Genomic DNA, 461,373 nt, shown 5'->3' with positions numbered 1-461,373 from the left:
TTAGGGAAAGAAAAAGATTGGGAGGTAGTAACACCTGCCCAATTAGGAATTGTTACTTTTCGTTATATTCCTTGTAAGCTAACATCTACAGATACAATTCATGAAATAAACAAAAAACTGGTGGAAGAAATTAATCAAAAAGGATTTGCTATGCTAAGTACGACTAAATTAAAAGAAAAAGTAGTAATTCGACTTTGCTCTATTAATCCAAGGACAACAATAGAAGAAATGCTTCAAATCATGATGAACATAAAAGCAGTAGCAGAGGAAATAAACACTTCGTCTAAACATCTTATATCTGTTTCTCAGCCTTGATATATTAGGTGGATTTTACATAGCAATAGCCGATTCTAAATAAGAATCGGCTATTGCTAATAGATAATAACACTCACGAATGTATGCTATTTATGAGTGTTTCTCTTGTAAAGATATTAAGCCTTAACCTTAGATACTCTTTTGAAACCAGTCTTTACTGCTTGTACGATTTCGTTCACAGCGTAAATAGATACATCGGCATTTGGATTTAATCCTTCAAACCAGTGATAGGCATTTGGATATAAATGAAATTCGACATCAACACCAGCTTGCGCTAGTTTGCTTACATAGGTTAATGTTTCACTGCGGAATGGATCTAATTGACCAACAAATGTGTAGGTATATGGCAAGTCGCTATAATCTTCAGCTCGAGAAGGCGCTGCATAGGCAGGGATTTGATCCGTTCCATATATTTCTCCTAAATACATTTTCCAGCCAGCTTCATTTGCCTTTTGGTTCCAAACAAATCCCTCTTTAATTTCATTCGCTGAAGGTGTATCATTTCTGTCATCAATCATTGGATATAGTGGCATTTGTAAACAAATCGAAGGATATTTTCGATCTCGGGCTAATAATGATAATGCTGCTGTTAGCCCACCTCCAGCGCTTACTCCTGCAACCCCAATTCGATTCGAATCAATGTTTAATGACTCTGCATTATCAGCAATCCATTTTAAAGCTGCATAACAATCCTCGATTGGTGCTGGATAAGGATGCTCAGGAGCTAAGCGATAGTCTACAGATACGACCACACAGCCAGCTTCTTTTGCAAACCTCATACAAGTATCATCGTTATCATCTATAGAACCTAAGATATAACCACCACCATGTATCCATAATAAGACAGGTAAAGATTCATGATTTGATTTTGGACGGTAAATTCTTAATGGTAACGGATTAGCATCTGGTCCAACAATGACTTTATCTGTTAACGAAAGGGAGTCATCAACAACGGTAGGTGGTCTCATTTGGGCTATTCCTTCTCTGATTGATTGCAAGTTTTCCGGGCGTAAATCGAGATCCGGAAACATCTCTAACCCTTGTAATAATTCTGGATTTACTCTATTTTTCATTTTAGCACCTCTATTTGTAATTGTTTTCAAATAAATGAAGTGTATTCTAAGTAGTTTAATTGTGAAAGAACACCACAATTAAATTGTAAATTGGATATGTTATAATGGTCAACAGAATATTCAGAAATTAAAACCTTTCTCAAGAAGGAGTTTCATGCAATTAATAATACAAGTAGCGGATTTAAGAGCAAAGTGTTTTCATGTCGTTGTACTTATGTACATTAGAAAAATTTCTTTTTGAGTCTAGAAAAGGACTAGATTCTTTTTTCTTATCTAGACTCATGAAGAATTATGAAAAGCAAAATTTATATATAGTTATCTTAAAAATAAATAAAAAGAGAAGAACTAACCAATGTTCTTCTCTCTTTTTTATATGTAATTAGGGTATCCATAACTGTAAAAACGGATGGTATAGATTAATGGATGAATAATTTATTTTTAAATTAATTAGGAAATATTCTCTTTTCCTAATAGTAGGTGCTTGAATTATAAAAACAAGTAATAAATTTGTATATTATATTATAAATCTTGTAATAAATAATTTATACTAAAATTTAAGAAGCAAGTTAATATTCTTATCCATATAAAAGAATGTTAACTTGCTTCTTTTCTTATTAAAAGATGTAATTTCTATTAGGAACTTAACAATTCCCATATAGATAATCACAAATAGCTTCTCTATATTTATTTTATAGAAATTATACAATAAATATATTTTTCATGTTACATACATTAAATTAAGCTTAACCTCTTTTTTTTCTATAAGTCTCTTAAATTGACTAACTCCTTACCAATATTCTAAAACGACTGTGTTTTTGAATTTGTGTTCTAGCTTTTCTTGACCAGGTCAATGAATAACTACACATAAACTCCGTATATCTATAGATAAACTACCGATTAACTCCATTTAAACTCTAGATAATCTATATAAAATAAGAATTATCAAGGAGGTAAGAAAAAATGAATTTTATGAAACGTGCAATTCTCAGTATGAAAAAAAGGATAGGAACATCATTAATTTTGATGGCAGTTTTTCTGATTGTTACAAATTTGGTTCTTTCAGGGTTCACAATCCAAAATGCATCAAAAAAAGCAGCGGATGGTGCAAGAAAAAAACTGGGTGCAGATGTTACTTTAGGTCTTGATTTCGACAAATTAGGCCAACAAGCTCGTGAAACTGGAGAAATGCCTAAACCAACGAAGCTGAACACAAAAGAAGCAGATCAATTAGCGAAGTCAAAATATGTAAAAGACTATAATTACATAGGCAATACTTTCGGTATTTCTGATGGACTTAAACTAGTAGGAGCTTCAGAAGGAGAAGAAGAAGGAAAAGGTAAAGCGGGAATGGCGGCTGTGCGAGGCGGTTCAAGCTCTGGTACAGAAATAGATATGAATGCATCTTTTATGATTGAGGGGGTCCGCAAGACTGCATTACAAGAAAGTTTTAAAAACGGAAAAAGTAAAATCATTGATGGAAAACCAATTACAGAGCAAATGAAGGATCAGAATGTAGCTTTAATGGAAAAACGATTAGCGGAATTAAACAATTTGAAAGTAGGAGACAAAGTTAAAGTGCAATCAGGGGATAAGAAGGAAACCCTTGAGGTTGAAATTATCGGTATTTACGAAACAAATGAGCAAGCAATGGGTCAACAGGCTCCTCCTATTATGGATCCAGCTAATAAACTATATATGCCGTATTCAACTATGAAAAAATTAGAAGTAGACCAAGGTATAAGTAGTGTTCAAGTCGTGTATTTCTTGAATGATCCCCAATATATCGATGCATTTAAAAAAGAAGCAACAAAATCTAATATTGATTTTAATTATTATAAATTAGATGCGCATGATTCATTGTACAAGCAAATGATTGGTCCTATCGAAAATATCTCTTCGACTTCTCAAATGATTATTTATATTGTATCGATTGCAGGTGCAATCATTTTAGGATTAATCATTATGCTATCAATTAAAGGACGTCGTAAAGAAATGGGAATTTTATTGTCTATTGGAGAGAAAAAGTGGAAACTGATGGCGCAATTCGTAGTAGAAGTAGTGTGTGTCGCTATTTTAGCATTTGGATTATCCATAACAACAGGAGCTAAAGTTTCTCAATATATCGGGGATAATTTACTTTCGAATGAAATTGCTACTGCGAGCGAAGAAACAGATACCTCGCAACATGGTACTGTAATGATGACTGGACCTGGTGGTACTCTACAAAATCAAAAAGAAGATCCAATTGATAAAATTGATGTAAGTGTAACAGGAGAAGATGTAGGAAAAATGGGTGGAATTGGACTAGCTATTGCTATAATAGCAACGCTACTCCCAGCATTATCTATTCTGCGTTTAAATCCAAAACAAATTCTTTTAAAAGATGAATGAGGAGGCTCGATATGGAGACGATTTTACAGTTTAAAAATTTGGATTATTATTATGAAAGTAATGGAAAAAATGTAGCGATACTAGATAATGTTAACTTTTCTTTTCAAAAAGGACATTTCTACACGATTTTAGGACCATCTGGATCTGGTAAAACCACAACTCTGAGCTTAGGTTGTGGACTGGATGTCCCTAAAAATGGTTATGTACTGTATAATGGCAAAGATATTAGAAAAATTGGTTTGGATCGATACCGTAATCAAAATGTATCTGTAATTTTCCAATCTTATAACTTAATTACCTATATGACCGCTCTTCAAAATGTCTTAACAGCAATGGAAATTACAGGTGTTAAAGTGCAAAATAAAACAGCAAGAGCATTAGAATTATTAGAGAGGGTAGGACTCTCAGAAGCTGAAGCGAAACGAAACGTCCTGCAACTAAGCGGTGGGCAACAACAGCGTGTAGCAATTGCTCGAGCACTATCTTGTAATGTTGATTTACTGATTGCGGATGAGCCGACAGGAAACCTCGACGAGGAAACGGCAATGGATATTATAGAACTGTTTCAAGAACTTGCACATAAAGAGAATAAATGTATTATCGTCGTGACGCATTCACAGGAAGTTGCTAGAAAATCAGATCGTGCAGTATATTTAAGTAAGAAGAAGTTGGTCGTAAATGAAATCTAATATAAACATCGTAGCTGTTCAATTCACATAATTTTCGAAATCTATCCCTTTCAAAAACTTATATTTGATTTATAATAAAATCAAATATAACCAAAATGGTCTCCCTGTACTGAATGTTAAAATAGTTTGTTGTTCCCGTTTTAATAATATTTGAAAAAGAACTTGTAGGATATTCTACAAGTTCTTTTTATTATAATTGGTTACCTATATCATGGGATGATCACACATAAAAAACGAGACAATACCTAGATATATAATCTAAATGCTGTCCCGTTTAACTGTGTATCTGTATAGTTATTGCAGAATTAAACCTACAATCATAATTAAACTAAATACTATTATCCAACCAAACGCACAATAACCAAAAATTCTAATCCATTTAGGTAATTGATTCATGTTAATATTATTTGATGGAACTCCTTGCATAGAAAACATCATTTTTTAATCTCTATCCCTATTATTTTGTTGTTCATACATAACATCATCACCTTTCCAGGACTATATTGTTTATAGTATATCAGCATGAAGAAAATTATGTACAGAATAAAAGGGGATAGGTTACATCTTATGTAGTGAATTTTATAAATAAAGACGTTTAATTGGTCATGACTCTAAGCACCAATCCTTGATAAATACTGAAAAAGAGCCCTACATAAATAGGATTCTTTTTCTTTAAATATTAACTTGCTGGATATGCATCAGAACCAAGGTAACGTTCTTTTATAATTTGAAGATGATGAAGCTCATGACCAGCAATGATGTATGCTAATGCACGAACTGTAACTTCAGAATTATTCGCATTTCCTCTTTGTGACCAAGCTTCTTTATCTAAGCTTCTAAGTAAATACAGGGTAGATTGGCGAACAACTATTAAATTTTCAAGAAGATCTTGCATAGATTGCTTATCAAAAGCAGCTCTAAGAACATACATATCATCATTATAGCCTGGAAGTTCTGCTGTCTCGCCTCGAGCGATTGATAGCAATCGATACGCCATAATCCGTTCTGTATCTGCTATATGACCGATTACTTCTTTTATACTCCATTTAGTAGGAGCATACCGGAAAAGTCCCTCACTATCAGAAATTCTCTTTAATAAAAGATTCGCTCCCTTCATTTGTTGTTCTAGAATATGTATGATATTTCCGTCTGATACCAATTTGGTATACGTTGCATAATAGGAGTTATATTCACTTACCTTTGGTCTTATTTGTATACGAATCATCCTTTATGTTTTATGTTTAATCTTTACATATAGCTTATCATAAAAGAATTCCAAATTAATCTGAAAAATGGAGGCAAATATGCATTTTTCATCTTCCTTTTCAGTTGCATAGATGAAATGCATCTCAAATACAAGCGGAATTTCGTTTTTTTTGCAGTTATAGTAGAAGATGAATATTTAATGGATACAGTTTGTCACTACTTATGATAATCGCCATTTAAGAAGCAGTACATGTCATTAAATGAAAAACCTGTTAATAAGTTTATATTTACTACAAAAACAAACTCGTCCTATTTAAAGGAGAGTTTGTTTGTTTTTATGTTTAGATAATGGAATACTCATGTAAAATTGCACACTATGTTCCATATTTTTTATTGAATACTTTATATCTAGCGTTTCAAGAATTTGTTTAACAATATATAGCCCCAAACCACTTCCTCCAGTATTTCGATTTCTTGATTTTTCAATTCGATAAAATGGTTTGAAAATTTGTTGTAAATCTTCATCTTTAATATTGACACCTGTATTTATAATTTGTATTTCGATTTGACCTTGTTTCGAATCCTCACTTAACTTTATATAGACTTTTTCATTATGTGGTGAATACATAACCGCATTATGGATAATATTTTTACATGCTTTTTCTAAAAGAGCACAATCTGTATAAATAGAAAGGTCAGAATCAATTTTTTTTATTATTTCGATGCTTTTTTGAGAAGCAAAAAATTCGAGATCTTTTGTGATTGTACCTATTAATTTTGAAAGATTAACTTCTTCTACTTTTAGTTTGAAGGTGTGTTGTTCTAATTTAGATACACTTAAAATTTCACGAACTAATTGTTCCATACTTTCAATAATTTGATGATTTTTCTTTAAATATTGATCGCGATTTTGATAAGGGCCAATATTGTACATCATTCCTTCTAAGTATCCTTTCATTACAGTAAGAGGGGACTTTAATTCATGTGCTACAATCGCAAAAAACTCTCTGCGTTTTGTTTCTATTTCTCTTTCTTTTTCAATATCATTTTTTAATTGCTCATTTGCTTTTTTTAAATCAAACATAGCTTGTTGTAAGTTAATAGTCATGTCATTCAAACTATTAGATAATTCTCCTAACTCATCTGTAGAACGAACCTCAATTTTTTCGGAGAAATCTAAATTTGCCATCTTTTGTGCACCCTCATTAATATAAATAAGTGGCTTTGTAATAAACCTGGAATAGAAATAAGCACTCCCTATACCAATTACGATCACAATGATACTAATATAGGGGAGAAAGCGCACTAATACTTGCGAAGCTTCATCAATCGGTTGAAATGTTGCGAACACTACAAGCGTTAAACTACCATCTTGGAATTGAATTGGTTCCGTAACATTATATGAATTGCTAATGGTACCTGCATTCTCAAATCGTGCTGCTTTAGTAACTACTGTTGTTTGTTTACCACTTTGAATAAAAGAAAATGAAGGCGAGTAAATAATTATTCCTTCTTTATTTTGAAGCGAAAGCATCGCGTTATTTTTTTTTGCGTATTCATCAAAAAGTGGTATCGCATCTTGAAACGTAAGATCTTTGGACTTATCAATTATTTCTTTTATCCCTGTTTGAAGTTGATCTGTTTTGTATTGCTCATAAAACGTAGGGAGAAAGAAATATAAAGTTAAATAAATCAACACTGCAAAGGATAACAAAATGAGAGATGTAGTCATAAAGAGTTTATAAGTAATTTGCTTCATCTTCATGAGTTTCACAATACTATTCATCAATTTTATAACCAATACCCTTTATTGTTTTAATATAAGGGATAGCTAATTTTTTGCGTAGATTTTTAATATGTGTATCAATTATTCGTGTTTCTCCAAAATAATCGTACCCCCAAACCTTCTCTACGATATTCTCTCTTGTAAGTACTTTTCTCTCATTTTGAAATAGTAGTTGTAGAATTTCAAACTCTTTTGTCGTTAATATAATTTCAACATCATTTACATAGACTCTATATGCATCCACATCGATACGAACTTCTTTAAATATCAAATGATTATTTACATTTTTATCATAACTTCTTCTAAGTACAGCTTCGACTCGTCTAATCAAAACATGAAATGAAAAGGGTTTTGTTATATAATCATCGATCCCAAGATCGAATCCTTTCATTTGATCTTCCTCTTCTTCCAACGCAGTTAGCATAATAATTGGTACGTTTGACTGACTTCGGATCATTTTAGAAACTTCAAATCCATTAAGATTGGGCATCATGACATCTAGAAGAATTAAATCAAAGGATTGCTTATTAAATTGTGTCATACCCTCTAGTCCATCTGAAGCGACTACCACTGTATACTGCTGTGTCATTAAAAATTGTTTAATTAATTCCTGAATTTCTTGATCGTCCTCAACCACGAGGATATGATAGTTTTTCATAATATCACCTCTGGTAGTCATTATAGCCGTACAATCTGGAGTTTATGTGGAGATACAGTAGTAAACTTCATAGAACGTTTATTACCAAAAAGTATTATTAGCTATATTACTTTTTTATGGAGAAATAATTGCTAAAAAAACTTATCGTATGAATTGATGTACGATTAATATTTACGAAAAACTAATGCATAATAATGTGGATTGTATCTAGTTTCTTAAAATTTGTGAAAAAATACTTTTGCTTGTTTACCAAAAGAGGAAAAGGAATTTCAATATAGAAGAAGCTACTGTAATACTAGAGTGTTTGCTAAGAACTTTGGATTTCTTTCATCTAGTTTCTATTTAATCGTTAATCACTACATAACAATGTTCTTGCTAAACCAAAAGTTTAAAGGTACAAACTTGTAGAGATTTATATAATGCTAGAAAGGTTGTGAAATGATTTGATGGGTTATAAAGCGATGCTGTTTGACTTAGATGATACGTTACTTGATAGGGATAAGGCGGTAGATAAATTATTTTTATTTGTTTTAGAAAAGTGTTATGAGGATGTTTGTGATAAAGTCAAAAACAATATGTTACAGAAATTCAAAGAATACGATAAAAGGGAATATGGCACAAGTGATAAAACGATAGTTTTAGAATCATTATTTGATGAATTCGCGCCGAAATATAGATTGCCACGCAATTATATCCAAGATTTTTGGAATGAATATTTCCCTAAATGTTTTTCAATAGACCAAAATACTGTTCATTTCTTAAATCAAATAAAGAAGTACTTTAAAGTTGGAATTATAACAAATGGCTCAACTCAGAGGCAAAAAGCTAAAATATTTAACACGAATTTAAATAGGTATTTTGAAACAATCATTATTTCTGAAGAAGTGGGATTTAGTAAACCTGATAAACGTATATTCGAACTAGCATTAAATAAGCAAAATTTACAGCCGGAAAATACTTTATTTGTTGGGGATAACTTAGAAAAGGATATTGCTGGTCCTCAAAATGTAAATATAAAAGGTGTGTGGTTTAACCCTCAGAAAATCAAGAATACTACCGAAATACAACCGTATGCCGAGATTAATACTTTGGATAGTTTGTTAAGTTATGTTACACCACAATATTTTTATAACAAGTAAAACCAATCTCGATATTTAATAATTTCATTGACCGTATTAGTAATATAAAAAATCTATATTTGAAATAAAAAGAGGCTGCTTTGTTCGCTGTATCTAATTTGAACTATAATTAATATGAAGAGCTGCAATACAAATTTACTCATACTGTGTAAGTAATAGAGGGGTGGGACTATGGAAATAAAGAAATTAGTTATCGATGGAATACATATTGCTGTCATAAAAAACGATAAGGTATTAATTTCCGATGTTCAAACTGCGTTGGATCTTATGGCAACAGTTCAATATGAAGTAGATGCGAAACATATTATTATTGATAAATCATTTATAAGTGAAAGCTTCTTTGATCTAAAAACACGGCTTGCGGGTGATATTCTTCAAAAGTTTATAAACTACAGAGTAAAGATTGCTATCATTGGAGATTTCTCTATGTATACTAGTAAAAGCTTACAGGATTTTATTTATGAATGTAATAAAGGGAAAGACATTTTTTACTTAGCAACTGAACAACAAGCAATTGAAAAACTAAGTACATTGAAGTATTAATAATACCTCAGTAAAAGCTCCCTCTTTTTCACGTCGCTTATTATTTACAACATATAAGAACTGATGTTTGTGGTAAACTAAGAGATGACTAAAGGGGGAGTTTTCTTGAACAATTTTAATGATATAATCCGTAATTTAAACAATTTAGTTTACAAACCTAACAATTTAATGATTACGAATCTAAAAGAAGAAAAGCAAAATGCAGAATATGCAGGATGTATATTTCACTTAAACAACAAAACCATTTGTTTTAGAAAATCAAAAATTACTCCTAATAAAATTGGACAATTTGTTTCTTTTTGGGAGAAAGATGACAATATGCAAAATCAAGCGTTTTCTTATGACGCTGCTCCTGACTTATTAGTTATTACTTGTATAGACGATAACAAACTAGGACAATTTATTTTCCCTAAAGAGATTCTTCTTAAGGAAAAAATCTTGAGAATACAAAATCAAAAAGGCAAAATGGCTATGAGGATTTATCCTATATGGGATAACCCCGTCAACAATCAAGCTATAAAGAGCCAAATGTGGCAACTTCAATATTTTGTTGATTTAAGCAATCATAATAATTTACCTAAAGACAAACTATTAAATTTGTATTCGTAGCTTCTTATCTTAAGTGATCTTGTGGGTTAGACTTTTTGTACCGGTACAGTTAAACGAAATGTACATTGTTTCAGTACCCCATCAAATTTACAATCAGCATATACTATTTTAACTTATACATGTTAAGGGGTGCTGACTATGACAAGTCTACAACATAAGCTTTTTACAAGATTGAATCTTGCAAAGCGTACTGAAGTGAAATTTGAGGAATTAAATACAATTCTCTTTACATTTGCACACACTATACCATTTGAGAATTTAGATGTTATAGCACGTAATGCGAATACAATTACTATGGAAAATTTACAGGATAAAATTTTAACTTCATCCCGCGGCGGACTTTGTTATGAATTAAATACTCTTTTTTACTACTTTTTACAAGATTGTGGTTATGATGTACAACTTGCACTTGGAACCGTATATAAAAATGATATAAACGCTTGGGCACTTGAGGATGGACATATAACGATTATTTTAAATTATGATAACGTACGATACTTAATTGATGTAGGGATTGCTTCATTAGTACCTCTAGTCCCTGTACCTTTTACTGGTGAGTCAGTTTCTTCTAAAAATGGTACGTATCGAGTGAGACGAAAAGATACGAGCAAAGGGAATTACGTTCTAGAAAGAAAAGATACGAACGGTGAGTGGAAAGTTTGTCATGCTTTTTATAATCGTATCATTGATGAGGCAGTAGTGAACGATGTTCAAAGAAGAGTAATAGAAGATGAGAAATCTATTTTCAATAAGGGCCCAATCGCAGTCAAATTAACGGACTCTGGCCATGTCTCTTTAACAAATACTAGTTTAACTGAAATCATTCATGGTGAAAAAGTGAAACGTGAAATTACAGAAAATCTATATAGAGATCTTTTATTTACTTTATTTGCTATTGAGTTATGATGAAACGAATAGCTAGCCGATTCTTATGCAGAATCGGCTATTTTACTAATTTTGATTTAAAGCAACTATTAAAGTTTAATTTTATTAACAGATATAATACACTAGAACGGTATGAAAAAGTATAAACAATGAATTTTGAATGTAAAGGAAGATTTTTATGTCAATTATTGATAAATTGAAACTTAATAAGTATACAAATATGGTCGTAAGTAATGAACCTAGTGATTATGACATTTTTACAGGAAAAGAAACTGCATTTTCCAAAGATCATGATGCCATTTTTATTTTTGTAGAAACACTTGATGAAATGGTGAAACAAACGAATTTTATTATTAGTAATGAAGAATTACTAATTGAAAAAGGCTACATATTCTTTGCGTATCCGAAAAAAGGTAATTCTCGTTATAGTACGTTTATTCACCGTGATGAGATGTTTCCTGCATTAAGCGTTGGCGAAGATGGGTATGTAGGACAGAGTGATATTAAATTTGCACGAATGGTAAGTATGGACGACGTCTTTACTGTTGTAGGCTTAAAGCGTGAAAAGAAAAAAGAGAAGAAAACGCCTGCTATGAGTCAATGTGTTGCTGATTATGCAGATCGTATTAAAGATGTTGAAGCATTATTGGTTAATCATCCGAATGAACTTACGTTTTATCAAAGTTTAACACCTGGATATCAAAAAGATTGGGCACGTAATTTATTTTCTGTAAAACAAGAAAAAACACGTGAAAAACGTCTTGAGAAAATGATTGAAATTCTTTCACAAGGATATAAAACAATTGAATTATTCCGTAAGAAGAAAAAATAATGACTAGGAAAGTCACAATGATGCAACAATTAATTATGTTTAGCACATTGAAAAAAGAATTCCTTTCAGTATACTAAAGTATGTTCTTATATTTAAATAATTAGCAAAAGAGAAAAGGTGTTTAAAATGAAATCGTATATTGTAGTTGGGGCCGGTATTTTAGGAGCGTCTACTGCTTATCATCTTGCTAAAGCAGGTGCGAACGTTACTATCGTGGATCGCCAACAATTAGGTCAAGCAACAGATGCAGCAGCTGGTATTGTATGCCCTTGGCTTTCACAGCGCCGTAATAAAGCATGGTATAAAATTGCTAAAGGCGGTGCACATTACTATTCTTCTTTAATTCAGCAATTAGAAGAAGACGGTGAAACGGATACAGGATACAAGCGTGTAGGTGCAATTAGTTTACATACTGATGAGAAAAAGTTAGATAAAATGGAAGAACGAGCTTATAAACGACGTGAAGATGCACCAGAGATTGGAGAAATTACACGTTTATCTGCTGAAGAAACGAAAAAATTATTCCCGGCATTATCAGAAGAATACAGTTCTGTTCATATTAGTGGCGCTGCACGAGTAAACGGAAGATCATTGCGTAATGCATTAATAAGTGCTGCGAAAAAGCATGGTGCAACTTTTATTAAAGGTGATGCAGTATTAGTCCGTGAAGGTAATCATATTACTGGAGTTAAAGTAAATGACGAAACAATGGTAGCGGAAAAGGTAATTGTAACTGCAGGTGCATGGGCAAATGAAATATTGAATCCATTAGGTATCAATTTCTTAGTTACATTCCAAAAAGGACAAATTGTTCACTTGCAAACGGAAAATACAGCAACAGAAAATATGCCAGTCGTTATGCCGCCAAATGATCAATATATTTTAACGTTTGACAATAGTCATGTCGTAATTGGTGCTACCCATGAAAATGAAACTGGCTTCGATCATCGTGTAACAGCTGGTGGTTTACATGAAGTATTCCATAAAGCATTAGAAGTTGCACCTGGCTTAGAAGATGGTACTATGCTTGAAACGAGAGTTGGATTTAGACCGTTTACTCCAGGATTCTTACCTGTTATCGGACCACTTCCTAACTTCGACGGTATTCTTGTTGCAAACGGATTAGGAGCTTCAGGTTTAACTGCTGGTCCTTATCTAGGGTCTGAATTAGCTAAACTAGCACTCGGACAACCAATTGAGTTAGATTTAAACGATTATGACGTTGCTGGTGCAATTGAATAATAAAAAAGATTAGGATTCGCTCCTAATCTTTTTTATTTATAGCTAATTTTGTTAGTTAAATCATAATTAGTTCCAAAACGGGATGTTTTGAATGAATGAAATCGTTAAAATAAGAGTTGATAGAGAACCAGCAGATAATAAGGTTACTATTTTTCGCCCATTTTGTTCTTTTGAAGGTTTTATCAGTTCTGTAATTAACACAATCCAAATTATTATAGATACTATTGATATAATATTTAAGGACATATGTAACACCTACCTTTTTAAAATAGAAATACCAAGGGGAAAATAATAGTTTGAAGTTGTTTAATTCTTGTTTTATTTAATACTTTAATTGCTTTAATAACCTTTTGTTTAATTCCCACAATGCTGTTTTGTTACTATCCCATTTCAAAAGCATTACTGCTTCCTCAAAGCATAACCATTTATAGTTGTGATGTTCTTTGGATAATAAAATATCTTTTGTAGGAACTTTAACTCCAAAAGAAAATTCTTTTATTACATAAACATCTTCTCCCCAAAGAAACCCGCCGACTACATCCTCTACAGGTAGTGAAGATACAGAATCTAATTTTATATAAGGAAATTCTCTTAAAATACCAGCCTCTTCAAATGATTCCCGTTTTGCTGATTCAATAGGAGTCTCACCATCTTCTCCACCACCAGCTATTCCTTGCCAATAACCATAATCACTTCGGTTAAAAATAGCGTATTGAATAGAATCTTCAGTTATTATATAAGGAAATATTAATACTTGATATGGCGCTCTCATTGTATAACCTCTTCCTAAAAATAAGCTTTAAATAAATGTTAATTATTATATAGAGTGGGTGTTCTTTTGAATATAAACACCACGGATAAAATAAAGATTACAGCCTTCAAACTTCCCCAATACGGATATACAGCATGGTCTGTTAAACTAGCATATTGAAAGATATTCTCTAAACCGAAAATTCCTATCATGACTGCTAAGAGGAATGAAGCTGATCCGTATGTTCCATTGCGATAGAGGGTAAATAAATATATTGCACATGTAAGTGGTACGATGATTTGTAGTAGGATTGCCATGGATTGTCCCCCTAATTTATATTTTATAGTTATATCATATCAAAAAATGTAATAAAAAGGTAAGTAAGTTAATTGATGCTAAGGAGAAAACAGACGTGTACGAACAGAGATATTACGACTTCATGGCTATAGTTTTGATACTAATTAAACTACTCTAATCATATTCTTCTATATAAAAGAAATAAAAAAGGGGGGGAAGTTAATTGACAAACGTTAAGATTCGTTTACGGCCCATCGTTCATAACTTAAATTTACCGACTGTAATAAAAACAGCTATACTTCCAGGTGAAACGACCGAAAGGCTATTTATCGCAACTCAATTAGGAGAAGTTTTTTACATAGGAGACGGAGATATAAAGACATTTTTAAATATTCGTCACCGAATTATTAAATTAGGCACATTTGAAGAAGGTGTTGCTAGTAGCGGTTATGATGAACGCGGCTTACTAGGACTAGCGTTTCATCCGCAATTTAATCATAATGGCTTATTTTATCTTCATTATTCAGTAGCCGGGACTCAAGGACCAGGAGCGCTTTCAAAACAATTTAAACCGAATCCTTGTGACGAGAAAACTTTAAACTTAAAGTGGACAAATAAAGATACTCAATATGATCATATCGATACAATTGAAGAATGGATTTTACAATCAAACGGTAAACCTCAAAAAAGAAGAACTTTACTTAATATAAGAAGACCATTTTTTAATCATAACGGCGTAAACAGCTTAAACTTTTCACCTGAGACTGGAAAACTTGTTTTTACAAATGGAGATGGTGGTTCAGGCTATGATCCGTTTAATTTAAGTCAGGATGATTTAGAAATAGCGGGTAAAATAATTGAAATCGATGTAAGTAGAGATACATTCATAACCAATCCTCCAGTAGTTACACGCTTTAATGAACTTCCTTTATCTATACAAGAAACACTTACAGTCATTGCAAAAGGCGTACGTAATATAACAGGTATTTCATTTCAAAGGTTTTATAATCAATATATCAAATATGCTGGTAATGTCGGACAGGATATTGTAGAGTCTATTTTTTCTTTTGTTCAATATAAACCAATACCAGTTACCGAACTTGTCCAAACTCATTTAATGAGAGTTACTCTCGATCAATATGGATTCATTAATTTTGGTTGGAGAGGATGGGAAGGAGAATTACCAACTTCTTTTATAAGGCACTGTTCTGAGAATCCAACTTTAAATGAGAGAATAATGGCTTATTATAATGAAACTATAGAAACATCAGTGCAGCGTATACAGCCTCTAATTAGTTATTATCATAAAGATTCCAGACCAGATAAATTTGACGGAACTTCACTTACTGGCGTTCAGCCGTATATGGGAACTGCAATTCCTAGTTTGACTGGTAGTATTGTATTTACTGATCTTGCTAAGAAAGAAAAATCGCAGTCTCCAGTAAAAGGTGCGTTAGCATATTCTAGAGCTGGTACGCATGGTAAACATACTGACTTTCATGTTATTGAAACCCATTATGATTTCGGTGAGCAGGCAGCTTATTTTATGAGTTTAGGAACAAATTTAGATCAAACTAGATTATATTTAGGGGTTTACGGTTCTATGAAAGTAACTGATTTGAACAAAGGTACTATTTTTGAAATCGTTCCTTAATATGATAGACACTCTCAAATTTAGAAGGGGATAATAAATAAACAATAAGTGTATCAATAAAAATAGAAAGTGATAAATTAGATATCTTTAGGGGGATTTTGATGAATCACTTTAGAAACTATTGGTATCAACCGATGATTGCTCATGGTACGAATTTTGTTCATAAAAGAAAGATGACGCCAGCAAAGAGATTAGTCACTACAGCGTTACTCGGTTCACTTGCTGCTATTTTTCAATCTGCAGGTAACTTAATTCCTGGTATTGGGTTATTTATTAGTCCATTTGCGACGCTGCCGATCTTTCTAGCTATTTGTTATTCTATTCGCGAGGGAATATTCTCTTATATTTTAACTATTTTCCTCTTATTTATTATTGAGCCAAGTGAACTCATTGTCTTTCCCTTTACTACTGGTTTATTGGGTATAAGCGTTAGGAGTATCCTTTATACAATTCAAGAGGAGGATTTGGGTGGTTGCCTTTTCAGCGATCTGTCTACTTATAGGTATTATGATCGTTCTTGATATTTTTCGCTTTCCTGTATTAGGTCCTACCGTTCATACAACTTTGAATATAAAAATTATATTATCGATATTTATAATGAGCTTTCTATATTGTTGGGTCTATGCAGGCCTTTGTAGAATAATGTTGAATAGAGTATATAAAGTATGGTCTTAACAATTCCTCTTATATTATAAAAGAATGGAGATTTAGGTCGTGTATAACATTGAAATTAGAAGACCCAATTCGGATGATATAGATGAAATGAATTTGTTTTTTCGTCTTGTTATTACTGATACCTTTAATAATGAAGGGTTATCCCAATTATTAGACGACATAGAAAATGAAATTAATACGAAAAAACAGTATTTGAAAAATGATTTGGAGAGCAATGGGGAAAGTCGTTACTTTTTATTAGCAATTGATACAAGTAACGATAAAATCATTGGAACAATTGAAATCGGTCCAGCAAGTACATTAATTCATAGCTGTACAGGTGGTGTATTTAAAGATTTATATGAAATAGGAACTGTATTCGTCCTACCTGAATATCAACAAAAGGGTATAGGTAATTTATTACTACATGCAATGTATACTACGTTACTTAGCAGAGGGATAACAGAATACTGTTTAGATAGTGGATACAAAAAAGCGCAAAGTATATGGACGAAGAAGTTTGGAGAGCCTAGTTATGTACTGAAGGATTATTGGGGAGAATCAAGTGATCATATGATTTGGAAGAAGAGTTTACATGATACACCTATAATATTTAAATTATAAAATGAAAAATGCCTCTGAACGTAGCTTTTCTTACATATGTATGCTATTATTTACCTTTATAATAAAAGAGGACGTGAATGAACTTGATTAAAATTAGTATCCCTGAAGTTGATGTTACAATTACTGAACGTAAACAAGTTATTAGAGGAGACGAGCCAAGAATTACGCCAATCAATGGCTTTATCGATTTCCACTTGTTCCCACGAGATAAAGGCGGCATTTTTATGTTTTACAATATTAATGACGAACTTCTTTTCGTAGGTAAAGCTCGTAAAATTAGACAACGTATTAAGAAGCATTTCGAAGATAACGTTTCGCCAATTAAAAATCACCGTGACGAAGTATACCGCATTGATGCATGTATTGTAGAAGATCCAACAGAAAGAGAAATTTACGAAACATATATCATTAATGAATACAAAGCAAAATATAACGTTGATAAAGTATTCTATAAATAAGTAATAAAAAACAATCCTAGCACATAGACTGGGATTGTTTTTTATTTAAATTTAGTCCTCATATTTTACTCCTTTTTTTAAATGATTCGCAACAATAAAGCAGCATACACCTATACATATAAGTACAATTCCAATCGTTTTATGTTTTCCCTCAAAGAAAGGAATATCAGAAATAACATTTGTCATACATAGTCCTAAAAATACAAGGATAGGGCCCAACCAAAGTAATACATTACCGAATTTTGTGTGCTTCCACATAATAACCCTCCTCAATTCTCTTTACATATATATCCATAAATTAAAAGTAAATTCATAGAGAAATATAGTTTTTTTCATATCGAAAAATTAACCTTCATATATTGGTACAAGCAAACGAGAAAGGGGACCATCATGAATTGGTTAGAAGCTTTTATTTTAGGGATTATACAAGGTTTAACAGAGTTTTTACCGATAAGTAGTACAGGTCATCTTTATTTAGGCAGGCATTTGTTTCAACTAGATGAAGCGGGATTATTTTTAGATACGATGCTTCATATTGGAACTTTACTTGCAGTGTTTATTTATTACAAAAAAGAATTTATATATTTAATTAAAAATCCATTTTCAAAACTAATGCTACTACTTATTGTCGGGACGATACCCGCAGTTGTAATCGGATTGTTATTTAAAGACTTTTTTGAGGATATTTCAAAAACAGGTATTACAATTGGTTGGGAGTTTTTAGTGACAGGATTCTTTCTCTACATGGCGGATAAACAAAAGAATGGTCGTAAAAAAATGGTCGACATTACATATAAAGATGCATTTATCATTGGTTCATTTCAAGCAGCTGCTATTTTTCCGGCAATTTCTCGTTCTGGAATGACAATCGTCGCTGCATTATGGAAAAAGTTAGACCGCGAAACTGCTGCTTACTTTTCTTTCTTATTATCAACGCCAGCCATTGTCGGAGCTATCATTTTGCAATTTGCAGATGTTTTTCAAGGGAAAGCAGAATCTATTTCTAGTACATCTTTAATTGTCGGAACGTTATCAGCAGCATTTTTCGGTTACATAGCTGTTTCATGGATGATTCAATACTTAAAACGTCACTCTTTAAAAGTATTTGCGTATTACGTATGGGGATTAGGCATTTTAATTATAACGTTGCAATATACCCATGTGTTTTAATTATAATGGTAAAGAAGTTAATTAGTTTAAGATCCTGTTTCATTCATAAAAAACAGGATCTCTTTTTATTAAGGGGGAAAATATGTTTAATAAAGCTATCGTTATTGGCGGAAGTATCGCAGGAAAGCTCGCAGCAAAAGCATTATCAACTGCTTTTAAAGAAGTAATCATTATAGAAGCCGGTGAAAGATGGGATGGAAAGTCTTCGAGAAAAAGAGTCCCACAAAGTAATCATCCTCATGTGTTATTAAAAGGTGGAGAAAAAGCCATTGAGGAATTGTTTCCTAATATTACGAATGAATTAATAGAAGCAGGTAGTGTCGTACATAACTTTACTCGTGATTTAAAATGGCATCAATTTGGTTTATGGAAACAACCATTCACAGGAGAAGTACATATGATTCAACAAAGTAGATTTTTGCTTGAATGGCATATTCAAAAACGAATAGATCAGGTTTCTAATATTACTATTAAATATGAGACAGTGATTGAAGGGTTATTAATAGATGGAAAACGTAATAAAGTATGTGGAGTAAAAGCGAAATGTTTAGAGACTGGTACACAAGAAGAAATTCAAGCAGATATAGTTGTTGATGCAAGTGGATTCGGTTCAAAAAGTATAGCATGGTTACGTGAATATAATATCGAAGTGCAAGAAGAGAAAGCACGTATTGATTTATTTTACACAACTAGAATGTTTAAATTTAAAGAAAATGAGAAATTAGACTACTGTAATACGCTAATGTCTCCAAGTTTCCCTGACAATCCGTATGGCGTTCTTATTCAAACGATTGAGGATAATCGTTATTTTGTTACTTTCAGTGGATATGCAAATGAAAAAGCACCACAAACAGATGAAGAATTTTATACTTTTGCTGAAAACCTATCAATCTCTAATGTTACTGATTTTCTAAATAAAGCAGAGGCCATTTCACATATCAAAACGTACAGAATCCCATATCAAGTACGTAGGCGATTTGATTTAGTGGATAATCTACCCGAAAGATTGTTAGTAGTTGGGGATGCACATTGTCGTTTCGACCCTGTTTTCGGTCAAGGTGTTTCAGTTGCTGCTATGGAAGCTCACCAATTACAGGTACTTTTGCAAAGAAAACAAAAGCTTGATAAAGCATTTACACAGCAGTTTTATAAAGAGACTGCTCATATCATACAAACTCCATGGGAGATGACTACAACGGAGATATCGCGTCATCCTCAGTTAAAAAGAGAATTAACGATAAAGCAAAAATTTCAGCTATGGTATACGAAACAAATATATCAACTATCTGCAACTGACTCTGACGTTTATATTCGATTAGTAAGAGTGATGAATTTAATTCGTAGTCCATTGCACCTATTTCATCCGAAAGTGCTATTTGCTGTATTACTGAAGCAAAAGAAATAGAAGGAAATTAATTGATTGAAAAAGAATATATAACAGTTAGTAGATATAGAAGGAGTAATCGTGATGAAAATATACATAGAACAATTAAAGAAACATGATGCTAAGGATTTATTTACATTTGAACTTACGAATAAATCTTTTTTTGAAACAATGGTACCAAATCGTGGCTCGCAATATTTCGATTTTGAATATTTCCAAAAACTACTAGACGATTTATTAATAGAACAGACGGATGGAGATTCTTATTTTTATTTAATTCGTAATGAAGAAAAAGAAATTGTAGGCCGAATAAATTTAGTAGATATTGACACAGAAACTCGAAGCAGTTCGCTAGGATATCGAGTCGGAGAAAAGTTTACTAAAAAAGGAGTTGCAACAGCAGCTGTAAAATTAGTTATAGACGTAGCGAAAAGTAATAAAATTAATGAGATTCATGCTAAAACAACTACTAATAATCTCGCATCACAAAGTGTATTAGAAAAAAGCGGGTTTTCTTCCTATCAAAACGAAGCAGATACAACATTTGTAGAATTAAATGGAGAACATGTGAATTTTGTACATTATATTTGGAGAAATACTTCGCGCTTATAATAAGGAGGACTTATTCATGAATGATTTACGTTATCCAATTGGCCAATTTACTTACAAACGCCCTATAACGGAAGAAATGATAGATACATGGATTCAAGAAATTGAAGATTTACCAAATGAACTAACAAAGGCTATTAAAGATTTAGATCAGAAGCAGTTAGATACGCCATATCGAGTTGGTGGATGGACGGTTCGTCAAGTAGTCCATCACGTTGTTGATAGCCATATGAACAGCTACATACGCTTTAAATTAGCACTAACAGAAAAGAACCCTACGATTAAACCGTATAAAGAAGAAAAGTGGGCAGAACTACCTGATTCTAAATTACCAGTAGATGTTTCACTAGTAATGTTAGATTCATTACATAAAAGATGGGTTAACCTTTTATATTCTCTAGAACTTGAAGATCTTGAAAAGACATTTAATCATCCAGAAACAGGCGAAACAAAACTTGCTGCTGCAATTGGACTATATGCCTGGCACGGACGTCATCATACAGCTCATATCACTTCATTAAGAAAACGACTAAATTGGTAACATGAAGATTACTTTAAAGAAGGCGACAGAAAATGATGCAGTAGCTTTATTTCAAATGCAAATAGACTCGTTTAACCCTTTATTAAATAAATATAAAGACTATGAAACAAATCCAGCGAATGAATCTATTGAAAAAACGATTTTAAGGATAAATAATCCAAGTAATAACTTTTATAAGATTATATTTGATTCGAACCTTGCTGGAGCGATATGCATATCTAAAAAAAGAAATACCTTAAAATTTTGGATCAGTCCAATGTTTATTCATCCAAACTATCAAGGGAAAGGAATTGCACAGCAGGTACTTATTTTAATTGAAGAGATGTTTCCAGAAGCACAGTATTTTGAACTTGCTACGATTTTAGAAGAAGAAAGAAATTGTTTTCTATACGAAAAGATGGGATATAAAAGAACAGAAGTAACTAAGAAATTAAATGATAAAACTACACTTGTTTATTACAAAAAAGAAAGGTAAAGCATTTGAAATACGCTTTACCTTTTTCTGTTATCTAAGATTAAATATACAAAATTGCTGCATATTCTTCCAAGATACTCGGGTTAGTAATTTTAGAAATGAATAAACATACGAAAAAGCGTTATTTCGTCGTATATGTTACTAACGCTTTTTGAATGCTTACAACACTATTGTCACCTTTAAATTCTTTCGTAATTGGCGTACTCAAACTAGATACCCAAATTTTAAGCTCAGCATCTAAATCAAAATGCCCAGCTGTTTCAATGCTAAATTGTGTAATTGATGCATTTCCTAAAATACCGCTAAATAAACCCATAGGAAATTCCTCCACCATTATTTGTGGATTGTGTTACTTATATTGTATCATGCAATGTACTAAGAAATTATGACATTACTTTAGTAGTTTCTGGTTATTGTTGCAATTCGTTTTTATAACCTCATCTTAAAATCTTATGCTAACATGTAAGTAAGAAAAAAGAAGCAGAGGGATAAATCATGAAAAATATTGGTTTAGTATTAGAGGGCGGAGGAATGAAAGGATTATATACTGCGGGGGTACTCGAATATTTTATGGAAAAGAACTTATACTTTCCTTATGTAGTCGGTGTATCTGCCGGAGCATGTATGGGAGCAACTTATTTATCACGTCAAAAAGGAAGGAATAAAAAAGTAAATACAGAGCTCGTATCAGATCACCGTTATATATCTTATCGAAATTTGATTCGAAAACGTGAATTATTTGGAATGGATTTTCTATTTGATGAAGTACCGAATAAAATTGTACCATTTGATTTTCAAACTTTTTTAAACTCAAATGAACAGTTTGTTATAGGCACGACGGATTGTGATTCAGGAAAAGCAGTTTATTACAATAAAATAGAACACGGTAATGATATTTTAAAGATCATTCGTGCATCAAGCTCGGTCCCCTTTATAGCACCTGTTGTAGAATATGATAATCGAAAATTGCTAGATGGAGGGATTATAGATCCTATACCGGTTTTAAAAGCGCAAACTGATGGTTATCAAAAGAACGTCGTAATTATGACAAAGCCAGTAGGATATGAGAAGCAGCCAAATAAGTTTTCTGGACTAGCTAAAATTTTATATAGAAAATATCCGAATATCGCAGAGTCTTTAGTAGAACATTATTGTTTTTATAATGAGACGATATCTTATATGAATCGAATAGAACAAAAAGACAACTTTTATGTCATTCAGCCTAGCGTACAGCTTCCTATAAGCGGAATAGAAAGAAATAAAGAGAAACTTGTTAACCTATATAATCTTGGCTATAAAGATGCTCAATATCATTATGAAAAATTATTAAGTTGGATAGAGAAGTAAAGGGGTGGAAAGTTGCTATTAGGTAAAAAGGATATTTTTAATGAATTGCAGAAAATGTATAGTCCGCTACAAAAACCGTTTCCGTATCGTGCTTCAGCAAAATTGCAGCGAGACTTAAAAAGTCAATTTACCGAAGATGACTGTATAAATGCTGATTTTAATCATTATTGGATGCATACAGCAGGTACTTTAAATTCTGTACTAAATGGAAACGAACAGAATATTACGTTTCAACAAATAAAGGGGCTAAGGAAATCGTTTTTTGAATGGTTTCCGCAATATCGTTCTATAGAAACAGAAATTGTGAAGTATCCCATTTTGTATAGGGATTTCATGAATTATGAGAAGACATAAAAACTATTACTATATTATCTTACTGAATAAAAATATAAACGTACAAGTTATGCTACTTGTGCGTTTTTTTGTTCATAAAAAATACAATTTTAATACCTTGTTTATATAGGGATTTTAAAGTGCAGAAAGAAGTACATATAGAATACAGTAAGGGAGGAGAAGCGTTTAGCAATGGTTTTCCTTTAATGCATTGTCCTACTCGAATATCGTTAGTTATTTATGTTAAAATATTTCGAGTGAAATTAAGACAGGAGGGACAACATTAACATGGAAAATGTATCAAATATAGATAAATTGGAATCAATAAAATCTTTACAATCAACAATTCGTAAACTTGAAAATGCACTATTACAAATGACTCAAAAAGGTGCGAATACTACATTAGTAAAAAAACGACTTAAAGCAGTTTGCATAGGGTTAGCAGTACTAGAAAATATTTGGAATCAAGAGAATCATCAGTATAGTCATGAAGAGCTACCAGAAGCTCGTAATATCCTTGCTGGTTTGCTCCCATCAATAGAGAAAGCCTATGACAAGTCTAAAGCTGGAAGTCCTCAAAGAACACTTTTAACAAGACGGATAAAAGCGTTGGAACTTTCTATTCAGGCAATTGATAAACTTTCTAATAAATAACTCATCTCCATACATAACATCCTAATCCTAAACTTTATAAAAGCTATATATTGAAAAGAAATACAAAGGAGGAAGATGGGTGACTTCAATAATTAGTCCTAAGTTAGAGGAGCTTAATAGTCAATTAAAGAATGGAAACGAGAAAGCTTTGTATACTTTTTTTGCATGAAATAAAGTCGAATCATACGCCACTAATAGAACAATGTCCTGTAGAAAGTCAGTATAAGCTTATAACGTATATTTGGTTAGGGGACCTAAACACTGAAAACGTTTATATATTCGGCAGTTTTTCTGGTTGGGATCTGTCTGTAAATCAATTAAAACGATTGTTACAGACAGATATTTGGTATGCAACGTTTAGGACGGATAAGAGTTTTATTTCAACGTACTATTTTTCAGTAAACGATGTTTTCGAAAATGATTGGATAAAGCGTAGTGAACAGTACGAAATGGACCAATTTAATGGAAATACATTTGGAGAAGGTACCAATAAAGCGTCTTTGTTAAACATAAGAATGTAGGTGCAATATAGCAGTCGTTTTCCTTCAAATCATTATCCATCCGGGAAAATTGAAACATATTCATTTCATAGCACAATTTTAAATAACACACGTAAAATTCATATTTATACGCCTCACGATTATTCTCACACTTCACATCTTCAAGAACTTCTCATTGTATTTGATGGGAATTCGTTCATTAATAACCTTTCAATCGCAAAAACACTTAATTATTTAATTTACGAAAAAGAAATTCCAACGTGTATTGCTGTTGCTATAGATCCAGTTAATCGGCTAGAAGAGCTAACTTATAACGATAAAATGAATGCATTTTTAACCGAGGAATTACTTTCGTGGATTCAGGCGAAGTATCGTGTGCATCAAGAAGCAAAACATACAACAATTGCCGGTTTCAGTCTTGGTGGCTTAGCAGCTTGTTATGCAGCGCTTCAAAATCCACACATTTTCGGGAACGTGTTGTCAATGTCTGGATCCGTACATTGGAAAAAGGATGGGTATGAAAATAAAATTCCTTGGATTGAAAATCAAATTTCATCTATAGATTCAAATGCGACGCAACCTCATTTTTATATAGCAGCAGGAGAACTTGAAAACAAACCTCTTTTAACGGCTAATAGACGTCTGTATAAAGCTTTAAAAGAAAAGGAATACCAAAACTTATGAAGAGTTTCAAGGCGGTCATGACGGTGTTTGGTGGCGAGAAAAGTTATTTGATGGGTTGAAAGCATTGAAACGTACAAAAACGCTACTATAAAATATAAAGGGGAGAGATTCTATGAATCAAGAAGAACTAGATAAAAAACTAAAAAAGCAAGAGATTTTAGTAAAAGATGAGAATGTTTGGACCTTTACGTATGAGGACCATATTAGTTCTATCGTGAAAGAAGCAGAAAAGAAAGGGTCTTTTGATAATTTACCTGGTAAAGGGAAACCTCTAAATCTAGATAAAGATCTTTCGTACAATCCTGAAAAGCAACTGTATAGAACTTTGAAAAATAATCATGTATTACCTAGGTGGATTGAGCTTTCAAAGGAAATTGATGATTTAAAAGAAAAGCTAAAAGAAAATACAAATACTGCAGAAGCAGCGAATTTAATTCGAACTATTAATAAAAAGGTTTTAGAACATAATTTACTTTGTCCACCAAGTGCGCAAAAAACGAGGGTGAAAACGGATTTTTAACGATTTTCAATGAAGCTATCTTTTGCTATATAATTAAGTAAGGCATTTTCAATTCATTATTAAAGGGAGGCAAATACAATGAAGAATACGTATCAACTTCAAATTCCGAAAAAACTAGAGCGATATCGTAGTATTTTAGAAGAAAGTGTGAAACCGTATATTAACGTGTCTGGAACATTAGCAGAAACAACGCTTTTTGAGAGTAAGTTTGGTGGTTATCCGTATTTACCTATAGATCAAGAGCATCCTAAAGATTCAAATGGACAACCTATGATGTTACTTGCTCAGCTAAACTTTGAAGAAATGCCGCATGTGGAATATATGCCTCAGGAGGGAATGTTACAGTTTTTTGTAAGTGCTGATGATGAGCTTTATGGAGCCGATTTTGATCATCCAACAATACAAAAAGACTTTCGCATTATTTATCATTCTACAATTATAAAAGATTTAAATAAGGTAATTACTGATTTTAGTTATTTAAACACTTTAGAATTAGAGGACTTTATTATTCCCGAAGCAGCGAAATTAAAGTTTGAATTAAGTTATCAACCAGTAACATCAAGGGATTATCGATTTGAAAAGATGTTTAGTGAGGAAATTGATTGGGAAGAAATTGTTGATGAAGAAAATAATACAGAATTAGGCGAACTGTATGATGATTTATGTGAAGATCAAGGACATAAAATTGGTGGTTACCCATTTTTTACACAGACAGATCCAAGGGAATGGGAAGAAAAATACCAGCAACATGAGGTATTATTACTACAAATCGACACAGACGATTCATTAAATATTATGTGGGGAGATTCTGGTGTTGCTAATTTCTTTATAAAGAAAGACGATTTATTAAATCTAGATTTTTCCAACGTAATTTACAATTGGGATTGTTATTAAGAGTATATAACTGAAATACTAGCAAGCTAAAAAATCTTCCTGAAGGTGAGGGAGATTTTTTTAAGTTAAAAATAAACGTTATGTTAACTAGAATAAAGAACGGTAAGTACAATAAAAGTCAAGTATAAATGACAGAAATAACAACAAATAATCTAAAGTTATAAAACGTGTGTAAATAGCAATATAAATTTATTAAGTAAAACATAAAATGAATTTAATAATTTATATTTTGTATAGAAATAATTTTTCTGTATAAAAAATTTCTTGTCGATCAAAAATGTTTTTGATTCGTTAAAGCTTAATTAATAATCGTTTAAAATTCACTGTGATGGATTTATAACAAAAAAATGATAAAAACTGTAGAAATTCGTTTAAATAAGATTTTGTGTGAATCTCACTAAAAATCTCCGTTTCATCTCATTAAGTATAGTTTACTTGGCTTTTGATACCTGATATTGCTTTGTTTCTATAACTGCCTATAATATATATTATGTTAACTTACTAAAAATAATGAACTTATTAAATGTTCGTTTTAGTGATTAGCCTCCCCTTGTTCTTTTTAATCATTTTGTGTGATGGATTGTTTAGTTGTTTGTTTTTTTGTTGTTTTAAAAGTTGTTGATGAAAAATGTCTCCAGATATAAATTATATTTAGACAATAAAAAATGCAATTCGTTTTAAATGAACGCATTAAACGAATTGCATTGATATGATGACGAATAAGTTTTTAAAATTAGTTTGCTACAGCAATTGCTTCGATTTCAATAAATAAGTTATCGTTAATTAACTTATTAACTTCTACAGCCGAACTTGCTGGAGGATTTTTAGTGTCAATGTATTGGTCTCGTATATTTCTAACAATGGCCATTTGAGAAATATCTGTTAAGAAAAATGTTAATTTTACTACATCATTAAATTGTAATTCCGAAGTTTCTAATGCACTTTTGATGTTTTCGAATACTTGTCGCGTTTGTATAGCTAAATCTCCAATGCCAACTATTTGACCATCAGTGTTAATTGCTACTTGTCCAGATATGTAAATTGTTCGTTTAGCGTTACTAACTTCGACTACATGTGAGTATCCAAAAGTTGGTGGCATCGTTTCTGGATTGATAAATTTCTTTTGCAAGATTCTTCTCTCCTCCTATATCGTATTTTCTATATATTCTTATTGATTATCTGTTTGTAAATGATCAATTTTGTTATATTCATGTATTTTCCATTGTTCTTGATCATAATAGATGCTACTTATACAGGCAGTAAAAAGTTTTGTTTTTCCTGATCCAATTTCATTATTTGATATTAAAGCTAGAATTGTATTTATGACGGCACTATGAGTAACTAAAATAACATTACTATTTGCATGTTTTTTCAAAATTATATTTAAACCGGTTATAATTCTTGTTTTTAGTAGTTCTCTCGGTTCTTGATTTGTATAATTACGATTTGGAAACATTTTCACCCGGTCTTCTGTCGTTAATTCTTAAGCCATACCATAATCACGTTCTATAAATTTTCCATTTCAATGATTTCAACTGGTTTTAACATGTACTGATTTATGATTTCAGCTGTTTGTTTTGCTCTTGATAAAGGACTAGAAATAATTACATCCCATCGGTTTTCACGCAAATACAAACCGCATTTTTCGGCTTGTTGCTTACCGTTTTTATTTAGATCAATGTTATCACGGCCTTGAAGCTTTCCAATAGCATTCCATTCAGTTTCACCATGTCTAATTAAGCATACAACAGTCATATACATACCCTCCTGTTACTTATATGAAGGTCAAATTTAATAAATTATATATGTCTGGTTCTTATGAGAACTGATTCTAATTACACCTTGTTTTATTAATTCTTCAGTTACTTTTGTATAGAAAAAGTGATACCACCAGATAAAGAACTCTTCATAAGTTATTTCTTTTGAGTATCTGCTACTTACAAAGTATTCTTTTAAAGGTTTATCGTTTTCTTTAAATAATAAGACTAAATCTTTACTGATTGTGTTCGCAATTTCGTTAAGTATAGATAAGTCTGTTGATCTAAATACAGGGATAACAGGTTGTGAATTTTGATATAAGCCTAATTTTTCGTAAACTATATTTAAATGAAAATCTATTTGTCTATCTGCCGCTACGAAACCTTTTACTATTGACCATGTTTTAAAATAATCTTCTGATATGTCATACCTCCTCTTCCAACTCCCTATAGCACGCCTTGGAACGTTATTGTCTGTTAAAACCATACGAATATACCTAGCAGACACATTGGCAAGCGTAGCTATTTCTGAGGTACTCTTCCCTTCTGTATATAGCTGAGTTATTTCAGATTTTGATAGTTTACATTTTGATTTCTTTTTTCTCTCTATTTGCACTTACATCCTCTCCTTCCTTTTAATAATTAGAGACGTATTTTCTTCTATAAAATATAACAAAACGTATGTTCTTTGTTGTTTATAAGAAATTATTTACCAAATTAAAACAATTTACATTTACTTTATATTCGTTTTAACTGCTGCATGATTTGTTTTTTGTATATAAGAATAATGAATTCGACAAATTTATGAAAGGTAAATTAATTTCGTTTAAACTACAAATAGCTACAATAACAACATACGTATATTGTTAAACGTAAAAAGGAGAACGAATGAAAAAGAAATATATGAATCAAATTCATACTGATGTAAGTTTTAAACCGAAAGATATTATCGGTTTAATGACTGATTACTTTAAAATGAAATCAAAACTGCGTCCTTTAAAGAATTTACCTATTGTTTTATCGGATAAAAATAATGAGTCTTTAGAGAGTGTGACATGGTTTGGGCACTCTGCTTCCCTTGTGAAAATAGAAGGTAAAACATTGTTATTAGACCCAATGTTTGGAGATGCCTCTTCCCCATTTCCTCTGTTTAATAGTAAACGTTATAGTGGTGCTTTTTCTTTAGAGCGTGAAAATCTTCAAGAAATTGATGCGATTATCATTTCTCATAATCACTATGATCATTTGAATTACAAGAGTATTATGCAGTTGAAAGATTGTGCAAAGCATTTTTATGTTCCAACTGGAGTTGCGCAATATTTAATGAAATGGGGCGTTTCACCTAGTAAAATTAGTGAGCATAATTGGTGGGACGAAATTACGTTTGATAATTTAAAATTAGTTTGCGCACCTGCAAGGCATTTCTCAGGAAGAAGTATGACAGATAGAGACTGTTCTTTATGGTGTTCATGGCTTATTCTTGGGCAAGAGACTAAAGTTTTCTTTAGTGGTGATAGCGGATATGCTCCCCACTTTAAGGAAATTGGTGATAAATACGGTCCATTCGATCTTACATTGATGGAATGCGGACAATATGATCCGAGGTGGTCTGTTATTCATATGTTGCCTGAAGAAACGGTACAAGCACATATTGACGTGAAAGGAGAACTCCTTCTTCCAATTCATTGGGGTGCTTTTACATTAGCATTACATGAATGGAGTGACCCGATAGAACGTGTTACAAAAGAAGCCAAGCGTTTAGAAGTTAAAATTACAACGCCTCAAATTGGCGAATCTATTACGTTAAAATCTACAGACTATCCTAGGTATGCTTGGTGGCGAAAAATCTAATTATAATAAAAAGCAAATCTGTCTTATATAGAAGATTCGCTTTTTTTCTTATTAATTATAATGTATTTTTTACAAACTGATTAAATTTGTCTATTTCTTCAACGAATGGATTATGATTACTTTCTTCAAATTTAGTTAATACTGCGTTCGGGATCAAATTTTCTATTTCACGAGAAAATATGTAGGGACATTGTGCATCATGCTTACCACAGTATATAAAACTTGGAACTTTTATGAATTTAAGTTTCTGACGAACATCATAATCTTTATATTCAACTTGTCTAAAATAATTTAACCGATTGCCAACTGTCTTTCCGCTATTCGGCAATTTTAATGCCTCTTCAAGCTTTTCTTCAGAATAAAAAGACATAAGTGCCCACTCTCTACTTAATACTTTTCTTTCTTCTTGTAATGTACTATCATCATTTAATGCATTCATAATTGATACGATTCTATTAAAATTTTCATTTTTACTACAGTATATACTATCTTTGTGAGATGCATATTCCATACTCGCTGCTGCGCCACCAACAATTATTTTCGTTAAACTTTCTTGTGCTTCAGTCGCATATACAAGAGCTAACATCCCTCCTGTCGAATGACCAGCAAACCCCCACTTATTAATATATAAAGCTTCCCGAATCGCTTCTAAATCTTTAACCGTTTCCATCATACTATATTCGGAATCGGTATTTGCTAAATCTGAATTGCCACAACCCTTTAAATTAACTAAATATACGCTATAAAAATTAGTGAACGGGTTTGCAAAAATATTTCCATTATCGTTATACTCGCTATACATATGTGTAACGCATAAAGGCGGACCTTCTCCCTTCACAAAATACTCAAAATTGCCTCTAGTAGTTTTGATAATATTTGTTTTCCACATATTGAATCTCCTGTCTAAAATTTTTATTTCTATTCGCTTTTTAGAAGTGAATTCATAAATAAAAATATTACTTTACTATATTTGCTTTCCCGCTATCTAAAATTCTATTTGCTGGTACACTGGACATTTCAATTACTGTATTCATACTCTTATCAGTTAGTTCAATAAGCTCCTTTTCATGATTGATTTTCTGCAAATCCCACACCATTCCCCTGAACTCGTTATGCTGTCCACTTACTCTTAATATATTTTTCGTTTTACTTGATGGCTGTATTTGTAGATTTGTAAATTGGTTACCACTAATTTCATTTGGCGTAGTTACTTGACAATCTATATAAATCATATTTACACAGTCTTCTAAAGAAAAGTTCATAAAACGATTGGCATTTATCCAAGCTTGTCCGCTGCTCGGTTTTTTCGCTACTAATTTCAGCCCCGTTTCCATTCCCACAACTTTAACGTTTTCAAAGTTAACAAACGAAATTTCATTTTCTTTTCCAGCGGAGTATAAAGAAATTCCGGTACCTTTATTTGTTTCTGTCCAATTAATAATATTTATATCTTTTATTTGTGTCTTGTGCCACGTGTTATAATACTTATTTTTTCCATCTAAATATATAACTTCAGAATTAAATGTAGGATCGTCTATAGCTATATAGGCTCCTTCGATAGAAGCATTTTTTTCTAATTCTAGAACTCTAAAATTACCTTCGACAACAAATTGTGTTCCATACCCAAATGATAACTTTACACCTTGTTTCACTATAATTGTTGAGGTGATTTTGTACTTCTTATCATCTAGCAATACTGTTTTAATTTTACTAGATTCTGCTTTATTAATAGCAGATTGTATTTTGATTGAATCATTTTTACCTTTAAAGTCTTCTACATACACTTTATCATTTTTAGCCACACTATCTTTTTTGTTGTATTGATAAAAAGCAAAAGTAATTAAAACTACAGCTATGAGTAAAATAATTATTTTCTTCATTACACTCATCTCCATTTGAATTTTCTCCTGAGCTACTCTTCGAATCATTTGAGTTATAATTATTTTGCTGTGTATGATAGATTACAATTTCTGCTTTTTATAATTGAACTATATTATCTATAGAACTATCCTGCTTAGCCAATTCTTCATTCCTAGAATCTATTAATTTATGATTAGATAAAACAAAATTGTGCTCTAATATTAATTCGTTGTGGAGTACTTCATATAAAAAATTTGGTATCATCTCTCCTACGCCGTAATTATAGTCGCTTAGAATCCAAGAAATCTCTTTCCAATCTAAAATTCCTTCTGATACTTTTTTTGGAGTTTGATATGTAAATTCATTCATTAGCTCTATTAGATAAAGATACATACCGCCAGAATATGAAGAGTCTTCCCACTTAATAATGCCTTTAAATTGAATCTGGTCATGCGTAACTTCTATATTAGTCTCTTCTTTTATTTCACGAATTGCATTTTCTAAAGGTGTTTCTCCCTTTTCTATCTTTCCCCCTACCCCATTCCACAATCCTTTTACAGGGTCATATTCTCTATTTAACATAAGTATCTCTTCATTTCTCTTTATAAAACATAGAGTGTGCTTGTACATAAAGTAAATCCTTCCTTTGTTATGAATAAGTTCTTACTGGAGATATAAGATGTACTGCTGCAGATTGTGTCCCTGCTTCAATTAATATCGGTCTCATAGAACCGCTGAAGCTTAAAGTAACCGTTTCTTCTTTTATTGCCTTTAAAGCATCTAACATAAATCGTCCATCGAAAGATATATTTAATTGTTTTTCACCTTGAATCGCATCTACTTGTTGTGTCTCATATATTTTTCCAATCTGAGAAGCGTTAGAAGAAACTTTAATTGTAGATTCGTTTACAATTTCTAAGTTAACATTGTTATTTGCCCATTCACTTGCTAATAAGCTTGATCGATCTACACCTTGTAAAATCCTTTTTCTATCTATGTTAATGACTGTTTGAAAGTCATTTGGAATTAAACTAGATATATTAGGATATTTCCCTTCAATTAGTCTTGAATATAATGTAGTTGTACCGAATGTAAAAATAATGTGACTTTCTGAAAGATAGATGTATACGAATTCTGAATTACTACTCATTAATTTTAGCAGTTCGCTAATAGTTGCACTTGGTACGATACAACTTGCTTTCGTATCTGTAGCAATTATCATTTCGCGTATAGCAAGTCTATGTGAATCAGTTGCTACGCAGATTAATTTATTATGATCTAACTCTAAATGAACACCGGTAAGAACAGGTCTAGATTCATTTTTAGCTACCGCAAAGACAGTTTGTTTAAACACTTCAATCAATTGTTCTGTTTCTATTTGTACTTTTGCATGATCGTTTATAAGTGGTACATTCGGAAACTCGTATGTTGGAAGTCCATTTAAGTTTAATGTGATTTCTTCTGACTGTATCGTAATGATTTGCTCATCCTTACTTTATATTGTTACATCACTTGGCATTTTCTTTATAATTTCAATAAAATATTTAGCAGGTACTACTATAGTTCCTGCTTTTAAATATCTCTTTATGACTAAATAAAAAAGAACGTATTTTGAAAGCAACTATTCAACGTACGCTCTTTATACTTTGATAAATTCATTTTTGGATTCTATATAATTTCTAACCTTTTTTCTAAATAGTATCGATTGTGCCCTTTAGGGTGATCTTCACTTACTCCAATTACTTTATATCCATGTTTTTTATAAAACACAGGTGCCTGAAAGCTAAAAGTATCTAAATTGATTAGCCTACACTCTTGTTCAATTGCAAATTCTTCAATAAGTTTTAATAACTTGGTTCCGTAGCCTTCGTGTCTATATTCTTCAGAAACCCAAAGGAAATCGACATGTACGTGGTGCCAAAATGTAATTGCAGTTATTCCGCCTACAATTTCTTCCTCTTGATTTCTCACTATAAAACTAATTTTTTCTGAAGGCTTTTTCTCTTCATCCGAAATATGTTTTTGGTTATATTCAATTACTTTTTCTCTTATGTAATCACTATCTTCCTGGATCCATTGTTTTACTATTTTCATTTTAATTATCACGCTCCTTTTAAAGTATCTATTCAATTTAATAATCGTAATATCCTGTCTAACTTAATAGACGTAGAGCACTATTTCATTTCACTAATATAAAGAAAAGCCATACTACATTTTATCTGTATTACGGCTTTTTACGGCGCTTGATTCTTTTTAATCCAAGTTTCAACATATTAGCACAATAATTCAATTGTATTACTGCGGACAAGAATGAACATTCCTAAACCAATTAGAACGATTGGAACGATAATATGACAATTTCTCTCAAGTACTTTAGCTAAAATAGGAGCTCTTATCAATTTGTAGCTAATAAAACACCATATTGCTATCATGCAATAAAAGATTACTAATGTAACAATATTGGCATTAAGATTTTGACTAGCAAATATTGGTATATAAATCGAAATATTATCAGCTCCATTAGCTAATGTAATTGAAGCTACTTTAAATATTGAACTAGAAGCGTTATCAATGACTTCGTTACTTCTATAAGAACGAAGTGACAATAGTCCTTTCACTCCTATATAAATGGGCACGAATCCTAATAATCCGATCCACGAAACAGGAATGAAAAAAGCGCTTAAAGAACCGATGATACTTAGAAAAATAATGAAACTAAACCCAAAATATTGTCCAGTAACAATATAAAGTTCTTTCATTTTAGTTTTTCCTCGGACAGTTCTACCTTCTTTCTTAATTACTCCTGTCCTTATTTGTGAAAATAAAACAAGAAGTATAAAAATGTCATCAATATTTGTTGAAGTGAATGCGATAAAAGAAGAAATTATAGTTGTAACCAATATAAGCCAACTACCTTTATAATAAAATAATGGTGTACAAATGAATTGCATATCTAATAACAAAGGTGGTTAATGTAGGTTTATAACATGATTTCAGTGCCTTTATAAAACAATATGAATATTTTACTAATCTGCTACTTAGTTGCTAAAGAAATAAATTACTTTACTACCTTTCAAATCATTTTCACTTATTTTGTAATATAAAAAGAGCCCTATACAAGGACTCTTTTTAAACTTAAGCTACTTTCCGATATAAATGTCGTGTTTCTTTTTTGTTTTCTGCTTTTGGTGGACGAATTAATATCGAAATAATGAAGGAAATAACACTTAAAACACCGATTATAATAAAGGTCGGTTGAAATCCACCCAGTAACGCTCCAATGAACGCTCCTGCAAGTGCACCGAACCCGAAACCTTGATATACAATCCCATAATTTGTACTATGGTTTTTTAATCCGAAGAAATCTCCAACAATTGCTGGGAAGATTGTGATATTACCACCAAAGCAAAAGGCAACGCTTGCTACACAAGCGAAATAAATGCCGTAATTTAGTGGAATGAAACTTAAAGTAAAGACTGACAATCCAATAATAATAAATGTTGCAGAGACAATTTTCATTCGACCAATTTTATCTGATAATGTTCCAAGAACAATTCTACCTACCGTATTAAAAATTGCAATCATTGCAACGGCATTAGCTGCAGTTGCTGCGCTAAGTCCAACGAGCTGCACTCCGATATCTTTTACCATACCGATTAAATATAGGCCACCCATACACGATGTGAATAGCATAAAAAACAAAAGATATACTTGTTTCGTTTGCATCATTTCACGAGGCGTATAATCATTGTGTAAAGTCTCAGTTACGGTGTTACTTACTATTGCTTCACGTAAGAAGAAAGATCCAGTTAATACTAAAAGTAAAACGATAATCCCCCAATATAAAAATGCTTGTGATACACCAAGACTATCGATGAGACTTCCGTTTATATATCTAAAGATTAAGCTGCCCATTCCATATGCAGAAACAGATATACCAGAAATAAGTCCTTTTCGATTTGGAAACCATTTAATTAAATTAGATAATGATGTAATATAAGCAGTTCCATCAGCATAACCAACTACTACACCAGCTAATAAATATAGTAATGGTAAGGAAGAAACTTGTGAACTAAGTATTAAACCGAGTCCCAGCACAATCCCTGCAGTAGCGATGAGTTTTCGAAGTCCTAATTTTTGCTGCAACTTTCCTGCAAATAAGGTTGAAAATGATAAAGAAAAGCTTGTTATGGAGAAAGTTATTGCAACTGCATTGAGATTCCATCCAAACTTACTTACAAGGGGCTGATTAAATAAACTCCATGTATAAATTGTCCCAAGACCAATTTGAACAACGATTGTACCTAGAACAATTAGTAACGGATTTATAGAGGTTTGTTTCATACTAACTGTCCCCTTCTTTTATCATGACATGAATTTTCACAGTTAGTATAACCATCATAAGAAGCAAGATACTGCATGAAAAATGGAAATTGAATTCATGTACACAAAAAGACACTCCATAATGAAGTGTCTTTCTGCAGGTTATATTAGATTTACTTAAAGAAAGCTTTGTTAAGATAAGACATTTTCAAATGCTTATGTATATAGAGTACCAAAAGATTTCAATCATGTGATGGGACTTAAGATGTATTTTTCATTCATCATATAGTCGGATGAACGAAAAATTAATATTCAATTTCATCAAAATCTTTCGGCTGCGGTACCGTTTGCATGTTAGCTGCATCTTTCGGATCGCTATAAATTGCATTTTGTTCTGTATTTACATCTCTAATGTTTTGCTTTTTGTTTTTGTTCATTTTATCTTTCACTTTCTCTCACTCCTTTTCATTTTCACTATAGGAGTAATTATGCCCCATTACCGTTACGAAATGTATCTGCGACTAAATTGCTGAATTCACGTAAATAATATAAATAATTATCACCGCCGTAGTTATATCTTTTATTATACATTTTCGCAACAACTACATTAAATTCAGGTATTACTAATATAGTCGGACCGGTAATTCCTAATATTTGAAACGATCCTTTTGGAACTCATTCACCAAGCTCACTTAAAAGCGCAGGTTCATTTTGAACGAACCAAAATAACCCGTTTTGTGGTAGTTCATTGTTTGTAAATGTTGGACTCTGTAAACTTGTCGCAATTTCTATTACTTCTTTTGGAACAATTTGTTTCCCGTTTAATACACCTTGATTTAAATGAAGATTCCCCCAATAAGCAAATTCTCTAGCTGAAACAAACAGATTTTTTTCCGTACCGTCATCTACTGTACCAATTGTGCTAATTGCATCTTCATTTGGATCATTAACAACTTCAACTAAATTTTCATCTTGCTGAATTCTCCAACCTGTTTCTTGGAAATTAGCTAGATCAAATACACGCTCCTTTAACAATTCGGGAAAACTTTTGTTATATAGCTGATAAATCCGATGTGTCATCATCCTTACATTAATATCTCTATACGCCCAAGCTTGTCCCGGTTCAAATTCACGAAAAATTGTCCCGTCATTCGTTTCTTCTAATCCGTGCGAATGTGTTACTAAATGTCTTATCGTTGTTTTACCAAGCAATGCAGGATCAAAGTCTCTAAAATATTTTATCGCTGCATCATCAATAGCGTTTATTTTCCCTTCGTAAAGCGCATATGCTACCATTAAACTTAAATAACTTTTTCTCGCAGAAGCAACGTTGAATTGTGATGAAACTGTTACTTTCTTGCTTGTAGATACATTTGAATGATGGCCACTATAATGCTCTAGTACGATTTTGTTATCTTTTATGATGCACAGTGCTGTTGCAGAACTATGATTTTCTTTTTTTATATTTTCTACCCAAGAAATTAACTTATCGTGTGTATACAAATACATCCTCCTTAACACGAATAAAAAATTACAGCATGAAAGAAAAATATAAAATAATATTTACACCTTTCTTTCATGCGAAATATGATTGATTTTCTATACTTAAATGATCCACCAATTCCAGCAGTTAAAACAACCGAAACAACCGAAACAACCAGCGCATCCTACACAACGACCACCGCAACCTCCGCATCTTCCGCCGCCACATCCACCACAGCGACCACCACAACCTCCGCATCCGCCACAACGACGTGCATCGTCTTGAATGTAATAGTATGGATATTGATTTTGTTGTAGTTGATCCCAATACACAACATTACCAGATTGATAATCATTAAGATTTAATGATTGTAGTTCTTGTTGAAATTGATTCATTCCGAAACCCTCCATTTATAAAAATAAATTCCGTCCCAATGTTAAAGTTCGTATACTTTTGCAAACAAGGTAGAAACAAGACTATAGACTAAATGCGTACATCAACAAAATATGAACTTACACTAGGTGATGTACCTTGTTTTTTAGCCTATTTTCTTAATCCCTTTTCGGTAGACGAATTTATTATTAATAGAGGTATTTAAAAATTACTAATCCAACAGTTTAGTAGTTCATCGCTTAATTTTCTTTCTAGCAACTCTTTAACCGAAGGAGCTGGCATGATCTTATAAGTATTTAAAGCTTCTTGATTAAAATCTATCCAGTGAAACGCTAAATGAGATTCTTTAGATTTTGGTATGAAATCATTATGTAACTCTTGTGAATCTATTTCAAAAATGTGATTAATTTCATGATGAAGAACTTCTCGGTCTTCCCATTTGTTTTCTATGACTCCTAAAAATTGTTTTATACTACAGTTAACTCCGAGTTCTTCTCGCAATTCTCTTATTAATGCATTCTCAGCCGATTCGCCAACTTCAACGTGACCACCTGGTAAAAAATAATGATGGCCAATATATTCAGCTACTAATAATTTTTTATCCTTTATCAATACAGCTCGTACAATATGATGAAATTTATTTTTCAATTGCTATCCCTCCCAGCCATTTACTTTATAATTGATTAACAAATAAACGATAAACTTGCTCCCCATCATAATCATGTCCCAATGGTTGAAAACCGTAACGTTCATATAATTTCTTTGCAGAGACATTATCTTTATGTACCGTTAACCTTATTTCTCTACACGCCTTATATGTATTTTTTATTAAATAGATGCTTTTCTGTAATGCTGCTTTTCCATACCCATTGCCTTGCTGCTTTTGATCGATAATAAAGCCGTTTATCCAATACATATCAGTTGTCTTTTTTATAACAGCGTGCATAACAAAACCAACCATTAGCTCGCCGTCGTATATCGCAAATGGTATGTATTCTACATTGTCACCATCTGGTTTTATATACACTTTAGCAAGTGAAACTGCTACAGTTGGTACAAATTTTCTTTGCTCTTCTTTAACTTGTAATTTTAATGCATCTTCCCAATTTGCTCTCGTAACAATCTTTAACTGGATATTCAATATTTTAGGCTCCTTTATAAATAAGTTGTATTTTTATATTCAACAGAGTGACATATTCTCCCTTTTCCAACAACAACCTACAACATGATCTTATTAAATTTTTCTTTATTTAATTGTAAACCTATATTGCTTCACGAAATATTAAAAAGGAACTAGCATAGTGCTAATTCCTTTTACTAAAAAGAATACCCTGTTATTTATCGTATCCTTTTTGAGCTTCATCATTTATTAGGTTTTCTATTTTCTTATCATCAGGTACTGGTTTCCACCAATTACCTGTAATAAATAGCATAGTTAATAAATTATAACTATCACTAAAGTAACTTTCTTTCTTATTCTTCATCCAATCCCAACCGCTATTTACCCACTTTTGATTATTGCTACTCGTTATACTTGCAGCAATAAATGGTGAAACAAATACAGCAGTTGAATAACTACCAATATTGGATCCGTTTAATTGATAACCATCCACAATTTTAGAAGGATTTCCATTCGTCTTATTTTGAATCCATGAAGAGACTTTGTCAGAGATAACTTTACTTCTTTTCTCTCCATACATCGCATAGTCCATTACAATCCTTAATGGTACCCGGCTAGCATTGTAATAATATGCATTTGTATACTGTGACTCATCTAAGAAATCTTTAGGTGCTGGTTGTAGTGGGTTTTTCACAACAAAATCTGAAATAAGCCCTGTATTTGGAGAGTACTTATTACTAAATTGCGTATAAACATCGTACAAATTATTAATAACAGTAAGCCAAGTTTTATCACCTGTAAATTCATAAAATGCTCTAAGGTGTGACATCATCCAATCAGATGGTCTTGTATCAAGTGAACTTTTAGAAGCCCAATCTCCTAAATTTAGTCGGTTATTATTTGTAACATTACTAGCTTTAATACCTTTTGTAATCATGTCTTGTGCTTCTTTCAAATAATTAACCGATCCATTTGACCCCCACTGCTTATGAGCAAGAAGAAGGGAATACGCAATATCTAAATCCCCATCAGTAGCAGAATCAAAATGACCTTGTGCTTTTTTACTATCTGCGACAACCCATCCCATTAAATTAGGATTTTGAGAGCTTTTAAAAGTTCTTGCTGTTTTAAATAAACCGTCATAGATTTTTTGAGCATTCGAATCATAACCAGCCATTAATACTGTAATTATCATCCCATACCCTTGACCTTCTGAAGTTCCAAGTGGCTTAAACCCATCCGCATCACCCGTAATCTCTCCTTTTACGTAATAACCACCAGGTAAAGAAGATAAATCATTTTTCAAATATTTCTTTTTCCAATTATCGTAGTAACTTCTTACAGAAGCATTTAAACTTTCCTGTGTAACATGATTCGGTTTTATAACACCTGCATAATTAACTTGCTGGGGAAATGGTTTCATTTCCTTTGCAGCAGCTACTTGTTGATTAACTACGTGAATAGAATTTTGTACTGAATTGTCCGTTACAATTGCTGCGAAACTAGAATTAGAAAAACTAGCTAATCCGATTCCTATAATAGAAATACATGTGAAAACTTTCCTTTTTCCATTCATTATGTTTTCATCTCCTTTTAAAATACTTACTACCCAAAATGTAACATACAATATTTAACTAAAATACAAAATATTATATTTATCAACAAAAGAAAGAAATTATAATAAAAAGTATAATAAAATGGTTATGGAATGAGTTTATATTGATTTATTATTTACTAGAGTTGTATATTTTTCTTTTTTTGATAGTGATACATGTGCAATTAAAACTCCAAGTATAGTAATTCCCCCGCCAATTATCGAAACAAAAGTCGGTAATTCACCTAACCATAACCAAGCAATAAAACATGCAGTTACTGGCGTTAAATATAGAGAACTTGTTGCCTCAGCAGCACCAGCATGAGATATGATATAGGCCAATGTGACATATGGGAGTACTGTTGGAAATAAGCCTAAATATAAAACACTCACATTCACTTCAAGAGGAGCTGCTAGTATTTCTTGATACATTCCCGGTAAGAAAATAAACATACATACAGTACTAGATAAAATTGTATATATGGTAAATGGTAAAAAGCCGTACTTTTTTAAGTAAGAAATTTGGAAAACAAAATATAGGCTTTCTGAAATCGCTGCTAATAATATAAATAATCCCCCACTATTCAATTGAATAGCATCTCCTTGACTAAATGATATGAGAGCAATTCCTATAAAACTAATTACACCACCGATCCAACCATTTAATTTCATTTTTTCGTTCAAAAAAACAGAAGCAAGAATTGCCGTTACTATAGGTGTGACGGAAACAATTAAACTTGCAGAACCAGCATTTACTGTTTTTTCGCCATAGTTTAATGCTATGTGATAAAAAGTGAATCCTAACGCACCGAACATAAAAATTGCTGGGATATCCTTTAAATCCGGTAGCCGTAACTTGTAAATAAAAGAAAACAACAGAAGTATAAATGAAGCGATTAATAAACGTAGTAAAGTAAGATGCTCAGGTGTATAAGATTCAAGCCCCATACGAATTGCCGGAAAGGCAGTCCCCCATATTAAAATCGTAAAAGCATGAGCACAAATAATCGAAAAATCCCGTTTTTTATAATTCATGTTTTTCTCCCCCTTCAAACCAACCACTTTATAATTACCAATTATTTCTTTTCATCATATTTAATAGTTGATACAATGTCTTCAACCAGTTACTTATCGTAAAAACCAACCACTTGGCATTTTTAAAGTGAACGAGGGAGTTTTTTTATGGCAACGAATAAAAAACTGCCTAAATATCGGCAGATAGTAGATTATATGAAAGAAAAAATTGAATACGGTGAATGGCCTATTGGAAGTAAGATTCCTAGTCAACGTCAGTTAGCCAAATTATTTCATGTAAATCGAAGTACTGTAATAACTGCGCTAGATGAACTAATGGCAGATGGCTTAATTCAAGGACAAATCGGAGCAGGAACAATTGTAACGAATAATACATGGTCATTATTAGCGACGAATCCCCCGCCTGATTGGAGTGAATATGTAAAGGCTGGTATTCATAAGCCTAGCAAGTTAATGGTGCGAGAAATAAATGAAGCAGAAGCAAATAAAACACTTATCCACCTTAGTAAAGGTGAACTTGCTCCTGAACTTTTTCCGCTAAAAACGATGCAGTCCATTATGAAAAGCGTAAGTGACGAATTAGATTATTTTGGATACGAAGAACAAAAAGGGTTTTATCCGTTACGTGAAGCAATAAGTAAATACGTAAAATCATTTGGAATCCATACGTCACCGAGTTCTATATTAATCGTCTCTGGTGCATTACAAGCATTGCAATTAATATCAATTGGTCTTTTGCATCGAGAATCCACTGTTTTACTTGAACAACCTTCTTACTTATATTCACTTCATGTATTTCAATCAGCAAATATAAATTTATCTGGTATAGCTATGGATCATCACGGTGTTTTACCTAACGAATTATTAAAACGCATTAAATATAGTCAAAAGAAAAACATTTTATATTCTATCCCTAGTTTTCAAAACCCAACAGGGATATTAATGTCTAAAGAGCGAAGAAAAGAAATAATAAAAATATGTGAAAAGGACCAGCTACCTATTATTGAAGATGATATTTACCGCGAGTTATGGATTGATGAACCACCTCCAGCTCCTTTAAAGTCGATGGATAAACATGGACATGTATTATATATTGGGAGCCTATCTAAAACACTTAGCCCAGGACTTAGAATTGGATGGATTATGGGACCTGAACCAGTTATTGATAGATTGTCAGATATAAAAATGCAAACGGACTATGGATCGAGCTCTTTATCTCAAAGAGTCGCTGCTGAATGGATAAAAAAAGGTTTTTATGAAGAACATGTAGCAAATGTAAGAATTCAATTAAAAGAACGAAGACAAATCATGATACAAGCTTTAAATAAGTATTGTGCAGATGTTGCCGCGTGGGATATTCCTACTGGTGGATTTTTTATATGGCTAAAGGTTGTACCTAACATTTCGATGAAGAAATTATTTTCAGAGGCGCTATCAAAAGGAATTCTTTTAAACCCAGGACGTATTTATGAAGAAGAATCAAATCAATACATTCGTTTATCATATGGATATGCTTCTCCAGAGCAAATGACTAACGGGATTAAATTACTGAGTGAATTAATTCGTAAGCTAATGGCATAATAAAAACTCCTCTTTTATCTATAGAGGAGTTTTTGCGTATCTTATTTACCACAATCTCATTTCCTGCCCTAACAAAATAAGTTCCTCATAAGGATCTCCGTCAATATTTAATATTTGAGCAAAAGCAGGTTCTGTTTTCAAACCGTTTTCTTTCAAGCGAATAATTTCTTCCCTTATATGGGGATGCTGCATTAATAGCATATGCTCTACTATCATATGTCTATATGCATTTTGATTACGCACTGGCTTAGGCTGAGCAAATAATTCAAATTCAAAACCTTCAAATTTAAAATTTACCTTTATCGATTCAGTATTTTTCATTTTTTTCTTTTTTATTTTAAACCCTTCATAAGAACCATATAAAGATCTCATTTCTTGTTCAAAAACATCAAAGTTATGTACTTCCATTACTATATCTAAGTCAGATTGAAGAGTATCAATTCTTATAGGGATTGTCCCACAAAGAACGGGACTATACAAAGCTAAATCCTCCATAATATTTAGTTTGTTCAAAACATCATATACCTTTTGTTGCTTGTCATTCCCTGATTGTAAATATGTAATAGATGTAAACATGGAAGTCTCTCCTTCATTTCACGTAATACGTGTCTCACTAAACTCAAGAAAAATTTGTCCGTTTAAACTTGTTCTTGAAGTACCTTTACTTCAATATATTAAAGTGAATAAACAATATGTTTCAACTTTTCTCCTATGCTGCAATACTATAAAAATAAAAAGGGAGGAATTATTATGAGCATTTTCAACATTCTTTTAACCATCCACATATTATTTGGAACGATATGTTTAATCACTGGGATAATAGCGATGGTTGCTCAAAAGAAGAAAGGTAAACATACGGAATGGGGTGAAATATATCACGCATCCTATGTTGTTATCACCGTTACTGCCATTATATTATCCATTATAAACTGGGATAAAATCGCATATTTATTTTATGTAGCAATTTTCTCCTATTCATTTGCGATATATGGATACCTCGCACGAAAAAAACGTTGGGAAAATTGGCTTCACCATCATATTAGAGGTATGTTAGGCTCTTATATTGGTGCTGTTACTGCACTTTTAGTAAATGTCGGTATTCATATTCCCTTAATTAACTTACTGCCACCTATATGGTTTTGGTTTTTACCTACATTAATCGGTATTCCTCTCGTAGTCAGTGTATCAAAAAAATATAAAAAACATAGTTAAAATCCATTACATTTTCGTTACTTTCTGATGATTATTACGAAAAATCATACTCAATGTAATATTTTATTTATAAATTGAAAATCGTATTGCTTTAAGTTAGTCACTTAGAGCTAAATAAAAAGAATCCAATACTTTTATTGGATTCTTTTTCGGATTTCATTTTAATATTGGCTCTATGTATTCGATGATGTTACCATCTGGATGTCGCACTATCATTTTCATGCCTGTGGGTACTTGTATTGGCCCATTAATCATTACACCGTTATAGTTGAATACTAGTTTTTTTACTTTTTGGAGATCATCAATCACGATCGTTGCAGCAACTTGATTCTTAATTGTTTCATTTAATTCTTCAATTAAAAGTAAATTTGTAAATCTAATCACATGTGTTCCGTTCATTTGAAATTCATGTGGTGTTTCTTAATCCAATAGTATTTTGTAAAATTCTAGATGAGTTTGTAAGTCTGAAACATAGAAGCGTGGAACAACAGCTAATATATTCATACTACTTACACTCCTTTTCAACTTAACAAGATTAATTTAATCATATATCAATCGGAAATATTTGTAAAATATTACATTAAGAACAGTATCTTTTAATCAAGACTTTAATAAAGAGTGTAATCGATCCGGGTAATTCGTAAACATCCCGTCAACGCCCCATGAAATTAATTTTTTCATATCTTTTTCATTATCTACAGTAAATGGATGAACTTCTAATCCGTGTTTCTTTATTTTCTTTACATAAGCTGAATCTATATATTTATAGTTCATCCCAAGACCTGTGCAGTATGTTTTATACTTTTTTATCTCTAATTCAGTTAATTGAACTGCCTTTTTGTAAGGTAGTAATTGTACTAGCGGTATATTAACATCTAAACTATGAATTTTTTGCAGACTTTCTTCACTAAATGATTGAATCATAACTTTATCATTTATTTCGTATTGCTTTATAATTTCTAATAGTTTTTCTTCCATACCAGTATATTTATCTGGTGATTTTGTTTCAATATAATAGTTAGCATTACGCCCGAACGTTTCAATAATCTCTTCTAATGTTGGAACTGTTGCATCTTCAAATTCTTTCTTTGCTAAACTTGGATGCTTTTCATTGAAAAAAGAACCTGCATTTAGTTGCTTTATTTCTTCTAATGTATGTTCCTTAACTAGACCTGTACCGTTTGTAGTACGGTTTACTGTTTCATCATGCATAGCTACTAAATGTCCGTCTTTTGTCATTTGAAGATCAATTTCAATATAATCACCTTTTAATTGTTGTCCTAATTTATAAGCTCGTATTGTATGTTCCGGTGCATACGCAGAAGCTCCTCTATGTGCAATGTTTTTTAAATGATTTGATTGATTAATAGCTTTCGTGTACTTAAGTTCATCTACTTTATGTAAAACGAAAGTACCTATTAATATAATGGTGCAAATGATTGTAATAATATATATCTTTTTCATAATGATGTATTAACTCCTACATGAAAGCAATTTGGATCGAATAATTTATTCAATTAAATGTCGATTTTCAAATACAGTCATTTGTCCAACAGATTGAAAACCAGCCTTTTTATAAATATTAATCCCATCAGGTGAAGCTTGTAATACGCATTGAGCAATATTTAATTCCTTTGCTTCTTGTAGCAAGTAATGAAACATAGTAGAGCCAAATCCTTTTCCTCTCATTTCTTCTTTCGTTGCTATATCATAAATACCAACACTATCTTTTGTACATACTAATGAACCGACTGATACGACTTCATCTTTATAAATTCCTAAGTATAGTTTCATATTTCCACTATTCCATAAATCGAAAGAAGCAGTTTCATTGTAGAATGTTTGAACATGTATACCTTCCTCTGATGTACCAAATAGACTAGCTAACGCTTCTCCAAAATTTTTAATTTGTCCTGGTGAAAAGGCTTTTTGTATCTTAAAATCTTTTGGTATATTTATTGTTGGATGTATTGTTTTTAAGTTTGCTACCATCGCAATATTTTGTTCTGCTTCTTGTAAGCCAAGTTTTATTAATTCGCTTTTTATAGTCTGTTTTTGCCTATCGTCCCAAAACCAAACACTCATTGGAAATTTCTTTTGATTATAGTTGTTTACCTCTTTATATAATGGCTCAATGCCTTCCGTTAAATTATTGTTTAGCAAAGTAATGATATTGAATGTATCTGCCGGTAAACCACAGTCAACAGCAATGTAATCTTTCATTTCTTTTACATTCATTCCATGTACTTGCCGCGCAATATATGAGGTTTTATATGAAAAATTATCTAATAATAACCGTTTATAATTCATTCATTTTGCTCCTTTCATAAAAATTAACATTCGAATCCTTCAATATTAAATATAACATATAAGAAATGAACCTATTCCTATTAAAATATCTCTATAAATCACTCTTTACGCTCTAAAAGAATTAAAATGATATAACGTTGTCGGAATGAAAAAAGTGGTATATAATAAATATTAACATTACTAGTAATTATTTTAGGTATTCCTAGAATAAAGGAGCGATACATATGAAAATTACTATTTATTTCGGAAGTCATGAAGATCAAGATGTTCGTACTATGGACTGTCATTTAGATGTAGAAGATACAGAAGAGAGTGTTTCGGTATCATAATATAAATAGTCGGGATAAACCCTCTTCTCGACAGCATTTAAGGCACCTTTTACAGGTGTCTTTTTTGTTGTTTTTTTCGTCAAAACCCTTTACTTTAGAGCGTTTTAATAGTAAAATATAAATATACGAACAAACGTTCTTTTTATTTAATTGTACATGAAGGGATGATTTTTACAATGGCTCAAGCAAAGCGCAGAGGAAGAAAAAAGCAAACACCTATTATTTCAAATACAGGCTTTATCGGCTCTGTCTTTATTGATACATTGGAGTTACAAAAGAAATCCTATTATTTCGCTCGTAAAAAACTTCAAATTGTTCATCACGTACTAGATGGTCTCTCTGGGGCAACAAGTTCTCTATTTAAAGAACATAACATTTCAGCATACATGTCATGTGTGTATTTACATAAACAAAAGAAAATAGGCTTTGTTCTTTCAACAAAACCATTTGAACAAAGTGACGGTGTTGCTTATTTTGTAAATTATTTAATCGAAAAGAATTTTTACGGTAACGAAGAAGTGGAATATCAAGAAGTATTTAATACAGGTTTTATCGGTGTTGTATTCGCTGATTTATGTAGCATAGATCGTTTTAATTTCGAGTTTGAAATGGGTATGTTAACGAAATTAATGAAAGATATGATTATTCCGGTTAAAGAACTCTTTTTACGCCACAATGTACCGGCCTACATCTCCACTTCTCATTTAGAAGAACAAAATAAATTAGGTTTCGTTCTATCTGTAAAACCATATGATGAACGTGCAGAAGCAGATTTATATTTTGAGGCGTATTTAAAAGAACGCGGGTTATTTATTGGTGATGAAGAAGATGATATCGATAAGATTGTTATTAGAAAAACAGCTGAACTACGATAGAAAAGCGCAGGATGATAATCCAGCGCTTTTTCCGATATTATTTAATTACGTTCAATACTATACCCTTTTGAATGAATTTCTAAATTCAACTTATTTGAATAAACTTTATTCAAAATAAGAAATACGATGCCTCCTCCAATTGGAATCGTGTAGGCTGGAATATGATTTAATAATAGACCTGATAATACCAGTGCTATCGGCTGCATCATTTTACCTATACTTAATCCAATACTAAGCACTCTACCCCTATATTCATCCGGAATCTCTTTTTGCATAAAATAAATTAAAGGGATATCGATGAATGCTATCGTTAGCCCTACAAAGAACATAATAGCGCAATACATAGTAACAAATATAATATTATTTACCTCAATACTTTTGAATAAAACGGGAATACCTGAAACTATCATAAAAATAGCCAACATAAAACTTATTTTTTTCAATAGATAGGAATAAGAATAACGATCAGTTATCTTTTTTACTAATACTGCACCAACTATCATACCTATCGGAAAAGTCCCTTGAATCATACCAAATTGTTTAGAACTAAGATTGAGAACTGTATTAATAATGTATGGCAATGGAACAGTTACAGAAAAACCTAAGAAGAAATTAAGGGAAATTAATATATTAAACGTATTCTTTAAACTTTCCCTCTCCATTAAGTAAGAGTATCCCTCTTTTATATCTTTAATAAAATGAATTTCTCTAATAGAATATTCCTCATTTATGTTTTGCTCGAACAATTTAAAGTTAATAAATAATATGGATATACCCGAAAGAATAAATGAAATACCGTTTATAATGATAAATGTTTTCATATCAAAGACTACAAAAACAATCCCCCCTAGCATAGGGCCTAGAATTAAAGATATGGAATCGATAATTTTACTTATAGAATTAATACTCATAAGCCTCTCTTTAGAGACGATATTAGGTTTTGCAGCTTCTAATCCTATTCCAAAAAAGGTTGTAAATACTGTCATAAGAAAGGTTGTAGTATAAATGAAGAATAAGTTTAATCCATAATAGCTGCTTAATATATAAACAGCTATTAATAAACATCCACTTAGTAAATCCATACAAACCACTAGTTTCTTTTTATCAACCTTATCAGCAATGACACCAGCAAATGGATTCATAACGATCATTGGAATCGTACCTAATATGAGCGTAATTGCGAAATTTAATGCGGACCCAGTTATTTGTAAAACATATAATCCTAATGCGAAACTATAAATAGAGCTACCGAATATTGATACTGTTTTTGCAATTGAATATAAAAAAACGTTTCTAAGTTCTTGTTTGCTTTTTTTATTTTCTATATGTAATCGTAAACCGCCCATAACATTCCCCTCGCTTTTCTTTGTATTACATATAGTGTAAAGTCTCGGGTTAACCCAATATCAATATGTACAATTTGAAAAGTTTTAAGGAGAAATAAATAAAAGATGGGGCTAACCCCATCTTTTATCAACTGTGGGTTTTTACGTCTCTCTGCAATGATAGAAATAAAATGATTGCTATAAAAGACTTAGGATTATATATACGAATGCTAATTTTTTATTGAAATATAAAAAGTAATATGGTATCTTCTATTACATTGATTAATTACATATGAGAATCATGTATAACTCCAAGAATATGGCTTGGGGGTCTCTACCAGGAACCAATAACTCCTGACTACAAAATGCGTATTATAGCGTTTGTAGTCAGGAGTTTTTTTTGTTCTAAGGTAAATAATGACGAGAAGGGATTACAAAAAATGAATTTCAAAGTATTTATATTAGCTTTAGCAACAATAGCAGTAGGTCTTGTAGAGCTTATTGTTGGAGGAATATTGCCAGACATCGCTAAAGATTTTAATGTTTCATTAAGTTCCGCTGGTCAATTAATTACAATTTTCGCCTTTACTTATGCAATAGCAGGTCCTGTATTATTAATTTTCACAAATAAAGTGGAAAGAAAAAAATTGTATATTATTTCACTTTACATTTTTCTAATTGGTAATATACTTACGTATTTCAGTCCGAACTTTACTTTTATGATGATAGCAAGAGTTTTAACTGCTATGAGTACAGCTTTAGTTGTAGTACTTTCCCTTACAATTGCAGCAAAGATTGTTAATCCCTCTTACCGAGCAAAAGCATTAGGATTAATTTATATGGGTGTTAGCTCTTCACTTGTTCTAGGAGTACCACTAGGCATATTAATTTCGAACACATTTGGCTGGAGAGTTATCTTTTTATGTATTGCTATTTTATCATTGGGATCTATCATCTTAATTTCAGTATTTTCAGAGAAAATACCTGGAGAGGAAAATCGAATTCCTTTCTCTATTCAATTAAAGGCCGTTTGTAGTCCAAAACTAGGCACTGCTCATCTAGCTACCATGTTTATGTTAGCAGGACACTATACTCTATATGCTTATTTTACTCCTTTTTTAGAAGACAAGTTCCACCTAAGCCCTTATTGGATTAGCATATTTTATTTAGTGTTTGGTATAGCTGCAGTAAGTGGCGGAGCGTTCGGCGGTGTTTTATCAGATAAAATAGGCGCTCCAAAAAGTATTGTGATAGTTATTACTTTATTTGCTCTAATCTTATTTATATTACCGTTTACGGCAGTTTCTATTATCCTATTTATTCCTGTTATGATAGTTTGGGCTGCATTGAGTTGGGGGCTTGCACCACCTCAACAAAGTTATTTAATCCAAACTGCCCCAGATACGTCAGATATACAGCAAAGTTTTAATAATTCAGCCCTACAAATAGGAATTTCACTCGGCTCTGCAGTTGGAGGTATAGCTTTAAAACAAGTACATAATGTCGCCAATATGGCCTGGGTTGGTGGATCTCTAGTTTTATTATCTTTAGGTTTGGCAATCTTTTCTCTTACTAGACATACACCGACAAGAGACTGTCCAGTGAGTGCTAAATATGTAGATTAACATTCTCCTTTTCTTTTAATCGCAAAAAGTATAAATCAACATAAAAAGTTAACCTCATCTTTTTCCGAAAAATGAATATGTATAAATTTCTTCTCCTTGAACAAAGAAATCCTCGTACTTTCCACCTCGTTTCAAATGGTTTGAAGTACTTTCATCTATGGATTGAAACTGTAGATTTTGGATTTCTTTTGTTACTTTTGAAAGTGTAAAATTTGCTCGAAAGTTGTTTGTAATTTGGCTATTTGGGCTGAAATTTTTAAATAAAATAAATAGGCTTAATAAATAACAATCCGTTTTAAAAAGTGGATTTAATTCGTGAAGTAAAAAATTCTCATGCTCAAAACTATAATTGCTCGTACCAGAATGATCAATTACAATATCAACAGACTGATTCTGAATAGGGATGTTCAAAAAATCAGCACAGATAAAGAGAATATTTCTTTTCGGATTTCTACTTGCTAATACATCCTTTAAAAATAAAAGTTTATTAAAATCTCGATCCACTGCAATGTATAGGCAATCTTCTGGCAGTTCTTCATAAATGTTTCTCAAAAAGAACCCAAGTCCCGATCCTATATCCAGTATTAATTTACTATTTAAATTTAAATGTAATAGTTTCTTTTTCGCCCATTGCCCTTCTCTATGCATATTTTCCAAATACGCATTATCAGTTTCATGAATATAATCCGAAATAGTATTTTCATGTGACGATTGCTCATTTGCATTAAATGATTTATCAGCAGTTATTATTCCTGAAGTGATTATATATTCTTCACCACAATTACAAATTAACTTTCCCTCGGTAATTTGATTGTTATTAATAATTCCATCTTGAAGAGTTAGTTTTTGTCTACACTTAGAACAGCTAAGTAAATGTAGTACACTTAAATCTACCCCTATAATTGAATTAGAAGTTTCATTTGTTAATAATAAATCACGTAGCACTTCTTTTAATTTATTCCGTTTCTTCTCCAAAAGTTCTATTTCCTGTTCCATCTTGTCATATTTCAGTTTAAATAAAGATTGGTAAAAAGTATCTTTTTCGTAATTCATAGATTTCGCTAAATTTTTATAAAAAAATAGTTCTTTAATTTCATTCAAGCTAAATCCTAGCTCTTTATATTGTAATATAAGCTCTAAATCGGTTTGACAATACTCGTCAAAAAAATAGTGACCTCCCTTTTTTTCAGGAATAATGAGACCAAGATCCATGTAATGTCTTATTGTATCAATACTTATGTTATTTAATTCTCCAAATTTCCCTATTTTCATTGTATCACTACCATTTATATATTTTTTTAAACAGATTTCTATTTTTATATTTAAAAACCCTTTAAACTTTTTAAACAACATTATTTACGTTATGTATGGAATATTTGAATGTTACTTATTTTATAGGTTTATAATCCTTTTATTCAATGAAAAGTTTTTTATTGCTTTTTATGTTTAGAGAAGTAAAAAAAACTAACATCTCTTTCATACGCATGGAATATACAGGGAATTTGCAACTTAATATAGAACATAAAAAGGAGAAGTTTATATTCTAAATAAGGGGACATACATACGGAATGAGGGATTAGAAAATGAAAATTGCAATAGTCTGTTTCGATAACTTTACTGATATAGATGTTTTTTTACCATGGGATTTATTAAATCGTGTACGTTTAGTTGGCGGTATTTCTGATTGGAACGTCCAACTATTAGGAACGGAAAAAACTCATATATCTATGTCTGGCTTACGTATTCCTATGACAGGAAGCATATCTCATATTCCTACTGCTGACGCAGTAATATTTGCAAGCGGTAAAGGTGTACAAGATTTATATAAAAACGAAGAATATATTAATAGCATTCATGTAGATCCCCAAAGACAATTAATAGGATCTATGTGTTCTGGTTCATTACTACTAGGAGCTAAGAAATTGTTAACAGGTAAAAAAGCAACTACATATCCATCCGCAGTAGAACAGCTTAAAGAATTTGATGTGGACGTTATTGAACAAAGTTTCGTGAACGAAGGAAATATCTCGACTGCTGCAGGCTGTTTTGCTGCTCAAGATCTCTCAGCTTGGATTATAAGAACCTTAATCAATGAAAAAATGGTCGATACTGTGCTAGAAACTGTTCAGCCAGTAGGCAAAGGTTTGTATTTTTAATTTCAAATCAAGTAGAGGGATTGGTTACTCCCCAAAACGATAAAATGAGCTTTTTTGATTGATGGCGACGTAATATGCCTCCAATTTTACTTTAATTATTTAATTAAATAAAAAAACCCGCGAATCATTCACGGGTTTTCTGCTTAATAACTAATTGCTATTGTACCTTCACCTGCATGAACCGCAAATGAAATTGGTAATGGGTATAATTTGAAATCCATTTCAGGGAATGCTTGTCTAATATCTGCAATCCATTCTTCAGCTCCATCTTTATCGTTAGCATGGAACATATGAAGTACTTTTGGTAATTCTTTTTCAAGTTCATTTTTAATATATTCTCGACATTTTTGGATTTTACGAACTTTCTTTTCAAGTAAAAGCTCTCCACCTTTTACTTCTAATATTAAGTTAACACTTAATAAACTTCCAAGTAAAAATTGAAGGCCTTTTACACGTCCACTTGCGTAAAGGCCTTTTAAACTTTTCGGGAATACGTGGAAAGGTCTTCTTTTTTCATCTACTAATGTTTTGTGTATATCTTGTAAAGTCATACCATCATTGTATAACGATTTCGCTTTTCTAATTAGTTCATCCATTGGATAACTTGTTGTTTCGCTATCTAATACCGTTAATGGGAAACCTGCCATTTCTGCCGCTAACTTCATGTTTTGATAGGTTCCACTTACTTTTCCGCTAATAGCAACTGCAAATCCCTCTTCATACTCTTCTTTGCATTTCGAAAATAACTCTACCATTTCCCCTATGTTAGGCTGTGATGTAGTGACAGTTTTACCTTCGTTCAAAGCATTATAAACGCGCTCACGCACACCTTCTTCACAATCTTTGTACGACACACCATCGATAATAACTTCAATTGGGATAACAAAATTATCTCCTTCTGTTTTAAAACTCGCAGTTGTACTATCAGTAATCCAAGCAACACGCTTCATGTTGTTCCTCCCTTAATTCAATTCCTCTTTTCTGACTTTTCTATATATTTATGTTACGAAAAGAGAATATCCCTGTAATAGTAACAGGACTTTATTGTTTTGGCTATAGTAGATGAATAGTAAATGTGAATATTTTTTGTCATTTCACGAAAAAAAGAAGAAAATCGAAGTATTTGCCCAATTTTCTTCTTATCCTATATTATTTAAAGGTTTCATTATCTAAAATTACAACATAATCATTCGTCAATCGGCCAGCTTCCTTCGTATAACTAACAAGTCTTTGTACGTTATCACAGCAAAGTTTCGCTCCCCATACGAGTAACGGTACACCGATGAAATCAATGTGAAACCTTCTAGAAAACAGGCCACCAAAAGTCATTGGTAAAGGAACTGTAGGTGATGTATTCGAAAAAACAATCTTTTCATGACTTTGATAATGTTTTTGCAAAATCTCTCCTAAATGCTTCATCGCAGGTACAACGACTTTTGATGCGCCACATCCAATTGTATAAACCGGATTACCATTTTCGTCTATTCCATGAAAAATGATTTTCCCCATATCTTCTGTTTTCAATTTATTAAAGTAATCTACATTCAAAATTTCTTCTTTCGTTAACTTACGATCAGTTGGTAATTTATTCAAATGATAAGCTGCAGCAAGTGAAGTTGAATGTGTTCCGCCGAAATCTGTGTAAATGAATATCATGTTATCATCCCTTGTTGTAAATGTTCAATGTTATTTAGTATTACCGTTCACGGCGCTGTTAAACAATGGATGAATACTTTCATGTTTTTTGTATTAATTCATTATATTTTTTCCAAATATAATATCTTCTACTAATTACAGTACCTAATGTGATACATAAAAAGGTATTTGTTACAACCATTAATGTATAGTGAGTACTGCCAGAAAACATACTTTGTTTAATCAAAACCTTCGTACCTAGAATAGCAAGTAGAATAATTGTACTTAACCAATTTCCTTTTCTTAATACATGACCTGTTTCACTATCTAATCGAAATGTTAAAACTTTTCCCCTAATTACTCCAAGACCCAATCCAATCCCTAGCATTACAACGAATAGTAATACTTTCAATATAGTTAATTGTCCCATATGAATAATAGACTGGATTGTCACAAAGCACAGCAAAGCCGGAATGAGCCAAATACGATTAATATTCACTTTATATTCTTTACCTTGCATTATTATGATTATAAAAACAACAAGTAGAATAACAAATAGAATTTCCATTTAGAGTCCTCCTATTTACTTGTTTACATTTGAAAATTATATTCGCTTCTTTTTATTCCATACTTTAAATAAACTAGCTACTAAAAATCATAAAATATAGAATGTGATTCCCATCAGTTTTAAGCATTATTTATACAAAAAAGACGCACAAATAAATAGTACGTCTTTTTTGCATTTATTAGTGCATTCATAAACTCTTTTAACCTTATGAAAAAGAGTTTTCTAATTCTTTCATTATTTTTTCAGGTCCTGTTCCTTTATTTGATGGAATAACTAAAGTAATTCCTAAGCCTGGATATACAGCCGAGCGAAAACTAACGCCTGGATCATACCCCATTATATGATATTTGAATATCTTGTTTTTTCTTGTTTCAATCCATATTCCATATCCGTAAGACTGATTTTTATTTACTTGAATGTGAGGAGTTAAAAGTATGTTTGTATATTCTCGGCTTATGATTTCATAGTTACATAATGCTTCCCAGAATTTCAGCATGTCTGGCGCAGTAATAAAAGCACCACCATCAGGTCCTCCTATTATTGGTATAGAGTAGATGTTTGTTCTCCAATTTTGGTTAGTTTCATCTTTTATATATCCAAGAGCTGTTTGCCTTGGTAATGTATCTAAAGAAAAATAGCCAGAATCATTCATACCAATTGGTTTAAATATGTTTTTTTCTATATACTCCGTAAATTTAAGTCCTGTCTGTTCTTCGATTATTAATCCCAGTATAATAAAACCTGCATTGTTGTAGTGAAACTTACTTCCAGGTGCAAACATCATATTTCTATTTTTGAATAATGGTAAGAAGTCTTTTAAATTTTTTAATAGATACATAGGAGTTTGTCTCCAAAGATCTTCGAAGTTATCCATAATACTTTCATCAAAATAATCTGGAATACCCGAACTATGCGTCAAAAGGTGATGTATTGTAATATCTTCATTGAAGTTTGGAAAGTTAATTCGTAAACACTCTTTTAACTTTGTTTGAAAAGTAATTACCCCTTTTTCAACAAGTTGACAGATACCGATAGCAGTGAATATTTTACAACCGGAGGCAATTCCGAACCTTGTTTGTAGCGTATTGTTTATACATTCATTGCGATTTGCGTAACCAAACGCCTCTTCATAGACTAAGCCTTTTTCTTCTTTTACTAAAATTACCCCAGAGAAATCTATATGCCGATGCATTTCTTTTACAATGCTGTTTATTTGATCTTTTATTTTCATTCCGAAATCACCCTTGTTTATCAATATTGTTCTCCTTTCTTATATTTCCATAAATAGGAGGGAGAACCCTCCTATTTAATATCGTAAGATTTACATCAAAACTAAGAGAACTATTTCAAATTTATTGGCTTAGAGGAATGCTCTTTAGACTGTGATGGCAATAAAGTAACTACACACAATATGATAGTTATAAGCAGCATTACTAATGCCCCTACAATAACAACAAGTTGTATAGAAGTAAATTGAGTGGCAACTCCGAATAAAATCGTAATTAAAATGGTGATGCCTGCAATCACAAACCCGTATATACTTCCAATCCGTCCCATCATATGGACAGGAACATTATTTTGATAAAAGGTGTTAAATCCTATATTTGCATATGCCATAGAGAAAGATAAAATAAAGAATCCGATAGTAGCTATTAAAAACTCATTTGAAAAAGCATAAATTAAATAACCGATTGCGATGAATAATGATCCTATTCCAATTAAAAATGAAGGTGTTAATTTTTTTGATAATATTGTATTTGTTATGGCTCCTAAAATAAAACCGGCTCCAGCAATACTAACTAAAAAGCCATATTCACTATCTGTTAACAATAAAACTTCTTTCGCAAATGACAATTCAAGTGAATCAGTTGCGGCAACTAAAACCATCATTCCTTGAAATAAGAAATACACAAAAACGATATATAAAGATTTTTTACTGAAATTTAAAACGATGTTCCAATCTTTTTTTAGTATAGCTAAAGATAACTTTTCATTTGACGTAGTAATATCAGATTTTTTTTCAAGATTAGGTAACAGCAATGTAATTACTCCTGATAAGAGAAATGCTATAGCATTTATGTATATAGCAAACTCCGATGTACTTGCTATTAACAATAAGCCCGCTATAGCTGGACCAATTAAAGATGCACCAGATCCTATCAAACTACGTAATGAGTTGAAACGTTGTCTTTGCTCAACTGGAACCAATTTCGTCATATACGTCATAGCAGTTGGCTCATAAATCGCACTGGCCATACTGATAAAGAATACGAATACATAAACAATCCAAAGTGATGGAAGTAAAGGTAAAATAGCGATTAATACCGCACGATATATATCAAGGTGAATCATTAACTTCCGTTTATTTAAACGATCAATCATACTTCCTGACCATGCGTTTGTAAATAAAGCGGCTAATGGTTTAATTACATATAAAGTAGCAACAGCTAAGGCTGATCCTCCCATATAATAGACAAGTACATTCAGTGCTATTAAGTAAATCCACGCTCCTAAATTTGCAATTCCAACTCCAGACAGTAGTAATAAAGGATATTTCCAATCTTTAAGTAAGTTTTTCATTTTAGGCCCCCGCTTTCCAAATTGTATTTAAACAATAAATAAATCCCACCCCCAAGACTTTTTGTCTTAGGGACGAGATTTATCATCGCGGTGCCACCCTAGTTTGTTAATATGTCGCCATATTAACCTTATCAGGTACTGCATTGTAAATCATGCTTATACCATAGCTCTATAACGGGAGCTCCCGTCACACCACCCCCTAATAAAAGGTTCCGATGTGCTGCTCAGAGGCTTGGTTCAATAAAGAATTTTTGCTCCTTTTCAGCTAAATGGAGCTCTCTGTGAAAAATTCATTTTATTTACTCTTCTCTTCACTGCATTTGATTTTTTCCATATTATCACAGAAATATTTAACTGTAAATAAAAAATAATCAGATATTTAATAACGTGTTTTTGTTAATTCTTTTATTTATTATTTTTTTAATAAATTACGGTGCGTGAAATTACTTAAATCTATAAAATAAAGAGCCTATTGTTTATAGACCCTACACTTTATCCAAATTAATTTGTATTCGCCTCTACTAACGGTTGTAAAGGTGGTTTTAAGTTTATTTCTAATGCATCGCCTTCTTGTATATCTTGTCCCTTTTCAACGCTTTGACTCGTTACATAGCCCGTACCTGTAGTCTTTAATTCTAATTTTAATAGTTTAGAGAAATACATAACATCACGCATGGACCAACCTTGTAAATTAGGCATTTTTGCGTTGGCACCTAATAAAAATATACGATCTCCTTCACTCATTATTTCACCAGATTGCGGATATTGTTTTTTTATTTTTCCTTCTCCTAAAACTATCGGTTGAAGTTTCTCTTTTTTTACACTATTCTCTACTGTATCCATTGATTGATTTACATAATTTTGTACTTTTAATTCAGAACGTTTCGTTGCATCTGCCATTTGTTTTTCTGTATATGGTTTCACTTTTAAATATTCAAGGCTATTTTTCATAACTGGTTTAAATATTTCTGCGAGCGGCTGAGCTCCATACTCGTCTCCCTTTAACTTTGGCTGCTTAATAGCTAAGTATACAATTAACTCTGGGTCATCAATCGGAGCCATACCTAAAAATGAAAAAATATAGTTTTCTTTCCCCTCCATATATCGTCCATTTTCAGGATTCGGAATTTGCGCTGTTCCTGTCTTACCTCCTATTGGATAACCATCCACTTTATACATTGTACCAGTACCTTTTGAAGACGTAATAACACGCTCCATTAAGTCTCTTACCTTGTCCGCTGTCTCTTTTTTTATTGGATTCCCAATTTCTTTCGGTTGATTTTCCATAATAACTTGTTTATTTATTGGATTTACAACTTTGTCAACGATATATGGTTGCATCATTTTCCCTTCATTTGCTATAGCGGTAGCAGCTTGGATTAATTGAATAGGCGTTACTGTAGAGCCTTGTCCGAAAGAAGTTGTGACTTGTTGAATTTGTGTATTTAATAATAAAGTATTTTTACTTTCACCAGGTAAATCTATTCCGGTTTTTTGATTGAATCCAAATTTATTCATATATTGCTTAAATTTATTTGGTTTCAATAGCTGATCTTCTAAAATAGAAAATGCTACGTTAGATGATCTTTCAAAACCTTCATCAAACGTAATAGATCCCCATCCAAATCCACCGTTATGATCTTTAATATCAGATGAACCAACTGAATATTTTCCGGATTGGAAATATTCTTTCCCGTTATATACACCTTCATTAATTGCGGCAGCTAACGTAAATATTTTCATTGTTGAACCTGGTTCATATGCATTTGCGATTGGATTATTTAAAAAATATTCGATATCACCTTTATTAGGATTAAAACTAGGTTTACTAGACATTGCTAAAACTTTCCCTGTCTTTGGATCCGCTATAATTCCTACTAACATAGAAGGATCATAGTGCTCTTGCGCCTTATTCATCGCTTCTTCTAAAAAACTATTAATTTGTTTATCGAGCGTAAGATATACGTTATTCCCATTTTTAGCTGGTTCTATTTTCCCTATATCATTTGTAAGCGGGATCCCTCTTGGTGCTCCCACATATTCTATATTTCCGTTTGTCGAGCGCAAATATTTATCCAGGCTCTTTTCAAGTCCAAATTTCCCTTCTGTATTTCCTTTATCGTCAGGTCTCGCAAAACCAAGTATATAGGATGCAAAATCTTCATTTGGATATACTCTTGCTTTTTCTGACATAAAAGATACCCCTGGAATTTTTAATTTTCCAATTCTTTCTTTTACTTCTCTAGATAAATTCCGCCCAACTTTTCCAATCTCAACTTGCGTGCGTCCCTCATGAAAATTTTTTAATACGTACTCTTTATCAATTTCAAGCGCATCAGCTAATCGCTCTGCGGTTTCATCTTTATTTTTCACTTTATTTGTTCCTTTTAAATTCACAACAACACGATACGTTGTGGAATCTTGGACTAACACTTTTCCAGCTTGATCATATATTGTGCCACGATTCGCTTCCAAAACACCATTTTTATTATGTTGTTCATTTGCTAGATCCTTTACATTGACATTATGCAAGACTCCTACTGCCTGAATATAGAAAAAACGCAAAAGCATAATGAGAAACAAAACAATAAAAGCAACCATAAAATACCGCGCGCCTTTATTCGTTTGAAGTTTATGCATATTTATCTCCTTTCTTTTACAATTAATTGCTGCGATGGTGTGCTATAAATTATGTAGTTTTTTGCTTTCAATACTATATGTTTCGAACTTTTCCTTATAATTCCTTTAAAACAATGTGAAACTAATTATTGTTATTGCTAGTTTATTTATATACTTAAAATGCAGTACGTGAAATTTTCGAATATTCATTCTTTTAATTCTACTCCATAACATTCAAATTCTTATTGGAAATAATCCATTCAATTATATACAATAAAAAATCCTCCTCTGGATTTCCAAAGGAGGATTTTTTCACCTAATCTATGAAAGGATAGTTATGAAATTTAAGCTACATGATTATATTTTTCTAAAAAGGGAATTCGTTTCGCTACGAGTGCATACATTTTGAAAACAAGTTTTGCGATTGGTTCAAATATACGTTTTTTCTGCAACAATAAACTGCTTGTTATCATTGTTATTACAGCCGCACCCATTACATCTAAAGGAAAATGAACACCTACATACAAACGTGATATACAAACTAAAACCGCCCATAAAAGTGCAATATGTCTTAACTTTTCTCCTCTAAGAATAAAAATGAATGCAATCGATAATACAAGTACAGAATGATCACTAACAAATGATGAGTTTTCTGCGTGGGGTACTAATTGATTCACATCATATGATACAAAAGGACGTGGATGATAGTATACTAAATGAATAAAAACATTTACTAGCAATGCAATTATTACTGAAAGTGTCGTATACAACACTGTATATTGTTTTCTTATCGCATTCTCTTTCTTTCCGTTATGAAACCATAAGATAAGCATGAATAGAATAGCCACATATGCAGCACTATTTGTAATAGCAATCATTACCTTATCTAAGAGTACAGATGTACCTGCTAAATTGTTTATCCATTGAAATACTGTGTAATTCACATTACTCTCTCCTTATAATTTCTTGTTTTACTTGAAATTAAGATACAAGTTTACTTGATTTACACAGTATACAACATTTACACACATTTAGATTTTCACTTTATTCATGTTACTATTTTTCATTTGACAATTATGTAACTATTTATATGCATTAAAAATATATATGATGGAAAAACCTTTAAAATCATATAATCCACTAACTAAAAGTGTATATATTACATAACATATACATATAAAAACATAGGTTATTAAATCATATTTTTATTCCATGCGTAGAGCGATATTACCGAACTGTTCTCCCTGCTCCATACGGCTCAACGCTTGAATTGCTTCTTCCAACGAATAAACTTTATCCATAATTGGTTTAATCTTATATTTCTCTATAAACGTAATCATTTCATCAAATTCCTCACGGCTCCCCATAGATGTCCCCATAATATCGATTTGATTATAAAATAATGCCCGTAAAGGTAATTCAACTTTATCTCCTGAGCTTGCACCAAAATTAACAATTCTCCCATTTGGTTTTAATACATCAAAGTATTTTAAGAATGTTGCTGCTCCTATACTATCAATTATTAAATCTACTTTCTCTCCGCGTAAACTCTCTTCCCAATTTCCAGAACTATTAAAAGAAAAGTCTGCGCCATATGTTTCGGCAAACTTTCTTTTGTTCTCAACTCTTGAAGTAACACTGACTTTTGCGCCAATTGCTTTCGCAAATAACATGGCAAATGTCGCTACACCGCCACCTATTCCTGGAATTAAAACATGTTCTCCACATTTCAATCTTCCCTTTGTAAAAAGCGCTCTATATGCAGTTAATGCCGATAAAGATAATACTCCAGACTCTTCCCAAGTAAGATATGACGGTTTTGCCACTACATTTTCAGCTGGCACAATGACATATTCAGCAAACGTTCCATCTTTTGGTCCACCTAACACCTCTGGTAACTCTGGTACTTCGGCAATATTATCCCATCCAATGCTAGGATTTATAATAACCTCGTTATTTAATAAATGATTTGAAACACCTTCTCCGATTTCTGTAACAATTCCTGAACCATCTGAGCCTATTACTAATGGCAGATCCAATTCTTTTCTATTGTTTATAATAAATAAATCCCTATGATTTAATCCTGCAGCTTTTAACTTTACTTTTACTTCACCAGCATTAAGATTTATTTCAGATGACAATCTATATTCTAATCCTTCTACCCCTTTTTTATATTGATGTACAATAGCTTTCATTGCTTCATTCCCCCTTAATATTTTCAATATACTAGATATATCGAAATAAATAAAAGAATTTGCCTCCAATAATTAGAAATAATGTATATCGTTATGACAAAAGAAAAAAACCCTCCTTATAAATATCTTTGGAAGGGATTTTTAAATTTCTTCAAATAACAATCTTTAATTTTTTTTGGGTCTTGGCCAATTCTAATATATTTTGAATAAACGGTGCTTTTGCATTTGTATATGAAGCACGATCAAAAGGATATGTAGCAGCAAGTTTCTCTTTTAATTCTCTATATTGTTTTTGTGCCCATTTATGTTCTATAAGAAAATCACGAAATAAAATGTTATTCTGCCACTCCTCACTATTATAAATATAAACATGTAAATGGTGGGTGCCTGCTCTCCATTTGCCCTTTCTAAAAAAACGCCAATTAGGGGTTTCTTTTGGAACATACTCATATCCAATTTTTAATAACGCTTCAATCCACTTTTCCGTAATTTTCAAATCAGTTACACCAATCATCATATCAATAAGAGGTTTTGCACCTAATCCCTCTACGGATGTACTTCCTATATGTTCAATAGCAATACAATCTTCTCCGAATAAAGAAATAAATTTCCTTTTCTCTATTACATACTCTTCATGCCATTCTTTTTCATATGGTTTAATAACGATTTGTTGTTCCATTTTATCCATCCCTTTATAATTATTCATTATTATATTTATAAAATTTCATGTGATTAGCATAGGATTTTCACAAAATATGTCGAATACTGAAATATACAGTTTAATTATAATAAATGCGAGGTATATTATGAAAGATAATCCAGTTGAAATTCAGTTGAATCAAGTTACATTCCAATTAAAAGAACATCATAATTTTGATTGGCTATTGAAATTAGGAAACGTATTTGCTGTTTTTGACCAGCAAGATTCAGGCAATCTATCTTTCGGTGTAGAAAAAGATGGGCGTAAGAAATTTATTAAATATGCAGGGGCACAAACAATTGCATATAAAGGGAAAATAAAAGACGCTATTGAAAGATTAAAAAATTCAGCTTCCCTATACGAGGAATTAAAACATGACTCGCTTATAGAACTAATTGAACACTATCCAGTTCACTCTGGATATGTACTAATTTTCGATTGGTTTGATGGTGAATGTCTTCATTCACATTGGAGTTTCCCGCCTCCTGAAAAATATACTAATCCAAGCTCTCCATTTTATAAATTTAAGCATCTATCGGTTATGGAACGAATTCAATCATTACATTCCATTTTTTCTTTCCATACATTTGTTGAAAAGAAAAACTATGTAGCATTAGATTTTTATGACGGTAGTATTTTATATAATTTTCATACAAATGAGACGAAGATTTGTGATATTGATTTATATTCTAAAAAACCATATGTGAATAAAATGGGACGATTATGGGGTTCCTCTCGTTTTATGTCTCCTGAAGAATTCGAGCTACATGCAATGATTGATGCAAGAACAAATGTATTTAATATGGGGGCAATGGCTTTTGCTCTCTTGGGCGGTGGAAAAGATCGCTCCTTTACGAAATGGGAAGCAAGTAAAGATTTATATGAAATAGCGTATCGTGCTGTAAATGAAAACCGAATTGAACGATATGTATCGGTTGAAGCATTTTATGAAGAGTGGCTAAACGTGGCTAATGCTGAAAAGATATAAACTTATATTATTAAAAGCAAAAAGTTTCTACTATAATCATGTATAATATATTTGAAATGGAAATTCAAAATAACGGGGCAAATATTATGAACTTTGTTTATATTAATCAAAACGTATTAAATAATCTTCTTTACATTTTAAGTAGTATATTTATTTTTTATTTTATATATGATAGCGGGCGGCATTTAAAGAAATATAAAAAACTACTTATTATACTTTGTACGAGTATCCCTCTTATTTTATGTATGCGCTATCCGATCTATATGGATGAAAATTGTATTCATGATTTAAGACAAATACCGGTTATTATAGCTACGCTTTATGGTGGCTTGCCTGTTGGTATAATATTGCTTGTCATCTTATTAATTACAAGGTTTTCGTTTTATGGATTTAGTATGTTAACAATATTAGTTTATGGCACAATGTTTATCATTACAGCGTTCGCATCCGCAAAATTTAATAAGTATAATAGAAAAGTTAAAGTAGCTTATGGAATGTTTTTAACATTTTTTCTAGCAATATTTACAACTGTAATTGTATTAACCTTATCAGATTTTGAAGTGAATAATTTATACATTATTTATTTCATAATATTACCAACTATTTTAATGTTATTTGTAATTTATTTTAATGAAGTTTTAAAAGATGCAGTATGTATGCGATCGAAGTTAATCAAAATGGAAAAAATGGAGATTGTGAGCCAACTCGCTGCTAGTATATCGCACGAGGTAAGAAATCCTTTAACTGTCGTAAAAGGATTTACTCAGCTTTTAAAAACACCAAATTTAACTCCAGAATCAAGGGACGAGTATATTGAACATATACTTGAAGAGTTACATCGTGCTCAAGGAATTATTGATGATTATTTAACTTTTGCCAAACCTGCTTCAGAAAAGTTAGATCATATTTCAGTAGAACAAGAGTTAAATCGAGTTATTAATATGATCTTACCTTTATGTAACATGAACACAATACACATTACAAAAGATTTCTCTACGGCAACAATTGTTGGTAATAAACAGCACTTTCAACAATGCTTTTTAAACTTAATAAAAAATGGTATTGAAGCAATGCCTAATGGTGGTACTTTAAATATCTCCTCATCTATTAGTAATAATAAGGTTATCATACGAATTGAGGATAGCGGAATTGGTATGTCACAAGAGCAAATAAATCGATTTGGTGAACCGTATTTTAGTACAAAAACGAAGGGTACAGGTTTAGGCACAATGGTTGCTGTTAAAATTATTGAAACGATGCAAGGTAATTTAAAAATCCGAAGCGTTATTAATAAAGGTACAACTTTGACAATTACATTACCGAAATGTAATATGAACTCATCTAAAAACAAATAAAAAAGGAGCATAGTTGCTCCTTTTTTATTTGTTTCGATACATAAGTATCTTATATGTTTTGTAAGTTTACATTTGTGGAGACTAATTAGAAATTAGTACCCTCCGCCCCAACAGCTGCATCCAACGATAATTAACAAAATGAATAACACAACTAATAAAGCGAAACCTCCACCAAAACCACAAGAACCACCGTAACTCATATTTTCTCCTCCTTTTGGTTTGAAAACTAATAGGTAGTTGATCATTTTAACTGGTTCGTATTATACATTATGTAAATATCCCCTTTTTGAGCATGTCTATATAAAAATAAGTAAAAGCACTCATTTGAGAGTACTTTAAAATGGATACCAAAAGTTTTGAAATACATGTAACTTTAAATACACAGCAACAATTAAAATAAAAACACCTACAAATAAAGCAATAAAATCCCCTCTTTTCGCTTTATTTGTATAAAACCACGTACGTGTATCCTTCTTTCCAAATCCTCTTAAATCCATTGCATTTGAAACTGTATCGATTCTATCTAGAGAATGTATAATTAAAGGCCAGAAAATTAAGACACGGTTTTTCATACGAATCCATAAACTTGCTTCTCCTTTTTCAAACGCTACTCCTCTTGTCTCTTGCGCATGTTTAATAATTTTATATTCAGACTGAATATCAGGTATATAACGTAATGCAATACTTATCGCATAAGTAATCTTATAATGAATTCGAAATTTACTTAGGCTACTCACAAATCCACTTGGATCAGTCGTATAAATAAAAATAAGTGTAAATGGTAATAACGTAAAATACTTTAATGAAAGTGTAGCTGCATAAAATAAAGTTTCATAAGTAATCGTTGCATATCCAATATGTAGAAATGCAGTATATGATTCCGTTAATTCAGATCCATGGGTTGGTGTAATAAATAAGATCATGACAGAATTTAATAAACTAAATGTAAATATAACAGTAAAAACAATAAAAATTTTACGAAATGGAATTTTAGCAACTAGGAGTCCAATACATCCAATTATAAATACAAATAGCAATACGCGAAAATCAAAGAATATAAAAGTAAGCGTCATACAAAAAATAAATAACAACAATTTCACTGCTCCATCCATACGATGAAAATGTGTACTATACACCTTCCTCCCCCCTCATAACATCAAAATAAAGTTCTATAAACCTTTCAGGATTTGCAATACCGCTTAATTTAACGAGTTTGAATAAAGAACTCTCCCTTAAGTTCGCTCTATGTAACGTTTTTGGATGTCCTAATACAGTAGACGCGGTATTATTCGCAATAATTTCCCCTTCATGTAGAACTATCGCTCTGTCTGCATATTCTAATGCAAGATTCATATCGTGTGTAATAAAAATAAAAGATATTCCCTTTGCAGCTAGTTTTCTTATGAACGTCATAAACTGTTTATAATGATAATAATCTTGTCCCGCTGTCGGCTCATCTAAAATAATAAGTTTTGGATTGGTTGTTAGTACAGATGCAATCGTTACTCTCTTTTTTTGTCCGTAACTTAATGCCTGGATTGGCCAATTTCGAAATGGATACAAACCACAAATTTTTAACGTTTCCTCCGCTCTATGCTTAATTTCTTCCTTCGAAAACTTTTTTAATTTTAATGAAAATGAAACTTCTTCTATAACAGTAGGTTGTGTAATCATATGATTTGGATTTTGCATCACATAAGATATGACTTCACCACGTTTACGAATAGACCAAGCATTAATATTTACTCCATCAAATAAAATCCTGCCATTATTTGTTTTGTTTATACCTATAAGACTATGAGCTAATGTAGATTTTCCGGCACCATTTTGACCCAAAAGTGCAACAATTTCCCCTTCTTTTATGAAAAAATTTACATTATCTAATACTTTTTGCTTATTAGGATAGGAGAACGACAAATTTTCTACTTTCAATAATTCTTTGTTTTTAGGAATGCTTTTACAAAAATCTTGCTTCTCCACCCACTCATTTATTGCGCTACGAACACTTTCTCTTTGAAGTTTTTCAAGTGGGTATATTACCTCATTATTACTATCAAACTGTAATCTCTTTAATCCTTCTATGTACATAGGTTCTCTTAAACCGATTGATGGTAATATATTTGATGCTAAAATCTCTTCTGGTGTCCCTATCGCAACGATTTCCCCTTCATCCATTAAAATGATTTTATCTAAATCCAGATTTAACATTTCTTCTATTCGATGTTCAATAATTACAATTGTTTTATTATATTGTTTATGTATACCTTTAATAAGTTCTATTGTATGTAAGCTACTTACTGGATCTAAATTCGCTAAAGGTTCATCAAACAATAATATATTAGCATTTGTTGTTAACAGACCTGCTAAAGAAACAGTTTGTTTTTGCCCTCCTGATAATTCATGTGGACTTTGTTTATGAAAATTATGCATCTTTACCTTTTTTAATGATTCCGAAACAATCTTTTTCATATCATCTTCATTTACGCATTCATTTTCTAAATAAAAAGCTACATCTTCCTCTACTGTAAGACCAATAAATTGTGCATCTTGATCTTGCAAAATTGTTCCAACCTGTTTACTCTGTTCAAAAATACTTCCTTTCCTCGGGTCTTTTCCGTCAATTAAAATAGTACCAGTACTAGTCCCTTCATAAGAAAATGGGATTAGCCCATTCATACAATGAGCTAATGTTGATTTCCCTGAACCACTTCGTCCAGCAATTAGCACTTTTTCCCCAGGATATATATGAAATGTAACGTCTTTAACAGTAGGCTGCGCTGCATGCTTATATTGAAAGTTGAATTGTTTAAAAGAAATAATTGGTTGCATGTTAACATCCCTACTTTTCAATTTTTAAATGTGTATGTTTCTTATTAGATTTAGCTAACCCTATTGTAATTGGCAATCCAAGAACTAAAAATACAATAACATCAGCAATTGTTGCACCTAATACTTGTATAACAATTTTGTCAAACGGTTCTCCCATCACGATAATATCGAATGCCCCAGCAAATATAATAGCAATGACAATACCAATTAACCCAGTAATGGCTAAATAAGAAATATCTCCTTTATTATATGTCCCGTTTTTCACACTAAAGCCAACTCTTTTTTGAATGAGCCCCATTGCAAAGCCGATAATGCCTGAACTAAAAACCCATCCCCACCAAATACCCCAGCCAGCAATTGTATCTGTTACGGTATGACCGATAAGTCCTATTAACAGTCCTGCCACTGGGCCAAATAACGCTCCAAAAACGGTTAAAATAGCTAATGCAGGTTTAATAAATGTATTTGGTGCAATAGAAAATCCCCAAAGTCCTAATACCCCGTATAATGCTGCTCCAATTCCGATTGCTACTACTAACTTTGTTGATAATTTATTCATTACAATTCCCCTCTCATATGAGTCAACTTTTATTACTCTATATTTATTTTGAAAATGAATTATGCATTGACACTCCCCTTCTATACAACAAAAAATGACCTCTTACATAAGAGGTCATTTTCTTTCACGTTCAAGAATCCTCTTATCTTCCAAAAAACACACACGTGTCCTCTGCGGAATTAGCACCTTCCTATACATTTACATAGGGGTTGCTGAGGTTTCATAGGGCCGTTCCCTCCACCTCTCTGGATAAGTATTAATTTGTAATTCGTATTATGGCACTAAGAAGAATAAATTTCAATACTTTTCTAATTATTTTTATTTTTCGTTTAACAGCGCATTTAAATCATTGTATTCTTATCGGAATTATGAAATAATGAATTAAAATAGTTACGGGAGGAATGTACGATGAAAGTAATCGGTTTAATTGGTGGACTAAGTTGGGAATCTACATCATTATACTATAAACATATTAATACACTTACACTCTCTCAATACGATCAAAATGCAAAGCTTGTTTTATATAGCATGGACTTTGGTGAAGTAACTACTTTATTACAAAATCATCAATATGAAGAAGTGAAAAACGAATTAGTCACCGTTGCAAAAAAGGTTGAAAAATCCGGAGCTGAATGTTTATTAATGTGTTCCAATACGGTCCATTTATTTGCTGAAGAAGTAGAAAGTGCAATATCCATTCCACTTCTTCACATCGGTGATGTAAGTGCTAAAGAAATGGTAGAACAGAATATAAAGCGTATTGGATTATTAGGTACGAAACAAACGATGGAACAAGACTTCTATAAATCACGTCTAGCGAACTATAATATTGAGACAATTATTCCAAATAAAGAGGAAAGAAATTTTATTCATCATGTTATTTTAAATGAATTAAGTAAAGGAATTATTTCAGAAACATCAAAAGAAAAGCTATTACAAATTACAAAATCATTAATTCAAAATGGCGCAGAAGGTATACTACTAGGCTGCACTGAAATACCATTGCTCATTTCCCAAGACGACCTTACTGTTCCTGTTTTTGATACTGCTTTTTTACATGCAAATACTGCTGTGCAGTTTGCAGGATAATCATATAAAAGCATAAAGGTAGAGCCCCTATGCTTTTATATTGTCTAAACTATTTATTTAAAAGAGATGTAATCACTGTAATTGCTTCTTTTGAACCACCACATTCTAAAAAACTTTCATTCAGTTTTCGTATTCCATGCTTATACTTTTCATTTGAAAGAACATCTGTTACCGCTTCTCTTAACGTTTGCACATTAACATGCTCTTTCAATAACCGATTTGCTGCTTCCAGTTCGGTTAATCTTTGTGCTATCATTGGCTGGTCTTTATCATGTGGAAGTATAACAAATGGAACATTAAAATGAATAGCATCGTGTACGCTATTCATACCGCCATGTGTAATAAAAATATCTGCTTCACTTAATACTTCTGTTTGGGGTACGTATGAAGCAATTATAAAATTGTCTGGCGCTTTCTTAATTTTAGAACGATCATTTCTATCACCAATTGCCATTACAACTATTCCATCAAAATCCGAGAAAGCATCAATGCACGTATTAAAGAATGGTTCAAGTCCTTCAAGCAGTGTCCCCATTGAAATATATATAACCTTCTTACCTTTAAGCAATTCAAGTGGAAACTCTACATTTGTTTTACGCTTTGAAATACTCGGCCCAATAAAAATGTTATTTCTTCCAAACAAATCGCTATTAGGTTGAAAATAACGACTCGTGTATACAAGAGTAATATCTCCCTTGTTATGCATAAATTGAAGATTATTTTTAGGCTTTACTCCAAATTCATGTTCTATTCGATATAGTAACTGTTCAGAAATTTTATCAGGTTGGAATGGCATTTCTGCATTTGGATGAAAAGGTAATGTCTCCAAAAATTCAGTAGGAATTAAAAATATAGGAGAAGAAACTATGCCTGGAATTTGTAAATACTCCTTTACTAACTCACCAGCGCCAAATATATCATAAATTACGAAATCAAAATTTATGTTTTCACATAATTTTTTCGTAATTTGTAAGATATATAAAGAAGTTTGAACATGTACACGAAAGAATGAACTCAGCCCATCTGGAGTTTCAGAATCAATAGAAATTTCCTTTAATAAATCTGGATGGGTATATACAGTAGCTCCCAAATCTTCAATTCTGCCTTTAAAGTGTTCTGTTGTAATATAATGTACGTGATCACCCCGTTCAGTAAAGGCTTTGACTAAACTTAATGTAGGATTTACATGTCCCTCTGCTGGAAAATTAACCACTAAAATATTTAGCACTTATTTCTCACTCCTTACATTTCAATTCGCTTATTAAGCATACTGTAATTATTACCGTCAATCTTCACCTAATAGTCCTAATACGCTTGCTACTTTAGGTTGATAAATAATTGTTAGTGATTAAATTAAAAAAGCATCTACATAAGTAGATGCCAAACCGTGATAAGGAGTGTTCTGTGAGGTTAGAATAAGCTTTTCAGCTTGTCCTATGCTATCAATATATGTTTTATTTTATAAAGCGTGAATAATTGATAGCATAATTATACCTCTCTATCACCCATTTTGAATCTATTCCTAAATAAGACGACTCTAGTTTCTATACTATTTCATATGTATTAACCTTCTTGAGAGCTATCTATTTTTATAGTTTCTCCAGTCATTCGCTTATTTTTTAATTCAAAATAAGCATCTAAAACTTCTTTTCCAATATCAGAGTTAATACCAGATTTATCATTAATAACCCACGGCACAACCACAGAGAATGCTACTTCAGGATTATTAAATGGCGCATATCCTGCTAACGTTAAATTATAACATTCTCTCCGCTCACCTTTTTCATTTCTTCCAATATCACTTTCTCCACCATAAACTGTCTGTGCTGTCCCTGTTTTACCTGCTGGTTTATAAGTTGCTTTTTGGAACGCCCTTACTCCTGTTCCATCCCCTTCTTGGAATACCCTTCTAAATCCTTCTTTTACTTGGTTTATATATTCGTCTTTCATATCTATTTTATTTAAAACGATTGGTTCTACTGAATGCACCACTTTACCAATCTCATCTTTTTGCGACGTTTGCTCTCTTACCTCTTGAACAATTTGTGGCTTCATTCGATATCCACCGTTTGCAATTGTTGAAATATATTGTACAAGCTGAAGTGGTGTATACGTGTCATACTGGCCAATTGAGTAGTCTAATAAAAAACCAGGTTGATTATCTTTTTTACCAATTTGTCCAGCTGTTTCATTCGGTAAATCGATACCCGTTGGAACACCTAATCCAAATTGCCTGAAATAATACCTCATTTTATCAAAGTACTCCTGTTTAATGTTTAATGAACTATTTTTCACATAATCTACACCTGCAATTTTTAATGCTGTATGGAACATATAAACGTTTGAAGAGACTTGTAACGCTCTTAAATCATCAATATTCCCAAACTCTTTCCAAGACTTTTTTTCCTTAGTTCCTTTAAACTTCATTGGTGCATCATAAAAATATGTACCTGGAGTTATAGCTTTCGTTTCAAATCCAGTTAAAACTGTCGCACCTTTCACTGTTGATCCAAGCTCATATGAACTAGTCATTGTGCCTAATGCATAGTCTTCAACTTCTGTTTTTCCGTCTTTTTCTACAAGTCTTTTCCCAGCCATGGATAATACTTGTCCGTTTTTCGGATTCATCATCACAACGAAAGCACGGTCCAACATGGATTCTGACCCTTTATATGCCTTTAATATTTTTTCAATACTTTCTTCTACTTTTTTCTGTAATTCCATATCTATTGTTAAAGTTAAATTCTTACCGCTCTTTCCCTCAGAAACGGTTTCTGTTCTCATTGTATTACCTTGTTTATCAACAACGCTTCTTACTTCTTTTTTTGTCCCATGAAGTACATCTTCATATTGCTGCTCGATATAACTTTTTCCAACCCTATCATTTCGGCTATAATCACGTACCAAGTAGTAATCTAATCGTTCACTTGGTAATCCTTCATCGGCATTAGAAACATTTCCAAGAACGGATCTAAATAATCCATCATTTACATACACTCTCTCCCAATCAACCGATACGTCTACACCTGGGAGATTTGCTAAGCCTTCACTAATTATAGTAAATTCCTTTTCACTAACATCTTTTTTAATAATTTGAGGAGCCATTTGATAACCAGAAGTCATCTTACTTTTAATAGCTAACACTTTTATATCTTTATCTGTTAATTCCTGAAGATTTTTATCTGTTACACGCTTCCTTTTTAACTCTTCTATTTTTTTATCTAAATTTTTCCCAGTAATATCTTTATCTCTGAACTGATTTATTTCTTTTTTAGATACTAACTTTTCGGTAAGTTTCGGATTTAATTGCATCCAAAAATCTTTCTTATCCGTCTCAGTTAGCTTATCTATATCTTCTTGCGGCATTTCAATTATGTCTGCAAGTTGTCTTGCCGTTTTTAATATTTCTTCAGATTTTACCCCTTTCATCTTTGTATATGTAATTGTACGTAAAGATTTATTATCAACTACTGGATTGCCTTCTCGATCAAATATTTTTCCGCGCGGGACAGAAAGGCTTACGGTCGCATTTTCTTTCTTCTCTACTTCATTTTTATATGTTTCTCCATCTATAATTTGTACTTTACCTAATTGTATAATCATGGCAGAAAATAATAAAAATACACAAAAGAATAAAATATTTAATCGAGTCGGTATTGCTCTACCTGTTGTTTTGTCTCGTTTTTTCACTTCGTCTTAATCTCCTCCTTACAATATTTCAAATACTATTTGTTTTCTATATTAAAAGTAACGTACAACTTCCATACATTACCTTGCACAAATATTAATATAATATTTAAAACTTAATAGAAATTAAAACAAATCTAAAGAAAAGGTAAAGTTTACTAAAATAAATGTAAAAATACCCAATAACCAAAAACTAAGCTTTTGGTTATTGGGTATTTAGTAATTTAAGAATTAATAATGGGACGCATTGATTCAAATCTATCATCATAATTTGATAGAGATTTTTTAATATGAGCTTTCGGCAAATATAACGTTACTGTTGTCCCGACACCAACCTCACTCATAATACTTATTTTCCCTTGATGGCTTTCAATAATTTTATAACTCAACATTAATCCAATACCGGTACCTTTTTCTTTCGTACTATAAAACGGTTCACCTAATCTCTTAATTCTTTCTTCAGGTATCCCAATTCCTTCATCAATTACATGAATAATAACACCTTCATCGTTTATCTCTTTTATATGAATTGTGATTTTCCCACCATCTGGCATAGCCTCGATTGAATTTTGCAAAATATTAATAAACACTTGTTTCAATTGATTTTCTGAGCACTCAATACTTATATCTTTAGTGTCTGCATATAGTTCCACTTGAATATTCGTCATAATTGCTTTTGTATTCATTAACGAAACGACATTTTTATAAATTTGATAAATATTTTTTTGTTCTGTATTTATTTCATCTGTTTTAGCGATTGATAAAAACTCTTGAAGAATCGCTTCTATTCTATCAATTTCAGAAAGCATTAAATCAAAATATTTTTCTTGATCTTCTTTATTAATTTGGAATAACTGTATAAACCCTTTAATAACTGTCAATGGGTTCCTCACTTCATGAGCAACACCAGCTGCTAATTGACCGATTGCTGCAAGTGTATCTGACTTATTTAGCAATTCTTCTGTCTTTTTCCGTTCTGTAATATCACGTACAATGATCATAATTTTATCATGTAATAATGGTAAACATCTAGCTTCAAAGAAATTAACACTACCATTAATTGTAAGTGGGTATTCAACAATTACATTCGTTGCTTTTTCCTTCACTTGATGAATTGCTTCCTGAAACTGCTGCGCCACTGGCGATGGTAATACTTCGAAAAACTTTTTTCCCATAAATGTTTCTGCCGGTACGTAAAATTTTGTAGGGGACCCTGCTTTATAATCTATAATTGTGCCATCATCTTCTGTTAAGAAACATAAATCTGGTAACGCCTTAAAAATTAATTCCAATTCAGACGTTTGTTGTTTTAACTGCTCTTCTATCGCTTTTAAATGTGTAATATCTACACCAACAGCCCAGTAGCTATATCCTGTGACAGGAAACTGCTCTGAAATATTGGACCACATGATTGTTTTAGTTTCACCATTTTTACATGTTAAGTGCATTTCCCAATCTCTGAAATTTTTTCCGCAAGTTAAAAATTTCGTTTGTATTTGGTGACGATAATCATGATCAGGGTACAATAATTGAAGTGCATGTGGATTCCCTATTATTTCTTCAGCGGTATAACCTGTTACAATTTCACACTCACGATTCCACAGAACAAAATCTCCATTATAATCAAGCGCATCAACCATAACGGGCATATTTTGTAAAATTGTATGTAATTCCTCTTCTTTTCGAGAGAGCAATGTTGTATTTTTACTTTGAAATACTTTTGTTGCCCCCTCTATAATTAGATTTGAAAGCATTTCGAAATATTTTTGACAATTAAAAATTTCACTTTTGTTTGACCATACTACAAATGATCCTAAATGTTGATTGTATAAAAAAATGGGGATTTCAATTTTGGGAAGTTTACATATTTTCGTCTCATTTATTCCGAAAGAAAATATACATTCTTTTTCAGCATCAAGAAGTTGATGTGATATGTTGGTTAATTGATAAAATTGTTCTGCCATGGTTTCTATTGTACTCACATCAATAAGTTCCATTAGCCGCGCATTCATTCTTTTTTCACCTCAATATGTAAAATTAATACCAATTCAAAATTTATACTTCTCCATTATACGAAGAATGTGCCTTTAGGTATATAGCTGCAGAATAATTATTCGAACAAATTTTATTTTTCAATTAAAAAAGAAAAAAATATAAGTATAAAACGAACATTTAATCAGTATGTGTTTTGTTCAACATCTAATTTGATAAGCAACCTAACACGTGCCTTCATGTATACATTTAGTCATTAAAGTACCGTTATACACATCGTTTGGAGCAGTATAAAAATACAAAAAATATAAAGTTCATAAAATATTCACAATTATTATGAAAAATATAAACATTTATTCCAATATATTCTATATAATAAAATGTAATAAGGCTTCTATGAATCTCATAGAATACCTTACCCCTAATAAAAAGAAAAACAGAATCTATTTAGATTCTGTTTTTCTTTTTATATTACATTACATACTTATATAAAGCATGTGCAACACCATGTTCTTCATTTGATAAAGTTTCATATTTACACATTGCTTTTATTTCTTCGACTGCGTTCCCCATTGCAATTGATATGTTTGCTTTTTCCATCATAGATACATCGTTTAGCCCATCACCTATCGCTACAGTATTTTCAACTGGGATATTTAGATGTTCTGCTAAAGTATATAATCCATTTCCTTTTTGGGCATCTCGATGATTAATCTCTAAATTATGCCAATATGAAGATGTAATTGCTAAATCTGCATTATGCAGAAACGTTTCTTTTAACTTTTTTAATTTTTCTATGTCATAAGAAAATGGTAAAAGCTTATGCACATGTATATCAGTCTCTACAATTGGTTTACAACTTTCTGCACTAAGAAACGCTGTATGTTCAAGGTATAATGCTGCAATCGTTTCTAATTCTTTCAAGTCGAAATTTTCTTTTGAATTCTTCACATATTCTATTTCATTACGTACACTCTCTACTCCATAATCCGGTACGTACACACCTTTATCAGTATAAAGCTGATAATATAAACCATTCTCTTCAAGATAGTTCACAATCTCAAGTGCTTGCATATTTTGAATTGGATATCGTTTCATCATTTTTTTATCTTTATATATAAGCGCACCGTTTTCTGCAATAATTGGACACTCTAAATTAACTTCTAACAATAATCGTTCAATGTCGACGATAGAACGTCCTGTACAAATTGCTACAACGTGGCCTGCTTCCTGACATTTTCGAATCGCTTCTGCATTCTCTTTACTAATCATTTTATTTCCCGAAAGAAGAGTTCCATCTAAATCAATTGCAATTAATTTCATTATTTCTTCACCACTTTCTATATATACACGAATTTATATTAAACGAAAGGTATCGTTTTCATACTGATTTCGTGAAGTACTCCTTATTTATAATTTATGAAAAGCGTTTCAGGTCAAGAAATAATTAAAAATAAAATCAAAAGCTTTTCTTTTTAAAGAAAAGCTTTTGATTTTAAACTATGAACTATAACTAATATATTTTGTCTCACACATGTACACATTCTTTTCTTCAGTTGGGACATATATTTTAAACTTTTCTAAACGCTTTCCGTAAATATGAATAGTGACAACACTTTTATTTCCAGATATTTCAAGAATATGACAATCAGCTGGTGGAATGACTTTATCAGTTTCTCCTTCTCCCAAATAAAGATTTCCTGTATGTATTAAATAAACAAGTGAATTTTCAAGCTGCTTAGTTTGTATAAAGTTTTGCACCATTATCCTTCCTGTAAAAACGCCTTCTACTCCCCATGTACCATCATGATCATGTAAAGGTGTAGATTGTCCATCTTTCCATACAAGAGCTAATACTTCAAAACGATTAAAAGGATCTTCATATAACAAGTGTCGTGCGTATTGAGCCGAATTCGCCTTCTGTTTTTCTAACGGAAGCCATGTTTTCTTCGCTAAAAGGTCTTCTAGTAATTTTTCAATCGCACAAACAATTTGATCTTCTAATAAATTACTATCCATTAAATCCGTTACAGCTTTAATAAATGTTTGAAACGTTTTACTTCCATTACACGTTAACATAAGCGCCCTCCTCCATTCTTGTTCACACACCTCCATACTAAATAACCAACCAAAAATTTACAATTGAAAAATAAAGTGAAACTTTAATCAGTGGGGGTTTTCTTCATCCCCCCACTGATTATTAGCCCTCACCAATCGGACTTTTATGGGCAGTTGATCCCCCACCTAAATTCTTTGCTTTCGCTGAATTTTGAGGTGGGGGTCTTACTGCCCGTTAAAGCGGGATAAAAAACAAGGTACAGTAAATTTGTACCTTGCTGAGCGATTTACCTAGTTTTCAAAAGAATAGGTAAGTAATTTAACGTTTGTTCATTTTCCAATAGACATTTTTCTAAATTGAACGATGGAAATAACTCTATTTTTTCAAAGGTATTTATGAAAGTTCTTAATGCAATCTCAGCTTCTAAACGTGCAAGTGGTGCCCCTAAGCAAAAGTGAGCACCTTTACCAAATGTTAAATGCTTTTCATTTCCTATTCGGTGTATATTAAATTTAGAGGCTTGCGAAAACTTTTTCTCATCTAAATTTGCTGCACTTACCCATGCAATAATCATTTGATTCTTTTTCATAAAAGGTCCAAATATATTTGTATCCTCTGTAATTCTCCTAGCTAATGTAATGGGAAAGCGATAGCGTAATACTTCCTCAATTCCTTTTGAAATTAATTTAGGTTCTTGTCTTAATTTTTTATATGTTCCAGGTGAATCCACTAAAAAGCAATAAAAGCTATTAATAATTAAATTAGTAGTTGTTTCATTGCCTGCGGCTAATAAACCTAAAGAAAAAGTAACAATTTCTTCATCTGTTAATCTTTCGCCTTCATATTCAGCTCGTATTAAATCCGAAATAATATCATCAGTTAAATGGTATCTCTTTTCTTGAACGATCGGTAGAAGATATGCTTTAAATTCATTTAGTGCTATCCCCTTTTCCGCATCCAGATCGTTAAACTTTTCTTTACTATACGGCATAAATAAAATATCAGACCATGCTTTAATTTTTTTACGGTCCGTTGTTGGCACTCCTAATAAATCGGATATTACGGTAACTGGTAAAGGTGCAGCAAACTCTTCAACGATATTAACCTCACTATATTTTTCGATATGTTCTATAAGTTCATTTGCAATCGCCTGTATTCGGGGTTTCCATTGTTCTAAACTTCTTGGAGTAAATGCTTTAGAAACGATAGAACGTACATTGCGATGTTCTGGTGGATCAGTAGAGTTTATATTTATCCTAGTTTCTAAAGGCGGGATTGCGAATTGTCTTCGCTGCCTTCTACTTGAAAATAAGCGATAATCCGATAAAACTCGATTTACATCATCGTATAAAAAAACATTCCATACATCTTGCTCTTCATCGTAATGTACTGGGTGATTATCCCTCATAAATTGATACCACTTATACGGATTCCACAATTCTTCTTTTGTTTTCAGCTTTGAAATTTCATGAACTAAAATCACATTTTCAGGCGAAGCCATAGTTCTTTCCTCCCTTTTCTTTTACAATAAAAGTGATAGGTCGGTAGTTCAAAGTTGTATAATCTAACATATGTTATTTTAACATATACTAAAAGAGATTTTTCATTGGAGAACTTGAGAAATATATAAGGGGGATTTTTTATGTATGTTGATATTTTATTGCTCGCAGAATTAACATCAGGGCCAAAATACGGTTATGAAATAAAGAAAAATATTCAAAATCGGTTAGGAGAGAATTTTGAATTAAATCATAATATGCTTTACCCTTCTCTTCGGCGTTTTGAGAATATGGGGGCTATAACGAAAAAAGTACATACACAAGTGGGAAAGCCAAACCGAAATATATACGACATAACTGAAACAGGTGAAGAAATTTTTTCTGAAATGTTAATAGAGTTTCCCGAAAAACTCGCGACAAACAATGCAGAATTTCTTGTTCGTATCGCACTATTTGAAAAACTTGATTACGAAGCCAGAAAAGAAATTTTAACAATACGCCAAGCCGCACTACATAAACAGCTTACCGCTATTCAATCTTTAGATGTTAGCTCATTTTTCATTACAGAAGTCATTGAATTTAGTAAATCACGTATTGAACATGAATTGCTTTGGATTACATCACTTATGAAGAAAATATGAAAAAATAAAAAGAAAAGTTAAAAACAATGAATGAAAATGAGATTTATTATCAATACTATAATTAATAAAAGGGCAACCACGATTTGGCCACCCTTCAAATATTTATACTTCTGGATCGAAAGTTTTGCAATCTGTTTCTTCCGTAGTAGATGCTTGTTTCCCTTTATGACTTACTACATAAATTGCATCTGCACTACATTTATTGCCGTTTGCCCAAAATTTACAGTTGTTTACTTCACATAAAACGTCTTGTGCCATAGTATCACACCTCCTCGTTCTATTATCATTAACAAAATTCGGAGGTATGATACTCTTTGTTATGCATTTTTTATTCCCTTTTTAGCTTTCTTAAAGGTTCAATATCTCCTCGTACAATAGCATCTATATTTGCAGTTATTTTTTCAATGTCAAAATGCCACCATTGAATTTGCAATAATTCTTCTATTATTGTATTTGTAAATCGTTCCTTTATTTTATTTGCAGGGTTTCCACCAACAATTGTATATGGTGCGACGTCTCTAGTCACAACAGATTTAGCTGCAATGATTGCACCATCTCCTATTTTTATTCCGGGCATAATCGTTGTATCCATACCAATCCAAACGTCATTTCCTATTACTGTATCACCTTTGTAAGGTAAATCAGACAAATTAGGTGTATACTTCTCCCACCCATTTCCAAATATATTAAATGGATATGCCGAAAATCCATCCATCCGATGATTCGCTCCGTTCATAATAAAGGTAACTCCATTTGCAATACAACAAAACTTTCCAATGATAAGACGATCTCCAAGAAATTCATAATGATGTAATACTCGATCTTCAAATGTTTCTCCATCTTTCGCATCATAATATGAATAATCTCCAACTTGTATAGTAGCTTTTGTTATTGTATTTTTTATAAAATGGACATTTTCATTTCCTTCAATAGGGTACTTAACATTTGGATTAGGATTCATGTTGTACAGCACTTCCTTTACCATTTATTTCACTTTCTACCGCTATTACTGGCTTTAAATTGTATATAGGTAAAATAAATAACAATCCAATTATAAAGAGTAAAGCCGTGCCTTCATACATCGTACTTAATGAGAACATCTCTTTTAATGAACCAGCAATACTCATCGTTACTACCATTGAACCGGTAAATAGCGGACTTAAAATACCATTTACACGACCGATAAAATCAGTATCGCTATTTTGAATAATGAGCGTATTAATACCTATTTGGATACAAGGAAGAGCTAACCCACTAAAAAGTTGTGCTGTGAGTGTTACCCATAAATTGGTGGAATAACCTATAATACCAATACCAATTGCCTGACCAAGCATACCGATTATTAACATCTTTTGCGGAGCAACGTTTTTTGCAAATACCATCGCTAAAGCGCCGCCAACAATCATTCCTGCACCATTTACTGTTAGTAACCATTGTAAACTCTCTTTTGATAATCCTAACTGCTCAGTTACGATAAATATACCTAATGGCTGAATCAATCCTATACCTAGTCCTGCTGCCATAAAACAAAGCCCTAGCAAAGTTAATGCTTTTTTCTTTTTCACATATTTAATACCATCAAGCATCTCCTGTAGTAGCGTGATTTCTTTCTTCTCATTATCATTCTCAAGATCTTTCGGAAGAAATAACAACACAGCTGCTGCCAGTAAAAAAGCGATTCCTGTTATGATAATTGAAATATAAATTCCAAAACTATGAAAAATAAATGTTCCAAGAATCGGCCCTAATACCATAAAAATCGCAAATATTGTTTGATATATAGACATCGCTAATTGGATCTGTTCCGCCGATAAATGCTGTTTAAACAATTTCATGCCAGATGGCTGAGAAAATTGCGAAAGGATTGCAGAAATAAGTGTGACAAAAAACACAATTTTCCACGTACCAAACATAAGGGTAATTAATACTGCAAATACTGAAATAGAACTTAACGTTTCACACCATATCATTGTCTTCTTCGGCTTCCACCTATCAGCAAACGTTCCGCCAATAAAAGAAAAGATGAAAATTGGAGCAAACTCCGCAACTGAAATCATCGAAATAGCAAAAGCATCACCTTTTGTCATTTCCATTACGTATAGTAATACAGCAAAGTTTCGAACCCATATCCCTACTTGTAAAAATAATGCTGATGCTAGAATTCCTTGCACAAACCGATTTTTCAATACTTGTGATACCCCAGTATTTTGTTTCGTTTCTACATTTGTCGACATAAAAAAGCCCCCTATTTCATGTTCTGAACAGGAGGCAGCACAAATCATATAAAAAGACTATATATTCGCAGAGCGAAATACATCCCTTTTCTATAAATGTACAGACTAACCCTATTCAGAAGAATATTTCGTTTTTTAACGAAGATCTCTTACAAATAGAATTAGTTGATCATTGGGATGTTTTCACCCTTCCGTTTCGAATTTAAATAACACATACATACTCTATGTAAAGCATTTTCGATGTATGCATGTCTTACAATAAATATTCTAGAATGTTAATGGTAATTCCTCTAAAGAACGCATTAAATAATTACCTTGCCATTTAATTTCTTCGCGATTTCCTTTTATTTGCAAATCAGGCATTCGATTAAACAAAGTAGTAATAGCAATCTTTGCTTCCAACCTAGCAAGTGGAGCGCCTAAGCAGAAATGGCTCCCATGGCCAAATGCAATATGACGATTATTCTCCCGAGTAATATCAAATACTTCTGGGTTCTCAAATACTGTTTCATCACGGTTCGCCGAAGCTAATGCAATGACAACCATATCCCCTTTTTCAATTGTTCGATCGTGAATCTGAAAAGGTTCATCTGCCCATCTTGAAGTTGTAACCTCAACTGGAGAATAATAGCGTAATCCTTCCTCAATAGCTACATCAATTAATTTTGGATTTTCTTTTAATAACTGTAATTGGTCCGGGTTTTCAAGAAGCGCTAATACTGTATTTGTAATTAAATTTACCGTTGTTTCGTGTCCCGCCACAATTAGTAACATTATCATTGAATATAGTTCCCGAGCACTAAGTTTATGCCCTTCACTTTCTGCAAATATTAAAGCACTCACCAAGTCCTCTTTTGGTTCTTGTCTTTTAACATCAACTAAATATTGGAGATATGTAATAAACTCAGATAGTTGCTTTTCGGTTTCTTTTATTTCTTCTGGCGTTTCTGGGTAAGCAATGACAGCATGAGACCAAATTCTAAATTTCGCCTGATCTTCTTTTGGAATGCCGAGCATTTCACTTATTACAATAATTGGTAAAGGGAACGAGTAATCATCAACAAGATTTAATGAACCTTTGCGCTCGACTTCATTTAACAAATCATCTGCAATATCCTGTATTCTTCCTTCCAATTGCGTGATCATCTTCGGTGTAAAAGCTTTTTGTACAAGTGATCGTAAACGATTATGGTCAGGTGGATCTGAATTTAGCATGTGTGTCGTTAAATAATCACTATTGTCAACAGTATGAAAGACATTCAATGTATCTTGAGAAAATACATTGGCCGGGTCTTTTTTTAAGCGATTATCTTTTAATAGTGGCAAAGCATCTTCATATCTTGTAATAAGCCACTCTGCACCTAATTCTGTTTTATTCACAAATAAAATAGGTTGCATTTTTCGAGATTCTTTATAAATTTCATATGCATCTTCTTTAAACTGAGCTGAAGCTAAATTAATGCCATCCTCTATTCTTAGCCCAACTTTGTTTTTCATTGACATCGTATTCCCTCACTCTCATTTGTTTTTGAAAACGAACCAACAAATGCATTATACTCTAATAAAAACGTGAAAATTGTAAATTTTTAATCAAAATCTTACTTCATATATTGAAAAATAAAAAAGTGAGGGAGTAAAATCTTTCTACTCCCTCACTTTTCTTTATGCGAAGCACATGAAATTACTAATTTGTTGATAGCGGTAGCTTACTTTACGACGACGACCACCTTGCCAAGTGTAACCTGATACTCCGTTCCTTCTCACTTCAGTCGGAAAGAACCATAAGTCTCTCCCGAAAGGTCCTGGACGATGTAAACGTAGAAAGCCCCATCTTCCTAGACAGTTACACATCCATGATTTCATATTGCCTGGTTGTGCTGGAGAAGCAAATGTGGATGGTAGCGATGGAGCTTGAGATGGTGGTGGGGACGTTGGAGCATCTTCCGCATCATCTGGTCTATAATCTTCTTGTTCCATATCTCTCACTTCATTTACAGGTTCATACCCGTAGTTTTGTGGATTATAATACATCCCTTGATCATATGAATAATTTTGCTGGTTATACATATTAACAAATCACCTACTTTTCATTCAGTACCTTTAACATTCATATGTGATATGCGCACTATAGGAAGCTTATGTATAGCCTAAATTCAACAAAAAATAAAGCTCGTATTTAAAAATACGAGCTTCTTCATAAACGGAATAGATGTATTATTTTCTTAATTTCACACTATAGAAACGCATTTCATCTAATGAACCTTCAAATTCAAATACTTCTTGTTTAATTAATTCTTTTAAGCGATATTCTAAAAACGTATCGCCAACTAACTGCTCTACATGACCTAGCGCTTCACCAATTACTCTAGGGGCTTTTAGGAATTCTTGATCAGCACCTATACTTTTCGCGCATTCAATAATAAATTGATCAAAATAATCTTCTTGTACAGAACGCACTTCATTGTCTGTCCAAACTCTTAAAAATTCCGTACTTTTCGATAGACTATCCCACTCATGTTCAAACTGCATACGATTCTCTACAGTTAAATACGGCAATTTTACAAAACTTTTTTGAATTAGAGCTAAACTTTCAGGTGCTAACTCTCCAGTTCCACGAATCACATACTCTAGTTTTAATATTTCTTTACTTGCATCAGATGTATTCATAACGCGAATATTTTTCTTATCTTTTAATTGCGCCATTACAAAACATAGACCTACATGTTCATGTGCGTTATCGGCTTTCCAAATTGTAATAGGCGTTTCAGTAGGTATAGTGTGTAGTTCTTCTATAGTTTCTAAAAACCTTGGTAAATACTCTTCTTCAAAATAATTTTCATAAGTAGTTAAGTTGTTTACTAACCATTCCTGTCTTGCTAGTTGCCCTTCATTTATATGTAACTTGTTTATCGGCCCAATTGAAAAGAATTCAGAAAAAGCAACAACCATCTCTTCCAATCGTTCTTCTTTACTCAGCATATGCTTTAAACTTCCAGCAGTTGAATCATCAAAAGCAATATGCACATGTGAGCTTTTTTTTACATTTCTTTTATAAGATGTATTACTTGTTAGTTGCTTAGGAATATCCATCAAATTTTTAATAGTATCTTCACTATAGTTTTCTTCTAATAAATTTAACTGAATTAGAATACTTTGAAGTAAATGTTTTGCTTCATCTTCGTACATATCCTCTACAGCATTTTTAATTTTATTTATCACATAAATCCCTCTATTCATTTCAAAAATAACGTAGATTATAGTGTATCATTTAAGTGTTACTCTTTAAAAGTTTTTTTAGTCAAACCATGTATTAGAAAGATTGCTACAGCTATATAAGGTTTCAACAAAAGCTTTCCCTACAATTCTTAAATGCTAAATAACCTTTTGAAAATCCTTTTATTTAAATGTATAATTATATAAAAAATAAAAAGTACAGGAGCTATGTTTATGGAGAAAGTATTTCCTAATTATAAACAGTATCTAAAAAATTGGAGATTTATATTTATTTGTATATTACCTACTATCGCCTTTTTATATGCTTTTGATGTCATCTTTGAATTACTATTTCATCAAGATTTCTATTTATCTAACTTAATTTTTGCTATTATTTTATTTTTAATATTTATTAACATCAAAGATATGTTTAAAAATGAAAGTTAAAGAGCTGAATAAAAAAGAGCACCCTGCAATCGGATGCTCTCATGTGATAGAGGTTTTTCTGAGTATTAAGTAGGACACGAAGGTCTTGTCCCACTATCTAATATATGCTTGTACTTATTTTTTGTGCATGTACGAAGTATCACTATAAATTCTTCTCATAAATTCATAGTACAATTAACATATTTATACATAAAAAAACATCCCCCGTGGATGTTTTTTATGTACCGATTTTTAAGCTTCCATAAACTTAGCTGGTACACCAATTTTTTCAACTACAGAAGATATATTAGTAGGATTAATCATTACATTTTCAATACTAACTAATTTATTTTCTAATAGTCCATTCTCTGTTGTAATAAGTTCTTCAAACCGTTCTAAAGTCATCGAAAATTTGTGTTCACTTCCGCCATTCATACTGACTTTTACATACTTCATCGTGCACCCGCCTTTCATAATAATCTATAATTCGATAAAAAGGCGCTTACATCCTTTTTATTTACTACTAGATTTCACACTTTTACGCCTTACTAATTCACGTTTATTTATTTTGGAGAAAATAACTACTATTTTATGTTCACGTTATAATTGCTAGAAAGAATGATAAAGATAAAAATGCACAAAGTGGGATATATAAAACAGTATCCATTCTTGCAAATTGCGTATCTTTTTTCCTTTTAAAGATACCAAAATAATGAAACTCACCAATTACTCTTATGAAAAACACAATCATACAAACCCAGGATCCAATTTGAACAATAATATTAGGAAGTGCGAAATGAACAATATTCGTTTGTTGTAATAAAATTATCGCTGCCATACTTATTAATAACGCAATGAACAATGTCATGCCTGCACCTGGTGTAAATGCCTTTTCTCCAGCTTTTGTTGGAATGACACTATTTGTCGCCCACTTACCTCCGAAAGCCCAATAAACATGTAAAAAGCTAACTAAAAATAATATACAGACAGAAATATATGTAATAATAAACATTTTGTCCTCCCATTATTTTATTTTAGTCCTCGATTTTAGAGAATGCTATAAATTTCACCTTAGCAATCTATTTTTAATGACATAAAAACCCCTTAATGATTTTTCTTAAAAATGATTAATCATTAAGGGGCTTTTAACTTCATTATGCATTATACCTACTTCTACGACGTTCCATCCTCGTTTGTCCTTGAGCAGTTTCTTCTTTATATTGATGTATTTGCTCTGACATTTCATATGTTGCAGCTGGAGTTGTTTCTTCGTAATTATGCTCACGTATTTTTTCAGGCGTTTTTTGTTTTGATACTTTTCCACCAAACTTAAATAATTTCAACTTAAATTTAGGTAATCTTGGGAGTAGAATCTTAAATGATCGTTTTTTACGTTTGTTTTTTTGTTGAAATAAAGTTATATTTTCTTTATAATCCTCTTCTTTACGGTGTAATAACATAGCAATTAATCCACCTAATATAAGTCCACCAACTAAAAACATGAGATATTTGAAATTACTTGTCATTAAACTCGACATACGTTCAAGTATGACTAACGACTGTACTTCTTTAATATCCCAAAGTAAAGCGGCCCATAATGCGAATAAACCGAAAGTAAGTCCATATGTACGAAAACGGAATAAACATGGAATTAAAGCGATACAAGCGGCAATTTTCGCGTTCGCTATGATTGAACTTGTAGAAATGTCTTGATGCCAAATGACTAACAGTAATGTTATAAATGGCGCATACGCTATCCAACTACATATGCGAGAATATATTTTTTTCGCAAAATAACTACCGAAACAAGTGAAAAATAAAAGGCCTCCAATATATAAAGATTGTTCTAGTGGGATTTGCTTCATAATTCCTGCAACTGGAAAGAGGCCGCTCAATAGCATAAATAGCACATCTAATTTCTTCACAATTCCTCATTCCTTTCAAATTTCTTTTGAATTCGTTCATATTGCTTTTCCAAATGATATAGTTTTTTATTTCTAAAAAACATCTTAATCCTGTATAGAAATAAAGTAAATATGTAAAAGAAAAGATACATGACAAAAGATATCCTTATTTACATGAAAAAATGACAAATCCTGACCGATAGAATGAGCAGGATTTGTCTATTATTATTTAAAGTAGAATAATTGAATCTTTCTTTTCTATTTTTATAATATCTACATCCAATTCATCATCAAACTCTTTAAACTCTCTTGCATCTATATCCGTCATATAGCTTTTTATTACTTTCGCCATATGCATGGAATATGGCATGTGTATATTCTTTTCCAAAAGCATACTTGAATTACAGCACATGTAATGTACCATTTTGGCAATATAGTTCCTTTCAACAGCTTTTACACCTAGCGGTAATATTTCAAGTATGTATCGCTGTAATGTTTCACTACCATTAGACGAATACTCACCAGTGCTATAATACATTCCTTTTTGATCTATATATAAACCCGTACTATCCAGTACGTCATCACATTCTATCACACCGTATTTTGGTACATCAAAAGATGTATTTATTCTTATAGCATTTAAGTTTGGAACCTTTAACACATCCGGAACAATATTAGGTAAAGTATTTATATCAATTTTTTTATTTTGCAACTCTTTTATCCAATATTTTCTTACATTCGCATCAATAATGAAATATACTTGCTCATTTTGCTCTTTTGCATGTTGTAAAATTTCTGTTAATGTTTCAGAAACAAATTGTTTAAATTGAATTCCCATATCATTTCTTTTTGAAGGTTGTGGTAAAAAGGCGTTATGTTTATTTACATTTAATAATAAATGATCAATCGTTTGCCAATTTGTATTCCCATATAATTTATATGAAATTTCTTTTCCTTTTATTTGTGAAATAATAGGTAAGAAATCAAATTTCGAGATTCGTTCAATTGATAAATTAACATATGTACAAGTTAAATTTATCTTATTCCAACTACATTTCATAAACCCTCTTTGTTCTAATAAGTTAAAAATACACTGTATAATAGTTTTACGAGATACACTTTGACCTATAAATAAATTAATAAATGCTGAAATACGGTTTGTACGCGCAAACCCTTCTCTAACAATTTGCTTTGGATCAATTTTTTCACGCCCGTCACAATCTTCCATTGCAATTAACGCCAATGTCGCATTCTTGCGCTCACCTGCAGTAACATTGACCGCTTTCCTAACATCCTCTACTAAATTTGATTTGTATTTCTGGCAATATTGCATTTTATATGGATTTTGCAATACTTTTTCAATATTACATCTTACTATTTTTAGCAATACTGGAGAATCTGCATTTAATACATACGATGACTCACCGATTTGAGCTAACACAATTTTACTTTCAAATAACGCTTGTTCAACTTCCAATGATATTTTTTCAGACCATATTTCTAACGTTATCGTTTCTAATCCTTTTGGTGCAATTAATGGGAATAATTCATTTTCATTATTTGTTGCTACCTTTTTACATTCTGGGAGTAATGTGAAATCAGTAAATTTTTGCTGAAACCCTTTAAATAAATACTCTCTTTCCTTTACTTTTATACCGGGTTTTATTTTCGTACCTTGAACTTTATATATTCTCTCATTGTATGGGAGTAACACCCTAAGATTTTCTCCTAGCATATAATCTTTCGGATATTGAAGAATATGCTCTAATTCAACTTCTCCCCCTATATGAAAATCATCTTTTAAATTTCTAAATATCTTTATCCACTTTATACCGTTTGTAGCTTGTTGCACTTTTAGTTTTACAAACCGAACTTTTTTATTATTCGATGAAAATTCTGGAGTAGAAATTAAAATCATGCCTCGTTTTCGTCTCAAAAGCAAAGGAATATCTGGATGGTTATATTCTTGATAAAATCTCCGAATTCCTATTGAAACATTTAATAATGGAATATTCTCGCCTCCGCGCGTTATACATTCGAACCGATATACATAGGCAAAATAATCTTGTGTTTTTTCGTCTTTAATAGGCTCTGACATAGCTTCGCAAATATTTTGTGATCTAAGAGGAGAAAAATATATATCTTCTTCGTGTATGTTTTTTAACTGTAAAGACCGTTCACAAAAAATATGTGAAATTAAAGCGGGCACCCACTTAGAATATACTTCATTATCATGTAATACTGTTAAATTAGAAATTAAATCGTAATGCCATTCATATTTTAGTGAATCTATTAATTTATTCGGTTTCCAATCATGAATAATCTCATACCAACTTTGAAAAATATAATCAAGTTGTTCTTTTCTAATAGGTTCTTTACATACAATCCATGGTGTATTTTCATTTAATACATATGGATTATGCTGAATAAATAATATATCAGAAAACATATCATATAATCTTTCATTCAACCGTTTCAACTTACTCGTTAATAAAAATGTCTTATAATGTATCTCTACAATATCAAGCCATTCAATAGGAAAATATATAAATGATACGCTTTCGTTTAAAAGAGGTTCTACTATATTTTCAAATGTTAACAACTTTAATTTTTCCATAAAATGATTACTTCCTTTCTTCATTTTTCTTGATTACAAAAAAAACTAAAGTATTATCACATAATCTAATTATTTAAAAGAATAGCAAATACGACTTATCCGACTTACATATTAATGACATGATTCTGATAAAATTTAAAAGAAATTATCATACATAGCCCTCCTTATAAATCATAAATATATTACATTAAGATTATACAATGTTAGTTACGTATTGTATTTGAGATTTACAATAATTTTACAAAAGATTATAAAAGAGGTATTGACCATACATATGTATATCAATACCTCTTTTCGCTATCCTATTACCTTTTTCGCTTCTGTATTCCCTGGCGACTATTCTAATATTAAGAATGAAAAAGTATATATAATTGAGCATAGAGAAGATAAGATGGGAAGAGGTTCCCATTTCCATACTGCAGATAATGAAAAAGGAAACCCACTGGAAAAAAGGAAGATATAATCAACACCCTGGACATTATCCAGAAGATTTTGAAGGATACAAGAAAAAAGGAAAAAATTAAGAAACTAAAGGTGTGAAAAATTTCGAGTAATATGAATAAAAGCCGAATCGAAATTCTAAAAATGAAAGCAAAAAGAAACGCTAGTAGAAAAGAACTGATAGACGAACTTTCTAATATTGTTACGATTTCTATGGACTCATTTATGGATGCAGAATCTAATGATTTATTTTGTAAAGAATTATTTAATACACTAGAACAAAATTCAAACATAAAAAATTTTGGTAGCACTGATTACGCAGAAAATAGAAGACTATCAATTGTGCTATTAAAAGAAACAGCTAAAACTATTCAATTTCCAGTTAATCAAGGGAGACTCTTTTTCTCTAAGGGTGGTAAAATTGAAGCAGTTAAGCTAAACATTGCTAAAGTATTCGATAATTTAGAAGAGTTATCAACCATATCAAGATTTCTAACTGGGTATACCGATTTTGTATTAGTTGGTGATAATTTAGAATTCGGCGTATGTATCGAAAGGACGGAATATCATTATGAATTCAGTATGTGGGGAATAACGAAAATCTAAATTGTGAAAACAATCCAACTTCAGATGATGTAAATCAAATCCTATTGGATGAAAACAATTGGCTTGTATCTAAAAATAATTAATTAGAAGGGATTGGGATACCTGCTGCTACTTTGATTCAAATGAAATAGAATGGCATTGAAGATAGATAAAAAAGTTCTCAGTTAAGAGAACTTTTTTCACTTCACATACACATAGACTTCATTTGCCGTTACATAATATGTTTTACCTTTGCTATTTTGTACTTTATATTGTGGTGATCCATTGACATTTACTTTCGCTTCAATCGTAAATCCTAATCCTGCATCTACTAAGCTAGCAACTTCTTTATCCTGCCAAGATGGAGTATTATAGAAACGTAGATTGTTAACTTTAGAAACAATTCGTTTCCCTACAATAATAAATACCTCTTAATATAATCTAAAATTTCCGTATTCACATTTTTTTCTTTTTATTACATAATTTAAATTAGGAAAGGGAGAAAATAATATGGATTACAAATTTGATTTACTTAGTACAGGTAGTTTAGTTATTAGACTACCAAAGGAATTCGATATTTTAGAAGCTTTTTTTAATGTAGAGGTATCTGCATTCGGTGATTGGATAGCAGAAACTGTAGATAAAGTTTTAGACGAAAAAAGTCATCATGAAAAAATAAGTGCAAATATTTTTGGGGCAGATGTTCGAAGAGATAAAACTATCATATTTAATAAGTATGATGAAGATGAAATCGAAATCCCTCTTGAAATAGAAACTATTACATTAAGACATCTAATAGATATTTGGTTAAATGAACACAGAAAATTGAAAACCGAAAAAAATAACAAGTAAGTAATGTTACATACAGCACGAAAAAGGCCGCCTATATTGAAGTGAACTGAATCCAAAAAGTTAGACAGAAAAATTAAGTGGCTATTTGAATATGAGTCCGGTATTGTACTGGGCTCATTCCTTTCAACTTCGCTTTAATTTTTTATGATAATAGTAATTGATATAATTATCTAATTCTAGCTTAAAATGCTCCATACTCTCGAATTCTTCAAGATAAAGTAATTCAGACTTTAATAAAGCCAAAGAATTTTTCTATGACTGCATTATCTAAACAATTCCCCTTACGAGACATGCTTTGAACAACTCCATGCTCTTTTAGCGATTGTTGATATTGCTTCTAAATCTGAATGAAGGATAATTGTGCTGATTACCTTGATTTACACCTATATATTATAGTTACTCTTTTACTTGAATGATTGAATATATCCACTAGCGATGGCGCTATATTCTTTGTCGACATGTACATGTATAAAACTAATATTTTATATGAATATTCGTAGTCGATATTCATATATTACAATATCATCAGAAGTACCATTAAAACAATTAGAGCAACTACCACAGCTGCCACAACCTCCACAACTAAAACAACCAAAACAACCAAAACAACCGAAGCAACGGAATCCACCACAACGAAATCCACCGCAACGACCGCCACATCCACCACAGCCGCCACAGCGACGAGCAGCATCTTCAATATAGTAATATGGATATTGGTTTTGCTGGTCCCAATATAGAACATTTCCAGACTGGTAATCATTAAGGCTTAACGCTTGTAGTTCTTGTTGAAACTGATTCATTTTCATGACCTCCGTTTATTAACTATAAACCTTTTGACGCTTTCCTATATTTCTTTTTATTAAATCTTAGTAGAAATAGCGCTATAAAGTGAAACTTTAATCAGTGGGGGTTTTCTTCATCCCCCACTGATTATTAGCCCTCACCAATCGGACTTTAATGGGCAGCCCGACCCCCACCTAAATTCTTTGCTTTCGCTGAATTTTGAGGTGGGGGTCTTACTGCCCATTAAAGCGGGATAAATTGAAAAAAGACGCACTTAGATTGATGCGCCTTTTGCAATACCTCTTCTCTTTATCCTATTACGTTTTTCTCTTCTGTACTTACCGGCCACTTTTCTAATGTATAAGCCATTTCCCAAAATGAATATTCATATTGACTACTTATAATAAAATGTTGTTTCATTCGATTTCGGTCTGCCTCTGTTACTTTTTCAGCGATAGTATCTAACCGTGTAATTTGCTCTTCAACTAATGTACGGAACCAATCAGATCCGTAAGCAGAAATCCATTCGTTATAAATTGGCTCTTCTGGCTGACACTCTTTTAAACGCTCACCAATTTCATAATACAACCAATAGCAAGGTAAAATTGCTGCAATGATATCACCTAAATGTCCTTCATACGCAGCACGATACATATGTGAAGTATATGCGTATGCAGTTGGAGCAGGGATGAAATTATCTTTTTCTTCTTGTGTAATCCCTAGTTTCTTCGCAAAATTCTCATGTAAGGATAATTCCGCTTCATATGTATTTTGAGCATGGTGTGCCATACGAGCTGTCGTTTCTAATTCCAGTGCTTTTGCAGCTCCTAAAGTTTGTACTCTAGCAAAGTGACTCAAATAATACGAATCTTGAAGCACATAATAGCGAAAACTAGCTAAATCTAACGTTCCTTCACCAAGTTTTTTTACAAAAGGATGATGAAAACTAGCTTCCCAAATTGAGTCTACTTCTTTACGTAATGATTGTGAAAAAGTCATTTGAATCCCTCCGATTATGTATGAAATTTAAGTATTTACCCACCATTATTAAATCTGTAAAACAAAAAAACTTTCTTTACAGGCGTAAAGAAAGTGAAATTGACAGTTTTTATTCATAAAATAGCAATGTCTTTCCCACTTCCCTACGCTGGCATTAACCAGATCAGGTACTAAGAGTCTCAAATTCCAATTTGATCTCAGCCTATAATAGGCCCCCCTAGTGGATAAAATATTTAATTTTCGTATTGTATTCATCATAACATACTTCATGTAACTGTCAAAAATTATTCATGATACCGCTACTTAAAAGCCTTCTTCTTTTCTTACTCTTAATGAAGTTTCAATAATCATATCTAATAGTTTACTATATTCAATTCCCACTGCAGCTGCACTTTTTGGTAGTAAACTCGCTTGCGTCATCCCTGGTAATGTATTAATCTCCATTACATATGGAATACCATCCTTCACCATCATATCCACCCTTGCATAAACGCTGCACTTTAATGCTTTATAGCAAGCTAGTGAAGCTTTGTTTACACGTTCCTTAAGTTCAGCTGGAAGTTCGATAACTTCTTCAATTGTACTAGTATCAGCATATTTCGCATTGTAATCAAAGAACTCAGCCGCATGTCGAATTGAAATGATAGGTAATTGTTTTCCATCCAAAATGGAACATGTAATCTCGTCACCTTTTATATATTTCTCTATTACTACCTCCGAATCCCATTCAAATACAGTTTCCAGCATTGAAATTAATTCGTCTTTATTATAGACAATCTTTACCCCGACACTTGAGCCACCAGAGTTTGGTTTTACCACTAACGGAAATCCTAACTGATTTAGTTCATCAACATTTAGATCCTCCATTTTTGTAAGTTCAATCCAATCAGGTGTTTCTATACCTTCATAACGTAAAATCTTTTTCGAAATATTTTTGTCCATACATATACCGCTAGATAACATATTGCTTCCGCTATAAGGAATACCTAAACTTTCAAGTGTCCCTTGAACAGTTCCATCTTCTCCGTATTTTCCGTGTAATGCGAGCAATGCAAAATCAATGTCTTTCGCTTTTTCGATTAAATCCATTTTTTCATTTAACGTAATCGGTACGATTTCATATTTATGTTTATCTAAATTTGCAATCATTTCATTTCCAGTCATAATTGATACTTGTTTTTCAGAGGATACTCCCCCCATAATAACGCCAATTCTCATTTCCTCAACTCCAAATTTCATTTTTTATTGTATCACCAATTATTTTGATTCCCCGAACTATTTCTTCTTCTTTCAAACGTGAAAATCCTAATCGAAACGTGTTCGCTCCTCCTCCATCAGAGTAAAAAACATCTCCAGGAGAAAATGTAACCCCTTGCTCATAACACTTTTGCAAAAGTGTGCGGGCATGAATTTTTTCTTCTAACTCTATAAATAAATGCAGTCCACCATCACCGGTCATTCTTTGAAACGGAATGTACTTGTTACACGCCCCAACAGCTAACTCATATTTTTTCTTATAAACAGACCTTGCCTTTTTTAAATATTTTTCAAAATATCCTTCATGTAAATATTGAAAAAGAACAGCTTGATCTAAAGTAGATGTGTGAATTGTTCTTGCTCTTTTTACACTTTCTAAATAATGAATCAGTTCTTTATCGGCAATAATCCATCCTACACGTAAACCAGGGAAAAGTACTTTCGAAAAGCTACTAATATAAATCACATTATTACCCGCACCAGCAAAAGTTAATAATGGCGCTAAATGTGAACCTGAATAACGTAACTCTTCATTAAACCCATCTTCTATAATAGGAACCTTATATCTTGAAAATAATCTCATCAGTTCCGTTCTTTTCTCCGAACTCGTGACAATACCGGTTGGATTATGATAAGAAGGAATTAAATACGCGAAATCAAAATCCTTTTCACGTAAACTTTTTTCCACTTCGTTCGTATCAATGCCATCTTCATTCATATTCATTCCATGAACTTCAAGTCCATGTAAACGGAAAAGCTTGAGTGCAGCATGATGAGTCGGATTCTCACAAATAACCTGCCCTGATTTTTTGGATAACGAGGATAGTACAATGTCTAATCCTTCTGTAAATCCATTTGTAATTAAAATGTCTTTATTCGAAATATCTACACCTTTCATTTCCATATAATGAAGTAGATAATTCATTAACGGTCTATAACCTTTTGCATATCCGTAATTTAATACGACATCACCTTCAATGGACATACGGGTAAGAAAAGCTCTTTTGAAATTTTCCACATCAAATAGCTTTTCGTCTGGAGCAATGCTATTAAAAACAATCATTCCCTTTTCCCAGCGAACACCATGTTTCATTAAATCTAATTCATCCGCTAATAAGGTAACTGTATTAAGTTTATTTTTCCAATCTATTTCAACAGACGAAGTGTTTGAAATATCAACCTTCGCAACAAAATTCCCTTTTCCTTTAACTGCATAAATGAGTCCTTCTTGCTCTAAATCCGCATAAGCAGCGAGCACCGTATTTCTGCTCACACTTAGTAATTCACTAAGTTCCCTCGTTGAAGGAATTTTTTGATCCCCGAGCAAATGCCCTTTCATAATCATCTTTTTTAAATAATCTTTCAATTGAATATAAACGGGACGTTCTTTAACAACTTTAAAATCTTTAAACAATTCCTTACCCCCTGCAATCATTTTTGCATAATTACTTCATTCTCAAAAGGTCCACTACATATGTATTTTTTATAAAGGGCGGTACGGTCATATAAAGTGAAATATTAATCAATGGGTAAATTTACTACCTGTTAATACGTGATAAATCTTTACGGTATAAATTAAGTATATCTTTTAAAGCTGCTGCTGCGGCTCCGCGTGGATTTGATGCACCACCAATTGTAGTAACTTGCCCCATCATATCTGTAAAGAACGTAATTCCTTTTTCTGTACCATTTACATTTGCTAGCGGATGATCCTTATCTATTTCGTACGGTTCTACTTTAAGAGCCACTTTACCATCCTGATCCTTATATGCTGAAGCTATTAATTTAATAAATTTATTTTGTTCCTTAGCATGTCGAATTTCTTGTTTTGTAACATGTTCAATTCCTTTTATATGTATATCAGTAAGCGTATGCTCTGTTCCCATTAAACTGTTTGTCAAAAGTAACAATTTACACGCACTAACAGAGCCGCTCACATCCAATATTGGGTTCGTTTCAGCAATTCCTTTACGTTGCGCTTCTTTCAGTGCTTCTTCAAACGTAATATCTTCCTCATTCATTTTCGTAAGAATATAATTTGTTGTCCCGTTTAATATTCCTTCTATTTTTTCAATATGGCAACCAGCTAGACTAAATTGCCCAATATCAAGTGTCGGTAATGCAGCCGCAGTTGCACCACTATATCGGATTCGTACATTTGCGATTTTTGCTGCTTCATTTATTTCTCTCCAGTTTGTAACGAGTGCACCTTTTGAAATTGCTACTATATCCATATGTTTTTCAATCGCTTGTATTATATATTGCTTTCCTGGATTTCCATCTTTAAGATTTGTAACAGTAGATTCCACCAGTACAGTACCACTTATGTTATCTGTTGCTCGTTCCTTCGGATGATGTTCAATATATTTTTCAATTGCAGAGCTACCGCCACCATATCTTAATAATTGATGAATAGATAATCCATCTTCATTATGTATTGCAACATTTCTGCCTAATACACCGCTTACCACTAAATCTATTCCATACGTTTCATTTATATATAAATATTTTTCATTTAATAATTTTATAAACTCTTTTCCTACTGTTCCATATCCTGATAATACAACTTTAATTTTCATAATATCCCCCCCATATTTTTCTACCATATCCCTCTTTCAATATAATATAAAGCGCCCTCGAATTCCATCGAGAGCGCTTTATTATTACCTATTTCGGTAATCTTGATAACTTTTCTGCAATTGTTCTATAAAACCCTTGAATGCTAGAAAAACCTAACGTGTCTGAAATACTAAGCCCTACCATATCTAGATGGTCCCAATTTGCTTTCGTTTCAATATGATTCCATTTTCCGATCTGTAAAGTATCATTATTATTTACCGCAGTATTAGAAGAAGGCGCAATCATAGAATTTGTATTTACTACACCGTCATTTTGCCACCAAGAAGTATCAATTAATGGACGGTTTACTTCATATCTTGCATAGGAACCTAAGAAAAATGCATTACCCATTAACACTTTATTCATCGTTATATGAGGTAGATGTAAACCTGTTATAGGTGCTGCTTGTGATGCATGTCCACTATAGGATAAGTAATACACATCTGATTGCGTCTTTACCCAATTATTAAGCTCTTTTGCACCATCTGTACTTAAATCCCATTGACTTATATCTTTTGTATCTTTCCAAAGTGAACTATTTACAATACGATCAGTATATTGGAAAAAAGACTCTCCAGTATTCTTTTTTATACCCCAATGATCCAATTTAAAATCATATAACGATAAATTATTATTTCCTCCAAAACTTGCAGCTGTAATGAGTAAATCTTTAACGAACGGTAGTAGAAGACTACTATCTGCAAGTGTCGTGCCCTTATGAGGAGTTGCTAATGTTGTCACACTATGAACATATGATTTCTTGCCCTCAAATAGTGGTGATATATTCGTGTTCGGATGATTTTTCACATAATTTTTTTCTTCAAAACTACCTTCTTTTAATAGCTGTACTAATGTTCTAATCGTTTGTCCACCCATGCTATGCCCAACTAAATGAACTTTATTTGTTTCACTCCAATTCGGCGCAAAACCACTATAAGTTCTACCAAAACGATTGTGTCCATGTTTCTCAGCATGCGCGCCACCGTAGTCTACTGTACCACCATTAATTTGAGCATATAATTCACATGCGCGATCCCAGTTACTAGAAACAGGTCCAACAGCAGCAGTATGTACTGTATAGCCACTTCTATTTAAATCTTCTTGTATATCATGAACACCACCCCAATATTTAACCCCTAACATTTCTTCTCTACCCCACCCAGCAAATCCATTCACTAGTATGATAGGATAATTATTTTGCTGCTTCTCTTCAGCGTAAGTTATTTTTGCTGCTAATAAAAACATAGTCCCTATTGCTAATAAACATATTTTTAAAAATAATTCCCCCATGCTTCCTCCCCCTAATAAAACGTTTACATTTTTCTATTAAAAATGAGTTCTTAACTTAAACATAATGTAAAGTATTTTATATACATTGTATATAGAGAAAACATACACAAATGTTGATAAATATTAATTCAAGTGAGGAATTACTTTTTACAATATAACTTGCAAATCTGTTTATTCGAATTTATAATTATTTTTAGTTTCCTCATGTAAAATAGCTTTAATAATTACAAGAAAACTAATTTTATTACTTAAGGAGGAGGAAAAGGCATGCAAATCGGATTAAATATTCATACATTATCTCAACCTACTAAAATAACTCCATCTAATCTTGAGCATAATACTATCTCTTCTACTAAACTTGAAGATAAAAAATCAAATGATCCCATCAAATTTGATATTCGTTCATCTGAAAAAGAGATGAAACAACCTGAGCATAAATTTAATGAATTAGATTTATGGAAGATGCTAAAAGATAAAGGTGTTCCTTTATGGATTATACTTGAAATGCTACAAAAGGCTCGTAAAGAAAAAGAAGCACAAAATAATTCAGTTCAAAATTCAAATGCGATTGAAGAAACGAGTGAGACTCGATTAAATGAAGTAATGTAAGTTATTTAAATGGTATTAAAAAGAGCTCGAGGTTGATAAAGTATCCATCAACCTCGAGCTCTTTTTTAAGATTTTTCTCCAATCGTTACAAACTGAACTGATACCTCACCTTTATAGCCTTCAATTACCTTTCTTACTTTTACATATTCATTAGTCAATGTATTATCTGTCGACATTTTAGGTTTTTCATCACCTAAAGATTTTTTCAGATGAAGAAGTTGTATTTTTGTTTCATTTGCTTTTATTTCATTATACACATTATTTTCCGCTACAATTACATACGATAGTAGTCCATAGTTTCGATTATTACCAAGCCAAGCATCCCTATCATATGTAACTGGTATCGCTTTTCCTTCTATTTCAATACTTTTTATATTCTTTTCTTCTTCATTTATAAATAGTAGTGAACTTTCTTTTGGAAAATTCGGCAACGTATCTAAAGGTTTGGAAAGAGATGATTGATCTCTTTCACGAAAAATTTTTGCTTTAACCATCGCTTTTGCAGTAGATTCATTTAATATTAAAACCCTCTTTTGGTCAAATCTACCTGTTTTCACAGGAAAAACTTCATGTTCTTTCGTGTTTTCCTTATAACGATTTATAATAGTTGAAGTATTGTCCTCATCTCCAATAACTAGTACGCCGTTTGCTGGAAATCTGTTTTCATTTTTAGAGCAAGCACTTACACTTATTAACAATAATATACTTAATATGAAAATAGATATTGATTTTTTCATCACAGTTCCTTTCATAACCAAAATTGTTTTTTTACATGCTTTTCTGCAATCTTACTTGCTCATAATCTCTACTGCTCCATAGTTTTATATAGCTTTTGTAAATAGCGCCAACGAGTCATATAGAAATATAAAACTTGTATACAAATAAATGAAATTAAAATTATGATAGAGCTATTTATAATAGAAAAATCTACTAATTGTTGTAATGCCATATAAGCGACTACAGTATGTATCACTGCAATGATAATTGGTAAGAAGAACATTAATACTAACTGTCTCGTTACAACTTTTTTCAGCTCTCGTTTACTTAATCCCATTTTTGAAATCATTTTATACTGCTGTTGATCACGGTCCAAATCAGTATATAACCGGAAGTAAATAAAACTAGCAGCAAAAGTAAAGAAGACGATTCCAACTAAAACACTTGCCATAAGTAATAATCCATTCGTTTGTTTTGCACTTAACAACTCTATAGTTAGAGCTCTAAATTCAAAATGTATGTCTCTAGGCTCTTTTTCGAATATATTATTTAATTGATTTGAAATTTCTTTCGTTTTTATCCAATCATCTACAACAAATCCATACGTTCGATATTGAATTATATTTTCATAATCCGGACTACTATTAAGCGGAATTTCATCATATACATGATCTTGAATAGCAATATAAATCCCTTCCGTATCATGTGGCAAAACTAAATTATCTACAGTTTTTTTCACATGAAATGTCTTTGTCCACTCTCCTTGAATGACCTCAATATCCTTTTTATAATCACCATTTTTAAATTCCTGTTTTTGTGATACCATTCCTGGGATTAATAACATTTCATCTTTTTTTTCAATTGTTTCTTGTTGATAACCGAGTGCTCTCGCAAGTTCGTTATATTCACTTAGTTTCATTACATATACATTACTTTCAGTGTATATGTATGAAGATGAAGCCATTCGGTATGGAATATTAGCATCAGCAAAATGTTTTTTTATTGTAGAGAGATGTTTATCCGCTATTTTGTTTTTTTCAGGAGCTACATATAGCAATGTATACGGGTTTGTCATCCTTACCAAATCTTTATTTCCAAGAGCAGCTGTCGTGCCAATTGCTGTAAAAGCAACTGCTGAAATAATAGATACTATAAAAAACATTGTTGCATTATCTTTCATACGATAAATTAATTCTGAAAATGTTAATATATTGGTTCTTTTTAAAAAGAAAGATTCACTCCTTTTCGCAAGATGCAATATATAAACGCTACACTGTGTAAATAAAAAGTATGTTCCTATAATTACTAAGAGCACACCCATTCCGAGCGTAATAAAACTATAACTTGGGATAAAGCGAAATACTAAAATATATCCATACCCTATACTAAACAAAGAGAGAATTGATAATAAAATTGACGATTTCGGTTCAGGCTTTGGCTTTTCACCTGCTTGTATAAGTTCCACAAGTTCTGTTACTTTAATCGTTTTAAATGTAACTAACGAAACGATTAAAAATAAGAAAAGAAACGTAATAACTGTTAATAATACAGCCTGTACTGGTATATAAAAAGGTAAGCCGTTACTAATCATTAATACACTGGCACTTATTAATAAAACTAGTTTAGAAAATATAAGTCCAATAAGAACCCCTATACAAATTGAACCGAGTCCAATTAACATATTTTCAATTAACAATAACTTCTTAAGCTGTCTCATTGACATACCTTGCATCATTAAAATACCAAATTCTTTCTTACGCGTTTTTAAAAACGAGCTCACTGAATATAGAATGAAGAAGAATGAAAATACAAAAATCAAACCTTGCGAAACTTTAAATCCTAATGTACCAAATGTACTTATTGTTGAGCTTGTCGATTTCAATTCCCCCTGTAAATCAGGATGGAATAATAAAAGAGCATACGTAAAGAAAATCATTATAGAAAATGCACTGCTTAAAAAATGAGCAGCATATGTACGCTTATTACGAAAGATATTATTAAATGCGAACTGACGAAAAGTCATGCCTTTTCCCTCCTAACAAAGAAAGGACATCCATAATCTTTTGATAAAAAGTTTGCCGACTTTCACCACGATAAATTTCGTTATATAGTTGACCGTCTTTAATAAAAATTACTCGGCTACAAAAACTCGCTGCATACGGATCATGTGTAACTAACATCATCGTTGCCTTTTCTTCCTTGTTAAGCGTATCGAGCATCTCCATTACATCATTTGAAGATTTAGAGTCTAAATTCCCTGTAGGTTCATCTGCAAGTAATAATTGCGGCTTATGAACGATCGCACGAGCGATTGCTGTTCTTTGAGCTTGTCCCCCTGATATTTCAAATGTTCTTTTATTCAATATATCTGTTATATTTAATTTCGCTGCAATTTCTTCTACTCGTTTATTCATTTCTTGCACAGAAACACCATCTAATGTCATCGGCAATACGATATTTTCCTTCACTGTAAGCGTACTAAGTAAATTAAATGATTGGAATACAAATCCTAATTGTTTTCTACGGAATAAAGCTAAATCTTCAGATGATAAGTGGAAAGGATTTGTACCATTTATTACTATTTCTCCCGATGTTGGAGAGTCGATAGTAGATACCATATTTAATAACGTTGTTTTCCCGCTACCAGATGGCCCCATGATCCCTATAAATTCACCTTCTTGAATTGATAAATCAATATCTACTAATGCTTTAAAAGGTATTTTCCCTTTATATACTTTACTAATATTTTTTGCATGTAAAATTTCCATTTCTATTCTCCCTTCATTTGCACTTCTCACAATAGAGTGTAAATGAATTGTCTTATAACTCATATTGATTCATCTTTCATTTATCTTACACGTTTGTAAGATTGCTAAAAAAACTGATAATAAAACTATTTTTAAACTAAAATTAACGCATAACTATCTTATAATAATTGTATAGTGGCAAGAAATACAATGTATATCATATCTTTATTATATAAATGCAAAAAGCTTAGAGTTATAGCTCTAAGCTTTTTAAGGATTTCGTTACATTTTCGCCCCTTTTAAAGAGCCCTATTTTTTATCCATTCTGATTTACTTAATACATAATGATTATAGATTTGATTTTCTATCGCCTGTTGACTCAAATGAGTAAACCCGCATTTTTCAATAACTTTATATTCTGAATAACTTCCTCAAACTCTCTTCTCCCATTTTAATTGTTAAAGCGCCTTAATCTGCTTCGTAAGTTCCATAAACCGTTCATCTAGTTCTTTATATTCCTTGTCTTTAGAAGTTAAAAAGCTTAACTTTCCTAATACTTCTTGTCTCTCTGTTTCTAACGTTAAACGTAGTTCTTCAATTTCATCTCTAGTTTTCGTAGGTTCTTCGAGCTGCTTTTGTATCGTATTGTTTACAAACACGAGTTTTACGTTGGTTGTCTTCTCCAAAAAATATCGATCGTGAGAAACGATAACGAGTGTTCCATTATACTCAGCTAACGTATTTTCAAGCTGTTCACGTGAAGGGAGATCAAGGTGATTCGTTGGTTCATCTAATATAAGCACATCTTTTTCATCTAAAATATAAGCCATTAGCTTACACTTTACTCGTTCACCCATACTCATATGTCGAATCGGCTCTTTCCATTGGGAAGATTCAAATCCTAAATGTTTCATTAAATTTTGGACTTTTCCTCTTTCTTCAAATGTCTCTTTATAAAATAAATCTTCTGGTGTTTTATCCAGTGGTAAATCAAATACTTCTTGTGTTAAATAACCGATGTTTGCTGAAGGTGAAATCCATACTTCCCCTTCAGCAGTTTCTGTTCCCATAATCATCTTCAGTAACGTTGTTTTCCCGCTACCATTCGGCCCAATAATCGCAACCTTCTCACCGTGCTGAATTGTAAAATTAACGTTTTTAAATAATGTTCGATTATTAAATTTTTTCCGTAATTGTTTTACTTCTAAGAAACGTTTTCCTACTTTTTTACTCGCTTGAATAGAAAATTCAACTGAATAATCTTCTTTCACACGTTCAACTTTCGTTTTCTCCAGCTCTTTTTCAAGACGTTTTCGTTTCGATTTAACTTGCGCGTCCATTCGCTTCGCCTTTACACGATAAAACTCTTTCACACCTTCTTGTTTTGTGGATTGTTCATGTGCCTTTTGTGACCATGAACTTAATTCTTTTATATGCGTTTCTACTTGTTCTATCTTCTTTTGTTGTTTTTCATATTCACGTTGCTGCGTCATTCTTTTATGCTCACGTGCTTTCATATAACTCGTATAATTCCCGCTATGGTCAATTAATTTCTTATCCTCAATTGACCATATTCTAGTCGCGACAACATCTAAAAAATATCGATCATGTGATACGACGATAACTGTACCTTTCATATTTTTGATTTGTTTAATAAGAAATTCCGTACTCATCTCATCTAGATGATTTGTCGGTTCGTCTAATATTAAGACATTAGGATTTTCAGCAAATCCTTTTGCTAATCGAACTTTTAGCTTTTCACCACCACTTAAAGTAAAAAAATCATTCGTTGGCACACCCCATCTTGCAAGAAGTTCTGCTTCTTTTGCAATCATATCCTCACTAACAAAAGATTCTTTTTCTTGTTCAACATATGCTGTTGTCATATTCATTTGCATCCATTCAACAGTACCTTTTGATGGTTCAATCTTCCCATTTATTAATTGAAGTAACGTTGATTTACCAGATCCATTTTTGCCGATTAACCCAATAACGTCCCCTTGTCTTACTGTCACATTCATTTTCTCTAACAAAGTATTTTCTTTTATTTCCACATAAACATCATTTAATTTTAATAGTTCTTTCATAATACCAATCCCTTTCATAAAGGGAGAATAAAAAAATCCTCCCAAATAAATTTGGCAGGATTAGTCGTTAAAATATTTATACCCAAATAAGCTATTGCACAACATAAATAGCAATACCGTTGTATGGAAATTGGGCAGACTAATCCTATTTTTTAGAAATTGAAATTTATTGAATTTCAACATTTAAAAATAAGATTAGTTAATCATCGTCCACCCATCATTCCTTTCCGTCGTTAATAGCCATATTGTACCATACTAGTACTGTATGAGTAAATGCAATTATATGTGCTGGAATAAAGTGAAACTTTAATCAGTGGGGGTTTTCTTCACCCCCCACTGATTATTAGTTGAACCAATCGGACTTTTATGGGCAGTTGATCCCCCACCTAACTTCTTTGCTTTCGCTGAATTTTGAGGTGGGGGTCTTACTGCCCATTAAAGCGGGATAAAGATCGCTTTCTTCCAAGGCAATTTATCATTTCTAAACATCATATTAAACAATCATAAATTACGTTTGTTGTACTACTTCCTTTAGATTTCCCTAATAATAAAATTCTACGCACTACTTCTTATATAATTTTTATATAAATTTATGATTAATTATATATTATTCGTTATCCAGTAATCACTTATTGTTTTTCGATAAATTTTTATTGATTACTCTCCTGTAATAAGCTATTATATGTTTGTAGAAAATATTAATGTAAGGATTGAATTTATGGACAGGACATTAGAAATCACAAAGTTAAATATGTTTTTAAGGATTTTTCTCATCCCGATTATAGTAGGGATAATTGTTGGTATACTAACTAAATTGGGGCAAGGTATACTTCCAGGACATTGGAATTCATTAGCTAACCTAGGAAGCGTTTGGTTAGTGCCATCCTTTTTCGTGGCTAGCTTTAGTTATTCTAAGCGTACAGCTATACTTTCTGGCATCCTTGCACTACTTGGCATGATATTAGGCTACTATGGTTATGCAATAGTTATTAAAAATGTAGCTCACTCTATTTATTTTATATCTGTATGGATTGTGTGTGCATTTATAGGAGGAACTATCTTTGGAATTGCAGGTTTTCTATGGAAAGATACTACAAGCCCACTTCATAAATTCGGAAGCGCGCTTATTAGTGGAGTTTTTGTAACGGATGGACTTCACATTCTTTTAAATTTTGAAGACTATAGTCACATGTTACCTGTTGGATATACCGAAGTGATAGTCGGGATTATCTTGATTCTTGTATTAGAACGTTCTAATACTAATCGAATTTCTTCTTTCTTAATGATGATTCCTATCACTATTTTAGGATTAATTGGATATAAATTATTAAGTTTGTTTACTTAATTACAATACAGTATCATGAAAAAAACATACGACTAACCCTATTATAATCTACAAAACTTATCACGAATTCGTACATTATACTTATTAATGTTGATACACTTATTCATAGGATGGATTCATGAAGCTATCTCTTTTAAAGGGGTGGTTTTTTTCTTACAAAAACTATTTATCAGATTTTTATTAAATCCTTCTAATGTAACAATCGTATTTATTAGTGTGTCATTATACATACTAATATGATCTTTTACCATTTCAGGTAATCGCTATAAAGTGAAACTTTAATCAATGGGGGTTTTCTTCATCCCCCACTAATTATTAGTCGAACCAATTGGACTTTAATGGGCAGTCCGACCCCCACCTAACTTCTTTGCTTTCGCTGAATTTTGAGCTGGGGTCTTACTGCCCATTAAAGCGGGATAAAATAAGGCTAAAAAACTTATCTCCAAAGTTCTTTAGCCTCGATCACTTATTTACACATTAAAAAATATAATTCGTACAACGGTACCTTTACCAACTTCTGAATGGATTTCTACACTATGTCCTAATTGTTTCGTAATTTCATATACGAGATATAGCCCCATTCCCGTTGATTCTTTAAAATCTCTACCATTTTCTCCTGTAAAGAAAGGTTTAAACACTCTTGGTAAATCTTGCTTCGGTATGCCTACACCGTTATCAGAAATTTCAAGTATAACATTATTACCTTCCTTACAAACTTTCACTTTAATCTTCTCTCGACTACCAGATGAATATTTAATCGCATTCGATAGTATTTGTCCAATTAAAAATTGTAACCATTTCGCATCACTTTCTACAGTAATGTCCTTTTCAATTTTGAGCTCTGGATATACAAAATTCCGAATAAAGAAGCGTTTATGTTCATGTACAGAATCATTCACTATTTTATGTAGCTGTACTCTTTCCACATAAAAATCTTGCGTAAATGCTTCTAAACGTGCAACGTATAGAGCCATCTCTAGCCCCTTTTTCAGCCTATCTGTTTCCTCATTTATACTTTCAAAACGCTGATCGACTTCATCCTGCGTAATTAATTCTATTACAGATAAAGGTGTTTTCATTTGATGTATCCATTGATTCATAAAAGTTAAATGATCATTATTTTTTCTCTCTTGTATTTGGAGTTGATTTTGATAATGGCGATATTGTACCTCAAGCAAGTCTTGAAGCGCAGTAGATAAAACCGCAAAATCTGATTTTTGAACAGACTCATCTAAAGAGTTCAACGGATTTGCTAACCGTTCATAGAAAGTACGATGCGTAAAGTAACAAAATACTAAATAACCTACCATAAAAAAGACACCTAAAAACATTGCATATAATGCCGTTGCAATATGATTATGCCCATCAAACCAATATACTAGAAATATGGCTAGTAGTTGGATTACTGTAAAACAAATAAGTGGTATATGATCACGAATAAACAATTTTATCATTTCTCCATACCAGTATCCCAAGTAATATGTAATCTATAACCGACACTACGGATCGTTTCAATTGCATCTTCAATCTGTAATGTTTTTAACTTTTTACGCACACGAGTTGTATTTACACTTAAAGTATTATCATCAACATAAGATTCGCTATCCCATAATTTATTTAATAACACTTCTCTACCCACAACACGCGGATAATTTTGCATTAACATCTCTAATAAAATTGCTTCATTTCTTGTTATATCTATCTCTTGATTCTTAAGCTTTAATACAAGCCTTTCGGGATATAAACAAAGGCCTTGTTGCTCAATCATCCGTTCTTCTACTTTCGGTGCATAATCCCCGTAAGCACGCCTTAAATGACTTCGAATTTTCGCCATTACAACTTCGTAATGGAATGGCTTTGAAATAAAATCATCGCCACCGTTTTCAAGCGCCATAACTTGATCCATCGTTCCTTCACGGGCTGAAATAAATAATATCGGACATGTAGAAACTCCACGAATTTGACGACACCAATAGTACCCATCAAAACTTGGTAAATTAATATCTAATAAAACTAACTCTGGTTGTTCTTCTAAAAAAATGTTTAATACATTTTGAAAATCCGATACAATAATTCCTTCATACCCGTATTTCGCGACATGTGTTGATAATAGTTCTGCAATTTTCATATCGTCTTCTACAATCATAATTTTAACCATGTGTTTACTCCTTTTTCGATCCACAATCTTATATTCAATTATATAAAATAAATACTACCTTTTTTTATATAATCCGTAAATCAAAAACGGATACTTTTATCTAAAAGCATCCTTCTTCCATTATTCTTATTTAATATGAAATTTACTAAAATCAAAACCTAGCTTCTCCACATAGTCCATACGTAGTTCCATTCGTGCTGTTTTAAGCGGGTCCACAACTTGACAAACTCTTAAATCGCCGGCAGCTGATAATAGAAGCGTTGCATCAGCTTTAGACATTTCTAATTCTTCATGTAAAAATGTCACCATATTACGTACAGCACGATTCGCTGCATCATCTAGCAATTTTTCTGAAGCAATCGTCATTACTTTTTCTTTTTGAATAGCCATTGGTAGTGGCCATTTTTTCCCTTTTATAATTTGGACTGTTACGGTTACCTCACCAGCAACCTCTACTCCACTAACACCAATTTCACCATCACCCATCGCCGCGTGTAAATCACCTAATGCTAATAGAGCACCAGGAACATTTACAGGTAATAATAACGTTGTCCCTTCTTTTATCTCTTTACAATCCATATTCCCGCCGTGATCATGCGGTGTGCCACATGAAATGCCCTCTTCTTTCGGCGCAGTACCAATTACACCAATCATAGGATGAATCGGGATTTGTAGTTTATTTGAAAACAAAACATGCTCATTATGTATTGGGACGATTTTCACTGTATTTTCGTTTAGATCTTCACCCATTACGCCAAGATTCGCTCCTGTAGTTAAAACACCTTGCTCTACAATTTTAATCTTTTCAATCGTTACGACTAAAATATCACCAGGTTCTGCACCTTTAATATATACAGGTCCGGTCGCTGGATTAATGCGATTCCAGTCTAATTCTTGAAACACAACATCCTCAAATTAATTTGGTTTTCAAAGCAATCATATGTTTCAAATACAAGACGACTCCCTATTTCTACTTCCATACATGGCTTATTATCTGGTGACATTGCGTATATGATATGTTCTTTATAAATTCGATACATGTTATCTCTCCCCTTTTATGTTGGTCTACAATTACTAATTAGCTTTTTTCATACAAGCTCCTCTTCATATTTGATAATATTTGTACGTGAAAAAGCACCTAGCTTATTTTCATACATACACTCTTTACTATAACAGGTAAAGAAAGGTGGTAGCACTATGCCCCTTATTCCATATAACGAAAGCGATGTTGATTTACTAGCTCGTTTAATTCGTGCTGAAGCTGAAGGAGAAGGTCGACAGGGTGAACAACTTGTTGGTTGCGTAGTAGTAAATCGTGTATTTTGTGATTGCTTAGATTTTAAACAACTTCGAACTGTACGTGATGCAGTATATCAAAGTCCTGGTGGATTTGAAGCAGTACAATACGGATATTTTTATCAACGCGCACGTGAATCAGAAAAAGACATCGCAAGAAAAGTTTTACAAGGTGAGTGGCGCTGGCCAGCAAGGTGGGCTCTTTGGTATTTCCGTCCAGTTGGTGCTTGTCCACCTGAATGGTATAACCAGCCGTTTGTAGGACAGTTTAAAAGCCATTGTTTTTATGAACCTAGTGGTGATGAATGTCCGAAAATGTATTCACGGTAGTAAAATGTGAAACGCAAGTACTTAGCTGAGTACTTGCGTTCCCTTTATTTTTTAGAAATCTAATAATGTGATAAACTTTTCGATGCCTACTACATGTATTAATAACGGTATTCGAGGGCCACTGGACTGATTCATAATGAGCTTATATATAATAATAAATAATTGTTTTTGATTTTCTTTCATTATTTTTTTATTTTCATCATGACAAATCGAATACAATTGCTCCATTAAGTTAGAGTAATCTTTGTTAGAACGAAGTATATTGCAAACTTCTACTAACCAGTCTTTCTGTCTTTCATCTAATGTGTTATAAAACTCCTTATTTCTCTCTTGATTTACAGCAATTAATTTTTCAGTTTGAAAGTTTCTAACCCAATACTCTGCACGTTTGCTTATCGCTATCATATCCTCTAATACATAATTCCTATCTATTTTTTCTAATATACCTTGTAAAATAGATGAATCAAAATTTAATAGCGGTAACGTTCCTGCTACTTGATTAAATTTTGGATATTCTTTAATTCTGCTATCAACTCTAGCAAGTTTAATTGCATCGAATAAATCTTCATTTTTGAGCGTTTTATTCTCATAACTATCTTTCAATAGTTCATATTCTGTATAATTGCGAATTACATCTTCATCAAGACCGATATGAAAAGCTGCGTTTGGTCTATATTTAGCAAACATAAAAAGAATCATTTCTGGTAAATACACTTTTAACAAATCACTAGGTGTAATACTATTCCCTGAAGAACTAGACATTTTTTCATGATTCCCTTTAATACCAATGAAATCATAAGCAACGTAATGCAGAGCTTCACGATTGAATATTTTCCTTGCAATTTCCTTTGATACATTATAACTACCTGTTTCTGATGAATGATCTCTGCCACCCGGTTCAAAAACAACATCCTCTATCATCCATCTCATCGGCCAATCGATTTTCCAATTCAGTTTCATTTTATTTGTATTTAATACCGATAATTCAGTTTGATTTCCGCAATCACATTTATATCGTACTGTTTTTAATACTTCATCAAAATGTGTTATCGTTGTTGCATCTTTCTCGCATTTCTCACAATATAATGTTACCGGATAAAAGCTCTCTCGCTCTTCTTCACTACACTCTCCTGTTTTAAAACTCATTAAAATATCATATATTTCTTTTCTTTTATATAAAGCCTCTAATATGTTTTTGTTATATCTTCCACTTCTATATTCAGCATATTGATATATGAATTCCACTTCAACCCCAAATACTTGAAGCGATTTCTCAAACTCTTTTTCAAAATGCTCTGCATAGGAGTTATGACAACCATATGGATCTGGAATATCACTGTATGGCATACCAATATATTTTGCAAAAGATGGATCAATATTTTTAGGGACTTTTCTAAATCTATCATAATCATCCCATGAAAATATAAAACGGGTCTTTTTCCCTAAATCTTGAAGGGCTCTTACAACGAAATAAGTCGTTATTATTTCGCGAAAGTTCCCGATATGAACAGAACCAGATGGACTGATTCCAGATGCGCAAACAAAAGTTTCTTTGTTTGGATGTTTCCTTATTAATTCATGTGCTACTTCATACGCCCAATGCATATATTACTCACCTCAATTGATTTTTTGTTTTCACACTTTCAGTTTTATGCAATAAAAAAACTCCCACCCCCAAGATTATTCATCTTGAGGACGAGAGTTGTTAACTTCGCGGTACCACCTCAGTTTGTTAATACGTCGCCATATTAACCTCTTCAGGTACGGCAAAATATGCGTATACCCTATCTCTATAACGGGAGAACCCGTCGCACCATCCCTAAACAAATTAGTTCCTTGCGCAGCTCCAAGTCTTTTTTCGTCAAGATGTATACCGCTCTTTCTCAGCCACCAGAGCTCTCTGTACGTATCCTTTTCTTAACTACTCTTCTCTTCCATGCTATTTTATATATTAGTTTTTTTCATATGATAATTTATAATACCTTTATTGTCAAACTTTTCCGAACGAAATAACTATCTAAAAAAATGTTTTATCGCTTCTAATTGAATTTTGTGACTACACTCATCACAACAATATACCCCTTTTGGTTTCTCTTTAAATCGCTTATATTTTTCACTACCTTCGTAAACACGAAATATATTTTTACAAGAAAAGCAAAAAATTTCATAAAACATCATATGCATTTTCCTCTCCATGTGTATACATTTTTTAATCACTTGAGAAAATCAGTTTTCTATAGTACAAATCTTAATATCTTCTGACTAAAAGGTTTATCTTTATTCTTATCGAATTATATAAATATCTTATAAAGCGTGGTGAACCTCTTGATCAGTAATATAGAATTAGTTTTAGATGCGAAAGCAAGTTTAGCTGAAGGACCATGTTGGAATGAAAAAAAGCAATTTTTATACTGGGTTGATATTATGGAGAAACAATTATGCATATTTAATCCTACTACTAATACAAACCGAGTAATTGCTCTCAATCAACAAATCGGCTGTGTTGTTCCATATTTAGAAGACGTACTACTCCTAGCTATGGAAAACGGTTTTTATTCTATTAATGTAAAAACAGAAAAACTAACACATATTTTTGACCCTGAACCACATTTATTTGAAAATCGTTTTAACGATGGTAAATGCGATCCAGCAGGACGTTTTTGGGCAGGTACTACAGATACATACGGTATAAATGCTGCTGGTTCCTTGTATTGTTTAAATAATAATTTAAAGGTAGAGAAAAAAGTTTCACATGTAAATACATCAAATGGCATAACTTGGTCACCTGACCATACATACCTTTACTATATTGATACACCTACTAAAAAAGTAGTTCGTTTTCATTATGATATATGCTCTGGAGTAATTCGTAATCCAAGTGATGTAATCATTTTCCCTGAAAATGAAGGTCTACCTGATGGTATGACAATTGACGAGGAAGGGTGTTTATGGATTGCTCATTGGGGAGCTTCAAAGATTACTAGATGGGACCCTTCAACTGGAGAACAAATATTAAGTATTCCAATTCCAGCGCTATATGTAACGTCTTGTACATTTGGAGGGACTAATTTAACAGACCTATATGTTACAACAGCCAGAACAAGAATGACGGATGACGAATTAAAAATATATCCACATGCCGGTGGTATTTTTCGAATTCAAACAAATATAAAAGGTTGTCCTACCCATTCATTTCGCAATAATAATATTGGAGCTGAAACTATATGAACCGTATCGATCACATAAGACACGAAGAAAAGAAATATCATGACCTTTGTTATGAACAATACAAACTATTTGAAACTGGCTCTTGGCTTTATAAACCTGTTAAAACAGTTATGGATTTAATGGATTACTTTGAAGGACGAAACAACTTGCAAGTACTTGATCTCGGCTCTGGCGTTGGAAGGAATAGTATTCCAATTGCACAAAAAATAAAAAATGCTAGTGGTACTGTTACTTGTGTGGACTTACTGGATTCCGCTTTAACAAAATTACAAATTTATAGCCAAGAATATGATGTTTTTGAAGTTATAAAAACAGAAAAAGCAGCAATTGAAAACTATTACATCCAACCTAATACATATGATTATATCATTGCAGTATCAAGTTTAGAGCATGTTCAATCAGAAGAAGATTTAAAAAACGTGCTCCATTCTATGAAAAAAGGTACAAAGATTGGTGGTATCAATTGTTTAATTATTAACTCGAACATACAAGAAATCGACTTACATACAAATGAAGAATTAGATGCTTTAATTGAAATTAACATTTCTACTGATAAAATGATACACCTATTAAAAAACATTTATGAAGACTGGAAGGAAATGAAAGTTGAAACAAAAGAATTAGCTTATGATATAGTCCGAAACGAAAGACACATCCTATTAAAAACAAATGCTATTACTTTTGTCGTTCAGAAATAATCGTATAATTAAGATGTGACCCTTTCCTTCTAATTCATTTTTATTGTATGAGATCTTTACCTTTTAATATTTATTAAACAAAAAATAAAAAAGCACTTGTTTCCGCAAGTGCTCTTTTTGGGGATTTTGAGATACCCTATTAAAGAAAGTTAAGGTTACTTAAAGTTAATAGGTAATTCTATTATATGCTTGTCCTTTTTATTTGTGCATAATCAATATATAAACATCTTTAATAATTGTTAATAACTTTTAGTTATAGTTCTTTCTTACATTTTATCATTAAAAAATTGATTGAAGGTTTATTTGCCATGTTCTTATTTGGTTCATCAATTTCCGAAACTTGTACTAGTCCATATTTATTAAAATCTTGTTTTATAGATTCAGAATCATAGAAGAACATTTTTACGCCTTCCATTATCTCGTAATAATCTTTATCCAACTGTTTTCCTTTTCCGTACATGGGAGCTTTATTAGAGACAGTTGTAAAAACCATATATCCGCCTGGTTTTAACTGATTATAACAATCTTTAATAAATTTCTCTCTTTCCTGTTCATTCAACAAATGAAGAAGTGCATGACTAAATATCCCATCATATAGTTTATTATCAAAAGGCATTTCGTTTACCGAACCGTGATACATACTAACATCTTCTAGCCCGTTTTCTCTTGCTAAATCGATCGCTGTTTTCGAAATTTCAATACCTGTTACATTTATACCATTTTCCATAAACACCTTTGCATTTCTTCCATATCCAATACCTGGAACTAATATGTCCTTAACGTTCTTTTCCAGAAAAAAATCTTTTGTCAAAATTGCAGATTCAGTAGGTTCAAATCCCCACATCGTTTGTTTTTCAATAAAACTTGATTCCCAAAACTCCATTTTATTTCTATCTCCTTATTCTTATCTCATGTTAATATCACATGAAAGCCATTTTCATTTTAACGCTTCTTTTTTCACCACAGCCACTATAGCTCCATTGAATATAGCATAATAATAAGCCTATATCTATTTTAAAGATTGATGTAAAACTCACTCTTTTTTATCAATCCATATGTTTTTGTAGAAAAACAAAAAAGTCAATACTTTCGTTGTGGTATTAGCTTTTCTCCAGAGAAATTATCTTTTTGTATTGTACTGATCTAATATTTTTTCTAACATTTCTAAAGTTATCGGTTGAGCTTTCTCTATTAATTGATAACCAATACGTCCATTCGGCTCAGCTGTAACTTGCTGCAAACTCTTTAAATCATGAATTCCTTTTTCTCTTAATTGCATATAAAGTTGTTGTTCAGACATTTTTGCCTTCATCAAGTTCACTTTAATAATCTCTCCGTTTTCTACAATTACAAAGCTACTGCCATTAAGGAATTGTTCCACCTTCTTTGACTTCAATTCAAAGAAATGAATGATAAGAAGTATACTTGCAAATATTACAGCTGCAAATATAAATGGGACTACTTTCCTACTTAATACAGGCTCTACAATAATACGTGCTATTGATACTACTATAATGATTTCAGCTCTTGTCATTTGGCTAACAGATTTACTACCCGTCATTTTTAATGCAAGAATCCCAGTAAAAATTAAAATAATACTTTCAAAAATAATATGCATAATAGCCCAAACCTTTAATGGTAAATGTTATTAGCATTCCCATTTTATATAGCATTCTAAATGAATTTTAATTAAAATTTTTTGTGAAAATCAAACAATCTATTTTGATTTACCTTTTTTCAATAAAGATTTAATACTACATTGTCCCAAAAATAAAAAGCACCCGAATGGATGCATAGATTAAACTTATTCATTATTACTTTCTCCACTTTTATCATCAACTAATTTCGAGTCTAACATGCTGCCTATATCAGGCGGTAAAGCTAACTCTATACCAGCTACTGGTTGATTATCTTCATTAAACCATTGTTTCTTAAATTTACTCAATTCTTCATTTTTTTTATTTTCATCCATATTATCCCGCCTTTTATGTACATATTAAATACTTTACTTAATATGTACATTGAGAAAGATAATATACTATTTGTACATAATGAAAAAGCGTCCCCTTTCCTGTTTACATAACCCGTTGCACCTAAAAAAAATCCCCATACATGTTACTCCGCGCCCTGTTATTATATTAGTGTCAAAACATATGTGGGCTATGTGACAAGTACCTGATCATTTTGTTCATTATTCATATGAAACACATACTTTTAAAGGAGTAATTATTCCTTCACTTAATTTCTTAAAACATTGAATGAGTCCTGTATATAAATGTTAAAAATGAAGAGTTATCTAACGAAGATCTTCTAAGCTTATTTTGTGTACGATATCACTATGAAAAACAACCAAAAATTACTACAAGAAGACGTCCTAAGCGATGTTGTTATTGATTAAGATACGGACTATATTTATATTCCTAATAGATAACAGTAAACTAGTTGAAAGTGAATAGAAGTTACGATTCAGCTAAGTGTTTAATAAAATAAGTAAATGCCCAAATTAATGTCGCAAATGGAGTGACAAAATACATTGTCCATTCAAAACCAGTCAATTTTCTCTCTCGTTTAACTTTCTTTAAGTACCTGTAAAATATAATTGTACTAAAAAACATAAGTAACAATGATAGTTGTTGTAAATCATCGACTATACGTACAGCCATTGACTCAATCACCCTCCTATTCAAAATAAATGCTATACTTTAAGGATATCATCTATTGGTAGTTTATTTCCATTTAAAACAATTATGTTCTAAATAAAAAGAGCACTCAACAATTGAGTGCTCTAAAAAGTATTAACGTAACACTTTTCTTTTACTTTTTATAACTCAGGTCTATCACTTCCGGTATATGATTACTATCATATTTCCTCGTATAGATGTCTCCGTCTGGAGTAACGAATTGTAATACAATCTCACCACAAACACCATGTGGTATTTCAAATTCACCTTGTATATTTGAAATACTGCGCACCTTACCTTCAATAGAATTTTCATAAATTTTCACATTAGATATTGGTTCGTTATTTTGATTTACGATAATACCTCTTGAATACTTACCCACCGCAATGCATTGATCATCTTTTTTATAATATTTAGTCACAACGATAGCTCCAATTATTATAACGAAACACACAAACAAGAGAATTATTTTGCGCCTCACAACAAACCTCCTTTTTCATTTTTTTCTTTTTTAAATTGGAAGGTTATATGTTCCAACTGTTTGATTTCCTCCATTATTTTACGAATTCCTTCTTCCATCCTATCTTCCCTCACATTTGATACGTTTAACTTTAATAGTCTTTCTTTCGGAAAATCTCTCACATAATTTTTATCAATCTTATCAATACTTATTTGTTTTTCACTTAGTCTTTGGAAAAACATTTCTGAAATACTCGTTTTATGTAATTCTAAACAAGTATGAATTCCAATTGTATTTTGCTTTTTATACGTGAATAAAAGCGGATTTTCACTATGAATTCTTTCTAATGTTTCTGCTAGTTTTTTAGATCTATCGTGATAAGAAGATTTAATTTTATTTTTATGACGTTCAAACATGCCACTCTTTATATAAATTTCTAAAGCAGCTTGAGATATCATCGGGCTGTCGATATCTAAAATTTTTTTATATGTATGGAAAGCATTCGCAATAATCGGTGGAATAACTGCCACACCAACTCGTAAACCTGGAAAAATAATCTTCGAATAACTTTTCAAATATATGACATGATTATCATGATTCAAGCTATATAACGGATCAGCTTTCGAATCCGTTTCTAAATCTGCTAAATAATCATCTTCCACTATAAATACATTATATTTCTTAGCCAATAATACGATTTTTTCTTTCTCATCCTTAGAATAAGAAGTTCCAAGTGGATGATGAAATCTTGGTATTGTATAAAAGAATTTTATTTTACCTGTTCGAAAAATACGTTCCAATTCATTTAAGTCGATTCCTTCATTCGTACGTTTAATACCGATTACAGGGATTTTGTTTATTTCTAGATATTCAATATATAGATGATATGTTGGTTGTTCAATTAATATCGTTTCATTTTCATTTGGAAATGGTATAGAAGTTAATATCGCTAGCGCCTGCTGCACACCTGACGTTATAAAAATATTTTCTTCTTTAGTGAAAACTTGATAGTTTGCCAGTTGTTTTTGAATAACCGGAATTAAAGACGGTAAACCTTTTGGCGTCCCATATACGAACAAGTCATTTTTATATGTATCAATGGCTTTATTAATACAATGTTGAAAATCTAAATATGGAAAAACATCTGGATCTGGTGCTGAGGAAGCAAAATCAATTATCCCGTCATTTTCTACAAAACTCCCTGACTTTCGAACAACGTAGTATCCACTTTGAGGAACGGAATAAATAATATGACGCTTTTCTAATTCATGTAGTGCCCGTATAACTGTCGCCTTATTGCATTCATATTGCGTAACAAGCGATCGTATTGAAGGCAATTTCTTCCCTTCTTTTATCACTCCACGTTGAATCATGTTTTCTATATCATTAAAAATATGTAAATACTTATACATTATTTCACTCCCTAATGCACGGACTTAAAAAGATTCTTCATTCTTAAGCAAACAGAAATACATCCCTTCTACCACTTTAAATTTTAACATTATTTCATATTTTCTCCACTTAACAAGGAAATTACAATTAATATATAGAATATCTCCATGAATAAATAAAAAGTGAGGGATATGTCATGCAGCGCTTAAATACAATTGATATTAGTAACGTTCTAGAATTAGAAAAAACTCTTTCTACTTTATTAAATGAAGAGATTTCTTCAAATCTAGAGCTTGAAAACTGGTTAAAAAAACAATCCACAGTCATTTGGGAAATTGAAGAACAATTAAGATCGCACTATATCGCCTTTCAATGTAATACAGATAATAAAAAAATTAAGGATACTTTTAAATATGATCAACAATACGTACGACCTCTTTTGAAACGTTATCAAAATTCATTTGATAATAAATATTTAGAGTCCCCTTTTCGAATGGAACTTGATCCAAAAACGTATAGCTTACTAGATAAAAAAATAAAGAATGCGCAAACATTATTTTGTGAAAAGAACATTGATTTAGAAATAAGCGAAGACAAATTAGTAACCGAATACTTCGAAATTACAGGTGGTTTAACTGCATTATGGGACGGTGAAGAGAAAACAATTACTGAACTACAGTCTTACTTACAAGATCCGGATCGTCATATACGAAAAAAAGCAAAAACGCTCATTTCCGAAAAGTTTTTATCTGTTGAAAATAAATTACAACAGATATTAAATGAATTAATTGCAATCCGTCACCAAAAGGCGGAAAATATTCAATTAGATAATTATCGTGATTATATGTTTAAAAAACATGAACGTTTTGATTATACGCCTGATGACTGCTATGAGCTTGCTCAATCTATTCGTAAATACGTAGTACCACTTATCGATAAAATATTTAATGAGAAAAAATCTGAACTTCAAGTAGATTTCCTTCGTCCATGGGATTTAAAAGCAACTGCACCAAATCAAAAAGTATTAAAACCTATCGAAGATGCGAGTGATTTAGTCGAAAAAAGTTCTCGCATTTTACACAAACTAGCCCCGGAATTTTCTGCATTATTAAGCCGTATGCATAAAAATAATTGCTTAGATTTAGAAAGTCGTAAAGGAAAAGGACCTGGAGGATTTTGCGAATACTTACCTGCTTCGCAACTATCTTTTATTTTCATGAATCTCAATCATACACATTATGACGTTACTACTTTCCTCCATGAAATGGGCCATAGTATTCATAATGAATGTATGAAGCAGTTAGAACTTCAAAAATTTGTAGAAATCCCTTCAGAATCAGCAGAACTCGCTAGCATGACAATGGAATTATTTTCGATGGAGTATTGGGATACATTTTATGAGAATACAGAAGAATTTATAAAAGCAAAATTAGATTTCTTTAAAGATATTGTAAAGTATTTACCACCAATGCTTATCGTTGATCAATTCCAACATTGGATGTATGAAAACCCTAATCATACTGCTAAGGAAAGAAATGAAAAGTATTTAGAATTACATAACACTTACCAGTCGAACGTCGTAAATATTGAAGGGTATGAAAATTGGATTGCAACTGGCTGGTTACCTGTACTCCATATTTTTGAAGTACCATTTTATTATATTGAATACGCGATTGCCCAACTTGGTGCATTACAAATGTATAAACAATATAAAGAAAATCCTAAACAAGCAATAGAAAACTATAAAAAAGCTTTATCATTAGGTAGCTCTAGATCCTTAGCGGAAGTATATGAAGCAGCTGGCATTCGTTTTGATTTCTCTGGAGAAACGATTAAAGAACTAATGTTATTTATAGAAGGCGAATTAGAGTCACTTGAACAATTATAAGAAGAAAGCTGTTCCTATATATTAGGTTCAGCTTTCTTCTTTATTTTATTTATCAATTCTATGTACTGAGTATCACCATATCCGATTGTTGGAAAAAGTTGAAACAACTTTATTAATATTTCTTGATTTGAGAAAGCTTGATTTTTAGAGATGAATTTCATTACGATATTATCTTCTTTTAACATTTCTAAATATAAATCTATAGCTTGATACATTACAGGTGGTACTTTATGGGATGTTTTTTTATGATTTACTATTACTTCATTGTATATAGTAGAATAACTTCCTAATTTAAGTTCAAGTTGACTCACTTTAAATTCATCCTCTCTAAAACTATTTAAATATACTTTTCCTTCATAACAAGACTGTTCAAGATATGAAAGTATAGTAAGTAGATTCATTTGGCAAAACATATCTTCACCGAACCATAAAACAATACATTTATACTTTTTCGTAAAAAGATTTTTTAACGGATCTATGACCTTTTTTGTATAACTTTCTACTGAACTGTTATGACCTTCGGCTCTTGTTTTAATAAACTCATCATTAAAAGCTTGTGTAGTAGCCAGGTTCACACACATCGCTTCGTTAAATGGGGCATATTCAGAATCACCCATTAGCTTTTCATTTTTAAATTCTTCATACATCATTTGACCATTTAATATGTTCAGTACATCTCTATCAAACAGCTCTCTTTTCGCATTTCGTAACTGCTCAACCTCTAATTTTCTAGAAACGTTCATTTTAAACTCCCCTTCTTTATTTATATTGAGTTTAACAAATGATTGAATAGGCGGTATTCTCTTGGATTCATTCCAAAAACAGTCTTAAAAGCTCTACTATAAGCCTCTTGTGAAGAATAGTCGTAATCCGATGCAATATCTATTATCTTTCTATCATTTTTCAAATCCTCTATAGATAAATACAGTCTTCGTAAAAGAATATAGCGCCTTATACTAATGTCTGTTACTTGGTGAAATCTAAAAGAACAGTAATACGGAGAATAGCCCATATAATGGGATAATGCATTTAATGAAAATTTTTCATTTAAATTGCTCTCAATCCAATCAATCATCTGCTGTATATGTTCATTCATTTCCTTCACTCCTTATTTATAAGTATAAAAGAGATTCGTTGCTTTCTTTTGATATTTCTTGTGTTTTCTAACAGGAGCCATTCATGACATCATGCTTCATTTTAAAGGATATCAAAAATAAAACACGAATGTTGTAAATTAAGATTCTTTTAGTTATCTGTTAAAAAATCACAGTTCAGAAAGGACGTTACAATGAACGAGTTAGAAAAAGAAATACTCAAATTAATAAATGAACGATATCTATTAAATTTTATTAACATTCAACCAATAACGAATGAAATGTATCAATGTATTACAGAACTAGATACATACTTCATTAGAATTACAAACTACAAAACATATGAAGAACAGTTAGAAGAAGTTACATATACGAACTTTTTATATCAAAATGGTTTAGCAGTTCCTCCAATATTACCTTCTCTTAATGGGAATTTAGTAGAGAAATTAACATTAGACGAAGAGCTATTTGCTGTATTATATAAAGCTGCACCTGGTATACATTTACCAAGGTGCGAATGGAATTCTAAAATATTTAAAAGGCTTGGTAAACAAATCGGAAAATTACATCGTATTTCTAAAAGCTTTGAACAGACTAATCCAGTTAAATATATACACGATTGGTATGAAAATGAAGAGTATAATTTTCTTAAGTATATCCCTAAAAAAGAAACTACTATAAGAGAAATTGCATCTGACGTTTTAACTTCTATAAAAAAGCTACAAAAATCCACTTCGAATTACGGCTTAATTCACGGTGATTTATGGTTAGAAAATATATTAGTTGAAAACAATTCAAACTTAACAATGATTGATTTTCAAGACTGTGAAAAACATTATTATATATTCGATTTAGCAGTTCCTATTTATAGTGCTTTAGAATATTCATTTGCTGGAAATGGGAATATCATTGACTATGAGCATTCTATTACAAAAGCACTATTTGAAGGGTATCAAGAAGAAAATGAACTACCTAAAGAAATGATAGACAAGTTTCCATTATTTATTAAATTAAAGGAGATTTTTGAATATAGCTTAATGCATATGTATTGGGATAAAGAAGAATTAACTGAGGAACAAGTACGGATAATGAACCTTTATAGGATGAAGATTGAAAATAAGTATACCTATATCAATGTTTAAAAATGCTGTTGTTTAACTACAAGGAAACTTTAGTTAAACAACAGCGTTTATTAATTAGCTGACAACCTTTTTTATGACTTATAAATACTGATTCAATAGTCTGCTCAAATCCACTTCATTTTGCGAAGATACTTTCTCAGAAAATCTAGCTGCACTAATAATAGGAGCCCATTGAAAGATCTCACCTCTTGTTAAATCGGTATTATTGCAATATATTTGCAAATACATTTCCGCTAATTCTATATGAGACTGCGCATATAATAAATATGTTCGAAACACATCTGCACGAATGTCACCTGAACTAGCATCTACCCAATCTATAATATTCACATTCTTTTTACTCAAAATTAGATTAAATGGATGAAAATCTCCATGACATAATCTAGGTTCAAATTTAATTGAATGTAACATATTCAATATATTTTCCTTTTGCTTTTCATCCAATTTATGTCCAGATTTAATTTGACGTTCTAACCTTTGCCTCATTAACTCCATTCCATCTGTATTCACACGTATAGCATGGATCTTTTTTTGCTCATTTACACAAAGGCCGATATAATGCTCTGCTTCATTTAGATTATTAAGCAGGAGATCACCAATACTGTCCCCTTTTACATATTCCATAATAATTGCTTGTCTATTTCGTATCTTTGTCACTTCAAATACGTTTGGAACTGGCAGCCCGCATGAATAAGCATATTTTTGTTTTTTTGCTTCATTCATAGACTCTGTATCTGGAAGATATTCTTTAAATAATTTCACAATCTTATTATCATATAGATAAATTTCCGCTGTATTCCCTTTTGCAATTGAATTACCTAAAACCACTTCATTTCTCCCCTTAACATAAATTAGAATAACATCTTATACTTCTCTTTACATTCACTTTAACCCTAGCTAAAGCCTTCTTCACGACTATACAAAAAACTTCCCACTTTCCATCCTTAAATAGAAAGCGGTAAGTTTAATTTACTTGGAATATCAGCATGGGGATTTGGTGTATGCAAGATAGTAAATGAATATCCTTGCTGAATAAATGATACTTCATTATGTTTACATTCATATGGAACACTATTTTTCTTCAAGTTATTTTGTATGCGTTGTAAAAATGCTGGATCTGGTGTTCCGAAAGAAACATGTACTTTCGGTGGTAAAGCTTTCATCGCAATCGGAATCCATGGTCGCTGCCACCAAGTTGCAACAATGTATGCAGTGCCGCCTATTACAAAGTTAAAGATATCCCCATCTTCCATCGTTTTCATATTTAGATTTAATTTCAACCATTCCGTAAATACAGGTACACTTTTAACGGGAAGACCGATTTCCCTTACATATAAAACGTTTAATGGTGACTGCGGTACTAATACATCTTCCTTAACATAACTATGTGCGATAACTTCGAGTAGATTTCCATCTCCGTCTTTAAAGTATAAATTGAATAGCTCGTTCTCCTCACCAATTGTATTTCCATCTTTCCATTTCACAATAAGTAACCCAGACTTTTCAAGCCATTTTGCTGTTTCATGAAATTTTGAATATGAAATTTCAAAGGCGAAGTGCGCAGGTGCAATTGGCTCATACACTTCTTGAAAACTAATTGTTGTATACGGTGTTACTTCAAATTGAATGTAGGATGCTGTTTCTTTTTTTATTGGAAAAGATAATACGTCCCTATAAACTTGTTTTACCCCTTCTATGGAAACAGTTTGTAGTTTTATATCAGAAATATGTGTAATCATTTTACATCCCCCTATTTCATACTATCTATTCGTATTGTATTACAATTATAAATAGATAAAATCAAACGGAAGGATGGATTTTTCATATAAAAACTACAACTTTAGTATGAATATGTTAGCTTCTTTCATTGCTAGTACAGTAACATTTCAACAGAATTATCCTCCATATTTCATTTTTTTGATTAACACTTTACTTATTTTTATTTTTTCAAGTTTCCCCTGCATTGTTTCTATATAAAAAAAGCTGCCTTTCCTTAAACGAAAAGCAGCTTTTACAATAAAATACATTAAGATTTTACAGCAATAATCATAAATCTTTTTGAATTCGTACGAATCCCTTTTTCAGAACTATTAACATCAATGAAACTTTGTAAAATAGTAAAATCTTCTGCCTCTTCTCCAAAATTAGGAATAATAGGCGTATGTTTTAATAAGAAAATAAGATCTTCAGGCGTACTGTAATAATCAGTCACATCATATTCACGTATTTGCACGAGTTCAAATCCTGCACTAATAAGTTCACTCATATACTTTTCTTTTAATGTGCCATCTCTTTCACCTAAGCATTGTCCTCGTCCAAATGCTTCCTTAAGATTTAATTTATCATGTTCGCAAACTTGTTGTGTTAAGAAAAAAGCACCTTGTTTCATTACTTTTGCTAATTCAGATGCTATAAACGGTGCGTGACAACTAGAAGCGATATCAAAATGGGCAAGCGGAAACGTTAACGCTTCAGAATTCATTTGAAAAAACTCAACATTTTGTACACCTGATTTTTTTAAATTGGAATGTGCCGTTTCAATCATGCCATTAGAATTATCAATTCCAATTAGCAATTTAGCTGAAGATGCTATGTTAAGTACATTTTCCCCTCCACCTGTACCCACATCTAGTAAAATATGTGATAGCTTGCATCTTTCTTTTACCTCTCTATAAAAGTCCCATGAATCCCCTACAGTTTCACATTTTACTTTACTAAAATCCCATCCATTTAATCTTCCTACTTTATCATAAAAGTTTTTATACTCTAATTCGTTCATTTGATGCGTTCCCCTTTGTTAATACATATAAATTAAAATGAATCTTCAATTATTTATTCTATATATGAAAGCCAAGCTTCATAAAATGCTTGAACAGTGCGATATCTCTTACTTTTTTCTTTATGTAGCGCTTTTTTACATATATTATATAATTCTTGTGAGTTCTCCCATTTTTCATAGCTCTTATCATTTTTTCCGCCTATAAAGGCAAAAGCAATCCCAGCTAATACATACACATTCGTTTCGCTTGTAATTTGTGCATGCAGTTCATATTCCTCCGGTGCTTTAAAGCGAGCTGCACCCCAAAAACCCTCCCCAATTTCATTAAATACAGGTGCTTTTTGAAAAAAGCCAATATCACAAATCGTCAATTTTGATTGCTCGAAACTATATAAAATACTACCGTCATAAAAATCAACCATGACATAGCCTAGTGACTCCACATAGGTTGCAAACTCCAAAATCTGAGTCAATACGTTAAGCCTCTCCGTCACGGATAATTGTCTTAATTTAACAAAAGGTGAATTTGGTGCATGGTGCTTTTCAAACGGTGTAAAGTCCCAATGATTGTGCATACACTCCCCATCAATCCAATGAAACCTTAAACAAAACCCATTTTGCATTTGTATACAATTAATATATGGAACTAGTAAAGGATGTTGAATTTGTTCATATACTTCTTTTGCTTTCATTAATCGTTGGATTGCATCCTCTACACTACCTTTGTACTCTAAATTACGTGCACCGGCATACTTCAAAAAGTAACGATGTTCATTTTCAATAATACCAAAGCTAATATTTCCTGAATCTTGCTGATCAAAAACAGTAAATACTTCTACATCCTTTAACCAATCAAAATTGTGATTTTCAGCTAATGTTACAGGATATTGATTTTGTCCTATTGTAATATTTATCATGCGTTACTCCTAGCTTTGAGCGAACGTAGTTTATAGAGGCATGATACGCATACGCAAATTATTTTCACCTCATATTTTGTCTTCATCTGTTTGTTCATAAAACATCACTCCTTTCAAATAAAATCCTTTTATTCATTAACTACCAAAATCTTCTTAATTTCTATTATATATTATAAAATACAAATTATAAGAAAAATATATTTCATACACATAAACAGTTTACATAATATTTTTATAGTTTATTTATGTGTATAATCTACATCTCTTCCCAACCACACATACTATCTAAAACAGTACAGACTGTTTTTGCATTCTTCATTTTTATTTTCTCCTTAAAATATATCTAAAAAGTAGGATTCACCAAAAAATTACAGAATTCTATATATAACAAGTATTGGACGGATGATTTTTAAATTCCTCTATAATAAAGGTGGTATAAATAGTGTGAAACTTAAACAAAAACAAAGACTTACCGTAAAGACAACTTTCTCTAAAGAATACAAGATTTTTATTTTTGGTTTACTCATTTCACGAATTGGGGATTCACTATACACTTTTGCGTTGCCTTGGATTGCCTATCAATTAACCAGTTCAGCTGTAATTATGAGTTCTTTATTTGCTATTAATGTATTGCCAATTGTTTTATTTGGCCCTTTAGTTGGTGTAATAATTGATCGATACGATCGAAAAAAGTTACTTTGGATAGCGGATATTACCAATATTATTTTAATAAGTCTCGTACCAATACTACATGCATTACATCTATTAGAAATCTGGCATTTATACGTAATTACTTTTACCTTAGCAGTTATGTCTATGCTTTTTGATGTAACAACTGTTACAGTCATTCCACATATTGCAGGTGCATCATTAATGAAGGCTAATTCTTTCTATCAAATGGTCAATCAATTGGCTAGTTTGTTTGGTCCAATGATAGCTGGTTTTTTCATTTCTTTTATTGGTGGCTTTCAGGTGCTTTGGATTAATGTTCTTTCATTTATTGCAACATTGGTTACTGTGATATTATTACCGTCTATGAAAACCGTAAACAAGAAATGCGAAGATAAAAATACACTTCAAAATGTACTAGCTGATTTGGTTAATGGATTTAAATGGCTCAAAAATGACCGCTTAAATTTAGCTTTATCTTTTCAAGCTATGATTGGAAACTTTGGAGCAAGTGCGGTTTTAGGTGTGTTCATGTATTATTTACTATACACATTGCAACTTACGCCGGAACAAAGTGGCTTTAATTATTCACTAATTGGAATAGGCGGGCTTTTAGGAAGCTTGATTGCAGTTCCTTTAGAAAAAAGATTGCAGCGCGGCATTCTAATTCCTCTACTCCTATTTGTTGGAGCAATTGGCTTAACTTTTGCGCTTTGGAGTACATACTGGCTTGCTCCTGGTATTGCTTTCGGTATTGCAATGACTTGCAATATTGCATGGAATACAATTGTAGCCACAATTCGCCAGGAAACCGTTCCATCAAATATGCAAGGAAGAGTTTTAGGATTTTCGCGCGTGCTTACACGATTAGCTATGCCACTCGGGGCATTAGTAGGAGGTATTATTTCAGCCTATAATCCAGTGTTTGTATTTGCTTTAGCTGCTTTCACTAAGCTACTCGAAGTTTTTATTGCACTGTATAGCCCGATTCGCAAAATATGATGAATAGAAAGATAATTATGTATGATTAGTTAATTGAAGTCGAGAAACTTAAATATCTATTACAATGCGCTAATTTTGTAGATTTGCAAAGAAAATTGTGCTAGTCATTGATGAATCGAATCAAGAAATAATTTCTCTTGATATTTATGGATAAATTGATAAAGAAAAAAGGCATTATGTATATGCCTTTTTTCTTTATCATCATTTATACCTTTTTCCTTCTTAAGGCTATAAAGATTGAAATTAGCCCGTTCACAGCTAATAAAGTTACAATAATACTTGTAAATAAAGCTATGTCTGGCGCAAATATTTTAATCGTACGCCATGGTGAACTCGTACTATAAGTAAGCAGTGGGATAAAAATAATAGATAATAGTAGGGATAGACTCCCTATGGATAACCAAATTACCTTTTTTACAGTTTTCATATGTTTATACTTTTTAATTAACATAAATGATATTATGAAAAGTATAAGTGTAACTATCAACAAAATAATTTGTGTTAATGGTATATTTTTAGGGATATCAACCGGTTCTTCTCCATTCAAAATACTAATAATCCCCTTTTTCAATACTGATAGTGCGGTTTCTTCTAATACATGATTTTTATTCGTTAGAATCACACCACCCCAGCCACTTTTATTTAAAGTAAATATTTCTGCACGAGCATCGGGCGTTGATCCTGAATGCCAAATCATCGTTTCACTTTCATTTATATTTTTTGTTCTTAATCCAAAACCATAACTTTTTTCTGAATTTATTTTATAAAGTGGTGATAGATAAAGATTCATGTTTTCTTGCTTTAAAAATTGAGCATCTTCTGGACGATTCAAAAACATAATATATTGAATCATATCTTCTAAATTTGCAGTAATATAGCCATACGGTGCCCCGGCATTATCATAGGACACTACACTTTTTCTTGGAATGCTAAACCAAGACTGATAACCTGATAAATAGCCTTTTTCATATGCAATTTCTTTACTTGCTGCCGCGCCATTCATATTTAATGGCTGGAAAATATACTTTTGCATATATGATGAATATGTTTCATTTGTGACTTCTTCAATAAGTGCGCCTAAAACAATATAATTTGCATTACTATATTGATATTTTTCACCTGGTGGAGCAGTTACTTTTACATTTGAAAGCTTCATTACATTTTCTTTTAATGCTCTAGAACTTTTGGATTGCTTATCTGATAATGCTAAGCCCTCATATGTGCTTATTCCGCTTGTATGAGTTAGTAGATGTTGGATTGTTATAATTGAGGATATTTGAGAATCTTTTAGTTTAAACCAGGGGAGGTATCGTTGAACTGGATCCTCTAATTTTATTTTTTTATCTTCTATTAATTTTACTATTGCTAAAGCTGTTAAAGATTTACTTATTGAGCCAATTGCAAATGGCGTTTTACTAGTTACCTTTTTTTCAGATTCTCCAGTAATCCCCATCGTTTTTGTGAAGAATACATCTTTATTATGTACAATTGCAACTGAAGCTCCCGGAATATTCTGCTCCTTTATAAACTTTTCAATATACTTATCCAATGTAACTTTAATATTTTGCTGAGCGTAAACTTTTGGAGGTGTGATACATAATATTAATACATTACAAAGAACACAAATTAGAGACAGTTTATAGATCGTATTCTTCATTATACTTTAGATGCTTTCTTTTTTTATAACTTACTAAGCTAATAAATACCACTACAGAGAGCGTCAAACTAATCATTATTAATAATACGTTCCACCATTGATTCTCTGATATGCGATATAAAATATTATAATTAAATGCATTTTTGTTATTAGTTGAATTAAATGATTCAGTTAAAAATATTGAAAATATAGTTTGCGAGATGAGGTAAGTAATAAATGCGATGAATATGCCACGTAAGATAAATGTGTTAAGTTTCCCCTTTTCAATTTGAAGTTGTTTCATTTTGATTTGTAAATCAATTTCACTTATTTCTAAAAAATCTTGAACAAATAATTGAGGTGTACCTAAATCATCTATACTATCTTCACCATGTTCACGACATTCTTGAATATGTTCTAATATTTGTCGCTTAATATTATCCCTTTCTTCTAAACTTATATCGTATTGCTTTAATTCCTTAAGTACGTCTGTTAAAAATTTCTTTTCTTTACCTATCAATCTATTCCTCATTTCAGAAGGTCTCCTTTCAAACCGCTTTTTAATAATGTTTGAATGTCCGTTTGCAATTCTAACCACTCATTAATTTTATTCTCAAGACGTATTTTCCCGTTTTCATTAATTTCATAATAAATCCTAACTTTACCACTGTCTGTTACTACTTGATAAGTATTAACACAATCTTGATTTTTCAACTTAGTTAAAATGGGATAAATACTTCCTACTCCTTTCAATTTTAAATTGTTTACTTCAAGTTCTTTCATAATCTCATAACCATAACTTTTCTTTTTCGACAAAATAGATAATACACACATTTCTAAATGACCTTTAATTAAACTTGTTCTATCCATAGGATAAATTTAACAGAAATATATACTTCATTCAAGTATATATTTCTGTTAAATTTTAAAAATCAGATAAAATAACAAAGATATTAAATAAGCAAGAACATCACTTATGAACTGTTTTTACCCTTAATAATCACTTTTATAATATAATAATCACATAATATATCAACTGTTCATCCCTTTTATTTTCCATCTCTCCATATTATATTTCTTAGTTGAAAATATAGTATACGGGACATAAAAATACTAAAAGATCCAATTTCTTAATTTTCACATTAAGAAATTGGATCTTCTTTCATTACCTTATAATAATCATACTTCATTATTATAAACATTATAAAAAATATACGTTTTATATAAGTTATGTTAATAACACATAAGCTAATAAAATTTTACTAATTACTCTCAAGGCATTCATAAACCGCCATCATATCTCGTTTATCCAATTCGCGAATACGATTAAAAATTGGTATTTGCGCAACTGCTTCTGTTAATAAGCTTTCATCCACAACATCATTAACTTTTCCAGTTAACCATGTTTGTACATCCACGCCCTCAACAACTTCTTTTAACCCTTCGTCATTAATACCAGTTGCATTACAAGTTACACATGGGATTGTTAGTTTAAACACACCATCATGTAGATTATCTTCCGTTATAACTTTCTTTCCTTTACAAAATGGACATGGATTACTTTTTTTAATTTTATTCATTTGGGTAACTAACTTTTTGTATCCAAACGCTTCGTATACATACGTAAGTTTTTTATATTTACCATTTGTGAAATACTTATCTATCATGTTTTCCCTCGTTTCATAAACATTAGGGAAATCACATACAGTTACTTGATTATTAACACTAATGGATTCAATATTTCCTTTTATTTCGTCCCAGAATGGTAAGACATTTTGTAACACCATTTCGTAGTTTGAAAAGCTTGACTGTTCTAATTCAAACATTTTCAATGCAACTTGTGCTTTTCTTGGCAATAAAGAAACATCTTCTGTCAATCTCATATCGCCACCAACAATAGATTTCAATTTTTGAAGTGCAGGTAAATCACCGACTATCTTCAACACTTCATCAATAGGTTGATTGATAATTTCACGAATATCGAAGTTACTAAATTTAAGCGGTTTATGATGATTTAATACCGTCCCTTCACAAATTGGACATGTCATCTTTTCTTTAGAAGTCTTAATTTCTTCTTTAATAGCTGCTTTTGAAATAACAATATATCCACCGATGATTGTATTAAATCCTACCCATGTTCTGCGTGTCTTTCCTTTTTTATCATAAAATGGTTTTTCAAAATATCCGTACCAAAACGTATGCTTTTCTTCTTCTGACATATCATTATAGCTCTTTGATAAATCATGACCAAGCTCATTTTTAATTTCTTCAAATAGAAATTCTATTTTTTCATATTGATAAAATTTTAATACTTTCATGATTTCCGGATCGAATAAACCGTCCCGAAATGGAACGTTTTTATCTTGAATTGTAATATCTTTATCGAAAACTTCAATTTGAAGACGTCCAGAACAAGATGGACAATGGTTGTCCTGTGAATAGAAATCAAAACTTCTCGTATCTTTATTAGTTGGATGAGCAGCTATAATATAATTAATTAGTCCACCAATTTCATATAAGAAACTATATTGACTATATAAATGTCTTTCAAGATCAATAGCAACAACAGGTGCAATTGTATCCGATTCATATTCACCATAAATTAATCGCGCCATTGATGATAAACTTTTTAAAATACCACCCTTATAAATGTTTTCGGCATTTTTAAAATAGTTAATATGATTTTCTTCTAAATAGTGAACGCCTTCTTTATGCTTAAGTGCTGAAGAAATATGCATTTGCTCAGCATTATTCACACTGCTTTTTTGACGATAATAATCTTCATGACTTACTACATCAAGATGCTTTATAGATTCAAGTTGCCTTTTCCCAAAATCTACAATATAATCAGAGCTTTCTAACATGTAACTATTATGTTCAATCATAATGATAGAGACTGATTCATCTTGCAATATCCCTCTAACACTATCTATAAATTGATTTAAAATATTTTGTGATAAACCTTTTGAAGGCTCATCAAAAATAAATAATGTATGTGGATTTCTAGTGTTTGCAAATAACTCCGAAACTAAATGAACACATTGAAACTCACCTGTTGATAATGTTTGTGTTTTTCGTTCTAACGTTAAATAACCAAGTCCTAATTTAATTAGTAGACTCAAGCGTTTATACGCAATATCTTCATTTGGGAGTTCATCTATAATATCCTCAATCGAACGCTCGAAAATATCATCAATTTCTTCGCTATACTTTGTTAGTTTCTTTTTAATATCTAGGAAAGTGGCTACAGTTGATCGACTTGTAATGGATTGATTTCGATCTTGTCCTACCATAACTAATTTATCTTTTGGATATCGTTTCATGAAATCTGTAGCTAAACATTCATTGACAAGTGTAGATTTCCCGCATCCAGATTCTCCTGTAACCGTTACAAGCCTATTTTTAGGAATTTGAAACTCCGCCATTTGGATATTACGGCAATATAATTCTTGGAATGTATAATATTCTGTTGGTACTTCTTTATTTAGATCCCACAGTATTGGTTTTGGTCTTGGTGATTCTTTCACAATTTTCCCACCATATTTTCCGCTACCAGGTCCAAAGAACATTTGCTCATCTGTTGTATCCAGTACTGTATCTGAATGATCAATGAGCCAAATTTGATTTTTACACCCTAACTGTTTGATCTCTTCTAATATTTGTAATAATGTTTCATTATCAAGTCCAACTGAAATCTCATCAATAATAATTACAGCATTTTCACTTACTGCCATGAATTCAGCCAAATAAAGTCGTGTTAACTCTCCACCTGACAATGTACCCATAATTCGATTTAATGTTAAATAACCAATGTTCATATTAATTATATTTTGCAGTATATGTTGCTTCGCTTCACTAATATTTAACTCTTCCGCTAACGAAAGAATAGACTCAACACTTAAATCATTAATATTTGAAATTGTATGTGGTTTAGCAAATAAATCTATAGTATGTTGTTCGATTTCTTCGCTATAACGTTTTCCCTTACATTTTTTACACTCAATATTTTTTGTGGTACCTCGGCCTTTACAACCAGTACACCAACCTAACTGATTATTAAACGAAAAAACCTCAGGGGAAAGATGAAATACATCGGCAAGTTTTTCACGTACCTCTGTGAAAACACCAGTATGTGTACCTATTGTTGAACGTGGATTAGAAGAAATCGATGATTTTCCTAGAAAAAGAACTAAAGGCATATCTTCCATCTTAATCGCACTAAAATTCGTTTCCATAATGTTAGGAAATAAATATTGATATTCAGCCTTTGGCAATAACGAGACTAATCGTTTTTTTGATTCTTCACCAATTGTTTGACAAAAAGTTGTTTTACCTGAGCCTGATAAACCAGCGATTCCAAACGACTTATTAAATGGAATCACTGTATCTAATTTGTTAATGTTATTAGCAATTAATTGATTTACTTTCATATTAACCTCTATTCTTATTTTTCATAAAAACCATTTTTGCAATGTAATAATTACACAATAAATATAATCTCTTACTTAATTATCCTCTCACTTCCAGAACCTTATCCTTATATATTTCAAACCACCGTTGCCATTCATCTTTAGAAAATTCTTTTTCCTCTCCTTCTAGAACGGAAGAAAAAAGATCTAAACAAATATGCCAACCAGCCATATCTTTTGGAGTATGATCAGTTAGTTCCTGAATATACTCTTTAAGAAGTAAAAGAGTACCATTTTCCTCTTTATGTATTTCAAATCGTACACGGTCTTTACCCCAAGTAAATTCGAGCACTGCGTTTACTTGACACTCTAAAATATCAATATTTATAAATGAACCGTCCATCATATTGAACTTTATAATTCCACCCGTTTTAAGACTTTCGATTTGTAAATTAGACATCCATTTTTTTAGCTTACTGTTTTCTGTTAAAACAGACCAAACTTCTTCTATCGAATATGAAAAATAACTCTCAAATTGCACTACATATTCATTACCTTGTTTCTCTATTACTGCTAACATTATTAATTAACCTCCTTTTCGCCGAAACGAATATACGTTCTATGTTTTATTTTACATGATTTCAATTAAAAAGGAAATTACTATTACATCCCATTCATTTAAGAGGTTTTGTTAGCTCTAAAATTGATTGACTTATTATATATGAGAGCTCTAATCTAGTTGACCATGCTTTTATCGGGTCAAAAATATTATCTTGGTTAAGCTTGTTCACGTATTTTAAACCTTCTACCGCAGTGTAACGAATATTTAAATCTGTAAAAGTATTTATAATCATCGGCCATTCTTCAGGATGTGTCTATGATTAAATAATCTACATCCACTATATTCTGAATGAAGGAATTAAGCTGAGCTGAATATTCTTTAATCCAAGTTAGCAAACGATCAAAGTCACAATAGTGATAGTAATCATAATCATAGTTACTAACAAACTTTAAAGAATCCCTACGTGCATTCCCTGCACCTAATTTTTCTACTATATTTATATGAAAGTTACTTTCCTCTAGTTCTTTTACAATCTCTTTTTGTGTTACATTACTAATTGTTATATATTTCTCATCATAATTTAAGTTTAACAATTCCTCTTTTAATTCTTTTATTGCAGATAATAAGCTCCCTGTTGGATCATGAGTAATACATGTTAATGCCACTTGTTTTATAGGTTGCATAGTATATTCATCCCCTTTGCAAAATAAAAAGCAGAAAGACTACTTTCTGCCAATTTTATAATTAGTATTATATTTCTTATGCTCAATTTAATTCATATTATGTAGCTTTAGCTTTAAGAAATTCCCCTTATGTTGCGTTCTCATTTTCATCGAACATAGAATTACAGCATATAAAGAAATGCTATGACTCATGAAATTATTGTACTAAATCTACTTACTTGAAAAACTTACCGCTTAATCGCATCGACAATTAACGATGAAAAAACAAGTTTATCGCCTTTATTTCTAGAATCATACCTTTTCGAACGGAAAATAACACCGTCGTTTGCATCCCATTCATTATAATAAAACTGACCATTTTCATCACAATATTCAAGTAAAATTACCTCAAATCCAGCAGTTTCAAACATTTTTGTTAAGGTTTTATAATTATGAACGATTTTATGACTTGCTGCTGGATGATCTTTCGGGCCAGGTCCACCTATTTGAACTATATTTTGGTACGCCTCATCTCGGAAAAATGCATCGGGAACGCCGCAGCGAATGTGCCCTGTTGGCCTTAAAAATTCATAACAAATTCCAGCTGTCCTTACACCTTCTTCAAAAGTAAGATGCTCCCATACATGCTCAGCTAAAATAGCTGAAATAGAGTTGTATTCAAATCTTTTTTTCCACGTAGCTTTATCTAATAAGTTAAGTTCATCTTCTTGCGTTTGTATCCATCCTGGATTATTATTAAACACCCCTGCTCCGACTACTACTTTAATATCGTCTTGTTGTATTGCCATCACCTTCACCTCGTAAACATTTTAATTATTAATATATTCTATGTTTACTATTATTCTACCTTCTACTATAAGTTAAGAAAAAATGGTGATTGTTTTAACAAAAAATGAGTTCTGGAACATATCAAACTCAATCCCTAAAAATCCCCTAATGTAATGATCTAACTAACTTAATGAAATCAGTTCATGATACACAACTATTTTTGTACTCTATTCTTCAAACAAATAATCCGTATTATTATTTTTGTATCTTTCTAAATTTATGAACCAAAGTGAGTATGGCACCTGCAATAACCATCCATATGCCTATTGTTGCACTGTTAGTTGTACTAGCACCCGTGTTTGGAAGCTCTTTATATGTAGATTCTTTTTTATCGGAATTACTGTTGTTCGGGATATTACCGCCATTAGCTTTTCTAGTACCTTTATCCTTCACGAATACTTTTTGTATTGTATGTACCTCATTACCTACAGAATCTGTGACACTATATATTATTTCAAAAGTACCAGCTTTAGTGGTATCTCCAATATCTTTATATGCTACTTTAGAAGTAAGATCACCGTCTTCTTTATCAGTAGCTGATACACCTACCATTGGATTGAATTGATCTCCTTCAGTAATTGTAGTTGTAGCAGGTACTTTTAGTATTGGTAATTCATTTTCAATTTCTTCTCTAACTTTGACCGTTACAGTTTGTTTCGCAGTTCCTTTATGACCTTTAGAATTTGTAACTGTGTACGTTAAAACGTAAGTACCGGATTTAGTTGTATCTACTTTACCATCAACTTTTACTTTAGAAGTAAGATCGCCATCTTCTTTATCAGTAGCTGATACACCTACCATTGGATCAAATGAATCTCCTATACTAATTGTCGCTACAGCAGGTACTTTTAGTATTGGTAATTCATTTTCAATTTCTTCTCTAACTTTGACCGTTACAGTTTGTTTCGCAGTTCCTTTATGACCTTTAGAATTTGTAACTGTGTACGTTAAAACGTAAGTACCGGATTTAGTTGTATCTACTTTACCATCAACTTTTACTTTAGAAGTAAGATCGCCGTCTTCTTTATCAGTAGCTGATACACCTACCATTGGATCAAATGAATCTCCTATACTAATTGTCGCTACAGCAGGCACTGTTAATGTAGGATTCAGATTTAATATTTCTCCAGTTCCCTCCACAATTACCGTCTGCGCAGCCGTTGCATTTCCTCCTTGAGAATCAACGACAGAGTATTCCACAATGTATTTTCCAGGTTTAGAAGTATCTACATCACCTTTATGTTCTACTCGATTTGTTAAATCACCATCTTCTTTATCAATAGCTTTTATATTGCTCATTGGGTCAAATTTATCACCGACACGTAGTGTAATTGTTGGCGGTACTGTTAACTCTGGGACTTGGTTTGCCTCAGTTTTTTCGTTTTCTTTCACGGTTCCTTTAATTTTCGCTGCATCAAATGCTTTTTGAACCGCTTCAACCTCAATTGAATTCTCACCATATTTATTCGTTGCAACTTTAAGACACGCTAATCTTAATTCAGTGAAATTAGATGTCATGTTCAATTCATCAGTATTTGCATAATAGAAAATATCAAACATTTTATCTTCACCAATGCCATTTACAGTTACACCGTTATGAGTGCCACCTTGTGCAATTAAATACGCGACTTTATTAATAATACTTGAGTTGAAATGAACACCCTCATTATCTTCTCCATTTAAATCACTGTATTTGCTATAATCATCTGGATACGGTACTCCATTAAAGAATTTGACTGAAAATGGATTTTTCATATTACGGAGAACTGATCCACTTTGTTCTCCTATTGTCCAATTAAATTCCCCATTATTTATATATTTCTCAATAGCCGTTCCCATAATATCAGATAACGCCTCGTTAATTGCTCCGGATTCTCCAAAAAATTCAAGATTAGATTCACTAGATGTAACCGCATGTGTAAATTCATGACCCGCTATGTCAAACGATCTAACCATTGGATCACCATATATAAGCATACTAACATTGTTAATATTAGCGCTAAATGCATTCGCCCAATTTTTAGGATCATTTGTTTCTCCAGAATCCCATGCATGTACAACTGAAACTACTTTTTTTCCTTTATTATCAAAACTATTACGCTTATATTTGTCTTTATAAAAATCATATACGTTTGTTGCTAAGAAATGAGCACTCACCGCTTTTGGATCATTAAATGTTGTTGATGTGCTAGTTGCTAATATACCAGGATAATATTTATCTTCAAAAGTAATATCTCTATAATTTACATCGTACGTCTCAATTCCTTGCCCCCTTGTGTAATCGGCAAGCGCATATTTCCCGTTACTTTGTTCAGAAATACCGAATGTACGAGTTATTCCTAAATCATCCTTTCCAGTTCCTGTTAATGATTTAAAATTACTTTTTTTACTCTCCTTAATAGCTTCAACATGCTCTTCACTTACTTTTAAATCTGACTCTTGCACCATATTTTTCAACATATCACCATTATGAGCATCCACTAAATAAGTTCCAGATACATAATTTGGTGTTGCAGCAGCAAATGTAACTTTATATGCATTGCTAGCCTGCCCATTATTTTCATTAACAAAAATAACTTCCTTAACTTCTGGTTCAGAAATAAATTTAACATCGTTTCCGTACTTCGTATAAATATATTGCTTTGCTTCTTCTTTTGATAAATTTTTTACATTCTTTACATTTTCTTGAGTTAAATTTTGTGCACTTTCTCCTGAAACACTTTTAATAATACCCTTTTTATCTACATGAGCAGTCAATTGGTGTCCATATACTTCTTTACCTTCATATATTTGTTGCATACGCACAAGTGTAGTCCCATCATAAGAACCACGTTTTTGAATAACTTCGTAGTCTACCCCTTCGTCTTCACTCACTTGTTTGGGAGACAAAGCATGCTCCGTCTTTTCCTTAAGTGCATCTTTCACTACGTTCTCAGGCATCTTTTGTGATGGTTGTGTAAGTTCACCTGAACGGAACGAATCCCCTTGAATTTCAACTTGCATTTGACTCTTTTCCTCTGCATAACCTACTGCATATGGTGTCACAGTTGTTAAGGCCAATCCTGTTGTTAAAGCAACTATAGCTATTTCTTTTTTATTATTCATGTTATTTTCCTCGTATTATTTACTAAAATATGAAACTACTTAAATGTATTCCTATCAAAAATAGAAAAATAAAAATTACAACACTTTACGCAAAACCGTATTATAAAAAGATGACTTCTGTAACCAACAAAAGTCATCCGTTCAATATGTAATATCCCTAATATATTTTTAATGCATAATTTCTATATAAAAAGAAAAAAATTCATTAACGAGCATTTTGCAATACTTTTATTAGGTCATTTATATTTTCAACTTTCTGCTGAAACTGATCAAAACTACTATGTAGTAATAAAGGATTTTTATCTTCAGTTGAAATAACTAGTTTTAATTCCTGTTCTAATTTATCATATGTATGAAAGAAATTATCAAATTCTACACTTATGAGTTCTTCATTTTCACGATAAAATCTTTTTGCTTCTAAATAATTCATATATGATTTATTTAGAAACCCTAATGAAATTAAATATTTAGAAGTGTTTTCTTGATAAATAGCAATATCACATGCTATTTTAATATCATAATAAGTCTTTTGAACAAAACAATGCAATTCAAAAATCTTAATTTTTAATCCATTATTCATTTCATCCCCTCCCATCCTATCTATTCTACAAAAAAATAGAATATTATACAAAGTAAAATATCAATATAGTACAAAAATAAAAAGCGAAAGAATAACTCCTTTCGCTTTTTACAGCAATACATACATTTCATATTGTGCTAACGAATTCTTTTCAAATCCAGTTTTCTTTAAAAATCCTTCTAGTAAATTGTTGTTTGGAAACCCAATTGATAAACTTGATACATTTAAGTTTTCTCTTGCCACTTGTAATAATCTTGATCCAATACCACGATTTCTATAGTCTTTGTCTACAAAAAGAAAACTAATTTTACCTTGTTCATTCACACATATAGAACCCTTTAAATCATTATCGACATATGCCCCGTAAAATGTATTATTTGTTTTTTCGATATAATCCATATCATTTTGCCAATTTATATGGAAGTGTAACCATTTCTGAATTGCAACTTTGAAAGCTGGACATTCTAATTGTTTTACTTCAATTCCGTTACAGTCTTTAGTTATTATTTTAGTCAAATCTTTTAAATGATAATAAGATAGGTCATACACTTTTTCATAGCCTAATTTCGTATAAAAATGAATTGCTCGGTCATTGCCTACAATGACTTCAAGGAAAAGTTGCTTACACTCATTTTGAAGCGCCTCTTCTTTATGCAGTTCAAATAACTTTTGACTCACACCAATACCACGGTAATTAGGATGAACGGCTAATGTTCCACAGCGCATTGTTTTTATGTTTTCATAATCCTTTATCCCGCCAAGTATTACACCAACAGATTTGTTCCCGTCTAAAGCAACAAAGGAATATTTTAGTGAATTCCCTTCAGCTCCAAAAAATCTTTTTATAAAATCTTCTTTTAAAACTTCCATTTTAATAATGTAATCTGAAAAGCCATCCCTAAAAGCTTCATATACTAAATCTATACTTACTTCACTGCATCTTTTGTATTGAATCATATAAAATTATCCCCCACTTACTCGTGTTAAACTTAACCTTCAAATACATAAAATGTACTAGTTCCACTTTACCCATCATTCTTTAATTTTTAATCCTACTATTTAATTTGAAATAAACGGGCACTTCCCTACATATCTGTCACTTTTAATTTGTTTTATAACAAACGGTGCAATATCACTATTTTGAATTTTGATTCCTGGCATATCTACTAAACTCTCGTTTATATTTCCAATACCATTTCCCTCTATAACAAATGGTAATCTAACAATTGTCCAATCTACTTCACTACTTTGGATAATTTGTAATTCTTTATATTTATCTTGCATCATTTTTGATAAAAAAACTTTAAATAAGGTAGCCCCTATTTTATTTACAATTCCCTTTTGATCTCCTGTAACATTTAAAGAACCTCCGGAAATTACAATATATCTTTTTATTTCAAACTCCTTCATTGCTTCTAAAATATACTTCGTTACTGTGCTAAAAATATAAGATTCATTTTTTGGTTGACCTACTGCATTAATTACAGCTCGACACCCTTTAAGTAATTTGCGTATTGAAGCAAAATCACGTGCATCTCCATTAATAATCTCTAAATTTTCATTTGTTATTTTGATATTATTAGAATTTCTTGTTAATATCTTTACTTGATACCCCTTATCTAGCGCTTCTTTTACAAGGAATTTCCCGGCTTTTCCGTTTGCACCCAAAATAGCTATTTTATTTGTACTTTCCAATATTAACCCCTCTTACTATCTATTATTTACTACATTAATCTCATATACACGTAAAAAAGCAATTAAATGCTCACACGCTCGTTCACACGCTAACATTTTAAAGATTTTTTGTTCCTCTTTCGTTTTATCATTCGCTTGATCTGATGCAGCTTTTAAACCGAGAAAAGGTTTGTTATTGATTTGACACACATATGCAAAAGCTGCCACTTCTTGATCAACCGCTAATGCTCCATATACAGTATGGAGTAAATATCTCATTTCTGAACTACGGATACGTTGATCTCCAGATAAAAATGTGCCATAATGAATCGGATCATATGATCGGACCTTTTTTATTCTTCTTACAAGTGACTTTGTTGTTTCAATAGGTGCTGTTCTACCATTATATAAATTAAAAACATCTTCCCCCGAACCAGCAGCAGTAACGTCGTGTTGTATTGCATTAAGGGCTACTACAATATGTCCATTTTTTACCTTATTTGATAGACTTCCACATATTCCTGTCATAAACAACTCATCTGGCTGAAACTCACTAATTAATAATTGCACACAACTAGCACAGCTTACTTTGCCAACTCCAGTTACAACGGAGATAACTTCCAAATTATTCATATAATGAAAATGAAATTCCCAAGCTGCTCGTTTTTCAATACGTTCACTTGGATAATATTGATGTAAATACGTGAGTTCTGGTTCCCATGCAGATACGATTGCAATACGTTTCATAACACGCTTCACTTCCCCTATTGTTATCATGTAAATACTTTATCTATACTTTCTCGTTCATAATCTGGAATCCACTCTTTATATTTCTCATATAAATTTCGTATTGTTTCTTTATTCTTCGCAATTACTTCACATCCTCTATCATCATAAATAAACATGATAATATCTTTCGTTACGTTTATAAGAAATACATCTGGATAAGAAATTTCTTTTTTTCGTCCAAAACGAGGATAAAGACCAGGAAAATCTTCATGATTCGCAGCTTGAATAATCGGCATATACTTTATATCGCAAGCAAAACATTTTAGTGAAAATTGATAAGTACAATACAAGTCAGCTTCTTCTTCAAATAAAAAAGGTATTGTTTCTTGCCTTATATGATACTTTAATTCTCTATTATGAATAAAACGTCTATATAGATTAATTTTCTGCGGATTTTTCACATTTTCCTTTTTAAATCGATAAACATTTGTTACTAAAAAGACTTCATCTTCTTTTGAAAATATATCTTCAAATAAGTATTTATTATATGTATAAAGTTGAGTGAAGTATTCCCTATTTACGGCGTCGGTTCTTTCTACATATAGGTCTTTCCCTTTCCCAAAATGAAAATGCAAATGATTTTCCCATTGAAAGTATATATGTGGTACTAATGTAACCCCAGAAAATGTTTGATTCATATATTCTTTTAATTGCATTCTTATACCCTTTCTACTCTATAATTTCTTTTAACTGCCAATATGATTCTTCTAACCAAGGATGCAAAACTTTCAACTTATCTTTTCTATCCCACAAATATGAAATATATGCAAAAGCAGCATGTTCTAAAGATTTTTCTAATCCTTTTTTTACTTCTGCTAAATATGGTGGCGCTCCATTTTAATCCCATTCTATTTTATCAGCAATAAATAACACTAAATCCATTTTCGTTGCATGTTTACGTAGTGTAGTATGGCAGCAAATTGCCTTCAAAATTTCTTCATCATCCACTTTAAATATCTCTTTTGCAATTACTTTCGATAACTTTTGATGAATAATCATTGGAAATTCTCGTTCTTCTTGTAATATCTCTATTCCAAATTCTTCAGCAACTGCAATCCGCACTTCATTTGGAAAAATTACACTAATATCATGTAAATATCCTGCGATTGCTGCTTTTTCTTCATCTTCATAAAACATTTCTGCAATTTTTCTCGCCTCATTTGCTACACGAATTGAATGTTTATATGTAAACTCCTGATTGTATTTTAATAAAAAATCTTTAATATCATTTTCTATATTTCCAGTTAGAGAAAATGAATATATATCTTTATATACCATAGGAAATCCCCCTTAAAACTAACTTTCAACATAATATACAATCCTAATATCCTTATGTTTTGTATTCGTTATAAATGCTTTAATCCCTTTTTTATACGTTACATGAAATTTTATAGGGATCATTGCTACAAAACACATAAATGTTTGATATTATAGTAATGTTAATGATTTGTAAGGAAAGGAACTACATAATGAATAAAAATATATTAATTATTGATGACGATAAAGAAATTGTTGAATTACTTGCTGTTTATTTGCGAAATGAAGGCTATAACATTTATAAAGCATACGATGGTGATGAAGCATTGCAAATGATTTCTACATATGAAGTTGACCTTATGATTTTGGATATTATGATGCCAAAACGAAACGGATTAGAAGTTTGCCAGGAGGTTCGTGAGAATAATATTGTACCTATTCTTATGTTGAGTGCAAAAGCAGAAGATATGGATAAAATATTAGGTCTTATGACTGGTGCAGATGATTATATGATTAAACCATTCAATCCATTAGAATTAGTAGCTAGAGTGAAAGCTTTACTACGAAGATCATCTTTCCAAAATGCCACTTCCTCTAAAAATGAAGATGGTATTATTCGTATTCGTTCTGCTGAAATACACAAACATAATCATACAGTTAAAGTCAATGGAGAATATATTAAGCTTACATCTATTGAATTTGATATTTTATATTTACTTGCGAGTAATAGCGGAAGAGTATTTAGTTCCGAAGAAATTTTTGAACGCGTTTGGAATGAAGATGGTTATGGTTCAAATAAAACTGTAATGGTTCACATTAGTAATTTACGAGATAAACTTGAAACAGGAATGAATGGAGAGAAGTTTATTCATACTGTTTGGGGAGTAGGCTATAAAATTGAGAAATGAAGCATTTGATATATTAAAAGATATCCCAAAATGGAAGTTAATTTTTTGGTTCATGTTAGCCATCACCCTTACTCCTATTACTGAATTAATTATATATCGCCTCGTTACAAGTGTAATTGAAAGTTCACTTACATTAAGCGAACTCGGCAAGGAATTCATTAGAATTTTTGGTTATGAAAAATATAAAGGAATAAAGGAATCTCTTTGGATGATGATTGTCTCTTATTTATTTTTATTTTCGATTTTCTCATCTTACCTATACATTTTTTACCGTCATGAAAGAAAGCTTTACTATGAAGCTTGTATTAAAAAAATGATAGAAGAGATTCGTTATATTGCAAATGGAAACTTCAATCATAAAGTTTCTATTGTAAACCATAATTATTTGGAAGAGTTAGCAAGCGGAGTTAATCAAATTGTTGAACAATTGAAAGTCTCGATTGATGAAGAAAGACATGCAGAACAAGCAAAAAGTGAGCTGATTACTAATGTATCACATGATTTACGTACTCCTCTTACTTCTATAGTTGGATACGTGAATTTAATCCACCATGATAATTATAGAGATGAAGTGGAATTACGTCATTATATACAAGTCATTTACGATAAAGTAACCCGTCTTAATGCATTAATGAATGACTTGTTTGAATATACACGTGTTCAAAATAAAGAATTAAGTTTATATTCTGTCCCCATTGATATTGTAGAACTTCTTGGACAATTAACTGTTCAATTTCGAATACAATTTCAAGAAGCGAATATAGAATGTCGCCCTTCTTTCCCATCTCAAAAACTGATGGTATTAGCTGATGGTGATAAATTAGTACGTGTGTTTGAAAATCTTATTATAAATGCTATCGCCTATGGAAACGACGGTGGATATATCGATTTTGCAGCCTATGAAAGCAATAATATGATTACTATAGATATAACAAATTACGGCCAACCTATTCCTAGTACGGATTTACCTCATATTTTTGAACGTTTTTATCGCGTTGAAAAATCTCGCTCTACGAACACTGGTGGATCCGGTCTCGGATTAGCAATTGCAAAAAGTATTGTAGAGTTGCATAAAGGAACAATTGAAGTATATAGTGATGATAAAAAAACAACTTTCACTGTAAAACTACAACCATATAAATGTTAATACAACTTAATTTCAGGTCCAATTTCTTACCATATAAGAAATTGGACCTTTCCTTTTCCATTAAAAACCAAAATTTAATAATATTTTATAATTCTTTAGAAATTCTTTACCTTTTCTTTCTTCCTAATTAAGCATTCCTTTTTACAATACTATTATTGATGTCATAGTAGGAGGATCCCTTATGCAATTCTTAAAAAAATTCACAATTTTATTCTTATCTTTTGTTATTACAGCACTTATCGTTTTATATTTTTACCTTTATGTAAATGGTCCAATTATTCAAGCTAAATCAGCTATTTTAATAGATTCTAATTCAAGTGAAGTTATTTATAAAAAAAATGAAGAAATTCCTATACAATCAGCTTCTTTATCTAAATTAATGACAGAGTATATCGCAATGGAACAACTGAATGAAGGAAAAATACAGTTAGATGAATTAGTAAAAATAAGTAACGAGGTTTTCAGAGCAGAAACGAGTCCTATACAAGTAACTTCGAAAGATAAAACAACAGTTCGTGATTTACTTCATGCATTGTTTTTGACAGGGAATAATCGTTCCGCACTTGCCCTTGCAGAACACATTGCTGGAAGCGAAGATAACTTTACACTTTTAATGAATGAGAAAGCAAAACAACTAAAGTTATCACAGCCATCCCCGTTTCTAAATGCTACTGGAATGAATAATAATACAAATAAACAATCAATTACAACAGCGATAGACGTAGCTAAATTAGCTACACAATTAGTAACAGATTTTCCAGATGTATTGAATATTACAAAACTAACCTCTTACCAATTTACCTTCAAAGACTCAAAAGTTTTCAACACAAATAAAATGATTTATTCCCTTGATAGAAACATTAAACTCCAAGATGTTGACGGCTTACAAACTAGTTTTTTAACTAATGGTAATTATAGTTTTGTCAGTACAGCAAAACGAGGAGATACTAGACTTATTTCCGTAATATTAGACTCCAATGAAGAAAACAGTACTTTTATTGAAACAAAAAAGTTACTTCAGTACGGTTTTGATCCTTCTTCATACTCTGCACTCCAAGCTTTTAAAGATACTGTTACATCTTGGACAGTTTTGCTTCAGTTTAAAAATTTAATCATACAAACATTGTTGATTTTCTTCATTATTACATTTTTAATGTTTTTGCATATACGCCAGAAAAAATCCGAGGATTTCAACTAGGAAATCTTCTTATATATATAAACGGCTTGCATTTACAGTGCACGCCGTTTTCTAAATTTATAATCCTCTTCCAATTAAATTAGCTGAAATGGGCTGAAGATTTAGCTCTCTCGCCCATATAGATAGCTGACCAATGTGATGAATTTCATGTACAATTACATGCCTTAACACTTCACCGTATGTACATGTTTTATCTGTCCACGAAGCTTTGAATATCTTACATTCTAGACTAGGTGACCACAACTGCAAAAAATCATCTAATTCTCATTATTTACAATCACTTCTCTCAGACCAAGTTCCTCTACAGCATGATTAATTATTTCACTTACAGATAAAGAGCCATCCAATACAATATCCGAATTCGGCTTAACAGTATGAATTGCCTCTAAATATGCTTTTCTCGCAAATGTCATGTAATGTTTCAAATCATTATGTATTTCATCTATTGTATCTTCTTTAAAATCTCGCAAAATTCTTCTAGCCATCGCAACATCTAAAGGCGTATCGATAAATATAGTTGCATCAATAAATTCTCGCATTTCACTATTTAAATATGCAAAAGGATAATCTACAATAATATAATCTACATTACCCTCTCGTATAAGATGCTGAATATCATGAATTAATGGCGTAAGTACCCATTCATTATAATTTGCTCCATCATCAATCCATTTACAAATATCACTAGGACAGTTTTCAAAATGATAGCTATCAAAATATAGTGCTTTTGAATTTGTTAGCTTTTGAGTTAATTTTTTTGTAACAGTAGTTTTACCTCCTCCTGAAACAGCTGCAATTGTAATGATTTTCGTTTTATTATTCATAATTCCCCACCATACCCCTTTTAATTAACATAACATAGTTATAGATAACTATTATTTTTTATCGCTCCATTCATATTCTAACATACTCATTTCCCATAAATTCCAATACGTTTCTCCTACTTTTTTTGACTCTCGTAATAAACCTTCTTTTACAAATCCCATTTTTTCATAACATGAGATGGCCGACGTATTAAAATCATAAACACCAAGTGTTACTCTATGTAGTTTTAATTCTTCAAATGCAATATGAAGAACCGCTTTCATCATATGCTTCCCTATAGAACGTCCTCTTATTTTCGTATCACCAACTAGCACTTTTCCAATCCTTGCAGACTTATTTATATTGTCTATTTGTCCAAGCGAAATATGACCAATTACTTCTTTAGTCTCTTCATCTATTACTTTGAATACAAGTGTATTTGTACTTTCTATATATTGTTCTAATTGCTGTTCATTTAAAGGATACGTAAATGCATTTCCTGACCACTGTATTAAAAATTCTTCGGAATCAATCCAATTTATTAACTGTTTGGAATTCGATCTTTTAAAGGGTTCTAATTTAATCAACACCATTCTCCTTTCATACACCATTCTATATATCCTCAAACTTATTTCTATATATAGAATATATTCTCCTTTTATACGAAATTAAAATAAAGCCATTCATAAGAATGGCTTTACAAAAAACATAGCCCAATTATGCTATGTTTCCTATGTTAACAATGGTTCAATCGCTTCAATTTTACAAACTGAAATAATTACTGTAACTACCCCAGCACTATTAGCAAGCTTTACAACATCACAAGTGACTGAAGAAACAGTTCCTGCATAATTATTACTTCCTGTTGTAATGCGCACTGATCTGTTTACTAACTTTCTCAGCTCATCTCTAATTCCTTGTACACAGCAACAGTCACACGCCTTATTTTTCTCTTCATGTTCTTTTTTACACTCTTCAAAAACGTCCCAACAATCATCCTGTTTACATGAACACTTCTTTCTAGAATTACTATAACGATATCCCAAAATCTCACCCCCTAATCATTTCTATTAATATAGTATGTCCACTAGCTTCAAAGTGTACGAGGCAAAAGCATAGAAAGAAAAAAACAAACAATTGTACTATATATTCATTTCATTATTAATTATTAAAACAGACTTCTAATAATTAAAGGCTTGTTTAATGAGATGACTTGGATTTAATCCTGCTGAATTTAATGTTTAGACACCACTTTCTTAAACAAATCTTTTTTTGCCTCCGCCTTAAAGAGGCACCAGCTTTTCCTATTACTTCACATATACTTAGACTGCGTTTGCAGTAATATAGTATGTTTTTCCTTTCCAATTGTGAAGTATACATTCAGTAAAGCGTACTCCAAAATAAGATATTATTTATAATCAGTACGTTTTCTTCAACAAGTGTTTATTGGTTAATATCTTAACTAGTAGTTCTCTCCACTATCTCTTAAAAATTAGCATAGTTTGAATGAATTCTATATCCAGTAGAAAGCACTCTATCATATAAAGGTAAAATAATAGGTTAATAAACAAGCCACTTTTTTATTAAAACATAGAATAATATGAATCCTATTGGAGGGAGGTATAAAAGAATGTCCTGGAAAAATGATTGCTGGAGTTCTAAGAAAAAGTATTCTTGTGATGATTGGTGGAAATCTAGAGAAAAACATCATCGTGATGATGATTGGTGGAAATCTAAAGAAAAGCATTATTGTGATGATGATTGGTGGAAATCTAAAGAAAAGCATCATTGTGATGATGATTGGTGGAAATCTAAAGAAAAGCATCATTGTGATGATAATTGGTGGAAATCTAAAGAAAAGCATCATTGTAATGATGATTGGAGTTCTAAACAAAATAAGTGTCGTTGTAAATGTTTCTTTATTTGTTGTCATTGTAAAAGAAAGAATTGGTAACATTTTTAATGTCAACTTAAAGGAAAGAAAATGTCTTTTGGAACCAATAAATACTAGAATGTAATATACAAAAAGCTGACTGAATATAGTCAGCTTTTTGTATATTAACACATAAAAATATAAACAAACATATAAGCAGTCATGTTTTGTCATCACCTTGTTGTTGTAAATTAGTTTCTTTCCATTGAATAGGCATGCCACAGTATCGTATTTTGATAAAAACTATAAAACATACATACTAAATACTAATAATATAATTTTTTTCTTTAAATTTACTTCTTCTCTCTTCTTTATTTATAAACATTTAAAATGAGCTCTAATTAAATAGAGCTCATTCCTAGTTTTATAGTTTGCTAGACTGTAATCCTTGAATAAACGGAACTACTTCAGGATTTACAAGTGATGATAAATCACCTAATTCTTTTCCTAAGTAAGCAGCTTTAATGACACGTCGCATGACTTTAGAATTACGTGTTTTCGGTAAATCTTCTACAACGTGAATATCTTTTGGACATAATGCTTTTCCGATATGAGAGTTTACTAAACTCATTAATTCTTTCTTTAACTCTACTGTGAATGTTACATTGTCCCTTAATACTACAAAACAATGACAAACTTCACCTTTTACTTCATCAGGTACACCAATCGCGGCAGCTTCTATGACATCATTATGCTTTACAAGAATTGATTCATATTCAGCAGGTCCAATGCGTTTTCCAGCAATGTTTAACGTATCATCTGAGCGTCCTGTAATAATATATTGCTCACCATCATAAATCACCCAGTCACCATGAACCCATTTATTTTCAAAACGTGACCAATATGTGTTCACATAACGCTCATCGTCTTCCCAGAAGCTCTTCGTCATACCAACCCACGGTTTCTCTAAACATAATTCTCCAACTTCATCACGAATTGGATTACCTTGATCATCGAGCACAACCGCTGCCATTCCTGGTAAAGATGCATTAAAACTAATCGGTGCAATTGGTTTAATAAGGACGTTTCCGAAAATCCCACCAGAAATTTCAGTTCCGCCTGAATAATTACAAATTGGTACATTGCTTTTTCCAACTGTTTCAAATAGCCACATCCAAGGGTCCGGATTCCAAGGCTCGCCTGTTGAGGCGAATACTTCTAAACTCTTAAGCGAATGTTTATTTACATACTCATCACCTTTTGCCATTAACGCACGAATTAATGTTGGTGATATACCAAGATGTGTAATTTCATATTTATCAACTGTTTCCCATAAACGATCTGCCTCTGGGAAGTCAGGTACACCTTCGTACATAACCATCGTTGCTCCATTAATGAGAGAGCCGAATAGTAGAAATGGTCCCATCATCCAGCCCATATCAGTTACCCATAATACGCGGTCACCTTGTTTGATATTCATTCCAAATCCTGCATCAAATGCAGCTTTCAAAGGAAAACCAGCATGTGTATGTACTGTTCCTTTCGGTTTCCCAGTTGTACCTGATGTATAAATGAGCATTAATGGATCATCACTATGCATTTCTTCAGCATGTACAAATGGCTTTTCTTTTTCTAACGTACTCCATGAGAAATCATAATTATGCGGTGTAAAATCATTTCCTGCATGACGCACGATAACAACTTTTTCAACAGTTGGACAATGTTCACAAGCCTTATCTACTTCGTCTTTTAATGAAACAACTTTACCTCGGCGTGAAAAACCATCTGCAGTAATGATCATTTTAGATCCTGCCGCTTGCACACGTGTCATGACTGCATCAGACGCAAAACCTGAGAATATTGGTGAAATAATTGCTCCGATTTTCATAACAGCTAGCATTGCAACAACTGTTTCTGGAATCATCGGCATATAAATTGTTACACGGTCACCTTTTTCAATACCCGCATGTTTCAAACCGTTTGCAACACGACTTACCCAGCTGTCAAGTTCTTCATATGTAAATGATTTTGAAGTTCCATTTTCCCCCTCATACTGAAGTGCTGGTTGTGTTCTTGTTTCATCATCTGCAAGCCAGCGTGATAAAACTGATTCTACAACGTTACATGTTCCGCCATTATACCACTGTGCAAACGGCGTACCATTTTCTAAATCTAGCACTTCTGTATAAGGTTTCATCCACTGATAGCCAACCGCTTTCTCAGCTTCTCCCCAAAACCAAGCTGTTTCTTCAATAGATTTATTATAAAACGTTTCATAATCTTCATAGCCCAATGATTTCATCCAACCATATAAACGCGTTTTTTCTTTATACTCTTCTGTTGGAAACCAAACTGCTTGTTTCAATGTTTTCCCCTCCTTGACTATTTGAGCAAGAAAGCCCTAATTAGGGCTTTTAAACTGGATAAACAGGATGTTTACGATCCGTAAATACTTGATATTTACTCATATACATTTCGAATCGTCCTTTTAACTCTTCTCTTAAATTGTTTGGATGAACAATACCATCAATGACCATCTCTGATGCTAAATGGTAAATATCAATATCTTGCTTATACTCTTCGCGTTTTTCAGCAATGAAGCTATCACGCTCTTCTTCTGGTAAAGCTGCAATCTTATTTGCATATACAGCATTGACCGCGGCTTCTGGACCCATTACCGCAATAGAAGCTGTTGGTAACGCTAAGCAGCAATCTGGTTCAAAGGCTGGACCCGCCATCGCATATAAACCAGCACCATATGCTTTACGAACAACGATAGAGATTTTTGGTACAGTTGCTTCACTCATTGCAGAAATCATTTTTGCACCGTGGCGAATAATACCAGCACGCTCTACTTTTGTACCAATCATAAATCCAGGTACATCTGCAAGGAATAATAATGGAATATGATATGCATCGCATAAATTAATAAACTTCGCTGCTTTATCAGCTGAATCGTGGAATAATACGCCGCCTTTCATACGCGGTTGATTTGCGATAATACCAACTGGCTTACCATCAATACGTGCTAAACCTGTAATGAGTTCTTGAGCAAATAATTTTTTCACTTCATAGAAAGAACCTTCATCAATAACTCTATTAATGAGATCTTTCATATTGAAAGGAGCATTTTGATTTTCTGGAATGATTTGTTCTAACGTTTTATCGAATTGTTTCGGTTCTTGAGGTGTAACCAATGGAGTCTTTTCTAAGTAGTTATTTGGAAAATATGAAATGTATTGTCTTGCTTGTGTAATTGCATCTTCTTCTGTTTTACATAAAACATCTCCGCATCCTGATACTGAGCAATGCATACGAGCTCCGCCCATCTCTTCTAACGTTACCTTCTCCCCGATAACCATTTCAGCCATACGAGGAGATCCTAAATACATAGATGCATTTCCTTCTACCATCATTACAACGTCACAAAAAGCTGGAATATATGCGCCACCAGCGGCCGAAGGACCAAATAATAAACATACTTGAGGAACTTTACCTGATAATTTCACTTGATTATAGAAGATTCTTCCTGCACCGCGGCGCCCAGGGAACATTTCAACTTGATCAGTAATACGCGCTCCAGCAGAGTCAACTAAATAAAATAATGGAACACGTAATTTTTCTGCCGTTTCTTGAATACGCAAAATCTTTTCAACTGTACGTGCGCCCCATGATCCAGCCTTTACTGTTGAATCATTTGCCATTACGCATGCCGTACGACCATGTATTTTACCTGTTGCTGTTACAACACCATCAGCAGGTAATCCTGTTTGTTCACAATTTGCAAATAATGCATCTTCTACATATTCACCATTATCAAATAAAAGAGCTAAGCGATCTCGAACGAATAGTTTTCCTTTTGCTTTGTTTTGTTCATGATATTTTGGTGCGCCGCCTTGTTTAATCGTTTCAACTCGTTCTTCAAATGTATTCGATTGTTGTTTTTGGTCTAACATATTTACTCCCCCTTATACATTGGTGTGCGTTTTTCCTTGAATGCTTGTAATCCTTCTAATCTATCTTTCGTATGGATTACACCTTCATACGCTTGTTTTTCCATTTGTAATCCGGTATGTAAATCAACTTGAATACCGTTTGAAATTGCTTCTTTTGCTAATCGAACAGCAATTGGACCATTACTAGCAATTCTCTCTGCCATTTCAATTGCTTTCTCTTCAAGTAAATGAGCCGGTACAACGAATTCTACTAGGCCATATTCTTTCGCTTCTTGCGCCGAAATGCGTCTGCCTGTATAAATTAATTCTTTCGCTCTACCAACACCGATTAATCTTGGTAAACGCTGCGTACCGCCTGCTCCTGGTATAATTGCAAGAGTCGTTTCAGTAAGACCAAGACTTGCAGTGTCTGAAGCAATTCTAAAATCACAAGCTAAACTTAATTCCGTACCACCACCAAGTGCGATTCCATTTATAGCAGCAATAACTGGCTGTGGTAATTGTTCAACCATTTCCATAGTAGAACGAATCATACTAACAGCATGACGAACTTGTTCTTCATTCATGCCAGCACGTTCTTTTAAATCAGCTCCGGCACAAAATGCTTTTTCACCAGCACCTGTTAGAATAACTACACGAGTATTTGACTCTTCATTTATTTGAGTTAATATGTTTTGTAACTCTTCTAATAACGCTAAAGATAATGAGTTTGCTTGTCTTTCACGATATAATGAAATCTTTACAACGTGAGGTGTTACATAATCAACTGAAATGTTTTGTAATTGTAGCATCTTCTCACCTACTTATCGTTTTATGTTGAAGCGCTCTATACACATGACTCGGTAATTGGATATTTAATTTACTTTGAATAAATTGACTCGCTCTCAATAACTTCTCTTCATCAATATTCGTTTGGACCCCTAACTTATGGAGCATATGAACTAAGTCATCAGTTGCAACATTGCCTGATGCTCCTGGTGCATATGGGCATCCCCCAAGACCACCACAAGAACTATCAAATGTTGTAATACCATATTCCAATGACTTAACTACATTCGCCAGAGCCATTCCATACGTATTATGGAAGTGCATTGCAAACTGCGAAGCATCATATTTCTTTAATAAATGTTCTAATACTTTCTCTACTTGTAACGGATTCGCTACACCGATCGTGTCACCAAGAGATACTTCATAAATGCCATATGAAAATAGTTGATTACATAATTCGTCAACTGCTACGACGCTTATATCTCCTTCATAAGGACAGCCAAATACAGTAGAAACATAGCCCCTTACCTTTTTCCCTTCGAATAATGCCTGTTTTGTTATATCTTCAATTACAGCTAATGCTTCTTTAATTGATTTATTAATATTACTTTTATTATGAGATTCACTTGCTGATAAAAAAACATTCACCTCATCTACATTTTGCAAAAAAGCTCGTTCCAAACCATTTTGATTTGGAACAAGCGCTGCATATGTAACATTTGGATCCCTTTTCAGCTCAGAAAACACATCATTTGCATCTGCTAATGCAGGGACCCATTTAGGGTGAACGAATGAGGAAACTTCAACGTACGATAATCCCGACTCTGTAAGTAGTTGAATCCATTTTACTTTATCTTTTGTGCCAACAATCTTTTTTTCATTTTGTAAGCCATCACGTGGCCCGACTTCTTTAATGACAGCAAAATTAGGTAGTTTCAATCCGCTTCCCCCTATATCTCCCTATTCAATTTCTAGTAATACATCTCCTTCATTTACAAAATCGCCTTCTTGCACATTAATTTTCATAACTGTGCCAGCTTCTTCTGAAACGATTGGAATTTCCATTTTCATAGATTCCAAAATGACGACATCCTGCTCTTCCTCTACTGTATCTCCTACTCCTACAACAATTTTCCATACATTTCCTGCCATCGATGCATATACTTTCGTCATCATTTTTTCCCCCTTAATATTGTTAAATCTTATTTTTTAACAAGTTGTTTTGTTACAAAACCTGTTGTATAAATACCGCTTTTGAACACATCATCTTCTAAAACTTGAATTAACATTGGCGTGTTCGTTTTAATGCCTTCTACCTTTAATTCTTCTAAAGCATCATGTAATTTCAAAATTGCTTCTTCACGAGTTTCACCATGAGCAATGACTTTCGCAATCATTGGATCATAGAAAGGTGTAATCGTTACTTGATTCTCTAAAAAGTGATCAATACGTACATTTGTTGGAAGTGTTAAATCTGTAATTTTCCCAGGTGATGGGAAGAAAGTCTTCGGATCTTCTGCATAAATACGTGCCTCAATGGCATGACCACTACGTTTTACATCATCTTGTGTAAACGATAATTTCTCACCATATGCAATTAGAAGTTGTTGTTCTACAAGATCTAAACCAGTAATTTCTTCTGTAACTGGATGCTCTACTTGTAATCTCGTATTCATCTCTAAGAAATAGAAGTTTTTCTGATCATCAACTAGAAACTCAACTGTACCAGCATTTGTATATCCTAGAGCTTTGGCAGCTTGTACAGCAACTTCACCCATCGCTTTTCGTGTACCTTCATCTAAAAATGGTGAAGGTGCTTCTTCAATTACTTTCTGATTTCGGCGTTGTACTGAACATTCACGCTCCCATAAATACACTGTATTACCATGTGTATCTGCTAAAAGCTGAATTTCAATATGGTGTGCATCTGCTATATAGCGTTCTAAATACATTTCTCCGTTACCGAAGAAGTTTTGCGCTCTTGTTTTGTTACTTTCAAATGCTTTGGTGAGCGTTTGCTCAGTTTCCATCAACTGCATTCCAATGCCTCCGCCGCCTGCGGATGCCTTCAACATTAATGGATAACCAATCTGTTTTGCAATTTCAATTGCTTCTTCAGCAGTTTCAATATTTGTAGTAATACCTGGAACTACTGGGACATCTGCAGCTTGCATTGCAATACGTGATTCGATTTTACTTCCCATCTTCGTAATGATTTCTTCTGACGGTCCGATAAATACGATTCCTTCTTCTTTACAGCGAACCGGAAAAGATGGATTCTCAGATAATAATCCATATCCCGGGTGGATTGCTTCAGCATTTGTCTTCTTAGCTATCTCAATAATTTTTTCAAGGTTTAAATAGCTTTCTTGGACACGCGGCCCACCTACTAAGTAAGCTTCATTTGCCATTTTTACATGTAGGGCATTTTCATCTGCCTCAGAATAAATAGCAACAGTGCGAATGCCAAGTTTTTGACAAGTTTTCATAATACGAACTGCGATTTCCCCGCGATTAGCAATTAATATTTTTTGAAACATAGTGATTCCTCCCTTTTATCTACATCCTAAATGTCTAGCAATTACGAGACGTTGAATTTCAGAAGTTCCTTCACCAATTTCTAATAGTTTCGCATCACGAATATGTCGTTCCACTTCATATTCACGCATATAACCGTATCCACCGTGAATTTGTACTGCTTGATTTGCAATACGGCTTGCTGCTTCCGATGCGAAAAGTTTTGCCATAGCCGCTTCTTTACCGAAAGGTTTATCATTATCTTTTAGCCAAGCTGCTTTATGTACTAAATTACGAGCTAGCTCTACTTCAGTCGCCATATCAGCTAATTTAAATTGAATTGCTTGAAAATTAGAGATTGATTTTCCGAATTGTTGACGTTCTTTCGCATATTGCAGTGCACGTTCAAATGCAGATTGCGCAATACCAACAGCTAATGCTGCGATTGAAATACGTCCTCCATCAAGTGTATATAAGAATTGTTTAAATCCTTTATTTATATCACCAAGAATATTTTCTTTCGGTACACGTACACCATCAAGTACGATTTCACATGTATTAGAAGCACGAACACCCATTTTATCGTAAGGACTTGAGATTGTTAATCCTTCACTTGTAGTCGGTACAATAAATGCCGAAATACGTTTTCTACCATTGTCTTCAACACCGTTGACAGCGGTTACAATAATTGTATTTGCATACTCTGCATTTGTAATCCAACATTTTTCACCACTAATAACATACTCGTCTCCATCTAATACCGCTTTCGTTTGTGTACCACCTGCATCAGATCCTGCGTTCGGCTCAGTTAATCCGAAAGCACCTAACGTTTTACCTGATGCCATTGGAACTAAATATTTCTTTTTCTGTTCTTCTGTACCGAAATAATAAATTGGAGAAGCACCTAATGAAATTGTTGCAGCGTAACTTAATCCTGTTCCACCACAAGCACGACCAATTTCTTCAACTGCTAACGCGTACGATACAGTATCGCCACCTGAACCTCCATACTCTTCAGGGAATGGGATGCCTAATAATCCTAGTTCGCCCATTTTTTGAAATGTTTCATATGGAAATTCCGCAGTTTTGTCATAATACACAGCTTTTGGTGCGATTTCCTTTTCAGCAAAGTCACGTACCATTTCTTTAATCATTTGTTTTTCGCGAGTTAGAGTAAATTCCATTCCGCTACACACCCCTTATCGAATATTGAGTTTCGACAGCGTGCGAGTTTCTACTACAAACACTACGGATTAAAAGACAAGAATATTAGTTAGATAATTGTTATAATTCTGTCATAATCTAATTTTAAAACAGATTCTGTACTAATGCACAAAAAAATTCCTACATTGTTCTACAACAACATAGGAGTTTTCTTGTCGAAATATGTAATTTGTTGTTTAATAATCTCTACCTTTACCCGAATCTGAAATCTCTACTAAAGCTTCAGGGTATGGTTCGAAATATGTTTGTCGTAATAAATACTTTTCATCAAATCGAAGAGCCCATGATTTTAAAATTGCAAGTATACTACTAAGTGGGCTTTTCTTTTCTTTATATTTTTGTATCAGATCTAAAAAATGATCTTTTTCTTGTTTTTTCAATTTTGTTTTAAAATATCCAAAAATGTGCTCACATACATTTACATTCGATGTATAGCGGGGTGTGCGCATAAATAATTCATATAAAGTTTTCTCATAATTTTCAAATACCACTTCAATCTTTTCATTTTTGTGATTTGCAATTATTCGTCCCAATTCCTTTTGTTTTACCTGATTATATGCCATAAATAAATATTTATTATCAGACTGAAACGATACAAGATCTTTCATATTTTTATTATGTTTGATCATTTTGTAATATGCGATTGTAAATAACCTTGTAAAGAAATGTTCTCTAATAATAAAATTCGACAATCTACCTTCTTCTTCAATTGGAAGATGTGAAAAATTTTTTATTACTGCTCCGCCAAATAAGCCTGATCCCTTTCCTTTTGCTGGCGCTTTTTCAAAACCAGAATAAATTTTCACATCACGGGTACCACAACTTGGCGAACGATTCTTTAAAATAAAACCATCCACATCAGGTATCGTTTGTAAAAAGTCATTTGAAAATTGCTCCATTTTTTTAGTTACATCTTCCCGCGTCGACGGCTGCACAAGCTTATTCACACCATTTTCTTCTACAATTCGTATCGTTTCACGAGGAGTGCCCAATCCAATCTCGACTTCTGGACAAACAGGTATAAATGTAACAAATGGCTGCAAATTTCGTATTGTTACATCTGGAATCATCTCTCCATTATAACGACAAGCATCAAATTCTAAACATTTACTTACAACAATTGTTGGTTTTGCAAATTGTCGCATTTCATTACCTCCTTTGTACTAGTCCGTACTATATAAATTGTACTAAGTTTAGTATCATAATCAAAGTTTGTTTTATTTATATTTTAATGAACATTTCCAATGACATTTTAACAGTTATTTAACTCTACGACGTAAAGATGTTCACTTTATAAATATGGTTTGATACTGTCATATGAATAATGCACAAAAGAGTTGGAGAATTTAATACGTAAGAAAGGAGGGGGAATTTATGAAGAAAAAATTATCATCTATTTTAAGTGTTTTAGCACTATCTATTATGTTTTTAGGCACATCTGCCCAAGCTGAATACGATGGAAATCATATGAATAGAGTTAATAACACTGATATTTCAACTCGAGTTAATGACAATAACTTAGACAGAGTTAATAATGATGTGAGAACTCGAAATGTAAATACGACAAATGATTTAAATGATAATCGTGATAGAAATAATAATTGGGCTTGGCTTGGTTTATTAGGACTAGCAGGATTATTAGGTCTTAGAAGAAGAGACAAAGAAGTACGTTAATCTAGAATGTTTTTCGTAAACAAGTACTTATTTATCAAAAATATAACAAATATAAATCGCCTTTTTAAAGGCGATTTATTATTTTGCTTAAATGTAACATATATAATTCATACTTCGACGATTAATTTCGTGGCGTTAATCCATACAACATAAATTGAATCGTATTTTCAATTTCCACTTCATCATTCCATTTTTCTTCTGGCAATAATAAAAATCTTGTTAATAATAAACCTAATACAGCTGATAAAGTAAGTCTTAATACAGAAGATGGCGGCATTTCAATAATTTCCCCGTCTTCTTGAAACTTTACAATCAACTTTTTAAAATGTGAAAATAACTCTGTTTCTACTAAATGTTGTATTTCATTTTTTAGTTCTGGCTGAAATGGCACTTCTTGAATTAATATTTTTATCATTGGAAAATGCTTTTTTGCAAATTCAAATCTATTATGAATAACAACTCTTAGAAACGCTTCATATGATTTATATTCCGACTTAAATACTTCCTTTGCAAAGGCTTGTATGAAAAATGGTGCAGCAAACTTTGTTAATGTTGGCATGACGACTGCTAACAATAAATCTTTTTTCGTTTTATAGTAGCGGAATATTGTTCCTTCCGCTACACCAGCACGCTTTGCAATTTCATTTGTTGAAGTTGATGCATATCCTTTTTCACCAAACATATCAACAGCCGCCTCTAATATACGCATTTGACGTTCATTTCGTTTATCCGTATTTGTTGCGGAAATTAATTCTTCTAGCCAATCCTTCTTCATTTATAATGCCCCTTTGTATCATCATTATATTTTTCGATGTTTCTTTAATGCAAATACATTTCCTATTGCAAATAATACTGAGAAAAATAGTAAAACAGTTAAATCTAATGCAATCTCTGTAAATCCTTGATTTCGAATCATCACTTGTCTCATTGCGTCAGCGCCGTATGTGAGCGGAAATAATTTCCCTAACATTTGGAGCCACTTATTCATCGATTCAATTGGAAACAAACCAGAAAAGAATATTTGTGGCACAATGACAAGCGGTATAAACTGAATCATTTGAAATTCATTATTTGCGTATGCTGATAAAAACGTCCCTAAAGTTAATGCCGTTAAAGAAAGCATACATGTAATAAGTAACGTTAGCCATATGGAGCCCGCAACGTATAAATCTAAAATATAAACGGAAAAACTTACGATAATAATGGATTGTATAAAGGCGAAGATTCCAAAACCAATAATATATCCTACAACTATTTCCCATCTTTTAATTGGAGTCGATAATAACCTTTCTAAAGTACCACTTAAACGTTCTCTTACGAAAGACACCCCTGATAAAATAAATACAAAGAAAAATGTAAAGAAACCGATTAATACAGGACCAAGCCCATCAAACATTGTAAAGTCTTTAGAGCCATGTAAATAATTGACTTCAGTTTTCATAATTGATACATCGTTTTTCTCTGTACTCTTTTGTAATATTTGGAGCACAGCACGATTTTTTGACGAATCACTACCTTCTAATACAATATTCATTTTTCCATTTTCTAATCGAATTACTGCATCTAACTTTTGATTTTCCAGTTCAGACATTGCCTTTTCTTTACTATATTTATAAATTGACGCTTCCTGATTTTTCATCATTTTTACTACCTGAGCGGGCATATCAACAACAGCGATATGTGGTACATAATCTTTTTGTGTAAACACTAGCGATAATAACCAAAGTAATAACATAGGTGCTCCAAACATCATCGCTAACGAACGCTTATCTCGAAAAAATTGGCGAATAATACGAATGATTACACCGGTAACTCTCATGATAGGGCCACCTCTTCCAACAAAAAGACATCTTCAATGCGTCCTGAAGATACCCGCTTTTTCAATTCTTCAGGTGTTCCAGTCGCTACTAGCTTTCCTTCTCTAATTAACCCTAGGCGTTCACAATATTCAGCTTCGTCCATTATGTGTGTCGTTACAATTATCGTTGTGCCTTTCTCTTTCAAATTATAAAATTTTTCCCAAATCGTTTTTCTAAGGATAGGATCTATCCCAACTGTTGGCTCATCTAAAATTAATATTTCAGGTTCATGAAGGAGGGCTATCGCTAATGATAAACGCTTCTTCATCCCGCCTGAAAAGTGCTGTACTTGCTTTTTCATCTGTTGTGATAATTGAACAAGATCAAAAACCTCTTCAATTCTTTCTTTTTTATGCTTTCCCTTTAATCCATACATTGTTGCCATAAAATCTGCATTTTCATATGCTGATAATTCTTCGTATAATGCATCCGCCTGAGCCATATAACCAATTCTTTTCATTTCATTTAAATTAGGCATGTTCGTGTTGTAAACAAACACTTCACCTTTAGTCGGCTCATTAATACCAGCAATCAATTTAATAAGTGTCGTTTTCCCTGAACCAGAAGGCCCAACTAAACCAAATATCTCAGCTTTTTCAACTTGCAATGAAAGATTGTGTAACACTTCTTTTTTCGCAAAACTTTTTGACACGGTTCGTAAAATAATTGCAGGTTGCTGCACGTTTTCTTCCCCCTTTTTAAAAATGAGTGAGTACTCACTTTTATTTTACTCTTGCGTAAGTATATGTCAAACTTCATTGATTAGTATTTATTTTCAATCAACAATATTAAACAATGAAACAGAGTCGACATTAGAATTTCATTTCCTAAAGTCGACTCTGTTTCATTTAAATTATATATTTTATTTTACGTTTTTAAATTCATATATTTCCTAATTCTAGCAACATCTAAAGAATATTCGATAACTAACTGCTGTAACGGTAATATAACTGTATCAGGATATAAATGGGCATATTGTAATGTTTCTGCGTATTTTTCTAACCTTTTTTCTAAATACTTAATTATTTGATCAGGATGACTTACTAATAAACATTTACAATAATAATGTATTTGTTCCTCAATCGCCGTATATTCTTCAATTTCATATTCTTTATGCATGTGTACACCCCTTTAAGTTTTTTTACATGAGTTACTTATCACATTTTTCACTCGACTAATTTTTAAGTTTTTTGATTATTTACACTATAACAAACTCTTCGGGTCAAATTTTGTTACTTTATGTAACGTAGAAAATTTTTAACAAAATTGTAATGTTAACTTGTATAAAATGCATATTGTCTATTTATTTTTTTATACAAAAAATCGTACAGTTCAATTTAGCTGTACGATTACAAGTTCCGGCCTATTAAAAATCCTTTATGGAATGATACTATTGCCTAATCCTCTACTCACTATCATATGCGTATTTTGTTTTTCATATAATCCAGCTGTATATTTAGGTTAAACACCTTGATTTGGAGCCACTAATTTATTAATAAATGGTAACCTAAAATGTCCACCATGAGCGTGTCCTGATAAAACTATATCTATTTGCTCATCAGCATAATTCTGAATAAATTCAGGTCTGTAGAATAAATCATCTATTTCTCCTATTTTAATGTGGTGCTCCTATATATAGATATACTCCTATGTAATATACCTTTGTCCATTACAACTAACGTAAATCCTAACGCCACCCACTTGTTAATTTTCATCTTAATATACGATCGCTATAATTATTAAAAATAAAATATTTGTAAGGTAGTTTATCATTGCACATATTTTTGAATGTATACTGCCATTATACAAGCAACAATATTAGTCGCAATGCCCAAGGCAACTACGGCTCCCAAAATCCTGTCCGAAATTCCCACTCCTGATTCAGTCCCTTCCTTAATCACATTCTTTTCCTTAATTCGTTCCTACACCCTATTCAAGGTATGCTGTATTATCCTTGTCTAATGAATATCTAATTATCTTTTCATATAGTGCAAACAAAATTCCCTCTCATAATTTTCTCTTTATTAGGCAAACTAGGGTTAAGCCGTTTGAACTAGCGGCTTCACTCTTCTGGTAATGGGATAGTAAATTTATAGTAATTGACTAACTCATTCAGTCCATTGGCACTGGCAGGCGACAAAATTGTTGTCTGCCATTTTCATGTATACTTTTTCTGATTCCATTCCAAACCATATGTTTGCTGTACTGATTTTGAAAAGAACGGTACTTGATTTTTAAATAAGTAAAAAAGATACAGCTCAGTCCACTTTTGGTATAGGACTTTTTCTTTTTACATATACTATTTTTGAGCCTTTTTACCAATACGTGTTCTATTGGTGTCTTGAATTCCTCCTAAAAAGGGCGGCAGATACGACTGCATGCCCTTTTATTTATACTGCTTTTCTATACCAATAAAGCAATTGAAAACTAAAAATGCACTATTACATATTTTTTAAGTCCAAATTATGTTAAAATTTCTTAAGTTATTTATTTCATAGTTGAATTATGGTTTCGTATCTAATTCAGCAATATGTAACCTGTATACCAAAAGAAAAGACACCCGAAAGGTGTCTTTTCTTTTGGTAGTCTAAAAAAACATTTTTCTTTTTCAGGAAGATTCAATTACCTTAATAACCTAACCCCCTATTTAAAGATTTTCTGTCTTGTTCTTAATTTTGTCAAAATCCTCATATAGCTACACAAAATATATATGCTATTATGTTTTTAAGAAACTATGCGTTCCCTTAACCCTGTATCCGGCCCTGTATTTTTTACAGGGTCTTTATTTACTTTCGGCTTATAAGAGTTAATACACACCCCATTTCAATTAAAATCGTTTAAATGTTAGTTAGAATTTGAAACGATAAATCTATTAGCTTTTTTGACAATTGTAATCTAATACTAGATTTCTAAATGTATACTACACTAAACATCAGTTAACGCTATATACATAGTGTTAACTATCTTAATTGAATATTAGTAATAGTAAGTATAAAGATTATCAATTTACTATATCTTACATTTATGTAAAAATAGATGTATGTTAAGCTTTTTCAAAATCTTTCCCCTAATAAAGATTTGAAGTAGCATTTCATGATTCTCCTTACTGTTAATATGCCTTGAAAAAGAACCCAATAGGGTTCTTTTTCTTCTCATTACATCCTCAGTAATTACTTATTTAACATACAAGAAGGACTGACAATTACTTGAAGTCCTTTTTACACCTTAATATACACTTGTATTAAGTACTTAACTCTTTATTTAGCATACATATGAACTAAACCAGTCATTATTATTTATATATAAAACACTTCAAGATTTAGAAATACACAATAACAAATCTTTCCCAACTTCCAGCTACATATCTATTAGCAGTTAATTCTCTACCACCATTTGCTGATATAAATCTACCATTACTTAACGCTTGTAATACATATATCCTATTGTCTCCACCATTATATAAGATAAATTTTTCCCATGCCCCAATTGATGTACGATCTGCTACTACTCTACCATTTGGCTCAAACGAAACGTATTTTCCATTACTTTTCGCTTTTAAAGCAAACGTATATAATTCCCCAGTCGGAATTAATTCGAATTTCTCCCATTCATTAACTGCACTACGATTTGCTACTACATTGCCCGATGGCTCAGCAGAAACATATTGTAAATTTGCAGCTTGTATAGCAACAGTCCAGCTTCCATTAAATAGACTCACACCTTTTAGTGAACTTGCATTTGATTGGTCGGCTGCCAATGCCCCATTCGATGGGGTTATCATCATTATCATTAGAACCATTGGCAACACCATTAAAACTAAATTTTTAAAGATCTTATTACCATTTGCATGAGTTATGAACCTCTTCATTCCCATTCCTCCCTTAATATATATAGCACTCATATATATCATACCAAATATGTAAAATTATGTGATAAAATAGAGTCTTTATCAACAAATTCCTTATTATTCTGTTACTTTTTTATCAAATTTATCATTTTCTAAAAACAAAAAAGGAATCCTTTACGGATTCCTTTTTGACTTGCACTCTTTTTCAAATAGTGCATTTTTGCACCTACTTTTAATATACCTTATAATTCTTATAAAATAAATAAGATTAATTAAAATTTATTTCTATATTTTCAAAAAACATAATACTCCCTTATACATTTACAGATAAAATAGCGTATTATTAAAACTCATCTCTTGAACATTCCTTTAGTTGCTCCATAGCAATCTTTCGTGCATGTTCCTCACTATCTATCAACGTAAATCCTTGTGATATATAACTCCAAAATGCATAACCACAATCCTCCATCCATCTATAAGCTTCCGTTGTATATAGCCCGTCTTTTCTTCTAATAATTTGAACCTTATAGTTTTTACTTGAAGAAAAAAACTCTTGTATAACCTGTTCCATCTATAAAATATCCTCCTTAAATCTATTATTTAAAATTATATTTTCACATAAACTCGTAATCGCAACCTCCTTTACAATAAATCACTGTAACTTTTTGAAAGAATAATATGCCTTACATACTCCCATTATTTTCTTCCTGTACTACCCAATGTAAATAATACAGTTTATATCCTAGAAATTTCAATAATATTAGGCTGTTACTGCTCTCTGTCGTTGTATGTATTTCTAATACATATAATTAAATATTTTTTCAAAAATCGCTTCATAAAAGAACGTACATTCGTGTATAATTAGAATACACAAGAACAAACGTTCTTATTTTAGTTAGGAGGAGTTATAGTGTATGACTATTCAATTTTACCGAATAGAATCATTTTATGTGTTGATCTTCAAAGCTTTTATGCTTCTGTTAGTTGCATCAAAATGGAATTAGATCCACTTCATACAAAATTAGCTGTAGTCGGTGCTGTGAATCGGAATGGCTCCATTGTCTTAGCCGCAACTCCACCACTAAAAGCAATAGGTGTAAAGAAGATGGCAAGGCTATACGAGATTCCTCGCAAAAAAGACATCCTTATTGTGAATCCAATTATGGGAACTTATATTAAATACTCTAATTACATAACGAAGTTAGCTCTACAATATGTCCCTATTGAAGACTTTCATCAATACAGCATCGATGAATTTTTTATGGATATTACTGATAGCATCCATCTATTTGCCCGAAATCCAATTGAATTTGCATTGCAGTTTAAACGTGAAATATATGAACATACACGAATTGAATGCACAATCGTAATTGCTCCTAACCTATTGATAAGTAAGGTGGCCTTAGATATTGAAGCAAAGAAAAAGAAAGACGGAATCGCTTATTGGAAATACGAAGATGTACCTACAAAATTATGGAACATACGGCCGCTTAGTAAGTTTTGGGGGATTTCGCATAGAACAGAAACAAAATTAAATCAAAAAGGAATACATTCAATTGGAGATTTAGCTAACTATCCTCTTAAATATTTAAAACAAAGCTTCGGCTTGATTGGCGAAGACTTACACTTACATAGTAATGGGATTGATTTTAGTCGGATTTCAGAAAAATATGTTCCGGTTACAACTTCTATAGGAAAAGCCAAATTTTAATGCGTAATTATACAATAGAAGAATTTCCAATTATCCTACTGGAACATACCGAAGAAGTTTGCTATCGATTAAGACAACAAAACAAACTTGCTCAAACCGTTCATTTTTCTGTTGGATATAGTAAAAATTATTCGGGTAGCTTTAGCAAAACACATACCTTAAGCTGTCCGACTAACTTAACCATGGACATTTATCAAGTTTGTATATATTTTCTACAACAACAACAATATACTGGTGAACCAATTAGAAGTATTACTATTTCTCTAACAAAACTAATTTGTGAAGGAGAAGAACAAATTTCCCTTTTTGATAACATTATGCAACGAGAAAAAGAAATAAAGCTAACGAAAGTAATGGATGAAATACGCACAAGGTTTGGAAAAAATAGCATATTAAGAGGAATTTCCTATACAAATAATGCAACAGCAAGATACAGAAACACACTGTTAGGGGGCCACAAAACATGAACAACGCTAATATGCCAAAAGGCAGGGGAATGATAAAATGGACGCCATTTGCAGCAATGCCAGAACAATTCGTCGGTATACGTGAAATGATCAAAGAGAAAAATAAAGTAGCACGTCCTATTTTAACCTCTGAAGAGAAAGAACTGATTGAGAACATGTTACTATGTTCGTTGCTATCTGAAGAAGAGATATTAATTACATATTATGAAGACGGTTATTTACTCACTAATTATATGACCGTTATCGATATAGATCCATTACATAGCTCTATCATATGTACTGATGCTTTCTATAATAAGATGACAATACAATTTTCGAATATAATAAACGTAAAATAGAATAGATTTAGGTAATTATCTTTGGAGTATTATAAAGGAGAATATAAAATGCAAGGGAATCAGATAAGAAAGAATACAGTGAGAACAATTACTCATAATGATATAAATAACTATCCCTATTTAAATATACCTATGATCATCAATGAGAAAGATGGAATAACTTACGAGGTTTTAAGCGCTGGTTTTCATAATAATGATGCAGTAGCGATGATAACGACAGATGGTTTCGCTACAACTAGAGTAAATACACCGATCGTAACAGTAAAAAACAATGATGGTAGTATCCAAGCATTCCGCTTACCTTTAGAATTGGAATATTGGGTACTTTCATGTATGTGTGCTGCTTCAACAGGGAGAAATCCGTTCCCATGTAAAGTTGCTTTTGGAATCATTGATACAAAATTCCATGTAGAATTCAAGTGAAAAAGGAGCAAATTAAATTGCTCCTTTTATCGTTAAAAGATTTTTAACTTCTATCCTTAAACACACTATCTAGGATTCTATCCTAGAATCTGAACTTATATCTTAAATCCACCAATTAATTCTTGAAGTTCTTCGGCCATCTGTGCTAATTGTATTGCTGAAGAATTTATCTCTTCCATAGAAGCATGTTGTTCTTCAGATGAACCGGCAATCGTTTGCATACTTGAAGAATTCTCTTTCACAGCCATAGATATTTGATTAATTGATGTATCGACTTTCATTGCATCATTTGTCATTTTATTTGATAATTCCACCATACCATGTACTTTTGACACGATATCATTTGCAGATTTTGAAATTTCATAAAAACTTTGTTTTGTATCATTTGCAACCTGAATTCCCGATTGCACTTCAACTCCTACTTCATTCATAGCTTTTACAGTCTCATGTACATCTGCTTGTATTTCAGTAATTAAACTTCCAATTTCCATTGAAGATTCGGATGATTCCTCTGCTAACTTCCTGACTTCATCGGCAACAATTGCAAATCCACGCCCTTGTTCTCCTGCTCTAGCCGCCTCAATCGCTGCATTCAATGCTAATAAATTTGTTTGTTCTGCAATATTTTGAATTGCTTCTAATATACTTCCGATTTGCTGCGATTTCTTATCTAATAATTTAATTACATTATCGGATTGAGAAACAGAATGATAGATTGACTGCATTTGCGTTACAGTTTGTTTTACTAATTGTTCACCCTCATTGGCTTTTTGTTTTGTGTATAAGGATGAAGCCGATACTTCAGAAGCATTATCAGCTACGCATTGAATATTACGCGTGACCTCACCAATTATTTTCGCTCCAGACGCAACTTCATTATTTTGAACTTCTGCACTATTCGATATTTCTTCCATTTCTTTTGTAATTTGTTCTGTCGCAACACTGGCTTGCTCTACGCTAGCGGTTAGTTCCTCAGATGAAGCAGCCACATGTCCTGCAGATGTGTTAATTTGAGAAATTATATTACGTAACGACTCTGCCATTGTATTGAAACTACCACCTAATTGACCAAGTTCATCCTTTGAACGAATATCTATTTTCTCAGTTAAATCTCCCTGACTAATTTTTTGAGCTGAAATAACTAATTGTTTTAGTGGATTAATAATAGATTTAAGAATGAAGAAAATTACAATTCCACCTAACAACAATGAAGCCCCTATTATAGTGAGCGTTTTATAAAAAATAGGATTGGTAGCTTCTTCAATTTCTTTCGTAGGCATTACACCAGCTATTTTCCAACCTGTTTTTTTGTTTGTTTTAAAGCTTATGTTTCGATCCTCACCATTAAGGCTATAAGTAATTACTCCATCTTCTTTCTTGTATAGTTCATCTGCTAATGATTTCTCTAACTTCTCACCTGGCTTAAGTGTAGGATGAACAACTATAGTCTTATCTTGACTTACTATAGATACAAAGCCTTGTTTTCCTATTTTTATCATTTTAGAAGTTTTTAAGATATCATCAATATTCAAGTCCACACCAATGACACCACTTTTATCAGCATTTTGCTTTGCAATTGCTATTACCATATTTCCTGTAGCCTTTGATTTATAGGGAGACGAAACAATAATCTCTCCATTAGCTTTTACTGCATCCTTATACCAACTACTTTCTAACGGATTAAATCCTTCTGGTATTTTTCCAACAGGTGCATGAATAAATTGATTATTACTAGATGTAGTATAAATTGTTTCTATCTCTGGATGTATCTGTATATATTGATCAAATTTACCTTGTACATTTTGCAATTGGTCAGCATTATAATCACCTTGTGTAAGTATCTTTGCAAAATGAGTTACATCTACATGTTTATTTTCTAATTCATCATCAACTATCTTATTTAAAATACTCACATTATCTTTCGCAGTTTGTAGAATTGTATCATTAAGATCTGTTTTCGACTCATCATAAGATGTTATTCCCACGATTAGACTAGGTATAATTAATATTGCAATAAAAGCTATAGACAACTTTGTTTTAAGCTTCATTTGTTCCAATCTTTCTTTTATATTAAACATTTTCTACTTCTTCCTTTCATTCTTACAACTGATATAGTTTATTTAATTGTTTGCTCCTTTATTTTTTCTACATTGATTTATGGTATTATTCGAAATGAAATTACCGTTACATCCCTTTACGCGTATCTTCTCATATAGCGATTTATTTTTTACAATTGAAGTTGTATCTATCCCCCTTTCAACTATATAATTTTTTTATAGTAAGCAATGTTAAAACTACAAATTATTCTACATTAACTGTAGAAACATAGACTTCATTATAAAAGATGATTTTTGGCTTTGATTGAATCAAAGGTTTAATTTAGAACGATTCACATTAGATGAAATCCTTACCATACTAAATTCCCTTTAACTTAACTAAGTGAATTTATTCTTTGAATAACTATACTTAACAGCCTTATCCTTTTAACCACTCTGATCGCTTCGCTTTATTTATTCATTTATCTATTTACTACAGCTACTTTTATTTTATCGGATACTAAACCATAAATTCTAAATAGGAGAATAAAATAAATTGGAGGACTTCATTGTAACACGTATACATAAGTTTTAAATATTAAAATTAAGAAATATTTTTTATTATATTATCTTCATGAATTACTAATAATAGATTGCAGACTTTTTTGGACTAGTGTTTATATCAGGGTATTACTAAGAGTCAAATGAATAACGGCACCAATCAATATGTATTTTGCGAAATAAACCGTTTTGAACTACCTAACTGCTGAATTACACTTGGATGAACCTTTATAGATTTTGCACGTCTCTTCGCTCCATCATTTCCATCTAAATACCTTCTTACTACCATTACTTTTTCCTCTCGTGAAAATTTAACCATAAAAAAGTATACCCCAATTGTTGTTGGTGTCTAACATTTGGGGTGTACATCAATTAAGGACAACTTGAATGTCATTTATATGGACAATTAATTATTACCTTTCTTTATCATTTTAGCCAAGAGGACTCCTTCCTCAAGGAACGCGAAGTGAGTAGGTGGGAGATGAATTGGCTTCGAACAAGAGATGGCAGGAAACCATCTTAATTGTTCGACATACAGAAAGTGTTACTTCAATATCCACCGAATATACGTTTGGTGGATAATAGTCATATACTGAAATGGAGGTGAATCAAATGATAATTAATAAAGCCTTTAAGTTTCGTATCTATCCAAATCAAGCACAAGCAATTCTAATTAATAAAACGATAGGTTGTTCTCGCTTTGTATTCAATCATTTCCTATCCCTATGGGATCACGCATATAAAGAAACTGGAAAAGGTTTAACATATGGTACATGCTCTGCCAAACTTCCTGCCATGAAGAAAGAGTTTGTTTGGCTCAAAGAAGTGGATAGTATTGCGATTCAGTCGTCTGTTCGCAACCTTGCGGATGCGTATACACGATTTTGCAAAAAACAAAATAGTGCTCCGCGTTTCAAATCCAAGAAGAATAACGTACAATCTTATATTACAAAACAAACAAATGAAAACATTGCTGTTGTAGGAAACAGGATAAAGTTGCCGAAACTAGGTCTTGTTCGATTTGCCAAAAGTCGTGAAATAACGGGACGTATTGTAAATGCTACAGTTAGACGGAACCCTTCTGGTAGATATTTTGTGTCACTATTAGTTGAAACAGAAGTACAAGAACTTCCGAAAACACATTCTTACATTGGGATAGATGTAGGACTAAAAGATTTCGCCATTTTGTCAGATGGAACCCCCTATGAAAATCCGAAGTTTTTCCGATCATTAGAAGATAAGTTGGCGAAAGCACAGCGTGTTCTTTCTAGAAGAATGAAAGAATCTTCTCGTTGGAATAAACAACGAGTAAAGGTAGCTAGAATTCATGAATACATATCAAATGCTAGAAAAGATTACTTAGACAAAATCTCAACTGAAATCATCAAAAGCCACGATGTTATCGGTATAGAGGATTTGCAAGTATCGAATATGTTAAAAAATCGTAAGTTAGCAAAAGCAATTAGTGAAGTATCTTGGTCACAGTTACGAACCATGTGGGAATATAAAGCAAAATGGTATGGCAAACAAGTCATTGTCGTATCGAAAACATTTGCTTCCAGCCAATTATGTTCCTGTTGTGGATATCAAAACAAAGACGTTAAAAATCTAAACCTACGTAAATGGGACTGTCCTTCTTGTCGTACACACCATGATAGGGATATTAACGCAAGTATCAATCTAAAGAATGAAGCAATAAGACTTCTAACCGCAAGGACTGCGGGGTTAGCCTAATCAATTAGAGTTCGATAGAACTCTTTACTTAGGAATCCTCCACTTCTAAACGAAGTGAAAGTGGGGGTAGTTCAATCATCCTTATAGTTATTATAATGAGTAAATATTCACCTTATATAATAGTTACTTACTATATTATTAACATGGTTATCTTACAAAAATGTAATTCTTTTTTAATTGACACTCGTATTATCAAAAAATCTATGGACAAACTGTATTTTACACTGATGTAAGTTCTATTTCTAAAATAAACGAAGAATCTAACAAACAACAAGAAAACCATGTAATGAGTAAAGATAAAGAACAAAAACTCTTAGCACAACTAAAAAAACGTTCTGGTACAGTGACAAAAAAATCCGAAGATAGCTTAGAAATTTCAAGTGAAAATCAAACCATTCGTGCCCATGTTAATCCAAAAGTATTACCAAACATTCAGATAGGTGATACAGTAAATGTTTATGCTCAAGCATTTGAAATGGCCCCTATTCTTCTAATGGACTTACCTTTCGAGGCAAGAAACGCAATTATTCAAAAAGGAAATGAACAAAATATTTTAGAGAATCAATACAAAAAAATTACAGGAAATGTTACAGAAAAATCCGATAATTCAATCTTACTTTCAAGTAACAACATAACTTATGAAGTTGAAACTTCAACCGAAGTATTACAAGATATTGTAATCGGTGATACGGTGAACGTTTATGCTGCATCTTTTGAGTTTAGCCCTATTTTACTTGCTGGTGTTCCTGCGAAGGCTATTTCTCCTATTGTTGAAAAAACAAACTAATGTTCAACATTCTATAAATTTGTTGACTTCATCCAAAAAGAACTCCTAAGTAACATAGGAGTTCTTTTTATGAAGTTATATATTTTTTATCGTGCTCGTAAGACCTAGTATATTAATCGTGATTTACTATCTGTCCAACAGTAACTATCTTATTTTTATTTCTATAAGTTTTTATCAAGAGACAGGGCTTTATTTCCCCATCTTTCTTTGAACTCCCCCACTCTCACTTCTAAATAAAGTGAACGCGTGTAATTCAACTGTTTTAAAAAAATCAAATTTTACTGCTCAAGGCACCTTCGAACTTTAGAAGGAACAAAAAAAGAAGAGGGATTTCCTCCCTCTTCACCAATAAAATCAAGCATATTTACAATTAAGGAAGGGTATACATTCATCAAGGGATGAATGTAATAATAATATTTCACCTAGTGAATTATAACACAAATCTACTTCCATTAATAGATAATTTTAACATTTATGAATTGTATGTGACAGAACTGTTAAACATCTTAATATTAAAAGGTTTTATATGATAGAACTAGAAAATGGCAAGTGTAGGGATAAAATATTAAGGGGGATATGTATTATGTTTACAAAAAAACAAAAATTAGTAACAACCGTAACAGCTTTAACATTAGGATGTGGATTTACTTTCGGATTAACACCGGCATTTGCAGATTCTAATAAGGCGTCTGTAAGCACTGCACCTATTCATTCTATTCAAAAGCAAGAACAAGATCCTTTTACTGGATATGTCATTTCAGTAGATAACAATTATTTAGTGGTAGCTTCTACATCTACAAAAGATGAAGCTCTCGCTTACCAAAATGATTGGTGGGAGTTAGTAAATCAAAATAAGATTTTAAGGGTTCCTATTTCAGATGGTGAAAATTACACTATAGGTGAACAGTTAAATGTTTATGCTGCTGCATGGACCAAATCTTTACCACCAATTGCTGTAATGCCTAAAATTGAAAAAGTACTTCAATAGATTATACTAAAAATAACAGGGCATTATTCTAATTAGAATGATGCCCTATTATTTAGTAAAAATCCGAATACGTAATATTTATATTCTTTTTCGTTTCTCTCTAATTTCCATCATATATTAACCTAATACTTATGATTCTGTACCTGACGCAAGATTCTACATCTCACATTACTGTAAAGATATTACTCGCTATCTTTCATCTCTAAAATAGTAGCATCGTTTACAATTCCATGACATACCCTTTAAAAGCATTAAGAAATATCTTATTTCATACCCCTATCTTTTACAATCTTACTGCTATCGCTAGCCAATTTAATTCTATTTTCACAGATTCATATATTCTTCTAAAGTCAGTTTTTTCTTATATATACTTTCAGCAATATCTCCTACATAGCGAATATGCCACGGTTCATAAGCATATCCAGTAATACTCTCTTTACCTTTTGGATAACGAATAATAAAACCTGCACGATGCGCATTTTCTTTCAGCCATTTTCCTTCTTTTGTATTCGCAAAAGTTAGCTCTAGCTCATTATTTGCACTTTTAGAAGAAACATCCATCGTTAATCCCGTTTGATGTTCACTATGTCCAGGCTTTGCCGAGAAGCGATCTGTATGCTCTTGTCCTTTTCTTTTCACATTGTTTGCATATAGTTTTTTTTGATAATCATAGGAGCGAAATCCTGAAACAGCATTCAATTGGATTCCTTCTAGCTTTGCTAAATCAAATAACTTTTCTAGTGCTTCTGCTGCCTCTTTACGAAGGTAACTCTTTTCTAACGTCCCACTGAATGAGAATGGTACATTTGGTACAACTAAATCCTCCGGTTGATAATCTTCGGGCAATCCATATTCCTTATTAACTACAGCCTGTATACTAGCAAAAGAACTTGCTATGTTATTTGAAGTACCATTTTTCTCTTTATTTATGGAGTTTTCATGAGTTTCATAGTTTGTTTTTTTTGGTTCTTTACCAATAGATTGATTAGTATAAACGATAAAGATACCAAGTATCACAATCATACAAGTAAAAATCCCTACTAATTTAATTCTCATTATTCATTTCCTTCCTGCCACTCTTAATATTTCTCGTTTATAATACTACAACTATATCAAATTCATATTAATTTGAAGTGAACTTTTGTTCTTAACATATTTCTTAACAGAAAGACAGTATATCCTCCTTTTCGTTCGATACGCTAAAGATACTAACACGCAGAAACCAATTCTATTCCTACATACGGAAAAATAATCTAAAAATTTGTATAATAAGATTAGAAGTGTAGCATTCTATTATAGAAAGGTCTTGGTATAATGCTAGGTATTAATGTAAAAAAACAAAAGAAGAGTTAATAATTTCATGGCAATTGGCGAAGATTACGATTCCATTACGTGATGTAATTGAGGTTACTGAAGATGCTACCTATGCGGGTGTTGAAGATACTCGTGCAATCCGTATTGGCACTGTATATGGAACAACGGACCGTATTTTAATCAAAACGGTAAAACAAAATTATGTATTATTTACGACAAATAAAGTTTCAATTTTAAATGCAATAAACGCTTAAAAATAAACTTATTAACGGGCTCAAACGAAGTCCAAGTTAAGTAAAAAGGTGCGAAGCCATAGAATTGTCTTTATACCTTTTTTTAAATACTCTATATGAATGTAAATCCCCTTTAACACTTCAGTAAGATCTTTATCACTTCTACCACACTTTACTACTCTATATCCCATTTCTCTAAGCAAAGTAGAACGCTACCCCATTCTCGGTATTAGTTACACCATACTTCGCACCATGTAAGTCAAATATGTTTTTTACAATTGAAAAAACAAAGCCCGTGCTGCAGCTTGGAAAATTATTCGAGATATACAAGGGTTTTATGCCTGAATACAGCATGAAAAAGCCTTGGCGACCAAACCAAGACTTTTTATGACCTTACGACCTATCAATCAACAAGAATCAGAACCAACCGACTTCTTGTTCATTATAATCTAGCATACACCCTCAATTTACTATACACTTTTTATATTTTCAACAATTCGCATTCCTTTTACACAACATTCATACTTTTCAATCCTGAAAGTCCCCTTACTCTACCTCTGCCATATAAATCTCCATTCTAATACAATTTGTACATCGTTATCATTCTACCTTCATCATAATCAAATACACTATATTAGTAATTTTTGCTGTGTCTATTGATAAATATAAAAAGACTGCCTAGTACACTTAATGAAAGCACAAAATATAACAATAAATCAGGTAGAAATTCTAAAGAAATTATATCTACTGATTGAAAAATAAAAATGGCAATGATACCTACAGATAAGATATTGTACAACACATTATTTGTTTTATATTGAATTTCTCTCCCTCTTTCGTCTTTTGCTTCATCACTGGACTGAAATTGTATTACGTACAACTGACTAATGAATATTACAACTAAAAATAAAATTTTTAACCACAACATATGACTCACTCCTCCTGATAATCGAACACGTCAGTTATTAGCTTTTCAAATGCATTTGCGATTTTAAAGGCAAGAATTAGAGAAGGGTTATATTTATTCTTTTCAAGAGTAGCAATAGTTTGTCGACTAACACCAACCCTATTTGCCAATTCTTCTTGAGTCCAACCCTTTTCTGCTCGACAAACTACAATTTTATTATGTAACAATAGGAACACCTCTCAGGAAAATTGTAATTTATTTTTTACAATTCGTAAAGTATTTTTTACAAATCCTTCAACACTTAAAAAATTAAAACCTTTACTCTAAAGTTTTTAATTTTCCCTAATCAAAACTACGAAAGTATTAAATCGTATCTGATTAAATAGAATTTTCGTTTGATACTTCTGTACACTTTCATTATGATACTTACTTCGCGGAAGTATCAATCTACTCTCCCTCTTATAAGAAGTATTCAATAGAGAATGGTAAAAAATAAAAAAATCCATTAACGAAACTTATCCTACCTTACCTATACTTTTTCAAATTTAAAATAAAGACAATAAATAAAATCAGAATATTATGTATATTAATGAAAAAAATCGTGGTTAAATTTAATTTATCGAATTCCTGTTATTATCAGAATAAGCCTTTACAGAGAAATGGGGGATATTATGACTGTTCAAGAAAAAAGTAATAAACAATTGATGGAATTATTACATGAATGGTATGAAGAAATTCGTTTATATCATGTAGTAGAAGCAAAACAAACATATCTAAAAGTAAAAGAAAGTTTAAAAGGAATAGAAACAGACCAATATGTATCATTCTATTATTCCCTACTGAATTTTAGATATAAAGTTTTGGTAGATGGAATGAGTATTACAAAAGATTCTTTTAATCAAATAGAAAAACTACCTCATATTAAAGATGAATTTTCATTTTTAGCTTACTATTATAATTTCTTTAAGGCAATCCACTCTACAATTATAGCAAATTATACTGAGGCAAAAACACACTATGAAAAGGCGGAAGGGCTTTTAAAAGATATACCTGATGAAATAGAAAAAGCTGAGTTTGAGTATAGATTTTCAACATACTGTTATCAATCTTATCAACCATTTGAAGCGATTCAACATGCAGTAAAAGCCAAAGAAATATACTTGAATCATGTAGGCTATAAAATTAATATTGCTTTGTGCGACAATGTATATGGACTGGCTTGTATAGATCTAAGAGAATTTGAAAGAGCGGAAGAATGTCTCAATATGGTTATTGATGTTTTTAAGAAGTATGATGAAGAACAATTATTATTACGAGTACGATCCAATTTAGGCTGGTTATATAATATTCAAGATTTGTATCCATTGGCGATTAGACAGAGTTCTGAAATTATAAATACCATACCGAACCATTTTAAAGCATTATTTGTCTTAGCAAGAGCATATTATAAGTTAGAAGGCGTTGAAACAGCAAAATCATATATCGAGCAAGGAATGAAATATTCAAATGAATCAGGAAATGAGGAATATAAACACCGTTTCGCAGTTTTAAATGAACTAATCACAGAACTGCCTAGAATCAAACTAGAAAAAGTAGTTACTGATGCCATTTCTTATTTTGAAAAAGAGGAAATGTGGGATTGTGTAAAAGAATATGCAGAGATTTTAGCACTGCAATTTTACGAGGCAAATAATCATGTTAAAGCGAGCAAGTATTTCTATATTAGCAATCATGCTGATAAGAAACATTTAAGAAAAGGAGCGTTAAAGTAATGAAAAAAACAAAAAAAGTGTTATTCAGTACGATAATAGTAAGTACATTAGCATGTAGCATGATTAGTTTAAATGTATCACAACACTCTTCATTTAATGGTGGAGATACGCCAGCACCAACAAAACTGAGTGTCTCTGGTGGAGTATCTATTAATTAACGTAATCCAGTTTTCTCACTTAAAAAACCAGAAAATTCATACTACAAACACAAAAAATTTGATAAAAGTGGATAAAATATTGAACCCCCAGTCCGAAACAGATTTGTTTCGGACTATTCACATTACTATAATTGTGCGTAGGGTGATAGACTAAAAGTAGACAAGTTTTTCTATATATAAATAGAAAACGAGCACCCTATCATCATATATAGAGATGCTCGTTTATATATTTACACTTCTAGTTAATAAAATTCAAATCTTCTTCTTAGAAAAATCATAATTTTATATTTAAATTTTTTTGAACCAGAGCCATTTTTCTTATATTTTTTTCACAATTTCACTAAATTTTTTGTAAAATTCACCTTTTGTTTTTATATGCTTAAACTGATTTGGATTAATATTTGCTTTTTGTGAGAGTACTATAATCTCTTCTTTTGTAATTGAATCTTTAGTATTTATAGAGGCTATATTTGTATATTTTCCATCTTCAGTTTTTGGAATTTCTAATATCCCTTTATTCACCAGATCCACTACAGCCTTATGCTCTGAAGAATTTGTATTCACACCAGTAATTTTCCAATTATGCATAACTTTTGGTGTGTAAACACCGTTCTTTACCTCTTTTAAATATGTAATAGCAAGGTTACGAATGGTTCCACCAGTTTCCCCGAATGCATTCTCTTGTTTAGATGACCAAATTTGTTCAAACTTACGCCCCTCTAAAGCTCCACCTTTTGCCTGAAGAGCCTCCATTCTATATGCATTCATTCCCAGCGTCATAACATCGTTCGTTTTGATTGGTTTATTTGTACGAATAGAACGTAAATTTGTAATTCTACTTCCATATGGTTTTGTTAAGTCAATTTCGTATTTTACGCCTCCAAAGAAATCGTTCGTACTGTATTTAGACGCACGACGGGTTTTATCGAAGCTAACTGTTACATCTCCAGGACGAGATGAGTTAAAGTACCCCGCTGCCCATTCCATATAGTCTTTTAAGTCTTTTCCAGTTACCTTATATACCGTAATTTCACCCAAAGCATATTGATAATTATATGCAATATCTTTTTTCTTAATAGGACCTACATCCAAACGGGCATTATCGTTATCAATTTGATGGGCTACTACATCTGCTTTGCTGTAGTAGAGCATGACTTCATGAAAGAAATCTGATAAAGGTGTCTCTTGAATCTGCACACTTGGAATACCCTTTATTTCATTTTCAGGAACAAGGTTTCTCCCCTTTAATTGAGCGACTACAACATTTGCATCTCCCCTCGCATACGCGTGAAAAGGTGTCAGTGTGTCTTCAAGTGCAGGATCAGATACTACTGTTGTTCCATCAGTATTTTTTACAGGTATAGCGGTAGCAGTTTTATCTTTTAGAACCAGCTTTCCATCTTGCTTTGTAAAATTAAGGTCAATACGTGAGATATGTGTTCCATATTTATCTGGTTCTGTAATAATGACACCATTTACAACTTCTTTTTTAACAAGCTTATGCATATGAGCTGCAAAAATAGCGCTTAGTTCCGGACAAGCATTCGCAATATCTTGAACCCCAGTACCAGGGATTCCATTCTCATTTTCTAGTCCCATATGCATAACGCCTACCATTACATCTACTTTACCTTCTAACTCTTTAATGACCTTCTTTGTCTCTTCTACTGGATTTTTCACCACTAAACCATCCAAATGATCTGTCCCTTTTTCAAAATCACTAATCATTGGTGTATTCATACCAATAATCCCGACTTTAATTCCACCTTTTTCAACAATCGTATATGCAGGAAGAAAACGCTCTCCACTTTCCTTATAAATATTTCCTGCTAATGTCTTTCCCTTATATTGCTCACTAACTTTTTTCAATGTATCTAATCCAAAGTTAAATTCATGATTTCCAAATGCCCAAGCATCATACCCCATTGCATTCATCGCTACCATCATTGGCGATTGTGGCTGATTATTGAATAACTCTACTGAGTTTCCTTGAATTGTATCCCCAGCATCTACTAATATGGTATTTGGATTTTCTTGACGTACCTTCTTTATAACCGTATAAAGCTGCGTTAAACTTCCACTCGTATTTGCACCATCAAGCGCATAATCCCAAGGCATAAACCTACCATGAATATCGGCAGTACCTAACAATGTAATGTTAACATCAGATTCCTCAGCTTTTGAGATAGATGGTTTGACTGTTACTGCTGTTCCAAGAAGTATAAGAATAACAAAATAACATAAATAGTTCTTCCATTTCATTTTTTGCATAATAACAATATTTCTCCCCTTTTGTACTATCATATAGTTACTTGAACTTTAAAAATGTAACTTATTATTCGGAAAACTTCAACTGCAAAAAGTAATTTTACGGGTGTTTCTGCATGAAAAACAAAAAATGATATAGAAAAGCAATGCCGAATTGTTCAGCAATACTTTTCAATTAAACGTACTATAACAATGAGTGTCTACTTTCTTTTATTCATGAGTACTATAGGTTCATATATGTTCACTTTAATTTTAAGATACGTTCTATTTCCTCTACACTCAACTTACTTGCTTTTGCAATAGTTTCAAGCGGTACACCTATTTCATGCATCCCTCGAATCATTTGCATCTTACCTTGCTCAATGCCTTTTTCGCTGCCTTCTTGTTCAGTATGCGCTAGCTTAGCTTGTTCATCTAAAAGCAATTTTTCTCGAGCTTCATAAGCTGTTCGGAAAGAAGAATCATGGTTCATATTTTCCCATTTATTAATTGCTTTTTGTAAAATTGAATCTTGATTCATCGCAATCTCCTCCAATGTTTGAGTTAAATGTTCATCTTCATGTGCTGGTAATAATAACATCCAACGAACAAATTTATTTTCCCAAGGGTTTACTTTTTCTTCATTCCATTGTTTTACCAATTTCGGAATCTCTACAAGATGGATTTCAATTTCGTCGCTTAATAGTTGCTTCATTTTTGTATTCCATAATTGTCCGATGGCATGAAACGCATCATCCTGAGAAATTGAACTATCCTCACTTTCACTACGTTTATTTTAATAATTAAGAGCAATAAAAAAGTAGTGAATTTACACTACTTTTTTTGAATATAAATTATTTGAATTCTTTTTTATATAATTTAATAGCATACATTTCTCTAAAAATAGAAAATGATTTTTACTTTCCAACTTCACAAAGTAATTTTATCTCCTTAATTTGTTCTATATGGCGCTGTTCATGCAAATAGATCAGTTCTATCCACTGATCAAGAAGTAATTCTCCAAGAGCTGGATGCATCACTGATTTTTTCTCTAATATAGATTCATCTTCTATTGTACTTAGGAAACGCATTAATTCTTATCTGGATTCGTTTAACAAATTGACCATTTGCTTCACTTCAAATGGCTCTATGTTTGGTTCAATCATTTCTGGGGCTATAAATTTTATAGATCTATCTAATAATATAGATTGAATTTCTTTACGCTCATTTTGTGTACTATCTATCTTTTTTAATCCAGATGAAATAACCTTTATAACCCTTTCATCTAATAACACTAAGTGATGACATACTTGTGCTATACTCCATTTATCCTTATCTGGTTTCCTATTAAATTGAGTATCACTTAACAAAGTAATTTCCTCAAATAAATGATTTCGCGTTTCATAAAACTTGTCATTTACAAGTGTATTCATGAGAATTCCCCTTTCATCAAAAAGCAAAATAGATTAATTCCTACTCTAGCATTATTCTCTATGAAAAAATATTATCCTTCACTAACTATTGGTTATCATATCTGTTGTTGCTTGTGCCAATTTAACAACAAAACTTGTACCGAAACGAAACGAAATGTAAACCAAAACAAGAAACGAATAAAAGCGATCTTTGCAATATAAGTTTGTATATAATTCCATTCAAAGGCTCAAAATATCGAAGTGTCTATTAATAATTCCATTGTTTTTAATCTTATCTCAAAAAGGAGCTGTATTATATGGATAAAGAAAAGCTAGTAAACAAACAGATGAATCGTGTCCCATCGGATGCTCTGAATACCCCTAGTAAGGAACAAGAACAAATGCTAGAAACATCATCTCAAGTGGAACATAATCCAAACATTAGCAATAAAGTTATTAACCAAGACCTATATGGTACAGACTTACCTATTTCAGATGTAGATAGAACAACAAACAAAAAATAAATTACAAAGAAAAATCTCAATAACCAGTACACTAAATTTTTTTCTTATTAATAACTAATAAGCCAGAAACAAACGCCAAAATAAGAGATTTATTTCACATAAATTCTGAAAGAATTCTCCTACTTTAATGTTCGCAAGACAATAACCCGACGAAAACAGTAAGAGGGATTTTTATTTTTGTCTGTTCCTTTTCTGGCCAAATTTCCGCTTTTGATTCTAATAACCACTTGTGGTCTTCCTCCATGATACGATCATTCCATGGGTTACTCTCAAGGTGGCGAATCATCTAACAAAAATACATGGCATATTCAGGCGCCATTGCATATGGATGGTCTAGCTCACCCGGAATTGTAATTAAGCTATTATATACAACGCGATAAGCATCCTCACCAACCATTGCACACCCAAATCCCTGTGGTTTGTTAAAGATAATAATATACCTTTGGCTGGTCATGGTGATGTGCTCCTATCCCTACATGTTCTGAATAAGGAAAAGTAAAAAAGAACCCTAAGGTTCTTTTTTTGTTTGATTTTATTGTTTATTACCTATAAGTAAAGCCATTTTTCATTTAAAAAGCATCGGTAAAAAACTAATAATGTCGAAAGCAAGGTGGTAAATCCAACTTACCCAAACGCTCTTTGAATTTTTCCATATATAATTTAGTAATACCCTAACAGAGACTATAGTTATTAATAATTACAGTGGTACGAAACCATATGCAGGAATATGCGACAAAGCAAACCGAATGCTACATATTATTGATGCTGTACCAAATTTTAATCCTAGTTTTTGTAATGCGATAATTACATTAGTACATATCAATTCTTTACCCATTAGCATGAAAGGATTAAAGAGAGATTTTAATCAATCTTTATCCTAAAGCTACAGACTAATATAAATTATGCTCGCTTTTCAATTGGTAGTTTAAATGTAAAAGTACTGCCTTCTCCTCATTCACTTTCAACGTTAATTTAGTTCAGTCGACATGTAGAATTAAATATATTCTAAAAAGCACACTTTTTGACAGAACTCCACATGTAATTTTCATCAACCCTGTTTTATTGAATAATCTTGAGAAAACATTAACCTTATAAAAAATTAACATTTTTTCAATTTCCTGTAATTATAATTAAAGGTATTCTGTTAATGTTATACAGGTGTATCTGTCGATCTATTCCATGTATGAATCTAGTCTGTCTATTAACAGAATATTCCACATGTCAATGGAAAAGGGGGAAGGTTTATGCAAAGAATTTTTAAATTCCTGTTCATATCCGTTTTTTCTTTAATTTGTGTTTTGTATGTTGAAACGAACGCTTTTGCGGCACCAGCATACGATGGAATTGTCAACATGAAGCAGCCGTCAGGCGAATCTTTTGAGGGCACGTTACATGGTGATGAATGGTTCCATTGGATAAGTACAAAGGATGGTGACGTACTTTTACAAGATCAGAAGGGATATTGGAATTACGCTGAGCTTACATCAGATGAACTGAAATCGACGGGGAAAAAATATAAAATTGATAAGAAGCCTTCGATGGCGGTAAATGAGAACAATTTGAACAAATGGATAAAGAAATACAATCCTCAAGCAAAGAAAAAACAGGAGTACATGAATAAATTACAAAAAGAAGCACCAAAAAATATTGATGGAACTGTTACTCCAGTTGTAGGAACTAAAAAATTGCTTGTTTTGTTAATTGGGTTTACAGATATTGATATTGCATATAACGATAACGATTGGAGTAATAAATTCTTTTCTACAAATCAAAAGTCAGTAAAGAATTACTATAATGAAGTAAGTAATGGAAAAGTACAAATCATTCCAGCTCCCGAAACATATGGTACGCAAAATGATGGGGTAGTTAAAATAAAATTAGACTACGCTCATCCGAGTACATCGGGAAAAAGCATGGGAATGGTTATAACAGATGCATTGGCTAAAGCTGATTCCCAAGTAAATTTTGCTAGTCTTGATACTAATAATGATCAAATCATTGACTCCAAAGATGGTTTCTACATTGTAACTGTTCTTGCTGGTAATGAACAGGCTAGTGGCGGTCCACTTCCATATATTTGTGCACATCAGTCATATGCTCCTAATACAAATCACGATGGTGTTACAGTATCAGGCATGTATACAGCGCAGGGTGAAAAACAATATGGTCATATGGCGACAATTGGTATACCTGCTCATGAGTTAGGACATTCTTTTGGTCTTCCAGATCTATATGGCGACAATAACCGTGTGGGTAGTCTAAGTATAATGGGGAATGGAGCTTAGAATAGTCTTCCAGGAGAAGAGTATGGAACTACGCCAGATCATATGGATGCTTGGTCCAAGGTAAAACTAGGCTTTGTAACGCCAAATGTAGTAAATACCGGCAACAATTTTACTCTAAATGCGATCCCAAATAACTATAATGTGTTAAAGATTCCTTTAAAGGATAATACGTATTTTTTAGTTGAGAATCGCGCAAAGGTTGGGTATGATGCGAGCTTACCAACTAATTCTGGTGGTATTGCGGTTTGGCATATTGATGGATCCATGAATAATAATTCCAGTGATCCTCATCCTTTCATTGATATAGAACAATCCGTCAGTGAATACCAAGACCCTTTCTATTACACGAATCAAAATCATGCTGCTACCTTTGGTCCAGACACCAATCCGAATAGTAATACCTACACGGGAGAAAAATCAGGAGTAACAATTACAACTACAAGTACAAGTAATTCTGCAATGAATGTAGCAGTCACAACAAAAGAAGCTAGTTTAATTCCGCAAACAAACTGGACACTAAAATATGTAGATAGCTATAATTGGTACAATTTAGGTACGTATGCCTTTGATGGAAACAAAGATACATTTTGGCATACAAACTGGAGCCCTGTAGCTCCAATGCCGCACGAGATTCAAATTGATTTAGGTGCAACCTATAATCTCTCCAAATTCAGCTACTTGCCAAGGCAAGACGGCCAAATAAATGGAACGATTAAGGACTATGAGTTTTACGTCAGTAGTGATGGAGTGAACTGGGGAACTGCTGTATCCATAGGTGCTTTTGCAAATAATACTAATTTGAAAGAAGTCAGCTTTGCGAACAAGACAGGTCGTTATATTAGACTACGTGCATTAAGCGAGGTAAACAATAATCCATGGACAAGTGTGGCTGAAATCAATGTATTTGGAGTGGCTCAATAATATATTTTGTAAGGGTATAACGCTACTTAAAAAGGTTATCATCCGCTGAGAGTTTCGCTCGGCATTTGATAACCTTTTTATTCTATATATTTAAAACTGAAACCTGTTAGGGATTATTGCGTATACAAATCTTTCAATCACCTACGATTCAGCTTTTCAAAATTTTTTTGCACCAGAACCTCTATTTTCATCTATTCCTTTTCTGGTCAAATTTTCGCGTTTGGTTCTAATAACCACTTGTGGTCTTCCTCCATGATACGATCATTCCATGGATTATTCTCAAGATGTCGAATCATCCAACAAAAATACATGGCATATCCAGGCGCCGTTGCTTGTGGATGGTCTAGTTCACCTGGAATTGTAATAAAGCTATTATGTACAACGCGATAAGCATCCTCACCAACCATTGCACATCCAAATCCCTGTGGCTTGTTAAAGCGATAATAATATACCTCCGGTTGATCATGGTGATGAGGTGGATAACTGGACCATCGCCCTGGATAAGAAATAACTTCTCCTACTACCATATTAGAATATGCTGCATTGTTATAGTCAAAAATCGTACGAATAACACGCTGCGCCGTTCCCTCCCATACTCCACCTCCAGCTACAACACTTTGACACTCATTTGGAGTATATAACTTAGACGCAAATTCTTGATCATTATCTGTTTTTTGAACAAGCACTTCACTATCTGAAAGAGCAGTAATTGTAACCTTCACACTTTTAGATACATGTAAGCACCAAGGGTTTTCTTCAAACACAGACTGTCTTTGAATAACTTGTTCCATTCCTTCCCACTCTAAACGTATTGCCCCTTCCAGTAAAAGAACCGCTGTTTCATTCTTATTATCAAATAGCAACTCTTCTTTCCCATTAGGCATCTTATATATGCCTATATCCATTAACATATCACTGCATTGACCGTTCATTTCTGTTAATATATTATATCCTTCATTTAATTCACCCAATTTTCCTAACATGGCTTTCTCCCCCTTTTATTTAATGGCTACTCAATCATTCTCTACTTTTGTCAGCTAACTACATTCCGAGTTTCGTCTAACTATTACTGAACAAAACTTTTCTGATTATGCTCTGTTTTCACTTCCGAATATTTGCATATGACTTTTAACGTTTTCGTATGCAGCCCTAATAACATCCTGGTGGTACGTAAAGTAATCTGCATACGGAGTATTTAGGACGGCAGTGTTAACCGCAGTAATTACATTCTGAAATGTGGCTGTTGCTACATTAATTTTTCGAACACCATGCTGAATACATTGCTTGAAATCCTCTGGACTAATGCCTGAGCCACCATGTAAAACGAGTGGGATATGGACTACCTCATTTATCTCTTGTAGGCGGTCTAATCGTAAATTAGGATCACCATTGTACATACCATGCGCATTTCCAATTGCAACAGCTAACGCATCAACGTCTGTTTCTTCTGCAAATCGTTTTGCTTCTGTAGTGCTTGTCAGCAACATTTCAATATCTTCTAATCCGTCCTCACTACCACCAACTCTGCCAATCTCAGCCTCTACCGTCGCATCGTACTGTTTCGCAAGTTCTACAATCTCTTGTGTCTTTTGTATATTCTCTTCTAACGGATAGTGAGAGCCATCAAACATAACCGAGCTAAAACCAATCTCTAACGTCTCTTTAATCTTTTCAAACGTCATCCCGTGATCAAGTTGAACTGCTACTGGAACAGTCGCTTTTTTCGCCGCAGCTACCATCACCGGACCAAACATATGAATTGGCGAATGATTCAAACGAACTTCTGCAATTTGTAGAATAAGCGGCGAACTTAACTCTTCAGCTGCTTTAATAGCTCCCATTACCATTTCCATATTAGCGACACTAAAAGCTCCAACCCCATAATTCTCTTGATTTGCTTTAATTAAAATATCTTTCATTTGAACTAACAGCATTACATACTCCCCTATTTCAATATTATTTATTAAATGTAAAACCAACCGTCACGTCTTTTTACCTCTTTTGTAAGAAGACATGTTGATTACCATACCATTCACTTAGGGATAATCTTAAAATGCTTAAATTACAGACCTGCTTTTTCTTGTATAAATTTTCGGGCTTTTAATGCGTATTCAAAAGGATTCGCTAAAGCTGGGTCTTGCTCTGCTTCTACCACAAACCACCCTTGATAATCAGAGTTTGCAAGGATAGTAAACACTTCATCAAATCCAATTACGCCATCCCCAGGGACTGTAAATGCCCCATTCTTCACTGCCTGTAAGAAGCTCAATTCGTTTTCCTTTACAGCATCTACTACTTCTTGACGAATATCTTTTAAATGTACGTGTTTAATACGAGGTAAATATTTCTTCAAAATATAAAGTGGCTCTTCTCCTGAAAAAACAAGATGACCTGTATCAAAAAGCAGAGATACAAGCGCTGGATCAGTCATGTCCATTAACTTTTCAATTTCTGCCGTTGTTTGAACACCCGTACCCATATGGTGATGGTATACAATATGTAGCCCCTTTTCCTGAGCTAATTTACCGAGGTGATGTAATCCATCCGCAAGCTTATCCCACTCTTCTTCTGTAAAAACAGGCTTATTTTTAAATAGTGGTACATCCATTAACCCTTGAATACTATGCCCTTGCTCTGAAACAACGATGACTTTTGCACCCAGGTCATGCAAGAAATTCCTATGCTTAATAAATTCTTCTACCGTCTCTTCAAGCGGCTGCGTTGTTAAAAACGTACTAAACCATGCACTAGCAATTTCCAAGTTTCGTAATTCCAAAAATTTTTTTAATACAACTGTATTTCTCGGATATTTATTCCCTACTTCACTTCCATTAAATCCAGCTAGTGCCATCTCACTAATACATTGTTCAAACGTATTTTCTGCTCCTAGCTCCGGCATATCATCATTTGTCCAAGCAATTGGTGCAATTCCAAGCTTAATTGTATTTTCTTTGAACATCCCCTTGTCTCTCCTCTTTACAAAATGTGATAGAATTTCGCCAAATTCTCTTAACTGGTCATTAAAAAGAGAGCTTCCTAATCAATATGCATGTACATAAAAAGCTCTCTTTGTGTCCTAATCTAATAAGACCTTGCCTGTTGCAAGTTACTTACTTTACTCTCGTACGCAGCTTGTACACTTTGACTTTTAGATACTTCTGCAACACCTACATGCCACCATGACTCGTATCCATTTGTCATTGTTTTTGGTAATACTTTAATATCAATTAATGTAGAAACTGTTTGTTTTTTCGCATCTATAAGCGCTTCCCGTAATTGTTCTAGTGATGTAACATGATATGTTTTCACACCATATCCAGCTGCGCTAGCTGCAAAATCAATTTTCATAATTGCCCCGTCTAATTTACGAGTTTCCTGGTTTCGGTAGCGAAACTCTGTTCCAAAGCTCCCCATTCCATTGCCCATTTGTAAGTTATTAATGCAACCAAATCCGGAGTTATCAAACAATAAGACATTAATTTTTTTGTTTTCTTGAAGACTTGTGACAAGCTCAGAATGAAGCATCTGGTAACTACCATCCCCTACCATTGCATATACTTCCTTCGATGGTTCAGCTATCTTTGCACCTAGTGCGCCCGCAACCTCATAGCCCATGCAAGAGTATCCATACTCCATGTGATATGTATTTGGTTTTCTTGATGCCCACATTCTTTGTAAATCACCTGGAAGACTTCCTGCTGCTCCAACGATAATTGCATCTTCATCAAGTAATGTATTGATTTGTCCAATGACTGCAGTCTGTGTTAATTGTGAACCAAGTGCGTCTACATACTCATTTAAATTCCCATTGAAATGCCCTTCTACTTCTGGTGTGAAATCTTGACCTGTAAAGCGAATATTATGTAGACGTGATAATTCTGTTTCCCAAGCCTCTTTTGCATCAGCAATTTCTACTGTATAACTAGATCGATAATCAATTACTTGCAGTTCATCTATTAGAGTAAGAAGCGCTTCTTTCGCATCTGCTATAACCTTTAATGCATCCAGCTTATTCGCATGGAATTCTGAAATATTGATGTTTAAAAACTCAACTTCCTCATTTTGAAATAATTGTTTAGATGCCGTTGTAAAATCAGTAAATCTCGTCCCGATCCCAATAACAAGATCCGCTTCCTTTGCAATTGTATTAGCTGCTACATTTCCCGTTACCCCAATGCCGCCTAGATTATATGGGTGACTACTTTCAATTGCACTTTTTCCAGCTTGTGTTTCTCCAAATGGAATGTGGAATGTTTCAGCAAACTGTTTAAGTTCTTCTGCCGCTTCTGCGTATCTTACACCACCACCGCAAATCATAACTGGCTTTTTCTTTCTCTTAATCATTTCCACTGCATCCGCTAAGCTGGCTTTTGTAGGTAGACGGCGTTCAATACGGTGAACACGCTTTTGGAAGAAGTAACTTGGAAAATCCCATGCTTCTCCTTGGACATCTTGTGGTAAACAAATTGTGACAGCTCCTGTATCTGCCGGATTCGTTAAAACACGCATCGCTTGAATCATAGCTGTCATCAATTGTTCAGGACGATTTATCCGGTCCCAGTACTTACTTACTGCACGAAAAGCATCATTCGTAGAAATAGATAAGTCATGTGTTTGTTCAATTTGTTGAAGAACAGGATCAGGTTGTCTCGTTGCAAATACATCTCCTGGAAGTAATAAAACGGGAATATTATTTGCAGAAGCTGTTGCTGCAGGAGTAATCATATTTGCTGATCCAGGACCAACAGAAGAAGTACATGCCATAATTTGTTTTCTATGTTTTTGTTTTGCAAAAGCCATCGCAGTATTTGCCATTCCTTGTTCATTTCTCCCTTGGTAAACTTCTAATTCCCCAGCGTCTTCTTCTAAAGCTTGACCTAGGCCTACTACATTTCCATGACCAAAAATCGTAAAGATTCCCTTAATAAACTTTTGTTGCTTTCCATCAAACTCTACATACTGCTCGTTCAAAAATTTCACCAATGCTTGCGCCGTCGTCATTCTAACAGTTTGCATATGATTTGCTCCTTTCTATCTCTAACAGTCATTCTGCATATGAAAAAGGAGTATTAGGAATTTGATAGACTCCTAATACTTCCTTCTTATGTTTTACTACTTCCATTACTTTTGCTTACAAGCAACTAGACAGATTCTACTTCTCTCTTAAAGATTACTTTTCCCAACGAGATGTAAGCATTTTCTTTCTTGTATAAAACTCAACGCCGTCAGTACCGTTCGCATGAAGATCACCATAGAAAGAGTCTTTCCAACCAGAGAACGGGAAGAATGCCATTGGCGCCGGAACCCCAACATTCACACCTAACATACCTGATTCAATAGTTTCACGGAATTGACGTACACTTGCCCCGCTATCTGTATAAATACAAGCTCCATTTGCAAAGCGAGACTCATTTGCAATTTCAATTGCTTCATCCAATGATTTCACACGAACAATAGATAAAACAGGAGCAAAAATCTCATCTTGCCAGATTTTCATTTCTTTTGTAACATGGTCAAAAATTGTTGGCCCAACGAAGTAACCAGCTCCTTTTACAGCTGTATCTTCGCGTCCATCACGAACTACTGTAGCGCCCTGTTCTACACCTGAATCGATGTAACCAATTGTGCGCTCTTTATGGTTATCACGAATAACTGGTCCTAAAAACACATCTTCATCAAGACCATTGCCGATGACAATTTTGTTCGCTTCTTCTACTAGCCTTCCAACCAATTGATCTGCAATTTCTTCTTCTACTGTTACAACAGAAGCCGCCATACAACGCTCACCTGCTGAACCGAATGCAGCACTAATAATTTGCTTTGTCGCTAGCTCAAGATTCGCATCATTTAATACAATGGAATGGTTTTTCGCACCTGCTAATGCTTGCACGCGTTTTAAGTTTTCTGTACCTTTTTTGTATACATATTCTGCGACAGGCTGAGAACCTACAAATGAAATTGCCTTCACTAATTTATGTTCAAGAAGACCGTTTACTACATCGTGAGCACCATTTACAATATTTAATACACCTTTTGGTATGCCTGCTTCTGCAGCTAATTCTGCTAATCTTGCTGCTAGAAGTGGTGTACGCTCTGAAGGTTTTAATACAAATGTATTACCACAAGCAATTGCAAGTGGGAACATCCAGCATGGAACCATCATTGGGAAGTTAAAAGGTGTAATGCCGCCTATAACACCAATTGGGTAACGATACATACCAGACTCAATACCTGTTGCAATATCAGGTAATTGTTTTCCCATCATTAATGTAGGGGCACCCGCAGCAAACTCCACGCACTCAATACCACGAAGAACTTCACCGTAAGCCTCGTTATAGCTTTTTCCGTTTTCAATCGTAATAAGTTTCGCTAACTCTTCCCAGTTATCTACTAGTAATTGTTGATATTTAAATAGAATACGAGCGCGTTTTGGCACAGCAGTTTTAGACCAAGATTTGAACGCTTCATTTGCTGCTAATACAGCTTGTTCAACATCTTCTTTTGTTGAAAGTGGTACTTGAGCGATTACTTCTCCTGTTGCTGGATTATATACAGCTTCCATCTTAGTTGAAATGGATTCTACCCATTCGCCGCCAATGTAGTTTTTTACAATTTGTGCTGTTTGTACTGTCATATTCATTCTCTCCCTTTTATGTAATGTAGAAGCGTCCAATAGGATACGCCCTTACTTGATTATTAATTCATGACGTTTCTATACCAATTCCTCAGCCGTTTCCATGAATGCAGAAATCTCTGCCCTTGTTGGCATTGCATCAGAACAGCTATGTTTAGAAATAACGATTGAAGCAGAAGCGCCTCCTAATCGCATCGCTTGAGGGATCTCAAGCCCTTGCATTAAGCCATAAATAAACGCAGATGCATACGAGTCGCCAGCGCCAAACGTCTTTAACACCTTTGTTTTAAAGATACCGCCTCGGTGAGATTGACCGTCTCTCGTATAAGCGATTGAGCCATCCCCGCCATGTTTAATTACAACGATTTTCGCATGATGAGAAAACCATCTTTCAGCCGTAACTTGGTCATTCGATTTTTCATAGTTTAATAGTTTTTCCATCATATCGAATTCTTCACGCGTTCCAATAATGACATCAGATTTTTCAGCTGCTAGATTGTAATACACAGCCGTTTCAGCTTCTGACTGCCATGTATAAGGGCGGTAATCCACATCAAAAAATACAACTACATCATGCTTACGCGCATATTCTAGTGCTAAAAATACCGCCTCGCGAGAAGGACTTTTCGCTAAAGCTGTTCCTGAAATTAAGAGTGCTTTTGATTGTTTAATATAGTCCTCTGATACCTCTGTTGGATCAAGGTTTAAGTCTGCGACATTGTCGCGGTACATTAAAATACTGCAATCTTCAGGGCTTTTAATTTCTGTAAATGCTAAACCTGTCACTGCACCTGTACGATCTATACATATCTGATCTGTATTAATATTGTTGTCCTTTAGGTACCCAGTAATAAAGCGGCCCATTTGGCCATCGGACACTTTACCGATAAACCCTGTCTGTAAGCCAAGACGTGCAGCACCAATCGCAATATTCGCAGGAGAACCTCCTACATATTTAGTAAACGTTCTTGTTTCTTCCATAGGACGTTGTGTTTCATTAGCATTTAAATCAACGCATAAACGTCCAACTGCAATAAGGTCTAATGGACAATCTTCTTTAAAAATAAGTGGATTCATTGTTACTACCTCCCATGCTTTATGAAAGAATGAATGATATGGTTCATATTTTTATAAACCTACTATTCATTACTCTTTATCTATCTAGAAGTAAGCGCTCTCTTTATTGATTTAATGCAGGCTGTTTATGTTCAATTTGAACAGGTTTTCCTGTTAGCAAAGATTCCTTCGCAGCTTTCGCAATTCGCTCTGCTTGTAACCCATCATTACCACTGCAAATAACAGCTTGTCCTTCTATAATTGACTTTGTAAATTGTGTTACTTCCTCAATGTAAGCCTGCGTGTAACGCTCTAAGAAGAAATAAAGCGGCTTATCTTTTACAACACCTTCTGTTTTAGAAACTTGTACTGTTGTCGGGCAGCAATTATCCGCAGCAACCGCACCTTTTTCACCAAACACTTCAACACGCTGGTCATATCCATAAACAGCTTGGCGGCTATTATCAATTACTCCTAAAGCTCCATTTGCAAATTTTAATGTAACAACTGCTGTATCAACATCATTTACTTCCTGAATGGATGGATCAATTAATGTTGTTCCATATGCAAATACTTCAACGACCTCACTATTCATCACATAACGAGCCATATCAAAATCATGAATCATCATATCCATAAACAATCCGCCTGAAGAGCGAACATATTCTATACTCGGCGGTTGTGGATCGCGTGACGTAATTTTTAAAATATGCGGCTGCCCCACTTCGCCTTGTTGAATAAGATCATATACTTTCCTGAAATTAGGATCAAAACGACGATTAAAGCCTACTTGAAGAGATACTCCCTGTTCTTTTACCACTTCTAATGCTTCTAATGTTTCTTCTACCGAGAAACTAACAGGCTTTTCACAGAAAATATGTTTTTTCGCAAGAGCTGCTTCTTTAATAATTTGCGCATGTGTATTTGTTGGTGAACAAATAAAGACAGCATCAATTTCTGGATCAGTTAATAAATCCTGATAGTTTGTAGTCAGAGTGGAAATCCCTTTATCTTGAGCCCACTTTTCTAGATGACTAATTACTACATCTGAAACCGCTTTAATTTTTATTTGTGGCATAAGCTGTAAATTATCAACATGTAGTTTCCCAATTCGTCCAGCACCAATAATCCCAATTTTTAAAACGTTCATATGATTTCTCCCTCTATATTAAAATTTAAGAAACGAAATGAAAGTCTATAGGGTTTAGCACATCAAATTAGTTAAGCGCTTTCCCTATTTTTCTTCATTATACACACTTGATTCTAAATTGAAAACATTTTTATTTTTTTGAACACTCCTCTTTTCATTCGAATTTTACATTCCCTCAATATACGTAATACATAAAAATAAAAATTAATAATTAGAAATATATACTCTAAAAAACTACAAATATATTCTTTTAAAATACTGATATAACAAAGAAAAACAAGCCTTTTAAATAGTATCCCCCCATCTATAAGGCATTTCTTTCTTTTCATACTCGCCATTATTTTATTCTCCAATAAGTAAATAGAATGTTTCTATAAAAGAAAGTTGTAAATTATCAAAAAATTTAATTGACGACCCTATCATGTAAGCGTATACTTTTTTTATCAAAAAGAATTAAGCGCTTAACCAAAATAACTTATCGGTGGTGGGAGAATGAACGCTATTAGTTCAAACAAAACATTTATGGACAAGATTGGAATCCCTTCTAATTTAACTTGGGGATACATAGGGATTATCATTTTTATGATTGGGGACGGGTTAGAACAGGGATGGTTATCCCCTTATCTCGTTGAAAAAGGACTAACGCTAGAACACGCTGCTTTTCTGTTTACTATTTACGGAATTACTGTATCTGCTTCTTCTTGGTTTTCGGGGGTATTTGTACAAATGTGGGGGCCAAGAAAAGTCATGACGTTTGGTTTAGTATCATTCATTTTAGGTTCAATCGGGTTCATCGGTATTGGAATTCAACATATGAATTATCCCGTAATATTAATTTGCTATGCCCTACGCGGGTTTGGTTATCCCTTATTTGCTTATTCTTTCCTAGTTTGGGTATCTTACAGTACGCCTCAACAAATGCTTTCAAGAGCAGTTGGCTGGTTCTGGTTCGTATTCCAGCTAGGGCTTAGTGTTATAGGAGCCTTTTATTCTAGCTATATGGTTCCTAAAATCGGAGAAATCGCTACATTATGGAGTGCTTTAATTTTTGTTGTTGTCGGGGGATTATTCTCAATTGTTGTAAATAAGGATAAATTTAAAGCACAAACCGTAAGCGCTAACAAATCAAGCGAATTACTAAAAGGAATTACCATCGCATTTGAAAATCCTAAAGTTGGTATAGGCGGTATTGTAAAAATTATAAACTCGGCCGCTCAGTTTGGATTTGTTGTTTTCCTACCTACCTATATGATGAAATATAATTTTACTATGACTGAATGGCTTCAAATCTGGGGTACTCTATTCTTTGTAAATATGGTGTTTAATATTATTTTTGGTATTGTTGGAGACAAGTTTGGTTGGGTAAATACGATTAAATGGTTCGGAGGAGTCGGTTGCGGTATTGTAACTCTTGCACTTTATTATGTGCCACAAATGGTAGGACATAATTATTGGGCAATATTATTTGTTGCCTGTTGCTATGGAGCAACACTTGCCGGTTATGTACCTCTCACCGCATTAGTCCCATCTTTATCTCCTGAAAATAAAGGAGCTGCAATGTCTGTCTTAAATTTAGGTTCAGGATTATCAGCATTTGTTGGACCATTAGTAGTAACAGCCTTTATCGGTTCATTAGGTGTTGGTGGCGTGATGTGGATCTTTGCTGGTTTGTATTTCTTTGGTGCATTTTTAACTCATTTCCTTACTATTCCAAAGGAAAATGAAATGAAGCAGGATTTAAATGCGAAAAGCGGTGAGCAATTCTCTGTTTAAATACTAAATATAAAAGAAGGTCATCCTAACTATACTTAGTTATGATGACCTTCTTTTGTTACATTCAAATAGACTTGTAAAAAAGCTAGCATGTAATATCCTTTACTGAGGATCGCTCTACTAACTGAGGAATAATTGTAATTTTTTGCTTAGCATGCTCCTTCATTTCCATCGTTTTTAGCAGTTGTTCAAACGTACAGGCTGCCATTTGTTTAATTGGCTGTTCAATTGTTGTTAACCCTGGATCTGCAATCTCAGCATAAATTGTATTATCAAATCCGATTATTGATAAATCTTCCGGAATTAAAAGTCCTTGTTTTCTTGCTTCATTCATAAGGCATATAGCAATTAAATCTGTACAAGCAAAAACAGCTGTAGGCCTGTTAGGCAAATGAAGTAATTCCTTACTTGCACGTTTACTATCTTCCACTGTCGAATAGCAACTAATGATAGCCTCATCATCTAACGAAACTCCTGAATCCGTAAGAGCTTGTTTGAAACCAGTCAATCTCCCTAAGCTACTTTTTCTATCCTTCTCCATCATAATCGTTAAAGATGTATGGCCTTTCTGTGTTAGATAACTTCCAGCTAGATAGCCTCCCCTCATATCATCAGTTGTCACAACATGAGTCGTGATGGAAGGATGATCTACAGTGAATAATACAAGTGGCAAATCTCGATTTACAATTTTTTTTACAAGTTTATACTCATTTAGCTCCGTTGCAATAATAATGCCATCTACTTGCTTTTTAAATAGTAAATCCATGTATTCGTGCTCACGTTTTGTTTGATGGTCTGTACTACATAAAATAAGTGTATACCCTGATTCTCGTGCACTATTTTCAAAAGCTCTTGCTACTTCTGCAAAAAATGGGTTTGAGATATCTGGGACAAGTACCCCAATCGTATATGTTTTTTTACCTGTTAACGCTGCTGCTACACTACTAGGCTGGTAATCTAATTCATCCATTACCTGATTTACTTTGTTTATTGTTTTTTCACTAATACGACCAGTTTGATTAATTACCTTAGAAACAGTTGCTATTGATACACCTGCTTTTTCCGCAACATCATAAATTGTTGGTTTCACTTTAATTGTCCCTTCTTAATCAGCTTTTTCTATATTTTATCATAAATATATTTTGCTTCTTGGTACACAAAAGAAATTCTTTTAAAATTTGTAAGTACCTCTATCTTCAAGCGTAGTGTTTCGCATTTACGTAACAAGCTGTTCTAAATCGAAAATTTAAATCCTTGTTAGTTCATTACTTGTACTATTCCTACAATGCAAAAAACCTTCCAGGAATACATTCGTATTACAAATTAGCATATATGTTATATACACTTCCTTGTAATGAATCGTAAACCCGAAAGGTTTATGGTTATTTAAAAATGATTAAAAAGGAAAAATTTTCTTGAACTTATTATATAATAAGTTCATTTCTATTTCAGTTAAAGAAAACGACATATTCATACTTTCTTATAGAAGGACTTCCTTGACGCTACTCTCTATTGAATACTAAAAGTAATATATGATAGTTTACTTTTATACGCTGACTAAAAGCCGCCCTTTTCCAATGATTTCTCCTAAAAAATTTCTATGTTTTTTTAATTGCTTTCCTTTAAAATATCTCATTTCTCATATTCCCAATCAGCTTTTTAAAGTGTAACTTTGTTTAAAAAAATTTGCTACAGAACCATTACCAGTAACACTCGCCATATAAGCAATAATTTTTTGTATATATTCACTATTAATAATAGGCCATTGAACACCTAATAATTTTAGCATTTTTTGAGTTTCAGTCGAATCAAGCTTAATTGGTTTATAACAATTATCTTTTGGCTCTTCAAATGTCATGAGATTTTGAATATCTTCCTGTTTCTTTTTATCTTTAGATAGTTCTAAAATAAATTGCTGATATTCTGTTTCAGAAATTACTTTAATTGGATATCCCATTGAATTTAGTAACTTTACAAGTTCATTTAAATTTAACGTAAGATGATTGTATATATGATTTACGCAATTTTCACTATTTTCATGCACTTCATTTGATGTTACAAACCCTGTAATAATTTTGCTGCAATAATCTACAGGTGTAAATTCAACTTCACTTGATAATAATACATCCGTCGCAATACCATATTGTAATATAAATTTCAATTTGCTCATAAATGCATTTTCGGTGAAGTTATATTGATGTTGTCCATCAATATATCTATTTGTAAGATTTCCTACTCTATAAATAGTAGCATCTGTTCCCCTTAATATTGCCTTGAATATTTCATATTCTGCTAAAAATTTACTTTTCACATACACATTATCATTGTAATTTTGTTTTACATAAAAATCGCTTTCTTTAAATATTGTTTCCTTTTCACTTAATACAAATTGTCCTGCTACACCAGTTGTAGATATATGATGTAAATCCTTAGTATCACCAACAAATGCAAGAAGTTCTTTCACCGCCTGGACATTCGCTCTTTCAAATTCACTATACTCGCCAAAATGTTTTGTTAAAGCCGCAGCATGAATAACAGTTGAGATTTGTTGATGAAGCTCCTTGTATAATTCGTTTTCTAATCCCATATTTTGTTTAGCTAAATCACCTTGCACAATAAAGATACGTTGATTTACTAAAGATTGATATCTTACAAATTTATTTTTAAAATAAAATTGTAACATGTTTAATAAACGATTTTTCGCCTCTAGTTTATTTTCCCCACGAACTAAACAATATATCTTACATTCTGTAGTATCCAATAGTTGTTCTAGTAGATGTATACCTAAGAATCCTGTAGCTCCTGTTAAAAGTATTTTGCTACCATTACTAAATGCATATCTTTTTGTTTTCTTTAGCTTCTTTGGAGGTGTTAACAATTTAATATCTAATGTATCTGAATGTGAATTTACTCTATATCCATATTGAATTTTTTTAGATATATTATTAATAGTTTTTAATTCAAAGTAATCTTTAATAGTTACATTCCAACCTTCAGAAAATGTTTTTACTAAAGTACTCATAATTTTTAAAGAGTGCCCACCTAGTTCAAAAAAATTAGTGTTTACCCCAATGACAGAGGGATCAATCCCTAATACCTCTGACCAAATTTCTACCAATTTTCTCTCTACTCTATTCCGAGGTGCTATATACCCATCGCTCGTTTGTAAAATAGAATCCCATGCAGGTAAAGCATTTTTATCTACCTTGCCATTAACAGTTAACGGTAATGATTCTATCTTGATAAAATGAGCCGGTACCATATAATTTGGAAGATGTACCTCTACATGTTTTCTCCACTCTTGTGTATCTCCTTCACCTACAATATAGGCTACTAAAATTTTATCTCCAAATGTATCTTCTTGCGCTACCACAGTAACTTCTTTAATATCTGGATGTTTTCCTAATATTATTTCAATTTCACCTAACTCAATTCGAAATCCTCTAATCTTAACTTGTTTATCAGCTCTTCCTATATATTCTATATTTCCATCAGGTAAATATTTAACTAAATCACCTGTCCGATATAATCTATCATTAGAGCTATTCTTGAATGGGTGTGGGATAAATGATGCCTTTGTTAATTCAGGTTGATTCAAATATCCTCGTGCTAATGCGATACCTCCTATATAAAGTTCACCCACTGTTCCAATAGGGACAAGTTTTTGAGCTTTATTTAATACATATACCTCTACATTGGGGATAGATCGACCAATAGGTGGTGTCCCTTCACCACTATAAATTTCTATAGTAGCAACCGATGCCTCTGTTGGACCATATGCATTAATAAAGAGGTGATTTTTCACCCACCGTTTTGCCACTTGTTCACTACAGACTGAACCCGCAGAAATAACAGTTTGTAATTCCTCAAATTTAGATTCATCTAACAGATTTAGTACCGTAGGTGGTAAAAATGCATGCGTAATTTTATTTTCTAGCAAAAACTGAGTAAGTGGCTCAACTGGCATAATATCGTGTTGACCACATACATATAAAGTTCCACCCGACACCAGAGTTGCGAAAATATCATATAGTGAAACATCAAATGCAATTGAAGAAAACTGAACTACCTTACTACTCGTATTTAATTTTGTAAAATCAATGCTGGCATTAATAAAATTGCATAGACCTTTTTGTGCATAAAGGACACCCTTTGGATTTCCTGTGGATCCAGATGTATAGATTACATATGCTAAATTATCTGGTTTAACTTCAATTGTAGGATTTGTATTTTTTTCCCTCGAAATATTCATTTCATGTTCTTTTATATCAATACAGTCTATTTCTTTAGGTATCCACTGTGTTAGATGACTTTGTGTTAGCAATACTTGTATGTTGGCATCTTTCAAGATATATTCAAGTCTCTTTGTTGGATATGCGGGATCTAGCGGGACATATGCGCCACCAGCTTTTATTATTCCTAATATACTTACAATCATCTCTAAAGAACGTTCTATATAAACCCCTACCATACTTTCAGGTCCTACGTTTCGTTTCTGTAGATAAAAAGCTAATTGATTTACTTTTTCATTTAATTCCTTATAAGTTAACTGTTGTTCTTTATATACCAACGCAACAGAATTCGGATTCTGAATCACTTGCTGTTCAAATAACTCTTGAATCACCACATCTTTTTGATAATTCCCCTCTATGTTAGTCCATTCATGTAATAATTGCTTTTCTTCCTTCCTAGTAATTATTCTTAGATTCTCAATAGGTTCCTCCGGAAATTGTAAAATTTCATCTAGCCAAATTTCAAAAGATTGAGCCATTCTTTTTATTGTAGAAACCTTAAATAAGTCTGTATTATATTCAAAGTCCAGTTGTAATCCTGTTGGTATCTCTTCCATTGCTATAGTTATATCAAACTTTGCTCCATTCATATGTCTAGGCACTTTTTCTACGCTATGATCTAATAATTTTGGTAACTCTTTTAATTGATTGTGAAAAACAAACATTGTCTGAAATAGTGGAGAATAACTCATATCACGTTCTGGTTGTATGGCTTCTATAACTTTTTCAAAAGGAACGTCCTGATTTTCTTGTGCATCTAACATTTTTTTCTTTATCTGTTGGACCAATTCTTTAAATGTTATATTATTTGAGCAATCTGCACGATAGACTACAGTATTCGCAAAGAATCCAATAAGATCTTCAACTCCTGGATAATTCCTATTAGCAATCGGGCTGCCTACTAAAATATCTTTTTGATTTGTATAACGAGAAAGAAACCCTTGATAACTTGCTAATAACGTGGCAAATAGTGTAACACCTTCCTTATAATTAAATACCTTTATTTTTTCTAACAATTTATTGGGTATGACAATTTGATACGTATCTCCATTATAGCTTTGTATTGTTGGACGAGGATAATCAAATGGGAGTTCCAATATAGGAAGTAAGCCACGTAATTCATTCCTCCAATATGCTAATTGTTTTTGTATAACATCTTCTTTTAACCAGCTTTTTTGCCACTTTGTGAAATCAATATACTGAAAAGGTAAAGGGGGAAGCTTTTCAGTTTCGTCTTCCAAAAATGCATGATAAAAACTCATCCATTCATTGATAAAAGTATCTAATGACCAGCGATCAAAAATAATATGATGGACGGTACAAAGAAGTACTAACTCTTCATTGTCCATTATTATTAAATGAGCACGCAATAAAGGCCCTTGGCTTAAATCAAACGGCTTTTCAGCTTCTATTTTCGATATTTTATCCATTTTCGATATTTTATCTTCCGGAGAAAGATAACATAAATCAATTACTGATAAGGGAACTGTTATATCTTTTTGAACAATTTGCACTGGTTTTCCGTCAACTTCTTGAAATACTGTCCGTAAAATTTCATGGCGATGTATCATTGCAGCATATCCTTTTTTTAACATCTCAACGTTCCATTTCCCTTTTAAACGCCATGCAGTCGGGACATTGTAAAGTGCACTATTTGTTTCAATTTTATCCATTATCCATAAACGTTGTTGAGCGAAAGATAATGGTTCGTATTGTTCACGTTTTACTGATTGTAATGGTGTTAAAACATCGCTTTCCCCCATTTTCCCCAATAAAAATGTTAAACGTTTTGAGAAACTTTTAATAGTAGGGTATTCAAATATGTCACGTACTTGTATTAGAATTGAAAAATCAACACCTAAACGTAAAATTATTTTAGTTGCTAAGAGAGAATGTCCACCTAACTCAAAAAAATTAGCGTTTATCCCAATGACAGAGGAGTCAATCCCTAATACCTCTGACCAAACTTCTACCAATTTTCTCTCTACTCTATTCCGAGGTGCTATATATCCCTCGCTCGTTTGTATAATAGAATCCCATGCAGGTAAAGCATCTTTATCTACCTTCCCATTAACAGTTAACGGTAATGATTCTATCTTGATAAAATGAGCCGGTACCATATAATTTGGAAGATGTACCTCTACATGTTTTCTCCACTCTTGTGTATCTCCTTCACCTACAATATAGGCTACTAAAATTTTATCTCCAAATGTATCTTCTTGCGCTACCACAGTAACTTCTTTAATATCTGGATGTTTTCCTAATATTATTTCAATTTCACCTAACTCAATTCGAAATCCTCTAATCTTAACTTGTTTATCAGCTCTTCCTATATATTCTATATTTCCATCAGGTAAATATTTAACTAAATCACCTGTCCGATATAATCTATCATTAGAGCTATTCTTGAATGGGTGTGGGATAAATGATGCCTTTGTTAATTCAGGTTGATTCAAATATCCTCGTGCTAATGCGATACCTCCTATATAAAGTTCACCTACTGTTCCAATAGGGACACGCTTACGATCTTTATTTAATACATATGCCTCTACATTTGGCATGGGCTGACCAATAGGAGGTGCTCCATTTCCTTTATATATTCCCGCGACAGTATAAACTGTGGTTTCTGTTGGACCATACGCATTAATAAAGAGATGATTTTGCATCCAGCGTTTTGCAACTTTTTCACTACATGCTGATCCCGCAGAAGTAACAACCTGTAAATCTTTAAATGCAGATTCATCTAACAAATTAAGTACCGTAGGTGGTAAAAGTGCATGTGTAATTTTATTTTTTTGCAAGAACTGAGTAAGTGGTTCAACTGGCATAATATCGTGTTGACTACATACATATAAAGTTCCACCTGAAACTAGGCTAGTAAATATCTCAAATACTGAAGCATCAAATGATAATGAAGCAAATTGAATATTTCTACTGTCTGCATTCATTTTTGTTAAATTAATACTAGAAATAATAAAATTACATAAGCTCTTTTGTTCAATTAATACCCCTTTGGGTTTTCCTGTAGATCCAGATGTATAGATTACATATGCTAAATTATCTAGTTTAACTTCAATTGTAGGATTTATACTTTTTTCTCTCGAAATATTCATTTCATGTTCTTTTATATCAATACAGTCTATTTCTTTAGGTATCCACTGTGTTAGATGACTTTGTGTTAGCAATACTTGTATGTTGGCATCTTTCAAGATATATTCAAGTCTCTTTGTTGGATATGCGGGATCTAGCGGGACATATGCGCCACCAGCTTTTATTATTCCTAATATACTTACAATCATCTCTAAAGAACGTTCTATATAAACCCCTACCATACTTTCAGGTCCTACGTTTCGTTTCTGTAGATAAAAAGCTAATTGATTTACTTTTTCATTTAATTCCTTATAAGTTAACTGTTGTTCTTTATATACCAACGCAACAGAATTCGGATTCTGAATCACTTGCTGTTCAAATAATTTTTGAATAGCATGTTCTGATTTATCAGGAAATTCAAGCTTAATATTCATTATATCGCTCCTTTAATATCATATTTAACAATACTCATATATCTTGATTTACTCTTTTTTAAAATCTAGAATATTATCAATAGATATATCAAACAGGTTTAAATTAAAAAATTTGATTATTCAATTCATTATCTTCATTAAACTGGTAATTGCTATATTTCTAAACATTAGGGTCAATTTTGTCCATCCTTAATACGTTTTATTTCACCGACAAATCAAAATTTTTATATCGTATTTAAAAAATTAATGAACATAAAAACTTTTAGAAAATCCTAAAGGTTTTTATGTTCATTATTAATTTTATTACCCATAGCAATCATTAATTTTTTAGGGTATACACTTAAATATAAAAATATTATTACTTACAAAATCATGCTTCTGTAATAGAGCTATTATTTACTTGATCGTTTTTAACATATAAAAATTTATTCATAAGTAGTGAAACAATAACTGGCAAAATACCAATAACAAACAAAGTAAACATAAATGTTGTATTAGCAAATAACCAACCAACTAAAAATGAACCTATTCCCATACCACCTATAATTAAAACATCAATAGCTGCAAATACTCTTCCCGAAGCATTGTCAGGAGTTTCTTCCTGAATAATAGTCATAATAGGTGCTTCCGGCAACATAGTAAAAATACCTATAAATAAAACTGCTAAATATGCCACGAAAACATGATTTATTCCACCACAAATAATACAAGCAATAAAAGAACCTAATACGCTTATCCAAATTATAAAAGTAAGATTTTTCTTACCAAAGTGTCCACCTAATAAAGTTCCGATAACACAACCTAATCCATTAATCGCTAAATAATATCCCGTACCTGAACCTGCTTGTCCAGTTATATCAGCAAGATATGGTACAAAAACAAAGACTGATCCTACAACTATATGAATAAAGCATAAAATAATAGAGACAGAAAAAATCTTTTTATTGAATAAAATAAATTTAAAACCTTCTACAATATTATTTAGAGAATCTGAAATTTTAACCTTTTGATCAGTTTGCAACAATCCATCAAAATTTTGATTGATAGATTTTGGTATAAAACACACTAAAACTAAACAAATTAAATATACTAGAACATTAATTAAAAACGCCCAAAATAAATTGTTTAAACCAACCAATACGCCTCCAATAATAGGGGCTATCATAAGAGAAATTGTGCCTAATGAAGTCGTAAGTGTATTCATTGCTAATAATGAATCCTTATCAACTAATTTTTTACCAATAGTCAATCTAATAGGGTAATCTATAGTTCCTACAAACACCTGAATTAAGGAAACTAGAAGAAACACATATAAAGAATTAATTTTTAAGAAAGAAAATATAATAAGCATTGTCATAGATAGTACATTTAAAAGATTTATAAAAATAATTATTTTTTTCCTCGGAAATCTATCAATTATATAACCAGATATAGGTGAAAAAAGTATATATGGAATTTGTCTTGTAAGACCAAATATCGCAACTCCTGTAGTTCCAAATTGCTGATAAATCAAAGCGGTCATTGCAACTACATAATTCCAATTCGCAATACTTGTTAAGAAACCGGAATATAAAAAACTTTGAAAACCAGGAAAATGAAACGTTTGCTTCAAATACTTAAATAAATTCATAAACTCTCCTTAAGAATAAATTAATAAAAACTCGCTCAATTCTTGTTTAATTTCATCAAAAAAGATTTTCCCTAAATTAGAAAACTCAGCTTCGTTTTCTAAAATCTCCACACCTTTTTCTAATCTCAAAATAAATTCTTTTTCCAAGTTATCCATTGTTATTTTTTCCTCTTCAGATAAAACAACTTCAGATTCTTTTATTTTAGAAAATACTTTTAAAACTCTCCATAACACATATGTAGCATGTAACGTACCATTTAACCAACGTTTATCTTCTCTTAAAGGAGAATCTGCTTTTTTAGTTAAATTCTCAATCATTCTTCCAAATGTTTGTTTAACCATTAATGCTTGATGTCCACTTTCATGTATTAAAACATCAACAAAATTCATAGCATTCCAACCTGGTTTATTTTTCAAAAATATTGCCCCAAATGAATATGCTCCAGTAGCCGAAGTAAAATTATCACCATTAGAACCAATCACAACAACCTTTTTTGATAATAATTTTATTTGTTTATAAGCTTCTGGCCAAGCCTCTTCAATAATACTTAAAGCTCTATTAATTAATTCACATTCTTCTGTAGTTGGAACATTCATTTTCAACACAATTTCTCTATTTAAATCTTTTGAATTACTTTCAGATAAAATATCAAGTGAACGACTAACCCACTCATTATCATTTATAGAATTAAACCATGACTTATCTTGTTCTGAGATAGCAAGATTTTCTTTTAAAAGCTCAACATTGTCAGGATCACGATAAATTGACCAAGCCATAGATGGATGGTATTTTAACTCATCTGAAAAATCTATTTCATGCTTACTTAATAATTCTTTATATGTATCTAAAAGGGCTAATAAAAATTCATTTGCTTCATATTTCAATTTAGATTCTTCTAGAGTAATAGTAAATATATCTTCTATTCTTTCCATTAATTAAACATCTCCTATCAAATATTAGATTAATAAATTATATAGAACACGATTCACAAAATTCATTTTTCAAAACATCCTCTGTTCTTACAATATCACCTGTTTTAAAAGTTAAAACTTTATTTTTAGTTAAAGGCTCATATGTACCTGTTAACCAAGAAAACCATTCTAAAAACTGATAATGTGATGATAATGTAATTCCTGAAACAACAGAAGGATACTTTCTTCCTCGTTTCTTTTGCATCCCAATAATTAAATCCTCATAATCATTTTTGTCTAAATTTTGTCTTATATATTCTTCATAGCATGTAAAACAAGCTGTTTCTTCTGGTATAAATAATGGACCAATCTGTTGAGCAAAGCTTCCTATATAAGGAATTTTTAACTTTATACACGCTTCATTTACCCACCTATTCAATATAAATCTTGGTTCATCAGCTTCTACAAAAATAAAATCAAGACCATCAGCAAACGAATAAACATCTTCTAAATTTTCAACATAACTATTAATACATTCCACATTAACATCTCTATTAAATGAATTTATTCTCTTTTTAATAATTTCAGCTTTAAATTCACCAATTTGATTTTCATCATAAAAAATCTGCCTAACTAAATTAGAGGATTCAATTTGATCTCCGTCCATTAATTTAAGATAACCAACACCAGTAGCTCCAAGCATCATTGCTAATAAGCTACCTGTTCCTCCCATACCTATAATTCCAACTTTGGCATTTCTAATTTTTTCAAAAGCTTCCCATGGATTATTTTTAAAATCCGGGAAATTTTCAAACAAATCAATCAAGGTAAAATACCGATCATATTGTTCATTAGAAAGCCATTCTGGAATCTTTCTTTTATTACATTCAACTACAATTCCATTTTCAGAAAATGCCTCTAATATTTCCTCAATTTCTACTTCTGATATATCATAATTTTCTAATCTTAATTCATTAACAATTTGCTGTATATTTTTAGTGCCATCACATTTTTCAAGTAAACATTCAAGTATAGATTCTGCTTTTTCAATTCTCATATGACGCCCCATATGGCTGTTTAGAAATATATCTCCATTCGACAGTTTTATAGGCTCAATCGACGATGATACTATAGGGAATTCAATTTGTTTTTTCATTATAGTAACCTCTCTAAAATAAAATATTGAAAATCTATATAATATATAAACTAAATATTATTCATATTTTAAATCAAAAAATCAGTAATTGGGCCTAATGTAAATAGGCCCAATTACTACTTTGAATTAATAGCGTGGCTCGCCAAGTGAAGATGTTAATTCTTCAGCTTTAATGTTAACTTTAACTTTTTCCATGATTATCAACTCCTTGTTATGTAATAAAACCTAAATTGTAATAATATACAACACTTAGATTAAGCACGTGGCTCGCCAAGTGAAGATGTTAACTCTTCAGCTTTAATGTTAACTTTAACTTTAACTTTTTCCATGATTATCAACTCCTTTTCATGTACTAAAAATTTATGTTGTCATAATTTCCACACTTGGATTAAGCGCGTGGCTCGCCAAGTGAAGATGTTAACTCTTCAGCTTTAATGTTAACTTTAACTTTAACTTTTTCCATGATTATCAACTCCTTTTCATGTACTAAAAAGCTTATGTTGTTATAATATTCCACACTCATTTGTTTGTAAATATAAAATATTCAAAAAATTCTATATTTTATATTTATAAATATTTATCTGAATTAACAGAAAAATATTTATAAAGTTACGGTACGCTATGTGCTTAGAGCATGTCTCTTCGTCTAATAAATTTTCCTTCTTACTGAATTAAATGGCTCTTTAGATAAACAAATCCAAAGGGGCAAAACGTCGCGACTTTTTTATAAACATCATGACTTTATTTAAAAATTAGATAGAAGCACCGCCACTGCCTATCAACTAAATGTTTTGAAAGTACCTCCAAACTTTATCTACATTTAGTTACTTATATAGATAAAGATCATTTTGTACATCTAGCAGTTTATTTTTTAATCCATGTCGGACTTTTGCTTGAATATAAATTGAATAAGTCACATTCATTAAAAAACCCTCTGATTTCCATAATATATATGAAATCAGAGGGTTTTTTCGGTAGATTAAACTTCAATATTTTCTATAGGTCTTGTTTTAAAATATAAAGGGCCAAATACATGAAAAAACTCCGCTTTTAATGTCATCCTTATTTTCTAAATAGAGGTGCTATTTTATCAATACGATTTGTCCAAATTCCACCTGTATAATCATCTGGAAGGCGTTTTATATCTTCAGATGAGTCAAATCCACTTGAAAATTCAAGCCCATTTCCTCCTACAACGATAATTCGAGTATCTGCTTTATCCATTCGATTAAGAAAACGATTAGGCCATCCCCAAAGCAAAGGAGCTACTTTATCTGGTATATGTAACTCTCCATGCTTCATGCTTGAAGGTATGTAACCAGTCCACCCTAACGCCATATAAGTAAGAAGATCCTTTTTCATGGTTGCTTTTGACATCGTTCGTAAATTAGGGATGTGCTCTCTTATCGCAGCAATCGGCTTATCACCACCATATACTGTTAGTTGAGAAAGGCGTTTCGCTGGTAGTTTCTTGAGGTAAGTAGCCAATTGGATTCCTTCATTTTCATCATCACTTTTAATATGAATAAGAAAAGAACGATCTGGAAAATGGTTAAGCACTTCATCAAGTGTTGGCATAAGATTAATATATTCCCCGAAAGAATTCTCCTTCCTCAAGCGTGTGAAGGGCATAGCCCAACGATAGGTGGGAGATGAATTTCGGTTTGGCATAGCCAAAAACTTTTGATAAACTAGCTATATGAAGTTCTTTGATAACTTGATATAGAAGGTTGCAGGAAGAAAATAGAGTGCGAAAACCAAGCCATTCGGTTCCTGCGTAAAATATCAACCGTACCAAAAGAGCGTCCATGCGTTGGACATCTAGGGGTGGAACACCCCGAAGTAACGCTCAGGGAGTCGAAAGGTTACTTTCGTCGCGGAACTGAGAAGCTTCCACTTTAAGCTTTGCTAAGTCGCGAGTAGTTCACGAATTTATGTCTACTTTAAAGCCGTCTTAGTGGTGATGGACATGTGGTGCCCTCTATTACAAGTTTTCTTCCACAAACAAAAAGAACCATAACCTTACCGAAACGGCAAATTTATGGTTTAAATCAAAATTTTATCCGCACAGCTCTATAACTTTTTGCACCCTACTAGTAATCGCATAATATCCCCTCATACACACATGCCTTTGTTTATTTTTTTGAGATAATTTGCAGCGAAATCTTTTAAAGACTCAGGAATTAATGCTTTTTAAAAATTCATTTTCTAATTCTACTATCTTTCTTTTACGAGCTTTTATTTTTTTTACGGGCACCCCGACATACACATACCAATCATCTAAACTTTCTTTTACCATACTCATCGCGCCAACTGCCGCTCCTTCTCCTATTACTACATTTGGAAAGATAATAGAATGCGCACCAACAATGGCATGCTTTTTTAAGATAACTTTTCCAGCCTTCACATTTTTATATTGATGTGGAACAGTCGGTCCCATTAATGTATTTCCGCTAAAATCATCAATTGCTGCATATACAATTGTTTTTGATGAAATATTTGCAAAATCATGCATTTCAATCCCCATTTCTCCTCCATATAACGCTGTATATGCCGCTATATGCGAATAACTTCCAATTGTAATTTTGCCACTTAAAATGCAAAAGTCATCGATTCTTACATTATTTCCAACAGATATAGCACCTGGATTATATATACTGGTTTTTTTACTTATTAATACATTTTCCCCGACAGATAGAAAGCCAATTTCGCTCAACTCTTCTTGACTATAAAAACTATTCATCTGTGGACACCACCTTCTGCATTAAACACATTATAATTTGCTCCACGATTTCTTTCGTCATTCCTTCCCATAAAGGTAGACTAATTATTCGTTTTGCTATTTTATTTGTATTTGTTAAATCTGTAGACTTGTAGTTTTTAAAGAAATCTTGTTGGTGACAAGATGGTGAAAAATATGATCTAGCTTCTATCTTTTGCTTTTTCAACACTTCTATTACTTGCATATTGTTAATTTTTTCTGGACAGAGAATAGGCATAAATTGATGAATAGCTGCTTCTGTCTTTTGAACTTGCCAACCTTTTTTCATTAATCCCGTACTTTGTAATAACTGTTTATACCATTCAGAGATACGATTTCGTTCTTGCATTTTTTGATTCCATTTATTTATCGTTGCAATCCCAATAGCTGCTGCATATTCAGTCATTTTACAATTAAACCCCATCATCATACATTCACGATTATGATCAAATCCAAAATTCCCAATTCTTTTAATTTGATTTATCTCTTCCTCATTATAGCTATATATCATACCACCTTCACCAATTCCAAAAGGCTTTGTTGCATGAAAGCTATATACAATCATACCACTAAAATTCTGACCGTAATGTATACCCTCATGCATTAATCCAAACCCTGGTGCCGCATCAACAACAACCGGAACACCCTTTTTCTCTAATTCTTCATAATCTTTCAATTCCATCCATGATCCGAATGTTGCGTATGGAACAACAACAGCAACCTCTTCTTTTAATTCATCAATCTTATCCAAAAGTACCGTTTTATCCATACACCAATCATCTAATGAAATATCAATAAAATAAGGCTCCAAGCCACACCAAATAGCTGCCAACGGAGTAGCAGGGAATGTAAAACTAGGCATAAGAGCATATTTTCCTTTTTTTCTTTTCTTAAGTTGAATTACCGCCATTAACCCTAGCGTTGCGTTTGCTACTGTTGTAACAGCTCCCCTGTTCTGAAAAAATTCCGACATAATCGTATCTTCAAAACGTTGATTTATAGGTCCATAATTTGTATATATGTGAGATGTATCAATTTCCTTCAATTCGTCCAAATACTCTATTACAGGTACAGTTGAAGCACGTAAAAAAGGAATATTCTCCATATCTATCTATTCCTTCCTATCATTTTCGGACAATATAAAGCATATCCGTTTCAGATAATCCGAATTTCCTAGCAATTTCTATTCCTTGTTTCTCAGCTATGTTATACAATTCCACTTTAAAGCCCGCATCTGTTAATCGTTGAATAAATCCCGATCGATTATAAATCCTTACATGATCTTCTTGACCAAAGGCTATTTTTCTCAATAATGGGGTTACAATAGATTTATCCTCTATAATAAAATCTACATTCATTACTATTGGCACCTGAATAATTCCCCATCCATTTGGCTTTAGTACCCTATATAATTCTCGCATTGCTTTTTCATCGTCAGGCACGTGTTCTAATACATGACTACATAAAATAACATCAAAGGTATTATTTTCGTATGCAATTCTCGTAATATCAATTTCCTCCATTAAAGAATCCTTTGGTTCTAAATCCCCACATATATAAGTAATGTTTTTAAATTGGTTAAGCCATCCTCTTACCTTCACTTCAGGTGCAATATGCAGCATAGTATAATTTCTACTTAACAAATCGGTTTCTGTTTCAATGTACGCACGATACAACCTGTCACGATCCATCGAATAGCAAACTGGACAGATACCTGTATCTTTATTCCACATCTCAAATTGATATTTTAGAAAATCATAATTTGCTGGCCAAGGGGAAAATTTTTCAAATTGTTGATTGCAATATTGGCAATAACAAATATCTTTCTCGAATATATGAGTAACTAGTTTATTTAACCCGCTTTTTATCTTTTCATTATAAATTTGATTTAGTTCTCCACTTCTTACTGCATCCTTCAGTATAAATCCTGCATTCTCCAAACAATAAGATAAGCTCTCTTTATAATCTTGTTCAGCATTTAAAAAACCACTATTATGTGCATCTGTAATTAATTCAATCCATTCTTCAATTGTCATTAATATAAAGTGCATTTGTTTTTGATTTTGTCCACTATGTTGTCTAAAGTAGCTAAGAGGTTCCTGTATATAAACTACTTTCCCTTTCCTCATCATATCTAACCAAGTTGCAATGTCATTAATGGAAGAATACGCTTTTCCCTTAAAATAACCAAATTTCCCTCCAAAAAAATTGCGATTAAACAAAACCGTTGTCGGTTCTCCAACTACGTTTTTCAAGTTTTTCAACATATAATTCCCTAGTGTTTCCCCTTCAAAAATTGTAGTTTCTGTGGCAATTTTCACATTCAATGTTGAGGGTGGTAATATCTCTCCATTCTCATCAATCAGTTCACGGTACGACGTCACAAATGCAATGTTTTCTAATTCAAAAAAGTATTTCATCATTCTCTCAATCTTTTCATGATGAAATAAATCATCATCTAATAAAAAATTTATATATTCACCAGTAGCAAGCTCTATACATTGATTAAAATTTTCAGCCACCAATGGATTTTCATTTTTAACATATGTTATACACTCATATTCTTTTAAGTATGGTTGGATCATTGCTTTTACTTCATCATTTGTACTATCGTCAGAAATAATAATTTCAATATTTTCATAGGTTTGATTCAAAGCACTTTTGAGAGCTAATTCTAAGTAATGAGGTCTATTGTAGGCAGGAATTAGTATACTGACTTTTGGAAGGTGCGAGTTGATATTCATACGCTGTTTTTTCTTTTCTATATTTATTTTCTTTAGCTTGATTTGTTGATAATAGTCCAATGAATATAGTATGGGTGATGGAACAATTCTTCTTGCATAGTCTAGAAAATTAGTAATAGCTTTGTCTAACTCCTCTTCGGAAGATAAGAAACCATATTTTTCTCCAGCTATAATAATACTATGCGAAAAATCTTCTAACCCATCCATCATTTTATTAGATTCATTTAACTGCTGATTTGAATGTAATCGAAAGTAACTGAGGGTCTCCGCTATATATACTGCTTTCCCTTTACTCAGTAAGGATAACCATGAAGCTACATCTACGTTGCAAAGATACCGCCTTTTATCAAACACACCATACGGTTCTGTTAAATCACTTTTACGAAATAAAACCGTTGTCGGTTCTCCTATATAATTCTTTTGATTCATAATCACCATATTTCCTAATTGTGGCCCATCTATAATCGTATCTGTATAAAATAAACGCATCGTTGAATAAACATCTGGCAATAGGTTTCCTTCTGCATCCATTACTTGGCGATGGGATGTTACAAGCTTAATTTCATTATCTAGGTCATTTAAAAAGTATTTCATCATTTTTTCAATTTTATTTACATGAAATAAATCATCATCCATTAAGAAGTTTATATACTCACCTTTCGCTTTATGAAATAACATAAGTGAGTTCTCAAATTGTCCAAGAGTTGACCTATTCTTTATATAAATAATATTTGAATGATCATACAAGTACTTTTGTAACACTTTCTCTGTTTCGTCGTTTGTACTATCATCCCCTATTATAATTTCTATATTAGGATATGTTTGTTCTAATACACTACATAAAGCTTTTTCAAAGTAGTGTGGACGATTATACGTAGGAATTAATACACTTACTAAAGGCGTTTGATTTATTTCCTTTTCATTTGTACCATTTTCCATTCTATTCCTCCGCTTTTTTATTTATTTTCATTTTTAAAATATACATGCTACTACAAATGTACTTATTAAGACGAACTAGATCTGAAAGGTGTTTCGAAAACCAAATAAATAGCTTTAAAAATAGCATCTATATTGGCATAGTGTAGACTAAACCTTGATACCTTTTTGCGTCCCATTCTATTTATTTGTAAAATACGGCATTCTTTTTTCAATAAATGCCTTTACCCCCTCCTTCACATCTTCTGTTTGAAATACTTTTCCAAAGTAACGCGCTTCAATCTCAAGCCCTTCTTGTAAAGGTACTGTTGCACCTTCGCGAATTGCCAACTTCATATAGGCGAGAGCTGGAAGAGAAAATTTACTTATATCCCTTGCAATCTCTTTTGCTTTATTTAACGCCTCTCCTCGAGGTGTAATGTAGTTAACTAAACCTATTTCTTTTGCTTCTTTTGCTGTAATCGATTTCCCGGTGAACATCATCTCTTTTGCTTTCCCTTCTCCAATTAATCTAGGTAAGCGTTGGGTTCCTCCAGCACCAGGAAATAAACCTAACGTAATTTCTGGTAATCCAATTAAAACTTGTTCTTCTATTACCCTTAAGTCACAAGCAAGTGCTAATTCACATCCGCCACCTAGTGCTAACCCATTAACAGCAGCTATAGTCGGTTTAGACAGATTCTCTAGTTGATTAAGTGGCTGTTGCAATTCTAATGATTTCATCTCGGCATATTTTTCACCTTTGCCCATCCAATCTGGAAATTCTTTTATATTCCCTCCTGCCACAAAAGCCTTTTCTCCACTTCCAGTTATAATTACGACTGAAATATCATTATCAATTTCTATTTCCTCTAATACATCTACTAATTGTTGAACTACTTCTAAACTTAAAGTGTTGACTGGTGGGTTTTGAATTGTAACGACTGCAATACTTCCTTTTTTATTACAAGTTACTACACGTTCATTCTTCATAAAAAATCCCCTTTTACATTCCCTAATTTTTCACAACCCCAAGCTTCTTCACTTTACTCACCATCAGCATAAATTTCCGAATATGTTTCCGTTTTTAGAAATTCATCAATTTATTGTATGAACTGTAGAAGCATAAAATGAGCAATCCTTTCTTGGCACCATTTTATAATCTCAACATATTTTTAAATTGTTCTTTTACTATATTAATTGGTTTCATGTTTCTTTAGTTTCCGTTACACGGTTTCTGGAGCTGAGATGAATCGTAGGAAAAATGAGATAAGGAGACTGATACATGAGATACATTAAAGGAGAACAATTTCAGAAAAACACTATTTTAGTAACCACTTGTATTTAAGTCTTTCTTAACTATCAGCCCCACCGATTTAGACAACTACCTATTTATGAATAGACAATCATCTAATTTATGTTAAATTCAATAAACTATATGGGAACGAATATCAAAACAAGGAGTGATACGTATGTTTCGTCGTCCAACTTGTATGCAAGCTTGTTTAAATAGTGGGCATGATTACGATTATTGCCGTATATGGTGTGAACCTATTTACATGGTTCCTACTTATTCCTACTCAGTACAACCATCGTATACAGCACCTATAGTAACACCATATAGTTCACAGCAATATCAGACTTATGCCTATGGGCAACAAACCGACCCGCGTTGGGAATGTTACCGTCAATGTATAAGAAGTGGCGGAAATGCTGCAAGCTGCTGTTATTATTGCGAACTGTGCTAACAACAACTCTTAATTGTGTGGAGTCCCACAACTGTAGTGCACAAACAGATTACAACTCATTAAAAGCATCCGTCATAATTTTAAAGAAACTATCGATCTGCACTCCGATCTCTCGTTATTTCCATCTTTCTTCGCAACCATTCTTTTATAGGACTTGTTTGGTGTAATAATAAAGAGATTCCTCAATTACTTGCTCCCCACTGTACACTTAACTATCACTTTCTTTAGATGACGTAACATTTTTTCTTATTTTGTTTCGGCTTGGATTTTTCCTATAATTTGTTTATCTACCTCTTTCAAAAATGACAATCTCTCGCTTTTCCACAATTTTTTTATGAACTTTAACCTCTACACCCCTATATGAAACAAGGCTCACTCAATTTGCGCAGAAATCATGAAATTTTTACTTATACTTACTAAGGCGCATGAGCTATCATACCCCCGTACACTTTTCAATAAAATTATCGCTTATACTAACTAAGCCATACAAGATGTCCTTTCTACTCATTTTCCATGTAAAAATACGCAATAAATTAACCGGTTCCCTGTAAAATAAAGAACCGGCTATCTATTTACTGTTGTTTTGATGTGATTTTTGTCTTGTAATGGTGGTGATTATTAGTTTGGTTACCATGTCTCTCTTGGTTGTTAGGCGTAATTTCATCAGTAAATTCCATATTTGCTAAATTTACTTTGGATGGAATAAATGATCTTGTTTTATTTTGAAAACCTTGAAACGTATTTTTTTATAGGTTTCATCATGCTTGAATTACGTGTTGCTAATACACCTAAAACGGTTCCTAATCCTAGTAAAGAAACCCAAATCCAACCTTTATTGTTCTTCTTTTTATTTCCGAATAACTCAAACATTTGTTGAGTTATTTTTTTTGAATCGAATAATGACATCAAAAAATTAAGGATATTCATTTTTGTCCCCCTGAAAAAAAATCGTAAAAAGAAACACTCTTTTCAATTTCACATATTTTATAATGCGATATTTTATAGAGATTTATGATGCCAACTTATACTAATAGTTCTTGATTTTTAAACCGGAACTTTCTAATATTACTCAAGTGGTTTTTACTGAAATATAAAAAATAGTTTTATAAAAAATCAAAAAGGAACTGAAAAGTTATGTATTATTAGATTGGAAATTTATTAATTCTTTTTCAATTGTCGGTTATATAATGTCGAAAGGGTGAGTAACGCAAGAATCGAACCTACTAAGGCAAGTGACATGTCCCATTGTGCATCCCATATATCGCCTTGCATACCTAAAAAGTCTTTTGCTGTTGTTCCTCCCTTTGCTATTTTAAAAGCTAACCATTCGATGATTTCGTATAGTGCAGCAATAGCAAGCGAAACACTTATACAAATCGTAACTAACCAAGGACCTTCGGTGAGTTGAGTTTTCCGTAATAATATTTCTCTTATCACAATTGTAAACAAGCCTTTCATCAAATGTCCAAATCGATCATAGTGATTTCGATTTAAATCAAAGACATCTTTTATCCAATTAAAAAGAGGAACCTTTGAGTATGTGTAATGACCGCCGATGAACATTATGATGGCTAGTATTGCAATAATGATATAAGAGAGAGTAGTAAAGCGAAACTTATTGTATATTACAATTATAATGATTAGCCCGAGAACGGCAGGAATAGCTTCCGCTGCCCATGACGAGTATCTTGCAGGCTTAATAACAGACCATATAAAAACTGCAGTAACAATTAATAATAAAAATAGATGAATCATTTTACTTTTGTCTCTTATCACTTTTTTCACTCCTATTGAAAGGCTTTCTGCTTAAAGTATTTGAAAAAACACACTTTCGTATACAAAGTACTTGGCACTGTTTGCCTTATTTTACACTCAAGAACAGCTCTTTTAATGATGAAAGTGTTTTTGTCTAGTAGATATTCACAGCCTTCGTCAATTGCTCTAAAAGGTTTAATTCTATATCAATGTCAAGTTAATAATGCCAAGAGAATATAGGGGAGTGTGCTTTCTATAAATTTTTGTGACTAAACTAAAAATGTACATAACCAGTATAGCTATTTGCAATATTACATATTTATTTAATTCTTTTGTTACCCGGATTATAAATGTATTAGGAATACAAAAAGCGATTCTTTTCACATTAAAAAGAATCGCTTTCCAAGTTTATATTTTCAATTACATTACATAAAGAATTGAGAGATTCTCACCTAAGAGCATTAACGACAACTTCAGCCGCCTCTGCAATAAGTTGATTATCATAGGTAGCTTCTTTCTCATCTTTACTGGATAAAATTGCGATAATAATTGGTGCTCTATTTGGTGGCCAAACGATAGCAATATCATTTCGTGTCCCATAACTTCCAGCTCCTGATTTATCTGCAACTTCCCAGTCAGTTGGTACGCCAGCACGAATAAGTTTGTCCCCAGTTGCATTCCCTTTCATCCAATTTGTAAGTACTTTACGTTTATCATCTGGAAGTGCATTTCCAACCGTAAAAGCTTTAAGATTTGTAGCAATTGCTTTCGCTGTACTAGTGTCACGAATGTCTCCTGGAATTGCCTCGTTTAATTCTGTTTCAAAGCGATCAGACATAGTAACCCGATCCCCCATCTGTCTAAGTGCTTTTTCATATCCTTTCGGTCCGCCTATTTTATGAAATAAAATGTTTCCCGCAGTATTATCACTGTAACGAACAGCAGCCTCAGCAATTTCTCCTAGCGTCATTCCAGTGTCTACATGTTTTTCGGTAACAGGTGAATAATCCACTAAGTCTTCTTTCGTATAAGTAATAACTTCATTTAATTTCTCAGTAGAGTTTTGCTGTAGTAATACCCCTGCCGCTAACGCCTTGTAGGTTGATGCAAAAGCAAACCTTTCATTAGGTCGATAAGAGATTGTTTCATTTGTACCAGCATCAATAGCATACACACCTAATCGAGCATCATATTTTTTCTCAAGTTGAGAGAATTCTTTATACGTCCCATGATTATTATGTTTAACTGGTGCTGTCTTTTCTTTCGCTTCAACTTGGAACACCCCTCCTGTAAAAGCATGTAGACTTGTAATACTTAAACCTAATATACCAACGCATATTCCTATCTTTAGCATCCTCTTGTTTTTCAAAATCATCATTCCTTTCAAGATCTTAATACTTTTTTACTTACACATAATAGACAATCACCGAAACAAGTTTGTTCCATCAATTTAAAAACTTTATAACGAATTAACAAAATAAGAGATAGCAACAATGATCGCCACTATCTCTTATTTCAAATCTCATTTTTACTTATAAAAACTTTTATATAAAGTGAAACTTTAATCAGTGGGGGTTTTCTTCATCCCCCACTGATTATCAGCCCTCACCAATCGGACTTTTATGGGCAGCCCGACCCCCACCTAAATTCTTTGCTTTCGCTGAATTTTGAGGTGGGGGTCGGGCTGCCCATTAAAGCGGGATAAACAGAATCTCTTCCCTTAGAAAAGGGGACAAGTTTTACTGATTTTGATTCGGATTATCTGTACTAGTAGCTTCACCTTGTATACGCTGCTTTTTCAAATCAAAGTATACATCTAAAACTTCTTTTCCAATTATAGAATTAATACCACTTTTATCGTTATGAAGCCATGGAACTACTACAGAGAATGCGACTTCTGGATTATCATAGGGAGCATATCCAACTAACGTTAAGTTGTAACATTCCATACGTTCTCCTTTTGCATTTCTACCAATTGGATCATCTCCACCATATACAGTTTGAGCTGTTCCTGTCTTTCCTGCTGGCTTGTATGGAGCATTTTTGAAATGCTTCACGCCAGTTCCATCACCTTCTTGGAATACCCATCTAAAGCCTTCTTTTATTCGATCAATATGCTCTGTCTTCATATCAATCCGATTTAATACGACAGGCTCTATAGAACGAATAACTTTGCCAACCTCTTCTTTTATTGATTGCTCTCGTATTTCTTGTACAATTTGAGGTTGCATTCTATAACCGCCATTAGCAATTGTTGAAATATATTGCGCTAATTGCAATGGCGTATACGTATCATACTGGCCGATAGAAAAATCTAGTAAAAAACCAGGCTGACTATCTATTTTTCTAGTTTGTCCAATTATTTCATTCGGTAAATCAATACCCGTAGGAACTCCTAATCCAAATTGCTTAAAATAATAGCGCATCGTATTAAATGCTTCTTGTTTTATATCCAATGAACCATTTGGTACGTAATTAACGCCCGCAATTTTTAAAGCTGTTTGGAACATATATACATTCGAAGATACTTGTAGAGCTCGTAAATCATTAATATTACCAAATCCGGATACATTCCACGATTTCTTAGCTTGTGTACCTTTAAATTTCATCGGTGCATCATAAAATTGATCTCCTGGTTGTATAGCCCCTGTCTCATATCCAGTTAATAAAGTTGCACCTTTTACAGCTGACCCTAGTTCATACGAAGTTGTCATATTACCTAATGCCAAATCCTCGATTTCCATTTCCCCTTCTTTTTCTACAATTCTTTTGCCTGCCATAGATAAAATCTGTCCATTATTCGGATTCGTCATAACGACAAAAGCTCGGTCCAATAGTGGCTCTGAACTCTTAAAAGCTCTCAAATTTTTCTCTAAACTTTCTTCCACTTTCTTTTGTAATTCCATATCAATCGTTAATGTTAAACTATTACCACTTTTTCCTTTAGAAATTATTTCTGTGTTTATAATATTTCCTGATTTATCTGTAATATTTTTCACTTCTTCTTTTGTACCGTGTAACACATCTTCATATCGTTGTTCAATATAACTTTTCCCTACACGATCATTACGGTTATATCCGCGTACTAAATAAGAATCTAAATTTTCTTTTGGCAGACCTTCTTCACTACTCGTAATATTACCTAACACGGAACGAAATAAATCACCATTTACATAATTGCGCTCCCAATCAACTGTTGCATCTACCCCAGGAAACTCCGCAAGATTTTCACTGATTTGTGCATACTCTTGATTTGTTACATCTTTTTTTATAATTTGTGGTGTCAGTTGATAACCTGAGCTCATTTTACTTTTAATAGCTAACACCTTTAAATCTTGAACTGTTAATTCTGCCAATTCTACTTCTGTAATGCGACTTCGTCTTAAGTCTTCTATTTTTTTATCTAACTCTTTTCCCTCTATACCTTTTTCTTTAAACTTTTCTATATCTTTTTTCGTAATCTTTGTCTCCGCACGTTTCGTATTCAACTGCATCCAAAAATCTTTTTTATCGATATCTGTTAATTTGTTTATATCTTGTTCAGGCATTTCAAGTACTTTTGCCAAGTCTTTTGCAGTTTTTAAAATATCTTCACTAGTAATTCCCTTTGCCCTTGTATACGTAATCGTTCGAAGAGATTTATTATTAACAACTGTTTTTCCTTCTCGATCTAGTATTTGTCCACGTGGAACTGGAATACTAGTTGTTGCATTTTGACTGTTTTCCACTTGATTCTTATAAGCCTCTCCCTCTACGATTTGCACTTTTCCTAGCTGCATAATAATAGCTGAAAATAATAAAAATATGCAAAGGAACATTAGATTTAATCGAATAGATATATATGTCTTCTTATTTCCTTTTTGCTTTTCCATAAATCCTCCATATATTTGCTTATATATTACGTAACGATGGCCGATTATAAATATCGATTCGACTTTTTCACTAAACCATTGTAAGCATCCATTTCTTTTCGTTTTGCTACGTAATTCAAAACTCTCCTGTCTTGTTTTCTCTCTATTTTTGTCGCTTGCATTAGAAATGCTTCACTGTATAACGACCCATCTTAAAAGTAAAATTTCATACTATTTATTCCTTTCTTCATGCTGTAATACTTAATAGACAACCTAAATAATAAAGTTGTTCCACATTTACAAAAAAAATAATTAACTATAATATGGAATAAGCTAAAAAGGGAGGGTTTTATGTTACATACAAAAATAAAAAGGTGGAGATTTATAGCGATTCTTTCTATTGTAGGTTTTATATTAATAATTTTGTTTAAAAGCCATTTCTTTTCAATTACTATCGAAACTACTTCAGCCGAAAGAGGACAAATACTTGATCAAAATGGGGTAATACTAGCTACAAATAAGAAAGTTAAGTCTCTATATTGCACTTTTAATGATGAAAAGATATCGAAACTAGATACATCAAACACATTAGCTTTTTTCAAACAATTTTCAAGCGAGTTTCAACATGACATTTCTGCAAAAGATATAAAATTACACTTACAACAATCTTGTAAAAAGCCAACTATGAATGATATACCGTTATACTCTGACATAAATGAGAGTGAACTTACATTCGTAAATAAGAACAAACCCAATAATGTAATAATTAAAGATGAAGTGATTCGATATTATCCTAAGCATGAAATTGGTTCACAAGTAATTGGTTATGTGGAAAATGAACTTAATTCAGAGCATATGCCTGTTGGAAAAAGTGGGGTTGAGCTGCAATATGAAAATGATTTAAAAGGAAAACCGGGTAAAACTCTTATTTTTAAATTGACTAATAAAAAGTTCTTATGGAACATTCAAAAAGTACAAAAAGGTAAAGATGTACGGCTAGCTTTAGACTCTGAGTTGCAGCAAAAGGCAGAAGAAGCATTAAGATCTCAAATTAAGAAAACACCTGATGCTAAAGCTGGTTATGCTGTAGTGAGCGATGCAAAAACTGGCGCAATTTTAACTATGGCCAACTCGGTAGTTTTTGATCCAAATATATTAAATACACATGTATCTTCTAGAAAAGAAAACATTAAATCACTTTCGCAAAATAAAGCAATTCAAAAATTAAAGTACGGTGAATCTTATGTAAATATGGCCTCTACTATAAAGCCACTTTCTATTTTAATTGGATTAAACGAAAAGCTCTTTCAACCTGAAGATACTTATTTAGATAAGGGTAGTTTTCAGTATGATAATCAAAATAACATTGTGAATGCACCTGGAACGCCAACTGGGGAGATTACACCGCGGCAGGCTATCATTAATTCATCTAACACATTTATGACAGCAAAAGTAGCACTACCTTTATTCAACGAAAATAATGGTAATATAGAAAAAGTAGCAAACATATGGACCGATTATTTAATGCAATTCGGTCTTCGTTCTAAAACGGGGGTTGATTTACCATTTGAAGAAGACGGACAATATGAGCTTCATCCATCTAATAAATTTGAAAATGGAATCTCAGCTTTATTAAATGCCTCTTGGGGAGGAAATGAAGTACACACTCCTCTTCAACTTGCTCAATATGCAGCAACTTTAGCTAATAAAGGTGACAAATATAAACCTCACATCGTAAGTGCTATTATTGGTCCAAATGGTAAGGAAACAAAAAAATTTAAACCCATTTTAGAAAGTTCAAATCATTATCCGATGAACTTTTGGAATGTCGTGCAAGGTGGAATGAGTCAAAATATAGAGGAGATTAAAAAGCTGCCCTTTGACGTCGCAGGTAAAACAGGAATTACAGGTTTTCCGAATGAGCAAGCAAGAATGATCAATCATTCTCTTTTCATTGCATATGCTCCTACCAAAGATCCACAAATTGCCGTTTCTGTCGTTATTCCTGGTAGTAATTCAGAGAAAAACATCGCTGCTCTCGTTACATCAGAAATTTTAGAGTCTTGGAATACACTTCAAAAAGAGAATAAAAACAAAGAGGAAGGTTCATTAAAGTGAACCTTCCTCTTTTACCATATAGAATCAATATTCGTTATTTTCCATTTACCTTCACGATCCTTTTCGAATATGAAAGAATATTTAATATCAGTTAAAACATACTCTTTTTGTACATATCCAGTATTACCGCTAATTGTCGATACTTTTATATATCCATCATTCTGCACTTTTTCCGGAATCCAAGCTTTTACCATTTCATTAGATACTTCATATAAAACTCGTGATTCTCGTTTTGGTTCAGCTAAAATTTTCGTTTTATTTCCAGTAACAGTTGCATATATAAAATGTGCTTGCTTTTGTTCGTTACTTTCTGTCAATCCACTTGGTACTTTGTATGCTTGCTTTGTATCATTTGTAAATTCTCCCCCCATTGTAAGGGCAACTTGCAACTCATGAAAAATATCTTCATCAAACTTCAATTCATCCTTCTTATAACTCTTCCCTTTAAATAAAACTTCATCATTTAACGCTCTATTCAAGTCATTTTCATTTTTTGCATTTGTACTTTGATATAAATCATTCATAAATTGTTTTAATGTTGAATCTTGAGCAGACTCATCTTTCGTTTTAGGCTTAATTTGAGTGCTGCTTTGGACCGGTGATTTATTTTCATCAAGCCAAGGTTGTTGCACAATAACAAATAACATTGTACAAACGAAAACAACTACAATAGGCAGCACTTTTTTACGAAACGGTTTTTTATGTTTTACAAGATCCGCTTCATTATTTTCATATATAGACTGCTTTATTTTAAAAATAAACTCTCCTTCATCTTTACGCTTCTCCATGGGACCTTTTTTTAATTTACTATACCAGTCGGGATTTTGTTTATTGTTCATCACTACTACCCTCCCCAATTAATTTTGAAACCTTACTTCTCGCTCGGCTTAATCTAGATTTTACAGTTCCAATAGATACTCCTAGTGTTTCAGCCATTTCTTCATAAGATAATTCATATTTCGCGTCTAAAATTATTATTTCACGGTGTTTTTTAGGTAGTTTTAATACAACATCCCACACTTCATTCATTTCCTCTTGATTAAAAAATTCTTTTTCTGCCGATGGAGATTGTTTATCATCACTAAAAAATCCTACTAAAGATATCCTTTTAAAATAGGAGGATTTCAAATAGTTTATTGCCGTATTTCTTGTAATTTTTAATATCCACGTTTTAATAGATGACTCCTTTCGAAATGAATTCCAGTTTTTAAATACCTTTATAAATACATCTTGCGTGATATCATCTGATAAGTGTGGATCTTTCGTAATAATAAATGAATAATTCCATACATCTTGCCAATAATCGTTTATAACATAGTCAAGCTCATCATGATTACATTTTTCAATAAACTTCTGTTCCATTTCCACACCTCGAACTTATTTGAATAAACATAAAACTACCCTCACTTTTATTATGGTTTCAATATATAGACAAGATACAAGTTGCATTTGTTCCATTGTTTATCTTTTTTTCAATAGAAAAACCTACTAAAAATGTAAAGGTGTGCAATTACTTTCATAAAATAATCAGCTATATATTCTTTCACATGACAGGCTCCTAAAAGACAAGTAACGCATACAATATTAAAAATACACTCATAAAAATCTGATTATTATTTTGAATTTCACGCAATATTCTACTTGTATTACCTTTTTTCTTAGAGCACACTTATTTGTGTGCTCTATTTATTCTTTACTACATAACTGTTTTGTTAAAGTTTAAAATTACCCTCACTTGTCCATTTCAATTTATTTACCTCTTCTATTTACTATCAGCAATGTCACCCTTTCAAAAATGAAAATAAAGATGGGATATCAACTTTCTACACACACAACAAAAAGCATTCTCGATTAAGAAGAATGCTTTTTCGAAGCTTAATTATACTTTGTTTTGCATGATTTATACCTTTGTGTTAAGCAAAAAATAAATGGAGTAAAAGATTTTACTTTATAATTAATTATTATTTTTGGAAAATATGTTTTATTCTTTCACCTGGTACGTTACTCTCCCCTCTTCCTTTTACATCTTCGATCATCATGGTAACAATCATGTCCGGCTCATTTGCATCAAAAGCTACAAACCATCCAAGTTCTTTTCCTTCTGCTTCTTTCGACTCTTTCAGTTCTGCTGTACCGGTTTTACCAGCAAGAGTTATACCATCAACCTTAGCAATTCTCCCCGCGCCATCAGGGTCATTAATGACTTTTATTAATGCACTCTTTAATATCTCTTGATTCTTTTTAGAAACCACATTTTCTTTCCAATTCCCTTCTACTTTTGCTTCTTTTAAAAGATGAGGCGATGGAATATTCCCTTCATTTACAATCGGTGCATATGTTATATGCTAAATGAAGTGGTGTCATTAATACTTGTCCTTGTCCGTATCCCGTGTCTGCTAGTTGAATATCATTTTTTATCCCATCTCTTGCAATGATTGAAATAGGAAATTCGTATTCGATTGGTAATTTTTCATGGAATCCGTATTTCTTAAATTCATTTACATACTTATCTTTTCCCATCTTCAAGGCTTGTTGAGCAAAATAAATATTATCTGAGTACTTCATTGCCTTGTCAAAATCAATTGGACTTGCATCCTTCACACGTGTTACATAATAATTTCCCCAAGAGGAATCTTTTGTCCACTTTAGTCCTTGAATATTAAATTCTTCCTTAGGTTTTATTGTGTTTGTTTCCAAACCAATTGCACCTGTAATCGTTTTAAATACGGAACCTGGTACAAATGCTTGTGTGAAACGATTCATCATTGGTAGTTTCAAGTCGTTATTCCATGCTTCTCGTTGGGCCTTTGATGTTCCTCTAACTATTGTATTTGGGTTATAAGCAGGGCTACTTACTAGTGCGATTGTTTCACCTGTTTTAGGATTGATCGCTGCACTAGAGCCTGCTTCATTTTTCATCTCATTATAGATTTTTTCTTGAATTGCAGCATCAATTGTTAACGTAACATTTTCCCCTGCTTTCGCTTCTTTTTTTGCTACGTTTTTAATCTCTTTCCCACTCTCATCTTCTATAAATACGCGTCCACCCTTTTCACCACGCAATTTATTCTCCAGTACTTTCTCTAAACCTGTCTTACCTATTAAATCATCAGCTTGATAACCTCTTTTTTGAAGCGATTTTAACTCCTCTGCATTCACATTTCCTATATAGCCAGTTAAGTATGCCGCTGCTTCTCCTAATAGATACGTACGAATATTTACTGGGCGAGATGATACTCCTTCTAATTCAATATAATCATTCTGTCTAGTTCCCTCTTTTAAAATACCAATTGGTACAAAGGAATCTGGTTTTATCCATTTCGCTGTAAGCTTCTGATCGACCTCTTCTATAGACAAATCCAGTAACTGTGCTACTATTTCTTTTGTTTGAGCCGCCGTTTCGCCTAGTTTCTCTGGAATAATTCCAACCTCAGTCGCTTTACCATTCGTTGCAAGACCTTTCCCATTTCGATCGTATATTTCTCCGCGTTTTCCATCTTCTGTTTGCATACGTACTTTGTAATCTTTTTTCATACCTGGAAAAATGAAATCTGGTGTCCAATCTATTTTCCAAGCATCTTTATCTTTCACCAGTTTTGCTTCATGGATAAATGAAGCTGTTCCTCCATCCGTATCCATCTTAACTTCAAAAAGAAAAAGTTCTTTATCTTTAGCATTCTCTCCTTTCGTTTTAACTTTTAAATTCTTAACGCCAATCCCTTCATAAATTTTTTGATATTTCTCTGTGAATTCCTTTTTAGAAATCGTTTTTTGGGCATGATCTGATAAATGATCATACATATTTGCAAATTCTCTATCATTCCATAAATTTATATATTCTTCAAATGCTTGTTTTGGCGATTCGTTTTTATTACATCCTACCAATATAACTGCAAAACAAAAGAAAAGCAGCATCCATAATTTTTCCAATTCAATCTTCTCCCTTAGTTAAAAATGTTTATTCCTTTCTTAATAAATTAAATAAAAAATGTTGTAACGCTTAATAGACAGTATAAGTAATGAAATTGTTCCACATTTACAAAAAAATTAATTTATGATCAAGTTACATTCGGAGGAGAAGATTTTAAGGTTCTTACAAACAATAGAAGCGGATCTATTTAACACTATTATTTAAAATATCTTTTTGTTTAGGTTCCCTGCTCTTATCTTTTTGTAAATATTTAATACGAAAAAGGACCCTTATTCTAAGGGTCCTTCAACAAAAAATAACAAAGTGTATACAATAAAAAAGAATTACTTAAAGTTTAATTTATAGACGCTGTATATCTTCTATTCCGCATCGAAACCCATATGCTGTATGCGACTGGGGATTCGTTCACTCTAAAGCTTATTTAGAAGAGTCATGTACAGGTAAACTACTATGAATTAATTCAGCAACTTTCACATATCCTTTTGAGTTTGGATGAATTAAATCCTTAGACCAAACCGTATCATCATTAACTAAATGATGATTCCAAAAGTCAACATGATGAAGCTTATACTCTTTACTCAGTGAACGTATAACTTCGTTTGCCTCTAATAATTGTTCTTTTACTACTTGCTTTTTTTCAGATGATAAAGGAAGCCTAACTGTAAAATCTGGAAGGTTTCCTATAATAATATCAGCATCTGTTCTACTTAATGTATCTATCATAAATTCCATATCGTTCTTATATTCTTGATGATTCCAACGTCCTTTTAATACATCGTTTGCACCTGCGATTAGACTTACCAAATCTGGATTAAACGTTAATGCTTTTTCCAATTGCTGCGAGCGAATTTCTTTAGTTACTAACCCACGCTTTGCAAAATTGGCATATTCTATATCGTTTACACACAGTTGAACAAAATGATCTACCCAGCTTTTTAATGCAATTCCCTCAACTTCATCCCCTATGCCCTCGGTAAAACTATCACCAATCGCTACAAATCGCTTCCACATATGTAGTCCCCCTTTTTGTATTCATATCTACACTATATAATAGTTTACATCGTATATCTATTTCCATTGTAATTTAATTGAATAATGAATCTTCTTTCATCCTGTGTAAATTTATTAAACTATCCTTGTACCAGGGTGCTTTAAATTAAAAAATCAAAATAAACGCCATCCTTTTGTATATTTCTACAAAAAGAATAGCGTTTTTTGATTATATAGATACAAATTTATTTTAGCTTAATAGCAATACCAAAAGTTCCTAATTACAAAATTTAGAAAATAATACCCTCTTCAATTCCAAGCGATCAACATAAAAATCTATAATACTTTGAAACCTTTTGTTTCAGACTATAAAGTGAAACTTTAATCAGCCCTCACCAATCGGGCTTTTACGGGCAGTTGATCCCCCACCTAACTTCTTTGCTTCCGCTGAATTTTGAGGTGGGGTCTTACTGCCCGTTAATGCAGGATAAAATTAGCTTTTTACTATATCAACCGCACGATCCCACATACCACTAAAAAAAGATCCGATGTTACGCATAAAACGTGTGAACCAATTTGCTTGTTCAATATCAGATTTTGTTACAAGGTCTACTTGTAATGATTTATCTAATAAGAACCCAGGATCTTTACTATCTTTAGGCGAGATAATCATTTTACTAATTGTTACACCTTTTTTAATAGGCGCTTCTTGTTCTTTATTCAATACTTTAAATTCTTTTTTATATACGTCTTTGTTGCTCTTTGGTATTGGAAGTGAAACAGCTTGCTTCGTTTGAACAACTACATCTTTGTCTTTTGCATTTGCTACTCGCACTGTTTCATGCCCGTTTACTACTGAATCTTTTCCATAAACTTTCTTCATTTCAAAATTCGCAAATCCATAATCATATAATTTCTTCGTTTCATCAAAACGTGCTGCATGAGAGTTTGCTTTTATCACGACAGAGATTAAACGCATACCGTTTCTTTCTGCTGTACCAGTGAAACAATCACCAGCTTCTGGGGTAGTTCCTGTTTTCAACCCATCTACACCTTCGTATTGCTTAATTAAACCTTTTAACATCCAGTTAAAGTTCGTCATATCAATTGGATACTTACCACCCTGTTGGAATGTTTTTTTGGGAATTTTTGCAGTATCTAATATTTCCGGAAAATCTTGAATAAGGCGTTGTGCTAAAATCGCACAATCTCTTGCGGACATTTTATTTTTCTCGTCTGTAGTTGTCCCTTCTGGGTGATGTCCTTTTAAATCATGATTTGTTAAACCTGTTGAGTTTACAAATTTATAATTTTCCATTCCAAACTCTTTTGACTTATTGTTCATCATTTTTACGAAATTAACTTCTTTTCCAGCAATTTCTTCAGCTAAAGTAATTGTTGCACCGTTTGCAGAATAAATTACCATTGCCTCATATAACTCTTTGACCGTATAAGAACCGCCATTTTCTAATGGAACGTTTGATAAGGAACGATCTTGCGAAATCTTATATGCATATTCGGAGATTTTAACTTTTTGATTCCATTTAAGTTTTCCGTTCTCCACCGCTTCGTGAACTAAATATTCACTCATCATCTTTGTCATACTAGCAATTGCTAATGATTCATCTGCATTTTTTTCATATAAAATTTTTCCGGAATTTGCTTCTACTAAAATTGCTGATCCTGCTTCTACTTCTATAGCAGAAACTGTTTCCGCTGATGCACTTCCAGATATAACAACTATGCTACAAAATAGTGTAAGCACTGTTATTATTACAATAAATCTCTTGCACAACACATCTTTCACTTCTGTTACCTCCAATATCTTTGCACTCAAAAAACGTTATTCTAACGTAATCCTTCAAAAAATAGACAACGTTATCAAATTCTAAATATAAGACATTAGGACCACTTTCATGTAGAACATCTCATCCCGCTCTTTTAGACAGACTGACATTTAGTACCCATACTTTTAACACCTTTGTATTTTTCAAAATGATTCGCACTTTCATTTTTTTTAGGATTACACTTAATAGACAATCTCAGTAATACATTTGTTCCATATTTACAAAAAAATAAAACGAGTGTGTCCTGATTAAATATCGAGGCAAACTGGCAGCCAAATATTCGTTTATTAGCTATCAAGGATTTTAATTATTTAATTCAGCTATTTGCTATACTCATACTAGAGATGAATTTTCCTTAGTCTAGACTATTAATTTTTTATAATAAAAAACTACATCCTATATAGAATGTAGTTTTTTCACAGACCTATCTATTTTTTACTTCCTTTTTATAAAAATCATATAATAGTTCAATAGATGAGCTAGATAATATAGGCATTGCCTTCTCAACTAATTCTCTATTCCAATCAAACCAACGCATTTCCATCAGCAGATTCATTTCTGTATCAGTGAACCGCTTCTTTATTTCCTTAGCAGGATTTCCACCAACTATTGTATACGGCGGAACATCTTTACTTACGACAGTTCCTGCTGCAACGATTGCACCTTCACCAATTGTAACGCCAGGCATAATAATAGCATTCATTCCAATCCAAGCGTCACTTTTAATGACTGTATCACCCTTCGGTTCATATGAATGTTCAATTTGCTCAGCGAATGGATATACTGTAATCCATTCTGAGTGATGATTATGATTACCACCCATTAAAATGACTACTCCACTGGCAATACAAACATAATTCCCAATAATGAGTTTATCAAGATGCCATCCCATCTGTTCAATTGGATTGAAAAGTGCTCGGGACTTTGCATCCCCCCACAAATACCTTACACAGCCATCTTCAAAATTTTGGTGACCATAATACCCTGAATAATAGGAGTACTCTCCTACCTCAATAAGTGGATTTGTAACTATATCTTTTAAATACTTCGTTTCTGACCAATGATTATATAATGGATGCTTCATAACTTTATTCCTCGCTTCTAAGTATTATAGATCTTTCTAATTCACTTAGAAGCTAAATACGACTGCTACATTTTTTAGCTTTCTCAAACGACGAATCATTATATTCAAGCCTTTCTGTTATAATAAAAAAATCATAACGTGTTAAACTACATAAGTCAAATTGTAAAATGATGTACTGAAACTTAAAGTGTGAATTGAAATTTAAACATTAAAACAATCGAGTTTTCAAATAACAAATCCCAATTACATAGGATAAAGACTTCTTAACTATACATCTAACTTCTTTCCTGTATTAGGCGTAACTTCCTCGATATAGTCTTATTACATTTTAATTTGTCTGATAAATCAATAAATGTTAATATGATTATAGAAGATATTATCATCCATTAGATTTCACAGCTAGTTTTTCACAAAACGATTTCTGAATCCTTAAGTAAATAGGAGGTTTAGAACATGAAACTTTTAAGGCAATCAACAATTATTGGTGCATTGACTGTTGGAGGATTTTTATTTTCGAATACAATTGGTACGCTCCCACCTGTGTCTGCTGAATCGCAACTTACACAAAAAGAATCACGATTTTCAGATAATTGGCGTTGGCAAAGCTATTTTTTATTACATCATAATGCAGATTTTATAGAAGAGTTAGCAGTTGGTGACTTAAAACATGGAGATACATTCGATGTTACTATATATACTGGTGGTAAAGATACTGGTATTGTAAAAATATATCAATTGAGTGGAAATGAAAATGATGAAATAAACTTGCATAGATATAAAACCATTTATGACTCGGGTTTGAAACATAATTATGGTAGATTTGTAACACCTATTACTAAGGCCTATAATCCTGGAACATATGTAGCTGTTATGAAACTTGGAGAAAATTATTATTATGGGGGCAGCTTTAAAATCTCAAAATAATTAAATCTTATCAAAAAATATTGGATACTATTTTTCTTAAACAAAAACCATTTTAAGGTTTAAAAACTCCTTACTTTCTTTATAAATTATCATTTTTATTCAACAACTGTTTCCACCTCTTTAAGTTCTACAATTCAATATGCAATATTGCATATTCTATATGTTCAATCTTTAAAAATGCGATAATTTATTTATAAAAATATTTAAAATTAATATTAAAAGGAGAGTATTACATGTCTTTCTATTCTTGGTCTCCACTTATTTTCTTAATAGTTGTTGCAATTATCATTTCTATTCAAAAGGCTAAGAAACAATAATTTATTATTTGGAGGTGTAAAAATGTCATTTGCAGCATGGAGTGCAATTTTTATGACTTTAATTGGAGCAATAACTGGAGCAGCCTTTGGTACAATCTCCTCGCGAAATAAAAGCAAGAATTAAATACTAACGTAAAAATGAATTTCTAATAAAACGCTATACAAAAAAGTAGCCTATAAAGTTTTATAGGCTACTTTTCATTTCATTACTATTATTTAGCTAATTCCTTCGTACCCTTCATTACATCAATGAAGAACCCCCAGTTATTCACAACAGAAGAAATACTAATATGTTCATCTGGAGTGTGAACATTGAATATATCTGGACCGAATGAAATTGCATCTAATTCAGGCATCTTTTGAACGAATGCACTACATTCAATACCTGCATGCACTGCAAAGATTTCAATCTCTTTATTGTATTTTTCTTGATGCACTTTTTCAAACAAATTACGAATTTGTGAGTTCGGATTGTATGGCCATTCTGGATACTCTGACTCTATTTCAAATGTTGCACCAACTAACTCGGCGATACATTTAATCTCATCTGCAACATGTTGTTTTAAACTACTTACAGAACTTCTCACTTCGTTACGTAATTTAATTTCATCTTGCAACGTTTCAATAACGCCTAAATTTGTTGAACTTTCTACTAGACCTTTAATATCCAAGCTCATACTTTGAATGCCGTTTGGAATTAAGAATAATGATGAAATAAGTTGCTTTTGTGTCTCTTTAGCAAATACTTTTTCTACTTTCTCATCCAATTTTGTAAGTGTAACGTGAACATCTGGATCAACAGCACGCATTTCTTCTTGTAGTACTCTCGTCCAAGATTCTAGTTTTTCTTCTACTTTCTCTACATCTTCTGTACGTAATACAATTATAGCTACACTTTCACGCGGAATTGCATTTGTTTTTAATCCGCCGTGAACTTCACTTATATCAAATTGAATATTTGCTGATAAATCACGTAATACTCGTCCTAATACTTTGTTTGCGTTACCACGTTGTTTATCAATTTCCATACCAGAATGTCCGCCTTTTAACCCACCAACATATAGACGGTATGCATCCGTATTCGCTGGCGCTTCATCCCATATTACTGGAATTGTTTCAACAGCTTTCGCACCACCTGCGCTACTTACAAGTAATTTATGATCTTCTTCAGAATCAATATTTATAAAAATCTTACCATCAAAGTGATTTGCATCAACAGCGAAAGCCCCACCCATTGTTGTTTCTTCTTCAGTGGTAATAACTACTTCAAGTGCTGGATGCGGAATGTCTTTTGAATCTAATAAAGCCATCGCATACGCCACTGCAATACCATTGTCAGCGCCTAAAGTCGTTTGATTTGCATATAACATGTCCCCAATGATTCGTAATTCAATTGGATCTTTTTCAAAATCATGTACGGTTGCTTGATTTTTTTCACATACCATATCCATATGACCTTGAATAATAATAGCTGGTACATTTTCATAACCAGTAGTTGCTTCTTTTTTAATAATGACATTTAACGCTTCATCTTGAATCACTTCTAAGTTACGCTCTTTTGCAAAGCCAACTAAATAATCACTAATTTTCTTTTCATTACCCGATCCTCTAGGAATCTTTGAAATTTCTGCAAAATGATAAAATACAGGGTGCTTTGCTAATTGTTCTAAAGTAGAATACATTTTTAAGCTCCTCTCAAAATGACAAAATAATATGTAGGTTTTTTATCATTATACCATGATTCATTATTTTACCTTTCTTTTAACTGTTTAATATGTTGTTCATTTTATGGACAACACTGTAAGGGTGTTGTAATCTATATCGATTTTTCTCATTTCATACTAGCCGTATACTGTGTAAAGAAACAAATTGAAGGAGATAAAAAAATGAAAAGGTTTTTAGTAATTATTACACTATGTTTATTATTTTCTAGTTTTACTATTGGATGTGAAAGAGCACCACTAAATCGAATTGGTAAAGATGTATATTACGTACAGATACAAGGCGAAGGAACTATCGAAAAAGTTGAAGGTAAAAACTTAAGAAACTACACACTGCCTGCTTATGACGAAGACGGAGTAAAAAAACAAATTACATTTAGAAGTAAGAAAGCATCAAACGAACATAAATTAAATGAAAATGCATTTTTATGTCTTTATGTAAATCAAGATGATAAGAGCAAAAATGAAATATCATCAATTGAAGTGAAGTCATATGAAGAGGTTCAGGAAGCTGATTTACCTGCAAAAGTAAAAGAAAAGTTAAATGCTAAATAAAAAACAAAAGAAAATGCTCTATGCATTTTCTTTTGTTTTTTTCACTCGTATATATTTTGAACTGCTATTATTCATCAGTTTCTCTAAACGATTTATATTTTCTGTTAACGCACCTTTCACAAGAGAGAAATCTGTATTTGGTTCTTCTTTTTTTTCTTTAAAAAATGAAGACTTTTGTACATTTACTTCAGCCATCTCTTCTCCCCCTTTTCAAAAAGATACAACCTTCTATTTATATTATATCGTAAATGTACGCAGCATGTACAAGTATCATTTTCTTTTTAATTCTTCTTCTAATTCTTCTACTTGCTGTAATGTATCTCCTTTTATTAACGAGAAATCTGTTGTATCTTCATTATCTTCTTTAAAAAAATCATTGTCATAATCTTTTATCATTACAATCACCTCTACGTGCTAGTGTAGGGATGATTGTCCGATTTTATTCAACTTTTTCCGATTTATTCCGAATTTATGTATAAAAGAGTAGGACAGAAAGTTCTGTCCTACTTACTAAAATAACTATGATGTATTGTTAAATTATATACATTTTCAAAATCCCGATCTTGTAGGTTATTTTTCTTCCCATCAATAACAATGAAAACATCACTCACTATTTTTGCTGGTATAATTCCGACATTTTCTACTTGCACCGCTTTCTGCTCATTCAATTGCTCAATGTGTTCAAACGGAACGATAATACTAAATTGCGAGCGAATACCGCGAAAGTTTGTATTCAATTCCTTTGCCGCTTCAAATACAACAATTTTCGCTCCAATCTTTTCCCCATACGAATCTAAAAATGCGTTTAAACTTTTTGTATATTCTTCTTCCGTATGCCATTCCATTGTACCGAATACTGCTGGATTAACATTTTGAATAATTGTTGTGTATATTTCTCCTCTTGCTTTAGAAGCAATTAATGACCGTTTTATCGATTGAACAGTCTTGCCGATATCGCTAAATTTCGCTCCCCATATTTCTGAAATATTAGGTGTTAAAATAAATGCAATATCAACGAAAATAACCATTGCAGTGAACATTAAAAGATTTTTCCAGAGGGTTAAATCAATTCCTTTTATCATGAAATACACGGTGACTGATACTATAAACAACCCATACCAAGTCTTTCTAATCCGTTGCTTCTTCTCTTCGTACAACTCTTCATTTCTCCAGTAAAAGAAAACAAGAACTAGAAAAACGATTGCTAAAATAAATAAGCCGATTCGAATGTTAGAGATCACCAATGACATCACCCTCCATTCAAAAACTACTCACGATATCATTACATGCACAAGCAGCTCTCTTTATGACAAAAGATGTGGACAAGCTTCTAAACTTAGCAATATCGCATATACATTAGAAGGTACCACGTCTTTTATCTTGAATCTACATTGTATATGTAGACAAGCATGCGTTTCAAATTTTCATGTTAAAAAGAAATATGTTTCGGAATTTCCCCTTCTGGTACTTCTCCGTCCATACTTAAGTAATAATGACGAATTGGACGTAAATCATCGTCTAATTCATAAACGAGCGGAATGCTTGTTGGAATATTTAATGAAACAACACCATCACTTGAAAGGTTATCTAAGTATTTTACTAGCGAACGAATTGTATTACCGTGCGATGAAATTATCACCTTTTCACCACTTTTTAATGATGGCGCAATTTCTGAATGCCAATAATTAAGTACTCTTTTCTCCGTATCCACTAAACATTCAGTCAATGGAAACTCACCTTTTTTAAGTGCTTTATATTTTGGTTCATTCATTTCATATCTAGGATCATCTTCAGTAAGAGCAGGTGGTCTTACATCAATACTTCTTCTCCAAATATGAACTTGCTCCTCACCATATTTTTTCGCTGTTTCATCTTTATTTAACCCTTGCAATGCACCGTAATGTCTTTCATTTAGCTTCCAAGATTTATGTACTGGGACCCAGGCAAGATCCATCTCATGAAGTACAATCCATAACGTCCGGATTGCTCTTTTTAATACAGATGTATAAGCGACATCAAAAGTATAGCCATTTTTCTTTAATATCGCTCCTGCTTCTCTCGCTTCACTTAATCCATTCTCTGATAAATCTACATCTGTCCATCCTGTAAAGCGATTTTCAAGATTCCATAAACTTTGTCCGTGACGAATAAGTACAAGTTTTATCATAATAATTCCCCTCTCGGAAATGTGAATTTTATTGTTCCATTGCGTACACGTATAAAGTATTTAGTAATGTATCTTTTTATCCATTCACTCTATGATCAAACCATAGTTGCCAAATGTATGGATAAAATTTGTTCTTTTTCAAACTATAAAACAGATATATTTCTTATTTTGTTTGATCGATTGCAACTTCTCGCTTCGACATCCAGGCATCAAAACCTGATCGGCTATTTGCCATTTCATTCATAACTTGATGCCAATTTTCTTCACACGATTCACCAAATTTTGAAAAAATAGCACCCATTTGTTGTCTTTGTACATCACTCAATTTTTTCTCTAATTGGGTACCTGTTTCTGTTAATGATAACTGTTTCACACGACGGTCATGTGTAGCTTCATTACTCTCAATTAAACCCTTTTCTACAAGTTGTCTTAGTGGTCCGTGAAGAGCTTGTTTACTTATTTCTAATAGTGATAATAACTCATTTACACTTATCCCTGGAAAGCGTGCGATAAAAAATAAAATTCGGTGATGTACTCGTTGTATGCCATACTCTTTTATAATTTCATCTGGCTTTTCAGTAAATGTTTTATATGCAAAGTAAAATAATGCTAATGCTTCATTCATCTGTTCTTCTTTATGTTGTGTCATCTACTTTCCCCCTGTATGTAAATTATACCACATTCTAGTAATGAATATTTTAATCAATACTCTAGAGCTGCTTTCGTTTATTACAAGAAAGCAAAATGCTTAAAAAGAAAAGCGTAACCTATTTATAGTTACGCTTTTCTTTTTAAATTTTTATTCCGCAAGCGTTAACTGCCAAGACACACCATACTTATCATTTAACCAGCCAAACTTTTTGCTAAATGGATAGGAACCTAAAGGCATTAGTACGGATCCATCCTGCGCTAGCTTATGAAAGACCGTTTCAATTTCTTCTTCTGTCTCACAAGTTACATAAAGAGACATAGATGGTGTAAATGTAAAACCATGTTTTACATAACTATCAATACACATGAATTCTTGGCCATTTAACGTAAAAGTTGCATGAATGACAGAACCCTCTTTTCCAGGTCCATTTTCATCGTAACGAGAGATATTTACAATTTCTGATTGATCGAATAGCGACGTGTAAAAGTTCATCGCTTCCTCAGCTTTGCCTTCAAACATTAAAAACGTAGTAATTTTTTGATTTGTGTTACTCATATAGAGACAGCCCCTTGTTATGTATTTATGCAAAACATACACCGGTAAGTAAAAACCGAACATATATTCTTATAAATGTATTGTCTATAAAAAAGAAGAGTTTGTCAATTAAATACTTTTTTATTTCTTCTTAAATAATGCTGTCCATAGAAATGATTCTCCAAACATTATATTTGGTTGTTCAATCTGTTCCATCTTTCTAATTTCAATCACTTCAAATCCCTTAAATATCTCTCTTAATTTTTCTTCCGAATAAGCAAGACCACCTTGCAGACTCCATCCTCTATATACGTCCCAATCTGTTATTTCTGAGCCATTTCGCTCATCTAAATCGCCTGCCGCAAAACATGTTAATCCGAAATAACCACCTGATTTCAATGAGTTTTTAATTAAATCCACATAATTTATTCTTCTATGTGGTGGAATATGATGTAAACAGCCCGAATCGTATACAAAATCAAAATCATTTTGAACCTCTAAATTAAAAATTGAATCACAAATAAATTCAATTTCTCCCCCTTTTGCTAAAGCCCTCTCTTTCGCCCAGTTAATGCCTTCTATAGATAAATCCACTGCTGTTACATCAAACCCTTCATTTGCTAGATAAATTGCATTTCTACCCGGACCACATCCAAGTTCTAACACTTTCCCTTTGGAAATCCATTCTTTTTCTAAATAAGAAACTAGATTTTCATCAGGAACATTTTCAAAAAACGGAACATCTTTTTCTCTATTCGCATAAAATTCATTCCAAAATGGTTCTGCCGGTCTTAATAACGAATCAAGCATTTTAATAATATCTTCTTGAGTATGCAACGTTTCATTTTTCAATTGTACCCCTCCAAATTTTAATAGTCAGAAAATTATTATATATCTTCAAGAACTTTTAGACAAAGAAAAAAACTCCTATATTCTATAGGAGTTTTCCCCTTAAAATCCAAGTATAGCTAACCATTTTAACAACTTCTCTTCTCGCACTTTTAAATCATCGTTCTAAAGCTTACCTAATTGTAGTCAATCACTTCTTGAACCTGTTCTCTTGTTGAAAGCAATTCCATCACTTATCCTTCATCGATATAAACATTGACCATACTTTCTTTAAACTCCATCCCTAACATCCCATCATCACCTAAAAGCCTTATGTTATCCTCTATTCTCCTAACCTCGCTTTCTTATAAAAGGTCATTTTGTTTGAATTCTCATAAAACACTTTTAAAATCTCTCAACATTGGAAATAGCTATATAATAAAAAAGATTAAATGTTAGGAGTGCTATAAATGTCTGATATAATTAAACTCTGTATTGTAATAGCTATTGCCTTATTTTTAATGTTTTCCATAATATCAGAGTTTAAAAAACCTCAAAAAGAGATGTTTTGGTTCTCGATTGACGTAATGTTTCTCCTTGCAGCTTTTTTACTAATACAAGACTATATCATCAAACATATAACGTAATCACCTGAATAAAACTTAACATTCCGTCAATTCCATAAATACAGTTTCTTATTCCTTACATAAACGAGGGCTTAGCAGCTAACTATTGTTAGCTGCCTTTTATGTTTTACACGAATAAAATTCTAAATACTTTCCGATACTATATAAGAATTTAAAAGGTAGTTTTAAATTCTTCCCACTCTTGCTCTCTTGGTCGAGAGGCGAGCAGTTAGCTTTTGCTAGCTGCTCTTTTACTTTTTATCACCTATATACATGGTGATTCATACTATACATAGAAAATCAAAATCATTCTTATATTTGAGGACTATTACTCATGACTCACAGCTTGAGTATTCTACTTTTCAATTCTGTTTTAGAAAATTTTTAACATAATTCACTCCGAGAAAGAGCATTGTTCGAAGGTGCTCTTTTATTTGTGACATTTTCAAACAACTTTTTATATAATTTACTCATTCTTTTCTTATAAATTAAGCTCGTCACTCGAAGTATAAAAATAGGATTTTTATAAATATTTTCAGGTTAGTGCATATTTTATTTCTGAAAAAGTTGCTCTGATTTATAAAAAAGTGAAATTTTTATAATCATTATTATTTAAAATTCACATATATGTTAATGAGACTGGGTATTTATTAGCGAATGGAGTGGTTCCCTAATAAAGCACTCCTTTTTTCGCATGCACAAAATAGCATTTCTATTTAATCTTTCGCCATTTAAATTCATAACGAACGATGGTAAACTATTATTAATTTTTTCTCGAAAGGGTGCCAAATGGAACTGTATTTTTACATTATTTCAATTTTATTACCTCTACTTGCTCTAATTTATTTAGCGTTTATAGATTATCTAATATATCTTCATCTTATTATCACAATCATTTTGGCTATAATCATTCCCAAAAACATTCGGAACTACATTTTATTTGGTATTTTTGCAATTTTAAGCAATCCTTTTGTTCTTCTAGTTATTATAGGATTCATAACAAAGCAATTAACTTGAGTACTTTAATTCAGCTATAAAAATTCGATTCTACTTTACTAATCGAGAACACTCCTTTTATGTTTAAAAATCAAATAAAAATTTTGTTTCAACAATACACAACCTTTAAACATCTACATACAATATGATGTGAACCTTTTTTACTATATAAATCTTAGTCAATGAACGTCTATTTCCCAAGGCGCTCTTTTTATCAATTACTAAATAACTTTTTATAAATTTTTTCAACTTTTAATCGGACAAGCATATATTATTGTATGGAGGAATCCACTCATAAAAATCTACCTTTCTTGTCAAAGAGCATGTTATATGCGTGCTCTTTTTTATTATGTTTTCTTTCATTTCTAAATAACATTTTTAACTCTGTTCATACTATTTTTTCAACTTTAGGTTACAAACTATTTCTGTAAGCGTAGTGTTTCCTTTTGTACAACAAACAGTTAGTTTTACCCATAACGGTACACCTCTGCACTATTCAATATAAATTTTCATATATTATATTACGCTTGTCCAAATCGTGAGGTTATTACTCACGCGATCTAAATGAAAGAAAGGAGTGAAAATATGCGTTCATCTTGTCTTAAGCACACAAACTTTAATTGTGGAGCACAAGCCCCTAGTACACTACCAGCTCTCGGTTTTGCTTTCAATGCTACTTCACCTCAATTTGCAACACTATTTACGCCATTACTATTACCTAGTACAGGCCCAAACCCTAATATTACTGTCCCTGTAATAAATGATACAATTAGTACTGGAACTGGAATTAGAATTCAAGTAGCTGGTATTTATCAAATCAGTTATACATTAACAATCAGCCTCGATAACGTTCCAGTAGCCCCGGAAGCAGCGCGCTTTTTCTTGACATTAAACACATCAACTAATATTATTGCAGGATCTGGAACCGCAGTCCGTTCTAATATTATCGGAACCGGTGAAGTCGATGTATCCAGTGGTGTCATTCTAATTAACTTAAACCCTGGTGATTTAATTCAAATTGTACCGGTTGAAGTAATTGGTACAGTAGATATTCGTTCTGCAGCATTAACAGTTGCACAGATTCGTTAATAAAAACAATATGCTTGGCTAATTAACATTTAATGTTCCTTTTATACACCAAAATATATGTTATAGATTCGACACACATTTATATCAAACAAGCATATTTTATTGTATGGTGACTATCTAGTCATACAAATCTAAAGCGTTCATAAGAGCACACTTATATGTGTGCTTTATTTTTTTATGAAAATCAAGTTTTTAACACACACCACTCTAAAACAGCATGAATATAATGTCTTGTTTCCTCTTTCAACTTATATTTTTGGGCAGAGCGCTTAAGAAAAGCGCTCTTTATATTTTAATAAAGATTTTATATAAAAAAATGCACATATACTAGAAACATACATACAATACTCATGATTATTTCAGAATTAGCCATTGAGCACCTTTTACGGTGCTCCTTATTTAGTAACAACTAAGGGTTTTGTTAAAGAACTTAATAAAATTCAATATTTTACTAATACTAATCATAATATAATCTGCTTCTAAGCCAGGTTGTATCAAATAGAGCAGTTAATGTAAATAACTGCTCTATTTTAATTTTTGTTACATAAACTTGTTATTTTCATCTATCCTATACAAAACTCACCAAATACTTATACCGCTTAAATTCGTAAATATAATATTCTTATAGCAGTTAGCTTTTGCTAGCTGCTCTTTTGTATTGAATTGATAATAATTTTTAGGTCTTATTTCTTTTCTACGTCATATAATTTTAACCTAAACATCCAGCTCAAAGTGTTACCTCCTATCTTAAAGAGCACTTATGCATGGTGCTCTTTTTTATTTTGTTGTCTTTTATTTCTAAATAATATTTGTAACCCTGTTCATATTATTTTTGTAGGCGCAGCGTTTCTTTTGTTTAAAATGCACATTTATTAAGAATATACATAAAATATCATGTGGTATTCTTTTTCAATATTATTTTTAGTCATGGAGCGCCTTAAAAAGCGCTCTTTATATTTGTTAATAAATAACCATTTTGCTCAAACATATTCACAGTTTATATAATCTAAGCCCATATTTAACATAGACAAGACATAGCTTTTTATTATACATGCGTAATTTTTGTGCATGTTTTTTCTTTAATAAAATAACTATTGTTTTAGATTTCATAAATACAAGCACTTGTCCATTTCATTTTGTTCTCCTACCACATTTACTATTAGTAACACGAACTTTTCAGAGGTGAAAATAAAATGAATGAGTTTTTATCTTCTACTTCAATAAACTCTAATCTAGTTGGACCTACATTACCACCTATTCCACCATTCACACTGCCTACTGGACCAACTGGTGTTACCGGACCTACTGGATTACAATCTGTAGCTCATGGCACTTTTTGGCAAACGGAATTCATTACAGTCCCTTTCGGAGCTCCTTTTTCTTTTAATCAGGCTGAACCTTTGGTAGGAGGAGTTTCTCTGTTAAATCCTACCACAATTAATATCACACAACCGGGGGATTATCGTATTTCTTTTATTTCCTCAATTAATTTAACTGTCCCTCTTACATTTACATATCAAATAACATTTTTACTTATTTACAAGAGCGGATTTTATTATTATGTACAAGCACCCTTTTCTTTTTTTTATACAATATATAGATATCTCAAAGAAAGGAGAGTAACAAAAGTATGGCTGATTATTTTTATAAAGATGGTAAAAAGTATTATAAAAACCAATCGTATTCTCACCATCAAAAAGATAACTGTTTTATCAAAACTCATACAATATCTGGTTCAAATAGTGCTTTAGCTTTTAGTGTACCAGCTAACACTTCAAGAACACCTTTTGAAGATTTGACCAATAATCACAATAAAACATTACTTGATTTTCGCGTCCCTGGTGGTGTTCAACCAATTGAAGTAACCATTCGAACAAGAAGGTCTGGACCAATTACCTTTACAATAACTGCAGGTGAACAAAGGATATTTCAAGTTGAAGATTTTCAAAACCTCACTCTCACAAATAATACCAATACCGGTAGCACCATTAGTATATTTATTCAAAAAACATTTTGTATCTGCTGTAATAATCAAAATGATTTTCATAAAAAGTATTATAAAGAACAATCATGTTCTTTTTTTCAAAAAGATAACTGTTTTATCGAAACTCATACCGTAGCTGGTTCAGATACCACTCCAACTGAAAATGTCCCTGTAACCATCATCGTACCCTCCGCCACTTCAAGAAGAGTATTTGAAGATTTGACTAATAACCATAATAAAACATTACTTCAAATATCTGTTCCTGAAGATGTCTCCCCTATTGAAGTAACTATCCAAACAAGAAGTTTTCCCACACCAATTATCGCGACTCTTGCTACAAATGAAACAAGAGTATTTCAAGTTGAAGATTTTCAAAGTCTTACTCTCACAAATAATACCGAATTCCTTAATTTCATTGAAGTATTGATCAAAAAAACATTTTGTATCTGTTGCAATGATAAGAATGATTCGTCTGATAAATATTACCGTGATGACGAATGTGAGTGTTAGATTGATTCTCCAAAAGAAACCTTATAAAGAAAAGTTGTTCTTTTATCCTTGTAGCATCTAATTATTCACATTTGTTCACTATTTTATCTCTTAATAAAATTCAAATTTAGTATTCATCAATCACTGCAATCTCATGTTAAATCTACGTAAAGATTATTATCATTCAACCTATCCACCCAAAAATCATTATATAATGATTTTACAAACATTCGATTTGCACGCAACTATCTTTCCGTACGACATAACTCTTTGCTAGGAGAAATCCTAGCCTTTTTTATTCCCCTCATATCAGTTGGTCCTTTCCAAATACCCGCTTGTTTCCATTGTTTTTTTTCCGACATACAAGGGGCTAAGGTCATAGTATCTTTATCCGGTATACCTTGTATATTTAAATTCCTGACAACCTTAGGTGTTAAACTATTCTTTTTAAGTTGTGTATCAAAATATCTACCCAATTGGCGTAATTCTTCACCAGTCGAGCACTGCTTGCATTCATTGATACTAAAGTACGATTATAATACCAACAAGCTGTTTGAACTAGCAGCTTCACTATTCTCGTAATGGGAATGCAATTTATCACAATTAGCTAACTCATTCGACTCACTGGCAGACAACAAAAATCGTTGTCTGCTTTTTGTATGAGATTTTTTCGTTCTACATATACTACTTTTGTACCTGCAGACCAATACGAGCCATTTTGGTGCTTGAGATTTCCCTTCCTGGGGATAAGTATTTTTTACTTATCCCTTTTTTGTATAGACACGAACATTTAGGGTGAAACTAATTACAAGCAGATTTTCTGTTTATGCGTAGTTCTAAACAAGAATACTTTTTCTCCTATTAAAGGGCGGCAGGTACGACTGCTAGTCCTTTTTTCTTATTTCGCATACTATCCCTTCTGTTAACTTCACACTACATTACCTTCATCGTCGTAGTAAGCAATTTATCAATAAGGATGGCAGTGGTGCTTTTCGAGTTCCCCATTGAACAAAACTAACAAATTAGTTTTCCAGTTTCCAACGATCGTACCCCAATACGATTTTAATCCTTCATAAACTTCTCTTGTTCCATTTCGATAATTGCGGAATGTGTAATAAAAATACTCGATCGCTTCAATACCTTTTCTTTCAACCAAAGTGTTCTGCCGAAATAGTAAACATAATAAGTTTCGTTCTCTTTTTGCTACAGCATAACATTCCAGTACCGTTTGAATATGTTACGAATTTCTTTCAACAAATCGTCCAATTCTTTGTTAGTAAAAGTTGTTTTCATATTGTTATACCAATTAATTTTTTCATAATTCGTATCATCATCAGAGGAGCTAGTATGAATTGCTTTCTCTCAATTTTTTCCGATTAAATATTGTTCATACGTAATTTGCACTTGTTCTTGAATTGCAACATGGTTGTAATACCCTTTCTCTACTGGTTTTGGACTATAAAATCTCCTTTATAAGTTTTAAATACGGTGAATGAAATTTTTGCTTTTTCTTGCCATCATCCTTGTTCTATACAAACAAAAAAAGAGCCACAATATTTTGCGACTCTTTACAATTATAACTATTTAACGGCCACGTCTTTGCTGACCTTGCTTTGTATTACCTTTTTTATTACTTGGCTTATTAAATGATCGGTTGTTTTCATTTCTTGAACTATTTCTTGAATCACTTCTTGAATCACTTCTTGAGCTATTTCTCGAATCACGTCTTGATTCACTTCTTGATCCTTCACGGCTATCTCTTTGACGATTCGGACCTGATTTCTTTGGAGCCGGCTTTGGTACCGGTTTGCCATTTTCATCAAAATGTTTTATCATCGGTTGTTCGATTATTTCTCTTTGCAGTGGTGCACCAAGCGTTTTTTCAATTTCTTCTAAATGCTTTTCATCTTTCGCTGCAACGAACGTAATTGCAAGACCTGATCCACCTGCACGTCCTGTTCGGCCAATGCGGTGAATATAACTTTCTACATCTTCAGGGATATCAAAGTTAAATACGTGCGTTACACCATCTACATCAAGTCCACGAGCTGCTACATCCGTTGCGATTAAGTACTGAATTTTCGCTTCGCGGAAACTCTTCATAACTCTTTCACGTTTCGCTTGAGGTATATCACCATGAAGTTCAGCACAATTATAACCTAGTCCTTTTAAATTATCATACAACTTACTTGCTCTAACCTTTGTACGACAGAAAATAACAGCTAAAAATGGCTGATCACGATCCATAACAAAACGAAGTGCATCTGGCTTTGCACGATCTGTCGTCTCAATGACACGCTGCTCAATTGTATTTACCGTTACTTCTTCACTTTGTATTTGAATCATTTGCGGCTCATCCATATAACGTTTCGCCAATTTTTTAATATCTTTTGGCATCGTTGCTGAGAATAGCATCGTTTGTTTACTACCAGGTGTCTCATCTAAAATATCTTCAATATCATATAAGAAACCGAAATAAAGCATTTGATCCGCTTCATCTAGTACAATCGTTGAAAGATTACTTAAATCAATTGTTTCACGTCGTATATGATCTAATAATCGTCCTGGTGTCGCAACAACAATATGTGTATTGCCTTTTAATTTCCTCAATTGCTGTGCTACATCTTGCCCGCCATAAATCGCTAGTACATTAATATCTTCTCTTTGAACAAGCATTTTTTTAATTTCAGTCGTAATTTGCAGTGCTAGTTCCCTTGTTGGCGCAACAATTAAAGCCTGAACATCACTACACTCTGGATCGATTTTTTCTAAAATCGGTAACACGAATGCTAACGTTTTACCCGTACCTGTTTTTGCCTGCCCAATAATATCTTTACCTGACAGTATAACAGGAATTGCCTGCTCTTGAATTGGTGTTGCTTCTGTAATTCCATTTTCACGTAATGTATGATTAAAAGTTTCACTAATTCCTAATTCTAAAAAGTTTTTCAAATAGACCACTTCTTTTCCTTATTTTTCACATTAGCTTTCATTGTACCATTTGTTTCGCCAAATATGAAAAATAAAAAAATTCTTATCTTCTTTTTTTATATTCATCGTGCACTAGTTGGACAAATTCTTTTTGTTTTTTCTCGGAATTTATTAATGTTTCCATGTTAATCGTAGACAAAATGAACTTTTTAATTTTTCTATTACTCCAAATGAGTCTTGTATACTTTGTATCTTCATGTAGCCTTCGAAACCATTCAAATTCACTTAATTTTGCAATATGGTGTTTTAATTTCATATCATTTCGAGGGTAAAATAAAATTATATCTATTATTACATCAAGCAATAAACTCATCTTCTCCCCTCCTATACATATATATTTCAATGTTACGGAAATATAGTTACAGGGTGATGAAATTGACCACTACATGCATAAAGATATTTTGCGTATTTTTCTTACTATATTTTCAATCGGCCTCAATTATTATGGCGAAATCTCAAACAGATATAATAAGTGAATTCAAACATGCTTTACTCAAAAATGATAAAAAATTAATGCAGTCATATGTAACAGAAGGGGTTGAACTCCCTACTTTCCAAACAAATAAACAAATTCATGAAATTAAAATAGTACCATCTCCAAAAGAAGATACTACAATTCTTATTTCTTATTTCAAAGACACTGATGATGGATTTACTCTCGGTCACATTTTAGAAATAGTAACAAAAAATAATAAAATATCTCAAATTAATCAAATTTATGATGGAACGAATCCATTTATGAAAGAAGCTACTATTGTAAAAGAATATGAAATGAAGTGTAAGGAACATATACTTATTCCTACAAAATTCCCGTTCGAAATTCACGAATTTCAAGGGTACATCTATAACGATTACTTAAACCTCCAATACTACAATGAAGATATTAATGGGATTTTTAAAATCACTGTTTCACCAGTTCAAAACAAATTAGGCTTCTATGTACTTAGGGGAGCTAAGTTCTACACCTTAAAAAATAATATAAAAGCATTATATAATCCTCATTTTGATTCAGCATATGAGCTTATTTTCCAGCAGAATGGTTTTCAATATACAATTGCAATTGGTAACAAGCGCTATATAAAAGGTAAATATAACGTAAAGGATTTAATTCAAATTGCTGAATCTATGAATTAAAAAAAAAACGATCTTTTCGAAATGGGAAAGATCGGTTTTTTTATTATTTTATACAGTAAGCTTTCCTCCATGATAGCAATAATAGCATGCTGCTTTAAGGTTTTTAATTCTCTTTAAAGACTCTTCCGCTTTTTCTATATCTAAGCAAAAATTTGGATTAGCTATTACTAATTCATGATTATCTTGAACAGCCGCATCCCCTGTAATTACACAGTCTAAACCCGGAAAATATAATGAAATGTGCCCCGAAGTATGCCCGGGTGTCGCTACTATTTGACATCCATCATTCAAAATCATTTGACCATCACATACTTTTTCATCGACAGAAACATGTCTTATATTTTTTAATTGTTGTATAAACCACTCACCAAATTCTTTCTCTTCAATTGGCATACGTTCTAACATTTCTTCAGCTTGAACTAGTCTCTCCGATTTTATTTCACCACTAATGTAGTGGGATTCAATTTCACTAGCAATAATATTAACGTGAGGATATTTCACTTTGAAATCATATAAAGATCCTATATGATCGTCATCATAATGAGTAATAATTATATTTTTTAAATTTTTTATCTCATACCCGTGTTTTAAAATTGCGTCTTCAATTAAAGGTAAAAAATTCATATGACCTGTATCTACTAAAGTTAATTCATTTTTTATTATAATTAAGCTCGGATAAATACATTGTTTTGCCCCATTAAATTCAAATTCAATTGGTAGTTCTATTATCTTCATTTTTCTTCCCCCATACCCGTTATTTAATGTTTATTACTACTAAATACATCATCCACATACATTTTACTGTACATACTTATGTAACAAAACACTGTGAGTCGTTACATAACCAACATTCTATTAATTTGAACAGGTAATTCCCTATTTTTATGGAAATATACATTAAGAAAAACTATAAAATTGATTAAACTCTCACTTCTTTGTCTATCCTTTTAAAAAATCTATTTTTTTTTGGAAAAGGAGTGTTTATATGGAGAAACAGACACTTTGGAAAAAATTTAAAAAAAGCTCAGCAAACCTCGGGAAATCTAGCGTATATGAAAGTATTATTTTATACTACACAATGAGAAAAAAAGGGTTACCTACTAAAGCGAAATTTATAATATTAGCCGCTTTATCCTATTACGTATTAACAATCGACTTCATTCCAGATATAGCTGCTATTATTGGGATTGGCTTATTAGATGATGTTTTAGCAATCGCTATAGCACATAAATTTGTAATGCGCCATGCAGATGCTGAAATTCGAGAAAAGAGTAAAATGAAAATGGAGTCATTATTTACTTCAGCTCAAGTATAACTAAAAAGAGCTAAGATCAATTCTCTTAGCTCCTCATTCTTAACACTATTTTTTAAATACTATTTCACTTCATTAGCTACAAAGAATTGCTCACAAACACTGGAAATGCGCTGTAAGTCTACGTTCCCACCAGATATAACCGCTACTACTTTTTCCCCTTTAATATATGTATCCACTTTCCCTGCAAGTAAGGCAGCAGTAGCTAATGCGCCAGCACTTTTCCACGTTGTAATAAGTCTTTCATTGCTATTTCTAGTTCACCTTCTGATACTGTTACAATATCATCTACTAATTCTTTTACAACTTCAAAAGTTAAGTTACCAGGTATTTTAACTGCGCAACCATCTGCTATTGTAGGCGCCTCATAATGCTCTACAATCGTACCTTTGTCATAAGAAGCCTTCATCCCATGAACATTATCTGCTTGGACACCAATAATATTAATGGATGGATTAAAAGATTTTAATGCAACAGCAATACCAGAAATAATTCCTCCCCCGCCAATTGGTACAATGACAGTATCTACATCCCACATATCATCAAGAATATCTAATCCTATTGTACCTTGACCAGCCATTACTTCTACATCGTCATATGGATGTAAGTACGTTTCACCTGATTCCTTAATAATCTCCTCACATTTTGCCTTCGCATCATCAAAAGTTTCACCATATAAAATCACTTCTGATCCATATCCTCTAGTTGCTTCAACTTTCGCCTGAGGTGCAGAAATTGGCATAATAATTTTACTCTTAATACTAAGTAAATGAGCTGATAAAGCAATTCCTTGTGCATGATTACCAGCGGAACAAGCAATTACTCCTTTCTCTTTTTCTTGATCTGTTAACTGTGACATTTTATTAAATGCACCACGGAATTTAAAAGAACCCATTAATTGCATATTTTCTAATTTCAAGTGAATTTCTCCGCCTGTTTTACTAGTCAAATAAAATGATTTTACTAATGGCGTTTTACGAGCATTTCTGTCTAGAATGTTTTGAGCTTTTTTAATACCGTCTATATGTAACGGTAGTTTTTTAGTTATCATACTAACACCTCTTCCAATGATCTATACCTAAGTTTTCGTATGTAGCAACTCCTTTATACGAAACCATCTATATTAAGAAAAAGTCTTTATATATGTACCTCACTCTGTAATACACACAGTTGTAAACAATTCAACATTCTTTTCAAATCACGTTCTTTGTAATGATTTAGGCATGCAATTTGAATCCAGTTATTCTTTTGTAAATACGCTGATTCATAATGGACGATATATCCTTGTAACGCTAACGCATCCCCTAACGCTTTAGAAGAAAGACCTTTATTTAATTGAATAGTAAGTATAATTGGCGCAGCATGTTCTTTCGGTAAAACTAGATTTAACCCTATAGTAGTAATAGCTTGTTCAATATATGCATACGTCTCTTTTATTTTTTCAAATACTCCTTCATCTTCAAATCTCTTCAACGCTTCTTGCAATGCATAAACTAAATTCCATGAATGTGAATATGGAATACTTTCATTTTCTTCATACATGCCAATATCCATATAGACTGGTAATGTCTCGTTTACTTTCACATTATGATTATGAAAAACGAAAGATAATCCAGTAAACGCTTTAATTGCCTTTCCGCTAACGCCACTCGCAAAATATACATCCTTTAAATCTATCGGTATCGCTCCAATTGAGCTAATGCAATCTACACATAGTTTCACTTTATACTTTTCACATAAAACATTTAGCTCGTCTAAATCATTTAACATTCCGGTTGATGTTTCATGGTGAACAAACCAAATCCATTCATAATTTCCTGTTTCGATTATTTTTTCTAATTCTGTATAAATAAATGGTTGTCCCATTTCTTTTTTATACGTATCAAAATGTAATTGCGCACGAATTGCGTGTCCAACTAATCTATTGCCAAATTCCCCATTCGTTAATACTAGCCCTTTCCCTTTTACAGAGCGTAATTGTAAAGCAATAGCATCATTCGCTAACGTCCCTGTTCCTAACATAATTTGCACACGTTTCGCTTTTGTCATTTGCAGTAAACGCTTTTTCACATTTTCCATCGTCACTTGAAATGACTTAGAACGATGCGAAATCGGCTTAGTAGAAAATGCCTTTCGAACATTTTCTTCAATATCTACTGGACCTGGTAAAAATGTATATTCTTTCGTCATAATCCCACCAACACTCGATGCTTCAAACATAGCAGGAGTAACATACATTGGCTGAAAGGCTGCTTCTTCAGTACCAACTAACGTATGGAAAGATTTGAATCCCATTTGCTCATATAAAGGTAGTTCACGTGTTGTCGCAGAAATGAGTGCTAATTCATATCCATTTAGAAGCAAATAACGATGTAAAAAGCGGATTAATCCTAACAATGCTCTTCCATTTCGATATTCACGTTCTACTGAAAGTAAACGAATTTCATACACGTTTTCTCCATGCTCTTGCAAATAAAAATCTAAATTTGAAATTTTATAATCTAATGAGAATGGTCGTTTTCCTCGCAATGCAACCATACCTACTAACTTATCTTCATCTAAACAAATTAAATATGTATTTTCATCATGAAAACGATCTATACGAACACGCTCTTTCGTTTCTTCATGTTGCGGAATTTCTTCTACAAATGTTTTATAATTCAATTTATGTATACGTTCAAATTCCCAATCTTGATCAGCAACTTTATAAATTAACCCCATGCCTTCTCTCCTTTATGTATTTAATAAAAATTATAAGTGGAGATTTACTCCACTTATTAAAAGTTCGTTTCATTCTCGATTTACATATAAAATAAGCACAATGATAAGAGCACTTAAAACAGTCGTAATAATAGAATAAGAATACAAAATCATGCAAACTGGTAAACAAGCGATTGTAATTAATCCTGGCTTAGTAAATCCTTTAAAGATTAAATAAAATATAATGAAAACAGCAACAAGGGTAAGCGCTATCAAATAATTAAATGCGATTAACCCTCCTATAAATGTTGATATACCTTTTCCGCCCTTGCCTTTAAATACAATTGGATAAATATGTCCAAGTAAAACAGCCAGTAAAGCTAACATTACAAATGTAGAATCTCCAAAAAGGTATTTTGCAATAGAAACTACAATCGCCCCTTTAATTGCATCACCTAAAAATGTAGCGATGAAATACCCTTTTCCATATACACGCCCCATATTTCTTGCGCCGGGATTCCCGCTTCCTTCATCTCGAATATCAACGTTATATCTCCATTTCGTTACTATATAAGCGGTCAATATGTTTCCAAATAAATAAGAAGCGACCAAATACAAAAACTGCATACTATTAATCATATAATCATTCACTTTCTACATGGAAGTACTTATACAATATTCATGAACTATGTATATTGTACTTTTTTATCCACTTCCCTTTATACATTTTAACATCATATATTTACAAATCATACAAAAATTCTCATACAGCTATTTATTTAAATATAAATTCTTCATTAAATAATATGTTCCTCTCACCGTTGGTTCGGATTGTAATACAAATGTAACTTTTCCTATACTTTTCTCACAGCATTTCTTAAATTCAGCATATATTTCTGGAACGAAACGCATTATGCTGCCACTTACTGCAATTGAAGTTGATACATCAAACTTCATTTTATTATAAATATTCACCGTAATTCTCGTTAATTCCTTAGCAGCTTGCAAGATAATTTCACGTGCGTCATCATTCCCATTTCTCGCTTCCTCAATAATTAGTGGGGCTATTCCTGCAACTTTATCTTTTGAAGAACTATAAACTAGTCTTTTTATATGAGACGACGTCAAAAGTTGAAACTCATCTTGAATCCTTAAGCTTAATGGGCAAATTGCAACTCCTTGATCAAATTGATTCGCCATTCTTTTTAAACCTTGTAATGCAATCCAATATCCGCTTCCTTCATCTCCTAAAATATGTCCCCATCCACCACTATACTCGTACACTTCCCCTTTCTTTCCAATACAAATTGCACCTGTACCACCAATCGTTAAAATTCCATCTTTCCCTTTTAAAACAGCTGCATGTGCAATCATCGCATCATTAAAAACTTCAATTGGTGTTCCGTACTTCTTTTTTAGACGTAATGTTAATTCATTCGTATTTACTCCACTTACACCCGCTAATCCTAAACAAATACAAACGCACTGCCCATTTAATACACCTTTCTGGCATTGATCAATCACCTCCATAATATGCACAAGAGCTTCTTCAAAATCTATTAATATATTTCCAAAACCACTTGTAGCTCTTACAAGTTCATTTCCGCCTTTATCAAATGCCATTGCTTCTGTCTTCGTTCCCCCGCCGTCTACTCCAATCATATATTTCATATTTTCGCCTCATTCATTTCAAATTGGAGGGAATGTTATATTCCCTAAAACTACAGATTGCTTTGCACCTGTTGCGCTCGGCACATTACTCGGATTACGATAATATGTTTCGTTTGCTAAAATGGCAAAGGCGATTGCTTCCTTCGCCTCTGAAGAATAGCCTATATCTTCTTGAAGGAATAATGTACATTTTTCTTCTTTCAATCCATGCCGTATCATTTCTACAAGTGTATCATTATAACTTCCGCCACCACCTAGAATCACCTCATCAATTTCATAATACGGCAAAATAAACTCCTTATAATGATATACAATTGAACTTGCAGTAAACATCGTGACAGTCGTCAATATATTTTCTTTACTATGCTTTTCAAACCGCTTCAATAACTCTTTGACAAATTCTTCTCCAAACTGTTCTCTACCTGTTGATTTCGGTGGATTTATTTTCAAAAATGGATGATTCATACAATATGTCAAGATCTCTTCTACAACTACTCCCTGTTTTGCAATCTTACCATTTTGATCATATGGCAACTGAAATAACCTTTGACATACTTCATCCATTACCATATTCCCTGGACCTGTATCAAAGGCTATAACGCTTTGATCACTTATATGACCTGGTATTACGGTAACATTCCCGATCCCGCCAATATTTTGTAGTAGTCTATTTTTAGTTGGATGACGATATAAAATAATCTCTGAATACGGTACAAGTGGTGCACCTTGTCCCCCAGCTGCCATGTCCATCGTTCGAAAATTAGAAATAACCGTCGTATTCGTTTCATACGCTATAACTGCTGGTTCTCCAATTTGCAATGTGGAAGGAATCATACTTCCATCTTGCTGTGGCTGATGATAAATCGTTTGTCCGTGAGAACCAATTAAATCTAATTGTCCCAAAGGAAAATTGGCCTCTTTACAAACTTCCTTTACAGCGTTGGCGAAGCGTAAACCGAGCTTGAAATTTAAACTGCATATAAGTTGTACATTTGAATTTTTTATTGATAATGCCTGCTGGATCTCATTTTTCATATCATTACAAAATGGCACAGTAGTAAAATGGATGAGTTCAACTTTAGAACCTACACCACTTCCCTCAATGTGAACGAGCGCTACATCTATTCCGTCTAACGAAGTACCGGACATTATCCCTGCAGTATACATAATATGCATGACCTCCTCTTCATTAAAAAACAATCATGTAAGTTACAAACGTACAACCGATTGAAAATAATATAAATCTAAAAAACAACTGAGTTTTTGATGCAAATAATCCATCAATAAAAGAAACAACTACTGTAAGTAAAATACTTGCCGCAATGCTTGTAACGATCCATATACTATGCATTTGTGATAGATGTAGCATTCTTAATAAAGGTACAAAAAGAAAATTTGAACATATTACTCCAAATAGTAATAAAAATACCCCTTTATAACTAAATTTTATATTCATTCCAATTCATCCTCTCTGAACTTCATGTAAAAGAAGTGATAGACAGAATGCCTATCACTCATAAATACAGTATGAAGCTTACGAATTAACAGATTCTCCGTCTCCATTCTTTTCAATTTCAAGCATATTTTTGTCGTACATTTTAAAGAATGGTAGATAAATAAGGAATGATATTGCTATATTTATTAATACTAATACAACTGCACGCCAATCTCCTCCTGTAGCTAAATATGCACCAATTGGAGCTGGCAAGGTCCACGGCGGCATAATATGCGTTGGCGTTACAAATCCCATTGCAGTTGCAGAATAAGCTATAGTAGCTGTTACTAATGGTGTAATAACAAATGGAATAATTAAGATTGGATTCAGGACAATTGGTAAACCGAATATAACCGGTTCATTAATATTAAAAATGCCGGGCACAATACAAGTTCTCGATAGTGCTTTCGAATATTTTGATCGGCCAAATACAATCATAGCTAACACAAGTCCTAACGTTGCTCCCGATCCACCAATCCAAATAAACCATTGATAAAACGGCTCTGGTGCAATGAATGGAAAATGACTTGCCCCACTTGCTACAGCTTCACCGTTCTTCCCTAAATACACATCCCAAAGCGGCCTTGCGACAGTACCTACAACAGATACACCGTGTATCCCGAAAGACCAGAAAAATGTAATTAAAAATACAGGGATGATAACACCAAAGTAACTATCACCAGCTTTAACTAACGGCGCTGCTAATTTATCCACAACGTAATGTACATCTACTTTAACAACAACAGTAATAAGACTCATAATCATAATAACGAAAGCCGCAGGTATAAGTGCTTCAAACGAACGTGCTACTGATGGTGGTACTTGTTCTGGCATTTTGATTGTCACATTTTTCTTCTTACAAAATCTTAATATCTCCACTGATAAAATAGAAACAATCATCGTCACGAATAATCCATGACCTCCGAGATTTGTCATCGGAAGCATGAATCCTTTTTTATCAATTAATTCAGGTGTTAATGTTAGTAGTAATGAACATACTGCAAGCTGTGCTCCTGATAGAGCATCTAGCTTATAACTTTTCGCTAAATTGTATCCTATTCCAAACGCTATATATAAAGACATAATAAACATCGTTAAACGATATGGTATTAATATACTCGTTTGATTTTTTAATGCCCAAACAGATATGAAACTATCTTTCGGTAACGGTGGAAATGCTACGATTAAAAAGAAACTTCCTACAATAATAAATGGTAATGCAGAAATAACTCCATCACGGATTGCTTGTAAATGCCTCTGTTCAGAAAGCCTTGCCATCGGTCCAGATAAATTTTTATCAAGAAACGTGACAAATTTATTCATACCCCTTCCCCCTAACTAATTAAATCGTTTACCGTTTTTAATAAAGTCGGTCCACCAAGCGGCGTGTATGCTTGCGGCGGTATAATACCGCACGGGATAGATTCCTCTTCAGCGAATTTTTTAACAGAGTCAAATCGATGTCTGACTTGAGGTGCAACCATTACAACATCCCAGCCATTCTTTACTTCTTCCTCTACCTCATTTGTTCCAATCGCATGGACTTCCATGTTTACACCTTTTTTCTCTGCCTCTTTTTTTAAAGCGTTTACAACAATTGCACTGGACATTCCTCCAGAACAAACGAACAATACTTTCATTTATTAATCCTCCTATACTTATAATTTATTCCCCTTCAAATGAAAGGAAGTTTCACTTTACTAACAAGCATATGAAGTAATGAAACGATTTAGTTATAATGAAAGTAAATTTCAGTAAAAATATTTTTCCTATTAAATTAATGTTTCAATATTTATTTTTCTCAATTGTAAGTACAACCTCAACTCGGATATCATATTAGTTAACCATATAATAGGGAGGCGTATAAATGATTATGAAACGTTTATTAATGACGTGTTGTATCGTCATCTTTTTTATTCCTTTCTCTTTCATTTCTCCTCACTCTACTTATGCTGAAGTAAATACTACGTACAAAAAACATGAATTACGTGCTGTATGGATCGCATCTGTTCTTAATATTGATTGGCCCACAAAAACTGGCTTACCTATCGAAAATCAAAAACAAGATTTTATTAAATTATTAGACGATGTAAAAAACACTGGTATGAATGCGGTCGTTGTACAAATAAAACCCACTGCTGATGCTTTTTACCCTTCCAATTACGGTCCTTGGTCTGAATACCTTACAGGTACACAAGGAAAAGATCCTGGTTATGACCCTCTCGCATTTATGATTGAAGAAGCTCATAAGAGAAATATAGAATTCCACGCATGGATTAATCCATACCGAATAACGATGAATCACACTGATATAAATCGATTATCGGATAATCACCCTGCAAAACAGCATCCGGATTGGGTTGTACCTTATGGAGGAAAGTTATATTACAACCCTGGCATTCCAGAAGTAAAAAAATTTATAACTGAAGGTGCTTTAGAAATTGTACAAAATTACGATGTTGATGCATTACATATGGATGATTATTTTTATCCATATAAAGTGGCGGGTGAACAATTCCCCGATCAAAAAACGTACGAAACATATAATAACGGTAGATTTACAAATATAGAGGATTGGCGACGTGACAATGTAAATGAACTTGTAAGAGATTTAAATACTGCTATAAAACAAGAAAAGTCATACGTAAAGTTTGGCATAAGCCCATTCGGCGTATGGCGAAATATAGCTGACGATCCAACTGGATCTAACACAACTGCAGGTCAAAGAAACTATGATGATCTTTATGCTGATACACGTGAATGGATACAAAAAGGCTATATCGATTACATTACACCGCAAATATATTGGAATATTGGTTTCACACCAGCTGCATATGACATATTAGTAGACTGGTGGGTAAAAGAAACAAATAATAAACCGATTCACCTATACATCGGTCAGGCGGCCTATAAAATTAATAATAATTCTGTCCCCGCTTGGTCTGATCCGGAAGAATATCCAAGACAAATTGCATTAAATCGGTTATATCCAGAAATAAAAGGTAGTATGCATTTTAGCTTAAAAGATATTAATAACAATCCACTAGGAGTTAAAGATAGACTCGCAAAAGACGTATATAAACATCCTGCATTAATCCCGCCTATGCCTTGGCTTGATCATGAACCACCAAAACAACCGACTTTAAAAGGAGCCATTCCAGGAGAGGAAGGTATTGCTGTAGGTATCATTGATGATAGAGAGAATGACTCTGCTTATTACGCCATTTACCGTGTGAATGGAAAAAATGAAGTGGATATACAAAACCCCAAAAATTTACTTACTACTGTAAGAAAAACAAAACTTGGAGAAATTTATGTAGATAAAACAGCTATTTCTGGAGAAACGTATACGTATGTAGTAACTGCAGTTGATCGATTGCATAATGAAAGTGTTGCTTCTAGTCATACAACAGTTAAAGCAAAATAACATCTCATAAAAAAGCGCCTTAAAGCTATGAACTGTACCCTATAAAATGGACAGTTTAATAAAAAAGCCCTGAAAAATCAAGCACTTAAAAGGTGGTTCCGATATTCAATCGGAGCCATCTTTTTTAATGTCCACTGATAACGATTATAATTATACTCCTTCATATATTCCCTTATGTTGAGCTCGAGGGATTCAAAGGTTTGACAATCTTTATAATCTAATTCATCTTTCATATGACCAAAAAAGGATTCCATTGGTGCATTGTCTAAACAATTGCCCCTACGGGACATAGATTGTCTGATTCCCATTTCCCTTACGCGTTTCTGAAATTCAGGGTGTGTGTAATGAATACCTTGGTCTGAATGTAGAAGCGCTTCAGAATGGATGCTTTCTCCTAATCTCTCTTTCAAGTTATTTAATGTTTGATAGACGATATCCATTTGTAAAGAAGAGGAGACATGATAGGCTAAAATTTCTCGTGTTGTGCTGTCTTTTACACATGATAAATAAGCCTTCTTTCCTTTTCCATAAAATAAATAGGTAATATCCGTTAACATACTTTTTTCAGGCTCTTCTTGATTGAATTGGCGTTTTAAAAGGTTCGGACATGTTTTATGTTCTTGTGTCGCCTTTGCGATGTGTTTATAAGGATTCGCTCGGCGAATCTTTGTCACAAGATTATATTTACGCATAATACGGTAAATACGTTTGAGGTTCATACAAATTCCTTTTGTCTTTTCCAACACCATTTTGATAGAACGACCACCACATGTTTTCCTTTTTCGATTGAAAATTTCTTGGATCCATTCATAATCTGTTTCATCATTGCGTTCTTTTTCTAGATGTTTCTCTGTCTGATGAAGCCACGCATAGTATCCACTCCGACTTACCCCAGCCAGTGTGCAAAGATAACGCACCATACGTGGGAATTGGAATCGACGTATGGTTTGTTCAATCAGTGTGTATGTTTCTCGTGGTGTTAACGCTTCTTCTGTAACGCCTGCCTTTCGAGTTCTTCTAACTTTTTTAGGAATGTCAATTCCGCTTCTAAGAACGCAATACGCGCTTCCGCTTTCTTTAATTTTTCATCGGAAGAGAGAGGTTTTTCCGAAGGACGTCCCGTGCTTCCTTTCCCGCGGCGTTCTGTATAAAATCCTTCTTCACCAAATTGTTCAAAGGTTCTTCGCCAACGTTTCAAGCATTGTTTTGGTTTCTCCTCACCAATCACAGCTAAGTCAAACCCATTCTCTAAAAAGATTTGGCTAGGACCTTTTCCTTGTTGATTTTCTTTTACCGCTCTTACTTTGAAATCTGGACAATAGCTAATCGAACGTTCCGACGCTTTTACTACATTTTTATTTTTTTCCAGCTGCTTCATTTGAATCTCATTAAAAATAATTTTACTCATTCTCCGTACCTCATTTCTATCGTTGGTTCCATTATAACGAGGTTTTTTGATAAAAATACACAAAAACCCCGAATCATGGGGCTTTTTTTAAGTGTCCATGATTCGGGGTACAGTTCACTAAGAACTATAGCTTTAAGGCGCTTTTATTATTTATTCTTAAACTTCTCAGTCGCTGCTCTCATCTTCACATTCAAATCATGATCAATCGAGTCGCGGATATCTCGTTCTACTACTTCCATTTCTTTTTGGAAATTTTGCAAGTAGATTTTTAATTCTTCTTCTTTTTCTGGTCGTTGTGAAGGTGGTAATTGTACGACTAACGATAGCATCGACGTTAAATCTTTCATTAAGAACGTTTCGAGTTTATGTTGTTGCTCAAACATTCGTTGTTCTTGATAATACGGAAGTGCATTTAATACTGAAATTGTAATGTCATCAACCGTTCTTTGTAATGAAGGATTTATTGAGCGTTTATACGCTTGAATTGTATTTAATACATCTGGATATCGATCATAAAAATACAATTTATAAAACGATAAGTCTGTCGGTTTTACCGTTTGCTGCGTTTCTTGTCTTAAAAAATCTTTTACTTTCATCGCCGCTATATCAATATCTTCATTTGTAAGTTTTTTCGTTGTTTTTGCCATTACATGTACTTTTTTCTGTTTTTCTTTCGGTAACATTGAGAATACTTGCTCTCTCGTACGTTGACCTGATGCACAGAAAAGAATGTTTAATGTATGTTGTTCTTTCTTTCCTTCCGTACGAATCCAACGATAAAAGAGTGGGTGTTGTGTAAATTCTTGTAGAAACGGTAATGATTTATTCGATAACTTTTCTAAAGAATCATGTGCTCTTTTATATGGCTTCGTCCATGAAAAATACAGTTTACGTCCGAAATATACAACTAAAACAACGACAGTAAATGCGATTAAAAGCAATGTACCTAATAGTACTAATACGGTTTGAATGAAACTCATTTTTTCACCTCCTCTAAAAGTCTGCTATTTTCTTGGGCGCTGAATGAGTTTTTGTTTCATTTCATCATTAAATGTGTCTAGTTCAATAACAAATTTCTTACTTGACTCGATAATACGTTCTGACGATTTCTCAGAAGCTTCAATCGCAGCGAATACGTTTTGGAATGATTCACGTAATTTATCCATGCTAATTGCAGGATTTTCAAGAAGTTTTGTTGTTTCTTCTGTATTTTGTTTTAATGCTTGTGAGTTACTTAATACCATCGATTCAATTGCTTCATTTGTCGCATTCACTGCATCAATTGTTTTACGTTGATTTGTTAATGCTAGTTGGATAGCAGCAGAAACTGTTACAACGTTTTGCGTCATCGTAATTGCATTACGAATTGCCTCCGTTAACTTTTCATTATTTTTCTTAATAATGTCTACCGATGCGATAGATTGTAATAACACACTTTTCGCTTGCTGCATATTACGCGTACGCACTAAAATCTTTTCTAAGGCATCATTAATTATTGGAATATCTCTTTGACGTTCTGGATTTTGTTTCTCAGCTTCCAGCATGCCAGCAAGTTTTTTCCCTAAGTATACTTGCTTATCAAGAGCGTGAATTTTATCATGTGATTGCTCTTTAAGCATTTCAAGACCAACTGTATCTTCTTGTAAATTATCACGGCCAATTAGAAGGGATCTTATAATCTCCTCAATTTGCTTATCTATAGATTGATATTTATGCACATATGTTTCAAGTGGGTTTTTCTTGAATACTTTAAACATAATTTTTTTCATACCACTTGCTTTTAATGAATTCGGATCAAGCTCTGATACCACTTTTCGTAACTCTAACAATGTATTTGGAATTTCTTCGTTCTTTCCATTCATCATCGCTGTGACAGGACGTTTTAATGCTGATAACGTTTGTCCTGCTGCTTGTTGCTCTTTATCCCCTAAATCCCCTAGCTGAGACAATACTTTTGATAAATCTGTATTTTGCTCGCTATTTAACTTTTGTACATAAAGATCAGCTTCTTTATTCAGTTCCTCTAATTCTTCATCTTTTATAACTGTATCCACTACTACTTCTACATTATTATCTTTCACAACCGATACAGGTTCTTTTTTCTCGAGTTCAGTCAACAAAATCGCTCCTTTATTTATATGTGCGAATTTATATGCACTATATTTCATCTATTATATCGTATTTCATATGCATTCTGACTGCTTGAAATCGATTTTTTTAGAAATGTCTGTTTATGCAGTCATTCCCTGTTTCTTACTATAAGTATACCTGTAATCAACATAATTTTCCTCAGACTTAAGACCTAGAGAACCACATGCTGAAGGCCGATTCTTCGTATGTTACCTGTAGAAATTATGTTCTTGCTATCCTACTGTACTCAATCTTTTGACATTCACCCTTTTTCAATGTGATAATTATATTACACTTAAACCTATTTCTTCTTGCGCGCTACAAATGCTCCGTTTTGAAATGCCAATAACACTGTTTCAAACATTTCATCTTCTTCAATCATTTTTCTAAACTCGGCTAATTCACTTGCATGAGAAGTTGCATTATCAACAACAAGAATACCTTTTGGTTGTAAAATGCGTTTTATATGCTCAAGCCACCACATGTATTGCGTACGCTCTGAATCTAGGAAAATAAAATCAAATGAATGATCTAGTTGCGCATCTAAAAATGCCCCTGCTTCTTGATTATGAACATCAATCCTTTGCAACAGGTTTGCCTTTTCAAAATTGACAAGCGCCTCTCCAACTCGTTCTGAAGAAAGCTCCACAGTTGTTACATTTCCTTTTGTTTCTTCTACCGCATTAGCTAACCACAATGTAGAATAACCATTAGAAGTTCCAATTTCTAAAATGTTTCTTACGCTACATCCTTTTACTAAAATTGATAAAAACTGCCCCATCTCACGTGAAATATTCCGTAATTTTTCTTCCCGTGTTTTTTTATTTCGATCATGCTCTTCTCCATATTGTTCAAGTTGAAGTAATAATGAATCTAACGTATCCATTCTTTTCATCGCCTTTCCAAAGCAATATGATGAGAAAGCTCTTGTTGCCCGTCTACTTTCATTATATGCGAAACGAAAAGCTTTTTCTCGTTATATAACAAAGATTTGAAATTTTTTATAGCATATTGTTTCGTTTTTTGGTAAAGTTAATTTCTACGTGCAATTATTCCATTCATACTATTTTTATTTCAATTGCAGTTGTTAAATCATATAAACCTCATTTAAATGAATCGGTATTTCAAATTCAATTAAGCGCCCTTTCCGGACGCATTTTCTTTTGTTTATATATTTATTAGAAGAAAGGATGCTTACAATGAACGTGATTAGCTTAGATGCTGCTCGAAAGCGAAAACAGCATAAAAAATTAATGATTACTATACCGATTATTTCACGTATTTATGAAGAAGATGGGGAAATAAAATTTGAGGTAGCCGGCGAAAAAGATGTACCTCTTGAAATGTTAGAGAAATAATAAAAAAGACGCACTTCTAAAGAAATGCGTCTTTTTTATACTATTCCATTTAAGTGCATCAGTTTTTCAGGATTAACCATCATATAAATATTTGAGATTTTCTCATTCTCAAATGTGAATGAAAGTACATAAGTCACTTTGTTTTTCACTTTAACAATAACGCCTGGGGCACCATTTACTATCTTATAATCAACATTGTACGCTGATGGGAACTTACTTCCAATTCCAGAAAATAAACGAATAATTCTATCTGCAGAATAGATTGGATGAATTGCAGTTGTAACTTTGCCACCACCATCTGCTTTCAATATCGCATCTGTTTTTAATACTTCTAACATGCCTTGCGCATCCCCACATTGTAATGATGATACAAATTTTTCCACATAAGCAGCCATTTTTTTCGTACTTAACTGTGACTGCTTCGGCTTATCTAAAATACTTTTTCGTGCACGTTGAAAGATTTTCCGGCAATTCACACTACTCTTATCAACAATTGAAGCGATTTCTTCGTACTCATAACCGAAAACTTCTCTTAATATGAAAACAACCCTCTCTACTTCAGACAATTGTTGTAAAAGTAATAAATATGCCGTAGAAATTGATTCTTTCATTACAAATGACTCTGATGGGTCATCAGTCTCTTCCACAAATGGTTCTGGTAACCACATTCCGACATATACGTTCCGTTTATGTGCTGCTGAACGTAATTTATCAATTGATCGATTTGTTACCATTTTACATAAATATGCTTTCATATTTTCTATAGATTGAACGCCCTCTATTTTATTTAACGAGATAAAAACGTCATGAACGATATCCTCAGCATCCATAACACTCCCAAGGATTCTGTATGCTAATGAAAATAATAATGGTTGATACGCTTCATATAACTGCTCCGTCTCCATGATGAACTGCCTCACTTTCGGATTGCTTTAAAATGTGTAACGCTGCACGTTTTCCACTTGCCACTGCAGCATCAGCTAATATTTCATCATGCCCTGCCCAATCTCCTGCTACATAAACACCTGGTATTTCAGGTATATTAGGACCAGGATCTTCAATACGGTTAATATGAGGAAAATCATGTACTACTGTTATTGTCGGTAAATATTGCTTTGCAACTACCTCCCTTCCCCAATTCGGATGTAACAATTCCATCGTATTTTCTAACTGCTCTTTATCATCTTGAATATGATTCAGCTCTAACACAGGGTTATGATACTTAATTAGACTCACAGCAATTGATCCATCTTCACTTAATTTAGCTGCTCTCGATTGATTTGTGAAAAATATAGGTTGATCTAATCCTAATGCAAAATGATGCAAAGGATTCGGTAATTTTTTTAAACCGATATCTAACGCTGCCACGGTTACTTGTATAGATTGTTCACACCACTTTTGCAAACTTGTTCCTTCTGCACCTTTTATAATTTTACAAGCCTCTTTCGGTGGAGTTGTTATAATGACTGCACCCGCTTCAAATACTTCATCATCAAAACATTGTATTCTTTGTTTTCCTTCACAACACTCTATTTTCACCACATTCTTTTTAGCTAGAAATTGCACACCATTGGTACTTGCTATATCCCTTAAATTTGTTATTATCGTCTCCCAACCGCCATCTACATAAAGTACTCCTTCTTTCATAGAAAGCTGTATTTGCTGTAGTACAGAAGATGCTAATTGTATTGTAGGAGCATACGTATATGTTGTTGTTCGACATAATGCATAAAATATATTTCGAACCATTGGATCTTTAATTTCATTTTCTGCCCATGTAGTTAGGCTCATTTTCGGAACTTTTTCCACATCTAAGTTCCCTAAATGAATCATAAGACGAGCGAACTGTACTTTTGCAGACCATGAAAGTAACGGTGTAGATAAAATAGAGCGAAAATCTGTAGGGATGGTGAAAATATCTCCTTTCCATATTCCATGTGCTTTTGTAGATGGGATTCCCCCCGGAAGATTTACATCTAACTCGTTAAAAGTTATAAACGCTTCTCCCCCTCTATATAAAGCATGTGCGCCAAGATTCATACAAATGCCATTTTTATTTATAGTCATCCCTCGACCACCGAAGTGACTGGACTTTTCTAATACAAGAACCTTCCTTCCAGCTTTCGCTAAATATATAGATGCTGTTAATCCAGCAAGCCCACCACCAACAATTGCTACATCAAAATTTTCCATAACAAAATCCCTCCTTATCCGTTCTACATACAAGACGAACGATTAACGAGGGATGTGACATTCAGTAATACATAATTTATTTTCTAATCCATTACATGCTGATGCCAAATTTCTCTTTCTTCTTCATTCATTTCTCCTATTATTTTTGAAAAATCTATTTTTCTATCAAATGAGTCTTTTAACATATAAAATTGTTCAAACGATCCTGTAAATATTTTTAATGAATGAGAACAACAAATCGTTTCAAGGTTATCAATTGTTGCGCCATCTAACTCTAATTCCTTTAGTCCTTTCATTTTACCTAATGCCGATGCATCCTTTACCTTTGTATCTGTCAACTTTATATTTCGAATTGATGAATTGTGTTGTAAACAATTTAAATTAAAAATGGTGCTATTTTCAAATTCAATTGATATTAATTTTTTCAAATTTTGCAAAACAAGTAAATCCAGTTCACTAACATTTTCTAAACCTAAAATATATAAATACTTTAAAGAATCTACTTTTGAAATTGCATAGAGCTGCTCACAATTTGAAATATGTACTGTAAGAGATTCTAAATTTTGAAACTTCGGTAATAATGAAAAATCTTGAATACTAGTATGTGAAATGTCTAATTTCTTTAATGATGATATTTCTACAAGTGCCGATAGAGTATTTATCTTCGTATTCTTTATACTCATTTCTTGTAAGTGTTGCAAGTGTAATACTGGAGTTAAATCTTGAACTGGGTTATTAACTAAATATAACTTCTTTAAAGCATTCATTTGTTCTAATCCTGCTAAATCTTGAATTTCATTTCCAGATAAAATTAGTTCTCTCACTTCTGTACACATCAGTAATGGACTTATATCTACTAATCCATTTCCACCTAAATATAATCTCTTCTCCCTCATAAACTTGCCTGCACATTCAGGTGGACCCACTATATTTCTCCAATTCTCATCTAAACTATCGTACCAATCATTAATGTTTTTTTCAGATTGAAATATTAATTGAGGATGTAAAACAGGTAATTCAATATTAAATAAAGCGTCTAAAAAATGTATATTATCGTTAGCACCATAACTCCAATATAAATAGTCTTCTTCTTGGTGAATGGTGAAATTTTTATTTTTTAGCGTTTGTACAATAAATAGTAACAAGTCTGAAATTCTATTCGCAATTACATATTTTACTTCTTCATCTCGTCCAAAATTAATAACTTGTCCCACTTTCCCCTTTTCATCTGGGTCAACATCTATTCCTATATTGTTACCGCCATAATCTTTACTAATAGGTATCCAATTGTGATTCACATATCTTTCCTTAATACATTCTGCTGGTATTGAAAATGCATCAAAATTAAAAAAATCATCCTTTTCAATTCTTTTCCATATTCTCCACTCATCCAAAACTTGATCTAATGAAAGAAATGGTAAACCAAAAAATAACCCTGGTCCTGATTTATCCTCACCGTTATGTGCAAGATAAAGATTACGTAATTCATCTGGAAACGCAATTCCCATTTCATTTTCAGCATCTTGAATTTCTTCTATTGTTGCAGGTGCATTCAAAAACGGTTGAAAGTAATTTTTTAATTCAACTTCCAATTCTTTTAAAATAGTATGATTCATTTTCTGCACTCCCCTTATAATACAAATTAAAAAAGCGCCACCTTTTACATTAATTGTAATTAACAGCACCCTTTTTCGCAATGAAACTATTGTAATTATATTGCATACAAACGAACAATTTTATCACTTTACAAACCAAGAGCAGCAACGCTTTCACATTTCAATAACTAGACTCATATCCTAAATTCAAATTGTATGAAAATATAAGAAAGGCGGGTAATACAAATGACTTCTAATATCGACTACACTTCGCCCTCAACTAATTTCACCCATGATTTGAGTAAAAGTAATTTTTTTCAGAAAGATGCTCAAAATTATATAAACGTACTTGGCGTGAAACAATTAAATACGTTAGAAAATACTTCTTTATTAGATATTTATTTAAGTACAGGAAATGTTGTAGAGCCGCATATTCATCAAAATGCAGCTGAACTTGTTTACTGTATTTCAGGATCTGCTGTCGTTTCTTTACTTAATCCTTTTACAAACCAAATATTAAACTTACCGATAAAACCAGGGCAAGTTGCCAACATTCCAAAAGCGTGGTGGCATTATGAAATTGCTACAGCAGATAACACTCATTTATTAGCAATTTTCGATGCCCCAACGCCAGAAGTTATTTTTGGTTCTGATATTTTACGATTAACTCCCGCTAATATAATGGCTCATACTTACTGTCTCGATGAACAACAATGGAAACAAGCGGTATCCCCTATTCAATCCACTACAGTAATTGGTCCTCCAGCAAACTGTAATAAAAATCGTGGAATGATAAACCCACCAACTCAGCCTCCTAGTCCACAACAAGATTTATATTACCAAGATTCATACTATTTTCCTCTTTACTGGGGATATTGATTTATATCATAAAAAGACAATTATTTATCTCCTCGGAAAATACGTAGGAGATTTTTTTATTGTATATCCTCCATTCCTATTTTTTCGTAACAATTAATAGAGTACATACATATAATATTTATATATTAAATTGGAGGTGATAGTACTATGAGTAATTATAACTATCGAAAAAACTACTCTTATAATAAAAATAGTAGCTCTTCAGCATCCTCTCAATCTTCGAATTCGCAATCTTCCAATTCCCAATCGCAAAGAGACTTAACTCAGCAAGGCTATGTAAAGAAAAAAGGATGTAACTGTAATAAAAATAAATAGTTTATTTTATGGATGAATTCTTTTTTAAAAGAATTCATCTTTTTTTGCTGATTGGAATTTTTTAAGTTACATAATTTATTCCTTAAATAAGAAAGGGTAAATTATACTTTTTTATACGAACTTAACAAAGAGTAATTGTTCATTTAATTTATTACTTATTTCCCCCAAAAATATAATCCTTCCTAAATTTATTAGGAAGGACTATATACAAACCCCTGTTTAATTTCCTATTAACATTGTAACAAATTAGACGATATTAAGACCTGCACTTACAAATCCAGCAACTGCAGCTATTGGACTAGCTCCTGTTAATGAAACATATACTAATATTTTATCCCCAGCAACTACTGGAACATTATAAGCTTGGATTCCTGTTGCTGTAGCACCAATCGCTATTAAGGCAAATGCTGGTGTTAATAATAGAGGTGGCGCTACTGGTGTAAACGTATTACTTGCTGCAGGTGCAATAAATACTTGCATCTGAATTTGAACAGGTGATAATGGAGCTAATGCAGCTGTTGCACTAAAGAAACCTGCTAATGACGTAATAACACCATCGCGCGGTGCTACAAATGCATAATCACCTACAACACCTGGCAGTAATGTGAGAGTTCCTCCAACCCCTGGAGCTATACCTGGCTGACTAAATCCAAATCCAAGGAGAGTTCCTGTATTAGCTAACAGAGCTGGTGTTGTACCGGAAGCAAACGGAATAATAGCTCCACCACCAGTTGCACCAGTCGCTCCTGTTGCTCCTGTCGGGCCAGTATCTCCCGTTGGACCTGTTACTCCCATTGGACCTGTTGTTCCCATTGGAATATAAATTGGCGGAATAACCGGAAAGGTAGGTCCAATATTTTCTGGTCTTATCATACCTTTATTCAACGATAATTTGTCATTGCGGTTCAATTTAATACCTCATTCCACATTTTTTTACTACTTAACAAAATAATACATCTATCATTTTAAGAAGGATTCCATCACTACTTTTTTCATTCTCAAATGATTTTTACATATAGTAAACTTTTTACCGTTGCTATAACTAGTAGTATTCATATACTAAAATGATAGTTCCATTTCAAAATACTAAATCCGTTACGTTCTAATTTAAAAATGAGGTAATTTATATTCAAGATAAGAATGACGAAATAAAAAAAGAACTATTATCACTGGCTCTTGTAATTATTCTTCCATACAGACTTACAGGTCCTACTGGGCCCACGGGCATTACTGGGTCTACGGGCGTTACTGGACCTACAGGCATTACTGGGCCTATTATCACAACAAACTCTATGTTCGCTAATAATACGTTAGGTGGTCCGATTTCAGTCATATTAGGTGGAACTAATATTACACTTTCTAATAACCAAAGTCTCGGTAATTTTACAGTGAATGCTTCAAATGATATATTTACAATTCCTGTTACTGGGAGATATTATTTAACCTATCAAGTAAATACGACAACCGCACTACTTGCTGGTACAAGGCTACTATTAAACTCTTCAACTCCAATTCCTGGATCTATTTTTTCACCCGCAATATCAACTTCAAATTATAATAATAATTTAATAACCAATTTTATTGCCGGTAATACAATTTCACTTCAACTATTCGGCGTATTATCCGTAGTTAATTTAGTTGGAGGTGGTTCAACTGGTGCCTCTTTAACAATTATACGAATTGATTAAAAAATGATTCGTTCTTTTTATAATAATCATTCTTAAATGGTCAAATGGAAGCGATTACGTTATTAAAGCTACTATTCTTTCGATAACTACACGATAGTGATTAAGCAATAAAAAACATTTTGTACTATATTAATAGTAGAAAATATCTATACTAAATTTTCCGTATATACATTATCAATTTACACTTCTTCCTGCCGATGTTACATTGACTAAGAAGACAGTTTCTCAAATACGAACCATCTCAATACGTTTTTGAGAAACATACTCCAATCCTATACGCGAGAGCAATACTATGTTGACACTCAAACGAGTGTCTTTTTTTATGAATTTCAAAAAATAAAACCATCTTTTATAGATGGTTTATCAAAACACATTTCTTTATATTCTTGATGCCATTTCGAGTTTATGAGCTGGATAATAAATGGTCATACTTAACCGAGTTAGCGTACTTCCGGAATTATGATAGAAGTGTGGTCTATCCGCCTTAAAGCGAATTGCATCTCCGCTATTTAATGTATATTGACAATCATTTATTTCAATTGTCAATTCCCCTTCAAATACCGTTATAAATTCTTCGGTCCCTTCTTTATGGCCTTCCGAACTTAATTTTCCTTCTGTTTCAATTTCAACCGTATAGATTTCAAAGTTCCTATCATCTTGAAAAGGAAAAGATGGATACACTTTATATCTCCCATTGTCTTCTAATAATACTTGAACATCACTTCGTAAAACGACTTTCGTATCCGGTTGGGGATTATTAATTAAAGAAGTAAAAGACACTTTCAACCCATTAGCTATTTTCCATATCGTTGTTAATGTTGGGCTCGATTCTCCACGTTCAATTTGTCTAATCATTGTTTTACTCACACCTGTTAATTGGGCAACTTTTTCTAAACTTAATTTTTCTTTCTCTCGTATTGTTTTTAAATTTTTTGCCAGAATAAGTTGAATTTCTTCCATAAGAAACACTCCTACACTATATACAATATAACGACCGTTATGTATAATAAAAAGCACACGTTATATTGTTCTTTTCGGTCATTATAACATACACCAAATAATTAGGGGGTTTTGAAATGCCTATATTTTCTTTTTTGTTATTTGTTATTATAAGTAGCTTCACACCCGGTCCTAACAATTTCTTAGCTATGACATACGCCAATCAACATGGTTTAAAAAGGAGTATGCAATTTTGCTTTGGAGTAGCTTTCGGTTTTTTCATCCTCACTTCATTATGTAGCTTCTTTAATATTGTACTAATTAATATCCTACCTATAATTGAATTCCCTTTAAAAATTTTAGGTGTAGCATACATGCTATATTTAGCCTTTAAAATACTCACTAGTAAAACTAGTACAGATCCAGATGAAAAACATAATAAAAACTTATTTACAGTCGGGATTTTTCTTCAATTTGTTAATCCTAAAGGGATACTATTCGGGCTGACTGTAGTGTCAACTTTTATTCTCCCTTACTATAATTCATATTCAAGTTTTCTACTTTTCTCATTATTTCTAGGTGTAGTCGGGTTAATGAGTACATTCAGTTGGAGCTTATTTGGTTCCATGTTCCAAAAACTTTTATTAAAGCATACTACATCATTTAATATCATTATGGCCGTATTATTAGTTTTTAGTGCCATTTCAATTGTAGTCAATTAAATTCAAATTCTCATTTTTTTCTTTTTAAATATATGTTTTGTAAATATACTTGAAATTCCAGATGAACCTCTCACTTACATGTATTACTTATTATGTATTAAAACAGAAATCTTCTATATCTAATCATATTTATACGAGGTAAAATTATAAAAAGAGGAATACTCATAATAAGTAATCCTCTTTTTATGTCCTATCGTTTTTAAAATTTTCTGTTCTACTAAACTAGAACTTTACTTAACTTCATACCACCAACCTTTACGATCAAGGTAATCCGTCATGCCTTTAAGTTGCGCATCTGAAGTTGGTTCAGAGATAAAATATGTTAGACCATCAGATTATAAGAAGAACTTAGCTGTCATTTTTAGTGACGTTAATGCTCCCATTACATCAGGTGTTTCATGTGGTGAGAAAGCGCCTGATTGTATTATATTTTTTTTAGATGGCGGAGTTGTCCCACCAGATTGTCCAGTTAAAGCATACACAATTGAATTTGCAATCTTATCTGGATTCCATTTTGCCATATCTGATTCATTATCAATGAATCCAAGTTCGATTAAGATTGCAGGCGCTTTCGTATTCGATAATACATAAAGGTCTTTTCGTTCCTTTGCACCACGGTTTGACCACCCAATATCTTTTGAAAGTTGCGCCGCTATTTTTGCTGATAAAGCTTGTTGGTCATAGTACAAAACTTCAACACCATTAGCTTTCGTATCATATGAGTTTAAGTGAAATGAAACTACTAAATCTACAACATGTGAGTTTGTTTTGATACAATATTATTTAAATTTTGGGCTTGCGTTGTCCCTACTTCATCAGTATCGTCATAAACTGTATGCCCCAATGCTCTTAATTTAGCAACAACCGCATCCTTAACTTGGCGATCCATAATGTGTTCTTTCCGATTTCCATAATTTGCACCCTGTACAATACTATTATGTCCTGCGTGTAAACTATATCTAGCCATTGTTTCACATCCCTTTTTTATTACTATATTCAAAGCTCGTCTTATTTTCCGGTCAAATATCCAATACTTCTCCACCAAACAAAATTTGGGCATTAATCTATTTTCAAATTTTCAATTCTAGCTTATCTATTTTCTATAACAAAGAACTCAAAAATAAAAACCACAACTAATATTTTTAAGTTGCGGTATTTACGACTTTAAACTATTCATTTCAAAATCTTTTTATTATAATACAAAAAAACGAGTTATAATATAAGTTACTGGTCTCAAGGAGGGGTTTAATGACTGATAAATATAAATTTTTGATACTCATTGTTACAGCATTTTTTTCTTTCTTTTCTTTAATAAAAGATTTCCGTTACACTTCAAAAAGTTTCTTTTGGGGGAGCTTTGCAATCCTAACAAGCTTTATATTATTATTAACTCATGCTTTAGAATTAACTCCAATACTTCTCTATTCAGCCCAGATGGCTTTTGAGATTATTACAATTCCTCGTAAATTAATTTTTCCATCCGGCACTGATATTACTAGTTTTTACTAATAATCCGTGTATCTAAAAACCTCAACTCTATATTTCTAATTATCTTTACAAATATAAAAATGCGGTTTCTCCTTTCTAGGGAAACCGCACCGTATCAAAATTCTCATTAAATTTTAAACTGACTCGTATACAGGTCAAAGTAAAATCCTCTATCTTCCATAAGAGATTCATGATTTCCTTTTTCTAAAATGCTTCCATCTTTTATAACAAGGATTTGATCCGCTTTTTCAATCGTTTTCAATCGATGAGCGATTACGAAACTTGTTCGACCTCTCATTAAATTGTTTAGCCCTTGTTGTATTTGTAATTCTGTTCTTGTATCAATATTAGATGTTGCTTCGTCGAGAATTAATACATCTGCATCTGCTAAAATTGCCCGTGCAATTGCAAGAAGTTGTTTTTGTCCTTGACTTAAATTCGATCCTTCTGAAGCTATTTTTGTTTCATATTGATTCGGTAAATGCTTTATAAAAGAATGCGCAGATGCTGCCTTAGCTGCATGAATTACTTCTTCATCGCTAGCATCTAATCGACCATAACGGATATTATCCATAATCGTCCCAGCAAATAAATACGTATCTTGTAAAACTACTCCTATTTTACTTCGTAACGAATTCATATCATAATCTTTTATATTTTTTCCATCAATATGAATTTGCCCTTGCGGTATATCGTAAAAGCGCGTTAGCAAATTAATAATTGTTGTTTTACCCGACCCAGTTGGGCCAACTAAAGCAATTGTCTCCCCTGGTTGCGCCTTAAGACTCACTTCTTTTAAAATCGTTTTATTCTCCTCATAACCGAATGAAACATTTTCAAGCGCAACATGTCCTTGTAAATTTTGTACGATGAATGCATCTTTTTTATTTTGGATTTCTGGTACTTCATCCATAATTTCAAAGACACGTTCTCCACCAGCAACTGCTGCTTGAATCGTATTCATTAAAGTTGCGAATTGACTGAGCGGTCTTGAGAATTGACGAGAATAATTAATAAAAGCTGCAATGACACCTACTGTTGTCATTCCATTTAAAACCATTACTGATCCAGTCCCAATTACAAGCCCCATACCTAAGTTATTTATAAAGTTCATACTTGGAAAAATAAAAGCTGAAAATGTATCCGCCTTCGTAGCAGACATTCTAAGTTGTTCATTAATTTTATTGAAATTTTGTACGGTTTCTTTTTCTTTCCCGTATAACGTTGTAACATCCGCTCCAGTTATAGCTTCTTCAATAAAACCATTTAATTCTCCTAAATCTTTTTGACGCTTTGCAAAGTTTTTACCACTATAAGCAACTAATTTTTTTGTAACGAAAAACATAATAGGTACTGTAATTAGTGTAACAATTGCTAAAATCCAATCTAATGCGAACATCGCAATTGTTACACCTATAAAGGTTAATGCTGATGAAATAATTTGTACAACACTTTGTGTTAACGCTTGATTCAAATTATCTATATCATTTGTCACACGACTCATTAAATCCCCTTGAGAACGTACATCAAAGAACCGTAAAGAAAGCGTTTGGATTTTCTCGAAAATATCTTGTCGTATTTTTTGTATCGTTTTTAATGCAACGTTAACCATAACAAATGTTTGTAACCATGTTAACAATACTGTTACACCATAAATCGCGATAAGTAACAAACACATTCTCGCCGTACCGCTTAAATCTTTCGGTACAATATATTGATCAATAATTACTCCCATTAAATACGGACCTAATAACCCAAGTAACGTCGTAACAAATACTAAAAATATAACGAACGTAAGAGCAGCCTTTTGATAGCCCATATAGTTCCATATTCTCATTACAGTTCCTTTCGTATTTTTAGCTTTACCCATCTTAGGCGCGTTACGCCCACTTTTATTTGCAAATTGCCCTTGGAAATTACGCATGTTCTTTCCCACCTTCTTTATATAAATTACCACCTTGGGAAAGATAGATTTCTTGATATACCTCACATTGTTCTAACAGCTCTTCATGTGTACCATCACCTACTAATTCACCGTTATCTAAAACGAGAATTTTATCAGCATCTATTATAGATGAAATTTTAGAGGCAATTAATAATGTTGTTGTTCCTTTATATTCTGTTCTTAATGCCGATTGAATGTTAGATTCTGATTTAGCATCTACTGCAGATGTAGAATCATCTAATACAAGAATAGATGGCTTTCTCACAAGCGCCCTTGCGATTGATACACGTTGTTTTTGTCCGCCTGATAAATTCGTCGCGCCTTGTGTTAAATGATATTGATATGAATCTTCTAACTTATTAATAAACTCAGTCGCACAAGCTGCTGAAGCTGCTACTTCAAGTTCCCCCTTCGTTGCATCTTCTTTACCATAACGTAAGTTCTCTTCTATACTACCTGAAAACAACAATGCCTTTTGAGGTACAAAGCCTATAGAAGCACGAAGTTTTTGTAAATCATACGCCTTAACATTTATTCCATCAATGCATATTTCACCTTGATCAACATCATATAAACGCGGTAACAGTTTTGCTAAAGTAGATTTACCACTCCCTGTAGAACCGATAATCCCTACCTTTTCACCTTTACATATGCGAAATGAAATATTTTTTAAAACATATTCATTATTTTTCGTATAACTATAACTAACATTTTTAAAGTCAATTTGTCCCTCAATTTTCTTAGGTACAAGCGCATTTGTTTCACTCTTAATATCAACCTCAGTATTTAAAACTTGCTGTACACGATCCGCGGACGGAAATGCTCGCGCGATTTGCATAAATACCATACTGATAGACATAAGTGACATTAAAATAATATTCAAATAGTTAATAAACGCTAATATAGCTCCTACTTGAAGCGTTCCATTAAATACTTTTTCTCCACCGATCCATAATGTTGCGACAATCCCGCCGCTTACAACTAACATAATGCTTGGCATCATTAAAGAAATAAGCTGCACTGCTCGAATATTTATCTTCGTTAAATTTGTATTCACTTTTCCAAACTGAGTGATTTCATATTTTTGTCTTACATACGCTTTAATAACACGTACACCAGATAAATTTTCTTGTAACTTTGTATTCACTTTATCTAATGCTTCTTGCACTTTTTTGAACGTTCCGCTCGCTTTACTTGCAATAAATATAATCGCAAGCAATAAAATTGGAACGACTACGAGTAATATAGGAAATAACTCACGTGCTGTTACAAAAACAATTATTATACTTCCGATAAATAACAAAGGACCACGAACAAGAACACGTAATGTCATCGTCATCGCCGATTGAATTGAAGTAATATCATTTGTCACAATCGTTAATAATTTCCCAGTTCCAAATGAATCACGATTTTCACTAGAAAATGTTTCTATTTTCGCAAATACATCTTTTCGTATGTCTGTAGCGAAATTAACTGCTGCTTTTGTAGAATACATCATGCACCCAAGTCCTCCAACTAAACCGAGCGCTGCAGCTCCTATCATAAGAAGCCCCATTTTTATTACATAATTCAAATCACGGTTTGCTATCCCAACATCAATAATATGTTGCATAATAGTCGGTTGAATTAAGTCCATCGCAACCTCAAGTACCATAAATAGCGGTCCAATAATAGCGAAGAACATGTATGGTTTTAAATACTGTAATAACTTGCGAAATGATTTCATACATAATCTCCTTTTTCCTATGAAATTACCATTTAATAATTTATACCCTCCTTATTTAAACGATGTAGTTTGTAATTTCTTTCTTATTTCTATTATATTATGTAAATTAATATTTAACATTATTAAATGATAAGCATTTATGACTTTCTGGTCAATAAATGTGCTTTATATTACGCAAATAGAAAAACCGTATTCTTAAGTAGAAAGAATACGGTTTTTCATCTATATCTCTTCAATTGTAAAATCTAAAAACTCAGTCTCAAATCCATTGTTTTTAGAAGGACTACACGTGTAAAAACCTATTTTAACAGGTGCATTCCCTATATCCTCCATCAAATGAGCGATTCTTATTTGTTCCCATTGACAGCTTTTTTTTACATATATTATATAATCGCCACGTTTACGAACAATTCGAAAACGAAGTTGCTCGTTAGCTAATTCTGTTGGAAAGTCTTGTGTTGACCAATCAGAATATCCATTATTCGTTACGACAGCTCCTAAATGAGAAGGGCCATCCGGAATATACTCTAATGAAGTTTTCAACCAACACTTTTCCGAAATCATAACAAAAAGACCTGCTTGATCGTATTTTGAATTTGGATTCATACACAATTGTACTTCAGCTTGAAAGTCTGTCATCATTTCATTATAAAATACATGACCATTCATTACTTCAAAACCATAATGTGTTTTAAGCCAAAAATCTGTTTCTGCTTTCGAACGGACAATAAACGCCTGATTGTCATTAATTTTATAATATTCAGGGAAATTCATTATAGTGAGCTGCTCAACATGTTTAGGTATATATGATATATTCATAGTTCCTCCATAATAAAGCCTTTATACAAACCTTTAAAACTCCGCTAATACTGGGAATTTATAACCTTTAAAATCTAACTCTTTATTACTTCGAACCATTAAATACTTACTAGACTGTAATTCTGTAAGCTGTACATCCTCAATCCCTAATTGATCTGGAGAGAAGTAAAATTCGATTTCTGTAAACCTTTCGGCGATTTCCCCGCATATTTCATCTAAAACTGGAATTACTGGTGCAAATACTCCATATAATTTCAACTTTTCATTATCTACTTCATACACAATTAGAGCATCTAGTTTCTCTGAATAATACAATTTCTCATTCCATTCCGAATCATATATATTCAAATAAAACGAAGGACGGAAGTTTAATGTTGAAAAATTATTTGAAAGTCTTTGGCTACTCTCAATAGTTTCATGTATTAACTTTCTATCCTCTTCCATATAATAATCTAACTTTCTAAGTAAGGAATCATTATTATTCTTTTTATCATATAGAATAGTCATTAAATACTCCTGCACAACTTTAAACCCAAATGATGCATATAGTTCAGGTTTTTCCGTAAACAATAATGTACATTCACATTTCTTATCGATTTCTTCTATCATTTTACTTATTAATTGCGTCATGAGTCCTTGTCTACGAAAATTAGGGTGAGTCATTACCGATTGAATGCCCGCTGCATTTATTCTTTCACCATTTACTAGCAATGGTAGCGAAAATACCGCAACATTCGCAATCGCTTTATCGTTATGTAAAAATGATAAGGCTTTGTATGTATCATCCCAATAACCTCTCTCTGAAAAATCATTCAATGTTTGAATTGTAATTCCAAACACTTCTTCAAATAAAGGAAATAACTGCTCTCTTTTCGGTTCTGCTAAAAGAAGTTTTTCAAAAATTTCAACATTCCCCATGTTGTCCCTCCATACCTTAATTCCATCAAATTAGATTTAGTTATATGACCTGCTCTTAATGTAATAGGTCTTACCAATCAATATACTATCATAAAATATAAAAAAAGAGTCTAATTAATTTTATGTTTTGACTATTCGAAAATAAGTCGAATAAAATAATATTAAGATTATTGAATATTAATAAGTTTATTATATAAAAATAGTGCTTTCTACTTCGTTTTTACTCATAGAAATACACCATTTATAAAAAAAATATTTTTTATTATTTTTTTCCTTCTAGTCTCTCCTTCGTATTAATTTCTTCTCCCCTCATTCGCTTTTCAAATGTATTTCTCCAACTTGTAGAAAGCGCACGTACTTCTAAGATCCTTTTTAGCCCTTCCATATTTTGTTTTTCCTTATGCATAATACGATTAGCAAATGCTACTGTAATACCTTTCGGATCAGGCTTTATTAACTTTAATGTATCAACAGGTGATACCCAACCTTCTTCTAATACACGAAAATAAAACCCCGTATATCCTGTTTCTTGAAAATATAATGGTAACTTTGGAATATTGTATTTCTTTGCTAATTTAAAACAAGGTTGTCTTGGCTGCGTTACTTGTACAATCGCTTCTCCAATTTGAAATGTATCACCAATGCAAACATCCTCTTCACGCATATCACTAATTGTTATATTTTCTCCGAATGCTCCATATACAAGACCTTTATTCAGCTCTTTTTCCCAGTAATCATAATGTTCCGCCGAATATACGCACACTGCTTTATCTACTCCGCCATGATGAACCAAATCCGCCTGGCCATCCCCATTAAATTTCACAAAGGATAAAAACACCGGTTCCTTTACTTGTTTTTTATTTATACCTGTATGAATTACCTTTCCGCCGTATGTAACCTCTTTTGGCAACCCTATATTTAAAGATAATAATTGATATTCATTACCCATTATATTTCCTCCTTTAAAGGTGTAACATGACTTTTCACTCTCAATTTTGTTTTCACTATTACCTCTGTAATATAAGGTTGATTATAAAACTCGGAAAATCATTGTTCAATCCAATTATTTATATAATAATGATAGGTATAACCTATCATTAAACTTGAGGTGATTCCAATCGAATTACGACAACTTGAATATTTTTTAGCTGTTTCAAAAGAATTGCATTTCACAAAAGCAGCTGAGAAACTAAATATTTCACAACCTTCTCTCAGTCAGCAAATACGTGCATTAGAACATGAAGTAGGAGTGCCTCTTTTCGATCGCATTGGTAAAAAAATATCTTTAACTGATGCAGGAAGGATTTTATTATTACATAGTAAAATCATTTTTCATGAAATCGAACAAGCTCGTTCTGCTATTCAAGATTTAAACGGATTACAGCAAGGTACCTTAACAATTGGTTCTTTGTTAACCGTCGTAAATTACTTACTACCACCAGCTATTTTAAATTTCAATCATTTATATCCCAATATAGAACTTTCTGTATTAGGGCTTCGCACCGGAGATATTCGTGAAAAATTATTGCAAAATGAACTAGACATTGGCATTACATTTCTCCCAGTGCAAGATAAGGAGATTATTTCTATCCCCCTATACAAAAGTGAACTTACATTAGTCGTACCAACCGGTCATCGATTAGCTGAACGTAATCATGTATCTATTGCTGAATTACAGAACTACCCTTTCATTCTTTTACCTAAAAATTTCTTTTTAACCGAACTATTTACATCTCATTGTCAAAAATTCAACTTTAAACCAAAAGCAATTTTAGAAATTAGTACGATGGAATCTTTAATCCACATGGTTTCAAAAGGAATGGGAATTACAGTGTTACCAAAACCATATATAGACTTTTTACAAAATAAAAACATTCGAGCTATTAAAGTAGAAAATCCTACTCCAACAATAGAAATAGGACTTATTTATAGAAAAGATAAATATATGTGTGCTGCAACTCGAGAGTTTATTGAGCAACTAAAAAGAACGGTGCATTCTTTACAAAGCTAAACGAACAAAAGAGATTATCCTATGAACCCGTTTCACAACGACTTAGTAGAATCATCTCTTTTCAAAACAAAATATAACATTATATTAAGATTCATATAAACTTCAATGTACCTTTTTAGATATTGGAATATATTTCGTAAAATATGCTCCAACTAGCAATAAAACAATTGAAATGAATCAAATAAAAATCCCGCCAAAGGTAAACCAATATGCAAACAAATTCAAGATTGCTAGTGTAAAGAAACAAATTGAAGTTAACGCACTCTTCAATCCTTTTACCCCTGCTTTTTTTCTTTTTTCATAAGTAATATACATTGAAACGGCAACAAATAAGATAAGAACAATCGGTAACATAACTTCTAGCAATGGCATTCCCTCCCGTATGTAGGCCTCACTATTACCATATTACCCCATTGCTCTTTTTGAAATCAATTAATAACGCTCTTCTCTCCAAAAGTCAGCATACGTTTTATTTTTAAAGTTCACATTCGCCTTAGAAAACGGAAGACGTTCTCCAACTTTCAATGAGTACCAGTCGTTTAAAAGTGGAGAACCGAAGCAAATATTCATTGTACGATTATGTAAATCAAATAAGACAGAATGCAAAGTTCCAAACCATTCTTCATAATTGTGTACTGTCAGCCCAGTAGGATACTCTTTTTCTACTAATCCTTTTAAAGACTCCATACTCACTAGCTCATTTTGATTTAAATATTCATACAATGTGTGATATCTGTTTGTTGATTGTTCTAATCTTCTATTATTCAATTTTTGAATAGGTAAACTAATCGCATGGTTTGTTGATACGATAAAATCTTGGTTTTCCTCATCGATTGTGGTTATGGATTTATACCCGTCAAATATTTCAATTCTTGCTACGTCTAAAGGATCCGCTACAATTAGATTAATATTACTTGCAATTGGCATTTCATCTATTAGTAATTTCGCCTCCTGCACATTTTTACATTTCTCCAATAATACTCGTATTACTGCAAAACATTGTAAGCCACTTAACACTGGTTTTCGTAAACCTTCAATATTTCCTACTGGTTGACCGCACGCTGAAAATGTAACAGATAACCCATGCTCATTAACTCCTTCTGTTCGTCCGAAATATTGAGTAGAAAAGCCACTATGCACATATGCACCTTCAACATGTGTTGAGCAAAAACGCATATCATCTATTTTTGGAGACAAATCATAATTTCTTAGTACATATGTGTGCTTTGAATCTGTTTTTTTAGGTAACACGACACAATGACTACATCCTGCTTTTAATAATGTTTGATAATAATACATCATATGTTTAGCAGGAATTTTCAATACTTCACAAAAACCTTCAATTTCTTCATTAATTCCAGGACAATATTGATTTAATATATTTCTAGATTCTGTCCAATAGTTATCTGATACTATATGTTCTTGTTGTATGAATTGCGGAATAAGATACAGATGATTTTTCACAAACTCTCCTTGTTGCTTTCCGATATCATAATAACTTCCTTTTAATGATGAAAAATACCCCTTTACTTCATACATCACATTTCCCCCTCGCATTGATTATATCCATATCATACTAAAAGGACTTTATTCATTCTTGATGTTTTTTACTGTCTTTCAAATCAAATTTGGATTGAATAAAAAACAGTTATAGATTAAAAACTAGAAAACTGTTGTTATTTACAGTTTCCTAGCTTTTTAATTTACTATATAATCCCTTCCTCTACCAACGTTTCTGCAATTTGAACTGAGTTCCAAGCAGCACCTTTTAATAAATTATCGGAAACAATCCAAAGATGGAACCCTTTTGGCGTATCAGGATCTTTTCTAATTCTCCCGACAAATGTGCCTATTTTCCCTTCTGCATATAACGGCATTGGATACAGCTGTTCATTAGGATTATCTTGTAATATAACACCTGGTGCATCTAGCAGTACTTCTCTTATTTCTGCAACGGTCGCTTCTTTTTCAAGCTCAATATAAACAGATTCTGAATGTCCTGAAACAACTGGAACACGCACACAAGTTGCTGCCATTTTCAAGTTTTGATCCTCCAAAATTTTCTTCGTTTCTTGAATCATTTTTACTTCTTCAAATGTATAATCATTATCTGTAAATATATCTACTTGTGGCAGTACATTAAACGCAATTGGATAATGCTTTTTATCTTTTTTCACAGGTAATATCGTGCTCTTAAACTCTTCAGCTGCAAGCATTGACTTAGCCTGTTCTTTTAATTCTTGAATTGCATGAATTCCTGATCCTGATACAGCTTGATACGTTGAAACGATAATTCGTTCTAAACCAAATGATTTTCGTATTGGCTGAAGAGCTGTTACCATCTGTAATGCTGAACAATTCGGAACTGCTATGATACCGTTATGCTCCTTTAATGTGTGCGGATTTACTTCTGGAACAACGAGTGGTACATCGCGCGCCATTCGGTATTCACTCGTATTGTCAATTACGATTGCACCACTAGACACTGCATGATTAACAAATCGTTTAGAAACTTCTCCTCCTGCACTAAAAAAGGCAATATCTACCCCTTCAAAGCTAGTTGCTTTTGCCTCTTGTATTATTATCTCTCGTCCTTTGAATTGAACTACCTTGCCAGCGGATCGTTTTGACGAAAGTAATGTCACTTCAACTATATTAAATTTAGTTTCTTTTTCTAACAGTTCAATAATTTTCTGTCCTACTGCACCTGTAGCACCAACTACAGCTACATGATAGCCCTTTTTGATCATCATTTCTCCTCCAATATAACTTAAATGAATATTTCTATAATTTCATTTTATAAAGAATTTAATCATTTGGAAAATTGAAATACGTGATATAATCATTCACAAATCATGATAATAAAAGAGGGATCGCTTATGGAAATGAGACATGTTAAAACTTTTTGTGCCATCGTTAAGTATGGTAATTTTTCTAAAGCAGCTCATGCGTTAGGTTATGCGCAATCTACTGTAACAGCGCATATGAAAGCATTAGAAAACGATTTACACCTCCCTCTTTTTGATCGATTAGGGAAAAAAGTACTTCTTACAAAAGCAGGTCATCAATTTCATCCTTATGCTCTAGAATTACTAGCTATTTATGAAAAAGCGCAAGAAATCCCTCAAAATGGTGATAATTTAGAGGGAACATTAACGATTACATCTAACGAATCATTAGCCGTGTACCGATTACCACAATTATTACGTATGTACAAACAGGAGAATCCGAAAGTAAATATCGTACTGGAAACAACTACAAACGAACAAGCAATGAATAAGCTACGTGAAGGAGAATCAGATGTTATTTTCATAATTGGAGAAAGTATGGAACATAATGATTTTATTACGCGTACTTTTTGTAATGAGGCATTTGGGTGGATTTTACCTCCCCATTACGCTACACACTCTAATCCATTTTGTTTACTAAATGATACACAATTTATCTTTACAGAACAAAGCTGCGGCTATAGACCGATGGTAGATCGGTTTTTACGTCAAAGCGGAAATATTCCAGCTAAAACCTTTGAAACTTCCAATGTTGAAGTCATTAAACAATCTGTCATGTGTGAGTTAGGAATTTCAATTCTTCCTTACATCGTTGTACAAGAAAGTTGTGAAAAAGAGCAACTCTATTTTCAGCCTATTGAAACACCAGCAGTTATTCAAAGCCATGTAATCTATCATAAATCTAGATGGATTTCACCCGTTTTACAATCGTTTCTTTCCTTACTAGAGAAAAACTAAAAAGTGCACACAAAAAAGAGTAACTGCCTAAAAAGCAATTACTCTCCTCCAACATTATCTTATTTATTAGTCTGTCCTCCACCTGCAATTAATTTACTTCCTGAATATGTACCTTTTTGCATAAACACTTGATTAATTAATTCTTTTTGTTCCGCTTCTGACATTACTCCTTTACCTTCGCCTAAATTCCCGCTTTGTAGTTTCCAAATCTTATTGTGATCCGCGTCCATCTTTTCATATTTCCCTTGTTTCCACCTCTCTAAAATGTCTGCATATGTATTTCCTTGTACAAGATCATTACTCTTTACAATATCAAGCAAACTTTCAATTCGTTCTTGTGTAATAAAAATATAACCCCACTTTTGATCAGCTTTCGTTTTTTGATGTGCCATTTCATGTAATGCTGTCTGTATATTTTCATCTGTCCATTTAAATTTTTTATTAAAACCACTATTCGGTAATGAATGATTGCCATTTTCTAAAAGCTTTGCATCTTCAGCTTTTACATTGCTATCAGCTAGTACTTCTGCAGCCGGCGCGGCTGGTGATACCTTTTTCGCAGCTGGTTTACTATTATTCAAATAATACAGCATACCATATGTTACACCTACGCCGCTTACTGCCATACCAGCTATAATACCTATTATTTTAAATAATGTTTTCATCTTACTTGTTTCCTCCCGTATATCCCTTTTCATATTTTCTATTTTCTAAACCACATATATATTTCCTCATATTATATTTCTTTTCTTTATAAATTGAAAGATTATTCTGTAAAAATTCCCCATCTTTTTCAAATACAAATCCACCTCTAAGCATTTCGTTTTAAATTGATAAAAATATATGCTAGCCTACATATAAAGGAGATGAATAAATATGAGTTTATTGTATAGCGGTTTAACTTTTTTAAACTTTGATGATACATATTTATTACAAAATAAACTTCATTCTTATTCACATGAAGATATTGATTTTAGTCATTTAGAGCACGCAAACCTGTATTGCGAGCCTCCTTCTTTAATGCGGATAAAACAGGAGTTAAACCGTAGAAAGCAAAAAGGAGTCACTTTTATCGGTTCTGGAAATTATCATTATGTATCTTATTTACTACTAAAAGAAATAGTTGAGCCATTTACCCTTATTTTATTTGATCATCACACTGACATGGACTTAAAAGGAGAAAATGAACATACTCTTATTTCTTGCGGGTCATGGGTATCTTTCGCTCTTCAAAATAACCCAAAATTAAAGAAAGTAATTATTATTGGACCTTCTTCTTTAACAATTCATTCTAATGATTATTCATGTGTAGTAGTGTTCCCAATAGATACGTCAAACGAAGTATCTACACATACAATACTTTCGCATATTCATACAAACACTATATATGTAAGCATCGATAAAGATGTTTTAGACTCAAAAGTAACTATTACGAATTGGGATCAAGGGCAAATGAAACTCTCTACACTTTTAAAATGTATTCATTCTCTTATTAAGAATAAAAATGTCTATGGTATCGATATTTGTGGGGAACTACCCGTTTATCCTTCTCAGCTCCTTCTAGCTAAATATACAAATGCTATTAAAAAAAATGAAAAAGCAAACTTACAAATTTTAAATTCAATATATAATACATAAAGAAACAACGAGCGCCTTATAAGGCGCTCGTTGTTTTTATGCACGTTGTTCTTTTAACCACTTCGTAATCGCATCTAACCTCGAAACATCAAAACGGCTCTCTTCACACACATGTAAACAGTTCAAACTGTTTACAATTTCTAATTCATTCGATTTTACACTTTTCGCTTCAATCATTTTGCAGTACCCGTCTGTAACGGTATTTAAATTTTCATAATAACGTTGAAACGATTTTGATATATGTAAATGTTTTTCAAAGTTTCTTCTTCTTTTTGTCTCGTCAGATTCTTTCCGTTTTCTCAGTTCTTAATCATTTGTATATAAGTAAAAATATTGATTGGGAAAACCAATTTCCTTATTGATCAGCTTTTCTTTATAAAAGTTTTCTATTAAAGATAATGGCTGATCAAATATATCAAAATGGAAACACCAATTATAACTAAGTGGCTGATAAATATCGCCATCAAGTATTACTAACTCATATTGCTCTGACTTCTGCACTGCTATTTTCCAGCGCTCTACTTGTTTTTCAAAATACCATGTTCTATGTTCGTTTTTTGGTCTTTCAAATAATACATTCACTTCAGGTATAATGTACGCACCATAATTTTTTTCTAACTCACGACACGTGGTACTTTTACCAACCGCACTCGCTCCCTCAAACGCTATAATCCCCATAATTTCTCCCACTTTCATTAAGTTAATCTCTTTACTTCACTTTTCTCCCCCATAACTGTCTCCATAAAACAATTGAAGCAATCGAAAGCAATATTGTCGTTATGATACTCCCTTCAATTCCGAACGAACCTCCATGAAGGAATTCCGATCCGTTTGTGACAGGTTTAAAAAGTGGTGTAGAATACATTGCCATTCCACTAACTGCAAAACCAAATACGTTATACTGTGCCCAATTCCAAATGGAATGCCATGCACATATCCCCCAAAGACTACTGTCTTTCAAAACGTAAAAAGCTGCAAATACACCAACTAATATTATATTCGATATTGAAAGAATTGTAATACCTGGATTTAGTAAATGAAGAAAACCAAATAAAAAAGAAGTAACAACAATCCCGATCCATATACGGCTTCTAACAGAAAGGACTGGAAATAACCAGCCTCGAACAACGATTTCTTCTGTTGCGCCTTGTATTAAAAAAGCAACTAAAGATCCTGCAATTCCAAGTATGGCAGTCGGTGTAATTCTTTGCATTTCTAGTTGTACATTTCCTGTTATTAAAAGTAGCAGGACTGGTATTGAAATGAAAACAAATCCTAACAATGCACCTTTCAAATATTTTCTAATCCACTCGTTTCTCCAAAAGCCAATGGATGAAATAGATCTTTTCTCTACAAATCTAATCCATAAAAAAACAAAAAATATAGCTCCGCCAAACGTCAATATCATCTCAATATCACTATAAATTGCCTTCATTAAAAGTGTTTTTGCTTTCGGCAAAAACAGCATAAATAACATGAACAATTCACCTAAAGTTAAAAATACAATTGCAAGTATAACAGCGAATACGGGATGAACCTTTCTTCTTCCTTCTTTAGCTGCTTCAATTATTTTAAATTGAGTAAATTGCAATATTCTCACCTCCATAAAAAATATGTCAATACTATATATCGTTTCTCTAATACAAATTTTCAATAAAAATGTTCTCTGTTTAGCTTAAAACCAAATTAGGCATAATATATAAATAAAAAAGATGACTTTGTGCGTTTTACTATTATCACCAAGATTATTCACGGGTATTACCAGCACTTGCTATTTCCCACCATTTGTTGTAAGATAGTAATTAAGGTCAATTTAACAATATATTTTCTTTGCATATTATCAAGTATCAATCAGGAACATTTTATACTCCTTATGGGTTTTTGATAATATGTGAACTTTTATTTTTCATTCAAATAAGGCCGATCATATTGTAATCTTTTTAAATTTTAGGAGGCATTACCATGACATTAACAGGTAAAGTAAAATGGTTTAACAGCGAAAAAGGTTTCGGTTTCATCGAAGTTGAAGGCGGTAACGACGTATTCGTTCACTTCTCAGCTATCACTGGCGACGGCTTCAAATCTCTTGACGAAGGTCAAGAAGTTAGCTTCGAAGTTGAAGACGGTAACCGTGGACCTCAAGCTAAAAACGTTGTAAAGCTATAATTTCAAACAATAAAAAGGTTGTTACCAGCACGGTTAACAACCTTTTTAATATATAACTAAAATTTTTTACATAAAAGGAGTGGTTACATGTATCGCAATCGAAAGAACGATGTAGCAGAAGTACCACCAGAACAAACCCCTGTTTGGGAATGTGAAGCAGAGGATTGTTTAGGATGGATGAGAAAGAACTTTTCATTTGAAGAAGAGCCTAAATGCCCTTTATGTAAAAGTAGCATGAAAAGCGGAGAACGTTTATTACCTAAGTTAGGTTAACTTTTACTTAACCCCTCTTTTAAAAGAGGGGTTTTTTGTTATAAATTTATTTCTTCTACATCCGTTCGAACTATAGAATACAGCAGTGCATCATGTTGCTTATTTCCTTGATGAATATATCCACGTAATAACCCTTCCTTATGAAAGCCTATTTTAGATAACATTTTACAAGAAGTAACATTTTCAGGGTATGTAATAGCTCCAATTCTAAATAAGCCTAAATCTTGAAATCCATAATGAATAATTTCCCTGGCCGCTTCTGACGCATAACCATTCCCCCAATACCGAGGATGTAAGTCATATCCAATTTCAGATCGTTTACTCCATAGTTGTAAATTATTTAACCCAATTGTACCTACTAAAGTATTTGTTTCTTTTAATACAATCCCCCATCGTATCGCCTTTTTCTCGAAATAATTTTTTGAAAAAGATTCAATCATACGTGAAGCTTGTCCAAACTCCGTAAAAGAATTCATACCGTAATAACATGTTACCTCATCTAATGAAAAGATTTCATATATTTTTTGACAATAAGATTGTTCTATTTCAACTAAACGCAAACGTTCAGTTTCTAATATAGGAAATGCCATAGAATCATTCCTTTCTTTCTACTCATTCATTATAGCAGAAAAAATATTTTAAATTAGGAAAGTCCTTAATGTCCCATTAATCAAATATTTCAAGAGAAGCTTATTCTCTTAATTCAATACGAACTAAGAGTAACCCTTCTTACTTTTATAGGACTAGAAAAAATAAAGAGACAATCAAAATACTATGATTATCTCTGTATTCTCTAGTTTTAAAATTAATTGTATTATTCCCATCACTCCGCTCCTAATAATATGTCTTATTAATTCGATTCCTTGCTCACTTTTCCCTTCTAAATTAACACCCTCCCCCATACATTTATGGTAAAGTATAGTTAAAACATAATTTGTTATGGAGGTGTATATTTTCTATGTATATATTCATCGGTTTATCCCTCTTACTCATATTACTCATATTTTTATTCGCAAAAAAGTTCGCTCCAAACTCATTCATGATGACTAGTTTTAAAGGAAATAGCTTTAAAACATTTTCAATCACCATTTTAATCGCCGCAACTCTTTCCCTTTCCTATGGAATCTACCACGCAGCAACATATCACCCTAAACATTTAGATATCACACTACAAAATCAAAACTCTACTGTTTTCGGTAATGTTGGGGAGCTTGGATATTTCTCAGAAGAGTTACTAAAAAAAGATACAGAAGTTGAACTACATTTGGCTTCTTGGAAACAAATGCAATTAAATAATCCAGAAATAATAGTAAACTATCCTTCAGGAAAACAAGAATCATGGAAACCGAACATAACGTTACTTCCTGCTAATACATTAAAAGAGAAACACGGTATAAAAGAAATTTATCAACTCTCCTCCTATTCATTTAAAGAGTCCGGGGACATAACATTAACGATTACTGAAAATAATACAACTAATAAAAAAATCTCCATTCAAGTGAAATAAATAAAGCGTCCCTCCAATATTGGAAGGACGCTTTATTTATATATGTATTCTATTTTGACGGTTCATTTAATGTTGCAATTATTTCATTTGCAGTGTTCTTGCCATTTCCAATACACGCACCAATTCCGACACCGTAATATGAAGCACCAGCTAAGTATACATTCGGATAAAAATCCGACATTTTATCTTGTAATGTTTGAACCGCTTGATTATGTTCTAAATGATATTTCGGCATTAAATCTTTCCAATTTGTAACTTCAACTACTTCTGGTTCACCTTTAATTCCGAGACTCTTTTCAATATCATATAAAGCAACTCGTACTAATTCTTCTTCACTATAATTTTTAATCGTTTCATATACTGGATTGGTACTTTTATAAAACATTCGTACTAATAGCTTTTGTTTTCCAGATGTATGTTTCCACTTCCTGCTTGTCCATGTACAAGCATCACAATGTAAATCACTGTTTTCCGTTACGATAAATCCTGTACCGTCCGCCGGTAATTGTTCATCTAATATGTCAAATCCTAAATAAATACTTATAAGAGATGAGTTTTTAAATGTATGAAACTGCTCATTTAACTCATTAGACTGCAACAAATTTTCTGCGATATCATGCGGAGCTGCTACAACAACATAATCAGCTTGGATTGATTCATGATTGGCAAAGGATATTTCATAGCGATCACCTTGTTTCCTTACAGCTGTCGTTATAGCGCCTTTCTTAACTACTGTCTCAGTCAGTACTTCTTCTAAACGGTCAATAATCGTAGATAGGCCACCTTTAAATGATACGAACTTTTTGTTCCCCACTGATTGAAACTGTTTTTTATTCTCTTCAAAACCTTTAATAATACTTCCATATTTATTTTTATAATCCAGTAAATACGGTAATGTCGATGCCATAGTAAGTTCATTCAATTTACCGGAATATACACCTGAAAGCACTGGGGCGATTTGTCTTTCCACTAACTCTTTCCCTAAAAAACTTTCTAGAAATACAGCAAGTGAAGTATCTTTCGTAAACTCTTTATTTTTCGTTATGAAATCTTTTAAAGCAACAATCTTCCCTTTCGTTGATACTAGCGTACTGCTAAATAATGACTGGACGCTCATCGGTATCCCAAATATAGTATCAGAAGGAATTGGATGTAAAGTATTATCAGAATATATGTAAGAAATACCCGTTTCGTTATATACCATTTCTTCTTCTAAATTTAAATCTTTTACAAGTGGCATAACATGTTCATTGCGAGCAACGATAGAATCCGCTCCTGATTCCATAATAAAATCCTTTTCTTCTACACTATGGATTTTACCACCTAAGTACTCTTCTTTTTCTACAAGGATTAAATTTAATTCTATATTATTATCCTTTTTGAATTTTTCTAAATAAAACATAGTAGAAAGTCCCGTTATACCTCCACCGATAACAACAACTGTTTTCATATGTGCTGCGCTCCTAACCGATACAATTAATAATTCCTTTCTTATTATACCCAAAAGTCCTTATATTCGACTAGCAGCTTGCGCATTCTGTAAGAAATTAGACAATATATTCGAATAGACTCCTGGTTGATCATTATGTACTAAATGACCAGCAAACGGAATAACAGCAATATGAATGTTGTTATTTAATTGTTTGAACGTTGTAGCAGCTACAACTTCATCTTCTAAATCTCCCCCAGCAATACAAAGTGTAGGTACTTGAAGATTAGCTACATCACCAGTTTCTTCGAATGGGTACCAATCTTTAACTTGCCATGATTCAAGCAATGCTTTCCAATCACTTTTTTCATGAATTTGGTTCATATACGTTACTACTTCTTCATTTTCCATCAGTTGCTGATGACAATTCGCTTCATACTCCTGAGACTGCTCCCAATTTTCTCTCTTAACTGGAAAAATACCTGAAAAAGTTAATGTTCTCACTCTATGTGGATATTTTTTTGCAAATAGTAAAGCGACTAATCCTCCTAGTGAAACACCAGCTATATGACATCTATCAATTTGTAAATGTACTAACGTATCATGTAAATCCTTTACGGAACTTAGGAAATAATTCTCCAATGTCCCCCCTGACTTTCCATGCCCTCTTAAATCAGGACGAATGACTTGATAATTTTTTTCTCGAAAAAATGCTACCTGCTCTTCATATTCTACTAAACCTGTCATACCACCAGAATGTAAAAGTACAATCGGTTCCCCTTCACCTGAAATGTGCGTATGTAATATCATATATCCCCCTCCTCAGAAACAGAATATTCTATCTATTACCAGTATATAGAATATACATTTGAATTTTCAAATAAAAAAGAACTATAACATTTTCAAATCATGTCATAGTTCTTCTTATTTTAAAAACATAAAGTAATTAATTAATTTGTCTATTTCTTGGCTTAATGCCAATACTTTTTCATGTTGAATTCCGTAATCCGATACTAAATATAAAAGTTCTTCTTTCTTTATTTCAATGACTTTTTCCAATTTCACTAATTCCATGTCGTTTTACTTCTCTCTCCAATACTAAAATGTATGTATTTTAGTATAGCCTATTTACATAATTAGTAAAAGTAAAATACGCATGTAAAATCTTACAAATATAAAAATAATATACTATCAACTAAGAAATTTAATATTTAATCCCTTTTTTACAATTCATTAGACATCATTACGTATTAATAATAAATCGGAATTTCTCCAATGTTATATCTTTATATTTCGGAGCCCTTTTAATATGATCAAAGTAACTATATGAAAATTTAAAGACATGTCCGAAATCCCAATCAAATGCACTATAGTCTTTTAGCCAAAATTGATTTTCTGTTGGTAATATATGAGCACGTTTAGATTCGATTAAAGGTAAACGATCTATAGGTGAGTGCAAGTTTATTTCAGTATTCGGCATAAGATTTTGACTAGCACGTAACACGTATACTAGCTTTAACAGTGGACGCAACGCTCGGTGGAATATATCTCTATGCCCTAAGTCATACATTATATTTATTGCATGAGAAAAAGTAAGTAAATGACCAATTAAATCATGGTGCGCTTCCGCTCTATAAATAATATGAAATTGCGAGAGCTCCTTTAAAATAAATGTAGATAATTGTTTCGGATTTCTTAATTTATTTACTATCTCATCATTTATATGTAATTGTTTTACTTCCTTTGTTGTAAAACCAATCCATGATCTGCCTGGAATTGTTTTTCGAAACGATAATATAAGATTAGTAATCCCTTCAATTTCTTGATTATCTCCCCATTTTTGTAACTCTTTTATAGCTAATAAACTTAATGCAGCATAAATGACATTATGCCCCACCCAATAAAGTTCATCAATTGTTTGTTCCAATGATTTTATAATCATTCTTTCAGCACTTTGAAAATCAATTTCTTCTTTTTTATCGATGACTTCACCTAGATTTTTCTTGATCAGCATTATTTTTGTTTGGGAATACATATTACGAGTTATTTCTTCCATATAATTATCTTTTATGAAAAAATAACTAGCAATTGCAGCTGCTCCGAAATGTGCATGCCAAATATCATTTGTTTGTCTTTTACATTGTGAAATAATTGAAAGGCCCTCTCTTAAAATAGTATTATTTTCCATATTTTTATCCCCCATCACTTTATACTCATCCTAAAGATGGCGTCAATACAAATAAAATATGATTAGATTCATCACTTTTATTTAAAAAACGATGTTTCACATTTGGCGGAATACGTACAACATCACCTTCTTCTAAATAATACTCTTTTCCTTCTAACTCCACATACACTTCCCCTTTCATAACAACAGCAATCTCTTCCTTATCTTCATGTGAATAGTGACTTTCCGTTGTTTTTGCTTGTTTATTTAAATACATCATTAACATTTCAATACGCGCCTTCATAAAATCCGGTGTTAATACATCATATACAATGTGATCATTATTTTCTCGATATACTTTTTTTCGATCTTTTTTCTTAGATATGAGAGAATCTGTATCAATCTCATTAATAAAAAGTGTAAATAGTGGAACATTTAATGCTTTCGCAATTAATTCCAATACACTTAAAGAAGGATTCGCATTTCCTCGTTCAATTTGACTAATTAATGAAGTACTAATCCCTGCATAATTAGCAAATTCTCGAATTGTCATCTTATTTTTCTTACGATAACTTAATACAGTTTGCCGATTCTATCATGTATCATAGTAAAAACTTCCTTTCGTCCATCATATTGCATCTTTCATTGCCTTTGTGCTGACATAGTAAACAAAGACAAATAATCCTTTCCTATCGCCTCAAGGACTTATATACTTACTTTTGTACATTATATCGTATTAAGTTCATTATAATAAACATTGTATCGGAGGAACAAACTGTGAAATCACCTATTTATTCATATTTCATCTTATTTTTCGGCGTATTCGCCTTATCAACTTCAGCGATTTTTGTAAAATTAGCCGATGCTCCTGCGGCTATCATTGCTTTTTATCGATTATTCTTTGCTGCACTAATTCTGTTACCCCTGTTACTTTTTAATAAAAATAATCGAAGCGAGCTAAAATCCGTAACAAGAAGACAATGGATATTCGGATTCATATCTGGATTATTTTTAGCTGCACATTATGTACTTTGGTTTGAATCCTTACAATATACTTCTGTAGCAAGTTCTACAGTAATCGTAACGCTACAACCTTTATTTTCGATGGTTGGCGGTTACTTTCTATTTAAGGAGAGATTTACGAAAGGCGCAGTTATTGGTTGCCTCATCGCTATTTCAGGAAGTATCATCATTGGATGGCAAGACTTCCAAATTAGCGGAGAAGCTTTATACGGAGATATTTTAGCGTTTATTGCGGCCGGAATTATTACAGCTTACTTTTTCATTAGCCAACATGTTCGTAAAGATGTATCACTTATACCATATTCGGTAATTAGTTATGGAAGTAGCGCCTGTTTTCTTGGTATATTTGCTTACATGCAGCAAGAATCTTTCATCCATTACGCTACGCAAACTTGGTTGTGCTTTATTGGCTTAGCGTTTGTTGCAACGATATTAGGTCAAACAATATTCAATGTGTCTAATTGGATGACAAAATTGGATACTACTATGACTTAAAATATAATTTATCCATGATAATCTTTCATCTATTTGAAATGTTGATTCTAACATCCTTAATAGTTTTTGTGAATAATGGTCTTGAAGCAACTCACTTAGTCGCTGATGTCTTTTTAGCACGGGATATCCAATCCCGTTAACTTTCAAAAGTGTTTCATATTTTTTAACATAAAAATCTTGTGAAAAGGATGCAAAGTTTTTATCCAATAAATACTTTACATCTTCTGCAATTCCTATTAATTCATCTATAATTTCACTTTCCAAGAATATTTCATCGCTATTTCTATCCTTTAAGCTAGGATAAATAAAATTATGAGACTTAAAATTCTTAATATTAACCGGATGTTTCATTAAAGGTGCTTGATGTTTAATGCATACAAAAACTCCTGGAACTTGGTGTATCCGTATTATTTAAGCATTCATCCTTACCATAATACATTCAAAGATAATCAAAAAGTCACTTTCCTAAGAGTACAGAAAAGTGACTTTTTGGTTAAAATTTGCTTATCGAATAAAAGCTTTTTTTATTTAATTTTCCAAATATCTATATAAAGTTGATTTACTTATTCCAGTTTCTTCTCGTATTTCAGCTAAACTATAGTCACCACTTTGATACATAACAATAGCACGTTTCACATTCTCATCAGGCTTTCTAGGCCGCCCTGCTGTAACTCCCTTTTGTTTCGCTTCATACAAGCCTTTCTTCGTTTTTTCACTAATTACATCACTTTGAAAATCCACAAGATGTTTTACAACATCTCCAAAATGATACCCATTTGCATTACTGGTATCAATATCTTCTTGAACAAAGTAAATGTAAGCACCTTTATTATCAATGACTTGTAATAACTCAACAAGATGACGTGTTGAATCAGCTAATGTGAAAAGTTTTGTAACAACAATTTTATCATCTTGTTTTAGGTTATCTATCATATTTTTAAGTTGTACTCTTTTTTTTGCCAATGAATGTTCCTCTGAGATAATCATCGTACAATTATATTTCTCTAAGCTTTTGAGTTGTTCTTCACATTTCAAGTCATCTTGATATGGTCTCATATATCCGATTAACATACATGCTCTCCTAACAATTTAGATGTTTCTTTTATCATACCATAACTTGGAGTTGTAATATTAGTATCAAAAAGGTTCCTTTTTGGGACGATAAGTGTTAGACTGTTTTTATTAAATCGTGAACACGGCTTTTATGAGACTTAAAAGCCACAAAATAAATGATATGAGGTGTATAAAACAGTGGTAGAAAAATTAGCTGTATATAATAACCCAAATAGAAAAGCTTCTTCACATTAATTCATGATTAGGAGTGGAAAATATGTATAAAAAAATCCTATTAGCTGTAGATGGTTCTGAACATTCCTTACGTGCTACACAAGAAGCGATAAAAATTGCATCTTTAGCTAATGAATGTACAGTTGAAATTGTATTAGTAGTTGATTATGCAAAAGCAAAGAATGAAGTTATTCATGCACAAAGGAAAGAAGAATTAGAGTTATCCCGTCGTAAGAGACTTTTACCTATTGAGGAAAAATTAAAAGCAAATCGTATTTCTTATGAAGTTAAAATATTACATGGTGAACCAGGACCAACCATTGTAGAGCATGCGAATAAAGGACATTTTGAATTAGTGGTACCTGGCAGTCGTGGACTCAATGCGTTGCAAGAAATGGTACTAGGAAGTGTGAGCCATAAAGTAGCTAAAAGGGTTCAATGTCCTGTACTGATTGTAAAATAATATAGTTTTTGTATGATTCCTGATTTTGAAAATTCTTATTCAAAATCAGGAATTTTTATAATAAATGGAGCTTGAAATATTTTAATATATAAGGAGTGGGCACATGAAAACACTACAAAGTGGAAAAACAAAGATTTTTGCTTATGGAAGTATTTTGTAAAATAAAGTTTTTATTAAGTTGTTCTCGAATAACATTTTAAATTCGATTCATACTATAATCGTAACTTAAAGTTACATATCATTTACTTGTAGGGCCTAATTTTCTTTTGTACAACAGGCAGTTAGCCAATTAAGCTAGCTGCTTTGTTGTGCAAAATGTAGTTTTTTACAAAAGATACACACTTAAGTAAAAATAAATTTATATGATATGTTGTATCCTTTCTTTTTAGAATGGATAGTCTTTACAGACGAGCACTTTCCGAAGTGCTCGTGTTTTATGTTTTAATTATTATAAAATGAAGTTTTTATTAAGAACATAAATTTTTCAACATTAAACATATAGAAGCAATAAGTAATATCTTGTATTATAATAAGTAGCCTCAACGTAAACTTTGTTACTAGCCTTTTTGAAAAGGACTTACCCTCACAAAAGGACCTTTTCAAAAAGGTTTCTTCCATTCGTTACGATAGGTAAGCCTTTGAAGTTATCTCCACCTCTTCCCACGCTTAACATTGTACGTACGACTTTCATCGCATCATACAGCGTCACATCTTATCCTTTTATACTAAAGCAACTAGATTACAAACAATGTTGTACTCACCAACATATTAATTCCCCTTTCTTACGAAAGGTCAGATCATCTTGACTCCTAATTTAATGCTCCATCATCTCATGGGCAATATCATGTCCATCCATATCTGATGGATAGTAGGTAGGCCAGTGTATGACTTCATCCAATAAAGCTTCACGATTGTCACCCCAATACAAGTGGTAGTGACCAGCTTTATTCGGCTGAATACCATGATCACTAAATTGGATATACTGAGGAACTCCATCTGTTTTTTCTGCTAGTTTAAATATGTATCTTACACCTCTATTCCCTGCATCATATGTCAGAATTTCGTACCCATCATAGATATACTCACCAGAATTCTCCTCTTTGTTTTTGTAGAATGTTACAGTATTCCCTTGAATCACGATACGGTTAACATCTGTTTGATACCCTTCATTATAATAATCCTTATATTCTTTAGCTGTCATTTTACCTTTATGTTTCGCTTTATAAGCAAATACCTCATCAAGCGTTCCATCTTGTAAATATGGATATACAGATTGCCAATCTCCTTTCCAATCGGAGAGTGATCGATCCTTCACTTGGTTGTCTTCGAAATACCCTTCATAAATTTTTTCTGTTTCTTTATCATGAGCATGACTATGATTATGACTGTAATCGTGTTCATTTTCATGCGTATGACTTTCAGATGTTTGCTCTTGCTTTTTAGATGAACCTGAAGTCTGACAGCCTACTAATACCAACATTGAACTAATAGTTAATATACCTACCTTCTTTGTAAATGCAATTTTCATTATGAAACCTCCAATTTAAATCGTAATGATTACGATTTAAATTATACATACATCTTGTGTAAACATCAACAGAAAAATAATCCAATACTTATAAATGGATTATCCTATCTGTAATTCTTTGGAGACTATTACAAATATGGTATAAAAGCTTCCGGACAATTGAGATAAGTCTATAAAACCTCTTAGCTTTTCATTCTAATTTCTACTGAATATCATCTGAAATTGATTCATCAACTATTTCATGGTGTTGAGAATCTATTATTTGAAACACCTTTTTTACTTCTTCAACTTTATTTGGTACGTATTTTTCTTTTAACTCTAATACACCATAAACAATGTTATTATAAGTTAACTTTACTTTTTCTGTAACAGCTAGTGTTATAAAGATACTCCAAACAAATTCATCTTTTAACCGCAGTTTAGAAGGAACAGATTCATTGTCTTATTTTGAAAGCCTCCCGTTAAAAGACTATACGCTCCATTTGGAATTAATCCCCAATCAGGTAGTACCATTGTATACATTTCAATTCAATGAGTAATAGTAGAGACATCAAAATTAAGATCAATCCGATTAATTAATTTACCTCCTGAGGAATCCCTAAAATCAAAGCTTTTTTATCTCTCTATAAAATGCTTGTTTCACTTCCTTGAAATAAAACATAAAATAATTCAAAGTACTTTATGTTTGAACAGATTTTTCTGTACTTACAGATTGTTGTTTTTTCACGAATATAAGTAACATAAATACAGTTATTATTGAACGATAAATATGAAATGACGCTGTTAATTCACACCTAGATGCAAAACCTTTCCCTTGAAATACAGGTGTAATTTCAAGCTCTGGTATATCAATAATGTGCATATATTCTCCAGCAATTCCGACAACCATTCCTTTTATTGACCACGCAAAACCTGTTATGATTCCAGTACTAGCTGCGTCCCCTGTTCCAATTTGTGAATGCCATCTCCATTGATTGATTTTAACTTTTTTCAGATTTTTTTTAAGTACAGAATGAATCTCTTGCAACTTTTTTACTATCTCTCCAATACTATCAATCTGTGCCATTACTTTATTTTCAATACCGCCCTCTTTTTCTGCTTTTTCAATTTTTTGTCCAGTCTTTTTTTGCTGCTTTTTTATTCTTTCTAACACATCAAACGTATATCTAAATTTCCATATTTCAACTTGTAGTAAACACTGTTTTTCTATTTCTGTATATAATAAAGTAATTTTTAAAGATATTTTCAAAAACAATATAAATAAAATAGTCAATAACAGAATCCCGATCCCAATTATAAGCCACTTCATGCTTATCATCCTTTCATTCCATGTCCAAGAAACATTATACAAATTCCGGAAATTACGTATGAACAAGCATCTTTAAATAAAGAAGGACATGTAGCGTTCAATATTAAAATTTTTGTTATACAATCATGATAATTATAATTAAATACCATGGTAGCATGATGATTGTTAGAAAAAACAAAAAGTACATGAGTTTTGAAATGCTACTATTATAACTAAAAACACCTCTTACTATCGTATTTTAATAAATACGATAGTAAGAGGTGTTTTTTTACTTGTTCTATTCCATTAAATCACTATATATATCGCTCTACTCCAATTAGGCTGTTTGGTAATAGTATGTGAATGATAACCCCTATATTATTAATTATTTCTCGAATTTCTTCTGTTGGATATGGCTCATCTTCATCAACGCAATTGCAACCGCATAAAAAACCTACAGATAAAATAGTAGACATAAAAGCAAGTAAATATTTTCTTTTCTTCAAGTAATTAACTAAATGCTTGTAGTTTACTGCAAAACATATCTCGAGGAAAAGTAGCATTAATAAAAAATATGCAAGATTATGTACTATGATTTATCGAAGGTGTTGTAAGCAGTGTCTCTAGTTCACAAAAATTATTTTTCTATAGATCCTTATAATCCAGGTAACAAAAGAATTAAATAAATATGTAGTATTATTAATAGCCATACTGGTTAAGATTCCTATAAAAGCACTTCCTATTATATCAAATGGATAATGATGTCCTAGCCAAATACGTGAGAAACCTGTCAAGATTGCTAAAAACCACATAATTGAGCCAAACAAGCATTCGCGAAGTAAGACAGAGGTCGATAAGGCAAATGCTAAGGCTGTATGTTTACTAGGAAATGAAGAATTATTCTTTGATGGGATAAGTAAACGCACACGATGTATAACAAACGGACGAGGCTTAAAATAAAACAGCTGGATGAAACGGTTTATACATAATGAGAACCCAACTGATACCCCAGCAAATAAAATAATTTTTTTGTAGGAATTTCCTCTAAACCACATTAAGGCTAATAAAAAAACGTACAGGAATCGAGTCTTTTGTGAAATAAATATCATAAATGTATCCAAAGTTGAATTACGACCCGCTAGACGATTGATAGCCCTAAACATTTTGTAATTCATGCAGATGTTCTCCTTTATTTTTGAAATATTATATACATATTATTCCCTCCCGAAAGAGAAATATGTAGTATGCAGATCCTTTCTTATTATTCTACTCATTAAAAAGCTGTTCGTAAGTATAAAACAAGGTTAACAATTCTAAGTACTCTGTATACGAATTGTGGTTTTCCAAATACTTCAAGTAAAAAAACTTTCAATAGGAGTGAAAAAAGTGATAAGAAACAAACGTGCAGCTATTCACTTATTTTTATTATTGGTTGTTATCGCTGTTTTTATATGGTCTGTTATTAACCCTGCAAAATACTCGACATGGGCAGCAGAAGCTATTCCTGCTATTTTCAGTTTATTCATTGTAATTACAACGTACAATAAGTTTCGTCTCACCACTCTCTCTTATATGATTATTACAATATTATCCATAACAATGTTTGTCGGTGGTCATTACACATACTCAGAGGTGCCTCTTTTTAATTGGATACAAGATATTTTTGATTTAAAACGAAATCACTACGATCGATTTGGACATCTGATAAAAGGTTTATTTATCATTGTGATAAGAGAAATCTTATTACGGAAAACTCAACTTACCGAAGGCCCTTGGTTAATTACGATTAGTATAAGTATTTCACTTGCTATTGCTGCATTATACGAAATCATCGAATGGTTAGCTTTTAAAATAGCAAAGGGAGGAACAACAGCAAAAGACTTTTTAGGTATGCAAGGCGATATATGGGATGCACAATGGGATATGTCACTTGCCTTAGTAGGCTCGATTCTTGCGTTACTCACCCTTTCGACTTTACATAACCGGCTATTAAAAAAGAATTTATAAAATTCCAATCCAATAATATATAGCTTTTTATCTCACTTTTGAATTTCACATATTTTAACAAAATACTCAGGTAACATTAAGGGTTCCAATTTAAAAATCAAGAATTATTAGTATAAGTTGGTATCATAAATTTCTATAAAATATCGCATTATAAATAATGTGGAAATGAACCTAGTGTTTCTTTTTATGATTTTTTATAGGGGGGACAAAATTGAATATATTTAACTTTTTGATGTCACCATTGAATTATGGGAAAATAATCCAACTAATACTTGAGTTATTCGGAAATAAAAAGAAAAACAATAAAGGATGGATTTGGGCTTCTTTACTAGGATTAGGAACAGTTTTAGGGTTATTGGCAACACGTAATTCAAGTATGATGAAACCTATAAAACATACGTTCCAAGGTTTTCAAAATAAAACAAGATCATTTATTCCATCCAAAGTAAATTTAGCAAATATGGAATTTGCTGATGAAATTACGCCTAACAACCAAGAGAGACATGGTAACCAAACTAATAATCACCACCATTACAAGACAAAAATCTCATCAAAGCAACAATAAATAGATAGCCGGTTCTTTATCTTACAGGGAACCGGTTCATTTATGTCTAAATGTACAATCTTCTTTTTGAAATGGTGATACCTAATAAACCTTTAAAGTAATCATTGATTTATATAAAAGCTGCAAATTATCATTATATATTTTTATATCTTTTATAAAAATGAGGATACTACATTATGAAGAAATTTTTAAAGTTTAGCTTGATAGGAATATTAAATACACTTATTACAATGATTAGCTACATAACTTTGGTTAAATTTGGTATTAATTACCTTATCGCTAACTGTTTAGCTTATTTAATTGGTATTATTAACAGTTATTATTGGAATAAAAATTGGGTTTTTGAATTCAAAAATAAAGAGATATCATTATTTTTGAAATTCCTAACTGTAAATTTAATTGTATTAATTTTTAACACAATTACCTTATTCATATCAGTTGATAAACTTTTTATCAATAAGTTTATCTCACAACTTTTTTCTATCAGTGTTGGCATGATAATGAATTTTTTCCTTCATAAACTTTGGACATTCAACAAACAAAATCATTTGCAATAATTCAACAAATCCCTACTACAAGGAGGATAAAAGCTTGGAGAAACTTATTTCAATTATCGTTCCTATGTATTTTGAAGAAGAAGTAGCACAAGAATGCTATAATTGTTTAAAGTCTGTTATGCTACAAAATAATATTAATTATGAATTTATCTTTGTAAATGATGGTAGTACCGATCGGACGATGGAAATTTTAAAAGGTATTTCAGCCGAAGATTCTCGTGCTAAAATCATAAACTTTGCTCGTAATTTTGGACATCAAATAGCTGTAACAGCAGGAATTGATGTTGCTAAAGGTGATGCTATGGTCATCATTGATGCTGATTTACAGGATCCACCTGAAGTCATCCCAGAACTTATTGCGAAATGGGAAGAAGGTTATGAGGTTGTTTATGCAAAAAGAAAACGGCGTGAGGGTGAAACTTGGTTTAAACTTGTAACAGCTAAATATTTCTACCGCTTCTTAAATGTCATGTCTGATATTAATATTCCTAAAGACACAGGTGACTTCCGTCTTATTGATTGTAAAGTAGCAGATGTATTCAAACAAATGACAGAACGAAATCGTTTCGTACGTGGAATGATGTCTTGGATTGGATTCCGTCAAACATATATTGAATACGTAAGAAATGAACGTTTTGCGGGCGAAACAAAATATCCCTTAAAGAAAATGATGAGATTTGCCTCAGATGGTATTATTGCATTTTCTACAAAGCCATTAAGAATGGTTATGACTTTAGGTTTAATTTCTGTATTAATTTCTATTGCAGTTTTAATATACTCAGTTATTGTTAAATTTATTGGACAAGACATTCAAACTGGATGGGCTTCTCTTATGGTTGCTATCACATTCTTCAGTGGCGTGCAACTTCTTGGTCTTGGTATTGTCAGTCAATATATCGCTCGTATTTATGACGAAAGTAAGAATCGACCAATCTATGTTGTAAAAGAGACTGTCAATATAGAAGAGGGTATAGCTGTAGACGATAAAGACAAATTGAATAAATCTTAAATATACTAAAAAGAATTGTAGCACGTGTTTTTCACTGCCATAATTCTTTTCTTTATTTAGATTAAATAATGTTTACAATCTAGTCTTTGAGCGACTTAACTGTTAAGACTTTTCTTTTTTATAAAACTAATCAAAATTAAGAAACAGATCCATTTTCCTCTGGTATTCTTCCCTCTTCCACACTCATGTTTATACAAGAAGTTTCTTATTTACAAAAAATCACAACCTCTTATTAACCAGGGATAATTTCTTTCGTTTAGGAAATTTTATAAATAAACTTTTTGAAAATTTTTTGAGGTGCCTTCAATGTTTTTAAACCAGAATAACAAAGAAATAAAATTACTTGTTTTTGCAGCAATTATACTCATTCTTTATTTGTCTCCTTTATTTATTCTTGGAGAAAATGCGCATATTCGCGTTCATGATAATCTTGATTCCAATTTGTCCTGGTATAAGGTTTTGGCAAGGAGCGGAGAGATAATAGGCCCGATTGATGCTACCATTCCACAGGTGATAAACAATCAATTGTCAAGAAACGCATTTAGTACGGAATTTAGTGGTATCGTTTGGTTGTATGCTTTTTTTCCAAATATGGTTGCATATGCATTGAGTCAAACGATTACAAGAGTGGTTGCGTTTATAGGGATGTATGTTCTTTTAAAACAACATTTTTTACCTAGAGAGGAATGGAGGGTCATTGCAGTAGGAGTTTCATTAGCTTTTGCTCTTACTCCTTTCTGGCCTTCAGGAATGCTTAGTACTCTCGGAATGCCTCTTGCACTTTGGGCATTTTTAAATATTCGAAAAGGAGAAAAGTCGTGGAAGAACTATTTTGTACTCACTCTTATTCCTCTATATTCGAGTATTGTTTTAGGTTTTTTCTTTTTTTTAAGCGGAATGGGAGTCCTTTGGTTAGTGGACTTAGTAATAAAAAAAGAATGGAACTTTCGTTTTCTTTTTTCAATTGTTTATATGACGCTCATTTACATGATTGTAGAATATCGCTTAGTATCTTCCTTCTTTTTATCTACTGCACCTAACAGTAGAGATGAATATTTTCATGCAAGATTATCGTTATGGCGGTCTCTCCGCCTCACATTGAAAAATTTCCTTTTCGGACATACCCATGTCATGACAGTCCATACATTTGTTATTTTACCTGTCATACTTATTGCGTTGTATTTTATCATTACTAAGAAACAATGGAAGCAAGAAAAAGTCTTTGTTTTTTTGTTTTGGTTTAACATAGCTTTGTCAATTTGGTATGCTTTTTGGTTTTATAAAGGTTGGCTTCCATTAACAAAACGTTTTCACATTTTAGATACATTTAATTTTGCACGTTATCATTTTTTACGCCCGTTAATTATCTATGTTTTATTCGCTCTTGGATTAAAAGTTTTATGGTTACAAGGGAAAATATGGAGACACGCTGTAACAGGCTTTGTGGTAGCTCAAATTATTTTGTTAAGCTTTTTTAATGAAGAACTTATTTTTCAAAATAAACCTTCAGTAAAGGAATTTTTTGCAGAAGAACAATTCCAGAAGATAAAAGAGTATATCGATTTACCTTTGGAACAGTACCGTGTCGCTAGTATTGGTTTACATCCTGCTATTGCTCAGTACAATGGATTCTATACACTTGATACATATAATAATTTTTATCCTCTATCGTATAAATATGAATTCCGAAAAATAATCGAGAAGGAACTAGCGAAAAATGAAACGCTTCGTACGTATTTTGACGAATGGGGTGGCCGCTGTTATATTTTTACCGAGGAACTTGGAAAACACTATATGTTTACAAAAAACTCGAACAGACGCTTGAAAAATGTAGAACTAAATATAGAGCATTTCAAAAAAATGGGTGGTCGTTACATATTTTCTGCTGTCCCAATTGAAAATGTAGCAGAAAACAATTTATCTCTTGAAAAAATATTTACATCGAAGTCATCAGCTTGGGAAATTTATTTATATGAAGCAATATAGATGCTTGAAATAGATTGCCTCTCTTGATATAAAATAATAAAAACCAAACAGATATTTGTTTGGTTTTTATTATTTTGTATTAAATTGAACTACTCACCATTTAACATCCTAACAGGCCATTTGAAATGAAAAATTCCTAAGTAAAAAAACTAGCGTTTTCTAATTGCGTATCCTCTTTTTTCAAATCAAGATTCTTAACAGTGTTTAAATCAAATTACATGAATTCAAAATTAATTGTATGCTTAAAAAGATTGATTAACAGGTTGGTATATATTAGCTAAAGTTTGCACTTCTGATTCTGGAGCTGTAGATAATGGATAATATCCTTTTTTGACCATATATTGCCATACATCGTATGCATGTCTACCACTATTTAAGAAAGCATTTTCTAAGAATGTTCTTAAGCTAGGGTTTGCACATTCTAATACAGAACCAGCATAATTTAAAGCTGCCGACTTTTGATTTAATAAGTATCCAGTTGCAATTGCTCGGTTATTAGGTGGTGCTCCGTTTACATCCGGAGTAACAGGTGGCAACTCTTCAACAGGTGTTTTTAAGTAAGAAGATAGTATAGACGTTAACTTATATGTCTGAAATTTATCAACATTCGGTCCACTTTGACTCTGTACGAATTCAACTTTTAAATTATAATCCTGCACATGTAATGGAAAATGTTGTTACAATAATTGGTTTAATTCGGGATCTGGTGCTTGCTGAATCTATGTACTCATCATGTTAATTGTATTATAACAACCAGCAATTAATTCACTTAAATCACGTAATTCAAGTATGATGAGACCTGTAAAACATATGTTTCACGGTTTTCAAAATAAAATAAGAACATTTATTCCATCCAAAGTAAACTTGGCAAATATAGAGTTTGCTGATGAAATTACGCCTAACACACAAAAGAAACAAAATAATCCAAACTAATAACTGTTACTATTAAAAGACAACAACTCCATAAAAAAGCGGATAGCCGGTTCCTTATTTTACAGGAAATCGGCTAATCTGGTTTAATACGTACAAGTTTCTTTTTTGGATATGATGATCCGAATTAACTTTTTAACATTTACACTTGTTAATTTTTTATTTATCTTCAATTTTCGAAAATCCCCTGTTTCCACGATTTCATTTCTAATTGATCTACTGTTCATCATAATTTCTCAAGTTAGAAACAAAACTCATCCCGTTATCCTTTTTGAAAATATTAATTTTAAATCCCTTTTAGATTTGAGATAATACTTTATGATTTAAGAACTTCTTTAGAAACCTTAGAATGCGTACAAACAAACTGCTCAATCATTTGATTTAACTCTGTAGCCGCTTTTGTTGGTATTTGATGTTTTGCACCCGTAATAAATCTTAATTCATTACATGGCAATTCTTCATGTAGTAAGTTTGCATGACTATAAAAAGTTTTGTCATTTTGTCCATAAACCAATAACATAGGTAGATGAATGTCTTTAAGGCGATTGGTACAATTATAGTGCAAACTATAGCGATAATATTGTTCGATATTTTTTGCATTACCTTTCCGAGCTTCTCGAAACATTCTTTTAAATATTTTTTTGTATTAGAATTCCCCCACGAAATGGCAAATGCTAAAAATGAAATTGCTCTTGCATTCGCCAATTGGACACCTAGAGAAATCTTGTTTTTTAAGTACCCTTTACGCACTTCTGACATTCCACCTATTAAAATTCCCCCTAAACTATTTTCGGGATATGTTAATAAAAATTCCAAGGCAACTGAGCTTCCTGTTGAATACCCACATACAAAAGACTTTTTTATTTCCAAGTGGTCCAGTAAACTCTTCATATCTTTAGCAATTAGTGAATACGTAATTGGCTGACTTGAACTCTGACTGTTCCCATGTCCTCTGACATCAAAAGCGATTACTTTAAAATTTCTAGATAATTCTTCTATCTGATATTCAAAATTTTCACAGGTAAGTGTAGGTGGGTGTATAAAAATGATAGGAGTCCCTTCTCCTTTTACTATGTAGTAAAGACTACATCCCTCTACATCTAACTTTGGCATGTATTGAATCACCTCGACAATTTACAATCTCTTAATTAAAGCTACTGATTTCATAAGTATTTCACACTTAATAATTTGTATAAAAAGAAAGAAATATACTCACTTCCTATTTTGTTAAAGGATTCAATATTCATTTCTCTCTTTACAAATCATAAAATGTTCAAAAAAGTTCATTTTGATTAACGAAACATTTTAGACAGATATATACCCGGTTCATTAGTCATTTTGGGAATAAAGCTTTTAATACTTTTTATTCCTGCATAGCTCTCTTCAACTCGCTTATACTATAACTGTAACTTAAGGTTACAAATTATTAATCGGTGCGCGTGGGCTTCCTTTTTACTACACGTAGGTATTTGGAATTTGCCACATAAAATGAAGCTTATTAAACGTTCTATACCTCTAAAAGTATCGGATAATAAAATATTATGGTATTAAGTAAGTACTATTAAAAGGTGAATGATATGAAAAGATTTCTAACTTTGTATACCTTAGTTTTAATTTTAGCGGGATGTTCAGAAAAAACATCCTCTCTTAAAAAGAATGAATTACAAGTTAAACAAAAAGATAACAAATTGATTCAAAATACAACACATTCAATTCCAAAAAGTAAACCTTTACAACCATCTCCCACTTCAGCCACTAAAAAAATCATTTTAGATGTGCCGCTTATATCACAAAAGCCAGAATTAAAATATGGATGCGAAGTTACAAGCTTAGCGATGGTATTACAGCATGCAGGTATTAAAGTTAATAAAATGGATTTAGCTAACGAGATAAAAAAAGATCCTACTCCACTGTCTACAAATAAAAGTGGAGACATCATTCAATGGGGAGATCCTAAAGAAGGTTTTGTCGGAGATATAACTGGGAAAAATAAGGGATACGCTGTCCACGTTCAACCGTTGCAAGAATTAATGGAACGTTATCTACCAAATCGCACAGTAAACTTAACAGGAAAACCTTTTAATACTATGTTAGCTCAAATTAAGCTCGGTAAACCTGTGGTAGTATGGACTACAGGAGATTATCGCCTTCCAGATAGATGGGAATCTTGGAAACATGATGACAAAAAAATTACAGCTCCTTTGGATTTACACGCTGTTGTTATTGTAGGTTTAGAGGACAAATACATTTATATCAATGACCCATTAACTGTGAAAAAAGCACACAAAGTAAGCCAAGATATTTTCGTTCAATCGTGGGAAGCATTAGGGAAACAAGCATTATCCTATCGCTAATGCAATTTCATTAAATATTTAATACTTCCACTAGGTGCACCCTGTCTATACAAAAAATAAAAAATACTCATTAAATCCGCTTTCGTTTCGCATACTATTTCTAATGTCATTTATACTACGTTTGTAAATCAAGGCTACAAATCATTGTTGTAAGTGTGGGCTTGTAAGATGTAATAAAGCAGTTAGTTCCATTTACTAATTGCTTTATTGCACAAAATTAAGATTATTAATTTTTAGCTACAGATCACTATTTTCAAGTATATATGCTCTATTATAACAGTAGCACAAACACAATTACAATTAGATACATGTTAGTAGTATCAATGCAGTATTTTATTTTTTAACCATATTCACACTTAACTGAATAAAATTGACTATTACGATAATACTATAGCAGACCCCACGTCCATGATTAGAGCAGCTAGCAAAAGCTAACTGCTCTTTTTATTTTTTCACTTTAAATCATGATGTTCTTGATGAGAGTGAGCATTAATTTCTTGGAATATATTTGAATTATTATTTTTTCTTGTAAATCTTTTAGATTATTTGACATCATATTTTGATTTAAAAATTGTGGTTGAATTAGCTTTTTTAGGTCTCCAACTGTTAATGGTTTTGCATCCTCTTTTAACTCATACCCTAATTGACCATTGGGTTCTAGCGTTGCAGTTTTTACATCTTCAATTTTTGAAATTCCCTTATTACGTAATCTCATTTCTAATTGATCCACTGTTAAACGCATTTTCTTTAGAGCAACAACATTTAAAATGCCATTTTCAATCACTGTTTTAGATTTACCAGTAATAAACTTCTCAAATGCATTTGATTTTAATTGTAGATATTCCAAAATAACCACTGAAATGACAAATATAAGTGCACTTACAATAGCCTTTAATACACTTTTTTCTACAATAGGTTGTACAATAATTGTACCAATAGAAATCATTACTACAGTTTGTGCTAACGTCATTTGCGAAATAGATTTTCTACCTGCTATTCGTAATAAAAGAATGCCGCTCAAAATTAAAATAAATGCTTCCAAAATAAAATTCATATAATCCTCCTTTAACAAAAAATCTTAATTTTACATTACCCTTTTGTACTCGAATTAATACTTTACTGAATATTTGGGACAGATGTACTGTTGTTATACTCCTGTATAACATTTTAATCATTTTTATAAGCGAGGCATTTCTTTCGTACAACAAGCATTTAGTTTTATTAACTGCATGTTGTGTAAAACAGTATTTTTGTTCAAAATGATGACCTTATATATCTGAATATATTTACCATATTCTTACCAAATAAATTCGTGATATGTTTAATTAGTCGAGTACGTCATTACTTGACACTTACCCTTAGAAGTCCCGCGGACAATCCGGGTTTCTTTTATCAATATATAATTCTCTAAATAATCAGTTGGGTGTTAAAATACCCTAGATTTTCCTTAGGAAGTTCTCATGTAATTAAACAAGAGTTTAAAATCCCTTGAATCTTAGCTCTTTGAAGCGCCCTTCAAGGGACTAAACCAATTAAAACAACGATTTTGTTCACTTTTTTGATACATTTATGAAACATTTTTGTGTTATCTTTAGTAAATCCTTTAACTACAGAAAGATTTATTATGTAAAAAGTCCTAGTCCCCTCTAGAGCTTTTTATATTCAAATAGAGATTTTGTTAATTTCCATTACCGTTTTTAATTTATTTGAATACATTAATATCAAAAGAAATTCTAAAAGGTGCTTTGGTCCAGTTACCTTGAATTTCTTGCACACCTAAAGAGTAGAATCCGTTTATAAAAAACGGGTTCTTTTATTTTTTCACTCACTATATATTATATATACATAATATAAAAATGTTCATCATTATATCTTTGTGAAACATCACGTGTTTCAATACATTATCTTTTTTTTATGACCTCTTATCTTTGGTGCACAACAACAATTCTTTCTTTTTTGGGCCACTTAAAATAGCCACAATCTAATTATAAATAGATTATGGCTATTTTTGTTTAATTAGCAGCTTTTAATCCGTTAGCATGATGTGCATGAGGTACTCCCCCTATATATTGTTTTCACTCGCTAAAACAAAGATAACAGAACATCCTTTTTATTCTTTTAAAAGGTAGGTTATCCTGTTTAAAATAGCTTCAATTTGTTGTGCATTTTTACTATACATTTTACTTGCCTTTTTAGATTTCGTTTCTAAAGAAAATAGTTCAAGATCCGCATAACATTTTTTTAAAGATGCCAACAATAAAGGTTTGTTTTGAGGAGAAGGCATTTGGAGTTTGTCATTGTAAATGTCGATAGTAAGTTGTCCGTATGAATCCACTTGAGCAAGAAAGATATTTTCAATAACAACACCGAGTTTTTCAAGCTCAGAATGTAACCAAGCGCGGTTATGCCCGCTTGCTGAAAGAGGCTCATCTAGTACATTTCCATCCATAATAACAGTTTGCGGTTCTTTTTCATTTGGTACTTTTAAGCCGAGGTCTTTTGCAGTAAGGGGCTGAGAAGCTTTCTTTAATAATACATTCAATTCTCCGCTCGGTTCCAAAATGGCAAATTCTACTGCGGATATACTAAAGGTCCCATTCCCTCGGAGAAGTTCAAGTAATTCATCACTTGTATACTTTTCTTTCTTTAAATTATCCTCAAGTATTTTGCCATCCTTTATTAAAACTGTAGACTTACCTTCAAAGAAATCTCTTGCGGCTTTGTTTTTTAAAGAAATAACCCCCACAACAAAAGGGATTGAAGCGAAAATAAGTATTGCAAAGACGCCATGGAAAAACTTTTGGTCTAGCCCTGTAGATACTTGAGCTGCGATACTACCAATTGTCATTCCAGCTATGTACTCGAAAAAAGAAAGTTGAGAGATTTGCCTTTTCCCTAAATATTTTGTGATAGCAAATAAAATAATTAATATAAATACAGAGCGGAGAATGACAAGTGTCCATTCAGGTAGGTACGACATAGTAATTTCCTCCAGTCTACTTAATAAAACCCTTTATATTGAGGTTCTTCACGTTCTAACACTAAAACCCTATTCCTTAAATCAGCAATGACGCTTTCCATTTCTAGCATACATTCATGAGAGACAAGTTTTTACACTAGCAATTACTGTCATACAAATATCTCTTTTCCTTTTGCTTTCAATAGTAGTGTGTCGATGAATCTGAAAATGATAGCTGCTGATACACCGGTACTTGTTACTTTAAACATGCCAGGAATTACACCGATAATTCCGGTGTTTTGCAGCTTCTTCCATCGCACCCGTGAACGAGGGCATTACCGGAGCATGTAATCGGTAATAAATGTACGTATACGACTGTTGCCGAACAGCCTGGGGCACTTCCTCCGGCTATTACAGGTTGCCCTTCTCTATACATGAGTATTCCGCAATCTTGAAAATACTTACTTGTTACTTTTGTTCCATGTTTATGTTGTAAGTCATAAGCAATTTCGTGTCCGAGGTCGCCTGTTACGATTAAACTATAATGAGATGCATCGAGATATCTTTCTCTTAAATGAGCTTCAAATGTATCAACGATGCACCTATTGTGTCTCTATAACTAGAAGATCCACATCTTTTTTATAAATCCACCATATTTCAATTAATTGTCAATGCTTTAAAGTTAACATTAGTATTTTTAATTGTTTATGAAGGCAACAATTAGAACCTTGAACAGAAATCATAGAAAAGGAATACCAAATATATTTCTTATTTTTATTCTAATTTTTATAACCAAACATATGTATACAATACATAAATGTATTTCCTGTTACTCCTGATGTACCTGAAAAAGAAAAGAGCCGCATTTATAATACTATAAATGCGGCTCTTTTCTAATAAACCTATGTTATTGTATATAATGCTTATCCACATAAAATCCAAAAGAAAACCTAGATATAGTGCTCTTTTGACCAAGATCTATATTGGATATAAACATACATAATATTATATGCACGTTTTTGGAGGGTGTGAATGATGAGAGCAGTAATTTCTTATACTATTTTTTTGCTAAAGTTTATTTTGAAATAAAGAAACCCTTAAATATATTTATCAAAAAATAATGAAAGTTGTTAAAAGGAGGAGTTTCTTTGAGTATTCCAAATAAAAGTAAACTATTTTTAATATTATCTTCTCATCGTTCTGGTTCCAGTGCGACAGCTGGAATATTGGATGTCTTAGGGATACATATGGGAGATTCGTTATTAAAACCTTCATCTACTAATCCAAAAGGTTACTTTGAAAATGTGGATTTTGTGCATCTAAATGATAAAATTCTTAATTCAATTGGTGCCGCTTGGAATAACCCACCTAAAAGAGAAGAGCTTCGTTGCTCCATCGAACTATCAAGTGATATATTCTCTTTTTTAAGTAAACATATTAAACCTCTATGGGGATTGAAAGACCCTAGAATGATTTTAACATTTGATATATGGAAACCATATCTGAATCAGTTAAAGGACATTACATATATATTTACTTGGCGACCAATACAAGAATCTGTATCTTCTCTTGTAAACAGGAATAAGATTGACGAACAAACTGCTGCGAGTATCTTGACACGTTATCATGAAAACCTTCTATATTACCGGAATCTACTTGAGCAAGAAAACAAAGATATTATTGATGTACATTTTGATAAGCTACTGGAAAGCCCTGAAAAACTTGTCAAGGAGATAAATTATAGAATAGGAAATAAACACCATAATAATCTAGATAAGGTGAAAAACTTTTTAGATAAAAAACTAAAATATTTTTAAACGAAAATTTGTCACGTTTTCTAAATTTCAATACAGAATGACTAATTTTAGTCCACTAACGAAAATAATTAAAGCTAAAAGTAATTGTAGTGGTTTAACAGGAATCTTGCTAGATAATTTACTACCTATGATGACTCCTGGAATAGAACCGATAAGCAAATTGATTGTTAATATATAATCTACGTTTCCTAACTTCATATTTAGTATGCTTGCAACAGTAACTAATATAAAAGCATGCGTAATATCTGTTCCTACTAATTCAGATGGCTTCATTTGATATAAATATATCATAACAATAGCAAATAAAGAACCAGAGCCAACAGAAGTAAGTCCAACAACAAAACCAAGTATAGCACCAATAAAAATAGTTACATTCTTCTTTTGTTCTACAGTTTGTTTTTGAAAGTAATTTGGAACAGATTGATCGTAAAAAAGGATTTTTATAAAAATAGAGATGGCTGCAACAATTAGAACATAACCTATTATATATTTGAGCAATTCTTCTCGATTTTGATGCAAAATTGGTAAGAATTGAATGGTTGTTATTGCGATAATTGCACTAGGTATACTACCTAAAGCTAAATATCTTACTAGTTTGTAGTTAATTGTTTTTTGTTTCCAATGTTGGGTTATCCCAAACATTTTAGTGATAGAATTATATAGTAGATCTGTACCAACGGCTATAGATGGGGTAATGCCTACCGTTAATAGAAAGGGCGTCAGTAATGCAGCTCCTCCTATTCCTGTCATTCCAACTAGCCCCCCTACAACCATCCCCATAATTATGATTGAAATACTCATTATATAATTCTCCTCTTTACCATATATAACTAAATTTTAGATAACCTAATTCATATGAATGAAATAGCGGTTTACTAAAGATTTTTCTTTTATAAAATGAAAATCAAAAGCTTTCTTTGGGATACTGGTACATTAGAAAATCATCTTGGAATATTTCCACAACTAGGTCTAATGTTTCTTTATCATAGAAACTTTTATATGTCGGTAACTTCGGTAATGAAGGATCTGTTATATCTACATCTGCATAATTCCCTTTAACAGTCATTTGATGTGCTCTGTGATGGGGGGGTGTGTAAGAAGGGATAAATCTGATTGTAGTAAATCATATTCTTGTTCAATTTTAGAGATTGTTTCATTAAAGTTTTCTAGCTTTATATGGTTTTTAATCATTTTTTCTTCCCCTTGAATATACTGTTGTGAAAAATGAGGATCTAAAGAATTAGATTTCGGGTCAAGTGCTTTCACGTAATATAAGAATTGTTTAAAAGATATTCCTTTATTACTATTTTGGTCATTATAGAAATATTGTTTAATGCTTTTCCATTGTTTTTCTGCATAAGGGTTGTCATACAGCAATAGAAATGAGCTAACTGCTCTTTTAAATGGATTTCGTACCAACTTAAAAGTATCTTTTTTTAACTGTAAAACTTCTCTTTCTAATTCTTCATGGTAACTTGTTTTATTTTTATATACTTGGAATTCATAATAATTAATGAAAGGATTATATTTAATAGCCTCAGCATGTAACCCAATTTGGTAAAAAAAACAATTTGCAAAAGATGTACAACCGCTTCTATGGCTCCAAAATAAAATAAGTGGAAAATCTTTTTGAAAGTGAGGGATGCGCCCCCCATGTGTAATGACTCTTTTGACAGTTTCACACATTATAAATTCGCTCCTATCCTCATAAAAAGTAATAGTATGATATAAATACAATTGAATTTTAAATTTTATTCAATTCATAAAAGGTATTAACATTGAACGCTACAATACACTAATAAAAAAGTTAAAAATTAGAGCAGTGTAAATGATGATATCATTTACAATATTCAAAATTAGCTTTTCTGGTTCACGCTTCAAAATAATAATTTAATGTATTGTGTGATGCGTTTTTTAATATGAATTTAGAAAGGAGACAAGGATGAGCATTTTAAATATAAATATTTTGTTCGTGCAATCTGGTATCCCTTTTTATTATCCATCATTAGAAATGTCTATATATAATGCTCTTAAGAAAGCCGTACAAACTGTCACAATGGTTTCCAGTAAAGAAGCTATTAAAACAGCAATCAAAACAAAACCAGATTTCATCCTAGTTCTACACGGTTTACATCCAGATTTCAATCAGGTCATTCCCATGTTAAAAGATTATGGTTTTAAAACGGGACTATGGTTAACAGATGATCCTTATTATTCCGATCTTACACAACACATTGTGCCACAGTATGACTATGTCTTTACACAAGATTCTGGAATAATCGATTTTTACAAAAAAATAGGTTGCAATCATGTATTTTACATCCCTTTAGCATCAGACCCAAGTATATATAAACCAGCACATAATAATGTCTCTTATTTATATGATATTACTTTTTTAGGTACTGCATTTGAAAATCGATTGTCTTTTATTGATTCCATTGCAGATTATTTGAAACAAAAAAACACATGTATTATAGGTTACGGTTGGGAGGAATTACAGAATTATGAATTATTGAAAGATAAAATTAAATTGAAAGCCTTAGGGACATATGAGGAGAGCTTACAGTATTATACATCTACTAAAATTAATATCAACATGCATCGTACTACACAGGATCAAACATTGAATTGTAACTCTTTACAAATTGAAGCACATTCTATCAATAACCGGACATTTGAAATTGCAAATGCATGTGCTTTTCAATTAACAGATGTACGTTGTAATCTTATGAAACATTACACATTAGGTTCTGAAATAGAAACGTTTCATTCCTCTACAGAATTCATTACAAAAGCAGAGTATTATTTAGCGCATGAAAAAGAACGATTACAAATTGCAACGAATGCATATAAAAGAACGTTACGGGAGCATACTTATGATCATCGGATACGTCAATTATTGGATAGCATCAATATATAAAAAGGAGAAAAACGTGATGTCAAATTCAAATGCATCTAGTGTTATAGTTGCACAAGAACGTATACCACATTTTCAAAAAGATTTTCCTCTCATTTTATTTTGGAGTCAAAAAAGTGGTTGTACCTCCCTTGCGCATTGGTTTTTTTATCAAATTAATGAATTAAAAACAGCATTTAAATATCATTCTTTTATTCATAATTACGAGTATGAGGTATATAAAGTAGCACCCACCTATCAAAGTAAACTGATAAAAGCGTTACAAAAGAATCAAAAAAAGACATACAAATTAGTCAGAAATCCCTATTATAGAGCGGTTAGTTCTTTCGTTTCACATATAGGTCCTCCAGGATATCAGCTACCGCAATGGAAGCCTATTAAACACTTCCTTTATAATGATGAAAACAGTGTGAAAGGATTTTCGTTCAAACAATATTTATATTATATTCAGCATATAAAAAAGCAGCAGGCTTACTTAGACCCACATATTGATCAACAATATATACTTGGAGAAGAGCAATTTGTTTCCAATTATATTTACCTTGAGCGGTTTAACATAAAAATTCGTGCGTTAGAAATGAAATATAATCTAAAAAAATCTCCACTCCATATCATAACAAAATCATGGCATCATCAATCTGATAAAATGTCACATGAAGGAAATTATGCAGATGTAGACATAACTGATCCCCTATTTCCAAGACTACCTACATATAAAAGTTTTTATGATAATGAATGTTTACAACTTGTATATTCTATATTTTATCAGGATTTCAAGGTATATAAGTATCCTAGTGTTTTGGACAATTAATTTTCAATTGTGACTCGTACACAAATTTATTTCTCTTTTCATAGGATAAGATAGAATGATTTCCTATTAGGATTAAAGATATGTTGCTATGAATTGTATACTAAAAAACAGATTTACGTAGTAACTCTTTTTTGTTAGGAAAGTCTTTGTTTCTGGAAATGACTGCGAGGAACAGAAAGGAAATTCTTAAATATCATTATCTAGTTGCCAACCGTCTTATCTTTTATAATGTGTTTTCTATATATAAATAGATTCATGAGTATATAAAACAAAACGAGGGATTTAACTGAGGTAGCACTTTTTATGAAACATTATTTTCTTATTTGTTTATAAAACTCTTTATTATAGCAACCATATTTCAAACGTATCAGGTCTAAATTTGGAGATGAAAAACTTTGAATTCATAATAAAGAGCATAATACAAAAAACAACATGTTTTTTGTATTATGCTCTTACCTAACAATTATATTATTTAATGTATAACCTTCTTTTAACATGTATAACTTCCTTTTAAAGTGTACAACTTTCTTTTAAGTTCACAATACGATGAATGGCTCTAGCATCTTGAATTTCTACCGCTCTTACTTTGATCCCCATATCTCCTCTCCTCCATATCCATAACAATAATTCATTCTAGAACCCTGGGTGAAAGTCCTTCTTCCCTTTATTTCTTTATGTTATTTTTACACAATTATTTTAGTTTTGCATCTGATTTACGAACACCTTATCTACACCACGTAACTTTTCAATTTATTATATAACTCAAGTAAATTTTCAATTGGCATACCATTTATTTTCATACCGAATATATCACAATTTTCTATTTCAATATTTTTCAGATTACTATTACTAATCGTACTACCTTCTAAATCACATCTATTAAATGAAATAGGATCCTTATCTTCTCCGAGACTTGTATCTTTAAATTGAACTCCACCTAAAGTCACAAAATCAAATTTACTACCAGAAAGATTTAAATCTGCATATGAAGAATTTCTAAAATTTATATTTCTAAAATTTGATTGATTCAAATTACAATTACTCATCTTCATATTCATCATATTGCTACCAACAAAGGAACCGTTTTTTAAATTCACTTGATAATACTCTGTATTTGCTAGATTACAGTTTTCGTATTGGCTATTTTTCATATCTTTATTTTTTATTACGTCCTCTTCAGCTGAATCTACAGTGATTCTTTTTACATAACAATACTCATCTTCAGATTTAAAAATGATTTCATAGCCCATTTTTTTATAAAAATGATGATTATTTATTTGTCTACTGGATGTTTCGAGATCCCAAATCCTTATGTTCGGATATTCCTCTTCTATTAATTTTATAACATGTGATCCAATTCCTTTTCCTTGGTAAACAGGATCTACAAAAATACGATCAACTCGGCCATATGATTTACCAGAGATTGTTACTATAATTCCTCCGATTATTCTTCCATCCATTATCACTTTGAAAGAATCCAGCTCTTCAATCGAATATTTCATCTTTTCTACTGAAGAATATCCTGGTGGTTGGATGTTATAGTCAATAACATTACCTTGACCGGATAGCCATCGTTTTGCTTCTTCATCAAATGTTTTTGTCATTATTTCTGTTAACTTTTCGGCATCTAAAATTGAAGCTTTTTCTATAGATATTATTGTCATTTTATTTTCCCCTTCATTGTTACAAGATAAGAAGTTTTTCGAAATATATAGTTATAAAATAAAGAAAATTAAAATTAACAACTATATTTACTATTAAACTACATATCAACCTATATTTTCCACTGTTACTTAGTATTAATAAATAAAAAGAGACCATGAACATTAGCATAGCATCTCATATCCTCTTCATAGTTTTTATAGAAAATGTGAAAATCACTAGAATAATTCGTCCATATACTTGAAAAAGATTTATCATCTTTATGGAAGATTGTATAACTTGGTATCATTTGCTCCCAATATCCTAAAATTCCTTCATCGTTAAAACATGTTCGAAATTCTTTATGATTATTTACTACTCTAGAAATTAAATATATAAAAACGGGATAAAATTTTATTCCCTTTTGATGTAATTCCTTTTGATGTAATTCCTTTAATAACCTTGTGATATCAACATTCACAGTCATACTAAATGTACATTTCAACTTTAGATAATGTTCAAAATACTGCTCTCTATTCCAATTTTCTCTGTCAATTATATGAAACCTCATTTTAATAGCCTCCTAAAATTTCATTTTATTTTAGAAGGCTAACTTTCTTGTTTTCACCACACCTATTCACTCCATACAATTTAATTTTATCCTCAAGTTTTTATTTAATTATATAACGTCTGCAAAAATCTATTCACATATTTCTTGAAATCCAACCACATACTATACATAAATCAAATGAAATTTGGAGGATGCCTACATGGATAATAAAAATGTAAATAAAAAAGAAAATGTTACCGAAAACGCTACACCTATTCAAAATGATAATACTGCAAATCTTAATATCGAAGAACAAGCAATGAACGGCTTATATGGAATGCCAGAAACTGCTATTGAAGATGCTGATCACGCTGAAACTGAAGATTTGACTTCAAAAAATTAATAAACTACATAGAAAAAAGCCAAGGAAAATTATCCTTGGCTTTCTTAGCTATGCATCCACCTTTTGTACTTCTTCACTCTTTCTTGAAAGCTTTCCTGGCCAAAAAGCAAAGCGTCCTAGAACAACTGTAATTGCTGGTACAAGTAACGGTCTAACAATAAACGTATCTAGTAATACACCAATTGCTGTTACAATACCAAATTGAACAAGAACTTGAATTGGAAGTGTACCTAATACCGCAAAAGTTCCTGCTAAAATTAAACCTGCTGATGTAATGACACTACCTGTTTGTATAACCCCATTTTTTACTGCATCCAAATGATTTTGTGTCTTTCTGTTTTTCCATATTTCTGAAACCATAAAGATATTATAATCTTCACCTAAAGCAACTAAAAATACGAATGCATATAAAGGTATCGCACCTTGAATGGCCGGTGCCCCCATACCATAATGAAGTAATAACCACCCTGCTCCTAATGCCGAGAAGAATGATAATACAACCGTTACAATTAAATAAACCATCGCAACAATTGATCGTAAGTAAACAAGTAATAATAAAGCTATAATACTAATCATTACTGGAATGATAACTGCTTCATCACGTTCCGTAATTTGCTTTGTATCATACAATGACGCTGTTTCTCCACCAATCCATAGTTGATCTTCTGCATTATTAACCCCAGCATCTTTTAATACTTTTTCTACACTTTTTTTCAATTTAGGGATTTGATCTAACGCTTCAATTGAGTATGGATTTTCAGCTAAAGAAACCTCACACATTTGTATTTCCTTATTTTCTTTACCCTCTTTTGGGTCTTTAACTGTATTTACAAACGAAAATTTCTCTAGTTCCTCTTTTATAGGAAGCTCTTTTCCTTTCGTATCAACAACAACTTTTACTGGCGCTAGTTCACCAGCTGAGAAATGATCACTAATTAACGTAAATCCTTCGCGTGAAGGCATATCTTTAGGAAACGATTCTAATAGGTCATATGTGTATTGAATACGTGGTACAAATGATGCCAATCCACCTAATACAAATACAGTGAGCATAATTATTGTCCACGGTCTTCGTACTACGACATCTCCAAGTTTTTTACTAAAGGCACCTTTTGATTTTTTAACTTTTACTACTTTCTTTTTCTTTCTTATCAATTCCTCATTCATTGAAGTTGTTCTCGGTATAAATGGGAAGAATGCAGCTCTACCGAAAATTAATAATAGCGCTGGTAAAATCGTTAAAGCAGCAATTCCCATTATGAATACAGCAACACTAAATGGTACTGCAAATCGATGAAAGGCACCATAATGAGCAAGTAATAGTGTTCCTAACCCAAGTACAACAGTTAACGCACTCATTATAATTGCTCCGCCAGAAGCTTTAATTGCAAGTTGCAATGCCTTATATTTGCTTTCTTCTTCTAGCAAGTATTCTCGATATCTCGAAATTAAAAATAGACAATAATCCGTCCCAGCACCAAACAATAGTACGGTCATAATTGATATCGCCTGTGCATCTACTTTAATCCATCCGTGATCAGCTAAAAAACCAAGCGTCGGACTAATAATACCGTATGCAAAGCCAACAACAAGTAAAGGTAAAATTGCTAAGATTGGTGAACGGTACAGTAAAATTAATAGGACTAATACGAGTAGTACAGTTGCAATTAATAATTTTACATCTGCTTGACTAAACAAACTAACTGCATCTGTTTGAATGCCTACTGGTCCAGATAATCGAACATGTAATCCAGAATCACTTATTTTTTGTTTAAATGGATCTCCATCGACCTTACTATTCACTATCTTTCTTAAATCATCAAGATTTCCTTTTAATATATCTGTTCCAGCAGCCTTGTTAAAGAATACTGGTGTAACAAATGATGTACCATCTTTTGATGCACTTTTTGATAATACTTGTTCCGGGATTGTATCAAATGGTGGTAATGTTGATTGCTCCTTTAAAGGACCAGCTTTTAACTCTTTATAAACATCTTGTATGAGTTTATAATCCTGCGACTGTAATCCACCATCTCTATACCATACTACTAATAAAGGATTCCCTGCATTATTCGGAAACTCTTTTTTCATAAGTGCTTCCGCTTGCTGCGACATAGCTGTTTCAGGTAAATTTTTCGGATTCGGTTCTTTCGTACTATTTACTTGCGGTAACGTAAATGAAAGTACTAATGTAATAAGAATCCATACCGATAAAGTTATCCATTGTGTATGCTTCCCTGCTACAAGCCTCCCTAACATATGTAACGGGTGCTTTTTCATAAAAACCCACCTTTCTTTTCTCTTCCACTATTAATTATATATACTGGTCGGTTAATTAATCAAGAATGAATAAAAATTTGTGTTATAATTATCTCAACAATACATGTCAGGAGCGAATAGATTTGGAACAAAAACAACGTCCTCTTGGAAGGCCTCGTCAAAATAAAAATACAAAATCTACAAAAGAAACCATTTTGGAAGTGGCAACTCGGCTATTTCTTACTCAAAATTATCAAGTCGTTTCCATGGATGATGTCGCAAAAGTTTGTGGTGTTACGAAAGCAACCGTCTACTATTACTATTCAACAAAAGCAGATTTATTTACCGCTACTATGATTCAAATGATGGTACGTATACGCGAGAATATGTCTCAAATCCTTTCTACAAATAAAACTTTAAAAGAAAGATTATTGGACTTTGCTAAAGTCTACTTACACGCAACAATGGATATTGATATGAAAAATTTTATGAAAGATGCAAAGCTATCGTTATCTGAAGAACAATTGAAACAATTAAAAAATGCTGAAGATAGCATGTATGAAGTGCTAGAAAAAGCACTCGATAACGCGATGCAAATTGGAGAAATCCCAAAAGGAAACGCTAAGTTTGTGGCTCATGCATTCGTATCTTTATTATCGATTGGGAATTTTAAAGATGAGAATCACAATCCTATTCTTACAAATATAGATGAATTAGCACAAGAAATCGTTTCTTTTTATTGGAACGGATTAGGCTGTTAATATTAATAGATTCCATTTAATAAAAGAGCATGTTTGAAAATTCAAACATGCTCTTTTATTATTTACATACTCGTAATTAAATTATATTTTAGCACTATTTAACAAAAAAATTTTACTTCCCACCTTTACAACTTTTGAATTTGAATATTTATATTCCCCTTACTTAATCCACCATGATAACAAACTACAGATTCAATATCTAAATTTAAATACTTCTTCAAAGACTGCTGTGCTTCTTTAACATTTAAAGTTGTTGGGGTATGAATTCCTCCTAACTTTCCATTCACACTATACATTGAGTCTCCTGCAATAAGAGTTTTACTTTGTTTCAAATATAAACTAATATGCCCCGGCGTATGCCCTGGAGTATGTAGAATTAGTATCCCACCGCAATACGAAAGTTCTTGCCCGTCAATCACAGTATTACTCACTTTTCCTTTTGGTGGATTCTCAATTTTTCCATCCTTCAATAAAGGTAAATCTCCCTCAATATATGGCTTCTCTAACTCGTGCGCATAAACTTTAATATTACTTCCACAGCGTTGCAATAACTCCGGAAGACTACCTATATGATCTATATCCTGATGCGTCAAAATCACCACTTTTAGCTTATCAAATGATACCCCAACCTTTTCCATCCCTACTTGTATATCTTCAAATTGTCCAGGAAAACCAGTATCTATTAAAACTGCCATTTCATCATCCCATAAAAGAATTGGGTGAATAATAAATTCTTGAAACTCAAGTTGTAACATTTCTACCCCTTTGGCAATCTCCATATAGCAACTCTCCTTTATACTGAAGTTTGAAGATATGTACGAGTAAACTGGAAATATAAAGCTCCACTATCTTATAATATGTTTTGTCATTCCAACAGAAAATGCCTCAAACCCTATAGATTCATAATAAGATTGCAATTTTTCCACACACATAAGTTGAGGAATAACTTTGTTTTGTTCGCAGTGATGGATTAATCGTTCTACTATTTCTTTTCCAATACCAATGGACTGATACTCTGGTAATACACAAACACCACAAATAACGCCTGTTATTACGCCATCTGATATAATACGCCCCATCCCTACTAACTTCTTATCATCAAAAGCATACATTGCATACCAACTTTGGTTACACATTTGTTCTAACTCGTTAACCGTTAATTGAAGAGAATTCCATCCTAAAGATTCATACATCGCTAATAATTCATTGAAATCTGTTGGGTGTTCCATTGTGTAATTTATACTATTATTCATGTGAATACTCCTTATACTCTCGATTGTTTGTATTTCATAAAATTACCTTTAATATGAAATTAACTTAAACAAACTTCCATGAGAACAAGATAATTCCTTCTCAACATAAAATAAAAAGAAGTTATCTCACTTAAGATAACTTCTTTTGTATAAGACTCTCATTATATGATCAACCAAAAATTATACAACTACATACGATAAGCACAAACAGAACTAATAAACCATTTGAGAAATACCCCATAGAATACTACCCCTTTATTTCATTATGTTAAAGATTTTATCATAAAATTATTTACAACATAATAACTGAAAAAGACATTGTATTCATTAGTTACGTATATTTAGTAATATTTTAATTTCCGGTCATATTCTCTTTTTCTAAAACCATTACTTATACTCACCTACTTCATTACAAAAAAACAACTATCGGGAAGTGATTGAATCGGCTCTCGCTTCCATTAAAACAGCTCAAAGTATAAAATCCAATTTCTTTTACCTTCTATCTAGAATGTATTTACGCTATATTACACACATATACCACTATTCTTTGTTTTTTATTGTACAAGAAACTGAAAATAGTTCCCTTCTCATCCTTTACCTACAAGCCAGCACTACAAATTCCCATTCTAGAGAAATTTTTTCTACTTATATAAATATAAATCCATTAATAATTATATATGATAAAATAAATTTAATGACTATAAAAATTTCTTTCAAAAATAAGGAGACCTGCTTATGAAGGCGAATCTAAAAACTATAAGAGAATACGTAAACAACGAGGAAGATATTCTTTCTACAATCTACTGCGTAATCAATTTTGGTTATATAAGTAGATCTGGGATTTTAGCTGCTACAAATAAAAAATTATTGTTCTGCTCTGATGCCATGTTTGGAAAAGGACTGAAATGGGAATTTCTATACACTGAGATTCAAAATTTCAATCATACAGATGGGGTAGTGCTAGAAATGTCTGCGATCCCCTTTATCAAAAAAATAACTATGAACTATAAAGACGATTTTATTGTGTTTGACAATTTTTCAAATCCACAAAACGTACAATCCTTTTTTGAGTTGGTTCAATCGAAGCAATAAACCTATCAATGCACATATAATCATTTGATTTCTTTACACTTACTCTTATATATCATATTCCAAGATATAGAAAATCTTATAGAAGTGTGGAAAGAGAGTTGTAATTGCAACCCTCTTTCTAATATTACTGTTTCGCTTTAAAATCTCATTCTCGCACATAGCCATACTTATATTTTTTCTTTTGACTCTTAATGCCCTTTTATTTTTACAAAGTTTTAACCTAACTAAACGTATTTTATAAATCAGCATGCAACAATCATTCACTAGATCGAATTAATATTATATAATTTTCATAAACTAATAATATGTATTAATTTATGCTACATTAACAGATTTATTCTTCAAAACAAACTTTCCAAATAAGAAACGCACAAGCGGCCCCATAATAATTAATTGTAATGGATACGCCATAATGAAGTTTTTAATAAAAATCGAGAAATACATTGAAACGAATGATTCATCATGTAACCCATTATGCAAATACATCATAGCCATACCATAAAACGACATGAAGAACACCATTCCGATTACCATCGTTGTTGCCATCGCAATAATAATATTTACTTTTTCAGATTTATCAAATGGTAACGCGAAGACAAGTTTTTTCGCACAAGGTCCAACGATACATATTTCAATTAATAGTGCAATAATGAAGCCAATTATTAGTTCTAATGCAATCTCCTTAATATGAATTTGTCCCCCTGTTCCGTTCATCAATAAATTATAAAACATCATTACAATAACCATCCCAAGGCACATCATCATACCAAACTGGAGGTTTTCCTTTCTTGTTGTTGGCAATTTCTATCATCCTTTCTGTTTAAGTCTTTGTCATTATATCGATTATGGAAACCTCTTCGTAAGTGAACATTTTGTGAACAAATTTAAAGCGTTATCATATTTTCTTTCCTTTCTGCTCAAAATCTCACTTTTACTTATAAAGGTTTTATATATTTCAATGTTGAATTACTAAATTTAACATTAAATTACATTACTACTAGGAGGATACCCTTGTATGAACAAGAGTTTTACGCATACCACATCGTTACAAGGAAAAAAATGAAGATGGGACAAATCATACATTTCGATAAAAATCAAACAAATACCCTATTTCATTTCTTTTTTGAAAGAGAACATTTAAATTCTAACAGTAAAGATGCTATACAAATTTTGAAAGAACATTATACAAATGAAGAAATACATATAAAGAATGAAAATGCTACAGTAGTTATGGATTATATGGATCAAACAATTAGAGCCGTTAGAGAAACAATTGTGGAGATGGTTAGGCTACAAGAGTATCCTGATTATCCGTCAAGATTGTCTTGTTTATATGCTGCAAGGAGCTATGAAGATGCTTTGAAATGGAAAGCATTATTTGATTTCTATAATCGAGAAGTTTTGCAGATTGTTAAACTACGAGTGATAGGACATTGTTTTGAAGGCAACGGAAATCTTTTACCGAAAGAAGACGGTATTCCTTTCTCTCAAAAAATTGAACAAGCTAGAGAGTACTGGAAAGGAAACTTCAGTAATGAACTTCCTGAGTTACTAAGCAATGGAAAAATTGAAGTGATGGAAATTATTGATGATTTTTCCGAAGTTTATATTTAATTCCTAACTAAATCATATAGGGTGGAGATTACAATGATGAAAAAAGTGTACTTTAATCATGATGGTGGTGTAGATGATTTAATTTCACTATTTTTATTACTTCAGATGGATAATGTCAAACTTACAGGGGTTTCAGTTATCCCTGCAGATTGCTATTTAGAACCAGCAATGTCTGCAAGTCGCAAAATTATTGATCGCTTCGGCAAAGGAAATATTGAAGTAGCCGCATCAAATTCCCGTGCCAAAAATCTATTTCCAAAAGATTGGCGGATGCATGCATTTTATGTAGATGCTTTACCAATATTAAATGAGTCTGGAAAAGTTATAACACTCGTAGCAGAAAAACCTGCACATCATCATTTAATTGAAACTCTACTACAAACTGAAGAAAAAACAACTTTATTATTTACGGGTCCACTTACCGATTTAGCGCGTGCACTATATGAAGCACCAATAATCGAAGAAAAATTTAACGTCTTATTTGGATGGGAGGCACATTTCGTACTGACGGAAACGTATATGAACCAGAACATGATGGAACAGCTGAGTGGAATTCATTTTGGGACCCTGAAGCAGTAGCTCGTGTATAGGAATCAAAAATTGAAATTGACTTAGTAACGTTAGAAAGTACAAACCAAGTTCCATTAACTATAGACATACGTGAACGTTGGGCAAAAGAGAGAAAATATATTGGTATTGATTTTCTTGGTCAATGCTATGCAATGGTCCCTCCTCTCGTTCACTTCTCAACAAACTCTACTTACTATTTGTGGGATGTATTAACTGCTGCGTTTGTAGGAAAATCTGGTCTTGCAAAATCACAAACAATTAATAGTACTGTTCATACATATGGACCTAGCCAGGGGCGTACAATGGAAACTGTTGATGGACGACCTGTAAATGTAGTATATGATGTAAACCACAATGGATTTTTTAACTATATAACTGAATTAGCAAAGAAAGCTTCTACTTGAACCACTATATATACGAAAAATAAATAGAATGACATCGCTTCAGACGATGAACTCCCATATTTAGAATTTGGTTAAAACTACATATTTAACTATTAAAAAGAGTATTGAATTACATTTCAATACTCTTTTTGTGCAATTTAATTAAATTTGATTAATGTTGTGTCTTACAAATTATTCATTTCATAACCATTTACAAAAAACGTTATTGTTTCTATTTCATCTTCATTTAATTCTCTATTTATGTCTCGTTTATACGCTTCCTTTATATTCTCTTCATCGCCTTTATGAGCTTCTGTATATGTTCCTACTGTTTTTAGCAAATACATCTCTTGTAAAAATTCATCCCGACTTATGGCTGTCCCATGAGAAAGGATATAAGTTTCAGCATCAAACGACTCCAACTCTTCTATTAATTTAAACGTTCGTTTCGTCGTATAATTCCACTTTGAAGAAAAGATATCTGCATATATACAGTCTCCTAAAAACAATATCTTTTCTTCTTTCACGTAAATAACAACTGAATCATGTGCATGATCTCCGCCGACATGTTTTAATACGCATGTCACTCCACCAAGGTCTAATTCAATCTGATCTTGGAACGTTAAGACCGGAGGAATAATTTTAATATTTCTCGCTTTTTCTTCAAACTCTTTCTTGATACAATCCGCACAAAATTCAATTTCAGTACCCTCTTTTACGCGTGCGTCTAACGCTTCATCTGTCCATTCATAAGATACTAGTGACTGCATTTCCTTTTTTGTTTCATCATGAGCAATAGTTAATGCATCTTGTAGTACAGGCAATCCAAAAATATGATCCCAGTGCCAATGTGTTAATGCTACGAAATCCGGACTTGATACATTTTGTTCTTTTAGCATTTCTAAAAATAATTGTGCATGTTCTTCTGAATTCCCTGCATCTATCATTAAAGTTTTTTCTTGTCCAACGACCATTCCTAAAATCGGTCTATCTGTTTCAGAAACCGGTGTCATATACCAAAATGAGTTTTCTATTTTTTTAATTTGTTGCATAATTAATTCCTCCATTTACTACTGTTCTCTTCAATTTTCATCAATTTTAAATTTCTTCTATCCATTTAAATATGCATTCCAATCATAGTCTTCAATTTTATAGAATCTACCTTCATCATTTCTTTCATATGCACATAACGGTGGTTCCTCGAGAAATTTCAAAATAGAATCATCTATATTCAATATGACTCCAATTGAAATAATTTGAAAGTTTTTAGGATCATTTACATAGTCATCACTTTCATAGCCACTTAATATTGACCAACCCGAATCACCATCTTCTCTTGAATCCTCTTTAAGCATAAAGTTAAATTCTCTTTTTTCAAGTACATCATTACTAACAATTACCTTCGTATCAAAATAAAAATCCCAATATTTTGAAGATGGATCATGATATTCCGTATCACATATATTTTCGATTACAAATGAAATTTTATCACCTATTTTTAAATCTAATCGATATGGTTCATTGCTCAGTTCCCCTTCAAACTTCTTCTCATTTCTTTCAGTGATTTCTACCCACATTCTTTCACCATTAAACCCATCTTCTTCCTCATTTTTAGTTACAAAAATTAACTTTACCAAATCTCCAATCTTTAATTTCTCCAACACTTCTGAGCTAGGAAGGTAAAATGTATATGGTGCTCCTTTATTTAATTCATAAACATTATCTAAGTACCAAGACATATTTTTCTCTCCTCAAAAACTTTTTACACTCATATTTTTTAAATAACACTATTTTTTCTTCCGGCAAACTACTACCATTGAATAACAATCTTCCTCTAACTCATTTCCTTCCCAATCATTATATATATGTAATAGTTCAAAGCCATTCGCCACTAATACCCTTTCTAACTCCTGCGGATACGTATAGCGAAGATCAATCGTTGTTTTCAGTTCTTCTGCTTCCACATCATCCTCATAAAACCTTCTTGTTGTTATGTAGTGCTGTATTTGCTGAATTGAATCGTATGTCATTTCAGTATATAGATCACATTTTCTTCCCTTTTCATCACTAACGGTTGTCCAATACTCTTCTGTAGATGGTTGTATTAATTCTTCTTTTGAAGGAAAACGTGTATCGAATATAAATATACCATTATCAGCTAACACATGATGAATAGATGTTAATAACTTATTTTGATCTGTATTCGTAAGAAAGTGTTGAAATCCATGACCAACCATAAAGTGAAACTTTAATCAGTGGAGGGGTCATCCCCCCACTGATTATTAGCCCTCACCAATCGGACGTTTACGGACAGTTGATCTCCCACCTAACTTCTTTGCTCCAACTGAATTTTGAGGTGGGAGTTTTACTGTCCGTTAACGCGGGATAAATGCTAACGGAATCGTTTCTTCAATCTTCAATTGTAAACAGTCTTGTTGTAGCCATTTTACTTTTTTACAATCCGTAGATTTTCTCTTCGCTTCAGCAAGCATACCTTCATGTATATCTACACCAATCATTTGATATCTGTTCTCTATAAATGGAATTGTAACCCTTCCTGTTCCGCAAGCAATATCTAGAATCCATTCATTTTGTATATTTAGTTTTTGTGCCCATGATAGTAAGAACGGAAAATCTGACAAACTTTTATTTTCCACATCATATCGTTTTGGATTTTCATATTCAGATAGACTCCACTTTGTTTGCAAACTTATTCCCCATTTCATATTTCCACTTAAATTTAATATATAAATTATAACGAATTATTAGTTTTTTCTCTATAATCAAACACAATTACTTGGACTAATCTAACTTTCCTTTTCGTAAGCTAAAAATAAGTGGAAAAATCGGAGTGTGATACGATGGAACGATTATGGATTCCTATGATAGTTACATTTTTTTCATTCGGTGGATTACTATTAGGCGGTGCTGTTGGCATTGCTACACGCCAGCTAATTGAAGAGAAAATGCATCGTTTATACGCATTATGCGGCGGGATTTTGCTTGGCCTTTTATCCCTTGAAATTATTCCTGAAACATTTTCAAGCTTTGAAATGATTGGGCCTATACTTGGCATAGCTATCGGTATTTTAGTTATGAGGTTATTAGATACCTATTGTCATCCTCCAATGATACATAAAAAAGATCAACAAGCATGGCAAACTTTTCTTTTTCTCTCTTTCGCTATATTTATTCATAATTTGCCGAGTGGATTTGCTTTAGGTACAGCTTTTATTAATCATGCTGACTCTGCCATTCCTTTTTTAATAGCAATCGTCGTTCACCATATTCCTGAAGGCTTAGCATTAATTATTCCCTTCCTCTTTACAAAACATAAATATATTTCCTTTTTATTAACGACTTTATTACTTTCACTTATTCTCGGTACCGGTACTGTTTTTGGCATTTTAATGGAAGGCAAAGCTCTACATTTACAAGGGCTCATTATGGGGAGTGCTATCGGTTCACTTGGCTATGTTACAATTCATGAAATGCTTTGGAAGGCAAAGAAACAGCTCTCTTTCCTTACATTTTTAACATGGGCTACTAGCGGTTTTTTCCTCATAATTTTGTTTACTCTATTAGCTGGACATCACTAAATGCAAAGAAAAAAGATAGCTGAAAACGATTTGTCTTCAGCTATCTTTCGTTATTTTTGTACCTCTCTATAGAAAGAAAAATCATTCATTTTAGATTGTACTTGCTTCTCTACTTTCACTTCTTTGTCTTTCCTCTTCGGTATCCTTACATTTCCTAGTTTAATCGCATCTTGCATACTGTTACTAATCAGATTGCCTGACAAGATCGTCATACTATAAAAAGCAATTGGTATAAGTACAATCCATGTATGTATAGTTAAGTGACGGAAGTTTTGACCAATTAGGCCCGTCCATTCTTTTGTTACACTATCTGGATCCATTCCACTGAAGGTTATAGTTCCACCAAAAAATAATTGCAACAAACCAAGGTGTAAAAGAAGCAATAAAGTACTCACAAATTGTTGAGCTACTAATAAAAGAAATGGTGGTAACATATGCGGCCATATATGGCGCTTCAACCTATGCCACTTACTTCCACCGAGCACAGTAGCTGCCAACATAAATTCCTCTTTCTTCATACGCTTTACTTCTTGCGCTACATACAACATAACCGTTGGTACAGCAAGACATACAAGAACTATAATTTGAAATGCCACACGCAAATATAACGGCACAACTTCTGCTCCACTGTCAAACGTTAAAACTTCATTTAGCATAAAATAAGAAATCATAACCATCGGTACAATACTAAAAGGATCAAAAAAGGATGAAATAACTGGAAAAGAACATTTACCATACATACCAAGAAGTAAACCAATTCCCCCTCCAACTATAACTCGTAATATCGCTATAATTACACTCGCTCCAACTGTCCATTTCGCTCCTTCTATTATTAATTGAACAAGGTCACGGCCTTTCACATCACTTCCAAACCAAAATTTACTTGATGGTGAAAATGGAGCTGCCTCTAGTTCTCCTTTTTCGTTATACATCATCGTAAGTTCGCGAATATTCCCATCAAAAAACACCGTATATCCAATACTAACAATCATTAGTACACTTAAAAAAGTAATACCTATCCAAAATCTCACATCTCTTTTTACAACTTGCCACATGTTACACACGCTCCTTTATCACATTTTGTAAGAGCGTATGTAATATACGAAATAGTATAAAAAGCGGTACGTATAATATTACTAGACTCACTGTAAATATTTCTAATTTAGAATTTTCTTTTACAAAAACAAACATACCATATGTATTAAATATCCATTCAATAATATATAAATTGGAAAGCATAAATAATATATTTGTTTTCGCATAATAAATTGTGGTCAATAAAACATTTCTTGAAATATGATGTGTCAAAATATGCTGTAAGCTTAACCCTTTACTCTTGGCAAACAAACTATAATCTTTCTCTAATTCTTCTTTAAACCGTAATAACAATAATTTAATAAATAATAATGTTGTTGGTATTGTAAGACATATAATCGGTAATAAACGTATCCTTTCTTCCCCTAATCCAGCTAGTTTGACCGGCATAAATCCTGTTTTTTGAAAAAGAATTACGACAAGAAGTTGTGATAATAAAATAAGTAATATATCTGGTATACTCTCAAGCGTAAGAAAAATCCCGTTCCACATTTTCTGTTTCATATGAGAACGCTGCAATACCCAAACGACAAGTACATACGCTATAAGCAAAGATAGTAAAAACGCTGCGATAAATACAATCATCGTTTCAATATAATGAATCCATATTTGCGGAAATAATTTTCTTGAGTCCCAAAATCCATATGTTATTTCACCCGGTTGAAGTAACTTCCCTCCAAGAAATACAATCGTGTTCCAAAAACCAATTAAATTAATTTGCAATCCCTTAAATAAACGTGGCAGTGCACCTAGGCAGATTATGCATAAAATAGCAGCTACTAACTGTAAACAAGTAACCCCACACCATTTAACAATTCGCATCAACATAACGCTTTCCCCTTACCATTCGATAGAATATTCAGAAACAAAAAGACAGATCTATTACATCTCTTCAGCTATACTTTGCGCCCGCTTCTTCCCACTAGGTAAAATAGCTTGATATAAACACGTAACCAAAAATAATAAACCAAATAAAATAATATACAATGTATCTGCACGAATCCATTTCGGGAACAGCATCGCTATCGCGCCAAGAGATAAAAGCTGAAATCCTGTCGTTAATGGGCTAAGTAAACTTTGAACGCGTCCCATAAATGATTCTTCTACAATTTCATACATCCAGCCCATGATTGCAACATTAATAAATGGTAAAAAGAAAGTCGCAAAAGCGATACATACATAAAAAGACCATACGTAGTTTACAAAGTAACACATACCGAAAAAGACCCCTGAGCCCGCCATACCAAATACAATAATAGGTTTGGGTGCATATTTCTTACCTACACTTGTTGCTATTATACTTCCAATTAGTAAGGAAATCCCTCCGATTACACCGCCTACCATCGCTAAACTTTCATACGTTGCTGTTGCTAATTTATATTTTAATATGTAAGTTGTTGATACGCTTAAAATACCATTCAATAATCCAAATACGATAAATCCTAGAAGTAATTTTTTTAAAGTTTCATTTTGGTATATATACTTGATCCCTTCTTGTTTCATTTTGGTATATATACTTGATCCCTTCTTGAAACTCTGTTATTAACATCTTCAAATTAACTTCTTTCCATTTTGTTCTACCATTTGGCAAACGAACTTTTTCTGGAATGGATATCGTTTGAATCAAAATACCACTCATAATAAAGGTGAGCGTATTTACTAAAACGCTCCCATAAATTCCAAAAGTCCAGTACACCATCGTTGCAATTCCTACACCAAATAAAGCATACAAACTATTTACCATTTGATTAATCCCTGCTGCTGCACCGTATTGGTCTGATTCAACTACTCCTTGTATCATCGACTGTTCTGATGGAGAAAAAAATTGTATACATGCATTTTCTAAAAATAAAAATATAAAGACGAGTATAATCATTCCGTAATAAAGTGAAATTAGGATTCCAATATTACAGAGCGAACAACATATGTTACTTACTGTACAAATACGCTGTCTATCAAAACGATCCACTACTGTCCCTACTAATAGAAAAAAGATTAATGCAATCATAATTTGTGTCATCGTTGCGTAAACTGGTTGTTTTCCGTATTGATCTAGCAAGTAAAACATTAAAGAAATTCCAGCAATCATAGAACCGAGTCGCTCTAAAATATTTGCTAGAAAAAAACGTGCATACACTTTGTTGCGAAATAACTGTAGCATTTCTTTCATACTTCGTATCCTTTCTCTCGACAAAATAGTATTATTTTAGTCATTTCTTGGAAGTTACATTATATTTTTCGACCATTATCCAATCTTTTCCTTCTTTATAAAAAACATAAAAAAAGAGCCCTTGTTTTCTAAACAAAGACTCTTTTCATAAACTATTTAGCTACCTCTTCTTTCGGCATTACCATACCTTTATAAAGTTGGACAGTTATCCAGTAATAGATGAAATAAATGACTAAGAAAATCCCTATCGGCACCCACACTTTTACAAACGGGTCAACTAATATAAAGCTAAATAAGTTAAGCCCTACTAACACGTGGGAAATTCCAATAATTGCTGGGAAGATAAATAAATATGAAATTTCTTTATAAATACTTTTCGTTAACATACTACGTCTCACACCGATTTTTCGTAACATTTCATAACGGCGTACGTCACGAGAAGCACCTGTTAATATTTTGAACATAAGAGAACTTGCCATCATTGCTAAAAAGGCAATTCCGAGGAAAAACCCCATAAACATTGTTCCACTCATGAAACTGTTCATAAACTGATAAATTGTCATTTTCGTAAATAAGTCTACTTTTGTACCTGTTGTTTTTTCAATTTGTTCTTTTTGTCTCTTGTCTATTTCAATTAACAACGGTTTATATTTTTTCATATCATCTACTTTTGCTAATGTTACACTATGTTCCGTTCCTTGAATTTCTTTGTAATGCTCTTCATCTGCAATTCTTACAGGTTTTCCGTTAAATTGATTATGTGTAATTTGTATTTCTCTTACAATCACATCTTCCCAATCTCTTGGCATACGAGGAAGCTTATTCGCTGCTTCCGGAACTTCCAAAGCAGAATATACGGGTTCAGTTAAAGGTTCAGCCACCCGTTTACGCGCAGGTTCTTTTAAAGTTTTCGTATCAAAGCGTTCGGAAATTAGTGGTGGTTTCGCTACTAAGTCGTTACGTAAGTAATACACCGCTTCCCCATCTACTTTATACTTGTACCTGCTTTCTTCAACAATTTCCATTTCTTTTAATGCTGCTGTATCTTGTTCGTTTGGATCATGAATTGCAACATCATATACACGAGAAAGGTCCGTCATAATACCTACATTTTTTTGGAAAGCCATACCTGCAGTCATCGCACCTGCTCCTAATGCAATTAACATCGCTACCGTACCTAGTACTCTCGATAAGCTATTTACTCGAAATCGTAGCTGTGCATATGTAAAACTATTTAAGCCCGTTTCATTTCGTTTTTTATTTCCTTTAATTTTCATCACAAAAAATGGGAGCAATGAACTAAAGATAAAATATGTTCCAAGTGTTGTAACGATGGTTGCTATAATAAAACCTAATTCAGCATATATTTTTACATTGATCATAAAATAGTACCCTGTACTTACTAGTAATACACCAAGTACTGTCATTATTATAATGCGAGTTTTACTTTTCTTTACTTCATCTAGCGTTTCATCTTCACGAATTAACTCCAATTCTGTTTTACGTAATAATCGGATGCTATTCATTAAACCAGTAATAAAAAATAGTATTAAGAAGAAAATAGCTGTAACTAAGATTGCTGGTGTATATACAGATGAATAACTACCTTTTGCTGAAATTTCCATACCATTCATTAAAAAATTTCCTGCTACACTTGCAAGTAACATCCCTACTAAAATACCGATAATAATACTTACAATCCCCATACCGAATGTTTCAATAAATAATAACTGTGCTACTTTTTTCTTTTTCGCGCCAAGCATCATATACATACCGAGTTCTTTTCTTCTTAATGTGAGTAAGAAAGAATTGGCATATATAATATAAAATACAGTAATGAAGGATAATAGTATGGCACCTACCCAGAATACGAGTCTAATACTACTAATAAGACTATTATCTTTCGTAAATTCACTATTCATCGCCATCGTTTGGAACATGTAGAAAATACTAATACTAATAACGAGGCCAATAAGTAAAACCATATAATCTTTTAACATCTTTTTCATACTATGACGTGATAATTTGAATAACATAATCTCACCCCCTACTTAGACTCAGTAGCTGAACCCATATGAGCGAGCACACCTAAAATGTCTTGATAGAAATTTTCTCGTGTTCCTTGACGCTTTAGCTCTTTATATAAAAGGCCGTCTTGAATAAATAATATACGCTCACAATAACTCGCACTAAATGCATCATGCGTTACCATTAAAATACTTACATTGTGATTTTCATGTAAATCTTGCATCGCTTCTAATAAGCTTTTTGCATTTTTACTATCTAGCGCCCCTGTCGGTTCATCTGCTAATACGATTGCTGGATTATGTACTAAAGCTCGTGCTGCCGCTGTTCTTTGCTTTTGTCCCCCAGAAACAGCAGTTGGATATTTCGTTAAAATTTCAGTAATCCCTAACTTCTTTGCAACCTCATTCACCTTTCCAGTAATCTCACTTGAAGGTACGCCTTGCAAAGAAAGTGGTAAAGCAATATTTTCATAAATTGATAAGTTTTCAAGTAAGTTAAAATCTTGAAAAATGAAACCTAATTTTTGAGAGCGAAAATCTGACAATGCATTCCCATTCATAGAAGTAATATTTGTGCCAGCTATTGTCACACTACCACCTGTCGCTTGATCCAATGTACTAATCACATTAAGTAAAGTCGTTTTTCCAGATCCAGAAGGCCCCATAATCCCGACGAATTCTCCTTCCTTAATAGTTAATGATACGCCCCTTAACGCTTTTGACTGATTCTCATTTCTTTTCCCATACGTTTTTTCTACACTTTCTACAGTAACTACATTTGTTGACATCTCTTTCACTCCATCCCTTTTGTATAAAATGAATTTCTCACATATTTCTTATCTTTTTCTCATGTAAATTCTTAAGAGTTTTTTAATTATTCATCCTATTAGGGTTACACAGACTACATGAACCTGTTTCCTACTTCATATTCTCATTTTTCTACAACTTGTTCCCTCGATTTCGCTTACATTTACCTTACATTTTTGTAAGATAAAAAAGAAAACACACCATTATGAAGTAGTGTGTTTTCTTTTCAAACTCTATTTCCGATTATTTATTTCCTCTTTTATACTTTCCGCAAATCCATTTAGTTCAACAACTTCTGATTTTTCTTCCCCATATTTACGTACATTTACAGCTCCGTTCTCTATTTCCTTATCCCCAATAACAAGAACATAAGGAACCTTTTGCATTTGTGCTTCTCTTATTTTATATCCTAATTTTTCATCTCGTACATCTCGTTCTACACGAACGCCAGCATGTTCTAATTTATCTGCAACCTCATCTGCGTATTGTACATGGACTGTATTCGAAACTGGAATGACCTTCACCTGAACTGGTGCCACCCATGCCGGGAATGCACCTCCAAAGTGCTCAATTAATATCGCTAAGAAACGATCTAAAGATCCTAATACTGCCCTGTGAATAACAACTGGTCTTCTCTTTTCATTCTTCTCATCTATATAATTTAAATCAAACTTCTCTGGCATTTGGAAATCTAGCTGGATTGTACCGCACTGATGACTTCTATTTAAAGCGTCTTTAATATGAAAATCGATTTTCGGTCCGTAAAATGCACCGTCACCTTCATTTAGTCTATATTTATAATTCAATGAATGTAATACATTTTCTAATGACGCTTCTGCTTGCTCCCATAACTTATCATCCCCCATTGAATCTTCTGGACGAGTAGAAAGCTCTACTTCATATTCGAATCCAAAAGTTTTATAAACGTAATCAATTTGCGCCATTACGGATTTAATTTCATCTTCAATTTGTTCTGGTGTTACAAATAAATGAGCATCATCTTGGCAGAAAGTACGTACTCTTAATAATCCATTTAATGCCCCGCTAAATTCATGTCGGTGTACCTGGCCGAACTCACACATACGAATTGGCAATTCGCGATAAGAGTGTAATTTATTTTTGAACATTAACATATGTCCTGGGCAGTTCATCGGTTTTAATGCGAAGCTTTTATTATCCACTTCAGAGAAATACATATTGTCTTTGTAATGTCCCCAGTGTCCGGATTTCTCCCATAACTCTTGGTTCATCATAAACGGAGTACGTACTTCTTGATACTTATACTCTTTTTGAATTTCTCTTAAAAATGCTTCTAATTCATTTCGGATAATCTGTCCTTTCGGTAAATAAAATGGCATTCCAGGAGCCTCTTCAGAAAACATAAATAACTCCAGCTCACTACCTAATTTGCGATGATTTCTCTTTGCTGCTTCTTCAACGAAATGTAAATACTCTTCTAATTCTTTTTGAGAAGAGAATGCAACGCCATATATACGCTGAAGCACTTGATTGTTACTATCTCCTCGCCAATATGCACCTGAAACGTGAGTTAATTGGAAGGCTTTCAAATAGCCTGTTGACGGTAAATGTGGTCCTCTACATAGATCTACAAATTCACCTTGTTTATATAGTGTTACACTTTCCCCACTAGGAATTGCCTCTAACAATTCTAATTTCAGATGATCATTCATTTCTTGAAACAATTTTTTTGCCTCTTCTCGTGAAACTTCAACTCGCTCTATTTTTATATTTTCATTTATAATTTTTTTCATTTCTTTTTCGATTTTCGGTAAATCTTCTACATTTACACTACTCGGAAGATCCATATCATAATAAAAACCATTTTCAATCACAGGCCCTACTCCAAGTTTTATATCACCATACAATCTTTTTACAGCTTGCGCTAAAATATGTGCCGCGGAGTGTCTTGCAATTTCTATCCCTTCATTTGAATCTATAGCAACAATTTCTATTTCCGCATTTCCTTCAATATTTCGGCGTAAATCATATAACTGATCATTTACTTTCCCTGCGACTGCTTTCTTTTTTAAACTACTGCTAATGGATCCAGCAATTTCTTCTAAAGTAATTCCTTTTACAAATTCTTTAACGCTACCATCTGGAAATTTAATTTCAATCATTTGTTCTTTCATTTTTCATCTCTCCATTTCATAATAAAAAGCACACTCATCCCTAAAATAGGGACGAGCGTGCTTATACCCGTGGTTCCACCCAGATTCCCATTGTAAATATACAATGGCTTCTTTTACGGTAACGTCGTTTACACGGCACTAGATACTTCATTTCCCCAGTGCAGCTCTAAGGTGGTAAGTTATTTTTCTGCGTTAGGAAGTTCTCAGCTTTCCTTCCTTCTCTGTATAACCGGGTAAAATAACTCGTGTCCTTTTCTTCGCTTATTATGAAATTGAATGCAAAAAAAGCATATTCATCCCTAAAATAGGGACGAATATGCTTATATCCGTGGTTCCACCCAGATTCCCATCACAAAATGCAATGGCTTCTTTTGCGATAACGTCGCTTACACGGCACTAGATACTTAGTTTCCCTAGTGCAGCTCTAAGGTGGTAAGTTATTTTTCTGCGTTAGGAAGTTCTCAGCTTTCCTTCCTTCTCTGTATAACCGGGTAAAATAACTCGTGTCCTTTTCTTTGCTATTATAAGTACATCCATTAATTGTTATTTACTATATCTTATTCATTTTATTTTTGCAAGTGTTTAAAAAAGATTTTTTATTAAATAAAAAAAGAAACCAAAACTAAATTTTTGGTTTCCTCTTCTCAATTTTACCAATCTTGTGGTTCGTAATTTAAGTCTGAAAATAGACGGCGTTTCTCTTTCTTAGTTAAATCTCTCCACTGTCCAACGGGTAAATTATTCAATTCAATATTCATAATTCTCGTACGTTTTAACGTATATACTTGATAACCTAAAGCTTCACACATACGGCGAATTTGGCGATTCAACCCTTGTGTTAAAATAATTTTGAACTCATATTTTGATAACTGTGTGATCTCACAAGGAAGAGTTTTCGTTCCTAAAATTTTCACACCAGCTGCCATTTTTTCTAAGAAATCAGGTGTAATTGGCTTATCTACTGAAACGATATATTCTTTCTCATGTTTGTTTTCAGCACGTAAAATTTCATTAACGATATCACCATCATTCGTTAACAAAATTAGACCGTCTGAGTCTTTATCAAGACGTCCAATGTGACTAATTCGTAATGGATGATTCACTAAATCGATAATATTACCTTTTACTGATTTTTCACTTGTACATGTAATACCTACTGGTTTATTTAAAGCGATATATACGTGATCTCGAGCAATACGAAGTTGCTCTCCATTTACACGTACATCATCACCTGGATTTACTTGGTCACCAATTTTTGCAACCTTACCGTTAATAATTACTCTTCTCTCATTAATTAATTTATCTGCTCCACGTCGAGACGCTTTTCCAGCTTCACTAATAAATTTATTGATACGCAAATTAGGCACATCCTTTTCTAAACAAAAATTCAAGCTCACACTACGTCTACCGTACAATACATAAGGGTAAGCCTTCTATTATAACTTAAATATATTAACATGAAAGGGTATATAACGTCTTCTATTAATTACTCGTTTATAAGAAAATATCTTTATTATACTTTCATTTATGCACGTTTTGTACACTTAATATACAAGCCACTCCTCCTTACATATAGCTTGTTTACCTCTTATATCTTTTAAATCATCATGAATATTAGCTAGTTTATACAACTCAGGGAAAATCTCTTCTACATAATTTTGATGCACCATTTCATCTTTCCAATAAGTTAACACGATGTAACGATTTCCAGTTTTTAAAGACTTTCCAATAACTCCACCTAACATCCCTTTTGCATTTTCCATCCCTTTATTCCAAATTGTTTCTTGTTTATGTAAAAAATACTTTTCCTTTCCCAGCTTTACATCACATATAGCAACTCTTACGAATGTTCCTTCAGTAACAACGTCCTTCAAAGACATATCAGTAATATCATACAACGTTTGAAACAGTTCAATTTCACATGAAAGAAAAGTATCCGCTTGATTGCTATTTACATAAATTGTATCGTGAGTACCATTCATAAATGATTGATATGCACTTCGATCTTCCCATAAAGTAAATACACATGCCTCATCTTTATTCCATCCACCAAATTGTCCATGAAATCCATCTAGATGCTGTATATCGCGCCATTTTTCTTGTGCGTTTGAAAATAACTCTTTTTTCTCTTCTTCCACTTCACAGTAAATTGTTTTTAGTAACATTTTTAATTCCCCCTTAGGATATAATTTATCTTCCACTTACAACTTTTAGTTTACATAATATTTTTATGATCTCTTCATTGCTTTTTATCACCATATAGAACTTATCATATTTATCACTACATCTATCAAACCATCTATCTGATTTTATTTCAAATAATTCAGAATCAAAAGAAAAGATGTAACCCTTAACGAATTACATCTTTATCTTATCTCCCATATTCACCTTTTTCTCAAATAAATAATACGTTAGTTCTCCCGGATAATATATTACAGTTACATTCCTCTCCCCTTTTTTAAAAGTAACAGTATGCCCATTTTCCGCTAAGTTCTCCCATCCACTGGCCTTTGTAATAGGCATTACACTTATATATTTATAATCCTCTTCCTTTTCATCGTTAATATGGATTGCTGACATTGGTACTGGAAAATCTTTAATTTTAGATTCTTTATTCATAAATATGAATGCAATTAAACCCATTAGTAACATAGCCATTGAAATATTTGAAACTAGTTTTCTTCTATTCATTTTCACTAAAAATCCTCTTTTCTCACATATAACTTTCATTATTTTACTAACTTTAATTATTTTTGTATAGAAAATATATAATTTAAATCATTTCTAACCTATTTTCTCTACTTTAAACAACATTATTGTTATATATTATAATTATAAGTTTTTAAATTTTGGAGGCGTTACATATTGCAGAAATTATTTTTTACTAAATGGACAGTTTTTATTTCTATTCCCATCATTTTCGGTACAATTTTCTACGTTACTAATGTTAAAAATAACAACGAAAAAGCAACTGTAGAAACAACTGATACAAAAACATTCAAAACTAAATTGCAACCTAAAATTAATGAATTAACTAATAATTATAATGACATCATCGATAAACATTGGTTACCTGCCTGGAAAGAAATTAACACGAGCGGAGATTCAGTAGATAGAGATAAACTATTAGTTACAATGAGTGCTGTTTCCAAACAATATGAAAACATTATGAACGAAATAGACACTTTAAAAATTAAAGGAAATATATCAGAAGTACAAATACAAGAACAACTAGTTTATTTCACAACTGAATTTAAGGCTGCTTCTAAATTTATGAAAAACGCCGCAGATTTAATTATAGACGGAGCCAAAAACTCTACTCTAAACAGTGCAACAATTGAAAATACTAAACATGCTTTAGGCCTTGCGGATCAACATATTGTCATTGCTTTATCTACTTTAACTGAAGTTGAGGAGAAATTAGGACTTGCAAAAAAATAAAACTTTTTACTATTTTAAAATAAAAAAGATTGCAATTTACATTTTGTCTGTCTATAATATTTTTATTGATTTACAATCAATGCTTTTATAAATTTTATAATTCGGATGAACCATTCAGGAGAAGATCAACTGATCTACCGACGGGGCAAAAAGTTATTAAACCAACTTTGAAACTCTCAGGTCTTGGTTACAAGTAGAACTGCATGGGGACGAATCTCTGGAGAGACTCCCTCTCGCTTTATACAGCGCGGAGGAAAACGAGCACCGAAGGAGCAAATCCGCTACTATAGCGGATAATCTCTCAGGTAAAAGGACAGAGACAAGCGAAAGAAAATGCCGATTTGTATCGGTTTATTTTTCTATCCCTTGTTTCTCCAGAGACCATTTCATTTACTTGAAGTGGTTTTTATTTTTTCTAAAAAAGGAGAATACAGATGGAGACAGTAAGTAAAGTATTAGAACAAATCAATCACTATGTGTGGGGATTACCAACATTATTGTTACTCGTTGGTACTGGTATCATTCTAACAGTGCGTTTAAAAGGTTTACAGTTTAGTAAACTATTATACGCTCACAAACTAGCTTTTAAAAAATCAGAAGATACTTCTTCCTCTGGAGATATTAGCCACTTCCAAGCACTTATGACAGCTATGGCGGCAACGATTGGAATGGGAAATATAGCCGGTGTTGCAACTGCTGTGACGATTGGTGGACCCGGTGCAATCTTTTGGATGTGGATTACTGCTTTATTCGGGATGGCAACAAAATATGCCGAAGCAATTCTTGCGGTGAAATACCGAGTTAGTAATGAAAATGGTGAATATTCAGGTGGACCAATGTACTATTTAGAACGTGGTTTAGGCAAGAAATGGCTTGCTGTTTTATTCGCTATATTCGGTACAACTGCTTCTTTCGGTATTGGTAATATGGTGCAATCTAACTCAGTTGCAGAGGCGATGCGAATTAATTTCTCTTTCCCCCCAGCTTTAACTGGTATAGTAATGTCATTTTTAATCGCAATTGTTATTTTAGGCGGTGTAAAAAAAATCGGGAAAGTGACAGGATATGTCGTTCCAATTAAAGCCTTCTTTTATATCATTGCTGGTCTTATTATTATTTTCTATCACTACGATCAAATTCCAGAAGCATTTTCACTTATTTTTTCTGGTGCATTTAATGGTACTGCAGCTGCTGGTGGTTTTATCGGTGCAACAGTTGCATCAGCTATTCAAATCGGAATGGCGCGCGGTGTATTTGCGAACGAAGCTGGTTTAGGAAGTGCACCTATTGCTGCGGCTGCTGCAAAAACTGATTCACCTGCAAAGCAAGCTTTAGTTTCTATGACTGGTACTTTTCTAGATACGTTTATTGTATGTACCATTACAGGACTTGTATTAATTACTACAGGTGCATGGAAGTCAGGAAAAACCGGTGTTGAAGCTACAACATTAGCATTCCAATCTGTATTCGGTACTGCTGGTAGTATGATTCTCGGTATCGCTATTATATTATTCGCCTACTCTACTATTTTAGGCTGGTCGTATTACGGAGAGAAATGCGTGGCTTATCTATTTGGAGAAAGTGCCGTTAAATATTATAAAGCAATCTTTATCGTCATGATTGCTATTGGTGCGAATTTAAAACTAGGCATCGTATGGACATTTGCTGATATTGCAAATGGACTTATGGCGATTCCAAACTTAATTGGCCTTATTGGATTAAGTGGTATTGTTGTATCTGAAACGAATCGCTTTTTACAAGCCGAGAAATTAAAAGAAAATCATAAAAAACAGGCAAGTTAATCTATAAAAAAGGAATGACTCATACATAATGAGCATTCCTTTTTTCATTTTCTAACTCAGTAAATATCATTAAAAATATATTTATATCGATTTTCTCCTTTTTTATTCCTCTAAAAGTTTTTTACATAAATGACATAAATCGTATGGTCTAACTATATAGTTGAAAAGGAATGCGACATTAAAGTGTCGCTGAAAAACTTATCCAAGAAAAGGGAGGAAAAATCTTTTGAAAAACAAAATCATTGTTTTCCTATCTGTTTTATCATTCATTATCGGTGGTTTCTTTTTTAACACAAATACTTCAAGTGCTGAAACATCATCTACTGATTACGTCCCTAACCAATTAATCGTTAAGTTCAAACAAAATACCTCTTTAAGTAATGTCCAATCTTTTCATAAATCTGTTGGTGCTAACGTTTTATCTAAAGATGATAAGTTAGGTTTTGAAGTCATTCAATTTTCAAAAGGTACTGTTAAAGAAAAAATAAAAAGTTATAAAAATAATCCAGATGTGGAATATGCAGAACCAAATTATTACGTTCACGCCTTTTGGACTCCGAACGACCCATATTTTAAAAATCAATATGGATTGCAAAAGATTCAAGCTCCACAAGCTTGGGATAGTCAACGAAGTGATCCTGGTGTAAAAGTAGCTATTATTGATACAGGAGTTCAAGGTTCACACCCTGATTTAGCTTCTAAAGTAATCAACGGGCATGATTATGTTGACAACGACAATACATCAGATGATGGTAATGGTCATGGTACGCATTGCGCTGGGATTACTGGAGCACTTACGAATAATAGTGTTGGAATTGCTGGTGTTGCCCCACAAACTTCAATTTATGCTATCCGCGTATTAGATAATCAAGGAAGTGGTACTCTTGATGCTGTAGCGCAAGGTATTAGGGAAGCTGCTGATTCAGGTGCAAAAGTAATTAGTTTAAGCTTAGGTGCTCCAAATGGTGGGACTGCTTTACAACAAGCTGTTCAATATGCATGGAATAAAGGCTCTGTTATAGTTGCAGCTGCTGGAAATGCTGGAAATACAAAAGCTAATTACCCTGCTTATTATAGCGAAGTAATTGCAGTTGCTTCTACAGATCAATCAGATAGAAAATCTTCATTTTCTACTTATGGTAGCTGGGTAGATGTTGCAGCACCAGGTTCAAATATATATTCCACATATAAAGGAAGCACGTATCAATCATTAAGTGGAACATCTATGGCAACACCTCACGTTGCAGGAGTCGCTGCTCTTTTAGCAAACCAAGGATATAGCAATACACAAATCCGCCAAATTATTGAGTCAACGTCTGATAAAATTAGTGGTACAGGTACGTACTGGAAAAACGGTAGAGTCAATGCATTTAAGGCTGTACAATACGCTAAGCAATTACAAGAAAATAAAGCCTCTTAAGAAATAAGATAAAACTTAAATCAGTCTTTTTACCATTAAAGTGGGATAAAATAGAAGGAGAGACTTTTTCAATTAAAGTCTCTCCTTCTTACAAACTATATTACTCCCTCTCTTTCTGCCCCATATGTAAATACAGTACAAAATCCGTCATTGTCGATGAATGACCAAGTTGACGGATCATCGCTGTTATATTTCCTCTATGGTATGTACCGTGATTTACGACATGTTGCACTAACTCTAAAATTGAAGTTTCTAATTTTCCTGCATATGGGTTCTCGATAACAAATACAGCATTCACATCTTCAATTGTAATTAAAAAGTCTTTATATTGATTTGCCATGTTTTCAAACATTTTTTCTAATTCATGTAACGATTTAGTTTCGATTTGTTTTCGTAAATTTTCTCGATCTTGTATTGCTTCATTCATACTTTTACCATGCAATATGTGTAACCACACTTGATCTGTAATATAAATATGCGCGAAAGTATCCTTAATTGATGGAAATACACTCTGTATCTGTTCATTAAAAATAGTCTCATAGCTTGGTAATTCTTTTATTCGATTTAATAATCGTATATTAGCCCAAGCATGGTAATCCACCTGTTTTAACATGTACTCTTTCAATCAAAATCGCCCCCCTATTGTATGAAATGAATGGTTTGTTTCTTTATTTCTGATTCTCTATCAGCCTTTACAATTCCTTTTTCTTCAATTTCACGTTTATTTATAGTTTTATATTTTACATACGTATAAAATTCAGTTTGAAATGGAAACGGTGTAATTCGAATTGTTTCCTCATCTACCCATTCAGCTTGAATAGGTTTCCCTTCTTTACTATTAAACATTTCTGTTCCTTCAAAACCATCTTTAAACAAATCAATTTCATTTTCCTTTTCTACACCAGGTTTATTCATACATACATATAAAGAAAGTTCATCGCAAAATTTTAATAATCTATAATGTTTATCGAATATCGCAAATTGTTCTTTCGTTAACGTTTTTAATATTCTTTTTTGTCGTTCCAATTCCCCTGTATAAAATGACATCATCTCTTCATCTTCTTCATTTAATGGAAATGATAAAAAATGTTTACTACAAAGTAATGCTCCGTATGGGTTAGACCCTTCAATTTCATTCAAACCAATCTTATAAAAAACAAAGCGTAATGAGCTAGGACAATCCATAAATGTATACGGGATATTTTTAGCATCATTCAAAATTGGTACTTTATCAAGCTCTATCCACCCTCTATCATGCTCATATATTGCATCAATTGTCTCTTTTAAATATGTGTCATCTTCAAAAAAATCTTCTTTTATATATTTGGCAATCTCTCCAGCTAAAAAACCATGATCATGTTGACGAATTAATATGCTTTCTTTCTCATTCTTTTCACGAAAAATCATCCGTATACTCCCCCTCATCCTCATATTACAGCGTTTTCTATGCATCAATTCTTAATTAATCCCTAAATATTAGCAGGGATTCAGTTTCTTGCAACGAAATTAACATAACTATATAGCATTCTTTCTAACAATATAAATAGCTTTATGTTTACTATCTATTATACTAAATCATTCATTCTAAAAAATTTTTTTATGAGGTGAAAACATGAACAAAACAGAATTAATTAAAAATGTAGCACAATCAGCTGATATTTCTCAAAAGGATGCTTCTGCAGCTGTACAATCTGTATTTGACACAATTGCTACTGCATTACAGTCTGGCGATAAAGTTCAATTAATCGGCTTTGGAACTTTTGAAGTACGCGAAAGATCTGCTCGTACAGGGCGTAACCCGCAAACTGGCGAAGAAATTCAAATCGCTGCTGGTAAAGTTCCTGCATTTAAAGCAGGTAAAGAGTTAAAAGAAGCTGTGAAATAAACAAGAAACCAGCCATTTTATAGGCTGGTTTCTTGTTTATTTCAGTAATTCCTTTATATTCTCAGCATGATATACTTCACATATATAAAATATGCATTTGCAGTTACTTACAATTTGAGATTTTCTAGTTGGATACACATTTGCTGTTACAGAGCATCCATCAAACAATTCAATAATATTTCCAGCTGGCTGATATCCTTCATATAATACGTTCCTTCTTACTTCCATCTTTTCTATAAGTTTTTCAACTGGAATGTTTCCACTCTCTAACTCACACTTTATTGTATGTGGTAAAAACGAGGTATCCGCAAAAATGAGATTTTCGGATAACACTTTTCCTTTATAACTAACATTGGATACACGGTAAAGAAATGTTCCATTTTTATCAAAGAAATTCTTTGCTTCTTTCGGGATGTACTGTCTATCAATTACCTCTTGTTCGAGAACATCAAACTGAACTGTATCATTCAAAAGCTTTTCTAAAGCATGAATAGATGATGTATCTCCAGAAAATAAAATATTTTTAATTGCTTGTACATTATAAGTGAATTCATTTGTTCTATTTTCCGCTACTAACATGAGGAACACCTCTTCTATAAAATATTTTATTAAACTTCTTTATAATTTAAAAGCGATACTGCGTCTATCTGTGTGATTTCAGTTACTTCTTTACTAAATATCGCAATGGAAGCCAAATAATCTACACTTGGTCTTATATCTTCCATCATTGTAGTTTCTACTAGCTCATGTCTATCCTTAAAAACTAACAAGTTTGGAGGTTCATTGGGAGCTGATACAGTAATATCCACTGGCGCAATCATTAGTCCTTCACCTGTTGCTTTGAGCACTGCTTCTTTTCGAGTCCAATATGTTAAAAAACCTTCTATTTTCTGTTCATTAGGTAATTTCATAATTTGCGCTATTTCAATGTCCGTTAATACACCCTCTGCCATTTTCATAACATCTACATTTGGATTCATTTGTTCAATATCAACGCCTACAGGTGCAGACTTTGTAAATGCAACAACAACCCACTCACCCGAATGTGAAACAGATATTTGCGGCATGCCTTCTGGTAATTGTGGTCTACCATGTTGTAACTTACATACTGGGCACATTCGATCAATGGGTACTTGGACTGGCGACATAGAAAGTACCTTTCCAAGAACTAATCTACTAATTACACAACCTATTATAAATCGTGCACGATCTACCGAATGATGATATGAATTTGCTTTCTCTCGTTCAACATTATTTAGTAAATTGTAATGCCATGATTGTAAATCTGAAATTTTTGCCCACCATATTTGACAACCATTCTCATTAAGAATTGGTACAGAATCTACAACTTTACTCTCTATCATGTAAACTCTCTCCTTCTTCGTACGAATATCACTTTATTTCAAAAAATATTATCATGCTATAACTTATTCGTTTACAACTTCTTTCTCTTTTTGTAATACAGGTAACGGCTTTTTCTTCTTCTTTGACATTACTTCTTTATCAGATATACGTAAAGAAAATAGTAATGCTACGAGTAAAAATATTGCAGATCCAATTAATGCCGCTTGATAAGGCAAGAAGTCTGAATGAACATTATTTTGTATACTATTATTTCCAAAACCGGCTAGTATGCTAGCTAAAACAGCGACCCCTATTGCAGATCCTAATCGATTTTGCACATTAAATATAGTCGTTGCTCTCCCCATAGAAGGTGGCGCTATATTGTTAAATGCAGAAAATTGAACTGCCCCAACAGACTGGCCTAAGAAAATACCTATGCCAAACAATAATGCCCGTATTTGCCATGGGTTCGTATCGTGATTTACAAAACTTAATAAAACAAAGATAATCGCTGTACAAATTAACCCAATAGAAATTATTTTACGAGCTCCTAATTTCTTATATGACCATGGTACAATCTGTGAAGAAATCATTAACCCAATCGCCTCTGGGAATGTCGTAAGACCTGATTCCAATGCGGAAACTCCTATTACATTTTGATACATAAGTGGAAAAACAAATAACATTCCTAATAAACCCGCGGATGAAAACAATGAAATAAGACTCATCTTTCTAAAAACAGGTTCTTTTAATAAGCGTAAATCTAACATCGGTTGCTTTACTCTAAGTTCAACAATGATAAACAATGTAATGAATACAACCCCGGCTATTCCAGTACTTATAATTTCTGGGGAAACCCATCCTTTTGATGGTCCTTGACTGAGCGCATAGATTAGCATCGAAAATCCTGGTGCTGAAAGAATAAAACCAAGAGAATCAAAGCGACCAGCTGATTTTTCAATATGCTCTTTTAAAAATAGTAGACCGAATAGTAACGCTACGGTTCCAAACGGTAAATTAATATAAAATGCCCAGCGCCAAGACATTTGATCTACAAAAAAACCGCCAATAATTGGTCCTACTGCCGGTGCTACAGCAATTGGCAACACAATAAACCGTGAAATTTTTGGCCTTTCCTCTGGTGAAAATGTTCGGAATAACATCGCCATCCCAACTGGTGTTAAAAGCCCCCCTCCAGCACCTTGCATGATGCGAAAAAGATTCAATGAAGTAATATCATTCGCTATTCCACATAATGCAGACGCAGTTGTAAATACGAAAAGAGCGGTTAGAAATACTCTTTTCGTACCGAAGCGATCTCCTAACCAACCAGAAATCGGAAGGAAAACGGCTAAGCTAACTAAATACCCAACATTAACAGTCCCCATTGCAGATGGAGGTACTTGTAATTCTTTACTTATTGTTTGGAGTGCTACATTCACAATTGTTGCATCCATAGCAGCCATAAACATCGCTGTTATATATACGATGCTTACAACTACTTTTGGATTTATTTTTGCCTTCATTATCGTTTTCCTACTAATATTTTTTCGCCCACTTGATTACTTTTTGGATTCAAATCTTCCCAGTTACTTTCAACATATTGTAAACACTCATTCCTACTAGCCTCTTCATGTACGACATTCCAACCAATAGGTACATCAAGAAAGACAGGCCAGAGAGAATACTGGCCCTCCTCATTTTTTAATACTTTATATGTGTAATTATCATTTTCAAATGGATTCGTCATACTGTACTTACCCCTTTCTTATCCTGCAAATATTTCGCTAATACTTGTCCAATTTCTGTAAGTGGTCCTGGTTGACATAAATCTTTATGTCTACAATCAATATCGTGTTGTACAATTTGTCCATCTAAATAATTTAGCCACGTATTTGGAGAAATAGGAGTAAACCAGTCTGGTATAACAGTAGATCTAAAGAATAAAATATCTCCGTTATAAACTTTTGGTACATATTTCCCTAACAATCCTACCGAATTTACATATGTTTCTTTCAAGTTCAAAATCGTCTCTTCTTCAAGACTTGCTAATGCACTTCCATCTTTACGAAGTATTTCTACTGCACTTTCCATCGTAAGTGGTTTACCATCCATGTTATCTGGATCGTATCCTCCTAAAGCAAGTAATGCGATTAACGCTTCTTCTTCAGTAGGTGCTGCCGTATTCGGTAAGAAGTGACCAGGATAAGAATCTAGCATAACGAGTAATTCTACTTCTTCCCCTTCATTTTGCAGTTGCGCCGCCATTGCATGCACAACATTTCCGCCGAGCGACCAACCGAGTAAACGATATGGTCCGTGAGGCTGTACTTCACGAACGTGTTTTAAATAATCCGCCGCCATTTCTTCTAAACTTTTTGGAAGTTCTTCATTTTTAGCAATACCACGTGCTTGGACACCGTAGATTGGATAATCTGTCCCTAAAGATTTCATAAGTCCTGCATAGCACCAACTTAATCCACCTGCTGGATGTACACAAAATAGTGGTAATTGGTCTCCGCTTGCTCGTAATGGAAGCAACACATCGAGTGCACTTTGTCCATTTCCCACTTCAAGTCGTTCAGCAAGACCTGCAACAGTAGGTGCTGCAAATAAAGTTCCGATATTTAATTCGACCCCAAGTGCTTCTTTAATACGGCTCATAAGCTGCACTGCAAGAAGTGAATGCCCACCTAGATCAAAGAATCCGTCATCAATTCCAATTTGCGGCACACTTAAAACTTCTGTAAACAAGTCACATAACATTTCTTCTTGCGGTGTTCTTGGTCCACGACTAGAAGATGATGCGATAAATTCTGGAGCCGGCAATGCCTTTCTATCTAATTTACCGTTTGGAGTTAAAGGCAACTCATTTACTACTACAAAAGCGTATGGAACCATGTAATCTGGTAAACTACCTCCAGCATACTTACGCATTTCATTCGTATCAATCATTTCATTATTTGATGCGACGATATAAGAAACTAATCGTTTATCCCCTGGTTGATCTTCCCGTACAATAACGGCTACTTGCTCAACTTTAGGGTGTTTCATTATTACTGCTTCTATTTCCCCTAATTCAATTCGGAATCCGCGAATTTTTATTTGATGATCTGCGCGTCCTATATAATCTAGCGTCCCATCTTGACGCCAACGTGCTAAGTCTCCAGTACGATACATTCTTGTACCTGGCTTGCCAAATGGATCTGCAATAAAACGTTCTGCAGTTAAGCCTGCTCTTCCTAAATATCCACGAGCAAGCCCTGCACCTACAACATACATTTCTCCAACTACTCCTGGTGGCACCGGTTGTAAATAGTTGTCTAACACATACACTTTAAGATCAGGTATACTACACCCAATTAAACTGTTTGCTCGTAAAGAGACGATTGTTTCATCTAACTCAATATAACTAACATGTACAGTCGTCTCCGTAATTCCGTACATATTAATAAGTTTTGGTGCGTTATGAGAATGTCGACTATACCAATCTTCTAATCGACTTAGCTCAAGTGCTTCTCCTCCAAAAACAATATATCGTAAAGATAATTCTTGACCAATTTCTTCATTTTCACGATCTGCTTGCATGAATTGATAGAACGCTGATGGAGTTTGGTTTAAAACAGTTACCTTTTCTTTAACAAGAAGTTGTAAAAATTCTTTCGGCGAGCGACTCACACTATGTGGCACTACGACTAGACGTCCTCCATATAATAAAGGCCCCCAAATTTCCCAAACCGAGAAATCAAAAGCGTATGAATGGAACATCGTCCACACATCGTCTGCGTCAAATTGGAACCAATGATCAGTTGCTCCTAAAAGTCTTACTACGTTTTGATGAGGTATCATAACGCCTTTCGGTCTACCTGTTGAACCTGATGTATAAATAACGTAAGCAATATGTGATGGAGTTAATGGCTTCACGCGCTCCGTTTCATCAATATTGTCTTCACTATATTTCTCAATTTCTTCTCTTACTTTTACATCATCAACTAAAATTTTCAGTTCCTCATCACATTCAACTTCCACATCTGAATTTGTTAAAACACATGATGGTTTCGCATCGTGGAGCATAAATGAAATACGATCAGACGGGTAATCTGGATCCAAAGGAAGATAACCTGCTCCTGCTTTCAGAACCGCAAGTAAACTCACAACCATATTTAAAGATCTCGGCATTGCTAAAGCAACGAGTTGATCGGGACCAATTCCTTTTGCTATTAGCAAACGAGCTATTTTATTCGCTTTTTTATTTAACTCTTCATAAGTTAACTTTTCATCTTCAAAGACGACAGCAATAGAATTTGGATTTATATGAGCTTGCTTTTCAAATAATTGTGATAATGTCATTTCTGGTACAATTTGAAAACCACCATTCCACTTTTCTAACACTGTATTTTTCTCTGCTAACGTTAATATTTCTAATCTACCAATTGATTGATCAGGATTCTCCGCTGCATCATCTAATAATAGAATGTATCGTTCTATTAATTTTTGTACCGTTTCACGTTTATATAAATCAGTACTAAACTCTAACAATCCGTGTAAGCCGTTCGGAGTACCATCAACTACGTTACTCTCGCAAATTTCAAATGTTAAATCAAATTTCGCAGAGCCAACGCTTTGAATTTCAAGGCTCGCTTCTATATCCGGAGCATCAAAGATTGCTTCTGGCGTATTTTGGAAAGCAAACATAACTTGAAACAGCGGATGACTATTTCGAGTACGTACTGGATTTAATACTTCAACAAGTCGTTCAAATGGTACATCTTGATTTTCATAAGCTGCAAGATTTGTTTGCTTCACTCTATTTAATAATTCTTTAAAACTTGGATCTCCTGATGTATTTGTACGTAACACTAATGTATTTACAAATAAACCGACTATGTCAGAGAGAGCATCATCGTTTCTTCCAGCAATCGGACTACCGATTGGTATATCGGTACCTGCACCTAATCTTGTAAATAGCGCACTTAGTCCTGCTTGCAATACCATAAACAAACTAACTCCATTTTTCCGTGCAAGCTCTACTAACCTACTATGCATACCTGCATCTATATGAAAACGAATTGTTTCTCCACGGTAACTCGTTTCAACTGGACGCTGGTAATCTGTAGGTAACTCCATTTTGTCCGGTAAACCTTCTAGCTCCTTCTTCCAAAAATCTAATTGTGTTGAAATGAGACTTTCTGGTGTAGTTTCATCACCAAGTAATTGCTGTTGCCAAAGTGCATAATCTGCGTATTGAACTGGAAGTGTTTCCAGCTGTACGCTGTCACCTTGACATCGTGCTTTATATGCCGTTGTAAAGTCTCTCGTTAACGGTTGTAATGACCAGCCATCCCCTACAATATGGTGCAATAGAATTAACAATACATGTTCGTTTTCATTCACTGTAAATAGTTGCAAACGAACTGCTGGCTCAACATCAAGGTTAAAGCTATATCTTACCGCCTCTGCAAGCACACTTTCTAATTTCTCTTTACATATTTTTGTTTTAATCATTTCTAGATTTAAATCTTCCATATCTAAAATTTCCTGATAGGAACTACCTAATACGTTAGGGAAAATTGTTCTCAGTGTTTCATGTTTCTCGACTACATCATAAAAGGCACCTTGTAATGCTTCCTCATTCAACTTTCCAGACAAACGAATGACTAACGGAATATTATAAGTAGGGCTTGGACCTTCTAAACAATGTAAGAACCATAACCTACGCTGTGCAAATGAAAGCGGAACTTCACTTGGTCTACTTACTTTCTTAATAGCTGATCTAGCATTTTTGGCTTGATCCAATTGCTTCGCTAGTTCAGCAACAGTTGGCGATTCAAATAGTTTTCCAATTCCTACTTCAACACTTAACGTTTCACGAATTCTTGCCATTAAACGCGATGCAAGAAGCGAATGGCCACCCATTTCAAAGAAATTATCGTCTATGCTAATACGAGAAACACCAAGTACTTCTGCAAATAAATCACATAATATTTCTTCTTTCGGATTTCTAGCAACTCTCTCATTGTTCATGCCATTAAAATCAGGAGCAGGTAATTTCTTTCTATCAATCTTTCCATTTGGTGTTAATGGTAATTCTTCTAGCAACACAAGTGCTGATGGTACCATATAATTCGCTAAACTTTCTGAAACATAAGAACGAATTTCTGAAAGATGAATCGTTTCCTTCTCTTCGGCAACGATATACGCGATGATTCGTTTATCATTTGGGCGGTCTTCTCGTACCATTACTACTGCTTGCTTAATATTTTCATGTCGTTGTAATACCATTTCAATTTCAGCTAATTCAATTCGGAAACCACGAATTTTAATTTGATGATCTGCACGGCTCATATATTCTAGCACACCATCATTGCGCCATTTTACAAGATCACCAGTACGGTACATGCGCTCTCCTCGTTCTCCATAAGGATTTGCAACAAACCGTTCAGCCGTTAACTCTGGTTTTCCTAAATATCCGCTTGCAAGTCCTTCCCCCGCAATATATAATTCACCAATTACTCCAGGTGGAACTGGTTGTAATCCTTCATCTAGTACATACACGTCTGTACTCCAAATTGGCTTTCCGATAGGAGGTATACCACTTTCCCTTTCATCGATGTTCATAACAGTAGACCAAATAGTCGTTTCAGTTGGTCCATACAAGTTTGTAATAGAGCAACCTAATTCTTTTAATGTATTTGCTAAATGAGCTGAAAGTGCTTCACCACCAACGAGCGCTTTAAGCCCTTGTAGTCTCTCTGGATATTCCGTTACTAACGCCTGCCAAAGCGTCGGTGTAGCTTGCATAATTGTCGCTCTTTCTTCTTGTAACAATGCAGTTAACGAAGAAGGTTCTTGAATTACTTCTTTTTGTGCGATTGTTAAACTTGCACCACTAATAAGAGGTAAATAAATTTCTAGTGCAGAAATATCAAATGCAAACGTTGTAACTGCTAATAAATGATCGTTTTCATGTAATGAAAACATATCGTCCATAGCCAATAAAAAGTTACTTAAAGCTCTCATAGGAACAATTACACCTTTTGGATTTCCCGTTGATCCTGAAGTATAAATTGTATAAGCTGGGTTTAAAAGTGATTCATCATTTCCAAATGGTAGATTCATATGAGAATATGCTTTTAACGCTAGTTCTGTTTCTTCGCAATCTAATTCGATCTTTTTCATATCATTTTCTATAACTAAAGCTGATGAAACAGATGAATGTGTGATGATACAAACTGGTTTTGCATCATTTACTATATAATTGATTCGCTCGGCTGGGTATTCCGGATCTATTGGTAAATATGCTGCACCAGCCTTTAAAACTGCTAGCATACTAACTACCATTTCCATTGATCTTGGAAATACTAAAGCTACAAACTGATTTGGCCCTATTCCTTGCTCTACTAAATAGTGCGCCAGTTTATTTGCTCGTTCATTTAGCTCATTATACGTAAGGTCTACACCGTTACAAATAACCGCTATTTTATTTGGGTGTTTTTGTACTTGTTTTTCAAATAATATAGGTAGAGAGATTAACTTATCAGCTTCCTTAGTTGCATTCCATTCCAATAAAACTTTATGATTTTCTTCAGGAAGAGTAATGTTTATGCTTCCAATCGACGCGTCTTTTTGATATGAACTTATCATTAATTCTAATACATTCATAAATCTTTCTTTATGCAATGCTAGTTCCGCACCATTATATACTTCCGGGTTCGCATCAAAATGAATCATTAGCTTATTTTCATCGAAACGTTTATAAACATTTATCGATAAATCATCGACAGGTCCTGCTGATAAATTATGTGTAATACCACAATTCCCAGCAAAGTTAAGCCCATAATCAAAAGGCATCACATTCACTAACGGCCCGAATAACCTTTGATTTTCACCTAGTAACTTTAAGTCTCTTCTTAATTCCTCATGACGATATTTATGATGACGACGTACGTCTCGGATTTCTTTAGAAACGTGCTGTAATAATTCTGCAAAAGTTATATTTGGAGTTACAGTGAGACGAAGTGGTACTAAATTCATTACCATGCTCGGTGTATAAATAGATGCTGAACCGAGACGCCCCATCATCGGTAAACCTAAAACAATATCATTTGCACCAGTTAATTTATGCATATATATACTTGTTACAGCGACAATAAATTCTGGCCAACTTGTTAAAGAAACATTAATATCTTCTAGTAAAGTTTTCGTGCTAGAACTGGATAAATAAGCTGTTTCTCGCAAAAATCCATTGGATGTTCTCGGCGCTCTTTCTGCTAAACTTACAACTTCTGGTTCATCTGCAAACTTCTCTAACCAAAAGATACGATCTTCCTGGAATTGTTTAGATTCACGATACTCCATGTCTTCTTGTACAATTTTCGCAAGAGAACCAAATGGCTTCTCTTTCTTATTTGTTTCTTCTATAAGTGTTGTATACTTTTTCGCTACCTTTTGGCTTAGAAGTGAAAATCCATAGCCATCCATCACAATGTGATGGATGCGCTGATACCAAAAGAAACGGTTATTTTCAACTTGAATAAGTGCTTCAGTAAATAATGTATCTGTTTTCAAATCGATTGGCATAGATAAATCATTTTTCATCCATACTTTAGCAGCTTCTTCAGGATTTTCTTCTTTACGAACGTCAATAAAATGCATCTGAAACTGTAATTCTTCAATAACTTGCCATGGACCAATTTCATCCTCTTCGAAACGAACATGTAGCGCTTCTGCTTCCATTACAACTTTACGTACTGCTAATTCAAAAATATCTTGATTCATATTTCCATGTATTTCTACATATTCCCCAGTATTATAAATCGGATTAAGCGGATCTAATTGTTGTGCAAACCACATACCAGTCTGCGCAGATGATAACGAATGACGAACCTTTTGACTATTAGGCATTCTTTACTACCCCTTTTTTATGTAGTCTATATTAAAGTACATGTTCTGTTTGCGGAGATAGTAAGTGGTACCAATCAACAACCGTTGGGTTCTCTGCTAAATCCGCAAAAGTGATTTCTTTTCCTTCGCGACGCCATTTCTCTACTAAACTCATAATTCTGACCGAATCAAGTCCTCTATTTAATAAGTCTTCATCCGTCTCAATACTTTCTACTGGTTCACGAAGTAATTGTGCAACTAGTTCATGTACTTCCTGTAAAGTGATTCCTTCACTCTCATCACCTTTTGCACTTTGTAAATCTTTTAACAGTAAGTTGGTTGATGTCGTTACTGCACATCTATTAGATGCATACGCTAACGCTTGTTTATGATGCTCTAGTGAAAAATCAGCAACAGCATCTGCTACAAAGAACGGCTCTATACCTTCCATAAACGCTTCACAAGCTGTTAATAGGCAGCCAATATGCGCATAAATACCGCAAATAATAAGTTGATCTTTTCCCTGTTCATTTAAAATTTCTAATAGATTTGTCTTTTTAAATGCACTATATCTCCATTTTGTTAAGAATATATCATCCTCATTAGGAGAAAGTTCATCGACAATCTTCTTTTTATCTGGTCCAGCAGGAATACCGTCACCCCAGAAGTCTTGTAATAATCCTCGTTGTTCTAGTGTTTGTCCACCTGGTTGTGCTGTATAAACAACTGGTATACCAAGTTCCTTACATTTTTCTCTTATTACCTTAATATTTGAAATGAGTTCTACTTTTGGCGATTCTTTATCGCTATATGCATCAAGAAAATATTCTTGCATGTCATGGATTAAAAGAACCGCACGTGTTGGATCTGGCGTCCAGTTCACTTTATTTTTTGGTAGTTCGGATTCAACTGGCATTTTGTATACTGAAATAGATGGGATAGCCATCTAATCACTTCCTTCCAATTTTTATATTTTTATCGTTTTACCGTAATAAGTTTTTCAGCAATAACTTTACGTAACTCTTTTTTGCTTACCTTTCCAACACCTGTTTGCGGAAATGCTTCAATAAATTCAATTCGATCTGGAATCTTATAAGCTGCTATACCGCGTTCTCTTAAAAACATTTTTAATTCACTTACAGTCGGAGCTTGTCCGCGAGCTATTACAAATGCACAAGTACGTTCTCCTAAATAATCGTCCGGCATCGATACAATTGCTACATCATGTACTGCATCATGTGCTAATAAATGATTTTCCACTTCTTCCGCAGCAACTTTCTCACCACCACGGTTAATTTGATCTTTATCTCTTCCTTCTACTATGATGTAACCTTGTTCATTTACTTTTACAAGATCACCTGTGCGATAAAATCCATCCTTTGTAAATGATCGTGCATTATGCTCTTCTGCTTTATAATAACCACGAATTGTATATGGCCCTCGCGTTAATAAACTACCTACCTCACCAGGTTTTACATCGTGGTCATTCTCATCAACAACCCTTACTTCATCCAATGTAGACATCGGTCTACCTTGCGTATGAATAATAATTTCTTCAGGATCATTTAATCTTGTGTAATTTACTAAACCTTCTGCCATACCGAATACTTGCTGTAACGTACATCCAAATGTAGGGCGTATACGTTTTGCAACCTCAGCGCTAAATTTCGCACCACCTACTTGAATCACTTCTAGGCTCGATAAATCATTATTACGAGAAGATGCAGCATCAAGCCATATCATTGCTAATGGTGGAACGAGAGCAGTAATCGTAACTTTTTCTTTTTCAATAAGTGCAAATGCCTCATCTGGACTACCTCCAGTTGCCAGCACAACTTTTCCACCCGCATAGAAAGTTCCAAATGTTCCAGGAGAACTCATCGGGTAATTATGCGCTACTGGAAGAACTGCCATATAGACGCTCTCTGTATTCAAATTACAAATTTCAGCACTAACACGTAAACTATAAATATAATCATCATGTGTTCGAGGAATTAATTTAGAAAGTCCCGTTGTCCCTCCTGATAATTGGAGAAACGCAACATCACTTGGCTGAACGTCTGGTAATGGAACGGAATCTATATATAGATCATTTATGTTGAGAAACTCTTCTTCTTCTCCCACTACAATTACATGTTGTAAAGTTGGCACTTTCTCTTTCACTTCTCTTGCTAGTTTTCGATAATCAAAACCGAGAGCCTTATCTGATATAACGTAAGCACTCGCCTCACCAAACTCACAAAAATAACTAATTTCACTGCTTCGATGTGAAGGTAATGCAAAAACAGGAAGTGCCCCAATTCGAAATAGCGCAAAACATACTTCGAAAAACTCAATAACGTTAGGTAGCTGGATTACAACTCGATCCTCTTGCTTTATTCCTAAATTCAGTAAACCTGAAGCTAAGCGATCTACTTTTTTATCAAGCTCACTATACGTAATATGCGTATTACCACTTACAACTGCAATTTGATCGCCATATTTTTCAGCCCGCTCTCTTAACATCCCGCCAAATGTTTCACCAAGCCAACACCCTTCTCCTCGATAACGATCAGCAAATTCTTTTGGCCACTTTGTATAACCTGTTAACATTCTTTCTTCCCCCTATTTTTCATTCAGTGAATTATCACTTAACCCTAGAGCCTTCAGCATTGTTTGGAACTTAGCTGATGTTTCTGCTAACTCATCTTCTGGTTTTGATTCAGCAACAACTCCCGCTCCTGCAAATAATCGGAGTGTATTTTCTTGCACTTCAGCACAGCGAATTGTAACAATCCATTCACCGTCCCCATTTAAATCGCTCCACCCTAGCATGCCTGTAAAGAATTCACGGTCAAATGGCTCAATTTTTTGAATCGCCTCTCTTGCTTCTTCCATCGGCGTTCCACAAACTGCTGGCGTAGGGTGAAGAGCAATTGCTAATTCCAAAGAAGTAGTATTTGGATCCTTTAGTTCACCTTTCACTTCAGTAGATAAATGCCACATCGCTTCACTATGAATAACGGATGGCTTTTCCGGAACATGTAATGTATGACAGTACGGACGAAGCGCTGCAGCAACTGCTTCTACTACTACTGCATGTTCATGTAAATCTTTTGGAGAAGAAAGTAATTCCTCTGCTCTTCTTTTATCTTCTACTGGATTATCACTTCGTGGTCTTGAACCAGCTAACGGATTAGAAATAACTTGCATACCGTTACGTGAAACGAGTAACTCAGGGCTTGCTCCAATTAACGTCTTACTATTCTCCTTTTCATCTTTCGGTAAATTCACAGCAAATGTATAACCGTGCTTATTATGCTCTGCTAATTCTCGAAGAAGTTTTTGCTTATCAATCTTTTCAGAAGATTTAACATCTAACGATCTGGATAGAACGATTTTCTTTAAATCCCCGTCCTGTATTTTTTCAATTCCCTGCTTCACACCATTCATATACACTTCAGATTCTGGTACAGGTGTCATTTCAAATGTTAAGTTCTCATTTATTTCAAGCTTATTTGTTGTATCTAATTGTAAACGTTCAGATATTCTACTATATTCTGGTACGATAAGTTGAACTTCTTTTCTACGATCAAATGGCAAGGCACCGACAACGATAGGATTCGGATTTCCTGCTTGTTTTGCATTGCTTAATACTGCTTGCACAAGCTCTGGAAAACTTTCAATTTCACAATGCTTTACTGTCGTAAACTCTCCTTCTGTCAATATTGTTCGCGTTGGTGAAGCGAAAAAGAATGAAGATTCAGTCTTATAATCTTCTAGTAATTTTTCTGACAGTTCCTTTACAGCCGTAAATTCATTCATAGTATAGTAACCCCCTGAATTTTTTATTAAACTCCTAATGTAGCTCCGCCATCGACACATAAATTGTGCATTGTAATATGACTCGCTTTATCTGAAGCTAAAAACAATACCGCTTCAGCAATTTCTGAAGGATGTGCAATTTTTTGTAACGGTATACCGAGTCTATATGTACTTTGAGTACCTGCTATTATATTTTTTGCGCCATTCTCATCAGCCCATAGTAACCTTTGCATTTCAGTTTCAGTTGAACCTGGAGAAACTAAGTTACAACGAATGTTGTACGCTGCAAGTTCTAATCCTAAACACTTCATAAACATCGTCGTTGCAGCTTTTGATGCAGCATACGCAGCCATCTCCATTCTCGGAGTATTTGCTGCATTTGAACCAACTGTAACAATTGCCCCTGACTTTCTTTGCATCATATATTTACTTACTGCTCGGGACATATAGAAAACGCCTGTAGAATTTACAGAGAATGTTTTATTCCAATCTTCATCACTTAAAGAGTGAATCGCTCCCATACGTAAAATCCCTGCAACATTTACTAATATATCTATCGGTGCTATTTCATTTTCAATATCATTTACCATCTGTTCAACTGCGGTACTATCACTCACATCTAAGCAAAACGTTTTCATATGTATTTCATTTAAGAGTTCGTTTAATCCCTTTTCATTTTGATCAACCGCAATAACTGTAGCTCCTCTTTCTAAAAACATTTTGGCAACAACACTACCTATACCTTGGGCTGCACCTGTTACTAAAACCGTTTTCCCATCAAATTCCCCTAAGTTCATTTCCTCTATCCTTTCATTTGAAATTTAATCTAACCAAACAAATAATGATAATGATTATCATTATTGATGTAAAAAATAATACACTTACTAAACTAATTGGTCAAGTGTACTTTTCAACAAAACACTATTCATTGATAACGTTTTTCATTTAATATCGTTACACCGAAATGATAATCTTTCTCAATAAACTTGTCAACCTATTTTTATTTTTCAGATAAAATATTTTAGTACTTCCCCATACACTTTCATCTAAAAGCATTACTAATTATTTATATAAAAAATACGATTTATACTCCTCTTTTTAAAATTGATGAAGATTAACTGTAGATGCCTTCATGTATAAAGCCTTACTATAAATTCAAGTATATATTTTCTCAACATTTTTCTGAAAATATCGAGAAAATATATCTTGCAATTACCGATGTATGTCGTGTTTATAATTTAAGATTTAATAAGCAGTTCAAATATAATATATCATTTTTAATATTCCAATATAATCCAAATAGATATTTTACTCATTTTTTGTCTCAAAAAATTCCAAAGATCATATAACCTATTTAAAACAACTCAAAAAAAGCACCCTATTTAGCAGGATGCTTTTTTGTAAACATAGTGTTATAGAAAATTAATATCCTTATGCTACGCTGCGATACTCTTCTTCTTGTTCTTTTGTCTGCTTAGGTGCTTGAATTAAAATTGCGATAATAAATGATATGACACATAAAACGCCGATTACCATGAATGTTGGCTTGAATCCACCTAGAAGTGCACCGATAAAGGAACCTGCAAGTGCTCCAAATCCAAATCCTTGATACACAATACCGTAGTTCTTACTATGGTTTTTCATACCGAAGAAATCACCAACAATAGCTGGGAAAATAGTGATATTTCCACCAAAGCAAAACGCTACACTTGCTACACATACAAAGTAGATACCATAATTTAAATCTACGAAACTTAAAACTAAGACTGAACTCGCCATAACAACAAAAGTACCAGTAACGATTTTTAAACGGCCGATTTTATCTGATAACGGTCCTAAAATTATACGACCTAACGTATTGAAGATTGCAACCATAGCAACCGCATTAGCTGCTGTCGCTGCGCTAAGCCCTACAAGTTGAACACCAATGTCTTTTACCATACCAATTAAGTATAAGCCACTCATACATGATGTAAATAACATAATAAATAATAAGTATACTTGTTTTGTACGTAACATTTCTTTCGTTGTATACTCATGAGTTTTTGTTTCATGAACTGCAACTTGATCAGCAGCTTGATGGATTAAACAAGCTCCAAGGACAATCATAGCTGTAACAATTAAACCCCAGTATATAAATGCTTGGGATACACCAACTGATTCAATTAACTGTGCGTTAACGTATTTAAAGATTAAACTACCTGAACCGTATGCAGAGACAGAAATTCCAGCAATCAAACCTTTACGCTCTGGAAACCACTTTATTAAATTAGATAATGAAGTGATATATGCTGTACCATCTGCATAACCTACAACAACTCCTGCTAGTACATAAAGCAAAATTAATGAGGAAGCTTGTGAACTAAGTACTAATCCTAGTCCTAATGCTAGTCCAGCTATCATAATAAGCTTACGAAGTCCCCATTTTTCTTGCAATTTACTTGCAAATAAAGTTGAAAATGCTAAGGAAAGACTAGTAATTGAGAAAGTTATAGCAACTGCGTTAAGACTCCAACCGTATTTGCTAACTAAAGGCTGATTGAATAAACTCCATGTATATATTGTTCCAAGCCCCATTTGTACGATGACTGTGCCAAGGACAACTAGCCATGGATTAACATTTGATTTTTTCATACCTTTCCGCCTCCTCTTTCTATTTCAATGCTTTTCGCTAAATTTTGTTTTTTCATGTTCATTTTGATCACCTCTTTTGATTTAACACCTTCATTGTATAAGATGTTTCCGCTTATGTAAGCACTTACAAGACAGAGCGTCAAAAACTTGGAATCAGTTACAGAAAACGAAGGACGAAATACAAAAATAGCTTTTTAAATACGTAATAATTATTTATATTGTTTTGTATAAGTTCGATTTACATATGTCTTTGAATCCTTTTTTAAATAGTAAAACAATAAAACCGTCTCTTTAATAAATATTCAAGAGACGGTTTTATTAGATTAATTCATAGACCTGACTTTCTTTATACGTTTATAATTGTTTCTTCAAATGTAATAATTGGCTCTACAAATTCCATCATAATGAAAGTATTTTTAATACGTCTTGTTAAAACTTCTTTTAATTCTACACACATAGACAACAAATATTTCTTTGATAAATAAAACTAAATATTCACTAATATCCCTTTACGTGGTTTAATATATATAATAAAAAAATATTTCTGTCTTTAATGAGGAGGTACTATGAAAGCAAACGTAGGGGATACTATACTTTTTCAACGAAATAATTTAAAGATTACAGGATCTGTACTAAAACTTTATACTGAATCGGTCTTAGTTGAAGTTACAGATGTAAGCGGTGGTACTTTTGAATTTGATCGAACCATTGTAAATCATAAAAACTATAAAATTTTAAATACGAATACATAAAGCAACACAAAATAGCCCCTGCTCACCGGCAGCGGCTATTTTATATGAAAATACTTCATTAATTTATATATCCTAAAACACTTACAATCTTACTCGCTTTTAAATTATTAATGTGATAATAAATTTCTAAACCTCTTCGCTCAGCTCGTAACACTTTGCCCTTCATTTTTGATAAATGTTGCGAAACAGTCGACTGTGGAATATTTAGTAATTCTGTTAATTGAGTTACATTACAAGTTTTTCTCGTACTTAATTCATTTACAATTTGTAATCGGATTGGGTGCGCCATAATTTTTAAAATATCTACATCTTCTTCTGAAACTAAACTTTTTCTCATTTCACTCGTATATGTTGTCATAAGACATTCCCCTTTTATATGAATTCCTTTTATTTTGATCTATTTCCAAAATATTTAAAACTCTGACAGGAAACCTTTATATAAAAATAATAGAATTTTAAATTTTTGAAAACAGAACGAAATACAATTCACTTTATTTATTTGGTACATATACATAATACAATGTTAATATGTGCTCTATGTGAAGTTAGCATAAATTTATAATGAAGATTTTTCAAATCATTCACATGTAACTAATCACTTCCTCATAACACCGTCCAGTGATTTTAACATATTTTAGGCGTTTGTATATACTATCTACAAAATAAATGTTGATTAGGGGGATTTCAAATGCCAACAGTACCATAAGAAGAAGTTGAAGAAGCGTGCGAAACGTATGTCAGTCGTATCATATTAGTTAGTAGATCAGCTTTATTTTTAGTAGGTGGTGTTATATCCGCAATTTCGGCTTTTAAAGCTTATAATCGTTTGGAGAATACTCCGCCTTCTACAGATAACTCCTAATTGAATTATTTAATATTGGATAACAAACAAATGCCACCTCTATAAAGAGATGGCATTTGTTTTATCATAAGTTCTTTACTAGAAAATCACAAACAATACTTTGCATTACAATGGAACTTACTTCACCACAAACCTCGTCTGACTACACCCATCCTTCTGCTTCGTTACCTCTAATACAGCTGGCATTGCGTTTTTCAGCTCTTGTACGTGTGAAATGACACCGATAAATCGGCCTGATTTTTGTAAGTCAATTAAGGCGTCAACTGCTTTTGTTAATGACTCCTCATCTAATGAACCGAATCCTTCGTCGATAAACATCGTTTCGATGGAAATACCGCCTTCATATGCTTGAATGACGTCTGCCATTCCGAGTGCTAAACAAAGTGATGCATTAAATTTCTCGCCACCAGATAATGTTTTCACATCGCGTGTTTGGCCAGTATATGCGTCGTATACATCTAAGCCTAATCCACTTTGACGATTTCTCTTTTCAACTCGTTCACTTCGTTTTAAATAAAATTGTCCATTTGATAATTTACGTAATCGTTCGTTTGCAATTTGAACAATTTGTTCTAAATACTCAATTAAGATGTAACGTTCAAATGATATACGGCTTTCGTTATCGCCTTTCATTACTTCATATAAGTCAACAAGTTCCTGGAAAGCTTTTTCTTCCTCATGAATTTGTTCATCAATACGCCTAATATTTTCATGTAAATCAGAAATATATGTTACCGCATTTTGCGCACGTTGACGTTTTTCTTTAATGATATCAAGATTGATTTCTAAATCTTTTATATGTTCACCTAACGCTGTAATATCCATATACTCTTTATCTTTTAATTCAGCACGTAACTCTTCAATTTGTTTTGCAAGTACTTCAAGAGATGAATAATAGCTTTGAATTTCATTTTGTAACATATCCATCTCAGCATTACTTAATTTGGCCTCTTTATACGTGGATTGATCTGTAAATCCGCTCTGCTCAAGCTCTTTCATAAAGCGCGCAAAGGTCTCTTCTTTCTTTAATTTTGTACTTTCAAATTGATTTGAAGCACCTTCTTGTTCTGCTTGAATACGTATATTTTCATTTTGCCAATGTTGATACACTTCCTGCACTTTCTTCCATTCGTCTTCCATTAACTTGAGTTCATGCACAGCTTGGTCAAACTGGATTTTCCAAGCTTGTACTGTTTGTAAGCTTTCAGGAATATTTTTCTTATCATGTTCATATGACGTACGAAGTTGCATACACTCCATTTCTGTACGGTGCTGCTCTGTTTCTACCTCACGTTTTTGTTTCTGAAGTGCATCTACTTTTTCTTCTACGCCTTTTATTTTCACAGCTATTTGCTTACGCGTTTCTTCACTAGCTTTTAACGTATTCACTTCAGTTGCTAATTGTTTTCCTTTTTGAACAAGCGCACTATATGTTTCAGCTAATTCTTCTGAGCGATAGCCTCGCTTCTTAACCTCTTCTATTACTTGCTCATATTGAAGATGATAGAAATTCCATTTCTCCTCTACTTGCACATGTAATTTTTCAGCAATGTTCTTCTTATCTCTTAAATCATTTAACTCTTTTTCGTCAATCGCATCACTTTGCTCTGTAGCTTTTTTCGGATGGTTCGTGCTACCACATACTGGACAAGATTCACCATCATGTAAATGAAGAGCTAATATACCAGCTTGTTCACTTAACCAGCGACGTTCCATATTTTCATATGCGTTCACTGCCAATTGCATGTTATTATATGCCGCTTCTTTTTCTTTCTCGAATTTTTGTTTTTCTTGCCAAACATCATATGCTTGCTTTAAAACTTTTGCATCTTCTCGCATATTCGTTAGTTCTTCTACTTTAGCTACATATTGTTCCAGTGCTCGTTCTAATTGCTGCAATTCATCAGACATTAGCTGTTTATGATTTGTATGCACTTCTAATTGTTTTTCTAAGTTTTGCATACTTTCTTTTAATTTCCCTACTTGAACTTCTGCATTTTGTAAATTCAATTGTTTCTCAGCTAATGATGCAATAATCAGTTGTAACTCTTCTAATCTTTGAACGAGTTTTTTTGCATTTTCTCTCTCAAGTTCTTTATTCTTTACCTCTTCATATTTCTCCTGAGCAAGCTCGAAGCTCTTCGTTATATTTTCTTTTTTGGCGATTATTTGTTTTAACAAACTTTCAACCTTCTGCTCGTTTTGCATTGCCTCTACGTACCACTGTTCAAATGGTAATAAGCGCTTCGCTTGTTCCGCACGTTTAAAAGATGTTTCTTTCATTTCAATCACTGTACGGTTTTCTTGTAAAGTATTATATTTCTCATTCTTTTGTTGTAAATCTATAAATTTCTCATTTACAGATTTCGCTGCATGAAAACGTATTTCAGCATCCTTTAATTGCTTCGTTTGAACATCTTGTTCTACTTGTAATTGCTCCACCTCTGCCTTATACGCAGCTGTCTCTTGTTCTAATGCCTCTACTACTTGATGCGTATTTACATGGTCTTGTTCGAATAATGTCTCTAATAATGATCCATCACGAATTGGTAATTTAAAAACATTACGGAAATATAACTCTCGCTCTTTCTGTTTTTCTTGTAAGACGTCTTTCCATTGTTTTCGTTTTTGATCAAGTAACTCACGCATTAACTTATAACGATCTGTTTTAAAAATACGACGCAAAATTTCTTCTTTGTTTTCTGTTTCAGATGTTAATAATTTTCGGAATTCCCCTTGTGGTAACATTACAATTTGGCTAAACTGATGTTTACTTAAACCAATTAAATCTTCCACTTTTTTATTTACATCCGTTACATGGAAACGATCAACAGCTGGAACCTGCTCATCATCAATCACTTCATATAATTCTACTGCATGTCCCGTAATCGTCTTGTTCCCTTGTTTTTTATGTCCAAGTTGGCGTTTTATTTCATAACGCTTCCCTTTTAGCTGAAAGGTTAGTTCTACACTTGTATACACGTTATCATCAGCAAATTGACTACGAAGCATGCTCGTATCACTACGTTCTTCTCCACTTGCTTCACCATATAATACATAACAAATCGCATCAAAAATCGTTGTCTTTCCAGCTCCCGTATTCCCAGAAATGGCGAAAATACGATGCTCTCCAAGATCATCAAAATCGATTACTTCTTTCTGTTTATATGGGCCAAATGCCGTCATAATAAGCTGAATCGGTCTCATCCTCGTTCACCTTCCCGTTCTTGCACTGTTTGTAATACTTCTACAAATAGACGTTCTTTCTCTTCTGATAACTCTAAGCCTTTCATTTCTTTATAAAAAGCCTTTAACAGTGATAAATCATCCGTTTTATGTCTTGAAACAGTTACTTCATTTGACTCTGTGAATTCTCGTCTTTGAATAGACCTTTCAACATGCATTGCATTTGGATATACAGAGCGTATTTTTTCCATTGGCTGCAAGACAGGATTTTCATCTAATAATTTTACAAATACGTAATCTTCACTTACTGGATGTTGTAATAATTCATCTATTTTTGCTTCTACTGTTCGCATTTTACGGCGTGGTGTAAGCAACCTTTTTTCAATCGTTACTTCACCTTGCTCGTCCAGTTCCACAATATAATATCCTTTTTTATGTTTTTCTTCAGAAATAGAATATGCAAGCGGAGAACCTGAATATCGAATTGTCTCATTCCGTACGAAATGCGCTTGATGTAAATGTCCAAGCGCTGTGTAATGAAACTTATCAAAATAATGACTATTTACGTATTCAGCACCACCAATTGAAAGTGGTCGTTCTGCATCACTTGTATTCTCCTCCGCTTCGCCCGCCGAAGTTACAAATGCATGACCAACAAAGACATGTCTAGCTTCTTTATCCATCGTTTCAGAAAGCTCATTCATAAAAATACGCATCGCATCATCATGAGAACGTACGTCTTCATTTTTCAATACATGTCTCACTATGCTTGGATCCGCATAAGGAACGAGATGGAAGTGAACCTCGCCATATTCATCATTTAATATAATTGGCTCATATGGAAATTGAAATTGTCCCACAATAAATAATCCTTGTTTCTTCATTAAACTACTACCAAAATGAATACGATCTGGACTATCATGGTTTCCTGCGACTGCAATAACTGGCGTTTGTAAATCAATGACTATTTTTTGTAAAACATCGTTTAATAAGTCTACTGCTTCTGTAGGTGGAATTGCTCGGTCGTATAAATCCCCTGCAATAATTACGGTATCTGGTTTTTCTTCCTCAACAGCTCGCACAAACTGATTTAATACAATCTTTTGATCTTCAGTCATATACACGCCATGAACGAGCTTTCCTAAATGCCAATCCGCTGTATGAAATAGCTTCATATTTTCCTGCTCCTTTTAATTTACTGAATTTAGTGATACGAGTTGATAGTTTAATGTAGTTCTTCCGTTCTCCCACTCTAACTTTTGTATCATTGCACTACCAATTCTTTCTTCATTTGATTTATATAAAGGTAATATTTCTTGAACTGTAAATAAGTGATAACCATCCAATGTTAATTGAAATATGTTTTCTTCTATATGTAATCTTACTTCTTTTTCATTTGAAACAATTTTTGTGTGCATCTCAAATTTCATGATAGATACAACCCCTTTTTCTATTCTCTACATTATTAATAGTATATTGGCTATGAAAGATTGACAAGTAAATACACGGTAAAGTACATACTTTTCTATTGCTATATGTTTTCTATTTTTACATATATTACGGTACGTGAAATTTCATTATTTCCAAAAATAAAAATGTCTCATGTGACATCTTTATTTTTGTATAAAGTCTTTCATTACATAATATAAAACTGTAATTAAAACGATTGCTACAAAAAATGAAAATACTGCGACAATGTACCCATCTTTATTTAATAAAATGCAAAAAGAAATAGATATGATAAAAATCGGAAATACAAGTCGTACTTTATCCTTCACTTCCTCTGTCGTATCTGTATGATGAAAATACTGAGTTATTCCTATCATTAAAGAAGACAAAATTATCACCGACAATAGTAAAGGTACTGGCATTCCGATTTCTCCTTTCTCTATTTCTAATGAAAAGCAACTTTTCTTTCATTATAATTACTTCAAATACTCTTTTTGAAGTAATTATGTACAATTTACACATATATAATAGCGTGTTTATCATGATAAATTCAAATAATTACAATTACAGTAATGTTGTAATATTCATTTTCAACCTCCAAAATCCTGCAAATATAACTCGTCAAAATATGCAGTGTCGAAATTAACATGTACCGCCAACTTTAGACAAAATTTATAAAGGACATTTCAGTACATATAAAGAATTAAGAATAAGAAGATATGTAAGGGAGGATGAATTATGACTGAACACGTTTTATTTTCTGTTAGCGAAAACGGCGTTGCATCAATTACTTTAAACCGCCCAAAAGCACTTAATTCTTTATCTTATGACATGTTGCAACCAATTGGGCAAAAACTGAAAGAATGGGAACATGATGAGCGAATTGCGCTTATCGTATTAAAGGGAGCTGGCACAAAAGGTTTTTGTGCCGGCGGCGACATTAAAACCCTTTATGAAGCACGTTCAAATGAAGCTGCATTACAGCATGCGGAACGTTTCTTTGAAGAAGAGTATGAAATTGATACATATATTTATCAATATAAAAAACCGATCATCGCTTGTTTAGATGGAATTGTAATGGGTGGTGGTGTCGGTCTGACAAATGGTGCGAAATATCGAATTGTAACGGAGCGTACGAAATGGGCAATGCCAGAAATGAACATCGGATTCTTCCCAGACGTCGGTGCTGCTTATTTCTTAAATAAAGCCCCAGGGTTTTCTGGCCGATATGTTGCTTTAACAGCATCTATTTTAAAAGCTTCTGACGTATTATTTATAAACGCTGCTGATTACTTTATGACATCTGATTCATTACCAAATTTCCTTACTGAACTTGAAAGTGTAAATTGGCATAAAGAAGATGGTGTACATACTAATTTAAAAGAAGTTATTCGTACATTTGCAACTGCTCCAAAACTAGAAAGCGAGCTTGCTCCTTCATTAGAAGAAATTAATTCCCATTTTGCATTCGATACAATTGAAGAAATCATCCATTCATTAGAAAAAGATCAAAGTTCCTTTGCTTTAAAAACGAAAGAAACGTTATTATCAAAATCGCCTGTTTCATTAAAAGTAACATTAAAGCAGTTTATTGATGGACAAGATAAATCCGTTGAAGAATGTTTTGCTACCGACCTTGTACTTGCTAAAAATTTCATGAGACATGCAGATTTCTTCGAAGGAGTCCGCTCTGTTGTCGTTGATAAAGATCAAAACCCGGATTATAAATATAAGCAGTTAAGTGATGTTTCAGAAGAGGATGTAAATCGATTCTTTAACTTACTTAACGCATAAGTGGTGGGTTACCCCTCACCGCCCATAAACCTGAGGCTATATAGCAGTGTAACTACACGACTATATAGCCTCTTTCCCATTTAATATTTTTTAATAAAATTTAATTTTATTAAATCAAAATATGTGCTACACTATTTTTAATCAAATATTCTAAAAATAAAAAAGGAGGAGCGACTATGATTGAAAATTATTTTCTTTTCATCATTATGTCTATTTGTCTTATTATTTTACCTGGTCCTGATACTGCAATGGCTACAAAAAATACATTAGTTGCCGGTAAGGTGGGCGGAGTAAAAACAGTGTTTGGTACATGTGTTGCACTATTAATTCATACTTTAGCAGCAGTTATCGGACTTTCCGCACTTATTGTAAAGTCAGCTCTTTTATTTTCTATTTTCAAGTACGTTGGAGCTCTATATTTAATTTATATTGGTATTAAAGCCCTTTTAGCAGTAAGAAATAAAGAAGGCGTTGATACGAACGATATATCTTTGAATAATGAAGATGAACACACCTCTTGCTTTCGACAAGGGTTTCTTACGAATTTATTAAACCCTAAAGTTGCAGTATTCTTTTTAACGTTTTTACCGCAATTTTTAAATCCAAATCATAATACGTTTATCCAACTTCTCGTAATGGGCCTTACTTACCTCGTTTTAACAGTCATTTGGTTCGCTTTTTATATATTTTTAATTGATAAAATTAGTGCTTTTATGAAAAAACCGAAGACGCAACGTTATATTCAAGGATTAACGGGAATCGTCTTAATTGGTTTTGGTATTAAACTTGCTTTTGAAAAAAGTAATTAACAAAATGAACCCCCCACTATTAATAGTGAGGGGTTCATTTAATAACTAATTTGAATGTTTATTTTATATTAAAACCAGCGCTCAGTTACAACTTTTTTACGTGTATAGAATTGAACGCCATCTGTACCATTTGTACCTAAATCGCCAAAGAATGACGCTTTATTTCCTGCAAATGCGAAGAATGCCATTGGTGCTGGAACGTTTACGTTTACACCGATCATACCAGCATCGATATTATCACGGAACGTTTGTGCATGTTTACCGTTTGACGTATAAATAACTGCACCATTTGCAAATTTAGATTGATTTGTTAGTTTAATACCTTCTTCTAAATCTTTAACTCGTACAATGCTTAATACTGGAGCAAAAATCTCATCTTGCCAAATTTTCATTTCTTGATTTACACCGTCAAAGATTGTCGCACCTACAAAGTAACCTTCTCCAACTTCTTCCTTAATTTTGCGGCCATCTACTAATAAAGTAGCTCCATCTGCTACACCACTATTAATATAGCCTAATACGCGTTCTTTATGAGATTCACGAATTAATGGTCCAACATAATTTTCTTCGTGGAAACCGTCTCCTACTTTTAACTTCTTCGTCTCTGCTACTAATACGTCGATGAATTCATCAGCAATTTCATCTACTACTGCTACTACTGAACAAGCCATGCAGCGCTCTCCACTACTTGCAAATGCAGAGCCGATTACACCTTGTACTGTTTTCTCAAGATTGCAATCTGGCATTACAATCGCATGGTTTTTTGCACCAGCTAACGCTTGTACACGTTTCCCGTGTTTCGTACCAGTTTCATAAACGTAACGAGCTACCGGCTCAGATCCAACGAACGAAACGGCTTGAATATCTTTATTTTCTAAAATGCTATTTACCACATCTTTTCCGCCTTGTACTAAATTTAATACTCCTTTTGGAAAACCAGCTTCATAGAATAACTCTACAAGTCGCTCTGCTAAAAGTGGCGTTCTTTCAGATGTTTTTAATACGAATGTATTACCGCAAGCAATTGCAAGTGGGAACATCCATAATGGAATCATCATTGGAAAGTTAAATGGCGTAATACCAGCAACAACTCCAATTGGATAGCGCCAAATCGATCCATCAATGCCGCTAGCAATATTCGGTAGAGCTTGTCCCATCATTAAATTTGGTGCTGATGTTGCAAGTTCTACTGCCTCAATACCACGTTGTACTTCTCCAGTTGCATCCGTTAATGTTTTACCATTTTCAAGCGTAATGATTTTTGCAAGCTCTTCTTTGTTTTCTTGTAAAAGCTGTAAATATTTATACAATTGTCTTGAACGATTCGGAACTGGTACTTTAGACCATGTTTCGTATGCTGCTTTTGCTGCTTCAACAGCTTTTTCAACATCTTCTTTCGGAGATAGCGGAACGTAAGCAATAATTTTTCCAGTCGCCGGATTGGGAACTGCTTCTACTTCTGTACCAGTAGATTCTACCCACTCACCATTAATATGATTTTTTACTCGTTTAATTTCAGTTGTAATCATTATATTCTCTCCTTTTTTATGATGTTTATAAGTCTATTATTTTTGATTAGAAATTAATTGTTCACTAACTTTCTTATATAAAGCAGCCATATCGTTTTCACCATACCCCGCTTTACTTGCTTCTTCATATACGTTTAATAGCATTTCGCTTACTGGTAAGTGAAGTTCGCTTTCTTTCGCTAAATCTACTGCAAACCCCAAGTCTTTCTTTAATAAATTCACAGTAAAGCCTGGCTCATAGTTTTCTGATGCAATAAAACTTTTATAATTGCGCTCATAAATTCTACTTTGACCATAGCTTACATTTAAAATATCAAACATTTTATCTAAATCCATATTGTTCTTTTTCGCTAATGTTAAAGCTTCACTCACACCAGCTGTATAAAAACCAATTAATAGGTTATTAATTAATTTAACTGTTGTACCACTATCAATTTGCTCACTAACATGGAAAATGTTCGCACCTAGTACAGCCATGATAGATTCCGTTTTCTCATATACCTCTTTTGATCCACCAACCATAAACGTTAATGTACGGTTTTCAGCTCCAATTACCCCACCACTAACAGGTGCTGCTAAAAAGTCTACTTTCTTTTCCTTTGCAGCTTCCTCTAACTGTTTGTTTAATTGTGGAGATACAGTACTTGTATCAATTAAAACTACATTCGAGTGACTATTTTCAAATAATCCTTCTTCGCCAAAATATACCGCTTCAACAGCGCGAGGTGAAGGTAAACTTGTAAAAATCACATCACATGTTTCTGCTAGTTTTGAAATTGATAAGCCGATAATTCCGCCTTCTTTTTCAAAAGAAGCTTCAGCATCTTTATTTAAATCCACACCATATACTGTGTAACTCGATTTAACTAAATTTTTAGACATCGGAAGACCCATGTTACCTAAACCGATAAAACCAATCTTTTTCATATCGCTTTCCTCCTATTTACACAATATACTTTCCGCGATTTATAATAGCTTTCGCAACTTCTCTCTTTTTTGTAAATACGTTCGTGTATAAAGGCACTAATAATTGACGAATTTCAGTTAAAATCACGTGTCTATCTTGTTCTTCTGTAATAGCCGCGGAAAGTACAGAAATCGCTGCTTCTTCTACTTTGCGATAGCCTTCTTCACAAATAACGTCAGTTATCATTTGTTTCGTACGCTCTTTCTCTTCACCATTTTTACTAATTGCTTTACTCGTACGTAAAAATGCTGATTCCATGACGTACACGTCCGTTAACATATTTGATAATACACGTGAATATTCTTGCTCTTGATCAATTTTTAAACCTGGAGTTTTAGAGAGCGTTTTCAAAGATTGTTTCAACAATTTTTTCGCTAATAAAATGTAACGATGGTTTCTTTCGACATTTTCTACATCAATCTCTACTTCAGTATCTTCAATTTGTTCCACTTGCTTCATTAACATTTTAGCAACTGTTAATCTATTAATTTCGTTCGTTCCTTCAAAAATACGACTAATTCTAGCATCACGATATAATCGTTCTACCTCGTACTCTTGCATATAACCGTAACCACCATGAATTTGTACAGCTTCATCTACGATATGACCAAGTGTTTCAGAAGCATTTACTTTATTAAGTGCACATTCAATTGCAAATTGAGACATTTTCTTCATAAGATCCTCATCACTCTCATGAATTGCTTCATCAATTATACCTGCAGTACGATAAGCTGCACTTTCTGCTCCATATGTAGCAATAATCATATTTGCAATTTTCTCTTGAATCATCGTAAAGTCTACTAATTCTGTTTGGAACTGTTTTCTCTCTTTTCCATATTGAACCGACAAACCAATTGCTTGTTTTGCTGTTCCAATATTTCCAAAAGCAAGCTTTAATCTAGCGAAGTTTAAAATATTTAGAGCAACGTGATGCCCTTTCCCAACTTCCCCTAAAACATTTTCAGCAGGTATGACAACATCTTCTAAAATAAGTGTAGCCGTTGAAGAACCTTTAATCCCCATTTTCTTTTCTTCTAGTCCAATAGATACACCTTCACATGTTCTTTCGACAATAAACGCTGTCATTCCTTTATTTGTCTTCGCAAAAACAACGTATACATCTGCCATATGAGCATTTGTAATCCATTGCTTCTCACCATTTAGCTTCCAAGCAGTACCATCTTCATTTAATACTGCACTCGTTTTTGCACTTAAAGCATCAGACCCAGCATTTGGTTCAGTTAAAGCATAAGCCCCAATCCATTCTCCAGACGCAATTTTTGGCAAATATTTTTCTTTTTGTTCTTTCGTTCCGTAATATATGTAAGGCAATGTACCTACACCTGCGTGTATATTAAATGAAACGCTAAATGCACCAGCGTATCCCATTTTTTCTGCTACAAGCCCTGAAACTGCCTTCCCTAACTCAAATCCGCCATACTCTTCTGGGACTTCGATACTTAATAATCCAAGTTCTCCAGCTTTCTCAAATAGTTGACGAGATACTTTATAGTTATGTTGTTCAATATTCTCCATTTGTGGAACAATTTCTTGTTTAACGAATTGTTCTGTCGTTTTTGCGATTAAATCTTCATCTCCTGAAAAGTCTTCTGGCGTAAAGAAACTATAATTCACATCTTTATTAAGTGAAAAAAATTCATCCCACGGTAACTTCGTTTTCTCCATCTGAATCCCCCTATCATTTCGGCCTTACTTGCTACTACTTATGCACGTCTACGATGAGTGGAATATCTTATTTTTGAAAACAGAAGGCGATGAATTTTCACATCAAGCAGTTTAGTTTGCCAAAGATGTACTCTCATCGCCTTAGTTGTTTTATCTATTGATCTTCTGATAATACTGTTTTTGCAATTCCAGTATCTAATTCTTCAAAGTCATGGTATGAGATTGTTTCATATAACTCACTTCTCGTTTGCATATTTGAAAGTGCATCTTTTTGAGAACCTGTTTCTTTAATTAAAGTAAACACATTCTCATACGCTTTCGCTGCAACACGAAGTGAAGTTACAGGATAAATAACCATTTGGAAGCCCATATTCGCAAATTCCTCTGCACTATAATACGGCGTTTTCCCGAACTCAGTCATATTCGCAAGTAAAGGTGCATTTACTTTACTATTAAATAGACGGAACTCCTCTTCTGATTGAAGCGCTTCGGGGAATATTGCATCTGCACCTGCTTTTACATAAGCGTTCGCTCTTTCGATCGCTTCATCTAAGCCTTCTACACCGCGAGCATCTGTGCGTGCCACAATATATAAGCTTGGTGCAACTTCTTTAATCGCTTTAATCTTTTGAACTAATTCTTCTGTCGTAACGAGTTTTTTACCATTTAAATGTCCACATTTCTTTGGTAATTGTTGATCTTCAATTTGAACAGCCGCAACTTTCGCTTCTAGCATTTCTACCGCTGTTCTCGCTACGTTTAGGACACCGCCAAATCCTGTATCAATATCAACAAGAACTGGTAAGTCTGTAGCTCTTACTAGATCTCTTGCCCTCTCTGCTACTTCAGTAGAAGTCACGATTCCTAAATCAGGTAGCCCTTTACTTGCAGTATAAGCAGCTCCTGATAAATAAAGAGCTGAAAAACCTGTATTTCTCGCAACTAAAGCTGCCATTGCGTCATGAGCACCTGGAATTTGTAAAATTTCATTTGCTTCTACTAAAGCTCGGAAGCGATTCGCAAGCTCCTCTTGTGTTGACTGTTTATTCACAACCCAAGCCATTCTAAATTCCCCCTATTATTAAATTAAGAATAGATCTACAAATTCATTTACATTCATATTTTCTAGTTTTTCTTCATTTAAACAAGCTTCATGAATTTGTTCTTGTTGCTTACTAGAATAATGTCCTGCCATATTTGCAGTGAATTTTCGAACAACTTTTGGAATTGCTTCGTCTCTACGGAAACGGTGACCAAGTGGATATTCACATTCCACGTTTTCTGTTACAGTGCCATCTTTAAAATGAACTTGAACAGCGTTGGCGATTGAGCGCTTGTTCGGATCAAGGTAATCTAAACTGTACTGTTTGTTTTCAACAACAACCATCTTATTACGTAATTCATCTACACGTGGATCATTTGCTACTGCATCCTCGTAATCGTCCGCAACGATATCGCCTTTTAATAAACCAATTGCCGTAATGTATTGTAAGCAATGATCACGATCAGCTGGGTTATTTAATGGACCTTCTTTATCAATAATACGAATTGCTGATTCATGCGTTGTAATTGTAATACGGTCAATTTCATCTAATCTTTCTTTAATTTCTGGATGCAATTTCACAGCACATTCTGCAGCTGTTTGTGCATGGAATTCTGCTGGATATGAAACTTTAAATAATACATTTTCCATTACATAAGACTCTAGTGGTCTAGCTAATTTTAATTCTTGTTTATTGAATAATACATCTTGGAATCCCCAACCTGGTGCAGATAAAGCTGTTGGATAACCCATTTCACCTTTTAGAGCAGTCATCGCAAGATGAACACCGCGGCTTGTTGCATCACCAGCTGCCCATGATTTACGTGATCCCGTATTTGGAGCATGACGATATGTACGAAGACTAGAATTATCAATCCACGCATGTGATAACGCATTAAAAATTTCTTCACGTGTTCCGCCAAGCATTTTTGCAACTACAGCAGTTGTTGCTACTTTTACGTATAATACGTGGTCAAGACCGACACGGTTTAAGCTGTTTTCTAAAGCAAGTACACCTTGAATTTCATGTGCTTTAATCATCATTTCTAATACTTCACGTACTTTTAATGGTTCTTTTCCTTCTGAAATACGAACACGGCTAATATAATCTGCCACAGCTAAAATTCCGCCTAGGTTATCAGATGGATGTCCCCACTCTGCTGCAAGCCAAGTATCGTTATAGTCTAACCAACGGATCATACAGCCGATATTAAATGCACCTTTCACTGGATCAAGTACATATGACGTACCTGGTACACGTGTACCATTTGGCACGATTGTTCCTGGTACAACTGGTCCTAGTAATTTCGTACACTCTGGATATTGTAGCGCTAAAATTCCGCATCCAAGTGTATCAAGTAATACGTAACGAGCAGTACTGAATGCTTCTGCACTTGTTACCTCTTTATTTAATACATAATCCGTAATCTCTTCTAATAATGCATCTTTTTGTTTAATTTCATTTGTTTTAATCATGCTATCCTTCCCTTTCTGTCGAAAATTCGTTATTATTAATGATGGGTGTCGGTCAAACACCCATCTGGCGGGCGGCGCTAACAACTCCCCAGTTGTTCTTATTTACTAAGTACATGTCGCTCGCCAATATAACTTACACGTGGACGGAACAATCGATTGTTCATATGTTGCTCAATTACGTGCGCACATAGTCCCACTGTTCTAGAGCTAAAGAAGATTGGTGTATAAAGTTGAATTGGGATACCAAGCATCCAATATACTGGAGCAGCGTAATAATCAAGGTTCGGATAAATTCCTTTTTCCTTCTCCATAATTTTTTCTCCAGCTTCACACATTTCATATAGTGTATAATCACCTTTTACATCACATAACTGTTTTAAAGCTTCCTTCATCATAAGTGCTCTTGGATCCATCTTTTTCATATATACACGATGTCCAAAGCCCATAATCTTTTCTTTGTTGTATAGTTTCTTCTGTAACAACTCTTCAAACTTCTCAACATTACCAGCTTCTAAAAGCATGTACATAACTGCTTCGTTCGCACCGCCATGTAAGCTACCTTTTAAAGATGCAACCGCACCCGTTAAAGCACCATATAAGTCGGATTGCGTAGAGGCAATAACGCGCGCTGTAAATGTAGAATTTGGCATTTCATGTTCACTATATAAAACAAGGGAACGATCAAAGATCTTTTCCTCAAGTTCAGTTGGCTTTTTACCTGTTAACATATAGAAGAAATTTGCGCTATATGATAGTTCTTTAAGAGGTTGAATTGGCTCTTCATTATTTAAAATGTGATAGCTATTCGCTACAATGTTAGGTACTTTACTCAATAATTTGTACCCGCGGCTTTTATTTACTTCTAATGAGCGGTTTTCAATATCATTATCGTAACCAGCTAATGCGGATACACCTGTACGCAATCCATCCATAGGATGCGTTTCTTTCGGTAATGCCTTCAGTACGTTGAATACACCTTCTGGTACTGCGTATTCTTCTTTTAATTTCTTTTCAAGTGCTACTTTTTCATCCTTATTTGGTAGATGTTCTTCCAATAAAAGGTGCACAATGTCTAAATACTCTTTTGTTTTTGAGAGTTCGATTAAATCATACCCTTGAATTACAATTTCACCTTTCACTGTGTCAAGAAACGAGATTTTCGTCTCCGCTGCCACTATACCATCTAATCCCGGGGAAAATTTTTCTTCAGCTTTCATCATTATTTCCTCCAATCCTAATAGATCTTCGTGCACATAACTGTAAGCCTTTACAATACTGTGAAACTACATTTCTATTTCAATGTATCAGAGTTTTTAGAAGATTTCAATTTATTTTATAATGATAAGTTTCCTATACTTTTACCGATGTAACAATACAATTTTTCAAAAATAATTTTCATATTTTATAAAGAAAGGACAGACTTCTTTGCATGTTTTATTAAAACAAAATATAAGAATGAATGAGAAAATCCCGTAGAATATATCATTCACCCAATTTTCTTAAGAAAATAAAAAAAAACGAGTTGTATACATATACAACTCGTTTCTACATGAATTTTATTTCACTATCCCATCAATATAATTCTTATATAAAACTTATTTACTTTTAAAAAAGTTATTATTTTACATAATTAAATTAAATTTCTACCGTTTCCTCATGGTAACATTCAACTAAATGATAGTTTTTAAAGTACCAAACATTATTAACGTCCACCAAAAATAGAATGTCTTCTTTCTCAACTGACACGATTTTCCTATCTAATTTCTTAGAAACTATCCCTCAAGGATAGTCAGGCTAAATTGAACTATTATCATGTTAAAACATTGTAAATCGTCATGTTCAATTATCCCCCCTCTTTGTTACTCCCGTTTATGCAAATTCTTTTTTACCTAATCGCTGTTTTACAAAAATGACAAAAATAATGAAAGCAATTAATCCTGAAATTGCACTACCTGCAAATAAAATACGGTAACCAAACATTTGCGAAACAACTCCAAGTAAAATCGCACCAAGTCCAATCCCTAGATCAAATGCAGTAAAGAACGAAGCGTTAGCGACTCCTCTTTTACTCGGATCAACAATTGTAATCATCGCTGCTTGCAATGCCGGCTGTGCTGAACCGAATCCAACACCGTATAATGCAGCGGCGATAACTACACCCATTAAACTATGTGAAATCGTTAATACAACTATTGCGATGATAGTAATGCATAGTGCCGGGAGTATGATAAATACTTCCCCATACTTATCTAATAGTTTTCCTGAAACTGGTCTGATAATTGTTAAAGAAACTGCATATACAAGAAAGAATGTCCCAGGATTCACATCAATTGACGATGCAAATAGAGGTAAAAACGTCGTAATCCCTCCATATGCAAATGATAAAAAGAAAACAACAATCGTAATGGATAGAACGGACTTTTCAAACAATTGCATTTTCCCTTTTTCTTTTTGTGGTGTGAATGGTATTTTCGTGATGAACGATAATAACACTGCCATAAAGGATAAAAGAGTTGCTAACAAGAATAGGCCGTGAAATGAATAATTTTGTAAAACCGATAATCCAATCATTGGGCCAATTGCCATCGCAATTGTCATGGCCATACCGTACCATACCTTCACCACGGCGCGAATCTGGAATAATATCAGTTATCGCTGTTCCAACAGCTGTTGTAGAGACAGCCCATGTTACCCCGTGAATAACACGTAAAACAGCTAGCAGGACAATAGTCGACGCTAAATTATAAGAATACATCGTTAACCCAAAAAAGATGAGTCCGAAAATAATAAAAGATTTTCTACCATATTGATCTAACATTCCCCCAATAATTGGTCGTATTACAACTGCTGCAATTGTAAACATCCCCATCATAAGTCCAACTTGTGATTCATTACCACCAATCTCTTTAATAAAGAGCGGGAGCGTTGGAACAAGTAAATAAAATCCTGTAAATAAAAATAACATTGCGAAAGTCATTTGAATAAATGATTTCGTCCATAATCGTTCCATTAAAATTCCTCCATAAACATGTATATTCTTGCAATTAACACCTCCATTTTACATTTTCTTAGTTCCTTTTCCCTCCGTAAATAGACGTATCTTTTTATAATAAATAGTCCACCATCAACTTAAATTAGCCTTACAACTTTATACATATACATTAGCCTAAAGTCCCATCTATATGTACCTTTATACGCGTAAAAAGAATATACTACTTTATTATCACAACTTAGGGGTGATTATGTTATGTGGGTATCTTCAAGAGTAACAGCCGTCGTTCCTTCGACTCCTGGGATACACGTTCCAGCCGTCCATACAGCTAGTTCCGATGTAGGTATTGAACTTCCCGCAACTTGGCAACACTATCAAATTCCCGGTCAAATTACTCCCTCATTTTGGCATCATGTTGCACATCCAAGTAGTACCCCCTTTCAAAACCACGCTTATCCTCCGTTACCTCAGTCTCAAATTTTTTATCATTTCCCTTCCATTTATTTTCAAAATTTCTATGGTACTTTTTACATTTAAACGAAAAAAGCACCTAAGAATGTAATGTATACAAATCTTAAGTGCTTTTTAATATTTTTATAAATTTTCCTTACTGCCCATTATTAGCAGGGGCCTCTCCTGCATTCCCGCCAGTATTTGGTTGTGTGGTCGCTGGTGGAGTCGTATTTCCTTGACCTCCTCCGTTATTTGCTGGTGGAGTCGTATTTCCTTGACCTCCTCCGTTATTTGCTGGAGGGGTCGTATTTCCTTGACCCCCTCCGTTATTTGCTGGAGGGGTCGTATTCCCTTGACCTCCTCCATTATTTGCTGGAGGGGTCGTATTTCCTTGACCTCCTCCGTTATTCGCTGGAGGTGTTGTATTTCCTTGGCCTCCCCCGTTATTTGCTGGAGGGGTCGTTCCTTGACCATTTCCATTATTTTGTTCATTTTGTTTCTTTTCTTCTTCTTGTTTCTTTTGCTCTTCTAGTTTCTTTTGTTCTTCTTGCTTCTTCAGTTCCTCTTGTTTCTTTTCTTCTTCTTGTTTTTTAAGTTCTTCTTGTTTCTTTAATTCTTCTTGCTTTTTCTCTTCTTCAGTTTTTTGCTGTTGATCTTGTTTTGGTTTTTCCGTTGTATCCGGTACGCTCGTATTTGGAGAAGAATCACGTTTTTCTCCTTTTATACGCAGCTCACTACCTTCTTGTATTACACTACTTGGCATTTTAAATCTTGATTTATCTGTAGCCATCTCGCTCATCATTTCTTTAAAGATCAACTGTGCAATTTTCGTATTTTTACTACTAATATACTCGTCTTTACCATCTTTCATATACCCAGTCCATACTGCCATCGTATATTGCGGCGTATAACCTGCAAACCAACTATCACGAGTTGCACTTTCTGGAATATTAAATTTCGCTAATTGTTTTGAATCATAGTTTGTTGTACCCGTTTTACCAGCTACATCTAAAGAACTAATATTTGCCGCTGTACCAGTACCTGACGTTACTACTGAGCGAAGCATATCAGTAATCATATATGCTGTAGAGTCAGCTATAACTTGTTTTGGTTTTTGCTCAAAACTTTGTGATTTGCCGTCTGGATAAACTATTTTCTTAACAAAATGCGGTTTTGCATACTTTCCACCATTACCAAATGTCGCATAAGCACCTGCTATTTCAGTTGGTGATACTTCGTTTGTACCAATCGCTGTAGATTCTTTCGGTGCTGAATCAAATGTAATACCTAATTTCTCAGAGAACTCCTTTGATTTATTAAGTCCTACTTCTTTTGCAGTTTTAACTGCTGGAACGTTACGTGACATTTTTAACGCTTCACGCATAGTAATTGGGCCTAAATGACTTCTGTCAGCATTTCGAAGTTCTTGTCCAGTTGAATATTTAAATGGAGAATCATCAATTTGATGATACGTAGCCCATTTTAAGTATTCAATTGCAGGACCGTAATCAAAGATTGGCTTCATAGTTGAACCAGCTGCACGATCTAATTCAATTGCCATATTATGTCCTTTAAATACTGCTTTATTTTCACCGCGCCCACTACCTATAGCACGAACCTCACCTGTTTTCGTATCCATAAATGTGAAAGCACCTTGGAATTTATCATTTGGATAATTAATAATATTTGTATTCAAAATGTTATCAGCTAATTTCTGTGCTTTTGGATCCAATGTTGTATAAATTTCTAAACCATCAGATCCAATATTTACATCTGGTATTTCCTTTTCTACTTCTTTCACTACTGCATCCATAAATGCAGGATATGGCATCGCTTGTAGCTCAGCTGCACTCTTAATATTTTTATCCACGGGTACTTTCGATGCTTCTTCCATTTCTGCTTTTGTAATATAACCATGTCGATTCATTAATTTTAGTACAACATTTCTTCTTTCTGTTGCCCTTTGAACATTTTCTGGTTTCGATGGATCATAGTTATTTGGTGCTTTCGGTAACCCTGCAAGCATCGCAACTTCTGGTAATGTTAAATCTTTCAATTCTTTACCATAGTAGTTTTGTGCTGCTGTTGCGATTCCATATGAACGATTTCCTAAATTAATTTTATTTAAATACATTTCTAAAATTTCATGTTTTGAATATTGTTGTTCTAGTTTATACGCTAAATATATTTCCTGAACCTTACGTTTTGATGTTTTTTCCATCGATAAGAAGTAGTTTTTAATAACCTGTTGCGTTATTGTACTTCCACCTTGTGAACCGTAATCTCCTTTAAGACTCACCAAAACAGCACGGGCAGTACCTTTAAAGTCTACTCCGCTATGCTCGTAAAAACGTGCATCCTCTGTTGCTAAAAATGCATTTTCTACTAATTTAGGAATTTGATCATACGTAACATTCGTCCGTTTTTCTTTCCCGTATTCATATACCAAATCGCCATTTTTATCATAAATTTTTGAGGATAACGGATTAACAAGTTTTGCTTTCTCAAGTTTTGGTGCGTCCTTAATCATTACAAAGAAAGTAGCAACTCCCCCCACTAAACCAACAATACCAAGTAATAAACAAGTAATTAAAAACTTGCGAAAGAATGATGTTTTACCTTTTGGTTTTTGTGTTTTAGAAGCTGGCTGTTTTTTCTTTTTAACTTGTCGTCGCTCCTCTCGAGAACGATAATTTTCTGACATGTTACTTTCTCCTGCCTTTCAATTCTCCCGTTGATTTACTTAAAAATATTGAGGTCACTTTCTAAAATGAATTTAATTAAGAAATTATATTGACCTGGAGCATTCAATATTTTCCTAATTCACAGATTATAAATTTTAGAATACTTCTTATACAAAGTATTTTCACTTCTATTTTTCCTAATAATGCTGCCCCTTTAAGCATAGAATGTAAAAAGTGAATTTTTAATACCTCGTATAAATAATATACCTTTTTTTCAAATGGTCAATATTTTCTTATTTATAAATCAAAGGTGAAATAAAAATAGCACAACGATATGTACTTCGTGTGAACTTCCTTATAATTACGTATAACGAACATTTAATATATTGCATATAAGTATCATACCTCTTTAATTATAAGGATTTCAACATCCCAACCCCAACATCTACAAGAATTTATAAAAAATGAAAAGCAAGGAGTTGCGTAATAATGGAATTATCTCCCGTGATTTCAAAAAATATAGTTGCTGTTGGCTATAATCCATTTTCTATGATTTTACGTATTCAATTAAAGAATGGAATGTATGATTTCTTTAACGTGCCTGAAAACATTTACACCGGTTTATTAAACGCACATTCTAAAACGAATTATCACAATACTTATATTAAAAATTCTTTCCGCTATACTAAAATTTAAACTTAAACAAAATGAAAAAAGAAAGGAGGTAATCCCCCCTTTCTTTTTTCGTTTCAAGACTCAGCTATCTTCTATTTCTCTTATTCATGTCATCATATGCTTGAATTTGTTTTTTTAATCGCCGATCTGCTTTTTTATCGTGTACAACTAATATCGCATGGATAACTCCTGGAACCCAAAATATTAATGTTAATATGAAATTAATTATTGCTTGAAATGGTTTCCCACAAAATAATACGGCTACAGGTGGAAGCAGAATTGCCAACAAATACATCATCGCTTGAAAACTCCTTGCTTTGTATTTTTTATCTCTCTTCTCTTCGTACGCTAATAGAACCAATTATTTTAATTTACTACTAATATCTTTTCTCCTGCTATATATTCTATTCTAATGCAAAAAAACCTACCATTTCAACTTTTCTACTTAAGTAAAATTGAAATTTCACATATCTCCTTTACAACATTTTATTATCTTCTTTTACACTCAGCCATTTACTAAAGTATCAACTCATTTCATACTTTAGAAGGAGTTTTTATATAAAGAAAAAGAGTAACGCTAGCAGTTACCCTTGTTTATATATCAAAAAAATCATTATTTATTTCGTTATTACTCTTAAATTTCAGCTTCTCTTTCCCGCATTTCTCACACCGATACACATAAGCTACACCTAGCTTACCCGTTTTAAAATCTTCATTATCCTGTATCTTAATAACACCATACTTATGTTTACATTTAGATTCATCTAAAAAATTTTCAACCCATTTTTTCAACATAGAACTGTTCACCTCTATGAAAGAATCTTCATTTATTCTTATTACATACTTTTACATAAATTCTCAATCTCATGTTGCAACTTTTTAAATTGCTCAAAATGCATAGTGATAGAGTGACTGTTACCATAATCAACACTATGCTTTACAAATAAAACACCAGTGTCATGAAAAATTGCTTCCAGTTCTTTTCTGATGGATACTTTCATTATATGTGCTGTTTTAATAGCCGATAAAATTGCAATTTCATTAAATTTTAATTTTATTTCATTTGGACAAAATGCTTCTTCGACCAATATAACTTCATTGCTATAAATAAGTGCAACAAGATTACTTGATTTTGCATCTGTTAAATCTACTTTTTTTATAACATTATTCATTACATTTTGCCTCCTTTGTTTTCATATATATTAATTATACAATCACTATTTTTAATTACTCATCCTTACATTAATTTTAACATACTTTTATTGTGGGATTAAGCTACACTTCAAATGATTTACTATTCCACAAGTTTTGTTACATGAACCATTTGGATATAGTATCATATGGTAGTGTTAACAAATGATTGTAAAGCGGGTGAAAACCATGCCCTCAGTTGTAGGGAATTTAGTTGTACAAAATAGTAACGGTTCATTTAACTTAGGTGATTTCTACAACGTTTCTCCGAAAGAAAATACGAAGGCTTATAATGGATCTGGTGCTTCAAACGTTGGTTTTGTTGTTAACACTTTTAATGGCGTGAGCGCGACTAATACGTTTGATTCTGACCTTGCAGATCAAAACCAAGTGGGTACAGCTTAATCCTATTTTTCATCGTTTTGTTTAGAAATTTTAAACTTGTCTATACTGTAATCAGGCTGTTACACAGCTATTGTTGATTTTTGGAGTACCCTATCTTTTTCTCCCTTTCCCTGGGGCTTAGCAGCTAGTATGAAGCTAGCTGCTTTTTCGTTTTATTATTTCTATCCCTCATCTAACAAAAATAAAAAAGCTAAAACTTAAATTTCAGCTTCCTTTACGTTATTTCAATAACATCCATAGTATTAAATACATAAGTTTTATAAAAGGCGTCAGTACATATTACTATGCGCTTTAGCGGGTTTATATGCACAACTGTCATATAACTTGTAAGGATATATCCATCTTCAAAATATGTCACCAATATTTCTTTTTCAGACAAAAAGGACATTAATAATTTATCAGAAATTCTTTCTTTGGCTTCGTTTGTTACGAGCGGTTTTTGTACTTTAAATTTTTCTCCAACAACCTCTCGCATACTTAACAACTGTTCAGACATTACTGTAAATGGAACCCATTCTCTTTCTATTTTCTGCACCTTTACATCATTCATTTCTTTAGCTCCTTGCTCATTTATCCATTTTAATTCATGCAAATTATTTTCAACTATTCTTTCATAATTCCTTGACTCATATTCACACCACAAGAACATTCGTTCTAATTATACACGAACCTACGTTCTTTTGAGAAGAGCTATAATTATATTTTTAATAAAATATAATATAATTTAATTACTTATTTTTTCTTCTTCAAATAAGCTTTTCACTTCTTATTTAATAGGGCGTTCACATACCAACAAAAAAGTTTTAATTTTCAAGTTTATTAACCATCTATAAATGAAAGCATATATTATAAAGAACGAACTCAAAAAAGTTCTATGAAAAGAGAGCAATTTAAACACTCTCTTTTCGTACATACGGTATAAGACTATCTATAAATAATTCCCCCTAATTATTTCATATATTTTGGTTGTACTATTATATGTAACTCCCTCTCTGTTACTGCTTTTTTAGGGTTACGAAAATACTCTAATTCGTATTTTAATACTTCATACTCAACCATCCCGATCTTAATCCCTTTCGTTTCTTTTAAAATAGCTAATAAGTTACTTATATCTTCATCGTTCGATTCAAAAACTTTCCCTGCATCTTCTCTTTGAAAAATTACTTTCACATGTTCTCCTCCTACGTAATATATTTATCTATTCAATAATCCATTTAAAAATGTTCATTCTTCCTCTGAAAATTCCATACTAAGAAGAACATCCATTTTAATGGAATGCTCTGCTTTTTACTTCATTTAACATCAATATTAATGTATGTTTCATTCTGCAAACTATGTTTATCCACTTTAAAAAAGTAAAACTTAAATCAACTCAAGTTTTGTTCATTCCCGACTAATAATTGGCCCACACCAATCATACTACCTACAAATAGTGAGAAAAAAATAATAAATTCACTTTATATTTAATGAAATTAAACAAATAAAACATTATAATATCAGCATTCTTTGAAGTAATGATTATTCTACCTTAAAATAATTACATAAATTCCCATTGTAATTCTTAATATTTATATGTAATATTGTATTGTCTTACTATCTATTTATAACTCACACACTAACTAGAAAAGGGAACCTATATAGGTTCCCTTTTCTAATTACAGTCATTATTTCTTTTCTAGAAATTCAAATGTATTTTTAAATTCTTTGCCGTTCACCTTAATATCAGCATCTTTCAATAAGTCATTGACTACTTGTTGTTTCCATTTCCCTGTCGTATCTTGTAGTCTTTGCTGTTCTAAGTCTTTACGAATGCTATCTTTCACTTCATCAAATGGCTTCAATTCTTTTTTATCTGTCACTTTAATAATATGGTAACCGTAAGTTGTTTTTACCGGATCACTTACTTGTCCTGCATCTAATTTATATGCGGCTTCCTCAAATTCTTTCACCGTTTGCCCTGGAGCGAAACCAGTTATTTCTCCGCCTTGTTCTTTTGAACCAGTATCCTCTGAGTATTGCTTCACTAAAGCCACAAAATCTTCACCATTATTTACTTTCTCTTTCACTTCTTTAGCGGTCTTTTCATCTTTCACTAAAATGTGACTTACCTTTATCTCTGGTTTATAGTTATCTTTTACGTCTTTTTCTGTAACAGTCGCTTTAATCGCTTTCTCAAATGCGATTTCTGGCTTCATTTTTTCTTTTAATTCATCTTCATTTTTCAATCCAACTTGTTCTAAAGTCGATTTGAAGTTGTCACCCATTTTATCTTTTGCTTCTTCAACTTGTTTTTTCGCTTCCTCATCTGAAACTTTATATTTATCTAGTAATGCCTTACTTAACACCATTTGGTATAAAGTACTTTCTCCATATTTTTGTCTTAATTCTTTACTTAACTCTTTCTCTGTAACATTTCCTACTTTTGATGTTACTACGTTGTCTGAGGAACCACATGCAGATAATGCCAGTACTACACATGAAATAATTGTTCCTAAAAATAGCTTGTTCTTTTTCAATTCAAAATACCTCACTTTTATTATGATACAAGAACAACTATACAATGTTAATGTGTAAACAATGTGTTTTCCACATGTAATTCATTTCATTTGAATAAACTATATATCATGTTCTTTTTATTCAAATATGACCCTTTACGTATCCCTAAAAACATGTACCTACTTATAACCCTATTTTTTTCGCACCTAAACGGCGTAATTCGTCTATAAACGCTTGTGTCCCCCCTTGCATATCCATCATCGTTTGAATTTCTACGTCCACCACCCAAAACTTAGCAGATTTATCGCCACGATTCCAAAAATCTTGTGCCTCTTTCCTCGCATCAGCAATAGATATGAAGCGACAAAATGCATAATTACCAAAGGGAATACTGCGTTTCTTCATTTCATTCACATAATTTTGATACATAAAATCTATCGTATTCGAGCCATCTTGAACTCTAGCAATAACTAAATCTAGCTTAGATGCTGCAATATCCCAATCTATAGTTCCATTCCATTTAGAAATATCGATAATATACCCCAATACAATTCCTTCCCTTTTTATTATTATATTCAAAGCTTGTTTTATTGAAAGCCACCTATACTTAATAATAGCTATCTATAATATAAATAAAGGAAATCTATATTGTTTTTCAAAACATACAATCTTTTAATTAAGTTTCTATTAATTTTTCATAATCTGATTACACCATAAAACTCCATATCATTATCAACTCAACTAAAAATTTCATATTATATATTAATACGCTATTACAAACTAAACAAAAAACGCAGTATACTATACTGCGTCTTAGGAGCTGATTTCATGGAAAAAAAACCTATCGTTTTCAAAGTTCCACCAAACTCAAAACTAAAAATTACATTTTTCGGTCCTTGTAACGAGGTAATTACAAATGTTTCTATAATTAATCAACTTTCCACACCTAGGTGTCAAACTATTACCCAATATCCAAACTATAAGAAATACGAAACTGAAGTGCGATCATTCTCAAATTGTTAATCCATTCTCTCCACAATCTGATTAGCTAAACAACTTTGGTAAAAGACTAAAATTACTCATTTCATGATATTCCATTGATATTCTATTGATTTTTCACACGTTTTTATTAACCGAGCATATATTATCGTATGGAGATTATCCACTCATAAAACCTATCTTTCTTTAGAGCGTACTGTTTATGTATGCTCTTTTTTTATTTATCCCTCATCCTATGCATATAAACCTGTTTATTTTTATATTTCACAGGCAATCCCCTCCTGCTTACTTATAAAGTGAAACTTTAATCAGTGGGGGTTTTGTTCATCCCCCACTGATTATTAGTTGAACCAATCGGGCTTTTACGGGCAGTTGATCCCCCATCTAACTTCTTTGCTTCCGCTGAATTTTGAGGTGGGGGTCTTACTGCCCGTTAATGCGGGATAAACAATTTAATCAATGTTAATTCAATATTACTCCATTATTTATTATACTTTTATTCCTCTGTTACATTAGTGTATTCATTCAAACTTTATATTCATCTAATATATTTCCCTTCTAAATTGACCATAGTTGTATTAAAATCTTTTATACTCAAGGAGGTCAAATATGTTCAAGTTGCATCCAATACTACTCATCTTAGGATTTATTTTATTTTTATATAGTGTAATCGCCTTAATGTTATTCCTTTCCATTCAATAGCAATACTTTCACAAACCTTTGATAAATATGTAATTTCTATATAGTAAAGAAAAAATGTAATTATACGGACATAAATCCAGATATCTTTTCTATTCCGTTAGACAGCTAGCACATGTAATGCCAAAGAACTTTTACAACTATGTTACTCATATCTTTATACGCTTTTTATTACCTGCAGAACATCAAATACTCATAATAAGCGAGCACTCTCAACTTTACTTCCTAGCATGCGAAATTCTCATGAAACAAACTATACTTAACCTATTTACTTATATATTTTAGAAAAACAATAATAATCCCCCACCATTTGGTAAAGGGGATTAACTAACCTACTGAAAAGTATTTTATTCTATTGGTTATTTAATTGGAGAAGGAAATCTTGCTGCTTCAAAATGAACCGTATTCAAACCATTAACATTTTGAACAATTACTCCAGCAACACTACTTTCAGCAAAAACTTCAACTGAATCTCCTGCTTCTAATTGAACTATAGACGTTACTGAAACATCATTATTAAAAAACACCCCAGTTCCAAAGAAATCATTATCTATTGCTATTGCTGAATTTCCATTCACACGAATTTCAACTCTAGCTCTGTAATTTACATTAAAATCATTTGGAGAAAATGTTATATTCCCTAATACACTGTATACCCCTTTCGTTTTCGGAATAAAAACAGATGTTGCTTGGTTATATTCATTTGCTAGATCAAACTGTTCATTTTGAAATAATACTTTAACTGAAGTATTTTCAGGAACAGGTTGATTCGTTGTATTAACAGCTCTAAATGCTGATGCTCTTACAAGTTTTTCTTTCTTATCATCACAACAATTCACTTTTACATACTTTCTATCACATTGACTATTGTTTCTGAAGCAATCATGACTTTTCTCTTTGTAATCTTTACAATACTTACAGTAATAATAAGACGTAGTAAGTCCCCCTTTAAACTTAATATTACATACTATGCAATATAGATTAGAATAGCTTGGACAAACAGTTACTATTTTCAATAGAATAAAATATCCCCACCATTTTGGTGAGGATTATCCTTTATCTTCTGTATACTCGACTTTATTTAATTGGAGAAGGGAATCTTGCAGCTTCAAAATGTGAACCGTCTTCTGAAGGACTTAATACTCCATCTACACTACTTTGTGCATAAATCTCAACTTGATCTCCTTCATTCAATTAAATAATCGTCGAAACACTTACAACATTACCAAAACTTATTGGACCGAAAAAGTCATTATCTATCGCTATTGCTGCGTTTCCATTCACACGAATTTCTACACGAGCTCTATAATTTAAGCTAGGATCATTTGGAAAGAAACCAATTGTTCCAATAATAGAGTAAACTCCCCTAGTCTTCGGAATAAAAATAGACGTTACTGGATCATACTCATTTACTAAATCAAATTGTTCATTTTGGAACAATACCTTTACAAAAGTATTGACAGGAACCGTTTGATCCACCGCATTTCTCGCTCTAAATGCTGATGCCCTAACAAGCTTTTCCTTGTTGTCATTACACTTACTTGTATTCTTACAGCAATCATGCTGTTTCTTTTTATACTCTTCACAATACTTACAGTAGTTATAGCAAGACATACTAGTTCCCCTTTCATGGTTATTACTACATATTATGTAAGAGGGATTCGCAATGTTTGGACGAGCTATTGTTTTAGTCCAAAACTTGCGCCTTTATATATATACGTGGGCGGAAAACATATCAATAAAACTTCAACTTAGATGTATAATGCTTACTATTCAAATTTGATAAATTCTTCTCTTATCTAGTTTACTTTTATACATAAAAAAGAGCGAATCTACATTCGCTCTTTCTCACATATTTATGGCCCAAAGCTTATCATCCAACCGAATATATATCCAAATATAGCAAACAGCAGCATAAAAACAAATAAACTACATGCCCACAATGCATATTTTCGGCTTTTGCTTTTTGTGATCATACCTACAACTGAGCACACCACTCCAATACCAACTATTTGCAGAAAACCTTTCCCTATAAATGTTTCTTGAATGAGCAATATAATGTTCAAATACAATAACGCTAGAAAGGCAATAATTAATGAAATAGTCCCCATCCACGTTTCCTGTTTATAAATATGATTCTTTCTTTTTTTTAAGAATGCCAATTCCATAACCTCACTTCACCTACTTTCAAGTTTCTAACTTTTTCGTGGATCATCAATTTTTGAATTTCTACTTTAGGCCCTGTTACAACTGCCCCATATGTTTTTATCCCATTTTTTTCAAGGAAAGAAATACGCTTTGACAACTCTAATACTTTCGCTCTAGATAGCTTCACCGCTAAACTTTCATGCTTCTGTAATGACTTTAAAACATCAATGAATTGTTCCTCGTGAGGTGAATCACTTACAAAAGCACCACTTGGCATAGACATTATATCTGCTGGAAAGCCAATCGGGGCTACATACATACCCTCGTCGTTCGTTTGCTTCTCTTCTAACCCTGTATGAACGGCATACCACACAATATCAATAGCAGGAAACGTATCGGTTACCTCTTGTACACTTAATAATTCCCTAAAAGACACAAATGCTTCTACAACAGATTCTTGTGGAAGGCCTTTTAATACCTGCGCTTCTTCACTACTATTGTACGACGTATTATAGTTATTAGGATGAGACAACACCTCATTATCTACATATGGGACTTCTGGAATTTTTTCATCTGTTGTATATTCACGACTTACTTTCGTCGCTCTACTAAATACATAATCTGTTTTCTCTTCTCCTATTCGAATATCTTTCTTTCCTATCCTTTTATACAAATCAAAATGCAATTGCAAACTAAGCGGTAACAACGTTTGCTCCATGTCCCTTTCTTTCATAAATACATTAGGTTCTGTTACACTTAACGTTTGATTTACTACATTCCGTATCTCCATCGCGTTTGTAGGTGCCAATGTATAATATAAGAGTGTAGATATATATAAAATAGGTTGAATAAGTAATAAAAAAGTAAATACAATTAAAACATTCGTAATACGTGCTCTTTTTTTACCTATTTTCAACACTTGCTCCTGTTTTCCATCAGGAAGTGCGGCCGGTCTTTGATGAAGAGCTTCTTGTAACAATTCTTTATAATCATCTTGTTCAGAATGAAATTTATCATTTGTCATTTTGACTCTTTTCCTCCTTTAACAATTCTTTTAATCTCTTTCTTCCGCGAAATACGTGACTTTTATACGTGTTTAACTTTACATCTAATACAGAAGCACCCTCTTCGTACGTTAATTGATGTACGTCACATAATAAAATAGCTTGTGCCTCTACCACCGGTAAAGTATGAATAATCTGAATTAATTTTTCATAACTATTTTTGGCGACTACGTACTCTTCTGTAGATTCCCCCGCTTGTATTGTCTCTAATTCCTCTGTTCCTACAAAAGTTACTTTTTTCTCTTTCCTAACAAAATCAATAAATGTTCATGTATCCTTTCATAAAGAGCCACTAACCATCATTTTTCATGATAAAAAAATTCTCACATTTTCTTTAATCGGTATCATCTCATCAAAAACAGTTGCAGTATGTACGGAGATTACCTCATCGGCTATTTACAAATTGTAGTTGAGAACTATTTGACACTTACATATACCCCTCTCCATTTGCGGGTAATAAGACTCCCAAAAAAAATTTCGGAACATACAAGAAAGGTAGGTAGGAGCCGGGGCGTCCGTATATGTCCAATTGGTGAGGACTAATAATCGGTTTTGGATACCTGCCCCCTACTGATTAAACTTTCAATTTATAGATTAAATACAGTTCCATACGGGATAGTAAGAAAAGAACTTCCATACGGTGTGATTTGATGAACTGGGTAAAAATACTCAATGGATGAATAATACGGCTGGATACCTTGTTGCTGCATTTGCATTTGTTGTTGCATTTGTAACGCTTGTTGAACAGCTTGAACTGTACTTTGTGCTCCGCTAAACGTAATTGATGTACCATATGCAGGTCGCATACCCGCTTGAGAAGCAAAATATAAATAATACATTATCTTCAGCTCACTTCCGTAAAAGTAATTACAATTTATGTTATGATTCTCTATTTCAGTGGGTGCGGAGAGTTAATCTATTAGCTTTGATTAGGTTTAAAGATTTTTATTATCTGTTACCCTTTCATATTTCATTTACAAGGTTCATCTACTAATACTAATTTAATTTTAGAGGGGTATTTTATTTTGAATTTTTCGGTAATTAACCCACAAACTAAAGAGATAGTGAATTAACTACGTCTAATTAAATTCATTTACTTTTGAAACTATGAAAATGAATTTTCAAGATTATTAAAGGTATATGACTTATTAATACATCCTCTTCCAAATAAAAGCACCCTCAACGGATGCTTTATTTTTTACAATACTATAATTCATTAGCAATACTTCAATTGCCCACGAATTTCACCATTAGGATATTGTACTGTATGAACATTAATATATATGTTTCCAGATATGATTTCATTTACAAGGTTACCTAATGTTTGACCCGCTAACGGCCCAACCAAATCTTCTTGAGTAATCATTCCTGTGAGGGTTGCACACTCTATTGAAACCGGATTTGTTATAGGTCCAAATAAAAAAGCTACAACAGGACCATTAGTTCCTTTTGCTCCAATATGCAGATGGGCAGCTACTACATCCTCTATATCGAATAAATCCAACTTAAATTTTAGGTTAAGCTCGTCCCGGCTTAATTTAAAGAAAGCCTCCCCTCGAGCGTCTGTTTCTACTGGAGGAACTTCATTTCTACCACGTAATTTTGCAAAAAACATATCTATCACTCCTATTCTTTTATATACTACTAATATATTCATACCCTTTTTATAAGGTGACAAAAAAGCAGCTGTTAGGCCATTAAAAGTTCATTTTATATAATAGATTAATTTATCAATTTTATTAAATTAGTTAATTTAGCTATTACGTTTTTTAATTCAATTCATATACTGTAGTAGATTACTAGAAAGGAGGTGTAAGTATGGAAAGTTGTGTTTTGTTCGTTAATGGACAACCTCTTTTAGTGGTCTCAGTTGCAGGAATTGAAATTGCTAGATTAGAACTTTCTCTTCAAGTAGCATTGACTTTAATAGCATTAGGGATTCCAATCTGTGCATAAAAGTTAAGCATTTATTAAAAAGAGGGCTTAAGCTCTCTTTTTAATTTATTCCTTAACAAAAAAAGATACCACCTAGATTATGGTATCTATCGCAATAATCAACATCAGTTTCATCACTACTAAACTAGCAATCCTAATTTGCGTATAATTCCTGAAAACGAATAACCATATGCAAAACCTACAATACGATTTCTTGGATTCCATTTATGTTCTAGATCTTCATTGTACGTTTTCTTGTAATACGCTAGTTTAGAATCTATGTTATATTTGTCGTTAATAATTACTTCATCACTAGAAAATCCATCTATTTTAATCTGAACAGCTACATACTCTGCCCCTTCATTTAAAGCATCATTATAACACTTTTCTAACTCTTCTAATGTCTTTCCCAACATTAACCTCCTATTCAAATGGGCGTTTCGTTCAATAAAAAATTATTTTCATCAGTAGTTGTGAGCAACAATCACAATGAGTATTTAATAGATTATAAGCTGTTTGCTTGTCTTACAAAGTATCATATGATTTTTATATAGGAATGGTTCATCAAAATGAAAGTTATTCATATATCTTTTCACACATGTAGTGATAACAATAAAATACATCAATAAACTTGATATTAGTGTTAGTGACATTACAATAACTTGTTAATTTAAAAGACCTTTCCATAAGAGCTCTTTTTCATTCTCTCAATTTATATCAAATATTCCTTTATCAATAAGTACATGTTGTTTTCAATGTTTTACGAGAGCATTTAACTTTTGCTAACCGCTCTTATTAAACTAATCTATTTATCACTCCCTTCTAACTCCTCACTTTCTTCACGTATTTGTCCAATTAATGAAAATACAGAACCTACAGCTTGGATCCAACTGCCTACTGTATCTATTGACTGTCCTTCTTTCTTTTTATTCAGCTCACTATTTACTTGATTGTCTAAATCCCCCTCCGCATCATTTACTAGTTCGTCTTTACTATCCTGCCGCTCTCTTCTAATATTTTTCAGCTCGTAAATTCCTCCAATCGCCTGCAAGGAATTCCCTATAGCTTGCAATAAGTTTCCTATAATATTAAAAGATTCATCTTTATCTGAAGCATCTTCAAATTCGTCCGCTAATGCTGTAAGTCCTCCTAAAGCCTGTGTCCAATTCCCAGCAATCACCAATTTAATTTTTGTTTCATCTTTAAAATCAATAACCAATCCAGATATTACAGTTACATTACCACTTGATTGGATTTCATTTCCGATTTTTTCAAGAGATATTCCCTCTTGACCATCAGCCTCTAAAGCGTTTCCAACCGCTTGTAATGTGTTTCCATATATATTCAAATCCTCCCTTACATTACTACTTATAAAATAGAACGGTGTACTTCCAATAGCGGAAGTTATTGTACCTATAGCTGCTATCAATGCACCAAATATTTCTTTCAGTTGGTTTTCCATTTATAACCTATCCCAACATTAAGTAATTACTTTTATCCTATTCAATTACACATATACCTGTTAAAAATTCAGACTGTTTCTGTTATCAATACTGCTATAAATACGGTTATAGATACGGTCCCAGTAGGTATTGCTCCAACTGGTATAGCAACCGGAACTATTTGTGAATAATAAAAAACAGAGGGACCAAAAATATGTTTCTCTGTTTTTTATTTTCTTGTGCTCCTTAAAAACTTCATATTCATGCAGCCCTATCTACGTACTTCATGTTAATCGCAATATACATAGAAGGGATATTATTCGACTCATTTCATTTTTCTTATGTATACTTCTGTACATTTGTTTGTAAAACCCATTGTATTGTATTAAAAGAATTGACCGATTATCTTTACGAGCTTAAAAACAGTCACAAATTACCTATATTACGCTCTAATCTTATTTTTCTAACTTCCTATTCATCACCTCCTTAAATTTCTTTACAAAATATATAAGCTGCTGTTACGCTACTTTACATTCATTTTATCCCCAAGAGAAATGATATATATATTCTCCCGTTACACTTTGATTAATCCCAATAATTCTGGCAAACCTCATTAAGTCCGCACCCTGAAGAAAATACATCACAAGCGTGACTGGCACTTGTGACCACATAAATTGATAAAACTCCTCAATTCTCTGATTTGTTGAAACAATTAAATCATTTACAGGCCCTTGATTCCATACAGAAGTTCTAACTGAATTAAACAGAAGTTCTTTCCCATTAACCACTATTCGTGCCATACTTTGAGTTATGTCCACAACAATTCCCTCCATCATTACAAAAATTGGACCTGTGTATTTACTTCTTTTGTTATAAATATTCTTTACTTTTATAAATGTCTAAGGCAAACCTCTATTTTTCACTACGATTCAAATGAATTTTAGTATTTATTTCCTCAACTTCCGTAACATTTATATATTTTATAACCCTGTTTACTTTTAAAAATCCGATATGCAAAATTGCATATTTCATTATCTCAATATCGCTTTGTTTACTACAATTTGATAAGAATTCATTTTAATCACTTGATAAATCAACATTTGTCATTTAATTCCTTATTATGAATTACATATATTTATTTTTTAACACTATATTCGAATAATTATATTGGAATTTCTTGTTGTATACACATCTATCTTTTTCAGGTATTATATACGAGAAGGGTAAGGTAAGAGTTACTCTTTGCCATTTTAGAAAAGGTCCTGTTGGAAACAACAGGACCTTTTTTCATATAATTGCATTTTCGTTTGCAAACTCGTTAGCACTTTTTTATATCTCTTCTATTACATACACCTTCACAAACACATCATATTTAGCTGCTAATTCTTCCAATTTCTTTTCTCTGTATTTGGTCACTGTAAAGAAATGAATAACTGGCACTTTCCCGTTATGCTTCTGTTTATAAATTTGTGTAAGCTCTTCATATTTTTTTAACTTCTCTTCATTCACTTTCATTTTCTGTGAACGATTTATTTCAACTGCATGAAGTATGCCTTCTTCATCGCGAAACTTCACATCAGGAATAATTCTTTTCTTCTCACCATTTTTTCTATAGTTAATTTCTGTTTCTATTTGCCAGTCATCGGGACAATATAAATGTAACCAGGCTTCATTTCTCAGGATTGCATGCTCCATTCTATTTCTAGAAACAACCTTTCCTTCTCCTAGTAATGCATGCCCTTCTTGATTTAAGTAGTAAACATATTCTTTAAAAACACCGTTTTCCCCATACGAATTAAGCCACCTATTGCCATGTGTGGCGTTTCATCAAAATCATGATACATAATTCTTTCTAAACTCTGGCCAATAGGCACACACCATTTTCCTTTTGTCACTAATCGTGTAGACCAATCCCATTTCTTCGGTATTTCTTTATGGAATACACGAATATTCAATCTGTAATTATCGTATTGGATTCGAACAGGCTTATTTAATCCTTCGCTTACAACATCCTCGACCTTTTTAATAATTTTACTTGGCATTCCAACAGGCAAGGTATAAATAAAAATGGTGCTGCGATCATCATCGACTTGCTTTTGAAACTTCGGATAATGCAATTTGTCTTCTCTCTTGATCGCAATTCCAGATACCTCAAAGAACACCTGTATCTTTCGTTTATCATTATCTTTTCTTTTGAACTTATCACCGAACAATGCGACTGTTAAACCTGCAGCTGGCACCAATAATAACTCAATCATTTTTCTTCCCTTTTTATACCCTTAATTAGGTATAAAACTCCCTCGCAAATAAACACCGTTCGTACAAGGAAGTTTCCTTGTTATCTGTAGCAACTCAAATTCCAAAACCTACTTCCTTTATAGAAACGCAAAGAGAACATAACGTAGAAGATATAAGAACGAGCCTGTAAGCGTTGTGTACATGGTCATACGTGGGAGCCAATGTGGAACACTCTGGCCCATTTTCTCTGCGACTTTCATCGTAATAACTGACAAGCCAGTCGCCGTCCATACAACTACCGCTTCTCCTACGATTGTCATTTGAAACCCCTCTTTTCGAATGAGTTGTAATCCCTTCGGTGTCATAACCGGTTGATACTCATTAATGACGTCTCCCCACTCCAACACTTCGTCTTCATCCTCATATAAATCATCCATTATATCGTTTGATAAACGGTAATAGCCTTTATACTCACGATTTTCAAAAACCTCATGTCTTTCCATGTGATCTATAATTGCATTCGTTTCTTTTTACCATTAGAAGCTTTATACATATTTCTTAATTCTTTCGACGGATACAAGTAAGGCGTTTCATTTAAATGTAAGTATTGCCAACGCATATGCATTCTCTCCCTTCTTGATGTCCTTGATGTCCTTGATTCCACTTGGTATTCCTCATGGTCTTGATAAAGGTATATGAACTAGAAAGAAGGATTTTGCCTGTCCAAGCGAAAAAATAAAAGAAAGGCCTAGTACTTTTTTTATTAGGAGGGAAAAATATAATGCAAAGTCGTTTGAAAGAAATTTTAGATAGTAAAGGTATAAAGTACAGCTTCGTCGCAAAATTAGCATCAATTTCAAATTCAACTATGACAAACTTAATTAAAGGCGCTACTCCTACATTGCCTGTTGCATATCGTATTGCAAAAGTTCTCAAATTGCATATAGAGGATATTTGGTATGAAGAGATAGAATAGTGCTCAGCTGGTTATAATGATACTGAGATGAATTGTATGATTTGGGCTATTCTTTGATTAATCGTCGTTTTTGGATTAGGAATAATCCTTAAAGCACCACAAGTCTCAGAAGAGGAAATCCGTATGAACCACTTGAGAGAACAGGCTAATCGTGAATATCTAGAGAAAATGAACCCACGAAAATTTGAATACCTAATCGCTGACCTGTTTAATTCTCTTGGATATCGAGCACAAGTTACACCTGGCTCTAATGATGGTGGAAAAGACATTATTCTTTGGAAAAATGATGAAGTAAAATTTGTTGAAGTGAAAAGATATACAAAGGAATCTATCGGAAGGCCGTACATTCAAAAATTGCATAGTGCTATTATTGATGGTGATGCTGTTGGAGGATACTTTGTTACACTGAGTAATTTCAATAAGAACACAAGGCAATATGCTGCAAATAAAAACATTGAGTTAATCGATGGGGATGCTCTTATTAACATGATGGATCCTGAAACAAACTAAAAAAGCCGTCCCATAGGACAGCCTTTATTTTTACTTCTTAAGCTTGTACCACAATTAAAACAGTGGATATTCACCAATAAAGAACCACTATATTCAAAGAACAAATTAAACATTTTATAAAATGTTTAATTTGACTAATAAAGCTAATAAAATTTGGAGAAGAATTTGAACATTTACTGCTATATCTGTATCAGTAGTTGTAACTGAAACATTTCTAGAATTTTTAATAACCGTTTCTTGTTTATTAATTTGTTTAACAGATGATTTTTGAAACAAATCTTGTGCTACACGATCCGCTTTCTCACTGTCTGCTATAGAAATACTTAAAACAACTACAATTGCTGCTTGTAACGCTGCTTGGATAGATAGCGCAGCTTTTGTATCTGTAGTAGTAACTTGGACATCTGCCGAATCAACAATTTTGATAGATTCTTCTGAGATTTGGTAAGTTTTACTTTCTTGTGCAGCTACTTCTGAAACGTTAGCATCTTTAAAAGACGGATGAGGATTTGAAGAATCTAATGCACTCCACTTTTTATTTTCATCTGGATGGCATTCTTTGCCCATAAGATCACCCCCTTTCAATCCAAATAATTATTAACCTGCGATTGTATTTCAGAAACAATATTTTTAATTTGCTGCTTTTTTTCTGGTGATAAATTTTTAAAATATTCTTCATTTATCCCATGCCTATTAAGAATATCTGAGAGTAAAAGGTCTATTATTATATTCTTTTGATCCTTATCAAATTTAAAGGAAGAAAATTTGTTTAAATCATCCATTTACAATATTCACTCCAATCAATTTTCTGTAAAATTTTCAAATAACCACCAGCATTATATGTAATTTAATAAAAATTACTTGGACAAGTAACTTAATCTTCTATTTTTACTTCTTTTTACTAATCAAATCAAAAAGCTGGCTTCTAATAAGAAGACAGCTTTCCTTCATTTCACATAAACATAAGTTTCATTTACTTTTAAATAATATACTTCAACTTTACTATTGTGTAGTTTTCCACACTTACTTTCCCATTAATCTTAAATATTAATTCAGTCATAATTAGAAATCCAAGCTTGTACCACATATTACAACAAAAAATATTTACTTTAAACAAATCCTTATAGCTAAATATAAACATGTTAGAAACTTTATAAAATGTTTAGTTTGACTAATAAAGCTAATAAAATTTGAAGGAGAATTTGAATATTCACTGCAATATCTGTATCAGTAGTTGTTACAATTACGTTTTTGGAATTTTTGATAAAAGTTTTTTGTCTATTAATTTGTTTAATAGATGATTTTTGAAATAATTCTTGTGTTATTTTATCTGCCTTTTCACTATCTGCTATAGAAATACTTACTACAACCACAATAGCTGCTTGTAATGCCGCTTGGATAGATAGCGCAGCTTTTGTATCTGTCGTAGTAACTTGGACATCTGCTGAATCAACTATTTCAATATATTCCTCAGAAACTTGATCAATTTCATCTGTTTGTATAGCTTTCTCTAAAAAATTTGAATCTTTACTAAATGAATAAGAATGTATTGATTCGGAATCCCCTTTTTCGGGTTCGCAATCCTGTTTTATTGACTCAGAAACTCGTTTTTTCGGCTCAAACTCCCGGTTTAATGGATCCCGGTTTTTCTTTCTTCTACAAACTTCACATTCACACATGAAATCACCCCTTTTAGTCTAAAAAGTTAACAATATTAAAATATTGACTAACTACTAGCATTTTATGTATGTTTTTAAAAATTGTTTGGACAAGTAACTTAATATTCTATTTTTACTTCTACTTCTTTTTTCTAATAAAAAAAGCTGCCTTTTAATAAGAAGGCAGCCCTCTTTTACTCCACATACACATAGGCTTCATTTACCGTTATATAGTATGTTTTTCCTTTGCTTTTGTGAAATATACATTAAAAAACGTACTCCAAGATAAGATATTATTTAAAATCAGAATAGTTTCTTTAACAAGTATTTGTTGATCAATGCCACAACTAGTAGTTCCCTCTACTATCCCTTAAATTTAGCATGGTTTGTATAAATTCTACATCTAATAGAAAGTTCTCTATCAAACAAAAATAAAATAGTAGGTTAATAAACAAGCATTCTTTTTACTAAAACATAGAATAATATCAACCCTATTCGAAAGGAGGTATAAAAGAATGTCCTGGAATAATGATTGCTGGAGTTCTAAGAAAAAGCAATGTTGTGATGATTGGTGGAAATCTAAAGAAGAGCAACATTGTGATGACGATTGGTGGAAATCTAAAGAAAAACACCATTGTGATGATGATTGGAAGTTTAAACGAAATAAGTGTCGTTGTAATTGTTTCTTTATTTGTTGTCATTGTAGAAAGAAAAATTGGTAAGTTTTTTAGTGCCAGCTTAAAGGCAAAGAACATGTCTTTGGGGCTAATAAATACTAGGTTATAGTAATTAAAAAGACCGTCTCTAAATGAAGTGCACCCCAATTGTTAGACACATAATCAACAATTGGAGGTGCATTTTTATGGCTAAATTTTCTTCAAAAGATAAAATAAAAGCAGTAAAACGATATCTAGAAGGTACGGAAGGAGGAAAAACCATTGCTAATTCTATAGGGTTCATCCTAGAGAACTTTATCAATGGATTGAATTGTTTGAATTTCCAATAAAAAAAAACTGCATGTTTGAAACTGAAGTGAACCCGAATAGTGGTACATGAAAAAAACACCTCCTGAATTCGCATACTAAGTATGCAAATTCAATGGAGGTGTTTTTCGTTTGAAGACAAGAGTTCATTACCCAGAAGAAACAAAGTGGAAAGTCATTGAAATGAAGAACGACGGTTACTCAAATCGTACAATTATGGAGAAACTCGGAATTAAAAATGTTTCCCAAATTAAGACATGGATGAAATGGTATCGTACAGATCAAACGTATCGTTTTCAACAACCTGTAGGAAAACAATATTCTTATGGAAAAGGTCCAAAAGAGCTCAGTGAATTAGAACAGCTACGTTTAGAAAATAAACATCTAAAAACAAAATTACTTGTATGGGGAAAGTATCTGGAAATCGAAAGGAGCTGAAACCAGAAACTGTAGTTACTTTATGGAAAAATGTAAAAACAAAAATAACGGTAAAAGAATTGTGTAACGTATTAGAATTACCCCGTTCCACATTTTATCGCTGGTTACAACGAACGGAAGATCTAAAAGATGATATAGAAGAAAAAGTAAAGGACTTCTGTCTTAGGCATAAATTCCGGTATAGATATCGAAGAGTGACCGCTACTCTTCGAAAAATGGGATTGTGTGTCAATCATAAAAAAGTATTACGAATCATGAGACAAAATCATATTCTTTCAAAAGTACGTCGAAAGAAAAAGAAATATATCAATGGTGCGGAACCAATGGTAGCCCCTCATCGATTGGAGCGCCAATTCGATGCATCCAGACCAAATGAAAAGTGGTTTACGGATATGACGTATCTCTTATTTGGAGAGCGTACCTTATATTTATCAACGATCATGGATGCCTTTAATCGTGAAATTATTAGTTGTGTCATCAGCGAATCACAAACACTGACATTAGCGATGAAGACATTGAAACAAGCAATGAGAGGGTGCAAAGTAAAAGATGTCCTTCTTCACTCGGATCAAGGAGGTATTTATACAGCAAAAGAATTTCAAGCGTATGCCAAAGAAAACGGCATTATCACCAGCATGTCCCGGAGAGGAAATTGCCATGATAATGCCGTCATGGAAAGCTTCTTTGGTCATTTAAAAAGTGAAGCTTTCTATTCACAAAAGTTAACAAAAGTATCCAACACAACTGTGCGAAAGATTGTGCTAGAATACATTCATTACTACAATTGTGTGCGAATTCAAGAAAAATTAAACCACCTATCCCCTAAAGAATTTAGGGAACAAGTGGTTTAGGTGTTTTGATTGGTGTCCCGTTTTCGGGGGTCACTTCAAAACATGCAGGGTTTTTTATTCTTCGTTTTTCATAAAGTAAGAAACAAAACGGAGAATTTCAAGGTATAACCATACTAATGTCATCATGAGCCCTATTGCACTATACCACTCCATATGTTTTGCTGCCCCACTACGTACACCATTTTCAATCGAATCAAAATCTAGTAATAGATTTAATGCAGCAACGACAATCACAACGGCACTAATAATGATACTGATTGTCCCACCTTGGTGAATGTATGGAACAGTCAAAACAAAGGTGTTTAGTAATAAGACAATCAAATACATAATTAAAATGCCAAGTGTTGCAACTGTTAAAACAGTACGGAACTTTTCAGTTACTTTTATTATACGAGTAGCATATAATACTAACATTGCAAATAAAATCGAAATGGTTAATAATACAGCAGTTAAAAGAATAGAATCTCCAAAACGCATTGTATAATATGCAGAAATACTTCCTAATACAATCCCTTTCACCACAGCATAAATCGGTGCACAAATTGGTGATATACGAGGGATAAATATAGCTAAAAATGCAACTATTATATTAACTATTGCTACTCCAATTAATACTGACGTTTTCATTGAACCTTGCATCATCTGTAAGTATGAATAGACAGACGCTGCAAGTAGTAAAATAAGCATAACAAATGTATTTCTTACGGTTCCACCAATGGTCATCGTAGAAGTGTTTGTTGGCTCTTTTTTAAAGGTATCCTTTTTTAGCATTGGATTAGATGTTTTCATTAGTTCCTCCTAAAATGTATCTTGAATCAAACAAATTTTTATAACTCTAATTTCTTATCTATAATGCGTCCAGTAATGGATACGAGGAGAATTATTAACAAACAGGTAAAACTTTGGTCTGTAATAGTACTCATTTCACTTGGATAAAAAGACGTCTCAATAAATCCATTTTGATCAATAACTCCATTCTTTTTTATAGTAATAATATATCTCTCTAATCCACCCAAAACATCCATCAATACTGTTTGAACAGCTATGAAAATAAAAAAGAAAATGATAAAGAAAATTTTCCTTCCTATGGATTCCTTAACAGGAAACTGTTTTGTAATAACTATGATGAAATAACCAGAAACTAACAAATACATGAAATCGATTCCCCATAAAAAAACAGCAAAGATATGGTGAAAGATCCCGTATTTAAATAACTCATAAAATTCCTGTTGAAAACTATCATCCATTATTTTTACACCATCAATACTTAAGGAAAGATAATATAAAAAAATCAGTCCTATTACTAATAAAATTAGAAATACAAGTGTAAAGAAAAATAAATTTGCATATATATTTTTTTGAGATGTGATAGCTGTACAACGTATCATAGAATTTTTTATCATTTTGTTGAAAGATGATAAAGCTAGTAAAAACACGTAGAAAGAAGCTATACATAATAAAATTAAAAAAATAACCAATGTTAAATCCTGTCTAGCCGAATTCATTATTTGAATTGAACCTTTCACATGAAATAAAAGGAGCAACGCAGAAGTTATAAAAACAAAATAAAGAATAGCTATGCTTCTTTTATTACACTTATATAAATAGTGAAAAAGTGGGTTCATTACTTATAAACCTCCCTAAACAATTCATGCACTGCTTTACCTTGATGAAAACGAATTTCTTCTACATTTTCATGTAATACAATATTTCCGTCTTTTAAAAAGATTACCTCATCAAATATATTTTCAATTTCTTCTATTAAATGAGTTGAAATAAGAATAGTACAGTCTTCTCGGTAAAATTTAAGAATTAAATCCAGTATATGTTTTCTAGAAACGAGATCAATTCCACCCAAGGGCTCATCTAATATATATAACTTTGCTTTTCTGGAGAAAGTTAATATAAGTTGTAATTTTTCCACTTCCCCTTTTGACAGAGCAACTATATGCTCTTCTAATGGCATGTTAAATTCAGTTATTAATTCCATTGCTTGGTTTAAATCAAAATCAGGATAAAAATTCCGATAGAAAGCTACAGCATCTTTTATCGTCATCCACTCGTCAAAAACAGGACTATCAGGCATAAATGAAACAATTTTCTTTGTTTCTATTCCTACCTTCTGACCTTCAATTGTGATAGTTCCTTTAGATGGATAACGAAAACCAGCAATCATTTTTAATAATGTCGTTTTTCCGCTACCATTATCACCAACAAGACCAATAATTTTCCCTTCAGAAATTGTTGCACTTAAATCTTGAAGCACTGTTTTTAAGTTATATCTTTTCCGCAGATTTTCAATTTTTATTAACTCTGTCATTCGTTTTCCTTCCTTTTCTTTTCTAATGAAGAATGGAGGATTGGAAGAATTTCTTCTTTCGTAAATCCTAAATTGTCCATTCCATTTATAAAATTATCAAGCAACTTTGTTGCCATTCCTTTGCGTAGTTCAGTAATCTTTTCTCCTTCACTCGTTACAAATCTCCCTGTTCCCCTTCGTGTCACAGCAATACCTTCTCGTTCTAGCTCTTGAAATGTGCGTTGAATCGTATTTGGATTCACTTGTAATTCATTGGCTAATTCACGTACAGCTGGTATTTTATCACCCGGCGCTAAACGACCTGTTACAATTTCCTTTTTTATGTATTCCATTACCTGAATATAAATCGGGATATTAGGAGAAAACCCATTTTCCATTTCTTCCCTCCTCAGTATTAGTGTACTAGATGAATAATACACTAATACGGATTGTGTGTAAATGGTAATTTTTTCGAAAGATATATTATAAATAAAAGACGATATATTTAGTGAATTACTGTAACCAACTAAGTGTCATAAACGACCGTTTATGGCACTTAGTTGATCTTTAACAAAAGCGTTAAAAACTCATCCATATTGAGTACCAAAACCCATATCTAAAAACAAAGTCCCTTTTTTAATTCAACGAGGTTTTTAGTACTATTTTATGTGAAAAATTGCTTAGCGTACGAAATTCGCGTTTTGTTGGGCTACCCCCATCGCCATCAAGCTAAGCGCATACAACGGCAAGTAAAGTAGAGGTTGTTTCTTTTTTCTAAAAGCTAGGTGTAGAGAATTTAAAGATTTGCATGCGAAATAAACCCTATCGGGTTTCATTTTTTGAATTAGGCCGCTTGATTATCAGACATGGTACAATTGTAAACGACACCAAATATATCAAAGACTGTTTTTTTCTCATAGCGATGAGATTTTCGCCCATTTTGCTGTAGGAGGTTGAACAGGCGAATGAGAATCTTTGATAGTTCTTGGGTTTCTTTCTGTATGGCTTGATAAATAAGAAGAAAATAATCTTTAATCATATATATAGCCTTATATTCACTCAGTTCTCGTTTCTTTTTCATAAGAAGTAATTGACGCATTTGAAACATAGTAGAAGAACAGAGTAGAATGGCAATCAGTTGTCCATACAAATGGCATTCCAATCTTTCTCGTTTTATCTTTTTACAATGATGAATATGAAAAAATGATTTCCATGTTTTAAATAAAATCTCGATTTGCCATCGTAAAGAATACCAATCATGCACTTGTCCCATCGGGACAATATCTGTAGAGGTGTTTGTCATATATACATTGATACCACTGAGACGTTTACTACAAGGGGGATACTTCATTCCTTTCTTTTTCTCTCTTATAGCTTGATCTTGCAATCGTTTTTGTTGCGGTTGTTTTGTTAATCGATGAACAATTACACGAGCTGGCACTTTATCAATCATTCCTACATAAGCATCAGCTATTTCACATGTTTGTCCTGGTTGAAGGGAGTTCATTAACGTCTCCATATCTATCTGTATATACTCTGTACCTTTCTTAATTCTTCCATCTTGAAAATAATCAGGGTTAGGATTTTTTTGATAAATACGTGTATTCGACTTGATACGAGAGATATAGTAGACCTCTTTATCTTGTATATGTTGAAGGTCTTTTAAATGAAAATAACCTAAATCTCGGATACATAAATCATTCGCTGCCACAGTTGGGGCACACAGAGAGCCGTAAGTGCGATCATGTTGTTTACCTGGACCTGCATGAATATGTAGGAACTGCCTACTTAACAAATCATACTCAAGTTGAATTTTCATCCCAGCTGTATGGCTGCATCCTCCTGCACCTGGATAAACCGATGAAAATACATCCGGGAGTTGAAATGCAGTTGAATCTAAGATGCGAATACTCTTAAAAATAGAAGTATAGGGAGAAGAAAACAACCCAGATGACGATAATTTTCGGTTCAGAAGTTTAGCCAATACTTGTTGTAGAAACTGCGCGGCTGCAGCGTTAAATCTTTGATTTAATTCTTCAGGACTTATAAGCACTTCTGTTGACGCTTCTAAACAACTACATAACTGGGTTAAGGAAGTTTTTGCTACACTTTGGACCCATACGCATAAAGCTACTAAATCTTGTGCTTGATACTTACTTGTTCGCTGTACAAACCCAACATCTCTAGCTAGATTCTGTAAGTTATTTGGGGATAAAAGACTCTGAATCTCCTGTGAAAATAGTTGTAGTTCGTTAGCTACAGAAATAGACATACAAAAAACGCCATCCTTTCCTATAATTCTATAGAAAGAATAACGTATTTTTTTCATTTTGAGGATATTTCTTTTTATTAGTTTGATAGCGATGGGGTTCGTCCCCACAAAGCAAGCCGCATTCTAGCCAAAACGCAATCTTTAGATCGAAAAATAAGAATAAAACCAATGAATAAATATTTAATTTATATTATTTTAATCTCATTTTCGTAATCTTCAAGTTCCTTATCTGTCATTACATATGGAGAGGGATCCTCTTTTATAAACCGTACCGCATTTAGTCCGATCATCTGAGCAGCGGCGGACGGCTGACCATCTGGAATAATAGGCGAAATGGACAAATCGGCAACCTTAAGATTTTTGGTACCAAACACATTGAGGAATCCATCGACAACCCCTTCTTGAATCGTTTGTCCCATCCGACACTGACCGCCTAAAGAGAAGTTCGTGTAAGAGGCTTTGACATAATTCTCAAGCTGCTGTTGTTTGTTAGGATCATTGTCAGGTAGCTGGAATATACTTTCGGGTGGATATACAACTTTCCCGATTCCGTTATTTGGGTATTTCAGTGGATCTCTAGCCTCTACAATAATATTATAAATTCTCTTATATTGATCGACCATATACGTTAGGTCATTGGAATCTTCCAACGGATTGAAGTTAAGAGATGGATAAGCCTCTGGATCGCTATGTTCCACTAGCACTGTACCCCTGCTTTTTGTATTCACGTCTACAATACCAAAACTCATGATACTTGGAGTAGTTCGGAAAGTTAAATCTAAACTCCAACCATTGCTGATCACATCTGGAGCAGGGATAAAAAATGGTATAGGAGCCCCTATCAGTTGGAGACGACGACTTTCTAGTAGATTCATTGGATTCTCTGCTTGGAAAGCACCTAAGATAAGTGGAAAGTTGGGATCAGCAAAAAATATCGGAAGAATTTGAGAGGTATCTATTTCAACTCCTAATCCAACATAACCATGAGTTTGAAGATTGTGACCCACATTTGGACTCTCTATAAATGTTGATATACCTGCTTTAGCCAAATCATCCGATTTACCGATTCCTGAACGTTGTAGAATGACTGAGGAAAAAAATCCTGCAGAGACGATAATGCCTTTTCTTGCAAACCTTCTATGTGAAACACCATCCTTGACAAATTCAACACCAACCGCAATGTTCAGTCCATTTTTTTTCTTAAATAAAATTTTGTTAACGGTTGTTTTAGCTAAAATAACTAACTTTCTTCCACCAACTCCAAATTCATCTGGATGGAACTGGTTTCCTTGACTGACAATATGATCATTTAAATAACCTGTTGCCGTTGAGGATCGGACAAATTGACCGGGGCTAATTTCTTTTTGAATAATTTGCGATTTATAAAATGTACAATCCCTTATGCCGGTATTATAGTCCACAGCAATCGGCGTTCCCAATACAGTGTTTGTTGCTTGAACTAACGTATTAATCAATCCATTAGGGGGAATACTCTGTTGCCTAATAAAGATTGGCCCTTGTGATCCTCGTTCATCAGGGTCTTGTGTCGATCCTGTATAGGTTTCATTTTTTACAAATAAGGAGCTAATCTTGTCGTAACTCCATCGATTACCAACAAGACTTGCCCACTGGTCATACAACTCTTTACTCCCACGTACGGCGTACATGTCACTAATTTCTGAGCTTCCCCCTATGGTGCGACCATTTGTTGCAATAAGTGTACGTGCAATAGTCGATTCTAATTCAGAAGTAACATTAAAGCTAAACCTGTTACCTCGAGTTGTATTAATGGCCGCAAGAACGCTAGGGTTACTTAGCTCATTCGTCATATTTGTTCCTGCTTCTAGCACTAGTACAGAAGTACTTTTGTCATCTGTTAATTCTTTGGCGATTACCCCTCCAGCAGTTCCGGCACCAATCACGATATAATCAAATTTATTAGGGTCTATTGGTTTTATAGGCTCTGGAACTGCACAAGGAAATGCACAAGGAAATAATGAATAAGGAAATTCGCAAGGATTAAAACAATTTCTATTTTTTGATGGCATAAATAATCAAGCTCCTTTTTTGCATTTAGTATATTAAATGTAAGAAAGAATCTGTCTCTTGTACCAGTGTCTTTATTTATAAAAAAAATGTATGTTCTATACATGTAAAGTTAATATAACGCATCATTATCAATAGACAATAACGGATAGAATTTTCGTTTTGGGGAATTTTGATTCTTTAGCTTAATGGGCATGGGGGGGCTACCCCTTCAAAAGTTTCCATTAAAAAATAGTAAAAGCCGGAAAGTATTTTTATACTCTCCGGCCTTAATATAAAAAAATTAAGAAGTTGAAGCCTTATTTGCTAAGCATAATTTTCTCAAGTTCATCTAACATTTTGTTAGCTGCAATTACACCACCAGCAGTATTCCAAACTGCATCACTAACTTCATGTGCATTTCCATTTTTAACAGCATTTAGATTTTCCCAAAGAGGATCGCTTGTCATTTCTTTTGCTTTATCTAAAGCTTTTGGATCATTTTCTGGAGCATATGTAAAGTAAAAAAGAACATCTCCATCCATTTTAGGAATCATTTCTTTTCCTATATCTATAGCAAGGTTGCCAAATTTACTGTTAGCAGTAAAAAGCTCTTTTTGCTGTTTCACACGTTTAAAACCTAATTGATCAAAAATAACTCCAGAAAAAGAATCTGTGTAATAAATACGAGAAGTTCCAGCCATGAAACGGACAACAGAAACTTCTTGATTTACTTTATCACCTAATTTTTGTTTTACACCTTCTAGGTGTGCATCAAATTTGCTTAATACTTTGTTGCCTTCTTCTTCATGATTTAAAGCTTTTGCATATAATTTAAAGTTTTCCTTCCAATCGCCTCCTAGTGTATCTGAAAATACTGTTGGAGCAATTGCGCTTAATTTATCGTGCAACTTTTCTTGGCGTACCTTATTACCAATAATTAAATCAGGTTTTAACGATGCAATTTTCTCTAAGTTAACTTCATGTTCAACCCCTACAACTTTAACATCTTTCATATCGCTTTTAATATGATCGTACCATGGATCCCCTAGCCAAGATTTCACAGCACCAACAGGCTTTACTCCCATTGATAAAATCGCTTCTGTTCCTTCGTTAGTTAAAACAACAACGCGTTTAGGAGTTTTTGTGATCTTTGTTTCACCCATAGCATGTTTAACGGTATAACCTTGTCCTTTGTTTGATTTTGACTCTGTTTTTTCTTTTGACACTTCATTGCTACCACAAGCAGCTATGAACACTAAGAAAAGAGCTGACAATAAACTAAGTATCGTCTTTAAATATGTACGCATAGTAAGTCCTCCGATAAGTTCGATAATGATTTTCATTATTAATAATGATGTATAAATTAATAAACTGTCAATGCTATTTTGTCAGATATTTTAAAAATGCATTGAAATATCTGATAAAACATAAGAAATCAGCTAGATAGGAATACGGAAATGGTTCAAAGAATAACCTTCCACATCTGAAAGTTTTTCAAATTTGGCGGGGGCTTTATTTTATACTTTGACCTGTAGTTTCCTATAAGAGTCCCGCCCCATAGCCATCAAGCTAAAATTTTATAGTACCCCCAGAATGAAGTTTTGTGCTACTTGTAACAAAAAAGCACATTTTTTCGTTTTGGGGAGCAACTAAATTCTTAACTTGATGGGGATGTGTCAATGACCCTCTATCAACCATTTGAACTAGATTCATCTTTGTACTCATAGAAGCGTATTGAAGAGAAGCAGATTCAAATATAATTTTGTTCCCGAATCCTCTTTCTTTACGCGAAAAAAGCTTCCTGGTAAATTCTCCAGCAAGCTGCATCGCTAATGGCTCTATCTCAGATTCGTAATAGGCATTCCATTCGTCTTCATTGTATTTACTTTGAATAATATTTTCGTTTGTATTAAAGAAGTTATAAATACGTTGAACGGTTTCTTGCATTTGTTCTGAATCTGGAACAAACGCTTCGGGTTTAACTTGTTCTAAATCGTAACGTGGATCAGATGAAGCAGCACCGCCATCATTTGCGATATTTAAATAGTTATTAACAAAGTTTTTAACCTGCATGTCGATATCTTCTTGCTTCAATACTGATTTAAATTTTAAAATCCACTTTACTACAGCGCTGTTTTTAATCGCTTTAACAATTCCTTGATCAGTAGTCGTTACAATCTCCATCAATTGTGACAAAGCTTTACCAGGATGTTCTCCAAAAAAATCATTTTCATTAAAATCTTTACGCAAATGAATTACATCAGTATATGGAACAGTCATTTGTTTTCCATTTTTAAAGTAAAACTTCAAAAAGATATCTCCATATGTCCCTTCAACAACTTCAACTGTCGTGCAAGGTATTGGATATATCTCAGAAGCATAACCCAAGTCATCTCGTTTAATATAAGCAAAAGCATTGTGATTCAATTCTAATTGATTTGTCATTTTTTCTTGGAACATTTGACCTGTCATCAATGGGTTAGGTTCTTCTAATAAAAATCTGATGTATGGATCCGGATTAACTTTGAACTCTGTTTTACTATCCCTGATGTGCTTGGCAACTAACTTCCCAACAGCTTTTGCCTTAGGTCGTATACAAGCTCTAATAATGTCACTCTGAAAAATATCTCCATTCCAAGAAAAGAAACCACCGCCATTATCACTAATCATTTCATAACGATTATAACTTTTCGTAGCTGAAGTTTGTTTCTTTCCAAATATCTTATCGAATAACCCCAATTTCTTACCTCCTTCTTAGATTATGTTGAGATAATCATTTCTCTTTTCTTGAAGGATTACATAAGCGTTTAAAAGTGCTGCAGTTCCATCAATACGGCGGCGCTGATTCTTTGTTTTATTCGGTTGTATGTTTAAATTCTTATCAATATCAATTGCTGAATTTGAAAGACACCATTTATCAATTGGATTGTTGTTGTAATTTACTAATTTCGATTCCAAATCAGCCCCTAATAATTTCATAGGGCTAGATAAGGTTTGTTTACCTTGTGCAACTGGAACCATAGCTTCTTTACCGAAATACCCTTCCATTTCTTCAACCCAATACTTCGCTGACCATCTATCGTAACCAATCCAAGGAAGATAAATGCCGTACTCATCTCTAATTTCTAAAAACCATTCAGTAACATACTTGTAATGAACTGAATTCCCTGGAGTTGTTCTTAAAAGTCCTTGTTCATACCATAAATCGTAAGGGATTTGGTCTTCTTTACTTCGTTGTTCTAATAAGTCTTCAGGTAACCAGTACATTTGCTCGACGTATATGTTCGGGTCATCCGGAAGCATAAAAATAACCTTCGCTGCTGTTAAATCGGTAGTAGATGATAAATCACAGCCACCAATTCCATACGAAGGTTTTAGTTCGCTAATATCAAACTTAGCGACATTATTTAATTGTTCAAAAGTTAACCATGCTTCGGTTGATGTTTCTCTTATATTGAAATCTTTAGTAAGTAAATTCTTAACAAGCATAGGATTTGCTTTTGCTTCGCCAACAGGCCATATAACGGAGCATATACTTCATTTAATCTCCTTTCTATGAACTCCCTATTTTTATTATCAAAATATTTCCTTGCGCCAAAATAAGCCGATATAATAGCACCCACAGCTGTTATTATCGTTGCAAATTGCGCAATAGTTTTAAGGATTTCTAATGAAAGGTTTTGAGTATACATCCAGCTATACAAGCCAGTTATGACTGCTGTAACAACCAATAATAATAGCGAAAAATTTAAAATCAATCTAAAATTCAAACTCCATTCCCCCGTTCCACATTTCGCAATCACTTTAATAAGATAATCAAATTTTATTATTATATGTTTTTCATTTCTACTTATAGGTTCCCGGTCTCCTATGATATAGGTCTACCACCCGTCACATAACTCAAGCAAATTGAAAGTGACATTTTTGGGGATTTTATAAAAAAATATTTTGTATCACCAATCAACCCAGCAAATTTACCGAGCTCAATAAGAAACACAAAAACCACGTCACTCACGCACCGTGGCTGAATATATAAATTCAATTGGTCTTTTCGTCCTTTTCTTTCTCCGTCCATTCCGACCGAGTAACGTTTTGATAAAGGGGCTATGATCATGGTTTATGAGCGAATAGATACGTTATCCCCACGTTATGCTCTTTTCAAAGAACTAGTAACTATAGGAATATCGTACCGTCGATCTCAATGTAAAAAGGTACCCTATTTAGTACCCAAAACAGTGCCCAAAAAGTTCTATTATTTTTTATATCATACCTAATGCTGTAGCCAAATTAACGATTCCAGATTTTCGTTTTCTATAAAACTTTCCTCTTTTCATACCAAGAACAGTATAAATATAATCATCATTCCATTCTTTAATGCTCATATACTTCATTTCAAGAATCCTTTGTTCATCCTCATCGAGAGCTTCCTCAAAAGCTCGTTTTAACTGTCTATACTTCAACTCATGTTTGTCTACTTGCTTTAACTCAGGAAACAACAATTCTGCTCCCAATTCCGTTCTTTCTTGCTGATTTTTGAATCTAATACGTAACACTCTGTATTTCCGCAACTCTTCTATCACGAAAGGGCGGATTTCTATCTCCTCTATATGCTTGAAAAATGATAATTGGTCCAAATATAATCCTCCCACGTCTCAATCCTTACATATATAAGGCTAAAACTTTAAATATTTTAGATCTTCCCCTTTATATGTGTATGAAATTAGTTCGTAATCCACAATCGGCTGTAAACCTTGATTTTTTTACGTCTATTATTATGTAATTTACTAGCAGTGATCATTTAACTTAACAAAATCTCACCAAATTCTCTAAGCATATTTAATGGTTTTCACCTGGCATAAAGTATAAAAACAATTAAAGAAAAGAGACTGTCTTCAAAAGTTAATCTGTGGATACTTTTTTGACAATCTCTTTTCTTATATCAAAATTTTCAACTACAAAACTTACAAGTGATTATACGAATGTTATACCTGCACTTGCGAAGCCTGTAATAGCAGTAGCTATATCAAAACCAGGTGTAGTTGATGAAACAACAAGTAATATCTTATCTTGTGGAGCGACCGGAATTGCTTGTGCACTAATACCACTTGAAGTAGCGCCGATAGCAATAAGACCACTAAATGCTGGTGTTAATAGTAACGGTGTACCTACTGGAGTGAAAGTATTACTTAATGCTGGTGCACTGTACAACTGCATTTGAATTTGTATGCTTCCTAATGCTAAAGCAACCGCTACCGTTACACTAAAGAATCCTGCTAACGAAGTAATTGTACCTGCGCGAGGAGCTACAAATGCGAAATCAAATACTGGAGGTACAGGACCTATAGTAATTGGGCCACCAGGTGGGACAATTACAGGGAAGAATGAACTTCCAAATCCAAGAAGTGCTCCTGTGTTTGCTAATCCACCTAAAACAGTTGCTAATGCTACTGGTCCACCTGATGCAAACGGAATAACTGCTCCAGCTCCCGTTGCTCCTGTTAGGCCTGTTGCTCCTGTTAGGCCTGTTAGGCCTGTTGGACCTGTTGGACCTGTTGGACCTGTTGGACCTGTTGGACCTGTTAGGCCTGTTGGACCTGTTAGACCTGTTAGACCTGTTGGACCTGTTAGACCTGTTAGACCTGTTGGACCTGTTAGACCTGTTTCTCCTGTTGGACCTGTTGGACCTGTTGCTCCCGTTGGACCTGTCGCACCACCTCCAGGACCTGTTGGACCTGTTGGGCCTGTTACTCCACCTCCAGGACCTGTTGGGCCTGTTGGACCTGTTGGACCTGTCGCCCCTGGAGTAGCATTGATTAATTGAATTAATAAACTAAAAAGAAGTTGTAAAGTTGCAGGATCGACATTTGAGTCACAGGATACAGGGATAAGATCTAAAGCGAAGAAGAATTGTGCAAGGGCGCTATAAAATTGTTGCAATAATGTTGACAATTGTCCTAAATTAGGTGCTGGAGATTGTAATAAAACTATAATACTTTGAGTTAATTGTTTCAAAAAATTAACTTCTGGGGAAGATAGTAAGGAATTTAAGAAAATTAAAAATTGATTAAATAAATTGAGTAACGCTACTCTGTTTGCATCACTTGGATTTGCAAAAAATGCTGAAATAGCTGGTATTAATGAATTTAGTAAAGTAATTAATTGACTTAATTGTTGGCTAGTAATAGGAACTGACTGTGGATTTTTACAACAATCTGCTGAAAAAACAATCGGATTGCAGTTATTATGATTAAAACAATCATTATGTTTCATTTATTTCCTCCTTATTTAATAATTTTGAGAGAATACCCTTATACTAAGAAACACTCAATTGTAATGGTGTTGAATATTTTTAAATATTCATTTTTCTTAGAATAAAAGTAGAGTTACTAATAATTAAACTAGAAAAATTTAGTTTAATTACATTCACAACTCACATAATATAAGTATACGCATCTATTTATCGAGTGCTTAGATTAATTTACTAATAAAAACGCATATTTTTAAAGGAATACGTTATTACTCCTATCAACGTATTTATTTTATCAATAAACGAAAAAAAATATTAATTTATAAGTTCAATAATTCCATTCTAGAGTAATATCAAATGAAGTTTTTGAAAAAGTTTAACCCTCACAACATAGTTGTTTGTATCATGGGTTTCTAATAATGCATTGTATTTTCCATTGAGAGCTAATCATTTTGCTTTTGCTGACTAATTTTTAATTTTTTGTAACAATTTATACTCATCTTACATATATTATTTTGAATCCTTACTTTTCAAACCATTTGATTGTTCATGACTCACAAACATTAACAATATATGAATGGTGTACTGATTCATAAAAGAGTACCATATAATGGTGCTCTTTTTTATTTCAACAATTTCATATGAAATCTGCATACTTTTTTGACCAATTTCCAATAAAATTTCTTAAAACCTTAAATAATATCATTGATTATTTACTCCGAGAAAAGAAAATTTTCGAAGACCCCCTTTTTTTAATACACTAAATATACTTTAAATATTGATACATACTTTAAGTACAGAAACTTCTAAGACATTTCATTTAATATTGAGCAGTTAGCTTTTGCTAGCTGTTTTTTTGTTGATCATTCTTTTAAGAGGAACCAGTTATATGCATAATAACTCATATAAAATCCATACTATATTTAGGTTAGGTCTTAAAATCTAAAACCCTTATTCCAAACTTAGACCTAATTGATCACTCCTCTCCCTTCCCTGGGGCTAAGTAGCTAGCTTTTGCTAGCTATTTTTTTGTTCTTATCATTCTATTTATTACATATATCTACAACGTAGCTCATTTTGTTCAAAGACAGAGTTACCTCCTAACTTTAGAGCACTATAAATATGTGCTCTTTTTTATATGAAAGACACAAGAAAAAATTGCATGTATACCTTATAATGAGCAAACTCACATTATATGTTTTCTCTTGAAATTCTTGATCAAAGAGCATCTATACATGATGCTCTTTTTCATTTCCTATAAAATAAAATTTTGTATAAAAGATACACACTTAATCGAAAATAACTTTATAAAATATTCTGTGTTCCTTTCTTTATAAATTGAAATAGTCATTACAAAATGAATCTCGTCACGAGAGCACTTTATTAAGTGCTCTTTTTTAGTGTTCCGAATTAATACAAAATGAAATTTCTATTTAAATGTGTTTACACAATTTTTTTACATATCTTTTTGGGTTTTAAACTCATTTAAATTAATACCTAAGAATTATTAGGATAAGCAACATATTATAATAAAACAAAAAAGATTTTATCCATTGTTAAACGGAGGTGTTCCTAATTAGTACAACTTTAATTTCACATTTTTACAATGAAGAGTATTTACTCCCATGGTGGTTAATGCACCACACAAAACTATTTGATCATGGCATTCTTATTAATCGTGGATCTACTGATCGTTCGGTTGAAATATGCAAATTATTTGCACCTCATTGGGAAATCCGAGATTCAAAAGTATTAGAGTTTGATGCCTTATTAGTTGATCAAGAAGTAATGGAAATAGAAAAAGAAATTACGGGATGGAAAATGGTTTTAAATACCACTGAATTTCTTTGCTGTGTTGATAAGGAAGCCTTTTTCTCTTCTCTTGCTACTTTAGGGAAAAACATGTATTCCATTAGGACTATTCTGATGGTGGATGAACCTTCTCACGGTTATACCAATCCGAGATACGGCATTCCCCTTGTCAAACAGCGTTACCATGGGATAATAATCCATCCTACTCCACCTGCCCCATACTACGGTGGTAGATTCCTCCACAATTACTCGCAAGGTAACTATTCGGCGGGGCGGCATTGGTCGTTTCATCCATTTACCGTTTACATGTATCCTGCTTTCGTTTTAAAATTCTTTTACAGCCCATGGAATAAAGCTATGAAAAATCGAAAATTACAAATTGGTCCGACTCTTTCTAGACATAGCATCCAGCATGGCTTAGGTACTCATCACCTAGCAACGCTTGATGAATTAGAAAAAAAATATATATTCTTTGCAACTTCAACTATTGACCTTCGATTACTCCCAGAATATCAAGCTTTATTTCCAGATTTATGTTTTCCTAACTAGTAATCCATCAAAAACATTTTGAAACTTTCCATACGTTCTTTATTTTTAAGTAAGAGCCATTCCTTATTAAAATAGCGTTTTGTTTAAATCTTTTCACATTTAAACTGGACAAGCATATATTATTGCATCTCCTCTTTTCTTTCGTAGAATTTTACATTTGTTGAGACAACATCCCCCTTCGGATTTTGTTAATGAATTTATAAAATTATCACCATTAGGCAAAAGTCACATATATTATTATGGATTGTTGTTCATAATTTTGGGCGGAGCACCCTGGTCAGGTACTCTTTTTTAATACTGATCAAATAAGAATTTTGTTTAATTTTCTTCTTTAAATTCCTTAGTTAATTTAACCGTTCCAATATCCTCGTAAAGTTGAGCGACATATCCTTAATCAGGTAGAGCTTTAACTACTTCTTGCATATATTTCCAAGCTGCTGTACCTTGTCCAAATTTAATAGTAATTGTATTCATTTTTTTCATTCCCCTTTTTGGAATAATCTTTTTTGTATTACACATACTACATCTGAACCACTTTCTCCCTGGCTTCTCTCTTTCCAAATAGAAGGCGCTCCTCTGTGCAGTGTGCGAGCATAGCAGGTAACTTAATTAGTTGCCTGCTATCTTTGTGTATAGGTGTAAAGATTCTTTTACAAAATAAACATTTTGTTACATTCCTTGCACTTTTAAATAAGGCAAGCATATGTTATATTGTTATGTTTCATCACATTCCTTTTTTTTCAAGAGTACATATCGAATATGTACTCTTTTTGCATTACTATAAAATGAAATTTTCATACAAAATACACACAACTTAATCCGCATAATTTCATATGATATATTGCATCCTTTCTTTTTAGAGTGGATAGTCGTTACAGAAGGGCACTTTCCGAAGTGCTCTTTTTTTAATATTCCCTACACCAAATAATTGTTGAATCATATATTAATTTCGAGAACACTCACAAGTCATAGATTTACAATGAGTCTTGGTCAAAGAGCGCTGTTACATGGCGCTCTTTTATTTATAATAAAATGAAATTTTTATAATAAACCTTCAATCTTTGCTATCGCTTAAAATATTGGATAGATCTGCTGTGGCACCACCGCGTTACCTAAAAATCTCAATCTGTCTTCGGCCAATCTTGTGGCAGTCCCATCATCCATTCCACAAATTGCGGGTTGATTTTCTTCCCAATATGTTCTGGAAAGTGTTCCCCGATTGATCCTGGTAATGTTTTTCCGTGACTGCCGTTTGCTTCTGAAGGGCACAACTCTCGGATCGGCTTGTAATTTTGACTTGTCGTTGGAGTGGCCAACAATAAATGTCCGGTATCTTTGATGTGGCGCCCCGACACTGACAGCCGGTAATACGAATGTCCTTGTCGAGTAGTTTTCTTCTTCCAAGTCGGAGAGCACGGTGTCCAAGCCCATTGTGACGTGTCCAGCAACATTTTCTCCAACAAATCAAGTGGGTCTGAGTTCTCGAATGAGTCGGAAGACTTCTGGCCATAACCATCTTTCGTCTTCTGCACCTCTTCGTTTACCAACCAAACTTTCTCCCTGACAGGGATATCCTGCTGAAATAACTCCAATTGAATCAACGTCAACACCTCGATCTATTAATGATTGCTTCGTAAGTTTATATATATCCGGGAAAATAGGAATGTTAGGATAGTTCTTTCTGAGTACTTTTTGATTGAACTCTTCTATTTCACAAAAAACTGCTGTATCAATTCCAGCCCAATCCGATGCCATGCTTATTCCTGCAATTCCCGAACATAGATCCAACATTTTCATACCCTATTCCCCTTTGTTTTAAAATAGCGTTTTTGTTCAAATACTTCACCCTATGAAAAAAATCAAATATGATATCATGTACTCTTTTACATTAAGAGTCTTGGTCAGAGGAGCACTTATATATGGTGCTCTTTTTTGTATAGAATGTGAAATAGAGGCTTGCTCTTAAAACCTTTCATGTGATTTTTATAGTTTTTTTCCTTACACCCTTATGTCTGCTTGCTCATAAGTTGTTAAAGTATAAATATAAATCGGCTAGTTAGTTTATAATGGAGGTGTAAAAATGAGTAAATTTAAAAAGAAATGTCACATCCCATTTCCATGTGCCTTTCCTTTGCCTCAAATTGGGCCTACTGGATTAACCGGTGCTACTGGGCCTTCGGGACCTACTGGAGCTACCGGGCCTTCAGGTGGACCTCCGGGACCTACCGGGCCTACTGGAATTCAAGGTGTCCAAGGTATTCAAGGTAACCTGGGACCTACTGGTCCTCAAGGTATTTCTGGACCTCAAGGGATTCCTGGGATTTCTGGATCTATTGGTCCAACTGGACCTACTGGAATTCAAGGTATCCAAGGTATCCAAGGCATTCCTGGCATTCAAGGTCCTATTGGACCGACTGGAATAACGGGGGTCACTGGAATTCAAGGCATTCAAGGGATTCAGGGGATTCAAGGCATTCCTGGCCCGACCGGCCCTCAAGGGATTCAAGGCATTCCTGGTTCTGTAGGTCCAACTGGACCTTCTGGAGCTGTTGGCCCGACCGGCCCTTCCGGGGGACCACCAGGACCAACGGGCCCGACTGGACCTTCCGGGGGACCACCAGGACCAACCGGAGTGACTGGCCCCACTGGACCAACTGGGTCACCAGGACCAACCGGACTTCAAGGTATCCAAGGGATTCCTGGCCCCACTGGACCTCAAGGAAGTCAAGGGATTCAGGGGATTCAAGGTAATCCGGGGCCTATTGGTCCTATTGGACCCACTGGAATAACTGGGGCGACTGGAATTCAGGGTATCCAAGGTATTCAAGGTAATCCAGGACTTATTGGACCTATCGGCCCGACTGGCCCAACTGGACTTCAAGGTATCCAAGGCATCCAAGGCATTCCTGGGCCTACTGGATTACCAGGAACCGCTGGAGCTACCGGACCTACTGGGCCTACCGGTCTTACAGTATCTGGATTATCTCAATACGCTTATATTTTCAATACAGCAGCTCAAGTTGTTGCCTTAGAAGCACCTATTCTTTTTAATTCGAATGGCTTAATGACATCTGGTTTTACTCATACTCCTGGAACTTCTCAGATTATGGTTATTAATGCAGGAGATTATAAGATTTCTTTTTCTGTATCAGGAGTTGAACCTAATCAATTTACACTCTTTTTAAATGGTGCCCCAGTTACCAACGCAGTTTATGGATCAGGTGCAGGAACTCAGCCAAACAAAGGGCAAACACTCCTCACTTTAGCCGCAGGTGATGTTCTTACCCTTCACAATCATACTTCCGCTGCTGCGGTTACTTTACAGACTTTGGCAGGTGGAACACAAACAAATGTAAATGCTTCAATTTTGATTGAAAAGTTAAATTAATTTAATCATTTGTTTCTTGAAACCCTGCCAGTAAATAACCTGGGCTGGATTCTTTTTTCAACAAGCAGTTAGCCTTTGCTAGCTGCTCTTTTGTATTGAGTTGAAAATAAATTTTAGGTCTTATTTCTTTTCTGCGCCATATAATTTTAACCTAAACATCCAGCTCAAAGTGTTACCTCCTATCTTAAAGAGCACTTATGCATGGTGCTCTTTTTTATTTTGTTTTCTTTCATTTCTGAATAACATTTTTAACCCTGTTCATACTATTTTTGTAACTTAAAGTTACAAACTATTTCTGTAAGCGTAGCGTTTCTTTTGTACAACAAGCAGTTAGTTTTGTTAACTAGCTGCTTTGTTGTATAAAAGAAAGGTTTTGTTTTAAAACTGCACCTATCTAAAAAACATACATATAATATCTTGGGTATCCTTTTTCAATATTAGTTTTGGTCAGAGAGCACTATCAAAAGTGCTCTTTTAATGTATTGCAATGTATCACCTTTTACATACAATAAACGTAGAATGCAATGAGCATGCAAGACAGAGTTTTTAGATAATCGTGTACATTTTTTGTACGCGATTTTTTTATTAAATAACTATTTTATTACGTTTCCTAACTTACAGTAATGTCCTTGAAAAAACATTCATATATATTTATCAGATGCACTTTGAAATCCCTAGAGTATCAAATACTTTTAAGAGTTGACTGACCAACACTATTCGGCTAATTTTTACAAACTTATTAAAAATAACATAGATACACAAAAAAGCTACGTTTTATATAGGATAAAAAATTACATTACGCAAAGGAGTTTGATTATTGGTGAATTATCAAAATGATAACAATTCTAAAATTCACAAACCTTGCTCTTGTCCATCCCCCACGGCTAACAGTTTAAATGTTGTTCAAACTACCCCAACAATAGTTTCTGTAAATTCTGCGATTCCACTAGATACCGTGGTAAATTCTAATGGTACGGCAATCTCATTCACACCACCAACAACTGTTTTACTTGAAGGTGGAAGAACCTATTTGGCAATCTATGAAGTAGCAGTTTATATTGAACCAGGAGGTAGTTCTGCAGGTATCACTATGCGTCTTAATGATAATGTAATCATTGGTTCAGCTGCTTCTCTAGGGTATACTGCAGGATTTACCTCTGTATCAGCACCCGCAATTTTCACTACACCTCCAGGTATAACAAGTACCCTTACTGTTAATGTAGGAACGTATTCAGATACATTAAATACTTGGGGTTTAACTCTTACCGTTGTAGCATTAACATAATAAAATCTAATACTCTCTAAAATGATTTTCTTTGTGTTTTGGCTGGAGTTTTTGGGTTAGTCTCTAGAAACTCAATATAATTACATATAGAAAAAGAACACTATTTGAATCGATAGAACTGGGTGACTCGGCTGGTACAATTGCCGAGTCACCTTTTTTCCTATAATAAAATAACGCTTTTGTTCAATTTAGTTATTTTTTGTATAATAAGAGTTAACTAATCCCGAAGGGACTGAATTATGCGCAGATATCAATATTTTTAATCTACCTATCAAAACAACATAATGGAGGTAAAAGTATTGATTACAGAACTACACACACAAAGAGTGCATTTAAGACAAATGAAAGAATCAGATTCATTAAGTTTATTTAGAATATGGTCTGATCCTGATGTTACTAAATTCATGAATATAAATAATTTCACTAATGAAAATCAAACGAAAGATATGATTCATTTTCTTAATACCCTCTCTCAAAATAATAAAGCCTTACGTTTTACTATTATTGAAAAAGAATCAACTCACATTATCGGTTCATGTGGTTATAATTCCTTTGATTTCGAAAACTTAAGGGCTGAGATTGGTTATGATATTTCGAAAGTATTTTGGGGCAACGGATATGCCTCTGAAGCGATTTCCACTTTAGTTGATTATGCTTTTACACATCTGAAACTATATCGCATCGAAGCTAAAGTAGAACCTGAAAATGTGAATTCCATAAAAGTATTACAAAAATTACAATTCACTTTTGAAGGAACTTTGAGAAAGAGCGAAAAATCAGCCGGGAAGCTTATCGATCTAAATATCTATTCTAAATTAATCACCGATTAATTTTAGTCACTCTGCCTATGCCTATAAAGTATAGGCTTCTTTAATTTCTATACAAAATTCAAATTTGGTATTTATCAATAACTTCAATCTTATGTTAAATTTACGTAAAGATTGCTGTGATTCAACCTATCCACCCGATAAACGTTATATAATGAACTTGCAAATATTTGATTTGCGCACAACTACCTTTCTGTACGACGTAACTCTTTACCAGGAGAAATCCTAGCCTTTTTTTATTTCTCTCATATTAGTTGGACCTTTCCATTTCCCTTCACGTTCCCACTTCTTCTTAAGCTTTCCAACGTAAGTAAAACTGCGTTCATACATAATGCTGATTTCCGTATCCGGAATACCTTGTATATTCAAACCTCTTACAATTTCAGGGGTTAATCCAATTGGCGCTCTCTTTCTCGGTCCACCGTTCTTTTTCGGCTGTGTATCCAAGTATCTACCCAACTGGCGTAATTCTTCACCAGTCGGGCATGCTTTACATTCATTCACACTAAAACTTTCATTGGATGTACGATTGTAATAACAACGTCTGCATTTCTGTTCAATAATGTCACCAATTTGGTATGTGAGCTCTTTTCGTTCTTCCTTTGTCAGTTTCATACCATCCACCTACAAGACTGCCTTGAGCGCCATACCGAGCGCTTGCGATCTACCTTGTAATTCGAGACGGTGCTCCCGTTCTTTCGCAGCTGTCTCTTCTGCGTCACGTACATTGATATGCATTTTTTGAAGGTCATGCTCTAATTCGTGATTCTTTTCCGTAATCGCTTTAAATCGTTTAGTAACGAGTTATAATCTTCCTCACGCTCTTGCGATTGTTGTTTCATACTTTCAAATGCATCTTCCGCTTCAAAGCGTGCTTTCTTTTCCGCGATAAGATCTTGCGCTAGTTTTTCTTTTATACCTTTTAAGTCCTCATACAGTTTCGATACTTCACTTAGCTCTTTTTGAAGTACATCTTTTTCATCAAGAATGTCATTTAATCGCTCTTTTCAAGAAACATCTAGCGTTTCTACTTTCTCGATATGCTCAATAACTACTGGTTTTAATTTTGACGTTTCAGATTTCGTTTTCTGGACGTTTTGAAGTTGTGGTGATGGTTTTGTATTCTGCGGATTCTTTGATGCACCTACACGCTTAATAGGCGTTCCGTTTGCTTCGCGTCTTTTAGAAATATGGTAGTACAAGTTCTTTTCACTAACCCCAAGATAACTAGCGATTTTTACCCAAGTCCACTTTACTGAATCCGCTTCGCGTAACTTATTAGCTGTTGCACATAATTGATCCCAATTTCTTTGTTCAGCCATATGTTCCGTTCTCCCCTCGAGTAGGCTCTCACCTAAGCTTTTTAGATTTTTACCGATTTCACAGTTCTCTGAACACCAACGCGCTATTGCATAATTGTTTCCAATCGATTTCGGAACAATTTTACACGCTTTACATTGATCATCTTGTATATTTAAAATCCTGAGTCGGATTTGACGTTTTTCGGCTTTGCTCAATCCATCCCCCCATATGAGATTGAAAGGCAGGTAGTACAACGAAATTGCCATACTACCAACCTGTATTTATTAGTCTTCTAATTTTTCATTGAAAGGCTTGTACTCATCAGAGACTTCATATTCCTCAGAAGATTTTGATTCTTTTTCTTGTACCTGATCTTCTTCTGGTACAACCGGTTCTTCTGTCTCTTCCTTCGGTTTCTCTTCTGCCTTTGGTTGCTCTGCTACATCAGGCTGCTTTTCTTTCCATTCGTGCCATTTAATCGCCATCGGTGCAATGCGAGCGCGGTAATCATCAATGATTTCAATCAACTTCACGTTAGAAATTTTCAGCTCATTCGCTAGTTTTAGATATGACTCTCCCTCGAGCTTTCGTTTTACGATGTAGGCAAAATCATGTGGTAGATCATCTAAACCTGGTGCAAGCCCACTAATGATAAATGCATCAACAGTTTCACGATCCGCTTGCTCTCTTTCTTCACGAGTCGGAATTTTTTCTTCCGGAATATCAAAATCAGCTTCTAACTGTTCAAAAGATGCCTTTATTTCTTGTACAACGCCTTTATCATCCACTTCGTATTCTGTTAATGGTTTGTTTTCGCATTAAACAGCACATTATAATTCACGATAAGAGACTCTAATGAAACAACTACTTTAATATCAATCATTTCAGAAAGTGCATCTAACTTTCCGTTTAAAGAGCTATCCGTCACTTCCAACACAATTTCTTTCTTACCATCAGCTTTCAGATTTACTTTCTTTAAAGTTGGTTTAAATTCGATATATGACATATGATCCGCTCCCTTTATTTAGCTTGTTTTTTTCTGCCTTTTATCAGCTCATCGTTTTTAAAACCTCTATAATAGCGAGCTTTAACTAAACGATAATCCACACCATATTTTTCAGCTAATTCAGCTATAGGTATTTCTTTGCCATGAAACAAGGTCTTTACAGTTATACTTCTATTTCTAACTTGCGTTTTTACATCTACCCATCGACAATTACTTGGTTCGTAATTACCGTTGTTATCGATGCGATCAAGAGTTAAGATGTCATTATAACCATTGACTATGGACCAGTTATAGAAGTTTTCATAACTTAACCATTCATCACAAATAGTGATTCCTTTTCCACCGTATTTTTGATATGATTTGTTGGTTTTCTTCAAACATCGACTCTTCATGTTTTTCCAAGTGGTATAAAGGCGTTTGTTTTCATTTTTTAATCGGTGAGTCCGATTACCCAATTTACGTGTTCTTTTGGCTAAGCAGCCGCAACTTTTCTTTTTACCTTTACGAAGATCCGTTACACTTGAATAAGTTAATTGCCCGCAATCACATTTACATTCTCAATAAGTAAATTTACCTTTTTTTACTTTCCCTAAGGCTGTTAACATCCCAAAACGCTCACCTACGATATCAACCCATTTAAGCATTTATTTCACCCTCTTAGCTTCTTTACGCAACTTTTCTAATTCAGAAACTTCTATAAATCCACCGTATTTTTTAACGTAAGCCAAAAGAATCAAGTTTAAATGCGGATATTTGTATTCAAACATTTTCTTCTTCAATGCAAATGTCTGGGTGATGAATCCCTTTATGTCCACGACTTCTACATCACCATTCGGCAAATAAACCATGAAGTCTGCGATATATGTAATTACCACGAACTTTTTACCGTTCTTTGTAAATGCTGGCTGTAAGGTGAATCTCGGTTGTAATTCGAAGCTTATAATTTCACCTGCAGCTTGGCGTATTTTTAATCCGGAGTAATAATCCGCTTCTACTTTACTATCGAAAACATGGCCATCTAGTTTCTCTTTCTTGTTATTGTACTTGCTCAATATCCATCATCCTGGCGTTGATGGTTTACCTTGTTCTTTTCCAGGTATGCTTGTTCTATATCTTCATGAGTAAATCCGAGGTGCTTTGTTCCTAATTCCATAAACAAGTTAAAAATTGTTTCAACATCATCTGCTAATTGCAATTTACTGTCTGGATAATTATGTGCTGTATCCCACATTTCTCCTACGTAATAAAATAGCTTGTTAAATGTTCCAACGATTATTTTTTCTGTTTCATCCTCGCAACGAAACTCCGTTTTCACATCTAACTGATTGCTGATACTTAAAATAAAATGCAGTCCATCCACAAACTCTGTCAGAATGGTTTCTCTTTCACTTGGGCCTTTATTACTCCAATGTTTAAAACAACGTGTTTCGTTTGCTAATTCAGCAATTTCAACCTGTAGTGCTAAGATTAAATTACTAACTAAGTTTTGACCTTCTAAACCATGTTGCTTAATAATCCGATTATCAAGTATCTTTTGTAATCCACGTAATTTTGCGATATTCATTATTTTCTTTCCCCTTTCGTTTCACTGATCAGTACAGTAATTTCATAAACACCATTTATTAAATATTCCATGTTTCTTCACCCCTTGAATATTTTTCAAATAAAAATACATACTATTTTCAAGCCGCCGTATCCAGGCTAATACTTCTTTCTTTTATTACAGCAGAAGTAGGTAGGTTCTTAACTTATCTGCTTTTCCTGTATATTTTTTTTAATATCGAAAATAATACCAACAAGCTGTTTGAACTAGCAGCTTCACTCTTCTCGTAATGGGAATGCAATTTATCACAATTAGCTAATCCATTCGAATCACTGGCAGACAACCAAATTTGTTGTCTGCTTTTTGTATGAGATTTTTCATTTTACATATACTACTTTTGAGCCTGTTACCAATGTAAGCCATTTGTTTTTTTGAATTCCGACTAAGCTTTTTTGTTGCATAGATTATTACATCTTTGACAACACTGTTTTAAAGCGCGTTTTCTGGTTATTCGTAGTTCTAATCCAGAATAATTTTTCTCCTATAAAGGACGGCAGGTACGACTGCTCGTCCTTTTTTACTTATACCGCACACTCTCCCTTCTGGTAGTTTCGAACCACATTTCCCTCATCATCGTAGTAAGCAATTTCCCAATAGGGATGGCAGTTGTGCTTTTCAATTTCTCCATCGAACAAAACGAACAAATGAGTTTTCCAATTTCCGACGATTGTACCCCACATGCCAGCTACGTTTACTCGCATACCCATGTAAGCGAAATGTAGGTTGCGGTAATTCTGCATTTTCTTGAAAGCTTTTTCTGCGCTATACATGCGCTTGATATCAAAAACACCTTCGTTCTCGCACTTTACAAACTTCATGAATTCAACCATCGGCATCGTTAGAAACTTTGTTCTGAACTTTTGCCAATATAGGAATCTTGCTTTACTTTCCGTTTCTGCTACTACAAATTCTTCGTTTGGCCAATGTTCGAAAATGGTAGTTAGTTTAAATTTGTACAGGAGAAAACTCAATTTGAGCGCTCCCTTCTTTAGATACTGATTCGCAAATATCAGTTGTCGCTTTTTGGATTACCAGGATCAGTTCCGTGATGCTTTTAGATTCATTTTCTCTAAGCTCCCTATTTAACAAGCTAATACATGCTTTTTCTAAAGTTGGATGGAAACTTACTGGTTTATAATCAAACACTGGATCAGCGCCTTCTTTTACCTTTTTGTTAAAACGTTGATTCACGATGACATTAAACGTATCTGAAGTAATTTTGTACTTTTCTCCAATATTGATTTCCACTGTTTCTCCCCCTTAATTTGCAATCAACTTGCGGAACAGTTCTTCGTTTCTTGTGTCTAGCGCGTAATCGATAAGTTGTGCTTTAGCGAGTTTTTCTAAATCATTAACTACCTGTGCTAATTCCAATCTTTCAGTAAAAGGAAGATCTGTTTCATCAGATGCTTCACCTTCTAATACCTCAATGAATAATGGATATCTGAATTTATCATTGAAGTTTAATTCAATAAAAATTGCTTCTTTTTGATTAAAACGGATCTGATCAAAAGCTATGTCTGGATCATCAGAAACTAAATTGTTTTTATAAAATTTAAATGGTACTGTTTTTGTGCATTGTGTAGACATAAACAACGAAATTGGCTTATCGAATTTAACCCGTTCTACAAAATGAACTCTTTTTAATGCTCCTTCATTTTTCAGTAAATACTCCAGAATCCAAAGGCACTCTCTCCATTTCATTTTGTAATGCTCTTTGAACCATTCAATAAACTCACGCTTTTTCTCAACCGACACGTTGCTCATGCAGTAACCCCCTTTTCCATCCTTCAAATTTTTGTATCCAAGCATCCCAATGCTCTTGGTATGAAGCTTCCTGCTGCTTAGCTACCTCACAAGTACAACCTTCAATCGTTATCATCCCAGGATAAATTTCTTTATGAACTACACCAGTGTTACTGCATGTCATGCACATTTTCTTCACTCCTTTTCAAATCTTCTTAATCGATAATTGTTACCGTTCATTTCAATAACGTCTGTTTCATCATCAAAGATACGGCTGAAAATTCGTTCGTCATATATCCCAAACAAAGCTTTAACGGAATGGTTTGTTGTATAAATCGTGTGTCTTCCAATTCGGCTATCAATAATTTCAAACATTTTCTTTCGGACCCACTTATGCTTTTTTAACTCTTCTTCATCATCCGGTTCCTTTTCAGCCCCAAGATCATCAATCACCAAACAATCGATTTTAGAAAGCATTGTAAGTAATTCATCTTCCGTCATGTCACTTTTACGGTTATACGTGGACTTCAATTTGGTAAATAACTTTTCTTCTGTAATGAAGCAAGCACTTATACCGCGTTTCATTAGCTCTTTTGTCATCGATACGGCTAAATGACTTTTACCAGTTCCATAATCACCGTCAAGCATGATGTTCTTTCCGATTTTTTTGTTGAAAGTTCGTACGTACTGCTCACACTCTTCTTTCGCATCATGTAGTTGTTTGCTTGGTGGTACGTAATTTTGAAACGTTGCCTTTTTCAACTTTTGATTAATTAAGCTGCCATCTTCAAACCCTTTAAATAACTTGAGGACCTTTTCTTTTACATGCATTTCTTGTGCTTCCGTTGCTAATTGCTGGTCTTCCTTTTCAACCGTTTTACACTGTGGACAAAATTCTTTTCCTGTTTCTTTATCAATAAGCATGCGCTTGTTACAAACATCTTTTATGTTTTTCTTTCCTACAATGAAAACGCTTTAGCATCGATTCGGTGAAAATTGAAACATTTCCGCTGCTTTCTTTACAAACGTGCTAAGCAATCCCATCTCTTCAAGTTTTTTTCGCGACTTATGGACTGCATATTTGCTAATTCGTATTACTTCATGCCATTCTTTATCGGTCTTATAAAAATAACCATCTGCTCTTGTCGTGCGATCTGACCAATGAATAAGTTGAGATAAAAACAATCCAATTTCTAAATCATCGACAAAATCAACAAATGTTGTATTAATAACGATTTTGTTTGCCTGTCCACTAAAAGTCGCAATTATGTCAAATACTTCGTGTTGAAAATCCATCGTGTCTACCCCCTTGTGCAAATCGCGATGTAAAACTCATTTTCCTTAATGACTTTCTCTATTCGATAACCTGGATATCCAGTTTGTATATAGCGTGCAATAGACTGTTTTAAATCATCTTTTGATTGTGCCCTCTCCCACAATTTGCGAGAGAGTAGCACCTTTGATTTATTCCTCATTCGTCAATATCCATATCAAAATCCGTTCCAGTCTGCTCAACTTCAATCGCTTCTTCTTTCTGGCGATTCGCATGTTCTAAGCCGATGAATTTAGAAAGGGCTGTAATCTGTTGTAAAGATAGATCGTTAGGCTTCATGTTAAATTTTTCTTTAATAATTATTTTCAGATCATCTTTCGTCATGCTGTACTCTTTCAACTTTTCATTAATGGCAGACCATTTGTTTTTCAATTCACCATCCTGGTTAACCACTGCACCTTCTTCAACTTGTAGCTGTGTTGGAGTAATGTCTACCCTTGCGCCTGGCTGGTAAGAATCTACTTGATTTACTGGATTAGAACCAACCGACTCATCCTCATTAATTTCGATACCGTACTGTAATTTTGCAGCTCGTTTCATTACATGTTTTTTGAACATATCGTTGTACCAGTTGTTCCACATGTGCTTGTTATTACCCGCCTTCATGTGGTCCACCTCATTTGTTTCCATCAGTACAACTACATCCTTAAACCCTTCTCGTTGCGCTACTGCATAGCATCCGACCACTTGCCCGCGAGGGAATTTCACTTTATGATTTTTTATACCCCATTCCCCCTCGGTTGATCGTTCTGCATCAAACTCATCATTTTCATGAACCGTTTGAACATCAATTCCTTTGTAGCCATTCTTTTGTCGCGCAAGGTGAAGCACACCTTCAACAGAAATTTAAATACTCATTTTACCGCCATACACAATGCAGAAGATGTGGTTTAAAAATGGATTCAGTTCAGAATTTACGCAAGTTTGAACGAATAAAGCGAACTGTTCATTTGATGTACCTGCTGCAATTGTGCCTTTTAATGTATCCAACTCACTTTGCGTGAAACTTCCTACCACCGCTTGTGTATTTGAAACTGTTACTTGATTAGCCATTGATTACTTCCTCCTTGTTTTCAATTGTTTTTGCTTGAACCGTAAACTCTGTATCTTGAACCTGCGCCACAATCAGTTGGCCGACTGGTTTTTCAAAGTGTAAAATGCTTTCCGCGTTATCGATAAATGTTGGTACGATAAGTTCTGATTGTTTGCTTAACACTTCAATCACTTCCAAGCCTGCTTTGATTTTTTCAGCTGTACTTAATCGGCTATACGGATACGGCTTACCCTCCATCAAGATTTCGAATGTCGCACGTTCCTCGCCATTTTTCAGCATTTCGTACAGTTGTACATCGATTGTTTTAAATAACGCTTGAATCTTTTTCACCATTAATTCACTACGTTTCGTACGGAAATCTTTGATTGCATCGAGCAATACAATGGACTCATTTTTCTCTTTTCGAATCTGTTCTTTCGATGCCGTTACTTCATCGATTTCTTTTTGTAAAATCTCTAAGCTATAAACTTGTTTCAATGTCGCGTTTAATGAAAAGATTTGACTATCTAACTCGCTCGTTTGCGTTACATCTACTTCAACTGGCGATAATTGTTTGAACTGTTCCGCCAATTCTTTATGTTTGGCTACCATGCTTTTCCCGAGTTGTTTTGCTTGTTCAAAACGATCAATTCGATTTTGCTTTACCTTATCTAGCGCTTCACCTTGCAAGGCTTGACCGCATGTATAGCAAGACTCTTGCACCTGTTCCGCTTTGATAGCAAAAACCACTTCTTTCTACTTTTCAATTTCTTGCTTAACGCCTTCAATTTGATATTGCATTTGCGTGTATGCGGATTGTTGTTTCTGTGATGCGCGAACTTTTTCATCGATTGCGGAACGTTCTGCCTGTAATTCCGCTAACTTTTGTTTAACGGCTTCTATATCTGTTTCTGGCTGTTCTTCTTTTTGTTTATCCAAGTTGTTCTTGTAAGGTAATAACACGCTCACTTGCACGTTCGTATGATTTTTCATGTGTTCTTTTTCGTTCTGCATGCACTTTTTGTAAATCTTCGAGTGGATGTTTTTTCAATTTTTGTTCGAGTAATTCCACTTGCAATTTAGGTAATTCAGCAAATACTTCTGCTTTTAAAGGTTCACTTACATATGTGAGAAGCTGTTCACGCTGGGCTTGCCAATGTTGTGTACTGAAATAGTTAGGATTGAACAGTGACAAGAATGCTTGTTTATCAATTAGTGCTTCCACCCAAGCTTCGAACTCTTTCGCTTTCTTTGGTACCTCATTGATAAAGTACTTAGCTGTTTTCTTTTGTTTGCGGCCGATTAAAATGTCTTTCCCGTCTACATCGATTAACAGTTCAACAACTGTTTCTGTATCCGAATCACCAATTGGTTTTGGATCAAGTTTTGTTCCGAATGGATCTGTACCGAATAGTACCCAAGTAATCGTTTCGGCGATTGTTGATTTACCTGCGCCGTTTCTACCTGCAATTTCAGAAGTTTGACACAGCTCTGGAAAAAGCTTATAAAGAAAAGTGAGGTTCCTGACATTCGGTTCCATGATCTAAGGCATACCCATGCAACATTAATGTTGAAACAAGGTATTCACCCAAAGATCGTAAGTGAACGATTAGGACATAAAAGAGTAGGCATCACATTGGATACCTACTCACATGTCGTACCAGGCCTACAAGAAAAAGCAGTCGAAGATTTTGCAAACAATCTATTTCAAAAACACTAATGTTTGCAATTACGGATTTTGCATAAAAATACTAGCTTATCCGTGTGACATTGAAAGGAGTCAAAAACATGAGAGAAATCAAGTCTGACAAGGAATTCAAAGACATCATCGCAAGTGAGGAGCCAGTAGTTGTTAAGTTCTTTACTACATGGTGCCCAGATTGCGTACGTATGGACAACTTTATCGGAGATGTAATGGAAGAGTTCAATAAGTTTGAATGGTATTCTATTAATAAAGATGAGTTCCCAAGTATCGCTGAAGAGTATCAAGTAATGGGTATTCCAAGTTTACTTGTATATCAAAATGGTGAGAAGCTAGGACACTTACATAGTGCTAACGCAAAAACTGAAGAGCAAGTTACTGAGTTTTTAGAAGCATACTAAAATGAAGACCCTCTGAAAAATATTTTCTAGAGGGTTTTTGTTTTTATTTTACCAAATCGTCTTTCAGCGGTGTAGTATACGAATTCATCATAATTCATATGTCCCTTCCCCCTATCCCCTCAATCAAAATCGTTTTCTCATCCGAACTTTGCACTTTACAACATATTTTTCCTTCACGAAACTTTGTTATCCCCTTCTTAAAAAGCTATAAAACGTCAACAATGTTTGTATAGACCCACACGAGTTCCGTTTGGTACTCTATTTATAGAAAGAAATTCCTTGTAGAAAGGTGAGTGATCAAAATGGATACTCTTTCTCATAAAGAAGCTGATAAAGGTGCTATTGTCAGCATTATGGCCTACATATTTTTATCCTCTATGAAAATCATCATCAGTTATATTACCCTCTCTAGCGCATTACGTGCTGACGGTTTAAATAACTTAACGGATATCGGTGCTTCTTTAGCGATATTAATCGGTCTAAAAATCTCTCGTAAACCTCGTGACCCAGATCATCCTTATGGGCATTCGCGCGCTGAACAAATTGCATCACTTGTTGCTTCATTTATTATGGCAACGGTCGGATTAGAGGTTGTTATTAGTGCCATTCAATCTTTTTTAAATCCGAAACAAGCTGCACCTAATGTACTTGCAGCATGGGTAGCTTTATTTTCTGCTGTCGTTATGTACTGTGTGTATTTATATACGAAAAAGGTTGCGGCGCGCACAAAAAGTAAATCCTTAGAAGCCGCTGCAAAGGATAATTTATCAGATGCTCTCGTAAGTATTGGTACAGTAGTAGGTATTGTCGGTTCGCAGTTCCAAATGCCTATTTTAGACCCTATTGCCGCTTTAATTGTCGGTCTTATTATTTGTAAAACTGCATGGGAGATTTTCGTAGAAGCTTCTCATATGTTAACGGATGGAATCGATCCAGATAAGATGGAAGAGTACGCTGATGCTATTGAACATATTGGTGGCGTGGAAAACATCGTAGATATTCGCGCTCGTATGTACGGAAATCAAACGTACGTTGATATTACAATCGAGGTAGATGCTCGTATGGATGTTGGTGAAAGTCATTGTATTACTGACAACATCGAGGCTATGCTCCGGAAAAAGTTTGGCATTTATCATGCACACATTCATGTTGAACCAATGGAAAAAGAACCTATTATGACATAGGTTCTTTTTTAATGAACGTTTTATGAAATATAACACATAAAACGAGCCAGCTACCGCCAGCTGCCCATCCTGCTAATATGTCAGATGGATAGTGAACGCCAAGATATACTCGGCTAACTGAAATAGATAATACAACAAAGCTCGCTATAAAAATAATCAACAATTTTTTATGCAATGTAATACGTTCTTCTGTAATTGTGACGTATGCAATAAATCCTAAAAAAGCAGTAGCATTCATCGTATGACCGCTCGGAAAACTATATCCAGTTGCCGTAACAAGCTGCGTTACATCCGGTCTTGCTCGTTCGTACCATAGTTTAAGCATACTGTTTAAATACCGAGATCCATAATAATTAATTGTTAGAAGTAATGCACTAAGCAACTTTTTTCTAACGAGAAAATACATTACAAGAATTATGAGTAACGGAAAATATATTCTTTTGGAACCGATAAAAGACACCCAAGTAAAGTAGGCTGTCAAGTAGTCGTTTCGAAAACTTTGAATAAAATGTGCGACTATATTGTCAAATTTCTCAATACAAGCGGTATGATACGAAAGTGATAATACGACAAAACAAATGAGTAGCGTAAAACTTAACAAGTATAAATGTCGATATCGTTTCACATACATAACCTCACTATGCAAAAAAATGGAGCGGTTGTTTTAGTTTTCCTCTCCATTTCTTTTTTATGCATAGTTTATTAAAAAATATAATTGTTAATTTTTTCTTTCATCACTGGTATATCTTCATTCGTTACTGTAAAGCGAATCACTTTCTCGTCAAGGGCAAGTGCTTCTGCAAATAAACCTGCTAATCCGCGAGATTTTCTGTCTACTTCCATAATAATCTCTAGGCGATCATAAGCGCTTGGTAAGATTAATAATTCTAGTTCATCTAATTTCCCATAATACTCTCCGGAAACAGGAACAAACTCAAATTCTTGTGCAAATGGAACTTGCTTACGTAATCGATACGGTAATTCTTCACATTCTATATGACGCGCTTTAAAACCTAATTGATTTACACTCTCTAACACACTATTTAATAGTGCATTTGGCAACACTTGAATGTAATCACGATCACTTGGATCTATACTGCGTTTAATATCAAGGCCCGTATGCACCCAAACTGTTTTCATTCCAAGAGTAAGCGGCGTTTCAACTGGCATTTTAAATGAAAATGGAATTTCTTTTTTTTCATTCGGCTCAACAGAAAAAGGTTCTGTTAAACGAACTCGCTCTAAATCATATGTTGTTGTTACTTTTTTATCATCCACTTCTCGTACATACGATGTTGATAACGTTAAGTAAATGCTTTCAATTTGTTGGCTAACTGAACCACCAATTATATGAACCTTCCCGTGTATCTCTTCTCCAACAATATACTCATCTTTTTCAAGAACTGTATCTACTTTTGCATTACCAATACCAACGCTTGCTAAAAACTTTTGAAACATGGATCCTCCATCCTTTCTAAAGCAAAAGCTACATCTTTTTTTAAATCTTGTACATTTTCATAGTACGGTGTTTTTATTTGTAACATGCGCATAAGCATTTCACGGTTATATTTTTCCAAAGTTAATTCGTCATACCATGGCTTTTCATGTTTTTCATTAGATTCATAGCCTGCATATAATAAAAATAATGAGAAATGACCAAGCGCATAAAAATCGCTACGGAAGTGAACTTCTCGCATCAAAGCTTGTTCACCTTCATAAGTTGTAGCTCGTTCATCACCCTCACCCTTCAATTTAGCCAATCCAAAGTCAATAATACTAATTTCGTTTTCTTTCATTAATATGTTTGGAATGCGTAAATCTCGGTGAATAATACCTTCACTATGAAACACCGATACAATTTCTAATATTTCGTATAAAATTTTTAAAACTTCACGTTCTGTATATACATGCCCATCTAAAAAAATATAATCTTCGAAATTTTTACCGGGCATATATTCCATTACAAAAAAGCTTTTTTTCTCCCATACGAATTGATCATATAAACTAGGAATTGCATGATGATTTAATGTTTGTAAAATCATTTTTTCTTGTTCAAATGATTTTCTCCCAGACTCATATCTTTGTTTACTTTGTCTTAATTGTTTTAAGACTTTATATCTATTTATTTGTAAGTCATTAACGACATATGTAACCCCATAACTGCCCATTCCAATTACTGATTCAATTTTATAACGTTCTGCAACGATTGTATTATTTCGCAGTGGTCTATCAAATAAAGCTAGTATACGACGCCATTTCATCAGCTACTTGAAAAGAAGCTACGGCTTTTACGTTTTCTTTTATAATGATGATGCCCATAACCAGATGAACGTCGCTTATAATCGCTACTTGAATAAGAGCGACCTCTATGGCGATAATCACTACTAGAATACGAACGATATTTTTTCTTTCCTAATAAAGAATCAATAATTTTTTTGAACATCCCTTCACCTCTTGAGTAAAATTTTCTTTTAATTATACCAACTATTACCGACTTTATTTGTGACAAGTTTGTAAAGAGTAAAAAACGACGAGTTAGGCCCGTCGTTACTTTCACTCATCTTCTTCATCAAACACTTCATCAATCATACATTTCTCTAATAAATACTCGAATGTAATATCTGCGAGATCTTCAATTTCTTCTCTTTTTGGGACGTATCCTCTTTCAATTAGTTGCTCATAAAAAAACTCCGCAATCTCTTCCGTATCAATTACGACTTCAATTTCCTTCATGAGCATCACTCCTTTATTTCTGTTTTATGAAAAAATCTCAAAAATATGTATATGAGATTAGAAAAATAGTTTTTCTTTTTTATAGGTTATATCCTTGGGACGAGATGCATACGATGGTAGTACAAGCTAACAAAAAGGGGGATTTAATTATGGAATACCAATACGAGGTAGAACAAGAAGTAGGACAAACAAAAGAAGAGTTCATGCATGAAGATCAATGGGCAGACTCTCTTATTAAATGGCTTTTTATTTTTTTAATAATTGTAGGCATACCTTATACTGCATATGTTGTTGTTCAATTTATTCTCTCTTTCTAGTTAACTATTTTTTCTCTGTCAATTTAACTAAATAATTATGAACAACATCCATAACAATTTTGTATTCTTCATCTTTAAATGTATCAAATAACAATTGATAATCGTTATAAATATCAAGTAATCCATCAATGATTTCTTGACGATTTGTCTTAACACTCACTTTTTTCGAGTTGTTAATTGACTTTAATTTTCCTAAATCTAATTTATTCATACCAGCTTTATCTTGTTTCATTTTCTTCAAAATTGCATTTGCCGTTTGAGCATTGGCAAGTAACGTTAAATCTGACTCATCCGCTTCTAACCATTCACCATCCGTAATTCGTGACAGTTCGTATATTGTATCTTCCCATGCGTCATTTTTATATCTCCATACTTCTGTACGAAAACCAACAATTCGAAACACATCTTTATCATATCCTGTTACTTGCACGAGATCACCAAATGTGAAATTATAATTTAATTCGATCCACTCAGTTTCACCTTTTTTCATATCTTGCTCTGAAACGTGCTGCAACGTTTGCTCTACGTAAAACCCATCGTGATTATTGACTTCGTAAACGTAGACTCCATCTAAAACCTTCATGTTTGTGATTTTACCAACGGTTCCATATAGCGTAATCACGACTATGTCCCCTACGTTATATTTAGGTTGCTTTTTCTTTGCCATCTATATCTCTCCTTTTTTTGACGTCGTGATTTTGATAACAGTATATGCAACCTACATAAAAACGCTTATCACAGAAGCGTATATTCATAAATTTTTTCAATAAAAAATATCACCATATGAAAATTTATTTACAATATAAAAAAAGCTAGCAAATAAACTAGCTTCACATCAAAAAAATCCCGTATAGTTTTTATCTCTCTTGTATGTATAAATCCCACGCTTCATCAAATATAGACATACTTTCTAGCATGCCACTTAATTCTAAGTATGAACTAATTTCATCGTAATCTTCAGATTGCTTCGGAAAGCTTAAATCATCATACATCGCCTCTGCTAAATTCGATATTTCATTACTAAATAAAGCTGCGCGATGCTTCATCATATAGTGGTAAAATGTCTTTTTCAAAAATATTCCCTACCTTTCTAACTTGGGTACATTATACAAGGCAAAAAAGAAAAAAACCAGCATAAAAGCTGGTTAAAAGTCGAAATAATTTCTTTTTAATAGACGTGGTCTTCCCATTAATTCTTCATATGTTAGTTGTTTTGGTAAATCTTTCGTATAAATTAGAAACAATTGATCTTCTATTTCTTTCACTGTATGATCTGATTGATAGTCCATACCACATGAGGAACAAGAAATGCATGGTGTCTCTTGGATTTCAATGGCTTTCGTACCATCTGGTAACTCCCAATATACAGTATTTAAGCTTTCTTTTGCTTCTGTACTGTCACACCACATACAATTCATACTGCATCACCCTCAGTTTTTTTGTCGTTTTCTTCTAATTTAGCCATTTGTGCTTGATATTTTTTATCTTTCAATTGGTCACGCTTATCACGTTTATCTTTTAACGATGCATGCGTTTCATTATCTTCATAGTCTTTACGACGGTTCATACGCTGTAAATCGTCTGGAACAAGGTTAAATTTCTTATCGCTCATAAGACCTGCGATACCAACATCTGAACGTTTTTCTTCGTAATTCGGGTAGATTTCTTTAAAGTACCCTTCTGCTCTTCCTGGAATGTAGCTCTCTGGCTCTGGATACGTTGTAATAACACCTTCAAAGTTACGAAGCACAACTTTATCTGCACTTTGCGAGATTAAATAGTTTGGCTGAAGCGCAATTTTACCGCCCCCTCCTGGTGCATCAACAACGAATGTTGGAACCGCATAACCAGACGTATGTCCGCGTAAACCTTCAATAATTTCAAGACCTTTAGATACTGGTGCACGGAAGTGACCAATACCTTCAGATAAGTCACATTGATAAATGTAGTATGGACGTACACGGATTTTTACTAAGTCATGCATAAGTTTTTTCATAATTGGTACGCTGTCGTTAATACCAGCTAAAATTACTGCTTGGTTTCCGACTGGCACACCAGCATTCGCTAACATTTCACATGCCTTTTTCGACTCTTCAGTAATTTCAATAGAAGTATTGAAATGTGTATTTAACCATACTGGATGGTATTTTTTAATAATGTTACATAAGTTTTCTGTAATACGCTGCGGGAATACCACTGGTGCTCTCGTTCCTATACGGATAATCTCAACGTGCGGAATCTCACGTAAATTTTTTAATACATATTCTAAAATTTTATCGTTAATAAGAAGACCGTCACCACCCGAAATTAATACATCTCGTACTTGTGGTGTTTCACGAATGTAAGCAATTGCATCATCTAATTGTTTCTTCGGTACACCCATGCCAATTTGTCCACTAAAACGACGACGCGTACAGTAACGACAATACATCGAACATTGATTTGTCACTAAGAATAATACGCGGTCAGGATAACGATGTGTTAACCCTGGAACTGGTGAATCTTCATCTTCATGAAGCGGATCTTCTAAATCGTATTTTGTTTTATATAACTCTTCCGAGATCGGTACAGATTGCATCCGAATCGGACAGCGTGGGTCATCAGGATTCATTAACCAAGCATAGTACGGTGTAATATTTAACGGGATCGTTTTCGTTGAAATTCTAACACCTTCTTCTTCTTCAGGTGTTAAGTTAATCACTTTCTTTAAATCATCTAACGTTTTGATCGTATTCGTTAATTGCCAAACCCAATCATTCCATTGTTCTTCAGTAACATCCTTCCACAACTCGATATCCTTCCAGTGACGATTTGGTTTGTATACATCATGTAACATTGCTATTCCCCCTTTTTATACGCTCATCCTTTATATAAGCAATAGTTATGCCAACTTTACTTTATTGATAAGTAAATGTACGGCGAACCCTATTACATAAGCGAAAAAATATTTTTGAGCACTGCATGAAATCCATACATACTATCATATTCATTACTTTTTATATATGTAAACGCTCTTTTATTGGTGCAAACACACAAAAACCGCCAATTATTCGGCGGTTTTGTCGTACTTACTCAGTTTATATTGAAGCGTCTGTCGAGGGATACCTAACATTTTTGCAGCTTGTAATATATTCCCTTCCGTTTCAATTAACGCTTGATCTATTAATTCTTTTTCCGTTTGATGAAGTGCTTCTCTAAGTGGCAATATACTCTTCTTCTGCGTAAGACTCTCTTTCCGAAATGTACGGGGTAAACAATTGGCTGTTAATGTATTCCCTTCTGCAATTATGACAGCATGTTCAATCGTATGTTTAAGCTCCCGAACATTTCCAGGCCATTGGTAACCTTGTAGTCTTTCCTTCGCTTCCTTATCCATTTGAAGTACACCTTTTTTATAACTTTTATTATATTCTTTCAAAAAATAAGATGCTAATAATAATACATCCTCAGTTCTTTCACGGAGCGGTGGAATATATAATGAAAAGACATTTAATCGATAGTATAAATCGGTGCGAATTTTATTCTCTTTTAAACATATTTCTGGTGGCTGATTCATTGCGGTAATAACGCGAACATCTACTTTTCTCGTCTTATTATCACCAATACGACGAATCACACCATCTTCTAATACACGTAGCATTTTCGCTTGTAAATCGAGTGGCATTGAATTCAGTTCATCTAAAAATAATGTCCCTCCATCTACAAGTTCAAATAATCCCGCTCGTTCAATTGCCCCAGTATAGCTACCTTTCGTCGTACCAAACAATAAACTTTCTAATAGAGACTCTGGCAATGCTGCACAGTTTTGTGCAATAAACGGCTTGTTCTTCCTCTTAGAAGCTTCATGAATCGCTTGTACAAATAACTCTTTCCCTGTTCCTGTTTCTCCATATATTAAAACATTCGCATCAGTTGGGGCTACTTTTTGTGCTAATTCTTTCGTCTGTTTAAAACGAGCATCATTCGTCACGATCGTCTCAAATGCAACATCCTTTTTAATTGCTTTCTTTCTAGATGATCGCTTTATTTTCGACTGCAAATCGACTATTGTATCGGTAAGTTTTTGTACTGTGGAATAATCTTTTGCAATTTCAACAGCTCCAGCAATATTTCCATCTATAAAAATAGGTAAAGTCGTATTTACTGTACAAATATCTTCCCCATTTAAATTTTGATAATGCTGCACTTGATGAACGATTGGTTTTTTTGTATCTAACACTTTCATCAATGTACTTGTTTCCCTAGATAAAGAAGGAAACGCTTCTAACAAATGTTTACCTAACACTTTTTCAATTTTTGATCCATCGTGTTTTGCAGCTACAGTATTATAGAAAATTGTAATACCATTTTCATCTACTGCGTGTATAGCCTCATCAATACTGCCCAAAATCGCCTCAATGACTTCTTGTGTCGAAACTGCTAGCAATGTCATCCCCCCTCTTGCCGAAAATTCAGCAAATATCGTGCCGAATTTTCGGCATACCTATGTGCGATTATAAGCATGATGATTCCGTTCTATTTTTATACCGTACTATTTAGACAAATCTTTCACCCAAATATTCATGTCTTCCAACTTATCAAAAATGTAGCAATTGTTCGCCAGTCGCCCTGAATACGTATAACCTAACTGATGAAAGGCCGCATTCATTCCGAAAGAAAGAGATCGAGCAATTGTATAAGAGCAGAAAATCGATCTTTCTTGCAGTTCTTCCTCCAACTTAATTAATAAACTTTTCATAAACCCATGTTTACGATATTCGGGTAAGGTAGCACAATTCGTTAATTCTGCATTGCCTTCCTTTATATTCATTTCTGCAGATGCTGTACTAATTATTTTCCCCTCGAATTCATACACATAGTAAATTGTATCGTCTTCTCTCATCGTTTGTTTTACATAACTCGCTTCGTTTAAAGGAGTCGGATACACTTCAAACACTTTCCCAAATACAACTGCTAATTCCTCTGCATCCTCTTCTGTCGCTTTTCTTAATAGAAATTTCTCTGGGACTATTTTTTCCTTTACTTCTTTTGCTTTTACACCGCTTAAAATGGTATCTTCCTCAGCCCAATGAATACTATTTCGTCTTTCATCATTATTAAATTTCACGAAGAAGTATGCATCGTGACCTTGAAAATAATGTGGTATTGTTGCTTCCAATAAAAAACCGAAAGAGAGCCATGTTGAAACATGCTCTCCCTTTCCTTTAACAATACATTTAGTGAAAGAATGTTTCTCTGCTAATTCGTCAATTGTTTGGATAATCCTCTCAATATTTCCTGTGTAGTGGTCTACTCGAATACGTTTATTAAAATAATCTAAAACGCCTTCTACTATATAGCCGTTCGTCTGCTCTCTAAAAGATTCATAGTATTTCATTTTTTCACCTCACACCAATCTAGTAATGTACATGCAATAATTTTTGCGGCAGCTATCATTTTATCAACTTCTATATATTCGTTTGGATAATGTGCGACTTTCGTTTCTCCTGGGCCAAATACTATCGTTGGTACGTTAGCGATTTGTGTAAATAAACCTCCATCAGTCCCCCACGGCGAGGCTTCAATAATCGGTTCGTTCCCTTCGATTTCAACAAAGTTATACCCAAGTGTTGTAATTAACTCATGATTTTCTTCTAGTTCACCAGGAACCCATCTCGCTCCAAACCATTCTACTTCTACGGGATTTTCAACAAACCACTTGTCCACATCATTTAATTCAGCGATCCAATTCTCGAATTCTTCTTTTGCTGCCTCTATAGTCTCATTCGGCGCAATACCGCATCTTCCTTCTAAAATTAATGAATCAGGAACAGAACTTGGCCAGCTCCCGCCTTCTATTTTCCCAATATTAATTGGAATTGGAATTGGAATTCCTTTAAATAACGGGTCTGTAATTCGGTCATTTCTCTTCTCTTCTAGCTTTCTCAAATGCTCTACAACAAACATGCTTTTTTCAATTGCACTTACTCCTTCATAACGTGTTCCACCGTGTGCTGCTTTCCCTTTCACATGTAGACGAAACCACATAGAACCTTGTTGTTTCGGGAAAAACTTCATATTTGTCGGCTCTGGAATAATGACACCATCCGCTTTATATCCTCGTAATATAGTCGCTAATGTTCCTGCTCCGCCGCTTTCTTCTTCTATTACACTTTGAAAATAAATATCTCCTTTTAATTCAATACGAGATTCAATAATTGCTTCCATCGCAAGCATTAGCGCGACATTGCCGCCTTTCATATCCGTTGTTCCACGGCCGTATATACGATTTCCTATTCTCTCACCACTATAGGGATGATGGTCCCACTGGTCCACATCTCCTTCTGGTACAACATCAATATGTCCATTTAATATCATAGATTTCCCGTCGCCGCTTCCTTTAAGGGTCGCTACAATGTTCGGGCTATCTGAAAAACTTGTACGCGGTGATACAAAATAAGGATGATCTTTCATTTTAGAAAATGAAGGCTCCCAAATATCAAGATCTAAACCTAGCTCACGCAATTTTTCAATCACAATTGCCTGTGCACCACTTTCATCACCAGATACGCTCTTTTCTTGAATTAATCGTTTTAAAAATTTTACGCTTTCTTCTTCTTGACTCTCAATATAATCACAAATTTGTTTTTTTAATTGCTCCATATATTACATCTCCCCTCATTCAATTACTAGTAAGTTAGAACCAATTTCAAACTCCGCTTCCGTATGTTGTTTTATATCTTCCACTGTGTATGGGCTCATTAATTCTTGTAAAATAAGTCCACTCGGCGTCACTTCCATAACCGCCATATCCGTAATAATTAAATCTACACATTTCTTTGAAGTTAATGGTAACGTACACTCCGAAACAATTTTTGCATTTCCGTATTTATCGACATGATTCATGACAACAACGACACGCTTCGCTTTTTGTGCCAAATCCATCGCTCCCCCAATACCTGGAACGCGTTTTCCTGGTACAATCCAGTTAGCTAAATCACCATTCTCACTCACTTGTAATGAGCCAAGAATCGTAATATCTAGTAAACCTTTCCGAATCATCCCAAACGCGGTGCAGCTATCAAAATAACTCGCTCCAGTAATAAGAGATGTCGGTAAACCTGCTGCGTTACATAAATTTTCGTCTTCATTTCCTTTGCTTGGTGTAGGACCCATACCTACAATTCCATTTTCCGCATGAAACATAACGTTTATATCGTCAGGCAAATGGTTTGGTACAAGTGACGGTATACCAATACCTAAATTTACAATCATGCCATTTTGTATTTCTTTCGCTGCACGTCTAGCAATTTTATCTCTCACTTCTACGCCCATACCCATTTCCAATTCACTCCTTCCGACGGTACGATATAATTTACAAATACTCCTGGGACAACAATTTCTTCTGGATCTAAACTTCCAAGTGGAACAATTTCTCCTGCTTCTACAATCGTTATATCCCCGGCCATAGCAACGTGAGGATTCATGTTACGAGCGCTCTTATCAAACACAAGGTTACCGAACGGATCCGCTTTTTTCGCATATACAATCGCAACCTCAGCAGTTAATGCTGTTTCAACTAAATATGTCTTACCATTCATTTCAACAGTACGTTTTCCTTCTTCTACAATCGTATCAACACCTACATCAACTAATACGCCACCAAGCCCTACACCACCAGCACGAATACGCTCTGCTAATGTTCCTTGGGGAGAAAACTCAATTTGTAATCTTCCTTCGTTTAGTTGTCTTCCTGCATTTGGGTTTGAACCGATATGAGAAGTAATTAACGATTTTACTCTTTCATTCGTAACGAGACGACCGATACCTACATCAGGAAATCCAGTATCATTTCCTATTAAATTTAAATTTGTAACTCCTTTTTCTAAAATCGCCTGTATTAAAGAAGGAGGGGATCCAATCCCCCCAAATCCTCCAAACATTAATGTCATATCATCGTGAAACAAAGAAATTACTTCCTCTATCTCTTTTAATTTACCGAATGTATTTGTAATAGTTGTCATGCGATACTATGCCCTCCTTTTTGCATCATTTCTTCTACACTTTTTGCAAAAATTGAAAGTAATTCATCTAACTCGGAATATGTAGTTGTCATTGGCGGTGCCACAAGCAGTGCACTATCTTCTTTTCCTGCTTGCCCTGAAACAGCTTGATATAAAAGAAGACCATTTTTAGCTGCAACTGAAATAAGTTCCGACGCCTTTGTAAACGGTTGCAATTCTACCCCAATCAGCAAACCTTTTCCGCGCACATCAGCAATGATAGTCGATTGTTGCTGAACTTTCTGTAAACCTTTTATTAAATACTCTCCCTTTTCCGCTGTTTTTTCAGGTAGATTATGTTTCTCCATATATTCAATAACAGCTAAAGCTGTTGCTGCAGATAATGGATTTGCACTTAACGTATGCCCACTCATAACAGAACGCGATCCCCGTAAAATCGGCTCCATTACACGGTCACTTACAACCGTCGCTGCCATCGGTGTGTATCCAGCTCCTAAACCTTTACCAAGGGTCATAATATCCGGTTCTACCCCCCAATGCTCCATCGCAAACCATGCGCCAGTACGACCAAGTCCAGTCATTACTTCATCAGCAATAAATAAAATATCGTAATGACTACAAATATCTTTAATAACTTTATAATATTCTTTCGGCGGAACGACTGCGCCTCCAGCTGCTCCGATAATCGGTTCAGCGATAAAAGCTGCGATATGTTCTGCACCAATTCTTTCGATTGATCTTTCTAGTTCAGTCGCACAAGCAAGCTGACAAGTTGGATATACTTTTTGCACCGGACATCTAAAACAATATGGAGCTGGAATAGTTGGATAATCTTCTAAAATTGACACGAAACGTTGTCTACGCAGTGGATGCCCAGACATTGATAAGGCGCCCATCGTAATACCGTGATAACTCATCCATCGTGACAAAATTTTATGTTTCCCTTGAATACCTCGCTCTTGAAAATGTTGAATTGCAATTTTCATAGCTGTTTCATTTGCTTCCGTACCACTATTCACAAAAAAGCTCCAGTTCAAATCTCCTACACTTAAATCGCTTAATTTCTTCGCTAATTTTTCAGCTGGTTCACTCGTAAACTGTGATCTATAAACGAAAGCAATCTCCTCTGCTTGCTTTTTGATAACGTCCGCAATCTCCTTTACGCCATGCCCAATACCTGCCGTAATTGCCCCTGACGAGCCGTCAAAATATTTATTTCCGTTTTGATCATACAAATACACACCTTTTCCATGTGAAATCATTGGATACGGCTGACCAACAAGTGGTTTAATTAAGTAATCGCGCATAGCGCTCCCCCATTTCTCCAATTTGTATATATATATGAAGAAAATTGACGTTTCTTTCATAAAAAAGAACCCTCTGCGAAAGCAGTGAATTTATCAAAAAACTATTATAAAATATACAAATGAGTGCTAAATATTATTTTAAAAACAGAAAATTCAGAACTTAAAATGTAGACCAACCCTTATCTATACGCTCAAATAACCCTCCTTTATATAAAATTAACGCTTCACTAAAAATTTTTCTAACATAATGCCAGCTTCCCTCAAATGCCGACATTGTGTAAACTTCGACGAAACTCCCTTTAAACTCCTTCCTATTCTCCTACTTTATATTGCATATTTTTAAACAAATCTCGACAATTAATCCTACTAAATGCATAGCAATTATTTTTATAGAAACCAATATTTCACATACACTTCGCTCTGTTTTATATAATAAAAAAAGAACCGATTAACCACATTAATCAGTTCGGCACGACGCTCTTTTATCGATTAATACCGTCACTTGCTAACGTAAATAGAAACAATAGTATTACAAAATCAAAATTCATCCTACAGCATAAAGCACAAAACCATCCATAACTCCATTCACAATTCCTTGCGGGATATCCCCATCCCAAGATTTCATTCCTTTCCTCAAATTCAAACTACCTTTCCTTTATAATTTATGTAGGACAATTATCACTTTGTATGTGTATTTGCCCATAATTAAAAAAATCCCTAGTTTCCTAAGGATTTGGGACATGTTTTCGATATTGCACTTGTTTCACTCTTAAGTTTTCATTTCGAAATACAAACTTCATCAGCTCATATGGAGGAAATTTTGTTGTGTCCTCTAGAAATTTATAACGCTCGTTCACCTAAACTACACTTATCCGTAAAAATACTTATTATTAATTTCCTACCTTTCTCTTTTAAAAACAATTTTTTTGCATAACCTCTTTCTTGCTAAGCATATAGTTTTAATGATGACAAAGGAGGAATGTTCATGTCTCAATCTGAAATCGAAAAATATGGACAAGAAGCTGCACGTTACGAACAGCTCGCTCAATACTATCAATTTCATAATCCGAAAAAATATGTAGAACTATATATGAAATATTACGATGCGCTTACGAAACTTGTACAGGCATATGAAAAAAGAGATTCACAAGAAGCTGCTTTACCGTCACATATAAGATTTTTTCACTCTGCTTCAAATACACCTGCGGTTGACATTTTAGTAAATGGACAAAAAGTTATTAAACATATTTCATTTAAACAATTTAGCCCCTATTTAACATTAGTACAAGGTAAGTACCGTATAGATATTGTTCCTGTCGAAAGTGAAACCCCCATCTTTTCAGCTTTAGTACCGATAATGGGAAATCACTCTTATACTTTTGCTGCAATAAATAGTGATCATCATCTACAATTACAACCTATGCTCGATAATACTCATTTACCATCAGGCCAAGCAAAAATGCGGTTTGCGCACTTTTCTCCAGATACCCCTGTTGTAAATGTAAGTTTAAAAGGTGGAGATCATTTATTTGAAAATGTACTTTTTAAACAAATAACAGATTTTTTAGAAGTTAGCCCAGGTACAGCAGATATTGAAATTTCACTCGCAGATAATCCAAGTGTTTTGCTAACTATACCGGATTTCAAAGTAGAACCGAATATTATTTATACAATTTCACTTTTAGGTTATTCAACGAAAGACCCTAAATTAGAAGCCGTTATACTTACGAATTAAAACAGTCTACACCATTCATTTGGTGTAGACTGTTTATTTTTGAAATGCAATTTGAAATTCTGTCCAATCGTTATCTGAACGACACATGATGGACCCATTATGTTTTTCTACAATTTGTTTACATACAAATAACCCAATACCAGTTCCTAACTTTTTAGTAGTTACAAATGGTTCAAAAATCGTTTCTACATTTTCAGCTGGAATCATTGGTCCGTTATTTTTTATTACAATTCGAATCGATTGATCTTCTTCAAATACATCAATGATAATTTTTCGTTCTTCTTTCATTGATTCAAGAGCATCAATTGAGTTCATTAATATATTTAAAAATACTTGTCTCACTTCACTGCGATAACCAGTAAGAGGAATTGGATATGGCAAATTCTTTTCAATTGAAACATTTGCATTGACCAAACTCGGATATAAGAACTGTATAATATCTTGAAACAAGTCATTAAGCCAAAATCGTTCTGATTCAGTCCACATTTCTTTTTTCGATACGAGTAAAAATTGCGAAATACGAAAGTTTAATTGGTCTAATTCATGCGAAATAATATCTAAATAAGATAAACTAGGATGATCTGCCTTTAATAGTTTGACAAATCCCATAATGGACGTAAGCGGGTTACGGAATTCATGTACAAAACTAGCTGACATTTGCCCTAAAATTGTCAGCCTTTCCTTATGTGTTTCGTTAATATACTGCTGTTTTTCCTCTAAATTTCTTGATATAATTTCCGAATATTTTAAAACAGTGTAATAAATTAATTTATCAAAACAAGTATGTATTTGAGCCATAATTGGTTTCAATTCACGTGCGCTAACATCTAACTCACACATCGCTTCGAAAAGCTCATTTCTTCCCACATTTGCGTTATAAACAAAATCACCTATATTCGCATCTGCTCCTGCACGTTCGATTGCTATTTTCTCGCATAATGGCTGAAGATAATTTATATCTTTTTCTTCCATAGTAAGTTCGATAATAAACTCTAATAAATCCACTCCATTTTGAACTACTTCTAGTCTAAATGGATCTTTATCGGAAATTATCATTTTGTTTTTCCAGTTCTCAACGAATTGGTGCCTGTTGTTTTTCAAGTGCGAACAAAATACTTCTTTAATATCCTTATCGATTGGAAAAACCTCCATTCCCTCCATTTCCATGCGACGAACACCCTTTATATTTTGAATATTAACACAAAAATGATGATTCGTTAATAGATTATTGTCACATTTTGTTAATATGTGTTGATAAAATTTTTATAACTTTATTAATTGTTTAGATTGATACATTCCATTTTCCTTCCTTTCATTCAAAGTTTTTTATATTCGATGCGACTTTTTTTGCATCCTGCTCCATTCTTTCGTACAATAGAAAATGAAAGGTGTGAAAAATATGGTAAATAAAAATGTGGAAGATTATCTCCAAGAAGGCATTTATGGCCAAAAGCAGAACAAACCAGAAGAACGTAATATGTATTTAACTACATTACGTGAGCGTGTAGAAATCGCTTTAACTATCGGTCAAGTAATGCAAAGTAATGTATATTCTGAAGTAGCTAGTAGCATGCGCTCTTCTCAATCATTACAAATATTCCTAAATGGTGGCATTGCTTACCCACATTTATCAAAATACATTAAATTAGCAAATGAAAAAAATGTTCCTTTTACAATTGTTCAAAATAAAGGCATAGAAACACCAATCGGTTTAGTATTATCTCATAGCACTGCTGTCGACAAAGAACAAATTTATGTAGAAGATGCTATTTTTAAACAAGAAATGAAGTAAAAGGTACACTTGATTAAATGAGATCATTCTAAGAAACGTAAAATAAACAAAAAAACGAGTATGGAATCGTAAACATTTCCTACTCGTTTTTTTTGCGATGTTTAAGTTCTATACTTTATTTTTTAATACATACTAATTTCATTTCTGTCATTTCTTCTATTGCATATTTAATTCCTTCACGCCCCGTACCACTTTCTTTCACACCACCATAAGGCATATGATCTACCCTGAACGTTGGAATATCATTTATTATGACACCACCAACTTCAAGCTCATCAATTGCACGCATAGCTTTAAACAAATTATTTGTAAATACGCCTGCTTGTAGACCGTAACGTGAATGATTTACTTGCTCTATGGCCTCATCAAATTCTTTAAATGTATTTACGGTCATAAGTGGACCGAATACTTCTTGGCACTGTACAGATACATGCTCTGGAACATTCGTTAATACAGTTGGTTCAAAAATCCTTTCATCACGTTTGTTACCACCATACAAAACGTTCGCTCCTTCTTTAACTGCTTCTTGCACCCAGTTATCGATACGCTCGACATCTTTTTTCGAAATTAAAGCTGATACATCCGTTTCCTCAAGCAGCGGATCACCAACAACAACTGTTTCCATCGCTTTCTGTAACTTAGATAAAAATTCATCCCTTCTCCCTTCATGTACAAAAACACGTTGCACCGAAATACAAACTTGTCCATTATTAACAAATGCTCCCCATTTTACTCGTTCAATTAATTCATCTGTTAATTCTACATCTTCATCAATAATAACAGCAGCATTCGATCCTAGTTCTAACGTAACTCGCTTTAACCCAGCCTTTGCCTTAATTCCAATTCCAACTTTCGGACTTCCCGTAAAAGTAATGGAAGCAACATCATCATTTGTAACAATCGCTTCACCTACAGTCGAACCAGGACCAGAAATAATATTTAAAGCTCCTGTTGGCAATCCTGCCTCTTCAAATAGTTCAACTAAAGCGTAAGACGATAGAGGCGTTTGATCAGCTGGTTTTAATACAATTGTATTTCCGGCAGCAATTGCAGGGCCGACTTTATGTGCCACTAAATTTAATGGGAAATTAAATGGTGTAATAGCCCCTATAACTCCGATTGGTTTTCGCATTGTGTATGCAATACGCCCATCTGCACCAGGTGCTGCATCAAGTGGCAATGTCTCACCATATATTCGCTTCGCTTCTTCCGCTGCAAATTTGTATGTCTGAACGGTACGATCTACTTCTCCCCTCGCAGCACGAATGGGTTTTGCAGCCTCTTTTGCAATAATCTCTGCAAATTCTTCTCTTCTTTCATCCATTTTTTGTGCAACCTTCTCTAAAATAGTCGCACGGTCATATGCAGATAATGTATTCATTTCTTTCATTGCATTTTTTGCAGCAGTAACAGCCTCTTTTACATCTTCTTCCGTCCCTTGCGCAATTTCTGCTAATGTCGCTTCAGAATATGGTGCGTATAATGGTTTATATGTGTTTACAGACTTCCAATCTCCATTTATATATAAATGCTTTTTCATAATTCTTCCCCTTTCAAATATATGTATACTATAATAATTCACCTAGTGAAAGGTCTGACTTATGTCATTGTATCATAACCCTTATTCTGCCAAAAACATTATGCTCAAAAAAACTCTGCCATCTAGCAGAGTCTACGAACTAATTTGTTCTTGTAATGAAATTTGTTTTTCATCTTCTACAATAACAATTGATTCTACAGTTTTTGTAACTTCTAGTCTTTTTATATAGTGTCCATCTAATTCTTTTACGCAAAACTTATAATTTTCAATTTCAATGAAGTCCTCTTCAGCAATGTCTATATTCTTCGTTAAAATCCATCCACCTATTGTATCAACACCATTATCATCAATCGTTAAACCTAATAACGTATTTACTTCACTAACAAGTACTTTTCCCTCTAGTATCGTTTTCGTTTCACTAACTTGTTGAATTTCTGGCTGTTCATCTGTATCAAACTCATCTTGAATATCTCCAACTATTTCTTCTAAAATGTCTTCAACAGTAACAAGTCCAGACGTACCACCATATTCATTTATTAATATAGCAATATGTGTTCTTTCCTTTTGCATTTTTAAAAACAGGTCGTGTATCGGAATAGAGTCAATAACTAAAATGATTGGTCTCATATATTGCTCTACTTTCTTATTACTAACCGCATTATGCTGCACAAAATCTGTAAAAATATCTTTAAAATTTACAAAGCCTATTACGTGATCTTTATCACCATCAACAACTGGATATCTCGTATATTTTTCCCGAGACATTTTTTGCAAAGCTTCTTCAGCAGGCATTTCTTTACTTATAATATGCATCTCAGTTCGGGGTACCATTATTTCTTTTGCAATACGATCATCAAATTCAAAGATTTTATTTACATATTTATATTCAGACTGATTAATCTCTCCATTTTTGTAACTTTCTGAAACTAACAACCGTAATTCTTCTTCTGAATGGACTTCATCGTGCCCTTTCGGTGGTTTCAGCCCTAGTAACTTCGTAATCATTCGGGCTGATCCATTTAATAGCCAAATAAATGGAAACGCCATACGATAAAAGAAAATTAACGGTTTAGCAACAAATAAACTCACTTGTTCAGCTTTTTGAATCGCAAATGTTTTTGGGGCCAATTCCCCTATTACAACATGTAAAAATGTAATAAACAAAAACACTAAAATTACAGCAAAAATATCTGCTAATTGAGTAGAAATGTTCAAATTTACAAAAAGCGAGTCAAACATTTGCTTTAACGCAGGTTTACCAAACCACCCAATTCCCAGAGCTGTAACTGTTATTCCTAGCTGACAAGCAGATAAATATTCGTCTAAGTTTGTAATGACTGTTTTGACAGATGTTGCGCGATTATTTCCTTCTGCAATTAAATAGTCAATTCGTGAACTTCGCACTTTAACAATTGCAAATTCTGCTGCAACGAAAAATGCCGTTAAGGCAATTAAAACAATCACTATACTTATACTATATATGTCCAAATACTTTTCCTTACTTACATTGTAAGCAAGGAAGCCACCTCCTACTTAATTTTATTCAAGTGAAGTAAGCATTCTAATACTCTAACAAAATTCTACATTAGCAACCACCTTTTTATATATTATATGCATACATAAAAAAGATATTTATCATTATGATAATCTAATTCATTTCCCTCAGTCAAATGATTCTAAATCTTAAGATAAAAGTTTTTTATATTCACGATATATTCTTCCTAGCTTCATTTCGTGAAAAAACACTTTCTTTGCCGATTCCACACTTCTTTTGTCACACTGGAAGGGAACTTACTTCATAGATCGAAATCATTCAACAGGATATATATAGGAGGGATTATTTTGGAATATAAAACACCATTTATCGCAAAAAAATTAGGTGTTAGCCCTAAGGCTGTTGTCCGGATTGCACAACAATTAAATCTTACGATAGAAAAAAATAAATATGGTCACTTTATTTTTACACAAGATGATTTAGATCAAATGTTAGAATATCACCTTTCACAAATAGAGCAGTCCCAAAACTCTCACCCTACTCAAAAAACATCATCAAACGATGTTGAAGAATTAAAAACACAAGTAAATACAATCGTTC

The 461,373-nt window shown here is 32.9% G+C and carries 412 protein-coding genes, 62 pseudogenes, 4 riboswitches and 4 other annotated features (2 of these 482 only partly in view); of the genes and pseudogenes, 132 read left to right on the top strand and 342 right to left on the bottom strand.

What is annotated here, in order from left to right:
• On the top strand, positions 1 to 315 hold the final stretch of the coding sequence (locus AAG068_RS13360; RefSeq protein WP_342719636.1) for a pyridoxal phosphate-dependent decarboxylase family protein. The gene continues 1,140 nt to the left of window position 1, outside the view; the window shows 315 of its 1,455 coding nt (coding positions 1,141–1,455); its start codon lies beyond the left edge, outside the window; its stop codon occupies positions 313 to 315.
• A gap of 116 nt (positions 316 to 431) precedes the next feature.
• On the opposite strand, the gene AAG068_RS13355 is transcribed toward AAG068_RS13360, so the two are convergent.
• Entirely contained in the window at positions 432 to 1,388 is a 957-nt protein-coding gene (locus AAG068_RS13355) for an alpha/beta hydrolase (RefSeq protein ID WP_342719635.1), read from the bottom strand.
• 960 nt (positions 1,389 to 2,348) lie between these two features.
• On the opposite strand from AAG068_RS13355, the gene AAG068_RS13350 reads away from it, so the two are divergent.
• Together AAG068_RS13350 and AAG068_RS13345 are read left to right on the top strand one after the other, a co-directional pair.
• Entirely contained in the window at positions 2,349 to 3,779 is a 1,431-nt protein-coding gene (locus AAG068_RS13350; RefSeq protein ID WP_342719634.1) for an ABC transporter permease, read from the top strand.
• Positions 3,780 to 3,790: 11 nt separating this feature from the next.
• Positions 3,791 to 4,468, top strand: a complete 678-nt coding sequence (locus AAG068_RS13345) for an ABC transporter ATP-binding protein (RefSeq protein ID WP_342719633.1) — start codon at positions 3,791 to 3,793, stop codon at positions 4,466 to 4,468.
• A gap of 679 nt (positions 4,469 to 5,147) precedes the next feature.
• Here the strand turns inward: AAG068_RS13345 and AAG068_RS13340 are convergent.
• From AAG068_RS13340 to AAG068_RS13330, 3 genes are all read right to left on the bottom strand, one after another.
• On the bottom strand, positions 5,148 to 5,684 hold the full coding sequence (locus tag AAG068_RS13340; protein ID WP_342719764.1) for a DinB family protein: 537 nt from the start codon (positions 5,682 to 5,684) through the stop codon (positions 5,148 to 5,150).
• 303 nt (positions 5,685 to 5,987) lie between these two features.
• Complete coding sequence (locus AAG068_RS13335) at positions 5,988 to 7,460, bottom strand: sensor histidine kinase (RefSeq protein WP_342719632.1); 1,473 nt, start codon at positions 7,458 to 7,460, stop codon at positions 5,988 to 5,990.
• Complete coding sequence (locus AAG068_RS13330; RefSeq protein WP_000800739.1) at positions 7,453 to 8,118, bottom strand: response regulator transcription factor; 666 nt, start codon at positions 8,116 to 8,118, stop codon at positions 7,453 to 7,455. Before AAG068_RS13330 ends, AAG068_RS13335 begins: the two co-directional genes overlap by 8 nt.
• Before the next feature lie 446 nt (positions 8,119 to 8,564).
• On the opposite strand from AAG068_RS13330, the gene AAG068_RS13325 reads away from it, so the two are divergent.
• From AAG068_RS13325 to AAG068_RS13300, 6 genes are all read left to right on the top strand, one after another.
• Positions 8,565 to 9,257 (top strand): HAD family hydrolase, encoded by a 693-nt coding sequence (locus AAG068_RS13325; RefSeq protein WP_342719631.1) that lies wholly within the window; start codon positions 8,565 to 8,567, stop codon positions 9,255 to 9,257.
• A gap of 171 nt (positions 9,258 to 9,428) precedes the next feature.
• Positions 9,429 to 9,800, top strand: a complete 372-nt coding sequence (locus AAG068_RS13320; RefSeq protein ID WP_342719630.1) for a DUF4180 domain-containing protein — start codon at positions 9,429 to 9,431, stop codon at positions 9,798 to 9,800.
• A gap of 84 nt (positions 9,801 to 9,884) precedes the next feature.
• Positions 9,885 to 10,409, top strand: coding sequence for a MepB family protein (locus tag AAG068_RS13315; RefSeq protein WP_342719629.1), 525 nt, complete (start codon positions 9,885 to 9,887; stop codon positions 10,407 to 10,409).
• A 138-nt stretch (positions 10,410 to 10,547) separates the two neighbouring features.
• On the top strand, positions 10,548 to 11,315 hold the full coding sequence (locus AAG068_RS13310; RefSeq protein ID WP_342719628.1) for an arylamine N-acetyltransferase family protein: 768 nt from the start codon (positions 10,548 to 10,550) through the stop codon (positions 11,313 to 11,315).
• Between the two features lie 157 nt (positions 11,316 to 11,472).
• Positions 11,473 to 12,126 (top strand): YdeI/OmpD-associated family protein, encoded by a 654-nt coding sequence (locus tag AAG068_RS13305; RefSeq protein ID WP_342719627.1) that lies wholly within the window; start codon positions 11,473 to 11,475, stop codon positions 12,124 to 12,126.
• 126 nt (positions 12,127 to 12,252) lie between these two features.
• A complete protein-coding gene (locus AAG068_RS13300) occupies positions 12,253 to 13,368 on the top strand; it encodes an NAD(P)/FAD-dependent oxidoreductase (RefSeq protein ID WP_342719626.1) in 1,116 nt (371 codons plus the stop codon).
• Positions 13,369 to 13,434: 66 nt separating this feature from the next.
• On the opposite strand, the gene AAG068_RS13295 is transcribed toward AAG068_RS13300, so the two are convergent.
• The 3 genes from AAG068_RS13295 to AAG068_RS13285 all read right to left on the bottom strand — a co-directional run bounded on the left by AAG068_RS13295 (position 13,435) and on the right by AAG068_RS13285 (position 14,436).
• The gene (locus AAG068_RS13295; protein ID WP_098668145.1) at positions 13,435 to 13,614 is read right to left on the bottom strand and encodes a hypothetical protein; all 180 of its coding nucleotides are present in this window, start codon (positions 13,612 to 13,614) and stop codon (positions 13,435 to 13,437) included.
• A gap of 76 nt (positions 13,615 to 13,690) precedes the next feature.
• The gene (locus AAG068_RS13290; RefSeq protein WP_342719624.1) at positions 13,691 to 14,140 is read right to left on the bottom strand and encodes an NUDIX hydrolase; all 450 of its coding nucleotides are present in this window, start codon (positions 14,138 to 14,140) and stop codon (positions 13,691 to 13,693) included.
• A gap of 38 nt (positions 14,141 to 14,178) precedes the next feature.
• Entirely contained in the window at positions 14,179 to 14,436 is a 258-nt protein-coding gene (locus AAG068_RS13285) for a hypothetical protein (RefSeq protein ID WP_342719623.1), read from the bottom strand.
• 203 nt (positions 14,437 to 14,639) lie between these two features.
• On the opposite strand from AAG068_RS13285, the gene AAG068_RS13280 reads away from it, so the two are divergent.
• The 4 genes and pseudogenes from AAG068_RS13280 to AAG068_RS13265 all read left to right on the top strand — a co-directional run bounded on the left by AAG068_RS13280 (position 14,640) and on the right by AAG068_RS13265 (position 17,806).
• Positions 14,640 to 16,070 carry a PQQ-dependent sugar dehydrogenase gene (locus tag AAG068_RS13280; protein ID WP_342719622.1) on the top strand — a complete coding sequence of 477 codons (1,431 nt, stop codon included), beginning with the start codon at positions 14,640 to 14,642 and terminating at the stop codon, positions 16,068 to 16,070.
• Positions 16,071 to 16,171: 101 nt separating this feature from the next.
• A pseudogene (locus tag AAG068_RS13275) lies at positions 16,172 to 16,745 on the top strand (hypothetical protein).
• A gap of 39 nt (positions 16,746 to 16,784) precedes the next feature.
• Positions 16,785 to 17,348, top strand: a complete 564-nt coding sequence (locus AAG068_RS13270; protein WP_342719621.1) for a GNAT family N-acetyltransferase — start codon at positions 16,785 to 16,787, stop codon at positions 17,346 to 17,348.
• A 77-nt stretch (positions 17,349 to 17,425) separates the two neighbouring features.
• Positions 17,426 to 17,806 carry a nucleotide excision repair endonuclease gene (locus AAG068_RS13265; protein ID WP_001048949.1) on the top strand — a complete coding sequence of 127 codons (381 nt, stop codon included), beginning with the start codon at positions 17,426 to 17,428 and terminating at the stop codon, positions 17,804 to 17,806.
• Between the two features lie 51 nt (positions 17,807 to 17,857).
• Here AAG068_RS13265 and AAG068_RS13260 read toward each other — a convergent pair whose 3' ends face one another.
• Positions 17,858 to 18,064, bottom strand: a complete 207-nt coding sequence (locus AAG068_RS13260) for a hypothetical protein (protein ID WP_342719620.1) — start codon at positions 18,062 to 18,064, stop codon at positions 17,858 to 17,860.
• Positions 18,065 to 18,196: 132 nt separating this feature from the next.
• On the opposite strand from AAG068_RS13260, the gene AAG068_RS13255 reads away from it, so the two are divergent.
• The 5 genes and pseudogenes from AAG068_RS13255 to AAG068_RS13235 all read left to right on the top strand — a co-directional run.
• The gene (locus tag AAG068_RS13255) at positions 18,197 to 18,976 is read left to right on the top strand and encodes an undecaprenyl-diphosphate phosphatase (RefSeq protein ID WP_342719619.1); all 780 of its coding nucleotides are present in this window, start codon (positions 18,197 to 18,199) and stop codon (positions 18,974 to 18,976) included.
• An 82-nt stretch (positions 18,977 to 19,058) separates the two neighbouring features.
• The gene (locus AAG068_RS13250) at positions 19,059 to 20,381 is read left to right on the top strand and encodes an FAD-dependent oxidoreductase (protein WP_342719618.1); all 1,323 of its coding nucleotides are present in this window, start codon (positions 19,059 to 19,061) and stop codon (positions 20,379 to 20,381) included.
• 63 nt (positions 20,382 to 20,444) lie between these two features.
• Positions 20,445 to 20,972 (top strand): GNAT family N-acetyltransferase, encoded by a 528-nt coding sequence (locus AAG068_RS13245; RefSeq protein WP_342719617.1) that lies wholly within the window; start codon positions 20,445 to 20,447, stop codon positions 20,970 to 20,972.
• A gap of 16 nt (positions 20,973 to 20,988) precedes the next feature.
• Positions 20,989 to 21,510 (top strand): YfiT family bacillithiol transferase, encoded by a 522-nt coding sequence (locus tag AAG068_RS13240; protein ID WP_017561595.1) that lies wholly within the window; start codon positions 20,989 to 20,991, stop codon positions 21,508 to 21,510.
• Between the two features lies 1 nt (position 21,511).
• Positions 21,512 to 21,985: pseudogene (locus tag AAG068_RS13235) on the top strand (GNAT family N-acetyltransferase); the annotation flags it as partial.
• A 121-nt stretch (positions 21,986 to 22,106) separates the two neighbouring features.
• Here the strand turns inward: AAG068_RS13235 and AAG068_RS13230 are convergent.
• Positions 22,107 to 22,268: pseudogene (locus AAG068_RS13230) on the bottom strand (PH domain-containing protein); the annotation flags it as partial.
• Between the two features lie 212 nt (positions 22,269 to 22,480).
• Here AAG068_RS13230 and AAG068_RS13225 point away from each other — a divergent pair.
• The 6 genes and pseudogenes from AAG068_RS13225 (at position 22,481) to AAG068_RS13200 (ending at position 26,917) form a co-directional block, all read left to right on the top strand.
• Positions 22,481 to 23,332 (top strand): patatin-like phospholipase family protein, encoded by an 852-nt coding sequence (locus tag AAG068_RS13225; RefSeq protein ID WP_342719616.1) that lies wholly within the window; start codon positions 22,481 to 22,483, stop codon positions 23,330 to 23,332.
• A 12-nt stretch (positions 23,333 to 23,344) separates the two neighbouring features.
• Positions 23,345 to 23,686 carry a YxiJ-like family protein gene (locus AAG068_RS13220; RefSeq protein ID WP_342719615.1) on the top strand — a complete coding sequence of 114 codons (342 nt, stop codon included), beginning with the start codon at positions 23,345 to 23,347 and terminating at the stop codon, positions 23,684 to 23,686.
• A gap of 267 nt (positions 23,687 to 23,953) precedes the next feature.
• Positions 23,954 to 24,319 carry a hypothetical protein gene (locus tag AAG068_RS13215; RefSeq protein ID WP_342719614.1) on the top strand — a complete coding sequence of 122 codons (366 nt, stop codon included), beginning with the start codon at positions 23,954 to 23,956 and terminating at the stop codon, positions 24,317 to 24,319.
• Positions 24,320 to 24,398: 79 nt separating this feature from the next.
• Positions 24,399 to 25,594 (top strand): annotated as a pseudogene (locus AAG068_RS13210) (alpha/beta hydrolase).
• A 21-nt stretch (positions 25,595 to 25,615) separates the two neighbouring features.
• A complete protein-coding gene (locus AAG068_RS13205; RefSeq protein WP_342719613.1) occupies positions 25,616 to 26,023 on the top strand; it encodes a DUF1992 domain-containing protein in 408 nt (135 codons plus the stop codon).
• A 78-nt stretch (positions 26,024 to 26,101) separates the two neighbouring features.
• Positions 26,102 to 26,917 (top strand): YwqG family protein, encoded by an 816-nt coding sequence (locus AAG068_RS13200; protein WP_342719612.1) that lies wholly within the window; start codon positions 26,102 to 26,104, stop codon positions 26,915 to 26,917.
• 733 nt (positions 26,918 to 27,650) lie between these two features.
• Here AAG068_RS13200 and AAG068_RS13195 read toward each other — a convergent pair.
• The 3 genes and pseudogenes from AAG068_RS13195 to AAG068_RS13185 form a co-directional block, all read right to left on the bottom strand.
• Positions 27,651 to 28,046, bottom strand: coding sequence for a RidA family protein (locus tag AAG068_RS13195; RefSeq protein ID WP_342719611.1), 396 nt, complete (start codon positions 28,044 to 28,046; stop codon positions 27,651 to 27,653).
• Between the two features lie 39 nt (positions 28,047 to 28,085).
• A pseudogene (locus AAG068_RS13190) lies at positions 28,086 to 28,672 on the bottom strand (histidine phosphatase family protein).
• Positions 28,673 to 28,708: 36 nt separating this feature from the next.
• Positions 28,709 to 29,071: pseudogene (locus AAG068_RS13185) on the bottom strand (hypothetical protein); the annotation flags it as partial.
• A 491-nt stretch (positions 29,072 to 29,562) separates the two neighbouring features.
• Between AAG068_RS13185 and AAG068_RS13180 the strand changes: the two are divergent.
• On the top strand, positions 29,563 to 30,525 hold the full coding sequence (locus tag AAG068_RS13180; RefSeq protein WP_342719610.1) for an MBL fold metallo-hydrolase: 963 nt from the start codon (positions 29,563 to 29,565) through the stop codon (positions 30,523 to 30,525).
• A gap of 55 nt (positions 30,526 to 30,580) precedes the next feature.
• Here AAG068_RS13180 and AAG068_RS13175 read toward each other — a convergent pair whose 3' ends face one another.
• The 14 genes and pseudogenes from AAG068_RS13175 to AAG068_RS13110 form a co-directional block, all read right to left on the bottom strand.
• Positions 30,581 to 31,414 (bottom strand): alpha/beta fold hydrolase, encoded by an 834-nt coding sequence (locus AAG068_RS13175; RefSeq protein WP_342719609.1) that lies wholly within the window; start codon positions 31,412 to 31,414, stop codon positions 30,581 to 30,583.
• Positions 31,415 to 31,481: 67 nt separating this feature from the next.
• Entirely contained in the window at positions 31,482 to 32,420 is a 939-nt protein-coding gene (locus AAG068_RS13170) for a hypothetical protein (RefSeq protein WP_342719608.1), read from the bottom strand.
• A gap of 82 nt (positions 32,421 to 32,502) precedes the next feature.
• Positions 32,503 to 33,015 (bottom strand): NUDIX hydrolase, encoded by a 513-nt coding sequence (locus AAG068_RS13165; RefSeq protein WP_342719607.1) that lies wholly within the window; start codon positions 33,013 to 33,015, stop codon positions 32,503 to 32,505.
• Between the two features lie 19 nt (positions 33,016 to 33,034).
• Positions 33,035 to 33,973, bottom strand: a pseudogene (gene dnaN, locus AAG068_RS13160) (DNA polymerase III subunit beta); the annotation flags it as partial.
• Positions 33,974 to 34,053: 80 nt separating this feature from the next.
• Entirely contained in the window at positions 34,054 to 34,479 is a 426-nt protein-coding gene (locus tag AAG068_RS13155) for a GNAT family N-acetyltransferase (protein WP_342719606.1), read from the bottom strand.
• A 179-nt stretch (positions 34,480 to 34,658) separates the two neighbouring features.
• Positions 34,659 to 35,285 (bottom strand): cadmium resistance transporter, encoded by a 627-nt coding sequence (locus AAG068_RS13150; RefSeq protein ID WP_342719763.1) that lies wholly within the window; start codon positions 35,283 to 35,285, stop codon positions 34,659 to 34,661.
• A gap of 235 nt (positions 35,286 to 35,520) precedes the next feature.
• On the bottom strand, positions 35,521 to 36,729 hold the full coding sequence (locus AAG068_RS13145) for an L-lactate MFS transporter (RefSeq protein WP_342719605.1): 1,209 nt from the start codon (positions 36,727 to 36,729) through the stop codon (positions 35,521 to 35,523).
• Positions 36,730 to 37,013: 284 nt separating this feature from the next.
• The gene (locus tag AAG068_RS13140; RefSeq protein WP_342719604.1) at positions 37,014 to 37,157 is read right to left on the bottom strand and encodes a hypothetical protein; all 144 of its coding nucleotides are present in this window, start codon (positions 37,155 to 37,157) and stop codon (positions 37,014 to 37,016) included.
• Positions 37,158 to 37,194: 37 nt separating this feature from the next.
• Positions 37,195 to 38,211 (bottom strand): annotated as a pseudogene (locus AAG068_RS13135) (serine hydrolase domain-containing protein).
• Between the two features lie 102 nt (positions 38,212 to 38,313).
• Positions 38,314 to 38,586 (bottom strand): heterocycloanthracin/sonorensin family bacteriocin, encoded by a 273-nt coding sequence (locus AAG068_RS13130; RefSeq protein ID WP_048525721.1) that lies wholly within the window; start codon positions 38,584 to 38,586, stop codon positions 38,314 to 38,316.
• A 199-nt stretch (positions 38,587 to 38,785) separates the two neighbouring features.
• Positions 38,786 to 39,232: an NUDIX domain-containing protein gene (locus AAG068_RS13125; RefSeq protein ID WP_342719603.1), complete on the bottom strand. Its 447-nt coding sequence runs from the start codon at positions 39,230 to 39,232 to the stop codon at positions 38,786 to 38,788.
• A gap of 25 nt (positions 39,233 to 39,257) precedes the next feature.
• On the bottom strand, positions 39,258 to 39,725 hold the full coding sequence (locus tag AAG068_RS13120; RefSeq protein WP_342719602.1) for a GNAT family N-acetyltransferase: 468 nt from the start codon (positions 39,723 to 39,725) through the stop codon (positions 39,258 to 39,260).
• A 193-nt stretch (positions 39,726 to 39,918) separates the two neighbouring features.
• A complete protein-coding gene (locus tag AAG068_RS13115) occupies positions 39,919 to 41,280 on the bottom strand; it encodes a glycosyl hydrolase family 8 (protein WP_342719601.1) in 1,362 nt (453 codons plus the stop codon).
• Positions 41,281 to 41,418: 138 nt separating this feature from the next.
• Complete coding sequence (locus tag AAG068_RS13110) at positions 41,419 to 42,333, bottom strand: DMT family transporter (RefSeq protein ID WP_342719600.1); 915 nt, start codon at positions 42,331 to 42,333, stop codon at positions 41,419 to 41,421.
• 147 nt (positions 42,334 to 42,480) lie between these two features.
• On the opposite strand from AAG068_RS13110, the gene AAG068_RS13105 reads away from it, so the two are divergent.
• Positions 42,481 to 43,914: a PLP-dependent aminotransferase family protein gene (locus tag AAG068_RS13105; protein ID WP_342719599.1), complete on the top strand. Its 1,434-nt coding sequence runs from the start codon at positions 42,481 to 42,483 to the stop codon at positions 43,912 to 43,914.
• A gap of 45 nt (positions 43,915 to 43,959) precedes the next feature.
• Here AAG068_RS13105 and AAG068_RS13100 read toward each other — a convergent pair whose 3' ends face one another.
• Positions 43,960 to 44,490 (bottom strand): DUF4269 domain-containing protein, encoded by a 531-nt coding sequence (locus AAG068_RS13100; RefSeq protein ID WP_342719598.1) that lies wholly within the window; start codon positions 44,488 to 44,490, stop codon positions 43,960 to 43,962.
• 174 nt (positions 44,491 to 44,664) lie between these two features.
• Between AAG068_RS13100 and AAG068_RS13095 the strand changes: the two genes are divergently transcribed.
• Positions 44,665 to 45,126 carry a DUF2306 domain-containing protein gene (locus AAG068_RS13095; protein WP_342719597.1) on the top strand — a complete coding sequence of 154 codons (462 nt, stop codon included), beginning with the start codon at positions 44,665 to 44,667 and terminating at the stop codon, positions 45,124 to 45,126.
• Between the two features lie 156 nt (positions 45,127 to 45,282).
• Here AAG068_RS13095 and AAG068_RS13090 read toward each other — a convergent pair whose 3' ends face one another.
• The 3 genes from AAG068_RS13090 to AAG068_RS13080 form a co-directional block, all read right to left on the bottom strand.
• Positions 45,283 to 45,525 carry a hypothetical protein gene (locus AAG068_RS13090; RefSeq protein WP_342719596.1) on the bottom strand — a complete coding sequence of 81 codons (243 nt, stop codon included), beginning with the start codon at positions 45,523 to 45,525 and terminating at the stop codon, positions 45,283 to 45,285.
• 201 nt (positions 45,526 to 45,726) lie between these two features.
• On the bottom strand, positions 45,727 to 46,590 hold the full coding sequence (locus tag AAG068_RS13085) for a glycerophosphodiester phosphodiesterase (RefSeq protein WP_342719595.1): 864 nt from the start codon (positions 46,588 to 46,590) through the stop codon (positions 45,727 to 45,729).
• 45 nt (positions 46,591 to 46,635) lie between these two features.
• Positions 46,636 to 47,436, bottom strand: coding sequence for a GNAT family N-acetyltransferase (locus AAG068_RS13080; protein WP_342719594.1), 801 nt, complete (start codon positions 47,434 to 47,436; stop codon positions 46,636 to 46,638).
• 505 nt (positions 47,437 to 47,941) lie between these two features.
• Between AAG068_RS13080 and AAG068_RS13075 the strand changes: the two genes are divergently transcribed.
• Positions 47,942 to 48,640, top strand: coding sequence for a hypothetical protein (locus AAG068_RS13075; protein ID WP_097853067.1), 699 nt, complete (start codon positions 47,942 to 47,944; stop codon positions 48,638 to 48,640).
• A 41-nt stretch (positions 48,641 to 48,681) separates the two neighbouring features.
• Here the strand turns inward: AAG068_RS13075 and AAG068_RS13070 are convergent, their stop codons facing one another.
• The gene (locus tag AAG068_RS13070) at positions 48,682 to 49,986 is read right to left on the bottom strand and encodes an MFS transporter (protein WP_342719593.1); all 1,305 of its coding nucleotides are present in this window, start codon (positions 49,984 to 49,986) and stop codon (positions 48,682 to 48,684) included.
• Between the two features lie 260 nt (positions 49,987 to 50,246).
• Positions 50,247 to 50,346, top strand: a riboswitch (purine riboswitch).
• Positions 50,347 to 50,405: 59 nt separating this feature from the next.
• Between AAG068_RS13070 and AAG068_RS13065 the strand changes: the two genes are divergently transcribed.
• A complete protein-coding gene (locus AAG068_RS13065) occupies positions 50,406 to 51,590 on the top strand; it encodes an MFS transporter (protein WP_342719592.1) in 1,185 nt (394 codons plus the stop codon).
• Positions 51,591 to 51,644: 54 nt separating this feature from the next.
• Here AAG068_RS13065 and AAG068_RS13060 read toward each other — a convergent pair whose 3' ends face one another.
• Positions 51,645 to 52,862, bottom strand: a complete 1,218-nt coding sequence (locus AAG068_RS13060; protein WP_342719762.1) for a MerR family transcriptional regulator — start codon at positions 52,860 to 52,862, stop codon at positions 51,645 to 51,647.
• Positions 52,863 to 53,173: 311 nt separating this feature from the next.
• Here AAG068_RS13060 and AAG068_RS13055 point away from each other — a divergent pair, with 311 nt between their 5' ends.
• Positions 53,174 to 53,746, top strand: coding sequence for a DJ-1/PfpI family protein (locus AAG068_RS13055; protein WP_342719591.1), 573 nt, complete (start codon positions 53,174 to 53,176; stop codon positions 53,744 to 53,746).
• Positions 53,747 to 53,889: 143 nt separating this feature from the next.
• Here AAG068_RS13055 and AAG068_RS13050 read toward each other — a convergent pair whose 3' ends face one another.
• From AAG068_RS13050 to AAG068_RS13010, 9 genes are all read right to left on the bottom strand, one after another.
• Positions 53,890 to 54,696: a DegV family protein gene (locus AAG068_RS13050; RefSeq protein WP_342719590.1), complete on the bottom strand. Its 807-nt coding sequence runs from the start codon at positions 54,694 to 54,696 to the stop codon at positions 53,890 to 53,892.
• Positions 54,697 to 54,895: 199 nt separating this feature from the next.
• Positions 54,896 to 55,402 (bottom strand): DUF3189 family protein, encoded by a 507-nt coding sequence (locus AAG068_RS13045; protein WP_087956226.1) that lies wholly within the window; start codon positions 55,400 to 55,402, stop codon positions 54,896 to 54,898.
• Positions 55,403 to 55,481: 79 nt separating this feature from the next.
• The gene (locus tag AAG068_RS13040) at positions 55,482 to 55,949 is read right to left on the bottom strand and encodes a DUF1453 domain-containing protein (RefSeq protein WP_342719589.1); all 468 of its coding nucleotides are present in this window, start codon (positions 55,947 to 55,949) and stop codon (positions 55,482 to 55,484) included.
• A 205-nt stretch (positions 55,950 to 56,154) separates the two neighbouring features.
• On the bottom strand, positions 56,155 to 57,180 hold the full coding sequence (locus tag AAG068_RS13035; RefSeq protein WP_342719588.1) for a serine hydrolase domain-containing protein: 1,026 nt from the start codon (positions 57,178 to 57,180) through the stop codon (positions 56,155 to 56,157).
• Between the two features lie 110 nt (positions 57,181 to 57,290).
• Positions 57,291 to 58,529, bottom strand: coding sequence for an MFS transporter (locus AAG068_RS13030; RefSeq protein ID WP_342719587.1), 1,239 nt, complete (start codon positions 58,527 to 58,529; stop codon positions 57,291 to 57,293).
• A 65-nt stretch (positions 58,530 to 58,594) separates the two neighbouring features.
• Positions 58,595 to 58,853: a binding site (T-box leader), on the bottom strand.
• Between the two features lie 177 nt (positions 58,854 to 59,030).
• Positions 59,031 to 61,169: a penicillin-binding protein gene (locus AAG068_RS13025; protein ID WP_342719586.1), complete on the bottom strand. Its 2,139-nt coding sequence runs from the start codon at positions 61,167 to 61,169 to the stop codon at positions 59,031 to 59,033.
• A 323-nt stretch (positions 61,170 to 61,492) separates the two neighbouring features.
• On the bottom strand, positions 61,493 to 62,092 hold the full coding sequence (locus AAG068_RS13020) for an undecaprenyl-diphosphatase (protein ID WP_342719585.1): 600 nt from the start codon (positions 62,090 to 62,092) through the stop codon (positions 61,493 to 61,495).
• Positions 62,093 to 62,353: 261 nt separating this feature from the next.
• Positions 62,354 to 63,343 (bottom strand): zinc-binding dehydrogenase, encoded by a 990-nt coding sequence (locus tag AAG068_RS13015; protein ID WP_342719584.1) that lies wholly within the window; start codon positions 63,341 to 63,343, stop codon positions 62,354 to 62,356.
• Positions 63,344 to 63,494: 151 nt separating this feature from the next.
• The gene (locus AAG068_RS13010; protein ID WP_342719761.1) at positions 63,495 to 64,022 is read right to left on the bottom strand and encodes a GrpB family protein; all 528 of its coding nucleotides are present in this window, start codon (positions 64,020 to 64,022) and stop codon (positions 63,495 to 63,497) included.
• A 127-nt stretch (positions 64,023 to 64,149) separates the two neighbouring features.
• On the opposite strand from AAG068_RS13010, the gene AAG068_RS13005 reads away from it, so the two are divergent.
• Together AAG068_RS13005 and AAG068_RS13000 are read left to right on the top strand one after the other, a co-directional pair.
• Positions 64,150 to 65,031 carry a serine/threonine protein kinase gene (locus AAG068_RS13005; protein WP_342719583.1) on the top strand — a complete coding sequence of 294 codons (882 nt, stop codon included), beginning with the start codon at positions 64,150 to 64,152 and terminating at the stop codon, positions 65,029 to 65,031.
• 86 nt (positions 65,032 to 65,117) lie between these two features.
• Positions 65,118 to 66,386, top strand: a complete 1,269-nt coding sequence (locus AAG068_RS13000; protein WP_342719759.1) for a sensor histidine kinase — start codon at positions 65,118 to 65,120, stop codon at positions 66,384 to 66,386.
• A gap of 92 nt (positions 66,387 to 66,478) precedes the next feature.
• Here AAG068_RS13000 and AAG068_RS12995 read toward each other — a convergent pair whose 3' ends face one another.
• From AAG068_RS12995 to AAG068_RS12980, 4 genes are all read right to left on the bottom strand, one after another.
• A complete protein-coding gene (locus tag AAG068_RS12995; protein ID WP_000120182.1) occupies positions 66,479 to 66,586 on the bottom strand; it encodes a YjcZ family sporulation protein in 108 nt (35 codons plus the stop codon).
• A 135-nt stretch (positions 66,587 to 66,721) separates the two neighbouring features.
• Positions 66,722 to 67,522, bottom strand: a complete 801-nt coding sequence (locus AAG068_RS12990; RefSeq protein ID WP_342719582.1) for an energy-coupling factor transporter transmembrane component T family protein — start codon at positions 67,520 to 67,522, stop codon at positions 66,722 to 66,724.
• Positions 67,515 to 69,215, bottom strand: coding sequence for an ABC transporter ATP-binding protein (locus tag AAG068_RS12985; protein ID WP_342719581.1), 1,701 nt, complete (start codon positions 69,213 to 69,215; stop codon positions 67,515 to 67,517). Before AAG068_RS12985 ends, AAG068_RS12990 begins: the two co-directional genes overlap by 8 nt.
• Positions 69,216 to 69,225: 10 nt before the next feature.
• The gene (locus AAG068_RS12980; RefSeq protein WP_342719580.1) at positions 69,226 to 69,774 is read right to left on the bottom strand and encodes an ECF-type riboflavin transporter substrate-binding protein; all 549 of its coding nucleotides are present in this window, start codon (positions 69,772 to 69,774) and stop codon (positions 69,226 to 69,228) included.
• Positions 69,775 to 69,913: 139 nt separating this feature from the next.
• Positions 69,914 to 70,030, bottom strand: a riboswitch (SAM riboswitch).
• 152 nt (positions 70,031 to 70,182) lie between these two features.
• Between AAG068_RS12980 and AAG068_RS12975 the strand changes: the two genes are divergently transcribed.
• Positions 70,183 to 70,863, top strand: coding sequence for an aspartate/glutamate racemase family protein (locus AAG068_RS12975; protein WP_001979215.1), 681 nt, complete (start codon positions 70,183 to 70,185; stop codon positions 70,861 to 70,863).
• 49 nt (positions 70,864 to 70,912) lie between these two features.
• On the opposite strand, the gene AAG068_RS12970 is transcribed toward AAG068_RS12975, so the two are convergent.
• The 6 genes from AAG068_RS12970 to AAG068_RS12945 all read right to left on the bottom strand — a co-directional run bounded on the left by AAG068_RS12970 (position 70,913) and on the right by AAG068_RS12945 (position 80,102).
• Positions 70,913 to 72,091 carry a macrolide family glycosyltransferase gene (locus tag AAG068_RS12970; protein WP_342719579.1) on the bottom strand — a complete coding sequence of 393 codons (1,179 nt, stop codon included), beginning with the start codon at positions 72,089 to 72,091 and terminating at the stop codon, positions 70,913 to 70,915.
• 335 nt (positions 72,092 to 72,426) lie between these two features.
• Positions 72,427 to 74,553 (bottom strand): peptidoglycan D,D-transpeptidase FtsI family protein, encoded by a 2,127-nt coding sequence (locus AAG068_RS12965; protein ID WP_342719578.1) that lies wholly within the window; start codon positions 74,551 to 74,553, stop codon positions 72,427 to 72,429.
• 221 nt (positions 74,554 to 74,774) lie between these two features.
• The gene (locus tag AAG068_RS12960) at positions 74,775 to 76,562 is read right to left on the bottom strand and encodes an ATP-binding protein (RefSeq protein ID WP_342719577.1); all 1,788 of its coding nucleotides are present in this window, start codon (positions 76,560 to 76,562) and stop codon (positions 74,775 to 74,777) included.
• A 451-nt stretch (positions 76,563 to 77,013) separates the two neighbouring features.
• Complete coding sequence (locus AAG068_RS12955; protein ID WP_342719576.1) at positions 77,014 to 77,865, bottom strand: Cof-type HAD-IIB family hydrolase; 852 nt, start codon at positions 77,863 to 77,865, stop codon at positions 77,014 to 77,016.
• A gap of 177 nt (positions 77,866 to 78,042) precedes the next feature.
• Positions 78,043 to 78,621, bottom strand: a complete 579-nt coding sequence (locus AAG068_RS12950) for a cysteine dioxygenase family protein (protein WP_342719575.1) — start codon at positions 78,619 to 78,621, stop codon at positions 78,043 to 78,045.
• Between the two features lie 266 nt (positions 78,622 to 78,887).
• The gene (locus AAG068_RS12945) at positions 78,888 to 80,102 is read right to left on the bottom strand and encodes a cytochrome P450 (protein ID WP_342719574.1); all 1,215 of its coding nucleotides are present in this window, start codon (positions 80,100 to 80,102) and stop codon (positions 78,888 to 78,890) included.
• A gap of 141 nt (positions 80,103 to 80,243) precedes the next feature.
• Here AAG068_RS12945 and AAG068_RS12940 point away from each other — a divergent pair, with 141 nt between their 5' ends.
• Entirely contained in the window at positions 80,244 to 80,741 is a 498-nt protein-coding gene (locus AAG068_RS12940) for a PadR family transcriptional regulator (RefSeq protein WP_342719573.1), read from the top strand.
• 102 nt (positions 80,742 to 80,843) lie between these two features.
• Here AAG068_RS12940 and AAG068_RS12935 read toward each other — a convergent pair whose 3' ends face one another.
• The 6 genes from AAG068_RS12935 to AAG068_RS12910 all read right to left on the bottom strand — a co-directional run bounded on the left by AAG068_RS12935 (position 80,844) and on the right by AAG068_RS12910 (position 86,194).
• The gene (locus tag AAG068_RS12935) at positions 80,844 to 80,999 is read right to left on the bottom strand and encodes a DUF1540 domain-containing protein (protein WP_000046091.1); all 156 of its coding nucleotides are present in this window, start codon (positions 80,997 to 80,999) and stop codon (positions 80,844 to 80,846) included.
• 70 nt (positions 81,000 to 81,069) lie between these two features.
• The gene (locus AAG068_RS12930) at positions 81,070 to 81,702 is read right to left on the bottom strand and encodes a Vat family streptogramin A O-acetyltransferase (RefSeq protein ID WP_342719571.1); all 633 of its coding nucleotides are present in this window, start codon (positions 81,700 to 81,702) and stop codon (positions 81,070 to 81,072) included.
• Entirely contained in the window at positions 81,692 to 82,975 is a 1,284-nt protein-coding gene (locus tag AAG068_RS12925) for an MFS transporter (protein ID WP_342719570.1), read from the bottom strand. The genes AAG068_RS12930 and AAG068_RS12925 overlap by 11 nt, the downstream gene beginning before the upstream one ends.
• A gap of 267 nt (positions 82,976 to 83,242) precedes the next feature.
• On the bottom strand, positions 83,243 to 84,478 hold the full coding sequence (cypA, locus tag AAG068_RS12920) for a cytochrome P450 (protein WP_342719569.1): 1,236 nt from the start codon (positions 84,476 to 84,478) through the stop codon (positions 83,243 to 83,245).
• 159 nt (positions 84,479 to 84,637) lie between these two features.
• Positions 84,638 to 85,042 carry a hypothetical protein gene (locus AAG068_RS12915; protein WP_044792297.1) on the bottom strand — a complete coding sequence of 135 codons (405 nt, stop codon included), beginning with the start codon at positions 85,040 to 85,042 and terminating at the stop codon, positions 84,638 to 84,640.
• Positions 85,043 to 85,189: 147 nt separating this feature from the next.
• A complete protein-coding gene (locus tag AAG068_RS12910) occupies positions 85,190 to 86,194 on the bottom strand; it encodes a DUF1835 domain-containing protein (RefSeq protein WP_342719568.1) in 1,005 nt (334 codons plus the stop codon).
• A 228-nt stretch (positions 86,195 to 86,422) separates the two neighbouring features.
• Between AAG068_RS12910 and AAG068_RS12905 the strand changes: the two genes are divergently transcribed.
• Positions 86,423 to 86,635, top strand: a complete 213-nt coding sequence (locus tag AAG068_RS12905) for a hypothetical protein (RefSeq protein ID WP_342719567.1) — start codon at positions 86,423 to 86,425, stop codon at positions 86,633 to 86,635.
• A 231-nt stretch (positions 86,636 to 86,866) separates the two neighbouring features.
• On the opposite strand, the gene AAG068_RS12900 is transcribed toward AAG068_RS12905, so the two are convergent.
• The 4 genes from AAG068_RS12900 to AAG068_RS12885 form a co-directional block, all read right to left on the bottom strand.
• Positions 86,867 to 87,070, bottom strand: coding sequence for a hypothetical protein (locus tag AAG068_RS12900; protein WP_000878375.1), 204 nt, complete (start codon positions 87,068 to 87,070; stop codon positions 86,867 to 86,869).
• Positions 87,071 to 87,209: 139 nt separating this feature from the next.
• Positions 87,210 to 87,626 carry a DUF3995 domain-containing protein gene (locus tag AAG068_RS12895; RefSeq protein WP_342719566.1) on the bottom strand — a complete coding sequence of 139 codons (417 nt, stop codon included), beginning with the start codon at positions 87,624 to 87,626 and terminating at the stop codon, positions 87,210 to 87,212.
• Between the two features lie 142 nt (positions 87,627 to 87,768).
• On the bottom strand, positions 87,769 to 88,539 hold the full coding sequence (locus AAG068_RS12890; protein WP_342719565.1) for a DUF3959 family protein: 771 nt from the start codon (positions 88,537 to 88,539) through the stop codon (positions 87,769 to 87,771).
• Between the two features lie 208 nt (positions 88,540 to 88,747).
• Positions 88,748 to 91,135, bottom strand: coding sequence for an RNaseH domain-containing protein (locus tag AAG068_RS12885; protein WP_342719564.1), 2,388 nt, complete (start codon positions 91,133 to 91,135; stop codon positions 88,748 to 88,750).
• A gap of 274 nt (positions 91,136 to 91,409) precedes the next feature.
• Between AAG068_RS12885 and AAG068_RS12880 the strand changes: the two genes are divergently transcribed.
• Both AAG068_RS12880 and AAG068_RS12875 read left to right on the top strand, forming a co-directional pair.
• A complete protein-coding gene (locus tag AAG068_RS12880) occupies positions 91,410 to 91,598 on the top strand; it encodes an HNH/endonuclease VII fold putative polymorphic toxin (RefSeq protein ID WP_342719563.1) in 189 nt (62 codons plus the stop codon).
• Between the two features lie 92 nt (positions 91,599 to 91,690).
• Entirely contained in the window at positions 91,691 to 92,182 is a 492-nt protein-coding gene (locus tag AAG068_RS12875) for a YxiF family protein (protein WP_342719562.1), read from the top strand.
• Between the two features lie 179 nt (positions 92,183 to 92,361).
• On the opposite strand, the pseudogene AAG068_RS12870 reads toward AAG068_RS12875, so the two are convergent.
• Positions 92,362 to 92,580 (bottom strand): annotated as a pseudogene (locus AAG068_RS12870) (N-acetylmuramoyl-L-alanine amidase); the annotation flags it as partial.
• Positions 92,581 to 92,671: 91 nt separating this feature from the next.
• Between AAG068_RS12870 and AAG068_RS12865 the strand changes: the two are divergent.
• The gene (locus AAG068_RS12865; RefSeq protein ID WP_342719561.1) at positions 92,672 to 93,013 is read left to right on the top strand and encodes a hypothetical protein; all 342 of its coding nucleotides are present in this window, start codon (positions 92,672 to 92,674) and stop codon (positions 93,011 to 93,013) included.
• A 73-nt stretch (positions 93,014 to 93,086) separates the two neighbouring features.
• Here AAG068_RS12865 and AAG068_RS12860 read toward each other — a convergent pair.
• The 7 genes and pseudogenes from AAG068_RS12860 to AAG068_RS12830 all read right to left on the bottom strand — a co-directional run.
• Positions 93,087 to 93,347, bottom strand: a pseudogene (locus AAG068_RS12860) (transposase); the annotation flags it as partial.
• 148 nt (positions 93,348 to 93,495) lie between these two features.
• The gene (locus AAG068_RS12855) at positions 93,496 to 93,813 is read right to left on the bottom strand and encodes a heterocycloanthracin/sonorensin family bacteriocin (RefSeq protein WP_342719560.1); all 318 of its coding nucleotides are present in this window, start codon (positions 93,811 to 93,813) and stop codon (positions 93,496 to 93,498) included.
• Positions 93,814 to 94,105: 292 nt separating this feature from the next.
• Positions 94,106 to 94,795 (bottom strand): thiaminase II, encoded by a 690-nt coding sequence (gene tenA, locus AAG068_RS12850; protein WP_342719559.1) that lies wholly within the window; start codon positions 94,793 to 94,795, stop codon positions 94,106 to 94,108.
• A gap of 123 nt (positions 94,796 to 94,918) precedes the next feature.
• Positions 94,919 to 95,024: riboswitch (TPP riboswitch) on the bottom strand.
• A 74-nt stretch (positions 95,025 to 95,098) separates the two neighbouring features.
• Positions 95,099 to 96,013, bottom strand: a complete 915-nt coding sequence (gene ddlB / locus AAG068_RS12845; RefSeq protein WP_342719758.1) for a D-alanine--D-alanine ligase — start codon at positions 96,011 to 96,013, stop codon at positions 95,099 to 95,101.
• Positions 96,014 to 96,017: 4 nt separating this feature from the next.
• The gene (locus AAG068_RS12840) at positions 96,018 to 97,466 is read right to left on the bottom strand and encodes a PLP-dependent aminotransferase family protein (protein ID WP_342719558.1); all 1,449 of its coding nucleotides are present in this window, start codon (positions 97,464 to 97,466) and stop codon (positions 96,018 to 96,020) included.
• Positions 97,467 to 97,590: 124 nt separating this feature from the next.
• The gene (locus tag AAG068_RS12835; protein ID WP_342719557.1) at positions 97,591 to 98,631 is read right to left on the bottom strand and encodes a homoserine dehydrogenase; all 1,041 of its coding nucleotides are present in this window, start codon (positions 98,629 to 98,631) and stop codon (positions 97,591 to 97,593) included.
• Positions 98,632 to 98,719: 88 nt separating this feature from the next.
• The gene (locus AAG068_RS12830; protein ID WP_342719556.1) at positions 98,720 to 99,961 is read right to left on the bottom strand and encodes an esterase/lipase family protein; all 1,242 of its coding nucleotides are present in this window, start codon (positions 99,959 to 99,961) and stop codon (positions 98,720 to 98,722) included.
• Between the two features lie 267 nt (positions 99,962 to 100,228).
• Between AAG068_RS12830 and AAG068_RS12825 the strand changes: the two genes are divergently transcribed.
• Complete coding sequence (locus AAG068_RS12825; protein WP_342719555.1) at positions 100,229 to 100,570, top strand: DUF3914 domain-containing protein; 342 nt, start codon at positions 100,229 to 100,231, stop codon at positions 100,568 to 100,570.
• A 65-nt stretch (positions 100,571 to 100,635) separates the two neighbouring features.
• On the opposite strand, the gene AAG068_RS12820 is transcribed toward AAG068_RS12825, so the two are convergent.
• The 5 genes and pseudogenes from AAG068_RS12820 to abc-f all read right to left on the bottom strand — a co-directional run bounded on the left by AAG068_RS12820 (position 100,636) and on the right by abc-f (position 106,121).
• On the bottom strand, positions 100,636 to 101,307 hold the full coding sequence (locus tag AAG068_RS12820) for a lipoprotein BA_5634 family protein (protein ID WP_342719554.1): 672 nt from the start codon (positions 101,305 to 101,307) through the stop codon (positions 100,636 to 100,638).
• Positions 101,308 to 101,375: 68 nt separating this feature from the next.
• Positions 101,376 to 103,310 (bottom strand): ABC transporter permease, encoded by a 1,935-nt coding sequence (locus tag AAG068_RS12815; RefSeq protein ID WP_342719553.1) that lies wholly within the window; start codon positions 103,308 to 103,310, stop codon positions 101,376 to 101,378.
• Positions 103,285 to 104,055, bottom strand: coding sequence for an ABC transporter ATP-binding protein (locus AAG068_RS12810; protein ID WP_342719552.1), 771 nt, complete (start codon positions 104,053 to 104,055; stop codon positions 103,285 to 103,287). The genes AAG068_RS12815 and AAG068_RS12810 overlap by 26 nt, the downstream gene beginning before the upstream one ends.
• Positions 104,056 to 104,333: 278 nt before the next feature.
• Positions 104,334 to 104,447: pseudogene (locus tag AAG068_RS12805) on the bottom strand (GNAT family N-acetyltransferase); the annotation flags it as partial.
• A gap of 45 nt (positions 104,448 to 104,492) precedes the next feature.
• Positions 104,493 to 106,121, bottom strand: coding sequence for a ribosomal protection-like ABC-F family protein (gene abc-f / locus AAG068_RS12800; protein WP_342719551.1), 1,629 nt, complete (start codon positions 106,119 to 106,121; stop codon positions 104,493 to 104,495).
• Between the two features lie 718 nt (positions 106,122 to 106,839).
• Here abc-f and AAG068_RS12795 point away from each other — a divergent pair.
• Entirely contained in the window at positions 106,840 to 107,466 is a 627-nt protein-coding gene (locus tag AAG068_RS12795) for a DUF6518 family protein (RefSeq protein ID WP_342719550.1), read from the top strand.
• Between the two features lie 470 nt (positions 107,467 to 107,936).
• Here AAG068_RS12795 and AAG068_RS12790 read toward each other — a convergent pair whose 3' ends face one another.
• From AAG068_RS12790 to AAG068_RS12780, 3 genes and pseudogenes are all read right to left on the bottom strand, one after another.
• Positions 107,937 to 108,920 (bottom strand): sensor histidine kinase, encoded by a 984-nt coding sequence (locus AAG068_RS12790; protein ID WP_342719757.1) that lies wholly within the window; start codon positions 108,918 to 108,920, stop codon positions 107,937 to 107,939.
• Entirely contained in the window at positions 108,917 to 109,624 is a 708-nt protein-coding gene (locus AAG068_RS12785; protein ID WP_087956590.1) for a response regulator transcription factor, read from the bottom strand. The genes AAG068_RS12790 and AAG068_RS12785 overlap by 4 nt, the downstream gene beginning before the upstream one ends.
• A 126-nt stretch (positions 109,625 to 109,750) precedes the next feature.
• A pseudogene (locus AAG068_RS12780) lies at positions 109,751 to 110,664 on the bottom strand (acetamidase/formamidase family protein).
• Positions 110,665 to 110,821: 157 nt separating this feature from the next.
• Between AAG068_RS12780 and AAG068_RS12775 the strand changes: the two are divergent.
• Positions 110,822 to 111,250, top strand: coding sequence for a cell wall hydrolase (locus AAG068_RS12775; protein WP_098669265.1), 429 nt, complete (start codon positions 110,822 to 110,824; stop codon positions 111,248 to 111,250).
• Positions 111,251 to 111,301: 51 nt separating this feature from the next.
• Here AAG068_RS12775 and lysS read toward each other — a convergent pair whose 3' ends face one another.
• Both lysS and AAG068_RS12765 read right to left on the bottom strand, forming a co-directional pair.
• Positions 111,302 to 112,855, bottom strand: a complete 1,554-nt coding sequence (gene lysS / locus AAG068_RS12770; RefSeq protein WP_342719549.1) for a lysine--tRNA ligase — start codon at positions 112,853 to 112,855, stop codon at positions 111,302 to 111,304.
• 83 nt (positions 112,856 to 112,938) lie between these two features.
• Positions 112,939 to 113,196: a binding site (T-box leader), on the bottom strand.
• Positions 113,197 to 113,263: 67 nt separating this feature from the next.
• The gene (locus tag AAG068_RS12765) at positions 113,264 to 113,434 is read right to left on the bottom strand and encodes a DUF2197 domain-containing protein (RefSeq protein ID WP_342719548.1); all 171 of its coding nucleotides are present in this window, start codon (positions 113,432 to 113,434) and stop codon (positions 113,264 to 113,266) included.
• 141 nt (positions 113,435 to 113,575) lie between these two features.
• On the opposite strand from AAG068_RS12765, the gene AAG068_RS12760 reads away from it, so the two are divergent.
• Positions 113,576 to 114,478: an SMP-30/gluconolactonase/LRE family protein gene (locus AAG068_RS12760; protein ID WP_342719547.1), complete on the top strand. Its 903-nt coding sequence runs from the start codon at positions 113,576 to 113,578 to the stop codon at positions 114,476 to 114,478.
• Entirely contained in the window at positions 114,475 to 115,176 is a 702-nt protein-coding gene (locus AAG068_RS12755) for a class I SAM-dependent methyltransferase (RefSeq protein WP_342719546.1), read from the top strand. Before AAG068_RS12760 ends, AAG068_RS12755 begins: the two co-directional genes overlap by 4 nt.
• 253 nt (positions 115,177 to 115,429) lie before the next feature.
• On the opposite strand, the gene AAG068_RS12750 is transcribed toward AAG068_RS12755, so the two are convergent.
• The 6 genes from AAG068_RS12750 to AAG068_RS12725 all read right to left on the bottom strand — a co-directional run bounded on the left by AAG068_RS12750 (position 115,430) and on the right by AAG068_RS12725 (position 119,729).
• Positions 115,430 to 116,059, bottom strand: a complete 630-nt coding sequence (locus AAG068_RS12750) for a class I SAM-dependent methyltransferase (RefSeq protein WP_342719545.1) — start codon at positions 116,057 to 116,059, stop codon at positions 115,430 to 115,432.
• Positions 116,060 to 116,296: 237 nt separating this feature from the next.
• The gene (locus tag AAG068_RS12745) at positions 116,297 to 116,794 is read right to left on the bottom strand and encodes a DUF421 domain-containing protein (protein WP_342719544.1); all 498 of its coding nucleotides are present in this window, start codon (positions 116,792 to 116,794) and stop codon (positions 116,297 to 116,299) included.
• A 186-nt stretch (positions 116,795 to 116,980) separates the two neighbouring features.
• On the bottom strand, positions 116,981 to 117,148 hold the full coding sequence (locus tag AAG068_RS12740) for a hypothetical protein (protein ID WP_342719543.1): 168 nt from the start codon (positions 117,146 to 117,148) through the stop codon (positions 116,981 to 116,983).
• 487 nt (positions 117,149 to 117,635) lie between these two features.
• The gene (locus tag AAG068_RS12735) at positions 117,636 to 117,839 is read right to left on the bottom strand and encodes a hypothetical protein (protein WP_342719542.1); all 204 of its coding nucleotides are present in this window, start codon (positions 117,837 to 117,839) and stop codon (positions 117,636 to 117,638) included.
• Between the two features lie 151 nt (positions 117,840 to 117,990).
• Positions 117,991 to 118,338, bottom strand: a complete 348-nt coding sequence (locus tag AAG068_RS12730) for a carboxypeptidase regulatory-like domain-containing protein (RefSeq protein WP_342719541.1) — start codon at positions 118,336 to 118,338, stop codon at positions 117,991 to 117,993.
• Positions 118,335 to 119,729, bottom strand: a complete 1,395-nt coding sequence (locus AAG068_RS12725; protein ID WP_342719540.1) for a PLP-dependent aminotransferase family protein — start codon at positions 119,727 to 119,729, stop codon at positions 118,335 to 118,337. Before AAG068_RS12725 ends, AAG068_RS12730 begins: the two co-directional genes overlap by 4 nt.
• Positions 119,730 to 119,905: 176 nt before the next feature.
• On the opposite strand from AAG068_RS12725, the gene AAG068_RS12720 reads away from it, so the two are divergent.
• On the top strand, positions 119,906 to 121,597 hold the full coding sequence (locus tag AAG068_RS12720; protein WP_342719539.1) for a M3 family oligoendopeptidase: 1,692 nt from the start codon (positions 119,906 to 119,908) through the stop codon (positions 121,595 to 121,597).
• A gap of 14 nt (positions 121,598 to 121,611) precedes the next feature.
• Here the strand turns inward: AAG068_RS12720 and AAG068_RS12715 are convergent.
• Positions 121,612 to 122,693: pseudogene (locus AAG068_RS12715) on the bottom strand (helix-turn-helix domain-containing protein).
• Positions 122,694 to 122,885: 192 nt separating this feature from the next.
• Between AAG068_RS12715 and AAG068_RS12710 the strand changes: the two are divergent.
• On the top strand, positions 122,886 to 123,833 hold the full coding sequence (locus AAG068_RS12710) for a phosphotransferase enzyme family protein (protein ID WP_342719538.1): 948 nt from the start codon (positions 122,886 to 122,888) through the stop codon (positions 123,831 to 123,833).
• 78 nt (positions 123,834 to 123,911) lie between these two features.
• Here AAG068_RS12710 and AAG068_RS12705 read toward each other — a convergent pair whose 3' ends face one another.
• The 4 genes from AAG068_RS12705 to AAG068_RS12690 form a co-directional block, all read right to left on the bottom strand.
• Positions 123,912 to 124,661: an aminoglycoside phosphotransferase family protein gene (locus AAG068_RS12705; RefSeq protein ID WP_342719537.1), complete on the bottom strand. Its 750-nt coding sequence runs from the start codon at positions 124,659 to 124,661 to the stop codon at positions 123,912 to 123,914.
• Positions 124,662 to 124,777: 116 nt separating this feature from the next.
• Positions 124,778 to 125,572 (bottom strand): VOC family protein, encoded by a 795-nt coding sequence (locus AAG068_RS12700; protein ID WP_342719536.1) that lies wholly within the window; start codon positions 125,570 to 125,572, stop codon positions 124,778 to 124,780.
• A gap of 287 nt (positions 125,573 to 125,859) precedes the next feature.
• Positions 125,860 to 126,612 (bottom strand): class I SAM-dependent methyltransferase, encoded by a 753-nt coding sequence (locus AAG068_RS12695; RefSeq protein ID WP_342719535.1) that lies wholly within the window; start codon positions 126,610 to 126,612, stop codon positions 125,860 to 125,862.
• 53 nt (positions 126,613 to 126,665) lie between these two features.
• Positions 126,666 to 127,529 (bottom strand): serine/threonine-protein kinase, encoded by an 864-nt coding sequence (locus AAG068_RS12690; RefSeq protein ID WP_342719534.1) that lies wholly within the window; start codon positions 127,527 to 127,529, stop codon positions 126,666 to 126,668.
• Between the two features lie 444 nt (positions 127,530 to 127,973).
• Between AAG068_RS12690 and AAG068_RS12685 the strand changes: the two genes are divergently transcribed.
• Positions 127,974 to 129,200 carry an MFS transporter gene (locus AAG068_RS12685; protein WP_342719533.1) on the top strand — a complete coding sequence of 409 codons (1,227 nt, stop codon included), beginning with the start codon at positions 127,974 to 127,976 and terminating at the stop codon, positions 129,198 to 129,200.
• 205 nt (positions 129,201 to 129,405) lie between these two features.
• Here AAG068_RS12685 and AAG068_RS12680 read toward each other — a convergent pair whose 3' ends face one another.
• From AAG068_RS12680 to yqeK, 14 genes and pseudogenes are all read right to left on the bottom strand, one after another.
• Complete coding sequence (locus tag AAG068_RS12680) at positions 129,406 to 130,857, bottom strand: serine hydrolase domain-containing protein (RefSeq protein WP_342719532.1); 1,452 nt, start codon at positions 130,855 to 130,857, stop codon at positions 129,406 to 129,408.
• A complete protein-coding gene (locus tag AAG068_RS12675) occupies positions 130,838 to 131,368 on the bottom strand; it encodes a hypothetical protein (protein ID WP_342719531.1) in 531 nt (176 codons plus the stop codon). Before AAG068_RS12675 ends, AAG068_RS12680 begins: the two co-directional genes overlap by 20 nt.
• On the bottom strand, positions 131,365 to 131,706 hold the full coding sequence (locus AAG068_RS12670; protein WP_342719530.1) for a PadR family transcriptional regulator: 342 nt from the start codon (positions 131,704 to 131,706) through the stop codon (positions 131,365 to 131,367). Before AAG068_RS12670 ends, AAG068_RS12675 begins: the two co-directional genes overlap by 4 nt.
• Positions 131,707 to 132,098: 392 nt before the next feature.
• A complete protein-coding gene (locus tag AAG068_RS12665; protein ID WP_342719529.1) occupies positions 132,099 to 135,266 on the bottom strand; it encodes an ATP-binding cassette domain-containing protein in 3,168 nt (1,055 codons plus the stop codon).
• Positions 135,267 to 135,345: 79 nt separating this feature from the next.
• Positions 135,346 to 135,825, bottom strand: coding sequence for an SRPBCC family protein (locus tag AAG068_RS12660; protein WP_342719528.1), 480 nt, complete (start codon positions 135,823 to 135,825; stop codon positions 135,346 to 135,348).
• A 94-nt stretch (positions 135,826 to 135,919) separates the two neighbouring features.
• Positions 135,920 to 136,490: pseudogene (locus AAG068_RS12655) on the bottom strand (hypothetical protein).
• Between the two features lie 227 nt (positions 136,491 to 136,717).
• The gene (locus AAG068_RS12650) at positions 136,718 to 137,278 is read right to left on the bottom strand and encodes a class I SAM-dependent methyltransferase (protein ID WP_342719527.1); all 561 of its coding nucleotides are present in this window, start codon (positions 137,276 to 137,278) and stop codon (positions 136,718 to 136,720) included.
• Between the two features lie 235 nt (positions 137,279 to 137,513).
• Positions 137,514 to 140,423, bottom strand: coding sequence for an immunoglobulin-like domain-containing protein (locus AAG068_RS12645; protein WP_342719526.1), 2,910 nt, complete (start codon positions 140,421 to 140,423; stop codon positions 137,514 to 137,516).
• A gap of 205 nt (positions 140,424 to 140,628) precedes the next feature.
• Complete coding sequence (locus AAG068_RS12640) at positions 140,629 to 141,003, bottom strand: hypothetical protein (RefSeq protein WP_342719525.1); 375 nt, start codon at positions 141,001 to 141,003, stop codon at positions 140,629 to 140,631.
• A 108-nt stretch (positions 141,004 to 141,111) separates the two neighbouring features.
• A complete protein-coding gene (locus tag AAG068_RS12635; protein ID WP_342719524.1) occupies positions 141,112 to 141,960 on the bottom strand; it encodes a GNAT family N-acetyltransferase in 849 nt (282 codons plus the stop codon).
• Positions 141,961 to 142,062: 102 nt separating this feature from the next.
• Positions 142,063 to 142,698 carry an SDR family oxidoreductase gene (locus tag AAG068_RS12630; RefSeq protein ID WP_342719523.1) on the bottom strand — a complete coding sequence of 212 codons (636 nt, stop codon included), beginning with the start codon at positions 142,696 to 142,698 and terminating at the stop codon, positions 142,063 to 142,065.
• 15 nt (positions 142,699 to 142,713) lie between these two features.
• Complete coding sequence (locus AAG068_RS12625; protein ID WP_342719756.1) at positions 142,714 to 143,451, bottom strand: S-adenosylhomocysteine nucleosidase; 738 nt, start codon at positions 143,449 to 143,451, stop codon at positions 142,714 to 142,716.
• Positions 143,451 to 144,122 carry a DUF3885 domain-containing protein gene (locus tag AAG068_RS12620; protein ID WP_342719522.1) on the bottom strand — a complete coding sequence of 224 codons (672 nt, stop codon included), beginning with the start codon at positions 144,120 to 144,122 and terminating at the stop codon, positions 143,451 to 143,453. Before AAG068_RS12620 ends, AAG068_RS12625 begins: the two co-directional genes overlap by 1 nt.
• Positions 144,123 to 144,135: 13 nt before the next feature.
• Positions 144,136 to 144,744: pseudogene (gene yqeK, locus AAG068_RS12615) on the bottom strand (bis(5'-nucleosyl)-tetraphosphatase (symmetrical) YqeK).
• Positions 144,745 to 144,935: 191 nt separating this feature from the next.
• On the opposite strand from yqeK, the gene AAG068_RS12610 reads away from it, so the two are divergent.
• The 3 genes from AAG068_RS12610 to AAG068_RS12600 all read left to right on the top strand — a co-directional run bounded on the left by AAG068_RS12610 (position 144,936) and on the right by AAG068_RS12600 (position 147,976).
• Positions 144,936 to 145,631: a response regulator transcription factor gene (locus AAG068_RS12610; protein WP_342719521.1), complete on the top strand. Its 696-nt coding sequence runs from the start codon at positions 144,936 to 144,938 to the stop codon at positions 145,629 to 145,631.
• A complete protein-coding gene (locus tag AAG068_RS12605) occupies positions 145,621 to 146,778 on the top strand; it encodes a sensor histidine kinase (protein ID WP_342719520.1) in 1,158 nt (385 codons plus the stop codon). The genes AAG068_RS12610 and AAG068_RS12605 overlap by 11 nt, the downstream gene beginning before the upstream one ends.
• A gap of 181 nt (positions 146,779 to 146,959) precedes the next feature.
• Positions 146,960 to 147,976, top strand: coding sequence for a D-alanyl-D-alanine carboxypeptidase family protein (locus AAG068_RS12600; RefSeq protein ID WP_342719519.1), 1,017 nt, complete (start codon positions 146,960 to 146,962; stop codon positions 147,974 to 147,976).
• A 57-nt stretch (positions 147,977 to 148,033) separates the two neighbouring features.
• Here the strand turns inward: AAG068_RS12600 and AAG068_RS12595 are convergent.
• The 4 genes and pseudogenes from AAG068_RS12595 to exsK form a co-directional block, all read right to left on the bottom strand.
• Positions 148,034 to 148,240: pseudogene (locus AAG068_RS12595) on the bottom strand (DinB family protein); the annotation flags it as partial.
• Positions 148,234 to 148,800 carry a hypothetical protein gene (locus tag AAG068_RS12590; RefSeq protein WP_342719518.1) on the bottom strand — a complete coding sequence of 189 codons (567 nt, stop codon included), beginning with the start codon at positions 148,798 to 148,800 and terminating at the stop codon, positions 148,234 to 148,236. The pseudogene AAG068_RS12595 and the gene AAG068_RS12590, both read right to left, overlap by 7 nt.
• 51 nt (positions 148,801 to 148,851) lie before the next feature.
• Positions 148,852 to 149,391 carry a GNAT family N-acetyltransferase gene (locus AAG068_RS12585; RefSeq protein ID WP_342719517.1) on the bottom strand — a complete coding sequence of 180 codons (540 nt, stop codon included), beginning with the start codon at positions 149,389 to 149,391 and terminating at the stop codon, positions 148,852 to 148,854.
• 120 nt (positions 149,392 to 149,511) lie between these two features.
• Positions 149,512 to 149,826 carry an exosporium protein ExsK gene (gene exsK, locus AAG068_RS12580; protein WP_342719516.1) on the bottom strand — a complete coding sequence of 105 codons (315 nt, stop codon included), beginning with the start codon at positions 149,824 to 149,826 and terminating at the stop codon, positions 149,512 to 149,514.
• 564 nt (positions 149,827 to 150,390) lie between these two features.
• On the opposite strand from exsK, the gene AAG068_RS12575 reads away from it, so the two are divergent.
• Entirely contained in the window at positions 150,391 to 150,798 is a 408-nt protein-coding gene (locus tag AAG068_RS12575; protein WP_342719515.1) for a hypothetical protein, read from the top strand.
• Between the two features lie 279 nt (positions 150,799 to 151,077).
• Here AAG068_RS12575 and AAG068_RS12570 read toward each other — a convergent pair whose 3' ends face one another.
• From AAG068_RS12570 to AAG068_RS12535, 8 genes are all read right to left on the bottom strand, one after another.
• Complete coding sequence (locus AAG068_RS12570) at positions 151,078 to 153,018, bottom strand: AMP-binding protein (protein WP_342719514.1); 1,941 nt, start codon at positions 153,016 to 153,018, stop codon at positions 151,078 to 151,080.
• 49 nt (positions 153,019 to 153,067) lie between these two features.
• Positions 153,068 to 154,609: an acyl-CoA carboxylase subunit beta gene (locus AAG068_RS12565; protein ID WP_342719513.1), complete on the bottom strand. Its 1,542-nt coding sequence runs from the start codon at positions 154,607 to 154,609 to the stop codon at positions 153,068 to 153,070.
• A gap of 2 nt (positions 154,610 to 154,611) precedes the next feature.
• A complete protein-coding gene (locus AAG068_RS12560) occupies positions 154,612 to 155,400 on the bottom strand; it encodes an enoyl-CoA hydratase (protein ID WP_342719512.1) in 789 nt (262 codons plus the stop codon).
• Positions 155,401 to 155,404: 4 nt separating this feature from the next.
• Positions 155,405 to 156,316 carry a hydroxymethylglutaryl-CoA lyase gene (gene mvaB, locus AAG068_RS12555; protein WP_138321981.1) on the bottom strand — a complete coding sequence of 304 codons (912 nt, stop codon included), beginning with the start codon at positions 156,314 to 156,316 and terminating at the stop codon, positions 155,405 to 155,407.
• A 21-nt stretch (positions 156,317 to 156,337) separates the two neighbouring features.
• On the bottom strand, positions 156,338 to 156,553 hold the full coding sequence (locus AAG068_RS12550) for an acetyl-CoA carboxylase biotin carboxyl carrier protein subunit (RefSeq protein ID WP_001985297.1): 216 nt from the start codon (positions 156,551 to 156,553) through the stop codon (positions 156,338 to 156,340).
• 26 nt (positions 156,554 to 156,579) lie between these two features.
• Complete coding sequence (locus AAG068_RS12545; RefSeq protein WP_071756904.1) at positions 156,580 to 157,917, bottom strand: acetyl-CoA carboxylase biotin carboxylase subunit; 1,338 nt, start codon at positions 157,915 to 157,917, stop codon at positions 156,580 to 156,582.
• Between the two features lie 15 nt (positions 157,918 to 157,932).
• Complete coding sequence (locus AAG068_RS12540) at positions 157,933 to 159,078, bottom strand: acyl-CoA dehydrogenase (protein ID WP_342719511.1); 1,146 nt, start codon at positions 159,076 to 159,078, stop codon at positions 157,933 to 157,935.
• A 216-nt stretch (positions 159,079 to 159,294) separates the two neighbouring features.
• Complete coding sequence (locus AAG068_RS12535) at positions 159,295 to 160,263, bottom strand: YbgA family protein (protein ID WP_001994347.1); 969 nt, start codon at positions 160,261 to 160,263, stop codon at positions 159,295 to 159,297.
• A 229-nt stretch (positions 160,264 to 160,492) separates the two neighbouring features.
• Between AAG068_RS12535 and AAG068_RS12530 the strand changes: the two genes are divergently transcribed.
• Positions 160,493 to 160,792: a WGxxGxxG family protein gene (locus AAG068_RS12530; protein ID WP_000728148.1), complete on the top strand. Its 300-nt coding sequence runs from the start codon at positions 160,493 to 160,495 to the stop codon at positions 160,790 to 160,792.
• Between the two features lie 121 nt (positions 160,793 to 160,913).
• On the opposite strand, the gene AAG068_RS12525 is transcribed toward AAG068_RS12530, so the two are convergent.
• The 8 genes and pseudogenes from AAG068_RS12525 to AAG068_RS12490 form a co-directional block, all read right to left on the bottom strand.
• Positions 160,914 to 161,567 carry a TetR/AcrR family transcriptional regulator gene (locus AAG068_RS12525; RefSeq protein ID WP_342719510.1) on the bottom strand — a complete coding sequence of 218 codons (654 nt, stop codon included), beginning with the start codon at positions 161,565 to 161,567 and terminating at the stop codon, positions 160,914 to 160,916.
• A gap of 24 nt (positions 161,568 to 161,591) precedes the next feature.
• Complete coding sequence (locus AAG068_RS12520; protein ID WP_342719509.1) at positions 161,592 to 162,611, bottom strand: ABC transporter permease; 1,020 nt, start codon at positions 162,609 to 162,611, stop codon at positions 161,592 to 161,594.
• Positions 162,608 to 163,333: an ABC transporter ATP-binding protein gene (locus tag AAG068_RS12515; protein ID WP_342719508.1), complete on the bottom strand. Its 726-nt coding sequence runs from the start codon at positions 163,331 to 163,333 to the stop codon at positions 162,608 to 162,610. The genes AAG068_RS12520 and AAG068_RS12515 overlap by 4 nt, the downstream gene beginning before the upstream one ends.
• Positions 163,334 to 163,518: 185 nt before the next feature.
• Complete coding sequence (locus tag AAG068_RS12510) at positions 163,519 to 163,770, bottom strand: hypothetical protein (protein ID WP_000548621.1); 252 nt, start codon at positions 163,768 to 163,770, stop codon at positions 163,519 to 163,521.
• Positions 163,771 to 164,028: 258 nt separating this feature from the next.
• A pseudogene (locus tag AAG068_RS12505) lies at positions 164,029 to 164,247 on the bottom strand (metallophosphoesterase); the annotation flags it as partial.
• A 59-nt stretch (positions 164,248 to 164,306) separates the two neighbouring features.
• Positions 164,307 to 164,525 (bottom strand): annotated as a pseudogene (locus tag AAG068_RS12500) (hypothetical protein); the annotation flags it as partial.
• Between the two features lie 1,445 nt (positions 164,526 to 165,970).
• The gene (locus AAG068_RS12495) at positions 165,971 to 166,519 is read right to left on the bottom strand and encodes a fascin domain-containing protein (protein WP_342719504.1); all 549 of its coding nucleotides are present in this window, start codon (positions 166,517 to 166,519) and stop codon (positions 165,971 to 165,973) included.
• 322 nt (positions 166,520 to 166,841) lie between these two features.
• Positions 166,842 to 167,069, bottom strand: a complete 228-nt coding sequence (locus AAG068_RS12490) for a hypothetical protein (protein WP_342719503.1) — start codon at positions 167,067 to 167,069, stop codon at positions 166,842 to 166,844.
• Between the two features lie 339 nt (positions 167,070 to 167,408).
• On the opposite strand from AAG068_RS12490, the pseudogene AAG068_RS12485 reads away from it, so the two are divergent.
• The 3 genes and pseudogenes from AAG068_RS12485 (at position 167,409) to AAG068_RS12475 (ending at position 169,437) form a co-directional block, all read left to right on the top strand.
• Positions 167,409 to 168,676: pseudogene (locus tag AAG068_RS12485) on the top strand (Y-family DNA polymerase).
• Positions 168,673 to 169,014 (top strand): YolD-like family protein, encoded by a 342-nt coding sequence (locus tag AAG068_RS12480; RefSeq protein WP_342719502.1) that lies wholly within the window; start codon positions 168,673 to 168,675, stop codon positions 169,012 to 169,014. Before AAG068_RS12485 ends, AAG068_RS12480 begins: the two are co-directional and overlap by 4 nt.
• Before the next feature lie 48 nt (positions 169,015 to 169,062).
• Complete coding sequence (locus AAG068_RS12475; RefSeq protein WP_342719501.1) at positions 169,063 to 169,437, top strand: hypothetical protein; 375 nt, start codon at positions 169,063 to 169,065, stop codon at positions 169,435 to 169,437.
• A gap of 95 nt (positions 169,438 to 169,532) precedes the next feature.
• Here AAG068_RS12475 and AAG068_RS12470 read toward each other — a convergent pair whose 3' ends face one another.
• A complete protein-coding gene (locus AAG068_RS12470) occupies positions 169,533 to 171,515 on the bottom strand; it encodes a methyl-accepting chemotaxis protein (protein ID WP_342719500.1) in 1,983 nt (660 codons plus the stop codon).
• Positions 171,516 to 172,194: 679 nt separating this feature from the next.
• On the bottom strand, positions 172,195 to 172,353 hold the full coding sequence (locus tag AAG068_RS12465) for a hypothetical protein (protein ID WP_342719836.1): 159 nt from the start codon (positions 172,351 to 172,353) through the stop codon (positions 172,195 to 172,197).
• A gap of 293 nt (positions 172,354 to 172,646) precedes the next feature.
• Between AAG068_RS12465 and tnpB the strand changes: the two genes are divergently transcribed.
• From tnpB to AAG068_RS12450, 3 genes are all read left to right on the top strand, one after another.
• Positions 172,647 to 173,768: an IS200/IS605 family element RNA-guided endonuclease TnpB gene (gene tnpB, locus AAG068_RS12460; protein ID WP_342719499.1), complete on the top strand. Its 1,122-nt coding sequence runs from the start codon at positions 172,647 to 172,649 to the stop codon at positions 173,766 to 173,768.
• A gap of 286 nt (positions 173,769 to 174,054) precedes the next feature.
• Complete coding sequence (locus AAG068_RS12455; protein ID WP_342719498.1) at positions 174,055 to 174,555, top strand: OB-fold domain-containing protein; 501 nt, start codon at positions 174,055 to 174,057, stop codon at positions 174,553 to 174,555.
• Between the two features lie 583 nt (positions 174,556 to 175,138).
• Positions 175,139 to 175,543 (top strand): DUF3221 domain-containing protein, encoded by a 405-nt coding sequence (locus AAG068_RS12450; RefSeq protein ID WP_342719497.1) that lies wholly within the window; start codon positions 175,139 to 175,141, stop codon positions 175,541 to 175,543.
• A 324-nt stretch (positions 175,544 to 175,867) separates the two neighbouring features.
• On the opposite strand, the gene AAG068_RS12445 is transcribed toward AAG068_RS12450, so the two are convergent.
• The gene (locus AAG068_RS12445; protein WP_342719496.1) at positions 175,868 to 176,599 is read right to left on the bottom strand and encodes a M15 family metallopeptidase; all 732 of its coding nucleotides are present in this window, start codon (positions 176,597 to 176,599) and stop codon (positions 175,868 to 175,870) included.
• Positions 176,600 to 176,857: 258 nt separating this feature from the next.
• On the opposite strand from AAG068_RS12445, the pseudogene AAG068_RS12440 reads away from it, so the two are divergent.
• Positions 176,858 to 177,111, top strand: a pseudogene (locus AAG068_RS12440) (hypothetical protein).
• A gap of 613 nt (positions 177,112 to 177,724) precedes the next feature.
• On the opposite strand, the gene AAG068_RS12435 reads toward AAG068_RS12440, so the two are convergent.
• Together AAG068_RS12435 and AAG068_RS12430 are read right to left on the bottom strand one after the other, a co-directional pair.
• Positions 177,725 to 178,018, bottom strand: coding sequence for a hypothetical protein (locus AAG068_RS12435; protein ID WP_342719495.1), 294 nt, complete (start codon positions 178,016 to 178,018; stop codon positions 177,725 to 177,727).
• 5 nt (positions 178,019 to 178,023) lie between these two features.
• Positions 178,024 to 178,224: a helix-turn-helix transcriptional regulator gene (locus AAG068_RS12430; protein ID WP_342719494.1), complete on the bottom strand. Its 201-nt coding sequence runs from the start codon at positions 178,222 to 178,224 to the stop codon at positions 178,024 to 178,026.
• A 444-nt stretch (positions 178,225 to 178,668) separates the two neighbouring features.
• Here AAG068_RS12430 and AAG068_RS12425 point away from each other — a divergent pair, with 444 nt between their 5' ends.
• Entirely contained in the window at positions 178,669 to 179,769 is a 1,101-nt protein-coding gene (locus tag AAG068_RS12425; protein WP_342719493.1) for a hypothetical protein, read from the top strand.
• On the top strand, positions 179,769 to 179,927 hold the full coding sequence (locus AAG068_RS12420) for a Phr family secreted Rap phosphatase inhibitor (protein WP_342719492.1): 159 nt from the start codon (positions 179,769 to 179,771) through the stop codon (positions 179,925 to 179,927). The genes AAG068_RS12425 and AAG068_RS12420 overlap by 1 nt, the downstream gene beginning before the upstream one ends.
• Positions 179,928 to 180,245: 318 nt before the next feature.
• Here the strand turns inward: AAG068_RS12420 and AAG068_RS12415 are convergent, their stop codons facing one another.
• The 3 genes and pseudogenes from AAG068_RS12415 to AAG068_RS12405 all read right to left on the bottom strand — a co-directional run bounded on the left by AAG068_RS12415 (position 180,246) and on the right by AAG068_RS12405 (position 183,607).
• Positions 180,246 to 182,198 carry a bifunctional metallophosphatase/5'-nucleotidase gene (locus tag AAG068_RS12415; protein ID WP_342719490.1) on the bottom strand — a complete coding sequence of 651 codons (1,953 nt, stop codon included), beginning with the start codon at positions 182,196 to 182,198 and terminating at the stop codon, positions 180,246 to 180,248.
• 238 nt (positions 182,199 to 182,436) lie between these two features.
• Positions 182,437 to 182,937, bottom strand: a pseudogene (locus tag AAG068_RS12410) (Rpn family recombination-promoting nuclease/putative transposase); the annotation flags it as partial.
• 154 nt (positions 182,938 to 183,091) lie between these two features.
• Positions 183,092 to 183,607, bottom strand: a pseudogene (locus tag AAG068_RS12405) (DinB family protein).
• Between the two features lie 296 nt (positions 183,608 to 183,903).
• On the opposite strand from AAG068_RS12405, the gene AAG068_RS12400 reads away from it, so the two are divergent.
• Positions 183,904 to 184,110 (top strand): hypothetical protein, encoded by a 207-nt coding sequence (locus AAG068_RS12400; protein WP_087996928.1) that lies wholly within the window; start codon positions 183,904 to 183,906, stop codon positions 184,108 to 184,110.
• Positions 184,111 to 184,234: 124 nt separating this feature from the next.
• Here AAG068_RS12400 and AAG068_RS12395 read toward each other — a convergent pair.
• Positions 184,235 to 184,571: pseudogene (locus AAG068_RS12395) on the bottom strand (5-deoxy-glucuronate isomerase); the annotation flags it as partial.
• A 104-nt stretch (positions 184,572 to 184,675) separates the two neighbouring features.
• Positions 184,676 to 184,957, bottom strand: a pseudogene (locus AAG068_RS12390) (CPBP family glutamic-type intramembrane protease); the annotation flags it as partial.
• A gap of 397 nt (positions 184,958 to 185,354) precedes the next feature.
• Between AAG068_RS12390 and AAG068_RS12385 the strand changes: the two are divergent.
• Positions 185,355 to 187,316 (top strand): annotated as a pseudogene (locus AAG068_RS12385) (M6 family metalloprotease domain-containing protein).
• 206 nt (positions 187,317 to 187,522) lie between these two features.
• Here AAG068_RS12385 and AAG068_RS12380 read toward each other — a convergent pair.
• The 7 genes from AAG068_RS12380 to iolG form a co-directional block, all read right to left on the bottom strand.
• Positions 187,523 to 188,299: a 5-deoxy-glucuronate isomerase gene (locus AAG068_RS12380; protein WP_342719489.1), complete on the bottom strand. Its 777-nt coding sequence runs from the start codon at positions 188,297 to 188,299 to the stop codon at positions 187,523 to 187,525.
• A gap of 105 nt (positions 188,300 to 188,404) precedes the next feature.
• A complete protein-coding gene (locus AAG068_RS12375) occupies positions 188,405 to 189,250 on the bottom strand; it encodes a class II fructose-bisphosphate aldolase (protein WP_342719488.1) in 846 nt (281 codons plus the stop codon).
• Positions 189,251 to 189,378: 128 nt separating this feature from the next.
• Positions 189,379 to 190,275, bottom strand: coding sequence for a myo-inosose-2 dehydratase (iolE, locus tag AAG068_RS12370; RefSeq protein WP_342719487.1), 897 nt, complete (start codon positions 190,273 to 190,275; stop codon positions 189,379 to 189,381).
• A 122-nt stretch (positions 190,276 to 190,397) separates the two neighbouring features.
• The gene (iolD, locus tag AAG068_RS12365) at positions 190,398 to 192,332 is read right to left on the bottom strand and encodes a 3D-(3,5/4)-trihydroxycyclohexane-1,2-dione acylhydrolase (decyclizing) (protein WP_342719486.1); all 1,935 of its coding nucleotides are present in this window, start codon (positions 192,330 to 192,332) and stop codon (positions 190,398 to 190,400) included.
• A 154-nt stretch (positions 192,333 to 192,486) separates the two neighbouring features.
• Positions 192,487 to 193,950 (bottom strand): CoA-acylating methylmalonate-semialdehyde dehydrogenase, encoded by a 1,464-nt coding sequence (locus tag AAG068_RS12360; protein ID WP_342719485.1) that lies wholly within the window; start codon positions 193,948 to 193,950, stop codon positions 192,487 to 192,489.
• Positions 193,951 to 194,028: 78 nt separating this feature from the next.
• Positions 194,029 to 195,027: a 5-dehydro-2-deoxygluconokinase gene (gene iolC / locus AAG068_RS12355; RefSeq protein WP_342719484.1), complete on the bottom strand. Its 999-nt coding sequence runs from the start codon at positions 195,025 to 195,027 to the stop codon at positions 194,029 to 194,031.
• Between the two features lie 103 nt (positions 195,028 to 195,130).
• Positions 195,131 to 196,156 (bottom strand): inositol 2-dehydrogenase, encoded by a 1,026-nt coding sequence (gene iolG, locus AAG068_RS12350; RefSeq protein WP_342719483.1) that lies wholly within the window; start codon positions 196,154 to 196,156, stop codon positions 195,131 to 195,133.
• 492 nt (positions 196,157 to 196,648) lie between these two features.
• On the opposite strand from iolG, the gene AAG068_RS12345 reads away from it, so the two are divergent.
• Entirely contained in the window at positions 196,649 to 197,929 is a 1,281-nt protein-coding gene (locus AAG068_RS12345) for an MFS transporter (RefSeq protein WP_342719482.1), read from the top strand.
• Positions 197,930 to 198,014: 85 nt separating this feature from the next.
• Here AAG068_RS12345 and AAG068_RS12340 read toward each other — a convergent pair whose 3' ends face one another.
• The 10 genes and pseudogenes from AAG068_RS12340 to AAG068_RS12295 all read right to left on the bottom strand — a co-directional run bounded on the left by AAG068_RS12340 (position 198,015) and on the right by AAG068_RS12295 (position 216,856).
• Positions 198,015 to 199,019 carry a LacI family DNA-binding transcriptional regulator gene (locus AAG068_RS12340; protein WP_342719481.1) on the bottom strand — a complete coding sequence of 335 codons (1,005 nt, stop codon included), beginning with the start codon at positions 199,017 to 199,019 and terminating at the stop codon, positions 198,015 to 198,017.
• Positions 199,020 to 199,580: 561 nt separating this feature from the next.
• A pseudogene (locus AAG068_RS12335) lies at positions 199,581 to 205,703 on the bottom strand (amino acid adenylation domain-containing protein); the annotation flags it as partial.
• Between the two features lie 412 nt (positions 205,704 to 206,115).
• The gene (locus AAG068_RS12330; RefSeq protein ID WP_342719479.1) at positions 206,116 to 207,375 is read right to left on the bottom strand and encodes an MFS transporter; all 1,260 of its coding nucleotides are present in this window, start codon (positions 207,373 to 207,375) and stop codon (positions 206,116 to 206,118) included.
• Between the two features lie 9 nt (positions 207,376 to 207,384).
• Entirely contained in the window at positions 207,385 to 208,308 is a 924-nt protein-coding gene (locus AAG068_RS12325; RefSeq protein ID WP_342719478.1) for an aKG-HExxH-type peptide beta-hydroxylase, read from the bottom strand.
• 37 nt (positions 208,309 to 208,345) lie between these two features.
• Entirely contained in the window at positions 208,346 to 209,443 is a 1,098-nt protein-coding gene (locus tag AAG068_RS12320) for a ThiF family adenylyltransferase (RefSeq protein ID WP_342719477.1), read from the bottom strand.
• A gap of 1,062 nt (positions 209,444 to 210,505) precedes the next feature.
• Positions 210,506 to 211,039: pseudogene (locus AAG068_RS12315) on the bottom strand (glycerophosphodiester phosphodiesterase family protein); the annotation flags it as partial.
• Positions 211,040 to 211,619: 580 nt separating this feature from the next.
• Positions 211,620 to 212,186: an acyltransferase gene (locus AAG068_RS12310; RefSeq protein WP_342719476.1), complete on the bottom strand. Its 567-nt coding sequence runs from the start codon at positions 212,184 to 212,186 to the stop codon at positions 211,620 to 211,622.
• Complete coding sequence (locus tag AAG068_RS12305) at positions 212,179 to 213,309, bottom strand: aminotransferase class I/II-fold pyridoxal phosphate-dependent enzyme (protein WP_342719475.1); 1,131 nt, start codon at positions 213,307 to 213,309, stop codon at positions 212,179 to 212,181. The genes AAG068_RS12310 and AAG068_RS12305 overlap by 8 nt, the downstream gene beginning before the upstream one ends.
• A 19-nt stretch (positions 213,310 to 213,328) precedes the next feature.
• A complete protein-coding gene (locus AAG068_RS12300) occupies positions 213,329 to 215,887 on the bottom strand; it encodes a glycosyltransferase (RefSeq protein ID WP_342719474.1) in 2,559 nt (852 codons plus the stop codon).
• A gap of 177 nt (positions 215,888 to 216,064) precedes the next feature.
• The gene (locus tag AAG068_RS12295; protein ID WP_342719473.1) at positions 216,065 to 216,856 is read right to left on the bottom strand and encodes an enoyl-CoA hydratase; all 792 of its coding nucleotides are present in this window, start codon (positions 216,854 to 216,856) and stop codon (positions 216,065 to 216,067) included.
• Between the two features lie 479 nt (positions 216,857 to 217,335).
• Here AAG068_RS12295 and AAG068_RS12290 point away from each other — a divergent pair, with 479 nt between their 5' ends.
• Positions 217,336 to 217,611 carry a hypothetical protein gene (locus AAG068_RS12290; RefSeq protein ID WP_342719472.1) on the top strand — a complete coding sequence of 92 codons (276 nt, stop codon included), beginning with the start codon at positions 217,336 to 217,338 and terminating at the stop codon, positions 217,609 to 217,611.
• 572 nt (positions 217,612 to 218,183) lie between these two features.
• Here AAG068_RS12290 and AAG068_RS12285 read toward each other — a convergent pair.
• Positions 218,184 to 218,538: pseudogene (locus AAG068_RS12285) on the bottom strand (hypothetical protein).
• Positions 218,539 to 218,769: 231 nt separating this feature from the next.
• Positions 218,770 to 219,387 carry a DUF2238 domain-containing protein gene (locus AAG068_RS12280; RefSeq protein WP_342719471.1) on the bottom strand — a complete coding sequence of 206 codons (618 nt, stop codon included), beginning with the start codon at positions 219,385 to 219,387 and terminating at the stop codon, positions 218,770 to 218,772.
• Between the two features lie 265 nt (positions 219,388 to 219,652).
• Between AAG068_RS12280 and AAG068_RS12275 the strand changes: the two are divergent.
• Positions 219,653 to 219,807 (top strand): annotated as a pseudogene (locus tag AAG068_RS12275) (undecaprenyl-diphosphatase); the annotation flags it as partial.
• A 7-nt stretch (positions 219,808 to 219,814) separates the two neighbouring features.
• Here AAG068_RS12275 and bla read toward each other — a convergent pair.
• Entirely contained in the window at positions 219,815 to 220,744 is a 930-nt protein-coding gene (gene bla, locus AAG068_RS12270; protein ID WP_428845992.1) for a class A beta-lactamase Bla1, read from the bottom strand.
• Between the two features lie 361 nt (positions 220,745 to 221,105).
• Positions 221,106 to 223,238 (bottom strand): peptidoglycan D,D-transpeptidase FtsI family protein, encoded by a 2,133-nt coding sequence (locus AAG068_RS12265; protein ID WP_342719469.1) that lies wholly within the window; start codon positions 223,236 to 223,238, stop codon positions 221,106 to 221,108.
• A 330-nt stretch (positions 223,239 to 223,568) separates the two neighbouring features.
• On the opposite strand from AAG068_RS12265, the gene AAG068_RS12260 reads away from it, so the two are divergent.
• Positions 223,569 to 225,335 (top strand): peptidoglycan D,D-transpeptidase FtsI family protein, encoded by a 1,767-nt coding sequence (locus tag AAG068_RS12260; protein ID WP_342719468.1) that lies wholly within the window; start codon positions 223,569 to 223,571, stop codon positions 225,333 to 225,335.
• Between the two features lie 11 nt (positions 225,336 to 225,346).
• On the opposite strand, the gene AAG068_RS12255 is transcribed toward AAG068_RS12260, so the two are convergent.
• The 6 genes and pseudogenes from AAG068_RS12255 to AAG068_RS12230 all read right to left on the bottom strand — a co-directional run bounded on the left by AAG068_RS12255 (position 225,347) and on the right by AAG068_RS12230 (position 233,187).
• The gene (locus AAG068_RS12255; protein WP_342719467.1) at positions 225,347 to 226,174 is read right to left on the bottom strand and encodes an SH3 domain-containing protein; all 828 of its coding nucleotides are present in this window, start codon (positions 226,172 to 226,174) and stop codon (positions 225,347 to 225,349) included.
• Positions 226,164 to 226,697: an RNA polymerase sigma factor gene (locus AAG068_RS12250; protein ID WP_000435495.1), complete on the bottom strand. Its 534-nt coding sequence runs from the start codon at positions 226,695 to 226,697 to the stop codon at positions 226,164 to 226,166. Before AAG068_RS12250 ends, AAG068_RS12255 begins: the two co-directional genes overlap by 11 nt.
• 599 nt (positions 226,698 to 227,296) lie before the next feature.
• A pseudogene (locus tag AAG068_RS12245) lies at positions 227,297 to 229,265 on the bottom strand (penicillin-binding transpeptidase domain-containing protein).
• A gap of 418 nt (positions 229,266 to 229,683) precedes the next feature.
• Positions 229,684 to 230,277, bottom strand: a complete 594-nt coding sequence (locus AAG068_RS12240; protein ID WP_342719466.1) for an SGNH/GDSL hydrolase family protein — start codon at positions 230,275 to 230,277, stop codon at positions 229,684 to 229,686.
• 472 nt (positions 230,278 to 230,749) lie between these two features.
• The gene (locus AAG068_RS12235) at positions 230,750 to 232,063 is read right to left on the bottom strand and encodes a D-alanyl-D-alanine carboxypeptidase family protein (RefSeq protein ID WP_342719465.1); all 1,314 of its coding nucleotides are present in this window, start codon (positions 232,061 to 232,063) and stop codon (positions 230,750 to 230,752) included.
• Between the two features lie 464 nt (positions 232,064 to 232,527).
• On the bottom strand, positions 232,528 to 233,187 hold the full coding sequence (locus AAG068_RS12230; protein WP_342719464.1) for a CatB-related O-acetyltransferase: 660 nt from the start codon (positions 233,185 to 233,187) through the stop codon (positions 232,528 to 232,530).
• A 453-nt stretch (positions 233,188 to 233,640) separates the two neighbouring features.
• Between AAG068_RS12230 and AAG068_RS12225 the strand changes: the two genes are divergently transcribed.
• On the top strand, positions 233,641 to 234,111 hold the full coding sequence (locus AAG068_RS12225; protein ID WP_342719463.1) for a DUF5065 family protein: 471 nt from the start codon (positions 233,641 to 233,643) through the stop codon (positions 234,109 to 234,111).
• 529 nt (positions 234,112 to 234,640) lie between these two features.
• On the opposite strand, the gene pepD is transcribed toward AAG068_RS12225, so the two are convergent.
• Positions 234,641 to 236,110: a beta-Ala-His dipeptidase gene (gene pepD / locus AAG068_RS12220; protein ID WP_342719462.1), complete on the bottom strand. Its 1,470-nt coding sequence runs from the start codon at positions 236,108 to 236,110 to the stop codon at positions 234,641 to 234,643.
• 204 nt (positions 236,111 to 236,314) lie between these two features.
• Between pepD and AAG068_RS12215 the strand changes: the two genes are divergently transcribed.
• Positions 236,315 to 236,704, top strand: a complete 390-nt coding sequence (locus AAG068_RS12215) for a YxeA family protein (protein WP_342719461.1) — start codon at positions 236,315 to 236,317, stop codon at positions 236,702 to 236,704.
• A gap of 18 nt (positions 236,705 to 236,722) precedes the next feature.
• Here the strand turns inward: AAG068_RS12215 and spoIISB are convergent, their stop codons facing one another.
• The 7 genes from spoIISB to AAG068_RS12180 all read right to left on the bottom strand — a co-directional run bounded on the left by spoIISB (position 236,723) and on the right by AAG068_RS12180 (position 240,909).
• Entirely contained in the window at positions 236,723 to 236,899 is a 177-nt protein-coding gene (gene spoIISB / locus AAG068_RS12210) for a stage II sporulation protein SB (protein WP_000852620.1), read from the bottom strand.
• A 75-nt stretch (positions 236,900 to 236,974) separates the two neighbouring features.
• Positions 236,975 to 237,100 carry a hypothetical protein gene (locus tag AAG068_RS12205; RefSeq protein ID WP_000588712.1) on the bottom strand — a complete coding sequence of 42 codons (126 nt, stop codon included), beginning with the start codon at positions 237,098 to 237,100 and terminating at the stop codon, positions 236,975 to 236,977.
• Between the two features lie 107 nt (positions 237,101 to 237,207).
• Complete coding sequence (locus AAG068_RS12200; RefSeq protein ID WP_141403215.1) at positions 237,208 to 237,945, bottom strand: type II toxin-antitoxin system SpoIISA family toxin; 738 nt, start codon at positions 237,943 to 237,945, stop codon at positions 237,208 to 237,210.
• Between the two features lie 188 nt (positions 237,946 to 238,133).
• Positions 238,134 to 238,871: a 2,3-diphosphoglycerate-dependent phosphoglycerate mutase gene (gpmA, locus tag AAG068_RS12195; protein ID WP_342719459.1), complete on the bottom strand. Its 738-nt coding sequence runs from the start codon at positions 238,869 to 238,871 to the stop codon at positions 238,134 to 238,136.
• Between the two features lie 163 nt (positions 238,872 to 239,034).
• Positions 239,035 to 239,520, bottom strand: a complete 486-nt coding sequence (locus AAG068_RS12190) for a MarR family winged helix-turn-helix transcriptional regulator (protein ID WP_342719458.1) — start codon at positions 239,518 to 239,520, stop codon at positions 239,035 to 239,037.
• A 150-nt stretch (positions 239,521 to 239,670) separates the two neighbouring features.
• A complete protein-coding gene (locus AAG068_RS12185; RefSeq protein ID WP_120450169.1) occupies positions 239,671 to 240,078 on the bottom strand; it encodes a VOC family protein in 408 nt (135 codons plus the stop codon).
• 120 nt (positions 240,079 to 240,198) lie between these two features.
• Complete coding sequence (locus AAG068_RS12180; RefSeq protein ID WP_342719457.1) at positions 240,199 to 240,909, bottom strand: class I SAM-dependent methyltransferase; 711 nt, start codon at positions 240,907 to 240,909, stop codon at positions 240,199 to 240,201.
• A 2,183-nt stretch (positions 240,910 to 243,092) separates the two neighbouring features.
• Here AAG068_RS12180 and exsF point away from each other — a divergent pair.
• The 3 genes and pseudogenes from exsF (at position 243,093) to AAG068_RS12160 (ending at position 246,090) form a co-directional block, all read left to right on the top strand.
• The gene (gene exsF / locus AAG068_RS12170) at positions 243,093 to 243,596 is read left to right on the top strand and encodes an exosporium protein ExsF (RefSeq protein ID WP_342719456.1); all 504 of its coding nucleotides are present in this window, start codon (positions 243,093 to 243,095) and stop codon (positions 243,594 to 243,596) included.
• Positions 243,597 to 244,789: 1,193 nt separating this feature from the next.
• Positions 244,790 to 245,173 (top strand): annotated as a pseudogene (locus AAG068_RS12165) (exosporium leader peptide-containing protein); the annotation flags it as partial.
• 53 nt (positions 245,174 to 245,226) lie between these two features.
• Positions 245,227 to 246,090: an exosporium protein D gene (locus tag AAG068_RS12160; protein WP_342719455.1), complete on the top strand. Its 864-nt coding sequence runs from the start codon at positions 245,227 to 245,229 to the stop codon at positions 246,088 to 246,090.
• A 946-nt stretch (positions 246,091 to 247,036) separates the two neighbouring features.
• Here the strand turns inward: AAG068_RS12160 and AAG068_RS12155 are convergent.
• From AAG068_RS12155 to AAG068_RS12145, 3 genes are all read right to left on the bottom strand, one after another.
• Entirely contained in the window at positions 247,037 to 247,225 is a 189-nt protein-coding gene (locus tag AAG068_RS12155; RefSeq protein WP_342719454.1) for a hypothetical protein, read from the bottom strand.
• 428 nt (positions 247,226 to 247,653) lie between these two features.
• Complete coding sequence (locus AAG068_RS12150) at positions 247,654 to 249,030, bottom strand: DEAD/DEAH box helicase (protein ID WP_342719452.1); 1,377 nt, start codon at positions 249,028 to 249,030, stop codon at positions 247,654 to 247,656.
• Positions 249,031 to 249,103: 73 nt separating this feature from the next.
• Positions 249,104 to 249,373 (bottom strand): hypothetical protein, encoded by a 270-nt coding sequence (locus AAG068_RS12145; protein WP_342719451.1) that lies wholly within the window; start codon positions 249,371 to 249,373, stop codon positions 249,104 to 249,106.
• A 29-nt stretch (positions 249,374 to 249,402) separates the two neighbouring features.
• Between AAG068_RS12145 and AAG068_RS12140 the strand changes: the two genes are divergently transcribed.
• On the top strand, positions 249,403 to 250,194 hold the full coding sequence (locus tag AAG068_RS12140) for a hypothetical protein (RefSeq protein ID WP_342719450.1): 792 nt from the start codon (positions 249,403 to 249,405) through the stop codon (positions 250,192 to 250,194).
• 48 nt (positions 250,195 to 250,242) lie between these two features.
• Here AAG068_RS12140 and AAG068_RS12135 read toward each other — a convergent pair whose 3' ends face one another.
• Positions 250,243 to 250,929, bottom strand: coding sequence for an MBL fold metallo-hydrolase (locus AAG068_RS12135; protein WP_342719449.1), 687 nt, complete (start codon positions 250,927 to 250,929; stop codon positions 250,243 to 250,245).
• 250 nt (positions 250,930 to 251,179) lie between these two features.
• Here AAG068_RS12135 and AAG068_RS12130 point away from each other — a divergent pair, with 250 nt between their 5' ends.
• Positions 251,180 to 251,509 carry a YkvA family protein gene (locus tag AAG068_RS12130; RefSeq protein ID WP_342719448.1) on the top strand — a complete coding sequence of 110 codons (330 nt, stop codon included), beginning with the start codon at positions 251,180 to 251,182 and terminating at the stop codon, positions 251,507 to 251,509.
• Between the two features lie 59 nt (positions 251,510 to 251,568).
• Here AAG068_RS12130 and tdcB read toward each other — a convergent pair.
• The 8 genes and pseudogenes from tdcB to AAG068_RS12090 all read right to left on the bottom strand — a co-directional run bounded on the left by tdcB (position 251,569) and on the right by AAG068_RS12090 (position 259,012).
• A pseudogene (tdcB, locus tag AAG068_RS12125) lies at positions 251,569 to 252,557 on the bottom strand (bifunctional threonine ammonia-lyase/L-serine ammonia-lyase TdcB).
• 86 nt (positions 252,558 to 252,643) lie between these two features.
• Positions 252,644 to 254,227: an aminotransferase class V-fold PLP-dependent enzyme gene (locus AAG068_RS12120; protein WP_342719447.1), complete on the bottom strand. Its 1,584-nt coding sequence runs from the start codon at positions 254,225 to 254,227 to the stop codon at positions 252,644 to 252,646.
• A 69-nt stretch (positions 254,228 to 254,296) separates the two neighbouring features.
• Positions 254,297 to 254,845: a glycerol-3-phosphate 1-O-acyltransferase PlsY gene (gene plsY / locus AAG068_RS12115; RefSeq protein ID WP_342719446.1), complete on the bottom strand. Its 549-nt coding sequence runs from the start codon at positions 254,843 to 254,845 to the stop codon at positions 254,297 to 254,299.
• A gap of 132 nt (positions 254,846 to 254,977) precedes the next feature.
• Positions 254,978 to 255,877, bottom strand: coding sequence for a BadF/BadG/BcrA/BcrD ATPase family protein (locus AAG068_RS12110; RefSeq protein ID WP_342719445.1), 900 nt, complete (start codon positions 255,875 to 255,877; stop codon positions 254,978 to 254,980).
• Between the two features lie 18 nt (positions 255,878 to 255,895).
• Positions 255,896 to 257,044, bottom strand: coding sequence for an anhydro-N-acetylmuramic acid kinase AnmK (gene anmK / locus AAG068_RS12105; protein ID WP_342719444.1), 1,149 nt, complete (start codon positions 257,042 to 257,044; stop codon positions 255,896 to 255,898).
• 22 nt (positions 257,045 to 257,066) lie between these two features.
• The gene (locus tag AAG068_RS12100; RefSeq protein ID WP_342719443.1) at positions 257,067 to 257,333 is read right to left on the bottom strand and encodes a hypothetical protein; all 267 of its coding nucleotides are present in this window, start codon (positions 257,331 to 257,333) and stop codon (positions 257,067 to 257,069) included.
• 78 nt (positions 257,334 to 257,411) lie between these two features.
• Complete coding sequence (locus tag AAG068_RS12095) at positions 257,412 to 258,695, bottom strand: PTS sugar transporter subunit IIC (protein WP_342719442.1); 1,284 nt, start codon at positions 258,693 to 258,695, stop codon at positions 257,412 to 257,414.
• A gap of 11 nt (positions 258,696 to 258,706) precedes the next feature.
• Positions 258,707 to 259,012 (bottom strand): PTS sugar transporter subunit IIB, encoded by a 306-nt coding sequence (locus AAG068_RS12090; RefSeq protein WP_076537689.1) that lies wholly within the window; start codon positions 259,010 to 259,012, stop codon positions 258,707 to 258,709.
• A gap of 227 nt (positions 259,013 to 259,239) precedes the next feature.
• On the opposite strand from AAG068_RS12090, the gene AAG068_RS12085 reads away from it, so the two are divergent.
• Positions 259,240 to 260,799 carry a glycoside hydrolase family 10 protein gene (locus AAG068_RS12085; protein WP_342719441.1) on the top strand — a complete coding sequence of 520 codons (1,560 nt, stop codon included), beginning with the start codon at positions 259,240 to 259,242 and terminating at the stop codon, positions 260,797 to 260,799.
• A 77-nt stretch (positions 260,800 to 260,876) separates the two neighbouring features.
• On the opposite strand, the gene AAG068_RS12080 is transcribed toward AAG068_RS12085, so the two are convergent.
• The 4 genes from AAG068_RS12080 to AAG068_RS12065 all read right to left on the bottom strand — a co-directional run bounded on the left by AAG068_RS12080 (position 260,877) and on the right by AAG068_RS12065 (position 265,223).
• A protein-coding gene (locus AAG068_RS12080; protein WP_088060789.1) for an IS3 family transposase occupies positions 260,877 to 262,207 on the bottom strand; the annotation gives its coding sequence in 2 pieces (ribosomal slippage) (positions 260,877 to 261,820 and positions 261,820 to 262,207; 1,332 coding nt in all).
• A 146-nt stretch (positions 262,208 to 262,353) separates the two neighbouring features.
• Complete coding sequence (locus tag AAG068_RS12075) at positions 262,354 to 263,187, bottom strand: DUF3974 domain-containing protein (protein WP_342719440.1); 834 nt, start codon at positions 263,185 to 263,187, stop codon at positions 262,354 to 262,356.
• A gap of 24 nt (positions 263,188 to 263,211) precedes the next feature.
• Positions 263,212 to 264,324 (bottom strand): toxic anion resistance protein, encoded by a 1,113-nt coding sequence (locus AAG068_RS12070; RefSeq protein ID WP_342719439.1) that lies wholly within the window; start codon positions 264,322 to 264,324, stop codon positions 263,212 to 263,214.
• Positions 264,325 to 264,638: 314 nt separating this feature from the next.
• Entirely contained in the window at positions 264,639 to 265,223 is a 585-nt protein-coding gene (locus AAG068_RS12065; RefSeq protein WP_342719755.1) for an O-methyltransferase, read from the bottom strand.
• Positions 265,224 to 265,536: 313 nt separating this feature from the next.
• On the opposite strand from AAG068_RS12065, the gene AAG068_RS12060 reads away from it, so the two are divergent.
• The gene (locus tag AAG068_RS12060; protein WP_001100983.1) at positions 265,537 to 265,695 is read left to right on the top strand and encodes a hypothetical protein; all 159 of its coding nucleotides are present in this window, start codon (positions 265,537 to 265,539) and stop codon (positions 265,693 to 265,695) included.
• 35 nt (positions 265,696 to 265,730) lie between these two features.
• On the opposite strand, the gene AAG068_RS12055 is transcribed toward AAG068_RS12060, so the two are convergent.
• From AAG068_RS12055 to AAG068_RS12045, 3 genes are all read right to left on the bottom strand, one after another.
• Positions 265,731 to 266,600: a sigma-70 family RNA polymerase sigma factor gene (locus tag AAG068_RS12055; RefSeq protein ID WP_342719438.1), complete on the bottom strand. Its 870-nt coding sequence runs from the start codon at positions 266,598 to 266,600 to the stop codon at positions 265,731 to 265,733.
• Positions 266,578 to 267,888, bottom strand: a complete 1,311-nt coding sequence (locus tag AAG068_RS12050) for a phytoene desaturase family protein (RefSeq protein WP_342719437.1) — start codon at positions 267,886 to 267,888, stop codon at positions 266,578 to 266,580. Before AAG068_RS12050 ends, AAG068_RS12055 begins: the two co-directional genes overlap by 23 nt.
• Before the next feature lie 83 nt (positions 267,889 to 267,971).
• Entirely contained in the window at positions 267,972 to 269,504 is a 1,533-nt protein-coding gene (locus AAG068_RS12045) for an SMI1/KNR4 family protein (RefSeq protein ID WP_342719436.1), read from the bottom strand.
• Between the two features lie 225 nt (positions 269,505 to 269,729).
• On the opposite strand from AAG068_RS12045, the gene AAG068_RS12040 reads away from it, so the two are divergent.
• Positions 269,730 to 270,362, top strand: coding sequence for a cupin domain-containing protein (locus AAG068_RS12040; protein WP_342719435.1), 633 nt, complete (start codon positions 269,730 to 269,732; stop codon positions 270,360 to 270,362).
• Between the two features lie 561 nt (positions 270,363 to 270,923).
• Here the strand turns inward: AAG068_RS12040 and AAG068_RS12035 are convergent.
• Entirely contained in the window at positions 270,924 to 271,586 is a 663-nt protein-coding gene (locus AAG068_RS12035) for an exosporium glycoprotein BclB-related protein (protein WP_342719434.1), read from the bottom strand.
• Between the two features lie 239 nt (positions 271,587 to 271,825).
• On the opposite strand from AAG068_RS12035, the gene AAG068_RS12030 reads away from it, so the two are divergent.
• The gene (locus tag AAG068_RS12030; protein WP_342719754.1) at positions 271,826 to 272,365 is read left to right on the top strand and encodes a BclA C-terminal domain-containing protein; all 540 of its coding nucleotides are present in this window, start codon (positions 271,826 to 271,828) and stop codon (positions 272,363 to 272,365) included.
• A 378-nt stretch (positions 272,366 to 272,743) separates the two neighbouring features.
• Here AAG068_RS12030 and AAG068_RS12025 read toward each other — a convergent pair whose 3' ends face one another.
• On the bottom strand, positions 272,744 to 273,382 hold the full coding sequence (locus tag AAG068_RS12025; RefSeq protein ID WP_342719433.1) for a helix-turn-helix domain-containing protein: 639 nt from the start codon (positions 273,380 to 273,382) through the stop codon (positions 272,744 to 272,746).
• Between the two features lie 59 nt (positions 273,383 to 273,441).
• On the opposite strand from AAG068_RS12025, the gene AAG068_RS12020 reads away from it, so the two are divergent.
• Positions 273,442 to 274,026, top strand: a complete 585-nt coding sequence (locus tag AAG068_RS12020; protein ID WP_342719432.1) for a LysE family transporter — start codon at positions 273,442 to 273,444, stop codon at positions 274,024 to 274,026.
• Positions 274,027 to 274,256: 230 nt separating this feature from the next.
• Here the strand turns inward: AAG068_RS12020 and AAG068_RS29950 are convergent, their stop codons facing one another.
• Positions 274,257 to 274,340, bottom strand: a complete 84-nt coding sequence (locus tag AAG068_RS29950) for an N-acetylmuramoyl-L-alanine amidase C-terminal domain-containing protein (RefSeq protein WP_428846003.1) — start codon at positions 274,338 to 274,340, stop codon at positions 274,257 to 274,259.
• A gap of 137 nt (positions 274,341 to 274,477) precedes the next feature.
• Positions 274,478 to 274,993 (bottom strand): annotated as a pseudogene (locus AAG068_RS12015) (N-acetylmuramoyl-L-alanine amidase); the annotation flags it as partial.
• A 281-nt stretch (positions 274,994 to 275,274) separates the two neighbouring features.
• Here AAG068_RS12015 and AAG068_RS12010 point away from each other — a divergent pair.
• Entirely contained in the window at positions 275,275 to 275,535 is a 261-nt protein-coding gene (locus tag AAG068_RS12010; RefSeq protein WP_342719431.1) for a hypothetical protein, read from the top strand.
• A 106-nt stretch (positions 275,536 to 275,641) separates the two neighbouring features.
• Here the strand turns inward: AAG068_RS12010 and AAG068_RS12005 are convergent, their stop codons facing one another.
• The 5 genes from AAG068_RS12005 to AAG068_RS11985 all read right to left on the bottom strand — a co-directional run bounded on the left by AAG068_RS12005 (position 275,642) and on the right by AAG068_RS11985 (position 281,871).
• Entirely contained in the window at positions 275,642 to 277,438 is a 1,797-nt protein-coding gene (locus tag AAG068_RS12005) for an ABC transporter ATP-binding protein (RefSeq protein WP_342719430.1), read from the bottom strand.
• The gene (locus AAG068_RS12000; protein ID WP_342719429.1) at positions 277,431 to 279,185 is read right to left on the bottom strand and encodes an ABC transporter ATP-binding protein; all 1,755 of its coding nucleotides are present in this window, start codon (positions 279,183 to 279,185) and stop codon (positions 277,431 to 277,433) included. Before AAG068_RS12000 ends, AAG068_RS12005 begins: the two co-directional genes overlap by 8 nt.
• A 222-nt stretch (positions 279,186 to 279,407) precedes the next feature.
• Positions 279,408 to 280,004, bottom strand: a complete 597-nt coding sequence (locus AAG068_RS11995; RefSeq protein WP_342719428.1) for a DUF1349 domain-containing protein — start codon at positions 280,002 to 280,004, stop codon at positions 279,408 to 279,410.
• Between the two features lie 33 nt (positions 280,005 to 280,037).
• Positions 280,038 to 280,922 carry a GNAT family N-acetyltransferase gene (locus tag AAG068_RS11990; RefSeq protein ID WP_342719427.1) on the bottom strand — a complete coding sequence of 295 codons (885 nt, stop codon included), beginning with the start codon at positions 280,920 to 280,922 and terminating at the stop codon, positions 280,038 to 280,040.
• Between the two features lie 262 nt (positions 280,923 to 281,184).
• Complete coding sequence (locus AAG068_RS11985) at positions 281,185 to 281,871, bottom strand: MOSC domain-containing protein (protein ID WP_342719426.1); 687 nt, start codon at positions 281,869 to 281,871, stop codon at positions 281,185 to 281,187.
• Positions 281,872 to 282,030: 159 nt separating this feature from the next.
• On the opposite strand from AAG068_RS11985, the gene AAG068_RS11980 reads away from it, so the two are divergent.
• Positions 282,031 to 282,933 carry a LysR family transcriptional regulator gene (locus tag AAG068_RS11980; protein WP_342719425.1) on the top strand — a complete coding sequence of 301 codons (903 nt, stop codon included), beginning with the start codon at positions 282,031 to 282,033 and terminating at the stop codon, positions 282,931 to 282,933.
• A 102-nt stretch (positions 282,934 to 283,035) separates the two neighbouring features.
• Here the strand turns inward: AAG068_RS11980 and AAG068_RS11975 are convergent.
• From AAG068_RS11975 to AAG068_RS11965, 3 genes and pseudogenes are all read right to left on the bottom strand, one after another.
• Positions 283,036 to 283,287, bottom strand: a pseudogene (locus AAG068_RS11975) (hypothetical protein).
• A gap of 78 nt (positions 283,288 to 283,365) precedes the next feature.
• Complete coding sequence (locus tag AAG068_RS11970) at positions 283,366 to 284,472, bottom strand: C45 family peptidase (protein ID WP_342719424.1); 1,107 nt, start codon at positions 284,470 to 284,472, stop codon at positions 283,366 to 283,368.
• A 167-nt stretch (positions 284,473 to 284,639) separates the two neighbouring features.
• Positions 284,640 to 285,683, bottom strand: coding sequence for an aspartate-semialdehyde dehydrogenase (locus AAG068_RS11965; RefSeq protein WP_342719753.1), 1,044 nt, complete (start codon positions 285,681 to 285,683; stop codon positions 284,640 to 284,642).
• Between the two features lie 105 nt (positions 285,684 to 285,788).
• Between AAG068_RS11965 and AAG068_RS11960 the strand changes: the two genes are divergently transcribed.
• Positions 285,789 to 286,679, top strand: coding sequence for a LysR family transcriptional regulator (locus tag AAG068_RS11960; RefSeq protein WP_342719423.1), 891 nt, complete (start codon positions 285,789 to 285,791; stop codon positions 286,677 to 286,679).
• Between the two features lie 59 nt (positions 286,680 to 286,738).
• Here AAG068_RS11960 and AAG068_RS11955 read toward each other — a convergent pair whose 3' ends face one another.
• Positions 286,739 to 287,344 (bottom strand): PRK06770 family protein, encoded by a 606-nt coding sequence (locus AAG068_RS11955; RefSeq protein WP_342719422.1) that lies wholly within the window; start codon positions 287,342 to 287,344, stop codon positions 286,739 to 286,741.
• A 211-nt stretch (positions 287,345 to 287,555) separates the two neighbouring features.
• On the opposite strand from AAG068_RS11955, the gene AAG068_RS11950 reads away from it, so the two are divergent.
• A complete protein-coding gene (locus AAG068_RS11950) occupies positions 287,556 to 288,317 on the top strand; it encodes an arginase family protein (protein WP_342719421.1) in 762 nt (253 codons plus the stop codon).
• A 36-nt stretch (positions 288,318 to 288,353) separates the two neighbouring features.
• On the opposite strand, the pseudogene AAG068_RS11945 reads toward AAG068_RS11950, so the two are convergent.
• Positions 288,354 to 288,995: pseudogene (locus AAG068_RS11945) on the bottom strand (chloramphenicol acetyltransferase).
• Between the two features lie 31 nt (positions 288,996 to 289,026).
• Complete coding sequence (locus tag AAG068_RS11940) at positions 289,027 to 289,908, bottom strand: CPBP family intramembrane glutamic endopeptidase (RefSeq protein WP_342719420.1); 882 nt, start codon at positions 289,906 to 289,908, stop codon at positions 289,027 to 289,029.
• A gap of 371 nt (positions 289,909 to 290,279) precedes the next feature.
• Here AAG068_RS11940 and cspD point away from each other — a divergent pair, with 371 nt between their 5' ends.
• Together cspD and AAG068_RS11930 are read left to right on the top strand one after the other, a co-directional pair.
• Positions 290,280 to 290,483: a cold-shock protein CspD gene (gene cspD / locus AAG068_RS11935; protein ID WP_000176368.1), complete on the top strand. Its 204-nt coding sequence runs from the start codon at positions 290,280 to 290,282 to the stop codon at positions 290,481 to 290,483.
• An 87-nt stretch (positions 290,484 to 290,570) separates the two neighbouring features.
• On the top strand, positions 290,571 to 290,756 hold the full coding sequence (locus AAG068_RS11930; RefSeq protein ID WP_000286198.1) for a cold-shock protein: 186 nt from the start codon (positions 290,571 to 290,573) through the stop codon (positions 290,754 to 290,756).
• 38 nt (positions 290,757 to 290,794) lie between these two features.
• On the opposite strand, the gene AAG068_RS11925 is transcribed toward AAG068_RS11930, so the two are convergent.
• Positions 290,795 to 291,346 carry a GNAT family N-acetyltransferase gene (locus AAG068_RS11925; protein WP_342719418.1) on the bottom strand — a complete coding sequence of 184 codons (552 nt, stop codon included), beginning with the start codon at positions 291,344 to 291,346 and terminating at the stop codon, positions 290,795 to 290,797.
• 368 nt (positions 291,347 to 291,714) lie between these two features.
• Here AAG068_RS11925 and AAG068_RS11920 point away from each other — a divergent pair, with 368 nt between their 5' ends.
• A complete protein-coding gene (locus AAG068_RS11920; protein ID WP_342719417.1) occupies positions 291,715 to 292,263 on the top strand; it encodes a hypothetical protein in 549 nt (182 codons plus the stop codon).
• A gap of 49 nt (positions 292,264 to 292,312) precedes the next feature.
• Here AAG068_RS11920 and AAG068_RS11915 read toward each other — a convergent pair whose 3' ends face one another.
• The 5 genes and pseudogenes from AAG068_RS11915 to AAG068_RS11895 all read right to left on the bottom strand — a co-directional run bounded on the left by AAG068_RS11915 (position 292,313) and on the right by AAG068_RS11895 (position 296,498).
• Positions 292,313 to 293,713, bottom strand: coding sequence for a protoporphyrinogen oxidase (locus AAG068_RS11915; RefSeq protein WP_342719416.1), 1,401 nt, complete (start codon positions 293,711 to 293,713; stop codon positions 292,313 to 292,315).
• Between the two features lie 60 nt (positions 293,714 to 293,773).
• Positions 293,774 to 294,502 carry an alpha/beta fold hydrolase gene (locus AAG068_RS11910; RefSeq protein ID WP_342719415.1) on the bottom strand — a complete coding sequence of 243 codons (729 nt, stop codon included), beginning with the start codon at positions 294,500 to 294,502 and terminating at the stop codon, positions 293,774 to 293,776.
• A gap of 114 nt (positions 294,503 to 294,616) precedes the next feature.
• The gene (locus AAG068_RS11905; protein ID WP_000424361.1) at positions 294,617 to 294,766 is read right to left on the bottom strand and encodes an aspartyl-phosphate phosphatase Spo0E family protein; all 150 of its coding nucleotides are present in this window, start codon (positions 294,764 to 294,766) and stop codon (positions 294,617 to 294,619) included.
• A 169-nt stretch (positions 294,767 to 294,935) separates the two neighbouring features.
• Complete coding sequence (locus AAG068_RS11900) at positions 294,936 to 295,880, bottom strand: hypothetical protein (RefSeq protein WP_342719414.1); 945 nt, start codon at positions 295,878 to 295,880, stop codon at positions 294,936 to 294,938.
• Between the two features lie 25 nt (positions 295,881 to 295,905).
• A pseudogene (locus AAG068_RS11895) lies at positions 295,906 to 296,498 on the bottom strand (helix-turn-helix domain-containing protein).
• 138 nt (positions 296,499 to 296,636) lie between these two features.
• On the opposite strand from AAG068_RS11895, the pseudogene AAG068_RS11890 reads away from it, so the two are divergent.
• Positions 296,637 to 297,374 (top strand): annotated as a pseudogene (locus AAG068_RS11890) (DMT family transporter); the annotation flags it as partial.
• On the opposite strand, the gene AAG068_RS11885 reads toward AAG068_RS11890, so the two are convergent.
• Both AAG068_RS11885 and AAG068_RS11880 read right to left on the bottom strand, forming a co-directional pair.
• A complete protein-coding gene (locus AAG068_RS11885; protein WP_342719413.1) occupies positions 297,315 to 297,728 on the bottom strand; it encodes a TnsD family Tn7-like transposition protein in 414 nt (137 codons plus the stop codon). The pseudogene AAG068_RS11890 and the gene AAG068_RS11885 overlap by 60 nt on opposite strands.
• Positions 297,729 to 297,905: 177 nt before the next feature.
• Entirely contained in the window at positions 297,906 to 298,448 is a 543-nt protein-coding gene (locus AAG068_RS11880; RefSeq protein WP_342719412.1) for a recombinase family protein, read from the bottom strand.
• A 259-nt stretch (positions 298,449 to 298,707) separates the two neighbouring features.
• Between AAG068_RS11880 and AAG068_RS11875 the strand changes: the two genes are divergently transcribed.
• Entirely contained in the window at positions 298,708 to 299,127 is a 420-nt protein-coding gene (locus AAG068_RS11875; protein WP_342719411.1) for a universal stress protein, read from the top strand.
• 814 nt (positions 299,128 to 299,941) lie between these two features.
• Here the strand turns inward: AAG068_RS11875 and AAG068_RS11870 are convergent.
• The 5 genes and pseudogenes from AAG068_RS11870 to AAG068_RS11855 form a co-directional block, all read right to left on the bottom strand.
• Entirely contained in the window at positions 299,942 to 300,655 is a 714-nt protein-coding gene (locus AAG068_RS11870; protein ID WP_342719410.1) for a ZinT family metal-binding protein, read from the bottom strand.
• 202 nt (positions 300,656 to 300,857) lie between these two features.
• Positions 300,858 to 301,082: pseudogene (locus AAG068_RS29945) on the bottom strand (hypothetical protein); the annotation flags it as partial.
• A 252-nt stretch (positions 301,083 to 301,334) separates the two neighbouring features.
• Positions 301,335 to 301,973 carry a DUF2953 domain-containing protein gene (locus AAG068_RS11865; protein ID WP_342719409.1) on the bottom strand — a complete coding sequence of 213 codons (639 nt, stop codon included), beginning with the start codon at positions 301,971 to 301,973 and terminating at the stop codon, positions 301,335 to 301,337.
• 284 nt (positions 301,974 to 302,257) lie between these two features.
• Positions 302,258 to 302,449, bottom strand: coding sequence for a hypothetical protein (locus AAG068_RS11860; protein WP_342719408.1), 192 nt, complete (start codon positions 302,447 to 302,449; stop codon positions 302,258 to 302,260).
• A gap of 117 nt (positions 302,450 to 302,566) precedes the next feature.
• Entirely contained in the window at positions 302,567 to 303,118 is a 552-nt protein-coding gene (locus AAG068_RS11855; protein WP_342719407.1) for an undecaprenyl-diphosphatase, read from the bottom strand.
• 211 nt (positions 303,119 to 303,329) lie between these two features.
• Between AAG068_RS11855 and AAG068_RS11850 the strand changes: the two genes are divergently transcribed.
• The 5 genes from AAG068_RS11850 to AAG068_RS11830 all read left to right on the top strand — a co-directional run bounded on the left by AAG068_RS11850 (position 303,330) and on the right by AAG068_RS11830 (position 308,067).
• Positions 303,330 to 303,950, top strand: coding sequence for a DUF2238 domain-containing protein (locus tag AAG068_RS11850; RefSeq protein ID WP_342719406.1), 621 nt, complete (start codon positions 303,330 to 303,332; stop codon positions 303,948 to 303,950).
• Positions 303,951 to 304,182: 232 nt separating this feature from the next.
• Complete coding sequence (locus AAG068_RS11845) at positions 304,183 to 304,515, top strand: hypothetical protein (RefSeq protein ID WP_428845991.1); 333 nt, start codon at positions 304,183 to 304,185, stop codon at positions 304,513 to 304,515.
• Positions 304,516 to 304,691: 176 nt separating this feature from the next.
• A complete protein-coding gene (locus AAG068_RS11840) occupies positions 304,692 to 305,072 on the top strand; it encodes a GtrA family protein (protein ID WP_342719404.1) in 381 nt (126 codons plus the stop codon).
• Between the two features lie 34 nt (positions 305,073 to 305,106).
• Entirely contained in the window at positions 305,107 to 306,081 is a 975-nt protein-coding gene (locus AAG068_RS11835; protein WP_342719403.1) for a glycosyltransferase family 2 protein, read from the top strand.
• Between the two features lie 306 nt (positions 306,082 to 306,387).
• Entirely contained in the window at positions 306,388 to 308,067 is a 1,680-nt protein-coding gene (locus tag AAG068_RS11830) for a DUF6044 family protein (protein WP_342719402.1), read from the top strand.
• A 242-nt stretch (positions 308,068 to 308,309) separates the two neighbouring features.
• On the opposite strand, the pseudogene AAG068_RS11825 reads toward AAG068_RS11830, so the two are convergent.
• Positions 308,310 to 308,786, bottom strand: a pseudogene (locus AAG068_RS11825) (spore coat protein).
• Between the two features lie 70 nt (positions 308,787 to 308,856).
• Between AAG068_RS11825 and AAG068_RS11820 the strand changes: the two are divergent.
• Positions 308,857 to 309,000, top strand: coding sequence for a hypothetical protein (locus tag AAG068_RS11820; RefSeq protein ID WP_342719401.1), 144 nt, complete (start codon positions 308,857 to 308,859; stop codon positions 308,998 to 309,000).
• A gap of 313 nt (positions 309,001 to 309,313) precedes the next feature.
• Here the strand turns inward: AAG068_RS11820 and AAG068_RS11815 are convergent.
• Positions 309,314 to 310,110, bottom strand: a pseudogene (locus tag AAG068_RS11815) (alpha/beta fold hydrolase).
• A 464-nt stretch (positions 310,111 to 310,574) separates the two neighbouring features.
• On the opposite strand from AAG068_RS11815, the gene AAG068_RS11810 reads away from it, so the two are divergent.
• The gene (locus tag AAG068_RS11810; protein ID WP_342719400.1) at positions 310,575 to 311,351 is read left to right on the top strand and encodes a C39 family peptidase; all 777 of its coding nucleotides are present in this window, start codon (positions 310,575 to 310,577) and stop codon (positions 311,349 to 311,351) included.
• A gap of 457 nt (positions 311,352 to 311,808) precedes the next feature.
• Here the strand turns inward: AAG068_RS11810 and AAG068_RS11805 are convergent, their stop codons facing one another.
• The 5 genes and pseudogenes from AAG068_RS11805 to AAG068_RS11790 form a co-directional block, all read right to left on the bottom strand.
• Positions 311,809 to 312,405, bottom strand: coding sequence for a DUF421 domain-containing protein (locus tag AAG068_RS11805; RefSeq protein WP_342719399.1), 597 nt, complete (start codon positions 312,403 to 312,405; stop codon positions 311,809 to 311,811).
• A 1,056-nt stretch (positions 312,406 to 313,461) separates the two neighbouring features.
• On the bottom strand, positions 313,462 to 314,331 hold the full coding sequence (locus AAG068_RS11800; RefSeq protein ID WP_342719398.1) for a DUF421 domain-containing protein: 870 nt from the start codon (positions 314,329 to 314,331) through the stop codon (positions 313,462 to 313,464).
• 20 nt (positions 314,332 to 314,351) lie between these two features.
• Positions 314,352 to 314,462, bottom strand: a pseudogene (locus AAG068_RS29940) (DUF1657 domain-containing protein); the annotation flags it as partial.
• An 18-nt stretch (positions 314,463 to 314,480) separates the two neighbouring features.
• Positions 314,481 to 314,630 carry a hypothetical protein gene (locus tag AAG068_RS11795; protein WP_428845990.1) on the bottom strand — a complete coding sequence of 50 codons (150 nt, stop codon included), beginning with the start codon at positions 314,628 to 314,630 and terminating at the stop codon, positions 314,481 to 314,483.
• Positions 314,631 to 314,665: 35 nt separating this feature from the next.
• Positions 314,666 to 314,905: pseudogene (locus AAG068_RS11790) on the bottom strand (stage V sporulation protein AD); the annotation flags it as partial.
• 553 nt (positions 314,906 to 315,458) lie between these two features.
• Here AAG068_RS11790 and AAG068_RS11785 point away from each other — a divergent pair.
• Positions 315,459 to 316,127, top strand: a complete 669-nt coding sequence (locus AAG068_RS11785) for a sulfotransferase family protein (protein WP_342719397.1) — start codon at positions 315,459 to 315,461, stop codon at positions 316,125 to 316,127.
• 27 nt (positions 316,128 to 316,154) lie between these two features.
• Here AAG068_RS11785 and AAG068_RS11780 read toward each other — a convergent pair whose 3' ends face one another.
• Positions 316,155 to 316,928 carry a sulfite exporter TauE/SafE family protein gene (locus AAG068_RS11780; RefSeq protein WP_342719396.1) on the bottom strand — a complete coding sequence of 258 codons (774 nt, stop codon included), beginning with the start codon at positions 316,926 to 316,928 and terminating at the stop codon, positions 316,155 to 316,157.
• A 103-nt stretch (positions 316,929 to 317,031) separates the two neighbouring features.
• Positions 317,032 to 317,813, bottom strand: a pseudogene (locus AAG068_RS11775) (sulfotransferase family 2 domain-containing protein).
• Positions 317,814 to 318,069: 256 nt separating this feature from the next.
• Between AAG068_RS11775 and AAG068_RS11770 the strand changes: the two are divergent.
• On the top strand, positions 318,070 to 319,047 hold the full coding sequence (locus tag AAG068_RS11770) for a CgeB family protein (protein WP_342719395.1): 978 nt from the start codon (positions 318,070 to 318,072) through the stop codon (positions 319,045 to 319,047).
• Between the two features lie 16 nt (positions 319,048 to 319,063).
• Entirely contained in the window at positions 319,064 to 319,855 is a 792-nt protein-coding gene (locus AAG068_RS11765) for a sulfotransferase family 2 domain-containing protein (protein ID WP_342719394.1), read from the top strand.
• A 728-nt stretch (positions 319,856 to 320,583) separates the two neighbouring features.
• Here AAG068_RS11765 and AAG068_RS11760 read toward each other — a convergent pair.
• Positions 320,584 to 321,519, bottom strand: a complete 936-nt coding sequence (locus AAG068_RS11760) for a GNAT family N-acetyltransferase (protein ID WP_342719393.1) — start codon at positions 321,517 to 321,519, stop codon at positions 320,584 to 320,586.
• A gap of 146 nt (positions 321,520 to 321,665) precedes the next feature.
• Positions 321,666 to 322,067, bottom strand: a pseudogene (locus AAG068_RS11755) (CatA-like O-acetyltransferase); the annotation flags it as partial.
• A gap of 199 nt (positions 322,068 to 322,266) precedes the next feature.
• Between AAG068_RS11755 and AAG068_RS11750 the strand changes: the two are divergent.
• Entirely contained in the window at positions 322,267 to 322,449 is a 183-nt protein-coding gene (locus tag AAG068_RS11750; RefSeq protein WP_342719392.1) for a DUF4021 family protein, read from the top strand.
• 48 nt (positions 322,450 to 322,497) lie between these two features.
• Here AAG068_RS11750 and AAG068_RS11745 read toward each other — a convergent pair whose 3' ends face one another.
• Positions 322,498 to 324,729 carry an MMPL family transporter gene (locus tag AAG068_RS11745; RefSeq protein ID WP_342719391.1) on the bottom strand — a complete coding sequence of 744 codons (2,232 nt, stop codon included), beginning with the start codon at positions 324,727 to 324,729 and terminating at the stop codon, positions 322,498 to 322,500.
• A gap of 116 nt (positions 324,730 to 324,845) precedes the next feature.
• On the opposite strand from AAG068_RS11745, the gene AAG068_RS11740 reads away from it, so the two are divergent.
• Entirely contained in the window at positions 324,846 to 325,469 is a 624-nt protein-coding gene (locus tag AAG068_RS11740; RefSeq protein ID WP_342719752.1) for a TetR/AcrR family transcriptional regulator, read from the top strand.
• A gap of 125 nt (positions 325,470 to 325,594) precedes the next feature.
• Here AAG068_RS11740 and AAG068_RS11735 read toward each other — a convergent pair whose 3' ends face one another.
• Both AAG068_RS11735 and AAG068_RS11730 read right to left on the bottom strand, forming a co-directional pair.
• A complete protein-coding gene (locus AAG068_RS11735; protein ID WP_342719390.1) occupies positions 325,595 to 326,248 on the bottom strand; it encodes an MBL fold metallo-hydrolase in 654 nt (217 codons plus the stop codon).
• Positions 326,249 to 326,314: 66 nt separating this feature from the next.
• The gene (locus tag AAG068_RS11730; RefSeq protein WP_342719389.1) at positions 326,315 to 326,722 is read right to left on the bottom strand and encodes a GNAT family N-acetyltransferase; all 408 of its coding nucleotides are present in this window, start codon (positions 326,720 to 326,722) and stop codon (positions 326,315 to 326,317) included.
• A 735-nt stretch (positions 326,723 to 327,457) separates the two neighbouring features.
• On the opposite strand from AAG068_RS11730, the gene AAG068_RS11725 reads away from it, so the two are divergent.
• Positions 327,458 to 327,814, top strand: a complete 357-nt coding sequence (locus AAG068_RS11725) for a PH domain-containing protein (protein WP_342719388.1) — start codon at positions 327,458 to 327,460, stop codon at positions 327,812 to 327,814.
• 315 nt (positions 327,815 to 328,129) lie between these two features.
• Here the strand turns inward: AAG068_RS11725 and AAG068_RS11720 are convergent, their stop codons facing one another.
• On the bottom strand, positions 328,130 to 328,615 hold the full coding sequence (locus AAG068_RS11720) for a DUF2798 domain-containing protein (RefSeq protein ID WP_342719387.1): 486 nt from the start codon (positions 328,613 to 328,615) through the stop codon (positions 328,130 to 328,132).
• 210 nt (positions 328,616 to 328,825) lie between these two features.
• Here AAG068_RS11720 and AAG068_RS11715 point away from each other — a divergent pair, with 210 nt between their 5' ends.
• On the top strand, positions 328,826 to 329,428 hold the full coding sequence (locus tag AAG068_RS11715; protein ID WP_342719386.1) for a DUF2441 domain-containing protein: 603 nt from the start codon (positions 328,826 to 328,828) through the stop codon (positions 329,426 to 329,428).
• Positions 329,429 to 329,461: 33 nt separating this feature from the next.
• Positions 329,462 to 330,402 (top strand): annotated as a pseudogene (locus tag AAG068_RS11710) (nucleoside hydrolase).
• Between the two features lie 164 nt (positions 330,403 to 330,566).
• Here AAG068_RS11710 and AAG068_RS11705 read toward each other — a convergent pair.
• The 4 genes and pseudogenes from AAG068_RS11705 to AAG068_RS11690 all read right to left on the bottom strand — a co-directional run.
• A complete protein-coding gene (locus AAG068_RS11705; protein ID WP_342719385.1) occupies positions 330,567 to 331,433 on the bottom strand; it encodes an MBL fold metallo-hydrolase in 867 nt (288 codons plus the stop codon).
• A gap of 57 nt (positions 331,434 to 331,490) precedes the next feature.
• Entirely contained in the window at positions 331,491 to 332,120 is a 630-nt protein-coding gene (locus tag AAG068_RS11700; RefSeq protein WP_342719384.1) for an immunity protein Imm33 domain-containing protein, read from the bottom strand.
• A 48-nt stretch (positions 332,121 to 332,168) separates the two neighbouring features.
• Positions 332,169 to 332,621: pseudogene (locus AAG068_RS11695) on the bottom strand (SAM-dependent methyltransferase); the annotation flags it as partial.
• 150 nt (positions 332,622 to 332,771) lie between these two features.
• Positions 332,772 to 333,107: pseudogene (locus AAG068_RS11690) on the bottom strand (class I SAM-dependent methyltransferase); the annotation flags it as partial.
• 135 nt (positions 333,108 to 333,242) lie between these two features.
• On the opposite strand from AAG068_RS11690, the gene AAG068_RS11685 reads away from it, so the two are divergent.
• Positions 333,243 to 333,980: a ZIP family metal transporter gene (locus AAG068_RS11685; protein WP_342719383.1), complete on the top strand. Its 738-nt coding sequence runs from the start codon at positions 333,243 to 333,245 to the stop codon at positions 333,978 to 333,980.
• 50 nt (positions 333,981 to 334,030) lie between these two features.
• On the opposite strand, the gene AAG068_RS11680 is transcribed toward AAG068_RS11685, so the two are convergent.
• The 9 genes and pseudogenes from AAG068_RS11680 to AAG068_RS11640 all read right to left on the bottom strand — a co-directional run bounded on the left by AAG068_RS11680 (position 334,031) and on the right by AAG068_RS11640 (position 344,965).
• Positions 334,031 to 335,035: an ABC transporter permease subunit gene (locus AAG068_RS11680; RefSeq protein ID WP_342719382.1), complete on the bottom strand. Its 1,005-nt coding sequence runs from the start codon at positions 335,033 to 335,035 to the stop codon at positions 334,031 to 334,033.
• Position 335,036: 1 nt separating this feature from the next.
• Positions 335,037 to 335,903, bottom strand: coding sequence for an ABC transporter permease subunit (locus tag AAG068_RS11675; RefSeq protein ID WP_342719381.1), 867 nt, complete (start codon positions 335,901 to 335,903; stop codon positions 335,037 to 335,039).
• 54 nt (positions 335,904 to 335,957) lie between these two features.
• Positions 335,958 to 337,245 (bottom strand): annotated as a pseudogene (locus tag AAG068_RS11670) (MFS transporter).
• Between the two features lie 152 nt (positions 337,246 to 337,397).
• Positions 337,398 to 339,281 carry an ABC transporter permease gene (locus AAG068_RS11665; protein WP_342719380.1) on the bottom strand — a complete coding sequence of 628 codons (1,884 nt, stop codon included), beginning with the start codon at positions 339,279 to 339,281 and terminating at the stop codon, positions 337,398 to 337,400.
• 11 nt (positions 339,282 to 339,292) lie between these two features.
• Positions 339,293 to 340,060: an ABC transporter ATP-binding protein gene (locus tag AAG068_RS11660; RefSeq protein ID WP_342719379.1), complete on the bottom strand. Its 768-nt coding sequence runs from the start codon at positions 340,058 to 340,060 to the stop codon at positions 339,293 to 339,295.
• Positions 340,061 to 340,312: 252 nt separating this feature from the next.
• Positions 340,313 to 342,232, bottom strand: a complete 1,920-nt coding sequence (gene thrS, locus AAG068_RS11655; RefSeq protein ID WP_342719378.1) for a threonine--tRNA ligase — start codon at positions 342,230 to 342,232, stop codon at positions 340,313 to 340,315.
• A gap of 44 nt (positions 342,233 to 342,276) precedes the next feature.
• Positions 342,277 to 342,499: a binding site (T-box leader), on the bottom strand.
• Between the two features lie 36 nt (positions 342,500 to 342,535).
• Positions 342,536 to 342,757, bottom strand: a binding site (T-box leader).
• A gap of 125 nt (positions 342,758 to 342,882) precedes the next feature.
• Entirely contained in the window at positions 342,883 to 343,590 is a 708-nt protein-coding gene (gene rluF, locus AAG068_RS11650) for a 23S rRNA pseudouridine(2604) synthase RluF (protein ID WP_001222169.1), read from the bottom strand.
• A gap of 186 nt (positions 343,591 to 343,776) precedes the next feature.
• Positions 343,777 to 344,397: a YdbC family protein gene (locus tag AAG068_RS11645; RefSeq protein WP_342719376.1), complete on the bottom strand. Its 621-nt coding sequence runs from the start codon at positions 344,395 to 344,397 to the stop codon at positions 343,777 to 343,779.
• Between the two features lie 193 nt (positions 344,398 to 344,590).
• A complete protein-coding gene (locus tag AAG068_RS11640; RefSeq protein WP_342719751.1) occupies positions 344,591 to 344,965 on the bottom strand; it encodes a hypothetical protein in 375 nt (124 codons plus the stop codon).
• 132 nt (positions 344,966 to 345,097) lie between these two features.
• On the opposite strand from AAG068_RS11640, the gene AAG068_RS11635 reads away from it, so the two are divergent.
• The 3 genes from AAG068_RS11635 (at position 345,098) to AAG068_RS11625 (ending at position 348,895) form a co-directional block, all read left to right on the top strand.
• Complete coding sequence (locus AAG068_RS11635) at positions 345,098 to 345,673, top strand: hypothetical protein (RefSeq protein ID WP_342719375.1); 576 nt, start codon at positions 345,098 to 345,100, stop codon at positions 345,671 to 345,673.
• A gap of 207 nt (positions 345,674 to 345,880) precedes the next feature.
• Positions 345,881 to 346,000: riboswitch (glycine riboswitch) on the top strand.
• A gap of 107 nt (positions 346,001 to 346,107) precedes the next feature.
• Positions 346,108 to 347,475 carry an alanine/glycine:cation symporter family protein gene (locus AAG068_RS11630; protein WP_342719374.1) on the top strand — a complete coding sequence of 456 codons (1,368 nt, stop codon included), beginning with the start codon at positions 346,108 to 346,110 and terminating at the stop codon, positions 347,473 to 347,475.
• Positions 347,476 to 347,701: 226 nt separating this feature from the next.
• Positions 347,702 to 348,895 (top strand): S8 family peptidase, encoded by a 1,194-nt coding sequence (locus AAG068_RS11625; protein ID WP_342719373.1) that lies wholly within the window; start codon positions 347,702 to 347,704, stop codon positions 348,893 to 348,895.
• A gap of 100 nt (positions 348,896 to 348,995) precedes the next feature.
• Here AAG068_RS11625 and AAG068_RS11620 read toward each other — a convergent pair whose 3' ends face one another.
• Together AAG068_RS11620 and AAG068_RS11615 are read right to left on the bottom strand one after the other, a co-directional pair.
• Positions 348,996 to 349,520 carry a DinB family protein gene (locus tag AAG068_RS11620; protein ID WP_342719372.1) on the bottom strand — a complete coding sequence of 175 codons (525 nt, stop codon included), beginning with the start codon at positions 349,518 to 349,520 and terminating at the stop codon, positions 348,996 to 348,998.
• Between the two features lie 14 nt (positions 349,521 to 349,534).
• Positions 349,535 to 350,302: a DUF3891 family protein gene (locus AAG068_RS11615; protein ID WP_342719371.1), complete on the bottom strand. Its 768-nt coding sequence runs from the start codon at positions 350,300 to 350,302 to the stop codon at positions 349,535 to 349,537.
• Positions 350,303 to 350,507: 205 nt separating this feature from the next.
• Between AAG068_RS11615 and AAG068_RS11610 the strand changes: the two genes are divergently transcribed.
• Complete coding sequence (locus AAG068_RS11610) at positions 350,508 to 350,780, top strand: HU family DNA-binding protein (RefSeq protein ID WP_001043907.1); 273 nt, start codon at positions 350,508 to 350,510, stop codon at positions 350,778 to 350,780.
• A 36-nt stretch (positions 350,781 to 350,816) separates the two neighbouring features.
• Here AAG068_RS11610 and AAG068_RS11605 read toward each other — a convergent pair whose 3' ends face one another.
• From AAG068_RS11605 to AAG068_RS11560, 10 genes are all read right to left on the bottom strand, one after another.
• Positions 350,817 to 351,359, bottom strand: a complete 543-nt coding sequence (locus AAG068_RS11605; protein WP_342719369.1) for a cold-shock protein — start codon at positions 351,357 to 351,359, stop codon at positions 350,817 to 350,819.
• Positions 351,360 to 351,388: 29 nt separating this feature from the next.
• Positions 351,389 to 352,144: a 4'-phosphopantetheinyl transferase Sfp gene (gene sfp / locus AAG068_RS11600; RefSeq protein ID WP_342719368.1), complete on the bottom strand. Its 756-nt coding sequence runs from the start codon at positions 352,142 to 352,144 to the stop codon at positions 351,389 to 351,391.
• Between the two features lie 63 nt (positions 352,145 to 352,207).
• Entirely contained in the window at positions 352,208 to 353,650 is a 1,443-nt protein-coding gene (locus tag AAG068_RS11595) for an MDR family MFS transporter (protein WP_342719367.1), read from the bottom strand.
• Entirely contained in the window at positions 353,650 to 353,874 is a 225-nt protein-coding gene (locus tag AAG068_RS11590) for an MbtH family protein (protein ID WP_342719366.1), read from the bottom strand. The genes AAG068_RS11595 and AAG068_RS11590 overlap by 1 nt, the downstream gene beginning before the upstream one ends.
• Positions 353,871 to 361,028: an amino acid adenylation domain-containing protein gene (locus tag AAG068_RS11585; protein ID WP_342719365.1), complete on the bottom strand. Its 7,158-nt coding sequence runs from the start codon at positions 361,026 to 361,028 to the stop codon at positions 353,871 to 353,873. The genes AAG068_RS11590 and AAG068_RS11585 overlap by 4 nt, the downstream gene beginning before the upstream one ends.
• Before the next feature lie 31 nt (positions 361,029 to 361,059).
• Positions 361,060 to 361,953, bottom strand: a complete 894-nt coding sequence (locus AAG068_RS11580) for an isochorismatase family protein (RefSeq protein ID WP_342719364.1) — start codon at positions 361,951 to 361,953, stop codon at positions 361,060 to 361,062.
• A 29-nt stretch (positions 361,954 to 361,982) separates the two neighbouring features.
• Positions 361,983 to 363,599: a (2,3-dihydroxybenzoyl)adenylate synthase gene (locus AAG068_RS11575; protein WP_342719363.1), complete on the bottom strand. Its 1,617-nt coding sequence runs from the start codon at positions 363,597 to 363,599 to the stop codon at positions 361,983 to 361,985.
• Positions 363,600 to 363,611: 12 nt separating this feature from the next.
• On the bottom strand, positions 363,612 to 364,811 hold the full coding sequence (dhbC, locus tag AAG068_RS11570) for an isochorismate synthase DhbC (protein WP_342719362.1): 1,200 nt from the start codon (positions 364,809 to 364,811) through the stop codon (positions 363,612 to 363,614).
• Between the two features lie 26 nt (positions 364,812 to 364,837).
• Positions 364,838 to 365,608 (bottom strand): 2,3-dihydro-2,3-dihydroxybenzoate dehydrogenase, encoded by a 771-nt coding sequence (dhbA, locus tag AAG068_RS11565; protein WP_342719361.1) that lies wholly within the window; start codon positions 365,606 to 365,608, stop codon positions 364,838 to 364,840.
• 634 nt (positions 365,609 to 366,242) lie between these two features.
• Positions 366,243 to 367,445, bottom strand: a complete 1,203-nt coding sequence (locus tag AAG068_RS11560; protein WP_342719360.1) for an L-lactate MFS transporter — start codon at positions 367,443 to 367,445, stop codon at positions 366,243 to 366,245.
• 566 nt (positions 367,446 to 368,011) lie between these two features.
• Between AAG068_RS11560 and AAG068_RS11555 the strand changes: the two genes are divergently transcribed.
• Complete coding sequence (locus tag AAG068_RS11555; protein ID WP_151630308.1) at positions 368,012 to 368,197, top strand: YkvS family protein; 186 nt, start codon at positions 368,012 to 368,014, stop codon at positions 368,195 to 368,197.
• A 58-nt stretch (positions 368,198 to 368,255) separates the two neighbouring features.
• On the opposite strand, the gene AAG068_RS11550 is transcribed toward AAG068_RS11555, so the two are convergent.
• The 5 genes from AAG068_RS11550 to AAG068_RS11530 form a co-directional block, all read right to left on the bottom strand.
• A complete protein-coding gene (locus AAG068_RS11550; protein ID WP_000214798.1) occupies positions 368,256 to 368,555 on the bottom strand; it encodes an ArsR/SmtB family transcription factor in 300 nt (99 codons plus the stop codon).
• Between the two features lie 621 nt (positions 368,556 to 369,176).
• Complete coding sequence (locus AAG068_RS11545) at positions 369,177 to 372,266, bottom strand: SMC family ATPase (protein ID WP_342719359.1); 3,090 nt, start codon at positions 372,264 to 372,266, stop codon at positions 369,177 to 369,179.
• Positions 372,263 to 373,420 carry an exonuclease SbcCD subunit D gene (locus AAG068_RS11540; RefSeq protein WP_342719358.1) on the bottom strand — a complete coding sequence of 386 codons (1,158 nt, stop codon included), beginning with the start codon at positions 373,418 to 373,420 and terminating at the stop codon, positions 372,263 to 372,265. Before AAG068_RS11540 ends, AAG068_RS11545 begins: the two co-directional genes overlap by 4 nt.
• A 15-nt stretch (positions 373,421 to 373,435) precedes the next feature.
• Positions 373,436 to 373,675, bottom strand: a complete 240-nt coding sequence (locus AAG068_RS11535) for a DUF2584 domain-containing protein (RefSeq protein WP_342719357.1) — start codon at positions 373,673 to 373,675, stop codon at positions 373,436 to 373,438.
• A 183-nt stretch (positions 373,676 to 373,858) separates the two neighbouring features.
• On the bottom strand, positions 373,859 to 374,116 hold the full coding sequence (locus tag AAG068_RS11530) for a hypothetical protein (RefSeq protein WP_048528963.1): 258 nt from the start codon (positions 374,114 to 374,116) through the stop codon (positions 373,859 to 373,861).
• Positions 374,117 to 374,432: 316 nt separating this feature from the next.
• On the opposite strand from AAG068_RS11530, the gene AAG068_RS11525 reads away from it, so the two are divergent.
• Together AAG068_RS11525 and AAG068_RS11520 are read left to right on the top strand one after the other, a co-directional pair.
• Entirely contained in the window at positions 374,433 to 375,488 is a 1,056-nt protein-coding gene (locus AAG068_RS11525; RefSeq protein WP_342719356.1) for an enoyl-CoA hydratase/isomerase family protein, read from the top strand.
• Positions 375,489 to 375,664: 176 nt separating this feature from the next.
• On the top strand, positions 375,665 to 376,297 hold the full coding sequence (locus AAG068_RS11520) for a LysE family translocator (protein WP_000572336.1): 633 nt from the start codon (positions 375,665 to 375,667) through the stop codon (positions 376,295 to 376,297).
• A 68-nt stretch (positions 376,298 to 376,365) separates the two neighbouring features.
• Here the strand turns inward: AAG068_RS11520 and AAG068_RS11515 are convergent, their stop codons facing one another.
• From AAG068_RS11515 to AAG068_RS11480, 7 genes and pseudogenes are all read right to left on the bottom strand, one after another.
• Positions 376,366 to 377,826, bottom strand: coding sequence for a CoA-acylating methylmalonate-semialdehyde dehydrogenase (locus AAG068_RS11515; protein ID WP_000633353.1), 1,461 nt, complete (start codon positions 377,824 to 377,826; stop codon positions 376,366 to 376,368).
• Positions 377,827 to 377,862: 36 nt separating this feature from the next.
• Complete coding sequence (locus tag AAG068_RS11510) at positions 377,863 to 378,753, bottom strand: NAD(P)-dependent oxidoreductase (protein WP_342719355.1); 891 nt, start codon at positions 378,751 to 378,753, stop codon at positions 377,863 to 377,865.
• A 16-nt stretch (positions 378,754 to 378,769) separates the two neighbouring features.
• Positions 378,770 to 380,479: an acyl-CoA dehydrogenase family protein gene (locus AAG068_RS11505; protein WP_342719354.1), complete on the bottom strand. Its 1,710-nt coding sequence runs from the start codon at positions 380,477 to 380,479 to the stop codon at positions 378,770 to 378,772.
• A gap of 154 nt (positions 380,480 to 380,633) precedes the next feature.
• Positions 380,634 to 381,542 carry a methylisocitrate lyase gene (prpB, locus tag AAG068_RS11500; protein ID WP_306183172.1) on the bottom strand — a complete coding sequence of 303 codons (909 nt, stop codon included), beginning with the start codon at positions 381,540 to 381,542 and terminating at the stop codon, positions 380,634 to 380,636.
• 18 nt (positions 381,543 to 381,560) lie between these two features.
• Positions 381,561 to 382,997 (bottom strand): 2-methylcitrate dehydratase, encoded by a 1,437-nt coding sequence (prpD, locus tag AAG068_RS11495; protein ID WP_342719353.1) that lies wholly within the window; start codon positions 382,995 to 382,997, stop codon positions 381,561 to 381,563.
• Between the two features lie 98 nt (positions 382,998 to 383,095).
• Positions 383,096 to 384,217 carry a citrate synthase gene (gene mmgD, locus AAG068_RS11490; RefSeq protein ID WP_342719352.1) on the bottom strand — a complete coding sequence of 374 codons (1,122 nt, stop codon included), beginning with the start codon at positions 384,215 to 384,217 and terminating at the stop codon, positions 383,096 to 383,098.
• Between the two features lie 649 nt (positions 384,218 to 384,866).
• A pseudogene (locus AAG068_RS11480) lies at positions 384,867 to 386,007 on the bottom strand (MFS transporter).
• Positions 386,008 to 386,244: 237 nt separating this feature from the next.
• Here AAG068_RS11480 and AAG068_RS11475 point away from each other — a divergent pair.
• A complete protein-coding gene (locus AAG068_RS11475; protein WP_342719351.1) occupies positions 386,245 to 386,526 on the top strand; it encodes a hypothetical protein in 282 nt (93 codons plus the stop codon).
• Positions 386,527 to 386,596: 70 nt separating this feature from the next.
• On the opposite strand, the gene AAG068_RS11470 is transcribed toward AAG068_RS11475, so the two are convergent.
• A complete protein-coding gene (locus AAG068_RS11470; RefSeq protein ID WP_342719350.1) occupies positions 386,597 to 389,146 on the bottom strand; it encodes a PBP1A family penicillin-binding protein in 2,550 nt (849 codons plus the stop codon).
• Between the two features lie 469 nt (positions 389,147 to 389,615).
• Between AAG068_RS11470 and AAG068_RS11465 the strand changes: the two genes are divergently transcribed.
• Positions 389,616 to 389,822, top strand: coding sequence for a KTSC domain-containing protein (locus tag AAG068_RS11465; protein ID WP_340422778.1), 207 nt, complete (start codon positions 389,616 to 389,618; stop codon positions 389,820 to 389,822).
• A 64-nt stretch (positions 389,823 to 389,886) separates the two neighbouring features.
• On the opposite strand, the gene AAG068_RS11460 is transcribed toward AAG068_RS11465, so the two are convergent.
• From AAG068_RS11460 to AAG068_RS11450, 3 genes are all read right to left on the bottom strand, one after another.
• Complete coding sequence (locus AAG068_RS11460) at positions 389,887 to 390,099, bottom strand: YqaE/Pmp3 family membrane protein (protein ID WP_078418528.1); 213 nt, start codon at positions 390,097 to 390,099, stop codon at positions 389,887 to 389,889.
• A gap of 296 nt (positions 390,100 to 390,395) precedes the next feature.
• Complete coding sequence (locus AAG068_RS11455) at positions 390,396 to 390,596, bottom strand: hypothetical protein (RefSeq protein ID WP_342719349.1); 201 nt, start codon at positions 390,594 to 390,596, stop codon at positions 390,396 to 390,398.
• Positions 390,597 to 390,637: 41 nt separating this feature from the next.
• Complete coding sequence (locus AAG068_RS11450) at positions 390,638 to 390,973, bottom strand: hypothetical protein (protein WP_342719348.1); 336 nt, start codon at positions 390,971 to 390,973, stop codon at positions 390,638 to 390,640.
• Positions 390,974 to 391,181: 208 nt separating this feature from the next.
• Between AAG068_RS11450 and gerPF the strand changes: the two genes are divergently transcribed.
• The gene (gene gerPF, locus AAG068_RS11445; RefSeq protein WP_001141565.1) at positions 391,182 to 391,397 is read left to right on the top strand and encodes a spore germination protein GerPF; all 216 of its coding nucleotides are present in this window, start codon (positions 391,182 to 391,184) and stop codon (positions 391,395 to 391,397) included.
• A gap of 214 nt (positions 391,398 to 391,611) precedes the next feature.
• Here gerPF and AAG068_RS11440 read toward each other — a convergent pair whose 3' ends face one another.
• From AAG068_RS11440 to AAG068_RS11425, 4 genes and pseudogenes are all read right to left on the bottom strand, one after another.
• Positions 391,612 to 391,947 (bottom strand): YolD-like family protein, encoded by a 336-nt coding sequence (locus tag AAG068_RS11440; RefSeq protein ID WP_342719346.1) that lies wholly within the window; start codon positions 391,945 to 391,947, stop codon positions 391,612 to 391,614.
• A 398-nt stretch (positions 391,948 to 392,345) separates the two neighbouring features.
• Positions 392,346 to 392,567 carry a hypothetical protein gene (locus AAG068_RS11435; RefSeq protein WP_342719345.1) on the bottom strand — a complete coding sequence of 74 codons (222 nt, stop codon included), beginning with the start codon at positions 392,565 to 392,567 and terminating at the stop codon, positions 392,346 to 392,348.
• A 494-nt stretch (positions 392,568 to 393,061) separates the two neighbouring features.
• A complete protein-coding gene (locus AAG068_RS11430) occupies positions 393,062 to 393,913 on the bottom strand; it encodes a peptidylprolyl isomerase PrsA (RefSeq protein ID WP_342719344.1) in 852 nt (283 codons plus the stop codon).
• Positions 393,914 to 394,079: 166 nt separating this feature from the next.
• Positions 394,080 to 394,439, bottom strand: a pseudogene (locus tag AAG068_RS11425) (GH25 family lysozyme); the annotation flags it as partial.
• A gap of 282 nt (positions 394,440 to 394,721) precedes the next feature.
• Here AAG068_RS11425 and AAG068_RS11420 point away from each other — a divergent pair.
• Positions 394,722 to 394,916: a hypothetical protein gene (locus tag AAG068_RS11420; protein ID WP_342719343.1), complete on the top strand. Its 195-nt coding sequence runs from the start codon at positions 394,722 to 394,724 to the stop codon at positions 394,914 to 394,916.
• Positions 394,917 to 395,950: 1,034 nt separating this feature from the next.
• Here AAG068_RS11420 and AAG068_RS11415 read toward each other — a convergent pair.
• The 7 genes and pseudogenes from AAG068_RS11415 to AAG068_RS11385 form a co-directional block, all read right to left on the bottom strand.
• Positions 395,951 to 396,550 (bottom strand): hypothetical protein, encoded by a 600-nt coding sequence (locus AAG068_RS11415; RefSeq protein WP_342719750.1) that lies wholly within the window; start codon positions 396,548 to 396,550, stop codon positions 395,951 to 395,953.
• Positions 396,551 to 396,668: 118 nt separating this feature from the next.
• Positions 396,669 to 397,205, bottom strand: a pseudogene (locus tag AAG068_RS11410) (ABC transporter permease).
• Positions 397,206 to 397,447: 242 nt separating this feature from the next.
• Entirely contained in the window at positions 397,448 to 397,759 is a 312-nt protein-coding gene (locus tag AAG068_RS11405) for a hypothetical protein (RefSeq protein WP_342719342.1), read from the bottom strand.
• Positions 397,741 to 398,763, bottom strand: coding sequence for an anti-sigma factor (locus AAG068_RS11400; RefSeq protein ID WP_342719341.1), 1,023 nt, complete (start codon positions 398,761 to 398,763; stop codon positions 397,741 to 397,743). The genes AAG068_RS11405 and AAG068_RS11400 overlap by 19 nt, the downstream gene beginning before the upstream one ends.
• Positions 398,753 to 399,070, bottom strand: a pseudogene (locus AAG068_RS11395) (sigma factor-like helix-turn-helix DNA-binding protein); the annotation flags it as partial. The gene AAG068_RS11400 and the pseudogene AAG068_RS11395, both read right to left, overlap by 11 nt.
• Positions 399,071 to 399,390: 320 nt before the next feature.
• The gene (locus AAG068_RS11390) at positions 399,391 to 399,642 is read right to left on the bottom strand and encodes a DUF3947 family protein (protein ID WP_342719340.1); all 252 of its coding nucleotides are present in this window, start codon (positions 399,640 to 399,642) and stop codon (positions 399,391 to 399,393) included.
• Positions 399,643 to 400,019: 377 nt separating this feature from the next.
• On the bottom strand, positions 400,020 to 400,418 hold the full coding sequence (locus AAG068_RS11385; protein ID WP_342719749.1) for a CHRD domain-containing protein: 399 nt from the start codon (positions 400,416 to 400,418) through the stop codon (positions 400,020 to 400,022).
• A 203-nt stretch (positions 400,419 to 400,621) separates the two neighbouring features.
• Between AAG068_RS11385 and AAG068_RS11380 the strand changes: the two genes are divergently transcribed.
• Positions 400,622 to 400,759, top strand: coding sequence for a DUF3956 family protein (locus tag AAG068_RS11380; protein WP_000443219.1), 138 nt, complete (start codon positions 400,622 to 400,624; stop codon positions 400,757 to 400,759).
• A 119-nt stretch (positions 400,760 to 400,878) separates the two neighbouring features.
• Here AAG068_RS11380 and AAG068_RS11375 read toward each other — a convergent pair whose 3' ends face one another.
• Positions 400,879 to 401,151 carry a hypothetical protein gene (locus AAG068_RS11375; protein WP_141403262.1) on the bottom strand — a complete coding sequence of 91 codons (273 nt, stop codon included), beginning with the start codon at positions 401,149 to 401,151 and terminating at the stop codon, positions 400,879 to 400,881.
• Between the two features lie 392 nt (positions 401,152 to 401,543).
• Positions 401,544 to 402,200, bottom strand: coding sequence for a DUF6944 family repetitive protein (locus tag AAG068_RS11370; protein WP_342719339.1), 657 nt, complete (start codon positions 402,198 to 402,200; stop codon positions 401,544 to 401,546).
• Positions 402,201 to 402,272: 72 nt separating this feature from the next.
• On the opposite strand from AAG068_RS11370, the pseudogene AAG068_RS29935 reads away from it, so the two are divergent.
• Positions 402,273 to 402,371: pseudogene (locus tag AAG068_RS29935) on the top strand (hypothetical protein); the annotation flags it as partial.
• Positions 402,372 to 402,719: 348 nt separating this feature from the next.
• Here the strand turns inward: AAG068_RS29935 and AAG068_RS11360 are convergent.
• From AAG068_RS11360 to AAG068_RS11340, 5 genes and pseudogenes are all read right to left on the bottom strand, one after another.
• Entirely contained in the window at positions 402,720 to 403,073 is a 354-nt protein-coding gene (locus AAG068_RS11360) for a hypothetical protein (RefSeq protein WP_342719747.1), read from the bottom strand.
• A gap of 436 nt (positions 403,074 to 403,509) precedes the next feature.
• Positions 403,510 to 403,950 (bottom strand): annotated as a pseudogene (locus AAG068_RS11355) (replication-relaxation family protein); the annotation flags it as partial.
• Positions 403,932 to 404,438: pseudogene (locus AAG068_RS11350) on the bottom strand (FtsK/SpoIIIE domain-containing protein); the annotation flags it as partial. The pseudogenes AAG068_RS11350 and AAG068_RS11355, both read right to left, overlap by 19 nt.
• 117 nt (positions 404,439 to 404,555) lie before the next feature.
• Positions 404,556 to 404,738: a hypothetical protein gene (locus AAG068_RS11345; RefSeq protein WP_000156984.1), complete on the bottom strand. Its 183-nt coding sequence runs from the start codon at positions 404,736 to 404,738 to the stop codon at positions 404,556 to 404,558.
• Positions 404,739 to 405,037, bottom strand: a pseudogene (locus AAG068_RS11340) (hypothetical protein); the annotation flags it as partial.
• A gap of 162 nt (positions 405,038 to 405,199) precedes the next feature.
• On the opposite strand from AAG068_RS11340, the gene AAG068_RS11335 reads away from it, so the two are divergent.
• Positions 405,200 to 405,394 carry a helix-turn-helix transcriptional regulator gene (locus AAG068_RS11335; protein WP_098346976.1) on the top strand — a complete coding sequence of 65 codons (195 nt, stop codon included), beginning with the start codon at positions 405,200 to 405,202 and terminating at the stop codon, positions 405,392 to 405,394.
• Positions 405,395 to 405,454: 60 nt separating this feature from the next.
• Positions 405,455 to 405,904 (top strand): restriction endonuclease, encoded by a 450-nt coding sequence (locus tag AAG068_RS11330; RefSeq protein WP_342719746.1) that lies wholly within the window; start codon positions 405,455 to 405,457, stop codon positions 405,902 to 405,904.
• 114 nt (positions 405,905 to 406,018) lie between these two features.
• On the opposite strand, the gene AAG068_RS11325 is transcribed toward AAG068_RS11330, so the two are convergent.
• The 3 genes from AAG068_RS11325 to AAG068_RS11315 all read right to left on the bottom strand — a co-directional run bounded on the left by AAG068_RS11325 (position 406,019) and on the right by AAG068_RS11315 (position 407,583).
• Positions 406,019 to 406,471, bottom strand: a complete 453-nt coding sequence (locus tag AAG068_RS11325) for a spore coat protein (protein ID WP_342719338.1) — start codon at positions 406,469 to 406,471, stop codon at positions 406,019 to 406,021.
• Between the two features lie 14 nt (positions 406,472 to 406,485).
• Positions 406,486 to 406,686: a spore coat protein gene (locus AAG068_RS11320; protein WP_342719337.1), complete on the bottom strand. Its 201-nt coding sequence runs from the start codon at positions 406,684 to 406,686 to the stop codon at positions 406,486 to 406,488.
• A gap of 369 nt (positions 406,687 to 407,055) precedes the next feature.
• A complete protein-coding gene (locus AAG068_RS11315; RefSeq protein ID WP_342719336.1) occupies positions 407,056 to 407,583 on the bottom strand; it encodes a spore coat protein in 528 nt (175 codons plus the stop codon).
• 507 nt (positions 407,584 to 408,090) lie between these two features.
• On the opposite strand from AAG068_RS11315, the gene AAG068_RS11310 reads away from it, so the two are divergent.
• The 3 genes and pseudogenes from AAG068_RS11310 to AAG068_RS11300 all read left to right on the top strand — a co-directional run bounded on the left by AAG068_RS11310 (position 408,091) and on the right by AAG068_RS11300 (position 409,834).
• The gene (locus tag AAG068_RS11310; protein ID WP_342719335.1) at positions 408,091 to 408,348 is read left to right on the top strand and encodes a hypothetical protein; all 258 of its coding nucleotides are present in this window, start codon (positions 408,091 to 408,093) and stop codon (positions 408,346 to 408,348) included.
• A gap of 76 nt (positions 408,349 to 408,424) precedes the next feature.
• Positions 408,425 to 408,573: pseudogene (locus tag AAG068_RS11305) on the top strand (transposase); the annotation flags it as partial.
• Between the two features lie 104 nt (positions 408,574 to 408,677).
• A protein-coding gene (locus tag AAG068_RS11300; protein WP_342719334.1) for an IS3 family transposase occupies positions 408,678 to 409,834 on the top strand; the annotation gives its coding sequence in 2 pieces (ribosomal slippage) (positions 408,678 to 408,930 and positions 408,930 to 409,834; 1,158 coding nt in all).
• Positions 409,835 to 409,888: 54 nt separating this feature from the next.
• On the opposite strand, the gene AAG068_RS11295 is transcribed toward AAG068_RS11300, so the two are convergent.
• The 12 genes and pseudogenes from AAG068_RS11295 to AAG068_RS11240 form a co-directional block, all read right to left on the bottom strand.
• Entirely contained in the window at positions 409,889 to 410,623 is a 735-nt protein-coding gene (locus AAG068_RS11295; protein ID WP_342719333.1) for a Bax inhibitor-1/YccA family protein, read from the bottom strand.
• 38 nt (positions 410,624 to 410,661) lie between these two features.
• The gene (locus tag AAG068_RS11290; RefSeq protein WP_342719332.1) at positions 410,662 to 411,459 is read right to left on the bottom strand and encodes an ABC transporter permease; all 798 of its coding nucleotides are present in this window, start codon (positions 411,457 to 411,459) and stop codon (positions 410,662 to 410,664) included.
• The gene (locus AAG068_RS11285) at positions 411,459 to 412,154 is read right to left on the bottom strand and encodes an ABC transporter ATP-binding protein (protein WP_342719331.1); all 696 of its coding nucleotides are present in this window, start codon (positions 412,152 to 412,154) and stop codon (positions 411,459 to 411,461) included. The genes AAG068_RS11290 and AAG068_RS11285 overlap by 1 nt, the downstream gene beginning before the upstream one ends.
• Complete coding sequence (locus AAG068_RS11280) at positions 412,151 to 412,531, bottom strand: GntR family transcriptional regulator (RefSeq protein WP_342719330.1); 381 nt, start codon at positions 412,529 to 412,531, stop codon at positions 412,151 to 412,153. Before AAG068_RS11280 ends, AAG068_RS11285 begins: the two co-directional genes overlap by 4 nt.
• Positions 412,532 to 412,977: 446 nt before the next feature.
• Positions 412,978 to 414,405 carry an IS4 family transposase gene (locus tag AAG068_RS11275; RefSeq protein ID WP_342719329.1) on the bottom strand — a complete coding sequence of 476 codons (1,428 nt, stop codon included), beginning with the start codon at positions 414,403 to 414,405 and terminating at the stop codon, positions 412,978 to 412,980.
• Positions 414,406 to 414,590: 185 nt separating this feature from the next.
• The gene (locus AAG068_RS11270) at positions 414,591 to 416,453 is read right to left on the bottom strand and encodes a GMC family oxidoreductase (protein WP_342719328.1); all 1,863 of its coding nucleotides are present in this window, start codon (positions 416,451 to 416,453) and stop codon (positions 414,591 to 414,593) included.
• 297 nt (positions 416,454 to 416,750) lie between these two features.
• The gene (locus tag AAG068_RS11265; RefSeq protein ID WP_342719327.1) at positions 416,751 to 417,740 is read right to left on the bottom strand and encodes an ABC transporter substrate-binding protein; all 990 of its coding nucleotides are present in this window, start codon (positions 417,738 to 417,740) and stop codon (positions 416,751 to 416,753) included.
• A 262-nt stretch (positions 417,741 to 418,002) separates the two neighbouring features.
• Positions 418,003 to 419,172, bottom strand: coding sequence for a phage portal protein (locus AAG068_RS11260; protein ID WP_342719326.1), 1,170 nt, complete (start codon positions 419,170 to 419,172; stop codon positions 418,003 to 418,005).
• 15 nt (positions 419,173 to 419,187) lie between these two features.
• Positions 419,188 to 419,946: pseudogene (locus AAG068_RS11255) on the bottom strand (terminase TerL endonuclease subunit); the annotation flags it as partial.
• Entirely contained in the window at positions 419,883 to 420,203 is a 321-nt protein-coding gene (locus AAG068_RS11250) for a hypothetical protein (protein WP_342719325.1), read from the bottom strand. The gene AAG068_RS11250 and the pseudogene AAG068_RS11255, both read right to left, overlap by 64 nt.
• A gap of 489 nt (positions 420,204 to 420,692) precedes the next feature.
• Positions 420,693 to 421,067, bottom strand: a complete 375-nt coding sequence (locus AAG068_RS11245; protein ID WP_342719324.1) for an ArpU family phage packaging/lysis transcriptional regulator — start codon at positions 421,065 to 421,067, stop codon at positions 420,693 to 420,695.
• 337 nt (positions 421,068 to 421,404) lie between these two features.
• Positions 421,405 to 422,703 carry an exosporium glycoprotein BclB-related protein gene (locus AAG068_RS11240; protein WP_342719323.1) on the bottom strand — a complete coding sequence of 433 codons (1,299 nt, stop codon included), beginning with the start codon at positions 422,701 to 422,703 and terminating at the stop codon, positions 421,405 to 421,407.
• 1,612 nt (positions 422,704 to 424,315) lie between these two features.
• On the opposite strand from AAG068_RS11240, the gene AAG068_RS11235 reads away from it, so the two are divergent.
• The gene (locus tag AAG068_RS11235; RefSeq protein WP_327960715.1) at positions 424,316 to 425,041 is read left to right on the top strand and encodes a glycosyltransferase family 2 protein; all 726 of its coding nucleotides are present in this window, start codon (positions 424,316 to 424,318) and stop codon (positions 425,039 to 425,041) included.
• A gap of 390 nt (positions 425,042 to 425,431) precedes the next feature.
• Here AAG068_RS11235 and AAG068_RS11230 read toward each other — a convergent pair whose 3' ends face one another.
• Together AAG068_RS11230 and AAG068_RS11225 are read right to left on the bottom strand one after the other, a co-directional pair.
• The gene (locus AAG068_RS11230) at positions 425,432 to 425,602 is read right to left on the bottom strand and encodes a hypothetical protein (RefSeq protein ID WP_342719835.1); all 171 of its coding nucleotides are present in this window, start codon (positions 425,600 to 425,602) and stop codon (positions 425,432 to 425,434) included.
• 510 nt (positions 425,603 to 426,112) lie between these two features.
• A pseudogene (locus AAG068_RS11225) lies at positions 426,113 to 426,838 on the bottom strand (DNA cytosine methyltransferase).
• A gap of 283 nt (positions 426,839 to 427,121) precedes the next feature.
• Between AAG068_RS11225 and AAG068_RS11220 the strand changes: the two are divergent.
• The 3 genes from AAG068_RS11220 (at position 427,122) to AAG068_RS11210 (ending at position 430,544) form a co-directional block, all read left to right on the top strand.
• Positions 427,122 to 428,429, top strand: a complete 1,308-nt coding sequence (locus AAG068_RS11220) for a BclA C-terminal domain-containing protein (RefSeq protein WP_342719322.1) — start codon at positions 427,122 to 427,124, stop codon at positions 428,427 to 428,429.
• A gap of 820 nt (positions 428,430 to 429,249) precedes the next feature.
• Positions 429,250 to 429,714 carry a hypothetical protein gene (locus AAG068_RS11215; protein ID WP_342719745.1) on the top strand — a complete coding sequence of 155 codons (465 nt, stop codon included), beginning with the start codon at positions 429,250 to 429,252 and terminating at the stop codon, positions 429,712 to 429,714.
• Positions 429,715 to 430,013: 299 nt separating this feature from the next.
• On the top strand, positions 430,014 to 430,544 hold the full coding sequence (locus AAG068_RS11210; protein ID WP_342719321.1) for a GNAT family N-acetyltransferase: 531 nt from the start codon (positions 430,014 to 430,016) through the stop codon (positions 430,542 to 430,544).
• 222 nt (positions 430,545 to 430,766) lie between these two features.
• On the opposite strand, the gene AAG068_RS11205 is transcribed toward AAG068_RS11210, so the two are convergent.
• The 17 genes and pseudogenes from AAG068_RS11205 to AAG068_RS11125 all read right to left on the bottom strand — a co-directional run bounded on the left by AAG068_RS11205 (position 430,767) and on the right by AAG068_RS11125 (position 440,104).
• Positions 430,767 to 431,156: a zinc-finger domain-containing protein gene (locus tag AAG068_RS11205; RefSeq protein ID WP_113304811.1), complete on the bottom strand. Its 390-nt coding sequence runs from the start codon at positions 431,154 to 431,156 to the stop codon at positions 430,767 to 430,769.
• A gap of 392 nt (positions 431,157 to 431,548) precedes the next feature.
• Entirely contained in the window at positions 431,549 to 432,058 is a 510-nt protein-coding gene (locus tag AAG068_RS11200) for a zinc-finger domain-containing protein (RefSeq protein WP_342719320.1), read from the bottom strand.
• A 69-nt stretch (positions 432,059 to 432,127) separates the two neighbouring features.
• Positions 432,128 to 432,849: pseudogene (locus tag AAG068_RS11195) on the bottom strand (2-methylcitrate dehydratase).
• Positions 432,850 to 432,863: 14 nt separating this feature from the next.
• Positions 432,864 to 433,226, bottom strand: a complete 363-nt coding sequence (locus AAG068_RS11190) for a hypothetical protein (protein ID WP_342719319.1) — start codon at positions 433,224 to 433,226, stop codon at positions 432,864 to 432,866.
• A 267-nt stretch (positions 433,227 to 433,493) separates the two neighbouring features.
• On the bottom strand, positions 433,494 to 433,901 hold the full coding sequence (locus AAG068_RS11185) for a DUF1064 domain-containing protein (RefSeq protein WP_342719318.1): 408 nt from the start codon (positions 433,899 to 433,901) through the stop codon (positions 433,494 to 433,496).
• Positions 433,898 to 434,413 carry a dUTP diphosphatase gene (locus AAG068_RS11180; RefSeq protein ID WP_342719317.1) on the bottom strand — a complete coding sequence of 172 codons (516 nt, stop codon included), beginning with the start codon at positions 434,411 to 434,413 and terminating at the stop codon, positions 433,898 to 433,900. The genes AAG068_RS11185 and AAG068_RS11180 overlap by 4 nt, the downstream gene beginning before the upstream one ends.
• Before the next feature lie 560 nt (positions 434,414 to 434,973).
• Positions 434,974 to 435,423, bottom strand: coding sequence for an MFS transporter (locus tag AAG068_RS11175; protein ID WP_342719316.1), 450 nt, complete (start codon positions 435,421 to 435,423; stop codon positions 434,974 to 434,976).
• Positions 435,398 to 435,700: a hypothetical protein gene (locus tag AAG068_RS11170; RefSeq protein ID WP_342719315.1), complete on the bottom strand. Its 303-nt coding sequence runs from the start codon at positions 435,698 to 435,700 to the stop codon at positions 435,398 to 435,400. The genes AAG068_RS11175 and AAG068_RS11170 overlap by 26 nt, the downstream gene beginning before the upstream one ends.
• Before the next feature lie 12 nt (positions 435,701 to 435,712).
• Positions 435,713 to 436,219, bottom strand: coding sequence for a YpiB family protein (locus AAG068_RS11165; protein ID WP_342719314.1), 507 nt, complete (start codon positions 436,217 to 436,219; stop codon positions 435,713 to 435,715).
• Positions 436,200 to 436,388: a hypothetical protein gene (locus tag AAG068_RS11160; RefSeq protein WP_342719313.1), complete on the bottom strand. Its 189-nt coding sequence runs from the start codon at positions 436,386 to 436,388 to the stop codon at positions 436,200 to 436,202. Before AAG068_RS11160 ends, AAG068_RS11165 begins: the two co-directional genes overlap by 20 nt.
• A gap of 5 nt (positions 436,389 to 436,393) precedes the next feature.
• On the bottom strand, positions 436,394 to 437,122 hold the full coding sequence (locus AAG068_RS11155; protein ID WP_342719312.1) for an ATP-binding protein: 729 nt from the start codon (positions 437,120 to 437,122) through the stop codon (positions 436,394 to 436,396).
• A 51-nt stretch (positions 437,123 to 437,173) separates the two neighbouring features.
• Positions 437,174 to 437,494, bottom strand: coding sequence for a hypothetical protein (locus AAG068_RS11150; RefSeq protein ID WP_342719311.1), 321 nt, complete (start codon positions 437,492 to 437,494; stop codon positions 437,174 to 437,176).
• Positions 437,495 to 437,499: 5 nt separating this feature from the next.
• Complete coding sequence (locus tag AAG068_RS11145) at positions 437,500 to 437,673, bottom strand: hypothetical protein (RefSeq protein WP_342719310.1); 174 nt, start codon at positions 437,671 to 437,673, stop codon at positions 437,500 to 437,502.
• A pseudogene (locus tag AAG068_RS11140) lies at positions 437,670 to 438,584 on the bottom strand (RecT family recombinase). Before AAG068_RS11140 ends, AAG068_RS11145 begins: the two are co-directional and overlap by 4 nt.
• Positions 438,577 to 439,314: a hypothetical protein gene (locus AAG068_RS11135; protein WP_342719309.1), complete on the bottom strand. Its 738-nt coding sequence runs from the start codon at positions 439,312 to 439,314 to the stop codon at positions 438,577 to 438,579. The pseudogene AAG068_RS11140 and the gene AAG068_RS11135 overlap by 8 nt, the downstream one beginning before the upstream one ends.
• Before the next feature lie 6 nt (positions 439,315 to 439,320).
• Positions 439,321 to 439,503, bottom strand: a complete 183-nt coding sequence (locus tag AAG068_RS11130; protein WP_342719308.1) for a hypothetical protein — start codon at positions 439,501 to 439,503, stop codon at positions 439,321 to 439,323.
• Complete coding sequence (locus tag AAG068_RS11125) at positions 439,496 to 440,104, bottom strand: AAA family ATPase (RefSeq protein ID WP_342719307.1); 609 nt, start codon at positions 440,102 to 440,104, stop codon at positions 439,496 to 439,498. The genes AAG068_RS11130 and AAG068_RS11125 overlap by 8 nt, the downstream gene beginning before the upstream one ends.
• On the opposite strand from AAG068_RS11125, the pseudogene AAG068_RS11120 reads away from it, so the two are divergent.
• From AAG068_RS11120 to AAG068_RS11110, 3 genes and pseudogenes are all read left to right on the top strand, one after another.
• Positions 440,030 to 440,284, top strand: a pseudogene (locus tag AAG068_RS11120) (tyrosine-type recombinase/integrase); the annotation flags it as partial. The gene AAG068_RS11125 and the pseudogene AAG068_RS11120 sit on opposite strands and share 75 nt — an antisense overlap.
• A 68-nt stretch (positions 440,285 to 440,352) precedes the next feature.
• Positions 440,353 to 440,667, top strand: coding sequence for a thioredoxin family protein (locus tag AAG068_RS11115; protein WP_001206934.1), 315 nt, complete (start codon positions 440,353 to 440,355; stop codon positions 440,665 to 440,667).
• A gap of 302 nt (positions 440,668 to 440,969) precedes the next feature.
• Positions 440,970 to 441,851 carry a cation diffusion facilitator family transporter gene (locus AAG068_RS11110; protein WP_342719306.1) on the top strand — a complete coding sequence of 294 codons (882 nt, stop codon included), beginning with the start codon at positions 440,970 to 440,972 and terminating at the stop codon, positions 441,849 to 441,851.
• On the opposite strand, the gene AAG068_RS11105 is transcribed toward AAG068_RS11110, so the two are convergent.
• The 5 genes from AAG068_RS11105 to AAG068_RS11085 form a co-directional block, all read right to left on the bottom strand.
• Positions 441,841 to 442,476, bottom strand: a complete 636-nt coding sequence (locus AAG068_RS11105) for a phosphatase PAP2 family protein (protein ID WP_342719305.1) — start codon at positions 442,474 to 442,476, stop codon at positions 441,841 to 441,843. The two genes, AAG068_RS11110 and AAG068_RS11105, sit on opposite strands and share 11 nt — an antisense overlap.
• Positions 442,477 to 442,553: 77 nt before the next feature.
• The gene (locus tag AAG068_RS11100) at positions 442,554 to 443,309 is read right to left on the bottom strand and encodes a sporulation protein (protein WP_342719304.1); all 756 of its coding nucleotides are present in this window, start codon (positions 443,307 to 443,309) and stop codon (positions 442,554 to 442,556) included.
• Positions 443,291 to 444,112, bottom strand: coding sequence for a serine/threonine protein kinase (locus AAG068_RS11095; RefSeq protein WP_342719303.1), 822 nt, complete (start codon positions 444,110 to 444,112; stop codon positions 443,291 to 443,293). The genes AAG068_RS11100 and AAG068_RS11095 overlap by 19 nt, the downstream gene beginning before the upstream one ends.
• Positions 444,112 to 444,294: a hypothetical protein gene (locus AAG068_RS11090; RefSeq protein WP_000473370.1), complete on the bottom strand. Its 183-nt coding sequence runs from the start codon at positions 444,292 to 444,294 to the stop codon at positions 444,112 to 444,114. Before AAG068_RS11090 ends, AAG068_RS11095 begins: the two co-directional genes overlap by 1 nt.
• Before the next feature lie 110 nt (positions 444,295 to 444,404).
• Positions 444,405 to 444,584, bottom strand: coding sequence for a YozD family protein (locus AAG068_RS11085; RefSeq protein WP_000658451.1), 180 nt, complete (start codon positions 444,582 to 444,584; stop codon positions 444,405 to 444,407).
• 149 nt (positions 444,585 to 444,733) lie between these two features.
• Here AAG068_RS11085 and AAG068_RS11080 point away from each other — a divergent pair, with 149 nt between their 5' ends.
• Positions 444,734 to 444,901, top strand: a complete 168-nt coding sequence (locus AAG068_RS11080) for a DUF3930 family protein (RefSeq protein ID WP_000456535.1) — start codon at positions 444,734 to 444,736, stop codon at positions 444,899 to 444,901.
• 4 nt (positions 444,902 to 444,905) lie between these two features.
• On the opposite strand, the gene AAG068_RS11075 is transcribed toward AAG068_RS11080, so the two are convergent.
• The 10 genes from AAG068_RS11075 to AAG068_RS11030 all read right to left on the bottom strand — a co-directional run bounded on the left by AAG068_RS11075 (position 444,906) and on the right by AAG068_RS11030 (position 454,211).
• A complete protein-coding gene (locus AAG068_RS11075; protein WP_342719302.1) occupies positions 444,906 to 445,568 on the bottom strand; it encodes a hypothetical protein in 663 nt (220 codons plus the stop codon).
• A 190-nt stretch (positions 445,569 to 445,758) separates the two neighbouring features.
• Positions 445,759 to 445,974 carry a YozE family protein gene (locus AAG068_RS11070; protein ID WP_000750725.1) on the bottom strand — a complete coding sequence of 72 codons (216 nt, stop codon included), beginning with the start codon at positions 445,972 to 445,974 and terminating at the stop codon, positions 445,759 to 445,761.
• Positions 445,975 to 446,046: 72 nt separating this feature from the next.
• Positions 446,047 to 446,319 (bottom strand): YokU family protein, encoded by a 273-nt coding sequence (locus AAG068_RS11065; protein ID WP_000995763.1) that lies wholly within the window; start codon positions 446,317 to 446,319, stop codon positions 446,047 to 446,049.
• Positions 446,316 to 447,737: a lysine 2,3-aminomutase gene (gene ablA, locus AAG068_RS11060; RefSeq protein ID WP_342719300.1), complete on the bottom strand. Its 1,422-nt coding sequence runs from the start codon at positions 447,735 to 447,737 to the stop codon at positions 446,316 to 446,318. The genes AAG068_RS11065 and ablA overlap by 4 nt, the downstream gene beginning before the upstream one ends.
• Before the next feature lie 210 nt (positions 447,738 to 447,947).
• Positions 447,948 to 449,333: an arginine utilization transcriptional regulator RocR gene (rocR, locus tag AAG068_RS11055; RefSeq protein ID WP_342719299.1), complete on the bottom strand. Its 1,386-nt coding sequence runs from the start codon at positions 449,331 to 449,333 to the stop codon at positions 447,948 to 447,950.
• Positions 449,334 to 449,432: 99 nt separating this feature from the next.
• Positions 449,433 to 450,278, bottom strand: coding sequence for a putative beta-lysine N-acetyltransferase (ablB, locus tag AAG068_RS11050; RefSeq protein WP_342719298.1), 846 nt, complete (start codon positions 450,276 to 450,278; stop codon positions 449,433 to 449,435).
• Entirely contained in the window at positions 450,275 to 451,543 is a 1,269-nt protein-coding gene (locus AAG068_RS11045; RefSeq protein WP_342719297.1) for a peptidase, read from the bottom strand. The genes ablB and AAG068_RS11045 overlap by 4 nt, the downstream gene beginning before the upstream one ends.
• Before the next feature lie 15 nt (positions 451,544 to 451,558).
• On the bottom strand, positions 451,559 to 452,221 hold the full coding sequence (locus AAG068_RS11040; RefSeq protein ID WP_342719296.1) for a CoA transferase subunit B: 663 nt from the start codon (positions 452,219 to 452,221) through the stop codon (positions 451,559 to 451,561).
• Positions 452,206 to 452,904, bottom strand: a complete 699-nt coding sequence (atoD, locus tag AAG068_RS11035; RefSeq protein ID WP_342719295.1) for an acetate CoA-transferase subunit alpha — start codon at positions 452,902 to 452,904, stop codon at positions 452,206 to 452,208. Before atoD ends, AAG068_RS11040 begins: the two co-directional genes overlap by 16 nt.
• Positions 452,901 to 454,211 carry an aspartate aminotransferase family protein gene (locus tag AAG068_RS11030; RefSeq protein ID WP_001205894.1) on the bottom strand — a complete coding sequence of 437 codons (1,311 nt, stop codon included), beginning with the start codon at positions 454,209 to 454,211 and terminating at the stop codon, positions 452,901 to 452,903. Before AAG068_RS11030 ends, atoD begins: the two co-directional genes overlap by 4 nt.
• 985 nt (positions 454,212 to 455,196) lie before the next feature.
• On the opposite strand from AAG068_RS11030, the gene AAG068_RS11025 reads away from it, so the two are divergent.
• A complete protein-coding gene (locus tag AAG068_RS11025) occupies positions 455,197 to 455,946 on the top strand; it encodes a DUF4397 domain-containing protein (RefSeq protein WP_342719294.1) in 750 nt (249 codons plus the stop codon).
• Positions 455,947 to 455,979: 33 nt separating this feature from the next.
• On the opposite strand, the gene AAG068_RS11020 is transcribed toward AAG068_RS11025, so the two are convergent.
• Positions 455,980 to 457,113, bottom strand: a complete 1,134-nt coding sequence (locus AAG068_RS11020; protein WP_342719293.1) for a BA2291 family sporulation histidine kinase — start codon at positions 457,111 to 457,113, stop codon at positions 455,980 to 455,982.
• A 232-nt stretch (positions 457,114 to 457,345) separates the two neighbouring features.
• On the opposite strand from AAG068_RS11020, the gene AAG068_RS11015 reads away from it, so the two are divergent.
• The gene (locus tag AAG068_RS11015) at positions 457,346 to 457,738 is read left to right on the top strand and encodes a YueI family protein (protein WP_000247570.1); all 393 of its coding nucleotides are present in this window, start codon (positions 457,346 to 457,348) and stop codon (positions 457,736 to 457,738) included.
• Positions 457,739 to 457,853: 115 nt separating this feature from the next.
• Here AAG068_RS11015 and AAG068_RS11010 read toward each other — a convergent pair whose 3' ends face one another.
• Both AAG068_RS11010 and AAG068_RS11005 read right to left on the bottom strand, forming a co-directional pair.
• Positions 457,854 to 459,278 carry an aldehyde dehydrogenase family protein gene (locus AAG068_RS11010; RefSeq protein WP_342719292.1) on the bottom strand — a complete coding sequence of 475 codons (1,425 nt, stop codon included), beginning with the start codon at positions 459,276 to 459,278 and terminating at the stop codon, positions 457,854 to 457,856.
• Positions 459,279 to 459,410: 132 nt separating this feature from the next.
• Positions 459,411 to 460,766 carry a hemolysin family protein gene (locus AAG068_RS11005; RefSeq protein WP_342719291.1) on the bottom strand — a complete coding sequence of 452 codons (1,356 nt, stop codon included), beginning with the start codon at positions 460,764 to 460,766 and terminating at the stop codon, positions 459,411 to 459,413.
• Positions 460,767 to 461,120: 354 nt separating this feature from the next.
• Here AAG068_RS11005 and racA point away from each other — a divergent pair, with 354 nt between their 5' ends.
• Positions 461,121 to 461,373, top strand: partial view of a chromosome-anchoring protein RacA gene (racA, locus tag AAG068_RS11000; protein WP_342719290.1) — the beginning only. The gene runs 290 nt beyond the window's last position; only the first 253 of its 543 coding nucleotides appear in the window; its start codon is at positions 461,121 to 461,123; the stop codon falls past the right edge of the window.

It is taken from the genome of Bacillus paramycoides, from assembly GCF_038971285.1.
Taxonomy (GTDB): domain Bacteria; phylum Bacillota; class Bacilli; order Bacillales; family Bacillaceae_G; genus Bacillus_A.
Note: the sequence above shows the minus strand (reverse complement) of the source record. Positions and strands in the feature narration are given on the sequence as shown.

Excerpts from the sequence above, each read along its gene's own strand:
- AAG068_RS12490 (WP_342719503.1), bottom strand. The coding sequence starts at position 167,069 with ATGGAACAGGTTATACAAGAGTTTTTTTCTTCAAGTAAAAACTATAAG.
- AAG068_RS11290 (WP_342719332.1), bottom strand. The coding sequence starts at position 411,459 with ATGAACCCACTTTTTCACTATTTATATAAGTGTAATAAAAGAAGCATA.
- AAG068_RS11235 (WP_327960715.1), top strand. The coding sequence starts at position 424,316 with ATGCACCACACAAAACTATTTGATCATGGCATTCTTATTAATCGTGGA.
- AAG068_RS12320 (WP_342719477.1), bottom strand. The coding sequence starts at position 209,443 with ATGAAAAAACAAATTGAATTCCCTATAGTATCATCGTCGATTGAGCCT.
- AAG068_RS11460 (WP_078418528.1), bottom strand. The coding sequence starts at position 390,099 with ATGATGTATTTGTTGGCAATTCTGCTTCCACCTGTAGCCGTATTATTT.
- AAG068_RS12585 (WP_342719517.1), bottom strand. The coding sequence starts at position 149,391 with ATGGTGTATGAAAGGAGAATGGTGTTGATTAAATTAGAACCCTTTAAA.
- AAG068_RS12510 (WP_000548621.1), bottom strand. The coding sequence starts at position 163,770 with ATGCATAAAGAATATGAAATTGAAGAATATACGGCGATTGAGGAACAA.
- AAG068_RS12885 (WP_342719564.1), bottom strand. The coding sequence starts at position 91,135 with ATGGAAAAATTAAAGTTGTTAACATTTGAAAATATAGTAGAACCTCTT.
- AAG068_RS12785 (WP_087956590.1), bottom strand. The coding sequence starts at position 109,624 with ATGGTTAAAATTATGATTGTAGAAGACGATATGAAAATTGCAGAACTA.
- AAG068_RS12040 (WP_342719435.1), top strand. The coding sequence starts at position 269,730 with ATGACTTCTAATATCGACTACACTTCGCCCTCAACTAATTTCACCCAT.
- AAG068_RS11220 (WP_342719322.1), top strand. The coding sequence starts at position 427,122 with ATGAGTAAATTTAAAAAGAAATGTCACATCCCATTTCCATGTGCCTTT.
- AAG068_RS12140 (WP_342719450.1), top strand. The coding sequence starts at position 249,403 with ATGTTACGGAAATATAGTTACAGGGTGATGAAATTGACCACTACATGC.
- plsY (WP_342719446.1), bottom strand. The coding sequence starts at position 254,845 with ATGATTAATAGTATGCAGTTTTTGTATTTGGTCGCTTCTTATTTATTT.
- AAG068_RS11700 (WP_342719384.1), bottom strand. The coding sequence starts at position 332,120 with ATGTCTTGGTACTTAGATAATGTTTATGAATTAAATAAAGGAGCACCA.
- AAG068_RS11805 (WP_342719399.1), bottom strand. The coding sequence starts at position 312,405 with ATGAATTTTATTTTGGAAGCATTTATTTTAATTTTGAGCGGCATTCTT.
- AAG068_RS13305 (WP_342719627.1), top strand. The coding sequence starts at position 11,473 with ATGTCAATTATTGATAAATTGAAACTTAATAAGTATACAAATATGGTC.
- AAG068_RS12090 (WP_076537689.1), bottom strand. The coding sequence starts at position 259,012 with ATGAAAGTATTGTTCGTTTGTTCTGGAGGAATGTCCAGTGCAATTGTT.
- anmK (WP_342719444.1), bottom strand. The coding sequence starts at position 257,044 with ATGTATACTGCAGGGATAATGTCCGGTACTTCGTTAGACGGAATAGAT.
- AAG068_RS11780 (WP_342719396.1), bottom strand. The coding sequence starts at position 316,928 with ATGAGTATTTCAATCATAATTATGGGGATGGTTGTAGGGGGGCTAGTT.
- AAG068_RS11515 (WP_000633353.1), bottom strand. The coding sequence starts at position 377,826 with ATGATTACAACTGAAATTAAACGAGTAAAAAATCATATTAATGGTGAG.
- AAG068_RS11015 (WP_000247570.1), top strand. The coding sequence starts at position 457,346 with ATGGTAAATAAAAATGTGGAAGATTATCTCCAAGAAGGCATTTATGGC.
- AAG068_RS13115 (WP_342719601.1), bottom strand. The coding sequence starts at position 41,280 with ATGAATGGAAAAAGGAAAGTTTTCACATGTATTTCTATTATAGGAATC.
- AAG068_RS11310 (WP_342719335.1), top strand. The coding sequence starts at position 408,091 with ATGATTGCTGGAGTTCTAAGAAAAAGCAATGTTGTGATGATTGGTGGA.
- AAG068_RS12560 (WP_342719512.1), bottom strand. The coding sequence starts at position 155,400 with ATGCTACAATTACAAAACATTTCAGTTGATTATGTAACACCTCACGTT.
- AAG068_RS13240 (WP_017561595.1), top strand. The coding sequence starts at position 20,989 with ATGAATGATTTACGTTATCCAATTGGCCAATTTACTTACAAACGCCCT.
- AAG068_RS11080 (WP_000456535.1), top strand. The coding sequence starts at position 444,734 with ATGGAATACCAATACGAGGTAGAACAAGAAGTAGGACAAACAAAAGAA.
- AAG068_RS11630 (WP_342719374.1), top strand. The coding sequence starts at position 346,108 with ATGGAGACAGTAAGTAAAGTATTAGAACAAATCAATCACTATGTGTGG.
- AAG068_RS12895 (WP_342719566.1), bottom strand. The coding sequence starts at position 87,626 with ATGTTTATTATTACATATATTTCTGTCTGTATATTATTTTTAGTTAGC.
- AAG068_RS12755 (WP_342719546.1), top strand. The coding sequence starts at position 114,475 with ATGAACCGTATCGATCACATAAGACACGAAGAAAAGAAATATCATGAC.
- AAG068_RS11950 (WP_342719421.1), top strand. The coding sequence starts at position 287,556 with ATGAGTTTATTGTATAGCGGTTTAACTTTTTTAAACTTTGATGATACA.
- AAG068_RS11910 (WP_342719415.1), bottom strand. The coding sequence starts at position 294,502 with ATGATATTACATACGCACATTTCAGGTGAAGGGGAACCGATTGTACTT.
- AAG068_RS11385 (WP_342719749.1), bottom strand. The coding sequence starts at position 400,418 with ATGTTTTTTGCAAAATTACGTGGTAGAAATGAAGTTCCTCCAGTAGAA.
- AAG068_RS13060 (WP_342719762.1), bottom strand. The coding sequence starts at position 52,862 with ATGAAAATAGGGAAATTTGGAGAATTAAATAACATAAGTATTGATACA.
- AAG068_RS11840 (WP_342719404.1), top strand. The coding sequence starts at position 304,692 with ATGAAGAAATTTTTAAAGTTTAGCTTGATAGGAATATTAAATACACTT.
- iolG (WP_342719483.1), bottom strand. The coding sequence starts at position 196,156 with ATGAACGTTTTAAAAATTGGGATTATTGGTGCTGGACGAATTGGGAAA.
- AAG068_RS12900 (WP_000878375.1), bottom strand. The coding sequence starts at position 87,070 with ATGAAGTATGTAAAAGTCAGTATGAATGGCGGAAGTGAACACAAATTT.
- AAG068_RS11115 (WP_001206934.1), top strand. The coding sequence starts at position 440,353 with ATGAGAGAAATCAAGTCTGACAAGGAATTCAAAGACATCATCGCAAGT.
- AAG068_RS11685 (WP_342719383.1), top strand. The coding sequence starts at position 333,243 with ATGGAACGATTATGGATTCCTATGATAGTTACATTTTTTTCATTCGGT.
- AAG068_RS12695 (WP_342719535.1), bottom strand. The coding sequence starts at position 126,612 with ATGAACGAATTAGAGTATAAAAACTTTTATGATAAAGTAGGAAGATTA.
- AAG068_RS12420 (WP_342719492.1), top strand. The coding sequence starts at position 179,769 with ATGAAAAAAACAAAAAAAGTGTTATTCAGTACGATAATAGTAAGTACA.
- AAG068_RS12985 (WP_342719581.1), bottom strand. The coding sequence starts at position 69,215 with ATGCAACCAATTATTTCTTTTAAACAATTCAACTTTCAATATAAGCAT.
- AAG068_RS11285 (WP_342719331.1), bottom strand. The coding sequence starts at position 412,154 with ATGACAGAGTTAATAAAAATTGAAAATCTGCGGAAAAGATATAACTTA.
- AAG068_RS12720 (WP_342719539.1), top strand. The coding sequence starts at position 119,906 with ATGCAGCGCTTAAATACAATTGATATTAGTAACGTTCTAGAATTAGAA.
- AAG068_RS12310 (WP_342719476.1), bottom strand. The coding sequence starts at position 212,186 with ATGAATAGTTTTTATAGTCAAGAAGAGTTGAGCGAAATTGGCTTTCTA.
- AAG068_RS12135 (WP_342719449.1), bottom strand. The coding sequence starts at position 250,929 with ATGAAGATAATAGAACTACCAATTGAATTTGAATTTAATGGGGCAAAA.
- AAG068_RS11750 (WP_342719392.1), top strand. The coding sequence starts at position 322,267 with ATGGATAATAAAAATGTAAATAAAAAAGAAAATGTTACCGAAAACGCT.
- AAG068_RS12835 (WP_342719557.1), bottom strand. The coding sequence starts at position 98,631 with ATGAAAATTAAAGTTGTATTATCAGGATATGGAACAGTAGGAAAAGAG.
- AAG068_RS11270 (WP_342719328.1), bottom strand. The coding sequence starts at position 416,453 with ATGCCATCAAAAAATAGAAATTGTTTTAATCCTTGCGAATTTCCTTAT.
- AAG068_RS11645 (WP_342719376.1), bottom strand. The coding sequence starts at position 344,397 with ATGTTACTAAAAACAATTTACTGTGAAGTGGAAGAAGAGAAAAAAGAG.
- AAG068_RS12240 (WP_342719466.1), bottom strand. The coding sequence starts at position 230,277 with ATGTGGAAGCGATTTGTAGCGATTGGTGATAGTTTTACCGAGGGCATA.
- cspD (WP_000176368.1), top strand. The coding sequence starts at position 290,280 with ATGACATTAACAGGTAAAGTAAAATGGTTTAACAGCGAAAAAGGTTTC.
- AAG068_RS13040 (WP_342719589.1), bottom strand. The coding sequence starts at position 55,949 with ATGGAAATTCTATTTGTTATTCTACTTGTTGTTTTTATAATCATAATA.
- iolD (WP_342719486.1), bottom strand. The coding sequence starts at position 192,332 with ATGCAAACTGTTAGAATGACGACGGCGCAAGCATTGGTGAAATTTTTG.
- AAG068_RS11025 (WP_342719294.1), top strand. The coding sequence starts at position 455,197 with ATGTCTCAATCTGAAATCGAAAAATATGGACAAGAAGCTGCACGTTAC.
- AAG068_RS13285 (WP_342719623.1), bottom strand. The coding sequence starts at position 14,436 with ATGGCAATCCTACTACAAATCATCGTACCACTTACATGTGCAATATAT.
- AAG068_RS11405 (WP_342719342.1), bottom strand. The coding sequence starts at position 397,759 with ATGGAATTGGCATTCTTAAAAAAAAGAAAGAATCATATTTATAAACAG.
- AAG068_RS12935 (WP_000046091.1), bottom strand. The coding sequence starts at position 80,999 with ATGGCACAAGACGTTTTATGTGAAGTAAACAACTGTAAATTTTGGGCA.
- ablB (WP_342719298.1), bottom strand. The coding sequence starts at position 450,278 with ATGAAATACTATGAATCTTTTAGAGAGCAGACGAACGGCTATATAGTA.
- AAG068_RS12795 (WP_342719550.1), top strand. The coding sequence starts at position 106,840 with ATGGACAGGACATTAGAAATCACAAAGTTAAATATGTTTTTAAGGATT.
- thrS (WP_342719378.1), bottom strand. The coding sequence starts at position 342,232 with ATGAAAGAACAAATGATTGAAATTAAATTTCCAGATGGTAGCGTTAAA.
- AAG068_RS12425 (WP_342719493.1), top strand. The coding sequence starts at position 178,669 with ATGACTGTTCAAGAAAAAAGTAATAAACAATTGATGGAATTATTACAT.
- tenA (WP_342719559.1), bottom strand. The coding sequence starts at position 94,795 with ATGACTTTTTCACAATCATTACGTAAAGAAGTAGACTCAATTTGGGAA.
- AAG068_RS13320 (WP_342719630.1), top strand. The coding sequence starts at position 9,429 with ATGGAAATAAAGAAATTAGTTATCGATGGAATACATATTGCTGTCATA.
- AAG068_RS11090 (WP_000473370.1), bottom strand. The coding sequence starts at position 444,294 with ATGTTCAAAAAAATTATTGATTCTTTATTAGGAAAGAAAAAATATCGT.
- AAG068_RS11745 (WP_342719391.1), bottom strand. The coding sequence starts at position 324,729 with ATGAAAAAGCACCCGTTACATATGTTAGGGAGGCTTGTAGCAGGGAAG.
- AAG068_RS12915 (WP_044792297.1), bottom strand. The coding sequence starts at position 85,042 with ATGTATAACCAGCAAAATTATTCATATGATCAAGGGATGTATTATAAT.
- sfp (WP_342719368.1), bottom strand. The coding sequence starts at position 352,144 with ATGATAGAGAGTAAAGTTGTAGATTCTGTACCAATTCTTAATGAGAAT.
- AAG068_RS11370 (WP_342719339.1), bottom strand. The coding sequence starts at position 402,200 with ATGGAAAACCAACTGAAAGAAATATTTGGTGCATTGATAGCAGCTATA.
- AAG068_RS12085 (WP_342719441.1), top strand. The coding sequence starts at position 259,240 with ATGATTATGAAACGTTTATTAATGACGTGTTGTATCGTCATCTTTTTT.
- AAG068_RS12225 (WP_342719463.1), top strand. The coding sequence starts at position 233,641 with ATGAAACTTTTAAGGCAATCAACAATTATTGGTGCATTGACTGTTGGA.
- AAG068_RS12565 (WP_342719513.1), bottom strand. The coding sequence starts at position 154,609 with ATGTTAGACCAAAAACAACAATCGAATACATTTGAAGAACGAGTTGAA.
- AAG068_RS11345 (WP_000156984.1), bottom strand. The coding sequence starts at position 404,738 with ATGACAATCGTAGGAGAAGCGGTAGTTGTATGGACGGCGACTGGCTTG.
- AAG068_RS12230 (WP_342719464.1), bottom strand. The coding sequence starts at position 233,187 with ATGAAGCATCCATTATATAATCATTGGTCAGAAACGAAGTATTTAAAA.
- AAG068_RS11675 (WP_342719381.1), bottom strand. The coding sequence starts at position 335,903 with ATGTTGATGCGAATTGTTAAATGGTGTGGGGTTACTTGTTTACAGTTA.
- AAG068_RS12700 (WP_342719536.1), bottom strand. The coding sequence starts at position 125,572 with ATGATTACACATATTTCTGATATAAAACTACAAACTGTTTCCATAGAA.
- AAG068_RS12045 (WP_342719436.1), bottom strand. The coding sequence starts at position 269,504 with ATGAATCATACTATTTTAAAAGAATTGGAAGTTGAATTAAAAAATTAC.
- AAG068_RS11680 (WP_342719382.1), bottom strand. The coding sequence starts at position 335,035 with ATGTGGCAAGTTGTAAAAAGAGATGTGAGATTTTGGATAGGTATTACT.
- AAG068_RS12740 (WP_342719543.1), bottom strand. The coding sequence starts at position 117,148 with ATGGATGAAAATAAAAAAAATGAAGAATTGAGTAAATTTAAGAAACAA.
- AAG068_RS13010 (WP_342719761.1), bottom strand. The coding sequence starts at position 64,022 with ATGGAACAACAAATCGTTATTAAACCATATGAAAAAGAATGGCATGAA.
- AAG068_RS12110 (WP_342719445.1), bottom strand. The coding sequence starts at position 255,877 with ATGAAATATATGATTGGAGTAGACGGCGGGGGAACGAAGACAGAAGCA.
- AAG068_RS13170 (WP_342719608.1), bottom strand. The coding sequence starts at position 32,420 with ATGGAGATGAGTGTAATGAAGAAAATAATTATTTTACTCATAGCTGTA.
- AAG068_RS11985 (WP_342719426.1), bottom strand. The coding sequence starts at position 281,871 with ATGGGTAATGAATATCAATTATTATCTTTAAATATAGGGTTGCCAAAA.
- AAG068_RS11885 (WP_342719413.1), bottom strand. The coding sequence starts at position 297,728 with ATGAAACATCCGGTTAATATTAAGAATTTTAAGTCTCATAATTTTATT.
- AAG068_RS12650 (WP_342719527.1), bottom strand. The coding sequence starts at position 137,278 with ATGGCAATACAACAAGACGATATTAAAGTAGTAGTCGGAGCAGGGGTG.
- AAG068_RS12930 (WP_342719571.1), bottom strand. The coding sequence starts at position 81,702 with ATGAATCCTAATCCAAATGTTAAGTACCCTATTGAAGGAAATGAAAAT.
- AAG068_RS13335 (WP_342719632.1), bottom strand. The coding sequence starts at position 7,460 with ATGAATAGTATTGTGAAACTCATGAAGATGAAGCAAATTACTTATAAA.
- AAG068_RS12295 (WP_342719473.1), bottom strand. The coding sequence starts at position 216,856 with ATGAAGAATGAACGTGTAGTAACTTGTAATAAAAAAGGAAGTATTGCA.
- AAG068_RS12495 (WP_342719504.1), bottom strand. The coding sequence starts at position 166,519 with ATGAAGAGGTTCATAACTCATGCAAATGGTAATAAGATCTTTAAAAAT.
- AAG068_RS12465 (WP_342719836.1), bottom strand. The coding sequence starts at position 172,353 with ATGGTTAAATTTTCACGAGAGGAAAAAGTAATGGTAGTAAGAAGGTAT.
- AAG068_RS11965 (WP_342719753.1), bottom strand. The coding sequence starts at position 285,683 with ATGATCAAAAAGGGCTATCATGTAGCTGTAGTTGGTGCTACAGGTGCA.
- AAG068_RS11465 (WP_340422778.1), top strand. The coding sequence starts at position 389,616 with ATGGAATTATCTCCCGTGATTTCAAAAAATATAGTTGCTGTTGGCTAT.
- AAG068_RS12450 (WP_342719497.1), top strand. The coding sequence starts at position 175,139 with ATGTTTACAAAAAAACAAAAATTAGTAACAACCGTAACAGCTTTAACA.
- AAG068_RS11610 (WP_001043907.1), top strand. The coding sequence starts at position 350,508 with ATGAACAAAACAGAATTAATTAAAAATGTAGCACAATCAGCTGATATT.
- AAG068_RS13315 (WP_342719629.1), top strand. The coding sequence starts at position 9,885 with ATGACTAAAGGGGGAGTTTTCTTGAACAATTTTAATGATATAATCCGT.
- AAG068_RS13110 (WP_342719600.1), bottom strand. The coding sequence starts at position 42,333 with ATGAATTATAAAAAACGGGATTTTTCGATTATTTGTGCTCATGCTTTT.
- AAG068_RS13090 (WP_342719596.1), bottom strand. The coding sequence starts at position 45,525 with ATGAACGGAACACATGTGATTAGATTTACAAATTTACTTTTAATTGAA.
- AAG068_RS12535 (WP_001994347.1), bottom strand. The coding sequence starts at position 160,263 with ATGCGACAATTTGCAAAACCAACAATTGTTGTAAGTAAATGTTTAGAA.
- AAG068_RS12300 (WP_342719474.1), bottom strand. The coding sequence starts at position 215,887 with ATGGAAAATGGTACAAATGAAAAGGAAATAAATCAAACGCCTTTAGTA.
- pepD (WP_342719462.1), bottom strand. The coding sequence starts at position 236,110 with ATGTATTCTACTTTAGAACAATTAGCAAAGCACCCTGTATTTTATCAT.
- AAG068_RS13155 (WP_342719606.1), bottom strand. The coding sequence starts at position 34,479 with ATGAAAATAGTAAAACAATGGATCCAGGAAGATAGTGATTACATAAGA.
- AAG068_RS12925 (WP_342719570.1), bottom strand. The coding sequence starts at position 82,975 with ATGTCGACAAATGTAGAAACGAAACAAAATACTGGGGTATCACAAGTA.
- AAG068_RS12940 (WP_342719573.1), top strand. The coding sequence starts at position 80,244 with ATGTATGTTGATATTTTATTGCTCGCAGAATTAACATCAGGGCCAAAA.
- AAG068_RS11615 (WP_342719371.1), bottom strand. The coding sequence starts at position 350,302 with ATGATTTTTCGTGAAAAGAATGAGAAAGAAAGCATATTAATTCGTCAA.
- AAG068_RS12790 (WP_342719757.1), bottom strand. The coding sequence starts at position 108,920 with ATGATAAAATTGTTTATTCGTGATCATATACCACTTATTTGTTTTACA.
- AAG068_RS12305 (WP_342719475.1), bottom strand. The coding sequence starts at position 213,309 with ATGGAGAATATTCCTTTTTTACGTGCTTCAACTGTACCTGTAATAGAG.
- AAG068_RS11730 (WP_342719389.1), bottom strand. The coding sequence starts at position 326,722 with ATGAATAATAGTATAAATTACACAATGGAACACCCAACAGATTTCAAT.
- AAG068_RS13050 (WP_342719590.1), bottom strand. The coding sequence starts at position 54,696 with ATGAAGCGTGTTGCTTGGATTACTGATAGTACAACTGCGAGTTTTAAA.
- AAG068_RS11760 (WP_342719393.1), bottom strand. The coding sequence starts at position 321,519 with ATGACAATAATATCTATAGAAAAAGCTTCAATTTTAGATGCCGAAAAG.
- AAG068_RS13105 (WP_342719599.1), top strand. The coding sequence starts at position 42,481 with ATGGCAACGAATAAAAAACTGCCTAAATATCGGCAGATAGTAGATTAT.
- AAG068_RS11875 (WP_342719411.1), top strand. The coding sequence starts at position 298,708 with ATGTATAAAAAAATCCTATTAGCTGTAGATGGTTCTGAACATTCCTTA.
- AAG068_RS11770 (WP_342719395.1), top strand. The coding sequence starts at position 318,070 with ATGAGCATTTTAAATATAAATATTTTGTTCGTGCAATCTGGTATCCCT.
- AAG068_RS11150 (WP_342719311.1), bottom strand. The coding sequence starts at position 437,494 with ATGGATTTTCAACACGAAGTATTTGACATAATTGCGACTTTTAGTGGA.
- AAG068_RS12325 (WP_342719478.1), bottom strand. The coding sequence starts at position 208,308 with ATGGAAAGAATAGAAGATATATTTACTATTACTCTAGAAGAATCTAAA.
- AAG068_RS11955 (WP_342719422.1), bottom strand. The coding sequence starts at position 287,344 with ATGAAAACATTATTTAAAATAATAGGTATTATAGCTGGTATGGCAGTA.
- AAG068_RS11585 (WP_342719365.1), bottom strand. The coding sequence starts at position 361,028 with ATGCCTAATAGTCAAAAGGTTCGTCATTCGTTATCATCTGCGCAGACT.
- AAG068_RS11545 (WP_342719359.1), bottom strand. The coding sequence starts at position 372,266 with ATGAGACCGATTCAGCTTATTATGACGGCATTTGGCCCATATAAACAG.
- AAG068_RS12640 (WP_342719525.1), bottom strand. The coding sequence starts at position 141,003 with ATGAATAATGGATTAAAAATTAAGATTTTTGAATTGCATTGTTTTGTT.
- AAG068_RS12660 (WP_342719528.1), bottom strand. The coding sequence starts at position 135,825 with ATGTTAGCAGTAATAGAGAAACAAGGTAATGAATATGTAGTGCAATTT.
- iolE (WP_342719487.1), bottom strand. The coding sequence starts at position 190,275 with ATGTTCAAAGAAAATACAATTAAGCTTGGAATTGCACCAATTGCTTGG.
- AAG068_RS11520 (WP_000572336.1), top strand. The coding sequence starts at position 375,665 with ATGATTGAAAATTATTTTCTTTTCATCATTATGTCTATTTGTCTTATT.
- AAG068_RS11590 (WP_342719366.1), bottom strand. The coding sequence starts at position 353,874 with ATGACGAATCCATTTGAAAATGATAATTACACATATAAAGTATTAAAA.
- AAG068_RS11960 (WP_342719423.1), top strand. The coding sequence starts at position 285,789 with ATGATAATAAAAGAGGGATCGCTTATGGAAATGAGACATGTTAAAACT.
- mmgD (WP_342719352.1), bottom strand. The coding sequence starts at position 384,217 with ATGATGAAAGCTGAAGAAAAATTTTCCCCGGGATTAGATGGTATAGTG.
- AAG068_RS11400 (WP_342719341.1), bottom strand. The coding sequence starts at position 398,763 with ATGACAAATGATAAATTTCATTCTGAACAAGATGATTATAAAGAATTG.
- AAG068_RS11240 (WP_342719323.1), bottom strand. The coding sequence starts at position 422,703 with ATGAAACATAATGATTGTTTTAATCATAATAACTGCAATCCGATTGTT.
- AAG068_RS13330 (WP_000800739.1), bottom strand. The coding sequence starts at position 8,118 with ATGAAAAACTATCATATCCTCGTGGTTGAGGACGATCAAGAAATTCAG.
- AAG068_RS11145 (WP_342719310.1), bottom strand. The coding sequence starts at position 437,673 with ATGAGGAATAAATCAAAGGTGCTACTCTCTCGCAAATTGTGGGAGAGG.
- AAG068_RS11455 (WP_342719349.1), bottom strand. The coding sequence starts at position 390,596 with ATGTTGAAAAAATGGGTTGAAAATTTTTTAGATGAATCTAAATGTAAA.
- AAG068_RS13055 (WP_342719591.1), top strand. The coding sequence starts at position 53,174 with ATGAAAATTGCAATAGTCTGTTTCGATAACTTTACTGATATAGATGTT.
- AAG068_RS13215 (WP_342719614.1), top strand. The coding sequence starts at position 23,954 with ATGGAAAATGTATCAAATATAGATAAATTGGAATCAATAAAATCTTTA.
- AAG068_RS12750 (WP_342719545.1), bottom strand. The coding sequence starts at position 116,059 with ATGGAGTTTTGGGAATCAAGTTTTATTGAAAAACAAACGATGTGGGGA.
- AAG068_RS11845 (WP_428845991.1), top strand. The coding sequence starts at position 304,183 with ATGTCACCATTGAATTATGGGAAAATAATCCAACTAATACTTGAGTTA.
- AAG068_RS13045 (WP_087956226.1), bottom strand. The coding sequence starts at position 55,402 with ATGATATTCATTTACACAGATTTCGGCGGAACACATTCAACTTCACTT.
- AAG068_RS11735 (WP_342719390.1), bottom strand. The coding sequence starts at position 326,248 with ATGGAGATTGCCAAAGGGGTAGAAATGTTACAACTTGAGTTTCAAGAA.
- AAG068_RS12290 (WP_342719472.1), top strand. The coding sequence starts at position 217,336 with ATGTTTCGTCGTCCAACTTGTATGCAAGCTTGTTTAAATAGTGGGCAT.
- AAG068_RS13130 (WP_048525721.1), bottom strand. The coding sequence starts at position 38,586 with ATGAATCAATTTCAACAAGAACTACAATCATTAAATCTTAATGATTAT.
- AAG068_RS11180 (WP_342719317.1), bottom strand. The coding sequence starts at position 434,413 with ATGAATATCGCAAAATTACGTGGATTACAAAAGATACTTGATAATCGG.
- AAG068_RS12745 (WP_342719544.1), bottom strand. The coding sequence starts at position 116,794 with ATGCATATTATTTTTGAAAGTATTATTTTAATTTTTACTGGGATTCTT.
- AAG068_RS11530 (WP_048528963.1), bottom strand. The coding sequence starts at position 374,116 with ATGCCAGTACCTTTACTATTGTCGGTGATAATTTTGTCTTCTTTAATG.
- AAG068_RS11125 (WP_342719307.1), bottom strand. The coding sequence starts at position 440,104 with ATGGAACCGAATGTCAGGAACCTCACTTTTCTTTATAAGCTTTTTCCA.
- abc-f (WP_342719551.1), bottom strand. The coding sequence starts at position 106,121 with ATGAAAGAACTATTAAAATTAAATGATGTTTATGTGGAAATAAAAGAA.
- AAG068_RS12950 (WP_342719575.1), bottom strand. The coding sequence starts at position 78,621 with ATGTTAACGTGTAATGGAAGTAAAACGTTTCAAACATTTATTAAAGCT.
- AAG068_RS13310 (WP_342719628.1), top strand. The coding sequence starts at position 10,548 with ATGACAAGTCTACAACATAAGCTTTTTACAAGATTGAATCTTGCAAAG.
- AAG068_RS11905 (WP_000424361.1), bottom strand. The coding sequence starts at position 294,766 with ATGGAATTAGTGAAATTGGAAAAAGTCATTGAAATAAAGAAAGAAGAA.
- AAG068_RS11030 (WP_001205894.1), bottom strand. The coding sequence starts at position 454,211 with ATGCGCGATTACTTAATTAAACCACTTGTTGGTCAGCCGTATCCAATG.
- AAG068_RS12735 (WP_342719542.1), bottom strand. The coding sequence starts at position 117,839 with ATGGCTGTACGTATAGTCGATGATTTACAACAACTATCATTGTTACTT.
- AAG068_RS11820 (WP_342719401.1), top strand. The coding sequence starts at position 308,857 with ATGATGAGACCTGTAAAACATATGTTTCACGGTTTTCAAAATAAAATA.
- AAG068_RS11535 (WP_342719357.1), bottom strand. The coding sequence starts at position 373,675 with ATGAAATTTGAGATGCACACAAAAATTGTTTCAAATGAAAAAGAAGTA.
- AAG068_RS13345 (WP_342719633.1), top strand. The coding sequence starts at position 3,791 with ATGGAGACGATTTTACAGTTTAAAAATTTGGATTATTATTATGAAAGT.
- AAG068_RS11605 (WP_342719369.1), bottom strand. The coding sequence starts at position 351,359 with ATGTTAGTAGCGGAAAATAGAACAAATGAATTCACTTATAATGTACAA.
- AAG068_RS11920 (WP_342719417.1), top strand. The coding sequence starts at position 291,715 with ATGTATATATTCATCGGTTTATCCCTCTTACTCATATTACTCATATTT.
- prpB (WP_306183172.1), bottom strand. The coding sequence starts at position 381,542 with ATGGCTTGGGTTGTGAATAAACAGTCAACACAAGAGGAGCTTGCGAAT.
- AAG068_RS12610 (WP_342719521.1), top strand. The coding sequence starts at position 144,936 with ATGAATAAAAATATATTAATTATTGATGACGATAAAGAAATTGTTGAA.
- AAG068_RS13005 (WP_342719583.1), top strand. The coding sequence starts at position 64,150 with ATGAAAGATAATCCAGTTGAAATTCAGTTGAATCAAGTTACATTCCAA.
- AAG068_RS12540 (WP_342719511.1), bottom strand. The coding sequence starts at position 159,078 with ATGGAATTTACTCTAACTCGCGAAAAACAAATGATTAAAGAAATGGTA.
- AAG068_RS12815 (WP_342719553.1), bottom strand. The coding sequence starts at position 103,310 with ATGACTTTTCGTCAGTTCGCATTTAATAATATCTTTCGTAATAAGCGT.
- AAG068_RS12545 (WP_071756904.1), bottom strand. The coding sequence starts at position 157,917 with ATGTTTCAAAAAATATTAATTGCTAATCGCGGGGAAATCGCAGTTCGT.
- AAG068_RS12975 (WP_001979215.1), top strand. The coding sequence starts at position 70,183 with ATGAAAGTAATCGGTTTAATTGGTGGACTAAGTTGGGAATCTACATCA.
- AAG068_RS12675 (WP_342719531.1), bottom strand. The coding sequence starts at position 131,368 with ATGAGGAATAGATTGATAGGTAAAGAAAAGAAATTTTTAACAGACGTA.
- AAG068_RS12955 (WP_342719576.1), bottom strand. The coding sequence starts at position 77,865 with ATGAAATTAATTGCAATTGATTTAGATGGAACTCTTCTTTCGGGAAAT.
- AAG068_RS13025 (WP_342719586.1), bottom strand. The coding sequence starts at position 61,169 with ATGCATAAACTTCAAACGAATAAAGGCGCGCGGTATTTTATGGTTGCT.
- AAG068_RS11990 (WP_342719427.1), bottom strand. The coding sequence starts at position 280,922 with ATGGGGAATGTTGAAATTTTTGAAAAACTTCTTTTAGCAGAACCGAAA.
- gpmA (WP_342719459.1), bottom strand. The coding sequence starts at position 238,871 with ATGATAAAACTTGTACTTATTCGTCACGGACAAAGTTTATGGAATCTT.
- AAG068_RS12145 (WP_342719451.1), bottom strand. The coding sequence starts at position 249,373 with ATGAGTTTATTGCTTGATGTAATAATAGATATAATTTTATTTTACCCT.
- AAG068_RS11510 (WP_342719355.1), bottom strand. The coding sequence starts at position 378,753 with ATGAAAAAGATTGGTTTTATCGGTTTAGGTAACATGGGTCTTCCGATG.
- AAG068_RS12120 (WP_342719447.1), bottom strand. The coding sequence starts at position 254,227 with ATGGGGTTAATTTATAAAGTTGCTGATCAAGATTGGGAATTTGAACGT.
- AAG068_RS11830 (WP_342719402.1), top strand. The coding sequence starts at position 306,388 with ATGTTTTTAAACCAGAATAACAAAGAAATAAAATTACTTGTTTTTGCA.
- AAG068_RS12130 (WP_342719448.1), top strand. The coding sequence starts at position 251,180 with ATGGAGAAACAGACACTTTGGAAAAAATTTAAAAAAAGCTCAGCAAAC.
- AAG068_RS11470 (WP_342719350.1), bottom strand. The coding sequence starts at position 389,146 with ATGTCAGAAAATTATCGTTCTCGAGAGGAGCGACGACAAGTTAAAAAG.
- AAG068_RS12635 (WP_342719524.1), bottom strand. The coding sequence starts at position 141,960 with ATGATTCAATACAAAAGATGCAGTGAAGTAAGTATAGATTTAGTATAT.
- AAG068_RS13070 (WP_342719593.1), bottom strand. The coding sequence starts at position 49,986 with ATGGGCGGTTTACGATTACATATAGAAAATAAAAAAAGCAAACAAGAA.
- AAG068_RS12810 (WP_342719552.1), bottom strand. The coding sequence starts at position 104,055 with ATGGAAATTTTACATGCAAAAAATATTAGTAAAGTATATAAAGGGAAA.
- AAG068_RS11295 (WP_342719333.1), bottom strand. The coding sequence starts at position 410,623 with ATGAAAACATCTAATCCAATGCTAAAAAAGGATACCTTTAAAAAAGAG.
- AAG068_RS12620 (WP_342719522.1), bottom strand. The coding sequence starts at position 144,122 with ATGCAATTAAAAGAATATATGAATCAAACATTTTCTGGGGTTACATTA.
- AAG068_RS13225 (WP_342719616.1), top strand. The coding sequence starts at position 22,481 with ATGAAAAATATTGGTTTAGTATTAGAGGGCGGAGGAATGAAAGGATTA.
- AAG068_RS11810 (WP_342719400.1), top strand. The coding sequence starts at position 310,575 with ATGAAAAGATTTCTAACTTTGTATACCTTAGTTTTAATTTTAGCGGGA.
- AAG068_RS12830 (WP_342719556.1), bottom strand. The coding sequence starts at position 99,961 with ATGGGGGAATTATTTTTAAAAATATGTTTATTAGCAATAGGGACTATG.
- AAG068_RS12060 (WP_001100983.1), top strand. The coding sequence starts at position 265,537 with ATGAACGTGATTAGCTTAGATGCTGCTCGAAAGCGAAAACAGCATAAA.
- AAG068_RS11915 (WP_342719416.1), bottom strand. The coding sequence starts at position 293,713 with ATGAAAACAGTTGTTGTTATCGGTGGAGGTATAACGGGACTTTCTACT.
- ablA (WP_342719300.1), bottom strand. The coding sequence starts at position 447,737 with ATGTTACATGATGTATACAAACCAAATCGTCACTGGAAGGATATCGAG.
- AAG068_RS12100 (WP_342719443.1), bottom strand. The coding sequence starts at position 257,333 with ATGAATATAAAATTTAGTTATAAAGGGGTATTTTTATTACTATTTGGA.
- AAG068_RS12160 (WP_342719455.1), top strand. The coding sequence starts at position 245,227 with ATGGCTGATTATTTTTATAAAGATGGTAAAAAGTATTATAAAAACCAA.
- AAG068_RS12680 (WP_342719532.1), bottom strand. The coding sequence starts at position 130,857 with ATGAAGAATACGATCTATAAACTGTCTCTAATTTGTGTTCTTTGTAAT.
- AAG068_RS13030 (WP_342719587.1), bottom strand. The coding sequence starts at position 58,529 with ATGAAAAACTTACTTAAAGATTGGAAATATCCTTTATTACTACTGTCT.
- AAG068_RS11275 (WP_342719329.1), bottom strand. The coding sequence starts at position 414,405 with ATGTCTATTTCTGTAGCTAACGAACTACAACTATTTTCACAGGAGATT.
- AAG068_RS11320 (WP_342719337.1), bottom strand. The coding sequence starts at position 406,686 with ATGGATGATTTAAACAAATTTTCTTCCTTTAAATTTGATAAGGATCAA.
- AAG068_RS13080 (WP_342719594.1), bottom strand. The coding sequence starts at position 47,436 with ATGAATTATAAACGGTTATTATTAGATAATTTTTCATATAAAACCTCA.
- AAG068_RS12020 (WP_342719432.1), top strand. The coding sequence starts at position 273,442 with ATGCCTATATTTTCTTTTTTGTTATTTGTTATTATAAGTAGCTTCACA.
- AAG068_RS12330 (WP_342719479.1), bottom strand. The coding sequence starts at position 207,375 with ATGAATTTATTTAAGTATTTGAAGCAAACGTTTCATTTTCCTGGTTTT.
- AAG068_RS11580 (WP_342719364.1), bottom strand. The coding sequence starts at position 361,953 with ATGGCTATCCCATCTATTTCAGTATACAAAATGCCAGTTGAATCCGAA.
- AAG068_RS11705 (WP_342719385.1), bottom strand. The coding sequence starts at position 331,433 with ATGCAACAAATTAAAAAAATAGAAAACTCATTTTGGTATATGACACCG.
- spoIISB (WP_000852620.1), bottom strand. The coding sequence starts at position 236,899 with ATGGCTGAAGTAAATGTACAAAAGTCTTCATTTTTTAAAGAAAAAAAA.
- AAG068_RS12775 (WP_098669265.1), top strand. The coding sequence starts at position 110,822 with ATGCCCCTTATTCCATATAACGAAAGCGATGTTGATTTACTAGCTCGT.
- AAG068_RS11165 (WP_342719314.1), bottom strand. The coding sequence starts at position 436,219 with ATGAGCAACGTGTCGGTTGAGAAAAAGCGTGAGTTTATTGAATGGTTC.
- AAG068_RS12185 (WP_120450169.1), bottom strand. The coding sequence starts at position 240,078 with ATGAGTAACACAAATCAAAAAATTACTACGTTTTTAATGTTTGAAGGC.
- AAG068_RS11020 (WP_342719293.1), bottom strand. The coding sequence starts at position 457,113 with ATGGAAATGGAGGGAATGGAGGTTTTTCCAATCGATAAGGATATTAAA.
- AAG068_RS12665 (WP_342719529.1), bottom strand. The coding sequence starts at position 135,266 with ATGAAAGTAAATCAATTAATTGCTAATAACATTAACAAATTAGATACA.
- AAG068_RS11160 (WP_342719313.1), bottom strand. The coding sequence starts at position 436,388 with ATGTGCATGACATGCAGTAACACTGGTGTAGTTCATAAAGAAATTTAT.
- AAG068_RS12590 (WP_342719518.1), bottom strand. The coding sequence starts at position 148,800 with ATGAATAATAAAACGAAAATCATTACAATTGCAGCTGTTTCAGGAGGA.
- AAG068_RS13200 (WP_342719612.1), top strand. The coding sequence starts at position 26,102 with ATGAAGAATACGTATCAACTTCAAATTCCGAAAAAACTAGAGCGATAT.
- AAG068_RS13085 (WP_342719595.1), bottom strand. The coding sequence starts at position 46,590 with ATGAAAAAGATATATATTATTACAATCATTTGCACCATTATATTAATA.
- AAG068_RS12825 (WP_342719555.1), top strand. The coding sequence starts at position 100,229 with ATGCAAATCGGATTAAATATTCATACATTATCTCAACCTACTAAAATA.
- AAG068_RS13175 (WP_342719609.1), bottom strand. The coding sequence starts at position 31,414 with ATGTGGAAAACAAATATTATCAAAACTACTAGAGGCAATTTTGAGTAT.
- AAG068_RS12345 (WP_342719482.1), top strand. The coding sequence starts at position 196,649 with ATGAACGCTATTAGTTCAAACAAAACATTTATGGACAAGATTGGAATC.
- AAG068_RS11725 (WP_342719388.1), top strand. The coding sequence starts at position 327,458 with ATGAAGGCGAATCTAAAAACTATAAGAGAATACGTAAACAACGAGGAA.
- atoD (WP_342719295.1), bottom strand. The coding sequence starts at position 452,904 with ATGACAACTATTACAAATACATTCGGTAAATTAAAAGAGATAGAGGAA.
- AAG068_RS12710 (WP_342719538.1), top strand. The coding sequence starts at position 122,886 with ATGAACGAGTTAGAAAAAGAAATACTCAAATTAATAAATGAACGATAT.
- AAG068_RS12855 (WP_342719560.1), bottom strand. The coding sequence starts at position 93,813 with ATGAATCAGTTTCAACAAGAACTACAAGCGTTAAGCCTTAATGATTAC.
- AAG068_RS11075 (WP_342719302.1), bottom strand. The coding sequence starts at position 445,568 with ATGGCAAAGAAAAAGCAACCTAAATATAACGTAGGGGACATAGTCGTG.
- AAG068_RS11325 (WP_342719338.1), bottom strand. The coding sequence starts at position 406,471 with ATGGGCAAAGAATGCCATCCAGATGAAAATAAAAAGTGGAGTGCATTA.
- AAG068_RS12055 (WP_342719438.1), bottom strand. The coding sequence starts at position 266,600 with ATGGAGACGGAGCAGTTATATGAAGCGTATCAACCATTATTATTTTCA.
- AAG068_RS12260 (WP_342719468.1), top strand. The coding sequence starts at position 223,569 with ATGTTACATACAAAAATAAAAAGGTGGAGATTTATAGCGATTCTTTCT.
- AAG068_RS11660 (WP_342719379.1), bottom strand. The coding sequence starts at position 340,060 with ATGTCAACAAATGTAGTTACTGTAGAAAGTGTAGAAAAAACGTATGGG.
- dhbC (WP_342719362.1), bottom strand. The coding sequence starts at position 364,811 with ATGAATGAATTTACGGCTGTAAAGGAACTGTCAGAAAAATTACTAGAA.
- AAG068_RS13205 (WP_342719613.1), top strand. The coding sequence starts at position 25,616 with ATGAATCAAGAAGAACTAGATAAAAAACTAAAAAAGCAAGAGATTTTA.
- AAG068_RS13000 (WP_342719759.1), top strand. The coding sequence starts at position 65,118 with ATGAACTTTGTTTATATTAATCAAAACGTATTAAATAATCTTCTTTAC.
- AAG068_RS13260 (WP_342719620.1), bottom strand. The coding sequence starts at position 18,064 with ATGTGGAAGCACACAAAATTCGGTAATGTATTACTTTGGTTGGGCCCT.
- AAG068_RS12725 (WP_342719540.1), bottom strand. The coding sequence starts at position 119,729 with ATGTATAAGTATTTACATATTTTTAATGATATAGAAAACATGATTCAA.
- tnpB (WP_342719499.1), top strand. The coding sequence starts at position 172,647 with ATGATAATTAATAAAGCCTTTAAGTTTCGTATCTATCCAAATCAAGCA.
- AAG068_RS13145 (WP_342719605.1), bottom strand. The coding sequence starts at position 36,729 with ATGAAACAAACCTCTATAAATCCGTTACTAATTGTTCTAGGTACAATC.
- AAG068_RS12960 (WP_342719577.1), bottom strand. The coding sequence starts at position 76,562 with ATGAATGCGCGGCTAATGGAACTTATTGATGTGAGTACAATAGAAACC.
- AAG068_RS11995 (WP_342719428.1), bottom strand. The coding sequence starts at position 280,004 with ATGAATATATCATATATACCTAAACATGTTGAGCAGCTCACTATAATG.
- lysS (WP_342719549.1), bottom strand. The coding sequence starts at position 112,855 with ATGCATTGGGCGTATGAAGTAGCACATGAATTAATAAGGAAACATCCA.
- AAG068_RS13165 (WP_342719607.1), bottom strand. The coding sequence starts at position 33,015 with ATGTACAAGCACACTCTATGTTTTATAAAGAGAAATGAAGAGATACTT.
- AAG068_RS11205 (WP_113304811.1), bottom strand. The coding sequence starts at position 431,156 with ATGAAACTGACAAAGGAAGAACGAAAAGAGCTCACATACCAAATTGGT.
- AAG068_RS12820 (WP_342719554.1), bottom strand. The coding sequence starts at position 101,307 with ATGAAAAAATCAATATCTATTTTCATATTAAGTATATTATTGTTAATA.
- AAG068_RS12645 (WP_342719526.1), bottom strand. The coding sequence starts at position 140,423 with ATGAATAATAAAAAAGAAATAGCTATAGTTGCTTTAACAACAGGATTG.
- AAG068_RS12945 (WP_342719574.1), bottom strand. The coding sequence starts at position 80,102 with ATGGCTTCGCCTGAAAATGTGATTTTAGTTCATGAAATTTCAAAGCTG.
- AAG068_RS12525 (WP_342719510.1), bottom strand. The coding sequence starts at position 161,567 with ATGAAGAAGGATTGGCTAGAAGAATTAATTTCCGCAACAAATACGGAT.
- AAG068_RS12000 (WP_342719429.1), bottom strand. The coding sequence starts at position 279,185 with ATGAAATCATTTCGCAAGTTATTACAGTATTTAAAACCATACATGTTC.
- AAG068_RS12690 (WP_342719534.1), bottom strand. The coding sequence starts at position 127,529 with ATGATAAATATTACAATAGGACAAAATCAATATCCTGTAACATTAGCT.
- AAG068_RS12250 (WP_000435495.1), bottom strand. The coding sequence starts at position 226,697 with ATGGAACAGAAGTTTATTGAAAAATGTAATCATGATGAGCTTGACTAT.
- AAG068_RS13035 (WP_342719588.1), bottom strand. The coding sequence starts at position 57,180 with ATGAAAATAAAAGATCAAATAAACAGCATTGTAAAAGAAATGCATCGG.
- dhbA (WP_342719361.1), bottom strand. The coding sequence starts at position 365,608 with ATGAACTTAGGGGAATTTGATGGGAAAACGGTTTTAGTAACAGGTGCA.
- AAG068_RS11440 (WP_342719346.1), bottom strand. The coding sequence starts at position 391,947 with ATGAATGATGTAAAGGTGCAGAAAATAGAAAGAGAATGGGTTCCATTT.
- AAG068_RS12435 (WP_342719495.1), bottom strand. The coding sequence starts at position 178,018 with ATGTTGTGGTTAAAAATTTTATTTTTAGTTGTAATATTCATTAGTCAG.
- AAG068_RS12880 (WP_342719563.1), top strand. The coding sequence starts at position 91,410 with ATGTATATCAATACCTCTTTTCGCTATCCTATTACCTTTTTCGCTTCT.
- exsF (WP_342719456.1), top strand. The coding sequence starts at position 243,093 with ATGCGTTCATCTTGTCTTAAGCACACAAACTTTAATTGTGGAGCACAA.
- AAG068_RS12415 (WP_342719490.1), bottom strand. The coding sequence starts at position 182,198 with ATGCAAAAAATGAAATGGAAGAACTATTTATGTTATTTTGTTATTCTT.
- AAG068_RS11550 (WP_000214798.1), bottom strand. The coding sequence starts at position 368,555 with ATGACAACATATACGAGTGAAATGAGAAAAAGTTTAGTTTCAGAAGAA.
- AAG068_RS12010 (WP_342719431.1), top strand. The coding sequence starts at position 275,275 with ATGACTGATAAATATAAATTTTTGATACTCATTGTTACAGCATTTTTT.
- AAG068_RS12375 (WP_342719488.1), bottom strand. The coding sequence starts at position 189,250 with ATGCTGTTAGTTCAAATGAAAGATATTTTAATTAAAGCAAATCAAGAG.
- AAG068_RS12400 (WP_087996928.1), top strand. The coding sequence starts at position 183,904 with ATGGATAAAGAAAAGCTAGTAAACAAACAGATGAATCGTGTCCCATCG.
- AAG068_RS11560 (WP_342719360.1), bottom strand. The coding sequence starts at position 367,445 with ATGAAAAAATCAAATGTTAATCCATGGCTAGTTGTCCTTGGCACAGTC.
- AAG068_RS12600 (WP_342719519.1), top strand. The coding sequence starts at position 146,960 with ATGCAATTCTTAAAAAAATTCACAATTTTATTCTTATCTTTTGTTATT.
- AAG068_RS11595 (WP_342719367.1), bottom strand. The coding sequence starts at position 353,650 with ATGAAGGCAAAAATAAATCCAAAAGTAGTTGTAAGCATCGTATATATA.
- AAG068_RS12875 (WP_342719562.1), top strand. The coding sequence starts at position 91,691 with ATGAATAAAAGCCGAATCGAAATTCTAAAAATGAAAGCAAAAAGAAAC.
- AAG068_RS11575 (WP_342719363.1), bottom strand. The coding sequence starts at position 363,599 with ATGTTAACAGGTTATACAAAGTGGCCAAAAGAATTTGCTGATCGTTAT.
- prpD (WP_342719353.1), bottom strand. The coding sequence starts at position 382,997 with ATGATTAAAACAAATGAAATTAAACAAAAAGATGCATTATTAGAAGAG.
- AAG068_RS11505 (WP_342719354.1), bottom strand. The coding sequence starts at position 380,479 with ATGGAGAAAACGAAGTTACCGTGGGATGAATTTTTTTCACTTAATAAA.
- AAG068_RS13265 (WP_001048949.1), top strand. The coding sequence starts at position 17,426 with ATGAACTTGATTAAAATTAGTATCCCTGAAGTTGATGTTACAATTACT.
- AAG068_RS11095 (WP_342719303.1), bottom strand. The coding sequence starts at position 444,112 with ATGAAATGGCGTCGTATACTAGCTTTATTTGATAGACCACTGCGAAAT.
- AAG068_RS12550 (WP_001985297.1), bottom strand. The coding sequence starts at position 156,553 with ATGATGACGAAAGTATATGCATCGATGGCAGGAAATGTATGGAAAATT.
- AAG068_RS12075 (WP_342719440.1), bottom strand. The coding sequence starts at position 263,187 with ATGAGTTTCATTCAAACCGTATTAGTACTATTAGGTACATTGCTTTTA.
- AAG068_RS13250 (WP_342719618.1), top strand. The coding sequence starts at position 19,059 with ATGTTTAATAAAGCTATCGTTATTGGCGGAAGTATCGCAGGAAAGCTC.
- AAG068_RS13325 (WP_342719631.1), top strand. The coding sequence starts at position 8,565 with ATGGGTTATAAAGCGATGCTGTTTGACTTAGATGATACGTTACTTGAT.
- AAG068_RS11900 (WP_342719414.1), bottom strand. The coding sequence starts at position 295,880 with ATGGAAAATAATACTATTTTAAGAGAGGGCCTTTCAATTATTTCACAA.
- AAG068_RS12065 (WP_342719755.1), bottom strand. The coding sequence starts at position 265,223 with ATGGATACGTTAGATTCATTATTACTTCAACTTGAACAATATGGAGAA.
- AAG068_RS11765 (WP_342719394.1), top strand. The coding sequence starts at position 319,064 with ATGTCAAATTCAAATGCATCTAGTGTTATAGTTGCACAAGAACGTATA.
- AAG068_RS11555 (WP_151630308.1), top strand. The coding sequence starts at position 368,012 with ATGAAAGCAAACGTAGGGGATACTATACTTTTTCAACGAAATAATTTA.
- AAG068_RS11040 (WP_342719296.1), bottom strand. The coding sequence starts at position 452,221 with ATGGGTATGGGCGTAGAAGTGAGAGATAAAATTGCTAGACGTGCAGCG.
- bla (WP_428845992.1), bottom strand. The coding sequence starts at position 220,744 with ATGATGATTTTGAAAAACAAGAGGATGCTAAAGATAGGAATATGCGTT.
- AAG068_RS11855 (WP_342719407.1), bottom strand. The coding sequence starts at position 303,118 with ATGAATTACAAAATGTTTAGGGCTATCAATCGTCTAGCGGGTCGTAAT.
- AAG068_RS12995 (WP_000120182.1), bottom strand. The coding sequence starts at position 66,586 with ATGAGTTACGGTGGTTCTTGTGGTTTTGGTGGAGGTTTCGCTTTATTA.
- iolC (WP_342719484.1), bottom strand. The coding sequence starts at position 195,027 with ATGAATCCACTTATTTTTAAAGAAGATTGTCCATTAGACCTTATTGCA.
- AAG068_RS13350 (WP_342719634.1), top strand. The coding sequence starts at position 2,349 with ATGAATTTTATGAAACGTGCAATTCTCAGTATGAAAAAAAGGATAGGA.
- AAG068_RS11335 (WP_098346976.1), top strand. The coding sequence starts at position 405,200 with ATGCAAAGTCGTTTGAAAGAAATTTTAGATAGTAAAGGTATAAAGTAC.
- AAG068_RS11380 (WP_000443219.1), top strand. The coding sequence starts at position 400,622 with ATGGAAAGTTGTGTTTTGTTCGTTAATGGACAACCTCTTTTAGTGGTC.
- AAG068_RS11665 (WP_342719380.1), bottom strand. The coding sequence starts at position 339,281 with ATGTTATTCAAATTATCACGTCATAGTATGAAAAAGATGTTAAAAGAT.
- AAG068_RS11800 (WP_342719398.1), bottom strand. The coding sequence starts at position 314,331 with ATGTCGTACCTACCTGAATGGACACTTGTCATTCTCCGCTCTGTATTT.
- AAG068_RS12190 (WP_342719458.1), bottom strand. The coding sequence starts at position 239,520 with ATGACACAACATAAAGAAGAACAGATGAATGAAGCATTAGCATTATTT.
- AAG068_RS11870 (WP_342719410.1), bottom strand. The coding sequence starts at position 300,655 with ATGAAAATTGCATTTACAAAGAAGGTAGGTATATTAACTATTAGTTCA.
- rocR (WP_342719299.1), bottom strand. The coding sequence starts at position 449,333 with ATGACATTGCTAGCAGTTTCGACACAAGAAGTCATTGAGGCGATTTTG.
- AAG068_RS11420 (WP_342719343.1), top strand. The coding sequence starts at position 394,722 with ATGGAAAAAAAACCTATCGTTTTCAAAGTTCCACCAAACTCAAAACTA.
- AAG068_RS12050 (WP_342719437.1), bottom strand. The coding sequence starts at position 267,888 with ATGGAAAATTTTGATGTAGCAATTGTTGGTGGTGGGCTTGCTGGATTA.
- AAG068_RS11525 (WP_342719356.1), top strand. The coding sequence starts at position 374,433 with ATGACTGAACACGTTTTATTTTCTGTTAGCGAAAACGGCGTTGCATCA.
- AAG068_RS11315 (WP_342719336.1), bottom strand. The coding sequence starts at position 407,583 with ATGTGTGAATGTGAAGTTTGTAGAAGAAAGAAAAACCGGGATCCATTA.
- AAG068_RS12520 (WP_342719509.1), bottom strand. The coding sequence starts at position 162,611 with ATGAGAGTTACCGGTGTAATCATTCGTATTATTCGCCAATTTTTTCGA.
- AAG068_RS12455 (WP_342719498.1), top strand. The coding sequence starts at position 174,055 with ATGAGTAAAGATAAAGAACAAAAACTCTTAGCACAACTAAAAAAACGT.
- AAG068_RS13180 (WP_342719610.1), top strand. The coding sequence starts at position 29,563 with ATGAAAAAGAAATATATGAATCAAATTCATACTGATGTAAGTTTTAAA.
- ddlB (WP_342719758.1), bottom strand. The coding sequence starts at position 96,013 with ATGAGAATTGGCGTTATTATGGGGGGAGTATCCTCTGAAAAACAAGTA.
- AAG068_RS12470 (WP_342719500.1), bottom strand. The coding sequence starts at position 171,515 with ATGTTTAATATAAAAGAAAGATTGGAACAAATGAAGCTTAAAACAAAG.
- AAG068_RS13300 (WP_342719626.1), top strand. The coding sequence starts at position 12,253 with ATGAAATCGTATATTGTAGTTGGGGCCGGTATTTTAGGAGCGTCTACT.
- AAG068_RS11100 (WP_342719304.1), bottom strand. The coding sequence starts at position 443,309 with ATGTTTCAAAAGTTTTTAGCAAGCGTTGGTATTGGTAATGCAAAAGTA.
- AAG068_RS13095 (WP_342719597.1), top strand. The coding sequence starts at position 44,665 with ATGAGCATTTTCAACATTCTTTTAACCATCCACATATTATTTGGAACG.
- cypA (WP_342719569.1), bottom strand. The coding sequence starts at position 84,478 with ATGTCAATGAAAAACAAAGTTGGGCTAAGAATAGAGGATGGCATTAAT.
- AAG068_RS12215 (WP_342719461.1), top strand. The coding sequence starts at position 236,315 with ATGAAAAGGTTTTTAGTAATTATTACACTATGTTTATTATTTTCTAGT.
- AAG068_RS12095 (WP_342719442.1), bottom strand. The coding sequence starts at position 258,695 with ATGAATAAATTTGTCACGTTTCTTGATAAAAATTTATCTGGACCGATG.
- AAG068_RS11540 (WP_342719358.1), bottom strand. The coding sequence starts at position 373,420 with ATGAAGCTATTTCATACAGCGGATTGGCATTTAGGAAAGCTCGTTCAT.
- AAG068_RS13075 (WP_097853067.1), top strand. The coding sequence starts at position 47,942 with ATGGCTCAAGCAAAGCGCAGAGGAAGAAAAAAGCAAACACCTATTATT.
- AAG068_RS12005 (WP_342719430.1), bottom strand. The coding sequence starts at position 277,438 with ATGCGTAATTTCCAAGGGCAATTTGCAAATAAAAGTGGGCGTAACGCG.
- AAG068_RS12475 (WP_342719501.1), top strand. The coding sequence starts at position 169,063 with ATGCAAGGGAATCAGATAAGAAAGAATACAGTGAGAACAATTACTCAT.
- AAG068_RS11065 (WP_000995763.1), bottom strand. The coding sequence starts at position 446,319 with ATGAATTGTATGTGGTGTGACAGTACAGAAGCAAAAGAAAGCTTAAAT.
- AAG068_RS12360 (WP_342719485.1), bottom strand. The coding sequence starts at position 193,950 with ATGACAGTACAAACAGCACAAATTGTAAAAAACTACATTGGCGGCGAA.
- AAG068_RS12205 (WP_000588712.1), bottom strand. The coding sequence starts at position 237,100 with ATGATAAAAGATTATGACAATGATTTTTTTAAAGAAGATAATGAAGAT.
- AAG068_RS13295 (WP_098668145.1), bottom strand. The coding sequence starts at position 13,614 with ATGTCCTTAAATATTATATCAATAGTATCTATAATAATTTGGATTGTG.
- AAG068_RS13255 (WP_342719619.1), top strand. The coding sequence starts at position 18,197 with ATGAATTGGTTAGAAGCTTTTATTTTAGGGATTATACAAGGTTTAACA.
- AAG068_RS11085 (WP_000658451.1), bottom strand. The coding sequence starts at position 444,584 with ATGAAGGAAATTGAAGTCGTAATTGATACGGAAGAGATTGCGGAGTTT.
- AAG068_RS12265 (WP_342719469.1), bottom strand. The coding sequence starts at position 223,238 with ATGGAAAAGCAAAAAGGAAATAAGAAGACATATATATCTATTCGATTA.
- AAG068_RS13100 (WP_342719598.1), bottom strand. The coding sequence starts at position 44,490 with ATGTTTACATCTATTACATATTTACAATCAGGGAATGACAAGCAACAA.
- AAG068_RS12255 (WP_342719467.1), bottom strand. The coding sequence starts at position 226,174 with ATGAACAATAAACAAAATCCCGACTGGTATAGTAAATTAAAAAAAGGT.
- AAG068_RS12530 (WP_000728148.1), top strand. The coding sequence starts at position 160,493 with ATGAAGAAAAAATTATCATCTATTTTAAGTGTTTTAGCACTATCTATT.
- AAG068_RS11930 (WP_000286198.1), top strand. The coding sequence starts at position 290,571 with ATGTATCGCAATCGAAAGAACGATGTAGCAGAAGTACCACCAGAACAA.
- AAG068_RS11865 (WP_342719409.1), bottom strand. The coding sequence starts at position 301,973 with ATGATAAGCATGAAGTGGCTTATAATTGGGATCGGGATTCTGTTATTG.
- AAG068_RS11280 (WP_342719330.1), bottom strand. The coding sequence starts at position 412,531 with ATGGAAAATGGGTTTTCTCCTAATATCCCGATTTATATTCAGGTAATG.
- AAG068_RS11925 (WP_342719418.1), bottom strand. The coding sequence starts at position 291,346 with ATGGCATTTCCTATATTAGAAACTGAACGTTTGCGTTTAGTTGAAATA.
- AAG068_RS12445 (WP_342719496.1), bottom strand. The coding sequence starts at position 176,599 with ATGAGAATTAAATTAGTAGGGATTTTTACTTGTATGATTGTGATACTT.
- AAG068_RS11450 (WP_342719348.1), bottom strand. The coding sequence starts at position 390,973 with ATGAATAATGTTATAAAAAAAGTAGATTTAACAGATGCAAAATCAAGT.
- AAG068_RS12980 (WP_342719580.1), bottom strand. The coding sequence starts at position 69,774 with ATGAATAAATTATCAACAAAGTTAGTAGTAGCAATCGGAATTGGAGCA.
- AAG068_RS11265 (WP_342719327.1), bottom strand. The coding sequence starts at position 417,740 with ATGCGTACATATTTAAAGACGATACTTAGTTTATTGTCAGCTCTTTTC.
- AAG068_RS12865 (WP_342719561.1), top strand. The coding sequence starts at position 92,672 with ATGGATTACAAATTTGATTTACTTAGTACAGGTAGTTTAGTTATTAGA.
- AAG068_RS11880 (WP_342719412.1), bottom strand. The coding sequence starts at position 298,448 with ATGTTAATCGGATATATGAGACCATATCAAGATGACTTGAAATGTGAA.
- gerPF (WP_001141565.1), top strand. The coding sequence starts at position 391,182 with ATGCCCTCAGTTGTAGGGAATTTAGTTGTACAAAATAGTAACGGTTCA.
- AAG068_RS13355 (WP_342719635.1), bottom strand. The coding sequence starts at position 1,388 with ATGAAAAATAGAGTAAATCCAGAATTATTACAAGGGTTAGAGATGTTT.
- AAG068_RS11970 (WP_342719424.1), bottom strand. The coding sequence starts at position 284,472 with ATGTATGAAGTAAAGGGGTATTTTTCATCATTAAAAGGAAGTTATTAT.
- AAG068_RS11155 (WP_342719312.1), bottom strand. The coding sequence starts at position 437,122 with ATGCTTATTGATAAAGAAACAGGAAAAGAATTTTGTCCACAGTGTAAA.
- AAG068_RS12670 (WP_342719530.1), bottom strand. The coding sequence starts at position 131,706 with ATGGATAGAACAAGTTTAATTAAAGGTCATTTAGAAATGTGTGTATTA.
- AAG068_RS13245 (WP_342719617.1), top strand. The coding sequence starts at position 20,445 with ATGAAAATATACATAGAACAATTAAAGAAACATGATGCTAAGGATTTA.
- AAG068_RS12905 (WP_342719567.1), top strand. The coding sequence starts at position 86,423 with ATGGAGAAAGTATTTCCTAATTATAAACAGTATCTAAAAAATTGGAGA.
- AAG068_RS11010 (WP_342719292.1), bottom strand. The coding sequence starts at position 459,278 with ATGAAAAAGCATTTATATATAAATGGAGATTGGAAGTCTGTAAACACA.
- AAG068_RS12480 (WP_342719502.1), top strand. The coding sequence starts at position 168,673 with ATGAACAACGCTAATATGCCAAAAGGCAGGGGAATGATAAAATGGACG.
- AAG068_RS11045 (WP_342719297.1), bottom strand. The coding sequence starts at position 451,543 with ATGGAGCAATTAAAAAAACAAATTTGTGATTATATTGAGAGTCAAGAA.
- AAG068_RS13065 (WP_342719592.1), top strand. The coding sequence starts at position 50,406 with ATGAATTTCAAAGTATTTATATTAGCTTTAGCAACAATAGCAGTAGGT.
- AAG068_RS12380 (WP_342719489.1), bottom strand. The coding sequence starts at position 188,299 with ATGTTAGGAAAATTGGGTGAATTAAATGAAGGATATAATATATTAACA.
- AAG068_RS13290 (WP_342719624.1), bottom strand. The coding sequence starts at position 14,140 with ATGAGAGCGCCATATCAAGTATTAATATTTCCTTATATAATAACTGAA.
- AAG068_RS11475 (WP_342719351.1), top strand. The coding sequence starts at position 386,245 with ATGTGGGTATCTTCAAGAGTAACAGCCGTCGTTCCTTCGACTCCTGGG.
- AAG068_RS13015 (WP_342719584.1), bottom strand. The coding sequence starts at position 63,343 with ATGAAAGCTATTGTACATCAATATAAAAAAGGGGTAGAAGGATTAGAA.
- AAG068_RS11390 (WP_342719340.1), bottom strand. The coding sequence starts at position 399,642 with ATGTATTATTTATATTTTGCTTCTCAAGCGGGTATGCGACCTGCATAT.
- AAG068_RS12765 (WP_342719548.1), bottom strand. The coding sequence starts at position 113,434 with ATGCATATGATGTTTTATGAAATTTTTTGCTTTTCTTGTAAAAATATA.
- AAG068_RS11110 (WP_342719306.1), top strand. The coding sequence starts at position 440,970 with ATGGATACTCTTTCTCATAAAGAAGCTGATAAAGGTGCTATTGTCAGC.